Origin of the sequence: Gluconacetobacter liquefaciens (assembly GCF_003350405.1) — a bacterium.
GTDB classification, from domain to species: Bacteria; Pseudomonadota; Alphaproteobacteria; order Acetobacterales; family Acetobacteraceae; genus Gluconacetobacter; species Gluconacetobacter liquefaciens.
The window spans coordinates 169,124-630,496 of the sequence record NZ_QQAW01000001.1 but is presented as its reverse complement, the minus strand read 5'-3'; the positions used below and the strand labels follow the sequence as shown (position 1 = coordinate 630,496).

At 65.8% G+C, this 461,373-nt stretch carries 401 protein-coding genes, 4 tRNA genes, 1 other RNA gene and 6 pseudogenes (2 of these 412 only partly in view); 195 read left to right on the top strand and 217 right to left on the bottom strand.

The window, feature by feature from the left end; translation table 11 throughout:
• Window positions 1-661: the 3' portion of an MFS transporter gene (locus C7453_RS02820; protein ID WP_114725791.1), read on the top strand. Its footprint begins 599 nt before the window's first position; only the last 661 of its 1,260 coding nucleotides appear in the window; the start codon falls outside the window, past its left edge; it ends in the stop codon at window positions 659-661.
• Between the two features lie 18 nt (window positions 662-679).
• On the opposite strand, the gene acuI is transcribed toward C7453_RS02820, so the two are convergent.
• Together acuI and acuR are read right to left on the bottom strand one after the other, a co-directional pair.
• Complete coding sequence (gene acuI / locus C7453_RS02815) at window positions 680-1,663, bottom strand: acrylyl-CoA reductase (NADPH) (RefSeq protein WP_114725790.1); 984 nt, start codon at window positions 1,661-1,663, stop codon at window positions 680-682.
• Window positions 1,664-1,692: 29 nt separating this feature from the next.
• Window positions 1,693-2,307: an acrylate utilization transcriptional regulator AcuR gene (acuR, locus tag C7453_RS02810; protein ID WP_114725789.1), complete on the bottom strand. Its 615-nt coding sequence runs from the start codon at window positions 2,305-2,307 to the stop codon at window positions 1,693-1,695.
• 153 nt (window positions 2,308-2,460) lie between these two features.
• Here acuR and C7453_RS02805 point away from each other — a divergent pair, with 153 nt between their 5' ends.
• Both C7453_RS02805 and C7453_RS02800 read left to right on the top strand, forming a co-directional pair.
• A complete protein-coding gene (locus C7453_RS02805; protein ID WP_211311008.1) occupies window positions 2,461-2,862 on the top strand; it encodes a hypothetical protein in 402 nt (133 codons plus the stop codon).
• Window positions 2,859-3,068 carry a helix-turn-helix transcriptional regulator gene (locus tag C7453_RS02800; RefSeq protein WP_114725788.1) on the top strand — a complete coding sequence of 70 codons (210 nt, stop codon included), beginning with the start codon at window positions 2,859-2,861 and terminating at the stop codon, window positions 3,066-3,068. The genes C7453_RS02805 and C7453_RS02800 overlap by 4 nt, the downstream gene beginning before the upstream one ends.
• A gap of 258 nt (window positions 3,069-3,326) precedes the next feature.
• On the opposite strand, the gene C7453_RS02795 is transcribed toward C7453_RS02800, so the two are convergent.
• The 3 genes from C7453_RS02795 to C7453_RS02785 form a co-directional block, all read right to left on the bottom strand.
• Complete coding sequence (locus C7453_RS02795) at window positions 3,327-5,873, bottom strand: TonB-dependent siderophore receptor (protein ID WP_114725787.1); 2,547 nt, start codon at window positions 5,871-5,873, stop codon at window positions 3,327-3,329.
• A gap of 130 nt (window positions 5,874-6,003) precedes the next feature.
• A complete protein-coding gene (locus C7453_RS02790; protein ID WP_114725786.1) occupies window positions 6,004-6,987 on the bottom strand; it encodes a FecR family protein in 984 nt (327 codons plus the stop codon).
• 47 nt (window positions 6,988-7,034) lie between these two features.
• Window positions 7,035-7,562: an RNA polymerase sigma factor gene (locus tag C7453_RS02785; protein WP_114725785.1), complete on the bottom strand. Its 528-nt coding sequence runs from the start codon at window positions 7,560-7,562 to the stop codon at window positions 7,035-7,037.
• A gap of 159 nt (window positions 7,563-7,721) precedes the next feature.
• On the opposite strand from C7453_RS02785, the gene C7453_RS02780 reads away from it, so the two are divergent.
• The 4 genes from C7453_RS02780 (at window position 7,722) to C7453_RS02765 (ending at window position 13,210) form a co-directional block, all read left to right on the top strand.
• Window positions 7,722-8,270, top strand: a complete 549-nt coding sequence (locus C7453_RS02780; RefSeq protein ID WP_114725784.1) for a sigma-70 family RNA polymerase sigma factor — start codon at window positions 7,722-7,724, stop codon at window positions 8,268-8,270.
• Window positions 8,271-8,418: 148 nt separating this feature from the next.
• Window positions 8,419-9,423, top strand: coding sequence for a FecR family protein (locus C7453_RS02775; protein ID WP_114725782.1), 1,005 nt, complete (start codon window positions 8,419-8,421; stop codon window positions 9,421-9,423).
• 149 nt (window positions 9,424-9,572) lie between these two features.
• Window positions 9,573-12,002: a TonB-dependent siderophore receptor gene (locus C7453_RS02770; protein ID WP_114725780.1), complete on the top strand. Its 2,430-nt coding sequence runs from the start codon at window positions 9,573-9,575 to the stop codon at window positions 12,000-12,002.
• A 2-nt stretch (window positions 12,003-12,004) separates the two neighbouring features.
• Window positions 12,005-13,210 (top strand): PepSY-associated TM helix domain-containing protein, encoded by a 1,206-nt coding sequence (locus C7453_RS02765; RefSeq protein WP_114725778.1) that lies wholly within the window; start codon window positions 12,005-12,007, stop codon window positions 13,208-13,210.
• A gap of 53 nt (window positions 13,211-13,263) precedes the next feature.
• Here C7453_RS02765 and C7453_RS02760 read toward each other — a convergent pair whose 3' ends face one another.
• The 3 genes from C7453_RS02760 to C7453_RS02755 all read right to left on the bottom strand — a co-directional run bounded on the left by C7453_RS02760 (window position 13,264) and on the right by C7453_RS02755 (window position 17,301).
• Complete coding sequence (locus C7453_RS02760; protein WP_170143091.1) at window positions 13,264-15,834, bottom strand: HWE histidine kinase domain-containing protein; 2,571 nt, start codon at window positions 15,832-15,834, stop codon at window positions 13,264-13,266.
• A gap of 62 nt (window positions 15,835-15,896) precedes the next feature.
• Window positions 15,897-16,397, bottom strand: coding sequence for a biliverdin-producing heme oxygenase (locus tag C7453_RS18835; protein WP_170143090.1), 501 nt, complete (start codon window positions 16,395-16,397; stop codon window positions 15,897-15,899).
• 322 nt (window positions 16,398-16,719) lie between these two features.
• Window positions 16,720-17,301 carry a TetR/AcrR family transcriptional regulator gene (locus tag C7453_RS02755; protein ID WP_114725774.1) on the bottom strand — a complete coding sequence of 194 codons (582 nt, stop codon included), beginning with the start codon at window positions 17,299-17,301 and terminating at the stop codon, window positions 16,720-16,722.
• 92 nt (window positions 17,302-17,393) lie between these two features.
• Between C7453_RS02755 and C7453_RS02750 the strand changes: the two genes are divergently transcribed.
• Together C7453_RS02750 and C7453_RS02745 are read left to right on the top strand one after the other, a co-directional pair.
• Window positions 17,394-18,374 carry an SDR family NAD(P)-dependent oxidoreductase gene (locus C7453_RS02750; RefSeq protein WP_114726107.1) on the top strand — a complete coding sequence of 327 codons (981 nt, stop codon included), beginning with the start codon at window positions 17,394-17,396 and terminating at the stop codon, window positions 18,372-18,374.
• Window positions 18,375-18,487: 113 nt separating this feature from the next.
• Window positions 18,488-19,180 carry a CBS domain-containing protein gene (locus C7453_RS02745; protein ID WP_245948724.1) on the top strand — a complete coding sequence of 231 codons (693 nt, stop codon included), beginning with the start codon at window positions 18,488-18,490 and terminating at the stop codon, window positions 19,178-19,180.
• 101 nt (window positions 19,181-19,281) lie between these two features.
• On the opposite strand, the gene C7453_RS02740 is transcribed toward C7453_RS02745, so the two are convergent.
• The 3 genes from C7453_RS02740 to C7453_RS02730 form a co-directional block, all read right to left on the bottom strand.
• A complete protein-coding gene (locus C7453_RS02740; protein WP_245948722.1) occupies window positions 19,282-21,636 on the bottom strand; it encodes a TonB-dependent receptor in 2,355 nt (784 codons plus the stop codon).
• Window positions 21,637-21,790: 154 nt separating this feature from the next.
• Window positions 21,791-22,603 (bottom strand): phosphate/phosphite/phosphonate ABC transporter substrate-binding protein, encoded by an 813-nt coding sequence (locus C7453_RS02735; RefSeq protein ID WP_114725745.1) that lies wholly within the window; start codon window positions 22,601-22,603, stop codon window positions 21,791-21,793.
• Window positions 22,600-23,544 carry a fatty acid desaturase gene (locus tag C7453_RS02730; RefSeq protein ID WP_114725743.1) on the bottom strand — a complete coding sequence of 315 codons (945 nt, stop codon included), beginning with the start codon at window positions 23,542-23,544 and terminating at the stop codon, window positions 22,600-22,602. Before C7453_RS02730 ends, C7453_RS02735 begins: the two co-directional genes overlap by 4 nt.
• A gap of 103 nt (window positions 23,545-23,647) precedes the next feature.
• On the opposite strand from C7453_RS02730, the gene C7453_RS02725 reads away from it, so the two are divergent.
• Together C7453_RS02725 and C7453_RS02720 are read left to right on the top strand one after the other, a co-directional pair.
• Window positions 23,648-24,487: a helix-turn-helix domain-containing protein gene (locus C7453_RS02725; RefSeq protein WP_114725741.1), complete on the top strand. Its 840-nt coding sequence runs from the start codon at window positions 23,648-23,650 to the stop codon at window positions 24,485-24,487.
• A gap of 26 nt (window positions 24,488-24,513) precedes the next feature.
• Window positions 24,514-25,758, top strand: a complete 1,245-nt coding sequence (locus tag C7453_RS02720) for an MFS transporter (RefSeq protein ID WP_170143089.1) — start codon at window positions 24,514-24,516, stop codon at window positions 25,756-25,758.
• A 59-nt stretch (window positions 25,759-25,817) separates the two neighbouring features.
• Here C7453_RS02720 and C7453_RS02715 read toward each other — a convergent pair whose 3' ends face one another.
• Window positions 25,818-26,705 carry a DMT family transporter gene (locus tag C7453_RS02715; RefSeq protein ID WP_114725737.1) on the bottom strand — a complete coding sequence of 296 codons (888 nt, stop codon included), beginning with the start codon at window positions 26,703-26,705 and terminating at the stop codon, window positions 25,818-25,820.
• Window positions 26,706-26,812: 107 nt separating this feature from the next.
• Here C7453_RS02715 and C7453_RS02710 point away from each other — a divergent pair, with 107 nt between their 5' ends.
• The 3 genes from C7453_RS02710 (at window position 26,813) to C7453_RS18830 (ending at window position 29,261) form a co-directional block, all read left to right on the top strand.
• Window positions 26,813-28,294 (top strand): aminotransferase-like domain-containing protein, encoded by a 1,482-nt coding sequence (locus C7453_RS02710; protein ID WP_114725735.1) that lies wholly within the window; start codon window positions 26,813-26,815, stop codon window positions 28,292-28,294.
• 76 nt (window positions 28,295-28,370) lie between these two features.
• Window positions 28,371-28,877, top strand: a complete 507-nt coding sequence (locus C7453_RS02705) for a DUF523 domain-containing protein (RefSeq protein ID WP_245948720.1) — start codon at window positions 28,371-28,373, stop codon at window positions 28,875-28,877.
• Between the two features lie 222 nt (window positions 28,878-29,099).
• Window positions 29,100-29,261: a hypothetical protein gene (locus C7453_RS18830; RefSeq protein ID WP_170143088.1), complete on the top strand. Its 162-nt coding sequence runs from the start codon at window positions 29,100-29,102 to the stop codon at window positions 29,259-29,261.
• 149 nt (window positions 29,262-29,410) lie between these two features.
• On the opposite strand, the gene C7453_RS02700 is transcribed toward C7453_RS18830, so the two are convergent.
• Window positions 29,411-29,800 (bottom strand): PRC-barrel domain-containing protein, encoded by a 390-nt coding sequence (locus C7453_RS02700; RefSeq protein WP_114725733.1) that lies wholly within the window; start codon window positions 29,798-29,800, stop codon window positions 29,411-29,413.
• 264 nt (window positions 29,801-30,064) lie between these two features.
• Between C7453_RS02700 and C7453_RS02695 the strand changes: the two genes are divergently transcribed.
• Window positions 30,065-30,904 carry an aldo/keto reductase gene (locus tag C7453_RS02695; RefSeq protein WP_114725731.1) on the top strand — a complete coding sequence of 280 codons (840 nt, stop codon included), beginning with the start codon at window positions 30,065-30,067 and terminating at the stop codon, window positions 30,902-30,904.
• Window positions 30,905-30,959: 55 nt separating this feature from the next.
• Window positions 30,960-31,436: a cupin domain-containing protein gene (locus C7453_RS02690; protein ID WP_170143087.1), complete on the top strand. Its 477-nt coding sequence runs from the start codon at window positions 30,960-30,962 to the stop codon at window positions 31,434-31,436.
• A 235-nt stretch (window positions 31,437-31,671) separates the two neighbouring features.
• Here C7453_RS02690 and C7453_RS18825 read toward each other — a convergent pair whose 3' ends face one another.
• Window positions 31,672-32,289 (bottom strand): TetR/AcrR family transcriptional regulator, encoded by a 618-nt coding sequence (locus tag C7453_RS18825; RefSeq protein ID WP_170143086.1) that lies wholly within the window; start codon window positions 32,287-32,289, stop codon window positions 31,672-31,674.
• Between the two features lie 103 nt (window positions 32,290-32,392).
• On the opposite strand from C7453_RS18825, the gene C7453_RS02680 reads away from it, so the two are divergent.
• On the top strand, window positions 32,393-33,544 hold the full coding sequence (locus tag C7453_RS02680; protein WP_170143085.1) for an FAD-dependent monooxygenase: 1,152 nt from the start codon (window positions 32,393-32,395) through the stop codon (window positions 33,542-33,544).
• Between the two features lie 176 nt (window positions 33,545-33,720).
• On the opposite strand, the gene C7453_RS02675 is transcribed toward C7453_RS02680, so the two are convergent.
• Window positions 33,721-34,554, bottom strand: a complete 834-nt coding sequence (locus tag C7453_RS02675) for an AraC family transcriptional regulator (protein WP_114725725.1) — start codon at window positions 34,552-34,554, stop codon at window positions 33,721-33,723.
• 145 nt (window positions 34,555-34,699) lie between these two features.
• On the opposite strand from C7453_RS02675, the gene C7453_RS02670 reads away from it, so the two are divergent.
• Complete coding sequence (locus tag C7453_RS02670) at window positions 34,700-35,431, top strand: aspartate/glutamate racemase family protein (protein ID WP_114725723.1); 732 nt, start codon at window positions 34,700-34,702, stop codon at window positions 35,429-35,431.
• A gap of 49 nt (window positions 35,432-35,480) precedes the next feature.
• Window positions 35,481-36,176, top strand: coding sequence for an aspartate/glutamate racemase family protein (locus C7453_RS02665; RefSeq protein WP_114725721.1), 696 nt, complete (start codon window positions 35,481-35,483; stop codon window positions 36,174-36,176).
• Window positions 36,177-36,252: 76 nt separating this feature from the next.
• On the opposite strand, the gene C7453_RS19060 is transcribed toward C7453_RS02665, so the two are convergent.
• Window positions 36,253-36,636: a hypothetical protein gene (locus tag C7453_RS19060; protein ID WP_211311007.1), complete on the bottom strand. Its 384-nt coding sequence runs from the start codon at window positions 36,634-36,636 to the stop codon at window positions 36,253-36,255.
• A 138-nt stretch (window positions 36,637-36,774) separates the two neighbouring features.
• Between C7453_RS19060 and C7453_RS02655 the strand changes: the two genes are divergently transcribed.
• Entirely contained in the window at window positions 36,775-37,134 is a 360-nt protein-coding gene (locus C7453_RS02655) for a hypothetical protein (protein ID WP_114725717.1), read from the top strand.
• A 140-nt stretch (window positions 37,135-37,274) separates the two neighbouring features.
• Here C7453_RS02655 and C7453_RS19240 read toward each other — a convergent pair whose 3' ends face one another.
• The 3 genes and pseudogenes from C7453_RS19240 to C7453_RS19765 all read right to left on the bottom strand — a co-directional run.
• The gene (locus tag C7453_RS19240) at window positions 37,275-38,036 is read right to left on the bottom strand and encodes a class II aldolase/adducin family protein (RefSeq protein WP_114726102.1); all 762 of its coding nucleotides are present in this window, start codon (window positions 38,034-38,036) and stop codon (window positions 37,275-37,277) included.
• Window positions 38,033-38,539 (bottom strand): ketopantoate reductase family protein, encoded by a 507-nt coding sequence (locus C7453_RS19235; RefSeq protein WP_245948718.1) that lies wholly within the window; start codon window positions 38,537-38,539, stop codon window positions 38,033-38,035. The genes C7453_RS19240 and C7453_RS19235 overlap by 4 nt, the downstream gene beginning before the upstream one ends.
• Window positions 38,540-38,780: 241 nt before the next feature.
• Window positions 38,781-39,038 (bottom strand): annotated as a pseudogene (locus C7453_RS19765) (ketopantoate reductase family protein); the annotation flags it as partial.
• 428 nt (window positions 39,039-39,466) lie between these two features.
• On the opposite strand from C7453_RS19765, the gene C7453_RS02635 reads away from it, so the two are divergent.
• Window positions 39,467-40,762 (top strand): MFS transporter, encoded by a 1,296-nt coding sequence (locus C7453_RS02635; protein WP_114725713.1) that lies wholly within the window; start codon window positions 39,467-39,469, stop codon window positions 40,760-40,762.
• A 328-nt stretch (window positions 40,763-41,090) separates the two neighbouring features.
• Here C7453_RS02635 and C7453_RS02630 read toward each other — a convergent pair whose 3' ends face one another.
• The 4 genes from C7453_RS02630 to C7453_RS02615 form a co-directional block, all read right to left on the bottom strand.
• Window positions 41,091-42,233 (bottom strand): PepSY-associated TM helix domain-containing protein, encoded by a 1,143-nt coding sequence (locus tag C7453_RS02630; RefSeq protein ID WP_245948715.1) that lies wholly within the window; start codon window positions 42,231-42,233, stop codon window positions 41,091-41,093.
• A 153-nt stretch (window positions 42,234-42,386) separates the two neighbouring features.
• Window positions 42,387-43,265 (bottom strand): helix-turn-helix domain-containing protein, encoded by an 879-nt coding sequence (locus tag C7453_RS02625; protein WP_255318185.1) that lies wholly within the window; start codon window positions 43,263-43,265, stop codon window positions 42,387-42,389.
• A 278-nt stretch (window positions 43,266-43,543) separates the two neighbouring features.
• Entirely contained in the window at window positions 43,544-44,437 is an 894-nt protein-coding gene (locus C7453_RS02620; RefSeq protein ID WP_114725707.1) for a transporter, read from the bottom strand.
• Between the two features lie 72 nt (window positions 44,438-44,509).
• Complete coding sequence (locus C7453_RS02615) at window positions 44,510-46,957, bottom strand: membrane-bound PQQ-dependent dehydrogenase, glucose/quinate/shikimate family (RefSeq protein ID WP_220791128.1); 2,448 nt, start codon at window positions 46,955-46,957, stop codon at window positions 44,510-44,512.
• A 289-nt stretch (window positions 46,958-47,246) separates the two neighbouring features.
• On the opposite strand from C7453_RS02615, the gene C7453_RS02610 reads away from it, so the two are divergent.
• Together C7453_RS02610 and C7453_RS02605 are read left to right on the top strand one after the other, a co-directional pair.
• Window positions 47,247-48,827 (top strand): Na+/H+ antiporter, encoded by a 1,581-nt coding sequence (locus C7453_RS02610; protein ID WP_114725703.1) that lies wholly within the window; start codon window positions 47,247-47,249, stop codon window positions 48,825-48,827.
• 113 nt (window positions 48,828-48,940) lie between these two features.
• A complete protein-coding gene (locus C7453_RS02605; protein WP_211311006.1) occupies window positions 48,941-49,465 on the top strand; it encodes a GlcG/HbpS family heme-binding protein in 525 nt (174 codons plus the stop codon).
• Between the two features lie 36 nt (window positions 49,466-49,501).
• Here the strand turns inward: C7453_RS02605 and C7453_RS02600 are convergent, their stop codons facing one another.
• Window positions 49,502-50,410, bottom strand: coding sequence for a LysR family transcriptional regulator (locus tag C7453_RS02600; protein WP_114725701.1), 909 nt, complete (start codon window positions 50,408-50,410; stop codon window positions 49,502-49,504).
• A gap of 141 nt (window positions 50,411-50,551) precedes the next feature.
• On the opposite strand from C7453_RS02600, the gene C7453_RS02595 reads away from it, so the two are divergent.
• The 3 genes from C7453_RS02595 (at window position 50,552) to C7453_RS02585 (ending at window position 53,097) form a co-directional block, all read left to right on the top strand.
• Window positions 50,552-51,658, top strand: coding sequence for an alkene reductase (locus C7453_RS02595; RefSeq protein ID WP_114725698.1), 1,107 nt, complete (start codon window positions 50,552-50,554; stop codon window positions 51,656-51,658).
• 136 nt (window positions 51,659-51,794) lie between these two features.
• Window positions 51,795-52,223: a DoxX family protein gene (locus C7453_RS02590; RefSeq protein WP_114725696.1), complete on the top strand. Its 429-nt coding sequence runs from the start codon at window positions 51,795-51,797 to the stop codon at window positions 52,221-52,223.
• A gap of 58 nt (window positions 52,224-52,281) precedes the next feature.
• Window positions 52,282-53,097: an alpha/beta fold hydrolase gene (locus C7453_RS02585; protein ID WP_114725694.1), complete on the top strand. Its 816-nt coding sequence runs from the start codon at window positions 52,282-52,284 to the stop codon at window positions 53,095-53,097.
• Between the two features lie 223 nt (window positions 53,098-53,320).
• Here C7453_RS02585 and C7453_RS02580 read toward each other — a convergent pair whose 3' ends face one another.
• Window positions 53,321-54,856 carry an FAD-dependent monooxygenase gene (locus C7453_RS02580; protein ID WP_114725692.1) on the bottom strand — a complete coding sequence of 512 codons (1,536 nt, stop codon included), beginning with the start codon at window positions 54,854-54,856 and terminating at the stop codon, window positions 53,321-53,323.
• 227 nt (window positions 54,857-55,083) lie between these two features.
• Window positions 55,084-56,259, bottom strand: coding sequence for an MFS transporter (locus C7453_RS02575; protein ID WP_114726098.1), 1,176 nt, complete (start codon window positions 56,257-56,259; stop codon window positions 55,084-55,086).
• A gap of 150 nt (window positions 56,260-56,409) precedes the next feature.
• On the opposite strand from C7453_RS02575, the gene C7453_RS19730 reads away from it, so the two are divergent.
• A complete protein-coding gene (locus C7453_RS19730; protein ID WP_310889016.1) occupies window positions 56,410-57,078 on the top strand; it encodes a bifunctional transcriptional activator/DNA repair enzyme AdaA in 669 nt (222 codons plus the stop codon).
• A complete protein-coding gene (locus C7453_RS19725; protein ID WP_456303623.1) occupies window positions 57,026-57,478 on the top strand; it encodes a methylated-DNA--[protein]-cysteine S-methyltransferase in 453 nt (150 codons plus the stop codon). Before C7453_RS19730 ends, C7453_RS19725 begins: the two co-directional genes overlap by 53 nt.
• Before the next feature lie 49 nt (window positions 57,479-57,527).
• Here the strand turns inward: C7453_RS19725 and C7453_RS02565 are convergent, their stop codons facing one another.
• From C7453_RS02565 to C7453_RS02555, 3 genes are all read right to left on the bottom strand, one after another.
• Window positions 57,528-58,229, bottom strand: a complete 702-nt coding sequence (locus C7453_RS02565) for a glutathione S-transferase (protein ID WP_114725690.1) — start codon at window positions 58,227-58,229, stop codon at window positions 57,528-57,530.
• An 82-nt stretch (window positions 58,230-58,311) separates the two neighbouring features.
• Entirely contained in the window at window positions 58,312-60,744 is a 2,433-nt protein-coding gene (locus tag C7453_RS02560; RefSeq protein WP_114725688.1) for an ABC transporter permease, read from the bottom strand.
• Window positions 60,745-60,749: 5 nt separating this feature from the next.
• The gene (locus C7453_RS02555; protein WP_114725686.1) at window positions 60,750-60,953 is read right to left on the bottom strand and encodes a hypothetical protein; all 204 of its coding nucleotides are present in this window, start codon (window positions 60,951-60,953) and stop codon (window positions 60,750-60,752) included.
• 409 nt (window positions 60,954-61,362) lie between these two features.
• Here C7453_RS02555 and C7453_RS19580 point away from each other — a divergent pair.
• A pseudogene (locus tag C7453_RS19580) lies at window positions 61,363-61,443 on the top strand (MGMT family protein); the annotation flags it as partial.
• A gap of 22 nt (window positions 61,444-61,465) precedes the next feature.
• On the opposite strand, the gene C7453_RS02545 reads toward C7453_RS19580, so the two are convergent.
• From C7453_RS02545 to C7453_RS02535, 3 genes are all read right to left on the bottom strand, one after another.
• Window positions 61,466-63,682: a TonB-dependent siderophore receptor gene (locus tag C7453_RS02545; RefSeq protein ID WP_114725684.1), complete on the bottom strand. Its 2,217-nt coding sequence runs from the start codon at window positions 63,680-63,682 to the stop codon at window positions 61,466-61,468.
• Window positions 63,683-63,940: 258 nt separating this feature from the next.
• Window positions 63,941-64,720: an AraC family transcriptional regulator gene (locus C7453_RS02540; RefSeq protein ID WP_114725682.1), complete on the bottom strand. Its 780-nt coding sequence runs from the start codon at window positions 64,718-64,720 to the stop codon at window positions 63,941-63,943.
• Between the two features lie 139 nt (window positions 64,721-64,859).
• Entirely contained in the window at window positions 64,860-65,693 is an 834-nt protein-coding gene (locus tag C7453_RS02535) for a helix-turn-helix transcriptional regulator (protein ID WP_114725680.1), read from the bottom strand.
• A 94-nt stretch (window positions 65,694-65,787) separates the two neighbouring features.
• On the opposite strand from C7453_RS02535, the gene C7453_RS02530 reads away from it, so the two are divergent.
• Entirely contained in the window at window positions 65,788-66,678 is an 891-nt protein-coding gene (locus tag C7453_RS02530) for an SDR family oxidoreductase (protein ID WP_114725678.1), read from the top strand.
• A 35-nt stretch (window positions 66,679-66,713) separates the two neighbouring features.
• Here the strand turns inward: C7453_RS02530 and C7453_RS02525 are convergent, their stop codons facing one another.
• The 3 genes from C7453_RS02525 to rplM form a co-directional block, all read right to left on the bottom strand.
• Window positions 66,714-67,940 carry an MFS transporter gene (locus tag C7453_RS02525; RefSeq protein WP_114725676.1) on the bottom strand — a complete coding sequence of 409 codons (1,227 nt, stop codon included), beginning with the start codon at window positions 67,938-67,940 and terminating at the stop codon, window positions 66,714-66,716.
• 271 nt (window positions 67,941-68,211) lie between these two features.
• Window positions 68,212-68,712 carry a 30S ribosomal protein S9 gene (rpsI, locus tag C7453_RS02515; RefSeq protein ID WP_114725672.1) on the bottom strand — a complete coding sequence of 167 codons (501 nt, stop codon included), beginning with the start codon at window positions 68,710-68,712 and terminating at the stop codon, window positions 68,212-68,214.
• Window positions 68,713-68,716: 4 nt separating this feature from the next.
• Window positions 68,717-69,199, bottom strand: coding sequence for a 50S ribosomal protein L13 (gene rplM, locus C7453_RS02510; RefSeq protein ID WP_114725670.1), 483 nt, complete (start codon window positions 69,197-69,199; stop codon window positions 68,717-68,719).
• A 216-nt stretch (window positions 69,200-69,415) separates the two neighbouring features.
• Here rplM and C7453_RS02505 point away from each other — a divergent pair, with 216 nt between their 5' ends.
• Both C7453_RS02505 and C7453_RS02500 read left to right on the top strand, forming a co-directional pair.
• A complete protein-coding gene (locus tag C7453_RS02505; protein WP_114725668.1) occupies window positions 69,416-70,759 on the top strand; it encodes a hypothetical protein in 1,344 nt (447 codons plus the stop codon).
• Window positions 70,756-71,628 carry an SDR family oxidoreductase gene (locus C7453_RS02500; RefSeq protein WP_114725666.1) on the top strand — a complete coding sequence of 291 codons (873 nt, stop codon included), beginning with the start codon at window positions 70,756-70,758 and terminating at the stop codon, window positions 71,626-71,628. Before C7453_RS02505 ends, C7453_RS02500 begins: the two co-directional genes overlap by 4 nt.
• 19 nt (window positions 71,629-71,647) lie before the next feature.
• On the opposite strand, the gene C7453_RS02495 is transcribed toward C7453_RS02500, so the two are convergent.
• The 3 genes from C7453_RS02495 to C7453_RS02485 all read right to left on the bottom strand — a co-directional run bounded on the left by C7453_RS02495 (window position 71,648) and on the right by C7453_RS02485 (window position 75,873).
• On the bottom strand, window positions 71,648-74,284 hold the full coding sequence (locus C7453_RS02495) for a porin family protein (RefSeq protein WP_170143083.1): 2,637 nt from the start codon (window positions 74,282-74,284) through the stop codon (window positions 71,648-71,650).
• Window positions 74,285-74,531: 247 nt separating this feature from the next.
• Window positions 74,532-74,607: transfer RNA gene (locus tag C7453_RS02490), tRNA-His, on the bottom strand.
• Between the two features lie 93 nt (window positions 74,608-74,700).
• Window positions 74,701-75,873, bottom strand: coding sequence for an aminotransferase (locus C7453_RS02485; protein ID WP_114726096.1), 1,173 nt, complete (start codon window positions 75,871-75,873; stop codon window positions 74,701-74,703).
• 200 nt (window positions 75,874-76,073) lie between these two features.
• On the opposite strand from C7453_RS02485, the gene C7453_RS02480 reads away from it, so the two are divergent.
• Window positions 76,074-76,412 carry a P-II family nitrogen regulator gene (locus C7453_RS02480; protein ID WP_114725662.1) on the top strand — a complete coding sequence of 113 codons (339 nt, stop codon included), beginning with the start codon at window positions 76,074-76,076 and terminating at the stop codon, window positions 76,410-76,412.
• 145 nt (window positions 76,413-76,557) lie between these two features.
• The gene (gene glnA, locus C7453_RS02475; RefSeq protein ID WP_114725660.1) at window positions 76,558-78,018 is read left to right on the top strand and encodes a type I glutamate--ammonia ligase; all 1,461 of its coding nucleotides are present in this window, start codon (window positions 76,558-76,560) and stop codon (window positions 78,016-78,018) included.
• 133 nt (window positions 78,019-78,151) lie between these two features.
• Here glnA and C7453_RS02470 read toward each other — a convergent pair whose 3' ends face one another.
• Window positions 78,152-80,002: a chloride channel protein gene (locus C7453_RS02470; protein WP_371858483.1), complete on the bottom strand. Its 1,851-nt coding sequence runs from the start codon at window positions 80,000-80,002 to the stop codon at window positions 78,152-78,154.
• Window positions 80,003-80,179: 177 nt separating this feature from the next.
• On the opposite strand from C7453_RS02470, the gene C7453_RS02465 reads away from it, so the two are divergent.
• Window positions 80,180-81,166 (top strand): NAD(P)H-quinone oxidoreductase, encoded by a 987-nt coding sequence (locus C7453_RS02465; protein ID WP_114725658.1) that lies wholly within the window; start codon window positions 80,180-80,182, stop codon window positions 81,164-81,166.
• 96 nt (window positions 81,167-81,262) lie between these two features.
• A complete protein-coding gene (locus tag C7453_RS02460) occupies window positions 81,263-82,054 on the top strand; it encodes an alpha/beta fold hydrolase (protein ID WP_114725656.1) in 792 nt (263 codons plus the stop codon).
• A 37-nt stretch (window positions 82,055-82,091) separates the two neighbouring features.
• Here C7453_RS02460 and C7453_RS02455 read toward each other — a convergent pair whose 3' ends face one another.
• Window positions 82,092-82,745 carry a DNA-3-methyladenine glycosylase family protein gene (locus tag C7453_RS02455; RefSeq protein ID WP_114725654.1) on the bottom strand — a complete coding sequence of 218 codons (654 nt, stop codon included), beginning with the start codon at window positions 82,743-82,745 and terminating at the stop codon, window positions 82,092-82,094.
• A gap of 211 nt (window positions 82,746-82,956) precedes the next feature.
• Between C7453_RS02455 and C7453_RS02450 the strand changes: the two genes are divergently transcribed.
• The 3 genes from C7453_RS02450 to C7453_RS02440 all read left to right on the top strand — a co-directional run bounded on the left by C7453_RS02450 (window position 82,957) and on the right by C7453_RS02440 (window position 86,066).
• Window positions 82,957-84,102 carry a TonB family protein gene (locus C7453_RS02450; RefSeq protein WP_114725652.1) on the top strand — a complete coding sequence of 382 codons (1,146 nt, stop codon included), beginning with the start codon at window positions 82,957-82,959 and terminating at the stop codon, window positions 84,100-84,102.
• Between the two features lie 54 nt (window positions 84,103-84,156).
• Window positions 84,157-85,614 carry an AMP nucleosidase gene (locus C7453_RS02445; protein ID WP_114725650.1) on the top strand — a complete coding sequence of 486 codons (1,458 nt, stop codon included), beginning with the start codon at window positions 84,157-84,159 and terminating at the stop codon, window positions 85,612-85,614.
• A 107-nt stretch (window positions 85,615-85,721) separates the two neighbouring features.
• Window positions 85,722-86,066, top strand: a complete 345-nt coding sequence (locus tag C7453_RS02440; RefSeq protein ID WP_114726092.1) for an acyl-CoA thioesterase — start codon at window positions 85,722-85,724, stop codon at window positions 86,064-86,066.
• A 78-nt stretch (window positions 86,067-86,144) separates the two neighbouring features.
• On the opposite strand, the gene C7453_RS02435 is transcribed toward C7453_RS02440, so the two are convergent.
• A complete protein-coding gene (locus C7453_RS02435; protein WP_114725648.1) occupies window positions 86,145-87,065 on the bottom strand; it encodes a LysR family transcriptional regulator in 921 nt (306 codons plus the stop codon).
• A 175-nt stretch (window positions 87,066-87,240) separates the two neighbouring features.
• Between C7453_RS02435 and C7453_RS02430 the strand changes: the two genes are divergently transcribed.
• The 9 genes from C7453_RS02430 to C7453_RS02390 all read left to right on the top strand — a co-directional run bounded on the left by C7453_RS02430 (window position 87,241) and on the right by C7453_RS02390 (window position 103,688).
• A complete protein-coding gene (locus C7453_RS02430; RefSeq protein ID WP_114726090.1) occupies window positions 87,241-88,881 on the top strand; it encodes an MFS transporter in 1,641 nt (546 codons plus the stop codon).
• Between the two features lie 19 nt (window positions 88,882-88,900).
• Window positions 88,901-89,977: an HlyD family secretion protein gene (locus C7453_RS02425; RefSeq protein ID WP_114725646.1), complete on the top strand. Its 1,077-nt coding sequence runs from the start codon at window positions 88,901-88,903 to the stop codon at window positions 89,975-89,977.
• 142 nt (window positions 89,978-90,119) lie between these two features.
• A complete protein-coding gene (locus tag C7453_RS02420) occupies window positions 90,120-91,658 on the top strand; it encodes an efflux transporter outer membrane subunit (RefSeq protein ID WP_114726088.1) in 1,539 nt (512 codons plus the stop codon).
• Window positions 91,659-91,675: 17 nt separating this feature from the next.
• Entirely contained in the window at window positions 91,676-92,422 is a 747-nt protein-coding gene (locus C7453_RS02415) for a pirin family protein (protein ID WP_114725644.1), read from the top strand.
• 411 nt (window positions 92,423-92,833) lie between these two features.
• Window positions 92,834-93,667 carry an NPP1 family protein gene (locus tag C7453_RS02410; RefSeq protein ID WP_170143081.1) on the top strand — a complete coding sequence of 278 codons (834 nt, stop codon included), beginning with the start codon at window positions 92,834-92,836 and terminating at the stop codon, window positions 93,665-93,667.
• 212 nt (window positions 93,668-93,879) lie between these two features.
• The gene (locus C7453_RS02405) at window positions 93,880-96,546 is read left to right on the top strand and encodes a M16 family metallopeptidase (RefSeq protein WP_114725640.1); all 2,667 of its coding nucleotides are present in this window, start codon (window positions 93,880-93,882) and stop codon (window positions 96,544-96,546) included.
• A gap of 58 nt (window positions 96,547-96,604) precedes the next feature.
• Window positions 96,605-97,321, top strand: coding sequence for an MgtC/SapB family protein (locus C7453_RS02400; RefSeq protein ID WP_114725638.1), 717 nt, complete (start codon window positions 96,605-96,607; stop codon window positions 97,319-97,321).
• A 237-nt stretch (window positions 97,322-97,558) separates the two neighbouring features.
• The gene (locus tag C7453_RS02395; protein WP_114725636.1) at window positions 97,559-99,958 is read left to right on the top strand and encodes a TonB-dependent receptor; all 2,400 of its coding nucleotides are present in this window, start codon (window positions 97,559-97,561) and stop codon (window positions 99,956-99,958) included.
• A gap of 940 nt (window positions 99,959-100,898) precedes the next feature.
• Window positions 100,899-103,688: a bifunctional aconitate hydratase 2/2-methylisocitrate dehydratase gene (locus tag C7453_RS02390; protein WP_114725634.1), complete on the top strand. Its 2,790-nt coding sequence runs from the start codon at window positions 100,899-100,901 to the stop codon at window positions 103,686-103,688.
• A gap of 321 nt (window positions 103,689-104,009) precedes the next feature.
• Here C7453_RS02390 and C7453_RS02385 read toward each other — a convergent pair whose 3' ends face one another.
• From C7453_RS02385 to tkt, 12 genes are all read right to left on the bottom strand, one after another.
• Complete coding sequence (locus tag C7453_RS02385; protein WP_245948714.1) at window positions 104,010-104,642, bottom strand: YitT family protein; 633 nt, start codon at window positions 104,640-104,642, stop codon at window positions 104,010-104,012.
• Between the two features lie 75 nt (window positions 104,643-104,717).
• On the bottom strand, window positions 104,718-104,906 hold the full coding sequence (locus tag C7453_RS02380; protein WP_114725632.1) for a hypothetical protein: 189 nt from the start codon (window positions 104,904-104,906) through the stop codon (window positions 104,718-104,720).
• A 62-nt stretch (window positions 104,907-104,968) separates the two neighbouring features.
• On the bottom strand, window positions 104,969-106,078 hold the full coding sequence (locus tag C7453_RS02375; RefSeq protein WP_147280859.1) for a pepsin/retropepsin-like aspartic protease family protein: 1,110 nt from the start codon (window positions 106,076-106,078) through the stop codon (window positions 104,969-104,971).
• Window positions 106,079-106,220: 142 nt separating this feature from the next.
• Entirely contained in the window at window positions 106,221-106,799 is a 579-nt protein-coding gene (locus tag C7453_RS02370) for a gluconokinase (protein WP_114725628.1), read from the bottom strand.
• Window positions 106,796-107,500 (bottom strand): ribose-5-phosphate isomerase RpiA, encoded by a 705-nt coding sequence (gene rpiA / locus C7453_RS02365; RefSeq protein ID WP_114725626.1) that lies wholly within the window; start codon window positions 107,498-107,500, stop codon window positions 106,796-106,798. Before rpiA ends, C7453_RS02370 begins: the two co-directional genes overlap by 4 nt.
• A gap of 91 nt (window positions 107,501-107,591) precedes the next feature.
• Window positions 107,592-108,326 carry a 6-phosphogluconolactonase gene (pgl, locus tag C7453_RS02360; RefSeq protein WP_174787934.1) on the bottom strand — a complete coding sequence of 245 codons (735 nt, stop codon included), beginning with the start codon at window positions 108,324-108,326 and terminating at the stop codon, window positions 107,592-107,594.
• Window positions 108,326-109,141, bottom strand: coding sequence for a Cof-type HAD-IIB family hydrolase (locus C7453_RS02355; RefSeq protein WP_114725624.1), 816 nt, complete (start codon window positions 109,139-109,141; stop codon window positions 108,326-108,328). Before C7453_RS02355 ends, pgl begins: the two co-directional genes overlap by 1 nt.
• A gap of 134 nt (window positions 109,142-109,275) precedes the next feature.
• Entirely contained in the window at window positions 109,276-110,118 is an 843-nt protein-coding gene (locus C7453_RS02350; RefSeq protein ID WP_114725622.1) for a Cof-type HAD-IIB family hydrolase, read from the bottom strand.
• Complete coding sequence (zwf, locus tag C7453_RS02345) at window positions 110,115-111,647, bottom strand: glucose-6-phosphate dehydrogenase (RefSeq protein ID WP_114725620.1); 1,533 nt, start codon at window positions 111,645-111,647, stop codon at window positions 110,115-110,117. Before zwf (C7453_RS02345) ends, C7453_RS02350 begins: the two co-directional genes overlap by 4 nt.
• Before the next feature lie 263 nt (window positions 111,648-111,910).
• Entirely contained in the window at window positions 111,911-112,906 is a 996-nt protein-coding gene (gnd, locus tag C7453_RS02340; RefSeq protein ID WP_114725618.1) for a phosphogluconate dehydrogenase (NAD(+)-dependent, decarboxylating), read from the bottom strand.
• Between the two features lie 107 nt (window positions 112,907-113,013).
• On the bottom strand, window positions 113,014-115,881 hold the full coding sequence (locus tag C7453_RS02335; protein ID WP_114725616.1) for a bifunctional transaldolase/phosoglucose isomerase: 2,868 nt from the start codon (window positions 115,879-115,881) through the stop codon (window positions 113,014-113,016).
• A gap of 115 nt (window positions 115,882-115,996) precedes the next feature.
• On the bottom strand, window positions 115,997-118,105 hold the full coding sequence (tkt, locus tag C7453_RS02330; RefSeq protein WP_114725614.1) for a transketolase: 2,109 nt from the start codon (window positions 118,103-118,105) through the stop codon (window positions 115,997-115,999).
• A 401-nt stretch (window positions 118,106-118,506) separates the two neighbouring features.
• Between tkt and C7453_RS02325 the strand changes: the two genes are divergently transcribed.
• From C7453_RS02325 to C7453_RS02310, 4 genes are all read left to right on the top strand, one after another.
• Window positions 118,507-119,586 (top strand): MBL fold metallo-hydrolase, encoded by a 1,080-nt coding sequence (locus tag C7453_RS02325; protein WP_114725612.1) that lies wholly within the window; start codon window positions 118,507-118,509, stop codon window positions 119,584-119,586.
• Window positions 119,587-119,619: 33 nt separating this feature from the next.
• Entirely contained in the window at window positions 119,620-120,159 is a 540-nt protein-coding gene (locus C7453_RS02320; RefSeq protein ID WP_114726082.1) for an ankyrin repeat domain-containing protein, read from the top strand.
• Between the two features lie 213 nt (window positions 120,160-120,372).
• Window positions 120,373-121,443, top strand: a complete 1,071-nt coding sequence (gene hisC / locus C7453_RS02315; RefSeq protein ID WP_114725610.1) for a histidinol-phosphate transaminase — start codon at window positions 120,373-120,375, stop codon at window positions 121,441-121,443.
• 167 nt (window positions 121,444-121,610) lie between these two features.
• Window positions 121,611-121,895, top strand: a complete 285-nt coding sequence (locus C7453_RS02310) for a hypothetical protein (RefSeq protein ID WP_114726080.1) — start codon at window positions 121,611-121,613, stop codon at window positions 121,893-121,895.
• A 396-nt stretch (window positions 121,896-122,291) separates the two neighbouring features.
• Here C7453_RS02310 and C7453_RS02305 read toward each other — a convergent pair whose 3' ends face one another.
• The gene (locus tag C7453_RS02305; protein WP_114725608.1) at window positions 122,292-123,974 is read right to left on the bottom strand and encodes a Na+/H+ antiporter; all 1,683 of its coding nucleotides are present in this window, start codon (window positions 123,972-123,974) and stop codon (window positions 122,292-122,294) included.
• Window positions 123,975-124,248: 274 nt separating this feature from the next.
• On the opposite strand from C7453_RS02305, the gene gabT reads away from it, so the two are divergent.
• Window positions 124,249-125,520, top strand: coding sequence for a 4-aminobutyrate--2-oxoglutarate transaminase (gene gabT / locus C7453_RS02300; RefSeq protein WP_114725606.1), 1,272 nt, complete (start codon window positions 124,249-124,251; stop codon window positions 125,518-125,520).
• A gap of 102 nt (window positions 125,521-125,622) precedes the next feature.
• On the opposite strand, the gene C7453_RS02295 is transcribed toward gabT, so the two are convergent.
• Window positions 125,623-126,267: a DapH/DapD/GlmU-related protein gene (locus C7453_RS02295; RefSeq protein ID WP_114725604.1), complete on the bottom strand. Its 645-nt coding sequence runs from the start codon at window positions 126,265-126,267 to the stop codon at window positions 125,623-125,625.
• Window positions 126,268-126,350: 83 nt separating this feature from the next.
• The gene (locus C7453_RS02290; protein WP_114726078.1) at window positions 126,351-129,014 is read right to left on the bottom strand and encodes a TonB-dependent receptor plug domain-containing protein; all 2,664 of its coding nucleotides are present in this window, start codon (window positions 129,012-129,014) and stop codon (window positions 126,351-126,353) included.
• A 341-nt stretch (window positions 129,015-129,355) separates the two neighbouring features.
• On the opposite strand from C7453_RS02290, the gene phnG reads away from it, so the two are divergent.
• The 9 genes from phnG (at window position 129,356) to phnN (ending at window position 136,209) form a co-directional block, all read left to right on the top strand.
• Entirely contained in the window at window positions 129,356-129,811 is a 456-nt protein-coding gene (gene phnG / locus C7453_RS02285) for a phosphonate C-P lyase system protein PhnG (protein ID WP_114725602.1), read from the top strand.
• 35 nt (window positions 129,812-129,846) lie between these two features.
• Window positions 129,847-130,392, top strand: coding sequence for a phosphonate C-P lyase system protein PhnH (gene phnH, locus C7453_RS02280; RefSeq protein ID WP_245948711.1), 546 nt, complete (start codon window positions 129,847-129,849; stop codon window positions 130,390-130,392).
• 2 nt (window positions 130,393-130,394) lie between these two features.
• Window positions 130,395-131,510, top strand: a complete 1,116-nt coding sequence (locus C7453_RS02275; RefSeq protein WP_114725598.1) for a carbon-phosphorus lyase complex subunit PhnI — start codon at window positions 130,395-130,397, stop codon at window positions 131,508-131,510.
• The gene (locus tag C7453_RS02270; RefSeq protein ID WP_141288792.1) at window positions 131,491-132,354 is read left to right on the top strand and encodes an alpha-D-ribose 1-methylphosphonate 5-phosphate C-P-lyase PhnJ; all 864 of its coding nucleotides are present in this window, start codon (window positions 131,491-131,493) and stop codon (window positions 132,352-132,354) included. The genes C7453_RS02275 and C7453_RS02270 overlap by 20 nt, the downstream gene beginning before the upstream one ends.
• Complete coding sequence (phnK, locus tag C7453_RS02265) at window positions 132,351-133,118, top strand: phosphonate C-P lyase system protein PhnK (protein ID WP_114725596.1); 768 nt, start codon at window positions 132,351-132,353, stop codon at window positions 133,116-133,118. The genes C7453_RS02270 and phnK overlap by 4 nt, the downstream gene beginning before the upstream one ends.
• Window positions 133,115-133,705, top strand: a complete 591-nt coding sequence (gene phnL / locus C7453_RS02260; protein ID WP_307723110.1) for a phosphonate C-P lyase system protein PhnL — start codon at window positions 133,115-133,117, stop codon at window positions 133,703-133,705. The genes phnK and phnL overlap by 4 nt, the downstream gene beginning before the upstream one ends.
• Before the next feature lie 131 nt (window positions 133,706-133,836).
• On the top strand, window positions 133,837-134,985 hold the full coding sequence (locus C7453_RS02255; protein ID WP_114725594.1) for an alpha-D-ribose 1-methylphosphonate 5-triphosphate diphosphatase: 1,149 nt from the start codon (window positions 133,837-133,839) through the stop codon (window positions 134,983-134,985).
• On the top strand, window positions 134,975-135,667 hold the full coding sequence (locus C7453_RS02250) for a DUF1045 domain-containing protein (RefSeq protein WP_170143080.1): 693 nt from the start codon (window positions 134,975-134,977) through the stop codon (window positions 135,665-135,667). Before C7453_RS02255 ends, C7453_RS02250 begins: the two co-directional genes overlap by 11 nt.
• Window positions 135,664-136,209, top strand: a complete 546-nt coding sequence (gene phnN, locus C7453_RS02245) for a phosphonate metabolism protein/1,5-bisphosphokinase (PRPP-forming) PhnN (RefSeq protein ID WP_114725590.1) — start codon at window positions 135,664-135,666, stop codon at window positions 136,207-136,209. Before C7453_RS02250 ends, phnN begins: the two co-directional genes overlap by 4 nt.
• Here phnN and phnF read toward each other — a convergent pair.
• Window positions 136,184-136,945: a phosphonate metabolism transcriptional regulator PhnF gene (phnF, locus tag C7453_RS02240; protein ID WP_114726075.1), complete on the bottom strand. Its 762-nt coding sequence runs from the start codon at window positions 136,943-136,945 to the stop codon at window positions 136,184-136,186. The two genes, phnN and phnF, sit on opposite strands and share 26 nt — an antisense overlap.
• A gap of 85 nt (window positions 136,946-137,030) precedes the next feature.
• On the opposite strand from phnF, the gene C7453_RS02235 reads away from it, so the two are divergent.
• Genes C7453_RS02235 through phnE form a run of 3 tightly spaced genes read left to right on the top strand, consistent with a single transcriptional unit; the run spans window position 137,031 to window position 139,533 of the window.
• Window positions 137,031-137,948: a phosphate/phosphite/phosphonate ABC transporter substrate-binding protein gene (locus C7453_RS02235; protein WP_170143079.1), complete on the top strand. Its 918-nt coding sequence runs from the start codon at window positions 137,031-137,033 to the stop codon at window positions 137,946-137,948.
• On the top strand, window positions 137,945-138,721 hold the full coding sequence (locus C7453_RS02230) for a phosphonate ABC transporter ATP-binding protein (RefSeq protein ID WP_170143078.1): 777 nt from the start codon (window positions 137,945-137,947) through the stop codon (window positions 138,719-138,721). Before C7453_RS02235 ends, C7453_RS02230 begins: the two co-directional genes overlap by 4 nt.
• Window positions 138,721-139,533: a phosphonate ABC transporter, permease protein PhnE gene (gene phnE, locus C7453_RS02225; RefSeq protein WP_211311004.1), complete on the top strand. Its 813-nt coding sequence runs from the start codon at window positions 138,721-138,723 to the stop codon at window positions 139,531-139,533. The genes C7453_RS02230 and phnE overlap by 1 nt, the downstream gene beginning before the upstream one ends.
• Window positions 139,534-139,552: 19 nt before the next feature.
• Here phnE and C7453_RS02220 read toward each other — a convergent pair whose 3' ends face one another.
• Window positions 139,553-142,069, bottom strand: a complete 2,517-nt coding sequence (locus tag C7453_RS02220) for an excinuclease ABC subunit UvrA (RefSeq protein ID WP_114725585.1) — start codon at window positions 142,067-142,069, stop codon at window positions 139,553-139,555.
• 158 nt (window positions 142,070-142,227) lie between these two features.
• Window positions 142,228-143,292, bottom strand: a complete 1,065-nt coding sequence (locus C7453_RS02215; RefSeq protein WP_114725583.1) for an alkene reductase — start codon at window positions 143,290-143,292, stop codon at window positions 142,228-142,230.
• A gap of 251 nt (window positions 143,293-143,543) precedes the next feature.
• Between C7453_RS02215 and C7453_RS02210 the strand changes: the two genes are divergently transcribed.
• The 3 genes and pseudogenes from C7453_RS02210 to C7453_RS02200 all read left to right on the top strand — a co-directional run.
• On the top strand, window positions 143,544-144,842 hold the full coding sequence (locus C7453_RS02210; RefSeq protein WP_114725581.1) for a DEAD/DEAH box helicase: 1,299 nt from the start codon (window positions 143,544-143,546) through the stop codon (window positions 144,840-144,842).
• A gap of 342 nt (window positions 144,843-145,184) precedes the next feature.
• Entirely contained in the window at window positions 145,185-147,305 is a 2,121-nt protein-coding gene (locus C7453_RS02205; protein WP_245948710.1) for a prolyl oligopeptidase family serine peptidase, read from the top strand.
• A gap of 190 nt (window positions 147,306-147,495) precedes the next feature.
• Window positions 147,496-147,782, top strand: a pseudogene (locus C7453_RS02200) (IS481 family transposase); the annotation flags it as partial.
• Between the two features lie 153 nt (window positions 147,783-147,935).
• Here the strand turns inward: C7453_RS02200 and C7453_RS02195 are convergent.
• Complete coding sequence (locus C7453_RS02195; protein ID WP_211311003.1) at window positions 147,936-148,559, bottom strand: YceI family protein; 624 nt, start codon at window positions 148,557-148,559, stop codon at window positions 147,936-147,938.
• 32 nt (window positions 148,560-148,591) lie between these two features.
• Window positions 148,592-149,203 carry an FMN-dependent NADH-azoreductase gene (locus C7453_RS02190; RefSeq protein ID WP_114725579.1) on the bottom strand — a complete coding sequence of 204 codons (612 nt, stop codon included), beginning with the start codon at window positions 149,201-149,203 and terminating at the stop codon, window positions 148,592-148,594.
• A 170-nt stretch (window positions 149,204-149,373) separates the two neighbouring features.
• Here C7453_RS02190 and C7453_RS02185 point away from each other — a divergent pair, with 170 nt between their 5' ends.
• Window positions 149,374-150,285 (top strand): LysR family transcriptional regulator, encoded by a 912-nt coding sequence (locus C7453_RS02185; RefSeq protein ID WP_114725576.1) that lies wholly within the window; start codon window positions 149,374-149,376, stop codon window positions 150,283-150,285.
• Window positions 150,286-150,524: 239 nt separating this feature from the next.
• Here the strand turns inward: C7453_RS02185 and C7453_RS02180 are convergent, their stop codons facing one another.
• Window positions 150,525-151,316, bottom strand: a complete 792-nt coding sequence (locus tag C7453_RS02180) for a class I SAM-dependent methyltransferase (RefSeq protein ID WP_174787933.1) — start codon at window positions 151,314-151,316, stop codon at window positions 150,525-150,527.
• A gap of 528 nt (window positions 151,317-151,844) precedes the next feature.
• On the opposite strand from C7453_RS02180, the gene C7453_RS02175 reads away from it, so the two are divergent.
• Window positions 151,845-152,939: a Rieske 2Fe-2S domain-containing protein gene (locus tag C7453_RS02175; RefSeq protein WP_371858466.1), complete on the top strand. Its 1,095-nt coding sequence runs from the start codon at window positions 151,845-151,847 to the stop codon at window positions 152,937-152,939.
• 177 nt (window positions 152,940-153,116) lie between these two features.
• On the opposite strand, the gene C7453_RS02170 is transcribed toward C7453_RS02175, so the two are convergent.
• The 5 genes from C7453_RS02170 to C7453_RS02150 form a co-directional block, all read right to left on the bottom strand.
• Window positions 153,117-154,415: a GGDEF domain-containing protein gene (locus tag C7453_RS02170; RefSeq protein WP_245948708.1), complete on the bottom strand. Its 1,299-nt coding sequence runs from the start codon at window positions 154,413-154,415 to the stop codon at window positions 153,117-153,119.
• Window positions 154,416-154,513: 98 nt separating this feature from the next.
• A complete protein-coding gene (locus C7453_RS02165) occupies window positions 154,514-156,217 on the bottom strand; it encodes a SulP family inorganic anion transporter (protein ID WP_114725574.1) in 1,704 nt (567 codons plus the stop codon).
• 3 nt (window positions 156,218-156,220) lie between these two features.
• The gene (locus tag C7453_RS02160; protein WP_114725572.1) at window positions 156,221-157,651 is read right to left on the bottom strand and encodes a DUF2252 domain-containing protein; all 1,431 of its coding nucleotides are present in this window, start codon (window positions 157,649-157,651) and stop codon (window positions 156,221-156,223) included.
• 68 nt (window positions 157,652-157,719) lie between these two features.
• Entirely contained in the window at window positions 157,720-158,031 is a 312-nt protein-coding gene (locus C7453_RS02155) for a winged helix-turn-helix domain-containing protein (protein ID WP_114725570.1), read from the bottom strand.
• 6 nt (window positions 158,032-158,037) lie between these two features.
• On the bottom strand, window positions 158,038-158,661 hold the full coding sequence (locus tag C7453_RS02150; protein WP_114725568.1) for a hypothetical protein: 624 nt from the start codon (window positions 158,659-158,661) through the stop codon (window positions 158,038-158,040).
• 783 nt (window positions 158,662-159,444) lie between these two features.
• On the opposite strand from C7453_RS02150, the gene C7453_RS02145 reads away from it, so the two are divergent.
• Complete coding sequence (locus C7453_RS02145) at window positions 159,445-161,034, top strand: carbohydrate porin (RefSeq protein WP_245948706.1); 1,590 nt, start codon at window positions 159,445-159,447, stop codon at window positions 161,032-161,034.
• A 100-nt stretch (window positions 161,035-161,134) separates the two neighbouring features.
• On the top strand, window positions 161,135-162,091 hold the full coding sequence (locus C7453_RS02140) for an aldo/keto reductase (protein WP_114725566.1): 957 nt from the start codon (window positions 161,135-161,137) through the stop codon (window positions 162,089-162,091).
• A gap of 40 nt (window positions 162,092-162,131) precedes the next feature.
• Here the strand turns inward: C7453_RS02140 and C7453_RS02135 are convergent, their stop codons facing one another.
• The 6 genes from C7453_RS02135 to C7453_RS02110 all read right to left on the bottom strand — a co-directional run bounded on the left by C7453_RS02135 (window position 162,132) and on the right by C7453_RS02110 (window position 170,056).
• The gene (locus tag C7453_RS02135) at window positions 162,132-162,818 is read right to left on the bottom strand and encodes an extensin-like domain-containing protein (RefSeq protein WP_114725564.1); all 687 of its coding nucleotides are present in this window, start codon (window positions 162,816-162,818) and stop codon (window positions 162,132-162,134) included.
• Between the two features lie 92 nt (window positions 162,819-162,910).
• Window positions 162,911-163,759 carry an alpha/beta hydrolase gene (locus C7453_RS02130; protein WP_245948704.1) on the bottom strand — a complete coding sequence of 283 codons (849 nt, stop codon included), beginning with the start codon at window positions 163,757-163,759 and terminating at the stop codon, window positions 162,911-162,913.
• A 51-nt stretch (window positions 163,760-163,810) separates the two neighbouring features.
• Window positions 163,811-164,176, bottom strand: coding sequence for a c-type cytochrome (locus tag C7453_RS02125; protein WP_114725562.1), 366 nt, complete (start codon window positions 164,174-164,176; stop codon window positions 163,811-163,813).
• 17 nt (window positions 164,177-164,193) lie between these two features.
• Window positions 164,194-165,648, bottom strand: coding sequence for an alkaline phosphatase family protein (locus C7453_RS02120; protein ID WP_114725560.1), 1,455 nt, complete (start codon window positions 165,646-165,648; stop codon window positions 164,194-164,196).
• 40 nt (window positions 165,649-165,688) lie between these two features.
• Window positions 165,689-166,855: a hypothetical protein gene (locus C7453_RS02115; RefSeq protein WP_114726019.1), complete on the bottom strand. Its 1,167-nt coding sequence runs from the start codon at window positions 166,853-166,855 to the stop codon at window positions 165,689-165,691.
• 24 nt (window positions 166,856-166,879) lie between these two features.
• Window positions 166,880-170,056 carry a TonB-dependent receptor gene (locus C7453_RS02110; RefSeq protein WP_211311002.1) on the bottom strand — a complete coding sequence of 1,059 codons (3,177 nt, stop codon included), beginning with the start codon at window positions 170,054-170,056 and terminating at the stop codon, window positions 166,880-166,882.
• Window positions 170,057-170,378: 322 nt separating this feature from the next.
• On the opposite strand from C7453_RS02110, the gene C7453_RS02105 reads away from it, so the two are divergent.
• Window positions 170,379-170,954: an RNA polymerase sigma factor gene (locus C7453_RS02105; RefSeq protein ID WP_114725556.1), complete on the top strand. Its 576-nt coding sequence runs from the start codon at window positions 170,379-170,381 to the stop codon at window positions 170,952-170,954.
• Window positions 170,893-171,855 (top strand): DUF4880 domain-containing protein, encoded by a 963-nt coding sequence (locus tag C7453_RS02100; RefSeq protein WP_114725554.1) that lies wholly within the window; start codon window positions 170,893-170,895, stop codon window positions 171,853-171,855. Before C7453_RS02105 ends, C7453_RS02100 begins: the two co-directional genes overlap by 62 nt.
• Before the next feature lie 79 nt (window positions 171,856-171,934).
• Here the strand turns inward: C7453_RS02100 and C7453_RS02095 are convergent, their stop codons facing one another.
• A complete protein-coding gene (locus C7453_RS02095) occupies window positions 171,935-172,714 on the bottom strand; it encodes an NAD(P)H-dependent oxidoreductase (RefSeq protein ID WP_114725552.1) in 780 nt (259 codons plus the stop codon).
• Window positions 172,715-172,818: 104 nt separating this feature from the next.
• On the opposite strand from C7453_RS02095, the gene C7453_RS02090 reads away from it, so the two are divergent.
• Window positions 172,819-173,772, top strand: coding sequence for a LysR family transcriptional regulator (locus C7453_RS02090; protein WP_114725550.1), 954 nt, complete (start codon window positions 172,819-172,821; stop codon window positions 173,770-173,772).
• Window positions 173,773-173,841: 69 nt separating this feature from the next.
• On the opposite strand, the gene C7453_RS02085 is transcribed toward C7453_RS02090, so the two are convergent.
• Window positions 173,842-176,271 (bottom strand): membrane-bound PQQ-dependent dehydrogenase, glucose/quinate/shikimate family, encoded by a 2,430-nt coding sequence (locus C7453_RS02085; protein WP_114725548.1) that lies wholly within the window; start codon window positions 176,269-176,271, stop codon window positions 173,842-173,844.
• A gap of 967 nt (window positions 176,272-177,238) precedes the next feature.
• Here C7453_RS02085 and C7453_RS02080 point away from each other — a divergent pair.
• The 6 genes from C7453_RS02080 to C7453_RS02055 all read left to right on the top strand — a co-directional run bounded on the left by C7453_RS02080 (window position 177,239) and on the right by C7453_RS02055 (window position 183,562).
• Window positions 177,239-178,882 (top strand): carbohydrate porin, encoded by a 1,644-nt coding sequence (locus C7453_RS02080; RefSeq protein WP_245948702.1) that lies wholly within the window; start codon window positions 177,239-177,241, stop codon window positions 178,880-178,882.
• Window positions 178,883-179,103: 221 nt separating this feature from the next.
• Window positions 179,104-180,315, top strand: a complete 1,212-nt coding sequence (locus C7453_RS02075; protein WP_114726015.1) for an aspartate aminotransferase family protein — start codon at window positions 179,104-179,106, stop codon at window positions 180,313-180,315.
• The gene (argF, locus tag C7453_RS02070) at window positions 180,312-181,307 is read left to right on the top strand and encodes an ornithine carbamoyltransferase (RefSeq protein WP_114725546.1); all 996 of its coding nucleotides are present in this window, start codon (window positions 180,312-180,314) and stop codon (window positions 181,305-181,307) included. The genes C7453_RS02075 and argF overlap by 4 nt, the downstream gene beginning before the upstream one ends.
• Window positions 181,304-181,624 carry a hypothetical protein gene (locus C7453_RS02065; protein ID WP_114725544.1) on the top strand — a complete coding sequence of 107 codons (321 nt, stop codon included), beginning with the start codon at window positions 181,304-181,306 and terminating at the stop codon, window positions 181,622-181,624. The genes argF and C7453_RS02065 overlap by 4 nt, the downstream gene beginning before the upstream one ends.
• A 39-nt stretch (window positions 181,625-181,663) precedes the next feature.
• Entirely contained in the window at window positions 181,664-182,623 is a 960-nt protein-coding gene (gene hslO / locus C7453_RS02060; protein WP_114725542.1) for an Hsp33 family molecular chaperone HslO, read from the top strand.
• A gap of 69 nt (window positions 182,624-182,692) precedes the next feature.
• The gene (locus C7453_RS02055; protein WP_114725540.1) at window positions 182,693-183,562 is read left to right on the top strand and encodes a hypothetical protein; all 870 of its coding nucleotides are present in this window, start codon (window positions 182,693-182,695) and stop codon (window positions 183,560-183,562) included.
• Window positions 183,563-183,722: 160 nt separating this feature from the next.
• Here the strand turns inward: C7453_RS02055 and C7453_RS02050 are convergent, their stop codons facing one another.
• Window positions 183,723-185,843 carry a protein-disulfide reductase DsbD family protein gene (locus tag C7453_RS02050; protein ID WP_114726013.1) on the bottom strand — a complete coding sequence of 707 codons (2,121 nt, stop codon included), beginning with the start codon at window positions 185,841-185,843 and terminating at the stop codon, window positions 183,723-183,725.
• Window positions 185,844-186,023: 180 nt separating this feature from the next.
• On the opposite strand from C7453_RS02050, the gene hrpB reads away from it, so the two are divergent.
• From hrpB to C7453_RS02015, 7 genes are all read left to right on the top strand, one after another.
• The gene (gene hrpB / locus C7453_RS02045; RefSeq protein WP_114725538.1) at window positions 186,024-188,582 is read left to right on the top strand and encodes an ATP-dependent helicase HrpB; all 2,559 of its coding nucleotides are present in this window, start codon (window positions 186,024-186,026) and stop codon (window positions 188,580-188,582) included.
• A 75-nt stretch (window positions 188,583-188,657) separates the two neighbouring features.
• Entirely contained in the window at window positions 188,658-189,779 is a 1,122-nt protein-coding gene (locus C7453_RS02040; RefSeq protein ID WP_174787932.1) for a S1C family serine protease, read from the top strand.
• A gap of 111 nt (window positions 189,780-189,890) precedes the next feature.
• Window positions 189,891-190,571, top strand: a complete 681-nt coding sequence (locus C7453_RS02035; RefSeq protein ID WP_114725534.1) for a winged helix-turn-helix domain-containing protein — start codon at window positions 189,891-189,893, stop codon at window positions 190,569-190,571.
• A gap of 126 nt (window positions 190,572-190,697) precedes the next feature.
• Window positions 190,698-192,242, top strand: a complete 1,545-nt coding sequence (locus C7453_RS02030; RefSeq protein WP_114725532.1) for a sensor histidine kinase — start codon at window positions 190,698-190,700, stop codon at window positions 192,240-192,242.
• Window positions 192,243-192,262: 20 nt separating this feature from the next.
• Window positions 192,263-192,592, top strand: a complete 330-nt coding sequence (locus C7453_RS02025) for a hypothetical protein (protein WP_114726011.1) — start codon at window positions 192,263-192,265, stop codon at window positions 192,590-192,592.
• Window positions 192,589-193,332 carry an SIMPL domain-containing protein gene (locus C7453_RS02020; RefSeq protein WP_114725530.1) on the top strand — a complete coding sequence of 248 codons (744 nt, stop codon included), beginning with the start codon at window positions 192,589-192,591 and terminating at the stop codon, window positions 193,330-193,332. Before C7453_RS02025 ends, C7453_RS02020 begins: the two co-directional genes overlap by 4 nt.
• A 10-nt stretch (window positions 193,333-193,342) precedes the next feature.
• A complete protein-coding gene (locus C7453_RS02015; protein ID WP_114725528.1) occupies window positions 193,343-193,846 on the top strand; it encodes a YaiI/YqxD family protein in 504 nt (167 codons plus the stop codon).
• Window positions 193,847-193,899: 53 nt separating this feature from the next.
• Here the strand turns inward: C7453_RS02015 and infC are convergent, their stop codons facing one another.
• From infC to C7453_RS02000, 3 genes are all read right to left on the bottom strand, one after another.
• Window positions 193,900-194,421 (bottom strand): translation initiation factor IF-3, encoded by a 522-nt coding sequence (infC, locus tag C7453_RS02010; RefSeq protein ID WP_114725527.1) that lies wholly within the window; start codon window positions 194,419-194,421, stop codon window positions 193,900-193,902.
• Window positions 194,422-195,001: 580 nt separating this feature from the next.
• Window positions 195,002-196,933, bottom strand: a complete 1,932-nt coding sequence (gene thrS, locus C7453_RS02005; RefSeq protein WP_114725525.1) for a threonine--tRNA ligase — start codon at window positions 196,931-196,933, stop codon at window positions 195,002-195,004.
• Between the two features lie 41 nt (window positions 196,934-196,974).
• Window positions 196,975-197,877, bottom strand: coding sequence for a glycosyltransferase family 9 protein (locus tag C7453_RS02000; protein ID WP_114725523.1), 903 nt, complete (start codon window positions 197,875-197,877; stop codon window positions 196,975-196,977).
• A gap of 389 nt (window positions 197,878-198,266) precedes the next feature.
• On the opposite strand from C7453_RS02000, the gene C7453_RS01995 reads away from it, so the two are divergent.
• The 5 genes from C7453_RS01995 to murA all read left to right on the top strand — a co-directional run bounded on the left by C7453_RS01995 (window position 198,267) and on the right by murA (window position 201,900).
• Window positions 198,267-199,535: a glycosyltransferase family 4 protein gene (locus tag C7453_RS01995; protein WP_114725521.1), complete on the top strand. Its 1,269-nt coding sequence runs from the start codon at window positions 198,267-198,269 to the stop codon at window positions 199,533-199,535.
• Window positions 199,525-199,764, top strand: a complete 240-nt coding sequence (locus C7453_RS01990; RefSeq protein WP_114725519.1) for a hypothetical protein — start codon at window positions 199,525-199,527, stop codon at window positions 199,762-199,764. The genes C7453_RS01995 and C7453_RS01990 overlap by 11 nt, the downstream gene beginning before the upstream one ends.
• 33 nt (window positions 199,765-199,797) lie before the next feature.
• A complete protein-coding gene (locus tag C7453_RS01985; RefSeq protein WP_114725517.1) occupies window positions 199,798-199,992 on the top strand; it encodes a hypothetical protein in 195 nt (64 codons plus the stop codon).
• 80 nt (window positions 199,993-200,072) lie between these two features.
• On the top strand, window positions 200,073-200,627 hold the full coding sequence (gene dcd, locus C7453_RS01980; protein WP_114725515.1) for a dCTP deaminase: 555 nt from the start codon (window positions 200,073-200,075) through the stop codon (window positions 200,625-200,627).
• Between the two features lie 10 nt (window positions 200,628-200,637).
• Entirely contained in the window at window positions 200,638-201,900 is a 1,263-nt protein-coding gene (gene murA / locus C7453_RS01975; RefSeq protein WP_114725514.1) for a UDP-N-acetylglucosamine 1-carboxyvinyltransferase, read from the top strand.
• A gap of 115 nt (window positions 201,901-202,015) precedes the next feature.
• Here the strand turns inward: murA and C7453_RS01970 are convergent, their stop codons facing one another.
• On the bottom strand, window positions 202,016-202,708 hold the full coding sequence (locus C7453_RS01970) for a DUF488 domain-containing protein (protein WP_245948700.1): 693 nt from the start codon (window positions 202,706-202,708) through the stop codon (window positions 202,016-202,018).
• 4 nt (window positions 202,709-202,712) lie between these two features.
• Here C7453_RS01970 and C7453_RS19225 point away from each other — a divergent pair, with 4 nt between their 5' ends.
• The 9 genes from C7453_RS19225 to C7453_RS01925 all read left to right on the top strand — a co-directional run bounded on the left by C7453_RS19225 (window position 202,713) and on the right by C7453_RS01925 (window position 208,034).
• Window positions 202,713-202,847 carry a hypervirulence associated TUDOR domain-containing protein gene (locus tag C7453_RS19225; RefSeq protein WP_245948698.1) on the top strand — a complete coding sequence of 45 codons (135 nt, stop codon included), beginning with the start codon at window positions 202,713-202,715 and terminating at the stop codon, window positions 202,845-202,847.
• 287 nt (window positions 202,848-203,134) lie between these two features.
• Window positions 203,135-203,845 carry an ATP phosphoribosyltransferase gene (gene hisG, locus C7453_RS01960; RefSeq protein ID WP_114725511.1) on the top strand — a complete coding sequence of 237 codons (711 nt, stop codon included), beginning with the start codon at window positions 203,135-203,137 and terminating at the stop codon, window positions 203,843-203,845.
• Window positions 203,842-205,155 (top strand): histidinol dehydrogenase, encoded by a 1,314-nt coding sequence (gene hisD / locus C7453_RS01955; protein ID WP_114725510.1) that lies wholly within the window; start codon window positions 203,842-203,844, stop codon window positions 205,153-205,155. Before hisG ends, hisD begins: the two co-directional genes overlap by 4 nt.
• A 142-nt stretch (window positions 205,156-205,297) precedes the next feature.
• Window positions 205,298-205,516, top strand: coding sequence for a translation initiation factor IF-1 (infA, locus tag C7453_RS01950; RefSeq protein WP_003622234.1), 219 nt, complete (start codon window positions 205,298-205,300; stop codon window positions 205,514-205,516).
• An 11-nt stretch (window positions 205,517-205,527) separates the two neighbouring features.
• Window positions 205,528-206,139, top strand: coding sequence for a Maf family protein (locus tag C7453_RS01945; protein WP_114725509.1), 612 nt, complete (start codon window positions 205,528-205,530; stop codon window positions 206,137-206,139).
• The gene (locus C7453_RS01940; RefSeq protein WP_114725508.1) at window positions 206,136-207,251 is read left to right on the top strand and encodes a ribonuclease E/G; all 1,116 of its coding nucleotides are present in this window, start codon (window positions 206,136-206,138) and stop codon (window positions 207,249-207,251) included. Before C7453_RS01945 ends, C7453_RS01940 begins: the two co-directional genes overlap by 4 nt.
• Window positions 207,244-207,474, top strand: coding sequence for a DNA gyrase inhibitor YacG (locus tag C7453_RS01935; protein ID WP_371858465.1), 231 nt, complete (start codon window positions 207,244-207,246; stop codon window positions 207,472-207,474). The genes C7453_RS01940 and C7453_RS01935 overlap by 8 nt, the downstream gene beginning before the upstream one ends.
• 59 nt (window positions 207,475-207,533) lie before the next feature.
• A tRNA-Phe gene (locus tag C7453_RS01930) sits at window positions 207,534-207,609 on the top strand.
• Window positions 207,610-207,782: 173 nt separating this feature from the next.
• Window positions 207,783-208,034: a DUF2171 domain-containing protein gene (locus C7453_RS01925; protein ID WP_114725507.1), complete on the top strand. Its 252-nt coding sequence runs from the start codon at window positions 207,783-207,785 to the stop codon at window positions 208,032-208,034.
• A gap of 85 nt (window positions 208,035-208,119) precedes the next feature.
• On the opposite strand, the gene C7453_RS01920 is transcribed toward C7453_RS01925, so the two are convergent.
• Entirely contained in the window at window positions 208,120-208,446 is a 327-nt protein-coding gene (locus C7453_RS01920; protein WP_170222014.1) for a hypothetical protein, read from the bottom strand.
• 379 nt (window positions 208,447-208,825) lie between these two features.
• Here C7453_RS01920 and C7453_RS01915 point away from each other — a divergent pair, with 379 nt between their 5' ends.
• From C7453_RS01915 to C7453_RS01905, 4 genes are read left to right on the top strand one after another with little or no spacing between them, the layout of a single operon-like run.
• Complete coding sequence (locus tag C7453_RS01915; RefSeq protein WP_114725505.1) at window positions 208,826-209,635, top strand: MetQ/NlpA family ABC transporter substrate-binding protein; 810 nt, start codon at window positions 208,826-208,828, stop codon at window positions 209,633-209,635.
• Window positions 209,629-210,120 carry an ATP-binding cassette domain-containing protein gene (locus tag C7453_RS19760; protein ID WP_408871574.1) on the top strand — a complete coding sequence of 164 codons (492 nt, stop codon included), beginning with the start codon at window positions 209,629-209,631 and terminating at the stop codon, window positions 210,118-210,120. The genes C7453_RS01915 and C7453_RS19760 overlap by 7 nt, the downstream gene beginning before the upstream one ends.
• Window positions 210,014-210,661: an ATP-binding cassette domain-containing protein gene (locus C7453_RS19755; protein WP_408871573.1), complete on the top strand. Its 648-nt coding sequence runs from the start codon at window positions 210,014-210,016 to the stop codon at window positions 210,659-210,661. Before C7453_RS19760 ends, C7453_RS19755 begins: the two co-directional genes overlap by 107 nt.
• Window positions 210,642-211,289 carry a methionine ABC transporter permease gene (locus C7453_RS01905; RefSeq protein ID WP_114725504.1) on the top strand — a complete coding sequence of 216 codons (648 nt, stop codon included), beginning with the start codon at window positions 210,642-210,644 and terminating at the stop codon, window positions 211,287-211,289. Before C7453_RS19755 ends, C7453_RS01905 begins: the two co-directional genes overlap by 20 nt.
• A 13-nt stretch (window positions 211,290-211,302) precedes the next feature.
• Here the strand turns inward: C7453_RS01905 and C7453_RS01900 are convergent, their stop codons facing one another.
• The 5 genes from C7453_RS01900 to ssrA all read right to left on the bottom strand — a co-directional run bounded on the left by C7453_RS01900 (window position 211,303) and on the right by ssrA (window position 215,487).
• A complete protein-coding gene (locus C7453_RS01900) occupies window positions 211,303-212,199 on the bottom strand; it encodes an MIP/aquaporin family protein (protein WP_114725503.1) in 897 nt (298 codons plus the stop codon).
• Between the two features lie 2 nt (window positions 212,200-212,201).
• A complete protein-coding gene (locus tag C7453_RS01895; protein ID WP_114725502.1) occupies window positions 212,202-212,594 on the bottom strand; it encodes a VOC family protein in 393 nt (130 codons plus the stop codon).
• A 49-nt stretch (window positions 212,595-212,643) separates the two neighbouring features.
• Window positions 212,644-214,305 (bottom strand): fumarate hydratase, encoded by a 1,662-nt coding sequence (locus tag C7453_RS01890; RefSeq protein ID WP_114725501.1) that lies wholly within the window; start codon window positions 214,303-214,305, stop codon window positions 212,644-212,646.
• Between the two features lie 103 nt (window positions 214,306-214,408).
• Window positions 214,409-214,963 (bottom strand): SspB family protein, encoded by a 555-nt coding sequence (locus C7453_RS01885; RefSeq protein WP_114725500.1) that lies wholly within the window; start codon window positions 214,961-214,963, stop codon window positions 214,409-214,411.
• 184 nt (window positions 214,964-215,147) lie between these two features.
• Window positions 215,148-215,487: a transfer-messenger RNA gene (gene ssrA, locus C7453_RS01880) on the bottom strand.
• An 86-nt stretch (window positions 215,488-215,573) separates the two neighbouring features.
• Here ssrA and thyX point away from each other — a divergent pair.
• Window positions 215,574-216,524 (top strand): FAD-dependent thymidylate synthase, encoded by a 951-nt coding sequence (gene thyX / locus C7453_RS01875; protein WP_114725499.1) that lies wholly within the window; start codon window positions 215,574-215,576, stop codon window positions 216,522-216,524.
• Between the two features lie 34 nt (window positions 216,525-216,558).
• Here the strand turns inward: thyX and C7453_RS01870 are convergent, their stop codons facing one another.
• Complete coding sequence (locus C7453_RS01870; RefSeq protein ID WP_114725498.1) at window positions 216,559-217,425, bottom strand: MOSC domain-containing protein; 867 nt, start codon at window positions 217,423-217,425, stop codon at window positions 216,559-216,561.
• Between the two features lie 342 nt (window positions 217,426-217,767).
• Here C7453_RS01870 and C7453_RS01865 point away from each other — a divergent pair, with 342 nt between their 5' ends.
• Both C7453_RS01865 and C7453_RS01860 read left to right on the top strand, forming a co-directional pair.
• Window positions 217,768-218,583, top strand: coding sequence for an MlaA family lipoprotein (locus tag C7453_RS01865; protein ID WP_114725497.1), 816 nt, complete (start codon window positions 217,768-217,770; stop codon window positions 218,581-218,583).
• Between the two features lie 14 nt (window positions 218,584-218,597).
• Window positions 218,598-219,218 carry an MlaC/ttg2D family ABC transporter substrate-binding protein gene (locus C7453_RS01860; protein WP_114725496.1) on the top strand — a complete coding sequence of 207 codons (621 nt, stop codon included), beginning with the start codon at window positions 218,598-218,600 and terminating at the stop codon, window positions 219,216-219,218.
• Between the two features lie 356 nt (window positions 219,219-219,574).
• On the opposite strand, the gene C7453_RS01855 is transcribed toward C7453_RS01860, so the two are convergent.
• The 3 genes from C7453_RS01855 to C7453_RS01845 form a co-directional block, all read right to left on the bottom strand.
• Window positions 219,575-220,129 (bottom strand): GNAT family N-acetyltransferase, encoded by a 555-nt coding sequence (locus C7453_RS01855; protein ID WP_114726007.1) that lies wholly within the window; start codon window positions 220,127-220,129, stop codon window positions 219,575-219,577.
• A 157-nt stretch (window positions 220,130-220,286) separates the two neighbouring features.
• Window positions 220,287-221,966 (bottom strand): energy-dependent translational throttle protein EttA, encoded by a 1,680-nt coding sequence (ettA, locus tag C7453_RS01850; protein ID WP_114725495.1) that lies wholly within the window; start codon window positions 221,964-221,966, stop codon window positions 220,287-220,289.
• Window positions 221,967-222,052: 86 nt separating this feature from the next.
• Window positions 222,053-222,126, bottom strand: a tRNA-Ile gene (locus tag C7453_RS01845).
• Window positions 222,127-222,285: 159 nt separating this feature from the next.
• Here C7453_RS01845 and ppa point away from each other — a divergent pair.
• Window positions 222,286-222,813, top strand: coding sequence for an inorganic diphosphatase (ppa, locus tag C7453_RS01840; RefSeq protein WP_114725494.1), 528 nt, complete (start codon window positions 222,286-222,288; stop codon window positions 222,811-222,813).
• 43 nt (window positions 222,814-222,856) lie between these two features.
• Here the strand turns inward: ppa and C7453_RS01835 are convergent, their stop codons facing one another.
• From C7453_RS01835 to C7453_RS01770, 14 genes are all read right to left on the bottom strand, one after another.
• The gene (locus tag C7453_RS01835; protein WP_114725493.1) at window positions 222,857-224,083 is read right to left on the bottom strand and encodes a glycosyltransferase family 4 protein; all 1,227 of its coding nucleotides are present in this window, start codon (window positions 224,081-224,083) and stop codon (window positions 222,857-222,859) included.
• Between the two features lie 45 nt (window positions 224,084-224,128).
• On the bottom strand, window positions 224,129-225,400 hold the full coding sequence (locus tag C7453_RS01830; protein ID WP_114725492.1) for a hypothetical protein: 1,272 nt from the start codon (window positions 225,398-225,400) through the stop codon (window positions 224,129-224,131).
• Complete coding sequence (locus C7453_RS01825; RefSeq protein ID WP_114725491.1) at window positions 225,400-228,399, bottom strand: glycosyltransferase; 3,000 nt, start codon at window positions 228,397-228,399, stop codon at window positions 225,400-225,402. Before C7453_RS01825 ends, C7453_RS01830 begins: the two co-directional genes overlap by 1 nt.
• A gap of 15 nt (window positions 228,400-228,414) precedes the next feature.
• Window positions 228,415-230,178 carry an SEL1-like repeat protein gene (locus C7453_RS01820; RefSeq protein WP_114725490.1) on the bottom strand — a complete coding sequence of 588 codons (1,764 nt, stop codon included), beginning with the start codon at window positions 230,176-230,178 and terminating at the stop codon, window positions 228,415-228,417.
• Window positions 230,179-230,307: 129 nt separating this feature from the next.
• Entirely contained in the window at window positions 230,308-231,741 is a 1,434-nt protein-coding gene (locus C7453_RS01815; RefSeq protein WP_114725489.1) for an HlyD family type I secretion periplasmic adaptor subunit, read from the bottom strand.
• Window positions 231,738-233,918 carry a peptidase domain-containing ABC transporter gene (locus C7453_RS01810; protein WP_114726005.1) on the bottom strand — a complete coding sequence of 727 codons (2,181 nt, stop codon included), beginning with the start codon at window positions 233,916-233,918 and terminating at the stop codon, window positions 231,738-231,740. Before C7453_RS01810 ends, C7453_RS01815 begins: the two co-directional genes overlap by 4 nt.
• 115 nt (window positions 233,919-234,033) lie before the next feature.
• On the bottom strand, window positions 234,034-234,426 hold the full coding sequence (locus C7453_RS01805; RefSeq protein WP_114725488.1) for a hypothetical protein: 393 nt from the start codon (window positions 234,424-234,426) through the stop codon (window positions 234,034-234,036).
• Between the two features lie 68 nt (window positions 234,427-234,494).
• A complete protein-coding gene (locus C7453_RS01800; RefSeq protein WP_114725487.1) occupies window positions 234,495-235,106 on the bottom strand; it encodes a nitroreductase family protein in 612 nt (203 codons plus the stop codon).
• A gap of 62 nt (window positions 235,107-235,168) precedes the next feature.
• Window positions 235,169-235,999 (bottom strand): phosphoenolpyruvate hydrolase family protein, encoded by an 831-nt coding sequence (locus tag C7453_RS01795; RefSeq protein ID WP_114725486.1) that lies wholly within the window; start codon window positions 235,997-235,999, stop codon window positions 235,169-235,171.
• Window positions 235,986-237,209 carry a Tm-1-like ATP-binding domain-containing protein gene (locus C7453_RS01790; RefSeq protein ID WP_114725485.1) on the bottom strand — a complete coding sequence of 408 codons (1,224 nt, stop codon included), beginning with the start codon at window positions 237,207-237,209 and terminating at the stop codon, window positions 235,986-235,988. Before C7453_RS01790 ends, C7453_RS01795 begins: the two co-directional genes overlap by 14 nt.
• Window positions 237,210-237,229: 20 nt before the next feature.
• Entirely contained in the window at window positions 237,230-237,547 is a 318-nt protein-coding gene (locus C7453_RS01785) for a putative quinol monooxygenase (protein WP_114725484.1), read from the bottom strand.
• A gap of 54 nt (window positions 237,548-237,601) precedes the next feature.
• Window positions 237,602-238,981, bottom strand: coding sequence for an aminotransferase-like domain-containing protein (locus C7453_RS01780; RefSeq protein ID WP_114725483.1), 1,380 nt, complete (start codon window positions 238,979-238,981; stop codon window positions 237,602-237,604).
• A gap of 129 nt (window positions 238,982-239,110) precedes the next feature.
• Window positions 239,111-240,301 carry a hypothetical protein gene (locus C7453_RS01775; protein ID WP_114725482.1) on the bottom strand — a complete coding sequence of 397 codons (1,191 nt, stop codon included), beginning with the start codon at window positions 240,299-240,301 and terminating at the stop codon, window positions 239,111-239,113.
• Window positions 240,298-241,413, bottom strand: a complete 1,116-nt coding sequence (locus C7453_RS01770) for a hypothetical protein (RefSeq protein ID WP_114726003.1) — start codon at window positions 241,411-241,413, stop codon at window positions 240,298-240,300. Before C7453_RS01770 ends, C7453_RS01775 begins: the two co-directional genes overlap by 4 nt.
• An 87-nt stretch (window positions 241,414-241,500) precedes the next feature.
• Between C7453_RS01770 and C7453_RS01765 the strand changes: the two genes are divergently transcribed.
• The 7 genes from C7453_RS01765 to ybaK all read left to right on the top strand — a co-directional run bounded on the left by C7453_RS01765 (window position 241,501) and on the right by ybaK (window position 250,469).
• A complete protein-coding gene (locus C7453_RS01765) occupies window positions 241,501-242,757 on the top strand; it encodes a lipopolysaccharide biosynthesis protein (protein ID WP_114725481.1) in 1,257 nt (418 codons plus the stop codon).
• A gap of 69 nt (window positions 242,758-242,826) precedes the next feature.
• Window positions 242,827-246,333, top strand: coding sequence for a methionine synthase (gene metH, locus C7453_RS01760; protein ID WP_114725480.1), 3,507 nt, complete (start codon window positions 242,827-242,829; stop codon window positions 246,331-246,333).
• Between the two features lie 69 nt (window positions 246,334-246,402).
• The gene (locus tag C7453_RS01755; protein ID WP_114725478.1) at window positions 246,403-246,828 is read left to right on the top strand and encodes a phosphoribosyl-ATP pyrophosphatase; all 426 of its coding nucleotides are present in this window, start codon (window positions 246,403-246,405) and stop codon (window positions 246,826-246,828) included.
• A gap of 175 nt (window positions 246,829-247,003) precedes the next feature.
• Window positions 247,004-247,534 (top strand): CvpA family protein, encoded by a 531-nt coding sequence (locus C7453_RS01750; protein ID WP_114725476.1) that lies wholly within the window; start codon window positions 247,004-247,006, stop codon window positions 247,532-247,534.
• A gap of 88 nt (window positions 247,535-247,622) precedes the next feature.
• A complete protein-coding gene (gene purF / locus C7453_RS01745; RefSeq protein WP_114725474.1) occupies window positions 247,623-249,164 on the top strand; it encodes an amidophosphoribosyltransferase in 1,542 nt (513 codons plus the stop codon).
• 23 nt (window positions 249,165-249,187) lie between these two features.
• Entirely contained in the window at window positions 249,188-249,946 is a 759-nt protein-coding gene (locus tag C7453_RS01740; protein ID WP_114725472.1) for an SDR family NAD(P)-dependent oxidoreductase, read from the top strand.
• Window positions 249,947-249,977: 31 nt separating this feature from the next.
• Complete coding sequence (gene ybaK / locus C7453_RS01735; protein WP_114725470.1) at window positions 249,978-250,469, top strand: Cys-tRNA(Pro) deacylase; 492 nt, start codon at window positions 249,978-249,980, stop codon at window positions 250,467-250,469.
• 127 nt (window positions 250,470-250,596) lie between these two features.
• On the opposite strand, the gene C7453_RS01730 is transcribed toward ybaK, so the two are convergent.
• Together C7453_RS01730 and xseA are read right to left on the bottom strand one after the other, a co-directional pair.
• On the bottom strand, window positions 250,597-250,983 hold the full coding sequence (locus C7453_RS01730) for a BA14K family protein (protein ID WP_114725468.1): 387 nt from the start codon (window positions 250,981-250,983) through the stop codon (window positions 250,597-250,599).
• Between the two features lie 80 nt (window positions 250,984-251,063).
• The gene (xseA, locus tag C7453_RS01725; protein WP_114725466.1) at window positions 251,064-252,521 is read right to left on the bottom strand and encodes an exodeoxyribonuclease VII large subunit; all 1,458 of its coding nucleotides are present in this window, start codon (window positions 252,519-252,521) and stop codon (window positions 251,064-251,066) included.
• A 437-nt stretch (window positions 252,522-252,958) separates the two neighbouring features.
• Between xseA and purD the strand changes: the two genes are divergently transcribed.
• A complete protein-coding gene (gene purD / locus C7453_RS01720) occupies window positions 252,959-254,254 on the top strand; it encodes a phosphoribosylamine--glycine ligase (RefSeq protein WP_114725464.1) in 1,296 nt (431 codons plus the stop codon).
• 61 nt (window positions 254,255-254,315) lie between these two features.
• Here the strand turns inward: purD and C7453_RS01715 are convergent, their stop codons facing one another.
• Window positions 254,316-255,641: a patatin-like phospholipase family protein gene (locus tag C7453_RS01715; protein WP_114725462.1), complete on the bottom strand. Its 1,326-nt coding sequence runs from the start codon at window positions 255,639-255,641 to the stop codon at window positions 254,316-254,318.
• Window positions 255,642-255,925: 284 nt separating this feature from the next.
• Here C7453_RS01715 and C7453_RS01710 point away from each other — a divergent pair, with 284 nt between their 5' ends.
• Window positions 255,926-256,252 (top strand): zinc ribbon domain-containing protein YjdM, encoded by a 327-nt coding sequence (locus tag C7453_RS01710; RefSeq protein WP_114725460.1) that lies wholly within the window; start codon window positions 255,926-255,928, stop codon window positions 256,250-256,252.
• A 112-nt stretch (window positions 256,253-256,364) separates the two neighbouring features.
• Here the strand turns inward: C7453_RS01710 and lpdA are convergent, their stop codons facing one another.
• The 4 genes from lpdA to zapE form a co-directional block, all read right to left on the bottom strand.
• Window positions 256,365-258,107, bottom strand: a complete 1,743-nt coding sequence (gene lpdA, locus C7453_RS01705) for a dihydrolipoyl dehydrogenase (protein WP_114725458.1) — start codon at window positions 258,105-258,107, stop codon at window positions 256,365-256,367.
• Window positions 258,108-258,180: 73 nt separating this feature from the next.
• Complete coding sequence (odhB, locus tag C7453_RS01700) at window positions 258,181-259,440, bottom strand: 2-oxoglutarate dehydrogenase complex dihydrolipoyllysine-residue succinyltransferase (RefSeq protein WP_114726001.1); 1,260 nt, start codon at window positions 259,438-259,440, stop codon at window positions 258,181-258,183.
• Window positions 259,441-259,619: 179 nt separating this feature from the next.
• Entirely contained in the window at window positions 259,620-262,487 is a 2,868-nt protein-coding gene (locus C7453_RS01695; protein ID WP_114725456.1) for a 2-oxoglutarate dehydrogenase E1 component, read from the bottom strand.
• Between the two features lie 531 nt (window positions 262,488-263,018).
• Window positions 263,019-264,206, bottom strand: coding sequence for a cell division protein ZapE (gene zapE / locus C7453_RS01690; protein ID WP_114725454.1), 1,188 nt, complete (start codon window positions 264,204-264,206; stop codon window positions 263,019-263,021).
• A 132-nt stretch (window positions 264,207-264,338) separates the two neighbouring features.
• Between zapE and C7453_RS01685 the strand changes: the two genes are divergently transcribed.
• The 4 genes from C7453_RS01685 (at window position 264,339) to C7453_RS01670 (ending at window position 266,519) form a co-directional block, all read left to right on the top strand.
• A complete protein-coding gene (locus C7453_RS01685) occupies window positions 264,339-264,683 on the top strand; it encodes a carboxymuconolactone decarboxylase family protein (protein WP_114725452.1) in 345 nt (114 codons plus the stop codon).
• Between the two features lie 112 nt (window positions 264,684-264,795).
• A complete protein-coding gene (locus C7453_RS01680) occupies window positions 264,796-265,443 on the top strand; it encodes a 2OG-Fe(II) oxygenase family protein (protein ID WP_114725450.1) in 648 nt (215 codons plus the stop codon).
• A 127-nt stretch (window positions 265,444-265,570) separates the two neighbouring features.
• Complete coding sequence (locus tag C7453_RS01675) at window positions 265,571-265,966, top strand: hypothetical protein (RefSeq protein ID WP_114725447.1); 396 nt, start codon at window positions 265,571-265,573, stop codon at window positions 265,964-265,966.
• Window positions 265,967-266,027: 61 nt separating this feature from the next.
• Window positions 266,028-266,519 carry a Spy/CpxP family protein refolding chaperone gene (locus C7453_RS01670; RefSeq protein ID WP_114725445.1) on the top strand — a complete coding sequence of 164 codons (492 nt, stop codon included), beginning with the start codon at window positions 266,028-266,030 and terminating at the stop codon, window positions 266,517-266,519.
• A 64-nt stretch (window positions 266,520-266,583) separates the two neighbouring features.
• Here the strand turns inward: C7453_RS01670 and zwf (C7453_RS01665) are convergent, their stop codons facing one another.
• Window positions 266,584-268,128, bottom strand: coding sequence for a glucose-6-phosphate dehydrogenase (gene zwf / locus C7453_RS01665; RefSeq protein ID WP_114725444.1), 1,545 nt, complete (start codon window positions 268,126-268,128; stop codon window positions 266,584-266,586).
• Between the two features lie 319 nt (window positions 268,129-268,447).
• On the opposite strand from zwf (C7453_RS01665), the gene C7453_RS01660 reads away from it, so the two are divergent.
• The 6 genes from C7453_RS01660 (at window position 268,448) to C7453_RS01635 (ending at window position 274,076) form a co-directional block, all read left to right on the top strand.
• Window positions 268,448-269,476, top strand: coding sequence for an aspartate-semialdehyde dehydrogenase (locus C7453_RS01660; protein WP_114725442.1), 1,029 nt, complete (start codon window positions 268,448-268,450; stop codon window positions 269,474-269,476).
• Between the two features lie 198 nt (window positions 269,477-269,674).
• Complete coding sequence (gene sdhC / locus C7453_RS01655) at window positions 269,675-270,136, top strand: succinate dehydrogenase, cytochrome b556 subunit (RefSeq protein WP_114725440.1); 462 nt, start codon at window positions 269,675-269,677, stop codon at window positions 270,134-270,136.
• Between the two features lies 1 nt (window position 270,137).
• Window positions 270,138-270,560 carry a succinate dehydrogenase, hydrophobic membrane anchor protein gene (sdhD, locus tag C7453_RS01650; protein ID WP_114725438.1) on the top strand — a complete coding sequence of 141 codons (423 nt, stop codon included), beginning with the start codon at window positions 270,138-270,140 and terminating at the stop codon, window positions 270,558-270,560.
• Between the two features lie 125 nt (window positions 270,561-270,685).
• Entirely contained in the window at window positions 270,686-272,497 is a 1,812-nt protein-coding gene (sdhA, locus tag C7453_RS01645; RefSeq protein ID WP_114725436.1) for a succinate dehydrogenase flavoprotein subunit, read from the top strand.
• A 27-nt stretch (window positions 272,498-272,524) separates the two neighbouring features.
• Entirely contained in the window at window positions 272,525-273,307 is a 783-nt protein-coding gene (locus C7453_RS01640) for a succinate dehydrogenase iron-sulfur subunit (RefSeq protein WP_114725434.1), read from the top strand.
• 106 nt (window positions 273,308-273,413) lie between these two features.
• Entirely contained in the window at window positions 273,414-274,076 is a 663-nt protein-coding gene (locus C7453_RS01635) for a protein-tyrosine phosphatase family protein (RefSeq protein WP_114725432.1), read from the top strand.
• Window positions 274,077-274,133: 57 nt separating this feature from the next.
• On the opposite strand, the gene C7453_RS01630 is transcribed toward C7453_RS01635, so the two are convergent.
• The 5 genes from C7453_RS01630 to C7453_RS01610 all read right to left on the bottom strand — a co-directional run bounded on the left by C7453_RS01630 (window position 274,134) and on the right by C7453_RS01610 (window position 278,302).
• Window positions 274,134-274,691, bottom strand: a complete 558-nt coding sequence (locus tag C7453_RS01630; RefSeq protein ID WP_371858468.1) for a helix-turn-helix domain-containing protein — start codon at window positions 274,689-274,691, stop codon at window positions 274,134-274,136.
• Between the two features lie 169 nt (window positions 274,692-274,860).
• Window positions 274,861-276,351 carry an apolipoprotein N-acyltransferase gene (gene lnt / locus C7453_RS01625; RefSeq protein ID WP_114725999.1) on the bottom strand — a complete coding sequence of 497 codons (1,491 nt, stop codon included), beginning with the start codon at window positions 276,349-276,351 and terminating at the stop codon, window positions 274,861-274,863.
• A gap of 121 nt (window positions 276,352-276,472) precedes the next feature.
• Window positions 276,473-277,318: a GNAT family N-acetyltransferase gene (locus C7453_RS01620; protein WP_114725429.1), complete on the bottom strand. Its 846-nt coding sequence runs from the start codon at window positions 277,316-277,318 to the stop codon at window positions 276,473-276,475.
• Window positions 277,315-277,806: a Fur family transcriptional regulator gene (locus C7453_RS01615; RefSeq protein WP_114725427.1), complete on the bottom strand. Its 492-nt coding sequence runs from the start codon at window positions 277,804-277,806 to the stop codon at window positions 277,315-277,317. The genes C7453_RS01620 and C7453_RS01615 overlap by 4 nt, the downstream gene beginning before the upstream one ends.
• A 91-nt stretch (window positions 277,807-277,897) precedes the next feature.
• Window positions 277,898-278,302, bottom strand: a complete 405-nt coding sequence (locus C7453_RS01610; protein WP_114725425.1) for a MucR family transcriptional regulator — start codon at window positions 278,300-278,302, stop codon at window positions 277,898-277,900.
• An 87-nt stretch (window positions 278,303-278,389) separates the two neighbouring features.
• On the opposite strand from C7453_RS01610, the gene C7453_RS01605 reads away from it, so the two are divergent.
• The gene (locus tag C7453_RS01605) at window positions 278,390-278,632 is read left to right on the top strand and encodes a sulfurtransferase TusA family protein (protein WP_114725423.1); all 243 of its coding nucleotides are present in this window, start codon (window positions 278,390-278,392) and stop codon (window positions 278,630-278,632) included.
• A gap of 31 nt (window positions 278,633-278,663) precedes the next feature.
• Here C7453_RS01605 and C7453_RS01600 read toward each other — a convergent pair whose 3' ends face one another.
• Genes C7453_RS01600 through C7453_RS01585 form a run of 4 tightly spaced genes read right to left on the bottom strand, consistent with a single transcriptional unit; the run spans window position 278,664 to window position 281,043 of the window.
• Window positions 278,664-279,143: a GNAT family N-acetyltransferase gene (locus C7453_RS01600; protein ID WP_114725997.1), complete on the bottom strand. Its 480-nt coding sequence runs from the start codon at window positions 279,141-279,143 to the stop codon at window positions 278,664-278,666.
• A 19-nt stretch (window positions 279,144-279,162) separates the two neighbouring features.
• Window positions 279,163-279,852 (bottom strand): tRNA (adenosine(37)-N6)-threonylcarbamoyltransferase complex dimerization subunit type 1 TsaB, encoded by a 690-nt coding sequence (gene tsaB / locus C7453_RS01595; protein ID WP_114725421.1) that lies wholly within the window; start codon window positions 279,850-279,852, stop codon window positions 279,163-279,165.
• A gap of 6 nt (window positions 279,853-279,858) precedes the next feature.
• Window positions 279,859-280,443 carry a malonic semialdehyde reductase gene (locus C7453_RS01590; protein ID WP_114725419.1) on the bottom strand — a complete coding sequence of 195 codons (585 nt, stop codon included), beginning with the start codon at window positions 280,441-280,443 and terminating at the stop codon, window positions 279,859-279,861.
• 36 nt (window positions 280,444-280,479) lie between these two features.
• Window positions 280,480-281,043: a NifU family protein gene (locus tag C7453_RS01585; RefSeq protein ID WP_114725417.1), complete on the bottom strand. Its 564-nt coding sequence runs from the start codon at window positions 281,041-281,043 to the stop codon at window positions 280,480-280,482.
• 334 nt (window positions 281,044-281,377) lie between these two features.
• Between C7453_RS01585 and C7453_RS01580 the strand changes: the two genes are divergently transcribed.
• Window positions 281,378-282,400: a YncE family protein gene (locus tag C7453_RS01580; RefSeq protein ID WP_114725995.1), complete on the top strand. Its 1,023-nt coding sequence runs from the start codon at window positions 281,378-281,380 to the stop codon at window positions 282,398-282,400.
• A gap of 222 nt (window positions 282,401-282,622) precedes the next feature.
• Here the strand turns inward: C7453_RS01580 and C7453_RS01575 are convergent, their stop codons facing one another.
• The 11 genes from C7453_RS01575 to hrcA form a co-directional block, all read right to left on the bottom strand.
• On the bottom strand, window positions 282,623-283,996 hold the full coding sequence (locus C7453_RS01575; RefSeq protein WP_114725415.1) for an ATP-binding protein: 1,374 nt from the start codon (window positions 283,994-283,996) through the stop codon (window positions 282,623-282,625).
• A gap of 232 nt (window positions 283,997-284,228) precedes the next feature.
• Window positions 284,229-285,002, bottom strand: coding sequence for a response regulator (locus tag C7453_RS01570; RefSeq protein WP_170143104.1), 774 nt, complete (start codon window positions 285,000-285,002; stop codon window positions 284,229-284,231).
• Window positions 285,003-285,191: 189 nt separating this feature from the next.
• Window positions 285,192-286,460: a tetratricopeptide repeat protein gene (locus tag C7453_RS01565; protein WP_114725411.1), complete on the bottom strand. Its 1,269-nt coding sequence runs from the start codon at window positions 286,458-286,460 to the stop codon at window positions 285,192-285,194.
• Between the two features lie 4 nt (window positions 286,461-286,464).
• Complete coding sequence (locus C7453_RS01560; protein ID WP_114725409.1) at window positions 286,465-286,899, bottom strand: ExbD/TolR family protein; 435 nt, start codon at window positions 286,897-286,899, stop codon at window positions 286,465-286,467.
• Between the two features lie 144 nt (window positions 286,900-287,043).
• A complete protein-coding gene (locus C7453_RS01555) occupies window positions 287,044-287,469 on the bottom strand; it encodes an ExbD/TolR family protein (protein ID WP_114725407.1) in 426 nt (141 codons plus the stop codon).
• Window positions 287,470-287,471: 2 nt separating this feature from the next.
• Window positions 287,472-288,533 (bottom strand): MotA/TolQ/ExbB proton channel family protein, encoded by a 1,062-nt coding sequence (locus tag C7453_RS01550; RefSeq protein WP_114725405.1) that lies wholly within the window; start codon window positions 288,531-288,533, stop codon window positions 287,472-287,474.
• Between the two features lie 92 nt (window positions 288,534-288,625).
• On the bottom strand, window positions 288,626-289,285 hold the full coding sequence (locus C7453_RS01545) for an energy transducer TonB (RefSeq protein WP_114725403.1): 660 nt from the start codon (window positions 289,283-289,285) through the stop codon (window positions 288,626-288,628).
• A gap of 595 nt (window positions 289,286-289,880) precedes the next feature.
• A protein-coding gene (prfB, locus tag C7453_RS01540) for a peptide chain release factor 2 (RefSeq protein ID WP_114725401.1) occupies window positions 289,881-291,012 on the bottom strand; the annotation gives its coding sequence in 2 pieces (ribosomal slippage) (window positions 289,881-290,942 and window positions 290,944-291,012; 1,131 coding nt in all).
• 70 nt (window positions 291,013-291,082) lie between these two features.
• Entirely contained in the window at window positions 291,083-293,845 is a 2,763-nt protein-coding gene (locus C7453_RS01535; protein WP_114725399.1) for a penicillin-binding protein 1A, read from the bottom strand.
• 126 nt (window positions 293,846-293,971) lie between these two features.
• A complete protein-coding gene (locus C7453_RS01530) occupies window positions 293,972-294,859 on the bottom strand; it encodes an aldo/keto reductase (RefSeq protein ID WP_114725397.1) in 888 nt (295 codons plus the stop codon).
• 171 nt (window positions 294,860-295,030) lie between these two features.
• Window positions 295,031-296,098, bottom strand: coding sequence for a heat-inducible transcriptional repressor HrcA (hrcA, locus tag C7453_RS01525; protein WP_114725395.1), 1,068 nt, complete (start codon window positions 296,096-296,098; stop codon window positions 295,031-295,033).
• A 185-nt stretch (window positions 296,099-296,283) separates the two neighbouring features.
• On the opposite strand from hrcA, the gene rph reads away from it, so the two are divergent.
• Complete coding sequence (rph, locus tag C7453_RS01520) at window positions 296,284-297,033, top strand: ribonuclease PH (RefSeq protein ID WP_114725393.1); 750 nt, start codon at window positions 296,284-296,286, stop codon at window positions 297,031-297,033.
• Window positions 297,030-297,647, top strand: a complete 618-nt coding sequence (rdgB, locus tag C7453_RS01515) for an RdgB/HAM1 family non-canonical purine NTP pyrophosphatase (RefSeq protein ID WP_114725391.1) — start codon at window positions 297,030-297,032, stop codon at window positions 297,645-297,647. Before rph ends, rdgB begins: the two co-directional genes overlap by 4 nt.
• Before the next feature lie 125 nt (window positions 297,648-297,772).
• Here the strand turns inward: rdgB and C7453_RS01510 are convergent, their stop codons facing one another.
• The 4 genes from C7453_RS01510 to truB form a co-directional block, all read right to left on the bottom strand.
• Window positions 297,773-299,191: an NAD(P)H-dependent flavin oxidoreductase gene (locus C7453_RS01510; protein ID WP_114725389.1), complete on the bottom strand. Its 1,419-nt coding sequence runs from the start codon at window positions 299,189-299,191 to the stop codon at window positions 297,773-297,775.
• Between the two features lie 115 nt (window positions 299,192-299,306).
• Entirely contained in the window at window positions 299,307-301,448 is a 2,142-nt protein-coding gene (gene pnp / locus C7453_RS01505) for a polyribonucleotide nucleotidyltransferase (RefSeq protein ID WP_114725387.1), read from the bottom strand.
• A 313-nt stretch (window positions 301,449-301,761) separates the two neighbouring features.
• A complete protein-coding gene (gene rpsO, locus C7453_RS01500) occupies window positions 301,762-302,031 on the bottom strand; it encodes a 30S ribosomal protein S15 (RefSeq protein ID WP_114725993.1) in 270 nt (89 codons plus the stop codon).
• Window positions 302,032-302,055: 24 nt separating this feature from the next.
• Window positions 302,056-302,976, bottom strand: coding sequence for a tRNA pseudouridine(55) synthase TruB (gene truB / locus C7453_RS01495; protein ID WP_114725385.1), 921 nt, complete (start codon window positions 302,974-302,976; stop codon window positions 302,056-302,058).
• A 155-nt stretch (window positions 302,977-303,131) separates the two neighbouring features.
• On the opposite strand from truB, the gene C7453_RS01490 reads away from it, so the two are divergent.
• Window positions 303,132-304,109 carry an MlaD family protein gene (locus C7453_RS01490; protein ID WP_114725383.1) on the top strand — a complete coding sequence of 326 codons (978 nt, stop codon included), beginning with the start codon at window positions 303,132-303,134 and terminating at the stop codon, window positions 304,107-304,109.
• A gap of 138 nt (window positions 304,110-304,247) precedes the next feature.
• Here C7453_RS01490 and rbfA read toward each other — a convergent pair whose 3' ends face one another.
• The 5 genes from rbfA to rimP are packed head-to-tail and all read right to left on the bottom strand — an operon-like array spanning window position 304,248 to window position 310,172.
• Window positions 304,248-304,685, bottom strand: a complete 438-nt coding sequence (rbfA, locus tag C7453_RS01485) for a 30S ribosome-binding factor RbfA (RefSeq protein WP_114725381.1) — start codon at window positions 304,683-304,685, stop codon at window positions 304,248-304,250.
• On the bottom strand, window positions 304,682-307,321 hold the full coding sequence (gene infB, locus C7453_RS01480) for a translation initiation factor IF-2 (protein ID WP_114725379.1): 2,640 nt from the start codon (window positions 307,319-307,321) through the stop codon (window positions 304,682-304,684). Before infB ends, rbfA begins: the two co-directional genes overlap by 4 nt.
• A 12-nt stretch (window positions 307,322-307,333) precedes the next feature.
• Entirely contained in the window at window positions 307,334-307,975 is a 642-nt protein-coding gene (locus C7453_RS01475) for an RNA-binding protein (RefSeq protein WP_114725377.1), read from the bottom strand.
• Window positions 307,976-308,009: 34 nt separating this feature from the next.
• Window positions 308,010-309,545 (bottom strand): transcription termination factor NusA, encoded by a 1,536-nt coding sequence (gene nusA, locus C7453_RS01470; RefSeq protein WP_114725375.1) that lies wholly within the window; start codon window positions 309,543-309,545, stop codon window positions 308,010-308,012.
• 18 nt (window positions 309,546-309,563) lie between these two features.
• Window positions 309,564-310,172: a ribosome maturation factor RimP gene (rimP, locus tag C7453_RS01465; RefSeq protein WP_245948696.1), complete on the bottom strand. Its 609-nt coding sequence runs from the start codon at window positions 310,170-310,172 to the stop codon at window positions 309,564-309,566.
• 162 nt (window positions 310,173-310,334) lie between these two features.
• On the opposite strand from rimP, the gene C7453_RS01460 reads away from it, so the two are divergent.
• The 3 genes from C7453_RS01460 to C7453_RS01450 are packed head-to-tail and all read left to right on the top strand — an operon-like array spanning window position 310,335 to window position 313,224.
• A complete protein-coding gene (locus C7453_RS01460; protein ID WP_114725371.1) occupies window positions 310,335-310,937 on the top strand; it encodes a hypothetical protein in 603 nt (200 codons plus the stop codon).
• Entirely contained in the window at window positions 310,934-312,202 is a 1,269-nt protein-coding gene (locus C7453_RS01455; RefSeq protein ID WP_114725369.1) for an AAA family ATPase, read from the top strand. The genes C7453_RS01460 and C7453_RS01455 overlap by 4 nt, the downstream gene beginning before the upstream one ends.
• Before the next feature lie 26 nt (window positions 312,203-312,228).
• Complete coding sequence (locus C7453_RS01450; RefSeq protein WP_114725366.1) at window positions 312,229-313,224, top strand: hypothetical protein; 996 nt, start codon at window positions 312,229-312,231, stop codon at window positions 313,222-313,224.
• Between the two features lie 97 nt (window positions 313,225-313,321).
• On the opposite strand, the gene C7453_RS01445 is transcribed toward C7453_RS01450, so the two are convergent.
• The 4 genes from C7453_RS01445 to acnA all read right to left on the bottom strand — a co-directional run bounded on the left by C7453_RS01445 (window position 313,322) and on the right by acnA (window position 319,339).
• The gene (locus tag C7453_RS01445) at window positions 313,322-314,209 is read right to left on the bottom strand and encodes a LysR family transcriptional regulator (protein WP_114725364.1); all 888 of its coding nucleotides are present in this window, start codon (window positions 314,207-314,209) and stop codon (window positions 313,322-313,324) included.
• A gap of 114 nt (window positions 314,210-314,323) precedes the next feature.
• Window positions 314,324-315,790 (bottom strand): ABC transporter substrate-binding protein/permease, encoded by a 1,467-nt coding sequence (locus tag C7453_RS01440; protein ID WP_245948745.1) that lies wholly within the window; start codon window positions 315,788-315,790, stop codon window positions 314,324-314,326.
• A gap of 35 nt (window positions 315,791-315,825) precedes the next feature.
• Complete coding sequence (locus C7453_RS01435; protein ID WP_255318181.1) at window positions 315,826-316,569, bottom strand: amino acid ABC transporter ATP-binding protein; 744 nt, start codon at window positions 316,567-316,569, stop codon at window positions 315,826-315,828.
• 76 nt (window positions 316,570-316,645) lie between these two features.
• The gene (gene acnA, locus C7453_RS01430) at window positions 316,646-319,339 is read right to left on the bottom strand and encodes an aconitate hydratase AcnA (RefSeq protein ID WP_114725358.1); all 2,694 of its coding nucleotides are present in this window, start codon (window positions 319,337-319,339) and stop codon (window positions 316,646-316,648) included.
• Window positions 319,340-319,467: 128 nt separating this feature from the next.
• Here acnA and ccmA point away from each other — a divergent pair, with 128 nt between their 5' ends.
• The 3 genes from ccmA to C7453_RS01415 are packed head-to-tail and all read left to right on the top strand — an operon-like array spanning window position 319,468 to window position 322,127.
• Window positions 319,468-320,235 carry a heme ABC exporter ATP-binding protein CcmA gene (gene ccmA / locus C7453_RS01425; RefSeq protein ID WP_456303622.1) on the top strand — a complete coding sequence of 256 codons (768 nt, stop codon included), beginning with the start codon at window positions 319,468-319,470 and terminating at the stop codon, window positions 320,233-320,235.
• An 11-nt stretch (window positions 320,236-320,246) separates the two neighbouring features.
• Entirely contained in the window at window positions 320,247-320,927 is a 681-nt protein-coding gene (gene ccmB / locus C7453_RS01420) for a heme exporter protein CcmB (protein ID WP_114725356.1), read from the top strand.
• The gene (locus C7453_RS01415; protein WP_114725354.1) at window positions 320,928-322,127 is read left to right on the top strand and encodes an acyltransferase family protein; all 1,200 of its coding nucleotides are present in this window, start codon (window positions 320,928-320,930) and stop codon (window positions 322,125-322,127) included.
• Here C7453_RS01415 and C7453_RS19055 read toward each other — a convergent pair whose 3' ends face one another.
• A complete protein-coding gene (locus C7453_RS19055; protein ID WP_170222018.1) occupies window positions 322,128-322,304 on the bottom strand; it encodes a hypothetical protein in 177 nt (58 codons plus the stop codon).
• 349 nt (window positions 322,305-322,653) lie between these two features.
• A complete protein-coding gene (locus C7453_RS01405) occupies window positions 322,654-323,784 on the bottom strand; it encodes a type III PLP-dependent enzyme (RefSeq protein WP_114725350.1) in 1,131 nt (376 codons plus the stop codon).
• Window positions 323,785-324,048: 264 nt separating this feature from the next.
• Here C7453_RS01405 and C7453_RS01400 point away from each other — a divergent pair, with 264 nt between their 5' ends.
• Window positions 324,049-325,053 (top strand): YihY/virulence factor BrkB family protein, encoded by a 1,005-nt coding sequence (locus C7453_RS01400; RefSeq protein WP_114725989.1) that lies wholly within the window; start codon window positions 324,049-324,051, stop codon window positions 325,051-325,053.
• A gap of 54 nt (window positions 325,054-325,107) precedes the next feature.
• Here the strand turns inward: C7453_RS01400 and C7453_RS01395 are convergent, their stop codons facing one another.
• On the bottom strand, window positions 325,108-325,743 hold the full coding sequence (locus C7453_RS01395) for a septal ring lytic transglycosylase RlpA family protein (protein ID WP_245948695.1): 636 nt from the start codon (window positions 325,741-325,743) through the stop codon (window positions 325,108-325,110).
• A 314-nt stretch (window positions 325,744-326,057) separates the two neighbouring features.
• Here C7453_RS01395 and aroQ point away from each other — a divergent pair, with 314 nt between their 5' ends.
• Genes aroQ through accC form a run of 3 tightly spaced genes read left to right on the top strand, consistent with a single transcriptional unit; the run spans window position 326,058 to window position 328,305 of the window.
• Window positions 326,058-326,516, top strand: a complete 459-nt coding sequence (gene aroQ, locus C7453_RS01390) for a type II 3-dehydroquinate dehydratase (RefSeq protein WP_174787956.1) — start codon at window positions 326,058-326,060, stop codon at window positions 326,514-326,516.
• Window positions 326,513-326,962, top strand: coding sequence for an acetyl-CoA carboxylase biotin carboxyl carrier protein (locus C7453_RS01385; RefSeq protein WP_114725348.1), 450 nt, complete (start codon window positions 326,513-326,515; stop codon window positions 326,960-326,962). The genes aroQ and C7453_RS01385 overlap by 4 nt, the downstream gene beginning before the upstream one ends.
• Entirely contained in the window at window positions 326,962-328,305 is a 1,344-nt protein-coding gene (gene accC, locus C7453_RS01380) for an acetyl-CoA carboxylase biotin carboxylase subunit (protein ID WP_114725346.1), read from the top strand. The genes C7453_RS01385 and accC overlap by 1 nt, the downstream gene beginning before the upstream one ends.
• A gap of 154 nt (window positions 328,306-328,459) precedes the next feature.
• Here the strand turns inward: accC and C7453_RS01375 are convergent, their stop codons facing one another.
• The 4 genes from C7453_RS01375 to C7453_RS01360 form a co-directional block, all read right to left on the bottom strand.
• The gene (locus C7453_RS01375) at window positions 328,460-330,688 is read right to left on the bottom strand and encodes an FUSC family protein (protein ID WP_114725344.1); all 2,229 of its coding nucleotides are present in this window, start codon (window positions 330,686-330,688) and stop codon (window positions 328,460-328,462) included.
• 157 nt (window positions 330,689-330,845) lie between these two features.
• The gene (locus C7453_RS01370; protein WP_114725983.1) at window positions 330,846-331,376 is read right to left on the bottom strand and encodes an adenine phosphoribosyltransferase; all 531 of its coding nucleotides are present in this window, start codon (window positions 331,374-331,376) and stop codon (window positions 330,846-330,848) included.
• Between the two features lie 145 nt (window positions 331,377-331,521).
• Window positions 331,522-332,853 carry a multidrug effflux MFS transporter gene (locus C7453_RS01365; RefSeq protein ID WP_114725342.1) on the bottom strand — a complete coding sequence of 444 codons (1,332 nt, stop codon included), beginning with the start codon at window positions 332,851-332,853 and terminating at the stop codon, window positions 331,522-331,524.
• Between the two features lie 175 nt (window positions 332,854-333,028).
• Window positions 333,029-333,766, bottom strand: coding sequence for a TVP38/TMEM64 family protein (locus C7453_RS01360; RefSeq protein ID WP_114725981.1), 738 nt, complete (start codon window positions 333,764-333,766; stop codon window positions 333,029-333,031).
• A 248-nt stretch (window positions 333,767-334,014) separates the two neighbouring features.
• Here C7453_RS01360 and C7453_RS19220 point away from each other — a divergent pair, with 248 nt between their 5' ends.
• Window positions 334,015-335,031 carry a COX15/CtaA family protein gene (locus tag C7453_RS19220; RefSeq protein ID WP_371858477.1) on the top strand — a complete coding sequence of 339 codons (1,017 nt, stop codon included), beginning with the start codon at window positions 334,015-334,017 and terminating at the stop codon, window positions 335,029-335,031.
• A 126-nt stretch (window positions 335,032-335,157) separates the two neighbouring features.
• On the opposite strand, the pseudogene treA reads toward C7453_RS19220, so the two are convergent.
• Window positions 335,158-336,813: pseudogene (gene treA / locus C7453_RS01350) on the bottom strand (alpha,alpha-trehalase TreA); the annotation flags it as partial.
• Between the two features lie 370 nt (window positions 336,814-337,183).
• Between treA and tldD the strand changes: the two are divergent.
• Entirely contained in the window at window positions 337,184-338,644 is a 1,461-nt protein-coding gene (tldD, locus tag C7453_RS01345) for a metalloprotease TldD (protein ID WP_114725338.1), read from the top strand.
• Between the two features lie 12 nt (window positions 338,645-338,656).
• Complete coding sequence (locus tag C7453_RS01340) at window positions 338,657-339,286, top strand: hypothetical protein (RefSeq protein WP_114725336.1); 630 nt, start codon at window positions 338,657-338,659, stop codon at window positions 339,284-339,286.
• On the opposite strand, the gene C7453_RS01335 is transcribed toward C7453_RS01340, so the two are convergent.
• The 5 genes from C7453_RS01335 to C7453_RS01320 all read right to left on the bottom strand — a co-directional run bounded on the left by C7453_RS01335 (window position 339,272) and on the right by C7453_RS01320 (window position 347,257).
• The gene (locus C7453_RS01335; protein ID WP_114725978.1) at window positions 339,272-341,149 is read right to left on the bottom strand and encodes a CocE/NonD family hydrolase; all 1,878 of its coding nucleotides are present in this window, start codon (window positions 341,147-341,149) and stop codon (window positions 339,272-339,274) included. The two genes, C7453_RS01340 and C7453_RS01335, sit on opposite strands and share 15 nt — an antisense overlap.
• 278 nt (window positions 341,150-341,427) lie before the next feature.
• Window positions 341,428-343,959: a TonB-dependent receptor domain-containing protein gene (locus C7453_RS01330; protein WP_114725334.1), complete on the bottom strand. Its 2,532-nt coding sequence runs from the start codon at window positions 343,957-343,959 to the stop codon at window positions 341,428-341,430.
• 479 nt (window positions 343,960-344,438) lie between these two features.
• Window positions 344,439-345,932 (bottom strand): cytochrome P450, encoded by a 1,494-nt coding sequence (locus tag C7453_RS01325; RefSeq protein WP_114725332.1) that lies wholly within the window; start codon window positions 345,930-345,932, stop codon window positions 344,439-344,441.
• A 333-nt stretch (window positions 345,933-346,265) separates the two neighbouring features.
• The gene (locus C7453_RS19575; RefSeq protein ID WP_211311001.1) at window positions 346,266-346,487 is read right to left on the bottom strand and encodes a lysophospholipid acyltransferase family protein; all 222 of its coding nucleotides are present in this window, start codon (window positions 346,485-346,487) and stop codon (window positions 346,266-346,268) included.
• Window positions 346,436-347,257: an LpxL/LpxP family acyltransferase gene (locus C7453_RS01320; protein WP_211311000.1), complete on the bottom strand. Its 822-nt coding sequence runs from the start codon at window positions 347,255-347,257 to the stop codon at window positions 346,436-346,438. Before C7453_RS01320 ends, C7453_RS19575 begins: the two co-directional genes overlap by 52 nt.
• Window positions 347,258-347,310: 53 nt before the next feature.
• On the opposite strand from C7453_RS01320, the gene C7453_RS18590 reads away from it, so the two are divergent.
• Window positions 347,311-347,523, top strand: coding sequence for a hypothetical protein (locus C7453_RS18590; RefSeq protein ID WP_141288844.1), 213 nt, complete (start codon window positions 347,311-347,313; stop codon window positions 347,521-347,523).
• A 30-nt stretch (window positions 347,524-347,553) separates the two neighbouring features.
• On the opposite strand, the gene C7453_RS01315 is transcribed toward C7453_RS18590, so the two are convergent.
• The 3 genes from C7453_RS01315 to C7453_RS01305 form a co-directional block, all read right to left on the bottom strand.
• Complete coding sequence (locus C7453_RS01315) at window positions 347,554-348,762, bottom strand: DUF1501 domain-containing protein (RefSeq protein WP_114725330.1); 1,209 nt, start codon at window positions 348,760-348,762, stop codon at window positions 347,554-347,556.
• 3 nt (window positions 348,763-348,765) lie between these two features.
• Window positions 348,766-350,073, bottom strand: a complete 1,308-nt coding sequence (locus C7453_RS01310) for a DUF1800 domain-containing protein (RefSeq protein WP_114725328.1) — start codon at window positions 350,071-350,073, stop codon at window positions 348,766-348,768.
• Between the two features lie 131 nt (window positions 350,074-350,204).
• The gene (locus C7453_RS01305; protein ID WP_114725326.1) at window positions 350,205-350,726 is read right to left on the bottom strand and encodes an FUSC family protein; all 522 of its coding nucleotides are present in this window, start codon (window positions 350,724-350,726) and stop codon (window positions 350,205-350,207) included.
• Between the two features lie 85 nt (window positions 350,727-350,811).
• On the opposite strand from C7453_RS01305, the gene C7453_RS01300 reads away from it, so the two are divergent.
• The 3 genes from C7453_RS01300 to C7453_RS01290 all read left to right on the top strand — a co-directional run bounded on the left by C7453_RS01300 (window position 350,812) and on the right by C7453_RS01290 (window position 353,401).
• Window positions 350,812-351,330: a hypothetical protein gene (locus tag C7453_RS01300; protein WP_114725324.1), complete on the top strand. Its 519-nt coding sequence runs from the start codon at window positions 350,812-350,814 to the stop codon at window positions 351,328-351,330.
• Window positions 351,331-351,777 (top strand): MarR family winged helix-turn-helix transcriptional regulator, encoded by a 447-nt coding sequence (locus tag C7453_RS01295; protein WP_114725322.1) that lies wholly within the window; start codon window positions 351,331-351,333, stop codon window positions 351,775-351,777.
• A 115-nt stretch (window positions 351,778-351,892) separates the two neighbouring features.
• Window positions 351,893-353,401: a DHA2 family efflux MFS transporter permease subunit gene (locus C7453_RS01290; RefSeq protein ID WP_114725320.1), complete on the top strand. Its 1,509-nt coding sequence runs from the start codon at window positions 351,893-351,895 to the stop codon at window positions 353,399-353,401.
• Window positions 353,402-353,428: 27 nt separating this feature from the next.
• Here C7453_RS01290 and C7453_RS01285 read toward each other — a convergent pair whose 3' ends face one another.
• Entirely contained in the window at window positions 353,429-354,133 is a 705-nt protein-coding gene (locus C7453_RS01285) for a TetR/AcrR family transcriptional regulator (protein ID WP_114725318.1), read from the bottom strand.
• A gap of 351 nt (window positions 354,134-354,484) precedes the next feature.
• Here C7453_RS01285 and C7453_RS01280 point away from each other — a divergent pair, with 351 nt between their 5' ends.
• Window positions 354,485-356,065, top strand: a complete 1,581-nt coding sequence (locus C7453_RS01280; RefSeq protein WP_114725316.1) for an acyl CoA:acetate/3-ketoacid CoA transferase — start codon at window positions 354,485-354,487, stop codon at window positions 356,063-356,065.
• A 164-nt stretch (window positions 356,066-356,229) separates the two neighbouring features.
• Here C7453_RS01280 and C7453_RS01275 read toward each other — a convergent pair whose 3' ends face one another.
• From C7453_RS01275 to C7453_RS01210, 14 genes are all read right to left on the bottom strand, one after another.
• Entirely contained in the window at window positions 356,230-357,264 is a 1,035-nt protein-coding gene (locus C7453_RS01275) for a zinc-dependent alcohol dehydrogenase (protein ID WP_114725314.1), read from the bottom strand.
• A 35-nt stretch (window positions 357,265-357,299) separates the two neighbouring features.
• A complete protein-coding gene (locus tag C7453_RS01270; protein ID WP_114725312.1) occupies window positions 357,300-358,256 on the bottom strand; it encodes an ABC transporter permease in 957 nt (318 codons plus the stop codon).
• Window positions 358,253-359,758, bottom strand: coding sequence for a sugar ABC transporter ATP-binding protein (locus C7453_RS01265; protein ID WP_114725310.1), 1,506 nt, complete (start codon window positions 359,756-359,758; stop codon window positions 358,253-358,255). The genes C7453_RS01270 and C7453_RS01265 overlap by 4 nt, the downstream gene beginning before the upstream one ends.
• Window positions 359,759-359,764: 6 nt before the next feature.
• A complete protein-coding gene (locus C7453_RS01260) occupies window positions 359,765-360,730 on the bottom strand; it encodes an ABC transporter permease (RefSeq protein ID WP_114725308.1) in 966 nt (321 codons plus the stop codon).
• Between the two features lie 59 nt (window positions 360,731-360,789).
• A complete protein-coding gene (locus C7453_RS01255; protein ID WP_114725306.1) occupies window positions 360,790-361,902 on the bottom strand; it encodes a sugar ABC transporter substrate-binding protein in 1,113 nt (370 codons plus the stop codon).
• 160 nt (window positions 361,903-362,062) lie between these two features.
• Complete coding sequence (locus C7453_RS01250) at window positions 362,063-363,076, bottom strand: aldo/keto reductase (RefSeq protein ID WP_114725304.1); 1,014 nt, start codon at window positions 363,074-363,076, stop codon at window positions 362,063-362,065.
• 66 nt (window positions 363,077-363,142) lie between these two features.
• Window positions 363,143-364,471 carry an MFS transporter gene (locus C7453_RS01245; protein WP_114725302.1) on the bottom strand — a complete coding sequence of 443 codons (1,329 nt, stop codon included), beginning with the start codon at window positions 364,469-364,471 and terminating at the stop codon, window positions 363,143-363,145.
• A 224-nt stretch (window positions 364,472-364,695) separates the two neighbouring features.
• Window positions 364,696-366,168, bottom strand: a complete 1,473-nt coding sequence (locus C7453_RS01240; protein WP_211310999.1) for a carbohydrate porin — start codon at window positions 366,166-366,168, stop codon at window positions 364,696-364,698.
• A gap of 144 nt (window positions 366,169-366,312) precedes the next feature.
• Entirely contained in the window at window positions 366,313-367,242 is a 930-nt protein-coding gene (locus C7453_RS01235; RefSeq protein ID WP_114725299.1) for an FAD-binding protein, read from the bottom strand.
• A complete protein-coding gene (locus C7453_RS01230; protein ID WP_114725297.1) occupies window positions 367,242-368,003 on the bottom strand; it encodes an electron transfer flavoprotein subunit beta/FixA family protein in 762 nt (253 codons plus the stop codon). Before C7453_RS01230 ends, C7453_RS01235 begins: the two co-directional genes overlap by 1 nt.
• A 16-nt stretch (window positions 368,004-368,019) precedes the next feature.
• On the bottom strand, window positions 368,020-368,877 hold the full coding sequence (locus tag C7453_RS01225; RefSeq protein WP_114725976.1) for a sugar phosphate isomerase/epimerase family protein: 858 nt from the start codon (window positions 368,875-368,877) through the stop codon (window positions 368,020-368,022).
• A 1-nt stretch (window position 368,878) separates the two neighbouring features.
• Window positions 368,879-370,033, bottom strand: coding sequence for a dihydrodipicolinate synthase family protein (locus C7453_RS01220; RefSeq protein WP_211310998.1), 1,155 nt, complete (start codon window positions 370,031-370,033; stop codon window positions 368,879-368,881).
• Window positions 370,034-370,035: 2 nt separating this feature from the next.
• Window positions 370,036-370,803 carry a 3-ketoacyl-ACP reductase gene (locus C7453_RS01215; protein WP_114725296.1) on the bottom strand — a complete coding sequence of 256 codons (768 nt, stop codon included), beginning with the start codon at window positions 370,801-370,803 and terminating at the stop codon, window positions 370,036-370,038.
• Complete coding sequence (locus C7453_RS01210) at window positions 370,800-371,942, bottom strand: acyl-CoA dehydrogenase family protein (protein WP_114725294.1); 1,143 nt, start codon at window positions 371,940-371,942, stop codon at window positions 370,800-370,802. The genes C7453_RS01215 and C7453_RS01210 overlap by 4 nt, the downstream gene beginning before the upstream one ends.
• Window positions 371,943-372,545: 603 nt before the next feature.
• On the opposite strand from C7453_RS01210, the gene C7453_RS01205 reads away from it, so the two are divergent.
• From C7453_RS01205 to C7453_RS01195, 3 genes are all read left to right on the top strand, one after another.
• On the top strand, window positions 372,546-374,045 hold the full coding sequence (locus tag C7453_RS01205; RefSeq protein WP_114725292.1) for an aldehyde dehydrogenase family protein: 1,500 nt from the start codon (window positions 372,546-372,548) through the stop codon (window positions 374,043-374,045).
• A complete protein-coding gene (locus C7453_RS01200; RefSeq protein ID WP_114725290.1) occupies window positions 374,042-375,640 on the top strand; it encodes a GMC family oxidoreductase in 1,599 nt (532 codons plus the stop codon). The genes C7453_RS01205 and C7453_RS01200 overlap by 4 nt, the downstream gene beginning before the upstream one ends.
• 298 nt (window positions 375,641-375,938) lie before the next feature.
• Window positions 375,939-377,525 (top strand): carbohydrate porin, encoded by a 1,587-nt coding sequence (locus tag C7453_RS01195; protein ID WP_114725288.1) that lies wholly within the window; start codon window positions 375,939-375,941, stop codon window positions 377,523-377,525.
• A gap of 7 nt (window positions 377,526-377,532) precedes the next feature.
• Here C7453_RS01195 and C7453_RS01190 read toward each other — a convergent pair whose 3' ends face one another.
• From C7453_RS01190 to C7453_RS01170, 5 genes are all read right to left on the bottom strand, one after another.
• Window positions 377,533-378,279: a pyridoxine 5'-phosphate synthase gene (locus C7453_RS01190; protein ID WP_114725286.1), complete on the bottom strand. Its 747-nt coding sequence runs from the start codon at window positions 378,277-378,279 to the stop codon at window positions 377,533-377,535.
• Window positions 378,276-379,262, bottom strand: coding sequence for a 4-hydroxythreonine-4-phosphate dehydrogenase PdxA (gene pdxA, locus C7453_RS01185; protein WP_114725284.1), 987 nt, complete (start codon window positions 379,260-379,262; stop codon window positions 378,276-378,278). Before pdxA ends, C7453_RS01190 begins: the two co-directional genes overlap by 4 nt.
• A gap of 1 nt (window position 379,263) precedes the next feature.
• Window positions 379,264-380,691, bottom strand: coding sequence for a dipeptidase (locus tag C7453_RS01180; protein ID WP_114725282.1), 1,428 nt, complete (start codon window positions 380,689-380,691; stop codon window positions 379,264-379,266).
• Between the two features lie 142 nt (window positions 380,692-380,833).
• The gene (locus C7453_RS01175) at window positions 380,834-381,325 is read right to left on the bottom strand and encodes a protein-export chaperone SecB (RefSeq protein ID WP_114725280.1); all 492 of its coding nucleotides are present in this window, start codon (window positions 381,323-381,325) and stop codon (window positions 380,834-380,836) included.
• Window positions 381,326-381,411: 86 nt separating this feature from the next.
• Complete coding sequence (locus C7453_RS01170) at window positions 381,412-381,702, bottom strand: hypothetical protein (protein WP_114725278.1); 291 nt, start codon at window positions 381,700-381,702, stop codon at window positions 381,412-381,414.
• A gap of 139 nt (window positions 381,703-381,841) precedes the next feature.
• Here C7453_RS01170 and C7453_RS01165 point away from each other — a divergent pair, with 139 nt between their 5' ends.
• The 3 genes from C7453_RS01165 to C7453_RS01155 are packed head-to-tail and all read left to right on the top strand — an operon-like array spanning window position 381,842 to window position 383,546.
• Window positions 381,842-382,189: a lipopolysaccharide assembly protein LapA domain-containing protein gene (locus tag C7453_RS01165; protein WP_114725276.1), complete on the top strand. Its 348-nt coding sequence runs from the start codon at window positions 381,842-381,844 to the stop codon at window positions 382,187-382,189.
• The gene (gene pyrF, locus C7453_RS01160) at window positions 382,186-382,893 is read left to right on the top strand and encodes an orotidine-5'-phosphate decarboxylase (protein WP_114725274.1); all 708 of its coding nucleotides are present in this window, start codon (window positions 382,186-382,188) and stop codon (window positions 382,891-382,893) included. The genes C7453_RS01165 and pyrF overlap by 4 nt, the downstream gene beginning before the upstream one ends.
• A gap of 5 nt (window positions 382,894-382,898) precedes the next feature.
• Window positions 382,899-383,546, top strand: coding sequence for a phosphoribosylanthranilate isomerase (locus C7453_RS01155; protein ID WP_174787955.1), 648 nt, complete (start codon window positions 382,899-382,901; stop codon window positions 383,544-383,546).
• Here the strand turns inward: C7453_RS01155 and C7453_RS01150 are convergent.
• The gene (locus C7453_RS01150; protein WP_114725270.1) at window positions 383,531-383,923 is read right to left on the bottom strand and encodes a hypothetical protein; all 393 of its coding nucleotides are present in this window, start codon (window positions 383,921-383,923) and stop codon (window positions 383,531-383,533) included. The two genes, C7453_RS01155 and C7453_RS01150, sit on opposite strands and share 16 nt — an antisense overlap.
• A gap of 171 nt (window positions 383,924-384,094) precedes the next feature.
• Window positions 384,095-384,592 (bottom strand): DUF721 domain-containing protein, encoded by a 498-nt coding sequence (locus C7453_RS01145; protein WP_114725268.1) that lies wholly within the window; start codon window positions 384,590-384,592, stop codon window positions 384,095-384,097.
• Window positions 384,593-384,601: 9 nt separating this feature from the next.
• Here C7453_RS01145 and mutY point away from each other — a divergent pair, with 9 nt between their 5' ends.
• The 3 genes from mutY (at window position 384,602) to hemH (ending at window position 387,112) form a co-directional block, all read left to right on the top strand.
• On the top strand, window positions 384,602-385,666 hold the full coding sequence (gene mutY / locus C7453_RS01140) for an A/G-specific adenine glycosylase (protein WP_114725266.1): 1,065 nt from the start codon (window positions 384,602-384,604) through the stop codon (window positions 385,664-385,666).
• Between the two features lie 201 nt (window positions 385,667-385,867).
• On the top strand, window positions 385,868-386,014 hold the full coding sequence (locus C7453_RS18815) for a hypothetical protein (protein WP_170143068.1): 147 nt from the start codon (window positions 385,868-385,870) through the stop codon (window positions 386,012-386,014).
• A 60-nt stretch (window positions 386,015-386,074) separates the two neighbouring features.
• Window positions 386,075-387,112 (top strand): ferrochelatase, encoded by a 1,038-nt coding sequence (hemH, locus tag C7453_RS01135; protein ID WP_114725264.1) that lies wholly within the window; start codon window positions 386,075-386,077, stop codon window positions 387,110-387,112.
• A 228-nt stretch (window positions 387,113-387,340) separates the two neighbouring features.
• Here the strand turns inward: hemH and C7453_RS01130 are convergent, their stop codons facing one another.
• From C7453_RS01130 to ppdK, 4 genes are all read right to left on the bottom strand, one after another.
• On the bottom strand, window positions 387,341-387,703 hold the full coding sequence (locus C7453_RS01130) for a hypothetical protein (protein WP_114725263.1): 363 nt from the start codon (window positions 387,701-387,703) through the stop codon (window positions 387,341-387,343).
• A gap of 119 nt (window positions 387,704-387,822) precedes the next feature.
• Window positions 387,823-388,458 carry a hypothetical protein gene (locus C7453_RS01125; RefSeq protein WP_114725261.1) on the bottom strand — a complete coding sequence of 212 codons (636 nt, stop codon included), beginning with the start codon at window positions 388,456-388,458 and terminating at the stop codon, window positions 387,823-387,825.
• 189 nt (window positions 388,459-388,647) lie between these two features.
• Window positions 388,648-389,502: a pyruvate, water dikinase regulatory protein gene (locus C7453_RS01120; RefSeq protein ID WP_114725259.1), complete on the bottom strand. Its 855-nt coding sequence runs from the start codon at window positions 389,500-389,502 to the stop codon at window positions 388,648-388,650.
• A 92-nt stretch (window positions 389,503-389,594) separates the two neighbouring features.
• Entirely contained in the window at window positions 389,595-392,279 is a 2,685-nt protein-coding gene (gene ppdK / locus C7453_RS01115) for a pyruvate, phosphate dikinase (protein ID WP_114725257.1), read from the bottom strand.
• A gap of 265 nt (window positions 392,280-392,544) precedes the next feature.
• On the opposite strand from ppdK, the gene C7453_RS01110 reads away from it, so the two are divergent.
• Complete coding sequence (locus C7453_RS01110) at window positions 392,545-392,721, top strand: DUF3311 domain-containing protein (RefSeq protein WP_114725972.1); 177 nt, start codon at window positions 392,545-392,547, stop codon at window positions 392,719-392,721.
• A complete protein-coding gene (locus C7453_RS01105) occupies window positions 392,721-394,199 on the top strand; it encodes a sodium:solute symporter family protein (RefSeq protein WP_114725255.1) in 1,479 nt (492 codons plus the stop codon). The genes C7453_RS01110 and C7453_RS01105 overlap by 1 nt, the downstream gene beginning before the upstream one ends.
• Window positions 394,200-394,223: 24 nt before the next feature.
• Here C7453_RS01105 and C7453_RS01100 read toward each other — a convergent pair whose 3' ends face one another.
• The 4 genes from C7453_RS01100 to C7453_RS01085 all read right to left on the bottom strand — a co-directional run bounded on the left by C7453_RS01100 (window position 394,224) and on the right by C7453_RS01085 (window position 398,619).
• Window positions 394,224-395,405, bottom strand: a complete 1,182-nt coding sequence (locus C7453_RS01100; protein ID WP_245948691.1) for a glycosyltransferase family 61 protein — start codon at window positions 395,403-395,405, stop codon at window positions 394,224-394,226.
• Window positions 395,406-395,801: 396 nt separating this feature from the next.
• Window positions 395,802-395,954: a hypothetical protein gene (locus C7453_RS18810; RefSeq protein ID WP_170143074.1), complete on the bottom strand. Its 153-nt coding sequence runs from the start codon at window positions 395,952-395,954 to the stop codon at window positions 395,802-395,804.
• A 128-nt stretch (window positions 395,955-396,082) separates the two neighbouring features.
• The gene (locus tag C7453_RS01090) at window positions 396,083-397,126 is read right to left on the bottom strand and encodes an alpha-E domain-containing protein (protein WP_245948689.1); all 1,044 of its coding nucleotides are present in this window, start codon (window positions 397,124-397,126) and stop codon (window positions 396,083-396,085) included.
• Window positions 397,127-397,134: 8 nt separating this feature from the next.
• On the bottom strand, window positions 397,135-398,619 hold the full coding sequence (locus tag C7453_RS01085; protein ID WP_114725251.1) for a circularly permuted type 2 ATP-grasp protein: 1,485 nt from the start codon (window positions 398,617-398,619) through the stop codon (window positions 397,135-397,137).
• Between the two features lie 253 nt (window positions 398,620-398,872).
• Here C7453_RS01085 and C7453_RS01080 point away from each other — a divergent pair, with 253 nt between their 5' ends.
• Complete coding sequence (locus C7453_RS01080; protein WP_114725249.1) at window positions 398,873-402,298, top strand: transglutaminase family protein; 3,426 nt, start codon at window positions 398,873-398,875, stop codon at window positions 402,296-402,298.
• Between the two features lie 91 nt (window positions 402,299-402,389).
• A complete protein-coding gene (locus C7453_RS01075; RefSeq protein ID WP_114725247.1) occupies window positions 402,390-403,472 on the top strand; it encodes a D-alanine--D-alanine ligase family protein in 1,083 nt (360 codons plus the stop codon).
• Window positions 403,473-403,649: 177 nt separating this feature from the next.
• Here the strand turns inward: C7453_RS01075 and C7453_RS01070 are convergent.
• The 3 genes from C7453_RS01070 to C7453_RS01060 all read right to left on the bottom strand — a co-directional run bounded on the left by C7453_RS01070 (window position 403,650) and on the right by C7453_RS01060 (window position 405,700).
• A tRNA-Pro gene (locus C7453_RS01070) sits at window positions 403,650-403,726 on the bottom strand.
• A gap of 118 nt (window positions 403,727-403,844) precedes the next feature.
• Complete coding sequence (locus C7453_RS01065; RefSeq protein ID WP_114725245.1) at window positions 403,845-404,426, bottom strand: LOG family protein; 582 nt, start codon at window positions 404,424-404,426, stop codon at window positions 403,845-403,847.
• 68 nt (window positions 404,427-404,494) lie between these two features.
• The gene (locus tag C7453_RS01060; protein ID WP_114725243.1) at window positions 404,495-405,700 is read right to left on the bottom strand and encodes an MFS transporter; all 1,206 of its coding nucleotides are present in this window, start codon (window positions 405,698-405,700) and stop codon (window positions 404,495-404,497) included.
• A gap of 112 nt (window positions 405,701-405,812) precedes the next feature.
• Between C7453_RS01060 and C7453_RS01055 the strand changes: the two genes are divergently transcribed.
• Complete coding sequence (locus C7453_RS01055; RefSeq protein WP_114725241.1) at window positions 405,813-406,394, top strand: NUDIX domain-containing protein; 582 nt, start codon at window positions 405,813-405,815, stop codon at window positions 406,392-406,394.
• 68 nt (window positions 406,395-406,462) lie between these two features.
• Here C7453_RS01055 and C7453_RS01050 read toward each other — a convergent pair whose 3' ends face one another.
• The 3 genes from C7453_RS01050 to folD all read right to left on the bottom strand — a co-directional run bounded on the left by C7453_RS01050 (window position 406,463) and on the right by folD (window position 410,343).
• Window positions 406,463-408,511 (bottom strand): M1 family metallopeptidase, encoded by a 2,049-nt coding sequence (locus C7453_RS01050; RefSeq protein WP_371858476.1) that lies wholly within the window; start codon window positions 408,509-408,511, stop codon window positions 406,463-406,465.
• Between the two features lie 157 nt (window positions 408,512-408,668).
• Window positions 408,669-409,415 (bottom strand): methylenetetrahydrofolate reductase, encoded by a 747-nt coding sequence (locus C7453_RS01045; protein WP_114725239.1) that lies wholly within the window; start codon window positions 409,413-409,415, stop codon window positions 408,669-408,671.
• Between the two features lie 13 nt (window positions 409,416-409,428).
• On the bottom strand, window positions 409,429-410,343 hold the full coding sequence (gene folD / locus C7453_RS01040) for a bifunctional methylenetetrahydrofolate dehydrogenase/methenyltetrahydrofolate cyclohydrolase FolD (RefSeq protein ID WP_114725237.1): 915 nt from the start codon (window positions 410,341-410,343) through the stop codon (window positions 409,429-409,431).
• 43 nt (window positions 410,344-410,386) lie between these two features.
• On the opposite strand from folD, the gene C7453_RS01035 reads away from it, so the two are divergent.
• Window positions 410,387-411,442: a threonine aldolase family protein gene (locus tag C7453_RS01035; RefSeq protein WP_114725235.1), complete on the top strand. Its 1,056-nt coding sequence runs from the start codon at window positions 410,387-410,389 to the stop codon at window positions 411,440-411,442.
• A 105-nt stretch (window positions 411,443-411,547) separates the two neighbouring features.
• Here C7453_RS01035 and C7453_RS01030 read toward each other — a convergent pair whose 3' ends face one another.
• Complete coding sequence (locus C7453_RS01030; RefSeq protein ID WP_114725233.1) at window positions 411,548-413,113, bottom strand: Do family serine endopeptidase; 1,566 nt, start codon at window positions 413,111-413,113, stop codon at window positions 411,548-411,550.
• A 141-nt stretch (window positions 413,114-413,254) separates the two neighbouring features.
• Window positions 413,255-413,689, bottom strand: a complete 435-nt coding sequence (locus tag C7453_RS01025) for a nucleoside deaminase (RefSeq protein WP_114725230.1) — start codon at window positions 413,687-413,689, stop codon at window positions 413,255-413,257.
• 347 nt (window positions 413,690-414,036) lie between these two features.
• Here C7453_RS01025 and C7453_RS19570 point away from each other — a divergent pair, with 347 nt between their 5' ends.
• From C7453_RS19570 to C7453_RS01000, 6 genes are all read left to right on the top strand, one after another.
• A complete protein-coding gene (locus tag C7453_RS19570; protein ID WP_255318178.1) occupies window positions 414,037-414,162 on the top strand; it encodes a hypothetical protein in 126 nt (41 codons plus the stop codon).
• A 217-nt stretch (window positions 414,163-414,379) separates the two neighbouring features.
• The gene (locus C7453_RS01020) at window positions 414,380-415,111 is read left to right on the top strand and encodes a gamma-glutamyl-gamma-aminobutyrate hydrolase family protein (RefSeq protein WP_114725228.1); all 732 of its coding nucleotides are present in this window, start codon (window positions 414,380-414,382) and stop codon (window positions 415,109-415,111) included.
• A complete protein-coding gene (locus C7453_RS01015; protein WP_114725226.1) occupies window positions 415,108-415,884 on the top strand; it encodes a pseudouridine synthase in 777 nt (258 codons plus the stop codon). Before C7453_RS01020 ends, C7453_RS01015 begins: the two co-directional genes overlap by 4 nt.
• A 7-nt stretch (window positions 415,885-415,891) precedes the next feature.
• Window positions 415,892-416,473 (top strand): 16S rRNA (guanine(966)-N(2))-methyltransferase RsmD, encoded by a 582-nt coding sequence (rsmD, locus tag C7453_RS01010; protein ID WP_114725224.1) that lies wholly within the window; start codon window positions 415,892-415,894, stop codon window positions 416,471-416,473.
• A gap of 169 nt (window positions 416,474-416,642) precedes the next feature.
• The gene (locus C7453_RS01005; RefSeq protein WP_114725223.1) at window positions 416,643-419,351 is read left to right on the top strand and encodes an FtsK/SpoIIIE family DNA translocase; all 2,709 of its coding nucleotides are present in this window, start codon (window positions 416,643-416,645) and stop codon (window positions 419,349-419,351) included.
• On the top strand, window positions 419,348-420,097 hold the full coding sequence (locus C7453_RS01000; protein WP_114725221.1) for an RluA family pseudouridine synthase: 750 nt from the start codon (window positions 419,348-419,350) through the stop codon (window positions 420,095-420,097). The genes C7453_RS01005 and C7453_RS01000 overlap by 4 nt, the downstream gene beginning before the upstream one ends.
• Window positions 420,098-420,114: 17 nt before the next feature.
• On the opposite strand, the gene C7453_RS00995 is transcribed toward C7453_RS01000, so the two are convergent.
• On the bottom strand, window positions 420,115-420,648 hold the full coding sequence (locus C7453_RS00995; protein ID WP_114725219.1) for a hypothetical protein: 534 nt from the start codon (window positions 420,646-420,648) through the stop codon (window positions 420,115-420,117).
• 205 nt (window positions 420,649-420,853) lie between these two features.
• Between C7453_RS00995 and C7453_RS00990 the strand changes: the two genes are divergently transcribed.
• Entirely contained in the window at window positions 420,854-421,102 is a 249-nt protein-coding gene (locus C7453_RS00990) for a DUF3126 family protein (protein WP_114725217.1), read from the top strand.
• A gap of 105 nt (window positions 421,103-421,207) precedes the next feature.
• On the opposite strand, the gene C7453_RS00985 is transcribed toward C7453_RS00990, so the two are convergent.
• Entirely contained in the window at window positions 421,208-421,825 is a 618-nt protein-coding gene (locus C7453_RS00985) for a DUF2939 domain-containing protein (protein WP_245948686.1), read from the bottom strand.
• A 176-nt stretch (window positions 421,826-422,001) separates the two neighbouring features.
• Between C7453_RS00985 and C7453_RS00980 the strand changes: the two genes are divergently transcribed.
• From C7453_RS00980 to pyk, 4 genes are all read left to right on the top strand, one after another.
• On the top strand, window positions 422,002-422,835 hold the full coding sequence (locus tag C7453_RS00980) for a HesA/MoeB/ThiF family protein (protein WP_114725215.1): 834 nt from the start codon (window positions 422,002-422,004) through the stop codon (window positions 422,833-422,835).
• Window positions 422,825-423,217 (top strand): DsrE family protein, encoded by a 393-nt coding sequence (locus C7453_RS00975; RefSeq protein ID WP_114725213.1) that lies wholly within the window; start codon window positions 422,825-422,827, stop codon window positions 423,215-423,217. Before C7453_RS00980 ends, C7453_RS00975 begins: the two co-directional genes overlap by 11 nt.
• 79 nt (window positions 423,218-423,296) lie before the next feature.
• Window positions 423,297-424,409, top strand: a complete 1,113-nt coding sequence (locus C7453_RS00970) for an SH3 domain-containing protein (protein WP_245948683.1) — start codon at window positions 423,297-423,299, stop codon at window positions 424,407-424,409.
• A gap of 86 nt (window positions 424,410-424,495) precedes the next feature.
• Window positions 424,496-425,935, top strand: a complete 1,440-nt coding sequence (pyk, locus tag C7453_RS00965; RefSeq protein ID WP_114725211.1) for a pyruvate kinase — start codon at window positions 424,496-424,498, stop codon at window positions 425,933-425,935.
• Window positions 425,936-426,056: 121 nt separating this feature from the next.
• On the opposite strand, the gene C7453_RS00960 is transcribed toward pyk, so the two are convergent.
• The 4 genes from C7453_RS00960 to C7453_RS00945 form a co-directional block, all read right to left on the bottom strand.
• A complete protein-coding gene (locus tag C7453_RS00960) occupies window positions 426,057-426,737 on the bottom strand; it encodes a YoaK family protein (protein WP_114725209.1) in 681 nt (226 codons plus the stop codon).
• A gap of 408 nt (window positions 426,738-427,145) precedes the next feature.
• Window positions 427,146-428,660 (bottom strand): efflux transporter outer membrane subunit, encoded by a 1,515-nt coding sequence (locus C7453_RS00955; protein WP_114725207.1) that lies wholly within the window; start codon window positions 428,658-428,660, stop codon window positions 427,146-427,148.
• 4 nt (window positions 428,661-428,664) lie between these two features.
• Window positions 428,665-431,826, bottom strand: a complete 3,162-nt coding sequence (locus C7453_RS00950) for an efflux RND transporter permease subunit (protein ID WP_114725205.1) — start codon at window positions 431,824-431,826, stop codon at window positions 428,665-428,667.
• A gap of 6 nt (window positions 431,827-431,832) precedes the next feature.
• Complete coding sequence (locus C7453_RS00945; protein ID WP_114725203.1) at window positions 431,833-432,996, bottom strand: efflux RND transporter periplasmic adaptor subunit; 1,164 nt, start codon at window positions 432,994-432,996, stop codon at window positions 431,833-431,835.
• Between the two features lie 219 nt (window positions 432,997-433,215).
• On the opposite strand from C7453_RS00945, the gene C7453_RS00940 reads away from it, so the two are divergent.
• The 3 genes from C7453_RS00940 (at window position 433,216) to C7453_RS00930 (ending at window position 435,773) form a co-directional block, all read left to right on the top strand.
• Window positions 433,216-433,929: a TetR/AcrR family transcriptional regulator gene (locus C7453_RS00940; RefSeq protein WP_114725201.1), complete on the top strand. Its 714-nt coding sequence runs from the start codon at window positions 433,216-433,218 to the stop codon at window positions 433,927-433,929.
• 174 nt (window positions 433,930-434,103) lie between these two features.
• Window positions 434,104-435,546, top strand: coding sequence for an MATE family efflux transporter (locus tag C7453_RS00935; protein ID WP_114725199.1), 1,443 nt, complete (start codon window positions 434,104-434,106; stop codon window positions 435,544-435,546).
• A 23-nt stretch (window positions 435,547-435,569) separates the two neighbouring features.
• Window positions 435,570-435,773: a hypothetical protein gene (locus C7453_RS00930; protein WP_114725197.1), complete on the top strand. Its 204-nt coding sequence runs from the start codon at window positions 435,570-435,572 to the stop codon at window positions 435,771-435,773.
• A 60-nt stretch (window positions 435,774-435,833) separates the two neighbouring features.
• Here the strand turns inward: C7453_RS00930 and C7453_RS00925 are convergent, their stop codons facing one another.
• The 7 genes from C7453_RS00925 to C7453_RS00895 form a co-directional block, all read right to left on the bottom strand.
• Window positions 435,834-436,766: an electron transfer flavoprotein subunit alpha/FixB family protein gene (locus tag C7453_RS00925; RefSeq protein WP_114725195.1), complete on the bottom strand. Its 933-nt coding sequence runs from the start codon at window positions 436,764-436,766 to the stop codon at window positions 435,834-435,836.
• Between the two features lie 2 nt (window positions 436,767-436,768).
• Window positions 436,769-437,518, bottom strand: a complete 750-nt coding sequence (locus C7453_RS00920) for an electron transfer flavoprotein subunit beta/FixA family protein (RefSeq protein WP_114725193.1) — start codon at window positions 437,516-437,518, stop codon at window positions 436,769-436,771.
• Window positions 437,519-437,599: 81 nt separating this feature from the next.
• Window positions 437,600-439,237, bottom strand: a complete 1,638-nt coding sequence (locus tag C7453_RS00915; RefSeq protein WP_114725961.1) for an electron transfer flavoprotein-ubiquinone oxidoreductase — start codon at window positions 439,235-439,237, stop codon at window positions 437,600-437,602.
• 111 nt (window positions 439,238-439,348) lie between these two features.
• Window positions 439,349-439,981 (bottom strand): 2OG-Fe(II) oxygenase, encoded by a 633-nt coding sequence (locus C7453_RS00910; RefSeq protein WP_114725191.1) that lies wholly within the window; start codon window positions 439,979-439,981, stop codon window positions 439,349-439,351.
• A 28-nt stretch (window positions 439,982-440,009) separates the two neighbouring features.
• Window positions 440,010-441,383, bottom strand: coding sequence for an oxygen-independent coproporphyrinogen III oxidase (gene hemN / locus C7453_RS00905; protein ID WP_371858475.1), 1,374 nt, complete (start codon window positions 441,381-441,383; stop codon window positions 440,010-440,012).
• Window positions 441,384-441,388: 5 nt separating this feature from the next.
• Window positions 441,389-442,177, bottom strand: coding sequence for an OmpW/AlkL family protein (locus C7453_RS00900; protein ID WP_114725189.1), 789 nt, complete (start codon window positions 442,175-442,177; stop codon window positions 441,389-441,391).
• Window positions 442,178-442,262: 85 nt separating this feature from the next.
• Window positions 442,263-442,739, bottom strand: coding sequence for a hypothetical protein (locus C7453_RS00895; RefSeq protein ID WP_114725187.1), 477 nt, complete (start codon window positions 442,737-442,739; stop codon window positions 442,263-442,265).
• A gap of 349 nt (window positions 442,740-443,088) precedes the next feature.
• Here C7453_RS00895 and C7453_RS00890 point away from each other — a divergent pair, with 349 nt between their 5' ends.
• Window positions 443,089-443,844: a Crp/Fnr family transcriptional regulator gene (locus tag C7453_RS00890; protein WP_114725185.1), complete on the top strand. Its 756-nt coding sequence runs from the start codon at window positions 443,089-443,091 to the stop codon at window positions 443,842-443,844.
• A 49-nt stretch (window positions 443,845-443,893) separates the two neighbouring features.
• Here the strand turns inward: C7453_RS00890 and C7453_RS00885 are convergent, their stop codons facing one another.
• Window positions 443,894-445,117 (bottom strand): AI-2E family transporter, encoded by a 1,224-nt coding sequence (locus tag C7453_RS00885; protein WP_174787953.1) that lies wholly within the window; start codon window positions 445,115-445,117, stop codon window positions 443,894-443,896.
• A gap of 308 nt (window positions 445,118-445,425) precedes the next feature.
• Here C7453_RS00885 and pqqA point away from each other — a divergent pair, with 308 nt between their 5' ends.
• The 6 genes from pqqA to C7453_RS00855 all read left to right on the top strand — a co-directional run bounded on the left by pqqA (window position 445,426) and on the right by C7453_RS00855 (window position 449,607).
• Window positions 445,426-445,506, top strand: a complete 81-nt coding sequence (gene pqqA, locus C7453_RS00880; RefSeq protein ID WP_012224451.1) for a pyrroloquinoline quinone precursor peptide PqqA — start codon at window positions 445,426-445,428, stop codon at window positions 445,504-445,506.
• 60 nt (window positions 445,507-445,566) lie between these two features.
• On the top strand, window positions 445,567-446,490 hold the full coding sequence (gene pqqB / locus C7453_RS00875) for a pyrroloquinoline quinone biosynthesis protein PqqB (protein WP_114725183.1): 924 nt from the start codon (window positions 445,567-445,569) through the stop codon (window positions 446,488-446,490).
• The gene (gene pqqC / locus C7453_RS00870) at window positions 446,487-447,224 is read left to right on the top strand and encodes a pyrroloquinoline-quinone synthase PqqC (protein WP_114725181.1); all 738 of its coding nucleotides are present in this window, start codon (window positions 446,487-446,489) and stop codon (window positions 447,222-447,224) included. Before pqqB ends, pqqC begins: the two co-directional genes overlap by 4 nt.
• Window positions 447,221-447,517: a pyrroloquinoline quinone biosynthesis peptide chaperone PqqD gene (pqqD, locus tag C7453_RS00865; RefSeq protein WP_114725179.1), complete on the top strand. Its 297-nt coding sequence runs from the start codon at window positions 447,221-447,223 to the stop codon at window positions 447,515-447,517. Before pqqC ends, pqqD begins: the two co-directional genes overlap by 4 nt.
• Window positions 447,514-448,614: a pyrroloquinoline quinone biosynthesis protein PqqE gene (gene pqqE, locus C7453_RS00860; protein WP_114725177.1), complete on the top strand. Its 1,101-nt coding sequence runs from the start codon at window positions 447,514-447,516 to the stop codon at window positions 448,612-448,614. The genes pqqD and pqqE overlap by 4 nt, the downstream gene beginning before the upstream one ends.
• Before the next feature lie 111 nt (window positions 448,615-448,725).
• Window positions 448,726-449,607, top strand: coding sequence for a CPBP family intramembrane glutamic endopeptidase (locus C7453_RS00855; protein WP_170143073.1), 882 nt, complete (start codon window positions 448,726-448,728; stop codon window positions 449,605-449,607).
• A 56-nt stretch (window positions 449,608-449,663) separates the two neighbouring features.
• Here C7453_RS00855 and C7453_RS00850 read toward each other — a convergent pair whose 3' ends face one another.
• The 3 genes and pseudogenes from C7453_RS00850 to C7453_RS00840 all read right to left on the bottom strand — a co-directional run bounded on the left by C7453_RS00850 (window position 449,664) and on the right by C7453_RS00840 (window position 452,344).
• Window positions 449,664-450,140: a TM2 domain-containing protein gene (locus C7453_RS00850; RefSeq protein ID WP_114725172.1), complete on the bottom strand. Its 477-nt coding sequence runs from the start codon at window positions 450,138-450,140 to the stop codon at window positions 449,664-449,666.
• A 174-nt stretch (window positions 450,141-450,314) separates the two neighbouring features.
• Window positions 450,315-451,740 (bottom strand): annotated as a pseudogene (locus C7453_RS00845) (DHA2 family efflux MFS transporter permease subunit).
• A gap of 34 nt (window positions 451,741-451,774) precedes the next feature.
• Window positions 451,775-452,344: a hydrolase gene (locus C7453_RS00840; RefSeq protein ID WP_114725955.1), complete on the bottom strand. Its 570-nt coding sequence runs from the start codon at window positions 452,342-452,344 to the stop codon at window positions 451,775-451,777.
• 104 nt (window positions 452,345-452,448) lie between these two features.
• On the opposite strand from C7453_RS00840, the gene C7453_RS00835 reads away from it, so the two are divergent.
• The gene (locus tag C7453_RS00835; protein ID WP_114725170.1) at window positions 452,449-453,108 is read left to right on the top strand and encodes a TetR/AcrR family transcriptional regulator; all 660 of its coding nucleotides are present in this window, start codon (window positions 452,449-452,451) and stop codon (window positions 453,106-453,108) included.
• Here C7453_RS00835 and C7453_RS00830 read toward each other — a convergent pair.
• Window positions 453,081-454,004: a serine hydrolase gene (locus C7453_RS00830; protein WP_245948681.1), complete on the bottom strand. Its 924-nt coding sequence runs from the start codon at window positions 454,002-454,004 to the stop codon at window positions 453,081-453,083. The genes C7453_RS00835 and C7453_RS00830 overlap by 28 nt on opposite strands.
• A gap of 196 nt (window positions 454,005-454,200) precedes the next feature.
• On the opposite strand from C7453_RS00830, the gene C7453_RS00825 reads away from it, so the two are divergent.
• The 6 genes and pseudogenes from C7453_RS00825 to C7453_RS00800 all read left to right on the top strand — a co-directional run.
• Window positions 454,201-455,457, top strand: a complete 1,257-nt coding sequence (locus C7453_RS00825; RefSeq protein WP_245948679.1) for an FAD-dependent oxidoreductase — start codon at window positions 454,201-454,203, stop codon at window positions 455,455-455,457.
• A 1-nt stretch (window position 455,458) separates the two neighbouring features.
• Complete coding sequence (locus C7453_RS00820) at window positions 455,459-455,845, top strand: c-type cytochrome (protein ID WP_114725165.1); 387 nt, start codon at window positions 455,459-455,461, stop codon at window positions 455,843-455,845.
• A gap of 169 nt (window positions 455,846-456,014) precedes the next feature.
• Complete coding sequence (locus C7453_RS00815) at window positions 456,015-456,905, top strand: LysR family transcriptional regulator (protein ID WP_114725163.1); 891 nt, start codon at window positions 456,015-456,017, stop codon at window positions 456,903-456,905.
• Between the two features lie 146 nt (window positions 456,906-457,051).
• A complete protein-coding gene (locus C7453_RS00810; RefSeq protein WP_245948677.1) occupies window positions 457,052-458,671 on the top strand; it encodes a serine hydrolase in 1,620 nt (539 codons plus the stop codon).
• 252 nt (window positions 458,672-458,923) lie between these two features.
• Window positions 458,924-460,144 (top strand): FAD-dependent oxidoreductase, encoded by a 1,221-nt coding sequence (locus C7453_RS00805; protein ID WP_114725161.1) that lies wholly within the window; start codon window positions 458,924-458,926, stop codon window positions 460,142-460,144.
• Window positions 460,125-461,373 (top strand): annotated as a pseudogene (locus tag C7453_RS00800) (penicillin acylase family protein); its annotated part runs 824 nt beyond the window's last position; the annotation flags it as partial. The gene C7453_RS00805 and the pseudogene C7453_RS00800, both read left to right, overlap by 20 nt.

The following is a 461,373-nucleotide window of genomic DNA, read 5'->3' as shown; positions in this document are numbered from 1 at the left end:
GCTGGCCAGCCAGCAGCAGATGGCCGGGATGCCGCGCGCGGCGAAGCCGTCCATGCTGTCGGTGCTGCGGCGTTACCGGGGGCTGGTGGTGTATGCCGTGTGTTTGATGGCGGCATTCAATTTCTTCAGCCATGGGTCGCAGGACCTGTTTCCGAAAATCTTCCTGGCCCTGCAACGGCATTTGCCGCACCCGACCATTACCGTGATCGTGGTGCTGTATAACCTCGCCGCCATTGCGGGCGGGCTGTGCTTCGGCGCACTGTCGGAGCGGATCGGGCGGGCGCGGGCCATTGCTCTGGCCGCGGCACTGGCTCTGCCGCTGCTGCCGCTCTGGGCGCTTTCGGCCACGCCGCTGTGGATTGCCGTGGGGGCGGTGCTGATCCAGTTCTGCATCCAGGGGGCCTGGGGCGTGGTGCCGGCCTATCTGAACGAACTCTCGCCCTCTGACGTGCGCGCCACCTTCCCTGGCGTGGCCTATCAGTGCGGGAACCTGATCGCGGCCAGCACCGGGCTGATCCAGCACCGGATCGCACTGGGGCTGGGCGGCGACCTGGCGCCCGCGCTGATGATCGTGGTGGGGGGCGCGGGCTGTGCCATCGCGCTGCTGGCGACGTTTGCCGGGCCGCGCTTTCACTCGCATCTCGACGGCGCGCCGGAGTAACGGCGCGCCACCGACGCATCAGGGGGCGCGGACGACGACGCGGCCGCGTACCCCGCCATCGAGCAGCGCCGCAGCGGTTTGCGGCACGTCAGCCAACGCAATTTCATTGACCATCGCTTCCAGCTTCTCTGGATCGATCAGTTCGGCCAGGCGGCGCCAGGCTTCCAGCCTGCGGGGCTGGGGGCACATGACGCTGTCGATGCCCACCAGCGTGACGCCGCGCAGGATGAAGGGGGCGACCGTGGCGGGGAAGTCCATGCCCGCTGCGAGGCCGCAGGCCGTCACCACGCCTTCGGGCAGCATCGCCGCGCAGATATTGGCCAGCACCACGCCGCCCGCGACATCGACCGCGCCGGCCCAGCGCGCCTTTTCCAGCGGGCGGCCGGGGCTGGAGAAATCGCTGCGCGGCAGGATTTCGGCCGCGCCCAGGCCGCGCAGATAGTCTTCCTCCTCCGGCCGGCCGGTGACGGCGGCGACGTGGTAGCCCAGCCGGGCCAGCAGCATGACGGCGACGCTGCCCACCCCGCCCGCGGCCCCGGTGACGAGGACCGGACCCTGTGCCGGGGTGAGGCCCTGCCGTTCCAGCGCCATGACGCACAGCATGGCGGTGTAGCCGGCGGTGCCGATGGCCATGGCCTGCCGCGTGGTGAATGCGTCAGGCAGTTTGACCAGCCATTCGCCCTTCACCCGCGCCCTTCCGGCCAGGCCGCCCCACCAGCGCTCGCCCACGCCCCAGCCGTTCAGCACCACCCGCGTGCCGGGCGGGAGATCGGCACGGGACGAGGATTCGACCACCCCGGCGAAGTCGATGCCGGGGACCATGGGGAATTGCCGCACGATCGGGCCGCGCCCGGTGATGGCCAGGGCATCCTTGTAATTCAGCGTCGACCATTCGACGCTTACCGTAACGTCGCCATCGGGCAGGCGCGCGTCATCGACCGGGCCAACATGGACCGCCTGTGCGCCGTCGGCGGATTTTTCGATTATCACGGCATCGAACATCGTCTGATCTCCTTTCGGCCGGCCGAGCGTCACTGCCCGACCATGGCCTCGAATCCATCCAGAAACAGGTGAAGCGGGTGGGGTGAGCGTTCCAGCCGGGCGCGCAGCACAGCACCTTCCCAGCCGGTCCAGAAGAAGGCCGCGTAGCGGCGGGCGGCGTCCTGCCCGTATTGATCGGCCAGACAGGTGGCCAGCCGGGTTTCCCATGACGCCAGTACGGCCGAGAGGGCCTGGCGATAAGTGTCGGGCAGTACCGCCAGTTCCTGACCCAGATTGCCGATGAGGCAGCCGCGCCGGAAATCGTGCCGGGCCATGCCGGCGGCCGCGTCGGCCACGAAATGACGCAGCCGCTCCAGTGGGGGCACCTGCGCCTGCCCGAACCAGTGATCGAGCTTGGCCGCGAAATATGCGGCGTAGCGGTCGATCAGTTCCAGGCCGAATGCCTCCTTGCTCTCGAAATAATAATAGAACGAGCCTTTCGGCACGCCGGCCGCACGCAGCAGGCCGTCGAGCCCGGTGGCCGTGAAGCCTTGTTCGGTCAACGCCGCGACACCGGCGCGGACCAGATGCTCGCGCGTCTGCGCGTGGCTGTCTGGTGCGCGGGGCGGGCGGCCGCGCCGACGGGGGAGTGCGGTGGCGTCCATAAGGCATTATTAGACCGATCGTCTATTAAATACCAGCGCGTCTGGCGGGGTGGGTGGTCACGAAACGGGGATCGGCCTGATGTAAAGCGTACTTGACACCATCAGTCAGCCGCCGATAGGAATGTAAAGTGTGCTTTACATGAGGAGGGATTGATGTCGGACCTGATGTCGCGGTTGAAGTCGAAAAGACGGTATCTGATCGAGCTTGGTGTGTGCCTCGCGCTCTATGTGCTGGCCATCAGGCTTTCTATGCTGCTGCTGAATGATGGGATCGCGACCGGCATTGGAAAGCCGATCGCGGCGTTGATCCCGATGGTGCCCGGTAGCGGGATGTGCTGGGTGATCGTGCGGCAGTTTCACCGGATGGATGAATTGCAGCGCCGGATCCAGTTCGAGGCGCTTGGCTTTGCCTTTGCCGGCACCGCGATCGTGACCTTTTCCTACGGGTTTCTGGAAACCGTCGGGTTTGCGAAGGTGTCGATGTTTTTCGTGTGGGGCGTCATGGCCGTTCTGTGGTCGCTTGGGATGGCCGTGGCCACGCGGCGCTACCGATGAACAACACTATCCGCGCCCTGCGCACGGCCCGGGGCCTGTCGCAGGAAGCACTTGGCAGTGCGTTGAACGTGTCGCGCCAGACCATCAATGCCATCGAGGCCGGGCGCTATGACCCCAGCCTGCCGCTGGCGTTCAAGCTGGCCCGCTTCTTCGCGCTGCATATCGAGGATGTTTTCGATGATGGGGAAGAGAAACTCGGGTCGTAGCGCCCGCGACGCTCTGCCGGTTTGACGCCGGGCGACGTCAACCCCGCCCTTCGGGCACGCATCCTCTCTGATTGTGTCGCCCTGTGATGCGGAAGAACATCAACGAACGACTCGCGCAAATTCCGGAAGGCACGGACAAGGCCCTTGCCTGTGCCGCCGGGATGGCGCGAGAGCCGTTTCCGCCCTTTATCATTATCGGGAAAACATCTGCCGATGGGCGGCCCATATTTTCGGTGAGCCTCCGCGGCAGGAACATGGTTACCAATTATAGGTCAGGTTTCCATAAACACGCCGGCCCTGCCCGACATAGCAGCCGAAATCCGAACTACAGGATGTTACGTAATAGGTGTTTGCGAGATTGGACATGGCGAGTTGTGCCTTCAACCCTTTCAGCAATGAGAACCTCTGGCCGAAATCATATGAGGCGCCTGCATCGAACAGGACGTAGGGGCGCGTCTTGTAAGATTCCACGCTGTCCGAATACGTGAAGCCGACATATCTGGCGCCGAAATTGACCTCGAATCCTTTCATCGCCTGGGAAGGCAATCTGTAATTGGTAAAGAAGGAGAACATGTTTCGTGGCACATACGGCACGGACATGCCCTGCTGCGAGAGCGCATTGCCGTAATAGGATTGCGCGTAAGGATCATATCTCTGTGCCGTCTTGTTCGTTTTGGCAAAACGCATGTCGGTGTAGGTATAGGACGCCACCAGCCGCAGGTCTCTGGTGACATTTGCATTCGCTGCGACCTCGAAGCCCTGCGACCTGACACGACCGGCATCCTCGCTATAACCGGAATGCGCGGGATCGGTTATGAGGTAATGATTCTCGTCAATATGAAAGGCCGCTGCCGTGAGCAGGATATCCTTGTTCGGCACCTTGTATTTCAAACCTGCTTCCAGTTGCTGGCCTGTCAGGGGCGCGAAGGGCTGTCCTTGGAAATTTGTAGAACTTTGAGGGATAAATGAAGTCGAATAGCTGAAATAAGGCGCGAGGCCGAATCTGAACTGATAAACCAATCCGGCACGCCATGTAAACGCATGCTGTGGCTGGGGCGTCGCCGTTGACGGCTTGTCGGTAATGGTATGCGTTGCGTTCTGGTTACTCAATGTGTGCGATTTCGATTTATCATAGTTCACCCAGTCCTCGCGGCCGCCCAGAAGAACCGACAGACCTTTCCATTTCATCTGATCCTGAAAATAGACACCCTCCTGAAAACGATCTGATATAAAAATACTTTTGCTGTTCATGCATTTTTCAGAATATATATCAAGACAAGGGGTATAGACAGTATGAGGATTATATATATCCGTAACAATATCGCTTGTGTTATCTATCGTCTGAATGTTGTCGTAAGAATATTCACGGAAATCAGACCCTACGACCCATGTATGCGAAAGTGGTCCCGTATCGATTTTCCCCGTCAGGCGACTATCGAGAGCAATCGTCTTATTACGGTCTATACCCGGTCCCCATTCGCCGAGTTCCCTTTGCGTGGAAGAAATCACACTGCTGTCAGATAGCTCGTTGCCGATCGTATCCGATTTCTCCCATCGGAACGTCTGGTTGAATTCGATATATTTGTTGAATGTGTGCCTGAACAGATATTCGAACATGGCGTCCGTTGCGCCGGTTTCATTGTAGTTTCTAGCGCCATAAAACGTACTGCGCGGTATTCTACCCTGCGGTCCGGGAAAGAGGCTGCCATTTTCCGGGAACTGGCCGCTATAGTTCGCACCATCGCCGGGGGTGTACATATATTCGCCCAGCACTGTGAGGCTCGTCTTTCGATCGATGTCCCAGGTGATCGACGGCAGGACACCCACGCGGTGATAATCGATATAATGCGTCTGGGTGCCTTGCGTGACGCCAATAGCTGCGATGCGGTAACGGACATTGCCGGACTTCGTTATCTTGTCGCTGAGATCGAATGTTGCTTCATATCGCCCCCAATTACCGAACCCGAGGGAGACCTGATGCAGTGGCGTGTCCGTTGGCTTCTTGAGGCTCATCGCGATCATGCCGCCTGGCGTCGTCTGCCCGTACATGACCGACGTGGGCCCATTGACGACTTCTACCCGTTCGAGAAACTGCGTCTCTCCCGCGCTGCCAGAGTTCGTCAGAAGACCATCGACGAATTGCGAGCTTGAAAATCCGCGCTGCTCTATGGAGGTTGACCCATTGCCCGTGCTGGGGGCGTTGTTGCCATAGGTGCCGTTTGGTTCGGCATAGATTCCAGGGCTGTATCGCAACGCCTCCTGCACGTTCTGCGCCTGCTGGTCGATCATTTCCTGTTTCGTGATCACATAGATCGAATTCGGAATCTCCATGATCGATGTGTCGGTCTTGGTACCCGCCATCGTGTTTTCCGCGACATAGCCCACACCCGGTCCGGTTGGGCTCTGGCGCGTGGTGCCGCCGACACGGACGGGGCCGAGCGTGATGGCCGCACTAGCCCTGGCGAGAACGACCGTTCGACCGTCGGTGAATTTGTAGGACAGGCCGCTGCCAGCAAGAAGGCGGGACAGGGCGTCGACGGGGGTCATCGTTCCCCTGAGGCCGGGCGAGGGCAGGTTGCGCGTCAGGGAAGCGTCATACACAAGCTGGATATTGCTTGTTTCGCTGAAACGGTTGAGGGCGATGGCAAGCGGACCGGCGGGGATATCGTAGCTTTGCCGGCTTGCGGCCTGGGCGGCGGGGGCGGCATGCGCCGCGACGGGGGGCATGCAGGCGGTGGCGAGCAGGAGGCAGGCCGCGAGGCTTCCGAGCCCGCCCTTCCGGTGGTCAATAGTCGTAGGGAACATCGCTTTCGATTGGCCTCTTCGGATCGGACATCACGCGGTGGCATGTTGCTTATTGCAAATGCCTCTCATCTGGATGACGCCTGGGCTGCGAAAACGCGAACCTGTCGGAGCGGGATTTTTTTGGATTATTTTATTTTCTGATGAGAATCAGCGCATTGGTCAGCTTCGTGACGCGCAGGTTCATTGAATGCTCCAGCGTGTCGATGGCGGCGACCGGGTCGGTCGCCACGAAGGAACCGCTGACGCGCAGGTCGCGCAGCCCGGTGCCGACCAGACGGATATAACCCCGGTGATAGCGGGACAGTTCGGCGATGACCTCGCCAAGCGGGCGGTCGACGAAGACCAGGCGATTGCGGGTCCAGGCTGCCGCGCTTTCGACATCCACCGGATGCGGGGACGAGAGTCCTTCGGGGCCGTAGGTGGCCGCTTCGCCTTCGCGCACCACTTCCTCCGAAGGGCCGCCCTGGTGCTGGGCGACGACGTGGACGCGATGTTCCGTGACCAGGATATCGGTCCGGCTGCCGTCGCGCCTGACGATGAAGCGGGTACCCAGGGCCGTTGTCGTGCCCTGGGCGGCCGCGACGGTGAAGGGGTGGGACGGGTCGGGCGCGACGGTGAAGGCGGCCTCGCCTTTCAGCAGGCGGATGCGGCGCTGACCGGGCGTGTCATCGACCGCGATGGCGCTGTCGCTGTCCAGTTGGACGCGCGAGCCATCCGCCAGCGTGATGGTGCGGATTTCGCCGACCGGCGTGCACGCGCTGGCCTGCCACCAGATCAGCAGGGACCGGCCCTGCAAGGAGACGCCCAGGACGACGCAAGCCGCGAGCGCCATGGCCTGGTGCCGGCGGCGCAGGGGCGGACGGACGGCGCGTGACGGTGGGGACGCCGCGGAAGGGAGTGGCGCAGCTGGCTGCCGGGCGAGCGTGCGGGTTACGGCGGGGGCCCCCATGGCGCCCCAGGTTTTGCGGGCCCTGGCGTAGGCTTCGGCGTGGGCCGTGTCCGCCTGGAGCCAGGCATACAGTTGCTGCTCCTCGGAAGGAGAAAGGGCGTCTGAATCCTGCCGGATGACCCAGCTTGCCGCTTCGTCGTCGATCTGTGCGGAGGGTGGGGTCATCAATCAGGCTTTGTAGAGAACAGGGGGGCCGCTTGTGAAGCACTGCATCACGAGGCGTCGGCACCGGTTTCGGTGTCGGCGAGGCGCGCCATGCAGTGCGTCAGGGCATTCTGGAGATGGCGGGTGACCATGCTGGGCGAGATGCCCAGGCGTTCGGCGATGTCCACGACCCGGAGATTTTCGATCTTTCGCAGGATGAAGACCTCCCGACAACGAGGGGACAGGCCAGCGATCGCGGCCAGGACGATGCCGAGGCTTTCCTGGTCGATCAGGTGCCGCTCGGCCGACGGGACCGGGGCTGCGATTTCCTCGGAAATCGGGCCGGAGGCGAACAGGGCCTCCCGTCTCTCCCCTGCCCTGAGACGATCCAGGGCGACGTTGCGGGCGAGGCGGTAGAGATAGGCCTGCTTGTCGTTGATCGGGGGGGTATCGGTCACCGTCTGGATGCGCAGCCAGAGGGTCTGGGTGACGTCTTCGGCGTCGGAGGTGGTGCCGACGATGCGCCGGATGAGGCGGAGGAGCGAGGGACGCTCCTTCAGCAGAAGCTCCGTCAGAATCGTGGCGTTGGCGTTCATCTTGTCGGGTCTGTACCGGTAAGCCTTCGGTCTTGCTATAGGAATTGATAATTAATCGCAATACATGCGGGGCAGTCCGGTTTCCATTCCGCTTGCATTCGGCCATGCCTTGGCGTAGCGACACCTGAGAATTGTTCTTAGTTCTGGCCGGATGGCCTGATGGCGGGTCGTCTTGCGGATTGGATGGCATGCGTGGGCAGTGAGAAGGATAATCTTGACCTGTTCATGACCCATCGGCAGCGGCTGGTGGATTATGCCACGACGATGCTGGGCAGCGCCGCGCAGAGCGAGGATGTGGTGCAGGAAGCCTGGATCCGCTTTTCGGGGGCTGCCGACCCCGGTGCGCTGAGGGAGCCGCTGCGCTATCTGTTCCGGATCGTGCGCAATATCGTGGTGGACGGGCATCGCGCGCAGGTCAGCCGCGGCCGCTATCTGGTTGCCGCATCGACGCCCGAAACAACGCTTTCGCGGCCGGACGACCGGCCGGCACCGGAAGCGGAGATTCTGCATCGGCAGCAACTGGCGATCGTGCAGGAGGCGCTGGCGGAGTTGCCGCAGCGGACACGGCGCGCGGTGGAACTGCATCGCCTGGAAGGACTGAAGACGCGGGAGGTGGCGGAACGGCTGGGGATTTCCGTGACGCGCACCCACACGCTGATTGCCGAGGGCGTGGCGCATTGCCGCCGCCGCCTGAAATCGCCCGGGTGATCCTCTGGCATGGCCTTCCGGCACATGGCTTTTCCACTTTATGGTTTTCCATAGAAAAAATCCCGTCAGGTTTCGTTACCTGTAAGAGGGACCAGCTTGTCCCTGCGCGGTACGCAAGGCGCGCGGGACGTTTGATATCGGTCGAGGCATGGCACGCGGCGCGGAAAGCGAAGAGGAACGGGCAGCACGGGAAGCGACGGACTGGCTCATCTTCCTTGAAGATGAACCGGACGATGCGGCGTTGCGCGCGCGCTTCGCCCGGTGGCTTTCCGCCCATCCGGCGAACAGGGCGGCCTGGACCGAGAGCGCACGCGCCTATGACCTGATCGGCCCGGCCTCGGCCCAGGATGGCGCAGCCGTGCGGGTGTTCGAGGCGCGGGATGTGGCCGACAGCGTGGCCCCCCTGCCCTCCCGGCGGGCCATGGCGCTGCGCAGGCTGCCCGCCTATGGGGCCGCCTGCGCGCTTGCGGCGTGCCTGGCGCTGGTGGCGGTGCCCCGCCTGACGCTGTGGTGGCAGGCCGACTACGCCACGGGCACCGGGCAGGAGCGGTCGGTGCGGCTGGCCGATGGCACGGACGTGGCGCTTGGTCCGGGCAGCGCGATTGCCGTGCAGTATAGCGGGGGAGTACGACGGGTCCGGCTGCTGAAGGGACGGGCGTTCTTCGAGGTGACGCATGACGGTGCCCATCCGTTCGTCGTGGAGGCCCATGGGGTGCGCACCACCGATCTGGGCACCGGATTCGAAGTCGCGTTCGGCGAGGGCAGCACCGACATTGCCGTGGCGCATGGTGCGGTACAGGCGGAAGGGGGCGCAGCGCCGCCTGTGTCCGAACGGCTGGGGGCAGGCCAGTGGGCACGGATCGGCTGGTCCGGCGGCGTCCAGCGGGGCGAGGCCACCGAAAGCGAGATCGCGGCGTGGCGGCGCGGGCAATTGATCGTCAGTGATCGGCCCGTTTCCGAAGTCGTCGACCAGTTCCGCCCGTATTTCAGCGGCATCATCATTCTGGCCAATGCCCGTTTCGCCGCCCGTCATGTGACGGGCGTGTATGACCTGCGCGACCCGGTCGGCGCGCTGGGGGCGTTGGCACAGGCCCATGAGGGCATGATGGTGCGGCGTGTCACGCCCTGGCTGGTGGTGATCTCAAGCCGCTGATTGCGTGACCTTCCCTTCCCCTCGGTGACGGGCTGCCAAAAAAGAACGGAAAAAATTCTTCCGGCATCCGTTCTTCAGGCAGGGGATGAAACTGCGATGCAGTCGCATGACGTGCGGCGCCCCTGCTGGTTTTGACAAGGCAAGGGACGATGGTGGTGCGGCTGAACAGGCATGATGAAATCCAGCGAACGCTGCTGGCCGCGCTTCTGCTGGCGGGCTCCGCGCTGGCACCGGTGGTCGGTCTTTCCCCTGCCCTGGCGCAGGCGGCGTTGCCCGCGCAGGGCGGGACCGGCGAGCCGGTAAGGCGCTTTTCGATTCCGGCGGGGCCGCTGGACCGGGCGCTGACGGCGTTCGGGGCGCAGGCCGGCCGGCAGGTTTCGGTGGAGACGTCCGTCGTACGTGGGCTCTCCTCCCCCGGTGTGACCGGGCAGATGACGGCCGCGCAGGCGCTGTCACGGTTGCTCGGCGGGACTGGCCTGACCGCCCGGCAGACCGGGAATGTCGTGACGCTGGGCCGGGATTCCGCCACCATCACGCTGGCGCCGGTGCGTGTGGGCGGCACGGCCCCTCTTCGCGGCGGGCGCGGGCTGGCGGAAACGGCGACGGGGCCGGTGCGGGGCTATGTGGCGCATGTCAGCAATACCGGCACCAAGACCGATACGCCGCTGATCGAGACGGCGCAGTCGGTTTCGGTCCTGTCGCGCGATTTCATCGTCGATACCGGGGCGCAGAGCGTCTCGCAGGTGCTGGCCTATACGTCGGGCGTGCAGAGCCAGCCCTACGGGTTCGATTCACGCTATGACCAGTTCATGCTGCGTGGGTTCGGGGCCAGTACCTATGGCAATTATCGCGACGGCATGCGCTTCGCCAACGGCTCTTTCGCGCAGTTTCGCAGCGAGCCTTACGAGGCCGAGCGGATCGAGGTATTTCGTGGCCCGACATCGGTTCTTTATGGATCGAACAATCCGGGCGGCCTGGTCAATTTCGTCAGCAAGCTGCCGACGGCGACGCCGACGCGGGAGGTGACGATGGTGCTGGGCAACTGGAATCGCTTCCAGGGCGAGTTCGACCTTGGCGGGGCACTGGATGCACAGGGCCTCTATCGCGGCCGGATAACCGGCCTGGTGCGCGACAGCGATACGCAGGTGCCGCAGACCAAGGACAACCGCATTGCCATCGCCCCCTCGCTGACGATAAGGCTGGGGGCGCGGACGAGTCTGACGCTGTTTGGAGAATATCAGAAAAACCTTTATCCGATGTGGCCGTATTACTACCGATCGGTCCAGGGCCTGACGCATGTGCGGCTGGGCGATCCCGCGTTCGATGCCCTGCGCCAGCAGCAATATTATTTCGGATACAAGCTGGAGCATCGGGTAAACGATGTTGTCACCCTTCGGCAGAACCTGCGCTATGGGCGGGTGTTTTTCGATGGCGAGTTTACGGACGCCGGGGCGGTACTGGGTCCGACGGAAATCGGGCTGTATAGCGGGCGCTGGCGGGAACGCCTGGAAGGCACGAACATCGACAACCAGGCGCAGTTCCGTTTCTATACCGGACCGGTGAAGCATACGTTTCTGTTCGGCGTCGATTATTTCAGGCAACGTCTGGACAGCGCATATAGCGAGGGCAACGATACCTTCGCCACGCTGATGCCGCGCAGCCTGACCCATCCGGTCTATGGGCAGGTTGCGATCGGGAACCTGACGACCCAGTCGCACACGTACCAGACGATCGACCAGGTGGGCCTGTACGGGCAGGAGCAACTGGTCTGGAACCGGTGGCATGTGCTGCTGGGCGGGCGCGAGGACATCGTGGCCACCAGTTCGCGCAATCAACTGACGGGGGTGACGACCACCAACAATCCGCGTGCCTTTACCGGGCGTGCCTCGCTGCTGTATCTGTTCGACAGCGGGGTTGCGCCCTATTTCAGCTATTCGACATCCTTTTTGCCGACATCGGGCACGACGTCGCCCGCGCGTGGTACGCGGGCTTTCGCACCGACGCGGGGGGACCAGTATGAACTGGGCGTGAAATACCAGCCGCACGATTTCAACGGCTCCATCACCGCGGATGTGTATGACCTGCACGAGAAGAACGTGCTGACGACCGATCTGGACAATGTCCGCTACAGCATCCAGACTGGCGAGGTGCGTTCGCGCGGTGCTGAAATCGAGGGCGTGATGTCGCTGGGCAACGGGTTGAGCGCGATGGCGCAATATACCTATACCGAGGCGAAGAACATGCGCAGCAACACGGCGCAGGGCAAGGTCCCGGTCGCCGTGCCGAAGAACGCGGCGTCACTGTTCCTGATGTACACCGTGCCGGGCGGCATGTTCAGGGATCTCGGGATCGGCGGGGGCGTGCGCTTTACCGACAAGAACTGGGCGGATGTCGCCAATACGCAGCACAATGACGCGCTGACGCTGTTCGACATCAATCTGCGGAAGACGTTCGGCCCCGTCACGGCGCAGCTCAACGTCAACAATATCGCCAACCGGCGGGTCGCCATCTGCAATACCGGCAACTGCACCTGGTCGATGGGACGGATGGCGCTGGGGTCGATCCGGGTCCGGTGGTGAGCATGGCGACCCGGAACCTGAGGGCGTGGTTTCTGGTTCATAAATGGACCAGCCTGCTATGCACGCTGTTTCTGCTGGTGATCTGCGTGACCGGGCTGCCGCTGGTCTTTCACGAAGAGATCGGGGCCTGGGTCGATGATTCGCGGCCTTATGCACAGGTCGCCTCCGATACGCCGCCAGTGCCGCTGGATCGTCTGCTGGCGGTGGCGCGGCGGCATTATCCGCACGATGTCGTCACGTCCGTTTTCGTGGATGATGACGAACCGCAGGTGGTGGTCGGCCTTGCTCCGTCGTGGGAGCGCTATAACACCCGTCCCGCCACCGGTCATACCATGAAATTCGATGCCCATACCGGGGCGGTGCTGCGCGACAGCAGCGCCCCGGCCGCCATGGGCGCGGGCTTCCTGACCGTAATTCTGCATCTGCACGGAACGTTGCTTACCGGGCTGGGGGGCACGCTTTTCCTCGCGCTGGTGGGAGTGGTTTTTGTACTGGCGGTCGTGTCCGGAGTGGTGCTTTACGGACCGTTCATGCGGCGGCTGCGGTTCGGCACCGTCCGTACCAGGCGAGCCGCGCGCCTGCGCTGGCTGGACCTGCATAACCTGCTGGGGATCGTCCTGACCGTGTGGATGGGGATGATCGGACTGACGGGCGTGATGAACGAATTCTCCACCCCCTTGTTCGCGCTGTGGCAGGCGTCGGACGTGCAGGCCATGCTGCGCCCCTGGCAGGGGCGGGCCGCCGTCGCGCCAGCCGAACTGACGTCGCTGGATGCGGCATTTCGCGCCGCGCAGGCCGCTGTACCGGGACGGCGCGTGATCAGCACCATCTTCCCCGGCTCCCGTTTCGGGACGCCTTATCACTATGCCATGTGGGCGAAAGGCACGACGCCGCTGACCAGTCGGCTTTTCACGCCGATCCTGGTCGATGCCCGAACCGGTGCAGTGGCGGTGGTGGTGCGGATGCCGTGGTATCTGCGCGCCGTGGAGCTATCGCGCCCTCTGCATTTCGGCGATTATGGTGCGGCGCCGCTGAAGGTGATCTGGGCGCTGCTGGACCTCGGCACGATCGGGGTACTGGTGAGCGGTCTCGTTCTCTGGTTCGGCAGGCGCCGCCTCTCCCTGGAGGCACGCCTGCGGGGGACAGGCTACAATCGGGACGTGGCTGGGCATGACGCCCTGCCCGCCCCGACACGCGCCGCGCGATGAGGGGCCTGGTTTTCCGGGCCCCATGACGGCAAGGCGGTGTTGCGCGCGGCGTTTTAGGTGCGCCCCATCACCAGGGTGGCGAGGGCGGCGATGGCCTCGGTCGGAGTGTAGGGCTTGTGCAGGATCGGCACGCCGGTGAACGACGGCGTCGCAAGTTTTTCGCTGCCGTAGCCCGTTGCGAAGAGAAACGGGATGCCCTTCTCTGTCAGGAGGCCGGCGACAGGTGCGGAACTGAGGCCCTGCACGTTCATATCGAGGATCGCGCAGTCGATCTTCTGTGTCTTCAGCAGGTTCTCGGCCGTCTGGATATCCGGCGCGAGGAAGACATCGGCTTCGAGATCGGACAGAAGCGTCATCTCCAGATCGGCCGCGATCAGAAATTCATCTTCCAGGATCAGGATATTCCTGCCGCGCAGCAGGTCTTCCGGGCGGGGCGACGGTTCGGGAGGGGTCTCTTTCGGGGTGGATGCCTTCCGGTTGGCGAGCGGCGCGTCGCGCATGATGGCGGCGGCGGGCAGGCTTATATCCACCGTGACGCCTTCCGGGTCGAAACGACGCCGGGCGGTGCCCTGCAGATCGTGGCTGACAGCGCGATCGATCAGCAGGCTGCCGAAGCCGGAGCGGTCCGGTGCCTGGACGGGGGGGCCGTCTCGTTCTGCCCAGTGGATCGTGCAGATGCCCGATGCGGCATCATGCGTCCAGCGTACGGTCACTCGGCCTGACGGGATGGAAAGTGCGCCGTATTTGACGGCGTTGGTCGTCAGTTCGTGGAACAGCAGGGCGAGCAGGGTCAACGCGCGTTCGGTCAGACGGATATCTGGGCCGCTCAGGGCGATCTTGCCTTCGCCCGACGCATAGGGAGCGAGTTCCGTAGCCAGCAGGTTATGGAGGGACATATCGGCCGAGGCGCCGATGGCAAGGTCGTGCGCATGGGCCAGGGCCTTGATGCGGCCCTGGATCGTCCTGCGGTAGTCGGCCACGCTGTCCTGACGCGGGGGCAGGCGCGCGACGAGCGAGCGGACAACGGACAACACATTCTTGACGCGGTGATTGAGTTCGTCATTGAGAATGCGCTGGGTTCTGTCCGCAATGAGGGTTTCCTGCAGCTTCATCCAGTTGGATCGGGCAGCAACTTCCATCAGGGCCGAACGGAACAGCCCCGCAACCTCGACATTATCCGCCGACCAGGAGGCGGAATGCTGCCTGACCTCCTCGGTCCAGATTTCGAAGCTGCGGCGCGGCGTCAGGCGGATGCCGTGGGGGCCGGTGCTGTAGGTCTTTTCGGGGTCGCCGCCCCATACCACCGTGTGCGCCCATTCGCGCCGGAAAAGAACCAGGCAGTCTTCCTTTTCGGGAAAGAAGGGAATGATCAGGGCACCGCAGAGATCCGACGGCGGCAGGGCCGGACAGTCCCGTGTCAGGCAGTCGCTGTGCCAGAGCTGGTTGCTGGTGGCGGTGCCCGCGTGGGCGACGAGAGTGCGGACATCGGCTTCCGGCAAGGCCCGCCCGACCGAAATCCATCGCTGTCCGCTGAGGACGCCGCTGCCGTCGCAGGAAATGAGACCCGGTAGTTCGACGAGGTATTTCCGGGCGCGGGGCAGCAGGTCCGTCATCCCGGACGTATCGTCCAGGAACCGCGACAGAAAGCGCTGTGCGGCCTGCGCGAGCCTGAGACGACGCGAGCGGTGGAGGGCGACGACCTGCAAGCCGATGAATTCGCCGATCATTTTCGCGGCGATCCGCTCTGCCATGAACAGGGAACGCGGGCTGTAATGGTGGCAGGCGATGAGGCCCCAGAGCCTGCCATCGACGATCAGGGAGACCGACATGGAGGCGTGGACCCCCATATTGATGAGATATTCGCAATGGATGGGAGAGACGGCGCGCAGATGCATGAAGGACATGTCAAGCGGCGCGGCACCCGGCTGTTCGACCATCGGTACGGGCTGGTAATGGGCGTCGCCGATCACGCGGATGAGCGAGCGCCGGTAGAGTTCCCGGGCCTGGGCGGGGATATCGCTGCTGGGGAAATGCTGGCCGAGAAAACTTTCCAGATCGTCGCGGCGGTCTTCGACAATGACCTGGCCGGACCAGTCGGGGGCGAAGCGGTACACCATCACCCGGTCATAGCCGAACATCTGGCGGATCGACGCGGCGACCTCGCGCAGGAGCGACATCTTGTCCTGCGGATCGCGCGCGCATTCGAGGAGCTTGCGCTGTTTCACGACGAGGCGGGCGTGCATCTGCTCCGGAGTGGCGGGCTCGCACTCCACGATGATGCTGTCGCGCGACCGGTGGACCGCGACGTCACACCGCCGGTCGCCGGGAAAGGCGACATTGAAGGCGATTTCCGGGTAGGTCGTATTGCCGTTATCGGCCAGGGCGCGGATGAGGGAGGCGGCGTGTCCGACACACTGTTCCAGTGTCATGCCGTGATGCAGCGGAGGACATTGCAGGAAATCGGCGGCATTTTGAGAAAATGCGACGAGTTCGGGGCCGGACCCGGCGAATACCATCATGCATCCCGCAGGCTGAATGCTGGCGGGGATGTGGATGGGTTCGCGATCGCAGTTCGTCAGGTCCGCCTGGCCGAAGACGATCGGCTTGATGTCCTGCTTTGTCATGGTTTTTTCTGAATCTGAGAGGGCGCGACGGATTGCATCGCGAGGATGGCGGAATCGAATGTCTACATGGCGGCGCGGTCTGCCGCGCACGATCCGGCGGGTAGCTGGTCGAGACGGCTGACAAAATCCTTCCACGGGGAATGACGATCGGCCTGAGCGGCCAGATGGCGTGCGCCGTGGGTTGCCGTGAAGCCCTGATCCGCAGCCTGTCTGACCAGAATGCGCGCACCGAGTGAGGAGCCCTCGAGCACATAGAGCATGCCCGCCGTAGCGGGGGCGGTTTCGAGCGGCGGCATGGCGATCGGGGGCGGAGGGGGAAGTGCCAGGTCGGCGAGATCCTGCATGAGGAAAGGCGTGAGACGCTGCGGCTGCCAGCCCTGGAGAATGTCGGGCCATGGGCCGGCCTGAAGGGCCTGTTCGGCGCTGATGCGGAATGCTGCGATCCCGGACAGATAGGCAAGATAGGCAGCGGCGCTGTCTATCCTGCCGACGAGGGTGTCGAGAATGACGTGGCGGGAATGGGTGGCGTCTCGGAGACGGGATCGGTTAGTCGGATGATACATTGCTGCATCAGTATACAGATGGGATTGCCCGCGACCAGTCCGGTCGCGATCCAAATACTTAAGTTATGATTAAATTCGGTATCAAACTTTTATTTGAAGCGTTGGCTACTCGGAAAATAAACATATACGGTCAGGTTGCAAGTGAGAAATATGTCTGTATTCGTGTACACCTGTATCAATTCGTCCTGGCCAAGACTGCGACCGACCGGTTTCGGTCGGCAATATTGTCGGTGGATTTTTTTCTCCGTGCGTCAGGGCCGACGCACTGACGGTGCCGACACAGGGACCACATCGGCGCCGTGAGAAATGACTCTATACTTCGTCAACGCGAAAGAGGCCTTGAACCGGCGATGAGGATATCGACAAGACGCCGGGCGCTGGCTTCCCAGCCCGGGGCGGCCGCGACGTTGGAGACGCCGACCAGGGCGCGCAGGAAATCCAGCGGGTCGAGGTCGGGACGGATGTCGCCGCTTTGCACCGCGCGCGCCACCAGCGCGTCGATGGTGGCCTTGATGACGTCCGCCGAGGCCGCGTAGAGCGCGGTGGGGCCGCCCACCAGCGCGTTCAGGGCGGGCGCGATCACCTGCTTGGCGGCGATGTAGTCCACGAACAGCAGCATCCATGCGCGCAGGGCCTCGACCGGCGGATGCGTGTTGGCGAGGTCTACTGCGGCGACGGCGAGGCGGTCCAGTTCGTTGCGGTAGATCGCCTCGATCAGAGCGTCTCGGCTGGCGAAATGGCGGTAGAGCGTGCCGATTCCGACCTCTGCACGACGGGCGACCTCGTCCAGCGGGATGTCGGTTTCGCCCGCGTGGAAGGCGGCCTTTGCGACATCCAGCAGGCGCTGCCGGTTGCGCTGGCCGTCGCTGCGCGGCTTGCGGCGCGATATTTTTTCTCCGTCCACCCCATCTGCCCCTTGTTAAACGGAGGAATGCTCCGCATATCAATAAGCGGAGCATGCTTCCACATAACTCCCTTTTCTGCTGGAGGCCAATGATGGCACAGGATTTTGGCGCGACGTCCACGACCGAGGATGTTCTTTCCGGTGTTTCCCTCGCGGGCCGGCGCGTGCTGGTGACTGGTGTTTCGGCCGGGCTCGGGGTCGAGACGGCGCGCGCACTGGCGGCCCATGGCGCGCATGTGGTGGGGACTGCGCGCGACCTGGACAAGGCGCAACGGGCGACCGAACAGGCGCGTGCGGATGCGGCGCGTGGCGGCGGGGCGCTGGAACTGGTCGCGCTGGACCTGGCGGACCTGGCCAGCGTGCGCGCCTGTGCCGATGCGCTGAAGACGCAGGCCCTGCCCTTCGACCTGGTGATTGCCAATGCGGGCGTGATGGCGACGCCGTTCGGCCACACCAAAGACGGGTTCGAGACGCAGTTCGGCACCAATCATCTGGGGCATTTCGTGCTGGTCAACCGGATTGCCGGGCTGATGAAATCCGGTGCGCGGCTGGTCAATCTGGCCTCGGCGGGCCATCGCTTTGCCGATGTCGATCTGGACGATCCGAATTTCGAGCGGACGCCATATGAGCCGTTCGTGGCCTATGGGCGGTCCAAGACCGCCAACATCCTGTTCGCGGTGGCGTTCGATGCGCGGCATCGGGCACGGGGCGTACGGGCGACGGCCGTGCATCCCGGCGGAATCATGACGGAACTGGTGCGCCATATGGGTGCCGGGGAGATCGAGGCCATGATGGCACAGATCAACGAACGCGCCACCGCCGAGGGCAAGCCGCCCTTCCAGTTCAAGACCATTCCGCAGGGGGCCGCGACCTCGGTCTGGGCCGGCGTGGTGGCGGATGCCGATGCTGTCGGCGGCCATTATTGCGAGGATTGCCATGTGAGCGCCGTGGTGCCCGACGACTCGACGAGCGGGCTGATGGATGGTGGCGTGCGGGCTTATGCCGTCGATCCGGCGCGGGCCGAGGCGCTGTGGGCGGAGAGCGAGGAACTGGTGGGCGAACGGTTCGGCTGATCGGGACGGGCGCCTGTTCACAAAATCCGGACCGCGATTGCAGAGCCGGGGCAGCATGCCCACCATCGGTGTGTCTCTAGCAAAGGCTGCACGCCATGAGAGTCCGGGACATCATGACATCACCGGTGTTCTGCGTCGAACCGACGCAGGGCATCTCCGACGCGATCCAGTTGATGCTGGAGCGCAGAATTAGCGGGTTGCCCGTTACCACCGCGCAGGGCGAACTGGTCGGCATCGTCACCGAAGGCGACCTGTTGCGCCGGCATGAACTGGGAACCGTCGGTGCCCATTCCTGGCTGAAGGATCTGTTCCTCTCGCCCGGTCGGCGGGCTGAGGACTATGTGCATACCCACGGCCGCAAGGTCGCCAACGTCATGACCGAGCAGCCGGCGACCATCGAGCCGGATGCCCGGCTGTCCGACGCCATCGACATGATGGCCGTCCGCCATGTCCGGCGCCTGCCCGTAATTGAGAACGGACGGGTGATCGGCATCCTCGCCCGGGCAGACGTGCTGCGTGCCCTGCTGCCCCTGGCCGCCGAACCGCCCGACGCCACCGATGACACCATGATCCGCGAAGCGGTCGAGGCGTCGCTGGAACGCGGGCTGGGGGCTTCGGTGCGGGATCTGGTCAAGGTCGAAACCTATCGCGGGGCCGTTATCCTCAGCGGTGCGGTGACCGACGAGCGGCTGATACCGGCGGCGCAGGTAGCGGCGGAGAACACGCCGGGGGTGACGTCGGTGACCAACCAGTTGATCGTGGTCGGACCCTTTGTGGGGGCGAATGTGCCGGCACCGCCGTTCTGAACCCGCGCCTCTTCGAGCAGGGGAACCGGGAGACCCTGATTCGTTCGGGAGCCTGTTACTGAAACAGGTAATTTTCCTGAACGGATCAGGGTCTTTCCTTGTCAGAAATTTGCGCTGATGGTGCCGAAGAACTGGCGCGGGGCGCCCATCAGGAAATAATTGTAGCCGGTGTCCACGAAATTGTTGCCCAGTTCGTTTGTGGTGGCAACGTAGGTCTTGTTGGCCAGATTGTAGATGTTGAAACTCGCCGTGACGCCCTTGAGGAAGCCGACGGCACCGAAATCATAACGGGCGCCGAAATTGGCCAGGAAATAACCGGGGACGTGCAGGTCGTTCGTGTAGGTCAACTGGCGGCTGGACAGATAGCTGCCATCGACATGCGCCGTGAAACGGCCGATGCGGTAGCTGATATTCCCCTTGTACATGAATTGCGGATAATTCGGCACCAGTTTGCCCCGGATCGGCTGCACGATGCCGCCGGTCGTGACGTTCTGATCGTAGGTCGAGTGGGCGTAGGAAAAGGAATTGTAGATCGACAGCCCGTCCAGCGGGCGGATGGTCACGCTGGCTTCCGCGCCGTTGGTGGTGACGCCACCGACATTCTGCACCGCCGTGATGGGGTTGATGCCCGCCCGGCTGGTGATGAGTTGCAGGCGATTGGAGAAATTGATGCGGTAGAGCGAGGCCAGGGCGCTGACCAGCGGCGTGGTGAAGCGGTATCCGCCCTCGTACACCCAGTCGGTTTCGGGACGCAGCGCGTTCTTCGTGCTCTGGAACGCGGTCTGGGAGGCGGTCCATGGCGTGGCCGAGACATTGGTGCCGTAGCCGTCCTGGGGGAAGCTGCGCATGTTGTGCGAGACGTCGAAGAACAGTTCGTTATGCGGCAGGAAACGCCAGTTGGCCGAGAGTTGCGGCAGGAAGGCGTTCGAGGCCTCCAGCCGCCCCTGCGCGACTTGGCCGCCATTGATCGACGGGTCCTGCGTGGAGACGTTGTTGCCCGCGTTGACGATCATGGATTTGAAGCCGGCATTGACCGTCAGCGTGTCCGTGACGCGGTAGGTATCCTGAAGATGGAAGACGAAGGTGTTGGACGAGAACGCTTCCTGCCAGGGATGGGCAAAGACCTTGTCGCCGGGGAAACCGTTTGTGGGGTTGCCCAGCGTGCCTTCGCCCAGCAGGGGGGCTTCGGTAAAATAGCGGCCTTCGTTGAAAGTTCCGTATTCGTACCAGACGCCGGCATTGATGGTGTTGCGGGCGATCGTGTAGCTGAGGGCCGTCTGGAAGCCGCCGCGGGCGACCTGCGGGGTCTGGATACGCTGTGACAGCGGCGCGCCGTTCGGCGAGGGCATGTAGGGCGTGGTCCAGGTGCTGTAGCCGGTATCGGCGTGGCCGTAGAGGGTGGTTTTCCAGTTCAGCCGGTCGGTCAGGTTCTCGTCCAGCGTCAGGCCGCCCAGGTAATCGACGCGGTTGGCCGTGCCGGCGTAATAGGCGGCGTCGAACGGGTCGTTGGTGGCCAGGAAGGACGCGGGATAGGTGCCTTGTGCGGCCCTGTAGGCGGCTGTGTAGTCGGGATAGTAATTGGCCAGTCTGGGGCCGACCGTGTGCAGGTAGTTCGTCGTCATGTCCTGATAGTCGAATTGCTGCGTCGAACTCCAGTCGAAGAACAGCTTGAGCGACGAATTGCGGGCCAGCGGCTGGACGAGCTTGGCGTTGACCTGATCCGAATAATTGTAACCGCCGCCTTTCCACAGATTCATGTTGGTGCGCGCGTAGGAGACGTAGAAACGGGTGCCGGTCTTGTTGAGGTCGCCGCTTTCCAGCCGGATATAAGTGCGCATGGCGGCATTGCTGCCGAATGTCTGGCTGACCGTGCCGCCGCGCCTGTGGGACGGGTCGATGGAATGGATCTGGATGGCGCCGCCGAGATTGCTGGTGGATGCGACGTCGATCGCGCCTGCGCCCTGCGAGACATCGACGCCGCCGACATTGTCGGAAATGATCGAACGGGTCACGCTGAGGCCGTTGTAATTGTTGAACTGCTGGTCGCCCAGCGGAATGTCATCCAGCGTGAAACCGAGTTGCGACTGGCTGAAGCCGCGCATGAAGATCTGGCTTGAATATTCATAGGCGCCGAACGGGTCCGCCGACTGGTACACCACGCCGGGAAGCTGGCTGAGGACCTTGAGCGGGGACGTGCCGGGCACGCTCTGCTGCATCATGGTGCGGGTGATGCTGGTCATCTGCCGGGTGGAACCGTGGCCGAAGACCGCGATCTCTTCATGTGCCGCCGGCGGAGGGGACGCCTTGGCGGCGGGTGTCCGCACGTGTGCAATCGGGTGGCCGGGCGCGGCATGCGCGGGCCTGTCGGCAGCCTTCGCCGCATGGCCCGGCAGGAAGGCGGGGATCATGATCACGCCGCTCAGGATCGTGGAACGTGCAAGTTTCTGTCGGGTCATTGTGAGACTCTTTGAAAGGCGAAAAATAGCGTGGATCTCTGCGTGGCCGATGGAACGCGCGACGCCATGGCGGCGATCCGGCCTGAATCCCTGACGGGATCATTGGCCCCGGAAGTGTCGCGCAAACAGCACAGCAACGATCATGCGGAAACGGTCAGCGGGAGGCGGGCTGCCAACATCGCGCTGCCTGCACGACGGTGCGCCTGACGTCCTCCGGCAGGGATGCCGAGCAGATGAATGGCAGGCCGGTGGAGGGGCTGGTCCAGCCGGTTACGCGCAGTCCGGCCGCGAGAGACGGATGGTGGCGCTGCGCCAAGGCCCAGCTTCGGCAGTCGATCGCGGCCAGGTCGGCCGCGCCTTGTGCCACCCGGTGCAGGGAAGACAGGTGGCTGCCGGTCTGGATCGTGCGGGAGAAGAGCGCCATGGACGCGCCGCGTGCCGCCAGATCGTGCACCAAGGACAGGTAGCCGGAGCGGGAGTCCGCCGCGTTGAAGGCGAAGCGACGCCCGGCCAATGGGGGCAGGATGGGGGCTGCGGCGTGATCGGGGGATATGTCGGCCGCGCCGCCTGCGTGACGGCGTTCGACGATCGCGCTGCGATAGAGGGGGCCGTCGCCGCCCGTCAGGCCGTCGTAGCTGTTCTGGGCGACGACATGCACGAAGGGTTTCAGGCCCCGGTCGAGCGGGCCCCAGCAGGTTTCGCCGAGCAGCAGGGCCGGATGACGCCAGAGAACGTGCAGATCGAACGCCTCGGGCGGCAGCGTTGCCGGATCGGGCGCGATAAGGGTGCCCGAGGCATCTCTGATTCCGCCGGGCACCGCCGGCAGATCCACGTTGCGTCGGGCGAGGTCTTGCGGGGCGGGGATACCGCGCTGCCGCAGTGCGTCGCGCAGTTGATGCCAGGCGGCGTCGACGGCCGCGCGTTCCTCCGGAAGATCATACATCGGCAGGGCGGCAACGAAGTTCATGGCCGGGGTCCGCCCGGGGAGACCGGGTGCAGCAGGGGTTCCTTGGGGCGCAGGAAATACCGCCGGATGATGGTGCGATAGCCGCGATAGACGTAGCCCCGGTTGCGGGCCTGCCATCCTGCGCGGTCCTGCGCGTAGAGGCCGGGCATGCGGAACCAGGGTTCGCCGGGGCGGGCGTGATGGACGACGTGCAGGTTGTTGTAGAGAAACAGCAGTGACAGCAGCGATCGTTCCACGATGATCGTCCGGCCGTCGGGCGTTTCGTGCCACTGGTGCTCGCAATAGGAGCGCAGGCCGATCAGCGCGTTGCCGGCATAGGCGGGGCCCAGCGCATACAGCCAGAACGGCATGTGAAAGCCGCGCGTGACGATGGCGGCGACCGCGAGAACCGAGAGGGCGTGGATGGCCCATGCCAGGCGGATCGTGCGGTCCCCTGCCCTGATATGGCGCAGATCGTGCAGGAAGAAGCGCAGGCTGCCCACCAGCGGCCCCAGCAGCAGGCGGCCCAGCACCGTATTGTTGGCGGTGAGCAGCAGGCGCCGGGCGCGGCCCAGTTGCGACCAGCTTTCGCGGTCCCAGTAATAGCTCTCGGGGTCGCCGTGCGGGTCGGTCAGCGTTTCGTCGCGGTGGTGCAGCAGGTGCGTCGTGCGATAGCGGCGATAGGGATAGGCCAGACCGAGCGACAGGCCGACCAGCAGTTCGTTGCACAGGGCGGACGGTGTGGGGTGGCCGTGGATGGCCTCGTGCTGGAGCGAGGAATGGAAAGCCACCATCACGGCCATGCCCGCCAGCGCCAGAACGGGATGCGCGGGGTAGAGCAGGCCGCCGAGCAGGAGCCAGCCCGTGTAGCAGAGCAGGATGGCAGCCCATGTGGGCCATTCCGCCATGGCCTGCGCGGAAAAACTACCGCGCCTTATCGTTTTATACTCAACGTCTCTCATAAAACTCATTCGTAACCGTCAAAACAACCTTTTCAATGAGTGTATTGTAAAATATGTTCACTTTTGTCACGCATATCACGATTTATGATGTGAATAAACCACCATGAGCAAACGCCTGATATCGCAGGTTTTTCAGCAGCGCGTGTTGTCGCTGATCCAGGCGTCTTCGAGAAGCCGCTCTGCCTTTGCCGAGGAGATCGGGGTCGATCGGTCGGCATTGAGCCAGTTGCTGGCCGAGGATGCCGTGCGGCTGCCCCGTGCCTATACGCTGGTGCGGATCGCCCGACGCTACAACGTCTCCGTGGATTGGCTGCTGGGCATGACGGACAGTGCCGGCGCGACCGGCGGGCGCACGACGGAGGTGGCCGATAATCCGGATTATTATAATATCCCCCTCCTGACCCGGTGGCATGCCGAGGCCGAGGGCATGAAGATCCGCTATGTGCCCTATCGCCTGCCGGATATCCTGCGTATGTCCGAGATCGTGGCGTGGGAACTGGGGCCGGGCCATGACGACCCCGAGGCGATCGAGACGATCGTCAGCAAGCTGGATTATAACCGGGGGCCGGGCACGGATATGGAAATCTGCCTGCCGACCCAGACGGTCACGAGCCTGATCGACGGTGTTTTTCCGTGGGACGGGCTGCCGGTTTCGATCCGCCGGGCCCAGATCGAGCATATGGTGGAGCAGGTGGAGGCGCTGTATCCGTCTCTGCGCATCTTTCTGTTCGACGGGCGCAGGCAGCATACGGTGCCCTATACGATCTTCGGTACGCAGCGGGCGGCCATCTATGCCGGCAGCCAGTATATCGTCTTCAACGACCAGGCGACCATCCAGCAGATGCAGCGCCATTTCGACAGCCTGATCCGCCAGTCGGGCATCCAGCCTCACGAAGTCTCCCGCTGGTTGCGGCAGGCGGCGCTGACGATAAGAAACCGTTAGGGTTTACCAAGGATTTTATGGTTCCCATGCAGCCTTCCGACCGCCGTACGCGCCAGCGCATCACGCTTCTTCTGCTCGTTGGTGCCGGTTGTATCAATTATGTCGACCGGGCGACCCTTTCCATCGGCAATACCGCGATCATGGCGGACATGCATCTGTCCTACGCCACGATGGGCTGGCTGCTGTCCGCACTGGCCTGGACCTACATGATCAGCCAGGTACCGATGGGCCTGCTGGCGGACCGCCTGGACGGGCGGGTGTTTCTGGGCACCGCGCTGGTGCTGTGTTCGTGCGCGGAAATCGCCTTTGGACTTGTCGATAGCGCGGCGAGCATTTTCTGGACCCGCGCGCTTCTGGGCCTGGGCGAGGCGCCGCTGTTTCTGGCCGGCACACGGGTGCTGGTGCATTGGTATGCGCCCGAGGAACGGGGCGGGGCGATCGGGCTGTTCAACGGCTCTGCCTCGCTGGGCCCGGCGCTGGCGCCCCCGCTGCTGCTGGCGGTGATGGCATGGTGGGGCTGGCGCGACATGTCGGTGGTGGTGGGGGTGGTCAACCTGCTGCTCGCTATCGGGTGGATCGTCTATTATCGCGATCCGCTGCCCGGCGAGTCCGCCGCCGAGCCGGTGCGGGTGCATCATGACAAGGCGCCTGTGCGGTCTGCCCTGCGCGACGATCTGGGCTATCTGCTGGGGCGACGCGATACGTGGGCGGCGACGGCCGGGTTTACCGGGGTGGTGTATCTGAGTTCGCTCTACATCACCTGGCTGCCTGCGTGGCTGGAGAAGACGGAGAGCCTGTCGGTGATCCAGGCCGGCCTACTGTCCGCCTTTCCGCAGATCTTCAGCTTCGCGGGCTGCCTGGGCGGGGGGAAGCTGGTGGATATGGTCAGCCGGCGCGGGGTGGCGCCGCTGGCGGCCTGCCGGCGGACCGTCGTGCTGTCCATGCTGGCCTGTGCGGTGCTGACCGCCCTGCTGGCCCTGCAACCGGCGCGCGTGCCGGCCCTGATCCTGCTGGCGCTGGCGCTGTTCGCCAACGGGGTCGCGGTGAGCTGCGGCTGGACGCTGGGCACGCTGATCACCACCGAGGACCGGGTGGCGACGCTGGAGGCGATCCAGAATACCGGGGCCTCGCTGGGGGGCGCGATGGCCCCCATTCTGACTGGTCTTCTGGCCACGCGGTTCGGGTCGTTCGGTCCTGCCTTTGTGCTGGCCGGCGGGATCGGGCTTGTGAGCACCGCGATCTATCATCGCGGCTTCGCGGCCACCCGTTAAAATGAAGGGTGGTCAAAGCCTCTGGCTTTGGCGGGGCGCGGGGGAGAGCCCCGCTATGGCTAGCGGGCCGGCACCCGCACGGTCGGCGAGAAATGCCGCGCGCCGATCACGCAGAACACGACGCCGAGCGCGGTGAGCACCAGTTGGCTGCTGACAGGCTCGTGCAGCACCAGGAAAGCGAGGAAGAACGCGAGGAAGGGCTGGAGAAGCTGCAACTGCCCGACCGCCGCGATACCGCCCAGCGCCAGTCCGCGATACCAGAAGACGAAGCCGAGAAACATCGAGAACACGGTGACATAGGCCAGCCCCAGCCATGCGGAGGGTGCGATGCCGCCCCAATGGGCGGGGGCCGTGATGACACCGCCGATGATCGAGACCGGCAGGGCCACCACCAGTGCCCAGCAGATGACGCGCAGGCCGCCCAGAGTGCGCGACAGGCGGCCGCCCTCGGCGTAACCCAGCCCGCAGATGATGACGGACAGGATCATGGTGAGATCCGCGCCCAGAGACCCTGCCGCGCCCCGGTGGGCGGCGAAGCCGCAGACCAGGGCCGCGCCGGCCGCCGACCAGGCCCAGAAGGCCGGCGATGGGCGCTCGCCCCCGCGCAGCACGCCGAAGGTCGCGGTGGCCAGCGGCAGCAGGCCGAGAAAGAGGATGGAACGGGTGGAAGGCATGCCCTGCAAGGCCAGGGCGCTGAGCAGCGGGAAGCCGAGCACCACGCAGAGCGCGACGACGGCCAGGGCGACCAGGTCGCGCGGTGCGGGGACGCTGGCCCGGCATCGCCACAGGCACACCGCCCCGAGAAGGCCGGCCAGTGCGGCACGGGCGGCGGTGAGAAACAGCGGGTCGAACCCCGCGATCGCCAGCTTGGTGGCCGGCATCGAGCCGCTGAAGATCGTCATGCCGATCAGGCCCGCGATCCAGCCTTCCGTCGTTCTGTCCTGCATTGGTCCGTCCTTTGCGTGCCGGTTCGTGATGCGGGACGTGGCCGTGGATTTCCAGATACGATCAGGTACAATTACACTAAACTGTATTGTTCAGGAGACCGGTACGGATGGACGGGCAGCAGGCGGACGGCACGCGGGTGGCGCAGGTGATGGGGCTGGTGCGGCACCGGATCGAGCGGCGGTTGCTGACGCCGGGGGCGCGGCTGCCTTCGATCCGCGCCATGGCGGAGGCGGCGGGGGTATCGAAATCCACCGTGGTCGAGGCGTATGACCGGCTGCATGCCGAAGGGGTGGTCCGCTCGCGCCCCGGTGCCGGCTTTTATGTGGCGGCGCCGCTGGCCCCGCTGTCGCTGGACGTGCCGACATCGGAAGGGGCGCGGATGGTCGATCCGATCGGCATGTTGCGGGCGTCGCTGGAGCAGGACCCGGCGGCGCTGTCGCCCGGCTGCGGCTGGCTGCCGGCTGCCTGGATGCCGGAGGACCTGGTACGGCGGGCGTTGCGTACCGTGGCGCGGGAGGGGGCGGCGGAGATGCTGTTCGATTACGACAGCCCGCTGGGGCATGCGCCGATCCGCACCTATGTGGCGCGCCGGATGGCGGAGCAGGATATCGGCGTTTCGCCCGCGCAGATCCTGACGACGGATTCCGGTTCGCACGCGCTGGACCTGATCTGCCGCTTCCTGCTGCGGCCGGGCGATACCGTGATGGTGGATGACCCGTGCTATTTCAATTTTCTGGCGCTGCTGCGGGCGCATCAGGTACGGGTGGTCGGTGTGCCTTATCTGGCCGACGGGCCGGATGTTGCCGCCTTCGACCGTGTGGCGGCGACGTGCCGGCCGCGCCTGTATATTACCAATGCCGCGATTCACAATCCGACCGGTGCCGTTCTTTCGCCCGTGGTGGCGCACCGGGTGCTACGGCTGGCGGAAGCCCATGACATCATCGTGGTGGAAGACGACATCTTCGCCGATTTCGAAGCGACGCCCGCCGCGCGCCTGGCGACCTTCGACGGGCTGGAGCGGGTGGTGCGGATCGGCAGTTTTTCCAAGACGGTTTCGGCCGCCTTCCGCTGCGGTTACATCGCCGTGCGGCCGGACTGGGTGGAGGGGCTGGTCGATCTGCGCGTAGCCAGTTCCATTGCCTCGGGACGGCTGGCCGCCGGAATCTGCCATGCCGTGCTGACCGACAGCGGCTACCGGCGGCATGTGGCGCAGGTCCGTGCCCGGCTGGACCAGTGCCGGGCACAGGTGACGGCGCGGCTGAAACGGCTGGGGCTAAGGCCGACGGTGGAGCCGGATTCCGGCCCGTTTCTCTGGTGCCGGCTGCCGGAGGGGCTGGAGGCGACCGATGTGGCACGGCGGGCGCTGGCGCAGGGTGTGATCCTGGCGCCGGGGAATCTGTTCAGCGCCGATGGGATTGCCGCCGATTGCCTGCGGTTCAACGTGGCGCGGATGGACGACGAGAAGGTGTATCGGGTGTTGGCAGAGGCGGTGGGACGGCCAGGGTTCCACCCTGGACCCGCCAAAGGCGGTGCCTTTGGAAACCCATTTTTTAATCAGTCGATTTCCGGGATTCCTGACATGAAGTGATGCGAGATCGGAAGTCTTTCTGCCTCTTTTTTGGAAAGCAGCGGGAGACTGCCTGCTTCCATGGTATGGAGGCGTCATGGCGATGTCGAAGATCCTGATCAGTGCCTGCCTGGTGGGCCACCCTGTGCGCTATGACGGAGCGGCCAAACCTGCCCCGCATCCGGCGCTGGACCGGTGGCAGGCGGAGGATCGGCTGGTAGTTGTCTGCCCCGAGCTTTCCGGCGGTTTCGGCGTTCCGCGTCCGCCGGCCGAAATTGCGCGTGGGCAATCCGGCGAAGGGGTGCTGGAGGGGACGGCCTGCGTGATCGACACCAATGGCGGGGATGTGTCGGCACCCTATATTGCCGGGGCCGAGGCCGCGTTGGCCCTGGCGCGGGAGCACGGGTGCCGGTTTGCAATCCTGACCGATGGCAGCCCGTCCTGCGGCAGCGTCTTCATTTATGACGGGACGTTTCGTGGCAGAAAGCATGAGGGCATAGGCGTGACGGCGGCGCTGTTGCGCGCCCATGGCGTGCTGGTGTTTGCGGAAAGCGAGATCGACGCGCTGGAGGCGCGATTGTCTGAAGCTGACACGGAAGCCTGACGCCTGCCCTTGTCGCAAGCGCGTCGGTTGCCAACGCGATTCCGCCCAATGAGTGCTCATTCGATCGGATTCGCAGGATTTGTGAGAATGAGACGCCAATCTGGGGCGGTAAAGATGCTTGCGGACGGGCCTGGCGCACGGTTTGACGAGAACGCGACGACCGGTGCGGGGTGAAGGGCTGAAGGAGGTGTTTGCCTCCGGCGTGGCCACGCTGGGGTATAGGTGACATCGGGGGATGATCCGAATGCGGTGGCATCGGCCTGGAAGCTTGTCGCTTCGGATGACGGTGTGAACTGGGCGGTGATCGACCGTCACGCCGGACAGTATTTCGCGTGGAAGCGGCAGACCCGCCTGTTCCTGATCGGCGATCCAAGCCGGCGTTGACCGCATTGTTGGCAACCCGAGGAGCGGAGCCGGCGATGATCGGCCTGCTCGAACTGCCGGGGCATCGTCGGTAAACATTATAACGACGTGGCAGAGGGTTTGGTCCCCCTGCCACGCCGAGATACTGATCGGTGACGATCGAGGGCGTTTTAACGCCCGATCCTGCCTTCGTAGTAGTCATCGACCTGATGCGTATACAGGTCGTCGCTCCAGTTCGGCATGGATTCCGATGTGTAGCTGGGCGCGCTCTTCAACTGGTCCGGCGTCAGATCGACGACGTATCCCTGAAGATTCGTGTTGTATGTCAGGGCCTTCCACGGGAGGGGGTGGTAGCTGTTGCCCATTCCGAGAAAGCCGCCGAAACTCATGACGGCATAGGCGACATGGCCGGTCTGTTTATCGACCATGAAGTGGTTGATCGTTCCCAGCTTTTCCTGGGCCGGGGAATAGACCGCCGTGCCCTCGACCTTGTCGGAGGCGATGAGTTCGTGGGTCTCGTCGATTCGGTCGGTGGTGAATCTGTCCGTTGGATTTGCCATGATGGCCTCCTGTTGGTTGGACCACGAGAGTGTAGGTCGGCACGGTTATCTGCCGGGCAAGGGGGGAACGGTTTTTTTTCTACACGATCCCTTGAGGCAAGCCGGCGGATGGGGATTCTGAAAGCAAATGGAAGCACTTGGCATTTTAAGAAAATGAAGCGCCTTCCCTTCTACCCGGTGCCGCCATCGGTCATGGCTCTGAGGCAACCTGTGCGGCTTTGCGGCGTCAGTGACCGTAAAGCGCATGATTGAAAGAAACGGATAATGAACAATCCCGACTCCCGGCCTGGAAAAGGCACGCAGCCGCGTATCCCGCTCAATGACGGTACGACGATGCCGCAACTGGGCCTGGGCGTATGGCGGACGCCGGCAGCCGAGACGGCCGATATCGTGCGCTATGCGGCCGATACGGGATATCTGGCCGTGGATACGGCGGCGATCTACAAAAACGAAGAGGGGGTGGGCGACGGGCTGGCGGATCACCCTGGCATTTATGTCACGACCAAGCTCTGGAACGATGACCAGGGGTATGACGCGACAATGCGCGCGTTCGAGACCAGCCTGCGCAAGCTGCGCCGCGAAGTGCTGGACCTGTATCTGATCCACTGGCCGCGGGCCGCCGAAGGCAGGTTTGTCGAGACGTGGAAGGCGATGGTGGCGCTCCAGAAAGACGGGCGGGTGCGGTCGATCGGTGTTTCGAATTTTCGCCCTGAAGATCTGGACCGCGTCATCGCGGCGACGGGCGTGGTGCCGGCCGTCAATCAGATCGAACTGCATCCGCGTTTCCAGCAGCGCGCGCTGCGCGCCTTTCATGAAAAACACGGCATCAGGACCGAATCCTGGAGCCCGCTTGGGCAGGGGCAGGTGCTGGAAGACCCTGTGATTGCGGAGATCGGCCGGAAATACGGCAAGACGCCGGCGCAGGCGGTCATTCGCTGGCATCTCGACAACGGGCTGATCGTTATTCCCAAATCGGTCACGCCAAAGCGGATCGAGGAGAATATTTCAGTCTTCGATTTTGCCCTGGATGCGGAGGACATGCAGCGGATTGCAGGTCTGGATCGGGCGGATGGTCGCATCGGGCCGGACCCGGCGACGTTTTAGCAAGGGCAGGATGGGCTGGAAGGGGTTGGCGGCCATGCTTTGGGGGGAGAGCACGATGTTGAAAATTCCTTTTCTTGCCTTGCTGGTGACTGCCGGGTTCGCGACTGTCGAGCCGGGCGCACGCGCTGAGGACAGGCCGATCGTTCTGACGCAGCAGGATGTCAGATGGCAGGCCGCGCCAGCGGATTTTCCGAAGGGGATCGAAATTGCCTATGTTTACGGGAATGTGGCCCAACCTGGGCCGTTCGTCATCCGGGTGAAGATGCCGGCCCATGCGCAGATCGCGCCGCATACCCATAACATGGACGAGACCTTAACCGTTCTGGCCGGCCATTTCACCCATTACATTGGCAAGAGCTTTACCGGCGCACAGGCGCACGAACTCGCGGCGGGGGGATTCGTCCATCTGCCCAGGGAAACCCCGCACGCCCTGCGAACGGCGGATGCGTCGGTTATCATGGAGATTTCCGGTGTTGGGCCTTTCGGCATGACTTACGTCAACCCTGGGGATGATCCGTCGAAGGCGAACTGAGGATTGTCTTGTCCTTTCCGGACGTGGCTTCTTTCGCCTTTATCGAAGACATGGAGACCGTGGGGTGCTTTTCGGGAAGCGGACATCATCAGCCAGGTGAGCATTTTCCAGCAAACTGCCTGCACTCTTTCATGTAGTCCGCAATGAGCTGGATAGCCATCCTGCTTGGAATGCTACATGGCGGAAACGACAAACGCCGCTGTCACGGACGGCAAGCTTACGCATGCTCAACGCATCAATCCGGCCATGTTGCCATCAGAATCGATGGAAGCATCGTCTCAATAAAGGTAGCCACTGGATCTGGTGTATCCAAAAAGAGCGCAGGCCGTCCTTCTATCACCATATGCGCCAGTCCATGAGCGGTTGCCGTTGCACTGGCCATATGTGGACGAAAGACACGTTTGCTCAGCTCTGGTGGTTCGTGCCCAAAATAGGCGGCAGCGGCATGTCCATATGATGTCATCGCCTCAAAGGAGGCCTGCATCAGGTCAGGATCTTTGAAGTCGATCAGGTCGACGCGGCAGATCAGGCGGAACAGTCCGGGATTACGCGCAGCAAATTTTACGTACCCCAACGCCTGCGTCCGAAGGTCCTGAGCCGGTACGCCAGACGACGGGAGGACATTCAGTTCGGCTCCCAGATGTTTGAAGACCCGGATTGCCACAGCCGTTAGAAGCCCTTTCGTGCCGCTGAAATGATGTGAAGGTGCTCCGGGAGAGACGCCAGCGGACCGGGCAGCCTTCCTCAATGTAAATCCTTCAACACCTTCCGCTCGAATGATCTCCTCCGACGCCACGATCAGCGCTGTTTTCAGATCGCCGTGATGATAGCTGTCCCGTGCTTTCACGCTCATGCAGTCCTCTTTTTCATCAATATGAACATCGTTCAGATTGATGCTCCCTTTGATCTATGCAATGTTCAGATGGAGAAAGCCACCTCCATTGGAAATCCGGTATATGACACAGCGCGCACTGATCGTAGGTCTCGGTATTGGTGGCATGTCCGCTGCCATCGCATTGAAGCGTCACGGCTGGACACCTGTGATTATCGAGCGAGCCCCAGAGCGGCGGAAAGGCGGCTACTTCATCGGTCTGCGCGATGAGGGCAAGAACGCCGCTGCGGCCCTGGGTGTGCTGGATGTCATGGAAAAGCGGACACCCGAACACATCCAGTTCTGGGATGTTCGCAAGGACGGGACGCGCAGGCGGATTGCCGATCTGACGCAGGAGACGAATGCTCCGATTGCCTTACTGCGAGGCGATATTGAGGAGGCTCTCTGGCACGGACTTGAAGACAAGATAGAGGTGCGATTCGGCACTGTCCCTGTGGTCATCGTCAATGGCGTCACGCAGGCCAAGGTGACATTCCGAAACGATGATGGTCAGGAAACGACGGAAACCTATGACCTTGTCATCGGCGCTGACGGAGTTCGTTCAACCGTCCGTAAACTGGTCTTCGGCCCGGACAAGGCATTTTTCCACTCGATTGGAACGATGCTATGCGCTTTTCCGCTGGCACGCCCCGTCATTGGCTTCAAGGCTGGGGATGGACTCATGGTTGCTGACGTAAAGCGCACCCTGACCGTGTTTCCGCTGGAGGACCGGCCCTCAACCGCGTTGTTTTCGTACCGGACCAAGAATCCGGAGAAGGCTTCAAAACAAAACCCGCTTCCCACGCTACGGCGGATCTTCGCCGATCTGGATGGCGACGGGATTATTTCCAGAGCCCTTGAGGATCTTGCGTCAACAGACGACTTCCTGTTCGATTCCGTTCAGATGGTCAAAATGCCCCGTTGGTCGCAAGGCCGTGTCTTGCTCCTTGGGGACTCAGCCTGGTGCCTGACCCTGTATTCCGGCATGGGGGCTTCGGCCGGCATGATTGGCGGACAGGTGCTCGGTGAAGCCCTAGCAGCTTGTCCGCACGATATTGCTGCGGCTCTGGAAACGTTCGAGGCCCGGATGCGACCATTTATTCGCAAGCATCAGAGGTTCATTGCCTTGCGCTCCCAATTGTTCGTCCCATCAAACCGCGCTGCTCTTTGGGGGCGCCGTGTCCTGTGGCAGATCCTGCTGCGTTCCAGGAAATATCTATCCCGTAAGAGTACATAAAGATGACGCAGAAAGCCGGCTTGTGGCCGGGTTTCACACCGGTGCGCGCATAGTCGTTTCTCTCGTTATCGGTCTGCATCCGCGGAGAGGGGCAAGGTTGGGCCTGTTGCTCGTTCACCCAGGAGCAGAGCATCTTCACCTGTTTGAATCCGTGCATTCAAGCAGGTGAAGATGCTCTAGCGCGATGCCGTTGTGTACTGCTTTGGGGTGACCCCGAAATACCGACGGAACTGATTGATGAGGTGGCTCTGGTCATAAAAACCGACGCTCGTCGCCGTTTGTGCTGCACTTACGCCTTTAGCGAGCAGTTGCTTGGCGTGACCGAGCCGGATCTGCGTCAGGAATTGATGGACGGAAAGTCCAGTCGTCGCACGGAAACTACGCATGAGATGGTATTGACTGATCCCAGCCGCCGAAGCGACCTCATCGATGCTCAGATGTCCATGGAATTGTTCTGCGAGAAACGCCTGCGCCCTGCGGACATCGGCAGGACGCGAAGCGGCTTTGACCGATCGTCCGGTGCGTTCGCCATAACGCGCGATGACATTGCCCAGTGCTTCATAGACGGCGCATTGCCGCTCGAGCGGAGCCTGCCACGCTGAGGCGGCGCACGAAGCCTGTAATAACCTCTCGGCAAGGCCGGTGTCCTGCCGAAGAAGATCGCGTCCAAAATCGAGGTTTCCCCGCCCCGGCAGAATGTCTGCCGCCAGTGCATCGACGAACTGGACGGTCGGGTAGAAAGCACAGTAATCCCACCCCAGATCGCATTCTACGGCTTCGCCAGTATGCACTTCTCCAGGTGGAATAATCATGACGGTGCCTGGCTCGGCGATGCCTTGATAGCGCGCGATGCGGTGCCGCTGGGCTCCGCGAACGAAGGCGGCAATGACAAACTCGTCATGAGAGTGAGCGGGATAGCGATAGTCGAAGCAGGATGCGCGCAGCAATTCCATCCCGCCCGGCAGGCTGGAATCGCGCCACAATCTCACCCTGTCTCGCGTCTTCGCCATTGGTCCTTCATTCCACCCTGCCCCTTATGAAGCATCAGAGCAGGATTTTCCAATCCGGCGCTGAGTGCATCGACTAGAGGGTGTTATCCACCTGTTTGAATGCTCCAGGAAGGATACAGATCATTGTGGACATGAGTGACCAGACATGAATGAAATCTCGTCCCAACGCCCGTTGCGCCAGAAAATCATCGGCATCCTTGGCGGCATGAGCAACCAAGCGACTGGCGAATATTATAGGATGCTCAATGAGCGGCTGAACCAGCATTTCGGTGGATGGGACAATGGCGAGATCATCATCGCATCGGTCAATTTCGGGAATATCCAGTATTTCGTGCGTGAGGATCGTTGGGATGAGGCGGCTGCCTATCTGAAGGACAGGATCTCGCGGCTCGAAGCGGCGCGTGTGGATGTCATCGCCTGCGTTTCCAACACCATGCACCGCGTTGTGGAGCCTGCGATGGCGGGGCGCAGGACCCCGTTCATCCATATTGCCGACCCGACCGGCGCGGCGATGGGCAAAGTCGGGATAGGTCGCGCGGCCCTGCTTGGCACGATGCCGGTCATGCAATCGGAGGCGCTTCGCAGACGCTATCGCGAGAAATTCGGTGTGGAGGTGATCGTCCCGAACGATGCGGACAAGGAGATCGTCGATCGCATCGTCTTTGACGAACTGGTGCGCGGTGACCTGAGGCCGGAGTCCAAGGCCGAATACCTGCGTGTGGTCGAAGCGCTGCGAACCGAGGGCGCGCAAGGTGTGATCCTGGGTTGTACCGAGATATTCCTGCTTATCAACCAGTCGGATTTTCCACACTTCCCCGTCTTCGATACGACCGACCTCCACGTTCAGGCGATCGTGGACTTCGCTCTGGCAGGATGACTGCCGACCGTCTGTGCAATAACGACACTCACGTTCAGGAGAGAACAACATGCATATGATTGGCCTCATCGGTGGCATGAGCTGGGAAAGCTCGGCAGAATATTACCGCATCATCAACGAAGGCGTACGCAACCGGCGCGGGCCGACCGCGTCAGCACCGTGCCTGCTATGGTCCTTCGATTTTTCCGAGATCGAGGCGCTTCAGCACAAAGGTGACTGGGATGGCCTGACGGCGAAGATGGTCGATGCGGCGCAGCGGCTCGAAACTGGGGGAGCCAAGGTTCTGCTGATCTGCACCAATAGCATGCATCGCATGGCGCCGGCGGTGCAGGCGGCGGTCGGCATTCCGCTCCTGCATATTGCCGACCCCACGGCGGAACGGATCAAGGCGGCTGGCTTTTCGAGAGTCGGGCTGCTCGGCACCGCTTTCACGATGGAGCATGATTTTTACAAAGGTCGCCTGATCACCAATCACGGCCTCGATGTCATCGTACCGAACGACGAGGATCGCGCCACCGTCCACCGCATTATCTATGAAGAACTGGTGGCGGGGCGGATCGAGGAATCGTCTCGCGCAGCCTACAAAGCTGTCATCTCGCGTTTGATCGAGGCGGGTGCGGAAGCTATAATTCTGGGCTGCACCGAAATCATGCTGCTGGTACGACCCGAGGACAGCATCGTGCCGATCTTCGACACTACGGCGCTTCATGCTGAGGCCGCGATCGAGTACGCGCTCCTGGCATGACACTCTCGCACCCCGTCACATTGCTGGCGCACCACAGAGCCGGATATCAAAGACTATGAGAATGAAGCCCGTCTGGTTACTCTCCCTCATGCTGTCCCTGCAGGCCTCGCCCGCTGGAGCGCGCATGATCATAGCCGATTATCCCGCCTGCGATCTGAAGACGCAGCACGCACTTGCGGGCGTTGTCGGGGCCGAGATCACGGATCAGCGACAGGCGCATATCGCGGAACGCGCCAACATCCTTCAGGCGGACATTGGGAACGCGCGCAAAGCACGATACCTCTCGCAAGGGCTGGCCAATCGCATGTGGCGCCAGGTGGATGCCGTTCGTACCGATGCGGACGCCCTCCAGCGCAGGCAAGGGTTTCTGAGTGCGGCGGAACGCGCATCCTATGATCGGCAACTCGACAGCATTGCCGGCAGACTGTGCCGCTGACAGAAGCAGCCGGGAGCCCGACATGTCCTCGCGCCTCCTGCGCGATGGAACTGCTGACCAACATGCCCAGTCCCAGGGCGTGATGATCTATCGGTCCTTTTTGCCACAGAGCATTGGCCTGCTGCCGCTGTCCCCACAAAGCTGCCTGTCTGCCTGGGGAAAATGACCACGCAGACGACCGCCTGCGATGAAAAGGCTGTTTTTGGCTTTCTTTCACTATGTGTGATCTCTGCGGCCCATGCGGCGCCGATGCACTATACCACCAAGCGAGGTGGCCTGACCGCCGAATTGGTGCTGAACGGCAGTAAGAGCGACTATAACCTGTCTTCGCAGGAAGGGATCGCCGAACTTTCTCATGCGACCGTCGTCAAGAAAGGCGACAGCTTCATCGTCACGACCCATGAAGACAAGCAGACCTGCTCCGTCGAGGTCAAAGTGGCGGGGACGGAAGTGGCGAGTTCACATGAAGTCGGTGGCAATTGCGTCTCTTTTCATGGCGCGGCAGTTGATTTCAACTTCTGAGCCCGTTCGCATCTGACAATGCGGGCTGGCGCGCGAACCGTGAGCGCATGTGCCAGCCCGGATTCCGGGAGACGCGGTTATCGGGACGGATGGCTGGGGGCTGACGGTTGGGGGTTGGGGGTTGGCTGACGGGTCTTCCGTCAGGCGGCGTTGTCGCCGGGCCAGAGTGGCCCGCGTTCGCGGCGCATCTTGCGTACGGCGGCGTCGAATGTGAGGTCGGCTGCCGAGGAGTGGGTGATCAGGCCGGCGGCGTCGCGGGCGCAGCCACGCCGGATCTCGTCGGACAGTTTGACGTCGGGGCCGGGAATCATGCCCGTGTGGCACTGGATTTCGGCGGCGCGCTGGCAGACCCATAGCAGGAAGAAGGCACGCGCAACATCGGCCTCGCCGACCGCGAGGCCGTGATTGCGCAGGACCAGCACATGCTTGTCGCCCAGGCTTTCCAGCATCCGGGGGCGCTCTTCATCATAGAGCGTAATGCCTTCGAAAATGTGGTAGCCGACGCGGCCGAACAACTGGGCGCCGTAGAAATTATCGTGGCTGAAGCCGGCTTCCTTCATCGCGACGGCGGTGACGGCGCTGGTATGCGTGTGGATGACGCAATGGATGTCGTCGCGCGCGGCGTGGATCGCGCCGTGGAGGGCGAAACCGGCGGGATTGGGCTTGTAATCCGACTGGGTGACCAGCTCGCCGCTGGCGTTGACCACCAGCAGGTTTTCCGGCGTCACTTCCTCGTAATGCAGGCCGAACGGATTGACGAGATAGCGCGTCGGCTCGCCGGGCAGGCGCAGCGAGATGTGGTTGAAGATCATCTCGGTCCAGCCGAGGTGGCTGACGAGGTGGTAGCATTCGGCCAGACGGACCCGGAGGCTCCATTCGTCCTGCATCGCGTCGCTGGTCATGATGTCTGTTCCTTTCCGGCCAGGGAACGGCGTTGAAAGGCCACGAGGCCGAGCAGGGTGTCGATGATCGGCGTCGGCACGCCCAGCGCGCGCGCCAGCGCCACCAGCGCGTCGCCGATCGCCACCGTCTCCAGGGTTCGTCCGGCCCGGAAATCCTGCAACATCGAGGTTTCGTGGGGGCCGGCGGCCGCCATCATGGCGCAGATCGCCTCGGCCGGTTTGAGGGTGGAAATGCCGCAGGCCGCGCCGGTCGCGATCGCCTCGTCCAGCGAGGCGCGAATGATCGCGTAGGTGGCCGGGTCGGTCGCCATGGCTTCGAGCGTGGCGCCCGTGATCACCGACAGGGGGTTCGAGGCCACGTTGGCGGCGAGTTTGGTCCAGATTTCGGCGTGGATGGCGTCGGTGACGGGCGCGTCGATCCCGCAGGCATTGAGCAGGCCGGCGAGATGGGTCAGTCGGTCGCGGGCCGGGCCGGGCGCGTCGGGTGCGGCACGTCCCAGCACCAGGCGCATCGGCCGCAGGGACCGGATCTGTCCGGGGGCTTCGCTGGCGCAGAAGGCATAGGCGACGCAGCCCGCGACCTGCCGTGCCGGCAGGTGGGCCGCCAGTTGGCCCGTCGGGTCCAGCAGGGGGGGCGAGCGTGCGGAAGGCCGGCGGGGCGTCGTCTGCCGCCATCCACCAGGGGATGCCGTTGATGACGGGGACGATCAATGTGTCGGGACCGACCGCCGGCAGGACCGCCGGCAGCAGACTGGGCAACTGATGCGATTTGACGGCGAGGAACAGGACGTCCATCGGGCCTGGCGCGCGCTCGGCGGCGGCGGGGTGGCAGGTGAAGGTGGTCTCGCCTTCAGTCACGGTCAGGCCGTGGGTGCGCAGGCGGGACAGGGTTTCGCCGCGCGCGATCAGCGAGACCGACGCACCGCCCCGTGCCAGGCAGGCCGCCAGCGTGCCGCCGATGGCGCCGACCCCCGCGATGCAGATGTGCGAAGCGGTCGTCATGGACCGACGGACGGCGGGGAGGTGAAGGCGGAATCACGTGTCATGCCATGCAGAGTGCAGGGTTGCCCCATACCGGTCAATCTGTGGGCCATCACGATCAGGGGGGCGCGCCTTTCGACCCCTCATCGGCGATAGTCCGGTGCGGCGTCTCCTTACCGTCCCTTGGCCGATCCGCGATCCTGGCAGAGGAAACGGACGATGGGGCCATCAGAGCGGTTTGAAACATGATGTTGCCGGCAGGCCGATGCGCGTTTGCGGCCCTTCGCGGTCGGCAGCTTTCAACGATGCCGCGATGTGGAGAGACACATGCCGGACGGACGCCTGTTCCGGCCTTATTTTGACTCGACATCAAAACTACCTCACACAGGCTCGCAGGAATCCTTGCGGCAGGTGCTGCATCCGGCAAAAGGCCGCGAGAAGGGAAAGAGATGTCCATATCTGCCGCGCGCACGCCGCATCCGATACCGACGACGATCCTGTTCGGCTGCGCTTATGTGCTGTCGTTTATCGACCGGCAGATCCTTTCGCTGATGATCGGTCCGGTAAAGGCCGATCTGCACCTGAATGATTTTCAGTTCGCCATCCTGAACGGTTTTGCGTTCGCGCTGCTGTATTCGGTGCTCAGCCTGCCGATTTCGATGATGGCCGACCGGTTTCCCCGGCCGCCGATCATCGTTGGCGGTCTGGCCCTGTGGAGCGTCGCCACGATCGGTTGCGGACTCTCCAACGGGTTTGCGAGCCTGTTCATCTGCCGGATGGGGGTTGGGATCGGCGAAGCGGCGCTGGTGCCGGCCGTCTATTCTTTCCTGGCCGATATCGTGCCGGCGGCGCGGCTGGGGCGGATCATCGCCCTGTTTTCCGCCGGGTCGTTCGTCGGGGTCGGCATTGCCTATCTTTTCGGTGGGATGCTGATGGCCATGCTTCAGTCTGGCGGGGTGCAGGGCGGCGGCCTTGCGCCGTGGAAGCTCTGCTTCATCGCCGCCGGCGTGCCGGGGCTGTTGCTGGCGGTGGTCATCGCGATCGTCGTGCCCGAGGTCGCCGCGCGCGGAAAAACGGCGGTGCGATCGGGACTGTTACAGACCGGCGCCTTCATTCTCGACAGGAAATGGCTGTTCCTGCTTCATTTCCTCGGTTATTCCTGCAGCGCGATCATGCTGTTCTCGCTCATGAGCTGGTCGCCGGCTTATCTGATGCGCGTCATGGCGATGCCGCACGCCGCCGTGGGCGCCATCATGAGCGGCATTGCGATCCTCTGCGGGTGTGGCGGTGTCTATACCAGCGGACGCCTGATGGATGCCCTGACGACGAAGGGGGTCGTCATCGCCCCGATGATCGTCGGGGGAATGGGCATGGTGAGCGCCGCGCTGCTGTTTCTCGTGAGTGTTCTGTGCGGGGCCGGTCATGCCGGGCTGGTGTTCTTCGCGCTTGCGTTTTTCTTTGCTTCGTTTCCCATGGCGCCATCGGCCGTGCTGATCCAGACGGTGACGCCCCACGCGATGCGGGCGCAGGTTTCCGCCATCATGCTGCTGTGCAACGCGCTGATCGGGCTGTCTGGCGGCTCGATGCTGATCGGTGTGCTCAGCGACCGGGTCTTCACTGCACCGGACGGCATCCGGCTGTCGCTGGCCGTGGTGGCCATCCCCGCCAGCCTGGCGGGCGCGCTCATGGTCGCGGCAACGGCCCGGCTTTACGCGAAGAGAGGCCGCTCTCCGGCACAGACGTGACAGTCTGGCCGCAGATGTGGCCTGGCGGGCAGGCTGTTAAAAACAGATGCCCAGCGTGCATCCCGTGGAAACGGGAGCGTAATGCCCATGCACATAATAAATGACGGCGGAAATGATCACGATCATCGAAGTCAGAGCGTAAAGCTCGCATTTCCGCATCTTCTGCATGTCCCTTTTTCAGGTATGGGGTCGCCTGGGCGCTTGTTATAACACGCAGCCTTGTGGGGAGACCAGTGCGCGGAAAAAGGCATGGCTTTCCGGCGGTTGGGGGCTGGGGGCTGGGGGCGTGGTGTTGCACGCCCCCTCCCCGCGTCGCCGGATGGGATGTTCAGGCGGTGCGCGTGGGGTCGGGCACGGCTGCCACGCGGGCCTTGCGGGTGGCGGCGCCGCGTCGGCGCAGGACCCACATGACGCCCCCGGAGATGGAGAAATAGAGCAGCGCCGCGCCGGCGATGCCGACCGCCGTGCGCCAGAGACCGGCGATGACGGCGGGGCCGGCCAGCTTGGCCTCGTGCAGCGTGTGCAGCCACATGAAGGTCAGTTCGCCCGTGCGCTGCTGGGCCGGGTCGCGGGTGAAGCGCACCGTGCCGGCATCGGCATCGTACCGCACGGTGGCCGGGCGGTTGGGGCCGTAAGCCGGCAGGACGATATTGAAGGATTGCTCGGCCGGGCGGCCGCCCAAATGGGCTGACGTGAGGACGACATCGGGCATCTGGGTGTGTATAGCGGCCAGGGCGGCGTCCAGGCCCTGTTCGCCGGGGATGGCGGGCGTGTGGTCGGGGTGGTGCGGGCGGCTTTGGGCCGGGCGGCCGCCGCCGCCCTGGACGCCGAAGAGCGGGCGCGCGAAGGGGAAGGCCAGGACCGCACCGCTGAGGGCGAGGAACAGCATGACCGCCAGTGTCCAGAAGCCGAAGCTGATATGGGTTTCGCGCCACAGGCGATAGCCCCTCGCCCTGGACGAGACGAGAACCGTGCGACGCCATTTGCCCGAGGCCCACAGGGCCGGGTGCGGCCACCACAGGAGCAGGCCGGTGATGGCCATGACGCTGAGCAGGATGCCCATGGCGCCGGTGGCATACTGGCCGTAGGGCAGCAGCAGCAGGTCGGCGTGCAGGTTGTGCAGCACGCGCAGCCCGTGGGGGAGGATATGCGTGCGGATGACCGCGGCGTGGGATGGATCGACCATCACCTCGAATTCCGGGTGGCGCTCGCCGGCCGGCCCGAAGGCGACGACCGCGCTGTCACCCGGCCAGCGGGCGGGGTCGAAACGCAGGGGCTGCGTGCCGGTGGGGGCCACGGCGCGCGCGGCACCGATCATGGCCTCGGCCCCCATGGGCGGGCCGGCCACCGGGGCGGCGGGACGACCTGCCAGCATCAGCGGCAGGACCACCAGCAGCAGCCCGGTCAGGCCCTGCAACGCGAACGGCAGGATCAGGGCCAGCCCGATCCAGCGATGAATTTTCCGAAGCACGCGCCACCATGTTAATGCGAATGATTCGCACATTATCGAACATGCAACGTTCATGCAAGGCGGTGGCCGCGCGTGCGGCGCTGGCTGTCGCGCATCGGAGCGGGCGTGGGGTACCGCCGTCAGGCCGTCTTTTCGGTCAGGCTCCGAGCCGGGTTATGCGATGCCCAGCATGCGCATCTTCCGATAGAAGGTGGCGCGGCTGATGCCCAGGCCGCGTGCCGCGCGGGTCACGTTGCCTTGCGTGGTGGCCAGGGCGGAGCGGATGACGCTCTCTTCCGCCTTGCGGAAACTGGGGGAATCGTCGCCCTCCAGCGTCGAGAGCAGGTTGGGCTGCTCGCGGATCATCTCGTCGGTCCACTGCATCAGGGTCCGAGCCGCGCGCGTGGCACCCACGACCTGGCCGTCGTCATCGACCGCGACCAACGGCGCGGACACGCCGTCGGCCGTGTCGAGGAGCAGGATCTTGCGCCCCTCATAGCGGTTACGGAACAGTTGATCTTCGATCCGCCGGCCGGCCTGCGTGAGCGTGTCCATCAGCAGGGGGGCGGCGTGGCGCGAGGAATCGCCATGGAAGGCGGCGAGATTGAGCGCGCCGATGATCTGACCCTGCGCATCGAAGATCGGGGTAGCGAAACTGGCGAGCAGGGAAAAGCAGAAACGCCAATGTTCCCCCTGGCCCAGGAAGATGGGGGTACAGTCGCGGACGCAGGTACCGACGCCGTTGGTGCCTGCAACCGCTTCGTCCCAGATCGCGCCCTGTTGCAGGCCCATCCGGCGGCAATGAGTCGACTGGCCATCGTCCGCGCAGCGGGCCAGGAGCATGGCGTCGGTATCCGCCAGCAGGACCAGCAGACCCATGGGATGTGCCAGATCGAACAGGCGCCGCATCTCGGGCTGGGCCGCCCGCATCAGCGGAGCGGAACGCCCGCTGAGATGGCGGAATTCCGCTCCGCTGAAAATATCGGCCACCCAGCCCTGGGCCGGATCGACGTGGTGGGAGGCGGCGCATCGGTGCCACGACCGTTCCACCATGATGCCGCCGGCGCTGTTTCGCGCCGTGCTGGTATTGTCTTTATTCGGAATTGCCCATTCCATCGCTTGCCGCGCCCGTATCGCTCACAATACGCCCAGCCCTGCCGAACCTGCCTCTTCCATGCAGGAACGGCATCGCTTGAGCTCTTCTGGCCCTTCCGTGCCCTATTTCAGGCATAATACCTATACACATTTTGTAGTCTTCGCCAAGTCAATCTCCTGGATCGGGCGCGGAGAGCAATAGGGCGTGATGACCACCTCTGTTCCGGGAAGGATATCTACCAGAGATAAACGAGCTTGATGTAATAGGCATTACTTTCGGGAGTGTTCCGACCTTCGACTGAGTGGGTATAGCGTGTTGTAAATGAGAAATTCTTCGCGATATTGAACATCATGCCGACACCGAGCGCCACTTCGCGGCTGCTGGAATCCTTTACATAGGCGCGGCGGGTGTTGTTGTAGGTGCCGGTCACGTTCTGCCAGTCGAGCGCGAAGAACGGTTCGAGAAGTTTGGTGGCCTTCCAGCTCCAGCGCAGGTTCGAATAGAACACGACGCCGGGGAAATAACTGTTCTGGCCCCTGATATGCTTGGTCGAACCGACCACGGTGCCCGCGTCGCCATCGAAGCTGAAATGCTTCCATTCGTAGTCGAAGATGAAGCTTGAGATGTTCGACCAGTAATTGGGCGAGGTGGCATCGCGCGTGCCCACCGGCGTCTGCATGAAGGTCTGGAAGCCGAAGGTGCTGTGCGCGTTGGGTTTGAACCATGCGGCGGGGCCGACGATGGTGGGGCCGAGACCGCCGTAATTCTTGCCGTTGGCCAGTGTGAAGCTTTCGCCCTGGATGATTTCGAAGGCGAAGCCGACACCGGGAAGGGCATCGAAACTGCGGAAATGGACATATTTGGTCAGGCCCGACCAGGTGTGACTGCCCTGCCCTGCCGTGCGCTGGCCCGAGCCGTTGTAGTACGAGCCGGCCGCGTTGCCGTCGCCGTACTGCACCAGCACGTTGAACGGTTTGAAATCGACCGGCAGGTCGTATTCGTGCGGGCCGATGATGCCCAGCGTGATATCCGAGGCGTGGGCCGCCGGGAGCGCGCCAAGCAGGAAGGCGCCGGGGATGGAGAAGCGGACGAGAGTCCAGAGCCATGCCGGCCGTTCTGTCAAACGCATTGGTTTGATTCCGTTGGGGGCGGTGCCGGGCGCGCCTGAAGCGCGCCCGGCACCTGTTGTTATTATTATTGCTTATTGGGCGGTCGCGCCGGTTCCCTGCGCGCCGTCGAGTGTATAGGCGATGATGTAGTCGCCGCTGCGCGTGCCCAGGCCGCCATGGCCGCCGGCCGCGATCAGGACATACTGCTTGCCGCCGATCTCGTAGGACATCGGGGTGGCCTGGCCGCCTGCCGGCAGGCGGTCGCTCCAGATCACCTTGCCTGTCGCCAGGTCGAAGGCCCGCAGGTAGTCGTCCGCGGTGGCGCCCATGAAGACGACGCCGCCCTTGGTCACGATGTTGCCACCGATATTATACATGCCGGTGGGCAGCGGCAGGTTGTTATGCGTCCGGAACGGGCCGGTATCGCGGGTGGTGCCGACCGGGTGCTGCCACACGATCTTCTTCGTCACCAGGTCGATCGCCGTGATCGTGCCCCAGACCGGGCCCTTGCAGGGGATCTGCAACGGATTCAGCCACGGGTTGGTGTAGGCGATGTAGGGCGTGCCGTAATCCGGCGAGACCGACAGCGCGTCACCCTTGGCGGCGGGTTCTTCGCCCTTGCCGTCCCATTTCGGCAGCGTGCCGGGGCCTTCCAGCGTCTGGCGATGATCGAGCTTGATGCGGAACGGCAGGTAGCTCGCGTTCGCCAGCATGATCTTGCGCTGCGGGTCGATCGTGATGCCCTGCCAGTCGACGATACCGTAGAACGCCGGGTAGACGATCGTGGTCTGGCCGATATGCGGCGGGGTGAACTGCCCGTCATAGGCCGACTGGCGGTACTGGATGCGGCAGATCATCTGATCCAGCAGCGTGGCACCCCACATGTCGGTCTCTTTGAGGTCCGGCGGCGACACCGACGGCATGGCGGTCGGATAGGGCTGCGTCGGCGACACGCGGTCGTCGGGCGCGATGCCGGCGGTCGGCACCTTGCGTTCCTCGACCGGGTAGCCGGGGACCGGCTGGCCGGTGCGGCGGTCAAGCACGAAGAACTCGCCGCGCTTGGTGCTCTGCACCAGGGCGGGAATCATCTCGCCGTTCGGGCCGGGGAGGTCGACCATCGACGGGCCGGACGGGATGTCCATGTCCCACAGATCGTGATGCACGGTCTGGTAGGTCCAGCGGCGTTCACCCGTCACGATATCCAGCGCGATCGTCGCCGAGGAGGTGGCGTCGTCGAACGGACGGCGCGAACCACCCCAGTTGTCGGGCGGAGAGTTGCCGGTGGGGATGTAGACCAGGCCCAGGTCCGGGTCGGCCGTGTAGACGCCCCAGGCATTCGGCGTGTCGCGCGTCAGCACGTCATCCGGGCCGGGCTTCCAGGTTTCCGGCGTGTGGCCGGCATCCCAGGCCCAGGCGATTTCGCCCGTCGTGGCGTCGAAGCCGCGCACGGCGCCCGAGGGTTCGAAATTGGCCTGGTTGTCGAAGATCCAGCCGCCGGTGATCAGGCGGTTTTTCGCCACCAGCGGCGGCGAGGTCACGAAGTGGAAGCCGTGAGGCACATGGCCCAGATACTGGCGCAGGGAGATGAAGCCGTGATCGCCGAAATCGTCACACGGTTTGCCGGTTTCGGCATCCAGCGCCACGATCCGCACGTCGGCCACCGGCGAATAGATTCGCGTGCGGCAGCTCGTCTGGATCTCGTCCGGGATCTTGTAATAGGTCACGCCACGGCAGGAGAGATAGACGTTCTTTTCCTGATCCGCCTGCGCGGGATGCGGATCGAACTTCCATTTGACCTTGCCGGTCGCCGCGTCCAGCGCCATCACCCAGCTATGGGGCGTGCACATGTAGAGCGTGTCGCCAACCTTGATGGGCGTGACTTCCAGGTTGAATTCATGGCCCTGGTCGGGGCCGGCGACGGTGCCTTCGCCATCCTGCCGGACATCGCCCGTACGGGTGAGCCAGGCGCGCTTCAACTGGCCGATATTGGCCTTGGTGATCTGGCCCAGGGGCGAATAGCGATCGCCGCCCATCGTGCGGCCATAGGCCTGCCAGTCGCCGGCGGGGACGCCGTCGGTGGCGGAATCGGCTTCCTGCGCCGCCATGCGGTCGGCCGGCACGGTGCCGTCGATCGAATAGGAGGTGAAGCAGCTGATGACCAGCGCCAGGACGCTGACGCCGATGGCGCCAAGCATTTCGCGCTTTTCGGCTAGCCACTTGCCGCCCTGGCTCCAGACCCACGGCAGCAGCATCCACACGCCGATGCCCACCAGGGTCATCAGACGCACTTCCAGGTTCCAGATGTTGAACCCGGATTCGAAGAGCGCCCAGAGGGTCGAAACCAGCAGCAGCCCGGCATAGAGCCGCAGCGCCAGTTTGGGAGACCTGATCCCCGTCACCGCCGCGCCGATCATGACGGCGCCGGCCAGGACATAGAACCAGGACCCACCGAGGACGGCGAGGTAGCCGCCGCCCAGGAAAAGAAAGAGCCCTACAAGGGCCAGCAGGATCGAGGTGACGATCGAGAACACACTACTCATCTCGCGTATGTTCCTATTCTATAATGAAGTTTCCGTGATCCGGAACAACTCGTGAGGCTGCGGCCCCATGGCTATTGCCGACGAGCCTGCTTATCGGCAGGAAGGTTTTCTGATCGCTACGATCCTGTAAGCTTTCTCACACGAACGTGTCTCGCCCCCTGGCGACTGTCGCAAAGCTGAGACAATCATCCGCTCCCGGCGAAAAGCGGGTCGGTGCTTTTGAATCCGCCGATATATGAATTATGCATAGCTGCATCCCGACTCCATGCCCCCCTCGCGGATCCCTTCCATGTCCGATGTCGCCCGCTACGAATATTTCCTGTTCCTGCTGCTGGTGATCCTGGCGCTGGAGCGGCTGGCGCGGCGGCTGGCGCTGCCGCCGGCGGCAGCCTTCATCCTGGGGGGCACCGGGCTGGCCCTGCTGCCGGGGACGCCGGAACTGACCCTGGACCCCGACCTGGTCATGGTCGTGTTCCTGCCGCCGCTGTTGATGAGCAGTGCGTGGTTCACGGCGTGGCACGAATTTCGCCGCAACCTGCGCGGCATTCTGGCGCTGGCGGTCGGCACGACACTGTTCACCACGCTGGCCGTGGGTGTCGCGGCCCGGCTGGCCGTGCCGTCGCTGCCCTGGGCGGTGTGCTTCACGCTGGGGGCCATCGTCTCGCCGCCCGACGCCGTGGCCGCCGAGGCCGCGATGGAGCGGCTGAGCCTGCCGGGACGCCTGACATCGCTGCTGCTGGGGGAGAGCCTGCTGAACGACGCCACCGGGCTGGTGCTGTTCCGCTTCGCGCTGGCGGCGGCGCTGACCGGGCTGTTCGACCCGATGGCGGCCGTTGGGGCGTTCTGCCTCGTTTCGGTCGGCGGGGTGGCGATCGGGGCGGTGCTGGGGTGGGGCGGGCTGTGGCTGATCCGCCGGCTGCGCGACAGCGACCTGGTGATTACCGCGACCGTGCTGCTGGCGGCGGCGTCCTATATCGGGGCCGACCGGCTGCATGTCTCCGGCGTGCTGGCCACCGTGACCACCGGGTTGATCCTGGGATGGAACCAGCATGCCGATTTCAGCGCCAGCACGCGCGTGCGCGGGCTGGCATTCTGGAAAGTAATGGTCTTTCTGCTGCAATCGGTGCTGTTCATCCTGATCGGCCTGTCGCTGCGCGGGGTGCTGCACCGGCTGGCGGGGACGACGGACCTGCTGCACCATCTGGTGATCCCGATTGCCGCCATTCTGGGAACCATGATCGTCTCGCGCTTCGTGTGGCTGTTCGGCGCCGATGCGGTACGGGCGGTGCTGCGCCGCTGGTGGCCGCGCCATTTCGCTGCCCCTTCCCTGCCCGAGACGATCATCATGGGTTGGTCGGGCATGCGCGGGGTGGTGACGCTGGCGGCCGCCCTTTCCCTGCCCGAGAGCCTGCCGGGCCGTGACCTGGCGCTATGCTGCGCCTTTGCCGCGATCCTGGTCACGGTGCTGTTGCAGGGCATTACGCTGGAACCGCTGGTCCGTGCCCTGAACGTGACCGACGACGACGCGGCGACCACCCAGGCCAACGAGAACGTCGCCTGGGTGCGGATGGCCGAAGCCCAGCTTCGTGCCGTCGAGCAGGCGTCGCGCCGGCCCGATGGCACCGAGCGCCACCCGCGGCTGCTGGAACAATACCGCTACCGCCTGCGCGTGACCCGCGACTATGCCCACGACATGTCCGCACACCGGCCGGAGGAAATCGCGCATTACGAGGCGGTGCTGGCAGCCATTCGTGCGGCGCGCGCCGAAATCCTGGCCCTGTATCGCCAGGGACAGCTCCACGACCATGTGCTGCGGGAGATGGAACAGGACCTGGACATGCAGGAGATCGCGGCGGAGGGACGGTTGTAGGGTATTCGTGATGGGTCCGGCGCTGGTCGTGAAAACGCTTCAGCGGTAGTGGCAGGCGATACGGGACGTGCGGATCGTGCCATGCCCGTTCGGCTCACAGGACAGGGATGACCATGAAACAGACCAGAGCGACCCCGGCCCGGATGACACGCACCCGTATGGCGACGTGTGCGCTGGCGCTGGTGGCGCTGTGCCAGGTGCCGCATCAGGCGGCGCGGGCCGCCGTACCCGACCTGCCGACGCGGCCGGTCCTGACGCTGGCCGTGGCGCAGCGCATTGCGGCGGCGGCGGTGCAGCAGGCGGAGGCCCTGCACACCCCCGGCGTGATCGCGGTTGTGGATGATGCGGGCGAGGTGATCGTCCAGATCCGGATGGATAATGCCTTCATGCGGGCCAGCGGTACGCTCGCGCCAGGCAAGGCGCGGTCCGCCGTGATGTTCCGGCGGCCGACCGCGACGCTGGAAGCCGCTATCGCCGGGGCGCGGCCGGCGCTGGTCAGCGCGCAGGGCTTTGTGATGATGAAGGGGGGCGAACCCATTTTCATCAGGGACCGACTGGTCGGCGGGATCGGCGTTTCGGTCGATACGCCGGACCATGACGAGCAGATCGCCCAGGCTGGTCTGGCGGCGGTGAAATAAGCTGCTCAGGCGCGGCGGGGCGGTTTCCGTCGCTTTCTACGCCGGCTCCGACCCATCGGCCCCTGCGCTGACGATGTGCTGCACGAAATCCGAGAACGCGCGGGCACGCGCACTCGTCAGGCGGCCGGCCGGGTAGAGCGCCCACAGGTCCAGCGGCGTCAGGTCCCATGCCGTCAGACACCGCACCACCGCGCCGCTTGCCAGTTCCGGCCGGAACATCCAATCGGCGGCGACGGTCAGGCCGAGATCGGCCAGCACGGCGGCGCGGATACCTTCGGCGGCGCTGAGATGCAGGCGGGCGTGGAGGGGGACCGTCATTTCCGCGCCGTCGGGGCGGCGGAAGGTGGGCTTCAGGCTGCCGCCGCGCGTGTAGAGGATGGCCTGGTGGGCGGTGAGGTCTTCCGGCGTGCCCAGCAATGGGGCGGCCGCGAGGTAGCGGGGGGTCGCGATGAGCGAGCGGCGGCCCTGGGCGAGGCGCCTGGCGATGACGGCGCTGTCGTTCAGCGGGCCGACGCGGATGGCAAGGTCGATGCCTTCCGCCACCAGGTCCACCCTGCGGTCGTCGAGTTCGATATCCACCTCCAGCCTCGGGTGGGCGGCGAGGAATACGCCCAGTTTCGGCACGATCTGGATGCGGCCGAAGGTTGTGGGCAGCGCCACGCGCAGGCGGCCGTCGAGGCTGGCGGTGCTGTCGCGCGCCGCGCGGTCGGCTTCCTCGGTCTCGGCGATGATGCGGGCGGCGCGCTCGAAATAACGCTGGCCGGCACCGGTGGGGGCGAGGCCGTGGGATGAGCGCAGCAGAAGCTGGACGCCAAGCTGGCGCTCCAGTTGCGCGACGGCCTTGGAGACCGCCGGCTGGCCCAGATGCAGGCGACGCGCGGCGGCGGTGAATGAGCCGGTTTCGACGACCCGCACGAAAGCGGCCATGGCCTGGAGACGGTCCATTATTATTCCAGACTGGAATGAAGACTATGGAATTATCCTGTCTGCCAATCCGATCCGGAACTGTCCATCCTTCATTTCCACGGCGGCCCTCCCCCGCCGCGCCACCCCTCTGGGTGGCCCCCGATGACAGGATGACCCGATATGACCGACCTGCTGTTCTCGCCGAAATTCGTGGGCCCGACGCGGCTGGACCATCGCATCGTGATGGCGCCGCTGACGCGCATGCGCGCCAGCGCCGGCGATCTGCCGAATGACCTGATGCGCACCTATTACACCCAGCGCGCGACGCCGGGCGGGCTGCTGATTTCCGAAGCTTCGCCGGTTGCGCTGACCGGGTATGGCTTCGAGCGCGCCGCCGGGATCTATGACGATGCGCAGATAGCCGGCTGGCGGCTGATTACGGACGGGGTGCATGACCGGGGTGGCCGGATGGTGCTCCAGTTGTGGCATGTGGGCCGCCAGTCGGCCCGCGTGCTGCAACCGGGGGGTGTGGCGCCCATCGCACCCTCCGCCATACGGGCGGACGGCACGGCCTGGACGCTGAACGGCACCGTTCCCTACGACATGCCCCGCGCCCTGGACCGCGGCGAGATCCCCGGACTGGTTGCCGCCTATGGCGCGGCGGCGGAGCGGGCGCTGAAGGCGGGCTTCGACGGTGTGGAAATCCATGGGGCCAATGGCTACCTGCCCGACCAGTTTCTTCAGGACGGGACGAACCGACGGACGGACGATTATGGCGGCCCGATCGAAAACCGCGCGCGGTTTCTGCGCGAGGTGACGCAGGCGGCCATCGACGTGTGGGGCGCGGCGCGCGTGGGCGTGCGGCTGACGCCCAGCGGGGCCTATGGGTCGATGGCCGACAGCGACCGGCATGCCACGTTCGGCTATGCCGCGCGGATGCTGGACCGGATGGGCATCGGATACCTGCATGTCGTCCAGCCCCGGATCGGGGCCGATGCCGAGGTCGATCCGGTCGATGTCGCGACCCTGCGCCCGCTGTTTCGCCGCACGATCATCGCCGCCGGCGGGTTTACGCGGGACAGCGCGGAGCGGCTGCTGGCCTCGGGCGATGCCGACCTGATCGCGTTCGGGCGCAGTTTCATCGCCAACCCCGACCTGGTGGAGCGCCTGCGCCATGACTGGCCGCTCAACCGCTACGACCGCGCGACGTTCTATGGCGGCGATGCGCGGGGCTACACGGACTATCCCTTCCACGACGGCCAGGGAGCGCGCGGGCAAGGCGTCTGATGTAAAAAATAGAACCAATGTATTTCCGTTGTTTCTGTTTCGTCATCCTCCGGTTGCTCATAACGTGATTGCAACGTCGACAGACGGAAACCTCGGATTTTCCGCTTCACCTGATCTCGCCAAAGGATTGCCTGACATGATCACGCCCGCCACCCGCGATGCCGCCCTGCTCGCCGCCCGTATCGCCCTTTCGGCCCTCTTCCTCGTCATGGGGTGGGGCAAGCTGTCGGATTATTCCGGCGCCGTCGCCTACATGGCGCAGACCGGCGCGCCCCTGCCTGCCCTGTCGGCATTGATCGCGACGGGTGTGGAACTGGGCATCGGGGTGGCGCTGGTGCTGGGGGTGTTCGTCGAACCGCTGGCGCTGCTGCTGGCTGCCTACACCGTAGTGACCGGTTTTATCGGCCATCATTTCTGGACCATGGAGGGGATGCTCCGGTACGACATGATGATCCATTTCTACAAGAATATCGGCATTGCCGGCGGGCTGATCGCGCTGGCCGTGGCCGGGCCGGGACGGTTTGCCCTGCGGCTGGGCAGGGCGGCCAAGGTGCCGGCCCTCTGAAAACGCCTACCCCCTCCCCCGTGTGGCCGTGAACGCGGCCCGGACAAGGAACAGGACCATGACACGCTTTACGACTTCCGATGGTGTCAGCCTCTATTACAAGGACTGGGGCACGGGTCGGCCCGTGCTGTTCAGCCATGGCTGGCCGCTGAGTGCCGACATGTGGGACAGCCAGATGCTGCATCTGGCGGAAAACGGCTTCCGCGCCATTGCCTTCGATCGGCGCGGCTTCGGACGATCCGACCAGCCCTGGCAGGGTTATGATTACGACCGGCTGGCCGATGACATTGCCGAACTGATCGATCACCTGGACCTGCGTGACGTGGTGCTGGTCGGGTTTTCGATGGGCGGCGGCGACGTGACCCGCTACATCGCCCGCCATGGCAGCGAACGGGTGGGCAAGCTGGCGCTGCTGGGTGCCGTCACCCCGCAATTCATGAAAACCGCGGGCCATCCGGTGGGGCCGGAGAAGAGCGTCTTCGACGGGATCCGCGCCGGGCTGCGGGCGGACCGCGCGCAGTTCCTCAAGGATTTTTCATCGGTTTTCTATGGCGTCAATCACGGCGCGGCGGTTTCGGACGGGGTGCTGGACCAGACCTTGCAAATCGCGCTTCAGGCGTCGCTCAAGGCGACCATTGATTGCGTCACCAGCTTTTCCGAAACGGATTTCCATCCGGACATGGCGAAGATCGATGTGCCCACGCTGGTCATTCATGGTGATGACGACCAGGTGGTGCCGCTGGAAGCCACCGGGTCGCTGGCGGCGAAGATGATCGCGAACGCGACGCTGACGGTTTACGAAGGCGCGCCGCATGGGTTTGTGGTGACGCATGATGCGCGGCTGAAGGCGGACCTGCTGGCGTTTGTGTCGTAGGTTTCTTCATTTTCTGACGCGAGAGAAGAAAAAAGCCTTTATTGCGCGGCATATGTGCGCGATGGCGTGGGTGGGGCCGGCATTCTGCCGGTCCTGCTGGTGGTTCGGCCGATCGTGATGAAGACCGGAAGAGAACGGATCGGTTCTGTAAAGGACGTTACCCTTTTATCGGTCAAGGGTAACGCCCCTGCCGGGGATGGCCGACACATTCGCCTTGGGGAGATCAGCGTTCTTCCCGAGGGTTTCCAAACCATCTCAGGGCGGCTTGAAATGCCCCTGCATCATCGGCGGCATGGTCGCTGGCCCAGGCGACATAGCCGTCGGGCCGTACCAGCACCGCGTGCAGCCCCAGGCGCTCTTCTGCATCGCTCGCGACATAATCGACCCGTCCGGCCCAGCGATCCGCAAGGGCGCGAAGCGATGGTTGCGCGACGAAATCCAGCAGCAGGCCGCGCCCGGTGCGGAGATGGTCGTTCAGCCCTGTTCCGTCGGCCAGGGCGAAGTCTGGTGCGCTATAGCCGACCAGCGGATGCGTGCCGCCGCAATCATAACGAAGCCCGATGCCCGATACGCGCTCGGCAAAATAGGTTGCGGCATCGCGTGTTTCGATCAGATCGCGGATGATGACTTCGAGCGCGCGTGTCGCGCGGTCCGGGCGCATGAGTGCGACCTGGGCCCGCGACCAGTCGAGAACCCGCGCACCAACAGGATGCCGCTCGTCAGCATAGCTGTCGAGCAGATGGGCTGGCGCGTGGCCGCGGATCGTCGCGGCAAGTTTCCAGCCGAGATTCATCGCGTCGCCAAGCCCGAGATTGAGGCCCTGGCCGCCCAGCGGAGAATGGATATGGGCGGCGTCGCCCGCCAGCAGGATGCGCCCCCGGCGGTAGTCGGTCGCCTGACAGGCGCGGTCGGTCCATGTGGCGGCGCGCTTCAGCGCCGTGACCACGAGATCGGTGCCGGAGACCTTGCGCAGGACCGCCTGGATATGGTCGCGGGTGATCGGCTGCGTCCGGTGGCATGCGCCGGCATCGAAATCGGCCATCGCGATCAGGCCCGGCGCGGCGTAGGTGTACAGGCCCGTGGGGGTGGAGTGGCGGCCGGGTTTGAGGCTGGCCGGATCGGCCAGTGCGATTTCGGCGGAATAGCCGGTCAATTCCGGCTCCGTTCCGCTGAAGGCAATCCCGGCCGCCTTGCGCACCACGCTGCGGCCACCGTCGCAGCCGACCAGCCAGAGACCTTCGAACGTGCTGCCATTGGTGCACACGCTGACTTTCGTCTCGGACTGTGAAAGATCCTCGACTTTACAGCCACGCCTGATCTCGGCGCCCATGGCGAGCGCACGATCGGCCAGCACGGTTTCGATGCCTGCCATATCGGCCGCCATGCCGCCGATGGGACCGGGCAGACGATAGGGCCATGTCGCGCCGTCGATCTGATCCTGAAAGAACGGGATGCCGGCGAAGTGACCGGCAGCGCGGCGGCCTGGTCGCATCCAGTGCGCCGTGAGCATGCCGTCGCGATCGACGGCGCGGTTTTTGAGCGGGTCGAGCAGATCGCGGCGATCGCATGTTTCCATGGTCGCTGCCGAAAGGCCGCGCAGCCCGAACGGCAGGTCCTTCAGGGGAGACGCCGGGGTCTGTGCCTGCTCCAGCATCAGGACCGAACAGCCTGCGAGGCATAGTTCGCCAGCGAGAAACAGCCCGACCGGGCCGGCGCCCACGATGATTACATCATGACATTTCGGAAATTCTACAGGCATGAACGGCTCCACTGTCGATGTTCGACCGGAGCGTTCCTGGCATCTGCCCCCGCGCCGGACGAACGACTGGATGCCCGGGAGAGCATCCGTTGTTCGTCGCGGGGGTCCTGTGCGCGAGGCCAAAGACCAGAGCTTTCGTTACCGAAAGGACCTGGGCTTACCAGACCAGATCTGCCTTTTCCGACATGCCATGCGTAGCAACATGGCGGCCTGCCGGCAAGGCCGCCTTATCCGGCCTGCGGCGACAGCCGCCCGGTGCGCGACAGCAGGACCAGCACCACGCCCAGCAGGCAGATCCCCAGACCGGCGGCGGAGACCATCGGGTAGCCGAACCCGAAGGACAGGACCGCGCCGCCCAGCGCGGCACCCAACGCATTGCCCAGGTTGAACGCGCCGATATTGACCGACGAAGCCAGGCCCGGCGCGTCGTGCGCGGCCTGCATGGTGCGCATCTGCAACGCCGGCATCAGCGAGAAGCTGGCGGCGCCCCAGAGCAGGACGCCGACCAATGCCCCGGCCGGCGTCTGCGCCGCGAAGGGGAAGGCGAGCATGATCAGGCCCAGGATGGGAAAGAACACCAGCAGCGTACCGGCCAGCGAGCGGTCCGCCGCGCGGCCGCCGATGGCGTTGCCGATGCTGAAGCCCACCCCGATCAGCATCAGCGCCGCCGTCGTCAGGGCCGGGCCTGCCTGGGTGATGTGCTCCAGCATCGGGACGATATAAGTGTAGAGTTCGAACATCGCGCCGGCACCGATGACCGTGACGCCGAGTGCCATCAGCACGTTGGGGCGCAGGATGGCCTTCAGTTCGGCCGCCGCGTCGGGCCTTGGGCCGGCCTCGGCCAGTGGCAGGGCGACGGACAAGGCCGCCGCCGCGACCACGCCCAGCACCGAGATGACGGCGAATGCGCTGCGCCAGCCCAGCGTATCGCCCAGCCAGGTGGCGGCCGGCACGCCGAAAATATTGGCGACGGTCAGGCCCATGAACATGCTGGCCAGCGCGCTGGCCCGGCGGTTGGGAGCGACCAGGCTGGCGGCCTCGACCGCGCCCAGGCCGAAGAAGGCACCATGGGCCATGCTGGTGAGGACCCGCGAGAGCAGCAACTGCGTGTAGTCGGCGCTGGCCGCCGATGTCAGGTTGCCGATGGCATACAGGACCATCAGCCCGATCAGCGCGTATTTGCGCGGATAGCGGGCCAGCAGCAGGGTGACGAAGGGGGCGCCGCCCATGACGCCGAAAGCGTAGGCGCTGATCAGGCTGCCGGCCTTGGGCACGCTGACATGGACGCCCTCGGCCAGGACGGGCAGCAGCCCCATGGGGGTGAATTCGGTGACCCCGATCGCGAAGGCCCCGCAGGCCAGGGACAATAGCGCAAGACTGGACGAATGATCGGCTTTCGACAAAACGACTTCTTTCCCTTTTTTCGGCGGGCGCATCTGGCGGCCGGGTGACGAGACCGGCGTGATGATCGGGATTTGATCGCACGGTTCGGAGTGTGCGGCATCGTTGACGGACATAGTGTCGGGGTCAATCACAATTGACGGGAGGCGGAGATGGACGGATCGGGCGCGGACAGGGACTCCGCCGAACGGGACCCGCGCTGGAGCGGGATCGTCCATCGGGACCGGCGGGCCGATGGGTGGTTCTGGTATTCCGTGACCACCACGGGGGTCTATTGCCGGCCCTCCTGCCCCTCGCGCATGGCCCGGCCGGAAAATGTGCGGATTCATGACACCATCGAGGACGCACGGGCGACCGGTGCGCGGGCCTGCCTGCGCTGCGACCCCGATGCAGCGGCGGACGCGGACGGGCGGAATGCGCGCGTCGTGCAAGCGTGCCGCCTGATCGAAGCCGGCGACGGGCGCCCGACCCTTGCGGCGCTGGCGCGCGCGGTCGGGTTGAGCCCCGGCCATTTCCAGCGTGTGTTCACGCGCGCGACCGGGCTTTCGCCGCGCCGATATGCCGAGGCCTGCCGGAGCGGGCGCCTGCGCGAGGCCCTGCCCGCCGCGCCGCGTGTGACGGATGCGATCTATGCCGCCGGATATGGGTCCAGCAGCCGCTTTTATGAAAAATCCGCCGGGATGCTGGGCATGACGCCGACCGCGCTGCGCCGGGGGGGCAGTTGCCGAGCGGCTGCGCTTTGCCGTCGGCGCGTGTGCGCTGGGGGCGATCCTCGTGGCTTCCAGCGAACGGGGGATCGTGGCCATTCTGCTGGGGGATGATCCGGAATTGCTGGTGCGCGATCTTCAGGATCGCTTTCCCCGTGCCGAGCTTGTGGGAGGCGACCGGGATTACGAAGAACTGGTGGCGCGGGTGGTCGGGTTTGTGGAAGCGCCTGCCATCGGGCTGGATCTGCCCCTCGATATTCGCGGCACGGTCTTTCAGCAGCGCGTATGGGATGCGCTGCGCGAGATTCCGGCCGGGAATACTGCGACCTATCGCGACATCGCGCGTCGGATCGGCGCCCCCGCATCGGTGCGGGCGGTGGCGAATGCCTGTGGCGCCAATGCGCTGGCCGTTGCCATACCGTGCCATCGCGTGATTCGCCGTGACGGCACGGTTTCGGGGTATCGCTGGGGTGTCGCGCGCAAGGAGAGGCTGCTGGAACGGGAGAAATCCTGACCGGTCGCGGGATGTTTCCGCGTGGGGCGGTTGGCCGCCCCATGACGGGTCAGGCGTTCAGAACCTTGCGCAACGAAGCCTCGATCTGGCCGCCGCAATAGGCGTCGCCATAATCCTCGCGCGCTCTCGCGGCCAGTGCCGCCAGCGCCGGTATGGCCGCGACCCGCTGTGCCAGGGCTGCCGTGAGAGGTGCGGTGTCCTTGAGAAGCGTCGCGATAGCGGGAAAACGCTCCGCCATGGTCGACCACAGGGTGGCTGTCACGATGTCGGCGATGCCCGGCGCCTTGCCGCCGAGCAGAAAGCCGGAATCGGCCCTGAGGCCATGGCGTCGCCCGGTTTCCTCCCAGAGGGACATCCATTTCCGCAGGCGCGGGACGAACGCCTGCCAGCGCGTCTCCGTCCACATCTCACGGCCGCCAGCCAGGGTGATATCGTCGATCACGTCATTGGCGTCGTTGACGATTTTCATGCTCAGGGCGCGCAGGGCCGGGGTGGTGGGCAGGAGGTGCAGCGTTTCGCCGAGATAGAGGATGATCGCCGGTGTCTCGGCAATGGCGAAGTCCGCCTTTCGGTCGATCAGCAGGGGTGGGCCCATGAACGGGACCGGCATGTTTTCCACCGGGCCGTCCATCAGCTTTGATATCGCCGCGTCGCCGCACTCGGTCCAGCTCTTGCCGGCATAGGCCAGGACCGCGCGCACGAACTGGCCGCGGAACGGCACGGACCAGTAATAGAGGTCGTAATCGGACATTGCGTGGACTCCTGATCGTGCGGACCCCGACAGGTTCGCATTGCTTGACCATATCGCAAGACCGTCCGGAACAGCATGGTGCTCACGGCGAGCCGAGCGCGATGGCTGGTGCGCTCCGCGCGCCCTTGCCGGCCCGGAGCAGCGTCGTGACGACCGCCAGCAGGATAACGAGCACGGCGGTTGCGACGAAATAAAGCGGCGAGAGGCCGATGCGCCGGTCGAAGCCGGCCAGCCATCCCTGCATCGCCCACCATGCGACCGGCCACGCGGCGATATTGGCCAGCAGCACGGGGCGCAAGAACTGGAACACCAGCAGGCCCGTCACCTGCCCGGCCGTCGCGCCGAGCACCTTGCGCACGCCGATCTCGAACAGGCGCCGCTGCACGTTGAAGGCAGCGATGCCGTACAGCCCGATGCAGGAAATGGACAGCGTGAGCAGCGAGGCGATGATCATCAACGTGCCGCGCTGCTGCTCGGGCCTGGTATCCTCGCCGACGATCTCGTCCATGCCGCGAAGGTTCAGCGCGGCCTCGGGGAAAACCTGCTTCCAGACGGCGGCGATGGCGATGCGAACGGCATTTTCGGGCGCGTGGTCGTAGCGGATGGAGAGAACGCCATGGCCGATCGGGCCGGACACGGCGTAATAAAGCGCGGGGTCGACGGCCGCGCGGCCCGCCTGCAGGCGCATGTCGGCCACCACGCCGATCACGGTCTGTATCGTCTTGCCTGCGAGATAGATCGGCTGGCCGATCGCGCTGGCGGGGTCGGGAAAGCCCAGGGCGCGGGTGGCCGTTTCGTTGAGGATGATGGTGTGTGTGCCGAAATTGTAGTCCGGCACGCTGAAAGCGGCGTCGAACGGTGTGACGGGCATGGGCCGGCTGTCGCGGTCGCTCCGCGCGTCGAACAGGCGACCCGCGAGGAGACGGGTGCCGAAGAGAGGCAAGGTCGAAGACTGGGTTCCGACGAGAAGGATGGAAACATCTTTCTCATGGCCTGGACGGGTCGCCGCGTAGCTGATCCTGGAGGGCCCTCCGCCCGGCGCGTTGTCCGAAATCGTGACGCCCGTGATTCCGGGGACGCCGCGGATGAGATCGGCCAGCCGCTGCTGACGCTGCCTGGCTGACGGCTCGTCGGGCAGTCGGTCGACGAGAAGACCGGACTGGCGGTAACCGCGATCCATCGTCTGGAGCAGATGGGTCTGCCGCCAGATGACGAGCGTGCAGATGGTCAGCGTGATGGCGAACGCGAACTGGACGACGACCAGCCCTTCACGCAGGCGGCTGCCGAGACGGCCACTGCCCGGCAGCCGCGCGGACGCCAGCACGGCAGCCGGACGGAACCGCGACAACAGCCAGGACGGATAGGCACCCGCGCAGACCCCGCCGATGACGGCCACCAGCAGGAGCAGCGGCAGCGCGAAGGAGAAATCGAGCGTTACGGGCCAGCCGCTGAGCGTGGCGACCCAGGGTAGCGCAAGCTCCGTCATCACGATCGCCAGGGCCGCCGCCATCAGCGCCAGGCCGACGGCCTCCGCCGTGAAGGACAGGCCCAGCAGCCGGGGCGTTGCGCCCAGCACCTTGCGCATGGCCACTTCCCGCGCCCGCGTCGCCGCCAGCGCCGTGGAGAGATTGACGAAGTTGATCAGACCCGCCGCAAGCGCCAGAAGCCCCACCAGGCCGAGAATGACCGGCAGCCGCTTGTCGGCCCCTCCCCAGCCGATGGTCGCATCGAAGAAATGCAGACTGGTGAGCGGGCGGGCGCGCACGACGTAAGATCTGGCCTCGTCGGCCGTGAGCCCGGCGGCATGGCGCTGCACCAGCCCGTTCAGGAGATCCGGCAAATGGGACGCCACGGACGGTGCCAGACGGACCCAGACTTCCGTGTCCTGCATCCCCCACATATCATAGCCATGAAGACTCTCGGGCGAGGACGGCACGAGCAGATCGAAATGCGGCGTGGTGTTGGGCGCGGGATCGTCGAGGATGCCCGTGACGTGCAGCCGCCGCCGCTCGCCCCTCTGGATGATATCGAAGCTTCGCCCCACAATGTTGCGATCGGTGCCGAACAGACCCCGCGCCCATGCCCGCGTCAGGACGGCGCCATCGGGGACAAGCGCAGTCGCCCGGTCGCCTTCGGCGAGCGGCAGGCCGAAGACGGCGAAGAAATGGGTATCCGTGCGGGCGATGGTGACATCGCGGACCTGGGCGCCAACGACGACCGTGGCATCCGAGAAACCGCGCACAATCGCCGTGGCAGGCCATTCGGGGTGCTCGGCCTGAATGGCGTCGAACAGGCGGATGCTGGAGACGGAGGCCTCCTTCGCCGGAAAGGCATCGAGCCGGTAGATGTTCGCGGCATCCGGAATCCAGCGATCGAAGCTGAATTCGTAGCGCACGATCAGCGCCAGGGTGAGGAACGTGGCCATGCCGAGCGCCATGCCGGCCACGTTCAGAGCGGTGAACAGGCGGCGCTGCGCGATGCCGCGCCAGAATACGAGGGCGATATGGGCAAGCATGGGCGTTACTCCACACGCAGGGCGCGCGCCGGTTCGGCACGCGCGGCACGCAGGGTCTGGGACAGGACGGCGAACGTGGCCACGAACACCGCCATGATCACGACATCGGCACAATAGCGGGGAGACAGACCGGCGACGTTGATCGCGCCGTAACGCCGGCGCCCGCGTATCTGACGCAGGAATGCCTTGAAGCGCAATGCGATCGTCATACCGCCCCCTGCCCTCCCGATACCCGCGCCGGTTTGGCCTGTGCATCCGGAAGGATACGGGGTGCGCCAGGTGCCGGGAAACCACTCGAAATCGGGCGATCCATACGCTGCCTCTCCTCTGGGGACAGAGCATATCACCACCATAGCGGAATGCATCCGATTGAAAATGAATGGTATTTTAGCTTGCAGACAGGGAGCCGTTCGAAATCGGACAGAGTGTCCGCGATCGGACATCCCTGAACAGGCTGTCAAGCAAGGAATGAACGTATTCGCAACGCCTTGAAGGCCACGATCCCGGCACGGGGCCGTGGCCTCCATCACGACGGGTGCCGGGCTTTGTCGCGGCCCGTGATCGCGCGCATCGTATTGCCGGTATGACTGTTCAGCGGACGGCCAAAACAGAGCCGCAGGGCAAGCGGTAGCGAATGCCCGTGGCACCGATGCGCTGGCCGTTGCCATACCGTGCCATCGCGTTATCCGTCATGACGGCACAGCATCCCCCGGAGGGATATCTACCAGCTATATCCTATGCTGGCCTGGGCGTTGCGGCGCTCGCCGTAATAGCAGTACTGGCCGTCATAGCCGTAGGCAAAGCAGTTGGCGATATAATGCCTGTCGAAGATGTTGCGGACGCTGGCCGATGCCTTCCATCCACGGAGCGCGCGGGACAGGTTCGACAGGTCGTAGCTGACGGATGCATCGAACAGGGCATATTGCGGGAGCCATACGCTGCCGTACGTCGCTTCTCCGCCATAGGTTTTTGCCGAATAGCGCATGCCGCCGCCGAAACCGAGACCTTTCACCGGGCCAGACGGCATCGTGTAGAAGGCGAACAGTGAGGCGTTGCCCTTGCCCGACTGGATCAATGGCTTGCCGGTGGAATCGTCATGGACCTTCTGGACGCTGACGGCTGCCGTGAGCATGAGGTTGCGGAACGGCTCGGCATGGGCCTCGAACTCGAACCCGTCCGAATGGACCAGGCCACTTTGCAGGTTGTAGCCCGTATTGGCGACGGAAACGAGGACGTTGCTCTGCTCGATATGGAAGCCCGCCGCGGTCAGCAGGACGGACGTGCCCGGAAGCTGATATTTCAGCCCTCCTTCCAGCTGTTTTCCGATGGAGGGATTGGCCTGGCGCATCGTGGTGCCGCCGTCGTTGGAGACGATGCCCGATTGCGGCTGGAAGGATGTCGCGTAACTGATATAGGGCGCAAGGCCGAAATCGAAATGATAGAGGCCCGACGCGCGCCATGTGATCTGGCTTGCGTTCTGCCGCGTATCGGACTGGGAGAGAGATTCCACCTGATGGGACCGGTACCAGTCGTTGCGGAGGCTGCCGGTCAGGATCAGACGGTTCCAGCGGATTTCGTCCTGGCCGTAAGCGCCGATCTGGTGGGAATCCGTGACGTAGTTCAGCGACGGCGTCAGGGGGGGGATGACCATGTGATAATCGGGATGCAGGACATCCAGATCGGGCGCATCGCCGCCGGCTTCCTTGTCGTTCGCTCTCTGCTGCATGTAGTCGAACCCGAACATCAGCGTATGGCGCAACGGCCCGGTGCGGACATGCCCCTTGAACTGGCTGTCGAATGCCAGGTTGTACACATGCTCCCGCGTGCCGTATGCCGAGCGGGACAGCATGGTACCGGTGGTGCCGTCGCCGCCATCGTCGTAATAGCCATTGTCATAGACGCTGCGATATTCGGTCATGATATCGTCGTAGCGTCCGCGGGTGCTGAAACTCCAGTCGTTATTGAAACGATGGTTGAAGATATAGGTGATCGAACCCTGCCTGCGGTTGAATTTTTCCGAAGGGACGTCACCATCGTAGAAATTTCGAGGCAGGTAGCCGTAAGATGCCCGCTTGAGGGAACCGATCAGCGGGACACCTCCATAGGAGCCGTTCTCGGGATCGTACTGATAATTGCCCAGCAGGGTGAGGGTGGTCGGCCCGTTTCCTCCGAACGTGAAGGACGGGCTTATGCTGAAACGTCGGCTTCCCGTCTTGCTGAGTTGGGTGTGCTGCCCGTTCACCGTTCCGTATATCCGGTAGCGGACGAGGCCGTCGTCCGTCGCGAACCCGCCGACATCGGCATCGACGCGATAGAGATCGAACATGCCGCCGGTCGTGTTCACGCTGCCATAGGATCGCTGGTCGGTCGGCAGCTTGCTGGACAGCGCGGTGAGGCCGCCCGGGCTGGACTGGCCGTACAGCGCGGAGGCCGGCCCCTTGAGCAGTTCGACGCGATCCAGGCGGAAGGTATCGGTCTGGGCAACCGCGAAACCTGTCGGGCTGCTCTGCACTTTCAGCCCGTCGAGGAAGGTGGGCACCGCGAAGCCGCGCAGATCGAAGAGATCGTAGCGTGTACCCTCCCCGCCGCGCGTATCGGCGGTGATGCCCGCGGCGTAGCGCACGGCCTGATTGAGGGTGAGGACGCCGCGCGTATCCATTTCGTCGCGCGTGATGACGGTGACCGACTGGGCCGTCTCGACAAGCGGCGTATTGGTCTTGGTCGCAGAAGACGCGACGGTCGAGGCCGTGCGCCCCCGGACCTCGATCTGCTCTGCCTGCAGGGCATGTGCCTTGGACTGAGGGGTGGCGACCTGGCCGGAGGTGGTCGTGCCGGCCTCCTGAAGCTTGTCGGTCTTTTTCTCCTGCTCGGCGGCGAAGGCCGCGTCGGTCAGAACAAGGGAAAAAAGAACCGTGTAGACCATCCTGCTGCGCTGCATACCCGACCCGTTTCGTGACCCGCGTCTTCCGGCGGAAGACGGGGATCGATAGTGATATTAAGAATAAGACTTAGTTGCGCCGATAACCCTCTTTGGCAGCCCCATCAAGCGACGAACCTCCGCCTGGCCTGAACGCCAGTACATTCGGCCTGATTGCCGACATCGCGGTTTGCGGGAAGGGCCGCATGATCGGGTCGGGGGCGGTTGTGTGACGAAGGGTGGGGGACACCCCGCCAGCGCGCATGTTCGGTCAGGCTCTTACGGGCGCGGTGCCGGCCCCGTGCCGGGTCGCAGCGTGCTGGGGGCGACGCCGAAAGTTCTATGGAACATCGTGCTGAAACTGCCGGCATTCTCATAGCCGAGATCGAACGCGACTTCCGCGATGGACTGGCCCGCCGCGATGCGCGATGCGGCTTCGATCACCCGCACCCTGCGACGCCAGGCCGCGAAGCCCATCCCCATTTCCAGTTGAAACAGGCGGGTGAAGGTGCGTCGCGCCATGCCGGCCTCCCGCGCCCAATGGTCGATGTCGCGGCAGTCTCCCGGCTGGGCGGTAATGGCCTCGCACACGCGGCGCAGCCGGTGGTCCTGCGGAAAAAGCAGGCGTTCGGCGATCCGGGGTGCACGCCCGATTTCATCGACCAGGAGCCGGGCGATGGCCGACATGCGGTCGTCCATGGTGAAATCGTATTTCATGGCAATGATCTCGTCCACCAGCCCGCGCATGAGGGTGGACACATCGAACATCCTGGGCGGCAGATCGGCGCCGGTCAGAGACGGATCGACATAGACGACCTGGAACGCCAGATCGGTGCGGCAGGTCGCCTGATGGAGCGTGTGAGCGGGGAGCCACAGGCCCTGGCCGGGGCCGAGGGTGAAGCTGCCGCTACAGGTGCTGACCGTCACGGTGCCGGCCAGAAACACGGATAACTGGCCACGGTCATGGGTATGAAACCCGTCCACGAAGCCGCCGATATAGCAATCCGCGAAGCCCACGACCGGAGGCGGATGGCATGGGAAATCCGCCGTGCGTTTCATGACGCCACGATTCCACCTGCCTGTCCGCGCAAAATGTTCCGCGAGAGAGAAATCGCCCACGCTCCGTCAGACTGTGCGGAACCGATTATCGCCCGCCACTCCTGGCCTGCCAAGACACGCCAAACCGCCGCCCAGATACTCATCCATGCGCCAGGGCCTCCCTGATCCTGCCCGCATCCTCCGGTGTCGCCGGATTGTAGATGACCAGGGTCAGATCAGGCCGGCCATCGACCGAAAATGTCGAGTGTTCGAAGGCAAAATGACCCAGGATCGGATGATGAATGCGCTTGACGATATCGACAGGTCCGCCATTGACGCCGTTTTCATGCCACATCGTCCGAAATTCGGGGCTGATCTGGCAAAGCTCCCTTACCAACGGCGCACTCTCGCCCGCAGCACCGGCGCGCGCCGTTTCGATGCGGAAGGCGCCGACGACGTAGCGCGCCACGCTTTCCCAATCAGGCTGCATGGCGCGGGAACGCGGGTCGAGGAAGATGATGCGCAGGATATTGCGCTCCGCCGGCGGCAAGGCACCGTAATCCCCCAGCATGATGGTTGCCGCCCGGTTCCACGCAGGAACATCCCACGTCGCGGTCCGGATCAGCGCGGGGCTGGGGTCCAGCGTATCAAGCACCCTTTGCAGGCGTGGCGTGACGCTGCCGCCGCTGCGATAATGCGCATCCGGGGGGCGGCCGAGGCCAAGAAGAAAGACATGCTCCCGCTCGATGTCGGTCAGCAGAAGGGCATGGGCGATCCGCTCCAGCACCTCGGCCGACGGCGCGCCGCCCCGGCCCTGTTCCAGCCATGTGTACCAGGTCGGGCTGATACTGGCCCGCTGCGCCACTTCCTCACGCCGCAGGCCGGAGGTACGCCGGCGTTCCGGCGGAAAGCCGAAGGCGGCCGGATCCAGCCGCATGCGACGATCCCTCAGCCAGGCGCCGAGCCGCTTCTCGCCATCCTGATGCTCACTCATCCTGTTACTCTTTATAATACGATAAGATCACTACTTTACCGGAATACGGCGCGGGCCGAGAGGTGTCCTTACCAGAAAACAGGAGACGCTCCTTATGCGTGTATTCGTCACAGGAGCCACCGGCTTCATTGGCATGCCGACGGTTCGGGACCTGATCGCCGCCGGCCATGACGTTCTGGGCCTCGCCCGTTCGGATGAAGGCGCCCATGCGCTCGCCGCCATCGGGGCCGAAGTGCGACGCGGTGCGCTCGACGACCTCGACAGCCTGCAAGAGGGCGCGGCGATGTCCGATGCCGTGATCCATCTGGCCTTCATTCACGACTGGTCGAATTTTCCCGCGAGTTGCGAGGCCGATCGCCGCGCCATCGACGCCATGGGGTCCGCGCTCGCCGGGTCCGGAAAGGCGTTTCTTGCCACGGGCGGGTTGGCGGGATTGGCCCGGCCGGGCGAACTGGCCACCGAAAAGGATGTGATTCCACCCGACTTTCCGTTCCCCCGCGTTTCGGAACAGACGGCGCTTGCCTTGGTGCCACGCGGGGTCCGTGCGTCGGTCGTGCGCCTTCCGCAGGTCCACGATACGGCCAGGCAGGGACTGATCACGCCGCTGATCGACATCTTTCGCGCCAATGGCGTCTGCGCCTATGTCGGAGACGGAAGCAATCTGTGGCCGGCGGCACATGTGCGCGATGTTGCGCGCCTCTATCGGCAGGCAATCGAAAAGGCCGCGACAGGAGTGGCATGGCATGCAGTAGCGGAAGAAGGCGTGACGATGCGCGCGATCGTCGAAACGCTCGGCCGGCGGTTGGGTCTGCCCGTGCGCTCCATCGCGCTGGAGGACGCCCCGGCTTTCTTCGGCCCGTTCGCACGGTTTGCCGGGTTCGACATGCGGGCCGCAAGCCTGTGGACGCGCGAGACGCTGGGGTGGACGCCGACCGGGCCTGAACTGCTGACCGATCTGGAGCAGCTTGAATATACGCGACACTGACGCCACGACACGTTCCGGCGCAGAGGAACGCGCGGTCAGGACGGCTCGGGTGCTGGCCGCCGCGCCAGGGCGCGCAGAACGACGAGGGCGGAAGCAAAGCCAGCCGCGGCCCCGACGCCCAGCGCCCAGCGTGGACCGAACGTGTCGGCGACCCAGCCGACGATGGGGGCACCGATCGGCGTGCCGCCGAGGACCACGCCGACCCGCAGCGCCATGACACGCCCGCGCATTTCGGGCGGGGTGGAAAGCTGCACCAGGCTGTTCGTGGTATTGGTAACGGTGAGTGCCGACACGCCGATGATGATGAGCGTGGCGGCGAAGAACCAGTAGCCCGGCGCGATAGCCGCCAGTGCGCAGCCGAGACCGAACACGGCCCCGCCGGTCAGCAGCAGTTCGAAGCGCGGTGCCTGGCGGGCCGCCCCCAGAAAGGCGCCGGCCAGCGAGCCGAGCGCCATGATGGAGGACAGGATGCCGTAGCCCCGTGCATCGGCATGAAAGACGGTGACGGCCATCGTGGAGATGAAGATCGGAAAATTGAGGCCGAACGTCCCGATCAGGAACAGCATTGTCAGGATGGCCCGGAGATCGGGCCGCCCCCACGCATAGCGGAAGCCCTCGGAAAAGCCGCCTCTGGTGCGATGGGCACGGGCATGAGGCCGCAGCATGGCCACACGCAGCGTGGCCAGGGAGACAAGGACGCCGATGAAGGACGCCCCGTTGATCAGGAAGGCCCAACCGGTGCCCGTCGCGGCGATGACCAGCCCGGCGACGGCGGGACCGACCATGCGGGCGGCGTTGAACGAGGTGGAATTGAGCGCAACGGCATTGTGCAGATCCTCTTCGCCCACCAGTTCGGCCACGAAGGTCTGGCGCACAGGGGCATCGAACGCGGCGGCGCATCCGAACAGGAACGCGAAGACATAGACATGCCAGAGCTGGACGATGCCGCTGACCGTCAGCACGCCCAGCGCTAGGGCGAGAACGCCCATTGCCGCCTGGGTGACCATGAGCAGGCGGCGCTGGTTGAAATGATCGGCGGCGAAGCCCGTCCAGGGCAGCAGGAGCATCTGCGGCCCGAATTGCAGGGCCATGACCAGCCCGACGGCGGAGGCATCGTGGTGCGTCAGTTCGGTCAGCACCAGCCAGTCCTGGGCCGTGCGCTGGACCCAGGTGCCGACATTGGAGACGAAGGCACCGGCGGCCCAGATACGGTAATTGACGTTGCGCAGCGACCGGAAGACGCGCGGGAGGCGCCGCATCATGTCGGCTCCGGACTGTGGCCGGCATGGCGGTGCATTGGCGGTCTCGCGGATCTGGTCATGCGACGGGGCGGTGATGAGACATCATGGCCACATGGCGCGCGGCGTCCAGCGAAAGGCGCGCGGAGCCGGGATGCGGGAGGCAGGATGGTGCGCGGGCACCGACGTGATCGCCAAAAAAAACGGGGGATACCCGGCCGCATGGGCCGGATATCCCCCGTTTTGATGTCCGCGCCGGCCGGGGCGCTGTTCGTGCCCTGGCCGGATGGAGCAATCAGCGCTTGCTGAACTGGAAGGAACGGCGAGCCTTGGCGCGGCCGTACTTCTTGCGCTCGACAACGCGCGAGTCGCGGGTCAGGAAGCCGGCGGCCTTCAGGATGCCGCGCAGCGTGGGCTCGTAATGCGTCAGCGCGCGGCTGATGCCGTGACGGACCGCGCCGGCCTGGCCGGACAGACCACCGCCCGTGACCGTGCAGTAGACGTCGAACTGGTTGTAGCGGTCGGCCACCAGGAACGGCTGGGTGATCAGCATCCGCAGCACCGGACGGGCGAAATAGGTGCCCACCGGACGGCCGTTGACCGTGATGTCGCCCTTGCCCGGCTTGATCCAGACGCGGGCAACCGCGTCCTTGCGGCGGCCGGTGGCGTAGGAACGGCCCTGCGCGTCGCGCTTGGCTTCGTAGACCGGGGCATCCTGCGTGGAGACGACCTGACCGGTTGCGACGGCATCCTTCAGGTCGGCCAGCGTGCCTGTACGCTCTTGGGTTTCAGACATTCTATCAGGCCCCGACCTTCTGGGTGTTGATGGTGTTCTTGCGGTTCAGCGCCGCGACGTCGAGCGTCGTGGGCTGCTGGCCGGCATGCGGATGCTCGGTGCCTGCATAGACATACAGGTGCTTCATCTGCGCGCGCTGCAGCGGGCCACGGGTGATCATGCGCTCGACCGCCTTCTTGACCACATGGCCGGGGTTCTTGCCCTCGAGCCGCTGGGTGATCGTGCGCTGCTTGATGCCGCCCGGATAGCCCGTGTGGTAATGGAACAGCTTCTGGCCGACCTTGTTGCCGGTGAGGCTGATCTTCTCGGCGTTGATCACGACGATGTTGTCGCCGCAATCGACGTGCGGGGTGAACTGCGGCTTGTGCTTGCCGCGCAGGCGCTGCGCGATGATGGCGGCGAGACGACCCAGAACGAGGCCTTCGGCATCGATCAGGATCCAGTCTCGCGTCACCTCTGCGGGCTTCAGCGAGAGGGTGGTCTTCATCTGTTTGTGTTCCGTCTGATGATAGGGAGCGGTAACGGGTGGCGCGTTATCCGCGCACGCGGCCACTCCGTCAAGACAAAAACGGGTTTTGCGCCGATTTTTCGGGCAACTAACCGTGCGGTATCCCCATACCACATCCTGGCACCCATCGGGAGATTGCCCATCCGCATGGGAATGTTATAGCTGTCATACCGGCCATAGACGGGTGCCCCATACGTGAAAAAACTGACTTCCGCCCTTGTTCTGCTACTGATCATCGTGATCGTGGGAGGGCTGGGCCTGCGGCATCTCGCCCAGAGCCGAATGGAATCCGCCATTGCCGACCTGCGGGCGGCGATCGGCTCCGGCGCCAGCTTTACCTATGCCACCGCCTCGCCGCGCATTCTCGCCCGTGGCGCGCGGCTGACGGCGGTGACCTATCGCAACCCCGGACTGACCCTGACGGCCTCCGAGGCCATTGTGGGCCGCGTGACCGGAAACGCGGTCGATGGCCAGCATATCGGCGCGCTGACGCTGCGCAACGTGCAGATCATGGAGCCGGGGGCCACGGCCTCGCTCTCGTCGCTGGTGCTGAAGGGGCTGGTGCTGCCCAATAGCGGGCCGGACCTGTTCCGCACCCCCACCCCGCCGCGCCTGGACTCGCTGGTGCTGGATTCGGCGCAGTTGAAGGACCTGCATGTGGCGGTGCCGGGTGGGCAGACCGACCTGACAATCGCCAATGCCACCCTCCGCGATTACGGGCTGGGCCGGACCTCGCACCTGGATATCGAGACGCTTGCCGTGCAGATCCGCCTGGCGCCGTCGCGCCGCATCGGCGTCGGCCATCTGCGCATCGACGGGCCGGATTTTGCCGGCCAGCTCGCCAGCCTGCTGCAATCGGGGCATCTGATCCATACGGTCGGCCGTCGCCGGTTCGACATCTCGGCCCTGACCATCGACACCGCCAGCCCGCTGCTGCGCGTGGGGCATCTGGAAGCCGAGCAGGAAGCCACCACCAGCCAGGACGAGCTTGAGACCACCATCACCGACCTGACCGCCTGGCCCAGCCCGCCGCAGGACCAGTCGCTGCTGCGGATGATCGGCTACGACCATTTCGCCGGGCGTATCCATGCGGTCAGCACCCTTCAGCGCCAGAACGGGACCATGACCCTGCATCCGCTGGATATCGACGCCCCGGACATGGGACACATGACCATCCTGGCCGACCTGGACCAGATACCGGTCAATGACCTGGCCAACCTGCCCGAAACCGCACGGATCGTCTCCGCCACCATCGACTGGCAGGACCATTCGCTGGCCGACCATGTGCTGGACGGGCTGGCCCGCGCCCGGCAGGTGGCGCCCGATGCCTACCGCCAGCAGATCCAGACCGCGCTGGCGGAGAGCCCCGACCCCTCGATGCAGGCGCTGGGCCATTTCCTGGCCCAGCCGGACCAGCGGCTGCGCGTGATGCTGCGGCCGCCCCGCCCGATCGGCGTGCTGATGCTGGGCGTGGCGCTGTCGATGGCCGGCGACCCCTCCACGGCGGGCATGCTGGGCCTGTCGATCAGCATCCCGTGACGCTTCCCCCGGCCCCTGGCGGGCCTGTGCATGTGATCGGTGCCTCCGGCCGGTCGGGGGTTGCCCTGTGCCGGGCGCTGCTGGGGCAGGGTACGCCCTTTGTCCCCGTGGTGCGCGATGCCGCCCGCTGGCGGGCGACCGGCCTGCCGGGCGAACCCATGATCGCGGACCTGACCGGGCCGGCGGACGGGCTGCGCCGGGCGCTGGCGGGCGCGGCACGGGTGGCCAGCACCGCGCATGCGCGGCATGTGCCCGCCCTGCTGGCGGCGATGCCCGAAGGGGCGGCGCTGGTGTGCCTGGGCAGCACCCGCAAATTCACCCGCTGGCCCGACGCGCACGGCAACGGCGTGCTGGCCGGCGAGGCGGCGCTGATGGCATCGGGCCGCGACGGGGTTATTTTGCACCCCACCATGATCTATGGCGCGCAGGGCGAGAACAATGTGCGCCGGCTGGCGACGTTGCTGCGCCGGTTGCCGGTGACGCCGCTGCCCGGCGGCGGGCATGCGCTGGTGCAGCCGATCCACCAGGACGACGTGACGCGCAGCATGCTGGCGGCGCTGGGCCGGACGTGGGACGGGCCGCATGCGCTGGTGATCGCGGGGGGGACCGCGCTCTCCTACCGGGATTTCGCCGCCATGGTGGCACGGCATGCGGGCCTGCGGCCGCGCCCCGTGCTGCCGGTGCCGGCGGCGGCGATGATGGCGGCCGCGTGGGCGACCCGCGTGCTGCCGGGCCTGCCGCCCGTGGGGACTGCCGAAATCCGGCGCCTGCTGGAAGACAAGGCGTTCGACACGGGGCCGATGGCGCGGGAACTGGGCGTGGTGCCGATCGGCCTTGAGGACGGGCTGGGGCGGCTGTTCGGGCGCTGACTGTCCGTGCGGAGCCCGCCTACAGGGCCTTGCGCAAGGTCAGCGTGATCGTGCGCCCCAGCGGGTCCATGAAGGCGGGTGCGTAGCCGGCCGGGGTCGCACCCGTGCCGTTGCGGACGCGGATGCGGGTGTTGAACAGGTTCACCATCGCCAGCGAAAGGCGCAGATTGTGCGCCCATGGCATGCCGCTGCCCCTGGGGGTGCGCCCGAGATCGACGAAGACCGTCGCGTTCAGGGTTTTGAGGTCGCTGAAGAACAGGCTGTTGGCGGCACTGGAGGCGATGGCCGATGTGCCGGATTGCCATTTCCCCACCAGGCGGACGCCGAAGCCCTGATCGTAGAGGCCCGCCTGGATCGTGGCCTCGTGGCGCGGCTGCCCGCCCGAAGCGCCGATCGTGCCGCCGTTGAGAAGGTCGAGCGCGGGCAGGCCGGGCCGCAGCAGGATATCGTCCTTCAGACGCCAGACCTGGGTTGCGATCAGATAGATCCGGCCGCCGTCATTCTTGCCGTCGGTCTTGCCCTCGTGCCTGCCGCCCTTCCGGCTGTTCGCGCCCGATGAAAACGGGCGCGAATAGACGAAGGTGGCGTTCCATTCGTTGCGCGTCTCGCGCGACACGTTGACCGGTCGCAGATCGACGATCTCCAGCATGCCGGCCTGATCGCGGCGATACAGGTCGGGGAAGGCGTTTTCGATGGCGGCGGTCGCTGTGGGCAGGGACTGGACGCCGTTGTCGGTGCGGGCGCGGACGTAGTTTACGTGCAGGCGCGCGTCGCTCAGGAAAGGCGGGTTGACGATGGCGCCGAGGCTGAGTTCCCGACGCCGCGTCGCCGTCAGGTCCGGATTGCCGCCGGTGAGCGTCGTGACCTGGACGGACTGGCCCCGGACGTAATCGTAGGTCGTGACGTTGGGCGTCTGGATGGTGGGCGAGACGAGTTGCGCGGCCGTGGGGGCGTCGCGCCGCGTGGTGTAGGAAAACGGAAACTGCACCCAGTCGACGGGCGACCATGTCAGGCCACCACCGACCGCGCCCAGCGTGCCGAAACGCGAGACGCGGCTGACGGAGCCATTGACGTTGGCGCCCAGCTTGCCCGCAGCCGGCAGGAAATCCTCGCCGAATATCGGGATGTCGCCATTGAGGTGGAGATTGCCGACATCGCGCTGGATGTCGCCGCGTTCGGTCTTGCCGCCGATACGTGACGTGGCGTTCTGGGCGGCGAGGGTGCCTGTCAGGCCGACGCTGCCGAAGAGATCGCCCGCCGGAAGGTGGGTCACCGTGCCGGACAGAAGGAAGCTGACCCTGCCCGTACTGCTGACCGACCGGCCGCTGTTGCGCGTACGCACCCCCAGATACCGGCCTGGGAAGCGGACATAGGGGTCGAGGCCGTCATCGCCCGCGTCGAGCAGGCCCTGCACCGTGGAGAGATCGAGGCCGGTTTCGGTGCGGGTGACGGTCACGCCGTGATCGTAGCTGGCGTTGGCGTTCCATTTCCATGTGCCGAACCTGCCGTTGGCATTCAGCCCCGCATGGCCGGAATCGGTGCGGGCGCGCTGATGCAGGGGCGAGACCTCGGTGAAGTCCCGGTACAGCCGGGTGTCGGTTGCGAACGGCGAGAACGGATTGTCGGCAGGCAGGTCGAGGATGCCGCGCGCCGGACCTTGCAGGCTCTCCTGATCCTGATGGGTGTAGGTCAGGTTCAGCGCGGCGGAGACCTCGTCGAACAGGCGGTCGGCCAGAACGCCGTTGAGCGTGCCGACATGTTTGCGGGGCTGGAGCGTATAGGCCGATGAATCGGTGCTGGAGCGGGGCGTGTCGGCGTAGGGCAGGAAGTCGGCCAGGGCCGGGCTTTCCCCTTCGGCCAGCGTGGGGACGCCCGCGACGGTGACCGGCCTGCCTGCAAGCGCATCGAGCCCCGGATCGAGGCTGCCGCCATCTGCCGCGACGAGATTGCCCACATTGTCGTACAGTCCGCCGGCCCTTGGCGGCACGACGCCGCGCGCGCTGTCCCGCAGCCAGGCGTTCGCGCTGTAGCGGGCGCTGAGATTGATGCGCCGGTCGCCGTTCAGATGCGTGAAGCTGAGGGAGGGAGCGATGGTCTGCGCGCCGCCATCGGTGGACTGGCCGGCCGCGAGATTGATGCGCCCCGAATGAAAACGGCGGACGGTGACGATGTTCACCACGCGCTGGTCCGCCGAATAGCCGTAGCGCAGGGCCTCTTCCTCGGTGAAGATATCGACGCGCGCGACGGCTTCGAACGGCAGGTCCTGGAGTTCCTGATTGCCGGATATACGCTGCCCGTTGAGCAGGACGACCGGGGGATTGGTGCCGGTTCCGCGCCCCGAGCGCGTTTCGGGCGAGATGGCGGTAAGCAGGTCGGACACTGTGTCCACCCCGTAGGCGCGCACTTCCTCCGGACCGATCCGGGTGATCGGCTTGTCGTCGCCCAGCACTGCGCCCGCACTGCGTCTGCCCGTGACGGTGATGGCCTCGGCGGCGTGATCCGCCGGGGTTGGGGAGGATACGGTCAGGGGGGCGACCGCCGGGTTACCGCTGGTCTGGGCGATCGCCTGCCGGGTGGCGACGGTACCCGCCCAGGCTGCGGCCATGATCCACAAAGGAACGAAGCCGTACGGCGAAGGCTTTGTGCGGCGTCGCACCTGAAATGCCATTCCTTCCGGCATGGGGCTGTCGAGCGGCGGACGGGCGGCCGCATTTGGCCCTGTCATACCGAATCGCGGCATTGCGCGAAAGCGGGCGCCACGCGCGTGACGATGCTCCTGCGGGACCGGAGCGTTATTTTATGATCTGTGTGCGAGATGTGCGGCCGGCGGCCCTTGGGGCCGCCTGAACAGGAACCCATGATGCTGATGTGTCATCAGGGTTTTTCAGATTGATCTGAACCGCTGGGGCGAACGACGGGGCTCGAACCCGCGACCACCGGTACCACAAACCGGCGCTCTACCAGCTGAGCTACGTCCGCCACAGCGGGCTGTGATGTAGAGAACTGATTCCCGCCCGTCAATCGCCCATGCCACATGAGGGCAAAAAAACGCCTGCCCTGCCCCCGCCTGCGCTATGCGCCGAACAGATCGGGCAGTCCGGCGCGCAGACGGGCCACGGCCTCGGTCAGGACCTCTTCGCGCTTGCAGAAGGCGAATCGTACCAGATGGCCCGGTGCGTCTTCGGTGCTGTAGAAGGCCGAGACCGGAATCGCCGTGACGCGGCAGCGTTCGGTCATGGCGCGGCAGAAAGCCACGTCGTCGCCCGCAAAGCCGGTGGGACGGATGTCGGCCACCACGAAATAGCTGCCGTCGCAGGGCAGGACGTCGAACCCCACGCCGCGCAGGCCGTCGGACAGCAGGTCGCGCTTTGCCCGCATGTCGGACGCCAGGGTGGCGAAATAATCCGTTTCCTTGTCCAGCCCCATCGCCACCGCGCGTTGCAGGTTGGGCGCAGTGGTGAAGGTGAGCAACTGGTGCGCCTTGGCCACGCAGCCCGCGAGGGTGGCCGGGGCCGTGATGTAGCCGACCTTCCACCCGGTCAGCGAGAAGCTCTTGCCCGCGCTGCCGATGCGCAGGCAGCGTTCGCGCATGCCCGGCAGCGTCATCAGCGGGATGTGGCGCGCGCCGAAGGTGAGGTGTTCGTATACCTCGTCGCAGATGGCGTAGACATCGTGACGGGCGACCAGGTCGGCGATCACGGCCAGTTCGTCCTGGGTGAAGACCTTGCCCGTCGGGTTCATCGGCGAATTGAGCAGGATGGCCTTGGTGCGGGGGCCGAAAGCGGCCTCGAGCTCCGCACGGGGGAGCGACCAGTGGGGCGGGGTGAGCCGGACCGGGCGGGGAATCGCGCCCAGGGCGCGGATCATGGGCACGTAGGTGTCGTAGAGCGGTTCCAGCACCACGACTTCGTCGCCCGGATCGAGCAGCGCCATCAGCGAGGCGGCCAGGGCCTCGGTGGCGCCGGAGGTGACGATGACCTCGCGCGCCGGGTCGATGGCCAGATCGTAGAACCGGGCGTTCGAACGGGCGACGGCCTCGCGCAGTTCGGGCACGCCGGTGAGGGGCGGATACTGGTTGCGGCCGTCGCGCAGGGCGGCGGCGGCGGCCTCGATCAGGTCTGCCGGGCCTTCGGTGTCGGGGAAGCCCTGGCCGAGATTGATCGCATCGTGACGCACGGCCAGGGCGGACATTACGGTGAAGATGGTCGTCGGCAGGCCCGACAGCAGGCTGTTCAACGGTTTCATGATCGCTCTTTCCCGGCTGCGGGCACCCTTGCGGCCGCGCGCATGCAGATGTGCGGAAAATCCCGGCATTTTGCAATCCGCTCCGATTGCCTGCGGGCGCGACCCGTGCCACGGTATCGCGGGCGGCCGGCCGGGCCGGTCGGCCCAGGCACAGCGCGGTCCCGGCCCCCGGCACCGCCCCAGGATGTGGCGACGTGGGCATGAAGAAGATCGAGGCCATCATCAAGCCGTTCAAGCTGGACGAAGTGAAGGACGCGCTGCACGAAATCGGCCTGATGGGCATTACGGTGACCGAGGCCAAGGGGTTCGGTCGCCAGAAGGGCCATACCGAGCTGTATCGCGGCGCCGAATACATCGTGGATTTCCTGCCCAAGGTGAAGCTTGAGATCGTCTGCGCCGACGACATGGTCGATCGCGCGGTCGAAACGATCGTGGCGGCCGCGCGCACCGGGCGCATCGGCGACGGCAAGATCTTCATCATGCCGGTGGAGGATGTGATCCGCATCCGCACCGGGGAAAGGGGCCATGAGGCCATCTGACCCCTGACCCATACCCTTTTTCCGCCCCGCACGGGACTGCCGAGCATGGCGGAGCCCCAGTCATCCTATCGACAACGGGGCGCTAGTTTCGTAACCGTTCCACCGCCGTGTCATACGGCACCTTCAGTTCAAGGCAGGTATATCGATGGCGAAGAAAGCCCAGAGTTCAGCTCCGACCACCCTTCCGTCCCCTTCCGCTGAGGCTATCGCCAAGGTCTTCAGCCTGATCCAGGAACATTCCGTGGAACTGGTGGACCTGCGCTTCACCGACCCGCGCGGCAAGTGGCACCATACCTGCCAGCATGTCTCGACCATCGAACAGGACACGTTCCGCGACGGCTTCATGTTCGACGGCTCGTCGATCGGCGGCTGGAAAGCCATCAACGAGAGCGACATGGTCCTGCTGCCGGACCCCACCACCGCCGTGATGGACCCGTTCTCGGCCAAGCCGCAGCTGATCCTGATCTGCGACATCATCGAGCCCTCGACCGGCCGCTTCTATAACCGCGACCCGCGCTCGACCGCCAAGCTGGCCGAAGCCTATCTGAAGTCCACCGGCCTGGGCGATACCGCCTTCTTCGGCCCGGAAGCCGAGTTCTTCATCTTCGACAACGTCAAGTTCGGCACCGGCCCGAATTTCGGCATCTATCAGCTGGACAGCATCGAAGGCCCCGGCGCGTCGCTGAAGGATTATCCGGAAGGCAACATGGGCCATCGCCCCGGCCTGAAGGGCGGCTACTTCCCCGTGCCGCCGGTGGACAGCGAGAGCGACCTGCGCGCCGAGATGCTGACCACGATGGGCGAGATGGGCCTGCCGATCGAGAAGCACCACCACGAGGTCGCGCAGTCGCAGCATGAACTGGGCACGAAGTTCAGCACGCTGGTCGAATCCGCCGACTTCATGCAGATCTACAAATACTGCGTGCACAACGTCGCGCATTCCTACGGCAAGACCGCGACCTTCATGCCGAAGCCGATCTATGGCGACAACGGCTCGGGCATGCATGTGCATCAGTCGATCTGGAAGGGCGGCAAGCCCGTCTTCGCCGGCAACGGCTATGCCGACCTGTCGGACCAGGCGCTGTATTACATCGGCGGCATCATCAAGCACGCCAAGGCGCTGAACGCCTTCACCAACCCCTCGACCAACTCCTACAAGCGCCTGATTCCGGGCTTCGAGGCGCCGGTGCTGCTGGCCTACTCGGCCGCCAACCGTTCGGCTTCGTGTCGTATCCCCTACGCGACCAGCCCCAAGGCGAAGCGCGTCGAGGTGCGGTTCCCCGACCCGACCGCCAACCCCTACCTGGCCTTTGCCGCCATGCTGATGGCCGGCCTGGACGGCATCAAGAACAAGATCCACCCCGGCGACGCCATGGACAAGGATCTGTACGACCTGCCGCCCGAGGAACTGAAGCAGATCCCGACCGTCTGCGGATCGCTGCGCGAAGCGCTGGGCGCGCTGGCCGCCGATCACGAGTTCCTGCTGGCCGGTGGCGTGTTCACCAAGGACCAGATCGAGAGCTACATCGAACTGAAGTGGCAGGAAGTCTACAAGTTCGAACACACGCCGCATCCGGTCGAGTTCGAGATGTACTACTCCGTCTGATTCCTGCTTTGCGGGATTGATGGCCAGGAGCGCCGGGTCCGTGAGGGTCCGGCGTTCTTTTTTGGAAAAAAGAACCAAAAACTTCTGATTTGTTCAGGCGTTTTTTGCTTGCAGGTTCTGACGCATCTGACCGCTACGCGCGCGGGCCTTTTTCCCCTGCCAGTTCCCTGCGGGAGCGGTCCAGTTCCTCGCTGTAGCGGCGCAGGGCGTGCTGTTCGGTCAGCATGCCGCGCACCTGCCGGCCTTCCACGCTGTCGACCACCACCAGCGCGTCGCTTTCGGCCTGTTCGAAGCGGGCGATGGCGTCGCGCAGGTTCATCTGCGGCACCAGCATCTGATCGCGATACTGGGCGAAGCGGGAGAGGGTTTCGTCGGGCAGCGCGGTGTCCACATATAAATCGGGCACCAGCACCAGCCCGACATAGCGGCCGGCCTGGTCGACCAGCACGATGCGTTGCGCCGACCCCAGCGGGAAGACGCACCGCGCGGCCTTGACCGTCGTATCCTGGCACAGGGTTTTGGCATCCTGACGCATCATCCTGCCGACCGTCAGGGTGCGTATCCAGCCGATATCGACGGCCGAGCGGATCGATTCCCCGCGCAGGTGGAAGCGCCAGGTGGCGAAGGAATAGCCGAACGTGCGGCGGACGGTGAGGCTGGCGATGACCGAGGCGACCAGAACGGCGGCGGTCAGGGGCAGGCTGCCCGTCATTTCCAGTGCGAGGAAGACCATGGTCATCGGGGCACCGACCACCGCCACGGCCATGGCGCTCATGCCGACCAGGGCGCAGAGTTCGGCCGAGAGGGGGTTGGCGGAGATCAGGGCGAGCCCGCCGCCGAAGGCCGCGCCGGTGAGGACGCCCAGATAGAGCGAGGCGAAGAACAGGCCTCCCCGGAAGCCGGCGCCGATGGAGACCGAGGAAGCCAGCGCCTTCATGGCCAGCAGGGCCAGCAGCCAGCCGGTGGGGTAATCATGCTCCAGCGCGACGCGCATCGCCCAGTGGCCGGAGGACATGACCGTGGGCGAGACCAGCGCCAGCAGGCCGACCACCAGCCCGCCCACGGCGGGGCGCATCCAGGCGGGTAGGCCTGAGCGGCGGAACAGGGCCTCGGCCAGCGTAACGCAATACATCAGCCCGACGCCCAGCAGGGCGGCGACGATGCCCAGGGTGGCGATGGGCAGGTAATCGTCCATCCGCAACTCGGCGGGGAGGACCACGGTGACGCCGGGGGCCGCGCTGTGCAGCAGGCGGGTAACGCCGATGGCGCAGATCGAAGCCGCCGCGACCGGGGCCAGGTTGGCCAGCGAGTAGGTGCCGATGACCAGTTCGAACGCATAGAACGACCCGGCCAGCGGCGCGTCGAACGCCGCGCCGATGGCCCCGGCCGCGCCGCAGCCGACCAGCAGGCGCAGGTCCTCACGCCGGACGCGGAACATGCGGCCCAGGCGCGAGCCGGTGGCGGCGCCGATCTGGGTGAAACCGGCCTCCAGCCCCACCGAGGCGCCGACGGCGTTGGAAAGGACCGTCTGGAGGGCGACGATCGCGCTGTCGCGCATCGACATGCGGCCGCCATGCAGGGCGTTGGCCTCGATGGGGTCGACGGGGCGGCCCGGCGCCCAGCGGGCGATGAAGATCCCGAGCAGGCCAAGGCCCAGGCCGCCCAATGTGGGCACCAGGACCGCGCGCAGGGGGATGATGGCGGCCAGCCCGGAAATGCGGCCCTCGCCGGGAGCGGCGAACAGAATCCGGTGGGCCAGCAGGGTGGCGTGGTTCATGACGCTGACCAGGACGCCGGCGCCAGCGCCGACGCAGGCGGCGAGCACCACCAGCCATAATTCGTCCGCCCGGACCAGGGCGCGCAGCAGGCGTGGAACGTAGGCGACCCGGTCGTCGCGCACGCTGCCCACTGCCCCGTCCGGGGGCAGGAATGCGCCGCGATGGCGGCGCAGATGGTTCAGCAGGCCGAGAGTGGAGGACGGCACGGCAGGTCACTTTCGCGCGGCGGCCGGCGGATGATGTGCGGCACCGGGTCGCCCGTAGCGACTATTTGAAGTGATGTGCCTGTCGGATCAACCGGAATTCGGTCTTACCATGCCGCACCGTCGCTTGCGGCCCCCGATCGCGGAGAAATGCCCGTGTCCCCTGCCCTGCCTTCTGCCATGCGTGCCGTGATCGTGCGCGAGCCCGGTGCGCCCGAGTCGATGGTCCTGACCGACCTGCCCCTGCCCGTGCCCGGGCCGGGCGAGGTGCTGGTGCGGGTGCAGGCGGCGGGTGTGAACCGGCCCGATCTGATGCAGCGCAAGGGGCTGTATCCGCCGCCGCCGGGGGCCAGCCCGCTGCTGGGGCTGGAAATTGCCGGCGAGGTGGTGGGCAAGGGGCCGGACGCACCGGACTGGCCGGCGATCGGCACGCCGGTCTGCGCGCTGGCGAATGGCGGGGGCTATGCCGAGTATTGCGCGGTGCCGGCCGGGCAGTGCCTGCCCTGGCCGGACGGGTTCGACGCCATCCGCGCCGCCGCCCTGCCCGAGACGTTCTTTACCGTCTGGTCGAACCTGGTGATGACCGCGCATGTCGCAGCCGGGGAGACCGTGCTGATCCATGGCGGGGCCGGCGGCATCGGCACGGCGGCGATCCAGACCGTGCGGGCGCTGGGGGCCGTGCCTTACGTGACCGTGGGCTCGGCCGACAAGGCGGCGCTGTGCCGGGAACTGGGCGCGGAGGCCGCGATCGACTACCGGGAGGAAGATTTCGTCGCGCGGATCGACGCCCTGACCGGGCGGCGAGGCGTGGACGTGGTGCTGGACGTGGTCGGCGGCCCTTATCTGGACCGCAACCTGCGTTGCCTGGCGCCGGGCGGGCGGCTGGTGATCATCGCGCTGCAAGGCGGGGCCAAGGCGCAGGAGGTGGGTGTGGGGCGCATCCTGACGCGGCACCTGACGGTGGCCGGCACCACGCTGCGGCCGCGCGACGGGGCCTATAAGGCCCGCGTGGCCAAGGGGCTCCGCGGGACGCTGTGGCCGAAGCTCTCCGATGGGACGATCGCGCCGCTGATCCATGCCACCTTCCCGCTTGCCGAGGTGGTGGAAGCCCATAAGCTGATGGAGTCGGGCAGCCATTCGGGCAAGATCGTGCTTGATCTGCGTTAATGTTATAACACTGGCCGGACCACTCGGACCCGGCGGGGAGTCCTGCGCCGGCCGTTACGGTTTTCCGCGCCGCCCCAGGGAAAGGATCATGCCATCGTGCTGCTGAACGTCATCGAGCGCGGACCTGACGATCGGTCGGACGCCCATTCCGCGCGTCCGCCCATCGTGCTGCTGCATGGCCTGTTCGGCCGCGCCCGCAATCTGGGCTTTTTCCAGAGGCGACTGGCGCGGACCCGGCGGACGCTGGCGATCGACCTGCGCAACCATGGCGACAGCCCGCATGGGCCGATGGACTACAACACCATGGCCGGCGACCTGCTGGACACGCTGGCCCGCCATGCGGCGTTGCCCGCGACGCTGGTGGGCCATTCGATGGGCGGCAAGGTGGCGATGACGCTGGCGCTGACCCGGCCGGGCATGGTGCACAGCCTGGTGGTGGCCGACATTCCGCCCGCCCGCACCGGGCACGGGCAGTTCTCGCTGGGCGAGCAGATGCTGCGGGTGCGGTTTCCGCACTACCTGAACCGCGCCGAGGCCGATGCCCTGCTGCTGCCCGAGATCCCCAATGCAGACGTGCGGGCGCTGATGCTGCAGAACATCCGGCTGGGCGAGAATCCCGGATGGGTCATCGGGCTGAAGGAGATCGTGGACTCGATGACCAATATCGAGAGCTGGCCTTATATTCCCGAGGGTTACACCTATCCTGGCCCGACCCTGTTCCTGGCCGGTGGAAATTCACCCTATATCCGGCGGGAACATTATACGGTGATGCGCCGGCTGTTCCCCAACTATCATCTGGAACTGATCGAGCATGCCGGCCACTGGCTGCATGTGGAAAACCCCACCCGCTTTGCGGCCCTCGTGGAAGATTTCACGAACCGTTATTGAGAGCGGACCGGACAGGCACGCCGACGCGCATCGTCGATCAGGGTGCGACATATTGCCTGGCCTTCGCCGCCTCGGCCGCGCGCCAGAGATACCAGGCGGCGGCGGAGCGCCAGGGGCTCCAGTCGCGGGCGATCGCGGCCAGTTCGGCGGCCCGGGGCTGGGTGTCCAGCCGCTTGATCACCCGCCAGCCCTCGCGGACCCCGAAATCGTCGACCGGCAGGATGTCGGTGCGGCCCAGCGAGAAGATCAGCAGCATTTCCACCGTCCAGCGCCCGACGCCGCGCAGGGTGGTCAGCCGGGCGATCAGGTCTTCGTCGGTCATCGACTCGGCGTCGTGCCGCGAAGGGATCACGCCGTCGAGCCGGGCCTGGGCGACGCCCCGGATCGCGCGGATCTTGGTGCCGGACAGGCCGCAGGCGCGCAGGTCGGCTTCCGGCAGGGCCAGCAGCGCCTCGGGCGTCGGAAAGGCGCCGCCGGCCAGCGCGACCAGCCGGCCCAGGATGGCGAGTGCCGCCCGGCCGTGGAGTTGCTGGTGGGCGATGGCATTGACCAGCGCCTCGTAGGGCGCGCGGTCGGCGTCCACCCGCAGGCCGCATGGCCCCACCCGGGCCACAAGCGCCGCCAGATCGGGGTCGGCGGCGGAAAGATGGGCACGAAGGGCGTGGTCGGAGAGGGCGATGGCGGAGGACATGATGGGTGAGAGCCTGGCGGAACGGCGGGTGAGCGGCAATGGGGTGCGGATTTTCGGCCCGGTTCCGCGTTCGACGTGGTAACGCCGGGCCGACGGTGACATCATGATACGATATCATGACGGCAAGATATCATGACAACGGGACCGCCAACGGCTAGGGTCCCGAAAGACCACGCGCCGCAGGCGACCACGCGGAGACTCCCGGCACTTCATGACGGTGACACTCAGTCCTTCCTCCCGCCATCGCCAGGCCGAGGAGCCCGTCCTGATCCCGCGCGCGGATGTTCGGGCGCGTTCGGCACGCCCGCCGGAACCGCCGGAGCGCCCCCACGGGCGCGAGGGCCTGCGCCCCGAGCCTGTTGCCCGCCCTGCCGACTACCAGCCGCTGAAACAGTCCGGCGCGCCGATGATCCGGCCGGATACGGTAGCGGAACCGGGCGTTGCGACCGTGCTCGCGATTTCCGCCGCGCTGCATCTGGTGCTGCTGGCGATCATACTCCAGGCGGCGCGCCATCATGCCGGGGGGTCGTCCGCACCCGAGGCGCCGACCGTGGAGATGATGTTCACCCCGCCGGCCTCCAGCGGCCTGCAAGGGCGCAATTCGCCCGACCAGGCGGGGGGCAGCGGGTCGCACGCCAAGCCGACGCCGACCACGCCGCAGCCCGACGAGCCGCAGCCCAGCGATTCCTCGCCCTCGCCCAGCGTGCCATCGCCGCAGACGCCGGCGGCCCCGCCGCTGCCGCGCACGCCGTCGGACCAGACCCTGCCCGACCAGCCTTCTGCCGAGCCCCCCAACCCGGCGATGCAGAGCCCCGGCCAGGCGACCCACCCGACGGCGCACCCCACGCCGCGCCACACGCAGCCGAACCGGCAGCGCACGCCCAGCCATGCGCCTTCGCCCTTCGACCACCCGATGGACCTGTCCTTCGCCCCGTCGCCGGGGCCGGTGCGCCAGCGGCGCGGCCGCGCGGGTGGCTCCGGCGGGCCGATCGACCTGTCGGTGGGGCCGGTGGTACGCAACGGGCAGTTGAACGCGCCCTATTCGAGCCAGACGCAGGTGCGGGGCGTCAGCGAGGATTATGGCGAGGAAATCGACCGCTGGATCCGCACCCACATGTATTATCCCGAGGAAGCGGCCCGTGCCGGCGACGACGGAGCTTCGACAGTGCATGTGGTGCTGGACCGCAGCGGGCGCGTGCGCGGGGTGCGGCTGACGGGCCAGTCGGGATCGTACTATCTGGATGCCGCGACCACCGGCATGTTCCATGGGGCCGAACTGCCGCCGGTACCGCCGGACATGACGGGCGACCATTTCGATATCGACGTGACGATCAACTATATCCTGATCCGGCGCTGACCCCCGGCCAGAGGGCGCTGGAAAGGAGGGCGCTTGCAGCGGAAGGAATGGCGCATGAACGATGATTTCGCCGCGATCCGCGACCGTGTGGGGACGGATTTCGAAGCCTTCGACGATGCGGAAGCAGCGGTGCGGCGCATTGCCGACCTTTACGAAACCGCCGTGCATGCCTTGCGCGCCGCCTTCGGCCGGCGACAGCCCGCCGAACCGGTTGTGCCGACCTATCCCTACCTCGCCTTCGCCGTCAGCCGGGCGCCGCTGGCCGAGGAGACGAGGCCGCCCTTCGACGTGGTGCTGGAGCCGGGATTCTACGGCACCACCCTGACTCACCCGGAACTGTTTCGCGATTACTGGCGCGAGCAGATCGGCATCCTGCTGCATCATTACCGCCAGCCGGTGCTGGTGGGGCGGTCGCGCCGGCCGATCCCGCTGCCTTATGTGATGGAAGAGGCCGTGACCGCCATCACGGAAGATGACCTGCGCCTGTTGCAGCGTCATTACGCGCTGCCGGACCTGCACGCCACCGACGACAGCATCGCCAATTGCGCGCTGATCCCGCACCCGGACGAAGCGCGTCCGCTGTCGCTGTTCACCGCCGAACGTACCGATTATTCGTTGGCGCGGCTGCATCATTATACCGGCACCGCACCACGGCATGTGCAGCGCTTCATCCTGCTGACCAACTATCAGCGGTATGTGGATGCCTTTCGCGACTATGGGCGCGCGCAGGTGGATCTGGGCGGCGAATATGACCGCTTCGTGGAGCCCGGCGACCAGATCCATCGGCGGGGGGATGCCGCCCGGCCGCCTTTGAGCGGATCGCTGCCGCAGATGCCGGCCTATCATCTGTGCCGACCGGATGGCGACGGGATCACGCTGGTGAATATCGGCGTGGGACCGGCCAACGCGAAGACGATTACCGACCATCTGGCGGTGCTGCGGCCGCATTGCTGGCTGATGGTGGGCCATTGCGCCGGCCTGCGGCGGACCCAGCGGCTGGGCGACTACGTGCTGGCGCATGGCTATGTGCGCGACGACCATGTGCTGGACGACGACCTGCCGCCCTGGGTGCCGGTGCCGCCGATCGCCGAAGTGCAGGTGGCGTTGCAGGACGTGACGGCGCGGGTGACCGGGCTGCACGATTCCGAACTGAAGACCCGGTTGCGCACCGGCACGGTGATGACGACCGACAACCGGAACTGGGAATTGCGGCTGAAGGCACTGTTCACGCAGATCAACATGTCGCGATCCATCGCGGTGGACATGGAGTCCGCCACCATTGCCGCCAACGGGTTCCGCTTCCGCGTGCCGTACGGCACCTTGCTGTGCGTGTCTGACAAACCGCTGCATGGCGAGCTGAAATTGCGGGGGATGGCCAATGCCTTCTACCGCGAGCGCGTGGCCCAGCATCTGACGGTAGGAATCGAAACGATGCGCCTGTTGCGCACGCAGGGGGTGGACCGCCTGCATTCGCGCAAGCTACGCGGTTTCGACGAGCCCCCGTTTCGTTGAGTGCATGGCTTCGGCCAAAGCAGGGAGATGATTGCGTGACCGATTCAGACCAGCCGGAAACCGCCCCCGTACCGCCGGCCGGGCCGCCGACCATTCGCGTGGTGGCCATGCCGGCCGATGCCAACGCGGCGGGCGATATCTTTGGCGGCTGGCTGATGTCTCAGATGGATCTGGCCGCCGGCACCGCCGCCGCGTTGCGGGCAAGGGGCCGCTGCGTGACGGTGGCGATCGACAAGGTGATCCTGCATCAGCCGGTGCTGATCGGCGACGAGGTGAGCCTTTATACCGATATCGTGCGTACCGGGCGGTCCTCGATGTCGATCCATGTGCAGACCTGGCGGCGGGCACGCCATTCGCATGAGACGGTGAAGGTGACCGAAGGTGTGTTTACCTTCGTAGCCATCGATGACGATCGCCGGCCCCGGCCTTTGCCGCCGGAGGTGGCGCGCTGAGAGCGGACAGTCTGCGGCTGTCCGCGACGTTATCTTGGCGGCGTTTTCACGCGACAGGCTGGTTTTTCAAACAGGTTTTCAGCCCAGTTCGCTCTGGATCTGGCGGGCGACGCGGAAGATGGTTTCGCGCAGCCAGCGGTGGACCGGGTCGTTGTCGCGCCTTGGGTGCCAGGCCTGGAAGGCTTCGACGCGAGGCAGCGGGAACGGGTAGTCGAACAGCGCCAGGCCGCGTTCGGCCAGCGGCACGCGATGCAGGGCCATGTCGGGCAGCGTCAGGATGAGGTCCGTGTCGCGCATGCTGTCGATCATGGCCTTGTAATGCGGGACGACCAGGACGACGCGGCGGGACAGGCCATACTGGTCGCGCAGGATGCGGTCGATCGGGCCACGGGCGCGGCCACGGCGCGAGATGCTGATATGGTCGTAGCGGGTCAGAGCTTCGGGCGTGATGCCCTCGGCGAAGATCGGGTGATCCTTCCGCACCAGCGCCTTCATGATGTTGTAGAAAATGGTCTGGCGGCGGATTTCCGGCTTCAGCATGTCGGTCGCGCCGATATAGAGGTCGATCGCGTCCTCGCGCAGGGCCTGGTTGGCGGCGTCGTCGACTTCGGGCGCGAAGACCAGTTCGCAGTTCGGGCAGTCCTGCCGCAGCGCGCGCATCAGTGGCAGGGCCATCGGGGCGATGACGACATCGTTGGCGCGGATGGTGAATTTGGGCGCCATGTTGCGCAGGTCGGCCAGGACCTGGGTTTCGATCAGCCCGTCGGCGGCGCGCACGACCGCCTGTACCCGGTCGCGAATGCCCAGCGCGAAGGCGGACGCGATCAGGTGCCGGCCTGACGGCACCAGGATCGGGTCACCGAACACGGTGCGCAATTTGGCCAGGTGGCGGCTCATTGCCGGTTCGCTGACATGCATGCGCCGGGCGGCGATGGAGACGCTCTGCTCTTCAATCAGCACCTGAAGGAAGCGCAACAGGTCGAGATCGTATCCACGCATCCGGGCAGCCTATCTTTTCATGCAGGGGAAAGGCTAGCCGAAACGCTTCCGGAAAGCGGAATCCTGACCTGATCGGAATGGAGGTATTCCGCGTTTCGATTTCGATGATGATCCGGGCATGATTTCGGACCATCCTGACAAACGCGGCAGTGCGGCAGCCCCGGACGGGCCGGCCATGGCTGCGCCGGCAGCCCCCTCGCCCGCGTCCGCGGCGCCGGTGATCCATGCCGCGCCGCCACTGCCGTCCTATATCCCGCCCTTCGGGCTGCGGACGATCATCGGCTGTCTGGGGATGCTGCTGGCCGTGCATGTGGCGGGCTTCAATGAGCACGTGACGGAAATCGGCCTGTCGGACATTCGCGGGGCCATGCATCTGGGCCACGACGAGGGGACTTGGCTGACCACCATCTACGAGGCGTTCAACATCGCATCCATGGCGTTCACGCCGTGGTTTTACATGACGTTCTCGATCTATCGCTTTTCGATCTTCATCACGGCGGTGATGGCGCTGCTGGCGATTCCGGCCCCCTTCATGCCCGACATGACCGCGCTATGCGTGCTGCGGGCCTTCCAGGGGCTGGCGGGTGGGTGCCTGCCGCCGGTGCTGATGACCGTGATGCTGAAATATCTGCCGGCGGAAATTCGTGTTTTCGGCATCGGTGGCTATGCCATGAGTGCGACCTTCGGCCCCAATCTGGGCCTGCCGCTGGAAGCTTTCTGGTTCGAACATGTCGGCTGGCACTGGCTGTATTGGGAGATCATTCCCATGGCGGCGCTGGCGATCGGCATGCTGGCCTACGGGTTGCCGCGCGACCCGATGCATCTGGAGCGGTTCGCGAAATTCAACTGGCTCGGGCTGCTGGTCGGGCTGCCCGCCATCTGCTCGCTCGTGATCGTGCTGTATCAGGGCGACCGGCTGGACTGGTTCCGCTCGCCCGTCATCACGAACCTGGCCATCTGGGGCGGGGCGGCGTTCGTCGTGTTCCTGATCAACGAATCCTTCCATCCCAGCCCGTATTTCAAAATCCATTACTGGCTGTCGCGCAATATCCAGGCCTCGCTGCTGTCGCTGGTGGGGATTCTGGCGATATGCAGCCTGATGGCGGAACTGCCGGCCACCTACCTGGCCGAGGTGCGCGGCTATCGGCCGATCCAGATGGTGCCGGTCTCGCTGGTGGTGGCGTTGCCGCAACTGGTCATGCTTCCGCTGATTGCCGCCATCTGCAACAGCCGGCGCGTCGATTGCCGCTATGTGCTGGCCGGCGGCATGCTGTGCCTGGCGGCGGCGGCATGGTGCGGCACCTGGTTGACGCCCGACTGGGTGCGGGACAATTTCTACATCATCCAGATCCTGCAGGTCTTCGGCCAGCCGATGACGGTGATCCCGACCCTGATGCTGGCGACGCTGGCGCTGGGGCCGGCGGATGGGCCGTTCATCTCGGGCATGGTCAACATGCTCAAGGGGCTGGCCAATGCCGTGGCCTTCGCACTGTTCGCCGCGCTGACGCGGCGGCGGGAACAGTATCACTCCACCATGCTGCTCGACCACCACGGCACGCACGGGCTGGCGCTGCAAGGGCTGGGCGAGCCGATCGGCCAGCAGCTTGCGGGGACCTCGCCCGATGCCGGGCATGTCGCGCGCAATGCGCTGGAGGTCTTTCACACCTTTATTCACGAGCAGGCGCTCGTGCTCGGGCTGGCGGATATCTATTTCATCCTGATCTGGGTCTGCCTGTTCTATGCCGTTCTGAACGTCGTCCTGCCCCGTCGCGTCTATCCGCCTCGCCCGCCGTCGGCGACGGCTCCCGCCCACTGAACCTCGCGGACCCTATCGCATGATTTACAGAAAACCCCTGCTATATGCCGGCAGTACCGCCATCGTGCTCGCGCTTGCCGCCTGGGGCGGCAGCCGGCTGGTGATGGGCAACGGTGTCGACCAATATACCAACGATGCCTATGTGACCGCCGATTTCACCGCCGTGGCCCCCAAGGTTGCCGGCCGGATCGACCGCGTGCTCGCCGAGGATAACGAGGCGGTGCGCGCGGGCGAGGAACTGGCGCATATCGAGGATGACGATTACCGCGCCGCGCTGGATGTGGCCCGTGGCCGGTTGCAGGCCGCGCAGGGCACGGTGGCGAACCTGGAGGCCGAACTGGCACGGCAGGATTCGGTGATTGCCGGGACGAAGGCGGCGGTACGGGCCGACCAGGCGACGCTGCAATTCGCGCGGCAGAACATGGCGCGTTATCGCGACCTGTCGTCGGGCGGGGCGGGCACGGTGGAGCAGAAGCAGGCCACCGAGGCCCGCGAGAAGGAGACCGAGGCAGCCATGGCGCGCGACGAGGCCGCGACCGACAGCGCCGTGCGGCAGGTCGATGTGCTGAAGGCGCAGCTTGCGCGGGCGCAGGGCGAACTGTTGCAGGCGCAGGGTGACGCGCGGCAGGCGGAACTGAACCTGTCTTACTGCACCATTCCGGCCCCGGTGAGCGGCGTTGTCGGCGAGCGCGGGGTACGCGTGGGCGCCTATGTGCATCCGGGCACCGCCGTCCTGGCCGTGGTGCCGACGCAGGCGGCCTATGTGCTGGCGAATTACCAGGAAACCCAGTTGACGCATGTGCAGACGGGGCAGAGTGCGACCGTCTGGGTCGATACCTTCCCCGGCCAGCCGCTGAAGGCGCATGTGGACTCGCTGGCACCGGCGACCGGCGTGGCGTTTGCGCCGATCCAGCCGGATAACGCCACCGGCAATTTCACCAAGGTCGTGCAGCGCGTGCCGGTGAAGCTGACATTCGACCCCGGCCAGCCGCTGGCGGCCAGGGTGCGTGTCGGCATGTCGGTGGAAGTCAGCATCGACACCGCCTCTCAACCCGCAGGCCCGCATGCCCATGACGCACGCTATGTCTGGCGTTAAGGCCCTGTCTGGGAACGCGCGCCGGCGGCGATCGGACGCGCGTTTTCTCCGCTCCGCTTCGGTGCGCGAAAGTCCGTGGCGGGCACGGCCCCCTGGGCTGCTCTCGCTGACCAGTCCACATGTCCAGACAGGTTCTTCCATGATGTGCACCGGACGGCCCGGCCTCCGGCCCTGGGCCGTCATTCTTGGCCTTGCGGCACTGACCGCCTGCACGGTCGGACCCGACTATCACAAGCCGGCGGTGCCGGGCCCGAGTGCGTGGCATCAGAGCGTCGCGCCGGCGGCCAGCCATCCGGTGATGGCTTCGACCGACCCGCAATGGTGGCGGCAGTTCAACGACCCGGTGCTGACCGCGCTGGAACAGGATGTGGCGGCGGAGAACCTCGACCTTCAGGCGGCGTCGCTGCGGCTGATGGAGAGTGCGGCCGAGCGGCGGATTGCCAGCGCGGCGCAGTTTCCGCATGCCGAGGCCAATGCGTCCTATGCGCGGGAGCGGGCCAGCACCAACGGCATTCTCGGCTTGCTGGGCACCATGGAGCGCGAGCAGGCCGGCACCGTGGCCAGCGGCACGCAGGGGTTCGGGCCAACCGCGCTGCCGGGCAGTGTGGGCAATCCGTCGTTCAACCTGCCGCAATACGGCATGAATGCCTCGTGGGAAGTCGATCTGTGGGGGCATGTGCGCCGGCAGGTCGAGGCGGCCACGGCCGCCATGCGCGCCAGCGAGGATATGCGCCGCGACGTGCTGGTGTCGCTGATGGCCGAGACCGCGCAGGATTATATCGACCTGCGGGGCGTGCAGGCGCGGCTGGCGATTCTGGACCACAACATCGCCATTGCGCGCGACAGCGTGCGGCTGACGACGATGCGCTTCGACCGGGGGGCCGCCACGCGGCTGGATGTGGCGGATTCGACGGGGCAATTGCGGGGTTTCGAGGCCCAGCGGTCGCCGCTGGAGCGCCAGCAGGTGCATCTGCTCAATGCGTTGAGTTTTCTGGTGGCCCGGGAGCCTGGGGCGCTGAATGCCCAGCTTGGCAAGCCGGCGCCGATTCCGCCGGTGCCGGCCGACCTGCCCGTCGGGCTGCCGTCGCAACTGGCCGAGCGGCGGCCGGATATCCGCATGGCGGAAGAGCGGCTGCATGTCGCAACTGCCAGTGTCGGCGTGGCGGTGGCGGATTTCTTCCCGCGCATCACGCTGTCCGGGAGCCTCGATATCCAGGCGTTGCAATTCAGCGGGCTGGGATCGTGGGCCTCGCGCCAGTACGGGTTCGGGCCGACGGCGACGCTGCCGCTGTTCGAGGGTGGGCGGCTGACGGGGCAGCTTCGTCTGCGCAAGGCGCAGCAGAAGGAGGCCGCGATCATGCTGCGGCGGACCGTGCTGAAGGCATGGCAGGAAGTGGATGACGCGATGGCCGACCTGGCGACCGCGCAATCGGAACGCGACCGGCTGCGCGAGGCGGTGCGGGAAAACGAGATCGCCGTCGAGACCGCGCGGATGCAATACAAGGCGGGGGCCTCGGACTTCCTGACCGTGCTGACGGTGCAGAACCAGCTTCTGGCCTCGCAGGCGCGCTTCGTGGATGCGACGACCGAGATTTCGCGCGCGGTGACGCAGCTTTACCGTGCGCTTGGCGGCGGGTGGGAGGGCACCTATCCTGACGCCACCCCGGTTTCGCACGGCTGACAAGGATACAGGACCCGATGATCACGATCCGGCGTGCGAGCAGTCTGGGCCAGGTGCGGCAGGGCGATGCGCTGCTGCATTGTCATTTTGCCTTCGGGGCGTTTCAGGACCCGCAGCATGTGCATGACGGGCGCCTGCGTGTGGTCAATGCCGGGCATCTGGCGGCCAATGCAGAGTATTTGCTGGGGCCGGAGCGGAATGTCGATATCGCCACCTGGGTGGTGGACGGCACGCTGACGGCGCGAAGCGACCTGTTCCCCGATGCGAGCATCGGCAGCGGCGGGCTGCATCTGCTTTCGACCGGTGCCGGGTGCCTGTCGATGGGCTGGCGGGCGGGGGCGGCCGGGGCGTCGTTCCTGCAAATGTGGTTTCTGCCCGACGATGAGGGCGGCACGCCGGTGCAGGAGGCGCGGCCGGCTTTTGCGGGGCTGGAGGATGGGGGATTCCGCATTCTCGCTTCCGGCTTTCCCGAGGATGACCCCGAGGAGGCCGGCACCGTGACCGATGGTGCGCCGATGGTGCTGCGGACCCGCGCCCGCCTGCTGCATGCGGCCATCCCGGAGGGAGAAGGCGCGTGCTACCAGACGACGCCCGGGCGGGCGCTTTATCTGGTCGTGGTGCGGGGCGTCGTGACCTTGGAGAATGCCGGTCTTGGCCCCGGCGATGGCGCGCGCATCGATGGCGAGCCGCAATTCGTCGTCATGGCGAGTGAGGATGCGGTGATCCTGCTTGCGGACACGGCGGCGCGGGATAGCGAACTTTGATTGCCTGCATGACGGTTTTTCGATTCTACAGCCTGCGCGACATGTGATCAGCCGTTTGGGCATTGTGCCGCGCCGAGGCGCATGTGCCGTCCGGCTGCCATATTCATGGCCGACCTCCCGACACGACGGATCACGCTGCGTGGCGCGGCCATGGTCCCGGCGGGCTGTCCGGCGCTTATGCGTGTATCATTTCTGGTGACATCGGCCGGCAGGCCTTGCCTCATTGCGACCGAGCCGTAAAGTGACCGGCATTCGGCGCCGAAGAAAAATAGAAGCAGACGATATCTGCTTATACGTATCCTTCAAAATACGCATTGATCATTATTTTTTCGATCATTTTTCAATCCGATACCGAATGGTTCTGGCCGACACCGTCATGATCCATCTGTAATGCAAGGACAATGGATACCCATGAAGACCTTCCCCGTCTGGTTACTGACAGTATCGATCCTCACGCCCGCAGCAGGCTTTGCGGCAGATTGGTCCAAGCATCGGTGCCCTGCCGACGAAGCGGCCTGCCTGACGATTGACGATACCCATAAACCAGCGCCACCCAAGGGGCTGGAATCGGGCCGGATCGTCTTTGCCTTCGGGACCGATGGGTGCCTGGCATCGGCGCCTGTCTGGTATGACGGGGACGATAAGGCCGTAAAGCCCAACCCCGGCATTGCCCTGGGCGGAGCCAAAAACGGGCATTGCAGTTATGCCAATCAGTTGAACAAGGCATATATTGTCTACAATGAAATCGTCTCGAAAAGCGATCCTTCTTACAAGGCACGGATATTTGGCCTCTATGCGGTGAAGGATCAGGCCACCGCAATGCTCCATATCGGTCACAGGCATGAATGGGAACATGCCGTCGTCTGGCTTCATAACGACCAGCCCGAATATGTCTCGACCACCGAGCACAAGGGGCTCAATACGAAAAAGGCAGAGGACGCGGCGCATCTCAAGAATGATCCGAACGCGTTCGGCGTAAAATATATCATCAAGAAGACGACACATTATCTGGATTTCGCGTCGGCAGATAAAAATCACGTCGTGGACAATCCGGACCCGACGCCTGACAAAAGCTGGTTTGCGTCCTCGGATGCCCAGCTTGTGGACTACAGACAGGCGAGCGACCAGTTCAAATCCATCATAGACGATAGAGCCAATTGGGGCGAGACCGTCCCCAGGGTCAATGATCCCAAGTTCCTGAACGATCATAAACCGGGAGAATGGAAAAACATTACGTTCCAATAATTATATAGCTTGATCCGAAGCACTGACGATTCCGCCATGGGGAGGGCTTTTCCCGGCCCTCCCCGCTGTTGCCTGAGTGATGGCATGACGTTTTCATGAAACTGTATGTTTTCACATCATAAAGACGCGTAATCGCCGCAGCGCCCCCTCCCGGCCCTGTGCGACCTGACATACGATGCGCGTTCGGAAACAGGGGAGCGCTGTCGGGTCTGATGCGGTGGATCATGCGGATAGGCGCGGGGCTGTTGGCCTGCGCCGTATCGGGGGTGGGCCATGCCGCAACCCCGGTGGACGAAGCAGCCGTGCTGCGCGACACGCTGCCCAACGGGCTGCGGGTGGTGATCGTGCGCGATGCGCTGACGCCGATGGTTGCGACCCGGCTGGTCTATCTGGCCGGATCGGCCCAGGCATCGGCCGATTTTCCCGGTACGGCGCATGCGGTGGAACATATGATGTTCCGGGGCACGCGAGACCTGGATGCGAACCAGCTCAACCGCATTATCCAGGCGACCGGTGGCATGGCGAATGCCATGACGGGGGTCGACTACACGCAGTATCTCTTCAACGTCGCGCCCGCCGATCTGGGCGTGATCCTGCGTGTGGAGGCCGACCGGATGCGCGGGATCGCGCTCGCCCCCGACCAGTGGGCACGGGAACGCGGTGCGATCGAGCAGGAGGTTTCGGCCGATCGGTCCAGTCCAGGCTATCGGGCGGCGGAACAGTTCAATGCGGCGCTGTTTGCCGGGACACCTTATGCCTGGCGCGGGGTGGGGACACGGGAATCGTTCGACGCGACCGATATTGACCGGCTGAAGCAGTTTCATGACGCGTGGTATGCGCCGAACAATGCGGTGCTGCTGATTGTCGGCGATGTCGTGCCGCAGGCCACGCTGGCGATGGTGCGTGCCGATTTTGCCGATATCCCGCGTCGCACGCTGCCCCGACCGGCCAAGGCGACGGCGGTACCGCCGCTTGCCGCACACACGCTGAGTGCCTCGACCGATTCCGGGGTCGGCACGGTGCAGATCGGCTGGCGGGTGCCCGGCCTGCGGGACCCGGACACGGCAACCCGCCTGATCCTGGCCGATGCCATCAATAACCGACGGGGCGCATTGGGGCGGCTGTCGGTCGAAGGACGGGGGCTGGGCGCCTTCTTCTCATACAGTGGCCGGCATGATTGGGGGCAGGCCGTCGCCACCATCCGCTTTCCGCGCGGTGGCGATCCGGCACGCTACCTGGCCGACCTACAAGCCGTTCTGGCCGATTTTCGCGCGCATGGCGTCCCGCCCGCACAGGTCGAGGCGGCGAAGCGCGCACGGGTGAAGAATGCGGCGTTCGACCGCAACAGCATCCCCGGCCTGACCCAGACCTGGCTGACGGCGCTGGTCGAACGCGCGGTATCGGACCCTGACGCACTGGTGCGCCAGTATGCCGCCGTCACACCTGCCGCCGTCGACGCGCTGGTGAAGCGCGAGTTGATGCCGGAGCAGGCGCTGATCCAGGTCGATCTGCCGACCGACCATATCGCGCCGGCGCATGACAGCGGGTTCGGCGGAGCCGAGAGCTTCGGCGACAAGCCGGTGCCTGACGCGCCGCTGCCGGAGTGGGCTCAGCCGGTGCTGGCAGCGCCACCGGCCCCGCATTTCGCGCCGCCTTCCGCCGACTGGATCTTGCCCAACGGGCTGCGGCTGATCGTCCGCCCCGTTCACCAGACGCATACGATCCTGCTGCGTGGCCGGATTCATGAGAATACCGATCTGGAGGAGCCGTCGGGGCAGGAAGGCGTCGGCCGCCTGACAGCCGGCCTGCTGCCATTCGGCACCGCCACGCGCGACCGGATCGCGACCGAGGCCGCCGTGGAAGATCTGGGCAGCCGCGCCGATCTGGGCGCCTCCTTCGGGCTGGCGGCCCAGACGGCCGATTTCGGCGCGACTCTGGCCCTGCTGGCCGATACCGAGCTGCATCCGGCCTTCCGCGAGGGCGATCTGGCGATCGTGCGCGACAAGTTCGTCCGGGCGCAGAGGGGCTTTCTGCAAACGCCCGGCCATGCGTTCAGCCGCGCGATCCGGTCGGCCCTGGTGCCGAAGGATGACCCCACACTGCGCGAGGCGACGCCGGAGACGATCGGCCGCCTGACGCGCAACGATGTCGTGGCCTATTTCCGGCGCGTCTATCGTCCGGACATGACGGTGATCGAAATCATCGGCGATATCGAACCGCAGGCGGCGCGGGCGGCCGTTCTCTCGGCCTTCGGCGACTGGACGGCCGAGGGGCCGAAGCCGGACGTGACCGCGCGCCCCATCCCCGACCCGCCGGTGGCGAACATCCAGATGGACGGCGAAGGCCGAACGCAGGATCGCGTCTTCCTGATGCAGACGCTTGCCCTGCGCCAGGGCACGGCGGAGACGACGATGTTCGACCTGGGCAACGCGGTGCTGGGCCGGGGATTTTCGTCGCGGCTGTTCCAGGCGCTGCGGGGCAGCTCCGGCTATGTCTACACCGTCGGCAGCACGGTTTCGACCGACAGGACACGCGGCATGTTCTCGATTGCCCTGGGCGCCGACCCCGCGAAGGTGCCGCGCGTGAAGGCCGAGATCCTCTCCATTCTCGACGACATGTGCCACCGGCCGGTCGGCGTGGACGAACTGGGGCGGGTCAGGGCCGGATATCTGCGCACCATGCCGTTTGCCGATGCCTCGCTCGACGCGATCGCGCTGCGTGATGTCGGCCTTGCCACCCGTGGCCTGCCGCTGGACCAGCCGGACCGGAATATCGCGGCCGTCCAGGCGGCGACCCCGGAGCGGGTGCGCGACCTGTTTGCCCGGACCCTCCGCCCGAAGGATCTGTCGACGTTCATTTACGGACCGGCGCCGCCGTAATAGGAACCGTCGACGCCAACCGGCATTCCTGAAACGGCCTCCAGGGAGCCCGTACACGATGCATTTTATCCAGACCTTCAATGGGCCGGCCTTCCTCGACACCATCGTCAGCTATCTTTCGGCTTTTCTGTTCGGCACGCTGATCGGTGCCGAACGCCAGTATCGCCAGCGCACGGCGGGGCTGCGGACCAATGTGCTGGTGGCGGTGGGGGCGGCCGCCTTCGTGGACCTGGCCCAGCGGATCGCCGGCGACGTGGAGGCCGTGCGGGTGATTTCCTACGTCGTGTCGGGCATCGGCTTTCTGGGGGCCGGGGTGATCATGAAAGACGGCACCAATGTGCAGGGGCTGAACACCGCCGCCACCCTATGGTGTTCGGCCGCCGTGGGCGCCTGCACCGGGTGCGACATGCTGGCCGAAGGCGGGTTGCTGACCGTGTTCGTCATTGCCGGCAACACGCTGCTGCGGCCGCTGGTGAATGCCATCGACCGCATTCCGCTTCAGGGACGCGGGGTGGAGGCGAGCTATACCGTCAGCCTGCTGACCGACCGGGCGCATGTCGACACGCTGCGCGACCTGCTGGTGGCGCATCTGGAACAGGCCCGCTTTCCCGTCGCCGATATCGAACTGACCGAACGGGGCGCGGACCAGGTGGAGATTGCCGCCACCCTGACCAGCACCGCCGTGGACCGGGCCGAACTGCAACGGGTGATCGCGCATCTGAGCGCCGCGCATGCGGTGGCGCATGCGAGCTGGCTGGTGACGCCCGAAGCCTGACCGGGCTGGGGCCACCCGGCGGGCGTGCTCAAAACGGCAACAGACTGATGTTTCTTTTATCCTTGAGGTGCCTGTCACGCCTCCGTAATTTCGATCACGAACCAATTACGGGCGGCGATCGTTCGCTTTTCGTAGCAAGACGGGCTATCTGGCTCGCCCGTCTCGGCATCATGGGTGGCGCGACCCGCTTCCGGTACGCACCGGACGCGCGACGGACGAACTGAAAAGGATCGTGGAATGACGTATCTCTCCCGCATGCCCGGATTGCGGGGCCGGTTGCAGGCGATGACCTGCCTGGCCGGCGTATTCTGTATCGCCGCCGTGCCGCAGGGCGCGCGCGCGGCGACCGGCCAGAACAGTCAGACCCCGACCGCCAAGCCGACTGTCGCCAGCCCGTCCGCATCCGCCGCGCCGCGGGCAACCGCCCGTGCCGTTCCGGTCGCGGCCGCACCGCGCGCGCCCGCGTCGGAAGATATTTCGGTGACCTCGCCCCGGCAGGCGCTGAACGGCGGCGGCGGCATGATGCGGCTGGAGACGGCACCGCATGCCGTGCAGACCGTGGCCAAGGAATATATCGACATGCGCGCGCCGACCAGCACGGCGCTGGACCTGATCAAGAACCTGCCCAGCCTGAGCGTCTCGACCCCCGATACCGCCGGCATGCAGGGCGGCATGATCCAGGTACGCGGCCTGACCGACCTGGACATGGGCCTGATGGTGGACGGCGCGCCGGCGGCGGCGGCCAAATACATGGCCGAGAACATCGATTCCGAAAACCTGGAGGAAGTCAACGTCACCCCCGGCAGTTCGGCCACCGACCTGCCCGTGATGTCGGCCGCCGGCGGCGTGATGAACGAGCGCAGCCACACGGCGGCGCAGAAGTTCGGCGGCCTGATGGATTTCTCCTACGGCACCAACAACATGTCGCGCGAGTTCCTGCGCCTGGAATCCGGCGAGATCGGCAATACCGGCGTGCGCAGCTACCTCTCGTTCTCCAACACCCATAGCCGGTCGTGGATGGGTGCGGGCATCAACGAGCGCCACCATCTGGATTTCGGCGTGCAGAAGGACTGGCAGAACGGATCGACTGCCAAGCTGTTCCTGTCGTGGAGCAACGAGAATTTCACCATCGACAATTACCCGACCGAGGACCAGTTCTATCGCTACAAACATACCGGCCAGGGCTGGGGCCGGTCGGCCGACCCCAAGAACGACAATTACTGGCTGAACAGCAAGGACCACTGGAACCAGGTCTTCCTGACCGCGCCGGTGCATATCGTGCTGCCCGCGCGGCTGAGCCTTGACCTGCAACCCTATTTCACCTTCGGTCAGGGCTGGGATGCGTCGCCGAACAACCCCATCTCGAACGCCGACGGGACGCCCTATAGCGGGCCGAACCAGACCGGCTTCTTCCTGCAGAACGATACCCGCGGTGTGGGCACCGTGGCGAAGCTGAACTACCAGATCGACCCGCACAACATGTTCTCGGTCGGATACTGGTATGAAAACACCTACACCAATCAGTCCTACCCCAGCGGCGATACGCGCGCCGATGGTGGCCCGCCCAGCCCGTGGTACCTGTACAAGACCGGCGCCTTCACCTTCGGCCAGAATGCCGGTTACGAGATCCATTCGCTGTTCGTTCAGGATACCGCGAAATATCTGCAGGATCGGCTGGTGATCCATGCCGGGTTCAAGTTCGCGATGATCAATAGCTGGACATCCAGCTTCGCCAATATCGACGGCACCAAGGTGAAGGGGTCGGTCTGCGACAATAGCGGCGACTTCCAGCATTGCAGCAACAACCGCACCGAGCCGCTGCCGCAGCTCTCGATCGGCTATACGTTCAACGAGCATCACCAGATCTACATCAACGCCGAGGGCGATTACCGCCAGCCGAGCGCGGTGGATATGGGCTGGCTGGCATCTGGCCCGAATTTCCTGAAAAACCAGTATTCCATCAAGGAAGAACTGGGATATCGCTACCACGACAAATATATCATCTTCGATATGTCGCTGTTCAACTACAACGTCACGAACCGCATCGTGAACCAGTATGTCGGCATGAACAGCTTCTCGCCCATGTCGATCGGCAACCAGACGATGCGCGGCTTCGACGCCATGATTTCGGGCCGCTCCATCCACGGTTTCAGCCCCTATGCGTCGTTCGAGTACCTGCATGCCACGCAGGATAGCGACGTGATGGACCCCTATACCAACACGCTGATCCATTCCAAGGGCACCCAGGCGGTGATGGCGCCGCGCATCATGGCCAATTTCGGCCTGACCTATACCTACAAGGGCTTCTTCGCCAACGGCAGCCTGCATTACACCGGCCCGCAATCGGTCAGCATCGCCGGCGACCAGCGCATGCCCGGCTTCGTGACGAACACGCTGTCGCTGGGCTATCACTTCCCGGCCTTCCTGTTCGCGAAGTCGCCGACCTTCCGCCTGAACTTCACCAACCTGACCGGGTCGATCGTCCGCACCGGGCCGATGGGCGTGGTTTACCGCGGCAGCGACCTGAACAGCCACAACGTCTACAGCAGCAGCTTTGCCCCCACTCTGGGCTATGGCAACTCCTTCATGGTCGAACCGCGCTTCACCATGACGGGGACCGTCTCGACGGCTTTCTGAGGACCTGCCCGGCTCCCATGGGGCCGGGCTTTTTGGCGTGGTGCGCAGGGCCCTGCCCTGCACCCGGAAGGGGGCCGAGCCCCCTTCACCCCCATTCGTCAGGATCGAAAACCGGTTTGGTGGAAACCCGCCTGTTTGTTGGTTTGAATGCACGCATTTGAACAGGCCCTGGTCCCCCGGAACATGTCCGGCTCTGCCGGGCTGATCTGACGAGACACCCTTGCAAGCCTCGTCAGCGGCGGGCGGCCGCTCGGATGCGCGAATACCATCGCCGGACGCATGGCTGGTGCTATGTTTTTGCGTACCGTCAGCGACTTTCAGGATAGACTCCAAGGATAGGGCCGCCCGCAAACCTTCGTCGCGTTCCGCTCGGTCATCGCTACAGCCTGTCGGAACCAGGCCGAGGGTTCCGCGACAAAGGGCGACGGATCGCGCCTGCTTGCCCTACCTGCTGGAATATCTTGGTATTTTTCTCTTGCACAATATTGATCTGGTTTATTTTGCTGAGATCAGCGTTCCATCTCAAATGGAAAATATAAAATGGGAAATATTCTTTTCATTTTTTGTCTATTCAAATAAAAAAACGTTCCAAAGAAATCGAACTGACCGGACAGACTGCTTTCAGCCTCTTTGTGAGTCTTGCCGAGAGATTGTCAGTGCCGAAAAATTGAAATGACAAATGCTTCGTAATCGCTCAGATCAGAAAAGACTGGTGAGGTAGAATAGGCGATTTGCATATTCTAATCTAATAAACATGTGGATTGCCACTTTTACGCCATCAAGACTGCATTCAGGGACTCTTTCTGTTGAAATGGCATATCTTGTCAGTCGGCAGGGGTTGGCGTAACTGGAAGCCATAAGAACCTTGAGCCGACTTAGCCGTACCCGGTTTGCAGGGCTGCGCTTCAGGTCCATACACATCAATGAAGTTGGGATTGCGATGAACGCCTATTCAGATTACCTGACCGAAATCAAGGACAGAGAAAATCAAGGGCTCGCTCCCAAGCCGATCGACGACGGTGCGCTCGTCCGTGACATTATTACATTGATCGAGGACGCCGGGAACGAGCAGCGGGCCGATGCCCTCAAGTTCTTCATCTACAACACGCTGCCCGGCACCACGAGCGCGGCCGACGTCAAGGCGGCCTTCCTGAAGAAAATCGTGCTGGGCGAAACGGTCGTCCCTGAGATCACGCCCGCCTTTGCCCTCGAACTGCTTTCGCACATGAAGGGTGGCCCGTCGATCAAGGTGCTGCTCGACATCGCCCTCGGCGACGACAGCACGCTCGCCCAGCAGGCGGGTGAGGTGCTGAAGACCCAGGTGTTCCTCTACGACGCCGACATGTTCCGACTGCGCGATGCCTTCAAGGCAGGCAACGCCATCGCGAAGGACGTGCTGGAGAGCTACGCCAAAGCCGAATTCTTCACCAAGCTTCCGGATGTCGAGGACGAGATCCAGGTCGTGACCTTCATCGCGGCTGAAGGCGACATCTCGACCGACCTTCTGTCACCGGGCAACCAGGCGCATTCGCGCTCGGACCGCGAACTGCATGGCAAATGCATGATCTCGCCGGAAGCCCAGCAGGAAATCGTCGCGCTCCAGAAGCAGCACCCCGGCAAGCGGGTGATGATGATCGCCGAAAAGGGCACGATGGGCGTCGGCTCGTCGCGTATGTCCGGCGTGAACAATGTGGCGCTCTGGACCGGCAAGCAGGCCAGCCCGTACGTTCCGTTCGTCAACTTCGCCCCGATCGTCGCGGGGACCAACGGGATCTCGCCGATCTTCGCGACCACCGTTGACGTGACCGGCGGCATCGGCCTGAACCTGAAGGACTGGGTCAAGAAGACCGACGACAACGGCAAGCCGATCCTCAATAACGATGGCAACCCCATCCTTGAGCAGAAATACTCGGTCGAGACCGGCACCGTCCTGAAGATCGATGTGAAGAACAGGCAGCTGCGCGACGAGAACGGCAAGGAACTGGTCGATATCGCCGCCGCGCTCACGCCGCAGAAAATGGAGTTCATGAAGGCGGGCAGTTCCTACGCCATCGTCTTCGGCAAGAAGCTCCAGACGTTCGCGGCCCAGACGCTGGGGATCGAGGCGACCCCGGTCTTCGCACCGAACAAGGAAATTACGGTCAAGGATCAGGGCCTGACCGCGGTCGAGAAGATCTTCAACCGCAATGCCGTCGGCGTCACGCCGGGCAAGGTCCTGCATGCGGGGTCGGATGTCCGCGTGAAGGTGAATATCGTCGGCTCCCAGGACACGACCGGCCTGATGACCGCGCAGGAGCTTGAGGCGATGGCGGCCACCGTCATCTCGCCGCTCGTGGACGGCGCATACCAGTCGGGCTGCCATACGGCATCGGTCTGGGACAAGAAGGCCCAGGCGAATATCCCGAAGCTCATGAAATTCATGAACGATTTCGGCCTGATCACCGCGCGTGACCCCAAGGGCGTCTATCACGCGATGACGGACGTGATCCACAAGGTGCTGAACGACATTACCGTGGATGATTGGGCGATCATCATCGGTGGTGACAGCCATACCCGCATGTCCAAGGGTGTGGCCTTCGGCGCCGACTCCGGCACCGTGGCGCTGGCGCTGGCCACGGGCGAGGCGACGATGCCGATCCCGCAATCGGTCAAGGTCACGTTCAAAGGCACGATGCAGCCGCACATGGACTTCCGTGACGTGGTGCACGCGACCCAGGCGCAGATGCTCAAGCAGTGCGGCGACAACGTCTTCCAGGGCCGCGTCATCGAAGTGCATATCGGCACGCTGCTTGCCGATCAGGCTTTCACCTTCACCGACTGGACGGCCGAGATGAAGGCCAAGGCGGCGATCTGCATCTCGCAGGACGAGCCGCTGATCGAGTCTCTGGAAATCGCCAAGTCGCGTATCCAGATCATGATCGACAAGGGCATGGAAAATGCCGCGGGCACGCTGAAGGGCCTGATCGCCAAAGCCGACAAGCGCATCGCCGAGATCCGCTCGGGCGAGAAGCCCGCGCTGGCACCCGATGACAATGCGAAATATTTCGCCGAGGTCGTGGTTGATCTCGATCAGATCGACGAGCCGATGATCGCCGATCCCGACGTGAACAATCCCGACGTGTCCAAGCGCTATACCCACGACACGATCCGCCCGGTTTCGTACTACGGCGGCACCAAGAAGGTGGACCTTGGTTTCGTGGGCTCCTGCATGGTGCACAAGGGCGATATGAAAATCGTGGCCCAGATGCTCAAGAACCTTGAGAAGGCGGCCGGAAAGGTGGAGTTCAAGGCGCCACTGGTTGTCGCCGCGCCGACCTACAACATCATTGACGAACTGAAGAGCGAGGGGGACTGGGAAATCCTCGAACGCTATTCGGGCTTCGAATTCAATGACCTGCTGCCGAAGGCCACGGCACGGACCGAATACGAGAACATCCTTTATCTGGAGCGCCCCGGCTGCAACCTGTGCATGGGCAACCAGGAGAAGGCGGAAAAGGGCGATACCGTCCTGGCGACGTCGACCCGTCTGTTCCAGGGACGTGTCGTGGAAGATTCCGGCGAGAAGAAGGGTGAATCGCTTCTGGCCTCGACCCCGGTCGTGGTGCTGTCGGCGATCCTTGGCCGCATGCCGAGCAATGAGGAATACAAGGCGGCCGTCGAAGGGATCGATCTGACCACGTTCGCTCCGCCGAAGACGACGCCGATCGACTCGCAGTCCGTCCACTACTAAGGCGTGTCGTTAGTCAACGACTGGGCTTTCGAGCCCAGAACGCCCATTTGATTTGTGATGTTTTCCCTGTTTTTCAGGGGAAACATCAATACGTCTACGTGGCTCGCGTGCGGCCAGCGGGAGTGGATACAGGATCTTCTCCCGCGTCTCGCAGGCCATTCCGGCAGGACGGTGCCGGATAGCTGTCCGGTGGCCGACCGACCTGGAAACTCCACGCCATTGTCGATGCCTCAGGAAAGGCTGCACGCCCCCTGATACCCGATCAGAGCGCCGGCATCACGGAAGCGGACGCCCTGTCCGGATAAAACGATCCCGATACTTTCAATAGCCGGTATAGCGCCCAGGCCGGTGGAAGGTGGCGACCACGCCGCTGATGGCGATGGCGCTGATGGCGGACAGCCCGACATGGGCGAGGTCGATTTTGAGGGTCGACATGGCCAGGATGAAGCAGTCGATGGCGAGTTGGACCTTGCCGACGTTCCAGCCCCGGTTCTTGTAGAGCCATAGCGTGATCACGCCGGTACCGCCGACGCCGGCCTGGTGGCGGGCGAGGGAGAGGATGCCCATGCCGATGACGGTGCCGCCGAAGAAGGCGCCCCAGAGGGGGGCGATGGAGCCCAAGGTCATGATGTGGGGGAAGAGCAGCGCGAACAGGGTGATGCTGCTGCTGACGAGGAAGGTCTTGATCGTGAACGCCCAGCCCATGGTGCGGCTGGCGAAGATGAGGAAGGGAATGTTGATCAGCGTGAACAGCGTGCCCGCCGACAGCGGCAGGACGTAGGACAGCAGCAGCGCCACGCCGGCCACGCCGCCCGTGACCAGACCGGCATGATGCAGGCAGGCCAGCCCGAGCACGATCAGCGAACAGCCGATGACCAGCGCGTAGGCGTCTTCGAACAGCGTATGGCGAAGGGCGGCGGATTCGCCGGAAGACGGGCTGGGCATGGCGGCCATGGGTCTGGGATCAGGGATTGAAATCCCTTCCTAAAAAGGCCGCCGCGCCGTGTAAAGGGCGTGGCCCCGCCACGGTTACTCCGTGGCGCGGTCGATCTTGCGGCCCAGCTTTTCGGCCGGTCCCTTCGGCGGGTCGACGGTGTCCTGCACCTTGTTGCCGAGATTGTCGATCTTCTGGCCCAGGGTCTCGGGCTTCTTCTTGCACCCCGTCAGGGCGACGCAGCACAGGGCGGTGGCCAGGGCGGCGTGGACGAACAGACGCATGGATAATCCCCTTGTTTTTCGTAGGGATACAACGTCGCGAGCCCGTGAAGTTTCCGTGCCCGTCAGGGCGCGGGGGCTGGAGCGGGCGTTTGGGCGGGTGCGGCGGGCGTGCCGCCGTCATCCTGCTGCACTTCGACATCGGCCAGGCGCGACTGTGCCAGGCTGAGGGTGGCCGAAGCCGCGCCTGCCGCGTCGGGCTGGACGTCGGAGAAATAGAACATGCGGGTGGGAAAGGCGAACAGTACCCGGCGCCCCCGGAGGAAATCCATGCCCAGTATGTTGAACTGCGCATTGGTGACATCGGCCGACAGGGATGCCCCGTGCCAGGTGCCGATCGCGACGGGGGCAAAGCGGTGGCGGCGGCCGATGATGGCATTGCCGGCATCGGTGCGCGAGCGCGGATCGGCCGCGAGGGCCGCCTTCCCGACCCCGATATCGGCCGCATCGGCCGTGCGCAGGACCGAGGCGTTGGAGCCGGGTTCGACCTCCATGCCCACCAGCGCGCCATTGAGCGAAACCTGCACCGTGATATCCATGCCCTGCGAATTGGGCATCAGCAGCGCGGAATAGGCGTGCGCACCGACCAGCGCCGGCAGGGGCGGGCATGCGGCGGCGCCGGTCTCCTTGAACAGGGTGACGATGTGGCGGGGGAAATCCATCAGGACATCGTAATTACCCAGAATATCGTAACCCACCACGCCCAGGATCGGGAGGCCCGCCGCCTTGCCGTCCATCCGGCCCAGAATGATGGCCGGGACATGCCGGGCCGTGCCGCGACCGAGTTCCAGCCGGTCGACGGTGGTCTCGAATGTTTCGGCCGGGCCGGTGACCGTTTGCATGTGCAGCGTCCGGCCGTGGTCGTATTCGAGGCCCGGCCGTTCGAAGACGCCCAGCGTCTCCTGCGACACGCCGAGAAAGGCCATGCCCTTGGCCGCATCGAATGTGATCGCCACGCCGGGACTGCCCTCTCCCGTCAGCAGCGGCAGGGACAGGACATGGGCGATACAGGGACCCGCCTGCGGGACCGGCGGCGTGTCGTCCGCCGCACTCGCCACCGGTGCTGCCGGTGGCGGGACAACCGGGGCAATGTGCCGCCCGCGTGCTGCGGCCATCGGCGCTGACAGGAACATCAGCGGGACAGCCGGCAGCAGCATGAGAATGGAACGCACCACGTTCCGCGCCGACGCTCCTGGCACTGACTTCATCATTCCGACATGACCTCCCGATAGCCGTCGGAACGACGATTTCAGCGCCTCAGAGACGGTTTGCACAGTCGGCCTGCCGCGCGGCGCGTGCCGCACGGCGAACTGCCTCTCATGCCTGACCCAGACGGCCGATATGATAGCGGATCTCGCTGAGGACGCGCGCGATCACCTCGGCGGGCGGACCTTCGCATTCCACGATCAGCGCATGCTCGTCGGGCGTCGGGACTTCCAGGGTCGCAAGCTGGCTGGGGAGCAGGCTGGGCGGCATGTAATGGCCCTGGCGGCGGGCCAGCCGGGTTTCCAGCACCGTCTTCGGCACATCCAGGTAGATGAACGTCACCCGGCGCGACTCACCCCGCAGAATATCGCGATAGGAGCGTTTCAGCGCCGAGCAAGTGAGGATACCGCCGCCGCCATCGGCCAGGCGCTCCGCGATCCAGGCGTGGCAGAGCCCCAGCCAGGGCAGCCGGTCCTCGTCGGTCAGCGGGATACCGGCGGCCATCTTGTCGACATTGGCCTTGGGGTGCAGGAGATCGCCCTCCTGAAAGGGCCAGCCCAGCAGGTTGTGCAGGCCTTCGGCCACCGAGGTCTTGCCGCTGCCCGAGACGCCCATCAGCACGATGACATGAGGGGGAATGCCCTCCGCCACCGGCAGCGGCGGGTGCCGCTCCTGCTCCGGGGCGCTCATGCCGCCACCAGGCGGGTCAGGCCGTCGCGGCCGGCCACGATGACTTCGGAGGTGCGGCTGACGAACAGGCCGCTTTCGATGACGCCGACGATGTGGCCGATCGACGCCTCCAGCGCCCTGGGGTGGGCGATGGGGCCGAAGGTGCAGTCCAGGATCAGGTTGCCGCCGTCAGTGACGAACAGTTCGCCATCGCGCTTGATGCGCAGGGCCACCCGCGCGCCGAGTTCGCCCAACTGACGGGCCGTGCTTTCCCAGCCGAAGGGCGTGACCTCGACGGGGACCGGCGAGCGGCTGCCCAGGTGATCGACCAGCTTGCCCTCATCGACGATGACGACGAAGCGCCGGGCCGCCGCCGCCACGATCTTCTCGCGCAGCAGGGCGCCGCCCAGGCCCTTGATCAAGTCCAGCGAGCCGCGCTCGACCTCGTCCGCACCGTCGATCGCGAGATCGAGCTGGGGGTGGCTGCCGAAATCGACCAGAGTGATGCCCAGGGCGCGGGCCTGTTCCGCCGAGCGTTCGGAGGTGGGGATGCCGACGAAGCGCAGGCCCTCCGCCCAGCGCCGGCCCAGCGCGTCGATCATCAGCGCCGCCGTGCTGCCGGTGCCCAGGCCCACCGCCATGCCGTCCTGCACCATCGCGGCGGCTTCCTCGGCCGCCCTGCGTTTCAGTTCGACCATCGGGTCGGAATTCTGGCCGCTCATCCTGTTCCCTTTCCGGGACCTGCCGGGGTGTGCCGACGGCCCTCTTCCTCTTTACCCGACCATCCCCGTTAACGTGGGGGTGCCGGGATCGTCATACGCCAGCAGCCGCCTTGTCGACCAGCCAGGTAAGACCACCCTCGGTGGTGATGTGGCTGGCGGGTTCCACCGGGTCGCCTGCGCGGACGCGGGCGAAGACATCGCGCTTGGCCGCGCCGGCCAGCATGAACACCACATGGCGGCTGGAATGAATCGCTGGGTAGGTCAGCGTCAGGCGGGTATGGGGCGCGTCGTCGGGCACGCAGGTGGAGACCCACAGCCTGCGCTCCTGCAACACCGGCTGGCGGGGAAACAGCGACGCGGTGTGGCCGTTATCGCCCAGCCCCAGTAGCACGACATCGAACAGCGGCCGGCCGGGCTGCAACTCCGTAGCGCCATAGAGCGCCTGCAATTCCCCCTGGTAACGCGCGGCGGCCTGGACCGGGTCGCCGTCGGTGGGCATGGGGTGCACCTGCGCCGGGGGGATGGCGACATGCGACAGCAGGGCCGCCTGCGTCATGGCGTAATTGCTGGCCGGGTCGGACGGCGGCACGAACCGCTCATCGCCGAAGAACAGGTGGGTGCGCGCCCATGGGAAACGGGTGGCGTACTCGGCCGAGCCCAGGATCTCGTAAAGCCGCTTGGGCGTGGAGCCGCCGGACAGCGCGACCACGAACGGGCCGTCGGTCTTGGCCAGCGCCAGTTCGGTCAGCCATTCGGCCATATGGCGGGCGATCGCCTCGCCATCGGCCAGCACGACCAGCCGGCCGCTCGTTACGTCATGGCCCATCAGGCACTCTCCCCCAGAATATAACGCTCGACCCCCACCGCGAATCCTTCCTCCTCGGAGGAGGTGCTGACATGGGTGGCCTGCGCCTTGACCTCGTCCGACGCCTGCCCCATGGCGATGGACAGGCCGCTGGGGCGGAACATCAGCACGTCGTTGGGCTGGTCGCCCAATGTGGCCATCTGCGCCGCCGGGATACCCAGCAGCCACTCCAGCGCCGCCACCACGCCGCCCTTGTTGGCATCGTGGTGCGTGACATCGACATAATAAGGCTGCGACCGCGCGGCGGAAGCCGCGTCGCCCAGCGCCTGTTGTAGATCGTGCTCGACCCGCTTCATCAGGTCCAGATCGTCGGAGACGCCGGTGATCTTGACCACCTGGTCCAGCGTGGCCCCCACATCGGCCGCGACCTTGGGCGGGAATTTCACCGTCCATTGCTCGCGCGCCACATGCGGGGCGTCGGCGTTGGAGACGATCCAGTCATTGCCGTTATAGACCCAGGGATCGACCTTGTGGTCGCGCAGGATCTCCAGCGTGCGGCGCGCCACTTCGGGCGTGAGGGTGTGGGATTCGATCACCGTGTAATCCGGCCGGACGATCATGCCGCCGTTGAAGCCGGCGATCGGCTGGTCGATATGCAGCGGGTCGATGACCATCTTCATGCCCAGCGGCGGGCGGCCGCTGGTGATGGTGAACAGGATGCCGCGTTCGCGCAGGCGCTCCACGGCGCGGATCGCGCGGGGGGTCAGGATCTTCTCCCGCGTGACCAGGGTTCCGTCGACATCGGCCAGCACCAGCCGGATCTGATCCGTGCCCATTCGTTTATCCTCCGTCCTTGAGATCGGGCTCTGCCCGAACCCGGAAGGGGACGGTCGTCCCCTTCACCCCTGATCGTTCGACTGGTTTCCAAAGGCGGCTGCCTTTGGTGGGGTGCGGGGCAAAGCCCCGCGTTTCACGCCCGCGGCAGAACATAGTCCTGCATCGCCTTTGCCCAGCCGTCGGCCGTGTTGGCGGCGGTGACGAAATGGGCGTGGGTTTTCACGGCATCCGGCGCATTGCCCATGGCGATGGCGACGCCGGCTTCGTCGAGCATCGGCACGTCGTTGTTCATGTCGCCGATGCACGCCACCTCGCCGATATCGACCCCCATCAGCCGGGCCAGTTCCATCGCGGCAAAGCCCTTGTTGGCCTGGGGGTGGGTGATATCGAGATAATAGTCCGACGACCGGTGGACGCTGGCGTGGCCGGCCAGCAGGGTGGCCAGACGGGCTTCGGTCTGGGCCAGGCGGGGGAAATCGGTCGAGGCGCCCATGATCTTGCCGACATCATGATAATGGCCGGTGAAATCGGGCACCACCACCGGATCGGTCTGCACCGTCTCGCGCTCGCGCGCCACATAGGGGCCGTGGGGATCGGTGATCAGCCAGTCACGGCCGATGAACAGCCACGCGCTGACATCATCCTCATGCAGCGTGCCGACCGCTTCGCGCGTCGTCTCGGGCGCCAGCGACAGGCGGGAGAGGATGGTGCCGTCGGGCCGCGCCACCAGACCGCCATTCAGCCCCGCATAGGGGGTGTCGATGCCCAGCGGGCCGAGGAACATTTCCATGCCGCGCGGGGCGCGGCTGCTGACGAGGCACAGCGTGATGCCGGCCGCGCGCAGGGCCTTTGCCGCGTCCAGCACGCCGTGGGTCAGCCGCTTTTCGGGCGTGACCAAGGTGCCGTCGATGTCGGAGACGACCATCCGCACGCGCCCCGAGGGGCCGGAGCGGGTTTGCGCTGGCGGCACGCTCATGCGCCCAGCGCCAGCCAGTGGCGGCCGTCGCGGGCCAAGAGGGCGTCGGCTTCGACCGGGCCGGACGAGCCGGCGGCATAGGCGCAGAGAGGGTCGGCGCCGGGACGGGCGCTCCAGTCGAGCGCCGGCTGGACGACCTGCCATCCGGCCTCGATATTGTCGGCGCGCTGGAAGAGGGTGGCGTCGCCGATCAGGCAGTCATAGATCAGCGTCTCATAGCCGGTGCTGGGGCCGTCGCTGAACCATTCGGAATAGTCGAACTTCATCCGCACCCCGCCCAGGCGCACCGTCGGGCCGGGGACCTTGGCGCCGAACTGCAAGGTCACGCCTTCGGTGGGCTGGATGTGCATGGTCATGATGTTGGGCGTGAGGCGCTCGACCGGCGTGTCGCGGAACAGCGCGTAGGGCGCGTGGCGGAAATGGATTGCGATTTCGGTCCGGCGTTCGGCGAGGCGCTTGCCGGTGCGCAGGTAGAACGGCACCCCCGCCCAGCGCCAGTTATCGACCGCCAGTTTCATCGCGACATAGGTTTCGGTCTGGGAATCGCGCGCCACGTCGGGCTCGTCGCGATAGGCGGGGACGTCCTCGCCATGCAGCAGGCCGGCGACGTACTGGCCGCGCACCACGTCGTCGGACCCCACGCAATGGGCGGCCTTCAGCACCTTGGATTTCTCGTCGCGCACCGCGTCGGCATCGAAGGAGACCGGGGCCTCCATCGCCGTCATGGCCAGAAGCTGCATCAGGTGGTTGGGCACCATGTCGCGCAGGGCGCCCGTGCTCTCGTAGAAGCGGCCGCGCCGTTCCACGCCCACGGTCTCGGCCGCCGTGATCTGGACGTGGTCGATATTCTGCCGGTTCCACAAAGGCTCGAAGAAACCGTTGGAAAAGCGCAGGGCCAGGATGTTCTGGACCGTTTCCTTGCCCAGGTAATGGTCGATCCGATAAATCTGCCGTTCGCGCAGCACGCCCAGCAGGCGGCGGTTGAGTTCCTTCGCCGAGGCCAGGTCGTGGCCGAAGGGTTTTTCGACGATCACGCGGCGGAAAGTGCTGTTGGCTTCGGTGACCAGGCCGGACTCGCCGAGACGGTCGCTGATGGAGCCGAAGAAGCGGGCGGCGACCGCGAGGTAGAACACCGCATTGCCCGAGCCGATCCGTTCGGCCAGGGTGGCATAGGTCGAGGCTTCCTCGAACGAGCCGCGCAGGTAGGTGATCCGCTGGCTGAGCCAGGTCCACATATCCTCGCGCAGGGCCGTGGCGGCCGTGCCGCGCCTGGCCACGAATTCCTGCAATGCCTCGTTGAACTGCGCGCGCAGCACGTCGTCGGACAGGTCGGCCCAGTCGACCGCGATGATCGAGAAATCGTCGTCCAGCAGGCCGGCGCAGGCCAGATTATAGATGGCGGGCACCAGCAGCCGCTTCGTCAGGTCGCCGCCGCCGCCGAAAATGACGAAGACGCACGATGGCGCACGCCGTGGCGGATGGCTGCTCCCTTCGACCTCGGAGGACGCGGACGCGATGATTCCATCCATGTCGGACGTTTCCCTGTACTGTTTCCATCTGGCGTCGTGACGGGCAAAGGATTCTTCTTTTGTCTTACAAAAAGAAGAAAAAAGACTTTTAATCGTTCAGGAACCTCGTGTGTCCCCAGCACAAAACTCCTGACCGGATCAAAGTTTTTTGGTTCTTTTTTTCAAAAAAGAACGAAGACTGCCCGCGACACGATCACGCTTTCGATACTTGCCTGTGGAACGGATTCCACAGGCAGGACCTTACCGTTCCTGACGCAATACTCTTACTTTTTCTCGACATGCCCGCCGAAGCCGAAGCGCATGGCGGAGAGGATCTTCTCGGCATAATTGTTGCCGGTGCGCGAGCGGAAGCGCGTGAACAGCGAGGCGGTGATGACCGGGGCCGGCACCGATTCCTCGATCGCGGCTTCGAGCGTCCAGCGGCCTTCGCCGGAATCCGCGACCTCGCCGGTGAATTCGGAGAGCGACGCGTTCTTGGCCAGGGCTTCCGCCGTCAGGTCCAGCAGCCACGAGGACACCACGCTGCCACGGCGCCAGACTTCGGCGATGTCGGCCATGTTCAGGTCGAAACGCTGGTCTTCGGGCAGGGCCGGCGAGTTCTTCGTCTTCATGATGTCGAAGCCTTCGGCGAAGGCCTGCATCATGCCGTACTCGATGCCGTTATGGACCATTTTCACGAAATGGCCGGAACCGGCGGGGCCGCAATGCAGGTAGCCCTTCTCGGCACGGGGATCGAGGTCCGGCTTGTCGCGGTCGGGCGTGGGGGGCACGTCGCCCTTGCCCGGCGCCAGGGCTTCGAGGATCGGGTCGATATGGTCGGCCGAATCCTTGGTGCCGCCGTACATCATGCAGTAGCCGCGCTCCAGGCCCCACACGCCGCCGGACGTGCCGACGTCGATATAATGGATGCCTTTTTCCGAAAGCTGGGCGGCGCGGCGGATATCGTCCTTGTAATAGGTGTTGCCGCCGTCGATCAGGATGTCGTCGCGGCCGAGCAGGCCGGACAGTTCCTGCACCGCGGCCTCGGTGATCTCGCCGGCGGGGAGCATCACCCATACGATCTTGCGCGCGGCCGTCAGCTTGCTCACCAGGTCGGGGACGCTGTCGGCGGCGACGCCGCGGCCGCCCTCGGTCCGGTCACGGACCTTGCCGACCGTGGCGGGGTCGCGGTCGAACAGGACCACGTCGTGCCCGTGGCGGGAAAGGCGGACGGCGATGTTGCCGCCCATGCGGCCCAGACCGATGATGCCGATTTGCATAATGTCATGTCTCCATCACGCGGCAGCGTGCCGCGCATAAGCCAGCCCCCGGCGGATTGGCGTGATGCCGGGGGGTGCCCCGCCCCGTGCGGGCGGGGCCGTCCAGATCAGAGGGCGGCGTCGATCGCCTGGCCCAGGGCGCGCAGGCCCGAGGCCAGATCGCCCGAGATATGCACCCGCAGCGCGCGCCGGCCGCGTTCGGCCAGCACGTCGAAATCGCCGCGCGCCTGTGCCGCCTTGACGATGCCGAAGGTGTATTTCTCGCCCGGTACCGGCAGGTCGGCCACGTCATCGGCCGTGATCTGCAGGAACACGCCGCTGTTGGGCCCGCCTTTGTAGGCCTGCCCGGTGGAATGCAGGAAGCGCGGCCCGAATTCGGCCGCCGTGGCCACCTTCAGCGCGTCACGGATGGTCAGGCGGGTGGCCTGGATCCATTCGATCGTCGCGGCGTCGCGCTGCACATAGGCCAGCAGGCCGACATAATCGCCCGCGCCGACCCGGCCGAAATGGGCCTTGAGGATCTCGGCCGTGGACGTGCCCTTGAGCGCCTGCGCGTTGGTGGCGTCGGCGAAGAAGGCGAAGGCGCCGTCGGTCGCGAACGGGGTTTCCGGCGGTAGCTTGCCCGTCTCGTTATAGGCGGTCGTCAGCTTCTTGGTTTCGATCTTGGAGGCTTCGACATCCGGCTGGTCGAACGGGTCGATGCCGAGGATCGAGCCGGCGACGGCGGTGGCGAATTCCCAATGGAAGAATTCCTGCGCGATCTGGCGCGGATGGTGCAGCGTGATCGTGACCACCGGTTCGCCGGCCGCGATCAGGGCCTTGATCGCCTCGTCCTGCCCGGCGTCGGGCTTCGAGGCCAGACGCAGATAGGCGAAGACGCGGTCCTTGCCGTACAGCGCGGGGGCGCCCAGCGTTTCCTGATCGATGGGGACGAGGCCCTTGCCGATCTTGCCGGTCGATTCCGCGATGAGCTGTTCCAGCCACGCGCCCAGGTCGTGGATGCCGGGCGAGGCGACGATCGTCACCTTGTCGCGGCCGAACTGCGTGGCGGCCACGCCCAGCACGGTGCCCAACTGCACGCCCGGATTGAGCGCGGGCGGGACCGAGGCGGCGGAGGCGCGGACGCCATAGAGCGCGCTGTCGAGGAAGGGCTTCAGCGCCACGCCGGAAGCAGCCGCCGGGACGATGCCGAAATTGGACAGCACCGAATAGCGGCCGCCGATTTCCTTCTCGCCGTAGAAGATCTTCCAGAAACCGTCCTTCTTCGCGACGTCTTCCATGTGCGAGCCGGGGTCGGTCACCGCCACGAAATGGCTGCCCACCTTGTCGCCCAGCACCTTCTTCGCGGCCTCGAAGAAATAGGCCTTGAGAATGTTGGGCTCCAGCGTGCCGCCCGACTTGGACGAGACGATGAACAGGGTCTTCGCGAGATCGATCTTATTTTCGAATGCGCGGATCTGCTGCGAGTCGGTGCTGTCCAGCACGTAGAGGTGCGGGAAGCCTTCATGCTTGCCGAAGGTCTCGGCCAGCACTTCCGGCCCGAGGCTCGATCCGCCCATGCCCAGCAGCAGGATGTCCTGGAAACCCTTTGCCTTCACCTCGGCCTGGAAGGCGTCCAGCGCGGTGAGGTCGGCCAGGCGGTCATCGACGATGCCGAGCCATTTCAGCCATTTGGCCTCGTCCTTGCCGGTCCACACCGTGGCGTCGCGCGCCCAGAGACGGCGGACGGTGCCGTCCTTGCGCCAGTCTTCGAGGCTGGCCTTCACTGCCGCGTCGATCTCGGCGGGGAGGTCCAGCTTCGTCTCGGTCAGATGCTCGCCCAGCAGCGCGTTCTGCTTGCGCGCGACCGAGCCCAGCAGGTCGTCGAACGCATCGGCGAACGAGGCGACGCCTTCATCGACCAGCGTGACGGTGACGCCGGCCAGGTCCAGGCCCAGGCGCTCGGCTTCGGCCATGACATGGCGCGCGCCCTCGACATCCTCGGTCAGCGAGGCGCGGACCTTGCCGTGGTCGCGGAAGGCGTCGAACGTCGCGGGCGGGATGGTGTTGACCGCGTCGGGGCCGATCAGTTCCTCGACATACAGCACGTCGCTGTAGGCCTTGTCCTTGGTGCCGGTGCTGGCCCACAGCAGGCGCTGCGTCTGCGCGCCCAGTGCCGCCAGCTTCTGCCAGCGCTCGGACTTCGTGACCTCCTGCCAATGGACATAGGCCATCTTGGCATTGGCGATGGCGACCTTGCCGCGCAGGGCCTTCAGGGCCTCGGCGTCCTTGTCGCCGGCGGCGATGCGCTGGTCGATCTTCTTGTCGATCTTGCCGTCGATGCGGCTGACGAAGAAGGACGCGACGCTGGCGATGCCCGAAACCGGCAGCCCCTTGGCGTGGCGATCTTCCAGCCCCGCGATATAGGCTTCCAGCACGGCCTTGTAGGCGTCGAGCGAGAAGAGCAGCGTGACGTTGATGTTCAGCCCGTCGGCGATGACGGTGCGCACGGCGGGCGCGCCCTCGTCGGTGCCGGGGATCTTGATCATCAGGTTACGGGCATCGACCGCCTTCCACAGGCGGCGGGCCTCGTCGACGGTGCCGTGGGTGTCGCGGGCCAGGTAGGGCGAGACTTCGAGGCTGACATAGCCATCCAGGCCCTTGGTGGCCTCGTAGACCGGATGCAGGACCTTCGCCGCCGCCTTGATGTCGTCGATGGCCATGGTCTCGTAGAGCGAGCCGGCATCGACGATGTGGTGGGACAGGATGTCCTTGTATTGCGGGTCGTAATCCGTGCCCTGGCCCATCGCCTTCTGGAAGATGGCGGGGTTGGAGGTGACGCCCTTCAGGCCGTCCTCGTCCACCAGCTTCTTGAGGCTGCCATTATCGGTGTACGACCGCTGGATGAAGTCCAGCCAGGGGGACTGGCCGAATGATTCGAGCGCCTTGAGCGGATTGGCGCTGCCCTGCACACCCGCCTTCTGTACGACGTTCATGGTGTTGCTCCTTCAGATTTCATGGCGGGGAGGGCCGGTATGTGGCCGGCTCTCCCCGTCTCTTTCCGGTCAATCCGGTCCGGGCCGCTCCCTCGCCGGGGGCGGCCACGGGTGATCATTTGGCCAGCAGCGCGCGGGCCTGAGCCAGCACGGCGTCGACCGTGAAGCCGAACTTCTTCAGCAACGCGCCGGCCGGGGCGGAGGCGCCGAAGCCGTGCATCGCAATGATCGCGCCCTGGAGGCCGACATAACGGTCCCAGCCGATGGGCGAGGCCATTTCGACCGCCACGCGGGCGGTGACGGACGGCGGCAGCACGCTGTCGCGGTAGTCCTGCGGCTGGGCCTCGAACAGGTCCCATGACGGCATGGAGACCACGCGGGCCTTCACGCCCTCGGCCTTCAGCGTCTCGTAGGCCGAAACCACCAGGCCGACTTCGCTGCCGGTCGCCATCAGGATGACGTCGGGCGTGCCGTCGCTGTCGGCCAGCACGTAGGCGCCCTTGGCCAGGCCGGAGGCCGGGGCGTAGACGGTGCGGTCCAGCGTCGGCAGGTTCTGGCGGCTGAGGATCAGCACCGACGGGCGGTCGGTCAGCGGGATCAGCGTGCGCCACGCCTCGGCGACCTCGTTGGCGTCGGCGGGGCGGATGGTGGTGACGCCCGGCGTCGCGCGGAGCTGCACGAGCTGCTCGATCGGCTGGTGGGTCGGGCCGTCTTCGCCCACGCCGATCGAATCATGGGTGAAGATATAGACCACCGGCTGGTGCATCAGCGCCGAAAGGCGGATCGGCGGCTTCATGTAATCCGAGAAGATCAGGAAGCCCGAGCAGTAGGCGCGGATGCCCGACAGCGAGATGCCGTTGCAGATCGAGCCCATGGCGTGTTCGCGCACACCGAAATGCAGGTTGCGCCCGCCATAGGTGCCATTCCATTCCGGCGGCTGGAACGCGCCCGCGCCCTGGAAGGTCAGGTTGGTCTTGGTGGAGGGCGACAGGTCGGCCGAGCCGCCGATCAGCCATGGCAGGTTGGGCGCGATGGCGTTGAGCACCTCGCCCGAGCTTGCGCGCGAGGCCACGCCCTTGGGGTTGGCGTCGTAGGTCGGGATGTCCTTGTCCCAGCCGGCGGGCAGGCTGCCGGTCAGGATGGCGTCCAGTTCCTTCGCCAGGTCGGGATATTCCTTGGCGTAGGCGGTGTACAGCGCCTTCCATTGTGCGCTGGCCTCGGCGCCACGCGCGCCCAGGCCCTTGCGGAAGATATCCTGCACGCCGTCCGGGACGTAGAAGGGCGTGTCGTCGGTCCAGCCATAGGCCTTCTTGGCGCCCAGGATTTCCTCGTCGCCCAGGGGCTCGCCATGGGCGGCGGCGGTACCGGCCTTCTTGGGGGCGCCGAAGCCGATGACGGAATGGACGATGATCAGGGTCGGGCGGGTGGTCTCGGCCTTCGCCTCGGCCAGGGCCGTCAGAAAAGCCTGCTGGTCGTTGGCGTTGCGGACCTCCAGCACATGCCAGCCATAGGCCTCGAAGCGCTTGCCGACATTCTCGGTGAAGGCGAGGTTGGTCGAGCCTTCGATCGAGATCTGGTTGCTGTCGTAGATCCAGGTCAGGTTGCCCAGCTTGAGATGGCCGGCGGTGGAGGCGGCCTCGCTGGCCACGCCTTCCATCATGTCGCCGTCACCACAGAAGGTGTAGGTGTGATAGTCGAACAGGTCGAAGCCCGGCTTGTTGAAGCGGGCGGCCAGCCATTTCTCGGCGATCGCCATGCCGACCGAATTGCCGCAGCCCTGGCCCAGCGGGCCGGTCGTGGTCTCGACGCCTGCCGTGTGGTGGTATTCCGGATGGCCGGGGGTGCGGGAATCGAGCTGGCGGAACTGCTTGAGGTCTTCCAGCGTCAGCGCCGGGGCGTCCAGCACCTTGCCGTTCTTTACGTCGCGGACGCCGGCCAGATAGATGAGCGAGTAGATGAGCATCGACGCATGGCCGATCGACAGCACGAAACGGTCGCGATTCGGCCAGAGCGGGTCGGCGGGGTCGTAGCGCAACACGTTCTGCCACAGCGCAAACGCGGGCGCGGCCATCGCCATCGGCGTGCCCGGGTGCCCGGAATTAGCCTTCTGGACGGCATCCATCGACAGGGTGCGAATGGTGTCGATGCACAGCAGGTCCTCGGCGGACGGCCCAGCCGCCCCACCCTCGAACGCCCGGACGGGCTGGGTGATCATAGAACGCATTAAACCATCTTCTCCGTATGAGGGTGACCGTGTCTCGCTCATCTGACCGGGCCTGGCGCCCGACAACCGCCCATGCGACAGCGCGCATGGCAACGGGCAAGATTCATCACGCGTGGGCGGAGGAAGGCCCGCCCACTGGGATCCTGTTCTTCATATTTTTGTCATCCGGTTATGGTCCTGATGGTCGGGCTGGATGAAGAACCGGGAGCGACCTTCTCACGGTCCCCCTCCCTCGGCAAGTCGCCACGCCGCACGGGGGCGGTCGTCGCCATTAGAACGCCTCGTAGCCGCAGGTTTCCAGTCCCGGATATTCACGAATCCTCGACCGGATTTTCCAAACGCGCCTTTTCCATGCGGTGTCGGACGCGCCATAAGAAGAATGCACAAGGAGATCCCCGCCCATGCCGTCATCTCCCCTCCCGGTGTCGGATCATTGCGACGGGCGCCGATTCTTCAACCCGTCCTCGATCCTGCCCACATCCCCTCAGCGCCGACATGTGGGGCTGGGGGAGATCCTGCGCTGGCAGTGGCGGCGGCGGCGGCTGCCGGCGTGGCCGACCCCGACGGTGCCGCCGCCGGCAGGCGACCCGCAGGCCCTGCCCACCCCCGGCACCGTCCATGTCACCTTCATCGGGCACAGCACCTTCCTGCTGCGCCTGCCGCGTGCCGACGGCACGGCGCTGACGGTGCTGACCGATCCGGTCTTCTCCGACCGCTGCTCGCCGGTGAGCTGGGCCGGGCCGCGCCGGGTGCTGCCGCCGGGGCGCAGCCTCGATGCCCTGCCCAGGGTGGACGTGGTGCTGGTCTCGCACTGCCATTACGACCATCTGGACCTGCCCAGCCTGGCCGCGCTGGGTCGGCGGGATGCGCCCCTGTTCATCACCGCGCCGGGCAATGCCCGGCATATCCGCAAGGCGGGCGGGCGCGCGATCGTGGAATGCGACTGGTGGCAGCACCATGATGTGGGCGGGCTGCGCGTGACCGCCACCCCGGCGCGGCATGGGTCGGCCCGCACGCCCTTCGATGCCAACCGCGCGCTGTGGTGCGGATTCGATATCCGCCCGGCCGGCGACGGACCTTCGCCCTCGGTCTTCTTTGCCGGGGACAGCGGGCATGGGCGCCACTGGGCGCAGATCGGCGCGCGGCTGGGGGCGCCGGATATCGCGCTGCTGCCGGTGGGGGCCTATGACCCGCGCTTTCTGATGGAGCCGGTGCATGTGACCCCGGAGGAGGCGGTTTCGGCCATGATCGACCTGGATGCGGGGCTGGCGGTCGGGATGCATTACGGTACCTTCCGCCTGACCGACGAGCCCTATGACGAGCCGCTGCGCCGGCTGGCCGCCGCCCGCGCCGCCGCCGGCGTGGCGGCGGAGCGTTTCGTCGGGCTGGGCCATGGCGAGTGCCGTGTCATGACCCCCTGGCGGCCGGAGCGGCACGAGCCTGCGCGGCAGGACCTCGCGCGGCAGGACGCCAGCGGCTAGAACCGCATCCAGATGACCGACAGCGAGGCCGCGATGACCAGCACCGATCCCGATACCCCGACCCACCCGGTGGATGAAGACGCCGCGTCCTTCACCCCCGAGCAGATCAGCCGCCTGTTCCTGGATGCCGCGCGCGATGGCCAGACCGACCTGGTGACCAGCTTCCTGACCGCCGGGATGGACCCCGACACGCGCAACGAGCGCGGGCATTCGGCGCTGATCCTGGCGGCCTATAACAGCCATGCCGACACCGTGGCCGCCCTGCTGGCCGGCGGCGCCAGCGTGGACCTGCGCGACGACAAGGGGGCGACCGCCCTGGCCGGCGTGGCCTTCAAGGGCAACCTGGCGGTGGCGCGGCAACTGATCGCGGCCGGGGCGGCGCTGGACGCGCCGAACCATGCGGGCCGCACGCCACTGATCTTCGCCGTGATGTTCAACCGGGGCGCCATGGCCGCCTTCCTGCTGGAAAGCGGAGCGGACCCCGACCTGCGCGACGGCGAGGGCAACAGCGCGCGCATGCTGGCCGCACAGTTGGGCCTGGCCGACATCACCGCCCTGATGCCGGCCGCCTGAGCGCACATGCGCGCCGGCGGTGATCCGCCGCGCGCTTCCTGTGCTTCGGTGCGCTCGGCCACCAGGGCCGCTCCCGCTCGCCAGCCCAGATTTGCTATCAGGCTTTGATCCCTCTCCCGGACGGGCGTTTCCGTCCGGCGCGGGTTGGATTAGAACAAACATGGCCCAGCACCTTGCCGGGCCATTCCTTATCTTGCGTCAGCGGAACCCGTCATGAGCCGTTTCTGGAGCCCGATCGTCCACAGCCTGACGCCCTACGTCCCCGGCGAGCAGCCGAAGCTGGCGAACCTGATCAAGCTCAATACCAACGAATCCCCCTACGGCCCCTCACCCGCCGCGCTGGCCGCGATTCGCGCCGCCGCCGACGATACGCTGCGCCTGTACCCCGATCCGGGGTCGGACCGGCTGCGCGCGGCCATCGCCCAGGCGCATGAGGTGGAGATGGAGCAGGTCTTCATCGGCAACGGCTCGGACGAGGTGCTGGCCCATACGTTCCAGGCCCTGCTGCAACATGACGCGCCGCTGCTGACGCCCGACATCACCTACAGCTTCTACCCCGTCTATTGCGGCCTGTACGGCATCGCGCACGAGCCGGTGCCGCTGGACGAGGCGATGCGCGTGGATGTGGAAGCCTATCGCCGGCCCTGTGGTGGCATCGTGCTGCCGAACCCCAATGCGCCGACGGGCATTGCGCTGGGGCTGGACGAGATTGCAACCCTGCTGCGCGCGCACCCCGAGCGCGTGGTGGTGATCGACGAGGCGTATGTCGATTTCGGTGCCGATACCGCGATCGGGCTGGTGCGCCAGCACCCGAACCTGCTGGTGGTGCGTACCCTGTCCAAATCCCACGGGCTGGCGGGGCTGCGCGTGGGCTATGCGATCGGCCAGCCGGACCTGATCGAGGCGCTGAACCGTGTGAAGGACAGCTTCAATTCCTATCCGCTGGACCGTCTGGCCCAGGCGGGCGCGGAAGCGGCGATCGCCGATCGGGAATGGCTTGCGCGAACTACGGGAAAGATCATAGATACGCGAAGCGGGCTGGTCTCCAGCCTGAACAGTCTGGGGTTCGAGGTCCTGCCCTCGCAGGCGAATTTCGTGTTCGCCCGCCACCCTGATCGTGACGCCGCCGCTCTGGCCGCCGCCCTGCGCGAGCGGTCGATCATCGTGCGCCACTTCAGGACGCCCCGGATCGCGGAATGGCTGCGCATTACGGTGGGCACCGACGAGGACTGTCGGAGCCTGGCCGATGCGTTGAAAGCCATCCTGAACCGAAACGCGGACTGACCGCCGATCCGTCACCGGATATGGGCCGCATGGCCCCCCGGTGGGGGCGCCGTGCGGCCAGGGACTTGTTGTACCCGCTTGTAGCCGTTCGTGCGTCTGGCGCGTTTCTTCATCTCTATCCGGGCCTGCCCGGCCCTTTTTTCATTTTTGACATGGACACCACCATCATGCGCGCATTTCACGGCCAGATGTCCGACAACCAGCCGATCCGCCGCACGCACGCGGAAAAGCAGAAGCAGTTGCGCGACCTGCGCGAGACGCTCGCGACCATGAAGTCGCACACCGCCCCCACGCTGCGCGAGAGCGTGCAGAAGCGCATCCGCCAGCTCGAAGCCGAACTGGCCGCCGCCCCGGTGCTGAAAGAATCCGGCACCGGCCCGCGCAACCCGCGCCCCGAAGGCCGCGGCCCCCGCACAGCCGGCGGCCCGCCCCGCCGCCCGCGTTCGATCTGAGTTGAAATAACGGGGCCGACACCCGTGCCGGCCTCCCCCAAAGAACCTCCCTCCCAGAGAATGGGAAAAGGATGCCCGGCACCGTGGGCTGGCGAGTGGGAGCGGCCCGCCAGGGCCGCGCCCGGCGTGTGTTTCCGAGCATCGCAGCGGAGCGGCCTTATGGGCCGTGAGCACCGAAGCGCAGGAAACGCGCGTCGGACCGCCGCCAGCGCGCGGTGACGGGCAGGATTTGGGAGGGTGTTGCAAAAGCTCCGATGGTGCGTGGAAGCATGGCGTCAGCCATGCGTCTGGCGGTGGTTTTTGAGCATCGGAGCGGAGCGGCCTTGTGGGCCGTGAGCACCGAAGCGCAGGAAACCGCCGTCAAGCCGCCGCCAGCGGGGCTTTTGCAACACCCTCCTAGGTGACGCGGGGGAGGCTTCTGGCCCGGTTCCTGAGCACCTGCTCCTCGTAATCCATTTCCTGCATCAGGGAGGCTTCGGTCTCGTCGTTGATGTATTGCGCGTCGCGCAGGTTGCGCAGTTCGATCCGCGAGGTGCGCAGGTTGTTCAGCCGCAGGGCCAGTTCCAGGCGCATGCGGCGGATCGAGGTGATCTGCGCCGCGCTGGCCTCGCCATTGGTGTTGCGGCGGAGCTGGTTCAGCCGGTTTTCATATTCCTGCATCAGCCGGGCGATGATCTCGATCCGCATTTCGGCGGTTTCGTCGCGGCCCTTGCCGCGTGTGGCCAGGCCCTGCTGTTCCTCACGCATGGCACGCAGCATGGTGCGCACCAGCACCAGCCGCGCCCAACTGACCTCGCGCGCCTGGGGATCGACCATGCCGTCCATAAGGCCCTTCGTCAGCCATGGCAGCGAGAAGCTGGCCGTGAGCAGCGAGACCAGGATGACCCCCACCGACACGGTGACCAGCACGTCGCGCGCGGGAAAACCCGCCACGCCCTCGGCCGCCTGCGGCAGCGACAACACCGCCGCCAGCGTGACGGCGCCGCGCACCCCCGCGACGGTGGTGACCAGCAGGCCGCGCCAGCCGGGCCAGTGGAACACGCCGTGATCGTGCCGCGACCGCCATGCCGCGATGCCCAGGATCAGCGCCAGCCCGGCCACGCGCAGGATGCACATCGCCACATGGATGGCGACGATCAGCAGCAGCAGCATCCATGGCGAACGGTCGGCCGCACGCACCAGCGCCATGCCGTTGGTGGCCAGCGCCGGCAGTTGCAGCCCTAGCAGCAGGAAGATGACGGAATTGAAGATGAACCCGACCATGTCCCACATCGTACGGGCCTGGAGGCGGGTGGTGATCTGGGTTTCCTGCAGCACGCCCGTCAGCTTGATGGTCATGCCGCCCGCCACCGCCGCCAGGATGCCCGAGCAGCCCACCGCCTCGGCCGACATGTAGGCAGCGAAGGGTAGCAGCAGCATGAAGGTGATCTGGGTCGGCGGGTCGTCATAGCCGCGGGCGAGCAGAATCTTGTCGAGCCGCGCCGCCGCCAGGCAGACCGCAATGCCGATCGCGATGCCGCCCAGCGACAGCAGGCTGAACGTGGTCAGCGCGCCGCGCAGCGAGAAGGCACCGGTCATGGCGGCGACGGTGGCGAAGCGGAAGCAGACGAGGCCCGAGGCGTCGTTCAGCAGGGATTCGCCTTCGAGCATATGGACGATGGTGCGCGGCACCGAGGTGCCCAGCATGCCGCCTACCGCCACCGCGTCGGTCGGCGACAGAACTGCGGCCAGCGCAAAGCAGACCGGCAGCGGCATGGGGGGCAACATGAAGTGAATGGCGTACCCGCACAGGATGGTCGTCGCCAGCACCATCGGCCCCGCCAGGGCGAAGATGATGCCGCGCAACTGGCCGAATTCGCGCATCGGCATGTGAAACGCGTCGCGGAACAGCAGCGGCGGGATGAACAGCAGCATGAACATGTCCGGGTCCAGCGTGACATGCAGCCCGGCGATCGACCCCAGGACGCCCAGCGCGATCTGCAATAACGGCAAGGGGATAGCCACCGGCAACAGGCGGACGGCCAGGCTGCTGAAGGCCGCGACGAACAGCAGGATCAGGCAGAGGATAACGTCATGCATGGGCGGTCTTGGACTCGTTCCCCCCTTTCGGCGCGCGAGGCAGGCACCACCCCCGGTCCGAAGAGGGCGCACCATACACAGCCCCCCCCAGGCTGGCCACCTGAGCCGCCATGACAGGATGGTGACAGAAAGGCACCACCGATGACCGACAAGGCGTCTCCCGCGCCGGGGGAACGGGCGATACAAGCGCCCACGGTACGACGTCGGCCGCCCCCTTCGCGTGCGGACGAGGCCCTTCAGACCCAAGCCTTTCAGACAACGAGGACAGGCGACCATGTCATCCACCAATTCCGCCCTTCAGGCGCGGCGCGAGGCGGCAGTGCCGCGCGGCGTCGGCTCGGCCACCACCATCCACGCCGCCCGCGCGGAAAATGCCGAATTGTGGGATGTCGAGGGCCGGCGCTATGTCGATTTCGCCGGCGGCATCGCGGTGCTGAATGTCGGCCACCGTCACCCGAAGGTGATGGCGGCGGTGCAGCGGCAGCTCGACCTGTTCACCCATACCGCGTTCCAGGTCGCGCCCTACGAATCCTATATCGCGCTGGCCGAACGGCTGAATGCGCTGGCGCCCTTCCCCGGCCCGGCCAAGACCATCCTGTTCACGACCGGTGCCGAAGCCACCGAGAACGCGGTGAAGATCGCCCGCGCCGCCACCGGCCGCAGCGGCGTGGTTGCCTTTACCGGGGGGTTCCACGGCCGCACGCTGCTGGCCTCGGCCCTGACGGGCAAGGTGCAGCCCTACAAGGCGCCTTTCGGCACCATGCCCGGCGGCGTATATCACCTACCCTTCCCGGCCGGTGACGTTTCGGTTGCCGAGAGCCTGCGCGCGCTGAACCTGCTGTTCGCGGCGGATATCGACCCCGCGCAGGTCGCCGCCATCATCATCGAGCCCGTACAGGGCGAAGGCGGCTTCCGCCCCGCCCCCACCGAATTGCTACAGGCCCTGCGCGCCATCTGCGACACGCACGGGATCAAGCTGATCGCCGACGAGGTGCAGACCGGTTTCGCCCGCACCGGCAGGCTGTTCGGCATCGAGCTTTCCGGCGTGGCGCCCGACCTGGTGTGCGTGGCCAAGTCGCTGGGCGGCGGCATGCCGCTCTCCGGCGTGATCGGCCGCGCGGACCTGATGGACGCCGTGGGCCCCGGCGGGCTGGGCGGCACCTATGCCGGCGCGCCGCTGGCCTGCGCCGCCGGGCTGGCGGTGCTGGACGTGATCGCCGAGGAAGGGCTGGTGGAACGCGCCAACGTGATCGGCGACCGCATCCGCGACCGGCTGGACGCGCTGCGCGGCAAGCCGGGGCTGGTGCCGTTCAGCGCCCCGCGCGGCCCCGGTGCCATGGTCGGCTTCGATATTCTGGAAGCTGACGGCAGGACACCGCGCAAGGGTGGGGCCGGCATCATCTGCGCCCGCGCCGCCGAACGCGGGCTGATCCTGCTGTCCTGCGGCGTGCTGGGCGAGACGGTGCGCATTCTCGTGCCCCTGACCGCGCCGGACAGCATAATCGACGAGGGGCTGGCGATTATCGAACAGGCCCTGGCGGGCTGAAAACCCTGCCGGGGGAACCCGGTGATCGGGCCATGAACGGGTACGGCAGGCCGCGCGCCTGCCGTTTTTTCTGAAGACTAACTACGGGACGGACAAGCGAGTTCACGCTCCGGCTGCGTCGTCCCACCGGGCGCAGAAAGCCTCCATGTCTTCCGACTGGAAGCTGTCCAGGCGGTCCATGATCACGGCGGCTGGCCAGTTCCACCAGGCGATCCGGTCCAGCCTCGCCGCGATGTCGCGACTGAAGCGCTCGCGGATCGGGCGGGCCGGCACGCCGCCGACGATCGTGTAGGACGGGACGTCGCGGGTGACCACCGCGCCGGCCGCCAGAACCGCGCCATCGCCGATCGTGACGCCCGGCAGCACCACCACGCCATGGCCGATCCAGACATCATTGCCGACATGCACGCGGCTTTCGCGACGCTGGCGGAAGAATTCCTGGTCGCGTTCGGCCTCGGGCCAGTAATATTCCGGGCAATAGGTGAAGCGATGCATCGACGGGCGGCCGATCGGATGGTTGGGCGCACCGATCCGCACATCTGCCGCGATGGCGCAGAATTTTCCGATTTCGGCATCCGCGACCGTGCTGCGCTCACCCAGATAGGAGAAATCGCCGATTGTGCAATATTCGAGAATCGCACCTTCCAGGATCTCGCAATACTGACCGATGACCGCCTGCCTGAGCCGGACCGTGGGATGGACGACCGTTTCCGCGATCTTGGGCCGCACCGTGGAATCCTGTGTCATGCTCTCTTCTCCTCCCTGTATTCGCCAGCCTGCCGGCGACATCCACCGCGCGGGTGGATGCCTGCCGGTCGACCTGCCTGTTTTTAGAAACGGGCGTCCAGCCGCCCGAAATAATATCCGCCATTGATCGGAACCTGGACCGAATCCTGATCGTACTGGCTGCCTTCGGCGACCTTGAGTTCCTGCGGGACTTTTCGCGGCCGGATGTTGAAGATGTTGTTGGCGCCGATCGCCACATGCAGGTGCCGGTTGATCTGGTATCCGACCTGCAGGTCGGTCAGCCAGCGCGGCGTGTTGTTGAACTGCGCGAAGCAGGTGCTGGAATAGCGCAGGGCGCCGCCGCCCGCGCAGGTCGCCGAAGCCGGCGTCCAGTCCTGGTATTCCAGCATGTCGGTGGTCTGGCCGTAGCGGGTCTGCCGCAGATTGATATCCCATCGGCCGACATTCCAGCGGGCATCGAGGATGATCTTGCTGCGCGGGTAGGCGGTCGTCAGATAGCCGATCGCCTGTTCGTTCAACAGCGGATTGCCCAGGGATGACAGGCCGTTATGGTGCAGGCGGGTACGGTTCAGGTTCAGCGCCATGCTCAGGTTCAGATCGCCGTATTCGTGGAACCTGAATGTGTAATCGGCCTTGATGTCCAGGCCCTGCGTACGGGTGCTCGCACCGTTGGACAGGTAATAGGCGTTGAAATCCGACACCTTGGTGGCGGCGGCCGGGATGGCGAAACCGAAATTCTCGATCGCCTCCAGCGCGGTGATGCCGGACACCGTTCCGCCCTGCACGAAGCGGTCACGCAGGTTGATCTGGTAGACGTCGGCCTCGACATGGAAACCGTCGACCGGTTCGGTGACGATGCCGGCGCTGACATTGGTCGAACGCTCGGGCTTGAGCGGCGACGCGCCGAGGATCTTCGCGGCGGCGGAATTGACCGGCAGCAGGCCGCGCACGCTGTCGGTATAGACATTCATGCGGCTGAAATGTTCTTCCTGCAAGGTCGGTGCGCGGAAGCCGTTGCTGATCGTGCCACGGATTGCGATACGCCGGGAAAAATCGTAGCGGGCCGAGATCTTCCCGGTCTCGGTATCCTGGGTATCGGTATAATATTCGTAGCGCCCGGCGAGGTCGATCTGCAGGCGCTTCGTCGGATGCAGGTTGACGTCGACATACCCGGCCCAGACGTCACGCGACCATTTTCCCGCACTCTGCGGCGGGATGCCGGCATGCCCTTCCGCGCCGCCTGTCTGGTAGGAATCGGGGTTGCCGGATACGAGCTGATATTCGTCATACCGCTGTTCGGCGCCGAAGGAGAGCCCGATGGGGAAGGAGTGCCCGACCATGAACTGGCGGCGGAAGTCGAGATTGTTGGTCCACTCGGCGCTTTTTTCGGTGTAATCCCAGAATTTCTTGGGTGAATAGCCGCAGCCGTCGGTGGAATAGCGGGGAGACGCCGTATCGGTCGCGTTGCAGTTCGACGCGAACATACCCAGATTAACCGTGCTTTTTTCCGAAATCCGATCCGAATCCGCGCCCCAGGTCGAGGACAGGTCCCAGTCGAAGCCGAAGAGATGGCCGCCCTTGAGGCCCATGGTGGCGGAGTAGTCGTTCTCGTCGATCTGGGTGATGGGCTCCACGCCGTTGGGATACATGTTCACGGCGCCGGCCGGCCAGTCGAGATCGGGGTATTCGTAGCCTTCCAGGATCTCGGCGTGGCGGTGGGCATAGATGATCTGGCCGTAGAGCGAGATGTTGTCCGTCAGCGGCTTTTCGAAATCGATGCCGAGATTCTCGCGCGTTTCCTCGGGCATGTTGGTGTAGTTGTTGACCTTGCCGGTATTCGCCTTCGCGCCCGGCACCACGCCGGCGTAGTAGCCGGAGGTATCGGCGCCGGCCGGCCAGTAGCCCAGCATGCCGTGATCGGGCGAATAGGCGACCATATGGTCGGTATGGTACATCTGGCCGCTGAGATGGATGAAACCGTCTTTGCCCAGTTTCAGCCCGCCATCGGCGGCGAACTGGTACTGCCAGCCATCGCCGTTATAGGCATTGGCGCCCGTCTGGCTGCTCAATGTCAGCCCGTGATCCTGCTTCTTGGTGATGATGTTGACGACGCCGGCGATGGCGTCCGACCCGTACATCGCCGCAGCACCATCCTCAAGGATCTCGATATGGTCGATCATGTTCGCGGGGATCATGTTCAGATCGACCGAGGAGGCGGCGAATTCCGGCCCTGCCTTCTGCACGATGTTGGCCGTGCCGTGGCGCCGCTTGCCGTCGACCAGCACCAGGACCTCGTTGGGGCCGAGGCCGCGCATTTCGAGGAACGACGTCAGGGCGTTGGTATTATGCCCGCGCGGTGTGACCTCGATCGACGGATAGGTGCGCGTCAGCGCGTCCGACAGATTAAGGAACCCAGACTGCGTCAGGGTTTTTCCGGATAGAACCACCACCGGGCTGACGCTCTCGCGTGCCCGCACGTTGGATGCGCGCGTGCCGGTGACGATCACCTGCTCGTCCCTGGCCGGGGGCGGGGCGACATAGCGGTCGGCCGCGTTCGCAACCACGCCGCGCGTCGCCGGAACGGCGGCACGGCCGGATGCGACCGGACGGGGCGCCGCCACCGACGCCGCCACCGGGCGGGCGGCATGGTGCCGGCCGCGCGACTTCGCCACCGCCTTGCCCGGCGACGGTGCGGACGTGTCGGATGATGCCGTTGCGGGCGTGGCCGCGCGTGCCGCCCCGATCATCAATGGCAGAGGTGTACAAGCAGACGTCGCGACCAACATAAACACGGCCCTGCGCATCAGAACTCTCCGTACGAACGTAATAAATGAAAGGTTTCTGTTTAGTCCGACCGGAAAATACGTGGGCGCATGAAGTTGTGCATGAAGCTTTTGTTAATATGGATTCATTACTATATAAATTGCCTTTGTTGTCTATTGCGGACAACAAGAGCATGTTGTCTAATCTCTCTTCTTTCACATAAGTTTAATTATTTAATCCGACATTTGTTCTGTTTTATTGACCTCACACCCGATCCGTTTTTTTGCGTGCCATCTGGCATGCACCTGCTTTTCGTGAGGTCACGATGACCGCTGATTCATCCGCGCATTCCGCGCGCCGGGCGTGGCTCGGCATTCTCGCCCGTGCCGACGCCGGGCTTCTGCACCAGCATCTTTCGCAAACCGACCCGCTGCCGTCGTTCGTCCATCTCCGTCAGCCCGAAGTGGGGCTGACGATGGTGCGGGGGCGCGTCGGCGCGGAGGGCGAGGGCTTCAACCTGATCGAGGCGACGCTGACCCGCGCGAGCATCGTCGATGACGAGGGCCATACCGGCCACGCCTATGTGCTGGGCCGCGACGAAGCCCGCGCCGTCGCCATTGCACGGCTGGATGCGGCGCTTCAGTCCGACATCCGCCATGCGGCGCTGATGGCCTCGGTCGTCGATCCGCTGGCCGCGATCGAGGCGCAGCGGCGCGCGGCGATCGAAGCCCGCGCCGCCGGCACGGAAGTCCGCTTCTTTACCATGGCAACGGGGCGCTGATGTCTGTTCTTCTTCCGGGCCTTGCGGATTCGCACATGGCCCAGGCCACGTTCCGCGCCATTCTCGACGCTATTGCCCACCCAGGCCGACGCTACGGTCTGCCACGGCTGGCGCAGGCGCCGGGCAGCCTTTCCCCCGCTGCCGCCATCACGCTGCTGACGCTGGTGGACGCCACCACGCCGGTCGCGCTGCCCGAGGCCGACCGCGATACCGCGGCGTGGCTGACATTCCATACCGGTGCGCCCGCGGCGCCGGCCGAGGTGGCGGCATTCGTGCTGGCCGGGCCTGCCCATGGTTCCGCGCGGCCCGTGCTGGCGTCGCTGCGCCAGGGCACGTTCGATGCGCCGGAGGCAAGCGCCACCCTGCTGCTCGACATCGCATCCTTGACCGACGGTGCGCCGCTGACGCTGTCGGGGCCGGGCATTGCGCATACCCAGACCATCGCCCCCACCCTGGATGCCGCGTTCGTGGCGGAATGGCAGCAGCAGGGTGCGCTGTTTCCGCGCGGGGTCGATGTGTTTCTTCTGTGCGGTGCCGAGATCGTCGGCCTGCCGCGCAGCACCTGCATCACGGAGGCCTGACCATGGCATTTGTCGCGACCAAGGGCGGCGAAGACGCGATCGCCGCCGCCCATGCCTGGCGCGCCGACCGGCGGCGGGGCGACGGCGAGGGCTGCACGCTGCGTCAGGCGACCACCAGCTTCGGCCGGGCCATTGACCGCGTGATGGCCGAAGGCGCGCTCTATGACCCCGACCTCGCCGCGCGGGCGCTGTTGCAGGCCGAAGGCGACCTGGTCGAAGCCGCCTTCCTGCTGCGTTCGTACCGGGCCACCCAGCCGCGTCTGGTCGATGCCCGGCCGATCGATACCACGGCGATGCGCGTCCAGCGCCGGGTCTCGGCGATCTTCAAGGATGTGCTCGGCGGGCAGCGGCTTGGCCCGACCGCCGATTATTCGCACCGGCTGTTCGATACCGGGGAGACGGCGCCCGAATCCGCGCCCGACCCGGTGGCGGCCGAGCCCGTTTCCCCCCTGCCCAGCGCGATGGGCATTCTGGGGGGCGAGACGCTGCTGGAGGCCATTCCCGCCGCCGGGCACGACGCCCCGCCGGCCGACCTGACCACGATGCCGCTGGATTTTCCGGCCTCCCGGCCGATCCGGCTCCAGGCCCTGGCGCGGGGCGACGAGGGGTTTTTGCTCTCGCTGGCCTATTCGACCCAGCGCGGCTACGGCAACACGCACCCTTTCGTGGGCGAGTTGCGCATGGGCGAGGTCGCGGTTTCGGTCGTGCCGCCCGAACTGGGCTTTGCCATCGAGATCGGCGACATCGTCGTGACCGAATGCCAGATGGTGAACCAGTTCACGGGGTCCAAGACCGTGCCGCCGCAATTTACCCGCGGGTATGGACTGAGCGTGGGCCATGCCGACCGGCGCGCCATGTCGATGGCGCTGGTGGAACGCGCCCTGCGTGCCGACGAACTGGGCGAGGCGACCGGCAGCCCGGCGCAAGACCCGGAATTCGTGCTGTCGCATTGCGACAATATCCAGGCGACCGGCTTCGTGGAGCATCTCAAGCTGCCGCATTACGTCGATTTCCAGAGTGAGCTGGAAATTATCCGCGCCATTCGCCGCCAGGCCGACGAACAGCGTGCCGAAGACGGGATGGACCGCAAGAAGGAGGATGGCGATGATCGCGTATAATTTCGCCTATCTCGACGAACAGACCAAACGCGGCATCCGTCGGGCGCTGCTGAAGGCCGTGGCGATACCCGGCTGGCAGGTGCCCTTCGCCAGCCGCGAAATGCCGCTACCCTATGGCTGGGGCACCGGCGGCATTCAGGTGACCGCCGCGATCATCGGGCAGGACGACCGGCTGAAAGTGATCGACCAGGGCGCGGACGATACGACCAACGCGGTCGCCATCGCCTCGTTCTTCCGCCGCATGACCGGGGTGGAGACCACCACCCGCACGGCGGAGGCCACGATCATCCAGACGCGCCACCGCATTCCCGAGCAGGCGCTGACGGAAGATCAAGTAATCGTCTACCAGGTTCCGCAGCCCGAGCCGCTGTGGAAGCTGATCCCGGAACGCCCGGTCGCGCGGCGCGCCCATGCGCTGAGCGATTACGGCATGATGTATGTGAAGCTGTACGAGGACATCACCCGCTTCGGCCGCGTCTCCAGCGCCTACGACCATCCGGTGATGGTCAATGGCCGGGTCCTGATGTCGCCCAGCCCTATCCCCGCCTTCGACAATCCCAAGATGGACGCCATGCCTGCCCTCCAGCTTTTCGGTGCGGGGCGCGAGCGGCGCCTGTATGCCGTGCCGCCCTACACGCCGGTGCGCTCGCTCGATTTCACCGACCATCCGTTCCATCCCGGCCGGGCGGACGGCACATGCGCCTTCTGCGGCAGCACGTCGAGCTATCTGGACGAGATTATCATCGACGATCACGGCACGCGCCGCTTCCTGTGTTCGGACACCGATTACTGCGCCGGCAGGATCGAAGAGGCCGAACGCCGGGCCGAGGAGGGCGGACAATGAGCCTTCTTCTGGAAGCCCGTTTCCTGAACAAGCGGTTCAGCAATGTCGATGCGCTCGACAATGTCTCGCTGACCGTCAACCGGCGCGAGATCCTGGCGATCGTCGGTGAGAGCGGGTCGGGCAAATCCACCCTGCTCGCCACGCTGGCCGGCCTGTCGCCCGCCGATTCCGGCCATGTTCTCTACCGCGACGCGGAAGGGCTGCACGATATCGCCGCGATGGACGAGATGCGCCTGCGCCGGCTGCAACGCACGCGCTGGGGCTATATCCACCAGAATGCCCGCTCCGCCCTGCGGCTGGATGTGACGGCCGGCGGCAATATCGGCGAGCGGCTGATGATGAACGGCGCCCGCGATTATGGCGAGATCCGCGAGACCGCCGCCCGCTGGCTGGATGAAGTGGAGATCGGGCGCGAGCGGATCGACGACCTGCCGATGCATTTCTCGGGCGGGATGCTGCAAAGATTGCAGATCGCCGCCACGCTGGTCACGAATCCCGAACTGATCTTCATGGACGAGCCGACCACCGGGCTGGACGTTTCAGTGCAGGCGCGCATTCTCGACCTGATCCGCACGCTGGTCCATCGGCTGCATGTCGCCGCCATCATCGTGACGCACGATCTGGGCGTGGCGCGCCTGCTGGCCGACCGCACGGTGGTCATGCAGGGCGGTGCGATCGTCGAACAGGGCCTGACGGACCAGGTACTGGACGACCCGCATCACCCCTACACGCAACTTCTCGTCTCATCGGTGCTGCCCTCATGACCTCCCATCAGAATGGCTGGGCCATCGACGCATCCGGCCTGCACAAGCGTTTCGTCCTGCATCTGCAAGGCGGGCTCGCGCTCGATGTCCTGCGCGGGGCCAGTCTGCGGGTGCGGCCCGGCGAGTGCGTCGCGCTGGTCGGCCCGTCCGGAGCGGGCAAATCGAGCCTGATGCGCGCGCTCTACGGCAATTACCGCGTCGATTCCGGCGCCGTCCGCATTCATCATGACGGCGCGATGGTCGATATCGCCACCGCATCGCCGGGCGAGATCCTGGACGTGCGCCAGCGCTCTCTGGGGTATGTCTCGCAATTCCTGCGGGCCATTCCGCGCCTGAGCGCGCTGGATGTCGTCGCCGGGTCGGCCGTGGCACGCGGCATGAATCTGGAAAAGGCCCGGCGCCATGCGGCGGCGATGCTGGAGCGGCTGCGCATTTCCTCCGCCCTGCATGCGTTGCCGCCCGTTACCTTTTCCGGTGGCGAGCAGCAGCGTGTGAACCTGGCCCGCAGCTTTATCTGCGACTGGCCGACGCTGCTGCTGGACGAACCGACCGCCTCGCTCGACCCCGTCAGCCGCGACTGCGTCTGAACCCTGATCGCCGAAGCCTGCGCGCGGGGCTCGGCGATCGTCGCCATCGTCCATGACCATGCGCTGCGCGAGCGCATCGCCGACCGTACCGTGCTGCTGGAACGCGGCGCGACCATCGAAGAAAGCCAGCCATGACCCTGCTGACCAACGCCCGGATCGTCCTGCCCTGCTCGGTTGTCGAAACCGAACTGCATTTCAGCGCCGACGGCCTGTCCGCGCCGGGCGCCATCGTCCCGGCCGCCAGCACGGATGCGACCGTCATCGACTGCGAGGGCGATTACATCATCCCCGGCATCATCGACCTGCATACCGACAATCTGGAACGTCAGGTCCTGCCGCGCGTCAATGCGCGCTGGCCCTCCCGCTCGGCCTTTCTGGCCCATGACGCGCAATGCGCCGTGGCCGGGGTGACGACCGTGTTCGACTCGCTCAGCCTGGGCGACATCAACGGCCGCGACCGCATCCAGACCTACGAGGAAGGAATCCGCGATCTGGTCGAACTGTCGGAAGCGGGGGCCTTGCGCGCCGACCATCTGCTGCATTTCCGCTGCGAACTGATCGCGCCCGACATGCAGCCGCTGTTCGAGATGGCGTTGCACGATCCGCGCATGACCGCCCTGCTGCGGCTGGCCAGCCTGATGGACCATTCGCCCGGCGTCGGCCAGTACGCCGATATCGCGCGCTGGCGGGTCGGCCGGGCCAAGGAGGGCATGACCGAGGCCGAAATCGACGCCATGCAGGCCCGGGTCGCTGCTGAACGCACGCAGCATCTGGAAGCCAACCGCGCCTATGTCATCGAGTACTGCCGCGCCCACGGCATCACCCTGGCCTCGCATGACGACCGGCTGGAGGAAGAGGTTGCACGCAACCACGAAGACGGAATCACGATTGCCGAATTTCCGGTTTCGCTGGCTGCCGCGCGGGGTGCCCATACCCTGGGCATGGATGTGATCGCCGGGGCGCCGAACATCGTGCGCGGAGGGTCGCACTCCGGCAACGTCAATGCCATCGACCTGATCCGCGCGGGCCTGGTGACGGCGCTGGCGTCCGATTACGTCCCGTCCGCGATGCTGGAGGCCGCCTTCGCCTGCGTGGCGCAGGACATTCTGCCGGTGCCCGAAGCGATCGCGCTGGTTACCGACGGGCCGGCCCGCATCGTCGGCCTGCATGATCGAGGGCGGATCGAGGCCGGGCGACGGGCCGACCTGGTGCAGGTCCGGCTGTATGACGGCCTGCCGATCATTCGCCGCGTGTGGGTGGGAGGGCATCGTGTCGTCTGACACCGGCTCGTCTGACACCGGCGCCCGCTACGCCCTCTATTACGCGCCGGAGCCGTCTGACGCACTGTGGCGCGCGGGGTGTGCCTGGCTGGGGCGCGACCCGGCATCCGGCCTGCCGGTCGAGATGCCGGGTCTGGCACGGCGTGCCCCGCTGACCCGGTCGGCCACCCGCTACGGCTTCCATGCCACGCTGAAGGCCCCGATGGCGTTGAACGGCCCGGTCACGGCCTTTCTGGACGATGTGGCGGCCTTTGCCGCCTCGTCCTCGCCGTTTGCTCTGCCGGCGCTGCGTATCGTGGAGGAAGGGGGCTTTACCGCCCTGCGGCCGGCCGCGCCCTGCCCGGCCCTGCAGGCGTTCGGCGACGATTGCGTGCGGGCCTTCGATACCCATCGGCGACCCGAGGACCCACAGCGCACCGCCGAGCGCGCCGGGCGCTGCACCGACCGGCAGAAGGCGCTGCTGCATCGGTGGGGATACCCCTATGTGTTCGACGAATGGCATTTCCACATGACGCTGGCCGACAGCGTGCTGCCGCCGGATATCCGGGGAGAAATGGAGGCGCTGCTCACCCCCGCGCTGGCGCGGGAGCGCATGGTCGCCTCGCTGTGCGTCTTTCACGAGCCCCGACCCGGCGCGCCCTTTACCCTGCTGGCGCGCTGCGCGCTGGGGGGCGGGGCATGAGGACGGGACGTCTGGTCCTGGTCACCGGCCCGTCCGGCGTGGGCAAGGATGCCGTGATCGGGTACGCCCGCGCCCGCCTGGACGGCCGGGAGGACGTGCTCTTTCCCCGCCGCATCATCACCCGCCCCGCCGACGCGACCGAAACGCCCGATACGATGGACGACGCGCGCTTCGACCGGGCGGAAGCCGACGGGCATTTCCTGGTCGCCTGGCGCGCGCACGGGCTGTCCTACGCCCTGCCGGCGTCGATGGCGCAGGATATCGCGCAGGGGCGGCAGCTTGTCGCCAATGTCTCGCGCGGGATCGTTGCCGAACTGCGCGCGCGCTTTCCGTGCTGCGTGGTCGGCATCGAAGCCGATGCCGACCTGCGCCGTGCGCGGCTGGCGACGCGCGGCCGCGAAACGGCCGAGGCGATCGACGGGCGGCTGAAACGGGCGATGCCTGCGACATGCCTGCCCGATATATCCATTCGCAACGAGGGCGAACTGGCCGAGGCGGGCGAACGGCTGATCGCGCTTATCGAGGACTGGCGTCGTGCATGATGTCCGTCATGTCGGGCTGGAGCAGTTCGAAGACCAACTGCATGCGCCGGGCCGGGTAGTGGCCGATCGACAGTTCGATCGGGCGGCCCGCCGGGGTGACGTTGTAGCCGACGGTGCGCAGCAGCGGATCGGTCGGCTCCATGCGCAGCAGCGAGGCCTCGTGCGAGTCCGGGCAGCGGGCCGTGACCTGCGTGCGCTGGCGCAGGCTTTCGATACCCAGGCCGTTGAGTGCGCCGGTAATCGAATCCTGCGCCTCCAGCGCCGCCAGCAGCCCGTCATGCAGCGCCGCATCGAAAACATGCCGCGAGTAGGAGACCGGCCGTTCGTCGGCATATCCCACCCGTTCCAGCAGGATGACCTCGCGCGGCGCGCCAAGGGCCGCATGCACGAGCACGCGGTCGGGTACCTCGTCGGCCGGCATGCGCCGCAGGACAAGCTTGCGACGGGCCGCGTGGCGGTTGACGCCCTCCATCCATTCGCTGAAACGCGGGCGGGCATGAATCCGGTATTCCACCGGATCGTCGCTGACGAAACTGCCGCGCCCCTGCTCGGTACGGATCAGCCCGGCATTGGCCAGTTCCTCCAGCGCGCGACGGATGGTGTGGCGGTTCAACTGAAAATGCCGCGCCAGGTCATGCTCGGTCGGCAGTTTCTTGCCGGGTTCATAGATCCCGCCGCGAATGCCCTCGGTCAGCGCAGTGGCCACTTCCCGCCAGCGCGGCACTTTTTCTGTCATCTGCCAAAGCCTCGAGATCGACGCACGGTACGACACGCACCGCGACATAGTTTCAGGAAGGGCTTCGAACATGTCTAGACATGTCATGAAAACTTCATCTGCCATGCTGTTGGGGGCCGCCATTGCCTGCCTGGCCTGGGCCAGCCCGTCGCGGGCCGATACGCCCCCGGCCGACAGTGACGCCCCCTGCCCCCATGCCGACGGCATTACGCTGGTGATCGAGCCTTACGAGCCGATCAACACGCTCGAACCGGTCTTCAACGCCATCGCGCAGGACCTGTCCGGGCGGCTGCACTGCCCGGTCCATATGATGATTACCGTGTCCTACAGTGCCGAGATCGAGGCGATGCGGTCCGGTCATGCCGAACTCGGGCTGTTCGGCCCGCTGGGTTACGTCATCGCCCACAAGCTGGCGGGCGCCGAGGCCGTCGCCGTGCTCTCGACCAGGCTGGGGGGTGCCGGGCTGTATACCGCAAGCATCGTGACGCGCCCCGCCACCGGCATTCACGATCTGGCCGGATTGCGCGGGCATAGTTTCGCATTCTCCGATCCCGGCTCGACCTCGGGGCATCTGCTGCCGGCGGCGGCGCTGAAGAACGCCGGCATCGACCCGAAGCAGGATCTCGCCGCCCGCTTTGCCGGCACCCATACCGCGTCCTTCGAAGCCATCCGCAACGGGCAGGTCGATGCGGCGGAACTGAACAGCGAGACGATCGCCGATGCCCGGGCAGCAGGCGAATACAATGCCGCGGACTATACCGTCCTGTGGCGTTCGCCCCCCATTCCACAGGGGCCGATCGCCGTGGCGCCCGGCCTGCCGCCCGCCTTTCGCAGGAAGCTGGTCGATGCGCTGATGGCGGTCGATGTCAGCCACATCCGGGCCAACGATGTCGGGACGGGTACCGAGCCCACGACCCGCCTGACCCCGCAGACCGATGCCGCCTATGACGGCATCCGCAGCCTGACGCCGGTGATCGGCCTCGACATGCAAGGTGCGCAATGAACGGCGAGTCCCTGGTCCTGAGCGATGTGACCAAATCCTACGACACCGCCGGGCGGCGCAGGATGGTCCTGCATGGCATCGACCTGGCCGTCCGTCCGGGCGAGATCGTCGTGCTGCTGGGCGCCAACGGCAGCGGCAAATCGACGACGCTGAAGATCGCATCGGGGATGATTTCCCCCTCCAGCGGGGAAATCCGGATCGGGGACACCCCGATCAGCGGCCTGAAGGGCGAGATGCGGCGCCAGTCGCGCATGGCGCTGGGCATGGTCTTTCAGAGCCCGCGTCTGGTCGGGCGGCGGGCGGTCCTCTCCAACGTGCTATGTGGTACGCTGGGCCGTCATCAGGACCTTGCCTCGATGGCCGGCATCCTGCCCCGGTCCGAACGGGGGCTGGCCATGGACTGTCTGGAACAGGTGGGGCTGGCCGACCTGGCGGCCCAGCGTGCCTCCACCCTCTCCGGCGGGCAGGCCCAGCGGGTCGCCATCGCCCGGGCGCTGGCCCAGCGGCCCGCCGTCATCCTGGCGGACGAACCCGTCGCCAGCCTGGACCCGGATGCAGCCGAAGAGGTCATGGTGCTGCTGCGTCGGGTGGCCCGCGAACAGAATCTGGCAATCCTGTGCGTGCTGCACCAGATCGACCTGGCCCGGCGCCACGCCACGCGCCTGGCCGGGCTGAAGGCCGGGCGACTGGCCTTCGACCTGCCGCCGGCCGACGTCACCGATGAGGCCCTGGCCGGCCTGTATGCAAGGGAAACGATGAGGGAGGCCGCCTGATGCCCCGCACCATGACCGCTGCCCCGCCGGAACGCGCCCGCTTCGCCTTCCCCCGGTCCGGCCGCTTCCTGTTCTGGGGCGGCATGGCCGTTCTGGCCCTGCTGCTGGTCCAGGCGGCGCGCGAAACGCAGGTCAGCCCGGCCAACCTGCTGTCGGGCGCAGGGCGGATCGTCGATATCGTGCGGCGCGCCTGCCCGCCCGACTGGCACCAATTGCCCAGGGAATGGAAGCCGGCGCGGGAAACCTTCAATATCGCGCTGGTCGGCACGGCGTTGGGCGCCCTGCTGGCCTGCCCGCTTGCCCTGCTGTCCTCGCGCACCATCGTGCGCCATGCCCCCGTGCGGATGGCCGCGCGCTGTGTAGTCGGGCTGCTGCGCGCCGTGCCCGACCTGGTGTGGGCGCTGATCTTCGTCACCGCGGTCGGTCTGGGGCCGTTTCCCGGCGTGCTGTCGCTGACGCTGCACACGGCGGGCATGCTGGGCCGGCTGGGGGCCGAAATGATCGAAGACATGGACGTGATGCCGATGGAGGCGATGGAACTGGCCGGCGCCAACCGCCTGCAGATTTTCGCGCATGGCGTCGTGCCGATGCTCGCCCCGTCGATGTTCGGGCTGGTGCTCTACCGGTTCGACGAAAACCTCCGCTCGTCGCTGGTACTGGGTTTTGTCGGCGCGGGTGGGCTGGGGTTCCAGCTCTATACCGCCATCAGCCTTTTTCAGTACCGCACCGCCTCGCTGCTTCTGCTGATGACGCTGGTGATGGTCATCGCCGTCGAGGGCCTGTCGTCAGTCATGCGCCGGCATCTGTCCTGATTTCTTCCTGCCGATCCCTTCATGGTTCGTCGGGGTGGGCATAGCGGCGCAGGAATGGCGCCGTGACGCTGCATTCCGAGGCCGCGACCTGCGCAGGAGTGCCGGCGGCGACAATGGTGCCGCCCCTGCGACCGGCGCCGGGGCCGAGGTCGATGACCCAGTCGCTGGCCGCCGCGACCCGCATGTCGTGCTCGGCCAGCACCACCGTATTGCCCTGGTCGACCAGCGCCTGAAGCTGGCGCATCAGCCGGTCCACATCCGCCGGATGCAGGCCGGTCGTCGGCTCGTCGAGAACATAGAGGATGTGGCCGCCGCGCTGTTTCTGAAGCTCGGTCGCAAGCTTAATGCGCTGGGCCTCGCCGCCTGAAAGCGTGGTCGCCGACTGGCCCAGCCGCAGATAGCCTAGGCCGCCCCGGCGCAGCGTATCGAACCCCCTGGCCAGAGCCGGCACATCGGCGAAAACATCGCACGCTTCGTCGATGCTCAGGCCCAGCACATCCGCAATGCTGTGCCCGTTCCACAGGATTTCCAGTACCTCGGCCTTGTACCGGCTGCCGTGGCAGGCCGGACAGGGTGTCTGCACCGTGGGCAGGAACAGCAGTTCCACATCCACCGTTCCGACACCTTCGCAACGCGGGCATCGTCCCTTGGCGACGTTGAAGGAAAACCACCCCGCATCGAAACGGTGCTTTTTTGCTTCAGGCGTTTCGGCGAACAGGCGGCGGATCGTATCGAACAGGCCGGTATAGGTGGCCGGGTTGGAGCGCGGGGTGCGGCCGATCGGCTTCTGGTCGATCATGACCATGCGTTTGACCGGGCCGGTGCCGCCGGAGACCGTGCCGGTCGGTTCGCGCTGCTCCGGCGGAGGCGCATCGTCCGTGCTGTCTTCCTCGGGGTCGATCTCCACGGTCTGGCCCAGGGCGCGCGCCATGATCGACACCAGCGCCTGCCCGACGAGGCTGGATTTGCCCGAGCCCGATACGCCCGTGACCGACAGCAGGACGCCGAGGGGAAGCGTGAGGGAGAGGTGGTCGAGATTGTTCCAGCAGATATCGGTCAGCTTCAACTGCCCGCCCGGCTGGCGCACCGGCGTAGTGCGGGGGTGGACTACATCGAACAGATAGGGGCGGGTGCGCGATGCCGCCACGTTCCGCAAGCCGTCGGGGAGGCCACTATACAGGATGCGTCCGCCGCGCTCGCCCGCGTCGGGGCCGACATCGACCAGCCATTCCGCCCGGCGGATCACATCGGGATTATGCTCCACCACGATCAGGGAGTTGCCGGCCGCGCGCAGGCCGTCCAGCGCGCGCAGGAGGGCCTGCGTGTCGGCGGGGTGCAGCCCGGAACTCGGCTCGTCGAGCACATAGACCACGCCGAACAGGTTGGAGCGGATCTGCGTGCCCAGGCGAAGGCGCTGGTATTCGCCGGGAGAGAGGGTCTGCACGCCCCGGTCGAGCTGGAGATAGCCCAGTCCGAGATCGAGCAGCACGCCGATGCGCTCGATCATGGCGTCGACCATGCCCCGTGCAGCGACTGATGTCGCATCCTGGCCGCTGTCCAACCTCTTTGCCGACGTGCGCAGGGCGGACGCGATGTCTTCCAGCGGGCGGTTCGCGAAGGCGGCGATGTTCAGCCCGTCGAATGTCACGCGCAGGGCATCGGGGTTCAGCCGCTGGCCATGGCAGGCCGGACAGGGGGAGGACACCATGAACGATGCGGCCCGCCTGCGCATCTTTTCGCTCTGCGATTGCGTGAAAGTGTGCAGCACATAGCGCCGCGCCCCGCTGAACGTGCCGTTATAGTCCGCAGCTATGCCGCGCTGGATGGCGTCCTGCACCTGCGCGTGCGTGCGCCCCGGATAGACGGGCTCGGTCGGGGTTTCTTCGGTGAACAGAATCCAGTCGCGGGTCTCTTTCGGCAGGTCCCGCCACGGACGATCGACGTCCACGCCGCGCGTGATCAGGATGTCGCGGAAATTCTGCCCCTGCCAGGCGGTGGGCCATGCGGCCACGGCGCGCTCGCGGATGCTCAGGCTGTCGTCGGGGACCAGGGTCTTTTCCGTGACATCATAGATGCGGCCCAGACCGTGACAGGTCGGGCAGGCGCCCATGGGCGTGTTGGGAGAAAAGGATTCCGCTTCCAGCCGCGACAGGCCGGGCGGGTAGGTGCCGGCGCGGGAATAGAGCATGCGCAGCAGATTGGAGAGCGTGGTCAGGCTGCCGACGCTGGACCGGCTGCTGCTGCTGCCCCGCTGCTGCTGGAGGGCGACCGCCGGGGGCAGGCCGTCGATTGAGGCGACGACCGGCACCGGCATCTGGTCGAACAGTCGCCGCGCGTATGGCGAGACGGATTCCAGATAGCGTCGCTGGGCCTCGGCATAGATCGTCCCGAAGGCCAGCGAGGATTTGCCCGAGCCCGATACGCCCGTGACGACGACCAGCCTGTCGCGCGGCAGGTCCACATCGACATTATCGAGATTATGTTCCCGTGCGCCGCGGACGCGAATCATCTCGTGGGGCGATGGCGTCTGGGACATGCGGCTCTCCGGCGGGTGCAGAGGCCTGTCTAGCCCATCGGAGGCGTGCTGGCTAAACGCTGGTCGTGACGCCGCCATGAGCCATGGCGGCGTGTATGCGCGCAAAGCCGATCCTGTTTGAATGCCCGCATTCAAACAGGTGGAAATGCCCTGGGTGTTTAGTCTCCGGCTTCGCCCAACGTGGGATAGTCGATATAGCCGCGCGCGTCGCCGCCATAGAATGTGGACAGATCGGGGGGCGTCAGATCCGCGCCCGCCTTCAGCCGCTCGGGCAGGTCGGGGTTGGCGATGAAGGCTTTTCCGAAAGCGACCGCGTCGGCCCGGCCCTCTTCGACGGCCTTCTCGGCGGAGGCGCCAGTGAAAGCCTCGTTGGCGATATAGATGCCACCGAAGGCCTTTTTCAGTTGCGGGCCGAGACTGTCGCGGCCCTCGGCTTCGCGCGCGCAGAGGAAGGCGATCCTGCGCCGCCCCAGTTCGGTGGCGACGTAGCCGAAGGTGGCCGCCGGATTGCTGTCGCCCATATCGTGCGCGTCGCATCGCGGGGCCAGGTGCATGCCTACCCGACCGGCACCCCAGACGGCGATGGCGGCGTCGGTGACCTCCAGCATCAGGCGTGCCCGGTTTTCGATCGGGCCGCCATATTGATCAGTCCGGTGGTTGGTGGAGTCTTGCAGGAACTGGTCGAGCAGGTAGCCGTTCGCGCCGTGAATCTCGACGCCGTCGAAATCGGCTTGCTTCGCCAGTTCGGCGCCGCGCCGGAAGGCCGCGACGATGCTGGGGATCTCGTCGGTTTCCAGCGGCCTCGGCGTGACGTAGGGGCGCTGGGGGCGGAGTTGGCTGACATGGCCTCTGGCCGCGATGGCGCTGGGTGCGACCGGCGGATCGCCGTTGAGGAAGACGGGATCGGAAATTCTGCCAACATGCCAGAGCTGGAGGAAGATGCGGCCGCCGACCGCGTGCACGGCCGATGTGACTGTCTTCCAGCCCTCGACATGCTCGGGCAGCCAGATGCCGGGCACGCCTTCGTAGCCGATGCCTTGGGGAGAAACCGGCGTCGCTTCCGATAGGATCAGGCCCGCCAGTGCGCGCTGGACGTAATAGGTCGCCATAAGGTCGTTGGGGATATGCGTCGCGCCTGCGCGCTGGCGTGTGAGCGGCGCCATGATGACCCGGTTGGGCAGGGTGAGGTCGCCGACCTGAAGGGGGGTAAACAGGGAAGCCAATATCCATCTCCTGAACAGATGTGGAGTCCTTGGGGAGGATGCGCCCCCGATCCACACCCTGCAAGAAAGCGGCCGGACGGGCGGGTGGTGACACGGCGCCGAGGCGGAGGTGCGGATGGCGGGCAAAACCGTCGCGCGCCCTTCTCCCGCGCGTTGACGCGGTGTGGCATCGCCCGTAGAACTCGGCCTTTCCAACCAGCGATGCCCGAACAGGCGCAGCCTTACTTCAGCGCCGGAGGCGCCGCTCGACCATGTCCATGACGTTTGCCGATCTTTCCCTGGCGCCGACCCTGCTGAGCGCGCTGGCCGAGGAAGGGTATGTCTCTCCGACCCCGATCCAGGCGCAGTCGATTCCGCTGCTGCTGGAAGGGCGGGACCTGCTGGGCATGGCCCAGACCGGCACGGGCAAGACCGCCTCTTTCGCGCTGCCGCTGCTGCACCGGCTTGCCGCGGACCCGCGCCCGGCACCCAAGGGCGGTGCGCGCGTGCTGGTCCTGGCCCCCACGCGCGAACTGGTCTCGCAGATCGCCGATGGGTTCGGCAGCTTTGGGCGCTATCAGCAGCCCAGCGTGACGACGATTTTCGGCGGTGTCAGCCAGTTCCATCAGATCAATGCGCTGGCGGCCGGCGTGGATATCATCGTGGCCACGCCGGGGCGGTTGCTGGACCTGATCACGCAGGGCCTGTGCGACCTGTCGCAACTTGAGGCGCTGGTGCTGGATGAGGCCGACCAGATGCTCGACATGGGCTTCGCCAAGCCGATCGAGCGGATCGTCGCGACGCTGCCGCAGGATCGGCATACCGTGCTGTTTTCGGCGACGATGCCGAAATCCATCGCCGCTCTGGCAGAAAGCCTGCTGCGCGATCCGGCGAAGGTCGAGATCGCCCCGCCCTCGACCACCGTCGAGCGGATCGAGCAGTCGGTCATGTTCGTTGATGCAGCCGACAAGAAGGCCGCGCTGCTGGCATTGTTGCAGACGCCGGGGATGGGCCAGGCGGTGGTCTTTACCTTGCAGAAGAACATCGCCAACGAAGTCTGCGCCTTCATCACCGAGGCGGGCATCACGGCCGAGGCTCTGCACGGCAACAAGTCGCAGGGCCAGCGGGAACGCGCGCTGGATGCCTTCCGCGCCGGCACCGCGCAGGTCCTGGTGGCGACGGATATCGCGGCGCGCGGCATCGACGTCGATACGGTCACGCATGTTTTCAACCATGACCTGCCGAGCCTGCCGGAAAGCTATGTCCATCGCATCGGCCGCACTGGCCGTGCCGGCCGTAACGGCTTTGCCATCACGCTGTGCGATGCCGAGCAGCGGGCATGGCTGCGCGATGTGGAGCGGGAGATCGGGCGCGCCCTGATCGTGCGGGACGACCACCCGTGGCATTCGGAAGAAGCACGGAATTCGACCATGCGCCCGCCCGTGCTGGGGGGTGGGCCGGTCAAGCAGGTCAAGCCGCAGCAGAAGCGCGAGCGCAAGGTCTGGACCGAGGAAGAGAAGAACGCCGCGCGGGCGGCGGCAATGTCCAAGGCGGTTCACGAGGACGCCTGATCGCGCCGGAGCGGAGGACGCGCAGGGGGGCTTATGCTCCCCTGCCGCACAGTGTGGAGGCGTTGCGGATCAGGGGACCGGCCGGATTGGTCGCTCCGCCTGCTGCATAAGCCATTTTTCGAGCATTTTCAGATTATTCGTCACCAATGCGTCCCTCGATCGGACGCAAACCGCCGCGCCATGCCGGGGCGCATGATCGGCCCGACCGCTTCCGACACCAGCGTCGCCCCTGTCCGGTGGGGAGCGAGCGGGATACCGCCATTTCGTCTCCGTGCTCAGACCCCTTGCGGTTTGTCTGCTGCAATGAAACAGTTACACTGTAACATTCAGGGACGCTTTGTGGTGACGCCATTCAGGAATTTCGGTCGCGGCACTCTGGTCGCACTTCTGGGCGCAAGCCTGCTGACGCCTGCGGCCATGCCCGTGCATGCCGCCGATCTGCCCGACACGATTCCGGCATGGCTGAACGACATCAATGGTGCGCAGGCCATGGAGTGGGTGAAAGCCCAGAATGCCCGTACACTGGACCTGCTGGGTCATGGCCCGCTGTACAAGGGGCTGTATGACACCTCGCTGAGGCTTCTTCAGACGCATGACCGTCTGGCCATGCCGATGCAGATGGACGGGATGGTTTATAATTTCTGGCGCGACGAGCACCATCTGCGGGGTATTCTGCGCCGCGCGACGGCGGACTCGTTTGCGACCGATCATCCGGAATGGACGGTCGCCCTCGACCTCGATGTGCTGGCGGCGAAAGAAAAGCGCAACTGGGTCTATAAGGGCATCGATTGCCTGCATTCCCAGCAGAACCTCTGCCTTCTGCACCTCTCCGATGGCGGCGAGGATGCCAGCACCGTCCGCGAATTCGACCTCAGAACCGGCCAGTTTGTCGAAGGCGGATTTTCCCTGCCGCATGCCAAACAGGATTCATCCTGGCTCGACCACGACACCTTGCTGGTCAGCTATCCCTGGAGCGCGGACGACCTGACGGAGTCTTCCTACCCGTATATCGTCAAGGTCCTGAAACGCGGCCAGTCTCTCGACCAGGCCCAGACCGTCTTTACTGGAAGCAGAAAGGATGTCGAGGTCGGTCCCGAAGTGCTGCATGACGGCGTAGGTCATCAGGTCGTGCTGATCCGTGAGGGGCTGGATGCTTTTTCTTCGCGGACCTTCCTCTATCGTGACGGACAGATCACGACGCTTTCCCTGCCGCTGAAATCCAGCGTTTCGGCGTTGTTCAATGCGCGGCTTGTCGTTCTTCTGGATGAAGACTGGGCGGTAAACGGCCAGACCTTCACCAAGGGATCGCTCGTGCTGGTCGACCCTGAGGCGAAGAGTCCGGCGCCTCAGCTTCTGCTGGCCCCGACGGCGGGACAGGTGATCGAGGGTGCGTCCACGAGCCATGGCCATCTGATCGTCACGCTGTATGACAATGTGCGCGGCAAGATCGCCATCTACACGCCTGCCGCCCATGGCGCGGATTTTACGCATCAGGACCTTCCGCTACCGCAGAACATGTCGGTCGACCTGATCAGCACGGATGAGGACTCGCCGTTCGCTTACGCCACGTCGTCGGGGTTTCTGACGCCTACGACGCTGTGGGAGATCAACAGTGACCGGGCTTCGGTTCAGAAAATCCGCACGCTGCCAAGCCAGTTCGATGCCTCGGACATGACGGTCGAGCAGCAGGAAGCGCGCTCGAAGGACGGGACGGACATTCCGTATTTCATTGTCCATCGCAAGACTATGCCGCTGGATGGGACGAACCCGACGCTGCTTTATGCCTATGGTGGTTTCGAGGTTCCGCTGTTTCCGTTCTACTCGGCAGGCATCGGCAACAACTGGCTCTCTCGCGGGGGTGTCTATGTGCTGGCCAATATCCGCGGAGGTGGCGAATTCGGGCCGGCATGGCATGATGCGGGCCTGAAGACGAACCGCCAACGCATCTATGACGATTTTGCCGCGGTGGCAAAGGATCTGATGGATCGCAAGGTGACGTCGCCTCAGCACCTTGCCATCCAGGGTGGTTCGAATGGCGGCCTGCTGATGGGGGTGGAATTCACGCAGCATCCCGATTACTGGAAAGCCGTTGATATCGAAGTGCCGCTTCTGGACATGATGAATTACGAGCACATGTCGGCCGGGGCATCCTGGGTCGGTGAATACGGAACGGTCTCCATTCCCGAACAGAAGGCGTTCCTGCACAGTATTTCCCCGCTTCAGAACCTGAAGGAAGGCGTGAACTATCCGGTGCCGTTTATCGAGACGACCACCAAGGACGACCGCGTCGGCCCGGTCCATGCCCGGCGGTTTGCCTGGCGGATGAGCGAGATGAAGCTGCCTTACTATTACTGGGAGCAGGTCGCGGGTGGTCACGGCTTTGGTGCCAGCCAGAAGGAAGTCGCCCAGACACAGGCACTCAGCTACGCCTATCTGTGGTCACAACTTGGCAAGACGCGCTGACCCGCGAACGGCGGAACACAATACGAAAAGCGGGGCTCCTGCGGGGCCCCGTTTTTTGTTCAACCCCGGCTTATGTTCGACCCCGGCGCACGCAATAGATCGGCCGACGTTTGTGGTTCAGCCTCCGACACGCCTTTTTAGGCTCGGGATTTGACGGTGCGTTGTTTTCACGCGAGTGGAAGGATGCGCTATTGGCCAGCTTCACCATGGAAGCGCCACGACGGCAGCGGCAGTCCGTCAAGCGATACAGCATAGTCAGGACAGCCTGAGGGCTCTGGCAACGCGCTACGGGATCAGTCGAAGACAATCGTCAAATGGAGGGGCCGGAGCGATCCGACGGATCGGCGCGCCGACCCGAAGGGACCTTCCTCAACCTTCCTGTCGATCGAGGAAGAAGCAATCGTCCTGGCATTCCGCCACCATGCCTTGCTGCCTCTGGACGATTGCCTTTACGCGTTACAGGCGGCGATCCCACATGCGAATTCATTTGTCAGCGGCTGAAGAAAGAACCATCACGATTTATCTCAGAGCCGCAACATCGCATCTGGTGCGAGACCGCCATGAATCATCATAAGGCCGATGATCGTCGGACGCGCATATCACTCAACAGATTGTGGCGCCGTGACCACTTTACTGCTGAAGTTCGAATGCGCCGGCAATCGTTAGCGTCACGGTATCGCCCACGAGCGGCACATATTGTTTCACGCCGAACTGGCTGCGGGCAATCGTGCCGGTCGCTTCAAAGCCGACGGTATACATTTTGTCCAGCGGGTTGGTGCCGCTACCGATCAGGCGGGCCTTGAGCGTGACCGGCTGCGTCATACCATGCAAGGTCAGGTTGCCGCTGATGTTCGCGGTGTTTGCTCCGGTCTGGACAACCCGGGTGGATTTGAACGTCGCATTGGGAAACTGGGTGGCATCGAACCACTGCGCGCTTTTCAGCTCGCCATCCAGCTTCGGCACCGTGGTGTCCACCGACTGTATGGGAATCGTCACATCAAGACTGGTGGCCGAAAGATGGGCGGGGTCGAGCGTGAGGGATCCGGATACGCCTGTGAAAAAGCCGGAGAAGTTGCTGAATCCCAAATGCGATAACGTGAAGCCGACCTGCGTATGATAAGGTTCCACCTTGTAGGTGCCGGCCTTTACCGCCGACGGATCGGGCGTGGCAACCTGCTGGGCCGCTGCCTGCGAAACCGCACCGAACACGAGCGCTGCCATGACGACGGACGTGGCGAAATGACGTTGGGTCATGGAGAGATTCCTCCCGTTGGATAAAACGCTGTTCAGCCCTGAAGACGGGCGATTTCACCCTGCGCCTGCACGATGGTGGCATCTTTTGCGTCCTGCCCCAGAGCCAGTCCTTCGGCACGTATCCAGGTGACATCCGTGAGGCCGATGAATGCCAGGACGGCGGCGAGGTATTTTTCCTGATGATCCAGCACCGCGGCCGGGCTGTCCCCGGTATAGATCCCGCCACGCGTCGAGATCAGGAACGCCTTCTTGCCCTGCGGAAGGAGACCTTCGGGCCCCGACGCACCGTACCGGAACGTCTTGCCCGCTACGACCACACGGTCGATCCAGGATTTGAGCTGGGCGGGAAGGGAAAAATTATACATCGGAACGCCGATAACGACGATGTCGGCTGCCAGGAGGTCATTGATATGCCCGTCTCCGATCGCCAGATCGTCGGCGAGCGCGGTATCCGTGACCGGCTTTCCCTGTAGCGCCGCCATATGCGCGCCGGTCAGATAAGGCACTGGATCGGTAGCGAGATCCCGATAGATGACGGTGGCATCCGGATGCGCTGCCTTGTGTCGCGCGACGGTTTCCGCAGAAAGCTGCCGGCTGACCGAATAATTTCCCAGAATGCTGGAATCAATATGCAGGATCTTCATCGTGGTCGTCTCCGTAGAGGAAGGGGACAGGGATTTTCTGTTGCGCCCTGAGAACAGGTCTCTGATTGCTCCGAACATGATCCAGCGTGTCTCATAGATAGACCCACCTATAAAGCCGCTATATTCCGATATATAATATCGGACAGAACGATGGATCGAAGAGAGGCTCCATGCTGGATGGTGTATCGCTGGATCAACTGCGCACATTCATTGCCGCGAGTGATGAAGGCAGCTTCTCGGCGGCGGCGCGGCTGCTGCACCGGTCGCAGTCGGCGGTCAGCGAGATGATCGCCACTCTTGAGATGCAGATGGGGATCGTGCTGTTCGATCGAACCGGCCGCTACCCGCAACTAACGGCCGCCGGTCGGGTGCTGCTGGCCGATGCGCGCGGCGTGGTTTCAGGTGTGGATTTCATGAAGGCGCGGGCCAAAGGCATGTCATCGGGGCTGGAGCCCGAATTGTCGGTCGTGGTCGATGTATTCTTTCCGATGGACCGTGTGACAGCCGTGGCGACCGGGTTCCGCGAGACATTTCCGCACACGCCCTTGCGGCTGTACGTCGAAGCTCTTGGCGGCGTCTTTCAGCCTCTTCTCGATGGAAGGGCCAGTATCGGCATTGCAGGCCCGCTCCCCGATCTTCCCAGCTCTCTGTCCAGCGAGGCTCTGGGGGGTGTCCGCTTCATGATGGTGGCATCTCGCGACCACCCTCTGGCCCAGTTCGATGGTGTCATTCCCCGCGAGGAACTGGCACGCCATGTCCAGCTCGTGCTGGCCGACCGGACCACGCTATCCGCGGGGCGGGAGCGCGGCGTCATGTCTCCCCTGACATGGAGGCTCGCGGATCTCTACGCCAAACATCACTTCCTGCTCGGGGGGTTGGGTTGGGGCGGCATGCCCTTTCATACCGTTCGCGCCGATATCGAAAGCGGCCGACTGGTCGAACTCCGCGTCGAGGACATCTCTCAGGGGGGAGCCAATATGCCCATGACGGTCGTTTATCCCACGGCCGAGCCGCCGGGGCCTGCCGGCCGCTGGCTCGTCGACAGACTAAAGCTCTGCCCAGGTGGAACAGCCAATCAGTAATTCGAACTTCGAAAAGCCAATATCGCTACTGCGCAAAAACAGCAGCAGCCAAGCACCGAGAATTTGGCGGCCCGACAGGGCCCGGGCTTGGAGAGGTTAGACGCGGGCCAATGGAAGCAGACGAAACGCTGCCGCTGCTCAAGTCATATCAGGAAGATACTCGTAAAAACAATAAAATAGAACATTTCCACCGAACCAGTTTTCGGTGGAAATACTCTAGCAGGCGGCCCGAGTGCGCATCAGTGCGCCGGCTTGCGGAATTTCAGCACGACCTGATCGGTACGGCCCCGGATCGCGGGATCGAACACCGGCAGGTCGTGGTTATCGTCCGGATTGACGAGCACCTTGCTCTCACTTTCGAAATGGAAGCCCGCCGCCTCGACCTGCCGGCGGATGATCGCCGGGTCGATCCGGTGCAGCTTCGCCACGTCGGCATCCGCGCCCGGATTGGCCACATGGTCGATCACGATGAACACGCCGCCCGGACGCAATGCTGCGAATACCGATTTGTCGAACGCCAGCGCGGCATCGACGCCGGCGCCGTAATAGACATCGTGATAATTCTGCGCCGTCCAGGCGAGATCGAGCCGTTTGGGCACTTGAATCGCATCCAGCGGCTGGATCAGGACCGAGACATTGGAGAATACCGGCATCGCGGCGGTGGCCTTCACCGCATCCGCCGCCGTGGGCTTCTTCGCCACCAGCCCGGCTGGCACGATGGCCCAGACATGCCCCTCGCCACCGACGACGTTGCTGAACAGGCGCGTGAAATAGCCCTTGCCCGGCATGATATCGGCGACGTTCATACCACGCTTCAGGCCGGCGAAGGCCAGCAGGCTGGCGGGCTGGCGGTTCTTGTCGCTGGCCACATCCTCGTCCGGCCGATCCTTGCTGGCGACAGCAGCGGCGATCCCGACCGCAGCGCCGCGCCGGCCCTGATAGAGCGGCGACTGGGCGTAGGCCGGCGCGATGGCGGCGGCTGCGACGCTCGCGCCCACCATGACGGTCAGAAGAAGACTGCGAACGGCCATGCCTTGTTTCTCCATACCCGCGCCACTGTAGCGCGCCGGCAGCCGGTCTGCCGCCTGTGTCAATTTCCCGGAGGCGCGAAGGCGGAACCGGAAGAGCCTGCCGGAGAGCATAAAACCGATCGGGAACAGGCGAAAGACCGGGAATGCGAACCAGCCCCCTGATAGCGAACCACCCGCCGGGCAACGGGCGGCGCCAATGGTTTCAACGGCCTGCGTGCTCCATCGTTCCGGCGCATGGTATTTCGACGGCGAAACCTGATAAATGGCGCCGGGCCTGAGAGAGAGACGGGATTGATCATGCCGGCGGAACGGGCGAGGCTGTGATGGCGCACCATACGGCCGACCTGGCGCAGCCCGAGGGCAAGGACATGGCCGCGATCGCAGAGACCGCCTGAGAGCTACGCATCGTGTCAAGCAGGGAAGAGCCTGCCGTTTCGTTTCCTGCAAGGCTCGGTTTCACAACTGGGGCGAGACAGGGACGTTGCCGAGGGAGGACAATGCGCGATCAGGAAAGAAACCGGAACGGACATGAGCATGGACCAGATCACCATCACCGAGCGTGACACGGACGTCAGCCTCGGGAGCCCCGACCTGCGCACGGTCGATTGCGATCCCGATTTCTGGTACCCCGTGGCCTGGTCGCATGAACTCAAGACCGGCAAGACCATCGGCGTGCGCTACGCTGGCCTGCCGATCGCCCTTGTCCGCCCCACCGAAGGCGCGGTCTTCGCGCTGGAGGATCGCTGCGCCCACCGGCAGGTGCCGCTGAGCAAGGGTACGGTGAAGGGCCAGGCGGTGCAGTGCTGCTATCACGGCTGGGCCTATGGGCGATCGGGCCGCTGCATCGACGTGCCGTATCTGGGCAAGGGCAAGCTGCCCAACGGCGTGCGCACCTATCCCTGCCGCGAAGAGGGCGGCCTGATCTTCGTGTTCCCCGGCGACCCCGCGCTGGCCGATTCGGTGCCGATGCCCAGGCTGGCGCATGTCGGCGATCCGGAATACCGCACGCGGCAGTTCGGTCCCCGCGTGGCCTGCCACTACACCTTCATGCATGAGAACCTGATGGACATGAACCATCAGTTCCTGCATCGCCGTCAGATGGGGCAGATCCGCGCCCGCTTCCTGGGCCAGGACCGGGGCGAGAATTTCGTCGAGGCCCGTTACAGCTTCGGCCGTACCGACACCCGCCAGCCCCTGGCCGAAGCCCTGATCTTCGGCCGCCATCGCGACCTGAAGGGCAAGGAGCAGCCGGTCGAGGAAGTGGTGACGGTGCGAACCGAATATCCGTACCAGACGCTGAATATCGTCGACAAGGACGGCGACCTGATGATGGACCTGTGGGTGGCCTACGTGCCGCAGAGCGCCGACCAGCGCACCAGCCGCGCCTTTGGCCTGCTGTCGGTGCGGCGGCCGAAGATTCCGTTCCTGATCGACGTGATCTGGCCGGCGCTGGCGGTGTTCACCAACCGGATCTTCGAGGAAGACCGCGAGGTGGTGGAACTGGAGCAGCAGGCATGGGACGCCCAGGGCGGCGACCGGAACCGCGAAGTCTTCCCCGTGGTCAACCATCTGCGCACGCTACTGGCGCGATGCGGCCAGCCGGGGCAATCCGCGCAGCGATAGGCCGCCGCACGCCCTGCTCTGGGATGGGGGGCGGCCTTATGGTGCCGGCCGCCACGCCGTATCCCAGACCCAATCTTCGGCGGCACACCCGATGCCCGTCATGTGTTGCCGAGCATCGGAGCAACGCACGAAAAACGCGCGCTGGATCGTCTCCAGAGCCCGTTTCCAGACGGGCGCTCAGTCTGAATCCTGAGCGAAGGCCAACCTGTTCCGGCCCGCCTGCTTGGCCATGTACAAAGCCTTGTCGGCCCGCGCCAGAACCTGCTCGCCATTCCTGTCGGTGGGCAGCATCGCGGCAATGCCGATGCTCACCGTCAGCGAAATGGCGATATCCTCGAACCAGGCCTGCGTCTCCGCGATTTCGACACGCAGGCGGTCGGCGATGCGGCCGGCTTCGGCCATACCGACATTGGGGAGGCAGACGGCGAACTCCTCGCCCCCCATGCGCCCCGTGATGTCACTGGACCGCAGGACGGACGACATCATCGCCGCGACGTGGCGGATCACCTCGTCGCCCGCCGCGTGGCCGTAGCGATCGTTGATCGACTTGAAGTGATCGACGTCGATCATCATCACCGCCACCCGGTCGAGCCGCGCCTGCACCAAGCCGGACCACGTCTTTTCCATCCGTTCGAGGAATGCGCGCCGGTTCGGCAGGCCGCTCAGATGGTCCAGTCGCGCCAGATCATGAAGCTGCTGCTCCATTTCCATGCGCTCGGTCACGTCCGTCACCAGGCCGTGCCACAGCGTGTCGCCGTTCGGCAGACGGGCCGGCCGGGCATCGATCTGCCGCCAGCACAATCCCCGCGTCGGCAGATCGACGCGGAAGATGCATTGCCAGGACACCAGGTCGCGTTGCGACGCGTCCAGCGACGCATGATACATCGCCCGGTCGTCGGGATAGATGCGCGCGTGAATGGAAGCCGTGCTGGTCGCCACGTCCGCGGCCGTGAGCCCGAAGATCTCGCCGATACCGGAACTGACATAGGTCATGCGGGCCTCGCCGGTGGGCGCGCGCCGGGATTCGAAGATCATCCCCGGGATCTGGTTGGTCAGGTTGGCGACCAGATTGGTGCTCTGCCGCAGCCGTTCCGCCATGAGACGGGTCGAGGTGATGTCTGCCGTCGTGCCGACCATGCGCAGCGCGCGGCCCTGCAGGTCGCGGCTGATGACCATGCCGCGGCTCATTACCCATTTGTAGCTGCCGTCCTTGCAGCGCAGCCGGTGCTCGACCTCATAGACCGAGGTTCGCCCGTCGAAATGGTCCTGCATGGTCGCCTGGACATAGGTCAGGTCGTCGGGATGAATGCGGTCGTAGCTGTCTTCTATCTGCTGGGAGATCTCGCCACGGTCATAGCCCAATATTTCGAGCCATCCGGTCGAATACCTGATCTTGCCGGTAACCACGTCGCGGTCCCAGATGCCGGTTCCGCTCCCTTCGATCGCCAGTGCCATGACGTCATGAAAATCGTCCACCGCGCGCCATCAAACCCCGTATATCCCCCATCACACTCATAGCCGACCTTATCCGTCTCGGAAACAGGGGGACTGCCATGTTCATATGATGGAACGATCTATCCTTCTGCCTGGACGATGGCGCGGCCGGCGCGGATCGCGGGATGCAGCGCGGTGAAATAGGAATCCGCACCGGCCATCGTCGTGATCCGGTGCCGGTCCATGTCGGCGCGCAGATAAGGCGAAACGCGGCCGAACAGCACATGCACGCCCTGCCCGCGCAGTTCCGCCAGCAGGTCGCGCAGCATGCCGGCGGCCGAGAAATCGAGATCGGTGATCGCGCTGGCATCGACGATCAGGCAGCGCAGGGGGGTAGGTGCGCTATTGACCAGCAGCCGAACGTCATCGGCGAAACGGGAACAGTTGGCGTAGAACAGGTCCGCGCCGAAACGATAGATGACCAGCCCCGCTTCGGTCTGCATGCCCCGCCCCGCCGGCACCGGCTCCAGCAAGCCGGTGGCGTCGTCCACCAGCAGCACCATGCTGTGCGGCCGGTAGCTGTGGCGGACATGGCGGAACAGCGACAGCGCGATCGCCAGGAAGATGCCCTGCTCCACCCCCACCCCCACCACGGCGGCACCGGTGACCACGGCCAGGCGGAATTCGCCGGGGCTCTCACGCCGGATGGCCAGCAGGCCCCGCCAGTCGATCATCCCCGCCGCGACGCTGAAGACGATGGCGGACAGCACACAGCGCGGCAGGTCGCGCAGCGGCCCGGTCAGCACCAGCAGCACGACCAGCGTGACCAGCGCGAACACAAGCTGCGCGCGCTGGCTGCGCGCACCGGCCCGCAGCGCCATCGCCGTCTGGGTGGGGCTGCCATTGACCACGAACGCCCCAGTCAGCGCGGCGACGGCGTTGGCGGCGGACAGGCCCAGGATGTCGGCGTTTTCATCCACGCGTTCGTGGAAGCGCAGGGCAAAGGCGCGTGAGGTCGCGGCACTCTGCGCGATGATCACCACCACGCAGGAACCCGCGACCGGCAGTAGCGCCAGCATCTGGTTCCACGTCACGTCGGGCAGGACCAGCGACGGCAGGCCGCCCGCGATGGGGCCGATGACCGCCACCCCATGACCCGCCAGGTCCAGCGCCCGGCTGGCGGCGATGGCGCCCACCACCGCGACCAGGGCCATCGGCGCACGCGGCAGCAGCCGGCCACCCGCCAGGATCAGCGCCACCACCAGCAGCGAGAGGCCGGCGCATAATCCGCTGGCTGTCGGCAGCCCGCGCGCGACCTGCACCAGTTGCGCCAGCGGATTATGCGCCGGGGCCGCCACGCCCAACATGTCACGCGACATGGCGATGCACACCTGCACCCCCACCCCGGTGAGGAAACCGACCAGCACGGTGCGCGAGAAGAAATCGGCCAGGAACCCCAGCCGGAACAGGCGCGCGCCCAGCAGGAATGCCGCCGCCAGCCATGCCACCACGCCGACCAGCGCCACGTAAGCCGGGCTGCCCGCCACCGCCATGCCCGCCAGGCCGCTGGCGATGATGGCGGCGGTGGCGGAGTCGGCCGCTACCACCAGGTGCCGCGACGAGCCCAGCACCGCGAAGGCCACCAGCGGCAGCAGCACGGTATACAGGCCCGTGACCGCCGGCATGCCGGCGATGGCGGCATAACCCAGCACCTGGGGAATGTTCATCGAGGCCAGTGTCAGCCCGGCCAGCGCGTCGCTCCAGCCGCCCGGCGCATACAGGCGCGCCAGCAGCCCTCTTGGTGGAAAGGACACCTTCAGGCCCGGCCCGGCTCCGGCCGCCATGCCTCAGATTCCTCCATCCCCTGCGGGCAGGCGCCCTGCGGCGATCGCCTTGCGGAATGCCTCCCAATCGCGGCGGGTCTGCGCGGCATACAGGACCGAGAAGCCGCCGATCGCATCGGCAAAAGCCCGGCCCCGCCCCAGATAGGCGGCCAGCGCCACCACGTCGCCGGTGCGGGCGTGGGCACGGGCCAGCGTGCGGCCGCAAAGCGGGGCGTAGTCCGCCAGCCCCTCCTGCGCGACCTCGGTGCCGACGGCAGCGAGGCGGGAATCCTTGAGGCGGCGGACATAGAACTGCCGTCCGGCGCCCGAGAGGTCGTGGCGGGTGTCTTCCGCCTCGTCCCGTCCCTGCGTGTGGGTCCAGCCGAGGAACGCATCCGATGCCGCCTGCATCATGCGCTGGCCGGTGACCACCCGCTGCCCCTGGTTGCGGAAGACCGACACCCCGGCATAGGGCGCCAGCACCGAATCCTGCGCCTCCTTGATCTGAAGCAGCAGGCTGTCGCCATCAGCGGTGGCGAACAGGCCGATGGCGCAGAACGTGCCGACGCTGCCCACCCCCACGACCTTGAAGATCACGTCACGCAGGCGGTACTGCGCCAGCAGGATGGCACGCTCGGGCGGCTGGGTGGCGACATAGCGGGCGAAGGCGTCGCGGATGATCTCGTCATGCTCGGGCAGGCGCATCACCAGCGGCGGTTTTTCGCGCAGGGCGGGCGTGCCCCCATTATCGGCCACCAGGCCGAAATGGCGGCGGGCGCTGTCCATGCGTTCGGCCAGCAGGGTCCGCGCCCGGCGTCGCGCCCGCCCATCGGCGAAAGCCTCGATCGCGGCGGCGAGGTCGATCCGGTTGGTCCAGATTTCCAGCGGGGTCAGCGGGGCCAGACGCGCCATTTCGGCCGCGTAGGCCCGTGCCGCCAGCACGGCAAGGGCGCGCGCCGGGCCGTCCGCCAGGCCGGACTCCTCCCCCGCCAGCACCAGCGAGGCGCCCAGGCGCTTGATGTCCCATTCGAAGGGCGCGGGCAGGGTTTCGTCGAAATCGTTGATGTCGAAGACCGGCGCGCCCTCGGGCGAGGCATAGGCGCCGAAATTGGCCAGATGGCAGTCGCCGCATGACTGCACCCGCGGGCCGGTCCAGACAGTCTGCGCCAGATCCACCGCCATGACGGCCGCCGCCCCGCGCAGGAAGGCGAAGGGGGACGCCGCCATGCGCCGGTAGCGGATCGGCAGCAGGCCGGCGATGCGGTCCTGACCCTGACGTTCCAGGATCGTGACCGGGTCCGCCCGGCCGGGCGGGGGCGCCCAGTCGGCATGGGCGCCGCGCGGCAGGCTTTGGCGCAGCGCGCGCCCGCCGGCATGGCGTTCCCGCCGCGTGGAGAGCGCGGCGGCCCGGCTGAGGGTCGGAAAATCGGCGGGATAGGCAGGACGGGCGGTCATTGCCCGATTTTTGCAAGTCGGGGGGCCGCCGTCACGCGCAAAACATCGGCAGCGGCCCTGCGGGGCCTTCAGCCCGGCGGCGCGCCCTGGTCCACCAGCCGCCGGATGGCATCGAGATAGGCGATGAAGGCCGCCCGGCCGCTGTCGGTCAGGATCAACCGTGTCAGGGGGCGACGGCCGGCGAAGCCCTTGTCCTGCACCACGTAGCCCGCATCCTCCAGCTTGCGCAGATGGGTGGACAGGTTGCCGTCGGTCACGCCCAGATGGGTGCGCAGCGCCGTGAAATCCGCCATCCCGGCCGAGGACAGATAGGCCATGATGCCCAGCCGCACGCGACCATGGATCACATCGTCGATCTGCCCGATATCGAAATTATCCATGGTCCGTCACGCCACCCGGCCTTCCCGGCGCAGCAGGACCCAGCCCGGCAGCGCCACCAGCAGCAGGATCAGCAGCCCGTAGAGCAACAGGAGGGCCGGACTGTCGATCATCGCGGCCACGGCCAGAGCGCCGGCGAAGGCCCCCGCCGCCACCCCCCGCAGCCAGGACTGGCCCGCAATGACGGCGGTGGCGCTCCACCCTGCCCCGTACACCGCCAGGATCAGCGAGGGAAACATCGCCCAGACGACAGGCGTACCGCACCGCCACGCCAGGATCATACCCGCGAGGAACATGATGCCGATCCCGCTGCCCAGGCCGCTCCACATCATGCCGATGGCGCGGTTGACCATGACCACGCTGCCGGGGCGGCCCTGTTGCGCACGGTTGAGGAACCAGATCACCGGCAGATAGACGACCATCGCCGCCAGCCACACCCAGACCTGCGCCTGCGGCGGCAGGACCGTGTGGCCGGTCGCGACCGCCCAGGCGACGAAGCTGGCGAGACCGAACACCAGGCCGGCAGTGAGGAAATAGGGGCCGCTGGTCAGCGGCGCGTTGCGGCCGGCCTCGGCCAGGGCACGCATGAAGGTCAGGTCGTCATGCAGCGACGTGTCGGCTTGGGGGGTCATGAGAGCCTCGCAATAGTGCGTTGGTCAGGGGCCGCCGCGTGTCGGCGGGGACAGCAGCAAAGCTATAACAAACAACTTTCTATTTCAAAGTTATTTTTTATGAAGATTCCACCCATCCGCCATGGCTCCAACTCTGCGGCGCGCGATGCCCGTCGCGCGCTATCCGTCCTGTCTGCTGACCATGCGACATTCCACACCGGCTCGCGAGGCAGGAGGCGGGGCATGGAAGACGATGTGCTGATGGTGGCTGGGCCGCGGAACGCGGCGATCGTCACCAGATTGCCGCCCTCTGCCCGCTGGAACAGCGCGCGGCACCGGTCGGGGGGCGGATTGACAGCGCGGAACGGGGCAATAGCCTTCCCGCTGTGCAAGGTTGACGGCATGTCCGGACGCCACGCGGCGTCCTACGGAACCACGCCTGCCCATGTGTGTTTATGACGCGCAAGACGCCGGCAGCCCCTCCCCGCGTCATGATCACATTTTTGTGAACTGCGCGCACAGATGGAAATCATAGTCATGCCCATTGTCCAAGAAGATAAAATTTTTCCACGCATCTTATCGGACAACATAAATTGTCGCATCGCAGGCTCCGCGCCCTGTTCGCCAAGGCATGAAACGCCAGACTTGAGCTTTTTGGTAGAATTTCCGCATAAAAATAAATAGAAAATACAGATGATGTGGACAAAATCACGCGGCAATGCCCCATCCGCAATGCACCCCGCCCCCATTCTCCTTGAAAAGGACTGTTCTTTTGCCCAATCGGCCTCGAAAAGATACGAAAGTGTGACCAATCTTTCCGAAGCCCGGCCGAAGCTCTCCATTTCATTGATCGACACGGCCCGCGGCGGGGCGCGCGCCCTGCGTGCCGTCTCCCGCCGGATGACGACCACGCGAGCCCGTGCCGGCCTGGCCGCCCTGGCGCTGGCGGCCGCCTTTATCGTGCCCGGTGTGCTGCCGGCCCGCGCCGCCGATGAGGATGCCCCGGCCGCCTCGCCCCTCGCCCGACCGACCCAGACGGCGGGAGAAACCCCGCCGGTCGGCAATCTGGAACAGACGATCCCCGGCTTCCTGCAATCGGCCTATGGCCCGCCATCTTTCGGGCCGCCCTACGGCACCACCCACGCCTTCGGCGACTGGGGTGGCGTGCAGCCCTGGCTCCAGAAGCACGGCATCTATGCCGCCCTCGCCCTCTATGAAGGCATTTCAGGGAACGTCGCGGGCGGCAAGCGGCAGAGCTACACCCTGGCGGGCCAGGTGGGCGCCACGGTCGATATCGACTGGCAGAAGCTGCTGGGCGCGGGCGCGTGGTCCGAGGATTTGTGGCTGCATACGCTGGCGGTCAACGGCAACGGGCAGAATCTCAGCCGGCTCTTCGGCGATAACGGCAACCAGGTGCAGCAGATCTATGGCGCGCGCGGCAACGTGGTCGCGCATCTGGTGTGGGCGTATTTCGAGAAATCATGGCTGCATCACAAGGTCGACCTGGCCGTCGGCTGGATTCCGACCGGGACGTTCTTCAACAACTCGCCCTGGGTGTGCTGCTTCATGAACGTCTGGCTGTGCGGCAACGTGACGCCGACGAAATACCTGGCATCGGGGCGCGACTGGCCGTCGGGCAATATCGGCACGGTGCTGCGCCTGATGCCGACCCGCCATTTCTATGTGATGGGCGGGCTGTTTGCCGTGTCGCCGCATGCCTATAACGGCGGCATTTCCGGCTGGGCCTGGGGGCAGGACAATCTGGGCAAGCTGGGCACCGAAGTGGAAGTGGGCTGGCTGCCGGAATTCGGCCCCGACCATCTGATCGGCCATTACAAGGTCGGCGTGCTGTACGACAATTCGCGCTATGATAATCTGTACGCGGATGGCAACGGCCAGCCCTGGATCGTCACCGGGCTGCCACCCCGTCGGCAGAGCGGGCAGACCTCGGTCTGGGTGCTGGCGGACCAGATGCTGGTCCGCCATGGTCCGGGCGAGTCGAACGGGCTGGTGCTGGCCGGGCAATATTCCTATGCGGACGGCAAGACGTCGCAGATGAATCATCATCTGGTCGCCGCCCTGCTCGATACCGGCTATCTGTGGGGCCGACCGCTGGACAGCGTAGGAATCAACTTCCAATGGGCCAATTTCAGCCGTAGCGCCATCCAGTCGCAGGAAGCGGCCGCCGCCTATGGGGTGCCGTTCCGGGGCGCCAATTTCGGCACGCCCTATGGCATCCAGGGGCATGAAAGCATCTACGAGGCTTTCTATTCGGTGCATGTGATGACCGGCGTGTCGCTTCAGCCCGACTTCCAGTATGTCAATCATGTCGGCGGAACGACGGTGTTCAAGGATGCCGTGGTTCTCAGCACCGCGCTCAATGTGCTGTTCTGATGCCGTGCCGGGCCGCGGCGGGGAACCGCGCGGCCCGGATTGGGATGGGTAATCTCCCCATTCACCGCCCTGGCAACAGCAAGACAGGAGAGCCAACGCCATGAAGAAACGTTCCCTGGGCCGGACCGGCTTCGAGATCGCACCGATCGTCTTCGGTGGCAATGTCTTCGGCTGGACGATCGACGAGAAGGCGAGCTTCGATGTGCTCGATGCCTTCGTCGATCACGGGTTCGATGCCATCGACACCGCCGACGTCTATTCGGCCTGGGCGCCGGGCAACAAGGGCGGCGAGTCGGAAACGATCATCGGCAACTGGCTGAAGGCGCGCCCCGGCATGCGCGACAAGGTGAAGATCTTTACCAAGGTCGGCTCCGACATGGGCGTGCCGGGCCACAAGGGCCTGTCGGAAAGCTGGATTCTCCAGGCTGTCGATGCCTCGCTCGCGCGGCTGGGGATCGAGCGGATCGACCTTTATTTCTCCCACTGGCCGGACCTGCACACGCCCTATGCCGAAACACTGGGTGCGTATGACAAGCTGCTCAAGGCCGGCAAGATCCGCGCCATCGGAGCTTCCAACCTCGATGCCACGCAACTGGACGAGGCTTTGCATGTGGCGCGGGCACAGAACCTGCCGGCCTATCAGGTGCTCCAGCCTGAGTATAACCTCTACGACCGGAACAGCTTCGACGGGGCGCTGCGCGACCTGTGCATCCGCGAAGGGCTGGGGGTCGTCACCTATTACAGCCTCGCCTCGGGTTTTCTGTCCGGGAAATATCGCAGCAAGGACGATCTGGGCCAAAGCACGCGCGGCGAAGGGGTCGGGAAATATCTCGATGTGCGGGGCATGCGCATTCTTGCGGCGCTCGATGCCGTCGCGGCCCGGCATGGCGCGAGCGACGCGGAAGTGGCGCTGGCGTGGCTGATCGCCCGCGAGGGTGTCACGACACCGATCGCCAGCGCCACCAAACGCAGCCATGTGGAGAGTTTCGCGAAAGCCGCCGCATTGGCGCTGGAGGAACGGGACATCGTGGAACTGGACCAGGCGAGCGCGCCCTGACGCGGCCGGCCTGCCCCAATGCGAGGCAGGCGCGAGCCGGTCAGCGGCAGAGACCGAAGCCGGTGGCCTGAAGATGGAAGTGGCTGGCATGCAGGCTGTTGTAGTCGGGCGACAGGACGGTACCGAACACGCGGCAGGCCCGGTCGCGCATCCGGTGCAGATAAAGGCCGACGGGCGCTGACGCATTCCATGCGCTGACCGGAATTTCCCTGCCGTCATCCAGGACGAACGCGGACACGTCGATCGCGTCGGCAGTGGCATGGCTGCTCTGCGCACCCGGGCGATCGCGGACATCGCGGCAGGCGAAGCTGCCGACATGCCGGATGCGCGAAAGGCCGGTATGGAGCACGGCCTGCGTCACCGGCTCTGCGACCTGGCTTTCGAACAGAGACCAGCGCACCGCCAGACTGCACGATGCCAGGAAACTGGCAGGCAGGAGCGAAACCGCGCCACCACCAACCGTATAGACGCCCTCCAGCGGACAGGCCGCGGTGCCGCTGTGCGCGTGTTCCCGAACAGGTAGCCGGGATGTGAGGAGGGCTGCGCGACACAATTCGGGGGACGCGGACAGCAGGCGAAGTTTCAGGGGCGTCATGAACGTCCATGCCGCCGCGAGATCGAGGGGCTGGGTGGGATCGTAGGCCGGCGGCAGCCAGCGTCGGTGAAACACGGCCAAGGCAACCATGGCCGCACAGACGGACAGGATGAAAAGACGGCCTAAACGCATGGATCTTTTCGGCGTCGACCGGTGGAACCGATGGCGCGTGGCCGCATCCTCGGCATGCCGTCTCCTTCCTCATTGCCGGGCGGCGGGTGCCGTCAGCGATGGCCGTCCAGCCAGCGGATGATCGCATCCACGGTCGGGACCTCGATACCATAATAGCCATGGGGCGTGAGGGAGCCGCAATTTTGCCGGCTTCGCGTCTGACCGCCCGACACGGACAGCACCCGCACATCCGGGCTGTGGTCGAGCGCGGCGGCGATGTCCGGCACGGCACCGGGTGGCGCGACGTTGCACCGATCGTCACGATTGCCGACGATCAGGACCGGGATACGGACCTGGCCGGGATCGGCGCTGAAGACGGTCTCGCGACTGCCGCCCATCACCGACACCGATTCCGTCAGCACCACGCCGGCCACGCGGCCGGTCGGCGCATGGGCCGCACCGTTCATGGCCGCGATCGCCCCCTGGCTGGTGCCGAGCAGAAAGACCGGACCGGCCATGTGCGCATGGGCGAAATCGACCAGCGCCTCCACGACCGCCGCGTAACGCGGCGAACTGCGCAGGCCCCGCAGGTTCATCCCATCGACGGCATCGGCGAGCAGCACCGCATAACCGCGCCGGAGCCAGAGCGTACGGGTCCGCACGACGAAATTATCGCCGTGGCGGATCTGCCCGTCGTCCTGCAGGCCGATCTGCCCGGACCCGCCCGGCAGCATGACCAGCGTGCCCCGCGCATCGGGAGGCGCACTGAAAAGAACCCGCTGACGCGCGCCGTCACCCAGCACCAACGTGAAAAGCCGCGCATTGGACACCGGATCTGCGGCGGGACGCCGTGCCGGCAGGCTTCCCGCCGGTTCCGTCCCAGCCGCGCCTGCCCAGGCTGACGGCGCGATCAGGACGACCGCCGACAGGAGCAGGGCATTCCTCCAGAGCCTTATGGACATGATCGCACCTCGGCCTGCGCCCCGAAGAAACAACCTTTCTACCCGTTTCCGTCAGTTCGCGACATCGGCTTTCGCGGTATGCCCGGCGAACAGCGCGGCCACGATGTCCGAGACCGCCGCGGCGGAGAGTACCCCCGGCTCGTCCTGCGGCATGGACATTTTTATCTTCGCATAGAGCGCATCCCGACGATTGCCCCATTTTTCGCGGAAATCCCGCCCGGCCAGCGGCGGGGCCGCGTCGAGGTTTCCCTCCCTGTTATCATGACAGGGGCGACAGCGCTCGGCATACAGCGCCATGCCAGACCGGACCCGTCCGGCCGTGACGGATGGTTCGTATCCCGCCGGTTCGCGCGAAGGGTCCGCATAGGCCGAAAGGGACAGCGTGGCCGTCAATCCGGCCGCGACGACGCGAAGCACTCAGCGCGAGCGGGCCGTCATGATCGCGGCGTATGCCTGCGAAGCCCGGCCTCCTGGACCGGCGGGCTCTGGTCGGACCCAGGGACGGGCGGCGGCGGCATTGACGACGCCGTGTAACGGGCGTTCTGCAACAGGGCAGCCGTATCGGGCATCGCCGGTATGTGCCCAGGGGCCTCGCCGAAGCGGAAGGCCGAGGTCAGGTCGCCGAAGGTCTGGCGACGCCAGGGCGAAATATTGGGCTCGCGCACGCCGGTCAGGCGTTCGAGAAATTGCAGGGTGGAGGTGTGATCGAAGGGCTGGCTGCATACCCAGCCGCCCGCCGTCCACGGCGAGACGATGATGCAGGGCACGCGGAAGCCGCCGCCGATCGGCAGACCGCCGACGAATTCATGCGGCGTACCCTCCGGCGGAACCGGGGGCGCGACGTGATCGAAAAGACCGTCATTCTCGTCATAATTGAGGATGAACACCGTCTTGGCCCATACATCGGGATTGGCAGCCAGGGCATCGAGCTTGCTGGCGATGAAGTGGGCGCCGCTAGCCGGCAGCCAGTCGGGATGCTCGCAGACTTCGGGGCTGGGACAGATCCAGGATACCGTCGGCAGACGATCATGCAGGGCATCGTATTCGAATGCGCCATCCGAGGCATCCGGCATGCCCCGGACATACAGTGACGAGCCTGGTGCCGCATCGCGGAAACGCGAAAAGGCTGTCAGGATATTATGCGTGCGCTGTCCCTTGTGGCCGTACTGGTAAATACGCCAGCTTATCCCGGCCTCTTCCAGGCGTTCGGGGTAGGTCGTCCAGCCGAATTCGCCCAGCGGGAAACGTTTGTTGCTGGTAACGGGGCCTCCGCCGGTCCCGTCCGGGTCGAGCGTGCCGGTCATGGCATAGAGCCGGTTCGGACCCGTCGGCCCCATGACGGAGCAGTGATAGGAATCGCAGATGGTAAAGGCTTCGGCCAGCGCATAATGGAACGGAATATCCTCGCGCCGGAAATACCCCATCACATAAGGCGCATTCTCGCCATCCACCTTGCGGTGCGCCGATAACCACCCGTCCATGCGCCCGCCATTCCACGCCGCATGCTGCACATTCCACGCATGGCTGGTCGATGGCAACTTCTGGGCATTCGTCGACTGGCTGTCCAGGTGAAAGGGCAGGAGATAGCCGTCCGGATTTTCCATGTCAGGCTGGTAAAAGACGCTTTTTCCATTAGCAAGCGTCATCGCCGCAGGGTCCGCGAAACCGCGCACGCCCGAGAGTGTTCCGAAATAATGATCGAACGACCGATTCTCCTGCATCAGCAGGACGACATGCTTGATGTCTTGCAGCGACGGCGCCCGCTTCGGCGGCTGTGCCATGAGCCTGCGGACATTCGGCGGCATCAATGTCGAAGCCGACATGAAAGCCGCCAGCCGCGCGCCGTCCGTTACCAGCCGCCGGCGGGTAAAGGGAGTCCAGTCAGCCATGATCTACGATCCTTTCACTGCGCCTTACCGGGCGGTCAATTCATTGCAGGTCGGCGGAAGGGACCGGCCCCGTCTTCGCGGGTTCGAAGGGACGGGCTGCCTCTCCGGTCCATCGCATAAGCGTCAGATCCGCGGTCTGCCGCCCTTTCTCTCCGGAATTTCGCACCAGGTAATACAGGCCGCCTCCAACGGGCTGAAAACCGACATCGGCCTTCTGGGCCCATCCACGGATACCGGTCGCATCATCGACCAGACCGTCCGAGGCCAGGGGCAACACCCGCCCCTTTTCCCAGCCCTTTCCGCCTGGACCGGGCACCCCCACGAGATCGGTCAGCCCAGGAGTTGCGGCGGCGTCGACGGCGAACAGAAGGTAATTGGGGAACGCGGGCTTGCTCCCCTGGTAGACGCCCAGGAACCAGCGTCGGAGGAACGGATCATAGGCCAGGTTCTGGACACCGTACCGCGTATTGCCAGTTCGGACGAAATACTTGCCGTGAACCGCGGCGGGGCCATCATGGCGACGCAGGGCATCCGCGACCGGCCGGTTGTATCGTGACCAGTGCGTCACGTCATACTGGACCAACACCTGATGATCGTTATCGTCGCGCCGGGTATCGCCATAGATGCCGTAAGCGACCGTCAGATAGAGTGGGCCGGCCTCGTGCCCGAATTCGGGACCGAACGCGACGCCGTCTATACCCGAACAGCCGTAGCGATGGGCAGGAAAGGCATCCGGATCGGGCACGCGCCCTGACGGCCCGCGATCGAGACCCGTGGAATAATCCTTTGCGACCTCGGGCAGATAGACGGCACCGAGTATGCCGCTCTGTCCGGCGTCTATCCCCACACGGTCGATGCGGCTGGCGTCGATCACGGCAATGTAAAATGCCCGCTTGTCCTTATATTCGAGCGAGCCATAGACCTTGCCATCCGCCGGATTGAAATCGAGGTCACCAAGATGGCCGTCCCAGCCGACAAGCGTACCGACGAGCCTGCCGCTGAAATCGTACCTGGCGAGGAGATTTGTGAAAGAATAGTATATATATCCTCCTTTCACATCGACTGCGATTCCCTGGACGTGACCGGAGGACCACGTTCCGCCATTCTGCGTAAGCGGGAGGTCGGTCGCCGGCCGACGGGACGCGGCGTGCCCTCCTGGAACCGGGAAGGCAATGGCCAGCGCCAGAATGACGGACAGGATCTTCATCGTTTTTTCCAACGGGGCGGCCATTCAGAATGTGCCCTTGAGGGCAACGTTCCACATCGAGCCGTAGACACTGTAAAGCTGCACTCTCCTGCGCGTGTTCGAATAGACGATATCCGGCGCATTGAAGATATTCCGCCCGGCGATCTGCAAGGCGAACATTCTGGATACCTTGTAGCTGGCGCTGACATTCCACAGGAACCGGTCCGCATGATAGAGAATGCCGTTATTCGCCGTCGTGGGCGTGTTGCTGAGTGCGCTCACGCGGTAACGCGACTGATAGTTCCCCGTGAACTGGAGATCGACCGGTCCATAGGCATAGCGAATGCCCCAATTGGCCGAATATTCCGGAAGATTGACGCGGATGCTGTCCGGATCGACCCAGTTCCACGACCCGCGCAGACCCAGCCCCTTGAGTGCGCCGGGAAGAAAGGTCAACTGCCGGTCGAACTCCAGCGTCACGCCGTTCGTACTGTGAACGCCCGGTAGATTGACCGTGCTGACATAGGTATAGCCGCTATAATCGCTGTCCTTGTACCCTGCCTGCTGGGGCAGAATGGTCATGCCTGTCTGTTGCAGATCCCTGACGTCGAGGCGATAGGCCGATGCCGCGAAGATACCTGCCGGTTCCACATAATATTGCAGACTGACGTAATATTTCGTGGCCTGCTCCGGCCGCAGCAGCGGGTTGGGCACGGTGACGATCTGGGTCGAGTCGTTGACCGAGATCGCCCCTCCCATATTGCCGTAATCGGGGCGCAGAATGGATTGGCTGAATGCGAACTGGGCCAGAAGATGGCGGGTGATATCATATTTCAGGCCGCCGCTGAGGAACCAGTTTCCGTAATCGCTGGTCTTCCAGAGCTGATGACCGTTATAATACTGGTAGTTTACACCATTGACACTATTCGCCGCGTATCCAGCAGCGGCCACTTCTGCCGCCGAGCGCGTCTGCGCAACGAGCGTACCCTCGTGGGTTCCTTCATAACGCGCACCGAAATCGAACTTGAGCTTGCGCCACTGCCCCTGGAATTCCATATACGCCGCGTCGATCGTTTCCTTGACCCGATGATTATTTGCGTATTGACGGGTCAGATTACCGACGGTGTCCGGTGTGAAATATTCGGGATGTTCGCGAAAAAGGCTCCATGTCGCATAATTGTTGTCGGCACGCCAGTTCTGGTTGTTGAAATTGCCGGCATTGAAACCATCGATCGCGAACTGATAGTGGTTCGTATAGGGAATAGTCGAATCGCTTCCCGAACCGGTATAATTATATAATTTGTAAGCGCCTTCGTTCGTAGACCATTCATTGGTACGAATGCTGCCACCAGCCATCAGCGCCAGTTGGACTGGTCCGGCATTGACCTTTCTTTTGATATCGAGATTACCGCCATATTGATGGTCAAGCGCGTTCGATTGGGACGTGCGCACCGAATTCTGTACCGGCGACCAGTTGGTGGGCACACTCCATGACTGCCCGGCGGTCTGCTGCAACATATAGGCGGGAGACTCGGACGATGCACGGTCGAGCGTGAAGCCGATATTCGAAAGCTGGCTATCGTCACGAACGAAGAAACCGTTACTGCCGTCGCGGAAGTTGAATTCCGAACTGGAATACGCTCCACGGAGCGTCACATCCCATGCATCGTCCTTGTATTCAAGTTTCGGCGTAGCGATCATGGTCGGCGTACCGGCGTAGCGATGCGAATATTGCGTATTGACGTTGGTCTTGGTGCCTTGCGGATTCACCACGATATGTGTCGGCGTCGAACCGGGGGCCGCGTAGCTTTTGCTTGTCGTGCCGAATGTCAGATACGTGTACTGGTTATAGTACTCGACATCGTAAAAGGACCATGACCCACGTATCCCCAGAGACAGCCGGTCGCTGATCTTGTAGTCGACCGCACCGTTGACGGCCTCGCGGTGGGTGAATTTCGGGCCCGGACGCCACATGACGCGGTAGGGCATGACGGTGCCGTCGGGCAGATAGGACCAGTCGGTCTGGACCCGGTCCTGTTCGACGAAATTGGCATTGTAGCTGCCGCTGACGGCGACCCCCAGGCGTCCCCCGAAAAAAACGTCTGCATAGCTCGCCTGGCCCGATGGAAAGATCGTTCCATGTTTGCGGTCATCAGACATATAGGTTGGGGCGAAGCTGGAATCCGACGTGCCGATACCGCCGACCTGCGCCTGCAGGACCCTCCTCCGGCGCTCGAATGCGTATTTGCTGACAAGGTTGATGGAGCCACCCGGCGCATCGGCGTCCATGGCGGCCGTCAGCGTATTATTGAGTTCGATACGCGATATGCCGGTGATCGACATCTGTTCGAAGGAGTTCTGGCGGCCTGCATTGTTGTTGGACGTGGCGGTGGCCATGCGTGCGCCATCCAGGGTGAAGAGCGAGTATTTTGGGTCCAGGCCGCCGATCCGCACGGCACTTGCATCGACTTCCGTATAATCCAGCGAAACGCCCGGCATGTTCTTCATGAACTCACCGACATCGCCCATGGTCAATGCCCCGAAATTGTCCGCATCGATGGCGTTGACCGCATTCATGGAGAGCCGGCGCTTCATCAGCGCAGCGGCCTCGCCCGAACGCACACCTGTCACCGTTACCACCTGGCCGTTGCTCGCTCCGGAAAAAGGTAGCGGAATCATATCGACGTTATGAGACAGGGTTTTTCCAGCCGCGACGAAGACGGTCGCCCTAGCATCTTTCAGGCCCGTATAGCGGACGACGATATTCGCTTTTCCCGCCGGCACGTCCGCGAGGCGAAAGGCCCCGTCTTCATCAGCATATGTCGCGATATTGGTGTTTTCGACATGGATTTCCGCATTGCGAAGATACTGTCCGGTCGCCGTATTGACGACGCGGCCCGAGATCGTGCCGTGGCCCGCCGCACGGGCCGGTGCCAGCGTGATAACGCTGCCGTCGCGCGAGGCCACGGAAATCCCCGTTCCACGCAGCATCCGCGACAGCGCTTCTTCCGGCTCCATCATGCCGCGTACCGGCTGGGACATGACTCCTTGGGCAATGGCACCGTCAAGAATAACCTGAACGCCTGCCAGGCGATCGTAGGAAACGACCGCCGCAGCGAGAGGCTGGGCCGGCAGGTCGAAGGCCAGGGGCCGGGCCGACGCGAGCGTGGGAACGCACAGCGATGCGGAAAGGAGAAGGGAGTAACGGAGAGTATGACGCACGGCAGCACCTGGGGGACGAAGGGGACGGTTACCAAGACGACGGCCGGGCGCCCTTCATTGTGCCGGTTTGATTTTGTTAAGATTTTACGACAGATGGCATGGAGATGATTTTTCATTCAATTGCATTTGGTTAATGCGAATTCCTCCCCATTCGATCACGGCTTTTCCCTGATACCTTGAAGGAGGATGGGCGCCCTCTTCCGTGCAACCACATGGATGCCCGACAGGATCATGCCGCGCACCGTAATAAATTCTTCATGACCGGGCCGGTTGCGAAAGCTGATAACGACACCCGCAACAAGGGCTGTTCCAGACTTGCGATATGACCGACAAAGCGCAGATAGAGTGGGTGGCACGGCATATCCTGCCGCACGAGGCAGATCTTCGCGTCTGGCTGAAACGGTTTTCCGGCATCGAGGTGGACGATATCGTGCAGGAAAGCTACATGCGCCTTCTCGAAAGAGATATCAGCACGGTGCGCCAGCCGCGGGCCTATTTCTTTACCGTCGCTCGCAACATTGTGCTGGAGCATTATCGACGGGCGCGGATCGTTCCCATTGACTCACTGGCGGATTTTGCTGACTCAACGATTATCGACGATGGACCGGCTACTGACGATGTTATCGATGCAAGACAGGAACTTCGCAGACTGGACAACATGGTTCAACGTTTGCCGACACGGTGCCGACATGTATTCATCCTGCGCAAGATCGAAGGGCTTTCTCGCAGACAGGTTTCCGACCGCCTGGGCCTTACGGAAAATGTGGTTGAAAAACAGCTCGCGCGCGCCCTCGTGCTGCTGGGCCGAACCTTCATTATGAAGGGGCAGGATCAGCATGACATTCCTTCGCGCGAGAGCCGCAAACCGAAAAAACATTCCCGCTTCGGGCGAAACTGAAGACATTGCCGCCCGATGGGCGATCCGCATGGAAGACGGCGAACTGGACGCGCGCGAAGAGCGTGCGCTGGCGAGCTGGCTGGCCGCCGACCCCCGCCATCGCGGCGCCCTGATCCGCGCACGCGCCATCTGGTCCACGCTGGACCGTAGCCGCGCACTCCATGCACCCGCCCATCCGTCGCATGTCGAAGGGCCAGCAACGATGCGCTGGCACGGACGGCGCGACATACTGGGCGTGGCCGCGTCCGCCGCCTGCGCCATGTTGCTCGCGCCGTCCACATCGCATGGCACGGTACGGTTCCTGCGCACGGGTGCAGAAATTTCGGCACCTTTTCCACTGGAGAGCGGGTCGGTCTGCCTGGATTGCAATTCGGAGGCACTCGTCGCCGGCAGGGGCATGCGCATGGTCTTCGGCCGGGCCTGGGTCCAAGGCGGCAATGGCGCTTGTGTTCTCTCCGCCGGGGACGTCCGGCTTTCGCTCCGGACCGCCTCGCTCATCCTGTCCCGTACGCGAGATATGACGGAGGCCCTGATCTTGGCCGGAACGGTGAACGCCACCATGAGCGGCCGAGGGCAGGCCATCGCGCTGGGCCCTGGCAGCCTGCTCCGGCAGAAAGGGGACAGTACGCCGATTGTCGATCTGCTGTCGGCCGACGACCTCGCACGCCAGACCGCCTGGACGCGCGGCATGGTCGAATTCCAGACCGAAACTCTGGGCGAGGCCACCGCGCTCTTCAACCGGTATAACGGGCGCAAGCTGTTCGTCCACGGCGACGCATTGGCGGCCCGTTCCCTGGTGGGCGTTTTCGCTCTTCATGATCCGGCGGCGTTCGCACGCATGGCCAAACAGGTGCTGCACGCCGATTATGTCGAGACGCCAGGGCGCATCGACCTGTACTGATCCATCACCCGGCGGGCGCCCTGCCCGCCTGCCCCGTCATCGGAGGGCGGGCCGAGTGCGCCTTCCGGAGAGGGCGTTTTCAGTCCACATGCAGCGCGAAGCCGGTCGCACCTGGCTTTTCCAGGCCGGGTTTCAGTTCCATGGCCGGAATCCGGTAATCGCCATCATTCTGCCGCCGATAGGCGATCGGGGCGATGGTGCCCAGTGCCTGCATCCGCGTGCGAAGCGCCGCCGCCACGGTAGCGAATGCCCGATCGTCCAGCCGGTCGACGCGATAGGCCACGAAAGGCGGCAACACGGTAAAGCCGGGATAGAACAGGATACCGTGATTGATCGGAAACAGCAGGTCGTCGATCGGGCCGTTGATCCCCCTGGGCGAATAATGTTCCGCCCAGCCACCGGTGGTGACGACGAGCATGGCCCGTTTGCCGGCCATGACGCCCTCGCCGTAGCGATCGCCCCAACGCCTGTCGCTGTGCTCGCCAACGCCGTATGCGAAACCGCAGGCATAGACACGATCTACCCAGCCCTTGAGGATCGCGGGCATGGTGAACCACCACAGGGGAAACTGCAGGATCACGGTATCGGCCCAGAGCAGCTTCTCCTGTTCGGCCCTGACATCGTCCGTCAGGTCATGCGCGGCGAAGGCCTGCGCCGAGGCGGAGGCGACCCGGAGCCGCTCTCCTTCCGCAAGATCGGGAAAATCCGCACGATCGGCAGCGGCTTTCCACCGCATGGCATAGAGGTCCGAAACCCTTACTGTATGGCCCTGCTCTTCGAGCGCGCCGATGGCGCAGTCGAGCAGGGCGCCGTTCAGCGACTGCCGCTCAGGGTGAGCAAAGACGATAAGGACATTCATAGGCATTTTCCATTGCGATCGGAAAGGAGGGAGACGCCCGGCCATGATAGGCAGCCCTCCATTGTTCCTCTATAGATCGTGTCCAGATAGGACTATGCCGGATAATGGAACAATCTGACATTACCCTCGACCGCATGCGAACCTTCGTACGCATTGCCGAACGAAGAAGCCTGACGGCCGTTGCGCGTGATTTCGGAATCGGCCAGTCGACCGTCACGCGCCATCTGCACGAACTGGAAAATGCGCTCGGCGTACCGTTGTTTACCCGCACCACGCGCCGGGTGACGCTGACCGACGAAGGCGCGCGCTATTACGCCCACTGCCTGCGTATCCTGGGACTGGTCGAACAGGCCAGCCAGGAAATGCGAGAGACCAGGCAGGCGGTTTCCGGCACGGTCCGGATTTCCTGCACCGGGGCGCTTGGTACGTTGCATGTCGGCAGGCTGGTCCATGCCTTTCAGGACCGGTACCCTGCTATCCGGATCGAATTCGGCCTGACGGACGAGCGTATCGACCTTGTGCGCGAGGGCGTGGATATCGCCATTCGCCTTGGGCCGCTGAACGACAGTTCGATGAAACTGCGCCCGCTGGGAGAAAGTCACCGCCTGCTGGTCGCGTCTCCGGCGTGGCTGAAAACCAATGGCAGGCCGCGCCACCCGCAGGATCTCGCGGGCCTGGAAGGCGTGAGAATGTCGCGGGTGCAGGGGTCGGAGCGGCTGCATCTGCATGCCCCCGACGGCACGCACCACACCGTTGCTTTCCGGGAACGGCTGACCGTCGACCATGGCCTGGCGGCGCGGGAAGCATTTTTGGCTGGACGGGGCTTCGGCCCCGCCCATCGCTGGCTGGTGGAAGACTGCCTGACCGACGGACGGCTGGAAGTCATTCTGCCTGATTACGCACTTGCGGCATCGCCACTGAGCATGCTGATCGCGCCGGAGCGGTCCGGCATCGCCCGCATACGGCTGTGCGCCGATTTTCTTGCGAGCGGAATCGCATCCATATCAGGCATAACCCGGCAGGGAACGGTGCGCGCACCGAAGCCTCGCGCATCATAAAAAACCCCCGCCGTCGGAACGGCGGGGGCGTCGTAGAAGTGCCAGTAGCTGGCGCGACGGGTCGCGTCTTTACTGGGCCGTCGTCCCTTCGGGGAGGGCGTAGGCGATTACGTCGTCGGCCACGTCAGGCGAGTGGCTGGCACCGCCGACGGAGATCACGACATATTCCTTGCCCGTCTTGGGGGACTTGTAGATCAGCGGAGCCGCGACCGCACCGGCGGGCAGCGGAGCCTTCCACAGTTCCTTGCCGGTCATGCTGTCCAGCGCACGCAGATAGTAGTCCTGCGTGCCGGCGAAGAAGAGCAGGCCCGAGGCCGTCGTCGTCGGGCCGCCCAGGGTGGGCATGCCCATCGGCATCGGCAGGTGGCTCTTGATCCCCATCGGGCCAAGCTGCTCGGCCGTTCCCATCGGCACCTGCCACAGCAGCTTCTTGGTGCGCAGGTCGATGGCGCTCATGGTGCCGAAAGGCGGCGTGTTGCACGGCACCTGGAGCGGCGACTGGAGGATGTCGATCCGCACGCCCGAATAGGGGCCGGCAACCTGGGGACGCAGCGTGCCCATGAAGCCCGGAACCTCGTCGGTCGAGATCTTGTAATGCTTGGCGTCTTCATGATTCACCAGCATCATCCGCAGCGGCATGCGCATGTCGTTGACGAACATGATGTCGTTCGCCTCGTCGATCGAGATGCCACCCCAGTTCATGCCACCCAGCAGGCTGGGCCACTCGATGTAGGGCTTCTCGCCAGGCGGCGTGAAGGGGCCCTCGTAAACCGAGTTCTTGAACATGATGCGGCAATAGAGCTGATCGAAGGTGCTGACACCCCACATCGACTGCTCGGACAGCGGATCGGCGCCGATGGTGGGCATGCCGACCGAGAACGGCTGCGTCGGCGACAGATGCTCGCCCTGCGCGGCCGGCGTGGTCGGGACGGCGCGCTCTTCAACCGGCGTCACGAACTCGCCGGTGCGACGGTCGATGACGAAGATATGGCCGGTCTTGGTGGTCTGGATCAGCGACGGGATCTTCTCGCCCTTCGCGTTGGTCACATCATACATCACCGGCTGCGACGGCAGGTCGAAATCCCACACATCGTGATGGATCAGCTGACGCACCCACTTGGTCTTGCCGGTCGTGGCGTCGACGGCGACGACGGCCGCGCCGAACTTGTTCTTCACCGCGTCGCGGTCACCACCCCAATAGTCGGGCGGACCGTTGCCGGTGGGCAGATAGACCTGGTTCAGCGCCTTGTCGTAGGTCGGGACGGCCCAGACATTCGGCGTTTCCAGCGTGAACTGCTTGTCGGCATCGGGCGGAACCGGGCTGTCGGGATCGCCGACGTCCCACGCCCAGACCAGGGCACCGGTGCGGGTGTCATAGGCCCGGACCACGCCCGAGGGCTCGCCATGCACGATGTCACGCACCCAGCCGCCGATCACGGCCAGATGGCCCATGACGACCGGCAGCGCCGTCGGATGATAGCGCTTGCTGTTTTCCGTCGGGCCCATGTTCTTCTTGACGTCGACATAGCCGCCCTCGCCGAAGCCCGTGCAGAGCTGGCCGGTATGGGCGTCCAGCGCGAACAGGCGGGCATCGACGGCGGAGACCAGGATACGCTGCTGGCAAGGCTGGTCCGCCGCGGCCTGCTTGTCCTCGTCGGTCAGGCTGTCATCCTTGGTGATGTCGTAGTAGCCGACGCCACGGCACGAGACGTGCTCGGCAGTGTGGGCGTGCGGGTCGAACCGCCAGATCTGCTTGCCGCTGTCGGCGTCGATCGCGGAAATCACGTTTTCCGGGGTGCAGGAATACAGAACCGAGCCGATCTGTGCCGGCGTGTTCTCATCAACGCCCGCGCCGGGGCCCTTGGTGCGCCGGCCGGTGTGATACACCCAGGCCACCTTCAGGTCGGTGACGTTGTGCGGGGTGATCTGCGTATAGGGCACATAGCGCGTGCCACCGACATTGCGCCCATAGAACTGCCAGTCATCGGGCTGGGGCGGCACGGCGGAGGCCACGCGTGCCTTGTCCAGCGCCTCGCCCTGGATGCCGCCATGGGGCGAGAACATCTCGACCAGGGTCACGACCACGCCGAGCAGCAGCGCCACGCCACCGCCGGCGCTGATCTGCCGCGTGGAAGACGGCATGGACGGTAGGGTCGCCGTGACCAGCAGGCTGAGCATGAAAATGATGGCCGGCACCATCAGGCGCGGCAGCAGCGGCCAGAAGGCGAACTGCGGCGCGTCATAAAGCGCCCAGAGGACCGTTGCGACGAAAATCGCGACCGAAAGAGAAAGAGCCCAGGACGCCCGCCCCTTGACGAGGAAGAGCGCACCCAGCGCCACATAGGCGACACCGGCCAGAAAATAATAGAACGAGCCGCCAAGCGTGACGAGCTGGAACCCGCCGGCGACAAGGGCCAGCCCGACGGCCAGGCTGATCAGGACGAATGCAATCCGGCATCCGTCACTGATCCTAGATCGATGATTCGCTGTATTATCCATTCTACCGTTCCAAGGTTGGAGGCTTCGCTGTCACACGTGGCGCGTTCGGGCCAAGCCGGACCGGGGTCAGAAGCATGCGCATGCCTGAATCCGTCGCCCGATAAACTTTGGGATGCTTACGCCTCTTCCCCCGGGCTTTCCATAACGTGAAAGCAAACTTTGCCACGATTTTGATTAATATTTTTTAATCAATACCTGTTTAGCTTTTCTTCCGACTGCCGCGTTGCCTCATCGCCGACGAGACCGCGAGAGAGACAGTGCGCAGCGTCGGTCACAGGCTTGTGATGAACAGGAATATCGTCGTCCGGAAGGGCATCCGCGGGCATTCCTCCGTATTCAAACGCAAGAGCTTATATAGCATCTACCTGTTTTATAATTATTTTTTTAGATTTCGCCGCTCAACACACTGGCGCCGTCCGCACGCCGGAGAGTTTTAATACCAATTGGGTATCGATCAATGACGGTTTAAGTATTTTACACCGTCCTCAGATTGATCTGTTTTTCAGGTCAGGAAAAACGAACCCTTTGTGTTACTGGAGCAATTTTCGTCTTCTCATGCCGATACGGCGCGCCCAGGACGGGTTAAGAACCCGATCTGGTATGAGAAGATAAAAAATGACTTCCAGTTTATTTTTGGTTGCAAAACATGGATAAAATTTAATTTATATTGCGCGGAACAAACGCTCCATACGTCATTCCCCGCAATGACGGCGTTTCGTCTTCCGACCGACCCGACCGGACTGCGCACGCCCCTCCCTTTCGCTGAAAAACCGTGATCCTGCGGATATTTCGGCCTGTCCCGCAGTCATCGACCGCAGGATGCCGTCATTATCCCGCCGATATCGATCACCTCATGTAATAACAAGAACCCCGCCATTAATGGGCGCCCCCTCCTCTTGAAAAAAGAGGAATTGTAGTGTTTTTGTCGTCGTTAATAACTATATAACAAAAATGGAGCCCCGTCGTTGTGAGAACTTTCACGGCCAGAACAAACGGCGAAACTTCACTCCCTCCTGCATTTCGCCGTCTGGCTCTCGGCAAATTGTGGCTGGCCGCCCTTGTCGGGCTGGCAGGCGAAGCCGGAACACTCCCCGCCGCCCACGCCGCCACTCCGGTGATCGCCCCCACCGTGAAGACCGGCATCGACAGCGGTACCGATCCGTCGCATCCGGGGGTTCTGGTCCAGCCGAAGGGCACCGTGTCGGCGAAAAAGGCCGGTCCTGGCACGAACGCCGCGAATGGTTATGATCGCAGCAATCATCACCATGCGATCGAACTGGATGCCCTGACCGACCAGGAAGGCCTGTCGTGGCTGCTGCCTTCCGAAGTGGATGCACAGCGGCGCACCGACATGTCGGACCCTTATTACGTGCCGACCGGTGCCGCCGGGCATCTGGTGCCGCAGATCATGCCGTTTCGCAAACGCCTGCAGGATAAAGGCTTCACCTTCTCGCTGACCTACAAGGCGGAAGGCATGGGCAACATCAATGGCGGCATCCGGCGCGGCATGGATTACGTGCACGAATTCACGCTGCAGATGAATTTCGACCTGGGAAAGATGTCGCGGTCGCTCGACGGCTGGACCGTTCATACGCTGGTCATGAACCGCGCCGGACGCGAAATCTCGCATGATCTTGTTGGCGATTACTATGTGAACCTGATGGAGGTCTATGGCCTGTCGGGCCATGTCGTGGCGCATCTTGTCGATTTCTATGCCGAGAAAAAGGCGTTCAACAACCGCCTGGACGTCGCCTTCGGCCGTATGTCGCTGACCCACGTCTTCGCGACCTCGCCGCTGATCTGTTCGTTCATGGTCACCTGCTCGGCGCCGGTGGCGCTGAAGGTCGATCCGGGCTTCGCCGTTTATCCGAAGGCGACCTGGGGCGCGCGGGCGCGCTTCCGCCCCACACGCGATACCGCCATCCAGGTGGGCGCCTACGAGGTGCAGCCGCTGGCCGACGGCCCCAGCGGCTGGGCGTGGGCCAGCGAAAATGCGACCGGGCTGATGCTGCCGGCGGAATTCACCTGGGAACCCTATCTGACGCGCAACAAGCTGCCCGGCCATTATGTGCTCGGCTACGCCCACGACACCACGCGCTACCCGGACGCGCTGGGGACCAAGCCGTCCTATCTGGTCGCGCAGGCGGGGCGTGAACGCAGCGCACCGATGGATATGTTCTGGTTCGAAAGCGACCAGATGATCTATCGCAAGGGTGGCCCCGGCCAGATGGCCGGCGGTTACCTGATGGCCGGCTATATCCATAATACGCCGCATGTCGCGTCGATTTCCGACCAGGCCTATGGCGGCATCTCGTTCAACGGGCTGATTCCGGGGCGCACGACCGACCGGCTGGGTATTCTGTATTCCTGGTATCATGTCAGCGACCGCAAGCGGGCGGGGCAGACCATCGCCCAGGATGCCGGCCTGTCGCTGGGCAGCCAGGTGACCGGGCCGCAGACGGACTCCCACGTCATCGAGGCGTATTACGGCATCGACACCTGCCCTGGCCTGCTGATCCAGCCGGAATTCCAGTACATGATCCGCCCGGGCGAAACGGGGCACATCCCCGACGCGGCCGTGGTGGGCCTGAAGGTGATCGCGTCGCTGTAAGATCCCCGCCGGAAACCCCTGCCGGCCCGCCTGCCGCATGGCCGTTACGCGGCCGGCGGGCCACAGAGAATTTGACTTGATGCCACACCCGCCCACATCATGCGGGTGGAGGCGAAATGGCCCACCCGCCGCGGCGCGTGGGCCATTTCGCGTTCCATTATGGCCAACCACACCGATATCCGACGACGCCGGACAACGAAACGATAAAGGTTCCGATCTCCATGATCCCCGCCCTGATGCCCACCTACAACCGTGCCGATCTCGCTTTCGAGCGGGGCCAAGGCTCCTGGCTGTACGCGGTGGACGGGCGACGATTCCTGGATCTGGGGGCGGGGATCGCGACCTCGTCGCTGGGGCATGACCATCCGCAACTGGTCTCGGCCATCGCCCAGCAGGCAGCGCGGGTGATGCATGTGTCGAACCTGTACCGCGTGCCGCAGGCCGAGCGGCTGGCCGCGCGGCTGGTCGCCGCCAGCTTTGCCGACAGCGTCTTCTTCTGCAATTCGGGCGCCGAGGCGAACGAAGGCATGGTCAAGATGATCCGCCGGGCGCAGGCCCATGGCGGCCATCCGGAGCGCACGCGGATCATCTGCTTCAATGGCGCCTTCCATGGCCGCACGCTGGCGATGCTGTCGGCCACCGGCAACCCGAAATATCTCGACGGGTTCGGCCCCGTGGTCGAAGGCTTCGACCATGTGCCGATGAACAACATGAATGCCGTGCGCGCCGCGATCACGCCCGAGACCGCCGGCATCATGATCGAGCCGGTGCAGGGCGAAAGCGGCGTCAACATCGCCGATCCGCGCTTCATGCAGGAACTGCGCGCCGTCTGTGACGAATTCGGCCTGTTCCTGGGCATGGACGAAGTGCAGAGCGGCATGGGCCGGACCGGCCGGCTGTTCGCCCATGAATGGTCGGGGGTGACGCCCGACGTGCTCTCGACCGCCAAGGGCATTGCCGGCGGCTTCCCCATGGGGGCCATCCTGGCCACCGAGGCGGTGGCGCAATATCTGACGGCGGGTTCGCACGGCACCACCTTCGGCGGCGGCCCGCTGGCCTGCGCCGCGGCGAACGTGGTGCTGGACGTGCTGCTGGCCCCCGGTTTCCTGAACCAGGTGCAGACGCGCGGCACGCAACTGGCCGAGGTACTGGATTCGCTGGCCAGCGAATTCCCCGACCTGTTCGCCCAGTGGCGCGGCATCGGCCTGATGCTGGGCCTGCGCTGCCTGGCCCCGGTCGCGCTGATGCAGGATGCGGCCATGCATGAAGGCGTGCTGACCGTTACCGCCGGCGACAACGTGCTGCGTCTGGTGCCCCCGCTGGTGCTGACCGAGGAAGACTGCGCCGAGGCCGGCCGCCGGCTGCGCCGCGCCGCGCTGCGCCTGCGCGCCCACCAGGCCGCCGCCGCGCAGAATGCGGAGAACGCGGCATGAACGCCCTGTCTGCCGTCCCCGCCACGCACGCCGCACCGCGCCATTTCCTGGAACTGCGCGATTTCGACAGCGTGACCCTGCGCGCCATCCTGGACGTGGGCAGCCGCATCAAGCAGATGCAGCATGGGCGGACACGCCCGCTGCATCCGCGCTTGCCGTTGCTGGGCCGCACGCTGGGGCTGATGCTCTCCAAGCCCTCCACCCGCACCCGCGTCTCCTTCGAGGTCGGGATGCGCCAGTTGGGCGGCGAGGTGATCCTGCTTTCGCCGACCGACATGCAACTGGGGCGGGGCGAGACGATCGCCGATACTGCCCGCGTGCTGTCGCGCTTCGTCGATGCCATCGTGCTGCGCACCGGCAACGCGACGGCGCTGCGCGAGCTGGCGCAATGGTCGAGCGTGCCGGTGATCAACGGCCTGACGCCGCATTCGCACCCGGTACAGATCCTCGCCGACATCATGACGTTCGAGGAACATCGCGGGCCGATCGCCGGCCGCACGATCGCCTGGATCGGGGATGGCAACAATGTCGCCACCTCCTTCATCGAGGCGGCACGGCTGTTCGGCTTCCGCCTGCGCCTCGCCTCGCCCGATGGCCATGCCCCGCCGGCCGAAACCGTGGCCTGGGCCCGGCAGGGCGGTGCCGACATCACTCTGACCACCGACCCGCGCGAGGCTGTCGCGGGGGCGGACTGCGTAGTGACCGATACCTGGGTCAGCATGTCCGACAGCGAGTCCGCCCAGCGCCTGCTGGCCTTCGACCCATACCGGGTCACGGCCGGGCTGATGGCCCTGGCCGCGCCCGATGCCCTGTTCATGCACTGCCTGCCGGCCCATATCGGTGAAGAAGTGACCGAAGAGGTGTTCGAAGGCCCCCGCTCGGTGGTGTTCGACGAAGCCGAGAACCGCCTGCACGCGCAGAAGGGCCTGCTGGTCTGGGCGCTGGGTGGCGAGCACTGGCAGGATTACGGAGAAGAGGACGCGTCGCGATGACAGGACCGGCCGAAACGCCCGCCCACCCGACGACCACCGAGGACGTTCCGTCCACCCCCGGCTGGGTGGAAGGAAGCGTCGAAGCCGCCTTCGCCACCCTGCCCTGTTCGGGGCCGGGGGTGATGGTCCTGCGCAACGCCTATCTGGACTGCCTGGCCACCGCGCCGCGGACCGAAGACCTGGACGCGGCGCATGACCGCTGCCGGCAGGCGCTGCTGAAGGCCCTGGCGACCCGTGAGAAGATCGGGCCAGAAGCATTGCGCGCCTTCGAAATCCGGCTGGAAGCCCTGGAAGCCGAAATCAGCGCCCGCATTTAAGAAGACGGCCTGACACGCCCTCCGTTCGGAAGCCCCCGTATGATCGATACCCCCGCCTTTCTCGATGCCCACCGGCCGGATGTCCCCGACCTGGTGATCCCCCAGGGCGTGACGCCGTTCTATCTGGCTGGACGGCCGGTGCGCGGGCGGCTGGTGCGACTGGGGGCGCTGGCCGATGCGCTACTGAGCCGGCATGACAATCCCGACATCGTCCTGCGTCTGGCGGGCGAGGCGCTGGCGCTGGTCGGCGGCCTGGCATCCGCGCTGAAATTTCAGGGTTCTTTCTCGCTCCAGGCCAAGGGGGATGGCCCGGTCTCGCTGCTGGTGGCGGACTGCACCCATGCCGGTGCGCTGCGCTTCCACGCCCATTCCGACGATGACGCGGTGGCCGCCCTGGCGGCGACCGATCCGGATGCCGACGCGGCCCGACTGCTGGGCGGCGGCTATCTGGCCTTTACCGTCGACCAGGGGCCGGACACGGACCTGCACCAGGGCATCGTGGCGATGACCGGCACGTCGCTGTCGGAGATGGCCACCCATTATTTCGAGACCAGCGAGCAGCATGCCTGCTGGGTAAGGCTGGCCTGTACGCATACCGATGCCGGCTGGCGCGCTGCCGCCCTGATCCTGGAGCGCATTGCGACCGAAGGCGGCATCGCGGCCATAACACCGCCGGAAGGCGACGAGGACGACATGTGGTCCACCGCCATGACGCTGGCGGCGACGGTGACCGATGCGGAACTGCTGGACGACGATCTGTCGTCCGAGGCCCTGCTCTATCGCCTGTTCCATGCCGAGGACGTGTGCGCCGACCGTCCGCGCGCGCTGGCCTTCGGCTGCCGGTGCAGCCGGGCGCGGCTGTCGGGTATTCTGGAGACCTTCGGCCGCGAGGATCTGGACCATATGGCCGAAGACGGGACCATCAGCATGCATTGTGCCTTCTGCAATATCAGTTTCCGTTTCGGCCGCGATGAGGTGGGCGGCCCCGTAACGGATTGACCGGGCGGGCATGGAACGGCAGTTTTCTCGCGACGTCCCGTATCGACCCCACCGTCGGAGAACTCCTTCATGCGTCCGTCCCGCCGGGCTGCCCGGTTGCCCATGCTGCTTCTGCTTGCCTGTCCGCTCCTGCCGCTTGCGGCGTGCAGCGACGGGCCGCCGCCGAATTTCGCGCCGCTGCGCTACGACTACCTGCCGGTGCTCCACCTGAATGTGGCGACGATCAATATTGCCGATAACGGGCAGCCGGGCACGGTGCCGGGCGATATTTCGGGGCGCGCGCCCACGCCGCCCGACCAGGCGCTACGCCAGATGGCGACCGACCGGCTGATGGCGGCCGGCACCACCGGCGGTGCCGTCTTCACCATCGACCGGGCCTCGATCCTGCACCAGCCGGGCGGCACGCTGGAAGGCCAGATGGATGTCCATCTCGACGTCTCCAGCCCCAACGGCCAGCATGCGGGCTATGCCGAGGCCCATGTGCGGCGCACGTTCGGCTCGACCGCATCGGACAGCGACGGCAATGCGGATTCGCCGGCGAATCTCTATGCGATCACGTCGCAGATGATGAAGGACATGAATGTCGAACTGGAATTCCAGATCCGGCATCATCTGACGGACTGGCTGGTCGATACCGCCGGCACGTCACCGAGCGCGATCCAGCAGCAGCAGCTCGGTGTGCCCGGTAGCCCCGACGCTGCGGCGACCGGCGCAGTGGCAGCAACCCCCGCAGTTGCAGCAGCGGTCCCCGCCGCGCCCGTTGCCCCGGCCGCCGTGCCCAGCGAACCGAACGCGATCTTCCCGACCGGTGGCCCGGCACCCGAGGCCGCCGCCCCGGCTCCGCGCGTGAAGTCGCCACAACCCGGCTACCTGACCGTACCGTCCGGAACGGCCACGTCCTCGGCAACCGGCACGCCCGACACCAGCAACGGCTATTGAGCCGACGAACGAGGGCGGTGGAGCCGATCCGCCGCCCTCGTTCGTTCAGTGTTGGCGGCACGTCTCAGGGCGCTGCCCTGAAACCCGCCAAAGGCTGAGCCTTTGGAAAGCAATTAGTGATCGACGAATGGACGCGCAGAGGCCGCTGCCAGCCGCCGTGTCATCCTTTCAGCGCATCCAGCACCAACCCGCTGGTCAGGATCTGCGGCAGGACTTTCGGCTGCCCGTTCCCCGGCGGGTAATAGACATAGAACGGCACGCCCGCCCGACCATGCGCTTCCAGAAACGCGCTGATCGTGGCGTCACGATTGGTCCAGTCGCCCTTCATGTAGACCACATGCTGCGCGCGGAATGCCGCCTGCACGGGGGCGGATGAGAGGGCCACCCGCTCGTTCACCAGGCAGGAGATGCACCACGCGGCCGTCATGTCGACAAAGACCGGGCGCCCCTGCGCCTGGAGCGCCGCCAGCCGCGCGGGTGAAAAGGCCTCGGTGCCGGCAGGGCCGGACGCGACCAAGCCGGCATCTGCACCCGTGCTGCCCCCGCGCAGGCCGGGCAGCATCGCCATTGCCACCGCCAGCGCCATCAGGGCCAGGGCGCGGCACAGGCGGATCTGCCGCACAGGCCCGTCGCGCATGGCCATACCTTGCGCTAGGCCGGTCAGCCACGCCGCGAGCCCGACCAGCACCAGTCCGGCGCCCAGCACAGCGATCGCGGTCGCGCCGGCCTGCAACGCCAGCACCCACATCAGCCAGACACAGGTGGCCAGGATCGGGAAGGCCAGGCCCTGGCGCAGGATATCCATCCACGCGCCGGGGCGCGGCAGGTAGCGTGCCAGCGCAGGCACGCCGGCAAGGACCAGATAGGGCGCGGCCAGCCCGGCGCCCATGGCGATGAACACCGCCATCGCCACCCAGGCCGGCGCCGTGAGCGCGCCCGCGATCGCGGCGCCCATGAAGGGCGCGGTGCAGGGCGTGGCGACCAGCACGGCCAGCACGCCGGTCATCGCGTCACCCATATATCCGCCGCGCGTAACCCCGGCGCCGCCAAGTGCCGCAACGCCGTTGCCCATGCCGAACACGCCCAGCAGGTTGAGCGACACGGCGAACAGCAGCCAGCACACGGCGGCAACAAAGGCGGCGGACTGGAACTGGAAGCCCCAGCCGGCTACCGCCCCGGCCGCACGCAGCGTCAGCATGATGCCGCCCAGCACCATGAACGCCCCGACCACGCCGGCGGCATAGGCACCAGCCCCTGCGAGACGCGCCATGGTATGCGCGCCGGCCAGGCGGGTTAGCGCCATCGCTTTCATCATCAGGACCGGGAAAACGCAGGGCATCAGGTTCAGAATCAGCCCGCCCACGAAGGCCAGCAACAGCATGCGCAGGCCGCCCGCGGCCCCCTCCGGCACGGGCAGCGGTGCCGTCACAGCGGGAGCGGCCGGGGCTGCGGCTGGAGATGTGGCAGGGGCAGCCGTCGCCGGGCCGGGCCGGGCGGCGATCGACAGCGCGCGCGTCTCGTCCGCCGGGTCCTTCAGCATCAGCACGCCATCCAGCGTGGGGGCCGCATGAAAGGCATCGCCCGGTTTCAACGCCAGGGTCAGCGTGCCGTCCGCGACCTTCAGGGGCTGGTCGGCGTCCTGGTCGATGGCGCCGGTCACGAGAGGCATGAACCACGCCTCGCGCACTGCGGCCGGGATCAGGCCCGCACCCGTGAGACTCAGCGTTCCGTCAGGCGTGATCGTGGCGGCGAAAGGCGAGTCCATCGGGCGTGCCTGGGCCGCCCGGGCGAATTGGGGCGCCTCGGCGGAAGGCGCGGGCTCCCCAGCCGGCAGCGTCAGGGTGAACGTCCCCTGTTCGGGCACGCAGACCGAGGCGCAGACCAGCCACTCGGCAGTGGCTTTCAGCACCATCGGGGCGTCACCCGCTCCGGAAGGCGTCAATGTGGCCGGCAGCAACACGTCGCCGGTATAGCCGTAGGACATCAGCGGCCCGTCGCGCAGGCGCTCAGGCGCCGGCCACGCGATGGTGCCCGAAGTGCCGGTGGCACCGCCGCTGGCCTGTACCGCAAGGGTCGGGGCCTCGCCCGCGTCACCCGGGTTGATCCAGTAGGTATGCCAGCCGGGCTTCAGCCGCAGCCGCAGGCCCACCTGTAGCGTCGTGCCGGGGCGATAATGGTCGGTATCGGTCACCAGGGTGGCGATATCGCGCTCGCTGGTCTGCGCGGCGCTTTCCGCCGCCAGGGCGTGGGGGGCGGGGGCGAGGCCCAGGACGACCAGCATCGGCACCAGCCACGACAGCAGCGAACCGAACAGGAACGGCCGGGATTGGCGGGGTGCCGCGAACGCGGACAGGGACAGGATCAAGAACGGAGGCTCCGGAAAATCAGGAAAGGCGAAGGACGGAACGGCGGTGCAAGCCGGTGGATTGCCGGTTCCAGGCCATGGACGCATAAGCAGGATATGGAATTCGATCCCGCCCTGCAAAGCCCCGCCCATCCCAGGGTTTCGATTCCGGCCGAGTTGCCGGTAAGCGCGATCCTGCCCGATCTGTGCGCCAGCCTGATGGAAACCCCTTCGGCCGTGCTGGTGGCCCCGCCCGGCGCGGGCAAGACCACCACCGTGCCGCTGGCGCTGCTGGATGCCCCCTGGCGCGACGACGGGCGGATCGTGATGCTGGAGCCGCGCCGGCTAGCCGCCCGTGCGGCGGCACAGCGCATGGCGGCGCTGATCGGCGAGGAAGCCGGTGGCCTCGTGGGCTACCGCACGCGGCTGGAATCCGCCGTTTCGGACCGCACGCGGATCGAGGTGGTGACCGAGGGGCTGATGGTGCGGCGCCTGCTGTCCGACCCGACGCTGGACGGCGTGGCCTGCGTGATTCTGGACGAAATCCACGAACGCTCGCTGGATGCCGACGCGGCGCTCGCCTTCTGCCTGGATACCCAGCGCAGCCTGCGGCCGGACCTGCGGCTGGTGGCGATGTCGGCCACCATGGACGGCGCCGCCCTGTCCGCGCTGATGGGCGCCAATCTGATCGAAAGCGCCGGCCGGGCCTTTCCGGTCACGATCCATCACGCACCGCGCGACATCACCCATCTGCGCGACCTGCCCGATGCCATGGCACGCGCCATTCGCGCCGCGCTGGCCGAGCATGAGGGCGATATCCTGGCCTTCCTGCCCGGTGTGGGGGAGATCCGCCGCACCCAGACCGCGCTGGCGGGGGCGCCGGCCGAGATCCTGCCCCTGTATGGCGAGATGCCGCCGGGCGAGCAGGACCGCGTGCTGCGTCCCCGGCCGGGGACCGCACGACGGGTGATCCTGGCGACTTCGATCGCCGAGACCTCGCTGACCGTACCGGGCGTGCAGGTGGTGGTGGATGGCGGATGGCGGCGCAGCCCGCGCCTGGACCCCGGCACCGGCCTGACGCGGCTGGACACGGTGCGCATCTCGCGCGCCGCCGCCACCCAGCGCGCCGGCCGCGCGGGGCGCGAGGCGCCGGGGGTAGGAATCCGTCTGTGGAGCGAGGCCACCGGGCGCGGCATGGCCCCGCATGACCGGCCGGAGATTCTGGACGCCGAGCTGACCGGCCTGCGACTGGACACCGCCGCGTGGCAGGCCGCCATGGGCACGCCGCCCGAGCAGTTGCCCCTGCCCGATGCCCCGCCCAATGGGGCGTTCGAGGCCGCACGCACCCTGCTGGCCGCGCTGGGGGCAATGGATGAGGATGCGCGCGTCACCCCGGAAGGCGAACGGATGGCCGCACTGGGCGCGCATCCGCGTCTGGCGGCGATGATGCTGTCGGCGCGCGATGCGAGCGAGGCCGCGCTGGCCGCCGATCTGGCCGCGTTGCTGGAAGAGCGCGACCCGTTGCGCGCCCGCCCCGCGCCGGGCGGCAGAGGGGGCGCCCCCGCCGTGCCGCCCGCCGATATCGCCCTGCGGCTGGACCTGATCGCCGGCGGCGACCATGCGGATGCCGATCGCGGCGCGCTGGTGCGCATCCGTCAGGCGGCCAACCAGTATCGCCGGCGGCTGGGGTTGCGCGGTACCGTCGCCGCCCAGGGCGACGCGGCGGCGCTGCTGGCCGCCGCCTTCCCCGACCGTATCGCCCAGCGACGGGGGGAGGCCGGCAGTTTCCGCCTGTCTGGCGGCGGCGGGGCGAAGCTGGGGCGTGCGGACAAGCTGGCGGATGCCGGCCTGCTGGCGGTGGCCACGCTGCATGTGCGCACGGCGGCGGAAATCCGGCTGGCCGCGAAGCTGGACCCGGACAATCTGCCCGAGACCATCCGCCGCCGCGCCACCGAGCAGGTGGAAACGACGCTGGACCCGGTGACCGGATCGGTGCTGGCGCGGCGCCGCCTGCGGCTGGGGGCGCTGGTGCTACGCGACCGCACGGTGACGGCGGCGGCCGACGAGGTGGCGGACCTGCTGCTGCGTCAGGCGGCCGACCGGCTGGACACCACGCTGGGCTGGACGCCGGCCGCCCGGCAGTTCCAGGCCCGCGTGATGCTGGCGCGCGCCCTGCCGGGCCATGAGGATCTGCCCGATCTGTCGGACACAGCACTGGCGGCGGAAGCGGCAAGCTGGCTGGCGCCGTGGCTGGGCGGACTGAGCCGCCTGTCGGAGGTCGCGGCGCTGGATGTGCTGACGATGCTGCGGGCGCGACTGGACCATCCGCGCCTGACCTGGCTGGACCGGGCCTTGCCCACGGCGCTGGACCTACCCGGCGGGCGGGTGCCGATCGACTATACCCAGCCGGTGCCGACGGCCTCGGCGCGGGCGCAGACCTTCTACGGGCTGCGCGCGACGCCGCGCCTGGCCGACGGGCAGGTGAAATTGCAGATCGCGCTGCTGTCGCCGGCCGGACGGCCGCAGGCCATCACGGCCGACCTTGCGGGTTTCTGGACCGGCGGCTGGGCGGACATGCGCCGCGACATGCGCGGCCGCTACCCACGGCACGACTGGCCCGAGAACCCGGCCGAGGCCGCCCCATCGACCGGATCGCGACGGCCTGCACGGACATGACGGCGAGGTCATCCTGAGGTAACGTGGCGATGTTGCAACGCGCCGACCATGCGCCCTGACCAGGATTCCCAGCCCATGCGGCGGACGGCAAGCCGGCCCTTCCTTCTCGCCCCGCCCGCATTCGCCGCCGCGCTGGTGCTGTGCCCGTCATGGGCCGCACCCGCACGGGCCGACGATACGGCGCTGTTCGCGCCACCGGTACCGGCGATCGTGACCTCCGGGCCGCTGACCTTCGCGCCGCTGGTGCGCAAGGTGGTGCCGGCGGTCGTCAACATCGCCGTGACGCAGGACGCGGATAATCCGGGCAAGCATCAGCCGGTGCCGCCGGGCGTGAAGGGCACGCCCTTCGAACACCGGTTCCGCGACCGGATGCGCTCGCGCGGCGAGGAAATGCTGGGGGCCGGATCGGGCTTCATCATCGACCCGAGCGGCGTGATCGTGACCAATACCCATGTGGTGGGCGAGGCCGACCGCATCACCGTCTCGCTTTCCGACGGCACGGAATACCCGGCCCGGCTGGTGGGCAGCGACGACCTGACCGATATCGCGGTCATCACCATCCAGGCGCCGCATCCGCTGCCATTCGTCACCTGGGGCGACAGCCGGCAGGTGAATGTGGGCGACTGGGTGATGGCGGCGGGCAATCCGTTCGGGCTGGGCTCCTCGGTTACGGCGGGCATCGTTTCGGCGCGCGGGCGCGATATCGGGGCCAGCCCGTTCGACGATTTCCTGCAACTCGACGCCCCGATCAATCCCGGCAATTCGGGGGGGCCGTCCTTCAATCTCGGCGGGCAGGTGGTGGCGCTGAATACCGCCATCGTTTCGCCAACAGGCGGCTCGGTCGGCATCGGCTTCGGCATTCCCTCGGAAATCGTAGCCCCCATCGTCGCCGAACTGCGTCGCAGCGGACATATCGATCGCGGCTGGCTGGGCGTGACTCTGGCCGATGGCGAGGGCCATGCCGGCGTGCGCATCACCGATATCGACCGGGGCGGCCCGGCGGCGAAGGCGAAGCTGCGGACCGGCGATATCGTGCTGACCGTGGGCGAGGAACCGGTGGACAGCGCCCGCACCCTGATCCGCGCGGTGGCGGCGGAACGGCCCGGATCGACCGTGCAGGTCCGCATCCTCCGACACGGTACCGAACTGACGGTGCCCGTGATTGTCGCCCATCGCCCGGCAGACATGGACGACTAGCAACCTCCGTCGCACTGGCCAGCCCCCCGCAGGGCGGGTAAGGTCTTCGTTTGGTGCGGAGAAGCATGCTTCGACCGTGCCGATGCGAAGCCAGAGCGGAGCGGGACCGACATGCATATCCTGGTCGTCGAGGATGATCCGACCGTACGCAATTTCGTCGCCAAGGGCCTGCGCGAGGCCGGGCACCTGGTCGAGCCGGTGGATAACGGCAAGGACGGGCTGTTCCTGGCGGTCAGCGAGAATTTCGACCTGATCATCCTGGACCGCATGCTGCCGGGCGGCATCGACGGGCTGCGGCTGCTGGAGACGATCCGCGCCCAGAACAACACCACCCCGGTCCTGCTGCTGTCGGCACTGGCCGATGTGGACGACCGTGTGCAGGGCCTGAAGGCGGGCGGCGACGATTACGTGACCAAGCCCTTCGCCTTCAGCGAATTGCTGGCGCGGGTCGAGGCGCTGTCGCGGCGCGGCCGCAACGAGAACGCGCCCCAGACGCGCCTGAACGTGGCGGACCTGGAAATCGACCTGCTGTCGCGCAGCGTACGGCGCAACGGCCAGCGGATCGACCTCCAGCCGCGCGAATTCAGGCTGCTGGAATATCTGATGCGCCATGCCGGCCAGGTCGTGACCCGCACCATGCTGCTGGAAGGCGTGTGGGACTATCATTTCGACCCGCAGACCAACGTGATCGACGTCCATGTCTCGCGCCTGCGCCAGAAGGTGGACAAGCCCTTCGATTCGCCGCTGATCCATACCATCCGCAACGCCGGCTACATGCTGCGCGCGGACTGAGGCAGGACAAGGCACATGTATATCAACGCCCCGCACCGCCCCCCCCCGCCCGGAGAACCGCCGCACGCGCCGGATCGCTCCGGTCCGGGACCGGCGGACGCTAGGGGCGGGGTCGCGCGACCCGTCATGTCGTCTACTGGGCAGACATTTCCGGGCGACGGAGAACGGCGGCGGCGCTTCCGGCTGCCACGTTCGGCGGGCCTGCGCTTCTCGCTGGGCTACGGGCTGCTGTTTGCCCTGTCGTCGATCCTGTTCATGTCGTTCATCTGGTGGGGCACCATCGGCTTTCTGGAACGGCAGGTGGAAACCGCGATCAATGCCGACGCCCGGGCCCTGAGCCAGCGCTGGACCGAAGGCGGCCTGCCGACGCTGGCGCTGACGATCGACGACCGGCTGGAACAGAATCTGGATGACGACGCGATCTACCTGATGGTGGACCCGACAGGCCACCGCTTGGCCGGGAACCTGTCGGAATGGCCGGCCCAGGTGGTGCGCAACGACCGGTGGTATTCGCTGGAGGTCACGCGTGCGGGCATGCGTGACACCGCGCAGATCCATGCCTTCAACCTGCCCGGCGGCTTTCGCCTGCTGGTGGGGCGCGATATCCGCGCCCGCGCGGTGCTGCGCAGGTTGCTGACGGACTCGCTGCTGTGGGCGTGGATGATGGTCACGCTGCTGGCGATCAGCGGTGCCGCGCTGGTACACAGCATGTTCCGGCGCATGATCAAGTCGGTGGCGCAGACGACGCAGGCCATCGCGCATGGCGACCTGTCACGCCGCATGCCGCTGGTCGGCAATGGCGACGAGCTGGACCAGGTAGCCGAGGCGATCAACGAGATGCTGGACCGCATCGTGCGCCTGATGGACGGCGTGCGGCAGGTTTCCAACGCCATCGCCCATGACCTGCGCACGCCCATTACCCGTGCCCGCACCCAGCTTGAGGATGCCGCCCTGCACGCCCGCGACACCGGGGAGTTGCGCACGGCCGTGGAACGCGCGGTGGGCGACCTGGACAATGTCACTTCGGTGTTCGAGGCCCTGCTGCGCATCGCGCAGATCGAGGCCGGGTCCCGCCGGTCGGCCTTCGCGCCGTTCGACCTGGTGCCGCTGCTGGCCGATATCGGCGACCTGTACGAAGCCGTGGCCGAAGAGCGCCAGATCCATCTGGTGTTGCGCCTGCCACCCAGCGTGCCCTTTTACGGCGACCGGGCGATGATGCAGCAGGCGGTGGCCAACCTGCTGGACAATGCCATCAAATTCTCCCCTGAAGGCGGCACCGTGACCCTGGCTGCCGCCCTGGGCCCTGCCCTGCCCGGCCTGGCCCTGGCCACGCCGACCCGCGATGTGGTCTCGATCGCCGTCACAGACGAAGGGATCGGCATGAACGAAGCCGACCTTGCCCGCGCCTCGGAACGGTTCTTCCGCGCCGAAGCCGCGCGCAACACGCCCGGCGCCGGGCTGGGCCTGTCGCTGGTGCAGGCGATCGTGCAGTTGCATGGCGGCACGCTGCGCCTGTATCCGCGCCAGCCGGGGCTGGCGGTACGGATGGTGATGCCGGTGCCGCGCGAAGCCCCGCGGGCCGGCCGACTGCCCCGGCGAAACGCCGCCCCAACCCCGGCTCCGGCTCGGGTAACGGAGACTTCACGATCGCCCCATGAGGGTGACACATGACGAACCCTAGGCTCGATTTCATGAATTCACAGCCCCTTGCGATCACGGCGCTGGCGGTCATGAGCCTCTGCCTGTGCGGCCAGGCTCCCCCACCGGACATGGAAGCCTCAATGACAGCAGGTGACCATGAGGCGGCGCAGCCCAGCCATCCGGTCGTCGTCACCAGTGACAGCCGCGCCTTCTGCAACCGACTGGCCGCCGCCATCGACGCCTATGGACCGCCCCTGCGGCACGATGTCGACGATCTGCGCGCCCAGGGCACGCATCTGTGTCAGGAAGGGAAAGTCCGTTCGGGAATCGTTCAACTGCGCCGCGCCCTGATGGCGCTGAAGGAAGATACGCATTCATGACCGCGTTCCGTTGCCTTGCTCTTGGGGCCTGCGCCCTGACCGCCGCGACCCTCGTGCCGCTCGCCGCCTCCGCCCAGGACATGCCGCCCGACCAGGGGCCGGGCATGCCGGAAATGCTCCCCCGCCACGCCCCGGCCGGCACCGCGCTGACCCTGTCGGGCACCGGCACCGTCCATGCCGCGCCCGACCAGCTGACGGCCACCCTGTTCGCCGAGGCCAGCGCCGCCAGCGCCGCCGCGGCCCAGGCGCATGTGAATACCCTGGCCAACACGGCCATCGACGCCGGCAAGGCCGGCAACTTCACGACCGTGACCGAGAATTATTCGGCCGATCATAACGACGGCGGCAAAGCCCCGGCCTGGACGGCCCGCCAGACCATCCGCCTGACGGGCGCCGACGGCGCGGCACTGCTGACGCTGGTCGGCCAGCTTCAGGCCAAGGGGCTGGCCCTCAGCGGCCTCGACTGGTCGCTGTCGGCCGACCTGCGCCAGAGCCTGATGCGCCAGGCCGAGGCCGCCGCCCTGACCGATGCGCGGCAGCGGGCCGAAGCGGCCGCCAAAGTGCTGGGGCTGAAAGTCGCCTCGATCCGCTCGATCTCGCTCTCCGACCGGGGCATGCCGCGCCCGATGCCGATGATGATGATGGCCCGCGCCGCTTCGGCGCCCGTGGCGCCCGGCGCGCCGGCCGAACAGCAGGATGTCTCGGCCAGCGCGTCGGCCACATTCGTGCTGACGCCGTGAGGGGGGCGTTCTGACCCGGATCTTCATAGACGCCGACGCTTGCCCCGTCCGCGACGAGACCTACCGCGTGGCGCTGCGCCATGGGCTGCACACGTACGTGGTGTCGAACCGGATGATCGCGATTCCGTCCTCTCCCCTGATCGAGCGGGTGGTGGTGACCCAGGGGATGGATGTCGCCGATGACTGGATCGCCGAGCAGGCCGGCGCGCAGGATATCGTGATCTCGGCCGATATTCCGCTGGCGGCGCGATGCGTGGCGAGCGGGGCCTGCGTGCTGGACCCGCGCGGCCGGGTGCTGGACGCGGACGCGATCGGCATGGCGCTGGCCATGCGCAACCTGATGGAGGATCTGCGCTCCACCGGGGCGATCATGCAAGGCGGGCGCGGTTTTACCCGTGCCGATCGCTCGACCTTCCTCTCGGCGCTGGATACCGCAGTGGTCCGGGCCAGGAAGGGCGGCGCGGCTACCGTGCGGCCCCAATGGAGACTGCCGCCGGACGCCGACACGCCATAAAAAAAGCCCGGACGAGCCGTCCGGGCTTTTTTCTGCTCAGAGTGCCGTCCCGCTCAGCGGGGCGAGAGCACCATGATCATCTGGCGGTTTTCGAGCTTGGGCATCTGCTCGACCTTCGCCTGTTCGTCCATTTCGGTGCGGATACGCTCCAGCACCTTGATGCCGAGGTCCTGGTGGGCCATCTCGCGACCACGGAAACGCAGCGTCACCTTGACCTTGTCGCCCTCGCCGATGAACGACTTCATGGCGCGCATCTTCACCTGATAGTCGTTCTCATCGATGTTCGGCCGGACCTTGACCTCCTTGATCTCGATGACCTTCTGCTTCTTGCGGGCCTCGTTCCGCTTCTTCTGCTGCTCGTACTTGAACTTGCCGTAGTCGAGGATCTTGGCGACCGGCGGTTCGGCGTTCGGGCTGATTTCCAGCAGATCGAGGCCAACGGCATAAGCCCGTGCCAGGGCATCGCGCGTGGGCATGACGCCGAGCATCTCGCCCTCCGCGTCGATCAGACGCACCTGCGGAACGCGGATTTCCTCATTGACACGGGGGCCCTCGCGGTTAGGCGGAGTGGGCATCGGAGGTCTGGCTATGGTCGGCTCCTGTATTTGTCTTCATGTCCGGGGCATTCTGTCGCCCGAGCCCACCAGGACCGGCGCGTTCGCCTGTCGCGCCCGCGTCTGTGGGATGAAGCGTGGCCGCATCCCGCGCCCTGGGCGGTTTCCATCCCCAGGGCCTGTTCCAGCTATAGGGCCGGAACGGCGCGATGGCTTTCCGGACTGGCCGTTATTGACCCAAACAGGCTATCCAGATCAAGCATTCTCGTCGCATGACCGTTCGATTCAGCCATGCACCGGCAGCAGATGCCTCGCTGTTGCCCCCTGAATGCAGCAGGTCATGGCCCCGCCGAGACAGGAAACGATGCTGCGATGGCGATCCGCAGGGCACGAAATGCCGGCCGGATCGCCACTAGCACCGCGCATTCATGCCCCGGTCACGCCCGAAAGCCTGATTGGAAATGGGGGCTGGTGAGCGAGAGCGGCCCGAAGGGCCGCGCCCGTCGTGGGTTTCCGAGCACCGAAGCGGAGCGGCCTTATGGGCCGTGAGCATCGGAGCGCAGGAAACGCGCGCCGGATCGCCACCAGCGCGCATTTACAATCAGGCTTTGCGGCGCAGGTCGGGGGGGAGGGCTTCCTCCGCCAGGCTTTCCACCGCCGCGTCCAGCGACAGGACCTCCTGGGCCGCGCCGCCGAGGCGGCGCATGGCCACCGTGCCTTCTTCGGCCTCCTTGCGACCCACGACCAGGATCACCGGCACCCGCGCCAGGCTGTGCTCGCGGATCTTGGCGTTGATCTTGTCGCTGCGCGTATCGGTCTCGACCGTCAGGCCCGCCGCGCGCAGTTCGGCGGCGACCTGATCGGCATAGGGCGCGGCATCGGTGACGATCGAGGCTACCACCACCTGCACCGGCGCCAGCCACAGCGGGAACCGGCCGGCATATTGCTCGATCAGGATACCCAGGAAGCGTTCGAACGAACCCAGGATGGCCCGGTGCAGCATCACCGGGCGATGGCGGGCGCTGTCCTCGCCGACATAGCTGGCGTCCAGCCGTTCGGGCAGCACGTAATCGACCTGCAAGGTGCCGCACTGCCAGTCGCGGCCGATGGCATCGCGCAGCACGAACTCCAGCTTCGGACCGTAGAAGGCGCCCTCGCCGGGGTTGTATTCATACTCCACGCCGGCCAGGCGACAGGCCTCGATCAACGCGCCCTCGGCCTTGTCCCAGGTCTCGTCGGTGCCGGCCCGCTGCTCCGGACGGTCGGCGAACTTCACGCGGAAGCTCTCGAAGCCCAGATCGGCATAGACTTCGGCCAGCATGCGCACGAAGCGCGCGGTCTCGGCGGCGATCTGGTCGTCGGTGCAGAAGATGTGCGCGTCGTCCTGCGTGAAGGAGCGCACGCGCATGATGCCGTGCAGCGCGCCCGAGGGCTCGTAGCGGTGGCAGGCGCCGAATTCGGCCATGCGCAGCGGCAGTTCGCGATACGAGCGCAGGCCGTGGCGGAAGATCTGCACGTGGCACGGGCAGTTCATCGGCTTGAGGGCGAGGGTCTTGTCCTCGTCCTCCACCGTCGCGATGAACATGTGCTCGCGATATTTATCCCAGTGGCCCGAAGCCTCCCACAGCGCGCGGTCGACGAGTTGCGGGGTGCGGACTTCCTCATACCCGCCACGGATCTGGGCGCGGCGCATATAGTCCTGCAACGCGGTGTAGATCCGCCAGCCCTTCGCGTGCCAGAAGATCGAGCCCACGGCCTCTTCCTGGATATGGAACAGGTCCATCTCACGGCCGATGCGGCGATGGTCGCGGCGCTCGGCTTCCTCCAGCCGGTGCAGGTGGGCGTCCAGTTCCTTCTGGTCGCGCCAGGCGGTGCCGTAGATGCGGGTCAGCATCGGGTTGCGGTGGTCGCCGCGCCAATAGGCGCCGGCCACTTTCATCAGCTTGAAGGCGGTGCCGATATCGCCGGTGCCGCGCATATGCGGGCCCCGGCACAGATCCAGCCACTCGCCCTGGCGGTAGATCGAGATCGTCTCGCTCTCCGGCAGGTCGCGGATCAGTTCGGCCTTGAAGCGCTCGCCCTTGTTCTCGAAGAAGCGGATCGCCTCTTCACGCGGCCATTCCTCGCGCGCGAAAGGGGCGTTGGCCGCGATGATCTCGCGCATGCGGGCCTCGATGGCCGCGAAATCCTCCGGCGAGAAGGGCTCGTTGCGATAGAAATCGTAATAGAAGCCATTTTCGATCGACGGGCCGATCGTGACCTGGGTGCCCGGCCACAGCGACTGCACCGCCTCGGCCAGCACATGGGCGGCGTCGTGGCGGATCATCTCCAGGGCCGCATCGTCCTTGCGGGTGATGAAGCGCACCGAGGCGTCGTGCGCGATTTCGCGCGACAGGTCCAATTCCTTGCCGTCGACCACCATCGCCAGCGCGGCACGGGCCAGGCCGGGCCCGATGGACGCCGCCACCGTCGTCCCCGTCACCGGCCCGTCGAAATGGCGAACGGATCCGTCAGGCAGGGTGATGGCAGGCATGATGTCGATGCTCCGATAAACAGGAAGAGCCTGTAATGGCGTCAGGCGACCGAGGCCGCAACCCTCTCCACACCCAGAAGCGCCAGATCGTCAACCCGCAGCACCCGTACCTGCCCCGGCGCGCGGCCCTGCGGCGCCGTACGCGCCGGGTCGCTGTCGCGCGAGAACAGTACGGTGCAGGGGCAGCCCATGGCGGCGGCCAGATGCATCGGCCCGGTATCGTTGCCCACCGCCAGCGTCGCGCGGCCGGCCAGCCCGGCCAGTTCAGGCAGGCTGGTGCGGCCGGTCAGGTCCACCGCCTCAGGGCAGGCGGCGCGGATGATCGCCGCCAGATCGGCTTCGCCCGCCGTGCCGACAATGACCGGCGTCAGCCCGCGTGCCGCCAGCAGGCGGGCCAGTGCGCCGAACCGTTCGGCGGGCCAGCGCTTGGCGGGCCGGTGCGGCGCAGCCCCCGGCACCAGCAAGGCATATGGCCCCGGTACCATCGGGCCTCCATCGGCGAGCCAGGACAGGTCGGGATCTGGCACATCATCAATGCCGGCCCGGCGCAACTGGTCGCGCTGGCGGGCGCGGGTGTGCATGAAATCGCGCTGCGGGTTGTCATGCGGCCAGCAGGCCCCCGTCGCGATGCCCGACCAGCGCGGGCGTCCAGCCAGCCGGAAATAGCGCGAGGACCGGCCGGAGGTCTGGAGGTCGTACACCGCGTCGAATCCCGCCATCTGCCGACGCAGGCGCATCAGGCCGCGCAGGTCCCGCCAGGCGGGCCGGGAATCCACCACCACGTGGTCGAACCACGGGGCTGTCTCCATCAGCGCCGCGAAGGGCGCTGTTGTCATGAGCGTGATGTAGGCATCGGGATAGCGGGCGCGAATGGCCGCAAAAGGCGCGAAGGCCAGGACGAGGTCGCCCAGCGCCCCAAGCTTGATCACGAGAACGCGCTTCATCGGCTCTGGATAGTCCAGAACGCCCCGGATGCAAACAGCACCGGGTGCACCCTGTGCACCAAGACCTGAGGAAGAGAATAATCAGGAAAAACAGGTATAGCCCGGTGCCGCCCCTGGACTCCGACACAGGTCGGTCACAGGCAGGGCGGCACCGGGAAAAGGGACGGCAGCTATCGCTCGCCCTTCTTCATGAAGGTTTCCGTGTCTTCTTGATTCTTCTTGTTCTTCTGTCTTCTTGGAGGCGCTTCGGCCCCTTGACCATCTCTATACCCAAGCCCGATCCGGATGTCGATGTTACACGATCACATATCACGTAATCGTGATAAATTGCGCCAAGGCCTGGCCGCCGGCCGATGCGCGGCCGGTCCATTCATGCTAGACAGGTATCCATGGACATGCCTGTCGCCCGCCCTGTCATCCTTCAGGTTCTGCCCGCGCTCGATGCCGGCGGAATCGAACAGGGCACGATCGACATGGCACAGGCGATCACGCAGGCCGGGGGCGTGGCACTGGCGGCCTGCGCGGGCGGCCGCATGCTGCCGCGCCTGACCTATGGTGGCAGCATCCATGTTCCTCTGGACCTACGGGCCAAAAATCCGGTTTCGATCCTGCTGAACGCCCGCCGGCTGGCGCAGGAAATCCGCGCCCGCGGCGTGCATCTGGTGCATGCGCGTTCGCGCGCGCCGGGCTGGTCGGCGGCGCTGGCCTGCCGGCTGACCGGCGTGCCGCTGGTGACCACCTGGCACGGCGTCTATCGCGAGAACATACCGGGCAAGCGGCGCTATAACGCCGTCATGGCCTCCGGCCAGCGGGTGATCGCCATCAGCGCCTTCATCGCCCGGCGCCTGACCCGCGATTATCGGGTGGGGCCGGACCGATTGCGCGTGATCCCGCGCGGTGCCGATACGGCGCGTTTCGACCCTGCCGTAGTACGTGGCCCCCGCATCCAGGCACTGGCCGATCAATGGGGGCTGCCCGAAGATGCCGCGATCATCATGCTGCCGGGGCGCCTCACCCGCTGGAAGGGTCAGGCCCTGCTGCTGGATGCGTTGACGCGGCTGGAGGCCCAGGGCGGCGGCGGCGATCGCCCCTGGGTCTGCGTCTTCGTCGGCCCCGGCCGGCGGCGCGACCGGTTCGGCGACAGCCTGAAACAGATGGCGCAGGCCCATCCGGCCCTGCGCGGGCGGGTGTTCTTCGCCGGCCACTGCACCGACATGCCGGCGGCGCTGGCGATGGCGGACGTGGTGGTCGTGCCCTCGCTGGAGCCGGAGCCGTTCGGCCGAGTGGTGGTCGAGGCCCAGGCCATGGGCCGCCCGGTCGTGGTGACGGCACACGGCGCGGCGATGGAAACCGTGGCGGACGGGCAGACCGGCCTTCTGGTCCCCCCCGGCGACCCCGACGCGCTGGCGGCGGCGATCGGCACCCTGCTGCGCCTGACGCCCGACGAAGCCATGGCCCTGGGCGCCACCGCCCGCGCCCATGTGCTGGCCCACTACACGACCGAAGCCATGCAGCGGGCGACGCTGGCGGTCTATGACGAAATCCTGGGGTCCAGCCTGGCCGACTGGTTCGCCTGGCAGAATGCCCAGCCCGCCGGAGACACGCTTCAGGACCCGGCCCCTTTACAGGAAGCGATCCTTCATACCGATGTCCAATGATTCGTTCCGCACCACCCCGCCGCGCAAGCCCCCCACGCCGCGTCTGGTTTTATGGGCCCAGAGTGCCGCCCTGTTCTGCTTCGGTGCCAGCATCCTGCTGGAATTCGGCCAGGCGCAATGGCACTGGCCGCTGTTTGGCCGGGGATGGCCCATCCTGGGGCTGGATATCGCCGGCGCGCTGCTGATGGCGGCGTCGCTGGTTCTTCTGCGGACGAGCCGCAACCGCTGATCTTTCCGCTCTTTCCGCATACGGGCTATTGTCATGACCGACTCCCCTCCCCCCCTGACCAAGGTCCAGAAGGCCGAGATCGCGCGGCAGGAGCGCCTGGCGCGCGAGGCCGCGGCCCTGCGGGCCAACCTGCGCCGCCGCAAGCAGCAATCCCGCGCCCGCGCCGACAGCACCGGCGACGAGACGACGCCCACCCCCGCCGCCGGGACCACGGACAGCGGGAGTTGATTGCGATCAGGCCCGGCCTTCGCTAGTGGTCTGCGCAGAGACGAGAAGACATTCGCCCCACGCGACGCAAGGGACCGCACATGCCCATTATGCCCGATAGCTGGATTCGACGCATGGCCCAGGAGGGCGGGATGATCGAACCCTTCGTGGAACAGCAGAAGCGCGAGGGCGTGATCTCCTACGGCCTGTCGTCCTACGGCTACGACGCGCGGGTGGCCGAGGAATTCAAGATCTTCACCGATGTCGATAACGCTCTTGTCGACCCCAAAGATTTCGCGTCCAACAGCTTCGTCACCCGCACGGGGCCGACCTGCATCATCCCGCCCAACAGCTTCGCGCTGGCGCACACGGTCGAATATTTCCGTATTCCGCGCGATACGCTGGTGGTCTGCCTGGGCAAGTCGACCTACGCCCGCTGCGGCATCATCGTGAACGTCACGCCGCTGGAGCCCGAATGGGAAGGCCAGGTGACGATCGAGATCAGCAACACCACCCCGCTGCCTGCGCGCATCTACGCCAATGAAGGCATCTGCCAGTTCCTGTTCTTCCAGGGCGCGTCGCCCTGCGAGGTCAGCTATGCCGACCGCGCGGGCAAATATATGGGCCAGCGCGGCGTCGCCACCCCCCGAATGTAGGACACCCGCCATGGACCGTTTCATCATTCACGGCGGCCACCGGCTGCGCGGCGACATCGTCATCGGCGGCGCCAAGAACGCGGCGCTGAAGCTGCTGGTCGCGGGCCTGCTGACGTCGGAGCGGCTGGTGCTGCGCAACGTACCGCGCATCGCCGACATCACGACCATGCGCCGCCTGCTGGAACAGCACGGCGTCACGGTCGAGGACATCGAAGGCGACGGCGGCACGCTGGCAATCGGCGGCAACATCACCAACACGGTCGCGCCCTACGACATCGTGTCGCAGATGCGCGCCTCGATCCTGGTGCTGGGCCCGCTGCTGGCCCGCTGCGGTGAGGCCCGTGTATCCCTGCCCGGCGGCTGCGCCATCGGCACCCGCCCGGTGGACATGCACCTGAAGGGGCTGGAGGCGCTGGGTGCCGAGATCTCGCTGGAAGGCGGCTACATCAACGCGCGCGCCCCGCGCGGGCTGGTCGGCGATCGCATCGTCCTGCCCTTCGCCTCGGTCGGTGCCACCGAGAACCTGCTGATGGCGTCCTGCCTGGCGCGCGGGCGTACCGAGATCATCAACGCGGCACGCGAACCGGAAATCGCCGACCTCGTAGCCTGCCTCAACAGCATGGGCGCGCGCATCACCGGCTCGGGCTCCGGCACGCTGACGATCGAAGGCGTCGAAGCCCTGCACGGCACCACGCACAGCGTGATGCCCGACCGTATCGAATGCGGCACCTATGCCTGCGCTGCCGCCATCACCGGCGGCGAACTGCGCCTGATCGGTGGCCGCGCCGACCATCTGGGTGCCGTGGTCCGCACGCTGGAGGAAGCCGGCGTCGAAGTGTTCCAGGAGGACGACGCCCTGCGCGTCCGCCGTACCGGGGCGCTGCGCGGCGTGGACATCATGACCGAGCCCTATCCCGGCTTCCCCACCGACATGCAGGCCCAGTTCATGGCGATGCTGTCGGTCGCCGAAGGAGCCTCGATGGTCACGGAGACCATCTTCGAAAACCGCTTCATGCATGTGCCGGAACTCAACCGCATGGGCGCACGCATCAATGTTCATGGGTCTTCGGCCATCATCCGTGGCGTGCATTCGCTGTCGGGGGCGCCCGTCATGGCGACCGACCTGCGGGCCTCCTTCTCGCTGATCCTGGCCGGGCTGGCGGCGCATGGCGAAACCATCCTGAGCCGGGTCTATCACCTCGATCGCGGATATGAGGCGGTGGAACGGAAGCTGGCACAATGCGGGGCGCAGATTGAGCGGGTGAAGGATTAAGCGGCCTTTACCCCACGCACGTGACGGTGCGTGTTTGCGGTACGAGGTCCCCTGAACCAACCGGTTTCCATGCTCCTGTTCAGGAAGGCGCCGTTCCCGACGCATGAACCCGTCGTCAGGATTCGTCGCCGGTATCTCGCTGACGTGCCGATGGCAGCGGGTAGGTGATCGAAGGACCCGCCGCCACGACCGCCGCCGGCGTCAGACCTGCCGGCGTTGCATCGGTCATGGACAGAATGTGCAAGACCTTCAGGCCATCGGCGAGAAGGTAGTCGGTGACGATCCGCCGATGGCAGCGCCACCAGAGAATTTCGGCGCACATGATGGCCACCGTGGCCTGCCTGCCCATGTCGATCAGGGTTTCGAGGCCGCCGTGAAAGTCTTCGCCGAGCGCATGATCGGCGTAATTGTGAAAACTCTGGACGCGCCAGAACGCATTGACTTCAGGCGGCACCGTCTTAGAACGCGGGCGGCGGCCGCCGAGCGGGGGAATATGCGCATAGCCGATGCCCTGCGCTGCAAGCTCGGGTAACAGGCGCGCGCCGTCATAGTCACGATTGCGCCGGGAATAGGGGAAGGCCCTGATATCCGCGACCATGGTCACGCCGTAATGACGCAGGAGGGCGATGAAATCCTCCAGCGGATGCGTCGAGTGCCCGATCGTGTAAAATGAAGCCGGTGCCCGGTTTTCGGAATTCCCTTCCTTCGTCATGACAGAGGTGGACTTTCTCATGCGCGCACGGACATTCGGGATCGGCGAGATCGTGTCATGGAACTCGGAAGCCGGCCATGTCAGCGGACGGATCACGGCCGTGCATACCGCCCCGTTCCTCGTCAACGGCTATCAGCATCACGCGACTTCACAGGAGCCGCAATATGAAATCGAAAGCCTGAAAACAGGGCATATCGCGTTTCACAAGGGTGCCGCCCTGGTCAGGATGGAATAGGCGCCGGAAGCCGACATCACTCTTCATCGGGGCTCTTCATCAGGTAGGGGTGCAAATCCTCCGGCCTGCTTTGGTCCGGTCGAGACCGGCAACTCGGCATCGGTGTCGCAGCCGGGATCGTATAAGCGCCCCCTTCGTGGCCCCGCCGCCCCCTGACGACCGCCGGGCGGGTAGCCCTTCCTGTCGGGGGCCGGAATGTGTTAGGTCGCAGCGTTCCTGGCGCCTGGATGCGGCCCTGGCGGCCCAACCGCCACCGCAGGGGGCGCACGCCTGCAGCCGGAGTTCGCATGACCGCCACAGTTCGGGACACGACGACCCAGGACACGAAGCTGGTCCTCGCCCTGCCCAAGGGCCGCATCCTGAAGGCCGCGGCCCCGCTGCTGGCCGGCGCGGGCATCCTGCCGGCCCCCGATTGCCTGGACGAAGGCAGCCGCCGCCTGCGTTTCCCCACCGACGATCCGACGCTGGACGTGGTGCGCGTGCGCTCGTTCGATGTCGCGACCTTCGTGGCCTTCGGCGGGGCGCAACTGGGCATCTGCGGTGCCGACGTGCTGATGGAATTCGATTATCCCGAAATCTACGCGCCGCTGGACCTGCGCATCGGCGCCTGTCGCATTTCCGTCGCCCGCCCCAAGGGCCAGGGCGAGGGCGACAACCCTGCCCGCTGGTCGCGCGTGCGGGTGGCCACCAAATATCCGGCCATCACCCGCCGCCATTTCGCGGCGCGCGGCATCAATGCCGATATCGTGCATCTGCATGGCGCGATGGAACTGGCCCCGGTGCTGGACCTGTCGCACCTGATCGTCGATCTGGTCGATACCGGGTCCACCCTGCGCGCCAACGGGCTGGAGGAAACCGAGACGATCGCCACCGTCACCAGCCGGCTGATCGTCAATCGCACGGCGCTGAAGACCCAGCCGGAACGGATCGGCGCGCTGATCGCGCGCTTCCGCCAGGCACTGGCCACGCCCACCACCGCCGAGACCCTGCCCGCATGAAACGCCTCGACAGCACACAGCCCGATTTCCGCGCCAGTTTCACCCGCCTGCTGGCCGACCGCGAGGGCGACACCGCCCGCGTCGACGCCCCTGTCACGGAGATCCTGGCCAGGGTGCGGGCCGACGGCGATACGGCCCTGTGCGCCTATACCGAGCGGTTCGACCGCATGGCGATCACGCCCGACCGGCTGCGGGTGACCGAGGCCGAGATCGAGGCGGCCTGTGCCCAGGTCCCGCCCGACCTGCTGGGTGCGCTGGACGTGGCCGCAACACGGATCGAATCCTTCCATCGCGCCCAGTTACCCGCCGACCTGCGCTATACCGATGCCGATGGGGTTGAACTGGGCATGCGCTGGACGCCGCTGGACGCGGTGGGGCTGTATGTGCCCGGCGGCACGGCGGCCTATCCCTCCTCGGTGCTGATGAATGCGGTGCCGGCGCGGGTGGCAGGCGTCGAGCGGCTGGCCATGTGCGTGCCGACGCCCGACGGCGTGCTGAACCCGCTGGTGTTGGCCGCCGCCCGCCGGGCCGGCGTCAGTGAAATCTATCGGGTCGGCGGGGCGCAGGCCGTGGGGGCACTGGCCTACGGCACCGCCACCATCCAGCCGGTAGATCGCGTGGTCGGGCCCGGCAATGCCTATGTGGCCGAGGCCAAGCGCCAGGTCTTCGGCCGAGTGGGCATCGACAGCATCGCCGGCCCGTCCGAGGTGGTGGTGGTGGCCGATGCGGGCGCCGATGCGCGTATCGTGGCGCTGGACCTGCTGGCACAGGCCGAGCATGACGCGCTGGCCCAGTCGATCCTGATCACCGCCGACGCCGCGCTGGCCGACCGGGTGGCGGCGGCGGTCGAGGCCGAACTGCGCACCCTGCCGCGCGCCGCCATCGCCGGGGCAAGCTGGGCGACGCATGGTGCCATCATCCTTGTGCGCGATCTGGACGAGGCGGCGTCGCTGATCAACGAGATCGCACCCGAGCATCTGGAACTGCTGCTGGCCGAGCCCGAGGCACTGTTCGCGCGCGTGCGCCATGCCGGCGCGGTGTTCCTGGGCTACCAGTGCGCCGAGGCGATCGGCGATTACGTGGGCGGCCCCAACCATGTGCTGCCCACCAGCCGGACGGCGCGTTTCGCGTCCGGCCTGTCGGTGTTCGACTTCCTCAAGCGCACCACGTTCATCGGTGCGGGGCCGGATGCGCTGCTGCGGATCGGCCCGTCGGCAGTGGCCCTGGCACGGGCCGAAGGGCTGGACGCGCACGCCCTGAGCGTGTCGGCCCGGCTGGACGCGCAACGCTCGGACACGGACAAAGCTTGACCGCGGCCCCGACAGACCGCACATATCCGCCTGCATTTCATCCGCCCGGCCGCTGGACCGCCCCGATAGGGCAGTCCAGCGACCATGCCTGCTTCCTTATTTCCGGCCCGACGCCGGCCAACCAGCACGATCGAAGGATACAATGTCGAAAGAAGACATGATCGAATTCAGCGGTACGGTCACCGAACTGCTGCCCAATGCCATGTTCCGCGTGAAGCTCGATAACGAGCACATGATCCTGGCCCACACCAGCGGCAAGATGCGCAAGAACCGCATCCGCGTGCTGGCCGGCGACCGGGTGAACGTCGAAATGACCCCGTACGATCTCTCCAAGGGTCGCATCACGTTCCGCTTCAAGTAAGGCACAATCCTGTGTCCGACAGTGCCACGGAACCAGGGCTGATCCTGGCTTCCGCCTCGCCTCGCCGGCGCGACCTGCTGGCGCAGATCGGACTGGTGCCCCGGCGGATCGTCGCCGCCGACCTCGACGAACAGCCCCACGCTGGCGAATTGCCCCGTCCCTACGCCGAACGTCTGGCGCGGGAAAAGGCGGCGCATGTCGCGGCGATGCTCGACGAACCCGCCCTGGTGCTGGGCGCCGATACGGTGGTCGCGCTGGGCCGGCGCATCCTGCCCAAAGCCGAGGACCGCGATACGGCGCGACGCTGCCTCTCCCTGCTGTCCGGCCGGCGCCACAGCGTGCTGACCGCCATCGCCCTGCGCCCGACCGCCGCGTGGGCCGAAGGACGGGCCAGCGAACGCACGGTCGTCAGCACCGTCACCTTCGCCCGGCTGACGGACCAGCAGATCGAGGCGCTGCTCGATGCCGGCGACTGGGAGGGCAAGGCCGGAGGCTATGCCCTGCAAGGCCATGCGGCGTCGCATATCCGCTTCGTATCGGGCTCGCCTTCCGCCGTGATCGGCCTGCCGCTGTTCGAGGTCGCGCAGTTGCTGCGCGGCCAGAAGGGGGCCTGGCTGCCGTGACGGCGCGGATCCTCGCCGCCAGCGCGCCGGGCGAGATCCGCATCGCGGTCACCGACGGCGCCGGCCTGCGCGACTATGCCCTGTGGCGACCGGGCTGGCCCGACGGCGTGGGCGACCTGCATCGCGGCCGCGCCGGCGCACGGCTGACGGCCATGGGCGGCACTTTCATCGACCTTGCCGACGGCACGTCCGGCTTCCTGCCCGACTCGGCAGCCCCCGGCCCGCTGGCCGAGGGCGACCCGGTACTGGTACGGATCGTACGCGCCCCGCAGGACGGCAAGGGCGCGCGCCTGACCGCCACCGGCCTCTCCCTGCCAGAAGGCCAAAGCCTCGCCGGCCCGCCCACTTTGCTGGCACGCGGCCCGACGCCGCTGGAAGCTCTGGCCACCGCGTGGCCCGACGCGCCGATCCTCATCGACGATGCCGCCCTGGCGGCCCGCCTGCCCGCCGGGCTTCGCCCACGGATGCAGCGCGAACGCCATGCCTTCGACGCCGAGACCGAGGCCGCCTGCGCGGCGCTGGCCGAACCCTCAATCGTGCTGCCGGGAGGCATGCGGGCCACCATCACGCCCACCCCGGCGCTGGTTGCCATCGACATGGATGGCGGCACCGCCAGCAGCGACCGGCGCACCAAGCAGACGGCGCAGTTCGCCGCCAATCGCGACGCCCTGCCGGCCCTGCTGCACCAGATCCGCCTGCGCAACCTTTCCGGCGCGATCGTGATCGACGTCGCAGGGCTGGCCATCCGCAAGCGCCCGGCCCTGCATGAGACGATCGAGGCCGCTCTGGCACGGGACCCTCTGCGCCCGCGCTTCCTCGGCTTCAGCGCCCTTGGCCTGGCCGAAATCATGCGCCCGCGCATCCGCCCGCCGCTGCATGCGTTGCTTGCCGACGCGCCGGGCCGGATGCTGCGAATGCTCGATACCTGGTCGCGCCAGGTCACCGGCCAGCCGGGCAGGGCACCCGGCCTGCGCGTGGGCGCCGATCTGGCCCGCGCGCTGGACCACGATCCCGGTGCCGTCGCCGATGCGGCCCAACTGTCCGGGCACCAGCCCGCCTGGCGGCTGGACCCGTCCCTGTCCCCTCTGAGCTGGACGCTCGACCATGGCTGATCCCAACATTCCGGCTTCGATGCCCGCACGCCTGCCCCCCTGCCCGATCTGCGGCCGGCCGGGTGAGACGGCATTTCGCCCTTTCTGCTCAAAGCGATGCAGCGACATCGACCTGGGCCGCTGGTTCACGGAAAGCTACCGCGTGCCCGACCAGAACGGCGGCGGACAAAACTTCGACGAAAACGATCCGAGACGGGTTGATCCCGACGAAGAGGTGGGATAGATCACACCCCCACGGCGGCACGATCCCGATCGCACCGCCCGCGCCGGTCACGGCCCGGTGCCCAAGTAGCTCAGTTGGTAGAGCATGCGACTGAAAATCGCAGTGTCGGTGGTTCGATTCCGCCCTTGGGCACCATTTCCATAAAATCATAATATAATCAGAGTATTATAGCTTCAGGTCCTCTGTCGCACGCGGCGCATCCATGGCGGCACGGTATGCTCTGCGCATGAAAGAACGGATCGCAGGGGCATCCTTCTACGTGCCGCGTCGTTGTTTCTGCCTTACGGCGAAACAAGGAGCAGAGGCCCATGATCGCGCTATCCGATATTCACGCCGGCATGTCCGTCGTCGGTGCCGATGGCCATCCGGTTGGCAAAGTTCGCAGCGTGGAGGGCGCAACGCGCCTGCTGCTAGAAGACACGCCGACAGACGGGGACACGCATTATCTGCCCACAAGCCATATCGTTAAAATCACCGATCAGGTGCATCTCGATTGCCCGGCGGCAACCGCATGCACGCTCTTCGATCAGGATCTTCCGGCCGGCGAGAACACGACCTGAGAGCCGGCGATCCCTCGGCACCATACCATATCATGGCATCTGGTGCGGCTATGCCCGGCCAGGGAGCGTACGAAACGTGCGTTCCCTATTTTCCGTCTTCGATGTCTTTCATCGTCCGTTCGAATTCGGCATCCGCTTCCTGAGCGTCGCGGCTACCTTTCGGGCTTTCCTCGGTCGCGGCCTTGTCGTCGATCCACAACCACAGGCCGAACAGGACTGCGGAGACCATCGCACCGATCCCAAACAAAAACATGCATTTCTCCTTCATGGGCCTGTCCTGGGGTAAAGGACGGACCACCGCGCAGCCGGTCAAGAGGATTTCACTGAGCAGGATCACGACTGGCGTCTCCAGCCCCCCTTCGCGGCGCGGAATACATCGCCTCGTATCCGGGCCGATCCCGGCTTTTTCCACCGTTATCCCAGAAAAAAGCAGAGACCGCCCACACCGCCCCCTTCGGGTTACCAGACGTTTTGCAGATATGATCGTGATATGCATATCTCACGCGGCACTTGAAACCACGTATCACCGCGGTTCCGGACCACGATTGCTTTTTTGCAGTCCTTTGTACCGCAGAAGCATTCCATGATGTGTCTCTGGTCCTGAGAAGAGGCATCGAGCGGACAGGCGCGGTGCAGGTCGGGTGCTCCACCTGCGTGGCCCGGGCTTGATTGCCAGACGGTCCAGCATATACAACGCACCAGACGCATATATTAGTACATACGACTATCCATCGTTATATCACCCTATGACGATCACCTCTCTCTTTCCTCGTCTCGATCAGGGGCTTCCGATGATCTCTGTCCTATCCCAGCCCCGCCGCGCCTTCCTTGGTCTGCTGGCGACGGCACCATTGCTGCGGGTTGCCCGCGCCGCCGAGCAGAAGACCCTGCGGATCGGCATCATGTCCGGCGAGGACGAGGATATCTGGCGCCTGATCGCCACCCATGCCGCGCAGGCGGGGCTGACGCTGAAGATCGTGACCTTTTCGGACTACAACGCGCCCGACGAGGCGCTGGCGGAACATGAACTGGATGCCAATGCCTTCCAGCACGGTCCGTTTCTGGAAGCCCAGAAGGCAGCACACGGCTATGGCATCGTGCCGGTGGGCAATACCTATTTCTCCCCGATCGGGCTGTATTCCACCCGCTGGCCGTCGGTGGCGGCCCTGCCGAAGGGGGCCGTGATCGGCGTGCCGAACGACCCCAGCAACGAAGGCCGGGCCCTGCGCCTGCTGGAGGCGCTGGGACTGATCAAGCTGGCGCCCTCGGCCGGCCTGCTGCCCACGGCGCTGGATATCACCGACAATCCGCGCGACCTGTCGGTAAAGGAATTGGATGCCGGGATCGTCGGCCGCACTCTGCCCGACCTGGATGCCGCCATCGTCAACACGAACTGGGCGTTCAAATCGGGCATCCAGATCGACAAGCAGCGGATCGGACAGGAAGCCCTGGCCAACAATCCATATGTCAATTTCGTCGCCGTCAATGAAGCGGACGCCAGGGCCCCCTGGGTCGCACCACTGATGAATGCCATCCGCCAGCCGGACGTGCGGCAAGCCGTTGTGGACATCTATCATGGCGCGATCGTCCCAGCATGGTGACCACCCTTCTGCAGGTCGAGCATGCCAGCCGCCACTTCGGCGGCCAGACGGCGCTGGATGACGTCTCGTTTCAGGTCCGTCCCGGCGAGATCCTGGGCATTATCGGCCGGTCGGGTGCGGGCAAAAGCACGTTGCTGCGGTGCCTGAACGGGCTGGAGCGGCCCGATAGCGGGCGCATCCTGATCGAAGACCGCGACATCACGACGCTGCCGGAACGCGAACTGGTGCAGGTGCGGCGGCGGATCGGGCTGGTGTTCCAGCATTTCAACCTGCTGAACGCCCGCACCGTCGCCGGCAATATCGAACTGCCGCTACAGATCGCCGGCATGCCGCGGGACAAACGCCGCGCGCGCCGGCGAATTGCTGGAACTGGTCGGATTGACCGGGCATGCGAACAAGCGCCCCAGCCAGTTATCGGGCGGCCAGAAACAGCGCGTGGGCATTGCCCGGGCACTGGCGGCCCACCCGGCCCTGCTGCTGTGTGACGAGGCCACGTCGGCGCTGGACCCGGAAACCACGCTCTCCATCCTCGACTTGCTGCGCGACATCAACCGGCGGCTGGGGCTGACGATCATCCTGATCACGCATGAGATGGATGTGATCCGCCGGATCGCGCAGCGCATTCTGGTCATGGATCATGGCCGCGTGGTCGAGGACGCCGAGACGGCGCAGGTCCTGCGTGGCGGGGCACGACACGACGTGACGCGGGCCTTTCTGCACGGCGAAGCGACACCGTTGCCCGAAAGCCTGCTGGCGCAACTGCGCCCGGAAGTTTTTGCCGGCGCGGCTCCTGTCGTCCGACTGATGCTCGACACCGAAGCGACGGCCGCGCCCGTGCTGTCGATCCTGGCCCGCCACCACGGTATCGACGCCACGATCATGCAGGCCGGAATGATTGAAGGCAGCGCACAGATGCAGGCGGAATGCGTCGTACGCCTGTCGGGACAGGATGAGGCGGCCATGGATTTTCTGCGCCAGGCCAGCCCGTCGATGGAGGTAGTGGGCTATGTCCCGGCTGATTCTTGATCTCATCGCGCATGCGACGATCGAGACCATGGAAATGGTGCTGGCGTCCGGCCTGATCGCGGTGATCGGCGGGTTGCCGCTGGCCATCCTGCTGATCGCGACCACGCCCGGCGGCATTCTGCCGCTGCCTGCGTTCTCGCGCGTGCTCGGGCTGGTGATCGATGCCGCGCGCGCGGTGCCGTTCATGATCCTGCTGGTTCTGCTGATTCCGGTCACGCGGCTGATCGCCGGGACGGCATTGGGCACCGGCGCGGCCATCGTACCGCTGTCCATCGCCGCCGTGCCGTATTTCGCGCGGATCGCGGAAGTATCACTGCGCGAGGTCGATCATAACCTGGTCGATGCCGTGCGGGCGATGGGCGGGACCCGCTGGATGGTCATCCGCTTCGTGCTGCTGCCCGAGGCGCTGCCGGGCCTGATTTCGGGCGTGACCGTCACGCTCGTCACACTGGTCGGGGCATCGGCCATGGCAGGGGTCATCGGGGCCGGCGGGCTGGGGGACCTTGCCATCCGCTACGGGTATCAGCGCTTCAACACGACAATCATGCTGTCGGTCGTCGCCGTGCTGATCGCCCTGGTCACGCTCATGCAGGCCATCGGCAACGGACTGGCGCGCCGGTTGCGCTGACGCGCCTTCAGCCTCAGCCCGGCCGCCGCCAGGGCAACAGATAGGGCGCGCGGCCATGATGGCCGAAATGGGCCACCCGGGCCTCGTGCAGTTCGATCGCGCCCAGAACGCCCAGCCGCACCAGCCCCACCATCAGGGCCGCGCCGGCGAAAGGCGCCAGACCGTAGATCCAGAACCCGCGCCACTGGCCGGAGAACAGCGCCGGCCCCAGGCTGCGGGCCAGATTGGTGCTGTCACCCGACAGCCAGGCTTCGAACGGATTCAGCATGAAGAATAGCGGGCCGGCCACCAGCGGCGTCACCCAGCGCAGGCGGGCGGTGCCCCCCATGAACAGCAGGCTGCCGATCAGCAGCGCCGTGGTGCAGATTTCGCCCGTGAAAGCCCAGCCCAGCGGCACCCACGCCGACGGCAGGGTGGCGGAAAAATGCGTAGCGTGCGACCACGCCGCCCAGCGCGGCCAGATCAGCCCCGCCAGCGCCACCAGGCCAGTGCCGAGCACCGCGCCCGCCAACTGGGCGGCGATGTAGCCCAGCATGTCGCGCCAGGCCAGGCGCCCCATCAGGGTAAAAGCCAGCGTCACCGACGGGCTGACATGCCCGCCGCTGACCCGGCCGAAAGGCGAGAGCGCGGCAAGCGTTCCGCCCAGCCCGAAGAACAGCCCCTGCAATGCCACCTGCAACGCGGGATGGGCCGCCAGCACCCGCCCGACCGGGCTGCCGGCCGCACCAAGCAGAATGTTGGTGGAGAGGCCGAAGACCATCAGCAGCGCGGTACCCGCGCATTCGCAGGCATAGAGGCGGGGATGGATCAGCCAGTCAGGATGCGGCGCGCCAGCCAGTGGCCGGTCATGCGGCTGGGGGTAGCATGCCGGATCGGGCGCTGTGGGGGAAACGGAAGCCGGCCCCGCCACGATCAGCCCTGGTAGGAGGCGATCTCGACCAGATTGCCGTCGGGATCTTCGCAATAGACCGAGGTGACCGGCCCCAGCGCCCCCAGGCGGGCCACCGGCCCGTCGGTGACGCGGACGCCGCATCCCTCCAGATGCTCGACCACATCGCCGCTGGAAACGGCGGTGATGAAGCACAGATCGTTGGTGCCGGGCAGCGCGTCGGTGGCCGTGGCCCAGCCTTCCGCACCGTGGGGGCGGAGGTTGAGCTTCTGGCCGCCGAATTTCAGCGCCGTGCGGTTGTTGCGGCCATACTCCTCCCGCTCCATGCCCAGAACCCGTTGATACCAGGACGCCGAGACCTCCAGGTCACGGACGGTGATGACGACGTGGTCCAGCCGATCGACGGTAAAGCGCATGGAACGGGGATCTCCTTGTAGACGGGAAACCGGGGGTGATCCCCCAGGCTCAGCCCGTCAGACCTTCATAGAAATCATTGCCCTTGTCGTCGATGACGATAAAGGCCGGGAAATTCTCGACCTCGATCTTCCAGACCGCTTCCATGCCCAGTTCCGGATATTCCAAAACCTCGACCTTGCGGATGCAGTCCTTGGCCAGCCGTGCCGCCGGGCCGCCGACCGAGCCGAGATAGAAGCCGCCATATTTGTGGCACGCCTCGCGCACCGCCTTCGACCGGTTGCCCTTGGCCAGCATGACGTACGATCCACCGGCAGCCTGGAGCATATCGACATAGCTGTCCATGCGCCCGGCGGTGGTGGGGCCGAACGAGCCGGTCGGCAGCCCGTCCGGCGTCTTGGCCGGGCCGGCATAATAGACCGGATGATCCTTCAGGTACTGCGGCAGGCCCTCGCCGCGTTCCAGCCGCTCGCGGAACTTGGCATGGGCGATGTCGCGCGCCACGACCACGGTACCGGTCAGCGACAGGCGGGTCTTGACCGGATATTGCGACAATTGCTTGCGGATCTCGGTCATCGGCTTGTTCAGGTCGATCTGCACCTCTTCGCCGCCCAGATGCTCGTCGGTGGTCTCGGGCAGGAAGCGCGCGGGATCGGTTTCGAGCTGTTCGAGGAAGAAGCCGTCGGCCGTCACGCGGGCCTTGATCTGCCGGTCGGCCGAGCAGGACACGCCGATGCCCACGGGCAGCGACGCACCGTGGCGCGGCAGGCGCACCACGCGCACGTCATGGCAGAAATACTTGCCGCCGAACTGCGCGCCGATGCCCAGGCCCTGGGTCAGCTTCAGGATTTCCTGCTCCATCTCCAGGTCGCGGAAGGCGTGACCCTGCGGGCTTCCTTCGGTCGGCAGGCTGTCCAGCCATTTGGTGGAGGCCAGCTTGACCGTCTCCAGCGTCTGTTCGGCCGACATGCCGCCGATCACCACCGCCAGATGGTAGGGCGGGCAGGCCGAGGTGCCGAGCGTGCGCACCTTGACGTCCAGCCATTTCAGCAGGTTTTCCTTGGTGGACAGCAGGGCCCGCGTTTCCTGGAACAGGAAGGTCTTGTTGGCCGAGCCGCCGCCCTTGGCGACGAACATCAGGTCCATCTGCTCGGCGTGGTAGTCGCCGGGCGTGGCCGAGATATGGAACTGCACCGGCAGGTTGGTGCCGGTATTCACTTCCTCGAACATCGACAGCGGCGCCATCTGCGAATAGCGCAGGCTGGTGCGGGTATAGGTGTCGTAGACGCCGCGCGAGAACGCCTCTTCCTCGTTGCCGTCCACCCAGACGCGCTGGCCTTTCTTGCCGTAGACAATGGCGGTGCCGGTATCCTGGCACATCGGCAGCACGCCGCCGGCGGCGATGCAGGCGTTCTTCAGCAGGTCCAGCGCCACGAAGCGATCATTGTCCGACGCTTCGGCGTCTTTCAGGATCTTGGCGAGCTGGGCCAGATGGGCGGGACGCAGCAGGTGCGCGATGTCGTGGAAGGCCCGGGCAGCCAGTTCGCTCAGTGCCTCGGGCTTGACATGCAGCACCGTGCGGCCGTCGCACACGCTGGTGTGGACCCCTTCGATGTCCAGCCGCCGATACGGCGTGTCGTCATCATGGAGCGGGAAGAGCGGGCCGTAGACGAACGGCTTCAACGGTGGCTTGGGGGGGGTGGATGCATTCAATGGACAGTCTCCCTCTGTGTGCCTGTCTCCCCCGGATTGGTTCCGGGTGGTGGCGATGCACGGAGAGCCCGGCCGCATCCGGGCCCCCCGGATGGTGTACGGTTCAGCCCGGACCGGAACCCTTCTTCCGGAACGCGGCCAGGCTGACCACTTGTGGCGAGGACGGCGCGTCCCCGGAGGCCGCCGGGGTATTTTCCGGGGCTTCCTGCACCGGTGCCGCCAGTTCGGCCGGTGCCTCTTCCTCGTCCGCCGGCTCGGGCGGGGTGAAGCGCAGCGCGAGCCGGATATGCGGGTCGGCGAAGGCGGTCACGGCGTCGACGGGAATGACCAGGATCGATCCCACGCCGCCGAAGGACAGGCCGACCGAAATGGTCTGCGCGTCCTCATCCACCTTCAGGTCCCAGAACTGGTGTTGCAGCACGATGGTGATCTCGTGCGGATACTGGGCGCGGAGGCGGGCGGGCAGCACCACGCCCGGCCAGTCGGTGCGGTAGGTGATGTAGAAATGGTGCCCCTCGGGCAGTCCCTCGCGGCCCACATGCTCCAGCGCGCGCAGCATCACGCCCCGATACGCATCCTCGATCCAGGAATCGTAGGGCAGGAGGCTTTCCGGAATCATGGTGTCGAAACCGTTTTCCTCGTCGCGATCGTCGGACATGCGGGATACTCCGTACCGTCCGGCCGCCCCGGTGGGGGTCGACCGGGCCATGATGGCCGTGTGGGTCGCGCCACGCCCTGCCACAGCCTTCAGCCATGCGTCAAACCGCGCGGACGCACAAGGGCTGCCACGGCAGGTCAGACATCACAACCGCAGGAAGAATAATGGCATGATCTGGCGATGAAGTGGGAGGGCTTCTGTTGCCCGGTGCCCTCCCGAACCGCGCTTGTCACTTATGCAGCGACAGCGAGCACCTCAGAGTTATCGTTGGCACTTGTAAGTTAGCCCGATGACGGCGGTACAATGCCGGGCAAAAGGCAGGTCTTTACCATGCGTGTCGAGCCTGTTTCGTCCCCATGCTCCCCTGCCCCGAAGGGTCGTGACGGGGAGAGTTCTGGTGGAGACGCCGGGTACTGCCCCCGGGTCCACTACACTTATTCCACGTGCCGTTTATCGCCATAGCCAAGGAGCAAGCCCCTCCGGCACCCCGATATATAAGGATGCCGCTCCTTGGTGGCAAGGCATGCCCGTAGCGGGTAATCGTGGTATGCTGCCACACGTCGTGTTATGCGCCCCCTTTAGGACTCAGAGGCAGGGACGGAGCGCGGCAATGTTTTCAACGGACCAGAAATCGGAAATCGACGCTGCCCGCGCCGACTGGGCCCAGACGCGCCGCACGGTCGTTCCCGCCATCGAAGAGGTGCTGTACGAGCCCCAGCCGGTTCTGGGCACCGGTTTCGTCCGGCTGGTCGACTATATGGGCGGCGACGAAGCCATCGTGCAGGGCGCGCGCGTCTCCTACGGGCGCGGCACCCGCAGCACGTCCGACGACCGGGGGCTGATCCGCTACCTGATGCGCCACCGGCACACCAGCCCGTTCGAGCTGGCAGTGGCCAAGTTCCACGTCCGCGCCCCGATCTTCGTCACCCGCCAGTGGTTCCGTCACCGCACAGCCAGCATCAACGAATATTCGGCCCGCTATTCGGTGCTGGAGAAGGAATTCTATTTCCCCCGGCCCGAGGACATCGCCCACCAGTCCGCCAGCAACAAGCAGGGGCGCGGCGAGAGCCTGCCCGCCGATGCCGCCCAGCATGTGCTGGACCTGCTCCGCGAGGACGCGACCCGCTGCTACGACCATTACCTGGAGATGCTGAACCAGGACGAGGACGGGAATGTCGTCGATCCCGCCCGCCCGGTGGTGGCGCGCGAACTGGCGCGCATGACGCTGCCGGTCAATGTGATGACGCAGTTCTACTGGCAGCTCAATCTGTGGAACCTGCTGCATTTCCTGCGGCTGCGTGCCGATGCCCACGCGCAGTATGAAATCCGCGCCTATGCCGACACGATCCTGAACCTGGTGGAACGCTGGGTGCCGCTGACCTTCGAAGCCTTCCGCGACTACATGCAGGAAGCCGCCCTGCTCTCCGGCCCCGCCCTGCGGGCCCTACGCGACGTGCTGGCCGGACGGGAGGTCGATTTGCAGGCCTCGGGCCTGTCGAAGCGCGAGGTCACGGACCTGATCGGCCTGCTGCCCGAGATCGCCCCCCGCCTGGGCCGGTAAGAGGCTGCTTTCACGGTCGGCCTGAAGACCGCCTTCAGGCCACCACGAGGTTCGACGGCCCGTCTTCCAGCACCCATACCGCGTCGCCCACCGCGACCCGGCCTGGCCGCACCACGACCGCATTCTGGCCGAACATCACCCCGCCCCGGGCGCGGCGGGTGCGGGCCAGCGTCGCCAGCGGTTCGCGCGGGTCCGGAATTTCGGCCGTCTTCTGGTCGATGGTCGTCATGATGCAGCGCGAACAGGGTTTGACGATGCGCAGCAGCGCCTCGCCCACAGCCAGCAGGCGCCAGCCATCCTCGACCCAGGGCGTGGCCCCTTCCAGCACCAGATTGGGCCTGAAACGATCCATCGGCACGGGAGACGGCAGGTCGCGGTTCAGCGCGCCCAGCGACTCCCGGCTGGCCACCAGCACGGCGAATCCGTCGGCGAACCCCACGGTAGCCCCCGCCGGCGCGAACGCCGGATCGGCCGACCGTGCCCCGGCATCATGCAGATAAACCAGCCGGCAGGGGCGGCCCAGGGCGGCGCTGAGCCACCCGGCCACCGCATCGCCCGCATCGACGGCCGGCACGCTGTCCTTCCATACCCGCACCATCCGCCGCGCTCCGTCGACGGGCGGCAGGGCGACCGCGTGTGCGCCCTGGCCCGCCAGCGCCAGCACCAGTCCACCGGGAGCGCGCGCCACCGTCACCAGCGCCATCCGCGCCACCTGCCGCTGTGTCAGGAAACCGCCATCCGGATCGGTGACCATCCAGCGCCGGTCATCCTCCAGCCCGCACAGCCCCAGCATGCCGGCTGCCACCGCGAGTCCACCCAGAGACTTGACGGGATGGACATGCAGCGCCACCACCCGCGCCACAGGGGCCCCGGCCGCCGGGTCCGCCAGATCATTTATCATCCCTCAACATAACCCTGCTCACACGACGCCGCCGCCGAGGCGCGCGCTCGATCACGGGAACGTGAACAACCCGGCCGGATACGATGCCGCGCCCGTGTATTCCCTCCAGCGGCCGCAATGCCCCGGAAACAGGCGCAGCGCCCCGCCGGGGGCGGAAAATCCTCGCCATCCCCGGCTCGTTCCCCCAACGCATGACCGATCGGTCATCGTGGACGATTGCACAGGCCGCGTCCCATGCTAGAGAGAAGTTTCGCGGACGCACGTTGACGGGCCGCGAGATCCATTGGCTTCCCCGCGCGTTACAGGCGTTGGGGACGGCAGACCAGGGAAACGGGAACGAGCATGCGTGCAGTGACAGGATCGAACTTACAGCCGTCCCGGTCATGTACGCCCACCCGCCGCCCACGCCGGACCTCCCGCCTCTTCGCCGGGCTGGCGCTGGTCGCCCTCGCCGGCTGCGCCGCTCCGCCGCCCAAGGACCCGGAGGCGCTTGCCGAATATCGCGAAGCCAACGATCCTTACGAATCCCTCAATCGCAAGATGTACGACCTCAGCATGACGCTGGATAAATATTCCATGCGTCCGGTGGCCAAGGCCTATGTCTGGGCGGTACCATACCGCGTGCGGCAGTCGCTGGGCGGCCTGGTCCAGACGATGAACGAGCCGGTGGTGTTCTTCAACGATGTCGGCGCCGGCAAGCCCCGCCGGGCGGGCGACGCCTTCGTGCGCTGGTGTGTCAACATGGTCGCCGGTCTCGGCGGCCTGATCGATGTCGCGAAATATGCGGGCTACCCGCACCACGACAATGATGCCGGCCTGACACTCGCGACCTGGAGCGTGCCGTCCGGCCCGTATCTGTTCCTGCCGATGATGGGGCCGTCCTCGCTCCGCGACGGGGCCGGCTACGGCATCGATGTCGGCCTGTCGCCCTGGAACTACGTACCCAGGGGCTACGGCCTGCTGACATTCAACTGGGCCTATAACATCATGGGCACGATCAACGGCCGGGCCGACCATCTGGATGCGCTGGACCAGTTGCAGAAAGATGCGCTGGACCCCTACGCCACCATCCGCAGCGCCTACCAGCAGCAGCGCAAGGCCCAGGCCGAAGCCATCCGCAACGACCACCGCGCCACCGTGCCCGACTGGTACAACTGAACAGGGACACAGAGATGAAGACAGCCCTCTCCCGTCGTCATGCGCTGGGTCTTGCCGCCGCGACCGCTGCCCTGCAGGTCACGGCACCGGCCCGCGCGGCTTCCGCCCAGGAGGCCCGCACATTCGTCAGCACGTTCGGCCAGCAGTTGATCGCAATCGTCAATTCCGACCGTTCGCTGGCCGAGAAGAAGACCGCGATCCTGCCGCTGCTGCAGGACCATGTCGATATGGACGCCATCGGCCGCTATTGCCTGGGCCGCTACTGGCGGGTGGCCACGCCGGAACAGCAGGCCCGCTTCCTGTCGCTGTTCCACCAGATTCTGGTCAACTCCATCTCCGACAAGATCGGCGACTACCGGGGCGTGACCTTCACCATCGGCAACGTCACCGCCTCCGGCACCGACCAGGCCGTGGATACGGTGATCAACCGCCCCGAGCAGCCGGCCGTGAACGCCCAGTGGATCGTCAGCTTCAGCAGCGGCAAGCCCATGGTGGTGGATGTGATGGCCGAAGGCCCCAGCCTGCGCCTGACCACCCGGCAGGATTATGCCTCCTTCATCGGTCGGCATAACGGCAGCATCGACGCCCTGCTGCACGCGCTGGATCACCAGGTCGCCGCCCACGCCACCCCCTAGAGGCGGTTGTAAATGCGCGCTGGTGGCGATCCGGCGCGCGTTTCCTGTGCCCCGATGCTCACGGCCATCAAGGCCGCTCCGCTTCGGTGCTCGGAAACACACGACGGGCGTGCCGCTACGCGGCACTCTCGCTCACCAGCACACATTTCCAATCCGCCTCTTTCCGCCACCGCTGGCAATCCACGACGTGTTTCCCGCACTTCGGAGTTCACGGCCATCAAGGCCGCTCCGCTTCAGTAATCGGAAATACATGAGGGGCGCGGCCCTCCGGGCCGCTCGCGCTCACCAGCACATATTTCCAATCCGGCTTCTCCCAGCCGCACTGGCAATACGCGTCCGTAACGATCGGGTACGCGCTATTCCGGCAGTCTGACCGGGCGACGAGGCGGTAGAGGGGGGAGCGGGTCGGACGCGACCTCGCGGATGCTCTCATAGACCAGCATCTGGTGGCCATCGCGTTCGAAACTGTCGTACTGGGTCATCCCGATGCCACCCAGGATGGTGCGCGAGGCGATGTTGGTGTCGCGCGTCACCGCCATCACACGGCGAATCCCCGCGTCATGGGCGAAGCTCAACGCCGCCGATGCCGCCTCACGCGCTAAGCCGCGCCCGGCCGCCCATGGCCAGAGCGCGAAGCGCAGACCCAGCCCGCGCCCATCGGGGCGTTCATGCAGGCCGGTCATGCCGATAAAGCGGCCATCCTCGCGAATCGTGAAGATCCCGACCCCGCGCCGCGCCCAGCAGGCCATGTCGTCGGCCATGTCGGCCTCGGCCTGCTGGCGGCTGCGCACGCCGCCCAGCATCATGCCGAACGCCCCGGCATCGGCCTTCAGCCGGGCCATCTCGTCCATGTCCCGCCATGAGACCGGCTCCAGCACCAGACGCGGCGTGCGGATCGACCCGCCCGTGATCCGGGGATGGGTCGCCCATTCGGCGCGGTCGGCGGGCTGCCCCCACGGGCCACGGCGCAGATGCCGTGTCCCGGCAGGGTCCAGCCCGTCAACCCGGCGCGGCGGCCGCGTCACGGGAGTCGGGCCGAGAGCGCGGGACGTGCATCGCCCCGCCGATTCAGCGCGCCAGGGGGCGGTACTTGATCCGTCCCGGCTCGGTCGCATCCGGGCCGAGTCGGCGTCGCTTGTCCTCTTCGTAGGCCTGGAAATTACCCTCGAACCATTCGACGTGGCTGTCGCCCTCGAAGGCCAGGATATGCGTCGCCAGACGGTCGAGGAACCAGCGATCATGGCTGATGATCACGGCGCAGCCGGCGAATTCGGCCAGCGCGTCTTCCAGCGCGCGCAGCGTATCCACGTCCAGATCGTTGGTCGGTTCGTCGAGCAGGATAACGTTGCTTTCCTGCCGCAGCATCTTGGCCAGATGCACGCGGTTGCGCTCACCGCCCGAGAGGATACCGACCTTCTTCTGCTGGTCCGCGCCCTTGAAGTTGAAGGCGCCGACATAGGCGCGCGACGGCACGGCCCGCTTGCCCAGATAGATGACATCGGTGCCGCCGGAAATTTCCTCCCACACCGTCTTGTTGTCATCCAGGCTGTCGCGCGACTGGTCGACATAGCCCAGCTTGACCGTATCACCGACCTTCAGCGTGCCGGAATCCGGCTGTTCCTGGCCCACGATCATGCGGAACAGGGTCGATTTACCGGCCCCGTTCGGCCCGATGACACCGACGATGCCACCCGGCGGCAGCTTGAAGCTCAGATCGTCGATCAGCAGCCGGTTGCCGAACGCCTTGCGCAGATCCTCGGCCTCGATCACCGTGCCGCCCAGGCGCGGGCCCGGCGGAATGACGATATCGGCCGTGCCGCCCGCGCGCTCGGCATTCTGGGCCAGCATTTCTTCGTAGCGGGCGATACGCGACTTGCTCTTGGCCTGCCGGGCCTTGGGGCTGGAGCCGATCCATTCCTGCTCGGCGGCCAGGGCGCGCTGGCGGGCGCTCTCTTCCTTTTCCTCCTGGGCCAGACGCTTGCGCTTCTGGGTCAGCCACGAGGAATAATTGCCCTGGAACGGATAGCCACGGCCCCGCTCCAGTTCCAGGATCCAGTTGGTCACGTTGTCCAGGAAGTAACGGTCATGGGTGATGATCATGACCGTGCCTTCGTAGTCGCGCAGGGTCCGCTCCAGCCACGCCACGCTCTCGGCATCCAGATGGTTGGTCGGTTCGTCCAGCAGCAGCAGGTCGGGCTTTTCCAGCAGCAGGCGGCACAGCGCCACGCGCCGGCGCTCACCACCCGAAAGCTTGGTCACCGGGCTGTCGGCCGGCGGGCAGCGCAGCGCGTCGAGCGCGATGTCGATCTTGCGATCCAGCTCCCAGCCATCGCCGGCGTCGATTTTTTCCTGCAGTTCGGCCTGCTCGGCCAGCAGCGCGGTCATTTCGTCGTCCGACATCGGCTCGGCGAACAGCATCGAAATCTCGTTGAAGCGATCGACCGCCACCTTCAGGTCGCCGAAGCCCAGCGCCACGTTCTCGCCGACGGTCAGGGATTCGTCGAGCTTGGGCTCCTGCTCCAGATAGCCGATCCGGGTGCCTTCGGCGGCCCAGGCCTCGCCGCCATATTCCTTCTCGATCCCGGCCATGATCTTCAGCAGGGTCGATTTACCGGCGCCGTTCACGCCCAGCACGCCGATCTTCACCCCAGGCAGGAAGGAGAGGGTAATGCCCTTGAAGACCTCGCGCCCACCCGGATACGCCTTGGTCAGGTCCTTCATCACATAGACATATTGCGTGGCGGCCATGACGAAGGCTCCCGATGATCCAGAGTGAAAAGAAACCGAACGGCCGGCGTTCCCCATGACAGGACGCGCGGCCTGGTTTTGCAGCCTGCGCCCGGCAGGACTTGAACCCGCAACCAAGCCGTTATGAGCGGCCCGCTCTAACCAATTGAGCTACGGGCGCGCAGGCCGGTTCTCACTTCGCGCATGTGGGGCGGTTTGGCAAGATGCGGCGTGCCCCGCGCGGGCGATTCCCGCCCCCAAACGGCGCTTGGCAAGGAGGGGCGGCGTCGATAGGTTCGGCGGTCTTCTCTCCCTGTTTCCAAGAGTATGGAGCGCCGCCATGGATGTCTCGAAAATCTCGCCCGGCAAGGACGTGCCGTTCGATATCAACGTCGTCATCGAGATCCCGCAGGGGTCGTCGGTGAAGTATGAAGTCGACAAGGACAGCGGCGCCGTCGTCGTCGACCGGATCCTGTTCACGCCGATGGCCTATCCGGCCGCCTACGGCTTCATTCCCGGCACGCTGGCCGACGACGGCGACCCGGCCGACGCCCTGGTGCTGATCCCGGCCCCCGTGGTGCCCGGCGCCGTGATCCGCGCCCGCCCGATCGGCATGCTCCGCATGGAAGACGAAAGCGGCCAGGACGAGAAGATCATCTGCGTGCCGCACGACAAGGTGCATCCGCAGTATGCGAAGGTCGAGAAGCTGGAAGACCTGCCCGAGATCACCCTCCAGGCGATCGAGCATTTCTTTACCCGCTACAAGGACCTGGAGAAGGGCAAGTGGGTGAAGGTGACCGGCTGGGCCGGCCGCGAGGAAGCCGGCGAGATCATCAAGGCCGCGCTCGCCGCCGCCCAGAAAGCCTGATTCCCCTCCCCCTGCTGCCGCCCCAGGGCGGCAGCAGCGGGCTTCAGGCGCCCTGACGCGCCACCCGGTCGATCAGGTCCCGGTAGCGCGTCATGTAATCCGCCATGTCCAGCGTGCGTTCGGCCTGCCGCCGCACGGCCCGGCGCAGCCGGGTGGACAGGCGGGCATCGTCCAGCACCTCCAGCACGCCTTCGGCGATACCGTCAGGGTCCAGGAACGGCACCAGTCGCCCGGTACGCCGGTCGGTCAGGAATTCGCGCACCGGCATCGTGTCGCTGCCCACGATCGCACAGCCCATCGCCATCGCCTCGCGCAGCGACCAGGACGCGACGAACGGGTAGGTGAGATAGACATGCGCGTCGGACCGGCGCAGCAGCGCGCGGAATAGGTCGTAATCGACCCGCCCCGCGAAATGGACCCGATCGGGGTCGATCCGCCCTGCCAGTTCGGCCATCATGCGCGCCCGCCACGCCCCCTGCGGCAATCTGGCCCCGTAGCTGACGCCATCCCCGCCCACCAGCACCACCCGCGCGTCCGGCCGCGCCGCCAGAATGCGCGGCAGCGCGCGCATGAAGACATGAAAGCCGCGATAGGGCTCCAGATCGCGGGCCACGTAGGTAACCAGCCGGTCCTGCGGCGCGATGACCGTGCCGGCAACAGCCAACGGCCGCTGGAAGGCCGACGGATCGGGCGAGCAGGCGGCCAGATCGACGCCCTCGGGCAGCAGGGCGATCCGCTGCCGTGCCCAGTCGGGATAGGTCATCCACTGGAAGCGGGTCGGGGTATGGCCGTGCCCCCCCAGCGCCAGCGCCTGGAGATTGACCGCATTCTTCGCCCGGATGACCGGCCTGAGGCTCTCGGGCGAGGGAAATTCCGGGTCGAACCCCACATCCAGCGCCTCGGCGTGATAGAAGAACTCAAAATAGCCCAGCACCGGCACGCCGGGGAACACGTCGCCCAGATTAAGCAACTCTCCCCAGCCGTGATGGCCGATCACGATGTCCGGGCGATAGCCCAGTTCGCGCAGGCTGAGTGCCGCCCGTGCCACGCACTCCGCCCGCAGGAGCCCGAGATCGAACTCCCGCGCTCCCGGATGCACGCGGTCCAGCCCGCCGCGCGGCAGGCGGTAGGCCACGCGCCGCACGCCGGGAACCTGATTGTCGTTCGGCTCGCTGATGAAGACGATCTCGTTCGCCGGGTCCTGGCCCAGATGCCGCAGCAGGTGCAGGAACTGTCCGGGAAAGTTCTGGTGAACGAACAGATATCTCAAGGCATCATCCCGTGGCCCGGTGCATGGGGGCAGGCGCGGGCCTGCTCACGTCTCCTGCCGGGATCGACGCCGCGCCACCATCTGCCGGCGCGCCTTCAGCAGGCCGACGCGCGACCCCGCCGCCTTGCGCCCGCGCCCCGGATGAAGGGCCTCGACAGGCACGACGGTCTCGGCCGGTTCGGCATTCTCCGGGGCCGGCCTGGCCGCCTTGCCCCGGCGTTTCGGGACGGGGGCGGCCGGGATCTCCCCCACCGGTTCCGCCTCGGCAGGCGCTTCCTCTGCCGTTCCAGCGGTTTTGACCCGGCGCTTCCGGGGCGTCCGTGGCGGCGCCTCCACCACGGGGCTAGCGGCCTCCATGGGGTCCAGGGGGCGATGGCCGGCTTTCATCTCAACCGCCGTTGCCGCTGCCAGCAGCGCCTGTTCCCGGTCATCGGGACGCTCAGCCACCGCCACGGGCACGATCTCGACGCGGAAGGCTTCCAGCGGCGCCGCGCTTTCGGCCTCGGCCACCCCGCCATCAGTCACCGGTCCCACCCGGCTGCCATCGGTAAAACTGGCCGAGACACGGCAATGATACCGGCCGGCGACCTGCGGCTTCAGCCGAACGCGCAGGCCCAGGATCGGCAGCGCCATGCCGCGACTGCCGCAGAACTGGCCGCCCGAGGCCCAGGGCGACAGCCAGCCCCGCCCCAGCACCGCCTGATATTCGATATCCTCGGCCGTGATCAGATGGGCCGGCGCAATGGCGAAACCCTCGATCCAGTTGCGGCTGCCGGGCGTGCCCATCCAGTCCATCAGCGAGGCCGCCACATCGCCGCGACGCTGGATATGCGCCGTCAGTTCACCCGCGGGGCGTTTTTTTGCGCCCTGGGGTTCCAGCTTCGGCTGCGTGGATGACGGGGCCACGGGAAAGGGCGGTACGGCGCCGGGCTGCGGCGGGACCATGGCAGGCGCCGGGCCAGCCACCGCCATATCGGCCAGACGCACCACCTGCAGGCGCGGCGTCTCGGCTATCCGGGCCGGGTCGTGATAGATCGTGATCAGGATCTGCCCCACCGTCCCCGGCACGCGGACCAATGCGGCGTTGCGCGCCGCCCCCAGCCAGCCCTCGTCATCGAACGTCGCGATCCCGACCCCGGCACCCCCCGGCCCCGGTGCGCGCGAGATCCGCACGCCCGGCAGATCCGTACCGGTCGGCGCCGCGCCGCCGGCGGCGTGGAAGATGCAATAGAGGCCCGCATCCAGCGTCATCAGGCGGCCGGCGACCTTCAGGTCCGTCATCTGGGCCGGATTGTCCATCGTCATGCTGTCGGGCATCAGCGGGCCTTCCGTCGTGGAGCGAGGGAACAAGACGCGGCGTGGTGCGCCGGCAGGCGGTCGACTGGGTGCACGGTCGCGATCTCCCTTTTCTCCCGGCGGCGCGCGGTGGCCGCCCCGATCTGCCCATAAGACAGGAAAAACGTATTCAATTCGTGAATGGGCAGGTCGGGCGGCAACACGGCCCCCCAGCCGGTGCGTCGTACCCGCTCGGCCATGGCCCCCAGGTCGAAGACCACCGCACGCAACCCCGCACGCCACGCCAACCCCAGCGCGAAACACCAGGTCTCGGGCCAGATCGACGGCAGGAAGGCCAGGTCCGCCCGCTGCGCCACCAGCAGCGCGACGCCGTCGCTTTCCTCATAAGGGCCGGTGACGAACACCCGGCCGGTGGCCATCAGCGCGTCATCGTCGGGCGTATGCCCCACCACGATAAATTCCAGGCCCAGCCCCCGCGTCGCGGCGTCCTGCGCCGCCGCCAGAAGTACGCGGTACCCTTTCTCGACGCCGATCGCGCCGGGCACCGCCACCCGTATCCTCTGCCCCGGAACCCGCGCCAGTGTTGCCGGCGGTGCCACCACCCGGTCATCCGCCAGCGCGGCCACGCCGATGGCAAGACCGGGAAAGGCCCGCTGCATGCGTCGGGCCGTATCATCGGAGGGTGCGAGAATCTCCCCTGCCCCGCGCAGTACGGCTTCCGACCGGGCGCGATAGGCCGACAGGCGTGCGGGCACCGGGCCGGCGCCCTTCAGCAGGCTGCCCCCTGTTTGCAGGCAGGCCGCACATCCCGCCGGCTCCGGCCCCCCGCAATAGCGGCCGGACGCATCCACCAGCGCGACGCGGGGGCAGAACCAGACATAATCATGAACATGCACCGCGTAGGGCACACCCAGCCCGGCAGCCAGCGTCGGCGCGTCGATTGCGTGCCCCAGCCCGTGGTGCCATTCCACCCGCTGCACGCCCGACGCGCGCAGCACTGCCAGCAGCAGGTCCCAGTCCGCAGGCAGGCGAAAGCGTGGCATGGCGGACCACGCGCCGCCCGCCCCATCCTCCAGCCGGCACCCATCGGGTGTGGGCCGCAGCAGCACCGGCCGCGTGCCCTGGGCGCGCCACATCCGGGCGCGGTCCCGCACCACCCGCTCCACGCCGCCACCCTGATCGTGCGTGACCAGCAACACCGCATGGCGCCAGCCGGCCCCACCACGCTGCCAGCACACCAGGGCCAGCCGCCGCCGGGCAGCGAACAGCGGATCGACGACGGCATGAGCGGCAACCAGCGCGCCATAGCCGGGATGCAACCGGTCCAGGATCGCCAGATTGCGCCGCAGCAACGCCGGGCGGGCGGCGCCGAAGGAAGCACTGCCCGCATGACCGACAAATACCCCGGTGGCCGCGACATGCCGCCAGCCCGCCCCGGCGACGCGGCGGCAGAACTCGTTTTCCTCGCCATAACCCTGGGCGAAGAGGTCGGCGCGGAACGGCCCAGCGGCGGCCAGGCAATCATGGCGGATGAACAGGCAGAATCCATGGCCGGTCGGCACTTCGACCGCCTGCCCGCCATTGGCCGCCCGCGCCGCCGCCATCAGGCGCCGCACCGTTTCCAGATCGGGCATCCGCGTCGGCGCGTCATCGGGCAGCGCATCGGGGCCGGGCCAGGAAAAAAGGCTGGCACGGTTCGACAGTGGCGTGACGGTGCCGATATGCGCCGCGCCATAGGCAATGTCGGCCAGTTCCGCCAGCCAGCCCCCGGCGACCAGCGTGTCGCTGTTCAGCAGCACGACATCCTGCCCCGCCGCCGCGCGCATGCCGTCATTGACCGATTGCGGAAAGCCCAGGCGACGGGCGTGACGGATCAGACGGATGGCGCCCGCCTGCGTGCGCCTCTCCAGTTCCGCCGCCAGAGCCGGGTCCGGCGTCGCGTCGTCGACCACGAACACCGGCACTGCGTCCCCCACACTGGCCCGCACCGAGTCCAGACACGCCAGCGTGCCGGCACGGTCGCCAAACACGGGAATGACGATGGCGAGCCCGGCCCGGCATGGCGGCACCGCGGGCGGGGGGCGGACACGCCCCTCACCGCCGGGCGCCACCAGGGGATGCACCGCCAAAGGACTACCCATCAGGTCGCTGCCATCCGGCCCTTCCACATGCAGTGGGCCGGGCGGCAGATCCGCCGCCGCCACGGCAAAGCGGCGCGGCCGGGCCAGGGGCAGGAGACTGTCCGCCTCCGGCGCGGGCTCGGCGGCCACGAGGCGTCGGATCGTGCGTCCCCACGCGTCGCGGATATGCAGGGCCGGCGCCTGCTCCGGGTCCGATGGATGCCAGGCCCAGCCCGACAGGCCGTCCGGCCCTGCCTCCACCAGCCCGTCGATCCGTTGCAGCGCCGCCGGCTCCAGCGGACTGCCCAGGAGCGGCACGCCGCCGCCCAGAACCACCACCTGCCGCGCCCGACGCCACCGCACAGGCAGGATCATGCCATCCGTCACGCCGGAGACCGCCCGGCCGTCGATCAGCACCGTCACCGCCGACGCGCCCAAAGACAACCGCCCCGACACCGAAAGCCCGCACCAGCCCGGCCGCCCGGCCAATGCCGCGAGCCGTGCGAACAATGCCTCCATGTCACCGGGCGGCGCGTGGCGGGACAGGGCGTGCTGCCCGGCGGCGATCGCAGCCGTGTCCTCGCCCGCCATCAGCAGGGCGGCGGCCAGGGCAACCCAACCCTCGGGGAAATCGAAACGCGCGGTCAGCGTGCGCAGCATATGCGCGGCCCCCCCGGCATCGCCGTCGCGCAGCCGCGCCATCGCCAGCGGAAAGGCCACCACGACGCTCTCCGGCGCCAGACGATGCGCGCGCTCGTACCAGGCCCGCGCACTCCCGGCATCGCCCGTTTCCTCGCAGGCCCGTGCCTGGCGAAAGGCCGATTGGGCTTGGGCATCGGCCCAGACCTGCCATGCCGCGCGATCCTCCGGCGTCGTCCGCCCACGCGCGGGCGGCATCATGCGTCCCGCCACCCCTCAGCCCGCCCCGGCGCCGGCCACCGGTCCTGCCCCCAGCCGGGCCAGTTCGGCCGCCGCATCCGGCACGCCCTGCGCGGCGGCGCGTTCCAACCACAACCGGGCTTCGGCCGGGTCGCTCATGCCAGCCAGTCCGCGCAGCAGATAGCGGCCCAGCATCAACTGACCCAGCGCGTTGCCCCGTTCGGCAGCCATGCGGAACCAGTGCTGGGCCTGCGCCCGGTCCACCGGCACATCGTGGCCGCCACCCAGCAACGCCCCCAGCGAGAACATCGCATCGACCTGCCCCTGTTCGGCCGCCGTCCGATAGAGCGCCGCCGCCGTCGGATGGTCGCGCGGGCCTCCACGGCCGGTCAGCATCAATTGCGCCAGCGCCACCTGGGCATCGGCCATGCCGGCCTCGGCCGCGCGCGCGATCCAGCCCCGCCCCGCCGAGAGATCGGGCGCGCAGCCGCGCCCTTCCAGCAGCATGCGGCCATACCAGTATTGTGCGTTCACCACCCCATCAGCGGCACGCAGCATCCACGCCGCCGCCGCCTGTTCATCGCGCGCCATCCCCAGCCCGTGGGTCAGGCAGATGCTGAAATTGAAGGCCGCGACCGGGTCTCCGGCCTCGGCCGCATGGGCGAAATACTGCCCGAGGTCGCGCCGGTCCTCCTCCGACACATCCTGGTCCAGCAGCAGATTGCCCAGATCGGCACCTGCCCGCCCGTCCCCCAAGGCCGCAGCCTGGCGGAAGCAGCGCGCGGCCTCGGTCACGTCACGGGGCTGCCCAGCCCCCGTCAGGGCCAGCATCCCCAGCGCCCGCCAGGCCGCCCCGTGGCCCGCCGAGGCGGCGCGCCGATACCACAGCGCGGCCTCGATATAGTTCGGCGGCAGGTCGCCGCCGCAGGCATAAAGGTCACCCAGCAGCGATGCCGCCTCGCGATCGCCGGCCAGGGCGGCACGACGCAGCCAGCTTTCCGCACGCGCCGCATCGCGCGTGCAGCCCCGCCCTTCCAGCAGGGCCAGACCGAACCGCGCCTGGGCCGCGCGCACCCCGGCCTCGGCCGCGCGGCCATACAGCGCGGTGGCCGACGCGATATCCCGCGCCACGCCCTGCCCCCGTTCGGTAAGCGCCCCCAGCGTGAACAGCGCCGACCCCAGCCCGGCCCCGGCCGCCACGCGCAGGGCTTCCGCCGCCCGCGCATGCCCAGCCTCGTCGCGCGCCGCCCGCATCCACACCAACCCGAGCCCCAGATAGCCCTGCGGGCAGCCGGCGGCGGCGGCGCGGGAAAACCAGCCCTCCGCCGCCTCCACATCGCGCATGTCGGCCGGCCCATCGGCGAGAATATAGCCATACAGCGCCTGCGCATCGGGCGATCCGGCCTCCGCCGCCAGGAGGGCCCAGCGGGCGGCGGAGACCGGATCGGGCACCCGATCGCCCGGCGTCTCGGCCACCAGACGCACGCCCTCGTCCGCCGCGCCTTCGCGCGGCAGGCCGAACAGATAGAGCGTGCCCAGCACCATCCGGGCCTCGACCCATCCGGCCTCGGCGGCGCGCCGCATCCAGCGCGCGCCCTCCACCAGGCTGGGTGGCACGCCGGTGCCATCCAGATAAGCCCGGCCTACCCGAAACTGCGCCTCCGGCACCCCGGCCTCGGCCACGCTGCCCAACAGCGCCACCCCGGCCACCACCTCCCCGTCCTCGATCAGCCGCAAGGCATGCGCCAGGCGCGCCCGCGGCGAAAACCGCGCGCCAAGAGCGGAAAGAATCCGCCTCATGCGGCGCACCGGATCTGGCGCATGGCCTGACAAGGGCTTTGCCCTTGACCCACCAAAGGGCGGTCGCCCTTTGGAAACCCGGTCAGGGGGCGGGTGGGATTGCCGGCCATCCGCGTTTGCGGGCCGAAATTATGGTTCGCGCATGCCATCGGTTAGCGCCGGCACCAGGTGATTCATCAGATACTGCATGATGGTGCGACGGCCGACATGGATATCGGCTTCGACCGGCATGCCGGGCTGTGCGTGGAAGAACGGCGGCACGCCATGCAGCGTGTAGCGATCGACCCGCACCCGCGCGCGATAAAAGGCATCCATCCCGCCGGCATCGGCCGACTGCGCTGGGGCCGGCGAACCTGGGGCGCCGCGCCCGCTTTCTCCGGCGGCGAAAGAATCCGCGCTGATCACGCGCACCGTGCCTTCGGCCCCGCCATACTGGGTGTAGGGAAAGGTCGCGAATTTCAGCAGCACATGATCTCCCGGTCGGATAAAGCCGACATCGGAACCCCGGATCGCCGCCTCGACCTCCAGCCCGCTATCGACCGGCACCAGCGTCATCAACTGCGTGCCCGACTGCATGACCGAGCCGACGGACAGGGCGGCGATGCTCAGTACCACGGCATCGCGATCGGCGCGCATCACCATCATGCTGTGCCGCAGCCCCGCCTTGCGGGCTTCGTCGCGCGCATCGGCCAAATGGTGCTGGGCGGTCGCGAGATCCTCGTAGATCGTGGCTTTCCAGTTCTGCACGAAGCCATCGCGTTCCGCCGTCACGGCCTCCAGCTTCGCGCGGGCGCCATCGGCGGCCTGATGGGCGGCAATCTGGGCGCGCTCCACCTCCATGAGGTCGTTCTGGGCCGAAAGCGTGGACAGGCGGCTGCCCACCTGGTCCCGTTGCAGGCGCAGGCGCATGGCATGCACGCTGGCCGCCACGCGGGCGCGGGCACCATACATCGCGGCATCGGCCAGGTTACCCTGCATGTCGCTGCGCGCGCCGGCAATCTGCTTGTCGTAGTTCTGGATGCGCGCGGTCAGTTCGGCCCGGCGCCGCGCGAAAGCGGCGGCCTCCTGCATCGCGGCCGGGTCTTCGGGATCGGGCGCATAATCCCGCCCCTCGGCCTCGGCCGTCAGGCGCGCGGCGCGAGCGGCGTAGGCGCCGGCCTGCTGGCCCATGTCCTCGACATCAGCCCCGGTCAGGGTCGGGTCCAGCCGGGCAAGGATCTGCCCCTTGTGGACGAAATCGCCCTCATGCACGTCGATGGTGCGGATAATCGCGGTTTCCAGCGGCTGGACCACCAGCGTCGCCTCGGTGGAGACCATCCGCCCCTGCGCCGCCACCACCTGATCGAGCGGGAAGACCGACATCACGATCACCCCCATGATCGCCAGCGCCGAAACGATCCATGCCAGATAGAGCGCCGAAGCGGTCGGCGGCAGGTCGATCAGCGCCATGCTGGGCGAATGAAATTCCAGCAAGGCGCGGGGCATGTCGCGATCGACGGTCTCGGGCAGCACGTAGGCTTCGACCGCATCGGACTCCGGCGGCACCAGCGGGGGTGTCGTCATGGCGCGTCTCCTTCGGCCAGCATCGCCGCCGGATGGGCATGCCCCCGACCGCCCGCCTCATGCCGGTTCTGCTGCTGCCACAGCGAACGATAGATCGCGCAACGCTCCAGCAGGACGGCATGCGGGGCGATATCGACCACCTGCCCCTGGTCCATGACGCAGATCTGGTCGCAATCGACCAGCGAGGACAGGCGGTGCGAGACGATGACCATGGTGCGCCCGCGCGCGATGCGTTGCAGGTTGGCGTTGACGACAGCCTCGCTCTCCGGGTCCAGCGCCGAGGTCGCCTCGTCCAAAATCAGCAGTTTCGGGTCGCAGATCAGCGCGCGGGCAATGGCCAGTCGCTGCCGCTGGCCGCCGGAGATGTTGGTCGAGCCTTCCTCGATCCAGGTTTCGTACCCGGCCGGCATCCGCTCGATGAATTCCTCCGCCCCCGCCAGTCGGGCGGCACGGATCACGTCGTCCAGCGTCAGGCCCGGACGCCCGGCGGTGATGTTGTCGCGCACCGTGCCCCGGAACAGGAAATTGTCCTGCAACACCACGCCCAGCGACCGGCGCAGATGCGTCAGGTTGATCTCGCGCAGATCCACCCCATCCAGCCGCAGATAACCGGTATAGGACCGGCTGACACCCTGGAGCAGCCGGGTGACGGTCGATTTGCCCGAACCGCTGCGCCCGACGAGCCCCAGCGTGCTGCCGGCCGGAACATCGAAATTCACCCCCGACAGCGCCCGCGTGGTCGCACCAGGATAGGTGAAATACACGTCGCGGAACGACAGGGCGCCATGAACCACCGGGCGCAACCCGGTCGTGAGCGCCTGGCGTTCGGTCGGCTGGTTCAGCACATGTCCGGCCTCGCCCAGCGCGGTGCGCACCTCGCTGAGGTCGTCCAGCAGACGGGCCAACCCGACCAGCGGCGACGCGACGCGCCCGCCGAGCATCATGAACGCCATCAGCGCCCCCGCGCCCATGTCGCCATGATGCGTCAGGATCAGCCACGCACCGACCAGTATGATCCCGCGATTGATGAAGATGTCGAACGGCTGGGCCACGGTTGCGGCCATGTTGCCCATGCGCCCCGCGGCCAGCCCCCACAGGGCGGACTCGGTCGAGCGGTCGTCCCAGAGCTGGCGCCTTGTCTGTTCCAGCGCCAGTGTCTTGACCGTGCGGATACCTGCCACCGTCTCGTACAGCACGGCACCGCGAGCCATGTCGGCAGCCACCTTGCGGCCGACCAGATGCCCGACCGGCCGCATGAAGCCGAACACCACCAGGCCGATGCAGCAGGCGGCGGCGATGGTCATCCAGGCCAGCGGCATGCTGAAATAGAACAGGAACGGCAGCACGACGACCAGCGTGAACAGGTCCAGCACCGTGTTCATCAGCTTGCCGGTCATGAAATCGCGCACCTTGTAGATGGCGGATACGCGGCCGATCACCTGCCCCGCCTGCTCGCGCTCGAAGAATTCCAGCGGCAGGGACAGCAGGCGATCGAACACCAGCAGCGAGATCCTTGTATCCAGTCGCGTCGTCACCACCAGCGCCAGTTCGCGCCGCGCATAGGCCAGCAGAACCTCGTAAAAGCTCATCATGCCCAGGATCGCGGCAATCGAGATCAGGGTGGAAAACGAATGGTAGCTCACCACCTTGTCGACCACCTGCATGACGATCAGCGGCGGAAAGATCGCCAGCACGCTCAGCACCATCGACGACAGCAGGATATCGCGCAGCAACCCCTTCTCGCGCAGCGCCATGCGGCCCAGCCACGCGGCGTTGATCGGCGCATCGGCCTCGCTCTGGTCGCGGCGGCGCTTGACCAGCAGCACGTCCCCCGTCCAGACCTGCGCCAGGCGCAGTTCATCCAGCGGCACGGGGGGCGTGCCCTCGTCACCCAGCGGGTCGCGCAGCCACACCACGCCCCGATCCGGGTCTCCCGCCACCATCAGCCCCGCCGAGCCATCGCGAAACATCAGGACGATCGGCGGCACGTTGCGCAGCCGCACCAGGTCGCGCCAGCGCAGGCGCATGCCCCGCGCCACAGCGCCGCACTCGTTCAGCCAGCGCGCCAGCGCCGCCGGCGAGGGCGCGACCTCGCCGGGCTCGGCGACGAAATCGCGTACATCCACCGACAGGCCATGGAAGCGCGCCGCCGCGACCGCCGCATAAAGGCGGATCATCGTCGGCGTCGGCCGCGCCCCTGTCCCCTGATCTGCCCCCTGATCTGGCTGCGCCACGGATCGTCCTTCGCTGGTGCCGGTCAGGCGACCCTAAAGCGGGAAGACGAATGGACGGTTAATGCGCAGGCGTGTTCGTCATCGAAAGCCAGAGAGGGCGATAGCGTGCCGCCACCACGCGGTTAGCCTCCAGCGCCTGCCGCGTGCCTTCGCGCAAAGCGGCGGGCACCACCACGATGACCCGCGCGAACCACGGGCGCTGGCCGGTGACACGGGCACGGAACAGATCGGCCAGCATGGCGGCAATCGCGCCGTCCGGCGTACAGCAGACGCATCCTCCGCCATGCGCAAAGGGCGAGGACGCCGGCAGCACAAGCTGATCGAGCCATTGCCCGTCCCCAACACCCGAGCCCGCGACTCTCAGCACCAGCGTCTTGCCGTCGCCCGGCAGGCGGGCAAAGGCGGTATCGTCCATCAGGTCCAGTGCAATCCGCTCGTCGTCACCGCGCATGATGGTCCTCCACCCCCGTCCCCCGCCTTGATAGACGAAAGCAGGCGGGGGCGGCAGACTTCCTGCAATCAGGAAAAACGGTTCGCGAAGATGATGTCCTTCTCAGGCATGATTCCACCCGTCGGATACGGGGCGGCCGCCGCCTTGCCGATGGCGACGAACATCACGATCTCATGGTCGGACGGCAGCCGGATCAGTTCCGCCACCGCTGCGAAATCAAAGCCATCCATCGGGCAGGTCGCATAGCCCATGCTTTCCGCCAGCAGCATGATCGCACCGGCGGCCATGCCGCAGGAGCGCATGCCTTCATCCCGCTGCACCTGCTCGCGCCCGCGATAATACTGGTCGATCGCCCCGACCATGAAATCGCGCACCGACTGGTCCGCATTTTCCCAATACCGCTCAGGCTCTTTTTCCCACGCCCTGATATCGGCGCACAGCACCAGCAGGGCCGAGGCGTCCGTCACCTGCGGCTGGTCCCACGCCACCGTGCGGATCTGCCGGCGAAGGTCCGGATCGGTCACGACCAGAAAGCGCCAGTTCTGGATATTGAACGCGGTCGGCATGCGCCGCGCGAGGCCGAGGATGGTGTCCAGGTCGGCATCGGGCATGCGATAAGCAGCATCGAAAACCTTGGTTGCCCGGCGTTTGAGGATGGAGGCGGCAACATCGAGGCCCATCGCGGTACCATCCTTTTGTACAGGTCCGCTCTCGGCGGAGGCTGGTTCGGGAAACACGATGCTCACCGCGTCATGGCCTTGAAGTTGCGCGTCTGCGCGACCAGCGCGGTTTCGGTGGGCAGGCGCTCCATGCTCGATGCACCATAGAAGCCGTGGCAGTCAGGGCAGGCATCCAGCACCGTCTGCGCATCGGCCGGCATCGCGATCGGCCCGCCATGGCACAGGAGAATGACATCATCACGCACGCTCTTCGCGGCATCGGAAATTTCGTTGATCAGCGCAATCGAATCCTCCAGCGTGAAAGCCGTCTCGGCACCGATGCTGCCGCCGGTCGTCAGCCCCATATGCGCGACGAGGATATCGGCACCCGCACGGGCCATATCCTTCGCCTGCGCTACATCGAAAACATAAGGCGTCGTCAGCATGTCCTTGCGGCGCGCCCGCGCCACGACATCGACCTCCAGACTATAGCTCATGCCCGTTTCTTCCAGGTTCTTGCGGAAATTGCCGTCGATCAGCCCTACTGTCGGGAAGTTCTGGATGCCGGAGAAACCGACACGGCGCAGGTCGTCGAGAAACACGTCGAAATCCACGAACGGGTCGGTGCCGTTCACCCCCGCCAGTACCGGCGTGTCCGGCACCACGGGCAGCACCTCGCGCGCCATGTCCATGACGATCTGGTTGGCATTGCCATACGCCAGGATACCGGCCAGAGATCCGCGTCCGGCCATGCGATAGCGGCCGGAATTATAGATCACGATCAGGTCGATCCCGCCGGCAGCCTCGCATTTCGCCGAAAGGCCCGTGCCGGCTCCTCCGCCGACGATGGGCTTGCGCTCCGCGATCAGCGTGCGCAGGCGGCCGAGGATGGCGTCACGTTCAATTCTGGGCATGGGGCTGTGTCTCCTTGAAAAGGGTTTTGAAGTCCGTCGCCATCGCGCGGGCAAAGGCGGGGTCGTTCAGGGTGCAGGGCAGGCTGATGACACGCCGCCGCGCCGTCTGCCGGAGCGTCGCCAGCAGCGCGTCCCGAAATGCCGCATCCGCCTCCTGGTCGTAAAAAGGCTTCCCTGGTCGGTCGAGTTCCGAAAATCCGTTTTCGGGATAATAGAACCGCACCGGCCCGTCGCACCGGTTCAGCCGCTCGCCGATCAGCCGTCCCATCTCGCGGCATTCGTCCGCCGTCGTACGCATCAGCGTGATGAAGGGATTATGCCGCACGAAAACCCGATCGCGATAATGGTCCGGCACACTCTCCATGGTTCCGAAATTGACCATGTCGAGCCCACCACAGCTTCCCACATACGGCACGCCCGTCCGCGCGATCGCCTCCAGCCGTTCCGCCCGGCAGGCGAAGATCCCGCCCGCCACGAAATCGCAGAACTCGGTGGTGGTGATATCCAACACCCCACGGATCACCCCCTGATCGACCAGCCGCTCCATCGACCGCCCGCCCGTGCCGGTCGCGTGAAAGACAAGGCTTTCGAACGACTCCCCCAGAACCCGCACCGCTTCGGTGACGCAGGGCGTCGTCACGCCGAACATGGTGATGCCGACAGCCGGATGCCGGTCGGCATCCGGCGATGGACGGTACCGCGTCATGCCCGCCATGGCGTTGGCGGCATTGGTCAGGATGCTCCGCGAAATGCGGTTCAGCCCCATGAGATCGACAACCGAATACACCATGGAAAGATCGACATCGCCGACATAGGGCGCCACGTTGCCCGAGGCGACGGTCGAAACCAGGATCTTCGGCAACCCGATGGGCAGCGCCTGCATGGCGGGGGCCACGACGGCAGCTCCACCGGACCCGCCGATCGCCACAACCCCGGCCAGATTGTCACAGGCCGGCAGAAAGCGCCGCAGGGCCTCGGACATGGCTGCGATGGCCCGGCCGCGCTCGCCGCAGAAGACCGCCGCCGCGCCCTCGGGGTGATAATCGGCCACCAACCGCGCGGCAATATCGACGCAGTCCGGCGACGTGCCGCCGGTGCTGACATCCACGATCCGGCCGCTGACGCCCCGATCGGCCAGGACGCCGCGCAGGAACAGCAATTCGTCAGACTTCGTGTCCGCCGTACCCAGGATATAGACGTGCGACGCCATGACGTGCCTGCCCCCCGTCATCAGGACAGGCTGTCGACATCGCCCAGCAGGGTCACTTGCAGAGACCCGGCCATCCCGTTCCCGAACAGCGCCTTCAGCGCCAGGAAATGCGGCAGTTGCTCATGCTCATGGATCGCTGCCACGCTCCGCCACCGCTCGATGAATACAAAATGCGACGGATCGTCGAGATCCCGCCGGCAGGTATAGGCCAGGTTCGTCGCCTCCTGCCGCGACGCCTTCACGCAGGCGGCGATCACCGGCAGCGCCGCGTCCAGATGGCCGGGATTGATGTGAAACGCCGCGACCACCGTCACGACGCCCCGCTGTTCCTCGTGCATGACCTGCCTCCGTCACGGATGAACGTGGCGGGACCCTAACAGGGCGACACACTTTCAGGATATCGTCATAGTGTCACGAGACACTTTTCCCGCGCTATCGGCACAGGCCCGCCTGACCCGGGCCAGTGCTTCCGGCAGGGCGCGGAACGTCACGTTGCCGAACGCCAGACGCACCCCGGTGTCCTGCACGCCCTCACCCCCCAGAAAGGCGTCAGAGGGCGGCAGCGCCACGCCCAGGCCCTGTGCCTGCGCCACCACCCGCGCCGCCTGCCCGGCCGGTAGCGGCAACCAGGCGTGGAAGGCATGGCTGGCGGGCTTCACGACGCATGTGCCCAGCACGGACAGCACGAGATCCTGACGGCGCACGGCTTCGGCATGCAGGGCGGCGCGCACGCTCTCCGCCGTTCCGTCCTGCATCCATTGCGCCATCATCGCGTAGGAGAGCGGAGCGATCATGAGGGAAGACGCCAGAAGCGCCGGCAGACATGCCTCCGCATACCGGTCAGGCGGGATCAGCGCGCCGATGCGCAGGCCAGGGCTCAGGATTTTCGACAGGCTGCTGACATGGAACGTCCGTTCCGGCGCCAGCGTCATCAGCGCGGGCCGCGCGGAATCGTCCCGATGAACATACACGGCGTCCTCGACGATCAGCGCATCGAACCTCCGGCACAGTGCCACGATGTCGCGGCGTCGGCACAGATCCATCGTCGCCGTAGTCGGATTGTGCATCTCCGGCGTCAGATAGACGATCGCGCGTTCTCCACGCCGGCGCGCCAGAATGGCTTCCAGCGCGGCGGGCTGCATGCCGTGCTCGTCCATGGCGGCAGGGCAAATCGGCAGCCCGGCCTGACGCATCGCGCCCAGCATGCCGGGATAGGTCTGCGCCTCGGCCACGGCATAGGACACATGCTGCCGGGCGACATGGACCGCCACGTTCAGCGCCTGCTGCGCGCCGCCGGTCAGCAGCAGCCGGTCCGGTGCCACCGCAACCCCCATTCCCGCCAGCCAATGGGCCATGATCCGCCGATGTTCCAGATGCCCGGCCACGGGGGGATAGATGTTGAACAGGCCCGGATCGACATGCTTCGCCAACCGGTTGAGCGTGCGGGCCAGGGCGCGGTCGCTGAACATAGGCGGCGGCATGTTCGTCGCAAGGTCCATCATGGGCCCCGCCGCATCATGCCGCACGGCGACGAAGGTGCCGCGCCCATGCACGCTGCGCACCAGCCCCCGCCGCTCCAGGATAGCATAGGCCCGCGTCACCGACCCCACGCCGATCCCAAGCTGCCAGGCCAGGGGCCGATGGGCGGGCAACCGCTCGTCCTCCCGCAACACACCGGACAGGATATCGCCGCCCAGCGCCTCGGCCAGGCGCTCGGCCGGAGACGCCATGCCGGCCGCCAGATGAGGGGCCCAGGATGACTGACGGCGCACCGCGATGGCTCCTCCAAGGGGATGACAGGCCTCTATCGTCCGACCGGCGTGACCCGGACGGTATAAAAGCCCGCCTCCGTCCGCAAGGCGACACGGCCTTCGCGGCTACCCCGCCAGCCGGGAAGGCGGTTACAGGGCTTTCTGGAGCATCGGCGCGTCCGAAGGACAGGCGGCCGGGGGCGCCGCCCCCAGGAACTGCCTGATCGCATCCGCCGCCCTGCGCGAAGACGGGACGCCGGACATGCTGAACGTCTCCCTGAACGCTTTGGACTGAAGGCCGGCAAACCCGCCGTTACCGGCCACGGCACGCGCCAGCGCACCCGGCAGACCGGACACGTCGTCGATCACCTCGCCCAGCGACCAATGCGCGTAATCCGGATTGGCCTTCCATGCCGCATCATGCGAATTGATGAAAATGCAGGGCCGTGGCTTGTAGATCCACTCATAAACCTGGCTGCTGACATCCCCGAGATAGATATCGGCGGCGCGCGTATAAGTCATGTCCGTCGATAGGGTGCTGCCGATGTCGACATGGATATGCGGCGCGTCCAGGAAGCGACACGGAATCGCCTTGCGCAGCCGCATGCGCCGATGTTCGAGCGACGCGTGCAGCCGCCGTTTGAACAGCATGACATGCGGCGCGAAAATCAGATTGAACCTGTCCTGCCCGGCAAAATATTCGAGCACCTCCTCGCCCATCTTCCCCCACGACGACAGGAGCGGATCGAAATGGGGATTGTACAAGACGGTCGGCCGATCGTTACCGAAGATGCGCGGCGCATGCTCGAAATCCACGGTATCGAACTTCGGATAGCCGACGACCGCATGATTCTCCGGCGAGATCAATGCGCTGCGCAACATCCTGTCGCGCACCTTGTTTCCCGACAGCAGGACGAAATCGAACAGGCGGGTCACTTCATGGAACCCCACTGACCGGTCTCCCGCCCCATGCGGCAGGTAGATCAGCTTCAGATCGCCCAGTCCCGGCTGGCGCTTCAGTCGCGTGGAGGTCGTTTCCGGCACTACCAGCGCGTCAAGATCTCGGAAAAAAGGAGAATTTTTCCGCAGGATCGCCAGGCGCCGAAACGGAATCACCCCCAGCGCCATGATATTCATGATATCCGCCGCGCGGGAAGTCGCGAGCCGGACGAAACGCACCGGCAGGCCGGCCGGGATGAAATCCCGCGCCCGGCTTTCCTGTGCGGGGCTGGACGTGAAAACCGACACATCGGCACCCGACGCTACCAGTTCCGCGATGATCGGCGCCGTATGGGGGATCTGGTGCAAGGCATCGTGATTGAAGAGAAAACCGATTTTCATGTCCGCAGAATGTCCCGAATAATCGTCGCGGCGCGTCGCGCGGCGCCTGGAGAGCGATCTCCCAGGGATCGGCCCGCCATGTCCTCCTGACGCGCGCGATAAAGCGCATGCCGCGCCTCGGCGGCCCTGATCGCGGGCAGAAGATCATCCGGCGTCTCGACGACGTCGCCCAGGTGCCAGTGCTGGAAGCTCGGATCGTCCCGCCAGGCAATATTATGCGCGTTCAGAAAGACGCACGGTCTTGGCGTGTTCAGAAACTCATAGACCTGGCTGCTGACATCGCCAACATAGATATCCGCCGCGTTCGTATAGGTCATGTCGACACACTTGTTGGACCCGCTATCGACCAGGGTCGTCGCATTGCCCAACCCGTTCCACCGATCCCGCACCTTCTGGCTGCGGCGGCGGAACATCTTCGTATGCGGCGCAACGATCAGGTTGAACTCCGACTGATCGGCGAACTGCCGCAACATCGGTTTGACGAACCGCCGCCAGGACGACAGGCCGCGCGCCTTGTGGGCATTATAGAGAACGGTAGGCCGGGCCACAGGAAAAAGAGGACCATCGCCATGCGGCAATATGTCGCATGTCTCCAGCTTGACCGAACCGATCACCGCATGATTATCGGGTTTGATCAGGTTGGAGGCAAGCATCCTCCGGGCCGATTTCTGCCCCGGCAACAGAACGTAATCAAACGACCGGACCTCCTCGGTAAAACCGCGAGCCCGATCGCCGCAGCCATGCGGAATATAAATGAGCTTCGGCCGGGTGATTCCGAGCCGCCGCGCGGAGGCGACCGTATCCTCCACCGTTACAATCGCATCATATCGGTTGAGCATCGACGCGTTGTCGCGCAGGACCATGTCCTTGAACATGCCCAGCGTGCGGATTGACTGCATCACGACCGTCGGCATAGACCGGCGCAGGCGATGACAGGGGATTTCGGCTCCTCCCATGGCCTGGCGAACACGCTCGAGGTGATAGGGCGTCTCGGGGTCGTTGTAGAAGCTCGTCACCCTCACGCCGTCATATTTCGCCAGTTCGAGAGCGATCGCTGCTGCGTGATAGCATTGATAGGATTCGGCAATGTACAGGAATGCGACCTCGACCATGCTCCGACGCATAGGGCATAGGCATATAAAGAACAAGAGCTTCTGACATTGGTAGAAAACAAGCAGGGTTCGCTCAAACGAGCACTGATGAACGTCTCCTGGCTACTGGCAGGCAAGGGTGTCGGCGCAGTACTCAGCCTTATTTATTTGGGATTGGCCGTACGGGTACTCAAAAGCGAGGGCTTCGGTGAATTCACCCTCATTTTCGGCACCGCGCAGTCCGTCGCCGCGATCGTCAGCTTCCAGACCTGGCAGATCGTCATCCGTTACGGCGCGCACCACCTGCTGGCCGGGAATGAAGGCGCCCTGACACGCCTGATCGGCTTCTGCCTGGGGCTCGATATCGCCGGCGCCGTGGCTGGCTGCCTGATCGCATGGGGGGGCGTCACGCTCCTGCAACCGCTGCTCGGCTGGTCGGACGGCCTGTCCCACGCCGCGCTGGCCTTCTGCTTCGTACTCCTGCTGTCCATTCGCTCCACGGCGGTCGGCGTCCTGCGCGTGCGCGACCGCTACCGTGTCGGCGCGATGGCCGACGCGGCGACACCGATCATGCGCTTCGTGGGCGCGGTCGCGGCGGTACTATGGGCCCCCACGGTCATGGGCTTTCTTCTCGCCTGGGCAATCGCCGACATCGTCACGGCCGTCATCTACTGGGTCTGCGCGCAACAGGTCATGCCGGGTTTCACGCGTGCGATAACGCTGCGCGCCTTCCGGTCCGCGCCCGACGAGAACCCCGGCATCTGGCACTTTGCCTGGCTGACCAACCTGAATTCGATCGTCGGCACCGGCTGCAACAACATGCTCGTCCTGGTGGTCGGCGTCGCGACCGGTGCCGCCGATGCCGGTCATTATCGCCTGGCTTACCAACTCAGCCAGGCGCTGGTGCGGGTGTCGGAAATGTTCGCCCGCGCCGTCCTCCCGGAATTCGCGCGTTCGCACGCGACGGAGGACCGGGCCAGCATCCGGCGGCTGCTGGGGCGCTCCACCCGGCTGGCCGTCGGCAGCACGGCCATCATTCTCGTCATGCTTTTCGCCTTGGGGCAGCCGGTGCTGCACCTTATGGCGGGCAAGGAATCCGTGGGGGTTTTCCCGCTCCTGCTGGTGCTGGGCATCGCCGCCGCGCTGGATCTGATCGGCGTCAATTTCGAACCGGCCCTGCTTGCGATCGGCCATGCCGGACGGGCGTTGCGGGTTCGCCTCATACGCACGCTCGTGCTGTTCGCCGGGCTCGGCGTGTTCATGCCGCATTTCGGCACCATGGGCGTCGCGGTGGCCATGGTCATGTCCTCGCTGCTCGGCCTCATGCTGCTGGCGGCGGCGGCATGGCGGGCCGTCCGGCCATAACAGGCTGGACACGCGGCCGCGCTGGGGCATAACACCTGCTTCCCCTTCCGCCCGGATCGCAGGATCACGATGACCGCTCGCCCCCATCTTCTCGACGCCCTCCGTGACCAGGTCCTGCTCTGCGACGGCGGCATGGGCTCGCGCGTGCAGGTGCTCGACCTTGATGTCGAACGCGATTACTGGGGGCAGGAGAACTGCACCGAGATCCTGAACCTGTCCCGCCCCGAACTGGTGCGCGAAATCCATCGCGGCTATTTCGAAGCCGGCGCGGATATGGTGGAAACCAATTCCTTCGGCGGCTCGCCCATCACGCTGGGCGAATTCGGCCTGACCGACCGGGCGCGCGAGATCAACCGCACCGCCGCGCATCTGGCGCGCGAGGCCGCCGAGAGCTTCGCCGACGGCCGCCACCGCTATGTGATCGGCTCGATCGGTCCGGGCACCAAGCTGCCCTCGCTGGGCAATATCGACTATGACACGCTGGAAGCCGGCATCGCCGAACAGTGCCGCGGCCTGATCGAAGGCGGCGTCGATGCGCTGCTGATCGAAACCTGCCAGGACACGCTCCAGATCAAGGCGGCGGTGAACGGCGCGAAGATCGCCCGCGCCGAGATGGCTACCGACACGCCCATCTTCGTGCAGGTCACGGTCGAGACCACCGGCACCCTGCTGGTCGGGCCGGACATCGCGGCGGCGGCCACCGCCATCCACGCGCTGGACGTGCCGCTGATGGGGCTGAACTGCGCCACCGGCCCGCAGGAAATGGCCGAGCATGTGCGCTGGCTTGCCACCAACTGGCCCGGCATGGTCTCCATCCAGCCCAATGCCGGCCTGCCCGAACTGGTCAACGGCCAGACCCACTACCCGCTCTCGCCGGCCGACATGGCAAGCTGGGTGGAACGCTTCATCACCGAAGACGGCCTGAATCTGGTCGGCGGCTGCTGCGGCACCTCCACCCCGCATATCGCGGCGCTGGACGCCATGCTGCGCCGCCGCGCCGAGGGCACCGGCCGCCACCGCCCCGCCCCGATCGTGCGTCGCCCGGTCTGGATTCCCTCGGTCGCCAGCCTCTACACCCAGGTGCCGTTGCGGCAGGAAAACAGCTATTTCTCGATCGGCGAGCGCTGCAACGCCAACGGGTCCAAGAAATGGCGCACCCTTCAGGAAGAGGGCGACTGGGACGGCTGCGTCGCCGTGGGCCGCGAACAGGTGGGCGAAGGCTCCAACGCGCTGGATATCTGCACCGCTTTCGTCGGCCGCGACGAGATGTGCGAGATGAACGAGGTGGTGACCCGCTTCACCGCCTCGGTCAACGCACCGCTGGTGATCGATTCCACCGAAACGCCGGTCATCGAAGCCGCGCTCAAGCTCTATGGCGGCAAAGCGATCATCAACTCGATCAATTTCGAGGATGGCGAGGGCCACGCGCACGACCGCATGCTTCTGGCCCGCAAGTTCGGCGCCGCCGTGGTGGCGCTGACGATCGATGAAGTCGGCATGGCCAAGACGGCCGAGGACAAGCTGCGCATCGCCACCCGCCTGGTGGAATTCGCCTGCGACCGCCACGGCCTGCCGCAGTCGGACCTGATGATCGACCCGCTGACCTTCACCATCGGCACCGGCGTCGAGGACGACCGCAAGCTGGGGCTGTGGACTCTGGAGGGCATCCGCCAGATCCATGAGCGTTTCCCCGATATCCAGATCGTGCTGGGCCTGTCCAACATCTCTTTCGGCCTGAACCCGGCGGCGCGCGCGGTGCTGAACTCGGTGTTCCTCGACCACGCGGTGCGCGCGGGCATGACGGCGGCGATCGTCCACGTCTCCAAGATCCGCCCGCTGCACCTGATCCCGGCGGAAGAGGTGAAGGTGGCCGAAGACCTGATCTTCGACCGCCGCACCGAGGGCTACGACCCGCTGCAAAAGCTGCTGGAGCTGTTCGCCGACCGCAAGGCCAGCGACGCGGTGAAGAAGGTGCGCGCCGAAACGGTCGAAGGCCGCCTGAAGGACCGCATCGTCGATGGCGACCGCAAGGGGCTGGAAGCCGATCTCGACGAGGCGATGCAGACCATCCCGCCGTTGGACATCATCAACACCATCCTGCTGGACGGCATGAAGGTGGTGGGCGAACTGTTCGGCGCCGGCAAGATGCAGCTCCCCTTCGTGCTCCAATCGGCCGAGACGATGAAGGCCGCTGTCGCGCATCTGGAGCCGCACATGGAGCGCGTCGAGGGCCAGGCCCGCGGCATCATCGTGCTGGCCACCGTCAAGGGCGACGTGCATGATATCGGCAAGAATCTGGTCGATATCATCATGACCAACAACGGCTACCGGGTCATCAACCTGGGCATCAAGGTGCCGGTCGCCGACATGATCGCCGCCGCGCGCGAACATAACGCCGATGCGGTCGGCATGTCGGGCCTGCTGGTCAAGTCGACGGTGATCATGCGCGAGAACCTCGAAGAGATGGCCCGCCAGGGCGTCGACCTGCCCGTGCTGCTGGGCGGTGCGGCATTGACCCGCAATTACGTCGAGGAAGACTGCGCCGCCGCCTACGGCACCGACGGGCGGGTGGCCTATGCCCGCGACGCATTCGACGGCCTGTCGCTGATGGACCAGGTGGCGAAAGGCGAGTTCGACAACTACCTCGCCGCCGTCCGCTCCCGCCGCGCCGGCAAGGCCACCCGTTCGCGGCCCCGCGACATGGAGCAGCAGGAGCAGCGCGGCTTCGGCCCCGTCGACGTCGCCGCCGCCCGCGCCCGCCGCCACCGCCTGACGCAGGGCGAGCCGACCATCACCCCGCCCTTCTGGGGCTCCAGGGTGCTGGAAGCCACGCCGGATGCCGTGCTGCCGTTCCTCAACGAGCGGTCGCTCTATCAATTCCAGTGGGGCTTCCGCAAACAGGGCCGCTCGCTGGACGATTTCATGGGCTGGGCGAAACAGGAACTGCGCCCCGTGCTGCGCCGCATGCTGGCGCTGGCGGCCGAGCACGACATCCTGCGGCCCCAGGCCTCCTACGGCTACTGGAAGGCAGCGGGCCAGGGCAACGACCTGATCCTGTTCGCCGAGGACGGCACCACCGAGGTGGCCCGCTTCGCCCTGCCCCGCCAGCCGCGCGAGGACGGCGCCTGCATCGCCGATTTCGTGCGCGACGTGGACGACGAAGCCCGCGACGTGATCGGGTTGCAGGTCGTCACCGTGGGGCAGAAGGCGTCGGACATGGCCCGCGAATGGTTCGAGGCCAACCGCTACAAGGATTACCTCTATCTGCACGGGCTTTCGGTCGAAATGGCCGAGGCGATGGCGGAATATACCCACAAGCGCATCCGCGCCGAACTGGGCTTCGCCGCCGAGGACGATCGCGACATGGCGAAGCTGCTCCAGCAGGGCTATCGCGGATCGCGCTACTCCTTCGGCTATCCCGCCTGCCCCCGTCTGGAGGACCAGGAGCCGATCCTGAAACTGCTGGATGCCGAGCGAATCGGCGTGTCGCTGACCGACGGCTACCAGTTGCACCCCGAGCAATCGACCTCGGCCCTGGTGGTCCTCAATCCGCAGGCGAAATATTTTTCGATCTGACGCAAGACCGCCATTTGCCGTCGTCGCGCGATGTTGACCGCATGATCCCCCCCCCGGCATCATCGCGGGATGGCACCTTCCCCCCCTCCACCGCCGGATGACGACACCCCCGCCGCGCCCGAGGCACGGCAGGCGGTCGAGGCCCTGTGGCAGGCGCTGTCGCAGGATGCCGCTCAGGCGCCCCCTCCCACGGAGCGCGACATCCGCCGCCTGACCCGTGCCTTCGGCGTGCATGGGGACCATTGCGTGGTGGGGCTGATCGCCGGCGACAGGAGCCAGCTCATCCGCGAGAGCGCCCATGTGCTGACCAGCCTGATGCGGATCTGGGCAGCACGGAACCTCTCGGCCGGCGCGGTATGGACCGAACTGGACCGCCGCACCCAGGTCGGCGAATTGCTGATGATGCTGAACAACACGCCGCATCGCCGTGCCGGGCGGTCGGCCGGGCGCGCCCTGGGCCGCCCGTGGAAGATCCAGTCCACCAAGCTGCCCTGATGGCGGGGGTGCGATCTTTCCTTTGGCACCGGAGAGGGACGGGTGGCATAAGCGCGCCAGGGTCGCGCCTCGGAAGCTGTTTCATGACGGCCCGCCACAGCACAAGGACAGTTCCGCCCCTCATGTCTCGGGTTCCTTTTTTGCCAGTATCCGGCCCGGTGGCCGATCCCGGTCCATGAACGGGGCCTGGGTGGATCTGGCGGCGGCACTGGTCGTGCTGGCCTCGGCGGTGTTCGGATGGGCGCGCGGCCTGGTCCGCGAAATCCTGGGTCTGGCGACCTGGGCCGGCGCGCTGGTCCTGGCCCTGCGCTGGATGGACCCGGTGCATCAGGCGCTCACACCCTGGATCGACAATCCGCTGGTTGCCACCGCCGCCGGCTTCGTCTTGCCCTTTATCGGGCTGCTGATCGTCTTCACGCTACTGGCCCATATTCTCGGCCAGCTCGTCCGCGATTCGGTTTTCGGGGGGCTGAACGGCATGCTGGGCCTGCTGTTCGGTGGCCTGCGTGGCTATGTTCTTCTGGCCGCGCTCTACGTCGCGGTAGCGACGGAAGTGGCCCCGATGGATTGGCCCCAACCGGTGCAGGACGCACGGGCAACCGCTTTCGTTGCACGGGGGGCCTTCTTTCTGAGCGGACTCCTGCCCATTTCCATGCAGACACGCCTTGCGCAACCGATGCAGACGGGCCATGACGCCCCGATATGACCCCTGAACGGGGCCTTTCCCCTTCGCCTCCCTGGGGCCTGCCCAGGGTCTTCGCCCGGTCACAAGCCGAGGAAAGAGAGAACTGATCATGCCGATCCGCCCCACTGCCCCGCAGGCCGCCACCTCATGCAGCCCGGCCGCCGCGTGTCCGTCGGGCCACCGCGACGACGTGCCGCCGCAGTGGCACGACGACGACAAGCCCCATGAGGAATGCGGCGTCTTCGGCGTCTGGAACGTCAACGATGCCTCGGCGCTGACGGCGCTGGGACTGCACGCGCTCCAGCATCGCGGGCAGGAAGCAACCGGCATCGTGTCATATGACGGCGAGCGCTTCCACACCCACAAGGGGCTGGGGCTGGTCGGCGACGTGTTCGGCGACGCACGGGTCATGGCCACCCTGCCCGGCCACCGGGCGGTGGGCCACAACCGCTACGCCACCACCGGCGCCACGCTGATCCGCAATGTGCAGCCGCTCTTCGCCGATTTCGAGTTCGGCGGCCTGGCGGTAGCGCATAACGGCAACCTGACGAACGCCGAAACCCTCAAGCGCGCCCTGATCCGCCGCGGCTGCATCTTCCAGTCCACGACCGATAGCGAGGTGTTCATCCACCTGATCGCGATCTCGCTCTACGCCTCGGTGATCGACCGGCTGATCGACGCACTGAAGCAGGTGCTCGGGGCCTATTCGCTGGTGGTGCTGTCACGCGAGGCGCTGATCGGCGTACGCGACCCGCTGGGCGTGCGGCCGCTGATCCTGGGCCGCATCCCCGGCGAGACCGAGTCCGCCCCGCCCTCATGGGTGCTGGCCAGCGAGACCTGCGCGCTGGACATCGTAGGCGCGGAATTCGTCCGCGACGTCGAACCGGGCGAAGTCGTCATCATCGACAATGACGGCGTGCGGTCGGTCAAGCCCTTCGGCGAGCGGACGGCCCGCTTCTGCGTGTTCGAATATATCTATTTCGCCCGCCCGGACTCGGTGCTGGACGGCGTGCCGGTCTACGAGGCGCGCAAGCGCATCGGCGTCGAACTGGCCCGCGAAAGCGGGGTCGAGGCCGACGTGATCGTGCCGGTGCCGGATTCCGGCGTGCCCTCGGCCATGGGCTATGCGATGGCCAGCGGCATTCCCTTCGAACTCGGCATCATCCGCAACCATTATGTCGGCCGCACCTTCATCGAGCCGACCGACCAGATCCGCCATCTGGGCGTCAAGCTGAAACATTCGACCAACCGCCCCGTGCTGGACGGCAAGCGCGTGGTGCTGGTCGATGATTCGATCGTGCGCGGCACCACTTCGCGCAAGATCGTGGACATGGTCCGCGCGGCGGGCGCGCGCGAGGTGCATATGCGCATCTCCTCACCGCCGACCACCCATTCCTGCTTCTACGGCATCGACACGCCCGAGCGCAGCAAACTGCTGGCCGCGCGTCACGACCTGAAGGAAATGGCCGAGCTGATCGGCGTGGACAGCCTGGCCTTCATCTCGTTCGACGGCCTGTATCGCGCCCTGGGTCATGAGGGGCGCGACGCCGCCGCCGGCCGCTATTGCGATGCCTGCTTCACCGGCGACTACCCGATCGCCCTGGTCGATTACGAAGCCGCCGGCGGCGACCCGCATTCCGACGCCGCGTGATCCCCTGCCGGGCCTGAGGCCACATGCCGCCGGATAGCGCCCCTCCCGGCAGCGTCGCCCCGGGTAGCATCGCCCCTGGCAGCATCGCCCTGATCACCGGCGCCAGCCGGGGCATCGGCCGCGCCACCGCCCTGGCCCTGGCCGATGCCGGGGCGCACTGCATCCTCACCGCCCGCACGCCGGGCGGGCTGGAGGAAACCGACGACCTGATCACCCGCCGCACGGGCCGGCCCGCCACCCTGCTGCCCATGGACCTGCGCGACGGCGCCGCGATCGACGCGCTGGGTCCCTCGATCGCCGCCCGCTTCGGCCGTCTGGACATGCTGGTCCACTGCGCCGCCATGCTGGGCATGCTCACACCCGTCACCCACATGCGCGACACCGACTGGGACACCACGCTGGCGGTCAACACCACCGCCGCATGGCGGCTGATCCGCACCACCGCCCCCCTGTTGGATCGCGCCCCCGCCGGCCGCGCGCTATTCCTGACCGACGGGCACGCCATCCGCCCCGCCAGTTTCTGGGGCATGATAGCCGCCTCGAAAGCCGCCATGGAGGCTGTGGTGCTGACCTGGGCCGACGAAATCGGGCCGGACTCGGCGCTCCGGGTCAATCTCTACGATCCCGGCCCGGTGGCCACCCGCCTGCGGGTGCAGGCCATGCCCGCCGCCGACCTGTCCGCCCTGCCCCGGCCCGAACTGGTGGCCGCCGCCATCGCCGCCCTGTGCCGACCCGACGAACAGCGCCACGGCCAACGGATCACGGCACACGCGAGACCCTGACGCGCGCGCCCGATCCTGTTATGACACCGGCATGGCCAAGAAACCCCAGACCCCCGGCACGCCGGCCACGCTGGCCCTGACCCGCGCCGGAATCGCCTTCACCGCCGTACTCTACAGCTACGACCCCGACGCCGACCGTCTGGGCGTACAGGCCGCCGAAGCGATCGGCGAACCCCCGGCACGGGTCTTCAAGACCCTGATGGCGGAAATCGACGGCAACGCGGTATGCGTCGTCGTGCCGTCGGACCACGAAGTCAGCATGAAGAAACTGGCCGCCGCCTTCGGCGGCAAGAGCGCCAGGATGATGAAGCCGGCCGATGCCGAGCGCATCACCGGTTTCCGCGTCGGCGGCATCAGCCCGTTCGGGCAGAAGAAGCGCGTGCCTACGGCCTTCGCGCAGCAGGCTGCCGACCTGCCCTATCTTTATACCAATGGCGGCCAGCGCGGCTTGCAGGTACGCCTGGTCCCGGCCGACGCATTGCGCGCCAGTGCGGCTATATTGGCGGATCTGACAGCAGAGTGAGCTTCTTTTTCTGAAGAAAAAGAAGCAAAAAGACTTTTATTCTTTTAAGAACGCTCTCTACCCTAGCAGAAAAACCCCAAACGGATCAGAAGTTTTTTGGTTCTTTTTTTCAAAAAAGAACAAATACTTAACGGCAGATATGCCGCTCTCCGTCCGCACCGATATAAGTCCCGGTCAGCGGATCAAAGCACGCATTGGCCACGCAGGCGTTACCCGACGCCAGCGGTGCCGGATTCACCCGCGCCGCCATGGCCTGCGTCGCATGCGCCGCGGCACCGCAGAGCGGCGTATCGAGCGGCGCGGAGGGATCGTTCACCAGTTGCGCCTCGTTGGCGGGCGGCGGGGCTTCCGTCACCGTTCCCGGCGCGAACTGCAAGGGCGGATGCCGCACCGGCTGGCTCGCCACCGGCGTGGGGGGTTGGGCACATCCGGCCAGCAGAACCAGAACCGGCAGCACGCCCAGCGCCACCCGGCCGACCGAGCGCGCGAAAGAAGACCGGAGACGTTTGTTCATGGCTCTGTCCTGTGTCCTCCGGCCAACTCTCGGGCAAGCCGATCCGGTCCGATCCATCATCCGTCTTATCGCCCGCAGGGTCAAAGATCGAGCCGCCCCTGAGACCCGTCGGGCCGTAGCGCGCGAACCTCCGTCACGCCATCGGCGAATGTCAGTTCCAGCCGGCCATCCGGCCGCACGTCGGCCGCGCGGGTCACCGGCACGCCTGACGGATCGCGCACCAGCACGTAGCCGCGCTCCAGCACCGCCATGGGCGACAGAGACTCCAGCCGCCCCGCCAGCCCGTTCAGATGGGCGCGCCGCTCGCGCACCATCCCCGCCAGCGGAGCCGCCGACAGACGCATTCGGTCGGTTCGCGCCCGGCGGTCGCGCAGCGCCTGGCGCAGGCCCGAGAGCAGATGACTGGCCACAAGGTCCAGCCTGGCCCGTCCCGGCCCCGTCAGCAGCAGCGGCGAGGGCATCATCCGTCCGGTCGCCAGCAGGGCGGCACGCCGCCGCTCGATCAGCCCCGGCAATGCGCGGTCCAGCCGCTCGCCCCGGTCGTCCACCCGCATCCGCGCCGTGGCCAGCAGCGACGGCAGGTCGGGCATCCGCGCCGCCGCCCGGTCCAGCCGCAGCCGCGTGGTCTGCGTCAGCCGGGTCAACCCGCTGGTCAGGCGCGCGACACGATGCGCCAGATCGGCCACCAGTTCGGCCCGCGCCGGCACCGCCATCTCGGCCGCCGCCGTGGGGGTGGGCGCGCGCCGGTCGGAGACGTAATCGATCAGCGTGGTGTCAGTCTCATGCCCGACCGCCGAAATCAGCGGAATGCTGCAGGCATCCACCGCCCGCAGCACGGCCTCGTCATTAAAGGCCATCAGGTCTTCCAGCGACCCGCCGCCACGCGCGACGATCAGCACATCGGGGCGCGGCACCGCCCCGCGCCCGTCGATCGCGTCGAACCCGGCGATGGCGGTGGCAATCTGCGCCGCGGCCCCTTCGCCCTGCACGGCGACCGGCCACACCAGAAGCCGGCGGGGAAAACGCCGGGCGACGGTGGTGCGGATATCATGCAGCACCGCCCCCTGCGCGGAGGTGACGATACCGATCACATCGGGCAGGAACGGCAGCGCCCGCTTGCGCGCGGCATCGAACAGCCCCTCGGCGGCCAGTTTCAGCCGCAGCCGCTCGATGCGCGCCAGCAGCGCCCCTTCGCCGGCATACTCCATCCGCTCGACGATCAACTGATAGGAAGAACGCTCGCCATACGACGAGACCTTGCCGGTCGCGATGATTTCCAGCCCGTTTTCCGGCACCAGCCCCAACCGCGACACCGACCCGCGCCAGACGACACCCGAGATTTTCCCGCTCTCATCCTTCAGCGAGAAATAAAGATGGCCGGAGGGATAGCGTTTGAATTCCGTAATCTCGCCCCGCACGCGCACGCGGCCAAAGGTACCCTCAAGCGTACGGCGGATCGCCCCCGAAATCTCGGAGACTGAATATTCGGGCACGTTACCCGGTCCGGGGCCACCGGAAGTGCGCAGCGTTTCGTCCATCGCAGCAAGGTAGGATAGACACGCCGATCCCGAAAGACCGGACAGATCCGACCGGACTCATTCCCTGCGGCATCGTCGGCAGGCACCGGCTGCGTGCCGCGACAATCGGACCATCCACAATCTTTACGCTGCGTTTCGACCTGCCAGCCGGCGATCCGACCACCGAATTCCGCGTTGCATTCTCCAAGCCCTTTTCGGCCGCTCTTTCCTTCGGCGGCGTCACCATCCGCCGCGCCGGGCCACGACCGCCCGAACGGCGCAGCCTGCTCGCCGGCCTGGAAAGAACCGTGGACAGGCTCGTGAAACGCGGGCGGAAATACCGGTCATGGCCCCGCACCGCCGCAAAGGACATCGTCCCGCCGCGCCGGGTATGATAGAGACGGCCTCCCCGGACAGCCGGGGATGTCAGATATGTCAGCAACAGGGACGATAACGTGATGCGGGTGCTTCTGGTCGGATCGGGTGGACGGGAACATGCGATGGCGGCAGCGATCGCGCGCTCGCCTGCGCTGGAGGCCCTGTTCATCGCACCCGGCAATCCGGGCACCGCCGCGCTGGGCACCAATGTCGCCATCGCCGTCGACGACGTACCGGCCCTGCTGGCCTTCGCAAAGGCCGAGCGGATCGACCTGGTGGTGCCGGGCCCCGAAGCCCCGCTGGTCGCCGGCCTGGCCGATGCCTGCCGCGATGCCGGCATCCCCTGCGCCGGCCCCAGCCGCGCCGCCGCCGAACTGGAAGGCAGCAAGAGCTTCACCAAGGAAGTCTGCGACGCCGCATCCATCCCCACCGCCCGCTGGGAACGATTCGACGCAGCCGCCCCGGCGCTGGATTTCGTCCGCCGCCGTGGCGCGCCGATCGTGATCAAGGCCGACGGCCTGGCCGCCGGCAAGGGCGTGGTCGTCGCGATGACGGTCGCGGAAGCCGAAGAGGCCATCCGGTCCATGATGGACGATGCCACCCTCGGCGCCGCCGGACAGTCGGTGGTGATCGAGGAATGCCTGATGGGCGACGAAGTGTCGCTGTTCGCCTTCTGCGCCGATGAAACCGCCGTGCTGATCGGCGCGGCGCAGGACCACAAGCGCATCGGCGAGGGCGACACCGGCCCCAACACCGGCGGCATGGGCGCGGTCTCGCCCCCCGCCGGCTTCGACCGTGCAAGGCAGGAAGGCGCGCTTGACCTGCTGGTACGCCCGATGCTGGCGGAAATGGCGCGGCGCGGCACGCCCTTCCGTGGCGTCATCTTCGCCGGCCTGATGCTGACGGCCGACGGCCCGAAACTGATCGAATATAACGTCCGCTTCGGCGACCCCGAGGCCCAGGCCCTGCTGATCCGCCTGCAATCCGACCTGCTGCCGGCCCTGGCCTCGGTCGCCGCCGGCACGCTGGACGCGGCGGACATCCGCTTCTCCGACGATCACTCCATCAGCATCGTCCTCGCCGCGCGCGGCTATCCGGGCAAGCCCGCCGCCGGCGGCGTGATCGCGGGGCTGGAACAGGCCGAAGCCCAGCCCGGCGTCCATATCTTCCATGCCGGCACCAAACGGAACGACCAGGGCCAGCTTGTCGCCGCCGGCGGCCGCGTCCTCACCGTCTGCGCCACCGGTGCCACCTTGGGTGAAGCCCGCTCCCGCGCCTACAACGCCATCCCCGCCATCCAATGGGAAGACGCCATCTGGCGACGTGATATCGGCGACCGTGCCCTGCGCGCCGCGACCGAAAACCCCTCCCACTGAAACCCGCCGAAGGCAGCGTCATCCCCATGATGACGCTGTCCGGAACATCCGGTCCCTTTTTCTACTGCCCCACGGATGGGCGGTAGGAGATCAGCTTTCTACAGACCTTCTGGATGATCGGGCGATTCATGGATGACGCCGCAATGACGGACGCACGTATATCGTCGATATGTTTTTGAGAAGGATTATCCATACTTAAATCCATCCCGCTATTCAGCGGAACATCAATACGAATATAGTCAATATTGGGCTCCGACCGAAGAAACTCGTCAACCCCGAGGGCATTCCCTTCCATGAAGGACGGCAGAAGGGCGGAGATCAGGTTGATATTGCTTTTTTGCGATGCTGGATGCGCCGGGTCCAGCGGGCCCAGCATACTCCCCCGATAAGAAATCCCGGTCCCCAAAGAAACGATATGAAAACGGCCGTGCGGAAAGTCACGCCGCCCTTCGACAATGCCGAGAAGAGCCGGGTTGTTCTGATACAACGCACCATCATATGCCGTATAAGGATAAAATTTCTCGATCTTTTTGTTCCCTATCTTCTCCTCGGACGTATCACCCTTGTACGGGTTGAAATAAATAGGCGCTGAACTGCTATACATCGCAATATCAACCATTTTTGCTATGGCGTTTTCAGCATCCTGCGACAGCGCCCCATCGGGTTCATAACTATGGGAACCATGGTTGCGCGTAAAATAGATAGGTCCTGTTGTCGTATCGTAAAAAGGAATCACAAAATCCGTCAGGGCCTCGTTGGAGGTATGATCCTGCAGTTTTTCATGCAAAATTTTCTTGCGGCCTGTATTGTCATAAAGAGCTTTCCGCAAAAGAAGCGACAATGCCCGATCGATGAATCCCTTATATTTTTCGGGGAATATTTCTGCCCCGTGCCTGGCATACAAATCATAAATTTCATTTATATCGACCGATTCCGTCTTTTGACCTCCTTTCGGCGTCACCAGACCAGCAGCGATTATCGCCCCCGTTGAATTTCCAGCGATGACATCAAAATATTTATAGAGATCACGGCTTCCGTGGCTGGATTGCAGACATTGCGCCAGATCCTGCAACGCCATGATCGGTATGATTCCGAAAATACCTCCCCCGTCTATCGACAGAATGAAATGATCATCAGAAGCCGATGCCATGTCGCGGTCCGATATGAAGCTGACCTTTCCTTTCTGCATGATCCCGATATTTTGGGACGTATAATAATCTTTTTCTTTATAATTATTATATTCAATGTAAATTTGCTGCATATAGGAATATATATTTACAGAAAATATAGAAAATACAACAAAAAAGCAAGCGCATAGCGCCAATATCAATCGTTTACCCGAGAAGGGACTTTTCTTTACCATCAATCTTTTTGAAGAGCGCTTCATTTATCAGAAACGCCTCGAAAAAACACTAGCACGCCGCCTCGTCCGGAAACTTTTCACTTCTGCAAATACCAGCAATCCAACTGTGCCGGACTCTATCCGCAGCGGCGTGATCATTCAACGCTCGTTATATGAAGTGCGGGAGCGGCCCGAAGTGTCGCATCCGGCGTGTATTTCCAGAACAGGCTCTCATCCCACGAGAGGCGACTGGCTGGCCTCCCCTCCAGAGTGATTTCTGTTCCGCGCCAGGGATTGCATGTCAGATGGCGCAGGATTAAGCCCCGTTCATGAGCACCACCGCACCCGCCTGCCCGCAATGCACTCTGGACGAAACGCATATCGAAGGCACGAACCATGTCTGCGATACGTGCGGCTATGAATGGCCTGCCGATATCGCGGACGGCGCGCCTGCGGAAGAAACGGTTCGCGACGCCAATGGCGTCGCACTGGCCGACGGCGACAGCGTCGTCGTCATCAAGGACCTGAAAGTCAAAGGCTCGTCGACGACGTTGAAGGTCGGCACCAAGATCAAAAACATCCGCCTGCGCGGCGGCGACCATGCGGTCGAAGCGGGCGGCTACATGCTGAAAGCCGAGTTTCTGCGCAAGGCATGAACGAACACAGGGCCGGACAAAGCCGGCTCTTCGTCTTCTATTGTCCAAAGCACAAAAAAACGCCCGGCCATCGAAATGGCCGGGCGCGACAGAAACGACTGCGAACGTGCGATCAGATATGGATCGCGCGCTTCTCCACATCCAGCGCCGCTTCCTTGACCGCTTCACTCAACGTCGGGTGGGCATGGCAAGTCCGGGCGATGTCTTCCGACGAAGCACCGAATTCCATCGCCAGCGTGGCTTCGGCGATCAGTTCGCCGGCACCGGGGCCGATGATATGCACACCCAGCACCTTGTCGGTGGTGGCATCGGCCAGCACCTTCACGAAGCCGTCGGTCATGCCCATGGCGCGGGCGCGGCCGTTGGCGGTGAAGGGGAACTTGCCGGTCTTGTAGGCGACGCCGGCGCCCTTCAGGTCTTCCTCGGTGCGGCCGACGGTCGCGACCTCGGGCCAGGTGTAGACGACGCCGGGGATGGCATCGTAATTCACATGGCCTGCCTGGCCGGCCAGGATCTCGGCGATGGCAACGCCCTCATCCTCGGCCTTGTGCGCCAGCATCGGGCCGGCAATCACGTCGCCGATCGCATACACGCCCGGCACATTGGTCGCGTAATGCGCGTCGGTGACGACGCGGCCGCGCTTGTCCAGCGCCACGCCGGCTTCTTCCAGGCCCATGCCCTTGCTGGCAGCGGTGCGGCCGATCGCCAGCAGCACGATGTCGGCATCCAGCGTCTCGGCAGCGCCACCGGCCGCCGGCTCGACGGTCAGCGTCACGCCCTTGCCGGTCTTCTCGGCCTTGGTGACCTTGTGGCCCAGCTTGAACTGGAGGCCCTGCTTGGTGAGGATGCGCTGGAACTGCTTGGCGATCTCGCCATCCGTGCCCGGCACCAGACGGTCGAGATATTCGACCACCGTGACCTCGGCGCCCAGACGGTGCCACACGCTACCCAGTTCCAGGCCGATCACGCCGCCGCCGATGACGACCAGCTTCTTCGGCACGGCCGACAGTTCCAGCGCGCCGGTCGAGGTGACGACGACTTTCTCATCGACCTCGACGCCCGGCAGGCCCGCGCTGTCGCTGCCGCTGGCGATCACGATATGCTTCGCCGTTACCGGCTTGCCGTCAACGGTGATGCGGCCGGTGCCTTCCAGCTTGCCGAAGCCCTTTAGCCAGGTAACCTTGTTCTTCTTGAACAGGAACTCGACGCCCTTGACGTTGGCATCGACCACCTCGGCCTTGCGCGCCATCATCCGCTTCAGATCCAGCTTGACGCTGTCGATCAGAATACCATGTCCCGCGTAATCATGGCCGGCGGCATGGAAATTCTCGGACGATTGCAGCAGCGCCTTGGAAGGAATACAGCCGACATTCAAGCAGGTGCCGCCCAGCGTCGCGCGCTTCTCGACGCAGGCGACCTTGAAGCCAAGCTGCGCCGCGCGGATGGCGCAGACATAACCGCCGGGGCCGGCACCGATGACGATCACATCGTAATCGGTCTCGGCCGGAGGGGCGACCGCCGGAGCGGCGGGAGCGGGAGCCGGCGCGGCCTTGGCCTCGGCAGGCTTCGCCGCCGGGGCGGGCTTGGCGGCGGCGGGCTTCGCCGGGGCGGCACCCGCACCGTCTTCGACGGTGGTCAGCACGGCTCCGACGGCCACTTCGTCGCCCTCGGCCACGGCATGCGCGCCCAGACGGCCGGCCGACGGCGCGGCGACCTCGACGCTGACCTTGTCGGTCTCCAGTTCCACCACCGGCTCGTCGGCGGCAACGCTGTCACCCGGCTGCTTCAGCCACTTGCCGATCGTGGCCGTCGTCACGCTCTCGCCGAGAGTCGGCACCTTGATTTCAATGGTCATCTTCTTGTCCTGCGTTCGCTGCGTCGGAATCAGATCGGCGGACCAGGCCGAAAGCCCGGTCCGCCCCGGCGCATCAGACCTCGAGCAGCAGACGGCGCGGGTCTTCCACGTTCTGCTTCACGCGCACCAGGAAGCTGACGGCTTCCTTGCCGTCGACGATGCGGTGATCGTAGGTCAGGGCGATATACATCATCGGCCGGATCACGACCTGCCCGTTCACGGCCATCGGACGATCCACGATGGCGTGCATGCCCAGGATGGCCGACTGCGGCGCGTTGATGATCGGCGTCGACATCAGCGAGCCGTAGATGCCGCCATTGGTGATCGAGAACGTGCCGCCCGACAGTTCGTCCAGCTTCAGCGATCCGTCGCGCGCGCGCTTGCCGAAGCCGGCGATCGCGCTCTCGATCCCGGCGAAGCTCAGCTTCTCCGCGTCGCGGATCACCGGCACGACCAGCCCGTTCGGCCCGCCGACCGCGATGCCGAGATTGACGAACTCGCGATAGATGATGTCGTCGCCGTCGATCTCGGCGTTGACCGCCGGGAATTCCTTCAGCGCCGCCATCACCGCCTTGGCGAAGATCGACATGAAGCCCAGCTTGGTGCCGCCATGCTTCTTTTCGAAGGCGTCGCGATATTCGGCGCGCAGTTCCTTCACCGCCGTCATGTCCACCTCGTTGAAGGTGGTCAGCAGGGCCGCGGTGTTCTGGGCGTCCTTCAGGCGGCGGGCAATGGTCCGGCGCAGGCGGGTCATCTTCACCCGTTCCTCGCGCGGATCGTCGGTGCGCGGCGTGGCGGGGGCGGCAGCAGCCTTGGCCACCGGCGGCTGGGCCAGGAACGACAGCACGTCACCCTTGGTCACGCGACCGTCCTTGCCCGTGCCGGTGCCGATCTCGGCGGTCGAGATACCCTTCTCGGCCATCATCTTCTGCGCCGAAGGCATCGGGGCATGGGCCGCACCCTGCGCCGCGACATCGGAGGGCGGGGTCGCGGGACGCGCGACCGGGCCTGCGGCGACCGGCTGGGCCTGCACGCCGGCCGGAGCCTTCGGGGCCTCGGGGGCCTTGGCGGGTGCAGCTGCCTTGGGGGTGCCCCTGCCGGCCTCGACCGACGCCAGGATGGTCCCGACCTCGACCTCGGCGCCTTCGGCGACGAGTTGCGGCCCCAGCACGCCGGCTTCGGGTGCTGCGACCTCGACGCTGACCTTGTCGGTCTCCAGCTCCACCACCGGTTCGTCGGCGGCGACGCTGTCACCCGGATTCTTCAGCCACTTGGCAATCGTGGCGGTCGTCACGCTCTCGCCCAGTGTCGGAACCTTGATCTCGGCAGACATCTTTCTTTCCATTCCCTCTGCCGGTCAGATCCGCGTGCTGGAATGGGGCACGGCCTTCCATGCCCCCCACCCGTCGTCTGCCGGCTTGTGTATTCTCAACATAACCAGACTGAAGCCGGCGCGAAAAGACCGCGCCGGCCGACCTGCAAACGTCCCGGCCCGCCAGCCGGGACGCACCCTCAGGCCACGCCCAGCGCGCTGGCGACCAGGGCCGCCTGTTCGCTGGCATGCACGCGGGCCAGACCCGTGGCCGGGCTGGCGGCCGCGACGCGGCCGACATAAGTCGGACGCCCGCCCTTGCGGCCCACCTTGCCCATCACACCCTCGATCAGGCGATCGACGAAGGTCCATCCCCCCATGTTCTCGGGCTCTTCCTGGCACCAGATCACCTGGGCCTTGGGATACAGCGCAAGCTGTTCGGCCAGCAGCTTTTCCGGGAAGGGATAGAACTGCTCCAGCCGCAGGATCGCGACCTTGTCCAGCCCACGCTCGCGCCGCTCGGCCAGCAGGTCGTAATAGACCTTGCCCGAGCAGATCACGACCCGCTCCACCTTGTCGCCCGACGCGATCGGATCGATCTCGCCGATGACCGGACGGAACGTGGTGCCCGACGCGAATTCCTCGAGGTTGGACACCGCGAGACGATGACGCAGCAGCGATTTCGGCGTCATGATCACCAGCGGCTTGCGGTAATCCATCTTCAGCTGGCGGCGCAGGGCGTGGAAATAGTTCGCCGGCGTGGTGATGTTGCACACCCGCATGTTGTTCTCGGCGCAGAGCTGGAGATAACGTTCCAGACGGGCCGAGGAATGTTCCGGACCCTGGCCTTCATAGCCGTGCGGCAGCAGCAGCACGAGGCCCGACATGCGCAGCCACTTGGTCTCGCCCGACGCGATGAACTGGTCGATGATGACCTGCGCACCGTTGGCGAAGTCACCGAACTGACCTTCCCACAGCACCAGCGCGTTCGGATCGGCCAGCGAGTAGCCATATTCGAAGCCCAGCACGCCGAATTCGGACAGCAGCGAGTTATAGACCTCGAACACGCCCTGCGCCGGGTCGATATTGTTCAGCGGCGCATAGGTGTTCTGGTTGACCTGGTCGGTCAGCACCGCATGACGCTGGCTGAAGGTGCCGCGCTGGCAATCCTCGCCCGACAGGCGGACGCGATGCTTCTCCAGCAGCAGCGAACCGAAGCCCAGGGCCTCGCCCGTCGCCCAGTCGATACCTTCGCCGGTCTCGAACATCGTCGCCTTGGCCTTGAGCTGGCGCACGATCTTCGGGTTGACGTTGAAGTCGGCCGGCGCGGTGCTGATGGCGGCCCCGATCTTGCGCAGCGCCTCGACCGAAATACCGGTCGCCGGCTCGGCATCCACCTTGCCCACCGGCGGCGGCTTCAGGCCCGTCCAGGCGCCTTCCAGCCAGTCGGCCTTGTTGGGCTTGTAGGTCTGCGCGGCCTGATACGCTTCTTCCAGCTTGTTGTGGAACGCATCCCACTGCGCCGTGGCATCGGCCTCGCTCACCACGCCTTCGCGCGCCAGACGGTCGGCATAGAGCGTGCGCACCGTCGGCCGGGCGGCGATAGCCTTGTACATCGTCGGCTGGGTGAAGGACGGCTCGTCGGATTCGTTATGGCCATGACGGCGATAGCCGACGATGTCCAGCACGATGTCGGTCGCGAATTTCTGCCGGAAATCGGCCGCCAGACGCGCGCAGTAGATCACGGCTTCGGGCTCGTCGCCATTGACGTGCAGGATCGGCGCCTGCACCGCCTTGGCAACGTCCGTGCAATACAGGCCGGAGAACGCATGGGCCGAAACGGTGGTGAACCCGATCTGGTTGTTCACCACGATATGGACCGTGCCGCCGGTGCGATAACCGATCAGTTGCGACATCGCCATGGTCTCGTAGACCAGGCCCTGGCCGGCAAAAGCGGCATCGCCATGCATCAGCACCGCCATATGGCGGCTGCGCACATGCGGGTCGTCATCGTCCTGGGCCGCGCGCACCTTGCCGATCACCACCGGATCGACGGCTTCCAGATGCGACGGGTTGGGCTGGAGAGAGATGTGGACCGGGTTGCCGTCGATATCCACGTCGGTCGAGGTGCCGAGATGGTATTTGACGTCGCCCGAGCCCTGCACGTCGTCCGGCTTGAACGAGGCACCGGCGAATTCGCTGAAGATGGCTGTGTAAGGCTTGCGCACGATGTTGACCAGCGTGTTCAAGCGGCCGCGATGCGGCATGCCGATCGCCACCGTGCGCACGCCCTGCTTCGCCACCTGGTCGATCAGCGCGTGCAGCGCCGGAATGGTGACGTCCTCGCCTTCCAGCCCGAACCGCTTGGTGCCGACATAGCGCTTCTGGCAGAACGCCTCGAAACCCTCGGCCTCGGTCAGATGGTTCAGGATCAGTTTCTTTTCTTCGACCGAGGCTCCGGCGCGCCAGTTGTCGCCTTCCAGCCGCTGCTGCAGCCAGTTGCGCTGCTCGGGGTCCTGCACATGCATGTATTCCGAGCCGATCGGCCCGCAATAGACGGCGCGCAGCGCGTCCAGCACCTGGTTGATCGTCGCGGTCTGCTTGCCGATCAGGCTGGCCACGATCTTGCCCAGATAGATCGGGCGGTCGAGATCCTTCGGGCCGAACCCGTAGGTCTCGGGGTCGAGATCGGTATGGGGCTTCGGCACCTGCAACCCCAGCGGGTCGAGCCGGGCCTCAAGGTGGCCGCGCACGCGATAGGCACGGATCAGCTGCGTCGCGCGCAGGCTGTCATCGGCCGCCGCATTCAGGCTCTCCGCCGAGACGGGCGCGCCCTTGGCCGGAGCCGCCACCACGTCGCCGCCATCGATGCTGGACGGGCGCGGCGCCCACGAGGCCCCTTCCGCGTCATGCAAAATCGCAGCGCCTTCCTCGTCCATCGCCGCGAACAGCGATGCGAAAGAAGGATCGACGCTGCCGGGATCCGCCGCCCAGCGAGCATACAGGTCGGCCAGATAGGCCGTGTTGGCTCCGCTGAACGCGGTCGACAGGATATCTACGCCCGCCATCTTGAAGACATCTCCTCATTCATGACCTGACCGGCCACGTCATTATCCGGACCTGAGCCATCACCGCCAATCGTGGCGGAATGCCGGCCCCAGCCGTTTATCGTCTCAACCCTAACGCCACCTTCGGCCATCCGCCGCCATCTTTCACCACGGTCAGGATTGCTTCGCACGCATACTCACCTTTCCGTTTCCACCCGCCTGCACGACGGGGTACGGAACCCGCGACCAGACGCAAAGCCCACCCAACGGCGGCAAAACCGGCGGACGACCCGAAGGGCCGCCCATACCCAAGCAAAGAGCGAACCACTTGCCTACCGCCACACCGCTCACACCACCGCCATATGCGTCACGATACCGTGACGAAAGGGAACGTCCGCACCGAAGGCCGAACACCCCCTGCCACCGCCCGCGCATCCGGCGCGTAGGGCCCGGAACATGCCGCCACGGCCCTACGCCCCACCCGTTGGAAATGATGAAAAGAAAGGCAGACCCTGCATCTATTTTAACAGGCCAACGGCTCCCCGCGCCGGATCAGGAGAGATGCGGCAGGTCCAGATAGGCGGCACTCTGCATCTCCTCCAGGCGCGAGGCCGTGCGTTCGAACGCCTGCGCGCCTTCACCCTTCTGGTAGATCGCATCCGGCTGGTCCTCGGCCGAGCCGAACAGCTTCACCTTCTGCTCGTACAGCGTGTCGACCAGAACGATGAAACGGCGGGCGACATCGAAATTATCGGGGCCCAGACGGGGAATATCCTCAAGCACCAGCGCCGGGAAACGGGTAGCCAGGGCCAGGTAGTCGCCCGCGCCCAACGGCCGCCCGCACAGATCGGCAAAGGTAAAGCGCGCCACCGGGCCGGCCGCGACCGTCGCCACCAGCTTGCGGCCCATCACCTCCAGCGTCACCGGGCGGATCGGGGCGCCGTCGGCCAGGCGCATGAAGATCGAATCCAGTTCCTGCACCGCATCGGGGCCGGGCGGCACGATCCAGGTCGTCATGCCGCGCATGCCACCGCGCCGATAGTCGCGCGGCGAGTCCAGCACCACCGTATCGACCTCGCGCTGGATGATCGCGATGAAGGGCCGGAAGGCATCGGCCCCCGGCCGGTTCTGGAACAGGTCCTGTGGCTCGGTGTTCGAGGTCGCGACCACGACCACGCCGTCGGCGAACAGATATTCGAACAGGCGCCCCAGCACCATCGCATCGGCGATGTCGTTCACCTGGAATTCATCGAAACAGAGCAGCCAGGCCTCCTGCGCGATGGCATGGGCCAGCGGCGGGATCGGGTCGGTCAGTTCCGGATGCGCGCGCTTCATGTCATGAAGCCGCTTGTGCACATCCTGCATGAAGCGGTGGAAATGCACCCGCATCTTGTGTTCGACAGGCGCCAGTTCGAAGAACAGGTCCATCAGCATGGTCTTGCCGCGCCCGACCTGCCCGACCATGTAGACCCCGCGCGGACGCGGAGCCTCCGGCGCGCCACCTTCCAGGCCCAGCCGCGCTTTCAGGCCACCGAACAGGCCCTTGGGTTTCGGCCGCCGTACCACCGGGTGATAGCCGGGCAGCTCCCGCCACAGCCGGTCCAGCCGCGTGGCCGCCTTGGCCTGCTCGGGGTCGCGGGACAGCAGCCCGGCGGCCACACGCGCCTCGTACGCTGCCAGAGGCCCCGAGCCAGGGGGCAGGTTCAGGTCGGATGCAAAGGCTGTCAGCGCGGATTCCATGATCTATGGCCGATAGCGCCGGCAACGCATCTCATCAAGGGCATGAACTCGCCAAACCGTGTCGTGACAGGCCTGCTCTCCATCTGGTGAACTCCGCCGCGGTCCATGACCACACATCAAGGATATATCGTGATGATCGACTGGTCCGCCTACCGCCACTTTCTCGGCCAGGCCGTACCCGCCTTCGCCACCCTTTCACCGGGCACGGTCGAAGGGCTGACGACGCTGGACAACGCCGCCAAGACCACCAACCGGCTGGACGCCAAGACGCGCGAACTGATCGCGCTGGCCGTCGCCGTGACCACCCGCTGCGACGGCTGCATCGCGGTCCATTCCAAGGCCGCCGTACAGGCCGGCGCCACGAAGGAAGAGATCGCCGAAGCCCTGGGCGTGGCCGTGGCGCTGAACGCCGGCGCGGCCGCGGTCTATTCCACCCGGGCGCTCGATGCCGCCGAAAAGGCCGACAGCGGGGCCTGAACTCCTGCGGCGGGGCCCCGGCCCCGCCACCCCCGTTTCCGGCCGCCTTGCTTTCACGCCGGCTCCGGCTCTAGGAATCGGGATGTGGTTTTCATCATCCCATGCAGGTTCCATGACCGTCACCACGCCAATCCGCCCCGATTATGCCGCCCTGGAAGCCGCTCCCGTTTCCAGCACGCCGTTCCCCCATGCCGTGGTCCGGAACTTCATCCGGCCGGACGACCTGACGGCGCTGGTGGCCTCCCTGCCCGAACTGTCGTCCGGCGGGTCGTTCCCGCCCTCGGCGCTCAACCTGTCGCCCCTGGCACAGGGCCTGATCGCGGAGTTGGAAGGCCCCGTCCTGCGCCAGGCGATCGCCAGCAAATTCGCCCTGGACCTGAACGACGCGCCGACCATGCTGACCCTGCGCGGCCGCACGCGGGCCAAGGACGGACGCATCCACTGCGATTCCGTGGCCAAGCGCGTGACGGTGCTGCTGTATCTCAACCCGGCCAGCGAAGCCTGGGCCCGGCAGGAAGGCTGCCTGCGCCTGCTGCGCGGCCCGGACGATGTCGAGGATTACGCGGCCGAGATCCCGCCCGTCGACGGCACGCTGCTGATCTTCCCCAATGGCCCCACCACCTGGCACGGCCACCGGCAATATGTCGGCCGGCGCTACACGATCCAGCTCAATTATATGGAAAACGACGCCAAGGCCCGGAACGAACTGCGCCGCCACCGCCTGTCCGCGCTGGCAAAACGCCTGTCGCCCGCTGCCTGACCCCGGACGCCAGATCCACACCCCGCCTCGGCCCTGATTCTGACACGATCGGCACCGATCATCCTGACATGAAACAGAATTCGGTTCACCATGGCCGAACTGGCTACAGACCCATAGGAGTCCCGTCATGCGGGTCCGCACACTCCCTCTTCTGATGGCCGGCCTCCTGCTGGCCACCGCCACGCCGATCGCGGCCTCGGGCCCGGCCCTTGCGCAACATTGGGACCGTGGCCGTCATGACAATGGCTGGCACGATCGCGGGCCGGAGCGCGGCGGCTGGAACCGGGGCGGTGGCCCCGGCTGGCGCGGCGGTGACCGGGGCGGCCGCCGGGGCCCCGGCGTGGGGGCCGCCATCGGTGCCGGCGTCGCCGGCCTGGCGGTCGGCGCCATCCTGGGTGGCGCGCTGGCCTCGCAGGCCGCGCCGCCGCCCGCCGCTTATTATCCGCCCCAGCCGGAACCGCCGCCGCCCCCGCCGGCTTATTATCCGCAGGCGTCCTACGGTTACGGGGCGCCCCCTTACTGAACCCGCCCGGGCCGAAAGGCCCGGCTCCGTTCAGCCCATGATTTTCCGGAGACCTCCGTCCATGACTGTCCGCCGGCTTTCCCTTCTCGCCGCCCTCACCCTGCTGGCCACGCCAGCCCTGGCGGCCGCCGACACCACGGCCCCGACATCCGCCACGCCTGCGGCCACGCAAGGCTCGGCCGTGCCGGTCCACACGCCGCATGATCCTTCACCGGACCAGCTCGAAGCCCATATCACCACGCTGCATCAGCAACTGGGCATCACCACCGCGCAGGAAAGCGCATGGAACGCCTTCGCGCAGGTGATGCGCGACAACGCCGCGCGTTTCCATGACACGATCGAGCAACGCCGCACCAAGCTCGCCACCATGAGCGCACCGGACAACATGCAGTCCTACGCCGACCTGATCACCCAGCGCGCGCAGGACCTCCAGGCGCTGAACATGGCCTTCCGCACGCTGTATAACGGTCTGAGCGACGCGCAGAAGAAAGCCGCCGACGTCCTGTTCCGCCAGTCAGACAACCATCCGCAACAGGCTGCCGCCACGCACTAAGCCCAATCGACGCATCGGGGTGCAGGGGTCCGCAACCCCTGCCGGGTTCAGGCAGGGGTCGCTGTCAGGTCCCGTCAAGCGGGTACCAGGCCCGCCCGTCGCGCGCCAGCAGCGCATCGGCGCCCGCAGGCCCGGTGACCCCGGCATCGTAGAATTCCAGCCCCTCGGCCCCCTGCCCCCAGGATTGCAGCACCGGATCGACCGCTGCCCAGGCCGCGTCGATATTGTCCGCCCGCTGGAACAGCGTGGCATCACCGGTGAGGCAATCGTACAGCAGGGTTTCGTACCCCACATTGGGTTGCAGTTCGAACGCATCCTCATAGCGGAACTTCACCTGCACCCCCGCCAGATCCATCGCCGGGCCCGGGTGCTTGGCCGCCATCTCGATCGTCAGGCCCTGGGCCGGCTGCACGTTCAGAATCATGCGGTTGGGCGGCAGGCTGTCGGTCGCGGTACCGCGGAAGATCGCCACCGGCGGCTTCTTGAACTGCACCACCACCTCTGTCCGCCGCCCGCCCAGCGACTTGCCCGTCCGCAGATAGAAGGGCACGCCCGACCAGCGCCAGTTATCCACATGCAGTTTCAGCGCCACGTAGGTCTCCGTCACGCTGTCGGGCGCGACACCGGGCGCGGCGCGATAGGCCACCACCGGCCGGCCCTCGACGGTGCCGGCCCGATACTGGCCGCGCACCGCATCCTCCGGCCGTACCGGGCGGACGGACTCGAACAATTGCTCCTTCGCCGTGCGCACCGTCTCGGCCGAGAACGAGGCCGGCGGCTCCATCGCCACCATGGCGAACAACTGGAACAGATGGTTGGGCACCATGTCGCGCAACGCGCCCGTGGGCTCGTAGAACGCGCCGCGCTGTTCCACTCCGATGGTCTCCGCCGCCGTGATCTGCACATGGTCGATATAATCGCTGCGCCAGAGCGGTTCGAAGATCAGGTTGCCGAACCGCATGGCCAGGATATTCTGGACCGTCTCCTTGCCCAGGAAATGATCGATCCGATAGACCTGCTGCTCGTCCAGCACACTCAGCACCTGCCGGTTCAGGGCCCGCGCCGTAGCCAGGTCGGAGCCGAACGGCTTCTCGATCACCACGCGGCGGAAGACCCCCTCCTGCTGGGTCACCAGCCCCGCCTGTCCCAGCATCTCCACCAACGGGCCGAAGAAGCGCGACGGCACAGCCAGGTAGAAGACGGCATTGCCCTTCACCCGCTCCGCCAGCGCGCGCATCTGCCCCAGATCCGCGAAATCGGCCTGGACGTAATCCAACCGGTCGGCGACCCAGTTCCAGGCGTCCTGGTCGATGGTCGGCGTATAAAACTCACCGTCCGGGTCCTTGGTGAAGTCCTGCATCGTGGCGGCCAGCCCATCCCGCCAGTCGGCGGCGGTGCCGGGCACACGGTCCACGCCCAGCACGCGGAAATCCGCGTCCAGCAGGGAACTGCCCGCCAGATTATAGAGTGCCGGGATCAGCAGCCGCTTGGTCAGGTCGCCGCGCGCGCCGAAAATGACCAGCGTGCAGGCCGGTGCCGGCTTCGTGCCCGACGGCGGAATGGCGTGCCTGCTGCGCGCAGGCGACGAAATATCGCGAGAAAACGACATGACGGGATATCCCCCTGGACAGGCCGCCACCGCACGGACCGATGGCGGAAGCGGACGCATGGCGCCGGATGTCACGCCACCGGATCACCACGCCCATGTGGCACCCGCGCGGCCATCCTGACAACGCGCGGCAACGCCCGAAAGGCAACACAAGCAGGAGACCCCCGCCAGCCTACAAGGGCCGAAACGGGGAAAAACCGCGCCCGACAGCGGCGTTCGCTTGCATAGCACCCGGTCTGGCACTACCTCTCACCACGCTCCGTTTCGGAGCTTCAAGGCTCGCCGGACAGGCCGGGGGCATAGATCAGGGATTGTGTCGATGGGATACCGCGTCGCGGTCGTAGGCGCCACGGGAGCCGTGGGGCGTGAAATTCTCAAAACGCTGGCCGAACGCGCGTTCCCGATTACCGAGATTGCCGCCCTCGCCTCGGCCCGCTCGGTCGGGCAGGAGATCTCGTTCGGCGAGAAAAAGGTGCTGAAGGTCCAGAACCTGGAAACCTTCGACTTCACCGGCTGGGACATCGCCCTGTTCTCGCCCGGCGCCTCGGTCTCGGCCGTGCATGCGCCGCGCGCGGCCAAGGCGGGCTGCATCGTCATCGACAATACGTCGCAGTTCCGCATGGAGCCCGACGTGCCGCTGGTGGTGCCCGAGGTGAACCCCGACGCGCTGAAGAAGGCGAAGCGCGGCATCATCGCCAACCCCAACTGCTCGACCATCCAGATGGTGGTGGCGCTGAAGCCGCTGCACGACCTGTTCACCACCCGCCGCGTGGTCGTCGCCACCTACCAGGCGGTGGCCGGAGCGGGCAAGGAGGGCATGGACGAGCTGTTCATCCAGTCGCGCGGCAGCTTCGTCGGCGACCCGGCCAGCCCGGAACAGTTCACCAAGCAGATCGCCTTCAACTGCATTCCCCATATCGACCGCTTCATGGATGACGGCGCGACGAAAGAGGAATGGAAGATGGCGGTCGAGACCCGCAAAATCCTCGACCCTGATATCTCTGTATTCGCTACCTGTGTGCGGGTGCCAGTCTTCATCGGCCATTCCGAGGCCGTGGTGGTGGAATGCGAGGAACCAGTGGACCTGGAGCGCGCCCGCGCCGTCCTGCGCGATGCGCCGGGCGTCGTCCTGCACGACAAGCAGGAGGACGGCGGGTACGTCACGCCGATCGAATGTGTCGGCGAGGACGCGACTTACGTGTCGCGGCTGCGGATCGACCCCACCGTGCCCAACGGGCTGGCCTTCTGGTGCGTCTCCGACAACCTGCGCAAGGGGGCTGCGCTGAACGCCGTGCAGATCGCCGAAACCATGATCGCGCTGGACCTGATTCACCCCCGCGCCCACTGAGTATAACCGCACCTGACTGCCGGGGAACCGGAACGGTTCGACACCGTTCCAGTTCCCCGGGGCCGGCCGCTGGCCGGGCGTCTCGCGACCTCGTGTTCCCCCCTGCGTTGACCGCGCCGCATCCCCGGCGTAGGACCGAACAGGCACAAGGCGACGGAACAAACCGGAGCCATAATCAGGGAAATCGACGAGACGACCATGCAGGATGTCCGTGATGCGCTCTATATAGGGCACCGAAGCGACGGAACACTGACCCGGCGACCCATGTCCCCGCATCTCCAGGTCTATCGCTTCCGCCTCTCCATGTTTCTTTCGATTGCGAACCGGGCAGCCGGCGTCGCAGCAGCGGCAGGGTCCGCGCTGGGCGTCTGCTGGCTGAGCGCCGCAGCGAAAGGGCCAGAATCCTTCAAGAAGGTTCAGAAGGTCACCCGCAATCCGCTGGGCAAGCTCGCCCTCGCGGGGTGGACGCTGGCGCTGGTCTACCATTTCGTCGCGGGGCTGCGGCATCTCGCATGGGATACCGGCCACCGCTTCGAAAAGAAGGAGATCAACGAAGACGGTCCGGTGGCCGTGGGTGTGACGGTGGGGGCCACGCTGGTGCTGCTCGCCAGCATCTTCGGCGTCGCCGCCTGCCGCTCCAGAAAAAAGAAGGCATCCTGACATGAACGCGTCCCACACGCCGCGCATTGATGTCATGCGCTCGCAACTCGGCCGGGCCCGGGGCCTCGGTTCGGCCAAGACCGGTGTCGACCATTGGTGGCTGGAACGGATGTCCGCCGTGGCACTGGTCCCGCTTTCGGGCTGGTTCGTCATCCAGGTCCTGCGCCTGGCCGGCGCGGAACAGCAGGACGTCGTGGAATGGGGCGGCAAGCCCGTCAACGCCTCGATGCTGCTGGCCCTGATGGTCCTGACATTCTACCACATGCAGCTGGGCCTGCAGGTCATCATCGATGACTACGTGCACGGCAAGGCGCATCTGCCGGCCAGCCTGCTTCTCAAGGGCGCCGCCCTTCTGATCGGGCTGTTCGCGGTGATCGCCGTCCTGAAGCTGGCGCTGGCTCCGTCGACCAAGGCGGGTGCCTGATCGGGCTCCCCCGGGCGGATGGCGCGGGGGGCCACGAGGCAAGTGACACAGAGGACAGTTCCGGCCCCGGAGCAGCCGCCAAAGGCGCCCATCGGGCCGGACGAGCATCAGGACACGTCCAAACAATGAACGCGATCACTCTTCCATCATCGAATGCCTACCGCATCATCGACCACGCGTACGACGTCGTGGTCGTGGGCGCCGGCGGGTCGGGCCTGCGCGCGACGCTGGGCATGGGTGCGGCCGGCCTGAAGACCGCCTGCATCACCAAGGTCTTCCCCACCCGCAGCCACACCGTCGCCGCCCAGGGCGGCATCGGCGCCTCGCTGGGCAACATGGCCGAGGATAACTGGCGCTGGCACATGTACGACACCGTGAAGGGGTCGGACTGGCTGGGCGACCAGGACGCCATCGAATATATGTGCCGCGAGGCCGTGCCGGCGGTGCAGGAGCTGGAACATCTGGGTGTTCCCTTCTCGCGCACCGAAGAAGGCAAGATCTACCAGCGCCCGTTCGGCGGCCATATGCGCAATTACGGCGAGGCCCCGGTGCCCCGCGCCTGCGCCGCCGCCGACCGCACCGGCCATGCCATCCTGCACACGCTGTACCAGCAGTGCCTGAAGCATAACGTCGAGTTCTTCGTCGAATATTTTGCCATCGACCTGATCATGGACGACGAAGGCGCCTGCCGCGGCGTCGTCGCCTGGTGCCTGGAAGACGGCACGATCCATCGCTTCCGCGCGCAGACGGTGGTGCTGGCGACCGGCGGCTATGGCCGCGCGTACCAGTCCTGCACCTCGGCCCATACCTGCACCGGCGACGGCGGCGGCATGGCAATGCGCGCCGGCGTGCCGACGCAGGACATGGAATTCGTCCAGTTCCACCCCACCGGCATCTATCCGGCCGGCTGCCTGCTGACCGAAGGCTGCCGCGGCGAAGGCGGCTACCTGACGAACGCGGAAGGCGAGCGCTTCATGGAGCGTTACGCGCCGACCGCCAAGGACCTGGCATCGCGCGACGTCGTCTCGCGCTCCATGACCATCGAGATCAACGAAGGCCGTGGCTGTGGTCCGCACAAAGACTACATCATGATGCATCTCGAGCATCTGGGCGCGGACCTGCTGCATGAGCGCCTGCCCGGCATCGTCGAGACCGCGCGCATCTTCGCCGGCATCGACGTGACCAAGGAGCCGGTGCCCGTCCTGCCGACCGTGCATTACAACATGGGCGGTATCCCGACGAACTATCATGGCGAGGTCATCCGCCCCACCGCCGACAATGTCGACGCCGTCGTTCCCGGCCTGATGGCCGTGGGCGAAGCCGCCTGCGTGTCGGTGCATGGCGCCAACCGCCTGGGCACCAACTCGCTGCTGGATCTGGTCGTGTTCGGCCGTGCCGCCGCCCGGCGCGCCGCCGAACTGATCAAGCCGCTGGAGACCATCGCGCCGCTGCCGCCCAAAGCCGGCGAGGCCGCGCTGGACCGTCTGGACAAGCTGCGCAACGCCAAGGGCGGCACCCATGTGTCGGCCATGCGCGACAAGCTGCAACGCACGATGCAGAAGCACGCGGCGGTATTCCGCAATTCCAAGAGCCTCGCGGAAGGTGTCGAGAAGATCAAGGAAATCTGGACCGAGGTGCCCGACATCGCGGTGTCCGATCGTTCGCTGATCTGGAACACCGACCTGATGGAAGCGTTGGAGTTCGAGAACCTGCTGGCCAACGCCACGGTCACGATGGCGGGCGCCGAGGCCCGGCACGAGAGCCGCGGCGCCCAGGCCCACGACGACTATCCGGACCGTGACGACAAGGAATGGATGAAGCACACCGTCGCCCATCTGGACGACAAGGGTGGCGTCTCCCTGACCTACCGCCCGGTGCATATGAAGACGCTGACCGACGAGGTCCAGGTCTTCCCCCCCAAGAAGCGCGTCTACTGAGCGAAGCGGCGGAAAAGGAACGAGACGATGGTCGAATTCAGCCTGCCAAAGAACAGCACGATCGGGAAGGGCCGCATCTTCCCGGCCGCGCCTGGTGCCAAGAACGTCAAGCCCTTCCGGATCTATCGGTGGAGCCCGGACGACGGCGCAAACCCGGTGATCGACACCTACGAGCTCGATCTGGACACGATCGGCCCGATGGTGTTGGACGCGCTGATCCATATCAAGAACAACGTCGATACGACGCTGACCTTCCGGCGTTCATGCCGCGAGGGCATCTGCGGCTCGTGCGCGATGAACATCGACGGCGAGAACACGCTGGCGTGCCTCAAGCCGATCAAGGACGTGAAGGACGCGGTTTCGATCTACCCGCTGCCGCACATGCCCGTGGTCAAGGACCTGGTGCCCGACCTGAACGGCGCCTATGCCCAGCTCCGCTCGATCGAGCCCTGGCTGAAGTCCGACACGGCACCGCCGCCGGATTCCGAGCGCCGCCAGAGCATCGAGGAACGCGAGAAGCTGGACGGGATGTGGGAATGCATCCTGTGCTTCTGCTGCTCGACCTCGTGCCCGTCCTACTGGTGGAACGGCGACCGGTATCTCGGCCCGGCCACCCTGCTGGCAGCCTATCGCTGGATTGCCGACAGCCGTGACGAGCATACGGGCGACCGACTGGATGCGCTGGAAGATCCGCTGAAGCTGTATGCCTGCCGCACGATCATGAACTGCACCCAGACCTGCCCCAAGGGCCTGAACCCGGCGAAGGCCATCGCCCGGATCAAGGAACTGCAACTGGAACGCAAGGTCTGATCCCGATCTCTCATCCCGTGTAACGGGAAGAGATTGACGGAGGGGGCGCCGGATGACACACATCCGGCGCCCTTTCTTTTTAGTCCGGTCAAGGAAGCCGCCCGCCGTGTTCGAAGGATCTCTGGCCGCGCCCGGCGGCAGAAGGCGGGCATGGATCGACAGCCTGTTCGTCGATCATGCCATCTTCCGCATCCCCTGGACCAACCTCGCCGCCGTCATTCCCGGCAAGGTCTATCGCTGCAATCACCCCACCCCGGCCCGGCTGGCGGCGGCCATGCGCCGCCATCACCTGCGCACGCTGGTCAATCTGCGCGGCCACCGCAAATGCGGGTCCGACGCCCTGTCGCGCGAGGCCGCGTCCCGGCTGGGGCTGGTCCATCTGGACATGGCGTTCGAAAGCCGGGGCGCTCCGCATCGCGAGCGCATCCTGCGCTTCGCCGCGATGTACCAGACAATCGCATTCCCGATGCTGATGCACTGCAAGTCCGGCGCCGACCGGGCGGGCCTTGCCTCGGGGCTGGTCATCCTGTTCGAAGGCGGCACCGCGGCCCAGGCGCTGCGCCAGCTCTCCTGGCGGTTCGGTCACTTCAACCGCTCTCGCACCGGTATTCTCGATGCCTTCTTCCTGCGCTACCAGCAGCAGGCCGAAGGCCGTATCCCGTTCCTGGACTGGGTGCGCGACGAATATGACGAGACGCAACTGCGCCAGGATTTCATCGCCGGGCGGTTGGCGTCCTTCGTCAATGACCGGGTTCTTCGGCGCGAGTAGGCAAGGCGAGGGCGCCGCCCTCGACCCGCAAGGGGCCAGTCGGCCCCTTGACCCCGCTTATTCCGGCGGAATCATCATCCGGATCAGGTCCAGCACCCGTCGGCGGGTCGCGGCATCCTCGATGCGATAATAGGTGCGCACGAGTTCGATCGTCTCGCGGCGCGCCAGCAGGGTCATTTCACTGGTCGACGCCGACGAACCATCGGGCGCACCGCCAAAAGCTTCCTGGGCTTGGGCAAAGCCGGATGACATCTCAAGACCGGGTCTGCCAGCCGCCTGGCCGGACGAACGGCGACCACGGTCCAGGCCATCGAAAAAGAAGCTGACCGGCACATCCAGCACGTCCGACAATTCATACGGCCGCGACGCGCTGACCCGATTGGTCCCGCGCTCATATTTCTGGACTTGCTGAAACGTCAAGCCCAGTGCCTCGCCAAGACGTTCCTGCGACATGCCCAGCAATGTCCGGCGTAACCGGATACGACCGCCGACATGGACATCCACAGGTTTCGGACCACTGGGCTTGTCGGTCAACGGTTCTTCTTGTCCCTGGGCATTAGCGGGGTCCAATATGCGGCGGGCGGGATAATGCGACATTAACATTTGATTTACCATCATCCTGACAGCCCGCTAACTGACAATTTGACAATCAATTTGTAAGATACCGCGTCAGCGCACGCATGATCGGCCCGGCAGTGACGAGCAGACAGGTCATAAGCAAGACGTATAAATGTTGCCAGAAATGGCCGTATATCGCCACGCCGTCATCCGAGGGAGCATTCGGCTACAGGCGGCGGATCGCCATGCGTCTGCCGATCCCCGGCAGCCATTCTCCCAATGCGGGCAACAGCGTCATCATCGCCAGCAGGATCGGAATCCAACGTCCCCACTGGCCGAACAGTGTCACGGGCAATGCGCCCCCCAGGGAAACGGCCAGCACCCCCTGACGGTTCCAGCCCAGCCGCGCCAGTTCATGGCCATGGGCGTCGAACGCGGCGGAAATGCCGGTATTGGCGGCCCGCGCCACCGGCAGCCCTTCCTCGACCGCGCGCATCCGCACCGCCGCCAGATGCTGGCGCGGCCCGGCGCTGTCGCCATACCAAGCATCGTTGGTCACATTGACCAGCCAGTCCGGACGATCCTTCGCGTCCACGACCTGGCCGGAGAAGATCACCTCATAGCAGATCAGCGGCCCGACCGGCGCCACGTCCGGCAGATGCCAGGTCTGGACGCCGCTCCCCGCCGCCATGCCCTCGCCGGGAACGACGTGGAACGGCAGGAAACGCGGCTGATATTCGCCGAACGGCACCAGATGCGACTTGTCGTAGAGGTCGGCCACCCGCCCATCAGGGCCGGTCACCGCCATCACGCTATTGCGCCAGCGGCCCTCGGCATCGCTGCGGATCGTGCCGATCACCCCCGCCGCCGCCCCTTCGCCGGCCCGCGCGATCATCCGCCGCGCGATATCGTCTTCCGCCAGCAGGCCGGGAAAGGCCGTCTCGGGCCAGACATAGACCAACGGCCGCCCTCCGGCCTCCGGCAGCGCATCGGCAATGCCGGAGCGCGTCAGGGCCAGATAGCGGCGAAAGATCGCGACATTGTCGCGGCCGCCGATCTTCTCGGTTTCCGGCACGTTGCCCTGAACCAGTACCACCATCGGGTTCCGGCCGGCAGGCAGCGGCGTCAGCACCAGCCGCCCCCAGCCTGCCAGCCCCCAGGCCACCAGTCCCGCCACAAGCGCCAGCACACCGCGCCGCCCGACCTGCGGCAGCAGCGCCAGCAGAACGGTGCCGAGGGTCAGTCCATCGACCCCGATCCACGCCGCCGGCTGAATCATCACGTCGCCCAGCCGGCCCGGCAGTTCCCAGGTCGTTCCCAGCGGATTCCACGGAAAGCCGCTGAAGATGAAAACCCGCGCCATGTCGAACAGCGTCCACAGGCCAGCAAATGCCAGCAGACGCCGCCAGCCGACGGGGGCCAGACGGCACAATGCGGCTGGAAACGCCGCGATGGGTGCAAGGATCAGCGCACAGCCGGGCGAAGCCAGCGGCACCAGCCACCAGAACGTATCCGCACGGACCAGGATCGCATCGGTCAGCCAGTACAACCCGGCGGTATGCAACCCCAGCCCGAACAGGAAACCCCGCCGCGCAGCCCCCCGCCACGAACTGGCGGCGTCGATCGCCGCTGTCAGCACGGCGAAGCACGGAATCAGGATCGGAAACAGATCGACCGGCGGAAAGGCCAGCGCCGCCAGCGCGCCCGCCAGCAGCATCAGCAGGTCGGCCCGCCATCCCCCGGCCCCGATCACCCGCGCAAGGCCATTCCCCAGCCAGACGGGCGGAACCGGCGCAACGGGCAGGGCATCCCCCGGCAGCACGCCAGCGGGCAGGGCCCTAGTCGAGAGCGTCACGCAGCCGTCGTTCGTAATGACGGTAATATTTGTCGGCCAGCAGCTCGCTCTTCACGATCACCGCCACATCGGTCGTATTGAACTGATCGTCCACGACGGCACCGTCGCCGATATAGCCGCCCAGCCGCAGATAACCCTTGATCAGGGGCGGCAGGCGGGCGAGGCAGCGGCGATGATCCAGCAGGTTCGGATCACCGCGCAGCATCTCGACCCGCCGATGCGGCAGGGCGCGCAGTCTCAGCGCGGGCGGCGCCAGATGGTTGTGATAGAGATAGGTCAGTTCGTCGGCCAACGGCGCGGGATCGGTCCCCGGCAGGCTGGCACACCCGAACAGAACGTCGATCCGATGCAGGAAGATGTAGGAAGCGATTCCGCGCCACAGCAACTGCATCGCCGCACGGCCGCGATAGTTGGGATCGACGCACGACCGGCCGACTTCCAGCAGCCGCCCCGGAAAATCGGTCAACGGCGACAAGTCATATTCGCCCGAACTGTAGAAACGCCCCACCTTGCGCGCATTGTCGCCCTGCAACAGCCGGTAAGTCCCCACCACACCCTTGGGGCCGGAGGAAATCGCATGATCGATGACCAGCAGATGATCGGCATGTTCGTCGAATTCGTCGACATCCCGGCGGGTACGTAGGGTCCGCTCATCCGGCCGCGCGCCCATCTCTTCATAGAAGACGCGATAGCGCAACGCCTGGGCGGCATCGCGCTCCGCGTCGGTGGCGGCGATGCGCACACCGAGATTGCCGCCGCGCAGTTCGGGAAACCCATCCCGCTCGAATTCCAGGGTCGACAGCGACCGGATCGGTTTTTCAAGGCTCAACGACGTGATCCATCCTTGCTTGCCGCCCGGGCGGCCCTGGCCGGCTTCTCCTCCGGCGGCGTCGGCTTGCGGCGCGCGAATAGTTCCAGACGGTGGGAAACCAGGTCGAAACCCATCCGTGCCGCAATCCGATGCATCAGAGCCGTATGTTCCGCGTCTTCAAATTCGACGACCTTGCCGGTGTCGACATCGATCAGATGATAATGGTCGCCGTCCTCGGTCGCTTCGTAGCGCGCACGCCCGCCACCGAAATCCCGGCGTTCGAGAATGCCCTTCTCTTCGAGAAGCCGCACCGTCCGATAGACGGTCGCGACCGAGATCCGCGCATCGAGGCTGACCGCGCGGCGGTACAGTTCCTCGACATCGGGATGATCCTCGGCCTCGGACAGGACGCGGGCGATCACGCGCCGCTGCCCCGTCATTTTCAGGCCACGCTCGATGCACATCTGGCCGATGCGCGATTCCATGGCATCGCCCGACGCTACCATGCTGGCAGTCCGGCCCGAACCTCAAACGTCTGGTCCAACGAAGCTACCGCCTCCTCCGAGAAGGGCCGACCCGTCGTCGGGCGCCCCATATTCACTCCTCGCGCTTCGTACCCAGTCCGATTTTCCGCGCGAGGGACGACCGGTGGCTCGCATAGTTCGGTGCCACCATCGGGTAGTCATGGGGCAGGCCCCACCGCTCCCGATACTGGTCCGGGGTCAGATCATAGGCCGTCTTCAGGTGCCGTTTCAACATTTTCAGCTTCTTGCCGTCTTCCAGGCACACGATATAGTCCGGGAAGACCGACCGCTTGGGCGAAACCGCCGGTACCGGGCGCTCGGGCTCCGGCGCCACGCGGCCCAACCCGTCCAGCGTGCCATAGATCTGCCGGATCAGGTCCGGCAGGGCAGCCGCCTCAACAGCATTGCCCGAGACATAGGCCGCCGCGATCTGCGCCGTCAGGTCGCGCAGAGTGTTGTTTTCCATTTCAGTGGCCATATCCAAGATCCTGCCAGTCAAATAAATCGCTTCCCTTATAATTGAACGCCGCGCCGCCGCAACCACATCGGGCAGAAGGAGATAGTGATGAACGATCTGGAAAATGCATCACTCGACATTACTGCGGAGAGCTGCCCGATGACTTTCGTGCGCACCCGCCTGGCCCTAGATCGACTGCCCGATGGCGGAAAGCTGCGGGTCCGGCTACGGGGCGCGGTACCACTCGACAATGTCAGCCGCAGCGTCCGGCAACTGGGCCATACGATCGCGGCGCAGACCGATCACGGTCACGAGATCCACGAAATCCTGATCGTCAAGTCACCTGCCTGACACCGGCCCGTCATCAAAATTTCACCGCCTGTCAGAGCGCGGCAGGCTCCTGGCCCACCCACACCCGTTCCAACACCAGCGCGTCCGACCCATCGGGATAATAGGCACGACGACGGCCGATTTCGGTAAAGCCCGCCCCCCGATACAGCGCCCGCGCGGCATCGTTGCCCGCGGAAACTTCCAGGATCAGCCGCCCGGCGCCATGGGCCGCCACCTGGCTCGCCATCCAGTCCAGCAGCGCGCGCCCCAGCCCCCGGCGCCGCGCCGTTCCGGTCACGGCCAGCGTCAGGATCTCCGCCTCGTCGGCCGCCACCCGGCCGATGACGAACCCGCCGGGCACCGATTCTTCGCCCAGGCTGCCCAGCCCGACCAGCACGCCCGGCATCGCCAGCACCGCCGCCATCGCGGCCTCGTCCCAGCATTCAGCGGGCGGGAAAGCGGCACGATGCAGGGCCGCGAGCAGCGCCCCCACATGCCTGCCGCCCGCCGCGATGACAGGCCGCGCCGCCATGCCGGTCAAGCGCCCCCGATCACGGCGCGGAGGGCGCCGGGCGCAGCCCCGCCGCCGGCAGTTTCGCTTCCGGCGGATCGACATAGAGCGGCAGGATTTCCCGCGCCCCCACCCTGCCCGCCCGTTGGTCCAGAGCCGCCTGGGCGACCATCACCCCATCAGGCACGCGCCATGATGACAGGGCGATATCCTCCCGCCCCGCACCGCGCGCGGCCAGCATTCCGGCGGCTTCATCCCCCGCCACCAGCAGCCTGCCGGGCGGAAAGACGAAATCGTCGCCCATCTCGGCGCGCACCACGCCATCCTGCTCCACGAAGATGCGGCCACGCCGCGCAAACGACAGGCACAGCACCCCCCGCCCCGGCCCAGCCTCTTCCCGCACGGCGCGGGCCATGGCCTCGCCGCCAGTCACACCCACCAGGGGGCAGCCCGTGCCCAGCGCCAGACCATGCGCCATGGCAAGCGACGCCCGCAGCCCGGTAAACGAACCGGGGCCGACCACCACCGCGATCAGGTCGAGGTCAGCTGCCCGCCACCCGCATGCCGCCAGCAGCGCGCTGCAATGGGCCGGCATCGCCTCGGCACCGCCGCGACCGGGCAGGTCGAGCATACGCACCGGATGCAATGCGCCCTCACTCCCCTCGACACAGCCGAGCAGCGCCCTCGCGTCCGCTCCCGCCGGCGCGGCGTTGACAACCAGAATCCGCACGCGGGATCAGAGCATCATGCAGGCATCGTCGAAGGACAGGCGCGGCGCACGCGGGCGCTCGGGCTGCCCGTCGGCATAGCCGAGGCTGACCAGGAAATTGACCCGCCAGCCCTGCCCGGCCAGAAACGAATCCTCGACCGCATAGGCGTCGAAACCGGAAACCGGCAGCACATCCAGCCCCAGCGCCCGCGCGGCCATGATCAGGTATCCGCCCTGGAGCGTGCCGTTGCGAAAGGCCGTCTCCTCGGCCAACCCGACATCGGCGGCGAACCAGGACCGCAGGCCCGGCTCCGGGTTCAACGTCGCGAAACGGTCGAAGAACAGCGGATCATGCGCCACGATCACCGTCACCGGCGCCGACAGCACTTTCTCGACATTGCCTTCCGACAGGGTGGAACGCAGCCGTTCGCGATTGTCGACGGTCCGCAGGAAGACGAACCGGGCCGGCGAGCCATTGCCCGAGGTCGGCCCCAACCGCACCAGATCGTACAGACGATGCAGCACATCGTCCGTCACCGCCTCGTCGCGCCAGCGTTCGGGCGTACGCGCCGTACGGAACAGCAGATCCAGCCCGGCTTCGTCCAGAACCATGTCGTCTCCCACCTTACGTAACCGGTATCCGGCAGATCAGGCGTCCACCTGCTCGACCGACACCACTTCCGGCACATAATGCCGCAACATGTTCTCGACACCATGCTTCAGCGTGGCGCGCGAGGACGGACAGCCCGAGCAGGCCCCTTGCATCGTCAGCCGCACCACGCCGTCGCGATAGCCGCGAAACACGATGTCGCCGCCATCGCCCGCCACGGCCGGACGAACACGGGTATCCAGCAGTTCCTTGATCTGGCGGACGATTTCCTCGTCCTCCGGGGCGATCAGGTCTTCCTCGATCGCCGTGTCCTCATCGATGACCGGGCGGCCGGACACGAAGAAATCGACCAGGACCGACAGGATCTGCGGCTTCAGCGCCGACCACTCGACGCTCTCGTCCTTCGTCACCGCCACGAAATCGCCCCCGAGGAAGACCCGCGCCACGCCGGGCTGGTCGAACAGGACTTCCGCCAGCGCGGACCGACCGGCAACGCCATCGGGGCTGACGAAATCCGCGGTGGTGCGGCCGGGCATGACCGTGCGACCAGGCAGAAATTTCAGGGTCGCGGGATTGGGGGTGTCTTCGGTTTCGATGAACATCAATAATCGCCTTATCCGGCAGGGGGGCAGCGCAAGGCGGACCGCAGCGGTCCGGTTACTGTCCAGATGTGCCAAGATGCGCGGCGAAACAAGCCCTGATGGCGGAATGGAGGCATGTCCGTGCCTGCCGGGCGACGGCGTATATCGTGTAAAATTCGTGAAAATGACCGAAACGCAATGTGTCTTTGCGCGAAGTCATGGCGAAAGACGCACCGGATCTCCGAAATGCGTTGACACACGGGAAGGGCTCTGGCCTTGCATGATCTCAGGCCCGGCGACGGACGTGCGATCCACGGCGAAGGCCCGTTCTGACAACCGAGGCATCGAATCCACCATGCGTTCCGTCCCGCTCCGCCGCCCCCGTCTTGTTCACCGCGCCAGCGTGCTGATGATGGCCGGCGCGGCACTGGCCGTCCTGTCCGCCGGAGCGGCGCGGGCCGAACGCCTGGCCTTCGTGCTGAACTCCGCCGATGCCACCATCAGCGAATTCGATATCGACACCCACCAGGAAGTCCGGCGGGTCTCGGTCCTGCGCGAACCGCACCACACGGCCCCCACGCCAGATGGGAAATACTTGCTGGTCGGCGACACCGCCGGCAACATGCTGTTCTTTCTCGACGCCGTCACCGGCGACCGGGTGAAGCAGATCCCCCTTGCCGACCCCTACCAACTTCAGTTCAGCCCCGACGGCCATTTCTTCAGCATCGCCGGACTGGCGCGCAATCAGGTCGATATCTACGACGCCTCGGATTATCACCTGCTGCACCGCCTGCATGTCGACGCGATGCCGAGCCACATGAACTACGCGCCGGACTCCTCGGTCGTGTATGTCAGCCTCCAGGATACCGGCAAGGTCACGGCCATCGAGACCGCGACCGGCAACGTGCTGTGGACCTCCGATGTCGGGTCCACGCCCGCCGGCGTGCTGTGGCATAACGGGCAGGTCCTGGTAGGCGTAATGGGCACCAACTACGTCGCCGCCCTCGACCCGACCGACGGACATATCGCGCGCAAGATCGAAATGGCGCCCGGCCCGCACAACCTGTTCGTCTCCCCCGACCAGAAGCACCTGTATGTAACATGCCGCGCCTCGGGCGTGATCGAGCGACTGGACTGGGATACGCTGGACGTCGTGCAGTCCTATCATGTAGCGGGCGGCCCGGACGACATCGTCTTCGCGCCCGATGGCAAGATGTGGGCGACACTGCGCTGGCGGCAGCATGTCGCGATCATCGACCCCACGAGCGGCGAGGTTGTCGACACCATTCGCACGGGTCGTTCGCCGCACGGTATCTGGCTGAACACCAACCAGCCCCGGCTTCACCTGTCCATGGCCGACCGCCCCGCACTGCCCTGACAGCGGCGGTCTGGGGAGGCTCCTGTTGTCGTTGAGGCCAGACCCAGGCCTCACAGCCTGACCGAAAATACGCTCTGGTGAGCGAGAGCTGCCTTGATGGCCATGAGCACCGAAGCGCGGGAAATGCGCGTCGGATCGCCACCAGGGCGCATTTTCGGTCAGGCTTTCAGGGCTTCACCCTGAAAGCCGCCAAAGGCTGAGCCTTGGGAAACGCCTTTATTATCAATGTGGCCGCTGCGGCTTGCCCGTGCCCTGCGCCCGCGAACGGGGCAGCAGAATTTCGGCCCGCAAGCCGCCTTCGGGCCGATTGGCCAATGTGAACTGGCCCCCTTCGCGCCGCACTTCGCGGTTGACGATCGCCAGCCCCAGCCCCAGACCGCCCGTGGAGCGCGACCGCGATCCCTCCACCCGATAGAACGGGGCCAGCACCCGGGTCAGTTCGGCTTCAGGCAGCCCCGGCCCATCGTCATCGACCCGTATCCGCAGGCCATCCGGCGCCACTGACAGGCCGACCCGGGCGCCACCACCATAATTGACGGCATTGTCGATCAGGTTGCCGAAGACGCGCTTCATCGCCAGCGGCCGGACTTTCGCCAGACAATGCTCCATGCCTTCATACACCACGTCCCGCCCTTGGTCGGCCGCGTCATCGGCCAACGTCTGCAGGATCGAGACCAGATCCACCGACCGAGCGGCCTCAGGATCATTTTCCCCGGAGAGATACGCCAGCACGCCGCCGACCATCGCCTCCATCTCGGCAACATCGCTTTCGATCGCGCTCTGCGCTTCCGGATCGTTCAGAAAGCCTGCTCGCAGGCGCAGGCGCGCCAGCGGCGTGCGCAGATCGTGCGATACCGCCGCCAGCGCCTCGGTCCTGTCCTCGATCAGTCGGCGGATACGGTCCTGCATGGCATTGATCGCCCGGGCCAGATGCCGGACTTCCCGTGGCCCCTTCTCCTCGACCGGCACCCATCGGCCCGACCCCACACCGTCCGCCAGATCGGCCAGGGCCCGCAGCGGCATGCTGAGCGTATGCACCAGCATCGCCGCCGCCAGCAGCACCGCCCCGGCCAGAATGGCGGCCGAGGCGACACCGCGCGTCATATGGTGCGGCTGCAGAATATCGGGCGCCACGAAACCCAGCCGGCTGCCATCGGGCAACCGCACGATGCCGCGTACATCCGACGTACCGATCTGGGTCGGCGACAGGTTCAGGACCGCCCCACGCAACGGTTCGCGGTTCCCCACCAGCTTGTCGTGCAGATCGCGCAGCGCCGACGGCTCGGGCCGCATCGGCCGGCCCGCCACGGGCGGCCGCCAATCGAGCGTGAGGTCGCCGGTGGAAAGCATGGCCGCCAGGATGGGTCGCTGGGCCAGCGGCGTGGCCGCCAGCACCCGCGTATCCACCGCCAGCCGTTCGCCGATCGCATCGAGTTGGGCATCATCGACCGTGTAGGTCTCGGCCTCCTCGTAGAACGCCGAACTGCCGAGAAACACCAGCGCCACCGCCGCCAGCAGCACGAACGTGACCCGCCCGACCAACCCGCGCGGCCACAGCGTGATCCGCCGCGGCCCCGGCGAAACCCCGACAGTCAACGCCCGACCAGAAATTCAGACTGATACACAGAAACCGCGCGTCGGATCGCCACCAACTCATATGACCGGGAATGGATGTGCGAAAACGCGGGCTGGTGAGCGAGAGCGGCCCGCAGGGCCGCGTCCGTCGTGTGTTTCCGAGCACCGGAGCGGAGCGGCCTCAATGGCCGTGAGCACCGGAGCGCCGGAAACGCGCGTCGGATCGCCACCAGCCCGCGTTTCCGCGCACCCATCAAAGGCGCTCGACCGGGGCGGTGAAGATATACCCTAGCCCGCGGACGGTGCGGATCAGGGATTCGGAATCGTTACCCAGCTTGCGGCGCAGGCGGCTGACCAGCACATCGACACTCCGATCGGACACATCACCCAGACGGGTGCGCGACAGTTCCAGCAGGCGGTCCCGCCCGATCACCCGTTGCGGATTGTCCAGGAAGCTGGCGAGCAGATCATGCTCGGCGCCGGAAATATCCACCACCGCCCCAGAAGGGTCGGTCAGTTCGCGCCGACGCAGATCCAATGTCCATCCGGCGAATTTCAGCGTTTCGCGGCGCGGCGTGCTGGGCTGCACCCCGGTCACACCGCCGCTGCCACGGCGCAGCACCGCACGGACCCGCGCCAGCAACTCCTTCTGGCTGAAGGGCTTGGCCACGTAATCGTCGGCGCCCAGTTCCAGGCCGAGCACACGATCCAGTTCCTCGCCCCGGGCCGAGACCATGATGACGGGCGTATGGCGGTCCGGATGGGCCACCTCGGCACCCGGCGCACCGCCCCGCCGCAACGAACGGCAGAGATCCAGCCCGTTGGTTCCCGGCAGCATGACATCCAGAACGATCAGGTCGGCCGGCGATGCCGTCAGGGCGGCCCACATTTCGCGCCCGTCCTGCACGCCGCGCACGCGATAACCATCAGCCTGCAAGGCCCTTACCAGCAGGGTACGCATACCGGGGTCATCCTCGACGACCAGAATGCGTGCAGGCAGGTCGGAATCTGGGGCGGTCTGGGACATCGTCACGATGCGAATCGTCATTCCTGAAAGCACCGGCCGCCGGATCGGGCCGGAATGTCAGCGAGGATACCGTAAAATCGGGATCGGCGAAAAGGACCCCCTCAAACAGCAAGGGCCGGGTGGATCGTTCCACCCGGCCCCGCCGGCATTCCGGGTCACGCGGCCAAGCCGATCAGGCCCGGCGACCACTCAGTGATGAGCGGCCGGCGCAGCCGCGTGGGCCGCGGATGCAGGGCTCAGCTTGAGGACCCAGAGCTGGGCGATATCCCGGGCGCCATTGTCACCGGTGACGGTCTTGAGTGTCGCGATGGCATCAGCAGTATGCCCGGCCGCAGCCTGCGCCAAACCGTAATGCAGCTTGCCGATATTGGGGTCCAGCGGCCCCTTCGCCAGCCCTTTCTGCATCACGGCCAGACCTTTGTCCGCCTGGCCGAAGGTCACATAATTGTAGCCCACGGTCAGCAGCGCATTACCGGTCGGCGCGGTGGCGCCAGCGGCTTCGTCCGCCGCAATGGTGGCCTTCTTGTCGGCCACCGCCTTCACGACCATGGCCTTGAGCTTGGCCTCGCGCGCCGCCCCGGCATCCTTGCCCAGGGCACCGCTGGCATAACCCGCGTTCATCAGGTCCAGCGCCAGCTGCGGCAGACCAGCCTGCATGGCCAGTTCGGTCATGTCCATGAAGTCGGACGGTGCCGTCAGGACGCCCGCAGCCAGCCGAATGCGATAGACATCAAGCTGCAGGCCAGGCGCGACCTTGGGGTTGGTGATCAGCCCATGCAGGATCAGCGCCCAATATTCCGGCTTGGGATAATAGGACACCAGCGTCACATAGGTGTGGTTCAGCCCCGACTGGTCCTTGAGCTGCGTCTGGCAGGCCGCCAGAAGCTGCAACTGGGATTCGACGGGAACCTTGCCGGCCTTGATCGTGGCATCGATCTGCGCCTGCTGAACGCGCGCGGCGTTCTTGTAATCCTGCTGCAGATAATAGGACTGGATCAGCAGCGTCTCCATCGCCGGGTTGCTGCCGGCGGCCTTCAGATACTGCTCGGTCCCTGCGACGGCCCGGGGATAATCCTTGGCGGTGTAGGCCATCGTGGCCTCCGCCATCATCATCTGCAGCTTGGCGTCCTTGGGAGTACGGCTGGACGCGATCAGCTTGTCATAAGCGGCGGTGGCCGCCGCCACGTTACCCGACTGCGCCGCGACGGCGGCACGCATCTGGGTCACCGTATATTCTTCGTAATCGGATTTGCCGGGCACGGCCTCGGCCGTATCAACGGCAGTCATCGCCTTGGCATAATTATGTGCGGCCAGGGCGGTCTGGGCCTCCTGCAAGGGCTTGCCGACCTTGGCGCTCAGAGTGTCGGCCGCCCAGGCGGACCCGACCGACGAGACGGAAAACGGAACGGCGGCGATCACGCCGGCAAGCAGGCCGGCGCGGAACAGACGTAATGACATCAGCTCATTGTCCTTCCATGAACTGATCCTGACCTACGATACCCAGCTTGGTAATGCCAAGCCTCTGGGCGTCAGCAAGGACATGCGCCACCGTCTTGTAATCGGCCAGACGGTTGGGATGGATATGCATTTCGGGCTGGTCGGGCAGCGCCGCGGCCTCCTGGAGATGCGCCAGCAGGGACCCCTCGTCACCGATGGGCTCGCCATTCCACGAAAGGCTGTTGTCGAAATCGATCGCGAGCGTCACGACCTTCGGAATTTCGGTCGAAGGCGGCGGATCACCCTGCGGCAGATCCAGCGCGACCGAATGGGTCTGCAACGGAATGGTAATGATCAGCATGATCAGCAGCACCAACATGACGTCGATCAACGGCGTCGTGTTGATATCGACCATACCTTCGTCTTCGTGGGTGCTTTCGGAGCCGACACTCATGCCCATGGCGGTGTACTCTCTAAAAAACGTGGGCCACTGGACCGTTCGAACCGCCACCTGAACCCGGTGCGGACGGACAAACGCGGCGCCCTGATGTGAGATTCCCGGAAGTCGGGGGCCGGCGTGGGCCGGCCCCCTGTTCCCCGTCGTTCAGTCCGAGTGGGGCTGCTCGGTGATGAAGTCCACGTGGTAGATCCCGGCTTCCTGGCAGGTGGCGATCACCCGCCCGACCGATTCGTAGCGCGACTTGGCATCGCCACGGATCTGGATCTGGGGCTGCGGCTTGATCACCGCCACCTTTTCCAGCCGGTCCAGAAGGTCGGCCCGACTTTTGATCGCGACCTCGTTCCAGTAGATCTGCCCGTTCTCCGTCACAGCCAGCACCACATTGCCGGGCTTGGTCTGAGTGGGCTGGTTGGCGTCCTTCGGAAGGTTCACCTTGATCGTGTGTGTTGCGACTGGGATGGTGATCAGAAAGATGATCAGCAGCACCAGCATGACGTCGACAAGCGGAGTGGTGTTGATGGCGGACACCACCTCGTCTTCATCGCCGCCGCCTCCGACTTGCATCGCCATGTTCAGGCAACCCGGTTGGAGGTCGTGGTGGTGGTCGGCGAGTTATCGGGATGAACCACGATCTCCGGCGAGACACCATGACGGAAGCCACCCAGCAGGATCGACTGCAGGTCGGCGGCGAAGTTGCGGACCTTGTCCATGGCGCCCTTGTTGCGGCGGACCAGCAGGTTGTAGCCCAGCACGGCCGGAACGGCGGTGCCCAGACCGATGGCGGTCATGATCAGCGATTCACCGACGGGGCCGGCAACCTTGTCGATCGACGCCTGGCCGGCGATACCGATGGCGGTCAGGGCGTGATAGATACCCCAGACGGTGCCGAACAGACCGACGAACGGCGAGGTCGAACCCACGGTGCCGAGGAAGGCCAGGCCACCCTGCATCCGCGCCTGGATGGTATCGACGGCGCGCTGGATCGACATCGACGTCCAGGTGTGCAGGTCGATGGATTCCTGCATCGTGCCTTCATGATGCTCGGCCGCGACGATGCCGGTATCGGCAATGTAGCGGAACGGCGAGGACGGCTTCAGCGCGGCGGCGCCTTCCTGGATCGAAGACTTGGTCCAGAAGGTCGACGCGGCTCCCTTGGCGGCCGAGAACATACGCATCTGTTCGAAGAACTTCGTGATCATGATGTACCACGTGCCCAGCGACATGACGACCATGATCAGCAGAACGCCGCGGGCGATGATGTCACCGTTGCGCCACAGCGCATCCAGGCCATACGGGTTGCCGGCCGGCTTCGCCGGGGCGGCATCTTCGGCCGGCGGCGTCACCGCGGGGGCCGGAGCGGAGGCATCGGCGGCCGGAGCCGCACCCTCGGCCGGGGCAGCGGGGGCAGCGCCGTCGGCCGGCGGGGTGGCCGGAGCCGAGCCGTCGGTCGGGGCGGCAGCGGGTGCCGATGCGTCAGGCGCCGGAGCAGCCGGAGCCGCTGCGTCAGGGGCGGGAGCCGCGGCCGGAGCGGTGGACTGTGCGTCCTGAGCCACCGCGATCACGGGCGACGAGACGCTCAGAATGGCAGCCAGGGCCGACGCGGCAACAACAGGAACACGGTGCAGTCTGGTCATGTACTCCAAATCCTCTGTGGTAGATGGCCCGTTTGCCGGAACCCCGGGGCCGGCGGGTTCACACCCGTCCGGCTCCGGTCGTTAGGTAACCCTCAGTCGTTGCTGAGCCTGAAGGTAATCGTGTACGGATGGCGGAACTCCTTGATGGGCACGCCATTCTTGACCGCCGGCTGATACCGGGCACGGCGGACGTAATCCAACGCGGCCTGGGAGAACGACTGCCCACCCTGCACGCTCGTCACCGCGCAGTTGCTGGTCGACCCGTCCTGCTCCACGTCGCACACCACGGTCACGCGGCCTTCCCGATTTTCCTCGAGCATTTCCTCGGGATATTCGAGCTTGACGTTGTTCACCGGACGCGCACCCGCCAGATGATCCGGAACCGGCGGCCCGACCGGCGCGTTCTGCACTGTCGGCGGCGCAGGCGGTGACGGCGGCATCGGCTTCGGCGGCGGCGTATGCGTCACCTGCTTGATCACCTGCTGCGGCGGCGGCTGGATCTGGATCTTCGGCGGCGGAATGTACGGCGGCGGCGGCTGCGTCATCACCGGCGGCGGAGGCGGCGGTGGTGGCGGCGGCGGCGGCTTCTTCTCCGTAATAATCTTGGTCTGGATGGGCGGGTGCAGTTCCTGGACGATTTTCGCCCCGAGACCGTTCATCAACGCCCAGATCAGAACCACGTGCAGGAGAACAACGACAGTTATGCCGATAATATGCTTCGTCGGACTGCGTTGTTGTTCCGCGTAGTTCATGTCGAAACCTCCTTAACCCTCTCGTCCACGCCGGTTTCGGCACTCAAAACCACAACAAATCAGGACCACTGCGCAGCGTCCGGCCTTCTCTCCGGGCAAACCCGGGCCATACCGTGGCATGGCCACGGCATGTGCGAAAGCACGCACAAACGATAATCGGGATCGTGCATCCCCTGCGTTCCGACCTGACCGGACAGACATCGAAATGCCGCCAAGCCATCGAATTGGGCTATTGCGCCCATCCGATGTCAAGCAAGATATTTATCGAATTTGAAACGAGTAATTTGTCATCACTGGCCCAAAAAATGGCCATATTAACAACCTGTCATAAATGGCGAAAAACTGGCGATTTTTGAGAGTGTGCCCATTTTTCTGCCATTTTTCGCGCCGGGTCCGATTTTGTTTCGAATCTGACACATTAGCCTTCCGGCCCACGTCGCCCCGTTCGCCGCGCTGACAGAACCTGAACGCACGAGGGCCGGATCAGGTTCGAATCCATCGTGCGGGCCGCAAATCCCGTCATAAAAATCTCACAAAAAAAGGCGGCCGAAGCCGCCCTCTCTTGCGCGCATACCCCGCGATCACCCTGCGGCAATCACTGGGCGGAAGCACTGGCCTCGGACCGGGTCGCCCCCACACGGGCGGCCAGGGCTGCCGCCATGAAGTCATCCAGGTCCCCGTCCAGCACGGCGCCAGGGTTGCCGCGCTCGACATTCGTCCGCAGGTCCTTCACCAACTGGTAGGGCGCCAGCACGTAGGAGCGGATCTGGTGCCCCCAGCCGATATCGGTCTTCGCCGCCTCGGTCTGGGCCGCGGCGGCCTCGCGCCGTTGCAGTTCCTGCTCGTACATGCGGGCCTTCAGCATCGTCATCGCCGTCGCCCGGTTGCGATGCTGCGACCGGTCGGTCTGGCAGGCCACCACGATGCCGGTGGGAATGTGGGTGATTCGAATCGCGGACTCGGTCTTGTTGACGTGCTGCCCGCCGGCACCCGAGGCCCGGAACGTATCGACCTTCAGGTCGGCTTCGTTGATCTCGATCTCGATCGAATCATCGACCACCGGATAGACCCAGACCGAGGCAAACGACGTCTGCCGCCGCGCCGCCGCGTCGAAGGGCGAAATCCGCACCAGGCGATGCACGCCGGCCTCGGTCTTCAGCCAGCCATAGGCATTGGGGCCAGTCACCTGGATCGTCGCCGATTTCAGCCCGGCCTGCTCGCCCTCCGAGCTTTCCATCAGCGTGACCTTGTAGCCATGCTGCTCGGCCCAGCGGGTATACATGCGCAACAGCATCTCGGCCCAATCCTGGGCCTCGGTGCCGCCTGCGCCGGCATTGACTTCCATGTAGCAGTCGTTGCTGTCTGCCTCGCCGGACAGCAGGCTCTCGGTCTCGCGGCGCTTGGCCTCGTCAGCCAGTTCGCGCAGCATCCGCGTGGCGTCCTTCAGGACGGCCTCATCGCCTTCCATCTCGGCCAGTTCGACCAGATCCAGCGTATCGCGGACATCGCCTTCCAGCCGCTGCACCCCCTCGACCTGCCCGGCCAGCAGGGTGCGCTCGCGCATCAGCTTCTGGGCGGCGTCCGGATCGTTCCACAGATCCGGGTCCTCCGCCCGATTGTTCAGTTCGGCCAGACGGCCGATTGCGACATCCCAGTCAAAGATGCCTCCTCAGCAGTGCCACCGACTGCTTGAGCTGGTCGTTGAGAGCCTCGGTCTCGGCGGACATGGAACAGGAACTCCATCGGTCAGAAAGGGCGGCCGATTGACGGCCGGCCCGACAGGAAAAGCAAGCGGCGTCAATACAGGCCACCCATGCCAATGTCACCCCCGCCCGCCGGTGCGGCAGGAGCGGCGGCCGAAGGTGCGGGCTGGCCCGGCCCGCCGCCGGGGCCGGATGCGGGCCCGCCGGCGGGCGCGGCAGAGGGCGAGGCCGCCATGTCGCTCTCGGAATCCGGCATCGTCTCGGCACCGGTATCCTCGGCGGTCAACGCGCCGGTCGCATTGGCGTTCAGGTCGGCGCTGATGCCCGGCACCTGGTCGGGCTTGAAGGCATCCACCGCCATGCCCATCCCCGTATCGTAGCGCGCCAGCGTCAGCCCCTGGGGCACAGGGAAATCCAGCCTCGGCCGGTCGGCCAGCACCGCCTTCATCACCCGGTTCCAGATCGGGCCGGCGATCGTGCCGCCGGTCTCGTTCTTGCCCAGCGTCTGCGGCGTGTCGAACCCGACCCAGACGATCGTCACGATATCGGGCGAAAAGCCGGCGAACCACGCATCGTTGAAATTCTGGCTGGTGCCGGTTTTCCCGGCGATGGGCCGGTCGATGCCCTGCCCGGCCCGATTTCCTGTGCCGCGCAGGATCACGTCACGCATCATCGCCACGATCTGGTACGCGCTGTCCGGCGAGGCGACCTGCGGCCGCGTATCCACCAGCACAGGCCCATCGGCCGGCACGACCGCCACAGCCGGGGATGCGACGGCTGCCGGTGCCGCCACCGGTGCCCCACTCCCCGCGACGGCTGGTTGCGGCATCGCGGCAGGCACAGGGGCGGCGGTGCCGGTAGCCGGCACCGCCGCCTGCAAGGCCAGGCCCGGAGGCTGCCACAGCACATGGCCGTCGCGGTCCTGCACATTGTCGATCAGGGTCGGCGTCACCAACCGCCCGCCTGCCGCGATGGTGGCATAGGCCCCGGCCTCGCGCAGCACGGTCGTCTCCACCGCGCCCAGCGCGGCCGGCAGAACATGCGGCATGGACTCGACCAGCTGCAGCGAGGTGGCCATGTTCGCCACCGATTTCATGCCGATATGGGCCGCCAGACGGATCGTCACCAGATTGCGCGATTCCCGCAGCGCATCATGCAGGGTAGTCGGGCCCCAGAAATCCTTCTCGTAGTTGTTCGGATGCCAGGTGCCATAAGACACCGGGGAATCGTCGAATTTCTGGGAAGGCGAAATCCCCTGCTCCATCGCCGTCAGATAGACGAACGGCTTGAAGGACGATCCGGGCTGGCGCAGCGCCTGGGTCGCGCGATTGAACTGCGACTGGCCGAACGACCAGCCGCCGACCATCGCCAGCACCCGGCCCGTCCGCACGTCCAGCGTCACCAGCGCGCCCTCGACCTTGGGCACCTGCCGCAGCGCGACCCCGCCGCCATCGGCCTGGGGCTCGACCATCAGCACATCGCCCGCGCGGGGGGCGCGCCAGCGGCGCATCCAGGCCATGTCGCGCGCCAGCAGCCGCCCGCTCCGCGGTTCGGCATGCGCCGCCGGCCCTTCCAGCCAGCCGATCTCCCCCGTGGCCGGCGAGAGCAGAACCCCCAGCCGCCAGGAATCCAGCATGCCGGGCGGCCGCGCCGTATGTGCCAGCGCAGGCACCCATTGGCCGGCATCCGCGCCAGACGCGATCTCGTCCAGATGCGCCACCGGCCCCCGCCAGCCGCCATGGTCGTGGTCATAGCTCATCAACCCGTCACGCACTGCGGCGGTCGCGACCTGCTGCAGATGCGGGTCCATGCTGGTATGCACCAGAAGGCCACCCTGCATGGTGGTGTCCTGCCCGTAACGCTCGATCAGCTGGCGGCGCACTTCCTCGCCGAACCATTCCGATCCCGGGGCCGGACCGGGCCGGGTGAAGGCCTGCGGCACCAGCGGCTCGGCCTGCGCCAGACGCGCCTGCTCCTCGGTGATGGCACCGATCTCGACCATCTGCTGCAACACGAGGTTGCGCCGGGCCAGCGCCGCGTCCGGGAAACGATAGGGGTTGTAGTTGGAAGGCGATTTCGGCAGCGCGCCCAGGAACGCCGCCTGCGCGTCGTCCAACTGGTCCAGCGGCTTGTTGAAATAGGTCTGCGCCGCCGCGCCGACACCATACGCCCCCGCGCCCAGATAGATCTCGTTCAGGTAGATTTCGAGGATCTTGTCCTTCGACAGGGTCTGCTCGATACGGATCGCCAGCAGGGCCTCCTTGGCCTTGCGCTCCAGCGACAAAGTCTGTTTCGAGCCCAGCAGCATGATGCGCGCCACCTGCTGGGTGATCGTCGAGGCACCAATCGGCCTGTGCCCCTTGCTCATCGTCAGGTCGGTCAGCCCCGCGCGCAGGATCGCGAACGGATTGACGCCGCCATGGGTATAGAATTTCTGGTCTTCGGTCGCGATGACGGCATTCTTCACCCGGGCCGGAATGGCCGAATAGGGCACGAAGATACGCCGTTCCGCCGCCAGTTCCGCCATCACCCGGTCATCGCCGGAATAAAGCCGGCTCATCACCGGCGGCTGGTAGGTGCGCAGCCCGTCAACCGTCGGCAGGTCGGCCACCAGTTGCTCGTATTTGGTCCAGGCGACCATCCCGCCGGCCAGCGAGCCCAGCAGCAGCACCGCCGCCCCCCCGCCGAGCAGCCTGCGCACCAGCCGGAAGCGCGGCCGGCGCGGGCCGCCACCCGGCCCCGTCAGGCCGAAACCGCGTCGCGGCGGGCGGGGAGCCGCACCGTCTGCGGCATCACCGCCAATGCGCGAAGTCACAAGCAGCCGGCCGTCACGGCCTGATCCGTTACGAAAAATCATCCAGGGTCCAGTGGGCGAAGGGCAAGGAAACGAGATCCGTCACGACGGGCACCGGCGGAGCGGGACATGGGCAAGGACGCCTCTCCTAGCATTCCCGGGCCCCGGCGTCGCCCCCCGCAGGGCGCGTCAACCACCCGCCTGACGCTGCCATTCCGCGCGGCCCTCCTGTTCCAGGCGGGTGAAAACGGCATCATCCAGCACCAGTCCGGCGGCGACGACATTCTCCTCGACATGCTCGGGGCTGCCGGTACCGGGGATCGGCAGCATCACGGGGGCGCGGCGCAGCAGCCATGCCAGCGCCACCTGCCCCGGCGTGGCCCCCAGATCGCGCGCCACCCGGTCCAGCACGCCGCCCTCGCGGGCCAGCGACCCCGCCGCCAGCGGCGCCCAGGGGATGAAGCCGATCCCGTGCCCCGCGCAATAATCCAGCACGTCCTCCGAGGCACGATTGACCAGATTATAACGGTTCTGCACCGTCGCGACCGGAAAGAAGCGCCGGGCCCGCTCGATCATCTCCACGGACACTTCCGAGAGGCCGACATGGCGGATCAGTCCTTCCGCGCGCATCGCGGCGATCACCTCGAACTGCGTCTCCGGCGTGCAATCCGGCCCCACACGATGCAACTGCCACAAATCGATGCAGTCCACGCCAAGGCGGCGCATGCTCATCAGCACGCACTGGCGCAGATAGTCCGGATTCCCCACCGGGCGCCAGATATCCGGCCCATGGCGCGTATGGCCGCCCTTGGTTGCGATGCGCAGGCCGCCATAGGGATGCAAAGCGGCGCGGATCAGATCCTCGCTGACATAAGGCCCATAGGCATCGGCGGTGTCGATCAGCGTCACGCCGCAGGCCGCCGCGCGGCGCAGCGTGTCCAGCGCCCGGTCACGGTCGGGCGGATCCCCCCAGATTCCGCGCCCGGTAATGCGCATGGCGCCAAACCCCAGGCGCGCGACGGGCATATCGCCGCCAATCAGGAAGGTGCCGGCCTGGCCTGCATCGGGACGGGGCATGAAAGCGCTCCTCAAACATGCGCGCCAGGGCGGAAACAAAAGCCAGACCCAGGCAGCTAGATCAGGAAAATGGCGGCACCAAGGCAGGCCAGTTTTTCACGACGACCGTTTTATGGAGCCCCCAAATCTCGACCCGGACACAACCGCCAGCGCGCGTGTCCGGGCCGATCTTCAGCCGAGCATTCTGCCTATGACGCGGGCAGTATAATCCACCACCGGGATGATGCGCCCATAATTGAGGCGCGTGGGGCCGATCACGCCGATCGCCCCCACGATCCGGTTGCTGTCGGTCCGCGCCGGAGCCACCACCACCGAGGTGCCGGAAAGCCCGAACAGGCCGCTTTCGGCACCGATGAAGATCCGCACGCCATCCGATTCCTGCGCCAGTTCCAACAGGCGCAGCATCGTCTCCTGCGCCTCCAGCCGCTCGAACAGCATCTGGATGGTGGAGAGGCGCTCGATCTCCGTCACATCGGCCAGCAGGCGCGCCTGCCCCCGGATGAACAGCGTGCCGCCGCGATCCACGTCGCTCCAGGTCGCCAGCCCGCTGGCCACGATCTCGGCGGTCAAGTGATGCAGTTCGCTGCGATTGGCGCTCATGTCCGCACTGACATGCGTGCGCAGATCCTCCAGCGAGCGCCCGGCCAACTGGGCGTTGAGATAATTCCCCGCCTCGACCAGCGCCGAGGGCGGCAGGCCGATCGGGGTCTCGATCACCCGGTTCTCCACCTGCCCGTCCGCACCCACCAGGATCACCAGTGCCCGCCTGGGGCCAAGGGCGACGAATTCGATATGCTTCACCGCCCCGTCACCCTTGGGCGCCAGCACCAGCCCTGCGGCCGAGGACAGGCCGGACAACATCGACGACGCCTCGGCCAACGTGTCCTGCAACGAGCGGCCACGCATCTCCAGCGAGTTGGTGATGGTTTCGCGCTCGTCCTCGCTCAAGCTGCCGAACTGCAGCAGCCCGTCCACGAACAGCCGCACCCCCTTTTCCGTCGGCAGGCGGCCGGCCGAGGCATGGGGCGAAAACAGCAACCCGGCCTCGGTCAGGTCCGCCATCACGTTGCGGATGGTCGCCGGCGAGAGCGGAAGCGGCAGGCGTCGCGACAGCGTGCGCGACCCGACGGGCTCGCCGGTTTCCACATATTGTTCGACGATCTCGCGCAGGATCGCCGCCGAACGGGCATCCAGCCCCGGTGGCAGGGCCGGACGGGAAGACAGGGTGCCGGGATTCATCCTGCTTGAAGCCTCCACGTTCGAGGCCGGCGAACGCCGGCGGAATTGACCACTATAAATCTGGAAGCTCCGGCCCGCTATGACAAGCATCGGGCTGGCCATTCTCCCCCGGCTCGGGCTATGCCCGCGCTTTCGGCACCCCGCCCCCGAATGCCCTGCCTGTCGATGCGGAGTATCCTTTGCCCATGACCACCCGTCCCTCGGGCCGCGCCGCCGACGCGCTGCGCCCCGTCTCCATCGAAACCGGCTTCGCCCGCCACGCCGAGGGATCGGCCCTGATCCGCATGGGCGGGACCGAGGTGCTGTGCGCCGCCAGCGTCGAACCCCGCGTGCCGCCCTTCCTGCGCGGCCAGGGCAAGGGCTGGGTCACGGCCGAATACGGCATGCTGCCCCGCGCCACCCACGCGCGCGGCCCGCGCGAGGCCGCGAAGGGCAAGCAATCGGGCCGCACGCAGGAAATCCAGCGCCTGATCGGCCGCTCGCTGCGTGCCGTGACCGACCTGACCGCACTGGGTGAAATCTCGATCACCGTCGATTGCGACGTGCTGAACGCCGATGGCGGCACCCGCTGCGCCTCCATCACTGGTGCCTGGGTCGCCCTGCGGCTGGCACTGGAAAAGCTGGTGCGCAACCGCGTGCTGGCCCGCGTGCCGCTGACGGCACAGGTCGCGGCCATCTCCTGCGGCCTGACCGAGGCCGGCGCGGTGCTCGACCTCGATTACGACGAAGACAGCACGGCCGCCGCCGACGCCAATTTCGTTCTCACCGAGGCCGGCGGCATCGTCGAGATCCAGGGCACGGCCGAACAGGCCCCCTTCTCGCAGGCGCAGTTCGAGGCCCTGATGCGGCTGGCACAGGCCGGCACCGCGCATCTGTTCGCCGCCCAGCTTGCTGCGGTCGACAAAGCACTGGCCGCACGGAGCGACGCGTCGTGAGCGGGGCGAGCACCCCCCGCCTGGCCTCCGGCACACGGCTGGTCCTGGCCAGCCACAACCAGGGCAAGCTGGCGGAATTCGATGCCCTGCTGAACGGCTATGGCATCACCATCGTCTCCGCCGGCCAACTCGGCCTGCCCGAACCCGAGGAAACCGCGGACAGCTTCACCGGCAACGCGGCGCTGAAGGCCGTGGCAGCGGCCAAGGCCAGCGGCCTGCCGGCGCTGGCCGACGATTCCGGCCTCTGCGTCGCGGCCCTGGGCGGCGCGCCAGGGATCTATTCCGCCCGCTGGGCCGGCCCCGACAAGGATTTCCCCGGCGCCATGGCCCGCATCCACGAAGCCATCGGCAATGACGAGGACCGGTCCGCCTGGTTCATCTCCGTCCTCTGCCTCGCCTGGCCCGACGGCACCCTCCGCACCTTCGAAGGCCGGATCGACGGGCAGATCGCTTGGCCGCCCCGCGGCGCCCAGGGCCATGGCTACGACCCGATCTTCACTCCGGAAGGCGAAACCCGCACTTTCGCCGAAATGCCGGAAGCCGAGAAGAACGCCATCAGCCACCGCGCCCGCGCCTTCGCCGCCTTCCGCGCCGCCTGCCTGCCGGAGGGGTAGCCCCGCAAGGGCGTTGCCCTTGACCCACCAAAGGGCGAAGCCCTTTGGAAACCCAGTCATGATCGGCACAAACGCGAACGGGCCCCGAAAGGGGCCCGTTCCAACCGTTCCAGTAATCCGCCGGATCAGCGTCCGGTCATGATGCGGTCGACCAGTTGACCGACCGTCGGCACGAACCCGTTGGCGTAGAACGGGTCGGTGCCGAAGCGCCACGCGTTCGTGCCGCCGAACATCAGGTTGTTGTCCATCACCCCGTCGTCGCCTTCCGGCCCCGCATGGGCAATGGCCTGGAGCGTCTTCTGGATGCAGAACGAGCGCGGATCGGCCTTGTGGCCGTTGGAATAATCCGGGCCCCGCTGGCTCCAGTTCGAGAAGCGGCATTCCGACAGGCACCCCATGCACGCCACCTGGTCGGCCAGGATCTCCCGCGCCTTCTCGGGCGTGACGAAGATCAGCGTCGAATCCGGGGTGCGCATGGCCTCGGTGAAGCCCTCGCGCTCCCACAGCCGGACATGCTCGCGGTCGGCCTCGGTCACGAAGACCTGCCGGCCACGGGCCCCCACGCCATAAGCGGCCGTATGCTCGCCCACCGGTTCGGCGGAGAAGGCCACCTGCCGCTCGGACCGCCCCTGCAATTCCCGCAGGAAAGGATTGTTCACCGCGGAAGAGTAGAACCCCGTCGGCGAGAAGCGGTTCAGGAACACGTCCCCCTTCTTCAGCGTCAGCAGCCGGCGCTTCCACGCATCGGGGATCGGGCTCTCCTGCGTCAGCAACGGTCGGGTGCCGAACTGGAAGGCGATCGGCCCGAGTTCGGGATTGTCGATCCAGTCTTCCCATTCCTCCAGGCACCACACGCCACCAGCCATGATGATCGGCGTCTCATGCAGGCCGAAGCCGCGCATCGCCTGGCGCAGCGCCAGCACGCGCGGGAACGGGTCCTCGGGATTGAGCGGATTTTCGCTGTTCGACAGGCCGTTATGCCCGCCGGCCCGCCACGGGTCTTCGTACACCACCCCGCCCAGTCCATCGGGGTTCTTGTGGAATGAACGCTTCCACAAGGCACTGAACGCCCGCGCGGACGACACGATGGGATAATAATGGATGCCGAACCGCGCCGCGATGTCCGACAGGCGATAGGGCATGCCCGCGCCACAGGTCAGGCCATGGATCAGACCCGGCGCGCCTTCCAGCACGCCCAGGATAACGTCTTCGGCGCCGCCCATCTCCCACAGGATGTTGGCATGCACGCGCCCGCGCCCACCGGACAGATCATGCGCGATCCGCGCCTGCGCAATGCCGCCGGCAATAGCGTAGGCAATCAGTTCCTGCTGCCGTTCACGCCGGTTTCGGCCGTGATAGACCTGCGGGACATATCGTCCCTCAGCGTCATAGGAATCGGCATTGACGATAGAGACCGTGCCGGCGCCCCCCGCCGCCGCCCAATGTCCGGACGATATGCCGGTCGAAACCGACACGCCCTTCCCACCTTCGATCAGCGGCAGGACATCCACCCCGCCCATGCGGATCGCATTGATCGCCTTCATCACTACCCTATCGTCCTCGCACGGTCCCGAAGGACCGGCGTCTCGTCCATCCGTGCCCCGCACCTCACGGGCGGAGCCGCGACGGCGAGGCTGATTACCCCGCCGCCGACCGGCCTCAGCGTGCCGGCGGTCGGGCGGGCTTGGCGCCGACAGTCTCGGTGATATCGGCCCCCGTCTCCTGATCGACGACGCGCATCGACAGCTTGACCTTGCCGCGATCGTCGAAGCCCAGAACCTTCACCTTGACCACATCGCCCTGGTTGACGATGTCCGTGGTCTTGGCCACCCGGCCCTGCGACAGTTCCGAGATATGGACCAGACCGTCGCGCGCGCCCAGGAAGTTCACGAACGCACCGAAATCGGCGGTCTTGACAACCTTGCCGGTATAGATCGCGCCGATCTCGGGCTCGGCCACGATGCCGCGAATACGCTCGATCGCCTTGGTGGCCTGCTCTTCGGCCGACGCGGCGATCATGATCGTGCCGTCATCATTGATATCGATCTTGGCGCCCGAATATTCAACGATCTCACGGATCACTTTACCGCCCTGGCCGATCACATCGCGGATCTTTTCCTTGGGCACGGTAATGGTCGTGATCTTCGGCGCGGTCGAGGACACGTCGCTGCGCCCCTCGGTCAGGGCCTTGGACATCTCGCCCAGGATGTGCAGGCGGCCGTCGCGCGCCTGGCCCAGGGCGATCTTCATGATCTCGGGCGTGATGGACGTGATCTTGATGTCCATCTGCAGCGCGGTGACGCCCTGCTCGGTGCCCGCCACCTTGAAGTCCATGTCGCCCAGGTGATCTTCGTCACCCAGGATGTCGGACAGCACCGCGAAACCGCGATCTTCCTTGATCAGGCCCATGGCGATACCCGCCACCGGACGCTTCAGCGGCACGCCGGCATCCATCAGCGCCAGCGAGGTGCCGCACACGGTCGCCATCGAGGACGAACCGTTGCTCTCGGTGATCTCGGACACCACGCGCATCGTGTACGGGAAGGTGTCCTTGCCGGGCAGCAGCGGATGCACCGCGCGCCAGGCCAGCTTGCCATGCCCGATCTCGCGACGGCCCGGCGAGCCCATGCGGCCGCACTCACCCACCGAGTAGGGGGGGAAGTTGTAGTGCAGCATGAAGTTGGTGCGGTACTCGCCTTCCAGCGCGTCGATCACCTGCTCGTCCTGGGCGGTGCCCAGGGTCGCGACCACCAGAGCCTGGGTCTCGCCACGGGTGAACAGGGCCGAGCCATGGGCACGCGGCAGAATACCGACTTCCGACACGATCGGGCGGACCGTCTTCAGGTCGCGACCGTCGATCCGCAGACCGGTATCGAGCACCGAGCTGCGCACCACGTCGGCTTCCAGATCCTTCAGGATCGGCTTGGCCGCGCCCGCATCCAGGCCTTCAGCCGTCAGCGCCGCCAGCACGGCATCCTTCGCCGCACCGACCTTCTTGTAACGCGCCTGCTTCACGCGCTCCTGGTACGCCTCGGCGATCGACGCACGGCCCAGCACGTCGATCCGCTTGCGCAGCGCCAGTTCCTCGGCCGACGGCTCGGCCAGATCCCACGGCGCCTTCGCGGCATGCTCGGCCAGCGCGATGATGGCGTCGATGACCGGCTGGAACGCTTCATGACCGAAGGTCACGGCGCCCAGCATCACCTCTTCGCTCAGTTCGGCGGCTTCGGATTCGACCATCAGCACGCCTTCGGCGGTGCCGGCGACGACCAGATCCAGCGCGCTGTCCTTCATCTCCGGCAGGGTCGGGTTCAGCACATAGGCGCCGTTCTGATAGCCGACGCGGCAGGCCGCCACCGGGCCGAAGAACGGAATGCCCGACAGCGTCAGCGCCGCCGAGCAGCCGATCAGGGACGCGATCGCCGGATCGTTTTCCAGATCGTGGCTCAGCACGGTCGCGACGACCTGGACCTCGTTGCGGAAGCCCTCCGGGAACAGCGGACGGATCGGGCGGTCGATCAGGCGCGAATTCAGCACCTCGATCTCCGACGGACGGCCCTCACGCTTGAAGAAGCCACCGGGGATCTTGCCGGCCGCATAGGCCTTTTCCTGGTAGTTGACCGTCAGTGGGAAGAAATCCTGGCCCGGCTTGACGCTGCGGGCGCCCACGGCGGTGCAGAGCACGACCGTGTCGCCATAGGTCACGACCACGGCGCCATCGGCCTGGCGGGCGATCTTGCCCGTCTCCAGCACCAGCGTGCGGCCGCCCCATTCGATCTCTTTGCGGTAGTAGTTGAACATTCAGACACTCCCTGTCCGATGGCCACCCCGGATGAATGGGAGAGGCCCGGACAAGGGGATGAAGGACAGCGTCTCGGACGGCATGGAGCGATGACGGTCATCCGCCAGAACACCATGTGGCCTGAAACGCTGTGACCCGGTCCGGATGTCTCCACCGACATGGGGGCAGCGTGTGGCCCGGCCCAGGATTGGGCATCGGGCGCGGCGGCCCCGCGACAACGGGGCGGCCATGCCACCCCGTCGGCGGAACGCACCAATGCGATCCGGCCCGTTGCCACGCAAAGCGGGGCAGCAGGCCGGATCGCGCGTCATCTCAGCGACGCAGGCCCAGACGACCGATCACGGTCTGGTAGCGGGCCTCGTCCTTGCGCTTCAGATAGTCCAGCAGGCCACGGCGCTTGCCGACCATCACCAGCAGGCCGCGACGCGAGTGGAAATCCTTCGCGTGGGTCTTCAGGTGCTCGGTCAGGTTCGTGATCCGCTCGGTCAGCAGGGCGACCTGGACTTCCGGCGAGCCGGTGTCGGTGGCGGCGGTCTGGTATTCGCCAATCAGCGCCGTGCGGCGTTCAGCAGTAATCGACATCGTGTTCTCCACATTCCAATTCGGTTAAAGCATGCGGTCCGGGCGCAGCCAGCCATCTTCCAGCCGGCACAGCCCGATCACGCGCCCCCCGTCCATTCCCCGCACGATGCCCTGGTCGGGATCGGCGGCGTCAGGAATGCGTCCCATCAGGCCGAGCAGGCTGATCGCCTGCCCATGCGAAAGGGACTCTGCTTCCTCGTGGGTCAAGGCCAGCGCCGGGATGTCGGCCAGCGCGGTCGCGACCGGAAGAAGCAGATCCGGTGAGGCAGGCGCGTTGTCGTCGTTTGGCGTCAGTTTGTCCAGTGGAATCGCGTCTTCCTCGGCAAAAGGCCCCACCCGCAGACGGCGCAGGGCGGCCACGTGGCCCACCGTGCCACAGGCCCGCGCGATGTCGCGCGCCAGCGAGCGCATATAGACGCCCTTGCCCGATTCCACTTCGAAAATCGCGGTATCCTCATCCGGCCGCGCCACCAGTTCGAACCGGTCGATCCGGGCCGGCCGGGGCGGCAGATCGGGCGGCCGCCCGTCGCGCGCCATGTCATAGGCCCGCTCTCCCGCCACCTTGATCGCGGAATAGACGGGCGGCACCTGCATGATATCGCCTTGGAACGCCGGCAGCGCACGGCGGAAATCCTCGTCCGTCGGCCGCACGGCCGAGGTCTCGGTCACCGCCCCGTCGGCATCGTCGGTATCCCGGGCCTCGCCCAGACGCAGGGTGAACTGATAGCGCTTGGTTCCGTCCATGATGTACGGCACGGTCTTGGTCGCCGCGCCGAAGGCGATGGGCAGCAGGCCGGTCGCCAGCGGGTCCAGCGTGCCACCATGCCCCGCCTTGGCGGCATCGAAGGCGCGCTTCACCCGGTTGACGACATCGGTCGATGTCATCCCCGCCGGCTTGTCGATGACCAGCCAGCCATCGATCTGACGTCCGCGCTTGCGTCGCATGGGGCAAAACCTTCTTGATCAAAATCCTGGAAGAGGCGTGCGTGTAGACGAGCCCTGAATGAGGAGCAATGCCGGATTGTGCCATGCCTGCTTTCTCAAGGGGCTCAGGAGGCCCGAAATAAACGCCTCATGATCTTTTCTTTCCCCCTCCTCCGATGAGCAGTCATCCAGGCCGGGCAGCCGGATGGACGGCCGTCCTGCTCTTCGTTGCCGGCGGGATCGGGCTGGGCTGCGCGTTCCTTGGCGCGTTCGGCCAGTTCGGCCTGATGACGCACAGCGAGCGCGCCATGGTCGTCTTCGACCGTCCGATCGGCGGCCTGCGCGCCGGCGCCACGGTCACGTTTCGCGGCGCGACACTTGGACGGGTCGAACATGTCGGCCTCACCGCCGATCCCCTGCATGGCCGCGCGCTGATTCCGGTCACGATCCGCATCCAGCCCGAACGGATTCACATGGCTGGCGGCGGAGGCGCCCTGTCGCCGCACCTGATGCTGTCCCGGCTGATCCAGGACGGATTGCAGGCCGAACTGCATAGCGCCAGCCTGGTGACCGGCCGCGTCGGCATCGATCTCGATATCGCCCCCGGCCCGGCCCCGCCCCTGCATCCCGGCCTGTCGAACCTGCCGGAAATTCCAACCCATGAATCCCGCCTGGCCATCCTCCGCCGCACCCTGACCACCCTGCCGATCCATAAAATGGCAGCGGAATGGCGGCAGACCGTGCAGGAAGGCCAAAAGATCAGGCAGACACTCGATGCCACCCTGCCCCCCGTCCGCGCCAGCGTAACGGCAACCGCATCTTCCATCCGAACGGCTTCCGCCACGGCACAAACAGCCCGACAAAAGATCGAAACCGACTGGCACACCACCCGCGCCGCGCTCGAACAGGTGCGCGCGACGGCCCACCGGCAGAGTCACGATCGCGGCACGGAAATCCACGCCGTCACCCGCGACACCCACGCCGCCCTGGCGGCCGCCCGTCAGATCCGCTCCGACCTGCGCACACCGGATGATGCGTTGGAAACCAATCTGGACGCGGCACGGCGCGACATCGCCGCCGGGGGCGCCGCATTGCATGACGCGGCACGCACGATCCGCCGCGAACCGGGCGTTCTGATCACAGGAAGGCGATAGTCTTCGTTCTTTTTTGAAAAAAAGAACCAAAAAACTTTGATTCGTCGGGGGAATTTTGTGCCGGGACACGCGATGTCCCTGAACCGGTCAAAAGTCTTTTTGCTTCTTTTTCTTCAGAAAAAGAAGAGAGACTTTCTCTCAGTCCAGATCCCGCGCCACTTCCGGCTTGTTCAGCAACGCACTGACTTCCATCGCATAATCCAGCGCCGTATCCGGCTGGAAATGGATTTCCGGCACCACCCGCAGCCGCAGATTGCCCGACATGCGCGACCGCAGGAACGGCGCCACACGCCTCAGCGCCGGCATCAGCGCATCCACATCGCTACGCCCCAGCCGCGCCACGAAGGCCGTCGCGTGCTTCAGGTCCGGGGACAGACGTACTTCCGTCACGGTGATGCGGGCATCGACCAGTTCCGGGTCGCGGAATTCGGTGCGGGCGAACAGGTCCGCCAGCACCCGGCGCACTTCCTCGCCCACGCGCAACTGGCGCTGGCTGGGTCCGGAAGCGGCAAGACCGGCGAGTTTCCCCGCCGGCCCCGCCGTATTCACCTTCCCACGGGATGGGTTGCGGCTCATGCGGGAACCAGTTCCATCTCGTAGCACTCGACCATGTCGCCTTCGCGCAGATCGTTGTAGCCCGCGAAGGACAGGCCGCACTCATAACCGCGCGCCACTTCCTTGACATCGTCCTTGAAGCGCTTGAGCTGGCTGAGATCGCCCTCGTGCACCACGACGTTGTCGCGCAGCAGGCGCACACCGCACCCACGCTTGACCACGCCCTCGGTGACGTAGCAACCGGCAACCTTGCCCACCTTGGTGATGTCGAACACCTTGCGGATCTCGGCATACCCCAGGAACTTCTCGCGGTGCTTGGGCGCAACCTTGCCCTTGACCAACTGCTCCACGTCATCCGCGACCTGATAGATGATCGAGTAGTAGCGGATATCGACCCCTTCGCGCTGCGCCAGTTCCCGCGCCTGCGTCGTGGCACGGACGTTGAACGCGATGATCACCGCATCCGAAGCCTTGGCCAACTGCACGTCGCTTTCGGTGATCTGGCCCACACCGGCCGTCAGCACCCGCACCTTGACCTCTTCGTGCTCAAGCTTGAGCACCGTGGTCTGCAACGCCTCGGCCGAACCCTGGACGTCGGCCTTGATCAGCACGGCGACTTCCTTCTGGGCACCGGCCTGGATGCGCGCCAGCATCTGGTCCAGCGTGCCGCGCGCGGCAGTCTGGCCAGCAGCCATGCGGTCCTTGATCACGCGCTGGCGGAATTCCGAGATCTCGCGGGCGCGGTTCTCGTTCTCCACCACCACGAAAGGCTCGCCTGCACCCGGCACGCCGGTGACGCCCAGGATCTCGACCGGGGTCGAAGGCAGCGCCTCCTGGATCTGGCGATTGCGGTCGTCGAGCATCGCACGGACACGGCCCCATTCGGCGCCGGCCACCACGATGTCGCCACGCCGCAGCGTGCCCTTCTGCACCAGGATCGTCGCCACCGGGCCACGACCGCGATCCAGCCGGCTTTCGATCACCGAGCCTTCGGCCACCCGGTCCGGGTTGGCGCGCAGGTCCAGGATTTCCGCCTGGAGCAGGATGGCTTCTTCCAGCTTGTCCAGCCCGGTGCGCTTCAGCGCCGAGACCTCGACATCCTGGGTGTCGCCGCCCATCGATTCGACCACGATCTCGTGCGACAGCAGTTCCTGACGCACGCGCTCGGGGTTGGCACCCGGCTTGTCGCACTTGTTGATCGCCACCACGATCGGCGCATTCGCCGCCTTGGCATGGCGGATCGCCTCGATCGTCTGCGGCATCACGCCGTCATCCGCCGCGACCACCAGCACCACCACGTCGGTCACCGAGGCACCACGGGCACGCATGGCGGTGAACGCCTCATGGCCCGGCGTGTCGATGAAGGTGATCTTGGAGCCCGAAGGCAGCGTCACCTGATAGGCGCCGATATGCTGCGTGATCCCGCCGGCTTCGGCCGCAGCCACGTCGGTGGTGCGCAGCGCATCCAGCAGCGAGGTCTTGCCGTGGTCGACATGCCCCATGACCGTCACGACGGGCGGACGCGGCAGCAGATCTTCCGGCGTATCGTCGATGCCTTCGATACCGATCTCGACATCGCTGTCCGCCACGCGGCGCACACGATGGCCGAATTCCTGAATCACCAGCTCGGCCGTGTCGGCATCCAGCGACTGCGTCACGGTCGCCATCACGCCCATCTTCATCAGGGCCTTGATGACTTCGCCCTGGCGGGCCGCCATACGGTTCGCCAGTTCCTGCACCGTGATCGTCTCGGGCAGCACGACGTCACGCACCACGCGGACCTGGTCGGAGCGCAGACGCTCCAGTTCGGCCTGCCGGCGCTCACGCTCGCGCTGACGCCGGACCGAGGCCAGCGAGCGCGTCTTGTCGTCGTCACCCTCGATCGCCGCCTGAACGTCGATACGGCCGGAACGGCGGTTGTCGCCACCCTTCTTCGCAGGCGCGCCGTTCGGCTTGCGGCTGGGCACGACACCGGGGCGACGCGGCGCCCGGCGTTCCTCTTCCGTGTCGGGGCCGCGACCGGTGCGCAGGCGCAGGGTCTCGCCCTGCGGCTGGGCCGGCGTCGCAGCCGCAGGCGCGGGGCGGGTCGGCGTCACCGGGCGGGCCGGCATGATGGCGCGTTCGGCCAGCGGGCGCAGGCGCTCCATCGGCGGCGCCAGCGTAACCTCGCCGGGCCTCGGCACGGCCGAGACCACCGCCCCGGTCTCCACGACCTCAGGCTGCTCCTGAACCTGACGCGCGGCCTGCTCGGCTCGGGCACGGGCCGCTTCTTCCTGTTCGCGGGATTCTTCCTCGGCGGCGGACAGGATCATGATCTTTTCCTGCTCGCGGCGCTCCTGCTCGCGGCGAACAGCCTCGGCCCGCTGCTCCTCGAGGACGCGCTGGCGGGTAGCCAGTTCGGCTGCGGTCAGCGCGCGACCGCCACTGCCACCGCGCGCACCTGCCCGGCCGCCACCCGGCGAACCGGAGCCGCTGCCTGCGGGGGCCGGACCGGGGCCGCGCTTCTTGCGCACCTCGACCTGCACCACCTTCGAACGACCATGGCTGAAACTCTGCCGCACGGAACCGGCGTCAACCGTCCGTCCGACCTCCTTCCGGCCCGCCGGCCGCAAGGACAAGCGTCCCTTACCCTGATCCTGATCGTTGCCTTCGCTCATGTACCCGCCTGTTCACCCAAGTTCGCCGGATCGGTCCGACGAACCCGGAACCGCCCTGCCGGACAGCCCCGCAAAACGTTCACTATCGATACGGACGCGCCGTGCCAGTTCGCCATGCGACATCGCCGCATGCACGACATGGTCACGGCCGAATGCCGCACCCAGACCCGCCGCCGTAGGAACAACCGCTATCGGCAGATCCCGTGCGCCGGACAATAACCTCGTCCTCTCATCAGGGCTGCCATCCTCGGCCTGTATGATCAGACCGGCGCGACCGCCCTCTATCCATTCCCGCACCTTGACGAAACCGTATGTCACCTGACCGGCCCGTCGTGCGAGTCCCACCGTATCCAGTATCCGGCGCACGAGGCCGGCTTCCAGGATCTTGTCCAGATCGGGCGGAACAACGACCTGACCCCGGGCTGCGCGTGAGAATGCCCCTCGCGTCCGGGCCGTTTCTAGCACATCCCGCCGCGCGCTCAACCAGATTCCCCGTCCGGGCAGACGCGCGGAAAGATCGGGTGTCACAATCCGGTCGGGCGAGACCACGAAACGGACCATCGTCTCGGGTGCCGCGCGCTCCCGCGTGACGATACAGCGGCGCAAAGGCCCCCGCTCGTCGTCTTCCGGCTCCAGATCGGCGTCCGCCGTCATATCCTGTCCCGCCTGCCCCGACACGCCGTGGCGCTCAGGCCTCCGGCGCCTCCTGGGCTTCAGCCGACGGCTCGTCCTCGAACCAGTGAGCACGCGCCGCCATGATGATCTCGTTCGCCGCTTCCTCGTCGATCACGTCGCCGCCGAGGAATTCGACCAGCTCATCGCCGGCCAGGTCAGCCAGATCGTCCAGGGTCTTCACACCCTTTTCACCCAGCGTCACCAGCATCTGGTTGGAAAACACGCCCAGAACCGCAATCTCGTCGGTCACGCCGAGTCCACGGCGCTTCTCGTCCAGTTCCTCCTCGCGACGGGCCAGGAAGCCCTCCGCACGGCGGACCAGTTCGCCGGCCACATCCTCGTCGAACCCTTCGATCTCCGCCAGTTCGTCGGGCTCGGCATACGCCAGTTCCTCGATCGAATGGAAGCCTTCGGTCACCAGCAGGCCGGCAATCACGTCGTCCACGTCCAGCGCTTCGACGAACAGGTTGCTGCGACGACGGAACTCTTCCTGCCGGCGCTCCGATTCCTCGGCCTCGGTCAGGATGTCGATATCCCAGCGCGTCAACTGGCTCGCCAGGCGGACATTCTGCCCGCGCCGGCCGATCGCCAGGCTCAACTGCTCGTCGGGCACCACCACTTCGACGCGCCCGGCCTCCTCGTCCATCACCACCTTGCTGACTTCCGCCGGCGCCAGCGCGTTGACCACGAAGGTCGCCGCCTGCGGGCTCCAAGGAATGATGTCGATCTTCTCGCCCTGAAGTTCCTGCACCACGGCCTGCACGCGCGATCCGCGCATACCCACGCAGGCACCGACCGGATCGATCGAGGCATCGCGCGAAATCACCGCCATCTTGGCGCGCGACCCCGGATCGCGGGCCACGGCCTTGATCTCGATGATGCCGTCATAGATCTCGGGCACTTCCTGCGCGAACAGCTTGGCCAGGAACGCCGGATGCGTGCGCGACAGGAAGATCTGCGGCCCGCGCGGCTCGTCGCGCACGTCATAGATATAGGCCCGCACGCGGTCGGAATTGCGGAAGCTCTCACGCGGGATCAGCTCGTCGCGGCGCAGCAGCGCCTCCGAACTGCCGATCTCGACCATCAGGTTCCCGTATTCCGTGCGCTTGACCGTGCCGTTCACGATCTCGCCCACGCGGTCCTTGAATTCCTCGAACTGGCGCTTGCGCTCATATTCGCGCACGCGCTGCACGATCACCTGCTTGGCGGTCTGCGCCGCAATCCGGCCAAAATCGATCGGCGGCAGCGGGTCAACCAGATGCTCGCCCAACTGGATCTCGGGCTTGAACTTGCGGGCGATATGGAGCGGGATCTGCGTTTCCTCATTCTCCACGACCTCCACGGCCTCGGTCCAGCGCGACAGGCGCACATCGCCGGTCTTGCGGTCGATGGTCGCGCGGATGTCCTTCTCATGCCCGTACTTGGCGCGCCCGGCCTTCTGAATGGCCTGCTCCATCGCCTCCAGGACTTCCTCCCGGTCGATCGCCTTCTCGCGCGCGACGGCATCCGCCACCAGCAGCAGTTCGGGACGGGAAACGGACGTGTCCATCAGAACCTCCAGGACGTCTCAGTGAGTCTTGCGCGCCGGCTTCTCGCCGGGCGGGACAGGGGCTTCCGGGGCTCCGTCGTCGGAGACCCCCATCATATGGGCGCTGGCCGCGATCAGTTCATCGGTCAGAACCAGTCGCGCGCGGCGCATGTCCGACAGCGGCAGCGCCACTTCGGTTCCATCTTCCAGCCGCAACCGGCCGAGGCCCTCTTCGGCACCCAGCAGGATGCCCGAGAAACGCTTGCGGCCGTCGATCGGGATATTCACCTCGGCCTTGGCCAGATGCCCGGCAAACCGGTTCCAATCCTTCGCCCGCGTCAGCGGACGGTCGATTCCGGCCGAGGACACTTCCAGCGTCCAGGCGCCGGGCAGCGGGTCCTCGATATCCAGTACCGCGCCCACCGCGTGGCTGATCTGCTCGCAATCCTCGATCGCGATCAGGCTGCCGTCGGCGCGGTCGGCCATGATCTGCACCGTCGGGCTCTCCCGGCCCAGGATCGCCACGCGGACCAGTTCGAATCCCATATCGGCCAGGACGGGCGCCACGAGGGCGGCCACCTTGGCGTCCAGGCCGGTGAGGTGAGGCAGGTCTGCGTCCAAAACAAAAAAGGCGGCCGGTAAGGCCACCCCCCAAAAAAGCGGAAGATGAAGGAATGACGCTGATATAGGCGATAACGCACGCGGCCGCAAGGTGCATGCCACGACGGAACCCAGGGGCTACATTACATTACAATCACGTCCTCGTTTGCCTGCTTGCCCAATCGCATGAGGCACACGCATGATGCCCGGATGAGGCAGACGCCCGACCCCGAAGCACGCGCCGCGCCCGATGAGGCCGGACCCGGCAAAGGCCGGCCCCTATGGTACGGCCTGGCGGCGGGCATGATCGTCGTCGCCGGCTTCAGCGCCCGCATGGCCACCCAGAGCGAGCACCCGGCCCCCGCTCCCGCCCCGATCGTCAGCGATGCCACCCATGGCGCCGCCGCCGGCGCCAATGCGCTGACCAGCACCCAGCAATTCGCCATGATCGCACCCGACAACGCGCCGCGCGCCTTGCAGCAATCGGGCCTTCCGCCCGACCAGCAGGCCCGCATCCTGGCCGGCATCCGCAAGCGCGAATACCGGCTGGTGCAGATGCCGATCTATGACGAAGCCGGGACCGGCGGCGTCGTGACCGTCAGTTCGGGCGGCATCACCCAGACCGTGCCGCTCTCCCCCAAGCCGCGCACCGTGCTGCTGCCCATCCGCATTTCCGGCGAGGTCGATATCGCGCCGGTTTCCGATCCCGGCCCGGCCGGCGTCGCGCCGGGGGCCATCACGGTCCTGGGGCCGACCCCGCTGCCGGTCATTCACCGGGACCAGATGCTCGTTCTGGATGTGATCGTCCAATGAAGGCTCTTCTGCCCGCCCTGAACCGGCTGATGCCGGTCATGATGGTTATTTTTCTGATTCTCGCCAGCTTGCAGGCCGCGGCCTCGCTGCATCTTTCCCTCGCCAGCCTGACGCATTTCATGGAATGGTGTGCGCCGGCCTTTCCGGTGCTGATGGGCGGGAGCAGCCTGCTGGTCCTGGCGGGCATGATGTTCGAGACCCGCGCCGAACGGCTGGCGCGCAAGGGGCTACGGCGCCGACGGGGGTGGATGATGGATGTACTGGCCAGGCTGACCAATCGCACCGCGCTGGAAGAAATGCTGGCGCGCGAGCAGAAAGAAACCGTGATCGACGCCGAGGAACTGGCGGCCGGCCTGCGCGCGCGGGTCATCGGCCAGGACCAGGTCTGCGAGGACATCGCCGCCCAGCTTCGCCGTCGCATGGCCTTGCAGGTGCGCGGCAAGCCCGTCGGCATCTTCCTGCTGGCCGGCCCGCCGGGCACGGGTAAAACCTATCTGGCCAAGCAGATGGCGCGCCAGCTCGACCGCCCGCTGCTGCATTTCGACATGACGCAGATGAGTTCGCCGCACGCCGCGACGCAGCTTTTCGGCTCGCCCAAGGGCTATGTCGGCTCCGACACCTTCGGCAAGCTGACCGGCGGCCTGAAGGAAAAGCCCGACGCCGTCGTCCTGCTCGACGAAATCGAGAAGGCCCACCCCGACGTCTTCAAGAAATTCCTCACCGCCTGGAACGACGGCCACGTCACCGAGGCCTCCACCGGCCAGCAGATTTCCACCGTCCGCGCCATCTTCGTGCTGACCTCGAACATTGCGACCGATGCCCTGTCCGAGATCGCCGACCGCCTGGCCGACGAACCCGACCGCATGCGCGCCGAGTCGGTCGAGGCCCTGCGCCAGGCCGGCTTCGCGCCCGAGGTGCTGAACCGCCTGGACCGCATCTTCGTCTTCCGCGCGCTGACAGGGCTGGACGTGGCCCGCGTCGCGGCGCTGGAGATCGAGGCGATGATCGAAAGCTACGGCCTGAAGGTGGAGACGGGCGGCATCGACGCGTCGCTGCTGTTCGAGGTCATGCGTCGCCAGAGCAAGATGGGCGCCGCCGCCAGCGCCCGCGACCTGGTACGGTCGATCGAAGACATGATGAGCGATTCGCTGATTTCCGCCCGCCAGCAGGGGGCGAAGATGGTGCGCGTCGTTTCCGGCGAAGACGGCGTCACCGCCGAAATCGCCAACGATACCGAGGCCCAGCGGGCCCGCGTCCTGCGCTGACCCGCTTTTCCCTTACGGCGACCTGAATGTCCGCAGCTTCCCGTCTCTGGCACCGCGCGCCGATCTGGCGCGCGATGCTCTATTGCATCCCGCTCTTCACGGCGCTGACGCTGCTGTATCCGCCGGCGTACTTGACGCGGATCGCGGCCCTGCGGCCGGTGTTCGAGCGCATCAACCACACATTGGGCCGCACCCCGCCCCCACCGCCGCAGGCGGCCGCACCCGACGCCTCGCCCGACGCGCCCCCGCCCGCCCCGCCGGCCGAAGGCGCACCCGACAATGGCCAGCAGACGGCAGGCGGCCCGCAACTGGCGGCTCCGCCCATCACCTCGGATCTCGGCGGCGCCATTCCCTTCGCCGGCCGTATCCTGCCCCTGCCCGCCGGCACCTGGCACCCGGTGCTGACGACGCAGAGCGGCCCGCATGGCGAACTGCTCAGCAACGTGCTGGTGCGCGCCGAAGGCGGCGTCGTGACCGGCGTGATCATCGCCCGCGCCAGCACGCAATCCCTGCCGACCTCGACCGTCGATGCCATGAATAACGGCTGCCACGACGACCGGAACTACCTCTCGAAGATCGTTCCGTCGGATGCCAAGGTGATGGAATGCTGGTTCACCAGCCACGTCCAGATCGAAGGCCAGCCGCTGAGCGACAGCGTGGACATCCAGACCGCGTTCAACCGCCTGCACGTCCTGGGCTTCCCGATCCCGTATGTGATGCTGGTCGCCACCTGGAATTACGCCGAGGCCGCCGCCGATCGCGGCGCGAATATCGAGAACGTAACCATCCTGCTCAGTCCGGCCCGCAAGGGCACCATGGCCCTTCCTGCCCCGCCGGAGCAGTGGCTGAAACAGTCCCTGCCCCAGCACCCGGGCGCCGAGCATTTCGTGAATGCCGCCAATAACTGGATGGAGGGCTGGACGACCATGCTGCGCCGCGGCTTCCACGGCGACCTTACCAACGGCAGCCCGGATCTGGTGCGCGCCAGCCGCGATCCCGCGTCGGTCCTGCCGGGGGAATAAACGAGCCGTTCAGGAGCCTTGGGCCTGCGCGTTCCGAGGCTCCTGAACGAATAAAAGTCTTTTTGCTTCTTTTTCTTCAGAAAAAGAAGAAGCTCCCCTACCGAAGCACGTCCGAAATATCGATCAGGAAATCCAGCACCGTGCGCGTCCGCAGCGGCAGGGTGCGCGGCCCGGTATGCACCGCATAGAACGGCATTTCCGGCACGGTCCATTCCGGAAACAGGCGGACCAGCCGGTCGGCGGCGATATCTTCCCGCACCTGAAAGGCCGGCAGCAGACCGATCCCCAGGCCCGCGAGCGTGGCCTGATGCACCGCCTCGCTGCTGTTGGCGCGGAAGGGGCCGCTGGCGGCCACCACGCTTTCCTCGCCATTGCCTTCAAAATGCCAGTCATGGCGCGTGCCGCCATAGGTATAGGCGATGCAGGGATGGTTCAGCAGGTCACGCGGATGGGCGGGCGTGCCACGCCGGGCCAGATAATCGCCACTGGCCACCGCGATGCGTTTGACGGTGCCCAGGCGCCGGGCGATCAGCGACCCTTCCGCGATCTCGCCCACACGCACGGCCAGATCCAGCCCTTCCTCGACCAGGTCGCCGAACCCGTCGCGCATGATCAGTTCCACGGCCAGGTCAGGATGCTTGTCCAGCAACTCGCCCATCCGCGCCGTCATGTACAGACCGAACGCCGTGGTCACCCCCAGCCGCACCAGCCCGGAGACCGATGCCCGGCGACGCCCAAGCGCCGTCTCGGCGGTTTCCAGGATTTCCAGCACTTCATAGGCATGGGGCAGCAGGCTGCGCCCATCCTCGGTCATCATCAGGCTGCGCGTGGTCCGCGCAAACAGGGTGGCGCCATAATGCGCTTCCAGCAGCGCGATATGGCGCGAAATTGTTGGCTGACTGGCGCCGGTTTCCCGCGAAACCGCGGAAAACGAGCCAGTAGCAGCGACGCGAACAAAACTGTGCAGAGCGGATAGCAGATCCATGACCACATGACGTTCGGATTGTATTCGACTGGTTTTCTTTAGGCTTCCAGCCATTTATGCACAACGTGACATAAAACACCGCCGACATGTGCCAGACGCATCAAGTCGCCGCGATCAGATATGCCCCCGCCGCTGGCGCCCGGTATGAAACCGCGCTTCGGCCATGCGGGCCAGCCGCACGAACGGCAGGCCCAGCAGCAGATACGCCACGCCGATCAGCAGCCCGGTGCCGAAATAATCGTAGTAGGTCGAAGATAGCCGAACGTAGGTCTGGCTCAGTTCGGTCAGCGTGATCACGCTGACCAGCGAGGAGTCCTTGAGCAGCGAAATGAAATCGTTGGTCATCACCGGTATGACCATCCGCACCGCCTGCGGCACCACGACGAAACGCAGGGCCTGGAAATGCGTCATGTTCAGCGCGATAGCGGCCTCGATTTGCCCGCGCGCCACCGATTGCAGCCCGGCGCGGTAATTCTCGGCCTCATACGCCGCATAATTCATCCCCAGCGCCAGCACGCCGGCCACGAACGGCGACAGGCGCAGGCCGATCCCCGGCAGGGCATAGAAGATGAACAGGATCTGGATCAGCAGCGGCGTCCCGCGCACGATCTCCACATACAGCGTCGCCAGCGCCCCCAGCCAGCGCGGGCCATAACGGCGCATCAGCGCCAGGGCCAGCCCCAGTCCCACCGCCAGCACCATGGCACAGGCCGACACCGCGAAGGTCAGCACCGCACCATGCAGCAGCAGCGGCAGAAAGCTGACATAGCGGTCGAAGCGCGCCCGCCAGCCCGTCGTGGGCGCAGTGGCGGCCCGGTAATGGTCCCAGGCATCGGGCGCGATATCGGGGGTCGTGGCATCACCCGTCAGGGCGGCCATCGCGGGCGTCCACAATTTCCAGCGCGCCAGGATCCGGTGCAGTTCGCCGTCCCGCATCATGCCGTCCAGCGCCGCATTCACCTGGTCGCGCAGCGCGGTATTGCCCTGGGCGAAGGCCACGCCATAGGCCACCTGCCCGATCGGCTCGCCCACCAGCTTCAGGTCCGGGTCCGGCGTGCCGTAATAGAGCGCGATGGTGCCATCCAGCAGCACCGCATCCAGCCGCCCGTTCTTCAGGTCGGTGTAGGCGTTGGTCTCTTCCTCGTACGAGCGGATGCGGATCGACGGGTCGGCCTGCAACATGCGCTCGGCCGTGGTGTCCTTCAGCGTACCCACCACATGCCCGTGCAACGCCGCCAGCGTGTCCAGCCCCTGCTGGTCGCGGCGCACGGTGATGCGCTCGGTCGTCATGTAATAGGGGCGGCTGAACAGCACCCCCTGCTCATGTTCGGGCGTGATCTCGATTCCGTCGATCACCATGTCGTACAGCCCGCGTTGCAGGCCGGGGATCAACCCATCCCAATCGTTCTGCACAAACTGGGTCGGCCGGCCGAGCCGGCGGGCGATCGCCTGGGCAATCTCGTATTCGTATCCGGTCAGGCGCGACTGGTCGGCCGGATCGTGAAAGACGAACGGCACATTGGCTTCGGCATCCGACGCCCAGCGCAAGGGGGCGGCATGGCCGGCGACGGAGAAAACCATCACCACCAGCGCCAGCAGCAAGCCCACCACGCCCTTCACAGCACGGACCTCAGAAACTTCCGGGTACGCGGGTCCTGCGGGTCCACGAAAAGCCGGTCGGGATCGTCGGCCTCGACGATCTCGCCACCATCCATGAACACCACCCGATCGGACGCCGCACGGGCAAAGCGCATGTCATGCGTCACCACCAGTTGGGTCATCCCCTCGTCATCCAGGGTGCGCATCACCGACAGCACCTCTTCGGCCAGTTCGGGATCGAGCGCCGAGGTCGGTTCGTCATACAGCATCACATCGGGGCGCATCGCCAACGCACGGGCAATGGCCGCGCGCTGCTGCTGCCCGCCCGACAGCGTGTCGGGATAGCGCCCGGCCATGGCGGACAGGCCCACCTTGTCCAGCAGGGCCAGCGCCTCGGCCCGCGCGGCGTCGGCCGGCACGCGCTTCACCTGCACGGGGGCCAGCATCACATTGTCCAGCACGGTGCGGTGGGGAAACAGGTTGAAGGACTGGAACACCATGCCGACATGCGCGCGCAGGCGATGGGCGGCGTCCTCTTCCTGGCGGGTCCAGCGTCCACCGGTGCGCGTAATCGTCACGCCGGCGATCTCCACCGTCCCGGAATCGGGAATTTCGAGAAAATTGAGGCAGCGCAGGAATGTCGACTTCCCGCAGCCCGACGGCCCGATGATCGAGACCAACTCGCCCCGCGCCATATCCAGCGATATACCACCCAGTACCGCATGGCCATCAAAGACCTTGCGGATCTGATCGGCCCGCAGGACGGACTCAGCAAAAAACGCCGGCCCAGGTTTCCCCGGGCCGGCGCCAGACTCGTCAGACGGAAGAAAAGACCGTTCAGGCAGCTTCAGTCATCCCGCGCAACACATACTGCAGGATGCCACCATGCCGGTAATACTCGACCTCGTCCAGCGTATCGACGCGGCAGAGCAGCGGCACCGTTTCCTTGGTACCGTCGGCACGGGTGATCTCCATGTCGATCGTCATCCGCGGGGTGATGGTCTCCAGCCCCTTGATGTCGATGATTTCGTCACCCTTCAGGTTCAGCGACTTGCGCGTCGTCCCATCCTTGAACAGCAGGGGCAGCACGCCCATGCCGACCAGGTTGGAGCGATGGATGCGCTCGAAGCTCTCGGCGATCACGGCGCGAACGCCCAGCAGCAGGGTGCCCTTCGCCGCCCAGTCGCGCGACGACCCCATGCCGTATTCCTTGCCGCCGAACACGACCAGGGGCACGCCCTCGGCCTTGTATTCCATCGCGACATCATAGATCGAGCCTTCCTTCCCGTCGGGGAAGTGCTTGGACAGGCCCCCTTCGGTACCCGGCAGCATCTCGTTCTTGATGCGGATGTTCGCGAAGGTGCCACGGACCATGATGCGGTCGTTGCCCCGGCGCGAGCCGTAGGAGTTGAAATCCTTCGCCGAGACCTGGTGCTCTTTCAGATAGACACCAGCGGGCGAGCTTTCCTTGATCGCACCGGCCGGCGAGATATGGTCGGTGGTGATGTTGTCGCCCAGCAGCGCCAGCACGCGGGCACCCACGATGTCACCCTTCGGCTTGGGCTCCGGCGTGATGTCCTGGAAGTACGGCGGGTCCTGCACGTAGGTCGAGGTCGGGTCCCACTTGTAGGTCTCCGAACCGGTCGCGACCTTCAGGGCCTGCCATTCCTTGGTGCCTTTGCCGATCTGGCTGTAACGCTTGATGAACTCTTCACGGTTGATCGAGGAACCGATCAGGTCCGCGATCTCCTTGTTGGTCGGCCAGATGTCCTTCAGATAGACCGGCTTGCCGTCCTTGGAGGTGCCGAGCGACACGGTGGTGATGTCCTCGCGCATCGTGCCGAGCAGCGAGTACGCAACCACCAGCGGCGGGCTGGCCAGATAGTTGGCACGCACGTTGGGCGAAATGCGGCCTTCGAAGTTCCGGTTGCCCGACAGCACCGAAACGGCGACCAGCTTGTTGCCTTCGATCGCATCGACGATATGCGATTCCAGCGGGCCGGAATTGCCGATGCAGGTCGTGCAGCCATAGCCGACGGTGTTGAAGCCCAGCGCGTCCAGTTCTTCCGTCAGGCCGGCACGGTTCAGGTAGTCGGTGACGACCTGCGAACCCGGCGCCAGCGACGTCTTCACCCAAGGCTTCGGCTTCAGGCCGAGCGCGCGCGCCTTCTTCGCCACCAGGCCGGCCGCGATCAGCACCGCCGGGTTGGACGTGTTGGTGCAGGACGTGATCGCCGCGATCACCACGTCGCCGTGGCCGATCTCGTAGTTCGTGCCAGCCACCTTGGCCTTCTTGTGCGCGTAGGCGGCGGGAACGCCCAGACCACCGGTCAGCTCGGTTTCGAACGCATTGGTCGCGTCCTTCAGCGTCACACGGTCCTGCGGACGCTTCGGCCCGGCCAGCGACGGCACGACGGTCGAAAGCTCCAGCTCCAGCGTGTCGGTGAACACCGGCTCGTGCGATTCCGCGGTGCGGAACATGCCCTGCGCCTTCAGGTATTCTTCCGTCAGCTTGATGCGGTGTTCGTCACGGCCGGTCTGGCGCAGGTAATCCAGCGTCAGGTGATCGACCGGGAAGAACCCGCAGGTCGCGCCATATTCCGGGGCCATGTTCGCGATCGTCGCACGGTCGGCCACCGGCAGATGATCCAGCGCCGGGCCGAAGAATTCGACGAACTTGCCGACGACGCCCTTCTTGCGCAGCATCTGGGTGACGGTCAGCACCAGGTCGGTCGCCGTCGCGCCCTCGGGCAGTTTGCCCGTCAGCTTGAAGCCGATGACATCGGGGATCAGCATCGCGATCGGCTGGCCCAGCATCGCGGCCTCGGCCTCGATCCCGCCCACGCCCCAGCCCAGCACGCCCAGGCCGTTGACCATCGTGGTGTGGCTGTCGGTGCCATACAGCGTGTCGGGATAGACGTAGCTCTTGCCGTCAACGTCGGCCGTCCACGCGACCTGGGCGATATATTCCAGGTTCACCTGATGGCAGATGCCCGTGCCCGGCGGCACGACCGAGAAATTCTCGAACGCTTCCTGGCCCCAGCGCAGGAAGGCATAGCGCTCGCCGTTCCGCTCGAACTCGATGGTGACGTTGTCCTGCAATGCCTCGGGCGTGCCGGCCACGTCCACCATCACCGAGTGATCGATGACGAGGTTGACGGGCACCAGCGGGTTCACCTTCTGCGGGTCGCCCTTCAGCTTCAGTATCCCGTCGCGCATCGCGGCCAGATCGACCACGGCGGGCACGCCGGTGAAGTCCTGCATCAGAATACGCGAGGGTTTGAAAGGAACTTCCTTCGTGCTGCTGCCCGAGGGCAGCCAGCCGGCGATCGACTTCGCGTCATCGACGCTGTACGACCGGCCGTCTTCGAAACGCAGGATGTTTTCAAGCAGAACCTTGAGGCTGACCGGCAGGCGCTTCACATCGCCGATGGTCTTCTCAGCTTCCGGGATCGAGAAATAATGATAGGTCTTGCCGTCTACGTTCAGCGTGCGGCCTGTCTTGATTGAATCGTGCCCAACCGACTTCATTGGTTTTTTCCTCCGCGGCGTCAGCAACGGATTATCCAGTTGGGGCACGGGTCCGCATACAAAGGCGGTGTGTTCCCTCTGGACAACCGGCTTGATCTCCCAACGGTCGTAGAACATACCCGGACGCGGTGACGACACAAGCTGGCCCCGGTAACAAGAACGCGGGAGCCGGCCGTCGCCACCCCGCCACCGCCGCCGATCACAAGCCGAGGACGATCGCCATCCCTGCCTCCCGCCCCCCTGCCAGCCCGCTGCTGAATGTCGAAAATATCTCTGTTTTTCGAGGGGAAAGACTGGTTCTCGACGGGGTCGGCCTGCGCCTGGACGCCGGGGAGGCCCTGCTGCTGACCGGCCCGAACGGTGCAGGAAAGTCGACCCTGCTGCGCGTTCTCGCAGGATTGCGCAAACCGGAAGGCGGCCATGTCCTCTGGTCCGGGATCGACGCCCTGGCCGACCGCACGGCCCATGCCGAGCGGGTAGCCTATCTGGGCCATCAGGACGCCCTGAAACCCGGCCTGACCCTGCGCGAGAACCTGGCGCTGCCCGCCCGCGCGGCCGGGTCGAACCCCGACCAGGCCATGGAATCGCTCGATCTTCTACCCCTGGCCGACCTGCCGGCCCGCATGCTCTCGGCCGGGCAGAAGCGCCGCGCCGCCCTGGCGCGGGTGGTACTGGCCCGCGCACCGCTCTGGCTGCTCGACGAGCCCAGCCTGGGGCTGGACACACGCTCCATCGGCCTGCTGGAAACCCTGTTTCAGACCCACCGCGAGGCTGGCGGAATCGTGATCGCGACCACCCACGTCCCCCTGCCCCTGCCCGACGCGCGCACCCTGGCATTGCCCGGCGCCATCGCCGTGGATGCCGCGGAAGAGCTGGATATGGGGTTGTGGTCATGAAAGCCGGACCCATGCGCGCATCCATTCCCACCCTGCTGGCGGCCGTCATCGGGCGTGACCTGCGGCTGGCGCTGCGCCACGGCGCCGACACGCTGGGGTCGGTGCTGTTCTTCATTCTCGCCGGCGCGCTGTTTCCGCTCGCCCTCGGCCCGTCGCCGGAGTTGCTGCGTCGCATGGCTCCCGGCATCGTCTGGGTCTGCGCCCTGCTGGCCGCATTGCTGCCGCTGGACCGCCTGTTCGGGTCGGAACTGGAAGATGGCTCGCTGGACCAGCTCATGCTGTCCGGCCTGCCGCCCGCCCTCGTGGCGCTGGCCAAGATGATCGCGCACTGGCTCACCACCGGCCTGCCGCTGCTCTTGGCCGCCGCCCCGCTGGCCATCATGCTGGGCCTGCCGCTGCCGGTCCTGCCGATCCTGCTGGGCGGGTTGGCACTCGGCACCGCAATCCTGTCGCTGATCGGCGGCATGGCGGCGTCCATCGTGCTGGGCGCGCGCCGGGGCGGCGTGCTGCTGCCGCTGCTGGTACTGCCGCTGGCCACCCCCGCCCTCATCTTCGGCGCGGCGGCGCTCGACGCTGCCCAGACCGGCCTCTCCTGGCGACCAGATCTGGAACTTCTGGGGGCTTTCCTCGCCGGCGCGCTCCCGCTCTGCCCACTGGCCGCCGGCGCCGGCCTGCGGGCCGCCGTCGAATAGATGACCAACGCCGCCTCCGGAACCGGCACGCTCGACGGCCGCAATCCCGGCATCGACCTCGTGCGCGGCGCGTCGATCCTCCTCGTCGTCTCGCACCACATGGCACTGCGGATTCCCCTGGCGAAGACGGGCCTCGCCGGAATCGTCCCCCTGCCGCTCCTGCGCCTCTTCAGTTGGTTCGGCTACGAAGCCGTGTTCCTGTTCTTCGTCGTGTCGGGCTTCCTCGTCACCAGCCACACGATCCGGCGCTCGGGCTCCCTGTCCATGCTGGACCCGCGCGCCTTCTATGCCCGCAGGCTGGCCCGCATCGCACCCTGCCTGCTGGCCCTGGTCGCCATCCTCTCCGTACTCGATCTGTTCGGCGTGCCCGACTACACCATCACCCGCACCGACCAGACCCTGCCGCGCGCGATCGTCTCCGCCCTGGCCATGCACCTGAACTGGTACGAAGGGCACACGGGCTACCTGCCCGGCAGCTGGGACGTGTTGTGGTCCCTGTCGATCGAGGAACTCTTCTATCTGGGCTTTCCAGCCCTCTGCCTCTGCCTGGCAAGCATCCCTCGCCTGCGCACCAGCCTGTTCGCGCTCCTCGCCCTGTCGCTGCCGTTCGCCCTCGACGCCCTGGCCAACGCTCCGGAGATCTGGCGGGAAAAAGCTTACCTGCCCGGCCTCGCAGCCATCGCCACCGGTGTCTGCGCGGCGGTGACGGTCGCCGGCCGCCCCGCGCCGTGTCCGGGCATCGTCAACGCAACGGGCTGTTTCGCCCTCCTGGCGCTGCTGGCTGTTTTCCTTGGGGAAAATGCACTCTGGAGCCTGCTGGGCAATATGACGATGCTGGTACTGACCCTCGGCTGCGCCCTGCTGCTGGTCGCCTTCCAGTGGGGCTGGGGACAACACCGCCTGATGCACGGCACACGATGGCTGCGCTCCTGCGGCTTCATGAGCTACGAAATCTACCTGACCCACATGTTCGTGGTGTTCCCGCTCGTCGGCCTGTTCCACCTCAGCGGCGGCGACATGCGCACAGGCTGGCTCTGGTTTCCGCCCGCCTTCGCCCTGTCCTGGCTGCTGGGATGGGCGACCGACAGGCTGGTCTCGACACCCGCCAATCGCCAGCTGCGCAGGTGGCTTCAGGTCGGGGCACCGCCCCGAACCCCGACAAAGGGTATCGCCCTTTGGAAACCCAATCGTGATGCGTAATTACTGGATGCTGTCGCCCTCGCGCCGGCTGGTCCGCATCAGCCAGTCGATCTGATTACGGACCTTCAGCCAGAACAGAACATCGTCAGGCAGATCCTGATCCAAGCAGCGGGCGATATGACGCATCGTCATGCCGCGCGCGCCATCGCCACACACGACGATGAGAGAATGCGCCATCGTCCGGACGCTGACCTTTTCCCGCGCGTGCGCCTGCGATCTTTCCAGCATAGCTGCCTCGACCGTTGATGATGATCCACCTGAGGAAGAAACCGGCTGACCCATGGAAATGGATCGTTCCCGTGCCAGCGTCATGAGATAGCCCATACAAAACAGGACTTCTCCGGTCCTGCTTCCGCATACCGGAACGCTTGGGGTCAACCAGCGACCACGGCACAGAAAATCCGAGGAAGATGGTTTTATTATGACTACCGACCCCCCCTGAACACAAAACCCGTCGCCAGAGGCGACGGGTTTCGCAAGGGTACTACCCACCGGAAGCCCCCACGAAAGGGGGGAGCCGCCAGCTTCAGATATAATGCTCGGTCAGCGGCGCAAAACCATTGAACCGGGTCGAGCAGTAGGTCGAAACATACGCCCCGGTCGACAGCAGTTCGATCCGGTCGCCCGACGCCAGATCCAGCGGCAGGGCGTAGGGCGCCTTTTCGTACATGATGTCCGCGCCGTCGCAGGTCGGGCCGGCAATCGCCACCCGCCCCGTCGCGCCACCATCATGCGGCGTGCGGATACCATAGCGGATCGACTCGCCCTCGGTCTCGGCCAGACCACCGAACCGGCCGATATCCAGATACACCCAGCGCGTATCGTCCTTCAGCCCGCGATTGGTCACCAGCACGACTTCCGACGACACCACCCCGGCATCGCCGACGATGAAGCGGCCCGGCTCGACGATCATTTCCGGCAGGTCATTGCCGAAATGCTCGGTCATCGCATGGCTGATCGCCAACGCGAACCGGTCGATCTCCGGCACGTCCTCGCGATAGCGGATCGGGAAGCCGCCGCCCAGATTGACCATGCGCAGGTTCAGCCCCGCCGCGGCCAGGTCGGTGAACAGCATGCCAACCCGCGCGATCGCGGCTTCATACGCATCGGTCGTCGTCTGCTGGCTGCCGACATGGAACGACAGGCCATAAGGGTCCAGCCCCAGGTCCCGGGCGCGCAGCATCAGGTCGCGCGCGCTGTCCAGCGTGGTGCCGAACTTGCGCGACAGCGGCCATTCCGCACCCTCGTTCTCGACGATCAGGCGGCAATAGACGCGCGACCCCGGAGCATGGCGGGCCAGCTTCTCCAGTTCCTCGATGCAATCGAAGGCATACATCGTCACACCGGCCGCATGGGCATTGGCGATCGCCGACACCTTCTTGACGGTATTGCCGAACGAGATGTCCTGCGCCTGCGCCCCGGCCTCGAGGCACATGCAGATCTCTTCCCACGACGCGGCATCGAAGGCTGAGCCCAGCGACACCAGCCGGCGCAGAATAGCTTCCGCCGGATTGGCTTTCACGGCATAATAGATGCGCGCCAGCGGCAGCACATGCCGCAGCGAGTGATAGCGCGCCTCAACGCGATCGACATCGACGACGAGGCAGGGCGTGGCGGGCGAATGCTCCGCCAGAAAATGGGCGATTTTGGGAGTCATCGCACCCAAATCCCTTCTGTGAAATCCATCCGGGACGAAAGCCGGACAGGTGTTGCGAAACGGTCTAACGGACCAGCGACCAGAACCGGGTTCCAAAGAACCCCCAATTGCCAGAACGCTTGACGTCGTTGCGTAACCTCAGAGGGCCAGTGGCACGTGCGTTGTTGCGTGGAGAGCGCATATGGGGGCAAAGCATTCGGCGCGCAACAGAAAAATCGTCCCCTCCGCATGTTTTTTCGTTAGGTAGTGCAAACCCGCCGGGCGATGGCCGCCCACCCTGGGGCGCAGGTCGCCCCCTACCCGACCGACGGAGTCAGCTTGATCGTCCTGCAGCCCGAAAAATCCGAGCCTTTTGCCCCTGGACATCCCGCCCCTGGGGCCATCGATCCGCGGCAACTCTGGCGACCGGTCCTGCGCCGCATCCTGCGCAACCTGACATCGGACCAGATCACCCTGGCAGCGGCGGGGTGCGCGTTCTACGCGACGCTTTCCCTGTTTCCCGCCATCAGCACCCTGATCTCTATCTACGGACTGGTGCTGGACCCGGACACGGTGGAGCCGCAGCTCGACCTGCTCCGGCACCTGCTGCCGCCCGCCGCCTTCACCCTGATCGGCGAACGCATCCATACCCTGGCGGCCGAACCTCATTCGTCGCTGACGCTCAACCTGATCATCTCGACCAGCATCGCGCTCTGGTCGGCCTCGGCCGCCACCCGCTCGATCATCTCCGCCGTCAATATCGCCTACGGCACTACCGAGACGCGGGGCTTCATCCGCTTCCAGATGGTGGCGCTGGGCATGACGCTGTGCGCGATCTGCGGCGCGGTGCTCACGCTGGCGGTAATGGTGGCGCTGCCAGTCCTGATCAATTTCCTCCCCGAGCGCCTCGGCCTGGCGCCGCCACCCTGGTCGGTCGAACTGCTGGTGCAGATGGGCGGCCCGATCCTGCTGCTGCTATTCGTGCTGGTGGCCTGCACCCTGCTCTACCGGCTCGGGCCAAGCCGTCCGGCCGTCCCATGGCGCCACATCCTGCCCGGCTCCTGCGCGGCAACCCTGATCTGGATCCTCACGTCGCTCGGGGTCTCGTACTACATCGGCACCATCGCCCCCTACAACGCCACATACGGCCCGCTGGGCGCGGTGGCGGCAACGATGATGTGGTTCTTCGTGACCGCCTACGTCATCATGCTGGGGGCGGAACTGAACGCGGGGCTGGAAGCCGAGATGGAGCGGGCCCGCTCCGCCGAAGATCCCAAGCCGGCCCCGTAACCCACCACATGCCATCGGCAAGGCCGACGCGCCCGAGGACCGGGGGCACGCCGGTCAGCGTTGGTGGCGGGCGGCCGGTGCGCGGCGCTCGGCGCTCGGCCCGGCGGCAGCGATGGCATCGGCGCTGCTGTCCGACGCTTCGGCCTGCGCGACCTCGACGGCCGAAGCCGATTGAATCACAACGTGGGCGGTCCCGGCACTGAGCATCCCCAGCCGGGCCGCCGCGGCAGGCGAGAGGTCGATGATCCGGCTGCCATGGAACGGGCCACGGTCATTCACCGTCACCACCACCGACCGGCCGGTTTCCTGCGAACGCACCAGCAACTTCGTTCCCATCGGCAGGGTCGGATGCGCTGCCGTCAGCGCCTTGGGGTCGAACGTGCTGCCCGACGAGGTCCGGCTCACCGCCTGGCGACGGGGCCGGCGCATATGGCCATACCAGCTTGCCACGCCCTGCTCGGACCATGAGAGGGCGGACCGACCGGCAACCGCGATGCTATGGGACCGCCGCGCCAGCGCCGCGCGGACCGAAGCCGCCCACGCCGTCACCGGCCGGCCATCGCCCCCCGCCGCCTGCGCATCGGAAACACCCCCGGCAGACACCACCGCATCCGCCGTTCCCTCACGGGCATTGGCGGCGGACATGAAGAAAACGAGGCAGAGCAGCGACAGCATCGCCTGCCCACCCATTCGCATTCCTCGCGTTGTCCGATGCAGTTTCAATGCGTTTCCAGTCCTTTTAGGATCGGTCATCCAGTATCGGACCGCAATAGAGCAGTCCTGTCACCACCGAGTCCAGTTTTTTCCGCCACGATACCGGCGCAGGCGGCCGCAAAGCGTTCATGCCGCCACGGTTTTCCCGCGCTGGATCACGTTTTCGCGGTGAATTATGGCAATTTTCAGCCTTCATTACTGCCGCCTCTTCACTGGCCGACGAGCAGGACACCGAACCCCGCGCGATCATTCTCTTGGAACCGGTCGAAGAGCGTGCTACGGCGCCTGTGATGATAAAGCGCCCCCTGATCGTGGTCCTGAACGGGCCCAACCTGAACATGCTCGGAATGCGCCAGCCCGAAGTCTATGGTCGCGCGACCCTGGACGACGTGGAACAGATCTGCATCCAGGCTGCCGAGCGACTGGATGTCGGTATCGACTTTCGCCAGACCAACGGCGAGGGCGAACTGGTGTCGTGGGTCCATGAATGCCGCAACCGCGCGCAGGGGATCGTTATCAACCCGGCCGCCTACGGCCACACTTCGATCGCCCTGCTCGACGCGCTGCTGGCCGTCGAGCTGCCGGTGATCGAGGTCCATATCTCCAACATTCATCGCCGCGAGGATTTCCGGCATCACACCTACTGCTCCCGTGCGGCCGCAGGCGTCATCTGCGGCCTGGGAGTACGCGGCTATGCCCTGGCGCTTCAGGCGATGACAGACATGATTCTGGACGAGAACGACAGATGAGCCGACTGCTCGTGGACGCGGATGCCATTCGGGCATTGGCTGAAATTCTGACCGAAACCGGCCTGACCGAGATCGAGATCGCGGAGAAGGACAACCGCATCCGCGTCGCCCGCGCAGCGCCCGGCGTGGTCCATGCCGTGCCGGCCGCCGCGGCCGCCGCCCCGATCGCGGCCGCGCCCGTGGCCGCCGCGCCGGCCGACCCGGCCAAGCATCCGGGCGCCGTCACCAGCCCGATGGTCGGCGTGGCCTACCTGACGCCCGACCCCAGTTCGCCCCCCTTCGTCACCGAAGGGCAGAGCGTCACCGCCGGGCAGACCCTGATGCTGATCGAGGCGATGAAGACCTTCAACCAGATCAAGGCCCCCCGCGCCGGCACGCTGAAGAAGCTGCTGGTCGTCTCCGGCGATCCGGTCGAGTTCGGCGAAGCCCTGGCCATCATCGAGTAATGTTTTCCAAGATCCTCATCGCCAATCGTGGCGAAATCGCCCTGCGGGTCCTGCGCGCATGCCGCGAAATGGGCATCCGCACGGTCGCGGTCCATTCCACGGCCGATGCCGATGCCATGCATGTGCGCCTGGCCGACGAAGCCGTATGCATCGGGCCGCCCTCCTCGCGTGACTCGTACCTGAACGTCGCCGCCATCCTGTCGGCCGCGACCATCACCGGTGCCGACGCGATCCATCCGGGCTACGGCTTCCTGTCCGAGAACGCCGATTTCGCCGAGACGGTCGAGGCCCATGGCCTGGCCTTCATCGGGCCGACCGGCCAGCACATCCGGATGATGGGCGACAAGATCACCGCCAAGACCACCATGCGCGCGCTCGGCGTGCCCCTGGTGCCCGGCTCGGACGGTGCGCTGGCCAGCCTGGACGAGGCCCGCACCGTGGCCGCCCAGGTCGGCTACCCGGTGCTGATCAAGGCCGCCGCCGGCGGCGGCGGGCGCGGCATGAAGGTCGCCCGGACCGCCGACGAGCTGGACGAAGCCTGGAGCGTCGCCCGCACCGAAGCCCGCGCCGCCTTCGGCAATGACGAGGTCTATCTCGAAAAATACATGGACCGGCCCCGGCACATCGAGCTGCAGATCCTGGCCGACACCCATGGCAACGTCGTGCATTTCGGCGAGCGCGACTGCTCGCTCCAGCGGCGCCACCAGAAGCTGCTGGAAGAAGCCGGCTCGCCGGCCCTCACGGCCGAGCAGCGTGACGCCATCGGCGCCACCGCCACGGCGGCGCTGCGCAAGCTGGGCTACCGCAACGCCGGCACGCTGGAATTCCTCTACCAGGACGGCCAGTTCTGCTTCATCGAGATGAACACCCGCCTGCAGGTGGAACATCCGGTGACGGAAATGCTCTGCGACGTCGATCTGGTGCGCGAACAGATCCGCATCGCCGCCGGCGAACCGCTGGGCTACGATCAGTCGGACATCACCTTCAGCGGCCATGCCATCGAATGCCGCATCAATGCCGAGGACCCGGCGACCTTCATGCCCACGCCGGGCACGGTCACGGTCTATCACCCCCCCGGCGGCCTGGGCGTACGCATCGACAGCGCGCTGTATGCGGGCTATCGCGTGCCGCCCTATTACGACAGCATGATCGGCAAGCTGATCGTCCACGCCCCCACCCGGCCCGAGGCCATCGCCCGGATGCGCCGCGCGCTCGACGAGTTCGTGATCGACGGCGTCAAGACGGTGATCCCGCTGCATTGCAAGATCCTGGACGATCCCGAGTTCCAGAAGGGCGACTACACCATCCACTGGCTGGAACGCTTCGTCGCCAGGCACGGCTAAAGACCAACCCACTCCCCGTCATGTAACAACGACCGGGTTTCCAAAGGGCGATGCCCTTTGGTGGGTCAAGGGCAACGCCCTTGCCTTTCGCCTCAGAGCCTGACCGAACATGCGCGCTGGCGGCGATCCAACGCGCATGTTCGGTCAGAGGCGCTCACCCGAAAGCGGTATCCATGTACGGGCTCGACGCATCGAAAAACAGCCGGTTGGCGTCGAGTTCGTAGGAAATCACATCCAGGCTGGCCAGGGCGCGGTCCATTTCCATCCGCACGCCCAGATTGGGCTCCTGCCCGGCCTCGGCCGCGATCCGCTGGCTGGCCAGTCTGGCCGCGCGGGCGGTCCGGCCGTAATGGCCGCCATAACGACCGCTGAACTGCTCCATCCGGCCCATCATAGCCTCGATCACCTGGGTGGCGGCAGCCGGCAGGAGATTGCGTGCCAGGATCCGGCGCAGACGGATGACATTCAGGCCGATCGTCATCGCCGAGAGCGTGCCTTGCAGATAGGCATCGATCACCGGCTCCGGCGTCTCGCCGGCATTGGTCAGCAGGCGCACGAACCGGTCCACGTTCCGTTCGACCACGAAAACGGTGGTCGGCAGGTTCGCCGACCGCGCCACCTGCCGCAGCCCCTTCAGGATTTCGGTCCGCATCTGCCAGCGCATGGCATTGATATCGTTGGGCAGCACCAGACGAAACGACCACATCGCATACCACAGCGCCAGGATCAGCGGCATGGCGGTATTGAAGAACGTGATTTCGTCCAGCCGCCCCTGATTGTCGGGGCCCACGAGAATGGGCAGGAACAGGTTGTACGACACGGCGGCGAGGACGATGGTGGGATAGGCAAAGGCCAGCCCGCCCGCCAGCATCGGCAGGCTGAGGCACAGGGCCAGCACTTCGAAGGTCGAGGGCGTCGCCAGCGCCCACAGCACCAGCACCCCCGACACGCCCACCGCCCACAACGCCCCGGTCAGAAAGGCCTGCGTCGCCAGGGCCGGCTTCTCCAGCGTCGAGAACAGGCTGCACACGATCGAGACGAACATCAGGAACAGCAGCCCGACCGACCAGCCGGTGGTAATCCAGATCACCCCGGCACCGAAGATGGTGATCGAGGCACGCAGGCTGTTGGCACCCGCCAGCCGCCAGTCACGGAACGTCTTGATCCGATAATGGAAATGGTCGTGCGGCAAGGGGTGCATGCTGGCTTCGAACTGGGTAATCGCCCCTTCCAGATCCTCCAGCATGCCATCGAGCGCATGATGCAGCATGCGCTGCCATTGCAGGCTCCGCGCCTCGTCCACGCCTGCCGGCGGCCGGGTATCGCTGCCCATCTCGGCCCCCAGCGAATCCGCGATCACCTGGCGACAGGTGGCGCGCAGCCCCGCCAGTTGCAGCAGGGTGGGCTGGGTATCCCCAGCCTGCAACCGCTCGGGCAGGGCCAACAGGAACGTCCGCACCGACGCCGCCGTGGTGCTGAACGTATCGCCCTCCACACGGCCGGGCGTGTGCAGCAGCGCCGACAGGTCCAGCCCGCGTGACAGCAGCACCGCCACGCGCGCCAGCGCGGCACGGGCATGGTCGCCTTCATGGCCATGATGGCGGCCCAGTTCCACCTCGGCGAACTCGATCTGGTCGCTCAGCGCGGTAATGGTCGAAAACACGCCCCGCACCCGCGTCAGGGCCTGCTGGTCTCCGCCCAGCAGATCGGCCAGCGCATGCGCGGCTCCGTCGATCGCGGTGAGGAAATTATGGGCCAACCGGTCGCGCGCCCGCTCCCCCAGCCGGAACTGAAACAGCGAAGACACCGTGCTTTCCAGCACGATGCCCAGCACGATGTAGGTCGCGCGCGCCATGGCGATGGCAAAGATATGCTGCGGATCGGCAATGCCGTCCAGCGCGATGATGGCGTAGGTAAAGCCGCTCGCCCGCATCCCGTGGATACGGTAATTGGTCATGGTGGCGGGGCCGGGCAGCAGCGTGCCCACAAAGCAGAACAGCCCGATCCCCACCGCCAGTAGCAGGATGAACAGCAGGGGCTGCTGGGGACAGGCCGCCACCAGCGCCACGGCGAAGATGGTGCCGACGACCATGCCGAACAGATGCCAGCGCGCCTTGGCCACGCTCTTGCCGCGCGAGCCCTGCGCCACCATCCACACGGTCAGCGCCGCCCATTGCGGACTGCCCAGTTCCCACCACAGCGCGATGCCCAGCGCGATCAGCGAGGTGATCGTGGTGCGCAGCGCATAGCCGAAGGTCAGCAGGTCGGGGGCATAAAGCCAGCGCAGGCGGTCCTGCCGGCGGGGAACGCCCGACCAGATCTGGGACCACAGATCGTGCAGCCGGGCCAGGTCAAAGGTCAGCGACGGCTCACGGCTCTTCATCCCGGCATCATACTCCTGCGCCTCACCCGCCGCCGGACGGTGGCCTCTGTGACGAGACCATCATTAGAACACCGCGCCATCCACCGACAGTACGGTGAACCGAATAACAGAGGTCATGAAACCGCATTTCCCGGCCGCCGAAGCGACCGGGCCATCATCAGTCGTCGTAGGTGACCAGGGCCTTGACCGGCACGTCCAGCCGCGCGCGTCCACCCAGCGCACGCAGTTCCACCAGTACCGAAGCGCCGACGACCTCCGCGCCGACCTTGCGCAGCAGCGCGATCGAGGCCGCCAGCGTGCCGCCCGTCGCCAGCAGGTCGTCCATCACCACCACGCGCTGACCGGGCACGATGGCATCGGCCTGGATCTGCAGCGTGTCGCTGCCATATTCCAGCTCGTAGGAATGCGAGACCGTTTCGCCCGGCAGCTTGCCCGGCTTGCGCAGCATCACCAGCCCGCAGCCCAGCCGGCTCGCCAGCGGCGCCGCGGTCAGGAAGCCGCGCGACTCGATCGCGGCCAGCATGTCCGGCGCCCAGGGGGCGACCTCGTGCGTCACCCGCCCCATCGCCACCTGCCACGCATCCGCGTTCCGCATCAGGGTGGAGATATCGTAGAACAGGATACCCGGCTTCGGAAAATCCGGAATGCCGCGAATGTGCTGTTTCAGGTCCATCGTGGCGGTCGTCATGTCCGTGTCCAAATCCATCCCGTCGTAAACCGATTCCACGGCGAAAACCGGCCCGGACCTGTCGTCCGGGTCGGAAAAAATCGCCGTGCCGTAGCTACCCCGCTCCCGCCACCGCCCGCAAGCCCGATGAGGGCGGCCGGGGCCGTCAATGAACCATGGGCGGCGCGCCCGGTGCCTCTCCGTCCATATGGGCCTCGGCCTCCGCCTCGCCCGCACGGCGCCGGGGCCGCAGCAGCACCATCATCAGCATGATGATGGCCCCCAGCAGCATCACGCCGGCCATCGGCACCGGTGTGGTGCGCGGCAGCATGCCGACGAAGGCGCCGGCGATCGCGCCCAGCACATATTGCAGCGTGCCGATGAAGGCGGCGGCACTGCCGGCCAGGCGCGGATGGTCGGCCATCGCCCCCACGGCGGCATTCGGCCCGATGATGCCGGTCGTGCCCAGCGCGACCATCATCGTCAGGATCAGCGGCACCAGCGCCAGCCCATGCGGCGTCGCTCCGCCATGGATCGCAAAGGCCATGACGACCGACACCACCAGCATCCCCACCGTGCCCAGCACGGCGGTGCCCACCGACATGCCGAGAATGCGCCCGGCATCGATCCGCCCCACCAGCATGCCGTTGATCTGCGAAGCCCCGATCATGCAGACGGCGAAGACGCCGAACAGCATGCCGAACCCGGCCGGCGTGAAGCCGAACAGATGAATGAAGACCGAAGGCGCCGCCGACAGATAGGTAAACGACATGAAACAGCCGAAACCGGCGATCATGGCGTTGGTGATGAACCCCCGGTCGCGCGCCAGCATCACATAGCGCGTGGCCAGCGCGACGGGGGACAGGATGCTGCGCTCGCGTTCCGGCAGGGTTTCCGGCAATACCCGCGCCACCAGCACGGTACAGATCAGCCCATAGGCCGCCGAGGCCCAGAAGATCGACCGCCAGGTGGTGAAGGACAGCACGAAACCGCCGATCGTCGGCGCCAGCACCGGCACCACGCCCATCACCAGCACCAGCCGCGACATCAGGCGCGCGGCCTCGTTGCCGTACGAGATATCGCGCACGCAGGCACTGGGAATCACCAGACTGGCCGACGCCCCCAGCGATGCCAGCAGGCGAAAGCTGGAAAAGGTCCAGATATCCCCCGCCAGGGCGCAGCCGACCGAGGCCAGCGTATAGATCAGCGTACCGACCAGCATGGGCATGCGCCGCCCGAACCGGTCGGAGAGCGGTCCCATGGTGATCTGCCCGATGGCGAGGCCGACGAACCAGATGGCCAGGGTCATTTCAGCCGAGCCCGCCTGGGCGTGCAGCGACGCTTCCAGCGCCGGGAAGGCGGGAAGGTAGATATCCGTCGATACCGGACCCACAGCCGTCAGGAACCCAAGCAGGATGGCAATCCAGTTCATGGGCCGGGCAACGGAAGCGGTGGCAGGGGCATCGTCGGATCTCGCGGCTATCGCAGGTGGCGCCATCGGCGGCACTCCATTAGAGATCGTCGGGACCTACTATCTCAGCGTGTCACCGGATTTCATCATATAAATACTGTAAGGCTGCATTTCGCCCGACGCGGTGCATACACGCAACAGCCCCGGCGACGCCGCCCACCCCCGGATCAGACGGGGGGAACGGGGCCACAAGATGGCACGTTCACGGCACCCTGGGGGCACGTTCCTCCAGGGCACGCTCCTCTGGGGCACGCTCCTCGGGGCCCGCGTCCCGCGACGCCATGCGCCGCGCCAGCCACAGGCCCAGCGCCCCGGACCCGGCGAACAGCACCGCCGCCAGCCCCACCTGCCAGCCATGTCCTATCCGTGCCCCGCCCCCCAGCAGTACGAACACCACCGTCTGCGGCAGGCTCCCCAGCAACGTCGCCAGCATGAACGGCACGAACCCCGCCCCCGAAACCCCGGCCAGCAGATTCAGCATCAGCGCCGAGCCCACGGGCAGCAGGCGAATAGTCAGGATGGCAGTGAAGGGATGGGCGGTCACGAACCCGTCCAGCCGGGCCAGCCGCCCGGCCAGCCGCCGCCGCACGCTCGCCCGCCCCACCCCGCGCGCCCAGCCGAATCCGCCGGCCGCCCCCGCCAGCGTCGCCAGGCTGGCCAGTACGATGCCCTCGGGCGCACCGTACGCTACCCCGGCGGCAAAACAGACAAGCTGCCGCGGCAGCCCCACGGCACAGATCGCCGACCCCACCAACAGAAAGACCAGCCGTCCCGCCATGCCGTCCCGCAGCAGCGCGGTATCGCCCAGCATCCCCCGCAGACCCGGCGCATAGCGTAGCGCCAGCCCCACCGCGATGCAGGCCGCCACCATCAGCGCCGGCCGCGCCAGCACGGCCAGGCCGCCGCCACGCGGGGGGTCAATAACAGCGCGCTCCGTCATGCCGCGCACGGGTCGGGACGAGGAAAAAAAGAGGCCATGGCGTCAGGTCCGCTGCTGGAATCATTCAGGGCATGGCGGCAAGAGGCACATCCCGGCATCCGGGGTGCGGGCCATGCACTAGCATCGGCTTGCGACCGGCAGCAAGGCAGGTCTAAATCCCCTTCATGTCCGTACATACCATCCCGCAGACCGCCGCCGCCCGCGACGCTGCCGCGTCCATCTCGCCCCGCAACCGGCAGCGCATTTCCATGTGGCTGTTCGTCATCTGCTTCATGCTGCTCGGCATGATCGCACTGGGCGGCTATACGCGCCTGACCGGCTCGGGCCTGTCGATCATGGACTGGCGCCCGGTCACGGGCATGATCCCGCCCCTGTCCCATGCGGAATGGGAGCGCCAGTTCGCGCTGTATCAGACCATCCCGCAATACAAGATCCTGCATGACGGGTTCGGGCTGGCCGGCTTCCAGAAGATCTTCTGGGCAGAATGGACCCATCGCTTCTGGGGCCGGCTGATCGGGCTGGTGCTGCTGGTGCCGCTAATCTGGTTTGCGGTCACGGGCGCACTCACCCGCGGGCTGATCGCGCGGCTCCTGCTGTTCTTCGTGCTGGGCGGCCTGCAAGGCGCCGTGGGCTGGTTCATGGTCGCCTCGGGCTTCGACGCCAACAGCACGGCGGTCGAACCGGTGCGTCTGGTCCTGCATCTGTGCTGCGCCTTCGCGCTCTATATCGCCATCCTATGGACGGCCCTGTCGATCCGCACCCCGGCCCCCGCCTTCATTCCCGCCACGGTCGCGGTGGTGCGGACCAGGCGGTTGGTCTGGTGCGCCACGATCCTGATCGGCATCACCATCATCGCCGGCGGTTTCACCGCCGGCACCCATGCGGGCTTCGCCTACAACACCTTCCCACTGATGGAAGGCCGCCTGATCCCGCAGGGCTACGCCAAGCTGTCGCCATTCTGGCTCAACTGGTTCGCCAACATCCCCGCCGTCCAGTTCGACCACCGGCTGCTGGCCACCGTCACCGCGCTGGTCATCGGCGCCACCGTCTTCAGCGGCCTGCGCACGCCGCAACTGGGCAAGCCGGCGCAGGACATCCTGATGCTACTGGGCTGGGCGGTGCTGATCCAGTACGCCCTGGGTGTCACCACCCTGCTGCTGGTCGTGCCCGCCTGGGCCGGCACCGTGCACCAGACCTGGGGCGCCGTCCTGCTGACCGTCGCCATCGTGGCGCTGCACCGGCTGCGCGGCGTCGGCCGCGTGTAACGGCGCCGCTCCAGCCGTATCAGAGGCCGGAGCAACAGGCTGCGCGGCAGCGGACGGACCAGCAGCGGCCGACGGCGCCACCGAAGGCGGCGTGGCCGACGGATAGCGTTTCATCAGGCCCAGCAGGGTGCCGTTGGTCCAGCCGAAGCCGATCTGCATCGGGTATTCGCCGCCCCCGGCCCCGCCCATGGGGCTGATCGACGGGCTCACCACGTCGTATTTTTCCAGCAGCACGCCCGATGCCTGATAGGTCGTCACCACCCGCGCCATCCACCGCGTAGCGACCTCGCGCGCCAGATCGTCCTCGCCGTAGCGGGCCAGCCCCATGATGGCCATCCATTCCTCCGGGGCCCAGCCGTTCGGCGCATCCCATTGCTGGCCGGTCGCCGTCTCGGTCGTCACCAGCCCGCCGGCCTTCAACAGCCGGGCCCGAGCCGTCACCGCCACCGCGCGCGCCTGCTCGGGCGTCGCAACTTCCAGGAACAGCGGCACCAGCGTCGCCGTCGAAAGAACCGGCGTCAGCGCCTGCTTCGTCCAGTCGTAATCGAAGAACGCCCCTTGGGCCGGGTCCCACATCACCCGCCGGATGGCGGCGATCCGCCCGGTCGCCAGTTGCGCATAATGCTGCGCCTGGGCCTGGTCGCCCCGCACCCCGTAGGCATGGGCCAGCGTCTGTTGCAGATGCGCGATCAGGCTGTTCAGGTCCACCGGCAGCAGGTCGGTGGTATGGATCGTGGTCAGCGTGTGGCCGTCGGCCAGCCAGCGCGAGGAATAATCCCACCCGCTTTCCGCCCCGGCGCGCAGATTGCGATAGATCTCGGCGGCCGGGCGATCCGATGCGGCCGCCGTGGCGATGTCCTGCGGATAGCTCTCGTCGCGCGGCGTGTCCCTGTCGTCCCAGTACCGGTTCATCACCGTTCCGTCGGCCAGGCGCACCACGCGGCGGTGAGCCGCGCCGGGCGCCAGCCCCTCGGCCCCCTCCATCCAGTAGTCATATTCGCGCTGCAATTCCGGCAGGAAGGCCACGTAGGTCTGCGGCCCGTCATGCCGCGCCAGCAGATCGACCATCAACGCGAAAAAGGGCGGCTCCGACCGGCTGAGATAATAGGTGCGGCTGCCATTGGGCATATGCCCGTAGCCGTCGATCAGCGAGGCGATATCGCGCACCGTACTGCGCAGCAGGTCGAAGCGCCCGCTTTCCGACAGCCCGATCAGCGTGAAATAGGAATCCCAGTAATAGAGTTCGCGGAACCGCCCACCGGGCACCACATAGGGCTCGGGCAACGGCAGCAGCGACGAGAACGGCGGCGGCCGATCCGGCGGCCGGCTCAGCACGTCCCACATGCCGTCGATATATTCGCGCACGCTCTCGTCCTGATGCCGACGATAGGAGACGAGGCGTTGTTGCGGCACCGAGAAATGCTGGGCCACGAAACTGGTCAGGTCGAACCCAGCCTCCCCTTTCGCCCGCCTGTATTCCGCCAGCAGGTCGGCGGGCGCGCGGTCGGGCACGGCATCGGCCGCCGTCTTGGCATCGGCAAAGATCCGGGCTGCGGAAATGGCGGCGAACAGCCCATCCAACGCAACCGAAGGCGGCGACAGAAGATCGGCGGCGGACGCCGGAGCGGAACCCGGCGCGGCAGCCGCAACCGACGCCTGCGCAGGCTCCAGGGCCGGCCCGGACGCCACAGCCGGAGCCGAGACCTGCGCGGGTTCCGGCGCGGAACCGGTCGCGACAACAGGCGCCGAGGCCTGGGCGGGCGCAGCCTCGGGTGCGGCCATCGCCGACGGCACGAGAGGCCATGCCAGCCCGGCGGCCAGCAACGCCACCGCACGCGGCCGCGTGCGGCGGAAAGACGGGGACGTGGCGGAATCGCGACCGTGCCCCATGGGGCGTCGCACCGGGATAGAGAACGTCACCAGGCAGGAAATCCTTGCTCGGTCAGGGTGTTGGACAGACAGCATGCCCTGTGGCACCGAAGGCGCATAAGAAAAACGACCCGGATGGCGCGAAGTTCATCCGGCGGCCAGCATCAAGCGGCACTGGTCAAGCCGGCGCTTTCGCCCCACATCGGAATACGATTATGAATCCCGAAAGCGCATCACGCATCCTGCCCTCCCGTTCCCGCGCACCGTCCGGAGCCCATCCCCGATGACCATGACCGACCAGATCCTGAATCCGCTGACGGCAACCGACCGGCTGTTCTTCGACCGAGCGGGCGCCACACTCGACCGCTCGGGCACCGAGGCGCTGGTCCGCCGCACGCTGGACGGCATGGATGACGGCGAACTGTTCCTGGAGTACCGCGAAAGCGAATTCATCTCGCTGGATGACGGCGTCATCCGCTCCGCCACCTTCGACACCTCCTCGGGCTTCGGGCTGCGCGCGATCCTGGGCGAGGAAACCGGCTTCGCCCATTCCGACGAACTCAGCGAATCCGCCATCAGGCGCGCCGCCGATACGGTCACACAGGTGCGCGCCGGCCGCTCCGGCACCATGGCAGCCCCCCCGCAAGCCACCAACCAGCGCCTGTATGGCGACGCCAACCCCCTGGGCGACACCGATTTCGCCTCCCGCGCCGCCCTGCTGTCGGCGCTGGACACCTACGCCCGCGCCCGCGACCCGCGCGTGGTGCAGGTCTCGGCCTCGCTGGCGGCGGAATGGCAGGCGGTGCAGATCGTCCGCGGCGACGGCACCCGCGTCGCCGACCTCCGCCCGCTGGTGCGGCTCAACGTCTCGGTGGTGGTGGAACGCGACGGACGGCGCGAGAGCGGTGGCCACGGCATGGGCGGCCGCTATGCCTACACCCGCCTGCTGGACGAGACAGTGTGGAAAGGCGCGGTGGACGAAGCCCTGCGCATGGCCCTGGTCAATCTCGACGCCGTGCCCGCCCCGGCCGGCGAGATGGAAGTGGTGCTGGGCGCCGGCTGGCCGGGCATCCTGCTGCACGAGGCCGTGGGCCACGGGCTGGAAGGCGATTTCAACCGCAAGGGCACGTCCGCCTTCGCCGGGCTGATGGGCCAGCGCGTGGCCGCCCCCGGCGTCACGGTGGTCGATGACGGCACCCTGCCCGAGCGGCGCGGCAGCCTGACGGTCGATGACGAAGGCACTCCCACCGGCCGCACCGTGCTGATCGAGGACGGCATCCTGACCGGCTACCTGCAGGACCGGATGAACGCGCGGCTGATGGGCGTGCGCCCCACCGGCAACGGCCGCCGCCAGTCCTACGCCCACGCACCGATGCCGCGCATGACCAACACCATCATGCTGGGCGGCAACGCCACCACCGAAGAAATGATCCGCTCCACAAGGCGCGGCCTGTACGCAGTCAATTTCGGCGGCGGCCAGGTGGACATCACGTCAGGCAAGTTCGTCTTCGCGGCCTCGGAAGCCTACCTGATCGAAGACGGCAAGGTGACCGCACCGGTGCGCGGCGCGACGCTAATCGGCAACGGCGCGGATGCGATGACCAAAGTCTCCATGATCGGCGGCGACATGGCGCTTGACCCCGGCATCGGCACCTGCGGTAAAAGTGGTCAGGGCGTACCGGTCGGCGTCGGCCAGCCGACCCTGAAAATGACCGGCCTGACGGTCGGCGGCACGGGCAAATAAGGGAAAAGCGTCATGGCGCGGGACGAGCAGGATGAAACATTGCCCTATCCCTCGTCCTTCGCCCGCACCAACGCTCGGCTGGGCGCCGCACTCGATCGCGGCGCCCTGATCCTGACCGCGCCGATCCGCCGGATGGGGCTGAATTTCACCCCCGCCGACCCGGATTCCCAGACGCCACGTCTGGCACCAAAACTGTGGATCGTGCTGACGGCCTGCGCGGTCGCGACGGGCATAGCCGCATGGCAGATACTGAGCTCCAGCGGATGGACAACGATCTTTGTCTGGACGCCCATCCTCATCTCGCTTTCCGCACTCACCAGTTTTCGGTCGCGCCACCCGATCGTGAGCAAACCGGCGGACGAGCGCACCGAGGCGGAACGCCGTATCGTCGGACAATGCTGGCTGGCCGCGGCCATCACCATCGCCGCGCTGTCCTACACCGGCCTGATCCTGACCGCGCTCCACGTCGCGACGGCCCCCCTCGCCGGGCCAGACCTCGCCCGGCGGATCCTGATAGGCCTGTTCTTCATCGAATATATGGCCTTCATGGCCCCGGTGGTCGTCCTGTCCTGGCACGACCGCCGGCCCGACGATCAGACGACCCCCGCATCCTGCGGTCGCGGCGCCTCAATGGCCCGCTGATGCGCCGCCATGAACCTCCAGCCAGCTCCGGGCGATATCCACGCTGACCGTGGCCGGACGATAGGCGTCCTTCGGGGCGAGGAAGATATTCTCCACATAAGTCTGCGGATTGCGGTCATAGAGCGGGAACCAGCTTGACTGGATCTGGATCATGATCCGATGCCCCGGCAGGAACGTATGGTTCGCCAGCGGCAGCGCCATGTCATAGGCCTGCTGCACATTGGCCGGAATGGGGTGCGGCTGCGCGAAGCTTTCACGATAGCGCCCGCGCAGGATGTCGGCGCTGATCATGAGCTGATACCCGCCCATCTCCGGCTGGTCGGCCACCTCGTCGGGATAGACGTCGATCAGCTTCACGACGAAATCGCCATCGGTGCCCGTGGTGGCGGCGGTCAGATGCATATGCGGCTGGCCACGGACGACGAACGGTGCCGTCAGCACCGGCGAGGTGAAACTCAGCACATCGGGGCGGGCCGCCATGTTGCGCTGGTCGGTCGCCAGCCAGTTCCGCCAGTTCGAATCCGGCCGTCCTTTCGAGACGACGGGCCGCGCCACATAAGGCACCGGATGCTCGGGGTCGGACACATAGCGCGCCACCCCCGCATCGGCACCCGGCGCCTGCTCGCCAAGCCCCTGGCCCGGTTGCAGATGCAGCGTCGTGCAGCCCGAAGCGCAATCACGCGGCGGCAGCGCGCTTTCACTCTCCCACCTGTTCTCGCCACTGCGGAACGCCGTGACGCGCGCGGGCAGCGGAATGCTGCTGTCCTTGAGGTAATGCGCCAGGAACGGTTCCAGAATGTTCTGGCGGAAATACAGTCCGGTGTCGGAGCGCAGCCTGACCGGCCCCATCGTACTGGCCTCATGGATCTCGCCGCCATGGTTCCAAGGTCCGACGGCCAGCCAGAGATGCGACGCCGCCGCCGGATCTTTCTCCAGCGCATAATACAGGGCGATGGCACCGTAATTGTCCTCCTGGTCCCACAGGCTATGGACCAGCATCGTCGGCACCGTCAGCCCTTCGCGCGGCAGCAGCCGATCCATCGCCTGAAGCTGCCACCATTGGTCATAGGCCGGATGGGCCAGAATCTGGCGGAAGAAGCCGATCTGGTCCATGCCCCGCATGCGCCCGGCTGCCCCGGCGGACCCGGCCCGCAGGAACACGTCATAGGAATCGTACTGGCTGGCCCACCAGGTGGCCGTATTCTTCGGCGTACCGTCCTGCTCGTAGATATACGGCAGCATTTCCTCGCGGAACGCCCCGTTATGGAACCAGTCGTCACCCATCCAGCCATCGACCATCGGGTTCATCGGCACCGAGACCTTCAGCGCCGGGTGCGGATGGAACAGCGCGGTGATCGCGGTATAGCCGTCATACGACACGCCGAGGATGCCGACCTTGCCGTTGCTTTCCGGCAGGTTGTGCACCAGCCATTCGATCGTATCCCAGGTGTCGGTGCTGTGATCGACCGCGGTCGCGTTCAGCGGGCCACGCATCGGGCGGTTCATCACATACCGCCCTTCCGATCCGTATTTGCCCCGCACATCCTGAATGACGCGGATATACCCGCCATCCGCGATCACGTCGGGCATGTTGTCATACCCCTGCAGGATCGGCCCCATATTGCCGCTGGACCCGAAGGAGACCATGTGGTCGGCACTATAGGGGGTCCGCGTCAGCAGAATCGGCGCACCATGGGCGCCTTTGGGAATAATGATGACCGTATGCAGCTTCGCGCCATCGCGCATGGGAATCATCACATCCCGGCGCACGTAGCCGAAGCTGGAATCCTGCGCCTGGAAATGCTCCGGCATGTCGGCGGCAATGCCCCCGTCGGGCGTGGTGGGTTCCCCCGCCATCGCCATCCACGGCAGGGCGACAAGACAGGCAGACAGCAACAGGATCTTTCTCACGAACCCATCATCCTCAGGCAGGCGGAAGCAGGACGCCGGGCCACACCGGCCCGGCGAGGTCGATGTCAGATCCTGACCGAAAATGCGCTCTGGTGAGCGAGAGCGGCCCGTCAGGGCCGCGTCCGGCGTGTGTTTCCGAGCATCGGAGCGGAGCGGCCTTGATGGCCGTAAGCACCGAAGCACAGGAAACACTCGCCGGATCGCCACCAGGGCGCATTTTCGTCAGGCTCTCAGAATTCGGCCGAGATCGTACCATAATATTCCCGCGGCGCCGCGACGAACAGGTTGGCATTGTCATCACCCGAAACCGACGCCGCGCCATAGACACCGCCGATATAGTTCTTGTTGAACAGGTTGGTCACCCCCAGCGTGGCCTTGAGATTCTGCGTAAAGCCGATCTTGCCGAAATTATAGGCCAGGTTCAGGTTCGTCACCCAGTAGGCCGGGATGGACTCGTCGTTGAGATAGGTCATGGGCCGCGAGCTGATGTAGTTCGCGTTGAAATTGAACATCACTTCACGCCAGGTATAGTTCAGGTTCGCCTTGTACATGAACTTCGGATAATAGACCTGCCGCTTGCCTTTCAGGCTGTATGTGGCACCGCTGTAATTGATCGAGCGGCTCTGATATTCCGCATCGTTCCAGCTAAAGCTGTTGGTAATCTCCAGTCCCCGCAAGGGACGAATCGTCGCCATCACGTCCGCGCCGTTCATGGTCTCCCGCCCGACATTCAGATAGGCGCTATGCGCCGTCGCCGAACTGCCTTCGGTAATGGAGGCCAGGCGGTTGTAATAGTCGGTATGATAGAAATCGACGCTGCCCGAGAAGAAGCGCGAATCATACCGATAGCCGACAATGTAGTTCCAGGTCCGCTCCGGCCGCAGCACGTTCTTGTTCGCATCGAAAACCTGCTGCGCACTCTGCTTGGAATTGCCCAGGCCACCCCACGCCGTACTGCTCGACGTCTGCGAGTAGTAGTCGTAGGCGCGCATGTTCTCGGCAATATCCCAGTAGAATTCGTGATGATCGAGAAAATGATAATCGAAGTTGAAATGCGGCAGAAAGGCCGCCGAAGCGGTCAGCGTACCGCTCGCGGCATGCCGATAATAGGTGTTCCAGCCTTCGGCATCGAGTTGGTCGGTGAAATCCTTCTTCGTTCCGCCATGCGTCGTCTGGGTCAGCGACTTGAACCCGGCCAGCAGGGTCATGCCGGGGATGATCGTCCAGCGATCCTGCAAAAAGAACTGGAACGTATTGGTGTTGTACGTGTCTTCAAACCATGTGTGGGCCTGGCTGGGCTTGAAGTCCGAGTTCCAGTTATGCGCGTCGTTCAGGTAATCTTCATACAGGCGCGAATTATAGATCCACTGGTTGTTTTCATACCACAGGCCGGTCTCGATATGGTTGTTGTGCGGCGCCTCGATCGAGAATTTCTGCGTGAAGCCCAGCCTGCGCATGGCGGCATGGGCCATCCCCAACGCCATCGGCACCCCCGAGACCGTACCGTCGGCCAGCAGGGTCGGCACGCCATAGCTGGGCGAGGTCACGAAGTTATTGGTGCCGCCATGGATGGCGCTGCTGACATTGCCATAAGCCACGGTATCCGAAGAAACATTCCTGAACAGATCGAAATGCCCCGTGACCGCCGAAAGGTAGGTGCGCTGCACCTGAGAGGCATCCCAGGCATAATCGCCGATCTCGTCATTCGACAGAACGCCCTCGTAGCCCGGCGGCACGTCACTGGTATATTGCGCATAATAGGCCCAGAGCTTGGCCTTTTCGTAATCCGGCTTCAGATAGGTCGAATAGCGGCCCATCTTCTGCCACATGTTCTTCGTCATGGTCAGGTAATTGCCCTGCGTGAAATTACCATACCCGAAGAAGGCGGTTATCCGGCCCCGGTCGCCGACCGGCTGCACGACCTTGGCGTCGGCCTGCAATTCGCTTTGATAGCCCTGCCCTTTCCACATATTCGTATTGGTTCGGGCGAAGGACGCGTAGAATTTGGTGCCGGTCGGGTTCAGGATGCCGCTGTCCACGCGCCCATAGGTGCGATAGGCATTGTAGCTGCCGAATGTCTGGCTGATCTTGCCTCCTGCCTTGTCCTTGGGGTCGGAGGTCGTATAGGTCATCGCCCCACCGAGATTCTGCGCCGAGAACGAATCCAGCGCCCCGGCCCCCTGCGACATCGTCATGCCACCCAGATCATCCTGAATCATCGCCTGGGTGATCGAAACGCCGTTATAGTTGGCAAACCCTTGTGTGCCCAACGGAATGCCGTCCAGCGTCGCACCGATCTGCATCTGGGTGAAACCGCGCACGTAGAACGTATTGCCGTAAGTATCCAGGCCGAACGCATCGGTCGAGGTAAAATTGGCCCCCGGCGTGGTCATGGACAGAATCTGCATCGGATTCGTACCAGAAACGAAACGGTCCATCACCGCACGGGTAACAGCCACCTCGGCCCCATGACTGCGGACGCGCGACGCCTGGACCTGGATCGATTCCGGATCATCATGGCGGGCCGGCGCCGCACGGCGGGGGTGCGCCGCGGCAGAAGGCCGCGCGGCACTGGCGGCGGCAACCGGGGCCGCCACGCCCTGATGGGCCTTCTTCCCATGCTGCTTGTGGGCAGATACCGTTTTCTCGGCGGCGCCTGCCGAAGAGACGGCCGAAACCACTGCAAGGCCGGCAATCGCCGTCGTGCGAAGCAACCCGGCCCTGACACGAGGACCCTGCGTCGACCACCGCCGAGCTTTCATTTTCTCTCTCCCGCCAGATGCGATACATACCGGCACGGCACGCCTCCGACCCGGCCCACAGGTCTGGCATCAGAGGCTTCTTTCCGTGCTAACTATCTGTTTTGAACTGAAATGATCCGCAAACATAACGTTACGGTAAAATAATATTGACCGTCAACGATCTAAAAAATCTTCCTGCCATAACCCGAGGTTAAGGGGGCGCGAGCGCCAATACCGCACCCACAGCCGCCGACGTAAGGGCACGTTGCCGGAGGCACAACCACCCCGGTGCAATCATGAAAAGTCCCGTTTTTCCCCGGCAGGCAGCCTGAAACGTTCCATTCAGAAATCGAACAGAAACAAGACTGACGAGAGCCGACTCCCAAAGCTCCGATAACGCACGGACGCGCAGCACAAGCCGCCCGTCTGGCGCTAAACCGCCATCGGGCCGCCATCAGCAGGGCTTTGAAACAGCCTCCAAACGCCCCCGCCCGTGGGGATCAGGCCGAGTAAGGGCAGCCGACCGCCGGACTGTCCGCGCTCCGAACCGGCACCGACGCCACGGCCTCTCCGACGGGGCCGGGCTGCCGGTGGACGAGCATGGCCGGCAGGCCATCGCGCGGCCGCAGCGTCAGGCGACATTGCGGCACGACTTTCTGGTCCGGCGACAGAACGACCCGGAAGCGTTGCGCCAGAATGGCCAGGCAGAGAATGGCCTCGGTCATGCCGAAATGCTGGCCCGGACAGACACGCGGCCCGCTGGCGAAGGGGATGTAACTGTAGGGTTCGGGCCGGTGCCCATCCATGAAGCGTTCGGGCCGGAATTCATGCGGCGCCTCGAACAGGCTTTCGGTGCGATGCAGAAGCCACGGCACGATCAGGATCAGCGAGCCCGGCCGGACGGCAATATCCCCGATCTGGTCCGCATCGCGGCTCTGGCGGGCCAGGATCGGCACCGGAGGGTACAGCCGCAATGTTTCCTCGATCACCGCCTGGCACCAGCGCAATTGCGGCAGATCGTCCACGGTCGGGGCACGGTCACCGCACACGGCGGCGATTTCCTCATGGACCGCGCGCTCCACCCAGGGCGCACGGGCCAGCAGATACCATACCCAGGTCAGCGTCGCCGCCGTAGTCTCGTGCCCCGCCATGAAGATGGTGGCGGCTTCGTTGCGCAGGGCCACCGCGTTCAGCCCCAGTTCGGGGTTGCGTTTCTGCCGCCGGATCAGCAGTTCCATCATCGAGTTATGGCTGCCCCGGCCAGCCAGATGATCCTCGACGATCCGGTCGATCACGTTGTGCAGGCGCCGCACCGCCCGCCGCAGGGCCGGCGTGCGCACCATCGGCAGCCCTTCGTCCAGCCCCAGGAAATATCCGGGATTGGTCGAGTCCACCAGCGCCTGATATTGCGTAAAACTCTCCGACACTTCAGCCGTGTCAGCATTGCCCAGTTCCTGGCCGAACACGCTGCGCGAGATGATTTCCGCCGTCAGCGCCGCCATTTCGGGCAGGATGTCGATGGTGGTACGGTCGGGAATCTGCTGCCATCGCCGCACCATGTCCAGGGCGGTCCGCTCGATGATCGGGCTGAAAGCGGGCACACGGTCCTTGTGCACGATGTCCGAGACGAGGGCACGGCGCTGCCGCCAGGTCGGCCCGTCGGAAATAAACAGCCCGTCGCCCAGCAGATATTCCAGCGCACGGCGCATCTGCGGGCTCTTGCGCTCGTAATTGTCGCGCCGCTTCACCAGGATGTCACGGATCATTTCGGGCGAATTCACCAGCACGATCTGGCGCCCGAGAATACGGATCTGCGACACTTTTTCCCGATAATCGCCCACGCGCCAGATCGAGAGAAAATCCCGCCGGGCCTGCAGGAGCAGATGCAGATATTTCCCTGGCGGCCCGGAATAATATGCCGCGCGAACCGGTTCCAGGGCGGTGTCGGAAACATGTTCCACAATCTCGACCGGTTGCCGGAACCGTGCGTGCATTAAAAAAAGTCCCCGATACCTCTAACGCAGACCAACCATCAAGCCATGACAAAAAAAATTCGTCAAGAAAATAAACAAAATTCCCGGACACCATCACATTCTGAATCGGAAATGGATAGAGCATTTAATAAATCCCCCAGTAGAAAGCTCTCTTCTCCTCGTTCTTTTCAAAAAGAACACCGGAAAAAATTATCCGCCTTCTTGCAAATGCCAGAAATCATCCATGCAGATCACCGGGGCCTGACCATTGCATCAACCGCGTGCCGTTCCAGGACATGCCGCACGCAGAAAGCACACGCCGGATCGACGCCCGCGCGCATTCACCGGCAGGCGCTACGATACCATGCGATTATCGATGAAATACCATTGCGGCGCATGACTGCGCACAAGCGGCTCCACGATCGCATTCAGGCGCTCGACATCATCCAGCAGCGACGCAGACGCACAAGTCAGGTCGAACGATTCCAGAATCGTCAGCGTGAACCGTACGCCCTCCTCCCTGGTCAGATAGACCGGGCAAATCCGCGCGCCCGTCCGGCGGGCCAGACGCGCCACGAGGGCATAATTGGTTTCCAGATTGGCCGGACGGCCCAGAAAGGGTGCGCGGATCTGGCCATTGAACCCCTCATCACAGAAGACAAGAAGCTGCCCCCCCCCCCCGCCTCCAGCACGCGCAGGGCCGGCCGCACCGCCTGGCGTCCCGGCGGCAGCAGCGCGATACCCGCCCGCGTGCGCACATACCGCACGATCCAGTGACGGCCCCGGCGCCGGGGCGGATCATAATTCAGCGAGAGAGTCAGCCCCAGATCGCTCAGGCACTGCATCAGGATTTCCCAGTTGCTGAGATGCAGCCCCATGAAGATGACCGGGCCATCGCGGCATTCCTTCAGATGCTCCACCCCGACATGGCACACGCCGCCCGGCCGGCGCGCCAGTCGCGTAACAGCCGAATACTCGACCATCTGCCGCCCCTGCGATTCCACATAGGCATCGACCATCCCCGCGATCGCGTCCGGCTGCCGATCGGGAAAAAGCGCTGTAAAATTGGCGCGGGCGCGCTGCATGGGGCCGACATAGGCACGCGGCACAAGCACACGCCCCAACCACCGGCCAAAATGCGAACACCGGACGGCAGGAACCATCCTGAACGTAAAAAAGAACGCCAGGTCAAAGAGATTTCCACGATTATCCCGCACCCAATAGCGCAGGAAGCGCTGGCGCGCCTCCCCTCCGGCCAGAAAATCCGCCAGAGGGGGCGCCGCGACCGGCCGATACGTCCATGCCTTGCGTTTGCCCGGCGGCGGAGGCGGCGTCAGTACGGACATGAAGAAGAACCCGTGCGGCAAAATAGGATGCAAGGAAACCGACCAGGGACGACATGGCCCATGATCGCAACGACAATCCCATATTCCGTCGTCACGCGAAAAAAACAATTCTGAATATCTGGTTAAAACAAGGGGAACGAAAAATAATTTTCGTCAGGACGCACTATTTCCGCCCCCAGGCGTCGACATCAACCGCCACAGACCGGATGACGCCGGAAAAACCGCCCGACAGCCTTCAGAGCCTGTTCGGAAACGCGCGCTGGTGATCGCCGCCTGCGTAACGTCCAAACGGGCGCTCAGGCCACCCGCACCAGCCCCCGCACGGTCTCGCCCGTCGTCCCAGGAAAGACCCGCGCCAGCGCGCCATGGGGCACGCCCAGATGGTCGCGCAGCACACCGGCCGCGACGGCGCGCAGGTCGGTCGTCGGCGCCAGGTCGCGGTTTTCGAAAAGCTGGTCGGACCGCAGGCCGGGCCATGTTCCCCCTACCCGCCCCCCGGCCACGGCACCGCCCAGCAGAAAGGCGACCGTCGCCGTGCCATGGTCGGTGCCGCCGGTACCGTTCATGCGTACGGTCCGACCAAATTCGGTCATGGCCAGCACGATCGTCCGGCGCCATTCCGCCCCCAGCGCCTCGCGCAACGCCTGCACACCGCGATCAAGCTGGCCCAGAGGCCCCTTCAGGCGCCCGACCTGTCCGGCATGGGTATCCCACCCGCCGATCTCCAGCGCCGCGACACGCGGCCCCTGCGGCGCGGCCAGCATCTGCCCGGCCGCCGTCGAGAGAACGGAGAATGGGTCCGGCTTGTGTCCATCCGCCGGACGCGACGCAGCCGGTGCCCCTTCCATGAGGGAATCGGAGAAGCCGCGCGCCTTCAATCCATCACGAAAAGCCGGCCCCGTCAGGGGGTCAGCCGCATTGAGCGACGCGATCTGCTGGTACAGCGCCGGGTCCGGATGCTGGCTGGCAGCCGGCGCATAAGTGCCGATATGCGCCGAACCCCGCAGCAGCAGCGGCACGGACAGGCCCATGGCAAGCCCATACCCGTCCGGGCGACGACCTTGCCCCGGCAGCGCGGCCACGGCGCGGTTCAGCCAACCATTGTCCAGCCGCTGGTCCGCACCGCTTTCCAGATAATCCTGCGCCTCGAAATGCGACCGGCTGCGATAATGCCCGGCCACCGCATGGATCGGCAGCATCTGCCCCGCGCCATACAGCTCGTGCATCCCCGCCAGTGCCGGATGCAGGCCATAGAAGCCGCCCAGATCCAGCAATCCCCCCTCCTGCCCCGGCTGCGGCAGCAGCAAACCCTGCCGATGCGCCACGATGTCGGGGTCGCCATAGGGCGTCACGGCCGCCAGCCCGTCGAGCGCACCGCGCAGGATGATCACGACGAAGCGCGGATCGTCCGGGCCGCCCCCCGAGCCGGCGAGCGCCAGGGACGACCGCCCGCATGTCCAGCTTGCGGCAAGCCCCAGCAGGGCGGAACGACGACGGATCATCATGGGTCAGCGCCTCTGGAATTCAGGGGAGGAAAACAGCAGAGCCAGCGCATCCTGGCGAGATCCCGCCTGGCGCATCGCCAGCACGGTCGGCTGCCGCAGGGCCGGGCCGAGCGCCGCATGGGCGATCTCCAGCGGGTCGCCCGCACGCACATGCGCGGCCATCCGCCAGGCCCAGTCGGTGCGCGCCAGCAGGTCGGCCGGCGCCGACCAGTCCGCCGCGCGGTCGCTCCACCCGTTGGGCAGCGGCGCCGTCCACAGCGGCTGGCCCAGCCCGGCGAAAGCCGCGAACAGGATATGCGCCGGGGCATGCGGGTCATCCGGACGGCTCGGCGCCCCGCCGAGCGACAGCGCCCGCATGACGGCGGTGGCATAATCCATCGGCGAACGGAACTTGCCACCGGGCCGCGCCGCATCGGGCAGATCGGCCAGCGCCAGCGCGGCAGCCCCTAGATCCCCTCCGCTGGCCTGAAGAACAGCGACGATCCGGGCGACATCGCGCGGCGCCGGCGTGTCGGAGATAAAATGACCGACCAGTTGCGTGGCGATGTGGCGATAGGTCGCCGGATGCGTGCCCAGGAAATGCAGCGCCTGCACACCCCCCTCCTCGCCTTCGGGAAACACCTGCCCCATCACGGTCTTCGCTCCGGGCTCATGCGCCTTGTCCCGAAAGGCGAAACCCGGCCGGTCGGCGCGCATGTCGATCCCCCAGCCGGTCAGGACGGCAGCAAACGCCGTCACGTCGGCCTGGCTGTAACCGGCGGCGGGCGAAACCGTATGCAGTTCCAGGCATTCGCGCGCCAGGTTCTCGTTCAGGCCCTTGTGGCTTTTCCGCCCAACGGGGCTGTCCGGCCCGATGGAGGACGCGTTGTCCAGATACATCAGCATGGCCGGATGGCGCATGACGGCCAGCAGCATATCGACGAAACGCCCCGTCACATGCGGACGGATCGCCTCGCGCATATAGGCCCCCACCACGCCGCGCGTGCCCCCCTGACGCAGGCTGACGGTGAAATGATTGAACCAGAACCACGCCAGCCGCTCGCGAAACGGCTGTTCCGTCAGCAGCAGCGTGTCCAACTGGGTCGCGACCTCTGCCAGGAAGATCGGCTTGACCAACGGGTCACCCTGCATCTTCTCCTGTCGCTGCGTCCGCAGGGCGATCAACCCGTCGGCGGTGTCGCCCACGCCGGTGAAGCGTGCGGCATCCGGCCCCTGCAACTGCCCGGCCAGCCAGTCGCGCGAGGCCTCCCGTGGCAGTTCCCCGCCGCGCTCCCCCCAACCGAACCGGTTAACGACACTGGAAAGCTGCATGGTCCGCTCCAGATGCAGAAAGCAGAAAAACGACCCCAGGCCGCATGTGCCTTGTTCAACCCCGAAGCGTGGTTGCGCTTTGTGGCGACAATCTGTCCTTCAGCCACGCAGGAGCCGGATCGTCTATTTTTTCATAATATCTTAATCATTTTCGCGACGACGACATTCACCGCCACAAGCAGAACCGCCCCCGCGACTGTCGAGACCAGCCGATCGACCAGAATCGCTTCGCCAATGGGCCTCCCCCCGCCGACCAGCACCATGATCAGCGGCGTCGCAACCATGCTGTAGAGCATGTAATTGTGCCTGCGCGCCACCATGCTCGCAATGCCAAGCCCCGCCAGAAACAGGATGAACGCGCCACGCGAAGGCGTGTGAAACAGAAACAGGCACGACAGCAGCACGCCAAGCGCAGCCCCAAGCGCCCGCTGCGAGGCACGGATCGGCACAGGCTCCAACTGCCGCCGGCACAGCAGCGCCACGGTCAGCGCCGCCCAGAGGGCATGCCGCTCCGGCCAGAATCCATCCATCGCCAGGGTCAGCGCCATCAGGACGGAGAGCCTGAGCGGAAACTGGCAGGCCGACAGGCTGCGGCACGACCGCCCCCACCGTCGCACCTTCGCCTTCAGCCCGATACCGGACGGCGGCGGCAACGGCGCAGCAGGCGACCCCTTCGCCCAAAGAGAAATCAGGCACGCGGCCACAACCCCCCCCCGTCATCACCGGCACCACCAGCGCATGCGGATGATGCGCCTGCCGTGCCATCTCGGTCAGGATCACGACGAAGACAATGAACCGCCCCGTGACGATCGCCGCGATCCGGTCGAAATTCCCGATCAGGGCCGCCAGCGTCGTCGCCCCCCACAACCCCATATCCGCCCAGCCCCCGCCACCGGCGAGGCACCCGCCGACAAGACACGCCAGCAAAAGCGAGAGCGTAATCAGCCCGATCTCTTCCATCCGCGCCCGCGCCGAGCCATGGAGCGTCACATTGCTGGCCAGCAGCGCCCCCGTCGCAACCGCCAGTCCCATCCCCAGCCGCCCCGCCAGAAGGCCGAGCGCGATCGGCAGCACGATCAACCCACTGGACAGGACAATGTCCAGCCACCGCAGTTCCATCTGCCGCTCCAGGCGCAGCACGTCCGCCATGTGGCTCTTCAAACCCACGGGATCGACCCTTCTTCAATCATAGGCACACAGGAACTCATACGCTATGCGTATCATATGACCATTCAAAAGATACGCAGTACGTACTAAATGACAGACATACGCACCCGCGATATCGCCCGGCTGATGAGCGGCATCCTCTGGCTGGGCCGCCGCCTGCGCCGCGAGCGTCCCGAGGACTCCCTGCCACTCGCGATGATCGGCATCATGGGCACGCTCTACCGGCTCGGCCCGATGCCGGCGGCAAAACTGGCGGCGCACGAACTCCTGCAACCCCAGTCCCTGACGCGCATCATCGCCACGCTGCAACAGCACGGCCATATCGCGCGCCAGCCCAACCCGGCCGACCGGCGCGAAATCATCCTTTCACTCACACAGGACGGTTTGCGCGCCCTCTCTGCCGACATGGAAAGGCGGCGGGAATGGCTAGCCCGCGCCATGGCCCACGCCCTGACGGCGGAGGAACGCGCCAGATTACTGGCCTGCGAGGACATTTTCGCGAAACTCGCCTGGTACGAACCCGACGATCCGGCCTGAACGGCAACGTCTCCACAACGCCCGCACATCGCGGCAGAACCGTTTCCTTTCCCGAAGAAAAGCCGCAGAAATATTCCGACAGCCCCCATCCGACAGCCCGACCGAAAGCCGCACAATGAATGCCGCCCCCACACCCCGCCCGGATGACGACAGGCTGGACCCGCACCTGCTGCGGATCGCGGCGGTGGTGGTCCTGGGCACCTTCATGTCGATCCTCGACACCACGATCATCAATGTGGCGGTCCGCGACCTGTCACGCGATTTCGGGGCATCACTGGCCACGACCCAATGGATCTCGACCGGCTACATGCTGGCCCTGGCCACCGTCATCCCCCTGACCGGCTGGGCGGCCGACCGCTTCGGCACCAAGCGGCTGTACATGGCGTCGATCCTCCTGTTCCTGGGCGGTTCCGCCCTGTCGGGCGCGGCATGGTCCATGCCGAAGCTGATCCTGTTCCGCGTGCTCCAGGGGCTGGGCGGCGGCATGATCATGCCCGCCGGCATGACGATCCTCAGCCACGCCGCCGGGCCCAGACGCATCGGCCGGCTGATGGGCATCATCGGCGTGCCGATGCTGCTGGGGCCGATCTGCGGCCCGATCCTCGGCGGCTGGCTGGTCGACGACGTGTCATGGCGCTGGATCTTCTTCGTCAACCTGCCCGTCGGCGCCATCGCGCTCTACGCCGCCCAGCGCGTTCTGGCGCCCGACGCCCCCAAGCCCCACCATGCGCTGGACTGGCTGGGCCTGCTCCTGCTCTCGCCGGGGCTGGCGCTCTTCGTCTTCGGCCTCGCCCGGATCGCGGCGGCCGGCGATTTCAGCGCCTCCACCGGAGACATCGCGGCCATCGCCGGCCTGGCGCTCATCTCCGCCTTCATCGTGCATGCCCTGCGCCATCAGGACCCGTTGATCGACGTGCGGATGTTCACCCGCCGCACGGTCGGCGCCTCCGCGCTGACCACCTTCCTGTTCGGCACCGCCTTCTTCGGCATGTCCCTGATCCTGCCACTCTATTTCCAGATCGTCAGGGGAGAGCCCGCCTTCGACGCCGGCCTGCTCCTCGCCGCCCAGGGCATCGGCGCGATGCTCTCCATGCCACTCGCCGCCCGCATGACCGACCGGATCGGCGCCGGCAAGGTCGTCCTGGCGGGCCTGACATGCGTGGCAGCCGGCATGCTGGCCCTGAGCCGGATCGAAAGCACCACACCCTTCTGGACCATCGAACCGATGCTGTTCCTGCTCGGCCTGGGCATGGGCGCCACCATGATGCCTTCGATGAGTGCGGCGATGAGCACCGTGCAGCGCCATCAGGTCGCCCGCACCACCAGCGGGCTGAACGTGGTGCAGCGCGTCGGCGGCTCGATGGGCACGGCACTGCTCGCTGTGGTGCTGAGTCACCAGCTTTCCGGCATCACCCCCGCCGCCCAGAGCGGCCTGGGGGCCCTGCGCACCCTCCCTCCGGCCGCGCAGGCCCGGCTGACATCCGCGCTCGACACGGCATTCAGCCACACATTCCTGTGGTCGTTCGGGCTTATTCTCCTCGCCATCTGCCCCGCTTTCTTCCTCCCACGCAGGAAGCGCGACGCCCGGACCGACGAAGGCACAACCCTCCCGGCCATGGAATAAGGGGGCGTACGGCGCGGGGGAAAGCGCTTACCTGCACACCATGTTATGGATCGTCTCGATATTGAACTCGATCCGCTTCTTCAGCGATTGCGGCGCCATGAAATCGCAGTTGAAGATGATGGAACCCGTAAACCGGTTGGTCAGGTAATAATACCCGATGGCCGCGATCGTGATGTTCAGTTGCATCGCATCGACGCCCCCCCGGAACACCCCGGCCTTCTCCCCCCGATCCAGCAGCGATTGCAGCCGTTTCAGCCGGCTCTGGCTGATGACGGGAATAATCCGGGAATCCCGCAGATGCATGGCCTTGTAAAGGTTCGCACTGTTGACCAGCGTCAGGAATTCCGGGTTATCCAGATAATAATTCCACGTAAACCGCACCAGGCTTTCCAGCGCCTGCACCGGCTCCAGATGATCCAGCTTCAGCGACTGCTCCGCCTGATAGAGGTCCGTGTAGGCATCTTCCAGAACGCGGGTAAACAGCGCCTCCTTGCCACCGAAATAGTGGTAGATCATGCGCTTGTTGGCCTCGGCCTTCTCGGCGATCACATCGACGCGCGCCCCGGCCAGCCCGCTCATGGCGAACTCCCGCTTGGCCGCCGCCAGAATGCGCTTCTGCGTCGCCTCGGCATCGCGGGTGCGCGCCGGCGAGGGGTTCGGCACGGCCGCTTCCGGCTCCGCCCCTTTCCTGCGCGGTTCGCCCCGTTTGATGGCATTCGGTGTTCTTGACATACGGATATCCTTGTCGCGGCGGCGACCAGCAGTGCGGCCGTCGAATGGACGCGACCAGATATGGCCGCAAATTTAGCCCCAGGCAGAAGCGCTCACAAGGCTTTTGCCACCCTCACCAGCCGGCGGCGGCAAACCACCGCCATCCCGGCCACCCGCGCGAAAAAGAGCGCACGCACAACAGGTTCCACGGCCACCCTCCCGGTCCATACCCTCATTCGGATCACAGGCCGCCGGCAAATGCCACCCGGCAAACGCCAGTGTGATGGCGCACCCCGCCTTCTTCCCTTGCGGCCGCCACGCCCGATCATATATCTAACCAGATAGTTACATTTAGCCAGAAGAGAATCCGGCATGTCGAAAATCAGAACGGCCACGAACGTCGCATCGCTGGTTGAAGATGGCGCCATCGTCGCCGTGAATTCATCGAGCGGCCTGTGCTGCCCCGACGCCATCCTCGCAGCCCTGGGCGCGCGTTTCCGCACCGAAGGCGCCCCGCGCAACCTCACGACCATCCATCCCATCGCCGCCGGCGACATGTTCGGCACCAGGGGCGTGGACCACCTGGCCCAGCCGGGCATGATCAGCCGGATCATCGGCGGCTCCTACCCCTCCGGCCCTTCCTCGGCCGAACCGCCGCTCATCCGGCAGATGGTCAGGCGCAACGAGGTCGCGGCCTACAACGTGCCCAGCGGCATCATCTTCGACATGCTGCGCGAAGGCGCCGCCAAACGACCGGGCGTAATGACGAAAGTGGGCCTCGACACCTTCGTCGACCCCACGCAGGAAGGCTGCGCGATGAACGAGGCCGCCCAGGCCGAGCCCGTCGTCAGCAGGATCGACTTCATGGGCGAGGAATGGCTCTATTTCCCCGCCATCCGCCCCACCGTGGCCATCATCCGCGCCACCACCGGCGACGAACGCGGCAACCTCACCTTCGAGGACGAAGGCGCCTATCTGGGCGCGATGGAACTCGCCCTCGCCGCCCATAATAACGGCGGCATCGTCATCGCCCAGGTCCGCCGCGTCGCCCAGTCCGGCACCCTGCGCCCCCACGACGTGCGCGTACCCGGCATCCTGGTCGATTACGTCGTCGAAACACCCGACCAGCTCCAGACCACCGCCACCCAATACGACCCGGCGATCTCGGGCGAGGTCTTCAAGCCCCTCGACAGCTTCGCCCTGCCCGAATTCAACGTCGCCAAGGTCATGGCCCGGCGCGTCGCGCGGGAATTGCGGCCCGGCTGGGCGGTCAATATCGGCTTCGGCATCTCGGCCAACGTGCCGCGCATCCTGCTGGAGGAAGGCCGCCACGGCGACGTCACCTGGGTGATCGAACAGGGCGCCGTCGGCGGCATCCCGCTGCTCGACTTCAAGTTCGGCTGCGCCGCCAACGCCGAGGCCTTCGTCGCCTCGCCGCACCAGTTCACCTATTTCCAGGCCGGCGGCTTCGACGTCTCCCTGCTCTCCTTCCTCCAGATCCACCCCAACGGCTCGGTCAACGTCTCCAAGCTCTCGGCCCAGCCCCACGTCACCGCCGGCTCGGGCGGCTTCGTGGACATCACGTCCCGCGCCCGGCGCATCATTTTCTCGGGCTATTTCAACGCCGGCGCCAAATTCTCCATCGCCGATGGCCGCCTGATCATCGAGCGCGAAGGCAAGATCGCGAAAATCGTCGATGAGCTAGAGCAGATCTCCTTCTCCGGCCCCCGCGCCATCGCCCAGGGACAGGAAATCCTCTACGTTACCGAACGCTGCGTCATGCAACTCACCCCCGACGGCCTGATGGTCACCGAAATCGCACCGGGCATCGACCTCCAGACCCAGATCCTCGACCAGGCCCGGGCCCCGCTCCTGATCTCGCCCACCCTGCGCCTCATGGACGCCGGCCTGTTCCACCCCCACGTCACCCCACCCCGTCGGGCGGCGGCCTGAACACCAAAAGGGGGAGCGGTGCTTAATCCGCTCCCCCTTCTCTTCTTTTGTCTCCCGAAAAGAAGAAAAAACTTTCGATCCGCTCAGGGCCATCGCGCGCCCCAGCAAAAAACTCCCGAAAGAATCAAATTTTTTTGGTTCTTTTTTTCAAAAAAGAACGAAGACTATCCCCCCGGACTGATCTGCACCTTCAACACCCCCGGCCGATCCCGCAACGTATCGAACGCCGACTGGATCGCACGCAGCGGCACGACGCTGCCGGTAAAGGGCTCCACCTGAAACCGCCCGTGCGTCAGCAGGGCCAGCGCATCGTGCATGTCCTCGCCCATGCCGGCCACCGATCCCTTGATCGCGTTTTCCTTCAGCACCACGTCCAGCAGCCGCAGCGGGATCGTATCGTCCGGCCCGGTAATGCCGAACGCCGCCACATGCCCCCCCGGCCGGATCATCTCGAACGCCTGCGCATAGAGCGCGGGCAGGCCGATGCTCTCGATCACGATATCCGCCCCGCGCCCCCCGGTCATGGAGCGCACCACCTCCAGCGCCCGCTCAGGCTGGGTCACCACCGCATCCGCCCCCCCACGCGCCGCCAGTTCCGCCCGCTCGGGCGACAGTTCGACGGCAATGATCGGCGCCGCCCCGACCAGGCGCATCATCTGGATATGCAGGTTGCCGATCGGCCCGGCCCCCAGCACCACCACCGACTGCGCGAACCCTGCCCCCGCCTTGCGCGCCGCCCGCACGACACAGGCCACCGGCTCGGTCAGCGCCAGCACCTCCGGCGCCACGTCCTCGGGCGCCACAATGATCTGTCGCGCCGGCACCGCGACATATTCGGCAAACGCGCCATCGCGATGAATGCCGACCTGTCGCATCTCCGCGCAGTTCAGAATCTCGTTCCGGCGGCAGAAATAGCAGTGCCCGCAGCCGATATTGATATCGGCCACCACCCGCTGGCCCACCGCCAGCCCGCTGACCCGCTCGCCGAGCCGCGCGAGCGTGCCGGTGAATTCATGCCCCGGAATAAAGGGCAGCCGGTCCGCCGCATAATGGCCCTGGAAGATATGCACATCCGTCCCGCAGATGCCGCAGCGATCCACCCGCACCAGCACATCGTCCGGCCCGACGGCAGGCACCGGCACGCGCGTTACTTCGAACTGCCCCGGTGCCATCAGCACCGCCGCTTCCATAGTGTCCATGTCCGTTCTCCCGGATCGCTTCCAGGGCGATCCGATTATTTGACGATCCGCATTTTCGAGCGGTCGATGGTCGTGGCGATCGCCACGATCAGCACGAGGCCGAAGAAAATCTGCTGCCCCATGGCGGGAATGTTCAGATAGAGCATGCTGGCCCGGATCACCGCCACGATCATGGTGCCGATCACGGTATTGATCACACCGCCCACGCCCCCGGTCAGCGGCGTGCCCCCCACCAGCACCGCGACGATGGCCGGCAGCAGGAACCCTTCCGCCAGCGTAGGCGACCCGCCCGACAGCTTGACCGAGAAGACCAGCCCCGCAGCAGCCGCGAACATGCCGGACAGCGCAAAGGCCAGGATCTTGTAGCGTTCCACCCGGATGCCCGAGGACACGGCCACCGGCTCGCCGGCCCCGATCGCCTTGAAGGTCCGCCCGGCCGTCATCCGCCCCTGGATGAACCACGCCACCACCACCAGCAGCAGCGCCACGACCAGTTCATGCGGAATGCCGGCGGTGCGCCCCACCATCCAGCCGAAGGCATGAAGCCGCTGCCCGGCGTCCATGTGCAGCGCCTGCTGGCCGGAGGCAAACTGCCCCACCGACAGCGCAATGCCTCCCACGGCCAGCGTGGAAATGAAGGACGGCACCTTCAGCCGCGTGGTCACCACCCCCGACACCGCACCGAACGCCAGCCCGACGGCCAGCACCAGCACCCCGGCCCCGACACCCGCCGAAGGCAGCGCGATCGTCGCCAGCACCGTCGCCATGTTGGCGATCGACTGCGACGACAGGTCGATGCTGCCGATATAGATCACCAGCGTCATGCCGATGGCCATGATCAGCAGCGGCACGATATCCGCCGCCAGGTTCAGCAGATTGTCCGGCCGCAGGAAATTCACATCCGTGAAGCCGACCAGAATGGTCAGGGTGGTCAGCGTGATCCACGGAAAATGCCGCCGCAGCCGCTCGGCCAGCGCCACCCGGTCGGTCATACCATGTGATGGATCAGGTCGTAGAGAGAAGGCTTTGCGCCCGGCTGACAATTGAACCATGTCCTGATCTCTCCATCCTTGATGACAGCAATGGTGTGACTGAGGCCGATGGCCTCCTCCAATGTATCCGCGACCAGAATGACCCCGACCCCGTCGGCCGACATGTCCCGCACCATGTCGTAGACATCTTCCTTCGCGCCGATATCGAGGCCCCGCGTCGGATGATCGAGCAGGATGATGTCCGACCCACCGCTGCGCCACTTGGCCAGAACCACTTTCTGCTGGTTGCCACCCGAGAGGTTTCCGCAGTCGGATTCTTCCGACGGCACCTTGATCGACAGCCGCTTGATCCAGTCCCGCGCCAGCGCCCGCTCGGCGGGAATATCCAGCACCCCGCCACGGGAATACCGCCCCATCTGCGACAGCGTCATGTTCTCGTAGACATTCATGCCGCTGGCGATGCCTTCGATCTTCCGCTCGCGCGGAATATACCCGACACCATGCGCGACACTGTTCGAGGCGCTGAAGGTCCGCATGGCCTCGCCCCGGATGCGGATCGTGCCTCTTTCCGGCGCCTTCAACCCGAAGATCGCGCGCAGGATTCCCTCGCGCCCGGCGCCTTCCACACCCACCAGCGCCAGCACCTCGCCCGCATGCAGCGTCAGCGAAACCTCATGGCGCCGGCCCGGCAGCACGACATGGTCCAGTTCCAGCAGCACCCTGCCCGCATCGAAGGGCACCTGCCGGTTCTCGCGATAATATTCCAGCGCGATATCCCGCCCGACCATCTTCTTCTGGATGGTCTCCACCCGCGCGTCCTTCGCCGCGAGCACATCGACCACGATGCCGTCCTTCAGCACATAGATGCGGTCCGACAGCGCGATGATCTCGTCCAGCCGATGCGACACGAAGATGAACGAGGCCCGCCGCCGCAATTCCCGCACCAGGCCGAACAGCAGGTCGATTTCATCCTTCGACAGCACCGATGTCGGCTCGTCAAGCAGGATCACCAGATGCCCCTCGACGCGCTCCTCCAGCGCCAGCACCTTCGCCAGTTCCACAAGCTGGCGCTGGGCGAAGGTCAGGCGCGAGGTGATCATGCCGGGGTCGATATCCAGCTTCACCTTGCGCAACTGCACCCGCGCCGCCTGCGCCATCCTGCGCCACTGGATCACGCCCAGATGCACGAACTGCTGCTCGAACCCCAGAAAGATGTTTTCCATCACACTCAGGTTCGGAATCAGCGACTGCTCCTGGTACACCATGCCGATGCCCATCTTCATCGCGTCGCGCGGACTGCGGAAATGGACGGGCGCCCCGTCGATCAGGACGCTGCCGGCATCCGGCTGCACGGCGCCGTAGATGATCTTCATCAGGGTGGATTTCCCCGCCCCGTTCTCGCCGACCAGCCCGATGATCTCGCCGGGCGCGATCGCCAGATCGACCCCCTTGAGAACATGGACGCCCGGATAACGCTTTTCGACGTTCCGCAATTCGAACATGGCACATTACCTTGCGAAGGAGAGCCCGCGGCGATCCATGGACAGATACACCGCCGTGATCACGAGCAGCCCGAGCACGCCGTCCTGGAGGTAGTCAGGCAGTCCCACCACCACCATGCCGTTGCCGATGACATTCACGATCAGCACACCGACCAGCGTGTTCCACACACCGCCCGATCCCCCGGCCAGCGCCGTGCCCCCCACCACCACCGAGGTAATGGAGAGGAACATGAACCCGGTCCCGGTCTCGGTTTCCGCAATCCCCAGCCGCGCCACCGCCAGGACCGCCCCCAGCGCGAAGAAGACACCCGCGAGGACAAAGCCGATCACCCGCACCCGGCCGACATTCAGCCCCGATGCCCGTGCCAGATCCTCCCCGCCGCCGATGGCATAGAAATTCCGGCCGATGGTCGTCCGGCCCTGAATGAACCAGGCCACCAGCAACCCGCCCAGCGCCGCATACGCCATCAGCGGAAAACTCATGATCCGCACGGTCAGCAGCGAGCGGAACAGTGGGTCGCCGATCAGGATACGATTGCCCCCCGTCATCAGCAGCGACAGGCCGACACCGACAAACCCCATGGACAGGCTGGCCATGAACGAGGGAATCCGCAGCCGCACATGGATCAGGCCATTGACGGCCCCCAGCACGCCCCCCGCAATCATCGCGCCCGGAATGGCCAACCACCCCATATGGGCCAGCGACCCGCCCAGCCGGTTCAGCAGCATGGCGAAGACCACCGCGCACACCGCCACGGTGCCTTCCATCGACAGGTCGATCGAGCCCATCAGGATGACGAAGGTCGCCCCCACCGCCACCATCAGCGCCGGCGAGGACGACACGGCGATCCGGGCAAAATTCCGCAGCGACAGGAAATGGGGATTCACTGCCGCAAAGAACAATACAAGCACCAGCAACACCAGAAACGGCACCCATTTTCTGATATTGTCCATCACAAGACCATGTTTCATGGTTGCATCTCGTTTTCAGGAAACGACGCATCAGGACAACCGGGAAAAATCCGGGACTCTTATGACCGGTACTGGATCTGGCCCTTGCTCAGCCCCCAGAAATCCTTCCAGTCATATTTCGGGTTGCTGTCGATGTATTTCGCCTTGAAATCCCGGGCATCCTTGGTGGTAATCAGCACGGTCGGCCCATAGAATTCCCGATGTTCCTTGGGTTCGGCAGAGGGTTTGAAAAAACCGGTCGCCGCGTAATAGGCCAGCGCCGCCGTAATGCCCCCGCCCCAGTAAGGGTTCGTGAACACGGTCGCCAGAATCTTGCCCTGCGCCACCAGGTCCACCGCTTGCGGGTTGCCGTCATACGACACCACCGGCATGTTCTCGATGCCTTCGGCCCGCAGCGCCTCGATCACGCCATAGGCCATGGTATCGCTGGCGCAATGCACGCCCTTGATCGCGTCGCCATAGCGGGTCAGAAAACCGGACATCACCTGGTTGGCCTTCTGGGTATCCCAGTCCGCGGCCTGCACGGCCAGCAATTCGACATTCGGGTAACTCTTCAGCGCATTCTTCAACCCGGCCAGCCGTTCGATCGCCGGATTGTTCGACGCGATGCCACCCAGATGCACCACCCCGCCCTTGCCGCCCATGGCATCGAACAGAATCCGCGCCGTCTGTTCCGAGGGCCCGACATCCGACCATGTCATGTGCGAAACATAATGGTCGCCGAAATCCCACGGATGCAGGTCGTCGGTCTTGTTCCAGATCGTCGAGACATACGCCCCCGCACCGACCACCGCCTCCACCACCGGCCGGCAGTTGGGCATGTCGTTGGGGTCGGCGGCCAGCGCCACCCCACTGCCATAGCGCGAGAGCAGCGCCTTGATATCGGAAAGGGATTTCTCGCTCGACCCGCCATTGATCAGGTTCAGCAGCGCGCTCTTGGGCAGGCCGAGGCTTTCCACGAAGCCTTCGCCACCCGAGACGATCGAATTCCAGTACGGATTGGTCCGGTCGCGATAGCTCCACGCGATCTTGGGGTCCTGCCCCGCCGCGCGGGCGAAACCGGGCCGGAAGGAGGCCGCCGCCGCCATGCCGCCCAACCCGTAGGCCGAGAGCAGAAGCAGGTTGCGGCGATTGATCGTCTGCTGCTCGATATATTGCTTGATGAAGGACATATCTGTCTCCGGGGCACCTGCATCTTCTGCATGTCGTCGGCTTCGGGGCCGGTTTTCACGACGATGCGGCGCTCTTATTATCGAACTAGATAGTTACCTAAATGCGGCCGTAAATCAACGCACCCGATCGCACAGCCGCGTGAAGTCCCGGCCCCGCCCGTCACGGCGTCGGCGCGTTCTCCCGCAGCAGCCCATGCCGCTTCAGGTCGGCCCAGAATTCCGCCGGAATCGGATAGCTGAACCATTGCAGGTTCTGCTCAAGCTGCTCGACGGTCCGCGTCCCGGCACAGAAGGACGGAATGGCCGGATGCGCCACGACGAACTGGAGCGCCGCCGCCGGCAACGGCACGTCATGCTCCCGGCACACGCCCTCGATCCGTGCCACCCGCTCCATGATGGCGGGCGAGGCCGGCGCATAATTATATTTCGCCCCCGGTACCGCGCCGGTCGCCAGAATGCCGGAATTGAACCCCCCGCCGACCAGCACCGCCGCCCCCCGCGCCTCGCACAGCGGCAGGAACGCGTCCAGCGCATCCTGCTCCAGCAGCGTGTAGCGCCCCGCCAGCAGGAAACAGTCGAAATCCCGCATCGTCAGCGCCTGATGACAGACCTCCCACTCATTCACCCCCACGCCGATGGCCTTCACCACGCCCTCGGCACGCAACCGTTCCAGCGCCCGCCAGCACCCGTCCATCGCCTGCGCGAACAGTTCGGGCTGCGCATCCCCCTGCGTAAAGCGGTCCACGTCATGGATGAACATCATGTCGATCCGTTCCAGCCCCAGCCGCTGAAGCGAATCCTCGAACGACCGCATGGTGCCGTCATAGCTGTAGTCGAAGGCCATCCGGTTGGGCGCGGCATTGCTCCACGGCGCGAAGTCGATCTCCGACCGCCGCGCGGCATGCAGCACCCGCCCGACCTTCGACGCCAGCACGAATTCATCGCGCGCCTTCCAGCGCAGCGCATGGCCCAGCCGCAACTCGGCCAGCCCATGCCCATACATCGGCGCGGTATCATAAAAGCGCACGCCGGCATCCCACGCATGGCGGATCATGCCCTCCGCCACGTCCTCCTCCATCTCACGCAGAAAATTGCCGATCGGCGCGGTGCCGAAGGCAAAGGCGGTCACGTCCAGGCCGGTCCGGCCGAATTGGCGCTTCTCCGAAGGTTCCATGCCCACTGATCCTTTTCTTCTTTCCGATATTCTTCTTGTGCTCGGTTCTGTTGGCCGAAGGCCCGCCTACGCGCCGGAGACGGCATGGCGCCGTCGCGGCATTCTTCTCCGCCATCCGGCAAGGCAGTTCCGGGGAAACAGCCCCTGCCCGTTCAGGATCTGGATGACGATCCACGCGAGAATGTACGCACTCCCGCACACCGCGAACAGAATGGCGTACCCCATGTCGATATGGCCCGCCTGGCGGTAGTGATCCAGCAGCACCCCGACGCCAAGCGGAAAGATCATGCCGCCGATCGACCCTGCCAGCCCGCCGATCCCCTGCACCGAGGCAATCATCTCCTTGGGAAAATGATCCGCCGGAATCGAATAGATATTCGCCGACCAGCCCTGATGGGCGGCGGCAGCCAGGCTGAGCAGCCCCACCATCATCCACATTCCATGGATCTGCGCCGAAAACGCCAGGGGCACGACCATCACGGCCATGATCAGCATGGTGATGCGGCGGGCCGCCATCACGCTCCACCCGCGACCGATCAGAAAGGACGACAGCCAGCCGCCACCCACGCTGCCCACCGAGGTCGCGCAATAGACCGCCATCAGCGGCAGGCCCAGATGTTTCAGGTTGAGGTGATACCGGTCCGAAAAATAGGAGGGCAGCCAGAACAGGATAAAGAACCAGATCGGGTCGGTCATGAACTTGCCCACGGCAAACGCCCAGGTCGCCCGCACCTTCAGCAGGTCGATCCAGCGCCCCCTGAATTCCGGCCCGTCGCTGTCCCGCCTGTCCTGGCGGATATAGCGCAGTTCGTCCGGCGACAGCGCGCGCGTCTCCTCGGGCAGGCGATACAGGTAGAACCACAGACCCAGCCAGCCGAAGCCGGAAAGGCCGGTGACGATAAAGGCCGCCTGCCAGCCATACGTCGCCGCCAGCCACGGCACGGTCGCAGGCGCCATGATCGCGCCGATGCTGGTGCCGGCGGTCACGATCCCCACCGCCAGCGAACGCTCGCGCGCCGGAAACCATTCCGAGACGGATTTGAGCGCCGAGGGAAAATTTCCGGCCTCGCCAAATCCCAGCATCCCGCGCACCACAGCGAAGCTCGCCATCCCCCCGACCAGCGCATGCCCGATGGAGGCCAGGCTCCACACCGCCATGCACAGCGCATAGCCCAGCCGCGTACCCAGCCGGTCGATCAGCTTGCCGAACGAGACGAATCCCAGGGCATAGCAGGCCTGGAAAACGATCACGAGATAACTGTAGTCCTTTTCCGACCAGCCGAACCGGTGTTCAAGCAGGGGCTTCAGCAGGCTCAGCACCTGCCGGTCGACATAATTGATGGTCGTCGCGGCAAACAGCAGGCCGCAGATGAGCCAGCGATATTTTCCGATCACAACGCCCTCCGTTCTTGTTTTTCTTGTCGCGAAGGAGACTCTCGAAGCCGGCGGGCATACACCCCGATGTCCGCTCCTGCCCCCGATCGTGCCGGCCCGCCACGCCACGCGCAGCACCCCGATACAACATGGTGCAAGGGATAACGACATGGCCCGTCGCACGGTTGTCGGGCCAGAACGAAAATCCCGTCTTCGTCCATCTTCCCTTTATGGGGGCACATTCTTCACAATTGGGCAAGAAGCCTGAAGCCCATCAGCAGGGCATTCGGATAAACGTGATTCGCATCCGGGCGAATGATATATTGCATATCGGGCAGCAGCTTGATCCCGCGACTGACGAAGGCCGTGTAGGTCAGTTCCAGAACATGAAACGATGTTTGCGGCGACCGCACACCGTTGAGCAGCGGCAGCCCCTCTTCCATCTGCATCGTCTGCTGCGATGTTATCGCGGGATTCACCCTCTGCCGCGTCCAGAAAAACGAAACAGCATCCGTGATCCGGCCTGGAATCATCCCCTGCGAAATGATCCCGAGCGTATACTGGCTCCGGTTGGGCAGCGACGCCCCCACATTCCACCCGGCGATCCCGTACAGGATAATGCCCTGGTTGGCGGCGCGTCCGTACCGGTAGACCATCTGGTCGCCCCCGACATACCAGGCCCCGCGCTGGCGCTCGACCCGCCCCGGCAGACCGGAAACCAGCTTCGGCCGGCCATCGGTCGAAATGAACGGGTCGGGATGGTCCGAACTGTCGACATAGCCTCCCAGCTTGTAATGCCCCGGCATCTTTCCCGCCCCCAGCACAGGCTCCCACCCGACCTCCATGGGAACGACAAACCCGTTCTGTGCAAAAGAGAAATCGAACCCCGCCCGCCCACCTTCGGTCGGCGAGGACTCGAACAGTCCCGCCTGCGCATAAAGCCTGTGCCCCGGCTTGACCCGCGCCAGCATCCCCCATTGCGAAAACGGCCACGACCGCCATTTGGTGGCATTCGAAAGCCCGGACGGATGGGCGCAGGTAATCATGTTCAGTGCGTAACAGCCCAGATAGGACGTGCCGAATTTCATGTTGGCCGGCATGCGGCCGAAATCCACCGTCACTGTCCTGTTCAGGAAGGTCTGTTCGGCATACATATAGACCAGCTTGTAAAGCACACCGCCGCCCACGCCATAATCTTCCTGCGGCTGGATCAGGGGCGTCACCCCCATGTAATCCGTCGCCACATTGCGACCGGCCCGCTGAATCCCCAGCATATGAAAAGACAGCCCCCTGATGCGCGCCATCTTTTCAAAATCCAGATCGCCCCCCATCACGATCTGATGCGTGTAATCGAACCCCCGCCGCCGTCCGCCGGCCACCACGCCAAGGCTTTCGGTCAGGTAGGTCAGGGTAAAGGTAAAGCCATGCTGCTCCAGCCGGGTGCGAAGCCCGCCGATGGCGCCGAGAATCCGGTCATCCTCCGGCACCACCCGTACTTCCGGCCAGGTCGATCCCAGCGCGCTCGCCGCCATCCCCGTACGCTCGCGCTCCCGCACAGGCGCCGCAACCCTGTCCTGCCCGGCGCCTCTCCCCGTCAGAAGCGCTACCCGGCTTGTCCTTCCAGCAGGTTTTTCCAGCGCGGATTCCGCTCGTCCTCCGGCACTCGACACCGCCAGCCCGAACATGGCCAGCAGAGAATACACCACCCACCGCGCCATACCGTTCTTCATCCCGAATACCAACCGGCACATCGTGCAGTCCGCATGGTCCGGGCATGACCGCCCCGCTGCGCGGCGCAATCATGACCGGTCACAGATCCCGGCCAGAGCATTTCCGTCGAAGCGGTTTTCAGTGGAAATGCTCTAAAGTTTCCCCGCCAGTTCGGGCACGATCGAGAACAGGTCCCCCACCAGGGCATAATCCGCCACCCTGAAGATCGGCGCATCCTCATCCTTGTTGATGGCGACGATCACTTTCGAATCCTTCATTCCCGCCAGATGCTGGATCGCGCCCGAGATACCCACCGCGATATACAGGTCGGGCGCCACCACCTTGCCGGTCTGCCCCACCTGCCAGTCATTGGGCGCATATCCCAGATCGACCGCCGCACGGCTGGCCCCCACGGCCGCTCCCAGCCTGTCGGCCAGTTGAATGATCGTCTCGAAATTCTCTTTCGACCCCACACCCCGCCCGCCGGACACGACGACACGCGCCGACGCCAGTTCCGGCCGTTCCGAGACCACGGCCGCATCCTCGATCCAGGACGAAAGCCCCGGATCGGCCACCGCCGCCACGTTCTCAACCGGCGCCGGCTCCTGCGCCCCCACCGCGCCGAACGCCGAGGTGCGCACGGTAAAGACCGCGACAGGATCGGTCGATTGCACCGTCTGCACCGCATTGCCCGCATAGACGGGGCGATCGAACGAATCCTCGCCATGCACGGCGATCACGTCCGACAGCACCATGACATTCAGCAGGGCGGCCACACGCGGCAGGATGTTCCGCGCAAAGGCCGTCGCAGGGGCCGCGATATGGCGATAACCCGCGGCCAGCGACACCACTAGCGCCGCCGCCGGCTCCGCCAGCCCATGGCGCAGGCTCTCGCTCTCGGCCAGCAGCACTTTCGAAACACCCTTGAGTGCGGCAGCCTCCTTCGCCGCCTCTTCCGCCCCTTCGCCGGCGGCGATCAGCACATGCACATCCCCCAGGGGTGCGACAGCCGACAGCGTCCGCGCGACCGCATCGGTGGCCAGACGGCCCTGGTTGGTTTCGGCCAGCAGCAGAACAGTCATCAGAGTACTCCCGCCTCGCTCTTCAGTTTCGCAATCAGTTCATCGACCGACGCCACGCGTACGCCTGCCACACGCTGCGTCGGCTCGACCGTACGCGTAATCTTCAGCCGTGGGGTCACATCCACATCCAGCTCCGCCGCCGTGCGTTCTTCCAGCGGCTTCTTCTTGGCTTTCATGATGCTGGGCAGCGCCACATAGCGCGGCTCGTTCAGGCGCAGATCGACGGTCACGACCGCCGGCAGCGTCACGCCGATGGTCTGCAACCCGCCATCGACCTCGCGCGTCACCACGGCCCGGCCGTCGGCAATCTCGATCTTCGAGGCAAAGGTCGCCTGCCCCCAGCCCAGCAGCCCCGCCAGCATCTGCCCGGTGGCGTTCATGTCGTTATCAATGGCCTGCTTGCCGGCAAGCACCAGGTCGGGCCGCTCCGCCTCCACGATCCGCGACAGCAGCCGCGCCACGGCCAGCGGTTCGATATCCTGGTTCACGTCCGCCGTGGCATCGACCAGGATCGCCCGGTCGGCCCCCATGGCCAGCGCCGTGCGCAGCGTATCCTTCGCCTGCTGCACACCGATCGACACGACGACGATCTCGGACGCCACGCCCTTCTCCTTCAGGCGCACGGCTTCCTCCACCGCAATCTCGTCGAACGGATTCATCGACATCTTCACGTTCGCCAGTTCGACGCCCGAGCCATCGGTCCGCACCCGCACCTTCACGTTGTAGTCGATCACCCGTTTGACAGGGACAAGAATCTTCATGATTTCCTCGACATGTTCAACAAACGGACCGGAAGCGTTCGACCATCACGTCCAGGACCTCCGCAGGGTCACGCTTCCACCAATTGTTCGCGGAGAAGATTTCTACCTCGCAGAAGCCCCCATATCCGGCTTCCTCGACCGACGCGCGCAGGCCGCGCAGGTCGGCCACGCCATCGCCCATCATCCCCCGGTCCAGCAGCACATCCGTCGTCCGCGCCAGCCAGTCGCACAGATGAAAGCCGAAGATCCGGCGCCCGGCCCGCGCCAGTTGCGCCGGCAGGTCGGTATCCCACCACACATGATAGACATCGACCGCCACGCCGAGATGCGCGTCGCCGATCCGGTCGCAGAGATCCAGCGCATCCCGCACCGTCATCAGGCACGACCGATCACCGCCATAGACCGGGTGCAGCGGCTCCAGCGCCAGCCTCACGCCGCAGGCGGCGGCATGGGGCAGAACCTCCGCCACCCGGTCGGCCACGATGTTCAGGCTGTCGCGCACCCCCTTGGTCCCGACCGCGATCCCACCGGTCACGATCGTCAGCACCGGCGCCCCCAGTTCGGCGGCCTGGTCGATCGCCAGCCGGAAATCATCGCAAATCTCCGCCACCCCGGCCGGCGCCAGCGGCCCGACCAGAAAAGGCGCACGGCACAGCCCCACGACCGTCACCCCGGCCGCCCTGGCCCGCGCCCCGATGGCCGCCGCCCGCCCCGCGATCTCCCGCCGCCAGAACACGATGCCGCCGATCCCCCGCCCGGCACAGGCATCGATGGTCCGCTCGGGCGACCATCCCGCCCCGGCGCCCGCGATATTATGGCCGAGCGTCGCGGTATTCAGGGCCAGCGCCGAATGGTCGTGACGGAAATCGCGCATCTCATGCCCCATAGAGCGCAAGCAGCGACTTCATGCGGCTGGCGGCGCGCTCCGGGTCGCGCAGCAGCCCGCACCCATCGGCCAGGCGGAAAATGCCGGTGAAATACGGCAACGGCCGCATGGCCTGCGCCCCGTTCACCATGATGAAATGGTCCTGAAACCCGTTCAGCCACGCCAGGAACACCACGCCGGTCTTGTAAAACCGTGTCGGCGCCCGAAAGATCAGCCGCGCCAGCGGCACGGTCGGGTCCAGCGCCGCATGGAACGCCGCCACGTCGCCCTCGCCCAGCTTCGCCACGGCGTAGGAGGCCGCCGCCGCCAGCGGGTCGAAAATCCCCAGCAGGGCATGGCTGAACCCCTGCCCGTCCCCCGCGATCAGTTCGGGATAATTGAAGTCGTCACCGGTATACATCCGCACGCCTTCCGGCAGGCGGCGACGCAGGATGATCTCCTTCTCCTTGTCCAGCAGCGAGATCTTGATCCCGTCGATGCGCGCCCGGTTTTCCTCGATGATCGCCAGCACCGTCTCCAGCGCCACATCGAAGTCCCGGCTGCCCCAATACCCGTCCAACGCCGGGTCGAACATCTCGCCCAGCCAGTGCAGGATCACCTTCTGCTCGCAGCCGGCCAGCACCGTGCGATAGACGCGCTCGTAATCCCTGCCGCTCTTCGCCACCTGCACCAGCGCCCGGCTGGCCATCAGGATCAGCCGCCCACCGACGGCCTGGATGGCCTCGACCTGCTCCATATAGGCGCCGATCACCTGATCGACCGACGTGACATGCGCCGGGTCCAGATGATCCGTCCCGCAGCCATTGCCGATCAGCGCATCCGGCAGTTCCGCCCGCGTCCGCCGGATCAGTTCCAGCGAGCGCGGCCAGTCCATCCCCATGCCGCGCTGCGCGGTATCCATGGCCTCGGCGATGCCCAGCCCCAGCCCGGCCAGATAGCGGCGGAATTCCAAGGTCTTCTCCCAATCCACGGCGGCCTGTCCGGACGGATCGGCGGCACTGAACGGATCGGCCACCACATGGGCCGCCGAATAGACGATCCGCGCGGGGTCGCGCGGCAGCACCGTATGCGGCAGGGGCGTTCCGGTCAGGACGTAATCCGTCATCCGGCCCGTTTCGTCAGGAAGTGCGATTTTCATGGCCATTCTCAAAAACGGGGGACGAGCATTCCGGCATCAGCCGAAATCACCTGCCCGGTGGTGTAAGGAAGTTTTCCGGCGGCGAGGGTCGCGATGATGGTTCCCATCTCGTGGGCTTCCCCCACGCGCGGCATCAGCGTCAGGCCCTCGGCCGCGCGCCTGCGATAGGCTTCGATCACCGGCGCCGTCATGTCGGTGGCGATCAGGCCGGGCTGCACGTCATAGACGGCGATATTCTCCGGCCCCAGCCGCACCGCCAGCGCCTTCGACACCATCGCGGCGGCGGCTTTCGACACGCAATATTCCGCCCGCTGCACGGCAACGGCCGAGGCGTTGGACGAGGTGACGTTCACCACGGCATGAAACAGCCCCTCCGGCCGCGCCCGCGCCAGTAACCGCCGCGCGAACGCCTGCGACAGAAAGAACACCGCCCGCGCATTGATCGTCAGGCAGCGGTCCCAGCTTTCCTCCCCCACCTCCAGCAGATCGCCCCGATGCAGCACGCCGACGCCCGCATTGTTCACCAGCGTCGTCAGCGGCCCCAGCGTGTCCTCGATCCGTGCCAGCCAGGGCGCATGCGCGGCGGTGTCGCCCACATCGAAGGGCGCGGCCATCACCGGCACGCCCAGCGCCTCGATCCGCGCCACCGCCGCATGCAGTTCGGCATCGGCGACCGGCCCGTTGATCGCCACGGCAAACCCGGCCCGCGCCAGCGCCTCGGCCGCCGCCAGCCCGATCCCGCGCGAAGAGCCGGTTACGAGCGCGACCTGTCTCATGACCGCGCGCCCTTCTTCATCAGCTCGCGGGCGATGATCATGCGCTGGATCTGGTTGGTACCTTCATAGATCTGCGTGATCTTGGCATCGCGATACAGCCGCTCGACCTCGAACCCCCGGATATAGCCCGAGCCGCCGAACACCTGCACCGCATCCGCCGTGCGCGCCACGGCGGTATCGCCGGCAAAGCATTTGGCCATGGAGCACGAGCGCGTGGCATCCAGCCCGCGATCGATCTTCACGGCGGCGGAATGCACCAGCAGCCGCGCCGCCTCGATATCCTTCGCCATGTCGGCCAGCAGCCACTGCACACCCTGAAAGTCCGAGATCTGCTTGCCGAACTGCTTGCGGGTGCCGGCATAATCCACGGCCGCTTCCAGCCCCGCCTGGGCAATGCCCACGGCCAGGGCGGCAATGCCCACGCGCCCCTTGTCCAGCACGCTCATCATCATGTGGAACCCGCGCCCGGCCTCGCCCAGCAGCGCATCGCGCCCCAGCCGCACGTCGGAGAAATTCAGCCCGCCCACCTGGCTGGCCCGCTGCCCCATCTTGTGTTCCTTGGGGCCACGCTCGACCCCCCGCGCGTGCAGGTCGACGATAAAGATCGACATGCCCCGCGTGCCCGCGTCCCGGTCGGTGCGGGCCAGCACGAAGCCGGTATCGGCCACGGGCGCGTTATGGATCCAGATCTTGCCGCCATTCAGCACCCAGCCCTCGCCATCCTTCTCGGCGGTGGTGCGGATGCCCGACACATCGGTGCCGGCCTCGGGCTCGGTGATGCAGTATGCCACCTTGCGCCGCATGCCCAGGATATCGGGCAGCATCGCCTGCTGCCGTTCCGTGCCATGGCGCACCAGCAGGGTGGAAATCAGCTCCACCAGCCCGCACTGGTCGGCCACGCTGGCATAGCCGCGCGACAGTTCCTCCATCACCACCGCATAGGTCAGCGTATCGAAACCGGGGCCACCCAAGGCTTCGGGAACACCGATGCCGAACAGCCCCAGCTTGGCCATTTCGTCGTAGATTTCGGAAGGAAACCGCTCCTCGCGGTCCAGCGCCTCGGCGGCGGGGCGGATGACGTCGTCGGCGAAAGCCTGAACGGTCTCGCGCACCTGTTCCTGTGTCTCGTTCAGATACATTCCGGCATTCCCGTTCCATATGAACTAACTGGTTACATACATCCGACATCAGGCCCGATCAAGGACAAAGCGCGCGCAGCCCGGATCACCCGGCGCGATTCCGGGGAAACACCTGCAAACACAGGCACTCCCGGGGCACGGCCCGCCGTAGGACGCATCACGATGCTTTTTCATCCTTATTGTCTCTTACAGGATTTTTCTTTTTTTCCCTCAAAACCGTTCCAGCGCACCCATACCGCCCATCACGGCAAATTGAGTTACACCGCCCGATCCGCCGGTCTATCACAAGGTAACCAAACGGTGCGTTTGGGCGAAGTCGTTCTAGAAAAAACAGGTGCCGTCGTAAAAGACGATATCAGGCACGATAAAAACAGGACGTCGATAAGATGCTGGCTCTGGAGATGACGCGACCAACAGTAAAAGCAGGCGCCCCGTGCGCCGGCCCCATACTGTTTCATCCGCGCAAGAAAACCCACCGCCCGGTCAGCAGTTGACCACTCCACGGGCGCGCCCGCGTCCATGGTGTGTCCAACCGCCTCACGCATCCGATCGCATCCCTGCGACATACGCCCGACCACCCAACCCGGGGAGGAAAGCTCATCAATGAACGACGTGACAAAAGGGGCGTTCTTGCCTGAAAATCCCCGTGAATTCGACTTTTTTATCGATGGCGCCTGGCACGCCGGCCATGACTGGTTCGAGCGTAACTCCCCCAGCCACGATGTGCCCGTCACACGCATTCCCCGCTGCACCCGGGACGATCTCGACACCGCCGTCGCCGCCGCGCGCCGCGCGTTCGAAGATGGTAGCTGGGCCGGCCTGCCGGGTGCCGGGCGCGCGGGCATCCTGCTGCGCACCGCCGAGGGCCTGCGCCGCCGTCGTGACGAAATCGCCCGGTGGGAAGTGCTGGAAAACGGCAAGCCCCTCACCCAGGCCCGTGGCGAGATCGACCATTGCATCGCCTGTTTCGAGGTCGCGGCCGGCGCCGCGCGCCTGGTGCGCGGCGACAGCTTCAACAATCTGGGCGACAGCCTGCTGGGCATGCTGCTGCGCGAGCCCATCGGCGTCGTCGGCCTGATCACGCCATGGAATTTCCCGTTCCTGATCCTGTGCGAGCGTGTACCGTTCATTCTCGCCTCGGGCTGCACGCTGGTCGTCAAGCCCGCCGAGGTCACGAGCGCCACCACCCTGATCCTGGCCGACATCCTTGCCGAGGCCGGCCTGCCGCGCGGCGTCTATAACGTGGTCACCGGCGCGGGCCGCACCATCGGCCAGGCCCTGGCCGAACATCCCGACGTGGACATGCTGTCCTTCACCGGCTCCACCGGGGTCGGCCGGTCCTGCGTCCACGCCTCGGCCGACAGCAACCTCAAGAAACTGGGGCTCGAACTCGGCGGCAAGAACCCGATCATCGTCTTCGCCGACGCCAACCTGCACGATGCCGCCGACGCCGTGGCCTTCGGCATCAGCTTCAACACCGGGCAGTGCTGCGTCTCCTCCAGCCGCCTGATCGTGGAGCGTTCGGTCGCGCGCGAATTCGAATCCATCCTCGTCGACAAGATGAAGAAAATCCGTGTCGGAGACCCGTTCGATCCCGAAACACAGATCGGCGCCATCACCACCGAGTCCCAGAACACCACGATCCTGAACTATATCGCCCAGGGCAAGGCAGAGGGGGCGAAGCTGCTGTGCGGCGGCGCGGCGCTGGATCTCGGGCACGGCCAGTTCATCCAGCCGACGCTCTTTTCCGACGTCACTCCGTCAATGGCCATCGCGCGCGAGGAAATCTTCGGCCCGGTCCTGTCCTCCTTCCATTTCGACACGCCGGAAGAAGCCATCGCGATCGCCAACGACACCGTCTACGGCCTCGCAGCCTCGCTCTGGACCCGCGATATCGACAAGGCACTGACCGTCACCCGCCGCGTGCGCGCCGGGCGCTTCTGGGTCAACACCATCATGGCCGGCGGCCCGGAAACCCCCATCGGCGGCTTCAAGCAGTCGGGTTGGGGCCGCGAATCCGGCATGCTGGGCGTCGAGGAATATACCCAGGTCAAATCAGTCCATATCGAAACCGGCGGCCGCACGCACTGGATCGCATCATGACGCATGGATTCGACTATATCATCGTGGGCGGCGGGTCGGCCGGCTGCGTCCTGGCGGCGCTGCTTTCCGAAAATCCTTCTTCCCACGTCTGTCTTCTGGAAGCCGGCAAGCGCGACACCCATCCGCTGATCCACATGCCGATCGGCTTCGCCAAGATGACGACCGGACCCATGACCTGGAATCTGCTGACCACACCACAGAAACACGCCAACAACCGGCAGATCCCCTATGTGCAGGCCAGGGTTCTGGGCGGCGGCTCGTCGATCAACGCCGAAGTCTTCACGCGCGGCCACCCGTCGGATTACGACCGCTGGGTGGAAGAGGGAGCCGAGGGCTGGGGTTTTCGCGATATCCAGAAATACATGCTCCGCTCCGAGGGCAATACGATGCTCTCCGGCCCCTGGCACGGCACGGACGGCCCGCTGGGCGTGTCCAACCTGTCCACCCCCAACCCGGTCAGCCGCGCCTTCGTGCAAAGCTGCCAGGAACTCGGGATGCCCTACAATCCCGATTTCAACGGCCCCACGCAGGAAGGCGCGGGCATCTACCAGATGACCATCCGCAACAACCGCCGCCGCTCGGCCGCCGTCGGCTATCTGCGCCCCGCGCTGGGGCGGCCGAACCTGCACGTCATCACCGGCATCGCGGTGCAGCGCGTCGTCTTCGAGGGCCGCCGCGCCATCGGGGTGGAATATCTCAGCCGCAACGGCACGAAAAAGATCGCCCGCGCCGACCGCGAAGTCATCGTCACCTCCGGGGCCATCGGCACCCCCAAGCTGATGATGCTTTCGGGCGTAGGCCCCGCCGCGCATCTGCGCCAGCACGACATCTCCGTGGTCCAGGACCTGCCGGGCGTAGGCCAGAACCTGCAGGACCATTACGGCGTCGATGTCGTGGCCGAACTGAAAACGCATGACAGTCTGGACAAATACAAGAAACCGCACTGGATGCTCTATGCGGGCCTGGAATACGCCCTGTTCAAATCCGGCCCGGTCACCTCCAACGTGGTCGAAGCCGGGGCCTTCTGGTACGCCGACCGGCAGGCCCCGTGCCCCGACCTGCAATTCCATTTCCTCGCCGGCGCGGGGGCGGAAGCCGGCGTCGCCTCGGTGCCGAAGGGCGTATCGGGCGTCACGCTCAACAGCTACACACTGCGTCCCAGATCGCGCGGATCGGTCACCCTGCGCTCGTCCGACCCGCGCGAGGCACCTCTGGTCGACCCGAACTTCCTTGCCGATCCAGACGATCTGCGCATTTCCGCCGAAGGCGTCAGGCTCAGCGTCGATATCTTCTCACGCCCGTCGCTGAGCAAATATGTCCGCAAGGTCGCAGGCTTCGACCGCTCCATCACCACCCGCTCGGGGTTCGAGGCCTATGCCCGCGAATATGGCCGCACATCGTACCATCCCACCTGCACCTGCAAGATGGGCCGCGACGCAATGTCGGTCGTCGATCCGCAACTGCGCGTCCATGGGCTGGAAGGCATCCGGATCTGCGACAGTTCGGTCATGCCGTCCATCATCGGCTCCAACACCAACGCCCCAACCATCATGATCGCCGAGCGCGCGGCCGATCTGATCCGGGGAAACACCTGACAGACGGGCTCGGCGCGGCCCGTTACGGCGCAACCCGGACAAAATTATCCAGTAAAAAAACAATATTCGCGCCGTTTTTTGACAAAAACAACCGATCCGGAAAATCAGATAAAATCTGAAGACGGCTCGACCTGTACAGATCATTCAACATCCAGATTCCATCAGAAATCAATATGCCACAACTAAAGCGAAACCGAATGTGAACGTGTAACAAACAAACCGATGCCGCCGTGTCACCACCGTCATCCCCTCTTCGGAACAGGGACAAGGCCGGCACGCGCGCAGGGAGATCATAAAAATGAAGATCCATGCAACAAAGTGGACCCAGTCTCTCGCCTTCGGCTGCACCCTGATATCCTGCCTGCCCGGCGGGCTGTCGGTCGGCCACGCCCAGTCCGTATCGCGCATCACGCGCAAACCCCATCATGCGGCGCCAAGCGCGTCACACGCGGCCCCCACACAACCGGCGACACAGCAGCTCACCACACCAAGCATTCACAGGCCCATCGTGTCGGTCCAGCCGCAACCCGTCATCCTGCCGCCCCAGGCCGAAGATCTGGGAAACACGAAGCGCGAGGACATTTCAGATACGACGGAACATGCTTTCTTTCCCGCCAGTTTCGACGACTGGCTCAGGCAAAGCACGCTGACCGGCAACTGGGCCGGCAGGCGAACATGGCTGATCGATCACGGCGTCACCATCACCGGCCATTATTTCCAGGACAGTGCCGGCAACCCGACGGGCGGCCAGTCCCAGAACGTCCGCTACGCCCACGAACTCGGCATCAATGTCGATTTCGACCTCAAGAAACTCACAAGCTGGGATATCGGCCTGTTCCATTTCATCGTCACGTCGCGCGCCGGCCAGGGTCTGGGGGCCAAACTGCCGGCCCTGAACAGCCCGATGGAAATCTACGGCTCCCCCACGGTGCGTCTGTCGCTGCTGTCATGGGAAATGCCGTGGAACAAGTACGTGGCCACCACGGTCGGCGAGATCAATTCCGAAACCGATTTCGAAACCTGGTCCTATTACTGGGGCATGAACAATTACTGCCAGTTCCAGAGCAACGCGATCTGCGGCATGCCGCAATCCATCGCCTACAATTCGGGCTACGGCTACTACCCCACGGCGCATCCGGGCGCCTGGGTCAAATTCTATCCCGCCGGCAACAACCATTATTCCGTTCAGTTCGGCATCTACTCCGTCGATCCGACCATCGCGAACACGCATAACGGCTGGAAGCTGAACCTGCACGGCGCCACCGGCTCGTTCCTGCCCTTCCAGCTCGTCTGGCACCAGGGCGGCAAGGACGATTACAGCGGCCCATTGCAGACCAACGTCAAGGTCGGCGGCTACTGGGATACGTCGCAGGTCAGGGACGTCTATTCCAAACTCGGCATGTTCCAGATTCCAGCGGAATATATCGCAAACGCCCCCAGCGCGAACGTCCGGGGCCGCTTCGGCGGCTGGTTCCAGTTCGACCGCCTGCTGGAGCGCGACAGATACGCGCCGCATCGCGGCACATCCTTTTTCGCCTCCTTCACCTGGGGCGACCCCCGCACCGCGATCTTCCCCTATTTCGTCGATTGGGGCCTCACGCGCAAAGGCACCTTCGCCAGCCGGCCGGACGATACCGTCAGCGTCGGCATGAAATATCTATGGGTCAACGCCAAACTGACAAACTACGTGGCACAGCTTCAGAAAGAGGGCGTCACCGGCATCTACAAACCCACGCAGGAACATGCGATCGAGGTCAATTACGGCTGGCACCCCACGCCCTGGCTGCTGATCCGCCCCGGCGTCCAGTATATCTGGAGCACCGGCGGCACCAACCGTTACAAGAACCCGGTCATCCTCGATTTCGAAACCGGCGTCTCGTTCTGAAAGCCCGTCAGTCGATACCGGTCCTGGCCGCGTCCATGCACTGGCGCATCCGTGCGATGGTCGCGGCCAGCCCGTCGAAAATTGCCTGCCCGATCAGGAAATGTCCGATATTCAGTTCCACCACCTGCGGCAGGGCGGCAATCGGCCCCACATTGTCGTATGTCAGGCCATGGCCGGCATGCACCTCCAGCCCCGCCTCATCGGCCTGCGCCGCCGCCCGGCGCAGGCGCTCATATTCACCCGCCCGGCCTTCGGCATAGGCGCCGGTATGCAGTTCCACCACCGCCGCGCCGATGGCGGCCGACGCCGCGATCTGCGCCGGCTCCGGGTCGACGAACAGCGAAACCCGGATTCCGGCCTCGCGCAGGGCGCGCACCTGCGGCGCCAGCGCCACCGCCTGGCCCGCCACATCCAGCCCGCCCTCGGTCGTCACCTCGGCCCGCCGCTCGGGCACGATGCAGCACGCATGCGGGCGCAGGTCCAGCGCAATGGCCACCATTTCGTCCGTCGCAGCCATTTCCATATTCAGCGGCGCCGCAAGCTCGGCCCGCAGCCGCACCAGGTCGGCATCACGGATATGCCGCCGGTCCTCGCGCATGTGGGCGGTAATGCCGTCCGCTCCGGCCGCCACGGCAAGCATGGCGGCCGCCACCGGGTCGGGGTAGCTGCCGCCGCGCGCATTCCGCACGGTCGCCACATGGTCGATATTCACCCCAAGGCGCAGGGCCCGCGCGGGCGGAACGGAAAGGATCATGCTGCACTCCGGTTGCGGGCCATGTCGCGGCCCAGTTTCAGGGCGGCGATCAGGCTGGACGGGTCGGCCACGCCCTGCCCGGCGATATCGAAGGCGGTGCCATGGTCCGGCGAGGTCCGCACGATCGGCAGCCCCAGCGTCACATTCACGCCACCCGCCATGTCGATGGTCTTCAGGGGAATCAGCGCCTGGTCATGATACATGCACAGCGCCGCGTCATAACGGGCACGGGCCGGCGGCGTAAACATCGTATCGGGGGGCCAGGGCCCCGTCACGTCCATCCCCTCACCCCGCAGCACCGCGATGGCAGGGGCGATGATCTCTCCCTCTTCCCCCCCCATCACCCCACCTTCACCCGCATGCGGGTTCAGGCCGGCAACGGCCAGTCGGGGGGCGGCAATCCCGAAATCGCGCCGCAGGGCCGCGGCAGTCGTACGCCCGCACCGCACGATCTCGTCCGCCGTCAAACGCTCCAGCGCTCCACGCAGCGACACATGGATCGTCACCGGCACCACACGCAGTTCCGGGCAGGCCAGCATCATCACTTCCTGCCCCGGCACGCCGCAGAGTTCCGCCAGATATTCGGTATGGCCGGGGTGGGCAAAGCCCGCCTGCTTCAGCACCAGCTTGCTGATCGGGTTGGTCACCACGGCGCCGACCTGCCCGGCCAGCGCCAGTTCGACGGCACGGGCAATACTGCCGATCACCGCCGGCGCATTGGCCACATCCGGCGCCCCCGGCCGCGCGGCACAGGCCAGCCCGACCGGCAGCACCGGCAGCGCCTCGCCAAAAACCGCAGCCGCCTGCGCCGCATCCGCCACCACACGCACCGGCACGCCAGGATAAAGCGCCGGATCGCCCAACACCATAAAGCCCGGCCCGCCCACACGCAGGGCGCGCCAGGCGGCGACCGTCAGTTCCGGCCCGATCCCGGCCGGGTCGCCCATGGTCAGGGCCAGCACCTGCGGCACGCCGGCCTCCATGTCAGCCGCCGAACCGGCTGTCGTGCGCCAGAGCCTCCAGCACCCGAACCCAGGAGCGAATGCCCTTGTGGAACGAGATCAGGTCATATTTCTCGTTGGGCGAATGAATACGGTCGTCATCGCGCGCAAACCCGACCAGCAGCGAGTCCATGTCCAGCGCCTGCCGCACTTCCGACACCACCGGGATCGACCCGCCGCTGCCGATCGTCACCGCCGGCCGGCCCCATTCCTCGCCCAGAGCCGCCAGCGTGGCCCCCAATCCCGGCCCGTCCGCCGGCACGACGCTCGCCCGCGACCCGCCATGTCCTGCGAACGTCACCGAGCAGTCCGCCGGCAGCATGGCCCTCACATGGGCATGGAATGCGTCGCGGATACGCGCCGGGTCCTGCCCCGACACCAGCCGGAACGACACCTTGGCCGAAGCCTGCGCCGGCAGCACGGTCTTGAACCCGTCACCGGCATAACCGCCGCTGATGCCATTGATCTCGAAAGTCGGCCGGCACCAGGTCTGCTCCACGGCGGTATAGCCGCGCTCGCCCGCCGTCACCGACAGCCCGACCGGCCCCAGGAACTCGGCATCGGACGGCGCAATGGCGCGCCACTGGTCACGCACTTCGGCCGGCGGGTCCTGCACGCCGTCATAAAAACCGGGCAACGTCACCCGCCCGCTCTCATGGTCACGCACCGAGGCCAGAATCCAGCTCAGCAATTCCAGCGGGTTACGGGCAGCATTGCCATAAATGCCGGAATGCAGGTCGCGATTGGCGCAATGGATCGTGATTTCCTCGCCAACCATGCCGCGCAGTGCGGTGGTGATGGCCGGCACGCCGCCATCCAGCATCCCAGTATCGCAGATCAGCGCGACATCGGCGCGCAGTTCCTCACGATTGGCCTGCAGGAACGGCAGCAGGTTCGCCCCGCCGCTTTCCTCCTCGCCCTCGATCACCAGCGACACACGCAGCGGCAGCGTACCATGTTCGGCCTTCAGCGCACGCAGGGCCTCGATAAAGGTCATCACCTGGCCCTTGTCGTCCGATGCACCGCGCGCAACGATCCGCGCCCCCGCCTCGTCACGCACGATGCGCGGGTCGAAGGGCGACGTCTCCCACAATTCCAGCGGATCGACCGGCTGCACGTCGTAATGGCCATAGAACAGCACATGCGGCAGCCGCCGGGCCGAGGCATCGGCCGACCGGTCATGCGCCACCACCATCGGGTGGCCCTGCGTCTCGCGCACCGAGGCCTCCAGCCCGATCGCCGTCAGTTCGTCACGCAGCCACTCGGCCGCACGGCGGCAATCCCCGGCATGGGCCGGCTGGGCGGAAATGCTGGGAATGCGCAGGAAGTCGAACAGCCGCTCCAGGCTCGCCTCCAGCGTGCGGTCCACCCTCTCCAGCACCGGCGCCAGCTCACGTCCGTTCGTCATCATCGTCCATCCTCGATCCGGAATGCGGCACGCGCCGCGAATCAGTCGGGAATGTGCGAACAGGACGCGGGAAATGCAATGCGTGGCCTTGATCGTTCAGGAGCATCGCGTGTCCACCGGCACACGGCTCCCGGCCGAAGCGACATCAAACCACCGCCCGGCGCCCACGCTGCAACGCCGCAAAATCAACCCCTTGCATCAGCACCGGCGGAAATCCCGCATCCCGCGTCAGATCGGCCAGCAGGTTGCGCGCCCCGGGAAACAGCAGGGCCGGAATCTCGACCAGCAGCAGCGGCTCCAGCATTTCCGGCGCGGCAACACCGCCGGCGGCGCGCAGGCTCACCAGCCCGGCATAGGCCAGTTCGGCCTCGAACAGCACCTGCTCGTCCGGCCCCCGCCCCTGGCAACGCAGCACCAGCGCGACCTCGAACAACGGCGCGCCATCGGCGACCTGCCGTGCATCGACGTCCAGATCCAGATGCAGGCGCGGCAACCCTTTCGGCGCGACATGCACCGCCGGCGCACCGGGCACGTCCAGCCGCACCGACTTCACATACTGGCTGACAATCTCGCCGCGCGGCACAGCCATGCCATCCGCCGCGCCGGCAACCGTGGCGGTCGCGTCTCCATCATGCATCGTGCCCACGTACTCCGGATCGTGAAGCCACGATTGTGCTCCAGGCAAGGTGAACGGGGCGTTTACCCAGCGTGGATTTTATCGCTTCAGATGAATTGCCCGCGCAGAAAGCCCAGAGCGGGCAGGGGGCGCCAGGCACGCGGCAGATCGGCACGGCGGATGGGCTGCACGCTGTAACGGGGAACGGGCTGGCGGCTCTGGCGCAGGAAGGCGGCATAGGCCCGGACCTGCTGCTCCCGCCAGTCGCGGTCGGCCATCGCCGCCGGGCGGCCGGGATAGATCTCCGCTATGCGCAGGGCCCGGCCGACGGTCGCCACAACGGCCCACACCATGTCGTCCTTGCGTCCGGTGCGCTGAAACGCGATGATTTCGCTCAAGAGCCTGCTCCGCCCCGATCCGGCAACGACACCATGCCGGCGTGGTGGAAATCAAGGCCGATCTGCGGGCGTCGGCTCGCCGCACGGCCATGTCCGGCTTTCCTTGCCGGACATCGCGCGAAACGGTAGGAGGCTGCCCATGCTGCGTCTACTCGTCACTTTGCCTTTCCTGCTGGGGCTGATCGTCTTCAGCGCCTGCAATCAGGACCCGATCCAGATGTGGTTCCTCGACTGGGGATGGAAATCCTCGGTCGGCGTGCTGACGCTGGTCGCCGCCGCCGCGTTCTTCCTTCTCGGCGCGGTCACGGTCTGGTTCGCCGAACTGCGCCAGCGCGGACGCGCCCGCCGGGCGGAACAGCAGGTCCGCACGCTGGAGGAACAGGTGGCCGAACTCCGCCGCCAGCAGGCCGAAACCTACAACCCGCCCCCCACAGCCGTGCCGGTATCCACCGCGCTGCCGGCATCCCATGAGGCGCCGCTGCCATGACGACCCGCCGGACACGCCTGATCGTGGCGCTGGATACCAAGGATGAGGCCCAGGCCGCGCGCTGGCGCGACCAGACGGCCGCCAGTGCCGACGCCATCAAGCTGGGGCTGGAATTCACCTATGCGCAGGGGCTGGACGCGGTGCGCCGGGTCGCGAAGGGGCATAGCCTGTTTCTGGACCTGAAACTGCACGACATCCCCAATACCGTCGGTTCGGCCATCGGCAGCCTGGCCGACACGCGCCCGGCGATGCTGACGATCCACGCCCAGGGCGGCAGCGCCATGATCGCCGCGGCCCGCGCCGCCGTGGACCGCGCTTTTCCGGCCGACGCACGCCCCCTGCTGCTGGCGGTCACGGTCCTGACCAGCATGGACGAAGCGGCCCTGCACGAAATCGGCGTCCATGACGATCCATGCCAGCAGGTGCTGCGCCTGGGTGCGCTGGCAGTCGCGGCCGGCGCCGACGGTCTGATCTGCTCGCCGCACGAAATCATCCCCCTGCGCGACCGCCTGGGCGACGCACCAGTCCTGGTGGTACCCGGCATCCGCCCCGCCGGGGCCGAAACCGGTGACCAGAAGCGTGTCATGACCCCCACCCAGGCCCGCAATGCCGGCGCCGACTGGATCGTGGTCGGCCGGCCGATCACCACCGCCGCCGATCCCGCCGCCGCCGCCGCCGCCGTAGCGGCCGAACTCGCCGGCTGACCACGGTGGCCCCACCCGTCGGCGTCAAGATCTGCGGCCTGACCGAGCCCGAAGGGCTGGACGCCGCGATCGCCCACGGCGCCGACTGGATAGGCTTCGTCTTCTTCGCGCGCTCCCCCCGCGCCGTCACCCCGGCACAGGCCGCATCATTGGCCGCGCGCATGCCACAGGGCGGCCCACAGCGTATCGGCCTGTTCGTCGCCCCGGATGATGACGCGATCGCGGCAACGCTGGATGCGGTCGCCCTGGACGGATTGCAGATCTACGCCCCCGAGGCCCGCGCGCTGGAAATCCGCGAGAGATTCCGCCTGCCGGTCTGGCACGCACGGGGCGTCACCACGGCGGCCGACCTGCCGGCCACCAGCAGGCTGGACGGGCTGGTGATCGAATCACGCCCGCCCGCCGGGGCGAGCCGTCCGGGCGGCAACGCGCAGCCGATCGACTGGACCCTCCCGAAAGACTGGCAGGCCCCCGTCCCGTGGATGCTGGCAGGCGGGCTGACACCCGATACCGTCGCGCGGGCGATCGCCCTCAGCGGCGCCCCGGCGGTCGATGTCTCATCCGGCGTGGAAAGCGCACCGGGCCACAAGGATGCGCGCCTGATCGCGCGCTTCATCCAGGCAGCCCGGCAGGGCGCTTACCAGCGCCCGTAACCGTACGGGTAGCCGTAAGCAGGGTACGGGTAGGCGGGATAGGCCGGGTAAGCAGGATACGCCGGATAGGGATAAGCATACGCCGGATAAGCCGGCGGATAATAACGGTACCGATAACCGTAATAGGGCGAGGCCAGCGCAGAGCCCGCAAGTACGCCGACGCCGAAACCACCCAGGCCCCAGCCCCAGCGCGGCCCCCAGCCGCCTCCACGCCATCCGCCGCCGCGCCAGCCCCAACCGCCACCCCAGCCTGGGCCACGCCCCCAGCCGCCACCGCCGTGCCACCCCCAGCCATGTCCCCATGCCATGGCGGAAGTCGAGGATAGCGGCCCCGCCGCAGCCAAGGCCGCCGCCAGCAGGAAAGCCATCTTGCGCATCGGAATTCTCCCTTCCAGCAGGAATCTCGTCACGTCATCATGTCGGCAGGACAGGCGGGGAGGTAAACCCGTCCGGCATGCACGATCACGGGATCGCGGTCCGCCTTCCTGTCGGTACACCCGCCATCGGGCGCCCCGATCCCGGCCATTTTGTGGCAATTCTGCCGAGTCTTATTTCCGTTTGTTGCGCTCGCGAATACGCGCGCCCAAGGCCGCCAGCGCCTCTTTCAGCGGGCCTTCCTGCATATCCGGGATCGGCACCGGCGGAGGCGGGTCACGGGGTGCGGGGCGAGGCGGAGGCACCCCTCCCGCGACCATATCCTGCACCAGCTTCAGCGACCGCACCGTGCCATGCCCGCAGGAGCGGTTGACGCGGGCGATCAGTTCCGGCGCCAGATGCTGCAATTCCATCGCCACCGGCCCGGCACAGCCCAGCGTCAGCACGCCGGCCGACAGGCGGCGCGGCACGGTACAACGGGCCAGATCTGGCCCGACGATCTCCGCCCAGTCGGTCATCACCTGCGCCAACGCGGCCGGATGCCGGCGGAAAGCCGGGCGTGCAACGGTCGGGATCAGCGCGCCGAGGCTGCGCATCGTCAAGGCGCGCCTTGGTTCGGGCGGAGGTGCGGTGATGCCCACACGCTTGCCGTCAGTCCGATCCTTCGCCATAAGCGCCCCGTGCCTCCTTCTTCCGCCGCCCTGCTGCGCTGGTACGACCGCCATCGCCGGACCCTGCCCTGGCGGGCCCTGCCCGGCCGGACAGCCGATCCCTACCACGTGTGGCTCAGCGAAATCATGCTGCAACAGACGACCGTGGCGGCGGTCATCCCCTATTACCACCGCTTTCTCGACCTGTTTCCGACAGTCGATGATCTGGCGCGGGCCGAATCCGACACGGTGATGGCCGCATGGGCTGGGCTTGGCTATTACGCCCGGGCACGCAACCTGCATGCCTGCTCAAAGGCCGTGGCGGCAGCCGGCGGCTTTCCCCGCAACGTGGCGGGCCTGCTGGCGCTGCCGGGCGTGGGCACCTATACCGCCGCCGCCATCGCCGCCATCGCGTTCGGCCAGCCGGTGGTGCCGGTGGACGGCAATGTGGAGCGCGTGACCAGCCGGCTGTTCGCCCTGACCGACCCGCTGCCCGGATCGCGCAAGGCCATCGCCCGGCACGCCGCCACCCTGAACGAGTCCGCCGAGGCCCAGGCGCGCCCCTCCGATTTCGCCCAGGCCCTGTTCGACCTCGGCGCGGGCATCTGCACGCCGCGCCAGCCTGCCTGCGCGCTCTGTCCGTGGCGAGACCCCTGCGCCGGCCTCCGCCAGGGTATCGCCGCCAGCCTCCCGGCCAAGGCCCCGCGCGTCGACCGTCCGGTGCGCCATGGCGCGCATTTCCTGCTGACCGACGCAGGCGGCCACATCCTGCTGCGCCGCCGGCCGGAGAAAGGATTGCTGGGCGGCATGCTGGAGCTTCCAGGCACCGAATGGCGCGCCACCCCTTGGCCCGAGGCCGAGGCCCTGCCATTTGCCCCGGCGCGCGCCGCCTGGCACAAGGCCGGCCGTATCAGCCACGTCTTCACCCATTTTACCCTGCATGTGGATGTCTATGCCGCGCACGTCGCGCACTTCCCCAACGCGGTGGCCCAGGTCGGAGGCATGGCCGTGGCCCATGCCGACCTGGATACGCTGGCCCTGCCGTCGCTGATGCGCAAATGCGTGGATGCCGCATGGCCCGAAGCGGTGGCCTGACGAAAGCGCAGGGCTCGGTCACGAACCGCGCCGCCATCCATCCGTCATTTTTTCTTGACGAGTCGTAAAGCGGCAAGCTTGACTGATCAGGTGCTGCGGACGGCCTGCTTCCAGGACCCGAACCCGCCGCGAATGCCTTCCGGCAAGCGAAAACCGCCAGAATCCTCCGGCGGTACGCCGTCTCCGGATGGGATGGAGAGCATGATGACCGTCATTACCGCGTTTCTGTCGTCATCCCTGCCGGTCCTTGGCCTGTGCCTTGCAACGGGCTGCGCCGCGCTGTTCACATGGCGCAACGTGCCGACACCTCAGCCGGTTCCCGTCCGCGTCCGTTCGCGCCGTCGCTGATATACAGACCGCCAAGTCTGTTTTGCCACGATCCGGCACGTCCTGTAGCATCCCGGACCGATGACCTTTCTTACCGTCCGTCCGGGCGATTCCATCGCCCCGTCCCGTATCGGCGTCCTGCTGACCAATCTCGGCACGCCCGATGACACCGGTTATGGCGCCGTGCGGCGCTATCTGGGTGAATTCCTCTCGGATCGGCGGATCATCGAAGCCAACCCGGCCATCTGGCAGCCCATCCTGCGCGGCCCGATCCTGACCCTGCGCCCGCGCCGTACCGGCCGCGCCTATCGCCGCATCTGGAATCAGGAACGCGATGAAAGCCCGCTGCGCACCTACACGCGGGCCCAGGGCGAAGCCCTTGCCGAGCGTCTGGCGCCCGATGGCGTAGCGGTGGAATGGGCGATGCGCTACGGCACCCCCTCGATCGCTTCCGGCATCGCCGCACTGCTGCAACGCGGGTGCGAGAAGGTGCTGCTGCTGCCGCTTTATCCGCAATACAGCGCCACCACGACCGCGACCGCCAACGATCAGGCATTCCGCGCGCTGATGCGCCTGCGCAACCAGCCGGCGGTGCGCACCGTACCGCCCTTTTCCGATCATCCGCTCTATATCGCCGCGCTGGCGCGTTCGGTGCGCGAGACGCTGACAGGCCTGCCCTTCGTCCCCCAGCGCATCGTGGCCTCGTTCCACGGCCTGCCACGCGCCTATGTGGAAAAAGGCGATCCTTACGCCGAAGAATGCACCCGCACGATGGTCGCGCTGCGGCAGGCACTGGATATGGACGAAACGGCAATGCCGCTCACCTACCAGTCCCGGTTCGGCCCTGCGCAGTGGCTGGAGCCCTATACCGCACCACTGATCGCCGGCCTGCCGGCACAGGGCGTCACCCGTATCGCGGTGATCATGCCCGGCTTCATGGCCGACTGTATCGAAACGCTGGATGAAATCGGCAACGAGGTACGGTCGGAATTCCTGGCCGCCGGCGGTACCGATTTCGCCCTGGTCCCATGCCTGAACGCCGCCCCAGCCACCATCGACCTGCTGGAAGGGCTTGCACGGCAGGAACTCGCGGGCTGGTTACCAGCGCCCTCCGCATAAAGAAAAACCGGGACCGCCATCAGGCGGCCCCGGTCGGGCATGCGCGTCAGCGATCAATCGGTTCAGTGCGTGGCTGTCGTCTGCGGATGCTCCGCGTCCCACAGCCCTGCTGGAAGGGCTTGCACGGCAGGAACTCGCGGGCTGGTTACCAGCGCCCTCCGCATAAAGAAAAACCGGGACCGCCATCAGGCGGCCCCGGTCGGGCATGCGCGTCAGCGATCAATCGGTTCAGTGCGTGGCTGTCGTCTGCGGATGCTCCGCGTCCCACAGCGTGGCTTTCTGCTCGTCCGTCTTACGCTGGCGATAGCGCTCCAGCATGCTCAAGTTCGGATCGACCGGGTGTTCCTTGTCGTACAGAGCCGCCTTCTGCCGCAATGTCTTGCGGTATTCGTGGCGGGTATACATACCGGCGGCACAGCCCCCGACCGCCCCCAGCACGGCATGATGGTTGGCTACGTGGCCGCCAACCGCACCGACCGCGCCATATTTCAGGCATCCGCCCGGCTCGGCATGCGCCCCGGCGACCAGGCCGGTCGACAGCAAACCTGCGGTCAGCAGCATCATCACGCCGCGTTTCTCGATCTTCTTCATCAGTCCTGTCCATGCTCCAATGCCGGGTCGCGGAGGGAAATGTTCCCGCCCTTCCCCAGTGAGGTCAGTTTTAAAAGGCGAAATCGCGGCCCCATCCAACGCTCCCACCCTGACAACGCTTACGGGCTGTCACAACTCTCGGTCAGGCGATTGAAGAACCGGCCCCCGGTACAGGCCACAGCCGGCGAGGTCGCCGGGGGTGCCCCAGGCTGTGCATAAGGCTGCGTCGGATAAGGCTGCGCGGGATAGCCGTACCCTCCGGCCGGATAAGCGCCGCCCTCATAGGCCGGCGGGGGATAGCCGCCGTAATCACCATAATCGTCTCCGTAGCCGCCGTCATCATATGCGCCGTCATACGCACCATAGGCCGCAGCCCCGGCGGCCATGCCGAACATCGTGCCGAATGCCAGCGGCCAACCCCAGCCACCATAATATCCGCCCCAGCCGGGATAGCCCCAGCCACCCCAACCACCACCGCCACGATAGTATCCGCCACCCCGGTAACCACCACCGCCGTGCCAACCCCCGCCGTAGCCGCCACCCCGGTAACCGCCGCCACCGTGCCAACCCCCGCCGTAACCGCCCCCTCGGTAACCACCGCCGCCACGATAGCCACCGCCACCGCCAAACCCATGGCCTCCGCCGCCGCCACCTCCGTGCCCGCCGCCACCGCCGCGCTGAGCCAGGGCTCCTGCCGGTGCCATCGCCACGCCCAGCATGACCGTCGCCGCCCCAAACATCAGAAATCGCCGCATCTGCCGAATTCTCCCGCGTTCCCAATCCATATAGGCACGAAAGATGGTATTTTTCAGAGGACGGACGTATCGATATGTAACGCCATCATACCGACCCCGGAAACCATTCTCCCACCGCATGGCGGGTGTCGGCAAAGGCCGGGTGCGGTATAATGCGGGAGCCCGGAGCCTATCCGGCCCGATGGCGCGTCATGCAGGATGGGCGGCGGCGCGGCGCTCTTCCCAGTCGGCCATCAGGCCCATGATCGCGGCCGAGGTTTCTTCGATGGAACGGCGGCTGACATCCACCAGCGGCCAGCCATGCCGCGCGCACAGTCGCCGGGCCCACCGGACTTCCTCCTCGACCCGTTCGGGATCGATATAAGGATTATCCGTCCGCAGCAGCATTTCGGACCGACGATCGCCCATCACATCCAGGCGATGACGGCGAATGCTGATCAGCACGTCAGGATCAATGGTCAGCCCCACGATCGGGCGCGGGACATGCAGCAATTCGTCCGGTAACGGCAGATCGGGAATCAGGGGCACGTTCGCCGCCTTCACCCCGCAATTGGCCAGATAGAAGGAAGTGGGCGTCTTCGACGCACGCGAAATACCGACCAGGATGACATCCGCATGCGACAGGCCGCCGATCTCCTGCCCGTCGTCATGCGCCAGCACGAAATGCATGGCGTCGATCCGACGAAAGTAGGCGTCGTCCATCACATACTGGCCGCCGGGCCGGCCGATCGCCTTCTCGCCGAGTTCGTCCTGCAACACGGCGGTAACCGGATCCAGGACATTGACCAGCCGCACCTTGATATGCGCGCAGCCGATCGTCAGTTCGTGTTGCAGCCGCTGATCCACCACTGACGACAGGACAGGTCCCCGATCCTGCTCGATGGCTTCCAGCACGCGCCGCAACTGCGACCGGGTGCGGATCAGGTTCCAGCGATGGCAGGTGACTTCGGCATGGCTGAACTGGGCGATCGAAGCCCGGACGACGGAATCCAGCGTCTGTCCCGTCGCATCCGAGACCAGATGCAGCACGATGTGATGCGACATGGAAGCTACCGGGCTCCGCCAGTAAAACAGTCAGAAAACCCGGCCCCGCCACACCCGCGAACGATACGGGCATGGCGGAGCCGGTGCTTCGGTCAGCGAACCTTCGCGGCCGGCGCCAGTGCGTCGCGCGCGGCCAGCGCGGCCTGGGCCGCCGCCAGACGAGCGATCGGCACCCGGAACGGCGAACAGGACACATAATCCAGCCCGACGGATTCAAAGAATCCGATGGACGCCGGATCGCCGCCATGCTCGCCACACACGCCCAGCTTCAGGCCCGGCTTGACGCTCCGGCCCTTCTCCGCACCCATGGAAACAAGCTGGCCCACGCCTTCCTGATCGATCGAGATGAACGGATCGCGGGGGATCAGGTCATGCTCCAGATAGAAGGGCAGGAACGTCCCCACGTCGTCACGCGAGAAGCCGAAGGTCGTCTGCGTCAGGTCGTTGGTCCCGAACGAGAAGAAATCGGCCTGCTGCGCGATCCGGTCGGCCGTCAGCGCCGCGCGCGGCAGCTCGATCATGGTGCCGATGCTGTATTCCAGCGTGGCACCAGAAGCCGCGAGCGCCTCGGTCGCTGCCTGTTCGACGATGGTACGCGTCCGGCGCAACTCGCTTTCCATGCCCACCAGCGGGATCATGATCTCCGGCACCACCGCGTGGCCGGTTTCGGCCGACACGGCGATCGCCGCTTCGATGATCGCACGGGTCTGCATGGCGTAGAGTTCCGGATAGGTCAGGCCCAGCCGGCACCCACGATGCCCCAGCATCGGATTGGATTCCGACAGCGCCGCCTTGCGTGCCGCCACCGCTTCCAGGCTTTCGCCCATCGCAGCAGCAACATCGGCCAGTTCCGCCTCACCATGCGGCAGGAACTCATGCAGCGGCGGGTCCAGCAGGCGGATCGTCACCGGCAAGCCCGCCATGATGCGGAACAGGTCCTGGAAGTCCTGGCGCTGGAAAGGCAGCAGCGCGTCGATGGCGCGCACGCGCGTCGCCGCGTCGCCGGCCATGATCATCTGCCGCACGAAGCCGATCCGGTCCGGCGCAAAGAACATGTGCTCGGTCCGGCACAGGCCGATGCCCTCGGCACCGAAATGGCGCGCGGTCTGCGCGTCATCGGGCGTTTCGGCATTGGCGCGGATTTTCATCCGGCGCACATTGTCGGCCCAGCCCATCAGGGTGGAGAAATCGCCCGAAAGGGTCGGCTCGATGGTCGCCACCCGTCCCGCGAAGACTTCACCCGTCCCGCCATCCAGGGTGATCCACTCTCCCTCTTTCAGCACCGTCGCGCCGACCGAGAGCGTCTTGGCCTTGTAGTCGACATGAATGCCACCGGCACCGGCAACGCAGACGCGCCCCATGCCACGCGCCACCACGGCGGCGTGCGAGGTCATGCCGCCACGGGTGGTCAGCACGCCACGGGCGGCGTGCATGCCATGCACGTCCTCGGGCGACGTCTCGATGCGGACCAGGATCACATCCTCGCCCCGCGCGGCGCGGATCTCGACCTCCTCGGCACTGAAGACGATCGCACCGCCAGCCGCACCCGGCGAGGCCGGCAGGCCACGGCTGAGCATGGTGCGCGGCGCGTCCGGATCCAGCGTCGGATGCAGGAGCTGGTCGAGCGACGAGGGCGGAACGCGACGGATCGCTTCCTCGTGCGAGATCAGGCCTTCCTCGGCCATCGCGATGGCGATGCGCAGGGCCGCCGCGGCCGTACGCTTGCCGGTGCGGGTCTGCAACATGTACAGGCGGTTGTTCTGCACGGTGAACTCGATGTCCTGCATGTCACGATAGTGACGCTCCAGGATATCGCGCACCGACAACAGCTCGGCATAGGCCTCGGGCAGCGCGCGCTCCATCGACAGCTCGCCCTCGCGGGCCCGCTGCTGGGACATCGGCTGCGGCGTGCGGATGCCCGCCACCACGTCCTCGCCCTGCGCGTTGATCAGATATTCGCCGTAGAAAACGTTCTCGCCGGTGGAGGGATCGCGGGTGAAGCAGACGCCGGTGGCGCAGTCCTGGCCCATATTGCCGAACACCATCGCCTGCACATTGACGGCGGTGCCCCAGCTCGCGGGAATGTCATGCAGGCGGCGATACGTATTGGCACGCGGGTTCATCCACGATCCGAACACCGCGCCGATGGCGCCCCAGAGCTGCTCATTGGGGTCCATGGGGAACGGCGCGCCAGTCTCGCGCTGCACGATCTCCTTGTAGCCCACCACGACGTCCCGCCAGTCCTGATCGGTCAGTTGGGTGTCGTCCTGCACGCCGGCACCGCGCTTGGTTTCCTCGATCAGGTCCTCGAAGCGGTGATGGGATACGCCCAGCACGACCGAGCCATACATCTGGATAAAGCGGCGATAGCTGTCCCAGGCGAAACGCGCATCGCCTGAATTGGCTGCCAGACCCTCGACCGTCTCATCGTTCAGGCCCAGGTTCAGCACGGTGTCCATCATGCCCGGCATCGACACCCGCGCGCCCGAGCGGACAGAGACCAGCAGCGGGGCCGCCGGATCGCCGAAACGCAGGTCCAGCGCGCCCTCGATCCCGGCCAGCGCCGCCGCGACCTGCGTACGCAGGTCCTCGGGATAGGCACGACCATTGTCATAGAACGCAGTACAAACCTCGGTCGTAATGGTAAAGCCGGGCGGGACAGGCAGGCCGATCGCCGCCATTTCCGCCAGATTGGCTCCCTTGCCACCGAGCAAGTCGCGCATGCCGGCACCGCCTTCATTCGCGCTGCCACCGAAACTATAGACCCACTTTGTCATAGCTCTCTCCTCTGCCCCGCCCATTCTACTGTGGAACGTGAACATCTCCTGGTCCAACGCCGCATACTCGCACTGTTTCTTCTTGTTCTTCTCAGTCAGGACCCCACCGGGCCCTTCTAGCCGGAAGGCGCATCAATTACGATCCTTTTTCACGCGGCCAACCCACCCAGGCCCGACAAAAACTGCCGGTTGACATGCCGATGGGGATAGGCAACCTCATTGTTGGATGCCCGCAATCAATCAAGAAAATAAGGCCATAATCGGGATGAAAAAGCTGTACTTGGCTCTGCTGCTGCCCTTTGTCGGGTTGCTCTGGCTTCCGTTCTATGACCGAACGGAACCGACCCTGCTGGGTTTCCCCTTCTTCTACTGGTACCAGCTCGCCTGGGTGCCGGCGACGTCCCTCCTGGTGTGGGTCGTCTGGAAGCGGGACGCACGCTGATGTCATCGCACGTACCATCCACCCCCGCCCTGGTCGTCTTCATCCTGTTCTTCGCCATGACCATCATGCTGGGCAGCACGGTATCATGGTGGCGCGGGCGCACCCGCTCCGGACAATCCGATGCCCACGGGTCCGAGGATTGGGGCCTGGGCGGCCGCCAGTTCGGCACCTGGGTCACCTGGTTCCTGGTCGGCGGCGATTTCTACACCGCCTATACGGTCATTGCTGTGCCCGCCCTGGTCTACGCGACCGGCGCGTTCGGCTTCTTCGCGCTGCCCTACACGATCATCGTCTATCCGTTCGTGTTCCTGGTCATGCCCATCCTGTGGCAGATCGCCCATGACGGAAAACACGCCACGGCGGCGGACATCGTCCGCGCACGCTTCGGCAGCCGGGCGCTGGAACTGGCCATCGCCGCCAGCGGCCTGATCGCGGTCATGCCCTATATCGCGCTTCAATTGATCGGCATCCGTACGGTCATCGAAGCCCTGGGCCTGCCGGGCGAGATCCCGCTGATCGTCGCCTTCCTCTCGCTGGCCGCCTATACGTGGCTGGGCGGCCTGCATGCGCCGGCGCTGACCGCCTTCATCAAGGATATCATGATCTATATCGCGGTCCTGGCCGCGGTCACGGTCATTCCGCTGCATCTGGGCGGCTATGGCGCCATGTTCGCCACGGCCGCGCAGCACCTGCCCCACCCGCCGGAAGGCCACGCGCTGATGCCGGGCCAGAGCGTGCCCTATGCCACGCTGGCCCTGTCATCGGCGCTGGCGGCATTCCTCTATCCGCATACGCTCACCGGCGTGCTGGCCGCGCGCTCCGCCGACACGATCCGCAAGAACGCGGTCATGCTGCCGGCTTACACGCTGCTGCTGGGCCTGATCGCCATGCTCGGGCTGATGGCTCACGCAGCCGGGGTCGTGACGACCAACACCTCGGCGATCGTCCCGAACCTGTTCACCGCGATCTTCCCCGACTGGTTCACCGGCTTCTGCTTCGCGGCCATCGCCGTGGGCGCGCTGGTCCCCGCCGCCGTCATGGCGATCGGCGCTGCGAACCTGGTCACCAGCAATATCTCGCCCGGCCTGCGCAACAATGTCCGCGCCTCGCGCTTCGTCGCCCTCGCGGTCAAGCTGGGCGCACTGGCCTGCGTGCTGTTCCTGAACGCCCATTTCGCCATCGACCTTCAGCTTCTGGGCGGCCTGTGGATCCTGCAGACCTTCCCTGCACTCGTGCTGGGCATCACAAAGCTGCGCTTCTCGGCCCCCGCGATGCTGGCGGGCTGGGCAGTGGGCACACTGTACGGCACCTATGTCTGCTTTCATGACGGGCTGAAGCCCACCCACATGCTGTCGATCGGCGGCATGCACCAGTTGGTCTCGACCGGCCTGCTGGCGCTAGTGGTGAATATCGGCACCGTGGTGGTCATCAGCCTGCTGGTCCCCGGCCGCAGCCGGAAAGGCGCCACCGCCGCCTGACCCTTCATCGGACGGCGCGGCGGCCTACGCCGCGCCGTCCGATACCAGAACCGGCCGAGTACCGCGCGACCAGAGGCCAGACACCTGGCGCAATACCCGCGCCACGTCGATTCCAGCCCCCCAACGGGCGACATGGTCCCGTGTGGTCGCCCCGGTGGGGTACTGATCCGCCCAGTAATTCAGATGTCCGCGCATCGCCATCGCCAGGAAGCACGGATTGGCATGGTGATCGGGCACCAGTTCATAGATCAGGGTGCCCGGACGGCAGAACCCGATATTGGTCATGCCAGCCCCCAGGGGCCCCACCACCATTGCGGCCGCGCGGAACAGATCGATCTGCTCGCTGACCGTCATCCGCTCGGGCCGCACCACGCAGAATCCCTCCGCTGCCAGGGCCGCCGCCAGCGCCGCCTCGTTCGGGATCGCACGATTACCCGCCCCACCCCGATCGACATACAGGCGAAGCCCGCGCCGGCGCGTAACCGGCACCCGCTCCGCCATGCGCGGAAAAACCGACTGGCACAGGCGCGACAGCGCGAAATCGGCTGCCCCGGCGACGATATTGCAATAGACGACACGATCCAGCCGATACTGGCGCCCGGCCGTGAGGGCCTGCCGTCCGCCGCCATCGGCACAGAGCAGATCCAGCGTCTGGCGCTGCCACGGCAGCAGGTCGGGCAGCAGCCAGCACGGCCGCCCCCAACGGCGGATTTCCGGCCGGTCCGACAGCGCCGCCATCACCGGCAGCGCATGCGTCATCCAGTGATAGTAATTGCCCGGCCAGTGGTCGCTGCACGGCACCGCAACACCCGGCCCTGCATGACGGACCAGGCGCGCCCGATCGACCCGCAATGCCGCCAGCACTTCGGACGGCTGGAGATAGCATGTCTCCTCCACCAGATTCCCGTCCTTGATCAGCACCCGGCTGTCCACATCATACACGACATCGCGCAGAACATGGGCCGTCAGGCCGATCGGCGTGCTGACCCAATCCAGAAACGGGTTGGCAACATCAGCGCGCCTTGCATCGGCCGGCGCGAAACACGCGGCCCGCGCCGGACAGGATTCAAGCAGGACGGAGGATTCGGCAATGTCCTCCAGCCGGACGCGGCCAGGCGACCGGGAGGGGCGGTGCAGGCACCGCAACAACGAAAAGACCATGATCGTGCCAAAAACCACATGCAGAACAGGGCGCAGTCCCGCCACGCCAGCCGCCAGCATGATGGCAAGAGATTGATCACTCCTTAAACGCCGCGCCGACGAACGCCGGAATGTCTATCCGGCCAGTTCCTCAAGCAGCGCTTCAGCATGAAGCAGCAACCTGTCCGCATCATCCGTCGTGAACACCAGCGGGGGACGGATCTTGAGTATGTTGGCGTGGAAGCCCGTCGCCGAAATCAGGACATGCCGATCCCTGAGGCCGTTGACGATGCGGCCGCGAGTGCACCGTCCGGTTCTTTGTTGGCCGCGTCCTTTACCATTTCCACGCCGACATACAGGCCCACACCGCGAATATAGTCGCCTACGCGGTCCGCCTGCACGGGCAACGCCTCTTCCCGCAGAATATCGAGCGTGGCCTACGCAACCGCAATCGCCATCGAATTACCGCCGAGTGTATTGAAATAGCGTATATCGCAACGCCAGATCGTTGGCTTCGGAACCGGTGCAGGTGAACATGATGTGGCCTTCATCGGCCAGATCGCCACCAAAGCTCGGCAGAATCACCTCGGCATAGCGCAGGATAGGCTCCTGCACCTACCGCGTATGCGTGCTCAGCCGCGCCGCCTCCCCCGCGACGCCGCCACCGCACCGTCGACATCATCCGCACTGCCCAGCGCAATGGCGGTACAGGGCGCTTCAGTGGCCGGGATGAAACGCCGAAGTCATGATTGGGACTGTTCCTGACTGAAGCCTGCATCGGGCGCCGAATTGGCGGGCGGGGCCGGCATGGCAGGCGGCCAGAAGGCTCGGGCGATCTCGCCCTGTACCAGATGCAATTCGCGCTGCACCCAGTCGAGGAACTCGTGCAGGCCGCGCACTATGATATCCTCCACCGTCTGTTCCGCCAGGGTCGCGCGCAGTTCCTCGATCCGCTCGGCGGCAGCGTAGCCGTTCTTCAGCCCGTAATCGGTGCGCAGGTGGCCTACCGCCCAGTAAAGCTGTCGCAGACTGGTCGAAAGCGACCGCGGAAAGCCGTCATTCTTCAGCAGGAAACCGACGACATGGGCCGGCGTCATGTCACCCCGCACCGTGCGGCGGAAGGCATGATAGGCGGCGGCCGAGCGCAGCACGGCGGCCCACTGGCCGATATCGACCTCGGACCCCACCCCGGCGACGCTGGGTAACAGCGTGTGATACTTGATGTCGATCAGCCGCGTGATCTGGTCGGCCCGTTCCAGATTGCGGCCGATCAGATAAAACAGCCAAGCCTGGTCGCGGTAAAACGTACCTTCGGTGATGCCGTGATGCGTCTGACAATCCTGCTTCAGCCGTGCACACAGCGCAGAGAGGTTGGACGCACGAATATCACTCGGCCCCAGCGTGCTGACCGCATTGGTGAACATATTCAGATGCATCCACATCTCGGTCGAGATCAGCGGTCGCAGCGAACGCGCGTTCTCGCGCGCCGCATGCGCGATCGAGACGATGGAATTCGGGTTCTCCCGGTCGATGACATAGAAACCGACGACATTTTCCTCCGATGCCACCTCGTGCCGCTCGAAGAACCGTTCGTCGTCGGCGTTGATCTGCACGATCGAAAGCCAGCCGGTGCTGGTGCTACGAGCCCGCACGAACGTTTCGGTCACGTCGATCAGGCGAGCCAGATTCTCGATCCGCTCCATGTAACGCGCCAGCCAGATGGTGCATTCGGCATAGCGCGACAACAGGTTGGGCATGCCGATGCCGCCCGGAGGAATATCGATCATGACAGGATTCATGACGCCAGCACCCACGTATCCTTCGATCCCCCGCCCTGCGAGGAATTGACCACCAGCGACCCCTTGCGCAATGCCACGCGCGACAGCCCACCGGGCAGCACCCAGGTCGATTCCCCGGTCACCGCGAAGGGCCGCAGATCGACATGCCGCGCCTCGACCCCGGCCTCGCACAAGGTGGGGCAGACTGACAGATCGATCACCGGCTGACTGATGTAATTGGCCGGATCGGCCAGCAGGCTGGCGCGGAACGTCTCCAGTTCGGCCTTGGTCGCATGCGGCCCGATAATCAGCCCATAGCCTCCGGATTCACCGACAGGCTTGACCACCAGCTTGTCGAGATTCGCCAGCGTATAGGCCAACCCCTCCGGCTCGGCGCAGATATGGGTGTCAACATTGGAGAGGATCGGCTCCTCTCCCAGATAATAGCGGATGATGCGTGGCATGTAGGCATAGACGGCCTTGTCGTCCGCGACCCCGGTGCCGATCGCATTCGCGATCGTCACATTGCCCCGGCGATAGGCATCCACCAGCCCCGGCACGCCCAGCATACTGTCGGGATTGAACACATGCGGGTCGAGAAAATCGTCATTCAGGCGACGATAGATCGAATGGACCGGCCGAGGCCCCGCCACGGTACGCATGAAAACGCGCCCGTTCTCCACCATCAGGTCGCGGCCCTCGACCAGCGGCACGCCCATTTCGCGTGCCAGGAAGACATGCTCGAAATAGGCGGAATTGTAGATGCCGGGCGAGAGCAGGACCACCTGCGCATCCTGGACGCCGGCGGGTGCCGTTTCGGTCAACGCGCGGCGCAGGCGCGGCCCGTATTCATCCACCGGCATCAGATCCAGCCCGACGGCCAGATCCGGCATGCTGCGCAGCATCATATGCCGGTTCTCGATGACGTAGGACACACCCGAAGGCGTGCGCGCATTATCCTCCAGAACCAGGAAGTTCCCTGCACCATCACGGACCAGATCGGTGCCGTTGATATGGACATAGACCCGTCCGGGAACGTCCAGCCCCTCCATCTCCGGCCGATAGTTGGCATTGCCCAGCACCAGCCCGGCGGGCACGACGCCATCCTTCAGGATGCGCCGCTCATGATAGATATCCCACAGGAAATGATTGATCGCGGCGACCCGCTGCTGCACCCCGCGTTCGACATGGTCCCACTCGCCGGCCGTCAACACGCGCGGGATCAGGTCCACCGGCAGAATACGGTCGATCGCGTCGCGATCGGTATAAACGGTAAAAGTAATGCCCAGATTATACAGGTCCGCCTCGGCGACGCGGGCCCTCTGGCGCAGTTCCGTCAGCCCGAAATGCGCCAGCCTGTCCCGGATCAGGGTCAGGCTGGCCGACGCTGGGTCCCGCCGGTTCATCAATTCGCAATAGAAATCCGGTGTATCATAGGACACGAACAGGCCGGGTCCCTGTTGCGCGTCTTGCTGCCCCAGATCGCCTCTGTGGTCGCTCATTGTCCCGTTTTCTCCCGTGCATGGCAGGAGATCAGGCGCGAAGGATTCATGTCCACCCCACCTGCTGGTCCGTGTTTCCGTTACAGCCAAGCAAGAATTTACGCCGCCGCCAAGGCCCAATCGGCATCATCGCCGTATTGCTATTATTCGGGGGCGGGCCAGTGTGAATTTCCGCTTTCCCCCCTGTTCGCGGCGGACCATGCTGGGCTACCGTTCCCGATGCGGAATATCACTCTGGTTCTAAGGTCGACGCATGACCCTGCATGTCGCACTGACGCATCGTACCGGTTATCAATACGACCGTCCGGTCTCGCTCGGTCCACAGACCATCCGGCTTCGCCCGGCGCCACACGCCCGCACGCCGATCGTGTCCTACGCGCTGCGGATCGAACCCAAACCCCATTTCATCAACTGGATGCAGGACCCATCAGGCAATTATCAGGCCCGGGTCGTGTTCCCCGAACGTGTGACCCATTTCGAAGTCACGGTGGATCTGGTGGCCGACATGGCCACGATCAACCCGTTCGATTTTTTCCTCGAACCTGAAGCCGAGCATTGGCCATTCGCCTACGATCCCGTGCTGGCCGGCGAACTGGCCCCCTACCGCACGTGCGAAGAATCGGGTCCGCTACTCGCCAAATTGCTGGCAGGCGTCGACCCGAGCCGCCAGCGCACGGTGGACATGCTGGTGGCCCTGAACCAGCAGGTTCAGCAGCGCATCGCCTATGTAGTACGGATGGAGCCCGGCGTCTGGACGCCTGAGGAAACGCTCGAACAGGGCAAGGGCTCGTGCCGCGACAGCGCGTGGCTGCTGGTGCAGATGCTGCGCAATCTGGGCTTCGCCGCCCGTTTCGTTTCCGGCTACCTGATCCAGCTCGTGGCCGACCAGAAGCCACTGACCGGCCCCGAAGGCCCCACCGAGGACTTCACCGACCTGCATGCCTGGGCCGAGGTCTACCTACCCGGTGCCGGCTGGGTCGGGCTGGACGCCACCTCCGGTTTGTTGACGGGCGAGGGCCATATCCCCCTCGCCGCAACGCCCGAGCCCGCCTCCGCCGCGCCGATCTCCGGTCTGGTCGGCAAGTGCGAGACCGAATTCGACTTCGCCATGGCCGTCACGCGGGTGCTGGAAACGCCCCGCACCACCCGCCCCTACGCCGATGCGCAATGGCAGGCGATCCTCGAGGCCGGACGCACGGTCGATGCCACCCTGGAGGAAGGCGCCGTCGGCCTGACCATGGGCGGCGAGCCCACCTTCATCGCCGCCGACGACATGGACGCTCCGGAATGGAACATCGACGCGCTGGGTCCGACCAAGCGCGCCTACGCGGGGCGCCTGCTGCGGCGCCTGCTACCACTCTGGTCGAAAGGGGCGGCGATCCAGCATGTGCTGGGCAAGCATTACCCCGGCGAGCAACTGCCGCGCTGGGCACTGCTATGCCACTGGCGCCGCGACGGCGAACCGGTCTGGACCGATCCCGCGCTCCTGGCCTCCGACGACGACACCGATACCGCGACCGAACAGGATGCCGCCGCCTTCTGCCGCGCGCTGGCCGAGCGGTTGCAGATCGATCCCGGCCTCGTCAATCCGGCCTATGAGGACATCCATTACTATCTATGGCGCGAGCACCGGCTGCCAGCCAACGTGATCGTCGAGGACTCCAAACTGCGCGACCCGCTGGAGCGCGAGCGTCTGGCCCGCGTCTACGGCCACGGGCTGAACGTGCCGGTCGGCAGCGTGCTGCCGCTACGCGTCGTGGTACGCGACGGCGTGCGCCGCTGGCAGTCCGGGCGCTGGTTCTTCCGGGGCGACCTGATGTTCCTGGTCCCCGGCGACGCACCGGTCGGCTTCCGCCTGCCGCTGCAGAGCCTCCTCTGGGCCAGCGAAGACAATATCGACCACGACATGGAGCGCGATCCGTTCGCCCCCATGCCGCCGCTGCCGCCCCATCCAGCCCTGGCGCGCCGCACCGGCCCCTCGGCTGGCGGCACGCGCCCCAGTTGGTCGGAGCAAGGCGTGCCCGGACGCGCCGACAGGGCCGAGGCAGGCGAACAACCCGCCCTGTCGGACCTCCCTTCCCTACCGCCCTATCCCGGCGGCGGCACCGGGCGCATCCCGCTGAACCGTGCCATGACCGACCATCTTGTGGAAGTCGGGCGCGAGGAGCCCGAACTGGTCCGCACCGCACTGGCCGTCGAGGCACGCGGCGGCATCCTGCATGTTTTCTTCCCTCCTCTCTACGCGGCGGAAGACTGGCTGGATCTCTGCGCGGCAGTCGAGGACACCGCCCGCGCCTTCGGCCGCAAGGTGGTGCTGGAAGGCTACCAACCGCCGCGCGACCCCCGCCTGCTCAATTTCTCGATCACGCCCGACCCCGGCGTGATCGAGGTCAACATTCACCCCGCGGCAAGCTGGGATGAACATATCGGCCGCAGCCAGCAGCTTTACGACGAAGCCCGCGCGGTTGGGCTGATCGCCGAGAAATTCATGGTCGACGGCCGCCATGTCGGCACCGGCGGCGGCAACCACGTGGTGATGGGCGCCGCCCGTACCGCCGACAGCCCGTTCCTGCGCCGGCCGGACCTGCTGAAATCGCTGGTCGGGTTCTGGCACAATCATCCATCGCTCTCCTATCTGTTCAGCGGCCTGTTCATCGGCCCGTCCTCGCAGCATCCCCGCGTGGACGAAGCCCGCGACGACAGCGTGGCGGAACTGGAAATCGCTTTCTCCCAGGTCCGCCCCGACCAGCCGACCCCGCCCTGGCTGACCGACCGGCTGTTCCGCAACCTGCTCGCCGACATCACCGGTAATACGCACCGCACCGAATTCTGCATCGACAAGCTCTACGCACCGGAAACCTCGTCCGGCCGGCTGGGGCTGGTGGAATATCGCGCCTTCGAAATGCCGCCCCATCACCAGATGGCGGCGGCACAGATGCTGCTGATGCGCGCCGCCGTCGCCGCCTTCTGGAAACAGCCCTACGAGCGGCGACTGGTACGCTGGGGCACCCGCCTGCATGACGATTTCATGCTGCCGCACTATGTCAGCCGCGATTTTACCGACGCCATCGCCGAACTGCGCGCGCTCGGCGCCCCGCTGGAATCCGACTGGTTCGCGCCGCACATGGCCTTCCGCTTCCCCGAAATCGGCACCGTCCCCCTTCTGGGCATGACGCTCGACCTCCGCCACGCACTGGAACCCTGGCACACCCTGGCCGAGGAACCGGCAGCCGGCGGCACCGTGCGCTATGTCGACAGTTCCGCCGAACGGGTCCAGGCCCGCGTCACCGGCTGGGTGGACGAACGCTATATCCTCGCCTGCAACGGCATCGGCGTGCCGCTGACCCGCACCGAACGCCAGGGCGAATATGTCGGCGGCGTACGCTTCAAGGCGTGGAACCCACCCAGCGCCCTGCATCCCACCATCGGCGTACAAACCCCACTGGTGTTCGATGTGTACGACACCTGGACCGGCCGCAGCATCGGCGGCCTGACCTACCACGTCGCCCACCCCGGCGGCCGCAACTACGAGACCCGCCCGGTCAACGCCAACGAGGCCGAAGCCCGGCGCCGCATCCGCTTCTTTCCGTTCGGCCATACCGTGGGGGCCATGCTGGCACCCGTTGTGCGGCGGTCGCTGGAACAGCCTCGGACTTTGGATCTTCGACGGTTTTCCTGATGGGGACATGACGCAGGGCGCTGCCCTGCACCCGGAAGGGGACAGTCGTCCCCTTCACCCCTTCAACTGCATTCATGATGAGGAAGAAAGAATGATTCCAGCCGGTAACGCGAGCAGGCTGCGTGTTGGCGTGCTCTTTGGTGGCCGGTCGGAAGAACATGCGGTCTCGGTGCTTTCCGCAACCAATGTCATACGGGCGCTCTCTCCCGAGAAATACGATGCCGTTCCGATTTTCGTCACCCGCGAGGGGCTGTGGATTCTAAGCCGTCTTGAGGACGGCACCCTCGCGCAACCATCCCATGGAACAGAACTCTGTTTCGTACCGGGCGGCCACGGGCGCGTGATCGCACTCCCGCCAGATGGCGCGCCCTACGCATTGCCCGGAATCGACATTCTCTTTCCCGTCCTGCACGGCCTCCACGGCGAAGACGGCGCAGTACAGGGCCTGGCCGACGTCGCCCAGGTGCCGCTCGCCGGCTGCGGCATTCCCGGATCGGCGAACGCCCTGGACAAGGACATCGCCAAAAGACTCTTCAACGAGGCCGGCATTCCTGCTGCCCGATCATTCACGATCCGCTCGCACGCCGTGCCAACCTTCGAAGAACTGGAACACGCTCTCGGCCTGCCCGTCTTCATCAAGCCCGCCCGGCAAGGCTCCTCGGTCGGGGTCAGCAAGGTCTCGACCAGGGCGGATTATGAAAGCGCCTTGTCCGAAGGCTTCCGTCACGACACGAAGTTGCTTGCCGAACAATTCATCCAGGGGCGCGAGATCGAATGTGCGGTTCTCGAAGCCACCGACGGCACCCTGTTCGTCTCGCGAACCGGTGAAATCATCCCCGCCGACCGCCACGGCTTCTATACCTATGACGCCAAATATATCGACAAGGACGGCGCCGGCCTGCATGTGCCAGCCGATTTACCCGGCAAGACCGAGGATGCGATCAGAGCCCTTGCATCCCAAGCCTTCCGCACCCTTGGCTGCGACGGCATGGCCCGCGCGGATTTCTTCCTGACGCCCGACGGGCAAATCCTGATCAACGAACTGAACACGATCCCCGGCTTCACCGATATCAGCATGTATTCCAAGGTGATGGCCGCCAGCGGGATCGACTACCCCGAAATTCTCGACCGCCTGATCGCCCATGGTTTGGCAAGGGCAGAAAAAGCTTGCTGATGGCAGGGCACCCCGTACTCGGCATGCCTCGGTTCAATCGGATTATGAAGCCACGACACCGTGTCATATCTGACGGCCGCAACTGAACGAGCATTCCCGACGTGGTCTGACACCAACGTGTGCAACCCGTATTACCGGGTCATAACGGCATTAAGCCGCCCGACATAAGGGAAAATCTGGTCGGAGTGAGAGGATTCGAACCTCCGGCCCCTGCGTCCCGAACACAGTGCTCTACCAGGCTGAGCTACACTCCGAACTCGTGTGGGGGGCTATACATGCCCTCTCGACTCTCCGCAAGAGCCCGGGCGCCAACTATTCGCCCGAGCAGCGGTTTTTTGTCATGCCGCCGTCATATCCGGCCTCGGCCGAACCTTACAGCCGGCTGGCATCATCCACGACCGGGCTACGCATCACGGCCTTCAGATGCACCATCGTCGTGGCCACGTCAGGCACGACCTCGAACAAATCCAGCGCCGAGGCTTCCGCGAAACCGTTTTCCACCGCAGCCCGTAGCATGCCCAGCATCGGGTCAGCCCAACCGGCGACATTGACGATGAAGATCGGCTTGTCGTGCAGCTTCAATTGCCGCCAGGTCAGGATTTCCATCGTCTCGTCGAATGTACCCAAGCCTCCGGGCAGCACGACGAAGGCATCGGCCCGGGCAAACATCAACTGTTTGCGACTGTGCATCGAGTCCGTCACCGTCAGGTCGCTCACCCCCTGATGCATCACCTCTCGCGCTTCAAGAAAGGTGGGGATCACACCAGACACCGCACCGCCGGCCGCCAGCGTCGCATCCGCCACCGCACCCATCAGCCCGACATCGCCACCGCCATAGACCAACCGCATGCCGGCTTTGCCAAGCTGCTGCCCCAGGTCCCGCGCAGCCTCCTGGAACGCTGGCCGGCCCCCGAAACGGGACCCGCAGAATACGGCAACGGCAACAACGGACATGAGTCGTTATCCTCCTGAAGATGGATCATCCGCGAGATCCGGGCCACCCCCCACAAAGACAGTCGCCGTCAGGCGGCATCGGGGCGGGCCCGCTCCCGCAGCAGCAGGGTGGCACCGACCCCGGCGCCGGTAAACAGTGCCGAGACCAGAAACATCGGACCATAGCCCAAGCTATGGATCACCAGCCCCAGCATCGGGCCGGAAAGACCGATACCGATATCGAGAAAGACGCTGAAGGCCCCCAGCGCCGCCCCCCGGTTATGCGGGCCCGCGCGCGTCACTGCCTCCACCCCAAGAGCCGGAAAGACCAGCGAGAACCCAGCCCCGGTCAACGCAGCCCCCAGATCGGCCGAGAACACGTCCGCGCTCCGCCAGAGCAGCAGCAGCCCGGCAACCTCGACCAGCAGCGACACCACCGCCACCTTCATCCCGCCGCGCAGGCCGATCTGGCGCGAGAAGAACAGCCGCACCAGAACGAAGACCAGGCCAAACACCATCAGCCCCACCGCCGCACCGTCCCAGTGCCGGTCGGCGAAATACAGCGACAGACAGGCCGAGATGGCCCCGAACCCGACCGACCCGCAGGCCAGCACGATGCCGTAAGGCAGAACGCGCCAGAAGACCTGAGAGAACGGCATGACCTCGCCCCCCTTGGCAATCGGTGGCACGGCGGCATATCGCGTGGCCAACGCCAATCCGAACGCAGGCAGCAGCGCCGAAAGCAATCCCACCCCGGCCAGCCCACCAAGCACCCCATGGGCCTGTGCCAGCACCGCGCCCACCGGCGCCCCGAAGGCGATACCGCCATAGGAAGTGATGCCGTTCCAGGAAATCACCTGCGCCGTCCGTTCCGGCCCGACACGCCCGATATTCCACAGGATGGCCCCGGTCGCAGTCCAGCTTTCACCCACCCCCATCAGGATACGGCTGGCAATCAGCAGCAGCATGGCCAACCCAGCCCGATGCATGAACAGGCCAGACAGCATCAGCGCCTGCCCTGCCAGCACGCAGATCGCAAGCCCGATCACCACTGCCGGCTTCGCGCCCCGCTCGTCCACGAACCTGCCCGCCTGCGCGCGCGAGGCGAAGGTCGCCAGATATTGCAGCGACACGGCCAATCCGGCGATGACGGTATTATAGCCCAGCGTGCCATGCACAAAGAGCGGGATGACTGCCAGCGGCAGACCGATATCGACGTAGCAGATCAGGTTGAACAGCACGACGGCGAGAATTCGCAGCGTTGGGTTGGCCGGTCCGCTCCGTAAGACAGTCATGACGAGGTGCACACTCCGGTTACTTCGATACCATACGGGCCGACGACGCCATTCGCCAAGCATGGCCGCCCCACGCCATGATGGAAATGCCACCACGAGAGGAACGTCCCACATGACCGCCGACACCCCCATCCCCGAAGATACGGGCGGCTTCGTCACCCTGTCCTCGCGGATCGCCTACGAAAATCCATGGACCCGCGTGCGCGAGGACATCATCCGCCGGCCGGATGGAGGCGAAGGACTCTACGGCGTGGTCGAGCGGGGGGATTTCGTCGTCATCCTGCCACTGGGCGAGGGGCCGGACGGCCCCACCGTGACGCTGGTGCGCCAGTATCGATACCCGATCCGGGCGCGGCTGTGGGAACTGCCGATGGGCATGTGGGAATATCGGCCCGACGCCGATCCCGAAACGGTGGCCCGGGGCGAACTGGAAGAAGAAACCGGCCTGCATGCCGAACGCCTGCGGCATGCCGGCATCCTGTATCAGGGAGCCGGCTATTCCACCCAACGCGGCCATGTCTATCTGGCGACCGGCCTGACGCAGGGCACGCCCCGGCCAGAGGCAACCGAGGCGGACCTGACCAGTCACACGATGAATCTGACTGAACTGGACCGGATGATCCGCGATGGCGAAATCACCTGCATGGTCACGCTGGCCGCGCTGGCCCTGATCCGCGCGCGCGACTGGCTGTAGAACCCGTCCGGGAATGAGGACTGGCAACAGACGGGCACCAATCCCCATTCCCGAACAATCCCCAGGCCTCAGCGCGCGGGCGGCGCTGCCGGCGGAGTGGGCTGGGCCAGGGTCAGCGTGTTGTCGGCACGGTTCAGGTCCGGGATGTCATGCCCCGGATCGAGGGTAACAGCCTGGGGTGTGCGCGAACCCGGAATCGTCAGTTCGATCTCGTTGCGCAGGTACCAGGCTTCGGTCGGTATGGTCAGGCGCGCGTTGGTGCCATCGGTATAGCTCACCTGCAACGTCACCGGCAGCGGCAGCCAGCCCTTGTTGTCCACCGTCACCAGCAGGCCGGGTGCCGCGCCTTCGCCGGTGGGCGTGGCAGACTTCACCGCATAGTCCGGCCCCCAGTTATTGAAATACCAGCCCCGCCAGAACCACGACAGATCCTCCCCCGTCTCGCTGTCCATCAGCCGGAAGAAATCCGAAGGCGTAGGGTGGCGATAGGCCCACATCGCAATGTAGCGACGGAAGGCACGGTCGAACCGCTCCGGACCCAGGATCTGCTCGCGCAGCAGCTTCAGCCCATAGGCGGCCTTGAAGTAGGTGACCGGATGCCGATAGTGCTCGGGGATCAGGTCCGAAGGTGTCATCAGGCGCGGCGCGGCCGGGTCGCGCAGCACCGAGAGGATATCCTCGGCCGGCTTGCCGGTGGCGGGCGCGAACTCCACATCATGCTTGGGCGCGAACTCGCCGGAATTGAAATCGTCCGACGCATAGGTGTCGATAAAGGTGTTGAATCCTTCGTCCATGAACGCATGGCGGCGTTCATTGGAGCCCACGACCATCGGGAACCAGTCATGGCCCAGTTCATGCGCCGTGACCCAGAACAGTTCCGGGTCCTTGTCGCGCATGCCGTCGAAAACGATGCCGGGATACTCCATCGCCGCGCCATGCCCGCCCAGATTGATCGCGTTCGGCCACGGATAGGGGTACCAGCGACGCGAGAAATATTCGATCGCGTATTTCACATAAGACGTGGAGCGGTCCCACTGATGCGGTCCCGCGCCTTCCACCGGATAGGCCGACATCGCCAGACGCGGTACCGGCACATGACCCGGCTCGACCACCACCGGCGGCAGGTTCAGACGTGCCGCATCCCACAGGAAAGCTGGCGAGGCCGCGAACGCCACGTCGCGCGTATTGTTCATGCGGAAATGCCAGGTCTTGGTACCGGTCTGGGCCGGATGGCTCTTGGGATCGTGGATATCGGCTTCGGTGCGGATCATCACCCGCTCGTCGCTCTTCGCGGCCTGCGCCAGCCTGTCGCGCTCGGTCTGGGTCAGCACATCGGCCTGGTTGAGCAGCGCGCCGGACCCGACCACGGTAAAGTTCCACGGCACGGTCACGCTGTAATCGATATCGCCATAATCCAGGAAGAACTCCTGCCCCAGATAGGGCGCGGTATCCCAGCCACGAACGTCGTCATAGACGGCCATGCGCGGATACCATTGCGCCACCTCGTAGATATCGCCATTGCGGGTGGAACTGACGGCGGTGCGCCCACCCGCGGGGCCGGGAATGGTATAGTGCCAGACGATCTTCAGCCGGATCTTGCCGCCCTTGCCCTCCAGCGCCGTGGGCAGCGGCACCTGCATCCGCGTGTCGGAGATGACGGGCGTAACCGGGATGCTCTTGCCGTCCTGTTCGATCGACACGCTTTCGATCACATCGCCATCGGTATGATCGCCATGGCGCTGCGGATTGACGAAATTGCCGCGCGAACCGTCACGATAGATATTCTGGTCGAGTTGCACCCACAGCACATCCAGCGCATCGGGGCTGTTATTGGCGTAGGTGATGATTTCGCTGCCAGAAAGCAGGCGGTTGGTGGGGTCGATCGCCGCCTTGATCTCGTAATCGACGCTGTTCTGCCAATAGGCGCCACCCGGCACGCCGCCGGCCGACCGCGTGCTGCCCGCCGGCATCGGATAGGCCAGCGGGGCGAAAATACGGGCCGGATCGGGCGCCGGCATGGCGGATGCGGCTGCCGGCGTCGCCTCTTCGGCAAGCGCGGGCGCCACGCCGCCCACGATCAGCATGGCGGCCCCCAGAACACGCCCGATCGCGGTCATGGTACCGGCGATCCCCGGCTGAAACCCTGGCCTGGTGGACAGGCGTGGACATGGACGGTGGTACGGCACGATCAGGACCTCTCGGGGAAAACAGATTCTTTCCCCGAGGCTAACGGAATTGCAGGGCGGACGTAACCCGTCCCCGCCCCGCGCCGTATCAGCCGAGCGCCTGCTGAATCGGCCCCAGATAGGCAGCCAGGTTCACCCGCAGCGGCATCAGATAGACATGCCCCGCCGCCGCCCGGACGGCACGGATCGCCCGAACCGCGAATGCAATGTTGGCTTCCAGCGTCAGGTCGAACCCGTGGGGAAAAACGACATGGTTCGTCGTCTCCCAATAGGAGCGCGATTTCGGCCCGATAACCGGCGAAAGCCCCCAGAACACGGTTTCCCCCTCCAGCCAGCCCATGCACAGATCCAGCATCCGCATGTCGAACACCGGCTGGGTAAAGAAGCCGGCGGCCCCGGCCTCCTTCTTGCGCGCCACCGCCTCCATCTCCCGCCAGGGCGCATGCCGCCAAGGATCGAAGGCGGCATAGACCGTCAGATGCGGCGCCTCGCGGCGATAGCGGCGGATCACGCTTTCCGACGAATTGGGAAAGGTCCGGCGGCTCAGATCGGCCGGCGGATCGCCCCTCACCACCAGCACTTCCGTAAGCCCCGGAATATTCACCCCCGGCAGCGGGCCGTGAGGGTCGATATCGATGGCCCGGATATGCGGCACGACACGCGGCAGGATCGGCTGCAGCAGCGGCACCGCGTCCCACCCCTGCATCGGAAAGCGCATCAGGCTGGGCACGTTCAACGTGTCGGCCAAGGAAAAATGCGTGCGAACCTGCTCCGCATCGCGCAGCAGAGCCTCCGCATCACGCGGAATCAGTTCGACCGACAGGCGCATCGTCATCCCTCCGCCGCCCTCAGGCCGCGCCGACAATGCGCCGGGCGGCCGCCAGGGTATTGTTCAGCAGGCAGGCGATCGTCATCGGCCCGACACCGCCAGGCACCGGAGTAATCCGCCCCGCACGGGTCACGGCCTCCTCGAACGCCACGTCGCCCACCAGCCGCGTCTTGCCGTTGGGCAGCGAGATGCGGGTGATGCCCACATCGATCACCGCCGCGCCGGGCTTGATCCAGTCGCCACGCACCAGCCCGTTGCATCCGGTCGCCACCACCAGGATATCGCCCTGCCGCGCCAGCGCCGCGGGGTCACGCGTGTCGATATGCGCGACCGTCACGGTGCAGCCCTCGGCCAGCAACAGCCGCGCCATCGGCCGCCCCACCAGATTGGACGCGCCGATGATCACCGCATGCAGGCCCCGCAATTCGCCCAGCTCCGATTTCAGCAGCATCAGGCAGCCCAGCGGCGTGCAAGGCACGATGCCCGGCTGGCCCAGAGCCAGCCGGCCGGCATTCACCTCGCCCAGACCGTCCACATCCTTATCGGGATGAATGGCATTCGTGACCGCCACCGGGTCCAGTCCCGCGGGCAGCGGCAATTGCACCAGGATGCCGTGAATTTCCGGGTCCTGATTCAACCGCCCGATCAACGCCAGCAATTCGCCCTGCGACGTGGTTTCGGGCAGCATGTGCATGAACGAGCGCATGCCGGCGCGATGGGTCTGGAGCGCCTTGTTGCGCACATAGACCTCGCTGGCCGGGTCGTTGCCTACCAGCACCACCGCCAGGCCGGGCGTCACCTGATAGCGGTCATGGAACGCACGGACATCCTGTGCGATCGTCTGCGTCAGGTTCGCCGCGAATGCCTTGCCGTCGATCAGGCGCGCGGACGGGTTGCGAACGGACGCGGTTTCGGCGGAAGCTGGCTCGGTCATGCGGCACTCCGGACAACGGGAACGGAAAGAGCAGGGGAATAGCGTGGTAGAGCAGATACGCAAGAACTTCAGCAGCGACAATGTCGTTCCGGCCTGTCCCGCCGTGATGTCCGCCCTGGCCGCCGCCAACGCGGATGCCGCCCCCGCCTATGGCGGCGACGCCTGGACGGCACGCCTGGACGACGTGGTGGCGGATATCTTCGAACACCCGGTCAAGGTCTTTCCCGTCGCCACCGGCACGGCGGCGAACGCGCTGGCTCTGGCCGCCCTCGCGCCCCCCTATGCCGCGATCCTGTGCGACGAAAGCGCCCACATCGCCCAGTCCGAGTGCGCGGCACCGGATTTCTTCACCGGCGGCGCCCGGCTGGTCACCATCCCGTCCGAAGACGGGCGCATGGCACCGGATGCCCTGTCCTACATGCTCGACCGCCTGCCCGCCGACGACGTGCATAACCCGCTGCCGACAGCGCTGAGCCTGACCCAGGCCACCGAATGGGGCACCGTCTACCCGCCCGCCCGCATCGCCGAACTGACGACACGGGCCCGCAGCCGGAATCTCGCGGTACATATGGACGGCGCCCGCTTGGCCAACGCCATCGCCCATCTGGGCTGCAGCCCGTCCGAAGCGACATGGAAGGCCGGCATCGACGTGCTGTCGCTGGGCATGACCAAGAACGGGGCCATGGCCGCCGAGGCGGTGGTCTTCTTCAACCCGGCACACGCTGAACAATTCGCCCGTCGCCGCAAGCGCTCCGGCCATGACTGGTCCAAGCAGCGATTCCTGAGCGCGCAGGTTCTGGCATGCTTGGAAGACGATCTGTGGCTCAACAACGCCCGCCACGCCAACGCCATGGCACAACGCCTGGCCGGCGGCCTGTTCCGCCACCCCGGCTCGCGGATGCTCTACGAAACCCAGGCCAACGAAATCTTCGTCCTGCTGCCGGACCGGGCGATCGCCCATCTGCGCACTGCGGGATTCGCCTTCCACAACTGGGACACGCCGCAAGGTGTGGATGGTACCGTCATCCGCCTGGTCACCAGCTATTATACCCGCATCGCAGATGTTGACGCGCTTCTGGAAACACTTTCGGAAATCTAATCTTATTTCCGTTCTTTTCAGAAAAGAACAGAAAAGCTCTTACTCGTTCAGCAACCTTGTGTCCGGAACGGCGCCGCCCCCCTGAGGGAGCGACGCCACCACCGGTTAGTCGTTATCGTTATCACTACCGGCCGCGCCACTGTCATCGGACGAACCCGGTGTCACGGCGATGAACAGGTTCTGGCCACCGCGCAGCACACGCAGCAACACCGACTGGTTGGATTTCAAGGCGGCACGAACGGCGGTCACCGTGGCCCCCGGATTATCAACCGGGCTATTGCCGACGGCCTGGATCACGTCACCCGCGCGAATACCCGCCTGCTCGGCCACCGACCCCGCCTGGACATCACTGACGACGACGCCACGCACCGAACCATCCAGCCCCAGTTGCTGGCGCAGATCGCGCGTGAGCGGCGAAAGCGAGACCCCCAGACGCGGACCGCCGGCCTCGCTTCTGTCACCAACCGAGCCATCTGGCGACGACGCGCTGGACAGGTTCGCGATCTTCACCGTGGCCGTCTGCGCCGCGTTGTTGCGCAGATAGGCGATCGTCGCCGAGGTACCCGGCGGCAGCGACGCAACCTTGACCGCCAGATCATGCGGGGTGTCGACCTTCTGGCCGTTCAACGCGGTAATCACGTCACCGGCCTTCAGGCCCGCCTTTTCGGCCGGGCTGCTGTTGCTGATGCTGGCCACCAGCGCGCCGCTGGGCGGCGCACCGTCGCTGGCCGGCTTCAGGCCCAGCGCCTTGGCCATGGCCGGCGTGATCACCTGCGCCACCACACCCAGATAGCCGCGCGTCACATGGCCGGTCTTCTGCAACTGCTCGACGACGTTCTTGACCACGTCGGAGGGAATGGCGAACCCGATGCCGATCGACCCGCCCGTGGGCGAAAGGATGGCGGTGTTCACGCCCACGACCTTGCCGTCCTGGGTAAAGAGCGGCCCACCCGAATTACCACGATTGATCGGCGCATCCACCTGGATGAACGAATCATACGGCCCGTCGCCGATATCGCGGCCACGCGCCGAGACGATGCCCGCCGTCACGGTGCCGCCCAGCCCGAAGGGATTGCCGACCGCAACCACCCATTCGCCGGGTTCCACCTTGTCGGATTCACCCAGTTCGATGAAGCGCAGCTTGCTCTGGGTCGTAACCTTCAGCAGCGCCAGATCGGTCTTGGAATCGCGTCCGATGATCTTGGCGGGCAGGGTGGTGCCGTCATCGAGCGTCACCGTCACCTTGGTCGCGCCCTTGACCACATGGTTGTTGGTCACGACGAACCCATCCGCCGAGATAATGAAGCCCGATCCCCTGGCCTCGACCGTCCGGCGCTGCTGCTGCGGCATCATCTGGAACGGAAACGGGAAGGGAAAGGGCATCTGCTGCTGGCCCTGCATCCCGCCCTCTTCATCCACGTCTTCCGCGCGGATATTGGCGGTAATGGAGACCACGGCAGGGCGCACCTGCTTCACCAGATTGACGAAATTGGGCAGCGTCTGGGTCTGGGTGCTCGGACGGATGACGCCTGTCTCGTCAGCCCGTGCCGTGTCCATCATCACGGCCTGCGCCGCGCCGCCCAGCACCGTCGTGGCGACCAGCGCGGCCAAAACCCTGCCCCGCATCCGGCGCGGGCGGAAAGACATCATGGGCTGAAACTCGTCAGTCATAGCATTCCTGATTGTTGCTGGAGCGGCCGGGCAAGACGCCGCCCCTTCCTGAGGTACAGTCCAGAATAGTATGCGGTCGAACCCAACCTGTACCGTACCTGTCGATGAAGGATGCGTTATCTCCGCATTTCCCGCAAATTCTCACGCGCGCAATGCCTGAAAAAAATCGTGCAATAACTGTGCCGCCTCGCGCTCGCGCACCCCGCCCACCCATTCGGGCCGATGCAGGCAGTCCGGTCGTGCCAGCAGGCGCGGCCCGTGCTCGACGCCGCCCCCCTTGGGGTCATAGGCACCGAACAGAATGCGCCCGACCCGGAAATGCACCGCCGCCGCCGCGCACATCGGGCAGGGCTCCAGCGTCACCACCAGCGTGCAGCCCGTCAGGCGCGGGCTGCCCAGCCGCCGGGCGGCCGCCCGCATGACCAGCATCTCGGCATGGGCACCCGCATCATGCGCGGCCTCCACACGATTGCCATCCCGGGCCAGCACGCTGCCATCCGGTCCCAGCAGCACGGCTCCCACCGGAACCTCGCCCCGCGCCGCAGCGGCACGCGCCTCCTCCAGCGCAATGGCCATCGGGTCGACAGGGCGGCACTCAGTCGACACCGCGCACCCTCCGACCAGAATATGGCGCAAAACCGCAGAAAATCAGATCCTGTCGTCGCCCGGTCATGAAACTCCACCCTCGTCGGCCGCGTTCGCGTCACATAGATCCCATCGCCCCATATGCGGGCAACGGGGCAGGACGCAGCGTTCACAACATATTACAGGCCGGCATGGCGTCCAGAATGGACCAAACAACGCAAACCGGGAAAAAATATTGATTTTAATGGACAGACCGGGTTGCGACTGACAGTGTAACGACATCGCCGGTAACGGATCCTGAAACAATCGGGACCGATATGAAAGACAGGAGGCAGACGATGAATACGCTCACGTTGATCCTGGCCGCCGCGGCAATCGTCATCGGTTTTTCGGCATGCGAACCGGAACTGATGGGCCGTCATACCCTGACCGCGAGCCTGCACTCGATGGTCTCCGACGGCTGACCGATCGGGCGATCCGGCATTCGCCAGACGACCCACTCATCGGTATCGCGTATCCCTGGTCGTGCGTGCTACGAGACGCAGGTGCGGGCATGCGCTACACCCCGTTATGAAATGACGGCCCGAGCCCCCCGAACCGCGCGCCGTCATTTTCACTCGGCCCCATCATTCCGCGCATGGCGGATTTCCCTGACGGCGATATTCCTCTAGGTCAGGCGGAATGATCCGATCCCGCCCTCTGATCGGCGTCACCCTGGACAGCGAAGCCGGCACTCCCGACGGGAGCGGCTATTCCCGCTTCCCATGGTATGCGCTGCGTTGCAATTATATGGACGCCATCGCCGATGCCGGCGGCCTGCCCGTCGCGCTGTCCCATCACGCCGATCTCGCCCCCGCCATGCTGGCGCGGCTCGACGGCCTGGTGATTACCGGCGGCGCCTTCGACGTCGACCCGGCTCTGTATGGCACGGACCAGCGACACGACAGCGTCACCCTCAAGACCGGCCGTACCAACGCCGAACTGGCGCTGGCACGGGGCGCCATCGCATCCGGGTTGCCGGTGCTGGGCATCTGCGGCGGTCAGCAACTGCTGGCCGTGGCCCTGGGCGGCACCCTCATCCAGCATATCCCCGACACCGTGGCGGATGCGCTGGCGCACGAACAGCCCAATCCGCGCGACGAACCCGGCCACAAAGTGGACATCCTGCCCGGCACGATGCTGGCACGGGTCACGGGCGCCACGCGGATCGCCGTCAATTCCGCCCATCACCAGGCCGTGCGCGAGCCGGGACGAGCCATCATCAGCGCCGTGGCGCCCGATGGCGTGGCCGAGGCCATCGAATATCCTGGCCATCCCTTCTGCCTGGGCGTGCAATGGCACCCGGAATTCGCCATATCCATGGCAGACAGACGTATTTTTTCCGCCCTGATAGAGGCTTCGGGATCGAGATGACAAAGCGCGACGACACCAACCGGCCCGAGCGCGGCGAACGGATCGCCAAATGGCTGGCCCGCTCCGGCATCGCCAGCCGCCGCGACGCCGAACGCATGGTCGAGGAAGGGCGCGTGCGCCTGAACGGCGAGGCAGTGACCCATCCGGCAACCTTCGTGGTGGCGAGCGACGTCGTACAGGTGGACGGCGCGGTCGTCGAAACCCCTGAGCGCACCCGGCTCTGGCGGTACCACAAGCCCGACGGACTGGTGACGACCCACCGCGACCCCGAGGGCCGGCCGACCGTCTTCGCCTCGCTCCCCGAAGGCATGCCGCGTGTCATCAGCATCGGGCGGCTGGACCTGAACAGCGAGGGCCTGTTGCTGCTGACCAATGACGGCGAACTGGCGCGCCGGCTGGAACTGCCGTCCAACGGCTGGCTGCGCCGCTACCGCGTCCGCGTCTTCGGCGTGGTGGACGAGGCCCAGTTGAAGGCGCTGGCCGACGGCAGCGTCTTCGAAGGCGTACGCTACGGCCCCATCGAAGCAGGGCTGGATTCCCGCAAGGGCGACAATGCCTGGCTCACGGTGGCGCTACGCGAAGGCAAGAACCGCGAGGTGCGCAAGGTCATGCGTGGCCTGAACCTGCATGTCAGCCGCTTGATCCGCACCGCCTACGGCCCGTTCCAGCTCGGCACCCTCCAACGGTCGGAACTGGAGGAAGTGCCGGGGAAGGTACTGCGCGAGCAGATCCCTGGACTGGGGCCGTCCCCGCGCCCGTCACGCAAGTCCTGACCGGCCGATGCGGATCGTCGCCGGCCAATGGCGCGGTCGCGCACTGGTGGCGCCACCTGGGCGCACCACCCGGCCCACCGCCGACCGGGTCCGCCAGGCCCTGTTCGACATGCTGCTGCATGCGCCCTGGGGCGGCCACGGCCTGATGGAAGAGGCACGGGTGCTGGACGGCTTCGCCGGCACAGGCGCCCTGGGGCTGGAAGCCCTGTCGCGCGGCGCACCCCACTGCACGTTCTTCGAGACCGACCGTACCGCCCTGGCCGCGCTGCGCGCCAACATCGCGGCCTGCGGGGCGCGTGACCGCACGACGCTGCGCGCCGGCGACGTCACCCGGCCACCCGCCGCCGGCCAGCCATGCAACCTGCTGCTGCTGGATCCCCCCTACGGGCAGGGACTGCCGGAACGGGCTCTGACAGCCCTGGCCCGGACGGGCTGGATCGCCCCCAACGCACTGATCGTGATCGAGACCGGCGCCGACGAACCCCTGCCCACCGGCAACCCGATCCTGCCCGACGCCCCGCTGGCCGAGCGCCACCACGGCGCGGCGCGGCTTTCGATCTGGCGGGCCGCCGGCACAATGCCGCAATAACGGCTGAACCGCCCTTCTGTATTCCGGAAAGGGCAGGCTATACTTACCCGGTTTCCGGACCCAGGACCGGCCGCCCTCCCGGTCGGGCCGTCCGCTTCATCGTGCCTGCCGTCGTGACGGAACCGCCCGGTCCACGCAACGACGGCCCCAGCGTACAGGACCCGAACATTTGCCGAGCTTTGGCCGCTACATTCCTGCCTCTCTGAACGCCCCGCGCATCCGGTCCGCCGCAAGGCAGAGACTGGCCGAGATGGGAGGCATGGTGCTGTGGCTTCTGGCCCTGGCGCTGGCCGCATCACTGTGGAGCTACAACCCGCTCGACCCGTCGATGAACACCGCCAGCACCCAGGCCCCCACCAACCTGCTGGGCATGGCCGGCTCCTACCTGGCGGACGTGCTGTTGCAGAATGTCGGCATCACCTGCGCCCTGCCGATCCTGGCGATGATGGCCTGGGGCTGGCGAGTGATCCGCCATGCCGCCATGGGGTCGATCCTGCTGCGGGCGGTGGCGATCCTGTGCGCCATGCCGGTCATGGGTGCCTTGCTAGCGGCCGTGCCGATGCTGGCCCCGGTCCTGCCCATCCCGCACTGGCCCACGGAATCCGGCCTGGGCGGCGCTTTCGGCCTGTCGATCGCCCATACCGCGCTCCAGGCGGGCATGTCGCTGCTCGGTCCGGCCGGGCGGCTGGCCGTATGGGTACTCGGGCTGCTGCTGACCCTCCTGCTGGTACCGCTGGGGATCGGCCTGTCCCGGACCGAATGGAAGGCGATCGGCCGGGCCCTGCGCGCTGTCGCTCGGCAGCCCATGCGCCTCGCACGCCGGATGCCGGCCCCCACCGCCCCGGCCGACCGCCCCGCCGCCGACGCCACCGGCCGCTGGAACGGCTCGCTGGACGGCACCGTGCCGCCCCCCCGGCCGGACCTCTCCGCCCAGGCCCGCGCGCCCGAACCGCCACGCTCCACACGCACCGAGCGCCCTGCGCCGGAAGCCCGGCCCGCGGTCCATCCGCCCGCCCAACCGGCCCCCCGCCCCACGTCCCGGCCACCTGCCCGGCCGTCACTGGGCACAGGCTGGGTCCAGCCCCCCGGCATGGAAGACGACACCGCCGACGAGGCGCCCCCCCTGCTGCTGGGTGGTCCGGCAACCCAGGCTATCGTCCCCCGTCCGGTGCCGGAGGCCACGCACCCTCCCGTCACGCCGGCAGCCCCCCCGGCCGAACCTCCGCGCCCTTCCCTGATGGGCCGGCTGTTCGGCGGCCGCCCCGAGCCGGCGGAGTCACCGGCCGCCGCCACCCGCGCGGTACCCGATCCGGACGATTACACGCCTCCACCGCGTTCCGACGGCCGCGATCCGTGGCGCCTGCCGCCGCTCGACCTGCTGAAACCCGCTCCCGCGCACGGCCAGACTGGCCCCTCGCAGGACGCATTGCAGGCCAATGCGCGGCTGCTGGAAACCGTACTGTCCGATTACGGCGTACAGGGGCAGATCGGGCAGATCCATGCCGGCCCCGTGGTCACGCTGTATGAGCTGGAGCCCGCGCCGGGCATCCGCTCGGCCCGGGTGATCGGCTTGGCGGACGACGTGGCACGGTCGCTGTCGGTGCTGAGCGTGCGGATCGCCACCGTACCCGGCCGCAACGTGATCGGCATCGAAGTGCCCAATGCACGGCGCGAGACGGTCTATCTGTCCGAACTCTTCACCGACGACGCCTGGCACCATGCGTCGTCGCAGCTCTGCCTGGCGCTGGGCAAGGATATCTCCGGCATGCCGGTCTATGGCGACCTGGCACGCATGCCCCACCTGCTGATCGCCGGCACCACCGGGTCGGGCAAGTCGGTGGGCGTCAACGCGATGATCCTGTCGCTGCTGTTCCGCATGTCGCCCGAGGAATGCCGCCTGATCCTGATCGACCCCAAGATCCTCGAACTGTCGATCTATGAGGGCATCCCGCACCTGATGACGCCGGTAGTCACCGAGCCGGCCAAGGCCGTCGCCGCGCTGAAATGGACGGTGCGGGAAATGGATCGCCGTTACCGCGCCATGTCGCACCTGCAGGTGCGCAATATCGGCGGCTACAACGAGCGGGTAGCCGATGCCCGCCAACGCGGCGAAGTCGTCTCGCGCCGGGTGCAGACCGGCTACGACCCCGAGACCGGCCGCCCGACCTTCGAGGAACAACAACTCGCGCTGGACTCCCTGCCCTATATCGTCGTGGTGATCGACGAAATGGCGGACCTGATGATGGTCGCGGGCAAGGAGATCGAAACGGCGGTGCAGCGCCTGGCGCAGAAGGCCCGCGCGGCCGGCATCCATGTGATCATGGCGACGCAGCGCCCCTCGGTCGACGTGATCACCGGCACCATCAAGGCCAATTTCCCGACCCGTATCTCCTTCCAGGTCATCAGCAAGTTCGACAGCCGCACCATCCTGGGCGAGCAGGGGGCAGAGCAGCTTCTGGGCCAGGGCGACATGCTCTACATGCAGGGTGGCGGCCGGATTACCCGCGTCCACGGTCCCTTCGTCGCCGATAGCGAGGTCGAGGACGTGGTGCGCTTCCTCCGCAGCCAGGGCGAGCCGATCTATGATGACGATGTGATCTCGGCCCAGGACGAGGATGGCGGCGGCAGCAGCGGCAAATCGTCCGGCAACGGGCTGAGCGGCGGCTATGACGAGGAAACCAGCCTGTTCGACCAGGCGGTGGCCGTCGTGGCGCGCGAGGGCAAGGCATCGACCTCGTTCATCCAGCGCCACCTGTCGATCGGCTATAACCGGGCCGCCAAGATCATCGAGCAGATGGAAAAGGAGGGCATCGTCAGCCCGGCCAACCATGTCGGCCGGCGCGAAGTCCTGCTGCGCCGCACCCCCGACGACGAATGACCCGGCGAGCGCGCCGGCCCCCGCCCCGGCAGGCCGGCCCGGCATCCCGCCTTCCTGCGGGTGCCCCGCCCACGGGCGGGGCCGATCCATTTCCGGTTCTGTTCCGCGACACCCGTTTCCTGGTCATCGACAAGCCGCCCGGCCTGCCGGTGCATGCCGGCCCCGCAGGCGGCCCGTCGGTCGAGGATTCCTTCCCGCTGCTGTCACGGCGGGCGGACGGACCATGGCTGGCCCACCGGCTGGATCGCGACACGTCGGGCTGCCTGCTGATCGCCCTGCGCAAGCAGCCGCTATTGGCCGCACAGGACGCCTTCGCCAACGGCTTGGCCCGCAAGACCTACTGGGCCGTGGTACGCGGCCGCCCCGCCGCCGACAGCGGCACGGTAGCGATGACGATCGCCAAACAGTCGGACAAACAGGGCTGGCGCATGGTCCAGGCCCCCACGGGCCAGGACTCACACACCGCGTGGCGGCTTCTGGCCAGCGACGGAGAAACAAGCTGGCTGGAGTTGCAGTTGCTGACCGGGCGCACCCACCAGGCCCGGCTACATTGCGCCAGCCTGGGCTGCCCGGTCCTGGGCGATCCGGTCTATGGCGACGCAACGGGGCAGGACGGCTTCAGGCTGCACCTGATGAGTCGCGCGCTCTCCTTGCCGCTGGACCCTCCGGTTTCCGCCGTCGCCCCACCGCCCGCCCATATCCGCGCCGCCCTGAAGCGCCTGGGGTGGCAGGAAGACCCGACATAAACTGACATACGGAAACGTCAGGACTTCTCCTCTTCCAGGGCATGCAGGCAACCGGTACCCCGATCGATCAGATGAATGTCATGCACCTCGCGGATCGCCGTGAGGGCACGCGGCCGCCAGGATGCGGGTTCCGCCGCCGGGGCGCAGATGTTCCTCCCGCCGAGAGGCACATCATCTTTCCGGTCCAGGATCGACAGCACAGCCCGCGGATTATGGATCAGGGCCCGCCGCAGCGCGGCCTGAAGCGCGTGGCTCGTGCCCGGATCGGCAACCGGGATCAGGTCGGGCACCAGCACGATCCAGTTTTCCCAGCCCGCCGCCACGGCACGACGCACGCGCGGCCATTCATGTTCGCGCGTCAACCTGCGCCCGACTTCCTGGGCACCATCCTGCCTGATCTGTTCGGCCAGCACCTTCGCATTCAGCGGCTGCATGGCTTCCAGAGGGCCAAAACTCGTCAGACCCGCCCCCATTGCCGGTGTTGTCAGTACCATCGCCAGCAAGGCAAGGCGCAGGGGCGTAAAAAGGCGAGCGAACACTGCACGGCGCATCGACAAAAGATCCTCCCGAACAGGGGACTGATGAAACGACGAAATCAGACGATTGAGGCGGGAAGGCGGCCTTGGCGCGCTGCCGCCCGGTTGCGGGCAGGGCATCGAATGCCTATAGCGAGCATCATCATATCGGGCTCGGACGGCGTCCGCCCCACCATCGGGCCATGCCATCGGCCCCACCCTTTCCGACAGAGAGCATTCCATGAGCAGCATGTCCGCCTCCGAAATCACCCGCCTTCAGGTCTGCCTGCGCCGCCTGCTGGGGTCCCCCGAACTGACGGTCAATCCGCCGCCGCGCGCCGGCCTGTCGGTCGAGGTCGCCGTAAAAGGCGAGATCATCGGCACCGTTCACCGGGACGAGGATGAGGGCGAAGTGTCCTACGCCCTGCACATCACGATCCTGGAAGAAGACCTGCCCGCCGAGACGACCGCGACCCGCGCCCGCCGCTGAACCATCCGCCCTTACCGCCCGTCCCCGACGGGATGGGCGGCAGCAGGGCACGACCGGCGGAAACCTGCCCACAGCCAACGCACGCGCAGACGGACTATATCGCCGTCAGCGCGAGAGCAGGGCGAGCCTGTCCGGCGCGGCCGAAGCCTCGATCACCGGGTGATCGGTTCGGCTGGCCGGCAGATCCACTTCGGTAATCTTCCACCGCCATCCCTGAATCCGCATCTGCAGGCGCAGCGGCGTCTCCTGCTCGTGGCCCGGCATCACGGCACGGGCCTCGAACATGTCCGGGCGCAGAAAGCGAATGCGGACATGATGCAGCATGGCCACCGGGGAGATCACCGACACCGGCTGCGCCGCCGGCATGACCTGCCCCATCAGCGTATCGAGGTTGGCGGCATTCACATGTACGTCAATCGCATGAGACACCGCCGTGGTGGCAAACGACGAACCGAATTCCGGCAATTCGTCGTCACTCGCCGGCTGATTGCCCACAATCCCGCTGATGATCTGCGTCTTCAGGCTGGCCTGCACGGCACGCCAGTTCAGAAACGTGCCCAGTGTGCGCGTGTCATGTGCCTGAATAGCCGACGAAACCGACCACAGCGTCACGAATGGCGAGGCCACGAACAGGGACAGCGACATGACCAGCGTCACCGCACAGATGCGGCGCGCCTGCTGCCGCCGAACGGCGACCATGTAACCGGCAGGCATCAGACGCATGAAACGGTCCATCGAAAAAATCGCCCCTGTCTTGCTCCCACAACATACGATAAACATATCGGCCATGCATGCGTTTCATGCCGCGTGATACAAATTGTTATAAAAAGTCAGGCCAAACGCCATATTCCGCAGCAGGCATGCGGGGCGCATACAAGGCCCAAGACAAGGCAGGACGTATGATTCCTGATTTTTCCGAGACCGAAATCCAGCGCTATGCCCGGCATATCCTGCTGCCGGAAATCGGCGGCACGGGGCAGGCCGCCCTGCGCGCCGCCAGCGTGCTGATCGTCGGTGCCGGGGGGCTGGGCTCGCCGCTCGGCCTGTATCTGGCAGCGGCGGGCGTCGGCCGGATCGGACTGGTCGATGACGACGTGGTGGACCTGTCGAACCTCCAGCGCCAGATCGCCCATACCACCGACCGGATCGGCCGCAGCAAGGTCGAGTCGGCGGCCGAGGCGATGCGCGCAGTCAATCCGCTGGTCCGCATCGACACCCACGCGACCCGGCTGAACGCCGACAACGCGCGTGCGCTGGTCGGCGGCTACGACCTGGTGTGCGACGGTAGCGACAATTTCCGCACCCGCTACCTGGTCGCCGATGCCTGCGCGCTGGAACGGCGCACTCTGGTCTCGGCCGCCGTGCTGCGCTTCGAGGGGCAGCTATCGACCTTCCGTCCGCACCGGGGCGGGCCATGCTATCGCTGCCTTTATCCCGCTCCGCCGCGTGACGGCGCGGTGCCGTCCTGCGCCGAGGCCGGGGTTTTCGGCGCGGTCACCGGGGTCATGGGCACCTTGCAGGCTACCGAGGCCCTGAAAGAGATCCTCGATATCGGCGAGAGCCTCGCCGGCCGGCTGCTGGTATGGGATGCCCTGGCGGCACGCTTCCACACCATCCGCCTCTCCCGCGATCCCGACTGTCCACTCTGCGGCACCCATCCCACCATTCACGACCTGTCGGCCCATGCGTCCGGACAGGTGCCAGCCGGAGCCTGCGCGATCCATGCCGACTGACACCCCGCGCGAAGGGCTGGCGATCCTGCTGCTCGATGGCGGCTTCGAGCGGGCGCATTACGCCCTGGTCCTGGCCGCCGGGGCACTTGCCGTGGACCGGAAGGTGCTGATCTTCGCCGCCGGGCACGGGGTCCATGCCCTGGCGCGGGACTGGCAGGGGCTACGCGATGCCGGCGCGGACAGCACGACCCAGGCTAGCGGCGTCGCCGGCTTCGACGTCCTGCGCGAAGCCGTCCAGGCACTCGACGGCACGCTGATGGCCTGTGAGTCCGGCCTGCGTCTCACCGGTCTGGGTGCCGACGCCCTATTGCCGGGCGTGACCGTGGCGGGGGTTCCCGCCTTTCTCGATGCCGCGCGCGGGCGGCAGGTCATCAGTCTGTGACGGGGCGGCGGATCGCGCAATGCATCCAGGGCCGCAAATCCCCTTGCCGTGCGGCGCGGGCCTTGGTAGGGATGCAGCCATGATGCCCACTTCCTCTCTTGCCCTCCCCCCCGCCCCGCGCCGCATCACCCCGCGCGGATGCGCCGGCTGGATGCTCTGCGCAACGCTGCTGGTCCCGCTGATGCCCAACGGCGCGGCAGCAACCACGCCGGAGCCGTCCAAAACGGGCCACCATCACCATCATCACGCCGCCAAGGCCACGGCAGGCACGAAGGCGACCGGTACCAAGACGACCGGCCCCGCGCATCATAAGCGGCATCATCCGGCCGCAGCTTCCGGCGCGGCCACAACGCCCCATCACGGCCATCCAGCCACGACACACGCCGGCGCGACAGCCCATCACCATGGCGCGATCGTCCCCCATCCAGCCCGCTCCCGCCACGCGGCAACCGCCGCGGCCGCCGCTGCGGCGGGCCTGGCAGCAGCGGCGGCACCAACCCCGGCAGCCCCCGCGGGCGGAGCAGCCGTCGCCATCCCGCCGGCGGCAATGCCCGCCGAACCGGCGGCCCCGACGGACAAAGGGTCGGTCACCGGCCTGCCGCTGCCGCGCTTCGCGGCCCTGCGCGCCGACGAGGTGAACATGCGCTCGGGGCCCGGACAGCGTTATCCGATCGAGTGGGTCTATCACCGCCGCGACCTGCCCGTGAAAATCGAGCGCGAATTCGATGTCTGGCGCCTGGTCGAGGATTCCGACGGCCAGAAAGGCTGGGTGCACCAGGCGACGCTGGTGGGCACGCGCAGCTTCGTCATCCCCGGCCTGCCGCCAGTCGATCCGGCTCCGGCAACCCCTCCGGCATCACCCGCGCCGACGACAGCCGGGGCACCCGCCGCCGCCTCGCCAACAGCCAGACAGGCAACCAATCCACCAGCAGGCCATTTCGATAGTCGTGAAGTCGAACGACTGACGGATCCCGCCTCGGCCGCCTCCATTCCCGGAGCGGTCATGCTGCGCTCGACCCCGGATGCCGGTTCAGCCCTGATCGCGGTGCTGAAACCCGGAACGGTCGGCATCCTGCGTACCTGCGCTGCCGACACGACATGGTGTCGTGTCAGCGTGCAACATTATTCAGGCTGGCTGGACCGCAAGGCGGTCTGGGGCCTGCTGCCGCAGGAGACCATTCAACCGTCCTGAAAAACCCGGCGGGCAAGGACGACGGCGCCCGCCGGGAGCAGGACAGCGAACGGGTTGCGGACAGAATCCAGAAGGAGAAAACGCCCATGTCTTCCGCTACAGCCTTACGCCCCCGGCGCACCAAGATCGTGTCCACCCTGGGGCCGGCCTCATCCACGCGCGAAATCATCCGCGCGCTGGCCGAGTCCGGGGCCGACGTGTTCCGCCTGAATTTCTCGCACGGCACACATGCCGACCACGCCGCCCGATACGAGATCATTCGCGCGGTCGAAGCCGAACTTGGGCGACCGATCGGCATCCTGGCCGACGTCCAAGGCCCCAAACTGCGCGTCGGTACGTTCGAGCAGGGCAAGGTCACGTTGCAGACGGGCGCCTTCTTCCGCCTCGATCTCGACGACACCCCCGGCACCGAGCGGCGGGTACGCCTGCCCCATCCCGAAATCATCCATGCCGCCACCGTCGGCAGCAACCTGCTGCTCGATGACGGCAAGCTGCGCCTGGTGGTGCGCGAAGTGGGCGTGGATCACCTGGATACCGTCGTCGCCGTCGGCGGCGTGCTGTCCGACCGCAAGGGCGTCAACGTCCCCGACATCGTGCTGCCGATCCCGGCCCTGACCGAAAAGGACCGCAGCGACCTCGATTTCGCCCTTGATCTCGGGGTGGATTATATCGGTCTCTCCTTCGTCCAGCGCCCCGAAGACGTCAAGGAAGCCCGCGCCATCGCCGGCGGTCGCGCCTGGATCATGACCAAGATCGAAAAACCCCAGGCGATGGACAATCTGGACGAAATCGTCCGCCTGTCCGACGCGGTGATGGTCGCGCGCGGCGATCTGGGCGTCGAACTTCCGCCCGAGGCCGTGCCGCTGGCGCAGAAACACATCATCCGCCTGTGCCGCCAACTCGGCAAGCCGGTGGTGGTGGCGACCCAGATGCTGGAAAGCATGATCAGCGCCCCCACCCCCACCCGCGCCGAAGCGTCGGATGTGGCAACCGCCGTGTTCGACGGCGCGGATGCCGTGATGCTCTCGGCCGAAACCGCGGCCGGTCAGTTTCCGCTGGAAGCGGTCGGCATCATGAGCCGCATCGTCAGCCGCGTCGAAGAAGACGCCGTCTGGCAGTCGATGATGCAGGCCAGTTGCCCAGCGCCCGAAGGCTTCGTCGCCGACGCCATCGCCGCCGCATCGGGCCAAGTCGCCACCACCGTCGACGCACGCGCCATCGTCGCCTTCACCCTGGCGGGAGCAACCGCCCTGCGCATCTCGCGTGAGCGGCCGTCCTGCCCGATCATCGGCCTGACGCCTACCGACGAGATCGCACGCCGCCTGTGCGTGGTGTGGGGCGTCACGGCCCAGTCTGTCGGACAGGAAACGCCGGTCCATACGGTGGAGAACGTGGTCGACCAGGCGATCGACGCCGCCGTGGCCAGCCGCCTGGCCCGCTCGGGCGACCAGATCGTGATCGCGGCGGGCCTGCCCTTCGGCGTGGCGGGCAGCACCAATACGCTGCGGGTTGCCAAGGTGCCGTGAGCATCCAAGGGGCTCCGCCCCTTGACCCCGCCAAAGGCTTCGCCTTTGGAAACCATTCGTCAGGAAATCGGGGGGCAGGGGCCGTCGGCCCCTGCCGGGTTTCAGGGCAGCGCCCTGACCTTCACAACGGGCCGAGCGTTTCCAGCCGCTCCAGCAGCGGATGCTCACCCACATAGAGCAACCCCCCGGCAGTCCCGATCAGCAGCCCCACCAGACCGATCGCGATCGGCACCGACACGCTGGACACCAGCGCCCCCAGCACCGCCCCACCGAACAGGGCCAGGATCGCGGCCACCCGCCGCCAGGCTCCCTTCGCCGGCCCGCCGGCCAGCCGGCTGTCATGCATCAACCCGTGCAGCAGCATGGTGGCAGCCGGCAAGGTCAGGTCCGTAACCTGGGCGTGACGGGTCGCGGATGTCTGCAACCCCATGGCAATCGCCAGAACGACCAGCGTGGCATAGTACCGCCAGGCCGCGTCCTGCCACCAGATCAGGGCCGCCACCAGCACGAGCGCCCCCACCCCCATCAGCAGGTCCGCCACCGTCCGCCGCCGCGAATGAGATCGCCGGACCAGCCGTCCCCCCAGCGCAGCTCCGGCCAGATAGGCGGTAATCGCCACCACGCCTGGCCCGGCAACGGATTCCCCCGACGTCAGATGCACCGCAATCAGAATGACGGTCGCCGTCATGTAGCCGGTAAAGACCTTCAGATGGGTCAGCGAAACAGCATCCAGCGCCCCCATGGCAACCGTGACCATGATGACGACAATAACCAGCCTTGGGTCGTGGGAAATCTGTTTCAATCCGGGCCTGTCCTCACAAACGAAGGAACCGCGCATATCGCAGCCAGGCCAATAAAAAAAGGTGCATCGTGAAAGATGCACCTTTTTTAGGGTCAGTCCGAGGGTTCGATCCCCCCGTTTATAAGTCCCGCGATCGTATCGCCACGGGTTTCTTGTTCATAAGAGTGGGCCGTTCCGGTCTTCTCACTCTGATGAAGCTTTAATGACGTGTTTTTTTCTATCGGTCAAACGAAATATGCAAATAAATGCTGTTTTATGATTTTGTTGCACCGCACAATACATTGCAACGCACAATAAACGATCACGTTCCATTCAATGTTATTTCATGGAGGTGCTGAATTTTCGTGCAGAACAAAAAAGGCGGGTTCCGAAGAACCCGCCCTGCACATCCGGCCAATACCGGTTTCTTCAGCCTTTCTGCGTCGCCGTCGCGGCAACCCGGCCCGGTGGTACGGTCCGTTCCGTCCAACCGCCGCCAAGGGCACGATAGACGGTGATCAGATTCTGGTAGCGCGCCTCATGCACCGAAATCCGGCTCTGCTGCGCGCCATAGAGCGTGCGCTGCGCATCCAGCGTGCTCAGGTAGGAATCCACCCCGGCATCGAAGCGCATCCGCGCCAGCCGGTAGGCATCCGCCGAAGACGCCACCAACGCATCGAGCTGGCGCGCCTGGTCCAGATAGGTCGCCCGCGCGGTCAGCGCGTCCGAAACTTCGTGGAACGCCGTCTGGATCGCCTTTTCATAGGCCTCCATGCGCTGGTTGCGCAGGGCCTTGGAGGCCTGCAACGTGCCTTCGTTCTGTCCCCAAGTCAGCAGCGGGATCTGGATCTGGGGATTGATCCCGAACGTCGTGGCACCCTGGGTGAACAGGTTGCGGAACTGCAGGCTGGACACGCCGTCCGATGCCGTCAGTGTCAGACGCGGGAAGAAGGCGGCCCGCGCCGCGCCGATATCGTCATTGGCCGACAGCAGCGAGAATTCGGCGGACTGAATGTCCGGCCGCCGGTCCAGCAGGTCGGAAGGCACGCCCGCCGGCAGGTCGGCCAGGATCGTCTGCTGCCCGAACGGCGCCGGCGCCGGCAGGTTCGCGGGCAGCGGCGCCCCGACCAGCAGCACCAGTTCGTTTTCATCCTGCGCCACCTGGCGCTGGTACTGGGCGTGATTGGCCGCCGCCTGCTCCACCTGCGTCTCGACCTGACGCAAGGTCAGCTGGTTGGCCTCGCCATGATCGAAGCCGGCCTGGGTCAGGCGCAGCGTCTCCTTCTGCGATGCCAGCGTCTGCTCGGTCACCTTGAGCTGCTCGGCATCGGCCAGCCAGGCCACATATGTCGTCGCCACCTGCGAGATCACGCTGATCAGCAGGCTACGCTCGCTGGCGGCCTGGCTCAGGACCTGATCCGCCGCCTCACGCGACAGGCTGCGGATACGGCCGAACAGGTCGATCTCATAGGACGAGAAGCCGATGCCCGCCTGATAGAACTTGAAGACCCGGCCATCGCTGTAAGGCTGTCCGCTCCGGCCCGCATCCAGGCCCGGTGCGAAACTCAGACCCGCATGACTTGAAGGCGCCTGATAGATCGCCTGCCCGGTCGATCCGATCTGCGGAAAGAGCGATGCATGCTGCACCCGGTACTGGCCTTGCGCCTGCACCACGGCATAGGCCGCCGATCGCAGGTCGCGATTCTCCCGCACAGCCAGTGCGATCAGCGCCTGGAGCCGCTGGTCGACGAAGAATTCACGCCAGCCCAGGTCCGACGCCGCCGTGCCGATCTGCCCAGGGGCAGCGGCATGGTAGGCCGGCCCCTGCGGCCAGGTGGATGCGACCGGCAGGGCCGGCCGCTTGTAGTCGGGAATCATCGTGCATCCCGACAGCGCCGCCAGAACCATCAGCCCGGCCCGGCGCGGAGAAAGAAACCCGTTCATGAACTCAGCTCTCCTGACCGGACGGCCCGGCGGGACGGGATAGATCGGCATGCGGGTCCACGCGGTCCTTCACCCGGCGAACCCGGAACAGCCGCAGCACCAGCACAAAGAACAGCGGCACGAAATAGATGGCTAGCAGGGTGGCGGACAGCATGCCGCCCACCACGGCGGTGCCGATCGCAACACGCGCGCCCGACCCGGCCCCGGTCGCGATCGCCAGCGGAAACACGCCGCAGACGAAGGCGATCGACGTCATCAGGATCGGCCGCAGCCGCTCGCGCCCGGCCTTGACCACCGAGTCCAGCAGACTGTCGCCGGATTCGAAGAAAGCCTTGGCGAATTCCACGATCAGGATCGCGTTCTTCACCGCCAGCCCCACCGTGGTCAGCAGCCCCACCTGGAAGTAGACGTCGTTGGCCAGCCCCCGCCACAGCGTGGCCGTCAGCGCCCCCAGCACGCCCAGCGGAATGACCAGCATCACCGCGAAAGGCACCGCCCAGCTTTCATACAGCGCCGCCAGGCAGAGCAGGATCACCGTCCCTGCCAGCGCATAGAGCGGCCCGGTCGAGCCCCCCGACGCCATCTGCTCGTACGACAGACCGGTCCATTCATAGCCGATGCCGGGCGGCAGCTTGGCCAGCGCCTCCTGGATCGCCACCATGGCCGTGCCGGTGCTGTACCCCGCCGATGGCTGGCCGAGAATTTCGTATGAATTCAGGCCGTTGTAATCTTCCACCTTCTGCGGGCCGACAATCCAGTGCCCCAACGCAATCGCGTTGAACGGCACCAGCGTGTTCCCCACATTCCGCAGGTACCACTTGCCCAGATCCTCGGGCAGCATGCGCCCGTCAGGCTCGCCCTGAATATAGACCTGCTTCACGCGGTCGCTGCGCATGAACTGGTTGACGTAGATCGACCCCAGCGCGCCTTCGATCGTCGTATTGATCTCGGCATTGGTCACGCCCAGCGCGTTCGCCTTCTCGCGGTCGATATCCAGCTTGTATTGCGGAGCATCTTCCAGGCCGTTGGGGCGCACCGCCATCAGGCGCGGGTCCTTGGCCGCCGCCATCAGGATCTGGTTGCGCGCGGCCAGCAGCTTTTCATGCCCCAGATGCCCGCGATCCTCCAGTTCCAGGTCGAAGCCCGTCGCATTGCCCAGTTCCAGCACCGCCGGCGGATTGATGGCGAAGATCTGCGCTTCTGGGTCGCCCCAGAAATGCATCATGACCCGCATGGCAATCGCTGACGAACTCTGCGACGCATTCGGCCGTACATCCCAATCCTTCAACCGGATGAAGAACGCTCCGGCATTCTGCCCCTGACCGGCGAAGTTGAAGCCGTTCATCGCGAAGACCGACACCACATTGTCGCCTTCGGTCTTCAGAATATAATCGGTGATCTTGCGGTTGACGGCTGCCGTCTGCTCCTTGGTCGCACCCGGCGGCATCGTCACCTGGCCGAAGATCAGCCCCTGGTCCTCGTCCGGCAGGAAGCCCTGGGGCAGACGGGCGAACAGGAACACCACCAGCCCGGTCAGCAGCGCATACAGGATCAGCGACACCACGCTGCGTCCCAGCATCCAACGCACGCCGGACTGATAGCCATTATTGACGCGGGCGAAGCTGCGGTTGAACCATCCGGCCAGACCGGTGGTCTTCTCATGCGTGCCGGGCTTGAGCATCGTGGCGCAAAGGGCAGGGGTCATGATCATCGCCACCAGCACCGACAGCCACATCGCGGCAACGATAGTGATGGAGAACTGGCGATAGATCACGCCGGTCGACCCACCGAAGGCCGCCATCGGCAGGAACACCGCCGTCAGCACCAGCACGATGCCGACCAGCGCGCCCGAGATCTCGTCCATCGAAACGCGCGCGGCTTCCTTCGGCGAGAGCTTCTTTTCCGACATCACGCGCTCGACATTCTCGACCACGACGATGGCGTCATCGACCAGCAGGCCCACCGCCAGCACCATGGCCAGCATGGTCAGCGTGTTGATCGAGAATCCCAGCGCGGCAAGAATGCCGAACGTGCCCAGCAGCACCACCGGCACGGCGATGGTCGGGATCAGCGTCGCACGGAAATTCTGCAGGAAGATCAGCATGACCACGAAGACAAGAGCGATTGCCTCGGCCAGCGTAATGACGACTTCCTTGATCGACAGCACGATGAAAGGCTCGGTATCCAGCGGATAGACGACCTTCAGCCCCGGCGGGAAGAACTTCTCAAGCTGCGAGATCTCGGTCCGCACCGCCGCTTCGGTCGTCAGCTGGTTCGCACCAGGCGCCAGCTTCAGCGCCATGCCGACATTCGGCTGGTTATTATAGAACGACGTGATGTTGTAGCTCTGCGGCCCAAGCTCCACCCGCGCGACGTCGCGGATACGCACCTGCGAACCACCCTGCGCCACGCGCAGCAGGATATTGCCGAACTCCTCGGGCGACGTCAGCCGGGTCGGCCCGATGATGGTGGCATCCAGCCGTGCCCCCGGCTTGGCCGGCAGGCCGCCGATCTCGCCCGAGGAAATCTGGATGTTCTGATCCTGCAACGCCGTCTGCACGTCGCTGATCGTCATCCCGTATTTGAACAGCTTGCCGGGGTCCAGCCAGATCCGCATGGCATATTCGGCGCCGAACAGCGTGTGATCGCCCACACCCGAAACGCGGCTGAGCGGATCGGAAACGTTCGATGCCACATAATCCGCGATATCCGGGCCGGTCATGCTGCCATCGGTGGAAATGAAGCCCAACACCAGCATGAAGTTCTTGACGGCCTTGGTCACGGTCAGGCCCTGGGCCGTCACTTCAGTCGGCAGGCGCGGCTGGGCAAGCTGGAGCTTGTTCTGCACCTGGACCTGCGCGATGTCGGGGTTGGTCCCCTGTTCGAACGTCAGGTCGATTTCCATCTGTCCGCTGGCGTACGACTGCGCCGAGACATATTCCAGATGGTCCAGACCGTACATCTGCTGCAGGATCGGCCGGACCACGGTGTTGTTCACCGTCTCCGCCGAAGCGCCCGGATAGGTCACGGTAATCGCGATCTGCGGCGGCGCGATGGAGGGATACTGGGCGATCGGCAGGCGGAAGACCGAAACCGCCCCCACCAGCATGATCACCAGCCCGATGACCCATGCGAAGATGGGCCGGTCAATGAAGAAACGTGACATGCGTTTTTATCCCGCCTTGCCCTGCTGGGCGGGCTGCGCGGCCGCCTCGGTGGGGGAAACGGTATCGCCAGGGTGGATCTTCTGCAGGCCGCTGACCACGATCCGCTCACCCGCCTTCAGCCCGGCAGTCACGATCCAGTCGCTCCCGACGGCGGGCCCGGTCGTGATGCCGCGAATGGCAACCTTGTTGTCCGCGCTCACCACCATCACCGTCGGGTCGCCGTGCGAATTGCGGGTGACCGCTTCCTGCGGCACGCGCAGCGCGGACGGGTCGACGCCCTCTTCAAGCTTGGCATGCACATACATGCCGGGCAGCAGCATGTGCGCCGCGTTCGGCATCACCGCACGCACCACCACGGTTCCTGTCGTCTCGTCCACGTTCACTTCCGAGAATTCCAGCCGGCCCGGCTGCTCGTAGGTGCTGCCATCCTCCAGCGTCAGCGTGACGGTGGCCGCGTCCTGGCCCGCACGCTGCAACCGCCCCTGCTCCAGTTCACGCCGCAGTTCGAGCAGCCTGGTCGCCGGCAGGTTGACGTCGACATAGATCGGGTCCAGCCGGGTGACGATCGACAGGTTGGAGCTCTGTCCCACCGTGGCCAGCGCACCCACCGTCATCAGCGACCGGCCGATCCGGCCGGAAATCGGCGCCAGCACGCGCGTATAGTTCAAATTGACCATGGCGCTTTCGACACTGGCACGCGCCTGCGTGATGTCGGCATCGGCCTCGCGCGCGGCGGCCAGCGCATCGTCATAATCCTGCCGGCTGACGGCATGGGCACGCATCAGCGGCCCGTAGCGGTCCAGCTTCGCCTGGGCCGTCACCTTGGCGGCCTGCGCGTGCAGAAGCTGCGCCTTGGCCCCGTCATAGGTCGCCTGATAGGCCGACGGATCGATCTGGTAGAGCTGCTGGCCGGCGGTCACGTCGGAGCCCTCCACGAACAGGCGCTTCTGGATCACGCCGTTCACCTGCGGGCGAACCTGGGCGATCTCGATCGCCTCGGTCCGGCCCGGCAGGTCCGTGGTGACGCTGAACGGCGCCGCGCGCAGGGTCAGTACGCCGACCTGCTGCGGAGGAGGGGCGGGAGGCGCCGCCTGGCGCTTGCATCCGGCCAGCGCAAGGGATGCACAGGCGGCAAGAAGGACGGCGCGATGGGGACGGGGGTACGTCATTGCGTGATTGAGCCCTGCGGAAACATAGGTCGCCGGCCTTGGCCGGGAAACGGAATCGCGGCGGCTATGACCCCGCGAAACCGTCCCATGCAACGCCGGCATATGGAAACCGAGTGGTTTTCTTGATCGGAAACTATTTCGTTTCTAAAATCCGGTCAATGGTCACCCAAATGGGGTCCCCCCAAGCAGGGCCGATCCTGAGAGAAAGGAGTTGCCGGAATGCCCGCTACCGGGGCGACGACATCGGATCTTGTGCTGTCCCTCACCCGCGAGCCCGAGGCCCTGTGCCCGGAAAAGCGATGCCCGGGCCGCCCGCCCGTGCTGGAAGGTGGCGAGCGACGGGAACTGATCCTGAACGCCGCCTGTCAGGTTCTGGACGATCACGGCTATCACAACGCCTCGATGGACAAGCTGGCGCACCTGTCGGGCATGTCCAAGAAGACCATCTACCAGATGTTCGCCTCCAAGGAGGACCTGTTCCGCACCCTGATCAGCGAGCGGCTGTTCGACATCAAATATCTGGCGGTCCACTGCCCCGCCGACATCCCGCCGGAAGCCGAGCTGGTCCATATCCTGATGACGATCGCCATGCGCGTACTGGCGCCGGACCGCATGTGCCTGGTCCGCGCCATCGTCGGCGAGATCCGCGACTCCGCCGAAATCCGCCGCATCATGCAGAGCATCGAACTGTGCGGAAACTGCAACCAGATCGAGGAATGGCTGCTGCGCCAGCAGGCAGCCGGCACCTGGCCCATCGACGATGTCGAGGATCTGGCCATCGGCCTGTTCAACATGACGGTGGGCAAGCTGATCCTGGGCGAACTGTTCCACTCGCGCGACCTGGTGACGCCGGACGAGATCGAGGCAAATATCCGCCGCTGGGTGCGCATCTTCCTGGCCGGACTATCGGCCACCGTGCCCGGCCGCCGGTAACGGCCATGCATGCGTGACGGCCCACGATACCACAGACACATGCACGATCAGGCTTTCCCGTAGCGGGAAAGAGGCTATCATCGGAGCAATGACTCCAGGACCCTCAGCCGGGGCCGCACGCGGCACCAGGGGCGCGGCCAGACGCGCAGCCGGGGCGAGCAAGGACGCAGCCCGATGAAGGCCTGCCGTCCCGCCCGTTTCTGCTCCGGCGACATCATGCGCCACGTCGTCGTCATGGCCGGCACCGGGGCCATCGGCCTGATGGCCGTATTCGCCGTCGATCTGCTGAACCTGTTCTACATCTCGCGCCTGAACGACCCGGCCCTGACGGCGGCGATCGGCTTTACCGGCGCGGTCGGCTATGTCCAGATCGCGGTCTCGATCGGCATGTCGATCGGGCTGGGCGCCGTCATCGCCCGCCAGATCGGCGCCGGCCGGCACGACCGGGCGCGGCGCATCGCCTCGTCCTTCCTGCTCGTCATGACGGCGGTCATGGTCGCGCTGGGGCTGGCAACGGCCATCTTCTCCACCCCGATCCTGCATCTGTTCGGCGCCACGGGCCGCGTGGCGGAGCAGGCCGGCCAGTATATCCGCATCGTCTCCCCCGCCCTGTGGCTGGTGGCGGCAGGCATGGGCTGCTCCAGCCTGCTGCGCGCGGTCGGCGATGCCAAACAATCCATGAACGTCACGCTGATCGGGGCCCTGGCCTCGGCCATGCTCGACCCGCTGCTGATCTTCTGGCTGCATCTGGGCCTGGCGGGCGCCGCCATCAGCACCATCCTGTCCCGTGGGCTGGTGGCCATCCTGGGCTATCTGGCGGTGCGGCGGCACGACCTGCTGGCCATGCCCTCCACCCGCTACATCCTTCATGACGCCAAACTGGTCGGCGGGGTCGCGATGCCGGCAATCCTGACCAACCTGGCCACCCCCATCGGCGGCCTGTTCGTCACCCACGCCATGGCCACGTTCGGCCTGGCGGCGGTGGCCGGCCAGGCGACCATCGACCGGATCGTGCCCGTCGCCTTCGCCTTCGTCTTTGCGCTGACCGGATCGGTGGGCCCGATCATGTCGCAGAACCAGGGTGCGGGCCAACTGGACAGGGTGCGCCAGACGCTGGTGGCGGCATTGAAGCTGGTCGCCCTCTGTGTCGCGCTGACCTGGACGATCCTGCTGCCGGCACAGAATCTCGTCGTGCAGGCCTTCGCCGCCCAGGGCACCACGGCCGACCTGATCCGCCTGTTCTGCACCTGGACCGTCGGCGGCTACCTGTTCATCGGCATGCTGTTCGTCGCCAACACCGCCTTCAACAATCTGGGCTTCCCGCTTTATTCCACATTGTTCAACTGGGGGCGGGCGACACTGGGCACCATTCCGTTCGTCTGGATCGGCATGCGGTTCGGCCCCTGCGGCGTGCAGGTCGGGCAGGTGCTGGGCAGCGTCGTGTTCGGCACCTGGGCCGTGCTGACCGCCTTCTCGGTGGTGCGCAACCTCAAGCCCGGACGAATCGTCCCCGGCCTTGCCACCGAACTGCCGGGCCGAACCGCCAAGAGCGCAATGGCCGAACTGAACGAACTGGATGAGGAAGACCAGATCGCCGAAGACGTCGCCCGCGTCTGAACCCCTTAAAGAAAGGCCCCCCGATGTCCCGTCTCACCGAAGAAGAGCGCAATGCCCTGCCGGACGACGCTTTCGCGCTCCCCGGCCGCCGCTACCCGATCCCCGACGCAGCCCATGCCCGCGATGCGCTGGCCCGTGCCAGCGCGATGCTGCACGAGGGCCACCTGAACGCGGAGGAATACGAAACGATCGTCCGCCGCGCCCGAGCGGTCCTGGGCGAAGATTAACGAATCGGGGTCAAGGGGCCGCCAGCCCCTTGCGGGTTCGGGCAGAGCCCGACCTTACCCTCAGCCCGCCGTATCCAGCGCCGCCTCAACCTGCGGCAGGATCTCGAACAGGTCCCCAACCAGCCCGTAATCCGCCACCTGGAAGATCGGCGCCTCGGGGTCCTTGTTGATCGCGACGATGACCTTGCTGTCCTTCATGCCGGCCAGATGCTGGATCGCACCGGAAATACCAACGGCGACATACAGGTCCGGTGCCACGATCTTGCCGGTCTGCCCCACCTGATAATCATTGGGCACAAAGCCGGCATCGACGGCAGCGCGCGAAGCGCCGATAGCCGCCCCAAGCCGATCGGCCAGCGGGTTCAGCAGCTTGAAGTTCTCTTCGTTCTGCATGCCCCGGCCACCCGAGACGATCACCCGCGCCGATTCCAGCTCGGGACGCTCGGACTTCGACAGCGCGATCGAGACGAACTCCGACACAGCCGGCCCTTCCGGCACCGTCACCTGCTCGATCGGGGCAGCGCCGCCTTCGGCCGACGCGGGATCGAAGGACGAGGCGCGCACCGTCAGCACCTTCTTCGCATCCGACGACTTCACCGTCGCCAACGCGCTGCCGGCATAGATCGGGCGCACGAACGTATCGGCATCGACGATCGACACCACGTCGGGGATCGGCTGCACGTCCAGCAGGGCGGCGGCACGCGGCAGCACGTTCTTCCCGCTGGCGCCCGAGGCCGCGACGATGTGGCTGTAGGCCGGCGCCAGATCGGCGATCACCGCCGCCAGCGGCTCGGCCAGTTCGTGGGCGGCGGCGGCACCGGCCGCGCGCAGCACCTTGGCCACGCCGTCGATCCGCGCGGCGGCATCGGCCACGGCGGCATCGCCGGTGACCAGCGCATGCACCTCGCCCAGCGCCCGCGCCGCCGTTACGGCCGAACGCGACGCCTGACGGATGACACCGGACTCATGATCCAGAAAAACGAGTACGGTCATGATCAGATCACCTTCGCTTCGTTGCGCAGACGCGCCACCAGATCGGCGGCGGATTCGACCTTGATGCCCTGCTGGCGCGCCGGCGGCTCGGCCACCGAGACGATGGTCAGGCGCGGCGTCACATCCACACCCAGATCGGCGGGCGCGATCGTCTCAAGCGGCTTCTTGCGCGCCTTCATGATGTTGGGCAGCGACGCATAGCGCGGCTCGTTCAGCCGCAGGTCGGCGGTCACGATGGCCGGCAGCGTCAGCGTCAGCGTCTCCAGCCCGCCATCGATCTCGCGCGTCACGGCGGCCTTGCCGTCCGCAATCTCGATCTTGCTGGCAAACGTGCCCTGCGCCCAGCCCAGCAGCCCCGCCAGCATCTGGCCGGTGGCGTTCATGTCGTCGTCGATCGCCTGCTTGCCCAGCAGCACCAGATCGGGGCTTTCCCTGGCCACCAGCGCCTTCAGGATCTTGGCCACACCCAGCGGTTCCACCGCCACGTCGGTCAGGACCAGGATCGCCCGATCAGCGCCCATCGCCATGGCAGTGCGCAGCGTGTCCTGCGCCTGCTGCACGCCGACCGACACCGCCACCACTTCGGTCGCAATGCCCTTTTCCTTCAGGCGTACCGCTTCCTCGACCGCGATCTCGTCGAAGGGGTTCATCGACATCTTCACGCCAGCGGTCTCGACACCCGTGCCGTCCGCCTTCACGCGCGGCTTGATGTTGAAATCGATCACGCGCTTTACGGGAACAAGAACCTTCATGGACCTCTTCGCCTGTCTGTCAGCGGAAAGAGAGCAATCGCCCTCGGGAGGGCGCTCCCCATAGCGCATTTCACCAAAAAATCACATCCCGCCGGGATAATTCGGGCCGCCGGCCCCCTCGGGCGTACACCAGTCGATATTCTGCGCCGGGTCCTTGATGTCGCACGTCTTGCAATGCACGCAGTTCTGCGCGTTGATCTGCAGGCGCGGCGCGGTCTCGACATCCACCGCCTCGTAAACGCCGGCCGGACAATAACGGCTCTCGGGCGCACGGAACACATCCCAGTTCACCGTCTTCCACAGCGCGTCGTTACGCAGCTTCAGATGAACGGGCTGGTCTTCCTCATGATTGGTGGCGGAGAGAAAGACCGAAGACAGCTTGTCGAATGTGATCTTGCCGTCCGGCTTGGGGTAGGCGATCTGTGGCGAGGCGCTGGCGGATTCCAGAACCTCGTTGTCCGCATGCCGATGACGCAGCGTCCACGGCGCACGGCCACGCAGCAGCATGGCGTCGATGCCCGAATAGAGCGCGCCGCCCTTCATGCCGAACCGCGCAAAGGCAGGGCGAATGTTACGAACGCCGCGCAGTTCTTCCCACAGCCAGGACTGGCGCACCCGCGCGGTGTAGGATGTCGGCTCCGCCCGGCCACCCTCCATCGCCTCGGCCACAGCCTCGGCCGCCAGCATCCCCGATTTCATCGCGGTATGGGTGCCCTTGATCTTGGGCACGTTCAGAAAGCCCGCCGTATCGCCGATCAGCGCACCACCGGGGAAGGTCAGGCGAGGAATCGACTGGATGCCCCCCTCCGACAGTGCCCGCGCACCGTAGGCGATACGGCGCCCCCCCTCGAACGTACTGCGGAAAGACGGATGCAGCTTCAGCCGCTGCATCTCGTCGAACGGCGACAGCCAGGTATTGGGATAATCCAGCCCGACCACAAAACCGTATGAAACCAGGTTCTCGCCGAAATGATACATCCAGGCGCCGCCATAGGTCCGGTCGTCCAGCGGCCAGCCGAAACTATGCTGCACCAGCCCCGGACGATGCTGCTCGGCCGGAACCTCCCACAATTCCTTGATACCCAGGCCGTAGGTCTGCGGGTCCACGCCCTTGCGCAGGTTGTACATCGCCATCAGCCGCTTGGTCAGCGACCCCCGGCACCCTTCGGCGAACAGGGTATATTTCGCGCGCAGCTCCATGCCCGGCGCGTAGTTGGGGCCGGGCTCGCCATCGCGGCCGATGCCCATGTCACCCGTCACCACCCCCACCACGCGCCCGTCCTCGACCAGGACGTCCGCGCCGGCAAAACCGGGATAGATCTCCACCCCCAGCTCCTCGGCCCGCCCGGCCAGCCAGCGGCAGACATCGCCGAGGCTGACGATGTAATTGCCGTGGTTGCGCATGTGCGGCATCACCCGGTCCAGCAGCGGCACGGTATAGCCTCGGTTTTCGGTCAGGAAGAGCATGGCCTCTTCCGTCACCGGCGTATTCAGCGGCGCACCGGTTTCGCGCCAGTCGGGCAGCAATTCGTCGAGCGCACGCGGTTCGATCACCGCACCGGAGAGGATATGGGCACCGATCTCGCTGCCTTTCTCGATCAGGCAGACCGTCGCCTGCGGTACGAGCTGCCGCAGGCGGATCGCCGCCGCCAGACCGGACGGGCCGCCACCGACAACGACAATATCGAATTCCATTGTCTCGCGCGCGTTTTCGGTCATCGCCTTTCTTGCCTCGTCATGCAGTTGCTGCGCCATGAACGCCACGGCCCGGGTGGAAGATTTATGTCTTCCTAGAACCGAACGGGGCCGGAACGCAAAAGCGGCGGCAAATCAGCACGCGGAACCGAACGCCAGTTCCCCGAGCGCGCGCCATTCCGACGAGACGAAATTGACGATCAACGACCGCCGCAGGCCCTGGATCGGCCGGCGCACGAACCCATGCCAGCTCTCGTCGCCAGGCACGAACATCAGGCCGGAGTTGAACGCACCGCTGGCCCGCGCGGCCGGCTTGCCATCCGCCGTCATCAGGTCGGTGCCCCATTCCGCCGCCCCCGCATCGGTGGACAGCGCGATCAGCAGCGTCAGCTTCTTCGCCCCGATATCGGTGTGCGGCTCCAACCAGAATCCGTCGGTATCGAGGCACAGTTCCAGCCGCAGGGCAGTGCCGGCCAGCCGGGCTCCGCACCGCGCGGAAATGGCCTCGCGGGCCTCCACGGCATCGAACATGCGGGCCAGCCGGTCCAGCCCCGGCACGCGGCGCGTCTCGGGGGTCACGAAGACACGCCGGCCGTTACGGGCATCGCGCCGGCCGCCGGTATCGCCGCCATGGGCATCCGCTCCAGGGTCCCACGCCAGCAGCGCGGCACAGACCGACGGCGGCAGAACGTCATCCAGCACCCAGTGCGCGAACGGCCACGCCCGCTCTTCCGCCGCCCGCACCGACGCGACCGCCTGGTTAGGCATCAACCTCTCCATGTCCACCACGGCTGGGTTACAGCGCGCCGGCATGGCGCTTCACACCGGCAGGCGCATGATGCGCATCGAACACGGCGGCAATGTTGCGCAAAAACGGGCGCCCCTTCTCGGTCACGCGAACCACCGGACCGTCCAGCACCACCAGCCCATCCATTTCGGCCTGTCGCAGGGCTGGCCACGCACTCTCATACCAGGAGGCAGAGATCCCATGGCGCGTCCCTATGGCAGCCGGATCGACCTGCAGGTCGCACATCAGCCGTTCGATCACCTCGCCACGCAGCCGGTCGTCCCCGGTCCGGCACACGCCGCGCACGGCGGGCAGGCTGTCGGGCATCGTCTCCATGGCCCGCGCGTAGAATGCATTCGCCGGTACGTTCTGCGTCATGCCCTGGGGAAAATTCGAAATCGCCGAGGCCCCGATACCGACCAGCACCGGCGCGGGATCCACGGTATAACCCTGGAAATTGCGGCGCAGGTGACCGGTCTCTGCCGCAAGGCAGAGCGCATCATCGGGCCGGGCATAATGATCCAGCCCCACGGCGCTATAACCCGATAGGCGCAGGGCCTCGTCGATACGCGCCCGCTGGGCCAGCCGCTCGACGGGCGGCGGCAGGGCCGCTTCCGGCAGCAGGGCCTGGCGCTTCTGCTTCCAAGGCACATGCGCATAGCCGAACACCGCCAGCCGCTCCGGCCGCAGCACCTCCGCGACGGTCAATGCCGTATCGCCCGCACCATCAACGGTCTGGTAGGGCAGACCATAGATCAGATCGACATTGACCGAGCGGATTCCCGCCGCGCGCACCCGGCGCACGCAATCCTCGGTCTGTTCCAGGCTCTGCACCCGGCCGCTGGCCGCCTGCACGGCCGGGTCGAGGTCCTGCACGCCCAGGCTGGCACGATTGAACCCCAGCGCGCCCAGCAGCGGCGGATAATCGTCGGGCAGAAAACGGGGGTCGAGTTCGATGGCGATTTCGGCATCCGCCTCCACGGCAAACAGGCGATGGATCGTCTCCATCACCGCGCGCATGCTCTCTGGCGGCAGGGTCGTCGGCGTGCCGCCGCCCCACTGCACATGCCGCACGGGCCGACCGGCGCCGAGGCGCGCCGCCACCCGGTGCACTTCATCGATCAGGAGCCGGGCATAGGCCGCCCGCAGGTCGGCATCGCGCACGACCGAGCTGTTGCACCCGCAGAAAAGGCACAGCACGTCGCAGAACGGAACATGCAGGTAAAGCGATACCGGCGTGCCCGCCGGAACCGCGCGAAGCCACGCATCGGCTTCGGCGGCACCGACCGAGGCGTCAAACTGCGCCGCGGTCGGATAACTCGTATAGCGCGGCAGGTTGCCCCCATACCGAACCAGAACGTCGGAAGGAGGCAACATGTCCATCGGGATCAGAACCGGTATTCGATACCAGCGCCAACCACGGTCGGGTCGAGCGAGTCATGCGCCTTGATGAACGGGCTGCTGGTGCCACGGTCGTTGGCCCAGGCATGCATCCGCATGAACATCTGCTTGACGTCGAAGTTGAAGAACCAGTTGCCCACGAGCTGGTAATCGAAGCCCGCATTGACCGAAGGCCCGCCGGTGAAGCCGACATTGAGCTTCTGCACCAGGCCACCAGCCGGCGAGACGTTATGGAACCACGCCATCGTGCCGCCGACACCCACATAGGGGTTGAAGCGCTTGTGCGGCCGGAAATGCCACGCGAAGGTCACGGTGGGCGGCAGCACCCAGGCGCTGCCGACATCGACATGGGCCGCCCCGCCGACACCGTCGGCGGCAACTTCATGCCGCGAACTGGCGGCGATCAGGTCCACCGAAAGATTGTCGGTGAAGAAATATTCGAACGTCAGTTCCGGCGTGACCTGGCGCGTGGTCTTCACCCGGCCCGCAACCGCGTTGCCGTTGATCCACAGCTTGCTGTCCCGGTCTTCGGGCAGCACGCCCAGCGCGGACAGGCGGATCAGGAAATCGCCCTTGCCCAGACCGATCTTGGTGCTGGCGCAGGTCTCGAACAGGCCGCAATGGCTGCCATGCGAGGGCGGCGGCGGAACGGAATCCGAGGTAACGGGCGCATTGACATAAGCCGACGGCGTGGCCGTCTGGGCGCGTCCCGCGCCCGGCGCCAGCGCCAACAGACCGGCCAGGGCCGGGACGACGAGGCTACGGGTGAGTTTCATCGTATGCGCCTTTCAAATTCAAGCGATGAACAACATCGTGTGATGCGCATTGACCACGCGCCGACTGTCATCGCCTTGACTTAAATCAAGCCATATTCTGCGAAATCTCGATCAGTGTACGAATCGGCATCGGGTGTGTCGTATCGCGCCCACGGGTGGCCATACGCGCCACCAGCGCCTGTTGGTCCCCCGGCAGGATCACGCGCGCGCTCCCGCACCCGGCCTCGCACGCCATATTTTCCAAAGCGGGCAGGAAGGCATCCAGCACCGACCAGACCTCGCCGAACGTCAGCGCAACGAAGTGTTCCGCCGTCAGGACCCGCCCGTGGCGCATATCAGGCGCGCACCGAAAGGATATCAGTCCGCAGGGTGGAGAAGAGGGGGCGTGGCGCGCCACGAGAATACCCTGCCGGCCGCGCGGGCCCGTGCGCAGGGCACGGCGCGCCAGCCGCATCCACGCGCCGCGCGCCATTCCCGGATAGGCCAGGCGCACCAGCGGATAAACCAGCGGGGCGTCCTGGGGGCCCAGCAGGCCGACGACAAGCGAGGGGTCGGAATTCATCGTTGGGCGCGGCTGGAACCTTCCATACCCGCACGCTTGAGTCCGATGCAGTAAAAGACATTGATTCAGATCAATTCAGCCCGCATTCTGGTATGCATGCGGGCCTGAGAGCCTGACCGAAAATGCGGGCTGGTGAGCGAGAGGGCCTGTCAGGGCCGCGTCCGGCGTGTGTTTCCGAGCATCGGAGCGGAGCGGCCTTGATGGCCGTGAGCACCAAAGCGCAGGAAACACACGCCGGATCGCCACCAGGGCGCATTTGCGGTCAGGCTCTTGGCGGACGGATGGCCGTCCGTGCCAAAACGACCAGCCCGCTGTCCCGCGGGCCTGAACCGGGAGGAACCCGGACGATATGTCTGACCAGACCACCTGCCAGCGCGATGCCCGTCCGCGTCGCCTGATCCTGGCCGGAGCCCACCGCCAGCCCGGCTATTGCCTGAGCTGCGGCATCCGGGCCCAGAGCGTATGCAGCGTCATCGACGATGACGACATCGCCCGGCTGGCCGAAACGGCAGTCGAAACGCTGGTCCTGCCGGGCCGCAGCTTCATCGAGGAAGGCGCCCCGGCCACCGATTTCTACAATATCACGTCGGGCAACGTGAAGCTGTTCAAGGCCCTGCCCGACGGGCGCCGGCAGATCACCGGCTTCGCCACCACCGGCCATTTCCTCGGTCTGGCAGTGTCCGACCTGTATGCGTTCGGTGCCGAGGCGATAGACACGGTGCGGCTGTGCCGGTTTTCGCGGGCGCGGATGCGACTGTTGATGGACGATTTTCCCCGCCTGGAACGCAGGCTGCTGGCGGAAGCATCGAACGAACTGGTGGCAGCGCAGAACCAGATGCTGCTGCTGGGCCGCAAGACCGCGCGCGAACGGGTGGCCAGCTTCCTGCTGGAGCGCGTGCGCGAGGTCCCCAATCCGTCCGAAGACGTGCCGCTGCCCATGACCCGCTCGGACATGGCCGACTATCTGGGTCTGACGATCGAAACGGTCAGCCGCACACTGAGCTGGATGCGCACCGAACGGCTGGTCACGATCGGCAAGGGTCACACCGTGCGCATCACGGCGATGGAGCGCCTCCACGCCCTGGCCGCCGGCGAGGCTGGCTGAAACAGCGCCGCTACCGGCGGACGGCCACCAGGGCTTCTGAAACAGGTTTTTAATCCGCCTCGTGGCTCGTCTCGGGGAGAGCGGCGGCCGGACGGCTCTTCGGGCCGCGCGTCGGGCCGCCGACGATGTGGCCGATCGGCGTCAGCACCTCCACATGGTCGCAGATGATCTTGAAGACCGCGAGCATCGGCACCGAGAGAAACGCCCCCCACACCCCCCACAGCCAGTCCCAGAACATCAGCGACCCCATGACCAGCACCGGATTGAGCGTGAAACGCCGGGCCAGCACCATGGGCGTGATCGTCTCGCCTTCCATCAGATGGATGCACAGATAGACCATCGGCGGCAGCAGCGCCTGGAGCATCGAGGGAAAGACGAACAGGCTGACGACGAAATAGATCACGATCCCGGTCAGCGGGCCGATGATGGGGATGTAATTCAGCAGGAAGGCCAGCACGCCCCACAACAGGGGGTTGGGCAGGCCGAACACCCAGCATTGCAGCATGTTCGCCAACCCGACCAGCACGTTGATGATCGTGATCGTCGTCAGGTACAGCGAGACGTTGCGTTCGATCTGGTAGGCGATCTGCACCGCACGGCGCTTGTCGGCAAAGGTCGGCATGATCTCGACGAAGCGCCGCAACAGGCTGTCCCCCTGCGCCAGCAGGAAGAACAGCATCAGCATCATGGTAAAGAGCTGCCCCACGAACGCCCGCGTCCCCAGCAGTACGCTGGAGCCGAACAATCCCAGCCCGCCCTCGCCAGAGGGCGCGGACGGCGCCAGCAGCGAGGCATGCCCGCTGCTGCCCCCACGCCCACTGACCACCGCCAGAAAACTGTCGATCCGTTCATTGGCCGCCTGAATCATCCGCAGCGGCCCATGCAGCACCGCCATATGCGCCTGGATCGCCGCCATGGTCTGCGGCGCACGGCTGATCCAGCCGGCGGCAGGCACCGAAATCGCGGTGCCGATCGCCCCGATCACCCCGAACAGGCACAGGATCAGGATCAGGGCAGCCAACGTCTTGGGTAGCCTCAGGCGCGCATGCAGCAGGCGCATCGGGGCCGACAGCAGCAGGTTGGCCACCAGCGCCAGCACGATCGGCAGGATGATCGCCGCCGCGAAATACAGGGTGTAGAAAACAGCCAGCACCGTCAGGATCAGCAGGCAGATAGTCTGCGCACTGAAGCGACTGCGGCGCACCACCTCTATGGCCCGCTGCTGCTGGCGCGTCTCGAACGAATCCGCTTCTTCACTCTCGGGAGCCAGCATCACGCCCCAGCCTCGCCAACGGCAACCGGCACTCAGGACCCGCCCGACCACCGTTGAATGGGGCGTAGTCCCCCATCCGCGCCGACGCAAGCCATAACGCACTTCAGCATTGGTGCCACGCGCCCGGCGCGGACATGTGAACCTTCAATCACCCCGACACTGACCCTTACGTCACAGAAACGTGAGAATTCTGAACGGCAATGGTCGCAAAAGGCGACGATCAAGGGTTGAAACCCGCCATCATCGGGGTTCACATCCAGCATGAAAGCGGGAGCCCCGCCTTCATGACCAGAATGATGGAGGATCACATGGCCTGGACTGCTCCGAAGATCACCGAAGTTCCGCTGGGCGCGGAAATCAACAGCTACGTCTGCGGCCAGAAGAAATAAGCCGCACGAGACGCCGCCCAGCCTCGTGCGGGCGGCGTTTCTGTTCTAGATATCTGCGCCATGATCGACATCATCGTTCTCGGCGCGGCCGCTGGCGGCGGCTTTCCGCAATGGAATTCCAACGCAGCCGGATGCCGGCGCGCCCGATCGGGCGACCCCGACGCCCTGCCCCGAACCCAGGCCTCGATCGCCATCAGCGGCGACGGCGCGCACTGGTTCGTCGTCAACGCCTCGCCAGACCTGCGCGCGCAGATCGGCCAGACACCAGCCCTGCACCCACGGGACGGCCTGCGCTCCACCCCTATCGCCGGGGTCATCCTGACCGGCGGCGAGGTCGATACCGTGACCGGCCTTCTGACCCTGCGCGAGCGCCAGCCCTTCACCCTGCTGGGCACGCGCCCGGTGCTGGACCTGCTGGATGCCAACCCGATCTTCGAAGCCCTGGACCGTTCCATCGTACCGCGCCTGCCGCTGGCGCTGGACGTGCCCTACGCGCTGGCGCTGCCCGACGGCACCCCGGCCGGGCTGACGATCACCCCCTTCGCGGTGCCCGGCAAAGTGCCGCTCTACGCCGAAACCGGCCCCGATCCTGCGGCCATCGTCGAGAATGGCGAGACGGTGGGGCTGGCGATCACCGACGGCACACGCCATGTCTTCTTCATTCCCGGCTGCGCACGCATGACCGACGCGCTGCGGGCCCGTCTGCGGGGGGCGGACATCGTGTTCTTCGACGGCACGCTCTGGACCGACGACGAGATGCTCCGCGCCGGGCTGGGGCAGAAGACCGGCCAGCGCATGGGCCATATGTCGGTCAGCGGTCCGGACGGTACGATCAGCGCACTGTCCGATCTGGAAATCGGGCACAAAATCCTGATCCACATCAATAATTCCAACCCCGTCCTGCTGGCCGACAGCCCGGAGCGCGCCTCGGCCAACGCAGCCGGATGGGACGTGGCCTTCGATGGCATGAGGATAACGGCATGACGGACCGCCCGCTCTCTCCCGACGACCTGGAGGCCGCGCTCCGCGCCATCGGTGCCGAGCGCTACCACAACCTGCATCCGTTCCACCGGGCCCTGCATGACGGGCGCCTGACAAAAGGCCAGGTCCAGGCCTGGGCACTCAACCGCTACTATTACCAGTGCCGCATCCCCGCCAAGGACGCGACCCTGCTGGCCCGCCTGCCGACGGCCGACCTGCGCCGCGAATGGCGGCGGCGGCTGGTCGATCACGACGGCGACGCGCCGGGCACCGGCGGCGTCGCCCGCTGGCTGAAACTCACCGATGGCGTCGGGCTGGACCGCACCTATGTCGAATCACTGGCGGGCCTGCTCCCCGCCACCCACTTCGCCGTCGATGCCTATGTAGAGTTCGTCCGCGACCGCCCGATCCTGGAAGCCATCGCCTCGTCGCTGACCGAACTGTTCTCGCCCACCATCATCAGCGAGCGCGTGTCGGGCATGCTGCGCCATTATGATTTCGTCACGCCCGAAACGCTGGCCTATTTCCAGCCCCGGCTGACCCAGGCCCCGCGTGATTCCGACTTCGCCCTGGCCTATGTGCGCGAACATGCCCGCACCGCTGCCGAGCAGAAAGCGGTGCTGGACGCGCTGACCTTCAAATGCGCCGTGCTGTGGTCGATGCTCGATGCACTGGATTACGCCTATGTCGTCCCCGGCCGCATCCCGCCCGGCGCCTTCACGCCCCAAGCCTCATGACCGGCGCCCCCACACCGCCACCCGTCGACGAGGAAACGGTCGTCCGCTTCCTGCGCGGCACCCGCCTGCAACATGACCGGGTGCGCGACCAATGGGTGATCCAGGCGCCCGAACGCGCCTTCATCGCCGACCCGATCGCCGCCGAGATCCTGCAACTGGTGGACGGCACCCGCCCTGTCTCCGCCATCATCGACATCCTGGCCGAGCGCTTCGCCGCCCCCCGCCCCGTCATCGCCCACGACGTGCTGGAGATGATCGCCAGCCTCGCCCAGCGGCAGGTGCTGACGGCATGAGCAACCCGCCCGTCCCGCCGCCGATGAGCCTGCTGGCCGAGCTGACGCATCGCTGCCCGCTGCAATGCCCATATTGCTCCAACCCGCTGGCGCTGGACGGGCGGGAGGGCGAACTCGGCACCGACGACTGGCTCCGCGTGCTGGAGCAGGCGGCGGAACTGGGCGTGTTGCAGGTCCATTTCTCCGGCGGCGAGCCGATGGCCCGGCGCGACCTGCCCGAACTGGTGCGCCACGCGGCATCGCTGGGGCTGTACAGCAACCTCATCACCTCCGGCGTGCTCCTCACCGAAGCCACCCTGGCCCAACTGGCCGAGGCCGGGCTGGACCATGTGCAGCTCTCGTTCCAGGACGTGGACACGGCACCGGCCGAGACCATGGGCGGCATGCCCGGCGCGCAGGAAAAGAAGCTGGCCGCCGCGCGCCTGATCGTGGCCGAAGGCATGCCGCTGACGACCAATTTCGTCATTCATCGCGGCAATGTCGGTCGCATCGGGCGCATGCTCGATCTGGCGGTAGAACTGGGCGCCCGCAGGGCCGAAATCGCGCACACCCAGTATTATGGCTGGGGGCTGGTCAACCGCGCCGCCCTCATGCCCAGCCGCGCCCAGCTCGAAGAAGCCACCCGGGCGGTCGAAGACGCGCGCACCCGGCTCGCCGGAACACTCGCGATCGACTACGTCACCCCCGACTACTATGCCGACCAGCCCAAGCCCTGCATGGGCGGCTGGGGTCGACGCTTCGTCAATATCTCCCCCACCGGCCACGTCCTGCCCTGCCACGCCGCCGAGACGATCAAGAGCGTCCCCATCCCCGACATCCGCACCGACAGTCTGGCCGCCATCTGGGCCGACGCCCCCCTGTTCCGCCTGTTTCGCGGCACGGACTGGATGCCAGAACCCTGCCGTGGCTGCGACCTGCGCGAGCAGGACTGGGGCGGCTGCCGCTGCCAGGCCCTGGCCCTGCTGGGCGACGCCGCAGCCACCGACCCGGTCTGCACCCGCTCGCCCGACCACGCCCGGATCAGCAAGATCCTCGCCGACCTGCCGGAGACGCCGCCGCCGCTGGTCTATCGACGCTACGGCAACGCGCCGGGTTAGGGCCTTTCCACCTGCCCGACTGCACGCGCGCTCAGGTAGTCTCCGCTCCAGGCGGCTGTCACGCCAGGCAGGACGATGCTACCCTGGAACACATCATTCCGGGACCCGTTCATGCCGCTCTCTCTGCGAAAGACCCTGCCAGGCATCGCTCCCGTCGTGGGGTATTTCGTTCTTTCGTTGGTGGCATTCAAATATATCCACCTGCCGGATGCTCTCCTGCTATCCGACGGGTCAGGCTCGTCCCCTGCCGCGCACACCACCGCAAAGCTGGGCAATCTATGCCTCCACGAACTGTTCATGCTGTTTCTGATCTGCTGCCTCACAGGCGCCTTCGCCGCGACGACGCGGAAGGATGCCGCCTATTGCGGCTTTCCACTCGACAGGACGGCTCTCCTGCGCATCGTGCAGGGGGGCGGGTTGTCGCTGATCGGCGCCCTGTTCCTGGGAGCATTCGAATGTCTCTTCGGCGGCCTGCGCTTTACCGGGCTGATCTGGAACGGCCCGGTCACGGCCGCCATCATCCTGCTCTCGGCCCTCACACTCACCATCGTCGGATTGACGGAAGAATTGTGGTTCCGTGGCTATCCGCAGCAGCGCCTTCAGGACACATTCGGCTGGTGGCCGGCCGCTCTCGCCACATCCCTCGTCTTCGCCAGCTTTCACCTGGCCAATAACGGCGAAAATATCGTCGAAATCGTCCTGTTGTTCCTGTCGGGACTTGTGCTGTGCGGCCTCCGCCGCGTCACGGGCTCTCTCTGGCTGGGTGTCGGCGCCCATTCCGTCGCCGATTTCTCCGACATCATCCTGGGTTCGCCCGACCCATATGCCGGCAGCAGCCCGTTCCAGATCGTCCACCTGCTCGTCGCCGGTCCCGCATGGCTCAACGGAGGCGATAACGGCGTCATGTTCAGCATTCCGGGCATCGGCATGCAATATCTGATGATGCTCGCCGCCATCCTGCTTTTCAGGCCATCCCAACCGAAAGGATCATGACCGCCCCCGGCCAGGGAAGCTCAGTCCATCCGCCCGGAACCTGCCCGGACCGGCTTTCAGAACCACTCCTTCTGATGGGCGACATACGTCTCGAAGAAATCCTGATCGGACTTCGAAATGTAGATAATGCCCTCGATAAAGGCGATCAGCCAGATAACCGCACCAGGGATACCAAAAAACAGAAATCCGAACATCGTAATAAGCAGCATGACGATGCCGGCTTTGTTGTATCCCAGATAAAATTTATGAATCCCGAACCCACCCAGGAAAATCGCCAAAAGACCAGCAACGACCTTCGACTTCTCTCCTGATGTATTGATATCTATATTGATACCGCCCACTGTCTGATCACGCAGAACAAATATCGAGAACGCCTCGCCATTGCTCTGATCAAAATCGACCCTCGCGCCGCTTTTCAGGAATGAAAAATCAGACTTTACGCTCATTCCCTTGAATTTATAACGATTATTATCGTCCCCGCTGATCAATCCTTCTCCATTCCTGGGGTCATAATCGAGAACGATTCCGCGCATTGTGTTCCACCCGCAAATCTCATGCCAACTATATCAACATAAAGATCCACGATAATTCGCGTCAATTCGAAAAAATTGATCACATAATCAAACCTGAATTCCCAATTGATATAAAGACGAAAACCTCCGCAATGCTGTGCAGAACGCTTTTTGATGAATAATGAAATCATTGCGTCAACCCGGCGCCGATCCGCCTCCTTTCCCGACCAGCCGCACGGGCAGCAGTCGGGTTACAAGGAACAGGCCCGCATGCAGCACGCACAGCAGACCGAACGCCAGGCCAAAGGCCCGCGATGCCATGAACGGGCTGGCGGATGCCTGCCCACCCAACGTCATCGCGCACAGCGTCGTCCAGATCGGGCCGCCCAGCCTCTGCACGATATTCAGCGCCGTGGTCGCAACCGGCAGGTCCTCCCGCTTCACCGAGGCATATCCCGCGCTCATGGACGGAATGCCAATCGCCCCCATCCCGGCCCCCCGCAGAAACAGTGCGCCAGCCAGCAGTGAAAAAGCTGCCCCACGCAGGGCAAGAAACACAAGCAGCAGAGCCCCCGCAAATGCCGCCAGCGCGCCGCAGTTCGTCAGTCTCCGGATACCGAACCGGTCCGTAAGACGCCCCATCAACGGATAGGTGCACATCATGCCCAGCCCCATCGGCATCATCAGCCAGCCAACCCGGTCGGGCGACAGACCGCATCCGTGGATCAGCCAGACGGGCACAAGCATCTGCCCCGCGAACAGGGCGCCGTTCAGCAGGAACATCGTGGCGACCGAAGCGGAAAAAACCCGTCCTCCGAACAGCCGCAGATCGATCAGGGCATCATCACCCTTCCGATGCGCCCACGCGCCATACAGCACGAAAAGCAGCAGCCCGCCACACACCAGGGTACCCCCCCATGCGCTGGCCAAGACGATCGATTCCGTAAAGAAAGAACACAAGAGCCGGCGAGAGCAGCGCCAGACCGGTCAGATCGAGCGCACGCGGGCACGTCTGCTGCCTGTCATCGGGCAGAAAACGCCACGCGAGCGCAAAAGCCAGAAGGCCGACCGGCAGGTTGAACAGAAAGATCCAGCGCCAGGAAGCAAATGTCAGAATCCCTCCCGCAACGATCGGCCCCAGAAGCGGCGCCAGCAGGATCGGCATCGTCACCATGCTGGCCACGCGCGGCAGATGCCGACCGGCGGCCCGGGCGACCAGCATCTGCGCCATCGGCGCCAGCAGGCCGCCCGCCATGCCCTGCACCACGCGAAACCCGATCAGCGACGGTGCCGACCATGCCATCCCGCACAGGCCCGATGCCAGGGTGAACGCCGCGAAACACCAGAGATACAGCGCCCGGGCACCGATGCGGTCAACCAGCCAGCCATTGAGCGGCAATGTCAGTGCGAGCGCCAGCAGATAACCGCTCATGACCCACTGGATAGTCGGGAACGCAGCATGCAGCGTTCCCGCCAACCCCGGTAGCGAGACGTTCACGATCGTGGCGTCGAGCTGCGACATGAACGAACCGATGGCCGCAACACTGGCGATTTTCCAGATACCGCGCGGCAGGCGGTCGCTCCCACCGGGCGCCGAGCCCGTATCCGGGGCGCGGCTCATGCTAAAAAGCCGGGGCTGCGCATGCGATGGCGATTCAGGCCGTCAGTTCGACGGCATCGGTGGTCGTCACCCGGCCAAGCATCGGAAAGATATGGTCGAAGGCAAAACCATGCATGTCCGCTGACAGAGCGGACGTCGCATCTTCCGCCACCACCACCGCATAGCCATGCTCATGCGCGGCCCGGGCGGTGGATTCCACGCCCATGTTGGTCGCGATCCCGCCGAGCACGATCGTCGTAATGCCGCGCCGACGCAGTTGCAGATCCAGGTCCGTGCCGTAAAAAGCGCCCCACTGGCGCTTCGTAACCGTCAGGTCGCCCGGTTCGGCCAGGTCCTCCACCAGTTCACTCCAGTTCTCGGGAAAGCCATCCGGCGGCGGAGAAAACGGCCGATCGACCGGCGTACGCACCGCATCGGCGAAATCGGCCGCGAACGCGACATTGACCAGCACGACCGGCGCGCCAGCCGCCCGGAACCGACCGGCCAGGCGCTTGCCGCGCGCAACCACGTCGTCGCCCGGATGCGGCGCCAGCGCACGGCCGACAATGCCTTTCTGGAGATCGATCAACACCAGCGCGGTCCGGGAAGCGGGAAGAGATATCATGATGCAGTTCCGATATCGTTGCATTCGTTCCCCCGGCGCGTTGTCGGCTCCGGCGGGGTTCGATAGAATTTGAGGATAAACTCAAGCAGGGGCATTATTTGAGCATGGGCTCAACTTCGTCAAGGACCGATCGCACCGCGTTGCAGCCCCAGCGCGCGGTTGGCCGCCAGCGCGTGGAGGACCTGCTGGCGGCGGCATCCGACCTGATCGCCGAACGCGGCTACCAGGCGACGACCATGGCCGCGATCGCCGAGCGGGCAGACGCCCGGATCGGATCGCTCTACCGCTTTTTCCCGAACAAGGAGGCGATCGCCGACACCCTGCTGCGTCGGCATCTTGACATCCTGCGCGAAGCGTATGACGCACTTGGCCAGCGCGCGGCCGGCACTACGCCCGAGGAACTGGCCGATATCCTGATCGATCTTCTGGCCACGCTCTATCCGCGCGTAAAATCGCTTCCCGCCCTGATGGATGTCCACACGGACCGGACCGAACTCAGCCGGCAGTCACGGGCCACGGCGCTGGGCGGCATTTCCGCGGCACTGATCGCCTGCGCGCCGAAACTGGACCGGCAGGAGGCCGACGATATCGCAGCCCTCGTGCTCAACAACATGAAGACGATGCTCGGCATGGCCCTGAAGACCGCACCGACATCACCAGGCGCACCAGACGAACTGCGCCTGATGAACCGGCTCTATCTCGCCACCAGGCTGATGCCCGCTCAGGAGCCGGCCGGCTACGGGCCACCCAGACGGCGCCGATAGGCTTTGAAGACCGTGCTGGAAATGGCATTCAGCACCTTGATCCCCGCCGCCTCGTCCGGCAGGTCGCGGCTGAGTTCCACCAGGATATAGTGCGCCCCGTTCGGCAGAAACACGATCGCGGCATCATTGCGCACGCCGTTGACCCACCCGGTCTTGTGCGCCACCAGCGTACCGCCGGGCAATCCGGGCGGGATAAGGTCGTTGAAGGTCTGGCCAAGCATGATGCCGATCATCGCACGGCTCTCGGCCGGGCCGACGATCGCGCCGTGGTCGAGCTTCTGCAGGAAACCGCCCAGCCCGCGCGCCGTCACGCGATTGCGGATGCCTTTGGCATCGGCATCGAAATCCTCGATCATGCGGCCGAAGGTAATGCCCTCCAGTCCCTGCTGCGCCACCACGCCACGGATCTGGATCACACCCAGCCGCTCGACCATCAGGTTGGTGGCGAGGTTGCTGCTGTACTGGATCATGACCCGCAGCAATTCGATCACCGTGACCGGCCTGCCGGCCTCGGCATAGAGCGGATCGTAGGAATCCTCCTTCTGGTCCAGCGAAAAACTGCCCATGCCGACCAGCGAGTGAAAACGGTTATGAACGATGATCGCCTCATCCGGCTTCAGCGTGCCGTCACGGAAGGCGGCATAGGCGGCATCGAGCACAAGCAGCTTGATGGTGCTGGCGGCATTGATCGGCTCGTCACAATGCAGGCAGACATCCGGCGCCTGCCCCGATGGCGCGGCATAGACGGCGAACTCCCCCGGTTGCCCGGCCGTCAGGCGCGCGACGGCGTCCGCCATGGCGGATGCACGGGCCGCCCGGGCCGGCCCGGCAAGAAGAAGCAGCGCGCACAAGACAACGGCGCCGCGTGTCAGAAGGCGCATTCCAGATGGCGGCACGGTCGATCTCCTCGGTGGCACGTCCACCTCATTCTGATACCATTATAATCTTCGTTTCTACATCAGACCAATTCACCGAAGTTACCGTGTGTTAGCCTTGGGTTATCACCTGTGGAAAAGTTTGGCCTTCCTAAGCGGGCCGCGATCGGCGAAGGAAGAAGCATGCGATCATGCAGCGGGGTGGCGCGGCGCGGTTATGGATACTGGCAGGACTCTTTCGCGCCGAAGCGTGTTCGCGGGCGGTGCCGCACTGGGCGCGACCGCAATGATGGCGGGGGAGCACATCCTCCTGCCCCACGCCGCCTCGGCGGGCGACGCAGGCGACGCACTCGCGCCGCCACACCGGCCCCACCTTGTGCCGATGCACCCGCGTGTGGACCAGATCACCGACATCAAGGTCTGTATCCGGCCCTTCCGCGCCGCCGGCCCCCGACTGGATGTCGAGCGGATCGGCGACAAGACGGTCTTCCATAATTACGGCCATGGCGGCAGCGGCTGGTCCCTGTCCTGGGGCTCGGCCAATCTGGTGGTCGGCAAGGTGGCGGCAACGCTCAACCGCAAGGTCGCGGTCATCGGCTGCGGCATCGTCGGGCTCACGGCCGCGCTGACGGCACAGCGCGCGGGCTTCGACGTCACGATCTATACCCGCGACCTGCTGCCGCACACGCGCTCGGTCCGCGCGAACGGAAGCTGGACGCCGGATTCTCGCATCGCCCTGACCCAGACCGCCGGCCCAGCCTTTGCCGACCAGTGGGAACAGATGGCACGGTTCTCCTGGGCGACCTACCGCACCTATCTCGGCCTGCCCGGCGCACCGATCATGTTCGAAGACAACTACATCCTTTCCGACAAACCCTTCGATGACGGGCCGGCCAGACCGGCACCCGCCGGCACACCGGGACGGATGCCCCGCGCCACCGAGGATTTCGCAACCTACGGAAGCCGGATCCGCGACATCATCCCGGCGGTCGAGGATATTCCGGCGGCGGAAAATCCCTTCGCCGCGCCGCACGCAAGGCGGCATTCCCTGATGATCTATAATTTCGGTGCCTACGGCCACCTGCTGCTGTCCGAATTTCACCAGGCGGGCGGCCGCATCGTCATCCGCTCGTTCCACACCCCCCAGGACCTGACGTCCTTGCCGGAGAAGGTAATCATCAACTGCCCCGGCTATGCCGCGCGCGACTGGTGGCGCGATGACAGCTTGGTCCCCGTCCGGGGCCAGACAGCGTGGCTGCCACCCCACCCCGAGGCCCCCTACGGCCTCGATTACCGGGGCGCCGCGCTGCTGTCGAAGACCGACGGCGTGATGATCCAGGCCGTGGATCTGGACGGACTGGGCGAGATGACCGGCGTCGGCAATTCCTTCGAACACCCCGACCCGGCGGAGGCCGCGCGCGCCATCGGCGTCTTCGCCGACCTGTTCGCGCGCATGCCGATGGTGGGCGGGTGACATGACGATGCGCACAAAAGGCACAATGGCGGCCTGCATGGCCGCCCTCACGCTCGGCATGGCCTCAGCTGCCGCCGCCGCACCATGCGCCGAACTGGCCCACGGCGCGGACCTCTATCGCACGGCCTGCGCGATGTGCCACGGCACACGGCTGGAAGGCAATTTCGAAACCCCCGCACTGACGGGCCGCTTCGTCGCCAACTGGGCCGGGGCACCGGTTTCGGAGCTGGAAGCCTATGTCCATCGGGCCATGCCGCTGATGGCACCCGGCACGCTGTCGCCGGACGACACACGGGCCGTCGTCGCGTTCCTGCTGGCGGCGAACGATCTCCCGCACGGCAGGACTGTGCGTGTCGGGGCGCGGACGCGTTCGGCCTGTCCGTCATGAAACACGCCGCATTGTTCTCTTCTTTTTCTGAAGAAAAAGAAGCAAAAAGGCTTTTATCCATTTTGGGCCGTCGCGTGTCCCCAGCACAAGGCTCCTGAACGAATCAACGTTTTTTGGTTCTTTTTTTCAAAAAAGAACAGAAACCACGCCCCCAAGCCAAGGACCCCCGATGCGCCTGCGCCAGATCGAAGTCTTCTACGCGATCATGACGACGGGCTCGCTCCGGCGCGCCGCCGAACTGCTGCACGTCTCGCAGCCGGCGGCCAGCAAGGTGCTGCGCTACGCCGAGCAATCGCTGGGATTCGCGCTGTTCGAGCGTGCAGGCGGCCGACTGGTGCCGACGCGCGAAGCACGCATCATGCTGCCGCACGTCAACGCCATTTTCGAAAAACTGTCGGACCTTAAACGCCTGACCGACAATCTGCGCTATGCGCGAGACGGGCATTCGATCAGCATCGGCTGCGTGCCGAGCCTGGGGCTGAGCCTGGTGCCGCGCGTAGTCCAGCGTTATCGCACCGCCCATCCCGGCATGGAACTGACGATCGACGCCATGCATGGCTCCGAAATCGTGTCCCGCATCCTCAACCACGATCTCGACCTCGGGATCGTGTTCGGCGATTACACGCGCGACGGGCTGACCGCACTGCATATCGCGGATATTCCCCTGCTGGTGATCGACGCCGAAGGCGGGGAAGGCCCCGTCAACGTCGCCGAAATCGACCCGGCCCGCTATATCGGGCTGAGCGAGAACGACCCCACGGCCCGCCTGCTCGACATGGCACTGGACGAAGCCGGCATTCCAGCCACGCCACCGGTGCGGGTGCGCACCCATTTCATGGCGGCCGAACTCGTGCGCCTCGGCGGGGGCTGCGCCATCGTGGATGCCCTGACCGCCCTGCATCATCCGGGCCTGCCCCGGCCGCGCCCGCTCTCCCCGCCGCTCAGCGTAACCTGCACCGTCCTGTTCCGCGCCGACCACGCACTGTCGCATATTTCGCAGAGCATCCTTGCCTTGTTACGAAACGAGCTGGCAATCGACCTGGCCGCGCTGGCCGAATGACACCCGGCAGGGTTTTAACATCAGGTTAAGGGAAAGGTGCATCTGCGAAACGGGACACGCGAACCATTTCGTGCTCTTAATGGATTCCTTTTCCTTTTTGGCCCATCCATGCCCCAGGGCCGGACTTTTCGTATTCAGGACCGTCCATGCTCCAGCGTTTCCGACATTCATGCATGATGGCCGTCTCGGCGGTCGCCCTTCTGTCCGTGCCATGCGTCGGCCACACCGCGTCCCTGCCACCGGGACTAACGGAGCAGGAAATCGGCACGACGGTGGAACGCGCCCGGCAGGCATTCAACGTGCCAGGGATCGCGGTCGCCGTGGTGCATGACGGAGAAATCGTGTTCAGCCACGGCTACGGACGCCGCGCGGAAGACAAGAGCAGCGCACCGGTCGATCGCCGCACGCTGTTCGCCATCGGGTCAAACACCAAGGAGTTCACCACCACGGCGCTGGCGCAACTGGTCGATCAGGGCAAGCTGGACTGGAACGACCGCGTCATCGACCACATGCCGGAATTCCGCGTCGCCGATCCGTCGATCACGCGGGATTTCCGCGTGTCGGACCTGCTGACCCACCATAGCGGAATGGGGCTGGGCGCCGGAGACCTGATGCTGTTCTCGCACAGCACGCTCACGCGGCCGCAAATCCTCGCCGGCCTGCCGTTCATGCCCTTCACCGCGCCGTTCCGCACCCAATACGCCTACAACAATCTTCTTTATGTCGTAGCCGGTGCGCTGGTCGAGCGACTGACCGGGCAAAGCTGGGAAGAGATCGTCCAGAAGCGGCTGATCGACGCCGCCGGCCTGCCCGCCTGCCAGAGCACGCCGCCAGTCAAGGGCCAGACGGACGTCGCGACCGGCGAGGGTGAAACCGGCATCCTGCCCGACAAGGCCGCGCTCCGGTTGCCCGGCGTGGCGCCCGCCGGCGGCATCTGGTGCAGCGCCGACGGCATGGCCCGCTGGGCCCAGACCTATCTCAACGGCGGCCGCACACCCGACGGCCGGCAGATCTTCAGTCAAGCCAGCCGCGATACGCTGTGGGCGCCGCACGCGCTGCTGCCGCTGCCCGACACGGCGGACGCAACGAAAACCCATTTCCGAGCCTATGGCTATGGCTGGTTCATGGAGGATTTCTTCGGTCAGAAGCGCATCTGGCACACCGGCACCATCGACGGCATGGTCAGCTACATGACCTTCCTGCCGGAAAGCCGGACAGGCATCGTCATCCTGACCAATCATGACGACCACAACGCGACCTACGCCATCGCAACGACGCTGAGCGCCTATGTCGCAACCGGCACCAGCGCCGACTGGGTCGCGCACTGGCAGGACGCGGAGAACGCCGCACACGCGGCGGAGGCGAAAGCCGCCGCCAGTACCGGCCCAGGTTCACCCGCGCGGCCGTTCATCACACTCTCCGAAAGCACACAGCAGGACTATATCGGCACCTATCGCGACGACTGGCGCGGCCCGATCACCATCAGCCGGCGAGGGCAGGACCTGCGGATGGCATTCAGCCATGCCGATGGCCTGACCGGCACACTCTCCGCCCTGCCGCACGATCTGTTCGTCGTCCGGTGGGACGATCGCGGACAGGATGCCAGCGACGATTCCTATGTGCAGTTCGAACGCGATGTCTCCGGCCAGGTGGTCGGAATGAGCCTGCGTGTGATCGGGTCCGATTTCAGCTTCGATGCGCAGGATCTGCACCCGAGGAAAGTCAGTTCTTCTTTTTCTGAAGAAAAAGAAGCAAAAAGACTTTAATCCGTTCAGGGTCATCGCGCGTCCCCAGCACAAGGCTCCCGACCGAATCAAAATTTTTTGGTTCTTTTTTTCAAAAAAGAACAGAAACCGCCCCCATACCCTCTCCATTCGTTTTTTTATCAAACTGAACCGTTAACCACAGGTTATGAGAGGACGGTCTCTTTGCATTGGCTGAAACGCTCCCGGACTTCTAGGCTTTGCCCATCGTGACGGCGCATCAGTGCGGCCAGCCTCTGGATATTCGGAAATTTCATGGCCGGCAGACGGACCATCACCATCATCGGCGGCGGCGTCATCGGTCTCACCGCCGCCTACACCCTCGTTCGGGAAGGCCACGAGATCACGCTGATCGAGCGTGGCGAGGATATCGGGCAGGAAGCCAGCTTCGCGAATGGCGGGCAACTCAGCTACCGTTATGTCAGCCCGCTGGCCGATGCCGGCGTAACGCGCGACGCTCTGGGCTGGTTGCTGCGCCCACATTCGCCGATCGCCTTGCGGCTGCGGGCCGATCCAGGCCAGTGGCGCTGGCTGCTCGCCTTCCTGCTGGCATGCAACCGGCGGACAAATCGCGAAAATGCCGCAATCCTGCTCGATCTTGCCCTGAGCGGGCAGACGGAACTCCAGGTGTGGCGCAATGCCGGGCTGGAAGATTTCCTGTGGCGCCGTCCGGGAAAACTCGTGCTGTATCGGACGGCTTCGATATTCCGCAAGGCAGCGCGCTCCATCACCGATCCAGCCCGACAGCGCGCGCTGTCCCCAACCGAATGCGTGGCGGTCGAACCCGCGTTCGCGGGATTGCAACCCCGGCTCGCGGGCGGACTCTTCTCGCCCGAGGACGAAGTCGGGGATTGTTTCCTGTTCTGCAAGGCCCTGCGCAAGGCACTGGCGGCGCAGCCGGGCTTTCGTCTGGTGCGGGGCACGGCCGGGCTCACCCCCGGCATGGGTGGCCGATGCACCGTCAGCGTCGATGGACAACCGTTCGAGACCGATCTCGTCATTCTCGCGGCAGGTCTCGCCTCCCGTGCACTGGGCCGGCCGCTGGGGCTCGACCTGCCGCTGTACGGCCTGAAAGGCTATAGCCTGACCACCCGGCCGCAACCCGGCATTCTGCCATCGGTCAGCGTGACGGATTACGACAATCGCGTGGTCTATGCAGGATTGGGTGACCGGCTGCGGGTAGCGGCGATGGTCGATATCGGCACCGAAGAAACCACGCCCGACCCAAGGCGGCTGGCGGACCTGCGCGCCCTGGTCGCAGCAACATTGCCGGGGGCACTGGGGCAGGGCGAGGATGCGCCATGGGCCGGCCTGCGCCCGGCCACGCCGACCGGCGTTCCGATCATCGCGCGGACCCGCTATGACAATCTTCTGCTTAATGTCGGGCATGGTGCCCTAGGCTTCACGCTGTCGGTCGGCTCGGCACTCCGGCTGAAAGAGATCGTGGCCGGAGCCGATGACCGGGCCATCGGGTAAGAAGCTGACGCTCCAAACAGGCTATCGAGGAAAGGAACAGGTTTCGATGCAGACGACCCGTCGCGCGGTTCTTCTTGGCAGCGTCGCCGCAACCCTGTCCATGCCGATGCGCGCGCCCAGGTCCGCCCCATCCCTTCACCGCCTTTCCGGGCTCGACCAACCGGTCGAGATTCTGGAAGATCGCTGGGGTATTGCCCATGTACGGGCACATACCATCCCCGACGCCTTCTTCACAGATGGTTATCTGGTGGCGCGGGACCGGCTGTGGGAGCTGGATTTCGGCCACCGCCGCTCGCTGGGCCGACTGGCCGAACTCTTCGGGGCGGCCTTCGTCCCTTCCGACACCGCCAACCGACTGGTGCTGTTCCGAGGCAACGCGGAACAGGAACTCGCCGCCGTCCCACCGCTGGTGCAGGAATGCGCGCGCGCCTATGTCGCCGGGATCAACGCGCGGATCGCCGAAACCACGGCCGATCCGGCACTGCTCCCACCCGAATTCGCACTCTTCGCCTGCACGCCGCTGGCATGGGATGTGCTGGACCTGATCCGCATACGCGCCGAAGTCACGGGCAACACGCGCGCGGAGATCCGCCGGGCACGACTGGCGGCACGGGGCGCGCTGGCTTACGACACGATCATGACCCCGCTTGAGCCCGCCCATGCGCTGCGCGTGCCGGACGGGCTGAATGTCGACGCGATCACCGAGGCCGATCTCGGACTGTTCGGCGTGTTGCAGGCTCCATTGCCATTGCAGGGCCTGCACGCGGCGGTCAGCGACGAAACAAGGCGGCGGAACGAGGGCAGCAATGCCTGGATCATCGCCCCCTCACGCACCGCCACCGGCCGGCCGATCCTGGCCAACGATCCACATCTGGATTTCGGCGTGCCCGGCCCGCGCCACGTCGTGCACCTGACGGCACCGGGGCTGGACGTGATCGGAGGCGGATCGGCGGGCATGCCCGGCATCATGCAGGGCCATAACGAAAAAATCGCTTTCGGACGCACCAACTTCCATATCGACCAGGAAGACCTGTTCATCCTGGACACCGACCCGCGCGACCCGCTGCGCTATGCCCACCAGGGCGGCTGGAAGCGGATGGAGCAGGTCGAAACGACAATCGCGGTGCGCGGCGAGCCCGATCGGATGGTGAGCCTGTTCTATTCCGTGCAGGGGCCGGTGGTGGCGCGGGATACGGCGCACCATCGCGCGACGGCGGTTTCGGCAACCT

What these genes read in the sequence shown, in the direction of transcription:
- acuI (WP_114725790.1), bottom strand. Translation starts at nt 1,663, where the DNA reads ATGTTCGATGCCGTGATAATCGAAAAATCCGCCGACGGCGCACAGGCG.
- acuR (WP_114725789.1), bottom strand. Translation starts at nt 2,307, where the DNA reads ATGGACGCCACCGCACTCCCCCGTCGGCGCGGCCGCCCGCCCCGCGCA.
- C7453_RS02805 (WP_211311008.1), top strand. Translation starts at nt 2,461, where the DNA reads ATGTCGGACCTGATGTCGCGGTTGAAGTCGAAAAGACGGTATCTGATC.
- C7453_RS02800 (WP_114725788.1), top strand. Translation starts at nt 2,859, where the DNA reads ATGAACAACACTATCCGCGCCCTGCGCACGGCCCGGGGCCTGTCGCAG.
- C7453_RS02795 (WP_114725787.1), bottom strand. Translation starts at nt 5,873, where the DNA reads ATGTTCCCTACGACTATTGACCACCGGAAGGGCGGGCTCGGAAGCCTC.
- C7453_RS02790 (WP_114725786.1), bottom strand. Translation starts at nt 6,987, where the DNA reads ATGACCCCACCCTCCGCACAGATCGACGACGAAGCGGCAAGCTGGGTC.
- C7453_RS02785 (WP_114725785.1), bottom strand. Translation starts at nt 7,562, where the DNA reads ATGAACGCCAACGCCACGATTCTGACGGAGCTTCTGCTGAAGGAGCGT.
- C7453_RS02780 (WP_114725784.1), top strand. Translation starts at nt 7,722, where the DNA reads ATGGCGGGTCGTCTTGCGGATTGGATGGCATGCGTGGGCAGTGAGAAG.
- C7453_RS02775 (WP_114725782.1), top strand. Translation starts at nt 8,419, where the DNA reads ATGGCACGCGGCGCGGAAAGCGAAGAGGAACGGGCAGCACGGGAAGCG.
- C7453_RS02770 (WP_114725780.1), top strand. Translation starts at nt 9,573, where the DNA reads ATGGTGGTGCGGCTGAACAGGCATGATGAAATCCAGCGAACGCTGCTG.
- C7453_RS02765 (WP_114725778.1), top strand. Translation starts at nt 12,005, where the DNA reads ATGGCGACCCGGAACCTGAGGGCGTGGTTTCTGGTTCATAAATGGACC.
- C7453_RS02760 (WP_170143091.1), bottom strand. Translation starts at nt 15,834, where the DNA reads ATGACAAAGCAGGACATCAAGCCGATCGTCTTCGGCCAGGCGGACCTG.
- C7453_RS18835 (WP_170143090.1), bottom strand. Translation starts at nt 16,397, where the DNA reads ATGTATCATCCGACTAACCGATCCCGTCTCCGAGACGCCACCCATTCC.
- C7453_RS02750 (WP_114726107.1), top strand. Translation starts at nt 17,394, where the DNA reads ATGGCACAGGATTTTGGCGCGACGTCCACGACCGAGGATGTTCTTTCC.
- C7453_RS02745 (WP_245948724.1), top strand. Translation starts at nt 18,488, where the DNA reads ATGACATCACCGGTGTTCTGCGTCGAACCGACGCAGGGCATCTCCGAC.
- C7453_RS02740 (WP_245948722.1), bottom strand. Translation starts at nt 21,636, where the DNA reads ATGACCCGACAGAAACTTGCACGTTCCACGATCCTGAGCGGCGTGATC.
- C7453_RS02735 (WP_114725745.1), bottom strand. Translation starts at nt 22,603, where the DNA reads ATGAACTTCGTTGCCGCCCTGCCGATGTATGATCTTCCGGAGGAACGC.
- C7453_RS02730 (WP_114725743.1), bottom strand. Translation starts at nt 23,544, where the DNA reads ATGAGAGACGTTGAGTATAAAACGATAAGGCGCGGTAGTTTTTCCGCG.
- C7453_RS02725 (WP_114725741.1), top strand. Translation starts at nt 23,648, where the DNA reads ATGAGCAAACGCCTGATATCGCAGGTTTTTCAGCAGCGCGTGTTGTCG.
- C7453_RS02720 (WP_170143089.1), top strand. Translation starts at nt 24,514, where the DNA reads ATGCAGCCTTCCGACCGCCGTACGCGCCAGCGCATCACGCTTCTTCTG.
- C7453_RS02715 (WP_114725737.1), bottom strand. Translation starts at nt 26,705, where the DNA reads ATGCAGGACAGAACGACGGAAGGCTGGATCGCGGGCCTGATCGGCATG.
- C7453_RS02710 (WP_114725735.1), top strand. Translation starts at nt 26,813, where the DNA reads ATGGACGGGCAGCAGGCGGACGGCACGCGGGTGGCGCAGGTGATGGGG.
- C7453_RS02705 (WP_245948720.1), top strand. Translation starts at nt 28,371, where the DNA reads ATGGCGATGTCGAAGATCCTGATCAGTGCCTGCCTGGTGGGCCACCCT.
- C7453_RS02700 (WP_114725733.1), bottom strand. Translation starts at nt 29,800, where the DNA reads ATGGCAAATCCAACGGACAGATTCACCACCGACCGAATCGACGAGACC.
- C7453_RS02695 (WP_114725731.1), top strand. Translation starts at nt 30,065, where the DNA reads ATGAACAATCCCGACTCCCGGCCTGGAAAAGGCACGCAGCCGCGTATC.
- C7453_RS02690 (WP_170143087.1), top strand. Translation starts at nt 30,960, where the DNA reads ATGTTGAAAATTCCTTTTCTTGCCTTGCTGGTGACTGCCGGGTTCGCG.
- C7453_RS18825 (WP_170143086.1), bottom strand. Translation starts at nt 32,289, where the DNA reads ATGAGCGTGAAAGCACGGGACAGCTATCATCACGGCGATCTGAAAACA.
- C7453_RS02680 (WP_170143085.1), top strand. Translation starts at nt 32,393, where the DNA reads ATGACACAGCGCGCACTGATCGTAGGTCTCGGTATTGGTGGCATGTCC.
- C7453_RS02675 (WP_114725725.1), bottom strand. Translation starts at nt 34,554, where the DNA reads ATGGCGAAGACGCGAGACAGGGTGAGATTGTGGCGCGATTCCAGCCTG.
- C7453_RS02670 (WP_114725723.1), top strand. Translation starts at nt 34,700, where the DNA reads ATGAATGAAATCTCGTCCCAACGCCCGTTGCGCCAGAAAATCATCGGC.
- C7453_RS02665 (WP_114725721.1), top strand. Translation starts at nt 35,481, where the DNA reads ATGCATATGATTGGCCTCATCGGTGGCATGAGCTGGGAAAGCTCGGCA.
- C7453_RS19060 (WP_211311007.1), bottom strand. Translation starts at nt 36,636, where the DNA reads ATGTCGGGCTCCCGGCTGCTTCTGTCAGCGGCACAGTCTGCCGGCAAT.
- C7453_RS02655 (WP_114725717.1), top strand. Translation starts at nt 36,775, where the DNA reads ATGACCACGCAGACGACCGCCTGCGATGAAAAGGCTGTTTTTGGCTTT.
- C7453_RS19240 (WP_114726102.1), bottom strand. Translation starts at nt 38,036, where the DNA reads ATGACCAGCGACGCGATGCAGGACGAATGGAGCCTCCGGGTCCGTCTG.
- C7453_RS02635 (WP_114725713.1), top strand. Translation starts at nt 39,467, where the DNA reads ATGTCCATATCTGCCGCGCGCACGCCGCATCCGATACCGACGACGATC.
- C7453_RS02625 (WP_255318185.1), bottom strand. Translation starts at nt 43,265, where the DNA reads ATGGTGGAACGGTCGTGGCACCGATGCGCCGCCTCCCACCACGTCGAT.
- C7453_RS02620 (WP_114725707.1), bottom strand. Translation starts at nt 44,437, where the DNA reads ATGCGTTTGACAGAACGGCCGGCATGGCTCTGGACTCTCGTCCGCTTC.
- C7453_RS02615 (WP_220791128.1), bottom strand. Translation starts at nt 46,957, where the DNA reads ATGAGTAGTGTGTTCTCGATCGTCACCTCGATCCTGCTGGCCCTTGTA.
- C7453_RS02610 (WP_114725703.1), top strand. Translation starts at nt 47,247, where the DNA reads ATGTCCGATGTCGCCCGCTACGAATATTTCCTGTTCCTGCTGCTGGTG.
- C7453_RS02605 (WP_211311006.1), top strand. Translation starts at nt 48,941, where the DNA reads ATGAAACAGACCAGAGCGACCCCGGCCCGGATGACACGCACCCGTATG.
- C7453_RS02600 (WP_114725701.1), bottom strand. Translation starts at nt 50,410, where the DNA reads ATGGACCGTCTCCAGGCCATGGCCGCTTTCGTGCGGGTCGTCGAAACC.
- C7453_RS02595 (WP_114725698.1), top strand. Translation starts at nt 50,552, where the DNA reads ATGACCGACCTGCTGTTCTCGCCGAAATTCGTGGGCCCGACGCGGCTG.
- C7453_RS02590 (WP_114725696.1), top strand. Translation starts at nt 51,795, where the DNA reads ATGATCACGCCCGCCACCCGCGATGCCGCCCTGCTCGCCGCCCGTATC.
- C7453_RS02585 (WP_114725694.1), top strand. Translation starts at nt 52,282, where the DNA reads ATGACACGCTTTACGACTTCCGATGGTGTCAGCCTCTATTACAAGGAC.
- C7453_RS02580 (WP_114725692.1), bottom strand. Translation starts at nt 54,856, where the DNA reads ATGCCTGTAGAATTTCCGAAATGTCATGATGTAATCATCGTGGGCGCC.
- C7453_RS19730 (WP_310889016.1), top strand. Translation starts at nt 56,410, where the DNA reads ATGGACGGATCGGGCGCGGACAGGGACTCCGCCGAACGGGACCCGCGC.
- C7453_RS02565 (WP_114725690.1), bottom strand. Translation starts at nt 58,229, where the DNA reads ATGTCCGATTACGACCTCTATTACTGGTCCGTGCCGTTCCGCGGCCAG.
- C7453_RS02560 (WP_114725688.1), bottom strand. Translation starts at nt 60,744, where the DNA reads ATGCTTGCCCATATCGCCCTCGTATTCTGGCGCGGCATCGCGCAGCGC.
- C7453_RS02555 (WP_114725686.1), bottom strand. Translation starts at nt 60,953, where the DNA reads ATGACGATCGCATTGCGCTTCAAGGCATTCCTGCGTCAGATACGCGGG.
- C7453_RS02545 (WP_114725684.1), bottom strand. Translation starts at nt 63,682, where the DNA reads ATGCAGCGCAGCAGGATGGTCTACACGGTTCTTTTTTCCCTTGTTCTG.
- C7453_RS02540 (WP_114725682.1), bottom strand. Translation starts at nt 64,720, where the DNA reads ATGAAACGCACGGCGGATTTCCCATGCCATCCGCCTCCGGTCGTGGGC.
- C7453_RS02535 (WP_114725680.1), bottom strand. Translation starts at nt 65,693, where the DNA reads ATGAGTGAGCATCAGGATGGCGAGAAGCGGCTCGGCGCCTGGCTGAGG.
- C7453_RS02530 (WP_114725678.1), top strand. Translation starts at nt 65,788, where the DNA reads ATGCGTGTATTCGTCACAGGAGCCACCGGCTTCATTGGCATGCCGACG.
- C7453_RS02525 (WP_114725676.1), bottom strand. Translation starts at nt 67,940, where the DNA reads ATGATGCGGCGCCTCCCGCGCGTCTTCCGGTCGCTGCGCAACGTCAAT.
- rpsI (WP_114725672.1), bottom strand. Translation starts at nt 68,712, where the DNA reads ATGTCTGAAACCCAAGAGCGTACAGGCACGCTGGCCGACCTGAAGGAT.
- rplM (WP_114725670.1), bottom strand. Translation starts at nt 69,199, where the DNA reads ATGAAGACCACCCTCTCGCTGAAGCCCGCAGAGGTGACGCGAGACTGG.
- C7453_RS02485 (WP_114726096.1), bottom strand. Translation starts at nt 75,873, where the DNA reads ATGAAACCGTTGAACAGCCTGCTGTCGGGCCTGCCGACGACCATCTTC.
- C7453_RS02480 (WP_114725662.1), top strand. Translation starts at nt 76,074, where the DNA reads ATGAAGAAGATCGAGGCCATCATCAAGCCGTTCAAGCTGGACGAAGTG.
- glnA (WP_114725660.1), top strand. Translation starts at nt 76,558, where the DNA reads ATGGCGAAGAAAGCCCAGAGTTCAGCTCCGACCACCCTTCCGTCCCCT.
- C7453_RS02465 (WP_114725658.1), top strand. Translation starts at nt 80,180, where the DNA reads ATGCGTGCCGTGATCGTGCGCGAGCCCGGTGCGCCCGAGTCGATGGTC.
- C7453_RS02455 (WP_114725654.1), bottom strand. Translation starts at nt 82,745, where the DNA reads ATGTCCTCCGCCATCGCCCTCTCCGACCACGCCCTTCGTGCCCATCTT.
- C7453_RS02450 (WP_114725652.1), top strand. Translation starts at nt 82,957, where the DNA reads ATGACGGTGACACTCAGTCCTTCCTCCCGCCATCGCCAGGCCGAGGAG.
- C7453_RS02445 (WP_114725650.1), top strand. Translation starts at nt 84,157, where the DNA reads ATGAACGATGATTTCGCCGCGATCCGCGACCGTGTGGGGACGGATTTC.
- C7453_RS02440 (WP_114726092.1), top strand. Translation starts at nt 85,722, where the DNA reads ATGCCGGCCGATGCCAACGCGGCGGGCGATATCTTTGGCGGCTGGCTG.
- C7453_RS02435 (WP_114725648.1), bottom strand. Translation starts at nt 87,065, where the DNA reads ATGCGTGGATACGATCTCGACCTGTTGCGCTTCCTTCAGGTGCTGATT.
- C7453_RS02430 (WP_114726090.1), top strand. Translation starts at nt 87,241, where the DNA reads ATGGCTGCGCCGGCAGCCCCCTCGCCCGCGTCCGCGGCGCCGGTGATC.
- C7453_RS02425 (WP_114725646.1), top strand. Translation starts at nt 88,901, where the DNA reads ATGATTTACAGAAAACCCCTGCTATATGCCGGCAGTACCGCCATCGTG.
- C7453_RS02420 (WP_114726088.1), top strand. Translation starts at nt 90,120, where the DNA reads ATGTGCACCGGACGGCCCGGCCTCCGGCCCTGGGCCGTCATTCTTGGC.
- C7453_RS02415 (WP_114725644.1), top strand. Translation starts at nt 91,676, where the DNA reads ATGATCACGATCCGGCGTGCGAGCAGTCTGGGCCAGGTGCGGCAGGGC.
- C7453_RS02410 (WP_170143081.1), top strand. Translation starts at nt 92,834, where the DNA reads ATGAAGACCTTCCCCGTCTGGTTACTGACAGTATCGATCCTCACGCCC.
- C7453_RS02405 (WP_114725640.1), top strand. Translation starts at nt 93,880, where the DNA reads ATGCGGTGGATCATGCGGATAGGCGCGGGGCTGTTGGCCTGCGCCGTA.
- C7453_RS02400 (WP_114725638.1), top strand. Translation starts at nt 96,605, where the DNA reads ATGCATTTTATCCAGACCTTCAATGGGCCGGCCTTCCTCGACACCATC.
- C7453_RS02395 (WP_114725636.1), top strand. Translation starts at nt 97,559, where the DNA reads ATGACGTATCTCTCCCGCATGCCCGGATTGCGGGGCCGGTTGCAGGCG.
- C7453_RS02390 (WP_114725634.1), top strand. Translation starts at nt 100,899, where the DNA reads ATGAACGCCTATTCAGATTACCTGACCGAAATCAAGGACAGAGAAAAT.
- C7453_RS02385 (WP_245948714.1), bottom strand. Translation starts at nt 104,642, where the DNA reads ATGGCCGCCATGCCCAGCCCGTCTTCCGGCGAATCCGCCGCCCTTCGC.
- C7453_RS02380 (WP_114725632.1), bottom strand. Translation starts at nt 104,906, where the DNA reads ATGCGTCTGTTCGTCCACGCCGCCCTGGCCACCGCCCTGTGCTGCGTC.
- C7453_RS02370 (WP_114725628.1), bottom strand. Translation starts at nt 106,799, where the DNA reads ATGAGCGCCCCGGAGCAGGAGCGGCACCCGCCGCTGCCGGTGGCGGAG.
- rpiA (WP_114725626.1), bottom strand. Translation starts at nt 107,500, where the DNA reads ATGAGCGGCCAGAATTCCGACCCGATGGTCGAACTGAAACGCAGGGCG.
- pgl (WP_174787934.1), bottom strand. Translation starts at nt 108,326, where the DNA reads ATGGGCCATGACGTAACGAGCGGCCGGCTGGTCGTGCTGGCCGATGGC.
- C7453_RS02355 (WP_114725624.1), bottom strand. Translation starts at nt 109,141, where the DNA reads ATGGGCACGGATCAGATCCGGCTGGTGCTGGCCGATGTCGACGGAACC.
- C7453_RS02350 (WP_114725622.1), bottom strand. Translation starts at nt 110,118, where the DNA reads ATGAGCGTGCCGCCAGCGCAAACCCGCTCCGGCCCCTCGGGGCGCGTG.
- zwf (WP_114725620.1), bottom strand. Translation starts at nt 111,647, where the DNA reads ATGGATGGAATCATCGCGTCCGCGTCCTCCGAGGTCGAAGGGAGCAGC.
- gnd (WP_114725618.1), bottom strand. Translation starts at nt 112,906, where the DNA reads ATGCAAATCGGCATCATCGGTCTGGGCCGCATGGGCGGCAACATCGCC.
- C7453_RS02335 (WP_114725616.1), bottom strand. Translation starts at nt 115,881, where the DNA reads ATGAACGTCGTACAGAAGGCGGGTGTGCAGGGCAGCGCCAATCCGCTC.
- tkt (WP_114725614.1), bottom strand. Translation starts at nt 118,105, where the DNA reads ATGCGTTCTATGATCACCCAGCCCGTCCGGGCGTTCGAGGGTGGGGCG.
- C7453_RS02325 (WP_114725612.1), top strand. Translation starts at nt 118,507, where the DNA reads ATGCCGTCATCTCCCCTCCCGGTGTCGGATCATTGCGACGGGCGCCGA.
- C7453_RS02320 (WP_114726082.1), top strand. Translation starts at nt 119,620, where the DNA reads ATGACCAGCACCGATCCCGATACCCCGACCCACCCGGTGGATGAAGAC.
- hisC (WP_114725610.1), top strand. Translation starts at nt 120,373, where the DNA reads ATGAGCCGTTTCTGGAGCCCGATCGTCCACAGCCTGACGCCCTACGTC.
- C7453_RS02310 (WP_114726080.1), top strand. Translation starts at nt 121,611, where the DNA reads ATGCGCGCATTTCACGGCCAGATGTCCGACAACCAGCCGATCCGCCGC.
- C7453_RS02305 (WP_114725608.1), bottom strand. Translation starts at nt 123,974, where the DNA reads ATGCATGACGTTATCCTCTGCCTGATCCTGCTGTTCGTCGCGGCCTTC.
- gabT (WP_114725606.1), top strand. Translation starts at nt 124,249, where the DNA reads ATGTCATCCACCAATTCCGCCCTTCAGGCGCGGCGCGAGGCGGCAGTG.
- C7453_RS02295 (WP_114725604.1), bottom strand. Translation starts at nt 126,267, where the DNA reads ATGACACAGGATTCCACGGTGCGGCCCAAGATCGCGGAAACGGTCGTC.
- C7453_RS02290 (WP_114726078.1), bottom strand. Translation starts at nt 129,014, where the DNA reads ATGATCGGGGCGGCACGCGCGGCCACGCCCGCAACGGCATCATCCGAC.
- phnG (WP_114725602.1), top strand. Translation starts at nt 129,356, where the DNA reads ATGACCGCTGATTCATCCGCGCATTCCGCGCGCCGGGCGTGGCTCGGC.
- phnH (WP_245948711.1), top strand. Translation starts at nt 129,847, where the DNA reads ATGGCCCAGGCCACGTTCCGCGCCATTCTCGACGCTATTGCCCACCCA.
- C7453_RS02275 (WP_114725598.1), top strand. Translation starts at nt 130,395, where the DNA reads ATGGCATTTGTCGCGACCAAGGGCGGCGAAGACGCGATCGCCGCCGCC.
- C7453_RS02270 (WP_141288792.1), top strand. Translation starts at nt 131,491, where the DNA reads ATGGCGATGATCGCGTATAATTTCGCCTATCTCGACGAACAGACCAAA.
- phnK (WP_114725596.1), top strand. Translation starts at nt 132,351, where the DNA reads ATGAGCCTTCTTCTGGAAGCCCGTTTCCTGAACAAGCGGTTCAGCAAT.
- phnL (WP_307723110.1), top strand. Translation starts at nt 133,115, where the DNA reads ATGACCTCCCATCAGAATGGCTGGGCCATCGACGCATCCGGCCTGCAC.
- C7453_RS02255 (WP_114725594.1), top strand. Translation starts at nt 133,837, where the DNA reads ATGACCCTGCTGACCAACGCCCGGATCGTCCTGCCCTGCTCGGTTGTC.
- phnN (WP_114725590.1), top strand. Translation starts at nt 135,664, where the DNA reads ATGAGGACGGGACGTCTGGTCCTGGTCACCGGCCCGTCCGGCGTGGGC.
- phnF (WP_114726075.1), bottom strand. Translation starts at nt 136,945, where the DNA reads ATGACAGAAAAAGTGCCGCGCTGGCGGGAAGTGGCCACTGCGCTGACC.
- C7453_RS02235 (WP_170143079.1), top strand. Translation starts at nt 137,031, where the DNA reads ATGAAAACTTCATCTGCCATGCTGTTGGGGGCCGCCATTGCCTGCCTG.
- C7453_RS02230 (WP_170143078.1), top strand. Translation starts at nt 137,945, where the DNA reads ATGAACGGCGAGTCCCTGGTCCTGAGCGATGTGACCAAATCCTACGAC.
- phnE (WP_211311004.1), top strand. Translation starts at nt 138,721, where the DNA reads ATGCCCCGCACCATGACCGCTGCCCCGCCGGAACGCGCCCGCTTCGCC.
- C7453_RS02220 (WP_114725585.1), bottom strand. Translation starts at nt 142,069, where the DNA reads ATGTCCCAGACGCCATCGCCCCACGAGATGATTCGCGTCCGCGGCGCA.
- C7453_RS02210 (WP_114725581.1), top strand. Translation starts at nt 143,544, where the DNA reads ATGTCCATGACGTTTGCCGATCTTTCCCTGGCGCCGACCCTGCTGAGC.
- C7453_RS02195 (WP_211311003.1), bottom strand. Translation starts at nt 148,559, where the DNA reads ATGACCCAACGTCATTTCGCCACGTCCGTCGTCATGGCAGCGCTCGTG.
- C7453_RS02190 (WP_114725579.1), bottom strand. Translation starts at nt 149,203, where the DNA reads ATGAAGATCCTGCATATTGATTCCAGCATTCTGGGAAATTATTCGGTC.
- C7453_RS02185 (WP_114725576.1), top strand. Translation starts at nt 149,374, where the DNA reads ATGCTGGATGGTGTATCGCTGGATCAACTGCGCACATTCATTGCCGCG.
- C7453_RS02180 (WP_174787933.1), bottom strand. Translation starts at nt 151,316, where the DNA reads ATGGCCGTTCGCAGTCTTCTTCTGACCGTCATGGTGGGCGCGAGCGTC.
- C7453_RS02175 (WP_371858466.1), top strand. Translation starts at nt 151,845, where the DNA reads ATGAGCATGGACCAGATCACCATCACCGAGCGTGACACGGACGTCAGC.
- C7453_RS02165 (WP_114725574.1), bottom strand. Translation starts at nt 156,217, where the DNA reads ATGGCGGCCGGAGCCGGGCCGGGCCTGAAGGTGTCCTTTCCACCAAGA.
- C7453_RS02160 (WP_114725572.1), bottom strand. Translation starts at nt 157,651, where the DNA reads ATGACCGCCCGTCCTGCCTATCCCGCCGATTTTCCGACCCTCAGCCGG.
- C7453_RS02155 (WP_114725570.1), bottom strand. Translation starts at nt 158,031, where the DNA reads ATGGATAATTTCGATATCGGGCAGATCGACGATGTGATCCATGGTCGC.
- C7453_RS02150 (WP_114725568.1), bottom strand. Translation starts at nt 158,661, where the DNA reads ATGACCCCCCAAGCCGACACGTCGCTGCATGACGACCTGACCTTCATG.
- C7453_RS02140 (WP_114725566.1), top strand. Translation starts at nt 161,135, where the DNA reads ATGAAGAAACGTTCCCTGGGCCGGACCGGCTTCGAGATCGCACCGATC.
- C7453_RS02135 (WP_114725564.1), bottom strand. Translation starts at nt 162,818, where the DNA reads ATGCGTTTAGGCCGTCTTTTCATCCTGTCCGTCTGTGCGGCCATGGTT.
- C7453_RS02130 (WP_245948704.1), bottom strand. Translation starts at nt 163,759, where the DNA reads ATGTCCATAAGGCTCTGGAGGAATGCCCTGCTCCTGTCGGCGGTCGTC.
- C7453_RS02120 (WP_114725560.1), bottom strand. Translation starts at nt 165,648, where the DNA reads ATGGCTGACTGGACTCCCTTTACCCGCCGGCGGCTGGTAACGGACGGC.
- C7453_RS02115 (WP_114726019.1), bottom strand. Translation starts at nt 166,855, where the DNA reads ATGAAGATCCTGTCCGTCATTCTGGCGCTGGCCATTGCCTTCCCGGTT.
- C7453_RS02105 (WP_114725556.1), top strand. Translation starts at nt 170,379, where the DNA reads ATGACCGACAAAGCGCAGATAGAGTGGGTGGCACGGCATATCCTGCCG.
- C7453_RS02100 (WP_114725554.1), top strand. Translation starts at nt 170,893, where the DNA reads ATGACATTCCTTCGCGCGAGAGCCGCAAACCGAAAAAACATTCCCGCT.
- C7453_RS02095 (WP_114725552.1), bottom strand. Translation starts at nt 172,714, where the DNA reads ATGAATGTCCTTATCGTCTTTGCTCACCCTGAGCGGCAGTCGCTGAAC.
- C7453_RS02090 (WP_114725550.1), top strand. Translation starts at nt 172,819, where the DNA reads ATGGAACAATCTGACATTACCCTCGACCGCATGCGAACCTTCGTACGC.
- C7453_RS02085 (WP_114725548.1), bottom strand. Translation starts at nt 176,271, where the DNA reads ATGGATAATACAGCGAATCATCGATCTAGGATCAGTGACGGATGCCGG.
- C7453_RS02075 (WP_114726015.1), top strand. Translation starts at nt 179,104, where the DNA reads ATGATCCCCGCCCTGATGCCCACCTACAACCGTGCCGATCTCGCTTTC.
- argF (WP_114725546.1), top strand. Translation starts at nt 180,312, where the DNA reads ATGAACGCCCTGTCTGCCGTCCCCGCCACGCACGCCGCACCGCGCCAT.
- C7453_RS02065 (WP_114725544.1), top strand. Translation starts at nt 181,304, where the DNA reads ATGACAGGACCGGCCGAAACGCCCGCCCACCCGACGACCACCGAGGAC.
- hslO (WP_114725542.1), top strand. Translation starts at nt 181,664, where the DNA reads ATGATCGATACCCCCGCCTTTCTCGATGCCCACCGGCCGGATGTCCCC.
- C7453_RS02055 (WP_114725540.1), top strand. Translation starts at nt 182,693, where the DNA reads ATGCGTCCGTCCCGCCGGGCTGCCCGGTTGCCCATGCTGCTTCTGCTT.
- C7453_RS02050 (WP_114726013.1), bottom strand. Translation starts at nt 185,843, where the DNA reads ATGCTGGTCGTCCTGGGCCTCGCCCCCGCCCCCCACGCCCTGGCGGCG.
- hrpB (WP_114725538.1), top strand. Translation starts at nt 186,024, where the DNA reads ATGGAATTCGATCCCGCCCTGCAAAGCCCCGCCCATCCCAGGGTTTCG.
- C7453_RS02040 (WP_174787932.1), top strand. Translation starts at nt 188,658, where the DNA reads ATGCGGCGGACGGCAAGCCGGCCCTTCCTTCTCGCCCCGCCCGCATTC.
- C7453_RS02035 (WP_114725534.1), top strand. Translation starts at nt 189,891, where the DNA reads ATGCATATCCTGGTCGTCGAGGATGATCCGACCGTACGCAATTTCGTC.
- C7453_RS02030 (WP_114725532.1), top strand. Translation starts at nt 190,698, where the DNA reads ATGTCGTCTACTGGGCAGACATTTCCGGGCGACGGAGAACGGCGGCGG.
- C7453_RS02025 (WP_114726011.1), top strand. Translation starts at nt 192,263, where the DNA reads ATGAATTCACAGCCCCTTGCGATCACGGCGCTGGCGGTCATGAGCCTC.
- C7453_RS02020 (WP_114725530.1), top strand. Translation starts at nt 192,589, where the DNA reads ATGACCGCGTTCCGTTGCCTTGCTCTTGGGGCCTGCGCCCTGACCGCC.
- infC (WP_114725527.1), bottom strand. Translation starts at nt 194,421, where the DNA reads ATGCCCACTCCGCCTAACCGCGAGGGCCCCCGTGTCAATGAGGAAATC.
- thrS (WP_114725525.1), bottom strand. Translation starts at nt 196,933, where the DNA reads ATGCCTGCCATCACCCTGCCTGACGGATCCGTTCGCCATTTCGACGGG.
- C7453_RS02000 (WP_114725523.1), bottom strand. Translation starts at nt 197,877, where the DNA reads ATGAAGCGCGTTCTCGTGATCAAGCTTGGGGCGCTGGGCGACCTCGTC.
- C7453_RS01995 (WP_114725521.1), top strand. Translation starts at nt 198,267, where the DNA reads ATGGACATGCCTGTCGCCCGCCCTGTCATCCTTCAGGTTCTGCCCGCG.
- C7453_RS01990 (WP_114725519.1), top strand. Translation starts at nt 199,525, where the DNA reads ATGTCCAATGATTCGTTCCGCACCACCCCGCCGCGCAAGCCCCCCACG.
- C7453_RS01985 (WP_114725517.1), top strand. Translation starts at nt 199,798, where the DNA reads ATGACCGACTCCCCTCCCCCCCTGACCAAGGTCCAGAAGGCCGAGATC.
- dcd (WP_114725515.1), top strand. Translation starts at nt 200,073, where the DNA reads ATGCCCATTATGCCCGATAGCTGGATTCGACGCATGGCCCAGGAGGGC.
- murA (WP_114725514.1), top strand. Translation starts at nt 200,638, where the DNA reads ATGGACCGTTTCATCATTCACGGCGGCCACCGGCTGCGCGGCGACATC.
- hisG (WP_114725511.1), top strand. Translation starts at nt 203,135, where the DNA reads ATGACCGCCACAGTTCGGGACACGACGACCCAGGACACGAAGCTGGTC.
- hisD (WP_114725510.1), top strand. Translation starts at nt 203,842, where the DNA reads ATGAAACGCCTCGACAGCACACAGCCCGATTTCCGCGCCAGTTTCACC.
- infA (WP_003622234.1), top strand. Translation starts at nt 205,298, where the DNA reads ATGTCGAAAGAAGACATGATCGAATTCAGCGGTACGGTCACCGAACTG.
- C7453_RS01935 (WP_371858465.1), top strand. Translation starts at nt 207,244, where the DNA reads ATGGCTGATCCCAACATTCCGGCTTCGATGCCCGCACGCCTGCCCCCC.
- C7453_RS01925 (WP_114725507.1), top strand. Translation starts at nt 207,783, where the DNA reads ATGATCGCGCTATCCGATATTCACGCCGGCATGTCCGTCGTCGGTGCC.
- C7453_RS01915 (WP_114725505.1), top strand. Translation starts at nt 208,826, where the DNA reads ATGATCTCTGTCCTATCCCAGCCCCGCCGCGCCTTCCTTGGTCTGCTG.
- C7453_RS19760 (WP_408871574.1), top strand. Translation starts at nt 209,629, where the DNA reads ATGGTGACCACCCTTCTGCAGGTCGAGCATGCCAGCCGCCACTTCGGC.
- C7453_RS01905 (WP_114725504.1), top strand. Translation starts at nt 210,642, where the DNA reads ATGTCCCGGCTGATTCTTGATCTCATCGCGCATGCGACGATCGAGACC.
- C7453_RS01895 (WP_114725502.1), bottom strand. Translation starts at nt 212,594, where the DNA reads ATGCGCTTTACCGTCGATCGGCTGGACCACGTCGTCATCACCGTCCGT.
- C7453_RS01885 (WP_114725500.1), bottom strand. Translation starts at nt 214,963, where the DNA reads ATGTCCGACGATCGCGACGAGGAAAACGGTTTCGACACCATGATTCCG.
- thyX (WP_114725499.1), top strand. Translation starts at nt 215,574, where the DNA reads ATGTTTTCAACGGACCAGAAATCGGAAATCGACGCTGCCCGCGCCGAC.
- C7453_RS01870 (WP_114725498.1), bottom strand. Translation starts at nt 217,425, where the DNA reads ATGATAAATGATCTGGCGGACCCGGCGGCCGGGGCCCCTGTGGCGCGG.
- C7453_RS01865 (WP_114725497.1), top strand. Translation starts at nt 217,768, where the DNA reads ATGCGTGCAGTGACAGGATCGAACTTACAGCCGTCCCGGTCATGTACG.
- C7453_RS01860 (WP_114725496.1), top strand. Translation starts at nt 218,598, where the DNA reads ATGAAGACAGCCCTCTCCCGTCGTCATGCGCTGGGTCTTGCCGCCGCG.
- ettA (WP_114725495.1), bottom strand. Translation starts at nt 221,966, where the DNA reads ATGGCCGCCACGCAATATGTCTATGTGATGAAGGACCTGACCAAGGCG.
- ppa (WP_114725494.1), top strand. Translation starts at nt 222,286, where the DNA reads ATGGATGTCTCGAAAATCTCGCCCGGCAAGGACGTGCCGTTCGATATC.
- C7453_RS01830 (WP_114725492.1), bottom strand. Translation starts at nt 225,400, where the DNA reads ATGCCCGACAGCATGACGATGGACAATCCGGCCCAGATGACGGACCTG.
- C7453_RS01825 (WP_114725491.1), bottom strand. Translation starts at nt 228,399, where the DNA reads ATGATGCCGCCCGCGCGTGGGCGGACGACGCCGGAGGATCGCGCGGCA.
- C7453_RS01820 (WP_114725490.1), bottom strand. Translation starts at nt 230,178, where the DNA reads ATGAGGCGGATTCTTTCCGCTCTTGGCGCGCGGTTTTCGCCGCGGGCG.
- C7453_RS01815 (WP_114725489.1), bottom strand. Translation starts at nt 231,741, where the DNA reads ATGACGACACCCCCGCTGGTGCCGCCGGAGTCCGATGCGGTCGAAGCC.
- C7453_RS01810 (WP_114726005.1), bottom strand. Translation starts at nt 233,918, where the DNA reads ATGATCCGCCTTTATGCGGCGGTCGCGGCGGCGCGCTTCCATGGCCTG.
- C7453_RS01805 (WP_114725488.1), bottom strand. Translation starts at nt 234,426, where the DNA reads ATGCGCGGTGACGACGAGCGGATTGCACTGGACCTGATGGACGATACC.
- C7453_RS01800 (WP_114725487.1), bottom strand. Translation starts at nt 235,106, where the DNA reads ATGGGCCTCGATGTTGCCGCCTCCATCCTCAAACGCCGGGCAACCAAG.
- C7453_RS01795 (WP_114725486.1), bottom strand. Translation starts at nt 235,999, where the DNA reads ATGCCCAGAATTGAACGTGACGCCATCCTCGGCCGCCTGCGCACGCTG.
- C7453_RS01790 (WP_114725485.1), bottom strand. Translation starts at nt 237,209, where the DNA reads ATGGCGTCGCACGTCTATATCCTGGGTACGGCGGACACGAAGTCTGAC.
- C7453_RS01785 (WP_114725484.1), bottom strand. Translation starts at nt 237,547, where the DNA reads ATGCACGAGGAACAGCGGGGCGTCGTGACGGTGGTCGCGGCGTTTCAC.
- C7453_RS01775 (WP_114725482.1), bottom strand. Translation starts at nt 240,301, where the DNA reads ATGAAAATCGGTTTTCTCTTCAATCACGATGCCTTGCACCAGATCCCC.
- C7453_RS01770 (WP_114726003.1), bottom strand. Translation starts at nt 241,413, where the DNA reads ATGGTCGAGGTCGCATTCCTGTACATTGCCGAATCCTATCAATGCTAT.
- C7453_RS01765 (WP_114725481.1), top strand. Translation starts at nt 241,501, where the DNA reads ATGAACGTCTCCTGGCTACTGGCAGGCAAGGGTGTCGGCGCAGTACTC.
- metH (WP_114725480.1), top strand. Translation starts at nt 242,827, where the DNA reads ATGACCGCTCGCCCCCATCTTCTCGACGCCCTCCGTGACCAGGTCCTG.
- C7453_RS01755 (WP_114725478.1), top strand. Translation starts at nt 246,403, where the DNA reads ATGGCACCTTCCCCCCCTCCACCGCCGGATGACGACACCCCCGCCGCG.
- C7453_RS01750 (WP_114725476.1), top strand. Translation starts at nt 247,004, where the DNA reads ATGAACGGGGCCTGGGTGGATCTGGCGGCGGCACTGGTCGTGCTGGCC.
- purF (WP_114725474.1), top strand. Translation starts at nt 247,623, where the DNA reads ATGCCGATCCGCCCCACTGCCCCGCAGGCCGCCACCTCATGCAGCCCG.
- C7453_RS01740 (WP_114725472.1), top strand. Translation starts at nt 249,188, where the DNA reads ATGCCGCCGGATAGCGCCCCTCCCGGCAGCGTCGCCCCGGGTAGCATC.
- ybaK (WP_114725470.1), top strand. Translation starts at nt 249,978, where the DNA reads ATGGCCAAGAAACCCCAGACCCCCGGCACGCCGGCCACGCTGGCCCTG.
- C7453_RS01730 (WP_114725468.1), bottom strand. Translation starts at nt 250,983, where the DNA reads ATGAACAAACGTCTCCGGTCTTCTTTCGCGCGCTCGGTCGGCCGGGTG.
- xseA (WP_114725466.1), bottom strand. Translation starts at nt 252,521, where the DNA reads ATGGACGAAACGCTGCGCACTTCCGGTGGCCCCGGACCGGGTAACGTG.
- purD (WP_114725464.1), top strand. Translation starts at nt 252,959, where the DNA reads ATGCGGGTGCTTCTGGTCGGATCGGGTGGACGGGAACATGCGATGGCG.
- C7453_RS01715 (WP_114725462.1), bottom strand. Translation starts at nt 255,641, where the DNA reads ATGAAGCGCTCTTCAAAAAGATTGATGGTAAAGAAAAGTCCCTTCTCG.
- C7453_RS01710 (WP_114725460.1), top strand. Translation starts at nt 255,926, where the DNA reads ATGAGCACCACCGCACCCGCCTGCCCGCAATGCACTCTGGACGAAACG.
- lpdA (WP_114725458.1), bottom strand. Translation starts at nt 258,107, where the DNA reads ATGACCATTGAAATCAAGGTGCCGACTCTCGGCGAGAGCGTGACGACG.
- odhB (WP_114726001.1), bottom strand. Translation starts at nt 259,440, where the DNA reads ATGTCTGCCGAGATCAAGGTTCCGACACTGGGCGAGAGCGTGACGACC.
- C7453_RS01695 (WP_114725456.1), bottom strand. Translation starts at nt 262,487, where the DNA reads ATGGCGGGCGTAGATATCCTGTCGACCGCGTTCAGCGGAGCCAACACG.
- zapE (WP_114725454.1), bottom strand. Translation starts at nt 264,206, where the DNA reads ATGGAATCCGCGCTGACAGCCTTTGCATCCGACCTGAACCTGCCCCCT.
- C7453_RS01685 (WP_114725452.1), top strand. Translation starts at nt 264,339, where the DNA reads ATGATCGACTGGTCCGCCTACCGCCACTTTCTCGGCCAGGCCGTACCC.
- C7453_RS01680 (WP_114725450.1), top strand. Translation starts at nt 264,796, where the DNA reads ATGACCGTCACCACGCCAATCCGCCCCGATTATGCCGCCCTGGAAGCC.
- C7453_RS01675 (WP_114725447.1), top strand. Translation starts at nt 265,571, where the DNA reads ATGCGGGTCCGCACACTCCCTCTTCTGATGGCCGGCCTCCTGCTGGCC.
- C7453_RS01670 (WP_114725445.1), top strand. Translation starts at nt 266,028, where the DNA reads ATGACTGTCCGCCGGCTTTCCCTTCTCGCCGCCCTCACCCTGCTGGCC.
- zwf (WP_114725444.1), bottom strand. Translation starts at nt 268,128, where the DNA reads ATGTCGTTTTCTCGCGATATTTCGTCGCCTGCGCGCAGCAGGCACGCC.
- C7453_RS01660 (WP_114725442.1), top strand. Translation starts at nt 268,448, where the DNA reads ATGGGATACCGCGTCGCGGTCGTAGGCGCCACGGGAGCCGTGGGGCGT.
- sdhC (WP_114725440.1), top strand. Translation starts at nt 269,675, where the DNA reads ATGCAGGATGTCCGTGATGCGCTCTATATAGGGCACCGAAGCGACGGA.
- sdhD (WP_114725438.1), top strand. Translation starts at nt 270,138, where the DNA reads ATGAACGCGTCCCACACGCCGCGCATTGATGTCATGCGCTCGCAACTC.
- sdhA (WP_114725436.1), top strand. Translation starts at nt 270,686, where the DNA reads ATGAACGCGATCACTCTTCCATCATCGAATGCCTACCGCATCATCGAC.
- C7453_RS01640 (WP_114725434.1), top strand. Translation starts at nt 272,525, where the DNA reads ATGGTCGAATTCAGCCTGCCAAAGAACAGCACGATCGGGAAGGGCCGC.
- C7453_RS01630 (WP_371858468.1), bottom strand. Translation starts at nt 274,691, where the DNA reads ATGGTAAATCAAATGTTAATGTCGCATTATCCCGCCCGCCGCATATTG.
- lnt (WP_114725999.1), bottom strand. Translation starts at nt 276,351, where the DNA reads ATGCTGCTGGCGGGCGCGCTGGCGGCGCTGGCCTTTCCGCCGGTCGAT.
- C7453_RS01615 (WP_114725427.1), bottom strand. Translation starts at nt 277,806, where the DNA reads ATGGTAGCGTCGGGCGATGCCATGGAATCGCGCATCGGCCAGATGTGC.
- C7453_RS01610 (WP_114725425.1), bottom strand. Translation starts at nt 278,302, where the DNA reads ATGGCCACTGAAATGGAAAACAACACTCTGCGCGACCTGACGGCGCAG.
- C7453_RS01605 (WP_114725423.1), top strand. Translation starts at nt 278,390, where the DNA reads ATGAACGATCTGGAAAATGCATCACTCGACATTACTGCGGAGAGCTGC.
- C7453_RS01600 (WP_114725997.1), bottom strand. Translation starts at nt 279,143, where the DNA reads ATGGCGGCGCGGCCTGTCATCGCGGCGGGCGGCAGGCATGTGGGGGCG.
- C7453_RS01590 (WP_114725419.1), bottom strand. Translation starts at nt 280,443, where the DNA reads ATGGTTCTGGACGAAGCCGGGCTGGATCTGCTGTTCCGTACGGCGCGT.
- C7453_RS01585 (WP_114725417.1), bottom strand. Translation starts at nt 281,043, where the DNA reads ATGTTCATCGAAACCGAAGACACCCCCAATCCCGCGACCCTGAAATTT.
- C7453_RS01580 (WP_114725995.1), top strand. Translation starts at nt 281,378, where the DNA reads ATGCGTTCCGTCCCGCTCCGCCGCCCCCGTCTTGTTCACCGCGCCAGC.
- C7453_RS01570 (WP_170143104.1), bottom strand. Translation starts at nt 285,002, where the DNA reads ATGTCCCAGACCGCCCCAGATTCCGACCTGCCTGCACGCATTCTGGTC.
- C7453_RS01565 (WP_114725411.1), bottom strand. Translation starts at nt 286,460, where the DNA reads ATGTCATTACGTCTGTTCCGCGCCGGCCTGCTTGCCGGCGTGATCGCC.
- C7453_RS01560 (WP_114725409.1), bottom strand. Translation starts at nt 286,899, where the DNA reads ATGGGCATGAGTGTCGGCTCCGAAAGCACCCACGAAGACGAAGGTATG.
- C7453_RS01555 (WP_114725407.1), bottom strand. Translation starts at nt 287,469, where the DNA reads ATGGCGATGCAAGTCGGAGGCGGCGGCGATGAAGACGAGGTGGTGTCC.
- C7453_RS01550 (WP_114725405.1), bottom strand. Translation starts at nt 288,533, where the DNA reads ATGACCAGACTGCACCGTGTTCCTGTTGTTGCCGCGTCGGCCCTGGCT.
- C7453_RS01545 (WP_114725403.1), bottom strand. Translation starts at nt 289,285, where the DNA reads ATGAACTACGCGGAACAACAACGCAGTCCGACGAAGCATATTATCGGC.
- C7453_RS01535 (WP_114725399.1), bottom strand. Translation starts at nt 293,845, where the DNA reads ATGATTTTTCGTAACGGATCAGGCCGTGACGGCCGGCTGCTTGTGACT.
- C7453_RS01530 (WP_114725397.1), bottom strand. Translation starts at nt 294,859, where the DNA reads ATGCCCCGTCCCGATGCAGGCCAGGCCGGCACCTTCCTGATTGGCGGC.
- hrcA (WP_114725395.1), bottom strand. Translation starts at nt 296,098, where the DNA reads ATGAATCCCGGCACCCTGTCTTCCCGTCCGGCCCTGCCACCGGGGCTG.
- rph (WP_114725393.1), top strand. Translation starts at nt 296,284, where the DNA reads ATGACCACCCGTCCCTCGGGCCGCGCCGCCGACGCGCTGCGCCCCGTC.
- C7453_RS01510 (WP_114725389.1), bottom strand. Translation starts at nt 299,191, where the DNA reads ATGAAGGCGATCAATGCGATCCGCATGGGCGGGGTGGATGTCCTGCCG.
- pnp (WP_114725387.1), bottom strand. Translation starts at nt 301,448, where the DNA reads ATGTTCAACTACTACCGCAAAGAGATCGAATGGGGCGGCCGCACGCTG.
- rpsO (WP_114725993.1), bottom strand. Translation starts at nt 302,031, where the DNA reads ATGTCGATTACTGCTGAACGCCGCACGGCGCTGATTGGCGAATACCAG.
- truB (WP_114725385.1), bottom strand. Translation starts at nt 302,976, where the DNA reads ATGCGACGCAAGCGCGGACGTCAGATCGATGGCTGGCTGGTCATCGAC.
- C7453_RS01490 (WP_114725383.1), top strand. Translation starts at nt 303,132, where the DNA reads ATGAGCAGTCATCCAGGCCGGGCAGCCGGATGGACGGCCGTCCTGCTC.
- rbfA (WP_114725381.1), bottom strand. Translation starts at nt 304,685, where the DNA reads ATGAGCCGCAACCCATCCCGTGGGAAGGTGAATACGGCGGGGCCGGCG.
- infB (WP_114725379.1), bottom strand. Translation starts at nt 307,321, where the DNA reads ATGAGCGAAGGCAACGATCAGGATCAGGGTAAGGGACGCTTGTCCTTG.
- C7453_RS01475 (WP_114725377.1), bottom strand. Translation starts at nt 307,975, where the DNA reads ATGACGGCGGACGCCGATCTGGAGCCGGAAGACGACGAGCGGGGGCCT.
- nusA (WP_114725375.1), bottom strand. Translation starts at nt 309,545, where the DNA reads ATGGACACGTCCGTTTCCCGTCCCGAACTGCTGCTGGTGGCGGATGCC.
- C7453_RS01460 (WP_114725371.1), top strand. Translation starts at nt 310,335, where the DNA reads ATGAGGCAGACGCCCGACCCCGAAGCACGCGCCGCGCCCGATGAGGCC.
- C7453_RS01455 (WP_114725369.1), top strand. Translation starts at nt 310,934, where the DNA reads ATGAAGGCTCTTCTGCCCGCCCTGAACCGGCTGATGCCGGTCATGATG.
- C7453_RS01450 (WP_114725366.1), top strand. Translation starts at nt 312,229, where the DNA reads ATGTCCGCAGCTTCCCGTCTCTGGCACCGCGCGCCGATCTGGCGCGCG.
- C7453_RS01445 (WP_114725364.1), bottom strand. Translation starts at nt 314,209, where the DNA reads ATGGATCTGCTATCCGCTCTGCACAGTTTTGTTCGCGTCGCTGCTACT.
- C7453_RS01440 (WP_245948745.1), bottom strand. Translation starts at nt 315,790, where the DNA reads ATGGTTTTCTCCGTCGCCGGCCATGCCGCCCCCTTGCGCTGGGCGTCG.
- acnA (WP_114725358.1), bottom strand. Translation starts at nt 319,339, where the DNA reads ATGAAGTCGGTTGGGCACGATTCAATCAAGACAGGCCGCACGCTGAAC.
- ccmB (WP_114725356.1), top strand. Translation starts at nt 320,247, where the DNA reads ATGCGCGCATCCATTCCCACCCTGCTGGCGGCCGTCATCGGGCGTGAC.
- C7453_RS01415 (WP_114725354.1), top strand. Translation starts at nt 320,928, where the DNA reads ATGACCAACGCCGCCTCCGGAACCGGCACGCTCGACGGCCGCAATCCC.
- C7453_RS19055 (WP_170222018.1), bottom strand. Translation starts at nt 322,304, where the DNA reads ATGGCGCATTCTCTCATCGTCGTGTGTGGCGATGGCGCGCGCGGCATG.
- C7453_RS01405 (WP_114725350.1), bottom strand. Translation starts at nt 323,784, where the DNA reads ATGACTCCCAAAATCGCCCATTTTCTGGCGGAGCATTCGCCCGCCACG.
- C7453_RS01400 (WP_114725989.1), top strand. Translation starts at nt 324,049, where the DNA reads ATGGCCGCCCACCCTGGGGCGCAGGTCGCCCCCTACCCGACCGACGGA.
- C7453_RS01395 (WP_245948695.1), bottom strand. Translation starts at nt 325,743, where the DNA reads ATGGGTGGGCAGGCGATGCTGTCGCTGCTCTGCCTCGTTTTCTTCATG.
- aroQ (WP_174787956.1), top strand. Translation starts at nt 326,058, where the DNA reads ATGATAAAGCGCCCCCTGATCGTGGTCCTGAACGGGCCCAACCTGAAC.
- C7453_RS01385 (WP_114725348.1), top strand. Translation starts at nt 326,513, where the DNA reads ATGAGCCGACTGCTCGTGGACGCGGATGCCATTCGGGCATTGGCTGAA.
- accC (WP_114725346.1), top strand. Translation starts at nt 326,962, where the DNA reads ATGTTTTCCAAGATCCTCATCGCCAATCGTGGCGAAATCGCCCTGCGG.
- C7453_RS01375 (WP_114725344.1), bottom strand. Translation starts at nt 330,688, where the DNA reads ATGAAGAGCCGTGAGCCGTCGCTGACCTTTGACCTGGCCCGGCTGCAC.
- C7453_RS01370 (WP_114725983.1), bottom strand. Translation starts at nt 331,376, where the DNA reads ATGACGACCGCCACGATGGACCTGAAACAGCACATTCGCGGCATTCCG.
- C7453_RS01365 (WP_114725342.1), bottom strand. Translation starts at nt 332,853, where the DNA reads ATGGCGCCACCTGCGATAGCCGCGAGATCCGACGATGCCCCTGCCACC.
- C7453_RS01360 (WP_114725981.1), bottom strand. Translation starts at nt 333,766, where the DNA reads ATGACGGAGCGCGCTGTTATTGACCCCCCGCGTGGCGGCGGCCTGGCC.
- C7453_RS19220 (WP_371858477.1), top strand. Translation starts at nt 334,015, where the DNA reads ATGTGGCTGTTCGTCATCTGCTTCATGCTGCTCGGCATGATCGCACTG.
- tldD (WP_114725338.1), top strand. Translation starts at nt 337,184, where the DNA reads ATGACCATGACCGACCAGATCCTGAATCCGCTGACGGCAACCGACCGG.
- C7453_RS01340 (WP_114725336.1), top strand. Translation starts at nt 338,657, where the DNA reads ATGGCGCGGGACGAGCAGGATGAAACATTGCCCTATCCCTCGTCCTTC.
- C7453_RS01335 (WP_114725978.1), bottom strand. Translation starts at nt 341,149, where the DNA reads ATGGCGATGGCGGGGGAACCCACCACGCCCGACGGGGGCATTGCCGCC.
- C7453_RS01330 (WP_114725334.1), bottom strand. Translation starts at nt 343,959, where the DNA reads ATGAAAGCTCGGCGGTGGTCGACGCAGGGTCCTCGTGTCAGGGCCGGG.
- C7453_RS01325 (WP_114725332.1), bottom strand. Translation starts at nt 345,932, where the DNA reads ATGCACGCACGGTTCCGGCAACCGGTCGAGATTGTGGAACATGTTTCC.
- C7453_RS01320 (WP_211311000.1), bottom strand. Translation starts at nt 347,257, where the DNA reads ATGTCCGTACTGACGCCGCCTCCGCCGCCGGGCAAACGCAAGGCATGG.
- C7453_RS18590 (WP_141288844.1), top strand. Translation starts at nt 347,311, where the DNA reads ATGGCCCATGATCGCAACGACAATCCCATATTCCGTCGTCACGCGAAA.
- C7453_RS01315 (WP_114725330.1), bottom strand. Translation starts at nt 348,762, where the DNA reads ATGATGATCCGTCGTCGTTCCGCCCTGCTGGGGCTTGCCGCAAGCTGG.
- C7453_RS01310 (WP_114725328.1), bottom strand. Translation starts at nt 350,073, where the DNA reads ATGCAGCTTTCCAGTGTCGTTAACCGGTTCGGTTGGGGGGAGCGCGGC.
- C7453_RS01300 (WP_114725324.1), top strand. Translation starts at nt 350,812, where the DNA reads ATGCGGATGATGCGCCTGCCGTGCCATCTCGGTCAGGATCACGACGAA.
- C7453_RS01295 (WP_114725322.1), top strand. Translation starts at nt 351,331, where the DNA reads ATGACAGACATACGCACCCGCGATATCGCCCGGCTGATGAGCGGCATC.
- C7453_RS01290 (WP_114725320.1), top strand. Translation starts at nt 351,893, where the DNA reads ATGAATGCCGCCCCCACACCCCGCCCGGATGACGACAGGCTGGACCCG.
- C7453_RS01285 (WP_114725318.1), bottom strand. Translation starts at nt 354,133, where the DNA reads ATGTCAAGAACACCGAATGCCATCAAACGGGGCGAACCGCGCAGGAAA.
- C7453_RS01280 (WP_114725316.1), top strand. Translation starts at nt 354,485, where the DNA reads ATGTCGAAAATCAGAACGGCCACGAACGTCGCATCGCTGGTTGAAGAT.
- C7453_RS01275 (WP_114725314.1), bottom strand. Translation starts at nt 357,264, where the DNA reads ATGGACACTATGGAAGCGGCGGTGCTGATGGCACCGGGGCAGTTCGAA.
- C7453_RS01270 (WP_114725312.1), bottom strand. Translation starts at nt 358,256, where the DNA reads ATGACCGACCGGGTGGCGCTGGCCGAGCGGCTGCGGCGGCATTTTCCG.
- C7453_RS01265 (WP_114725310.1), bottom strand. Translation starts at nt 359,758, where the DNA reads ATGTTCGAATTGCGGAACGTCGAAAAGCGTTATCCGGGCGTCCATGTT.
- C7453_RS01260 (WP_114725308.1), bottom strand. Translation starts at nt 360,730, where the DNA reads ATGAAACATGGTCTTGTGATGGACAATATCAGAAAATGGGTGCCGTTT.
- C7453_RS01255 (WP_114725306.1), bottom strand. Translation starts at nt 361,902, where the DNA reads ATGTCCTTCATCAAGCAATATATCGAGCAGCAGACGATCAATCGCCGC.
- C7453_RS01250 (WP_114725304.1), bottom strand. Translation starts at nt 363,076, where the DNA reads ATGGAACCTTCGGAGAAGCGCCAATTCGGCCGGACCGGCCTGGACGTG.
- C7453_RS01240 (WP_211310999.1), bottom strand. Translation starts at nt 366,168, where the DNA reads ATGGCGCGGTGGGTGGTGTATTCTCTGCTGGCCATGTTCGGGCTGGCG.
- C7453_RS01235 (WP_114725299.1), bottom strand. Translation starts at nt 367,242, where the DNA reads ATGACTGTTCTGCTGCTGGCCGAAACCAACCAGGGCCGTCTGGCCACC.
- C7453_RS01230 (WP_114725297.1), bottom strand. Translation starts at nt 368,003, where the DNA reads ATGAAGATTCTTGTCCCTGTCAAACGGGTGATCGACTACAACGTGAAG.
- C7453_RS01225 (WP_114725976.1), bottom strand. Translation starts at nt 368,877, where the DNA reads ATGCGCGATTTCCGTCACGACCATTCGGCGCTGGCCCTGAATACCGCG.
- C7453_RS01220 (WP_211310998.1), bottom strand. Translation starts at nt 370,033, where the DNA reads ATGGCCATGAAAATCGCACTTCCTGACGAAACGGGCCGGATGACGGAT.
- C7453_RS01215 (WP_114725296.1), bottom strand. Translation starts at nt 370,803, where the DNA reads ATGAGACAGGTCGCGCTCGTAACCGGCTCTTCGCGCGGGATCGGGCTG.
- C7453_RS01210 (WP_114725294.1), bottom strand. Translation starts at nt 371,942, where the DNA reads ATGTATCTGAACGAGACACAGGAACAGGTGCGCGAGACCGTTCAGGCT.
- C7453_RS01205 (WP_114725292.1), top strand. Translation starts at nt 372,546, where the DNA reads ATGAACGACGTGACAAAAGGGGCGTTCTTGCCTGAAAATCCCCGTGAA.
- C7453_RS01200 (WP_114725290.1), top strand. Translation starts at nt 374,042, where the DNA reads ATGACGCATGGATTCGACTATATCATCGTGGGCGGCGGGTCGGCCGGC.
- C7453_RS01195 (WP_114725288.1), top strand. Translation starts at nt 375,939, where the DNA reads ATGAAGATCCATGCAACAAAGTGGACCCAGTCTCTCGCCTTCGGCTGC.
- C7453_RS01190 (WP_114725286.1), bottom strand. Translation starts at nt 378,279, where the DNA reads ATGATCCTTTCCGTTCCGCCCGCGCGGGCCCTGCGCCTTGGGGTGAAT.
- pdxA (WP_114725284.1), bottom strand. Translation starts at nt 379,262, where the DNA reads ATGGAGGCCGGCGTGCCGCAGGTGCTGGCCCTGACCATGGGCGACCCG.
- C7453_RS01180 (WP_114725282.1), bottom strand. Translation starts at nt 380,691, where the DNA reads ATGATGACGAACGGACGTGAGCTGGCGCCGGTGCTGGAGAGGGTGGAC.
- C7453_RS01175 (WP_114725280.1), bottom strand. Translation starts at nt 381,325, where the DNA reads ATGCATGATGGAGACGCGACCGCCACGGTTGCCGGCGCGGCGGATGGC.
- C7453_RS01165 (WP_114725276.1), top strand. Translation starts at nt 381,842, where the DNA reads ATGCTGCGTCTACTCGTCACTTTGCCTTTCCTGCTGGGGCTGATCGTC.
- pyrF (WP_114725274.1), top strand. Translation starts at nt 382,186, where the DNA reads ATGACGACCCGCCGGACACGCCTGATCGTGGCGCTGGATACCAAGGAT.
- C7453_RS01150 (WP_114725270.1), bottom strand. Translation starts at nt 383,923, where the DNA reads ATGCGCAAGATGGCTTTCCTGCTGGCGGCGGCCTTGGCTGCGGCGGGG.
- C7453_RS01145 (WP_114725268.1), bottom strand. Translation starts at nt 384,592, where the DNA reads ATGGCGAAGGATCGGACTGACGGCAAGCGTGTGGGCATCACCGCACCT.
- C7453_RS18815 (WP_170143068.1), top strand. Translation starts at nt 385,868, where the DNA reads ATGATGACCGTCATTACCGCGTTTCTGTCGTCATCCCTGCCGGTCCTT.
- hemH (WP_114725264.1), top strand. Translation starts at nt 386,075, where the DNA reads ATGACCTTTCTTACCGTCCGTCCGGGCGATTCCATCGCCCCGTCCCGT.
- C7453_RS01130 (WP_114725263.1), bottom strand. Translation starts at nt 387,703, where the DNA reads ATGAAGAAGATCGAGAAACGCGGCGTGATGATGCTGCTGACCGCAGGT.
- C7453_RS01125 (WP_114725261.1), bottom strand. Translation starts at nt 388,458, where the DNA reads ATGCGGCGATTTCTGATGTTTGGGGCGGCGACGGTCATGCTGGGCGTG.
- C7453_RS01120 (WP_114725259.1), bottom strand. Translation starts at nt 389,502, where the DNA reads ATGTCGCATCACATCGTGCTGCATCTGGTCTCGGATGCGACGGGACAG.
- ppdK (WP_114725257.1), bottom strand. Translation starts at nt 392,279, where the DNA reads ATGACAAAGTGGGTCTATAGTTTCGGTGGCAGCGCGAATGAAGGCGGT.
- C7453_RS01110 (WP_114725972.1), top strand. Translation starts at nt 392,545, where the DNA reads ATGAAAAAGCTGTACTTGGCTCTGCTGCTGCCCTTTGTCGGGTTGCTC.
- C7453_RS01105 (WP_114725255.1), top strand. Translation starts at nt 392,721, where the DNA reads ATGTCATCGCACGTACCATCCACCCCCGCCCTGGTCGTCTTCATCCTG.
- C7453_RS01090 (WP_245948689.1), bottom strand. Translation starts at nt 397,126, where the DNA reads ATGATCGATATTCCTCCGGGCGGCATCGGCATGCCCAACCTGTTGTCG.
- C7453_RS01085 (WP_114725251.1), bottom strand. Translation starts at nt 398,619, where the DNA reads ATGAGCGACCACAGAGGCGATCTGGGGCAGCAAGACGCGCAACAGGGA.
- C7453_RS01080 (WP_114725249.1), top strand. Translation starts at nt 398,873, where the DNA reads ATGACCCTGCATGTCGCACTGACGCATCGTACCGGTTATCAATACGAC.
- C7453_RS01075 (WP_114725247.1), top strand. Translation starts at nt 402,390, where the DNA reads ATGATTCCAGCCGGTAACGCGAGCAGGCTGCGTGTTGGCGTGCTCTTT.
- C7453_RS01065 (WP_114725245.1), bottom strand. Translation starts at nt 404,426, where the DNA reads ATGTCCGTTGTTGCCGTTGCCGTATTCTGCGGGTCCCGTTTCGGGGGC.
- C7453_RS01060 (WP_114725243.1), bottom strand. Translation starts at nt 405,700, where the DNA reads ATGACTGTCTTACGGAGCGGACCGGCCAACCCAACGCTGCGAATTCTC.
- C7453_RS01055 (WP_114725241.1), top strand. Translation starts at nt 405,813, where the DNA reads ATGACCGCCGACACCCCCATCCCCGAAGATACGGGCGGCTTCGTCACC.
- C7453_RS01050 (WP_371858476.1), bottom strand. Translation starts at nt 408,511, where the DNA reads ATGACCGCGATCGGGCGTGTTCTGGGGGCCGCCATGCTGATCGTGGGC.
- C7453_RS01045 (WP_114725239.1), bottom strand. Translation starts at nt 409,415, where the DNA reads ATGACGATGCGCCTGTCGGTCGAACTGATTCCGCGTGATGCGGAGGCT.
- folD (WP_114725237.1), bottom strand. Translation starts at nt 410,343, where the DNA reads ATGACCGAGCCAGCTTCCGCCGAAACCGCGTCCGTTCGCAACCCGTCC.
- C7453_RS01030 (WP_114725233.1), bottom strand. Translation starts at nt 413,113, where the DNA reads ATGACTGACGAGTTTCAGCCCATGATGTCTTTCCGCCCGCGCCGGATG.
- C7453_RS01025 (WP_114725230.1), bottom strand. Translation starts at nt 413,689, where the DNA reads ATGGCCATTGCGCTGGAGGAGGCGCGTGCCGCTGCGGCGCGGGGCGAG.
- C7453_RS19570 (WP_255318178.1), top strand. Translation starts at nt 414,037, where the DNA reads ATGAATACGCTCACGTTGATCCTGGCCGCCGCGGCAATCGTCATCGGT.
- C7453_RS01020 (WP_114725228.1), top strand. Translation starts at nt 414,380, where the DNA reads ATGATCCGATCCCGCCCTCTGATCGGCGTCACCCTGGACAGCGAAGCC.
- C7453_RS01015 (WP_114725226.1), top strand. Translation starts at nt 415,108, where the DNA reads ATGACAAAGCGCGACGACACCAACCGGCCCGAGCGCGGCGAACGGATC.
- rsmD (WP_114725224.1), top strand. Translation starts at nt 415,892, where the DNA reads ATGCGGATCGTCGCCGGCCAATGGCGCGGTCGCGCACTGGTGGCGCCA.
- C7453_RS01000 (WP_114725221.1), top strand. Translation starts at nt 419,348, where the DNA reads ATGACCCGGCGAGCGCGCCGGCCCCCGCCCCGGCAGGCCGGCCCGGCA.
- C7453_RS00995 (WP_114725219.1), bottom strand. Translation starts at nt 420,648, where the DNA reads ATGCGCCGTGCAGTGTTCGCTCGCCTTTTTACGCCCCTGCGCCTTGCC.
- C7453_RS00990 (WP_114725217.1), top strand. Translation starts at nt 420,854, where the DNA reads ATGAGCAGCATGTCCGCCTCCGAAATCACCCGCCTTCAGGTCTGCCTG.
- C7453_RS00985 (WP_245948686.1), bottom strand. Translation starts at nt 421,825, where the DNA reads ATGCGTCTGATGCCTGCCGGTTACATGGTCGCCGTTCGGCGGCAGCAG.
- C7453_RS00980 (WP_114725215.1), top strand. Translation starts at nt 422,002, where the DNA reads ATGATTCCTGATTTTTCCGAGACCGAAATCCAGCGCTATGCCCGGCAT.
- C7453_RS00975 (WP_114725213.1), top strand. Translation starts at nt 422,825, where the DNA reads ATGCCGACTGACACCCCGCGCGAAGGGCTGGCGATCCTGCTGCTCGAT.
- C7453_RS00970 (WP_245948683.1), top strand. Translation starts at nt 423,297, where the DNA reads ATGATGCCCACTTCCTCTCTTGCCCTCCCCCCCGCCCCGCGCCGCATC.
- pyk (WP_114725211.1), top strand. Translation starts at nt 424,496, where the DNA reads ATGTCTTCCGCTACAGCCTTACGCCCCCGGCGCACCAAGATCGTGTCC.
- C7453_RS00955 (WP_114725207.1), bottom strand. Translation starts at nt 428,660, where the DNA reads ATGAACGGGTTTCTTTCTCCGCGCCGGGCCGGGCTGATGGTTCTGGCG.
- C7453_RS00950 (WP_114725205.1), bottom strand. Translation starts at nt 431,826, where the DNA reads ATGTCACGTTTCTTCATTGACCGGCCCATCTTCGCATGGGTCATCGGG.
- C7453_RS00945 (WP_114725203.1), bottom strand. Translation starts at nt 432,996, where the DNA reads ATGACGTACCCCCGTCCCCATCGCGCCGTCCTTCTTGCCGCCTGTGCA.
- C7453_RS00940 (WP_114725201.1), top strand. Translation starts at nt 433,216, where the DNA reads ATGCCCGCTACCGGGGCGACGACATCGGATCTTGTGCTGTCCCTCACC.
- C7453_RS00935 (WP_114725199.1), top strand. Translation starts at nt 434,104, where the DNA reads ATGAAGGCCTGCCGTCCCGCCCGTTTCTGCTCCGGCGACATCATGCGC.
- C7453_RS00930 (WP_114725197.1), top strand. Translation starts at nt 435,570, where the DNA reads ATGTCCCGTCTCACCGAAGAAGAGCGCAATGCCCTGCCGGACGACGCT.
- C7453_RS00925 (WP_114725195.1), bottom strand. Translation starts at nt 436,766, where the DNA reads ATGACCGTACTCGTTTTTCTGGATCATGAGTCCGGTGTCATCCGTCAG.
- C7453_RS00920 (WP_114725193.1), bottom strand. Translation starts at nt 437,518, where the DNA reads ATGAAGGTTCTTGTTCCCGTAAAGCGCGTGATCGATTTCAACATCAAG.
- C7453_RS00915 (WP_114725961.1), bottom strand. Translation starts at nt 439,237, where the DNA reads ATGACCGAAAACGCGCGCGAGACAATGGAATTCGATATTGTCGTTGTC.
- C7453_RS00910 (WP_114725191.1), bottom strand. Translation starts at nt 439,981, where the DNA reads ATGCCTAACCAGGCGGTCGCGTCGGTGCGGGCGGCGGAAGAGCGGGCG.
- hemN (WP_371858475.1), bottom strand. Translation starts at nt 441,383, where the DNA reads ATGGACATGTTGCCTCCTTCCGACGTTCTGGTTCGGTATGGGGGCAAC.
- C7453_RS00900 (WP_114725189.1), bottom strand. Translation starts at nt 442,177, where the DNA reads ATGAAACTCACCCGTAGCCTCGTCGTCCCGGCCCTGGCCGGTCTGTTG.
- C7453_RS00895 (WP_114725187.1), bottom strand. Translation starts at nt 442,739, where the DNA reads ATGAATTCCGACCCCTCGCTTGTCGTCGGCCTGCTGGGCCCCCAGGAC.
- C7453_RS00890 (WP_114725185.1), top strand. Translation starts at nt 443,089, where the DNA reads ATGTCTGACCAGACCACCTGCCAGCGCGATGCCCGTCCGCGTCGCCTG.
- C7453_RS00885 (WP_174787953.1), bottom strand. Translation starts at nt 445,117, where the DNA reads ATGCTGGCTCCCGAGAGTGAAGAAGCGGATTCGTTCGAGACGCGCCAG.
- pqqA (WP_012224451.1), top strand. Translation starts at nt 445,426, where the DNA reads ATGGCCTGGACTGCTCCGAAGATCACCGAAGTTCCGCTGGGCGCGGAA.
- pqqB (WP_114725183.1), top strand. Translation starts at nt 445,567, where the DNA reads ATGATCGACATCATCGTTCTCGGCGCGGCCGCTGGCGGCGGCTTTCCG.
- pqqC (WP_114725181.1), top strand. Translation starts at nt 446,487, where the DNA reads ATGACGGACCGCCCGCTCTCTCCCGACGACCTGGAGGCCGCGCTCCGC.
- pqqD (WP_114725179.1), top strand. Translation starts at nt 447,221, where the DNA reads ATGACCGGCGCCCCCACACCGCCACCCGTCGACGAGGAAACGGTCGTC.
- pqqE (WP_114725177.1), top strand. Translation starts at nt 447,514, where the DNA reads ATGAGCAACCCGCCCGTCCCGCCGCCGATGAGCCTGCTGGCCGAGCTG.
- C7453_RS00855 (WP_170143073.1), top strand. Translation starts at nt 448,726, where the DNA reads ATGCCGCTCTCTCTGCGAAAGACCCTGCCAGGCATCGCTCCCGTCGTG.
- C7453_RS00850 (WP_114725172.1), bottom strand. Translation starts at nt 450,140, where the DNA reads ATGCGCGGAATCGTTCTCGATTATGACCCCAGGAATGGAGAAGGATTG.
- C7453_RS00840 (WP_114725955.1), bottom strand. Translation starts at nt 452,344, where the DNA reads ATGATATCTCTTCCCGCTTCCCGGACCGCGCTGGTGTTGATCGATCTC.
- C7453_RS00835 (WP_114725170.1), top strand. Translation starts at nt 452,449, where the DNA reads ATGGGCTCAACTTCGTCAAGGACCGATCGCACCGCGTTGCAGCCCCAG.
- C7453_RS00825 (WP_245948679.1), top strand. Translation starts at nt 454,201, where the DNA reads ATGGATACTGGCAGGACTCTTTCGCGCCGAAGCGTGTTCGCGGGCGGT.
- C7453_RS00820 (WP_114725165.1), top strand. Translation starts at nt 455,459, where the DNA reads ATGACGATGCGCACAAAAGGCACAATGGCGGCCTGCATGGCCGCCCTC.
- C7453_RS00815 (WP_114725163.1), top strand. Translation starts at nt 456,015, where the DNA reads ATGCGCCTGCGCCAGATCGAAGTCTTCTACGCGATCATGACGACGGGC.
- C7453_RS00810 (WP_245948677.1), top strand. Translation starts at nt 457,052, where the DNA reads ATGCTCCAGCGTTTCCGACATTCATGCATGATGGCCGTCTCGGCGGTC.
- C7453_RS00805 (WP_114725161.1), top strand. Translation starts at nt 458,924, where the DNA reads ATGGCCGGCAGACGGACCATCACCATCATCGGCGGCGGCGTCATCGGT.